This window comes from Roseiconus lacunae, from assembly GCF_008312935.1.
In the GTDB taxonomy this organism is placed as follows: domain Bacteria; phylum Planctomycetota; class Planctomycetia; order Pirellulales; family Pirellulaceae; genus Stieleria; species Stieleria lacunae.
On record NZ_VSZO01000008.1, the window covers coordinates 1 to 325,336 of the forward strand.

At 55.4% G+C, this 325,336-nt stretch carries 223 protein-coding genes, 2 tRNA genes, 1 pseudogene and 1 riboswitch; of the genes and pseudogenes, 103 read left to right on the top strand and 123 right to left on the bottom strand.

Going from position 1 to position 325,336, the window contains the following annotated elements; all coding sequences use genetic code 11:
* The first annotated feature begins 563 nt into the window (after window positions 1-563).
* Window positions 564-1,277 (top strand): toxin-antitoxin system HicB family antitoxin, encoded by a 714-nt coding sequence (locus tag FYC48_RS11620; protein WP_149496884.1) that lies wholly within the window; start codon window positions 564-566, stop codon window positions 1,275-1,277.
* 135 nt (window positions 1,278-1,412) lie between these two features.
* On the opposite strand, the gene FYC48_RS11625 is transcribed toward FYC48_RS11620, so the two are convergent.
* From FYC48_RS11625 to FYC48_RS11635, 3 genes are all read right to left on the bottom strand, one after another.
* Window positions 1,413-2,123, bottom strand: coding sequence for an RsmE family RNA methyltransferase (locus FYC48_RS11625; protein ID WP_149496885.1), 711 nt, complete (start codon window positions 2,121-2,123; stop codon window positions 1,413-1,415).
* Between the two features lie 78 nt (window positions 2,124-2,201).
* Window positions 2,202-3,530, bottom strand: coding sequence for a PQQ-binding-like beta-propeller repeat protein (locus FYC48_RS11630; RefSeq protein ID WP_149496886.1), 1,329 nt, complete (start codon window positions 3,528-3,530; stop codon window positions 2,202-2,204).
* Window positions 3,531-3,636: 106 nt separating this feature from the next.
* Window positions 3,637-4,380: a 3-keto-disaccharide hydrolase gene (locus FYC48_RS11635; RefSeq protein WP_235034211.1), complete on the bottom strand. Its 744-nt coding sequence runs from the start codon at window positions 4,378-4,380 to the stop codon at window positions 3,637-3,639.
* Window positions 4,381-4,859: 479 nt separating this feature from the next.
* On the opposite strand from FYC48_RS11635, the gene FYC48_RS11640 reads away from it, so the two are divergent.
* Window positions 4,860-14,927 carry a Calx-beta domain-containing protein gene (locus FYC48_RS11640; RefSeq protein ID WP_160149466.1) on the top strand — a complete coding sequence of 3,356 codons (10,068 nt, stop codon included), beginning with the start codon at window positions 4,860-4,862 and terminating at the stop codon, window positions 14,925-14,927.
* 74 nt (window positions 14,928-15,001) lie between these two features.
* On the opposite strand, the gene FYC48_RS11645 is transcribed toward FYC48_RS11640, so the two are convergent.
* The 12 genes from FYC48_RS11645 to FYC48_RS11700 all read right to left on the bottom strand — a co-directional run bounded on the left by FYC48_RS11645 (window position 15,002) and on the right by FYC48_RS11700 (window position 25,222).
* Entirely contained in the window at window positions 15,002-16,897 is a 1,896-nt protein-coding gene (locus FYC48_RS11645; protein ID WP_160149467.1) for a type II secretion system protein GspD, read from the bottom strand.
* A gap of 63 nt (window positions 16,898-16,960) precedes the next feature.
* Window positions 16,961-17,590, bottom strand: coding sequence for a hypothetical protein (locus FYC48_RS11650; RefSeq protein WP_149496890.1), 630 nt, complete (start codon window positions 17,588-17,590; stop codon window positions 16,961-16,963).
* A complete protein-coding gene (locus tag FYC48_RS11655; protein WP_149496891.1) occupies window positions 17,583-19,220 on the bottom strand; it encodes a PilN domain-containing protein in 1,638 nt (545 codons plus the stop codon). Before FYC48_RS11655 ends, FYC48_RS11650 begins: the two co-directional genes overlap by 8 nt.
* Window positions 19,221-19,224: 4 nt before the next feature.
* Window positions 19,225-19,557: a hypothetical protein gene (locus FYC48_RS11660; RefSeq protein WP_160149468.1), complete on the bottom strand. Its 333-nt coding sequence runs from the start codon at window positions 19,555-19,557 to the stop codon at window positions 19,225-19,227.
* Between the two features lie 44 nt (window positions 19,558-19,601).
* On the bottom strand, window positions 19,602-20,120 hold the full coding sequence (locus FYC48_RS11665) for a hypothetical protein (RefSeq protein ID WP_149496893.1): 519 nt from the start codon (window positions 20,118-20,120) through the stop codon (window positions 19,602-19,604).
* Window positions 20,110-20,598, bottom strand: a complete 489-nt coding sequence (locus FYC48_RS11670; RefSeq protein ID WP_149496894.1) for a hypothetical protein — start codon at window positions 20,596-20,598, stop codon at window positions 20,110-20,112. The genes FYC48_RS11665 and FYC48_RS11670 overlap by 11 nt, the downstream gene beginning before the upstream one ends.
* Before the next feature lies 1 nt (window position 20,599).
* Window positions 20,600-21,079 carry a type II secretion system protein gene (locus FYC48_RS11675; RefSeq protein ID WP_149496895.1) on the bottom strand — a complete coding sequence of 160 codons (480 nt, stop codon included), beginning with the start codon at window positions 21,077-21,079 and terminating at the stop codon, window positions 20,600-20,602.
* Between the two features lie 91 nt (window positions 21,080-21,170).
* Window positions 21,171-21,494 carry a type II secretion system protein gene (locus FYC48_RS11680; RefSeq protein WP_149496896.1) on the bottom strand — a complete coding sequence of 108 codons (324 nt, stop codon included), beginning with the start codon at window positions 21,492-21,494 and terminating at the stop codon, window positions 21,171-21,173.
* Between the two features lie 138 nt (window positions 21,495-21,632).
* Window positions 21,633-21,971: a competence type IV pilus major pilin ComGC gene (locus tag FYC48_RS11685; RefSeq protein WP_149496897.1), complete on the bottom strand. Its 339-nt coding sequence runs from the start codon at window positions 21,969-21,971 to the stop codon at window positions 21,633-21,635.
* Window positions 21,968-23,107 carry a type II secretion system F family protein gene (locus tag FYC48_RS11690; RefSeq protein WP_149496898.1) on the bottom strand — a complete coding sequence of 380 codons (1,140 nt, stop codon included), beginning with the start codon at window positions 23,105-23,107 and terminating at the stop codon, window positions 21,968-21,970. Before FYC48_RS11690 ends, FYC48_RS11685 begins: the two co-directional genes overlap by 4 nt.
* Window positions 23,108-23,111: 4 nt before the next feature.
* Window positions 23,112-24,812, bottom strand: a complete 1,701-nt coding sequence (locus tag FYC48_RS11695) for a GspE/PulE family protein (RefSeq protein ID WP_149496899.1) — start codon at window positions 24,810-24,812, stop codon at window positions 23,112-23,114.
* Window positions 24,809-25,222 carry a response regulator gene (locus FYC48_RS11700; RefSeq protein ID WP_149496900.1) on the bottom strand — a complete coding sequence of 138 codons (414 nt, stop codon included), beginning with the start codon at window positions 25,220-25,222 and terminating at the stop codon, window positions 24,809-24,811. Before FYC48_RS11700 ends, FYC48_RS11695 begins: the two co-directional genes overlap by 4 nt.
* A 204-nt stretch (window positions 25,223-25,426) precedes the next feature.
* On the opposite strand from FYC48_RS11700, the gene FYC48_RS11705 reads away from it, so the two are divergent.
* Both FYC48_RS11705 and FYC48_RS11710 read left to right on the top strand, forming a co-directional pair.
* The gene (locus FYC48_RS11705; protein ID WP_149496901.1) at window positions 25,427-26,227 is read left to right on the top strand and encodes a hypothetical protein; all 801 of its coding nucleotides are present in this window, start codon (window positions 25,427-25,429) and stop codon (window positions 26,225-26,227) included.
* A 288-nt stretch (window positions 26,228-26,515) separates the two neighbouring features.
* Complete coding sequence (locus FYC48_RS11710) at window positions 26,516-29,581, top strand: right-handed parallel beta-helix repeat-containing protein (protein ID WP_160149469.1); 3,066 nt, start codon at window positions 26,516-26,518, stop codon at window positions 29,579-29,581.
* A 65-nt stretch (window positions 29,582-29,646) separates the two neighbouring features.
* Here FYC48_RS11710 and mqnE read toward each other — a convergent pair whose 3' ends face one another.
* Both mqnE and trpD read right to left on the bottom strand, forming a co-directional pair.
* Window positions 29,647-30,804 (bottom strand): aminofutalosine synthase MqnE, encoded by a 1,158-nt coding sequence (mqnE, locus tag FYC48_RS11715; protein ID WP_149496903.1) that lies wholly within the window; start codon window positions 30,802-30,804, stop codon window positions 29,647-29,649.
* A 95-nt stretch (window positions 30,805-30,899) separates the two neighbouring features.
* Entirely contained in the window at window positions 30,900-31,940 is a 1,041-nt protein-coding gene (gene trpD, locus FYC48_RS11720; protein ID WP_149496904.1) for an anthranilate phosphoribosyltransferase, read from the bottom strand.
* Window positions 31,941-32,046: 106 nt separating this feature from the next.
* On the opposite strand from trpD, the gene FYC48_RS11725 reads away from it, so the two are divergent.
* Window positions 32,047-32,988, top strand: coding sequence for a nucleoside hydrolase (locus FYC48_RS11725; RefSeq protein ID WP_149496905.1), 942 nt, complete (start codon window positions 32,047-32,049; stop codon window positions 32,986-32,988).
* Between the two features lie 91 nt (window positions 32,989-33,079).
* Here FYC48_RS11725 and FYC48_RS11730 read toward each other — a convergent pair whose 3' ends face one another.
* The 3 genes from FYC48_RS11730 to FYC48_RS11740 form a co-directional block, all read right to left on the bottom strand.
* Window positions 33,080-35,113 carry a hypothetical protein gene (locus FYC48_RS11730; protein ID WP_149496906.1) on the bottom strand — a complete coding sequence of 678 codons (2,034 nt, stop codon included), beginning with the start codon at window positions 35,111-35,113 and terminating at the stop codon, window positions 33,080-33,082.
* Window positions 35,114-35,571: 458 nt separating this feature from the next.
* Complete coding sequence (gene gluQRS / locus FYC48_RS11735) at window positions 35,572-36,504, bottom strand: tRNA glutamyl-Q(34) synthetase GluQRS (RefSeq protein WP_149496907.1); 933 nt, start codon at window positions 36,502-36,504, stop codon at window positions 35,572-35,574.
* Window positions 36,501-37,319: a sugar phosphate isomerase/epimerase family protein gene (locus FYC48_RS11740; protein ID WP_149496908.1), complete on the bottom strand. Its 819-nt coding sequence runs from the start codon at window positions 37,317-37,319 to the stop codon at window positions 36,501-36,503. Before FYC48_RS11740 ends, gluQRS begins: the two co-directional genes overlap by 4 nt.
* A 364-nt stretch (window positions 37,320-37,683) precedes the next feature.
* Here FYC48_RS11740 and FYC48_RS11745 point away from each other — a divergent pair, with 364 nt between their 5' ends.
* On the top strand, window positions 37,684-38,109 hold the full coding sequence (locus FYC48_RS11745; RefSeq protein ID WP_149496909.1) for a DUF2752 domain-containing protein: 426 nt from the start codon (window positions 37,684-37,686) through the stop codon (window positions 38,107-38,109).
* A gap of 80 nt (window positions 38,110-38,189) precedes the next feature.
* On the opposite strand, the gene FYC48_RS11750 is transcribed toward FYC48_RS11745, so the two are convergent.
* Window positions 38,190-40,088: a prenyltransferase/squalene oxidase repeat-containing protein gene (locus FYC48_RS11750; RefSeq protein WP_235034212.1), complete on the bottom strand. Its 1,899-nt coding sequence runs from the start codon at window positions 40,086-40,088 to the stop codon at window positions 38,190-38,192.
* 229 nt (window positions 40,089-40,317) lie between these two features.
* Complete coding sequence (locus tag FYC48_RS11760) at window positions 40,318-42,066, bottom strand: hypothetical protein (RefSeq protein WP_149496911.1); 1,749 nt, start codon at window positions 42,064-42,066, stop codon at window positions 40,318-40,320.
* 557 nt (window positions 42,067-42,623) lie between these two features.
* On the opposite strand from FYC48_RS11760, the gene FYC48_RS11765 reads away from it, so the two are divergent.
* Window positions 42,624-43,283: a redox-sensing transcriptional repressor Rex gene (locus FYC48_RS11765; RefSeq protein WP_149496912.1), complete on the top strand. Its 660-nt coding sequence runs from the start codon at window positions 42,624-42,626 to the stop codon at window positions 43,281-43,283.
* A 72-nt stretch (window positions 43,284-43,355) separates the two neighbouring features.
* Here the strand turns inward: FYC48_RS11765 and FYC48_RS11770 are convergent, their stop codons facing one another.
* From FYC48_RS11770 to FYC48_RS11790, 5 genes are all read right to left on the bottom strand, one after another.
* On the bottom strand, window positions 43,356-44,576 hold the full coding sequence (locus tag FYC48_RS11770) for a 5-(carboxyamino)imidazole ribonucleotide synthase (protein ID WP_230776878.1): 1,221 nt from the start codon (window positions 44,574-44,576) through the stop codon (window positions 43,356-43,358).
* Window positions 44,577-44,580: 4 nt separating this feature from the next.
* Window positions 44,581-45,096 (bottom strand): 5-(carboxyamino)imidazole ribonucleotide mutase, encoded by a 516-nt coding sequence (purE, locus tag FYC48_RS11775; protein WP_230776879.1) that lies wholly within the window; start codon window positions 45,094-45,096, stop codon window positions 44,581-44,583.
* A gap of 124 nt (window positions 45,097-45,220) precedes the next feature.
* Window positions 45,221-48,103, bottom strand: a complete 2,883-nt coding sequence (locus FYC48_RS11780; RefSeq protein ID WP_149496913.1) for a serine/threonine-protein kinase — start codon at window positions 48,101-48,103, stop codon at window positions 45,221-45,223.
* Window positions 48,104-48,212: 109 nt separating this feature from the next.
* Window positions 48,213-48,887: an ECF-type sigma factor gene (locus FYC48_RS11785; RefSeq protein ID WP_235034213.1), complete on the bottom strand. Its 675-nt coding sequence runs from the start codon at window positions 48,885-48,887 to the stop codon at window positions 48,213-48,215.
* 212 nt (window positions 48,888-49,099) lie between these two features.
* A complete protein-coding gene (locus tag FYC48_RS11790; RefSeq protein ID WP_200836590.1) occupies window positions 49,100-50,509 on the bottom strand; it encodes a sulfatase-like hydrolase/transferase in 1,410 nt (469 codons plus the stop codon).
* A 498-nt stretch (window positions 50,510-51,007) separates the two neighbouring features.
* Between FYC48_RS11790 and FYC48_RS11795 the strand changes: the two genes are divergently transcribed.
* Complete coding sequence (locus FYC48_RS11795; RefSeq protein WP_149496914.1) at window positions 51,008-52,006, top strand: DUF1573 domain-containing protein; 999 nt, start codon at window positions 51,008-51,010, stop codon at window positions 52,004-52,006.
* Window positions 52,007-52,125: 119 nt separating this feature from the next.
* Here the strand turns inward: FYC48_RS11795 and hemL are convergent, their stop codons facing one another.
* Window positions 52,126-53,427, bottom strand: a complete 1,302-nt coding sequence (gene hemL / locus FYC48_RS11800) for a glutamate-1-semialdehyde 2,1-aminomutase (protein ID WP_149496915.1) — start codon at window positions 53,425-53,427, stop codon at window positions 52,126-52,128.
* A gap of 286 nt (window positions 53,428-53,713) precedes the next feature.
* Between hemL and FYC48_RS11805 the strand changes: the two genes are divergently transcribed.
* The 6 genes from FYC48_RS11805 (at window position 53,714) to FYC48_RS11830 (ending at window position 64,857) form a co-directional block, all read left to right on the top strand.
* Window positions 53,714-54,784 carry a threonine aldolase family protein gene (locus FYC48_RS11805; RefSeq protein WP_149496916.1) on the top strand — a complete coding sequence of 357 codons (1,071 nt, stop codon included), beginning with the start codon at window positions 53,714-53,716 and terminating at the stop codon, window positions 54,782-54,784.
* Between the two features lie 283 nt (window positions 54,785-55,067).
* Entirely contained in the window at window positions 55,068-56,090 is a 1,023-nt protein-coding gene (locus FYC48_RS11810) for a nucleoside hydrolase (protein ID WP_235034225.1), read from the top strand.
* A 203-nt stretch (window positions 56,091-56,293) separates the two neighbouring features.
* Window positions 56,294-58,981, top strand: coding sequence for a redoxin domain-containing protein (locus FYC48_RS11815; RefSeq protein ID WP_149496917.1), 2,688 nt, complete (start codon window positions 56,294-56,296; stop codon window positions 58,979-58,981).
* 296 nt (window positions 58,982-59,277) lie between these two features.
* Window positions 59,278-61,011 carry a GH39 family glycosyl hydrolase gene (locus FYC48_RS11820; RefSeq protein ID WP_200836592.1) on the top strand — a complete coding sequence of 578 codons (1,734 nt, stop codon included), beginning with the start codon at window positions 59,278-59,280 and terminating at the stop codon, window positions 61,009-61,011.
* A 256-nt stretch (window positions 61,012-61,267) separates the two neighbouring features.
* A complete protein-coding gene (locus tag FYC48_RS11825; RefSeq protein ID WP_149496919.1) occupies window positions 61,268-63,067 on the top strand; it encodes an arylsulfatase in 1,800 nt (599 codons plus the stop codon).
* Between the two features lie 164 nt (window positions 63,068-63,231).
* Window positions 63,232-64,857, top strand: a complete 1,626-nt coding sequence (locus tag FYC48_RS11830) for a DUF1559 domain-containing protein (RefSeq protein WP_149496920.1) — start codon at window positions 63,232-63,234, stop codon at window positions 64,855-64,857.
* A gap of 52 nt (window positions 64,858-64,909) precedes the next feature.
* Here the strand turns inward: FYC48_RS11830 and FYC48_RS11835 are convergent, their stop codons facing one another.
* The 3 genes from FYC48_RS11835 to FYC48_RS11845 all read right to left on the bottom strand — a co-directional run bounded on the left by FYC48_RS11835 (window position 64,910) and on the right by FYC48_RS11845 (window position 68,659).
* On the bottom strand, window positions 64,910-65,656 hold the full coding sequence (locus tag FYC48_RS11835) for a polyprenol monophosphomannose synthase (RefSeq protein WP_149496921.1): 747 nt from the start codon (window positions 65,654-65,656) through the stop codon (window positions 64,910-64,912).
* 272 nt (window positions 65,657-65,928) lie between these two features.
* Window positions 65,929-67,452, bottom strand: a complete 1,524-nt coding sequence (locus tag FYC48_RS11840) for an AAA family ATPase (RefSeq protein ID WP_149496922.1) — start codon at window positions 67,450-67,452, stop codon at window positions 65,929-65,931.
* A gap of 121 nt (window positions 67,453-67,573) precedes the next feature.
* Window positions 67,574-68,659 (bottom strand): hypothetical protein, encoded by a 1,086-nt coding sequence (locus FYC48_RS11845; RefSeq protein ID WP_149496923.1) that lies wholly within the window; start codon window positions 68,657-68,659, stop codon window positions 67,574-67,576.
* A 128-nt stretch (window positions 68,660-68,787) separates the two neighbouring features.
* Here FYC48_RS11845 and FYC48_RS11850 point away from each other — a divergent pair, with 128 nt between their 5' ends.
* The 8 genes from FYC48_RS11850 to FYC48_RS11885 all read left to right on the top strand — a co-directional run bounded on the left by FYC48_RS11850 (window position 68,788) and on the right by FYC48_RS11885 (window position 78,951).
* Window positions 68,788-69,465 (top strand): phosphoribosylanthranilate isomerase, encoded by a 678-nt coding sequence (locus FYC48_RS11850; protein WP_160149470.1) that lies wholly within the window; start codon window positions 68,788-68,790, stop codon window positions 69,463-69,465.
* Window positions 69,466-69,942: 477 nt separating this feature from the next.
* Window positions 69,943-71,289, top strand: coding sequence for an adenosylhomocysteinase (gene ahcY / locus FYC48_RS11855; protein WP_149496925.1), 1,347 nt, complete (start codon window positions 69,943-69,945; stop codon window positions 71,287-71,289).
* A 615-nt stretch (window positions 71,290-71,904) separates the two neighbouring features.
* Complete coding sequence (locus FYC48_RS11860) at window positions 71,905-72,651, top strand: ParA family protein (RefSeq protein ID WP_149496926.1); 747 nt, start codon at window positions 71,905-71,907, stop codon at window positions 72,649-72,651.
* A gap of 124 nt (window positions 72,652-72,775) precedes the next feature.
* The gene (locus tag FYC48_RS11865; RefSeq protein ID WP_390622120.1) at window positions 72,776-73,615 is read left to right on the top strand and encodes a ParB/RepB/Spo0J family partition protein; all 840 of its coding nucleotides are present in this window, start codon (window positions 72,776-72,778) and stop codon (window positions 73,613-73,615) included.
* Window positions 73,616-73,807: 192 nt separating this feature from the next.
* Window positions 73,808-75,940 carry an NfeD family protein gene (locus FYC48_RS11870; RefSeq protein ID WP_149496928.1) on the top strand — a complete coding sequence of 711 codons (2,133 nt, stop codon included), beginning with the start codon at window positions 73,808-73,810 and terminating at the stop codon, window positions 75,938-75,940.
* A gap of 3 nt (window positions 75,941-75,943) precedes the next feature.
* On the top strand, window positions 75,944-76,579 hold the full coding sequence (locus FYC48_RS11875) for an NfeD family protein (protein WP_149496929.1): 636 nt from the start codon (window positions 75,944-75,946) through the stop codon (window positions 76,577-76,579).
* Between the two features lie 453 nt (window positions 76,580-77,032).
* Complete coding sequence (gene floA, locus FYC48_RS11880; protein ID WP_149496930.1) at window positions 77,033-78,145, top strand: flotillin-like protein FloA; 1,113 nt, start codon at window positions 77,033-77,035, stop codon at window positions 78,143-78,145.
* Window positions 78,146-78,450: 305 nt separating this feature from the next.
* A complete protein-coding gene (locus FYC48_RS11885; protein ID WP_149496931.1) occupies window positions 78,451-78,951 on the top strand; it encodes a hypothetical protein in 501 nt (166 codons plus the stop codon).
* Window positions 78,952-78,983: 32 nt separating this feature from the next.
* Here FYC48_RS11885 and FYC48_RS11890 read toward each other — a convergent pair whose 3' ends face one another.
* The 5 genes from FYC48_RS11890 to FYC48_RS11910 all read right to left on the bottom strand — a co-directional run bounded on the left by FYC48_RS11890 (window position 78,984) and on the right by FYC48_RS11910 (window position 84,526).
* Window positions 78,984-80,324 carry a serine/threonine protein kinase gene (locus FYC48_RS11890; protein ID WP_149496932.1) on the bottom strand — a complete coding sequence of 447 codons (1,341 nt, stop codon included), beginning with the start codon at window positions 80,322-80,324 and terminating at the stop codon, window positions 78,984-78,986.
* Entirely contained in the window at window positions 80,324-82,504 is a 2,181-nt protein-coding gene (locus tag FYC48_RS11895; protein ID WP_230776899.1) for an amino acid permease, read from the bottom strand. The genes FYC48_RS11890 and FYC48_RS11895 overlap by 1 nt, the downstream gene beginning before the upstream one ends.
* A 239-nt stretch (window positions 82,505-82,743) precedes the next feature.
* Window positions 82,744-83,556 (bottom strand): TatD family hydrolase, encoded by an 813-nt coding sequence (locus FYC48_RS11900; protein WP_149496933.1) that lies wholly within the window; start codon window positions 83,554-83,556, stop codon window positions 82,744-82,746.
* Between the two features lie 71 nt (window positions 83,557-83,627).
* Entirely contained in the window at window positions 83,628-83,903 is a 276-nt protein-coding gene (locus FYC48_RS11905) for a hypothetical protein (RefSeq protein ID WP_149496934.1), read from the bottom strand.
* Between the two features lie 347 nt (window positions 83,904-84,250).
* A complete protein-coding gene (locus tag FYC48_RS11910) occupies window positions 84,251-84,526 on the bottom strand; it encodes a DUF202 domain-containing protein (RefSeq protein ID WP_235034214.1) in 276 nt (91 codons plus the stop codon).
* Between the two features lie 727 nt (window positions 84,527-85,253).
* On the opposite strand from FYC48_RS11910, the gene FYC48_RS11915 reads away from it, so the two are divergent.
* Window positions 85,254-88,253, top strand: a complete 3,000-nt coding sequence (locus FYC48_RS11915) for a vitamin B12-dependent ribonucleotide reductase (protein ID WP_149496935.1) — start codon at window positions 85,254-85,256, stop codon at window positions 88,251-88,253.
* A gap of 92 nt (window positions 88,254-88,345) precedes the next feature.
* A complete protein-coding gene (locus FYC48_RS27755) occupies window positions 88,346-88,498 on the top strand; it encodes a hypothetical protein (protein ID WP_160149471.1) in 153 nt (50 codons plus the stop codon).
* On the opposite strand, the gene FYC48_RS11920 is transcribed toward FYC48_RS27755, so the two are convergent.
* The 5 genes from FYC48_RS11920 to nusA form a co-directional block, all read right to left on the bottom strand.
* Window positions 88,495-89,241, bottom strand: coding sequence for a YebC/PmpR family DNA-binding transcriptional regulator (locus tag FYC48_RS11920; RefSeq protein WP_149496936.1), 747 nt, complete (start codon window positions 89,239-89,241; stop codon window positions 88,495-88,497). The two genes, FYC48_RS27755 and FYC48_RS11920, sit on opposite strands and share 4 nt — an antisense overlap.
* 59 nt (window positions 89,242-89,300) lie before the next feature.
* Entirely contained in the window at window positions 89,301-90,362 is a 1,062-nt protein-coding gene (locus FYC48_RS11925) for a hypothetical protein (protein ID WP_149496937.1), read from the bottom strand.
* Between the two features lie 114 nt (window positions 90,363-90,476).
* The gene (gene rbfA, locus FYC48_RS11930) at window positions 90,477-90,926 is read right to left on the bottom strand and encodes a 30S ribosome-binding factor RbfA (RefSeq protein WP_230776907.1); all 450 of its coding nucleotides are present in this window, start codon (window positions 90,924-90,926) and stop codon (window positions 90,477-90,479) included.
* Window positions 90,927-91,190: 264 nt separating this feature from the next.
* Entirely contained in the window at window positions 91,191-94,301 is a 3,111-nt protein-coding gene (infB, locus tag FYC48_RS11935; RefSeq protein WP_149496939.1) for a translation initiation factor IF-2, read from the bottom strand.
* Window positions 94,302-94,866: 565 nt separating this feature from the next.
* A complete protein-coding gene (gene nusA / locus FYC48_RS11940; protein WP_149496940.1) occupies window positions 94,867-96,381 on the bottom strand; it encodes a transcription termination factor NusA in 1,515 nt (504 codons plus the stop codon).
* Between the two features lie 1,250 nt (window positions 96,382-97,631).
* Here nusA and FYC48_RS11945 point away from each other — a divergent pair.
* From FYC48_RS11945 to FYC48_RS11990, 10 genes are all read left to right on the top strand, one after another.
* The gene (locus FYC48_RS11945; protein ID WP_149497089.1) at window positions 97,632-98,060 is read left to right on the top strand and encodes a type II secretion system protein; all 429 of its coding nucleotides are present in this window, start codon (window positions 97,632-97,634) and stop codon (window positions 98,058-98,060) included.
* An 86-nt stretch (window positions 98,061-98,146) separates the two neighbouring features.
* Window positions 98,147-98,668: a response regulator gene (locus FYC48_RS11950; RefSeq protein ID WP_149496941.1), complete on the top strand. Its 522-nt coding sequence runs from the start codon at window positions 98,147-98,149 to the stop codon at window positions 98,666-98,668.
* Window positions 98,661-100,193 carry a PAS domain-containing sensor histidine kinase gene (locus FYC48_RS11955; protein ID WP_149496942.1) on the top strand — a complete coding sequence of 511 codons (1,533 nt, stop codon included), beginning with the start codon at window positions 98,661-98,663 and terminating at the stop codon, window positions 100,191-100,193. The genes FYC48_RS11950 and FYC48_RS11955 overlap by 8 nt, the downstream gene beginning before the upstream one ends.
* A 41-nt stretch (window positions 100,194-100,234) precedes the next feature.
* The gene (locus tag FYC48_RS11960) at window positions 100,235-100,567 is read left to right on the top strand and encodes an STAS domain-containing protein (RefSeq protein WP_160149472.1); all 333 of its coding nucleotides are present in this window, start codon (window positions 100,235-100,237) and stop codon (window positions 100,565-100,567) included.
* 6 nt (window positions 100,568-100,573) lie between these two features.
* Window positions 100,574-102,460 (top strand): GspE/PulE family protein, encoded by a 1,887-nt coding sequence (locus FYC48_RS11965; protein WP_149496944.1) that lies wholly within the window; start codon window positions 100,574-100,576, stop codon window positions 102,458-102,460.
* A 246-nt stretch (window positions 102,461-102,706) separates the two neighbouring features.
* Window positions 102,707-103,720: a type II secretion system F family protein gene (locus FYC48_RS11970; RefSeq protein ID WP_160149473.1), complete on the top strand. Its 1,014-nt coding sequence runs from the start codon at window positions 102,707-102,709 to the stop codon at window positions 103,718-103,720.
* A 173-nt stretch (window positions 103,721-103,893) separates the two neighbouring features.
* Window positions 103,894-104,970, top strand: coding sequence for a hypothetical protein (locus FYC48_RS11975; RefSeq protein WP_149496946.1), 1,077 nt, complete (start codon window positions 103,894-103,896; stop codon window positions 104,968-104,970).
* Between the two features lie 203 nt (window positions 104,971-105,173).
* Window positions 105,174-105,728: a hypothetical protein gene (locus FYC48_RS11980; protein WP_149496947.1), complete on the top strand. Its 555-nt coding sequence runs from the start codon at window positions 105,174-105,176 to the stop codon at window positions 105,726-105,728.
* On the top strand, window positions 105,725-106,405 hold the full coding sequence (locus FYC48_RS11985; protein WP_149496948.1) for a hypothetical protein: 681 nt from the start codon (window positions 105,725-105,727) through the stop codon (window positions 106,403-106,405). Before FYC48_RS11980 ends, FYC48_RS11985 begins: the two co-directional genes overlap by 4 nt.
* Window positions 106,402-107,001 carry a hypothetical protein gene (locus FYC48_RS11990; RefSeq protein ID WP_149496949.1) on the top strand — a complete coding sequence of 200 codons (600 nt, stop codon included), beginning with the start codon at window positions 106,402-106,404 and terminating at the stop codon, window positions 106,999-107,001. Before FYC48_RS11985 ends, FYC48_RS11990 begins: the two co-directional genes overlap by 4 nt.
* Window positions 107,002-107,206: 205 nt before the next feature.
* Here the strand turns inward: FYC48_RS11990 and FYC48_RS11995 are convergent, their stop codons facing one another.
* From FYC48_RS11995 to FYC48_RS12005, 3 genes are all read right to left on the bottom strand, one after another.
* Window positions 107,207-109,024: a type II secretion system protein GspD gene (locus tag FYC48_RS11995; RefSeq protein WP_160149474.1), complete on the bottom strand. Its 1,818-nt coding sequence runs from the start codon at window positions 109,022-109,024 to the stop codon at window positions 107,207-107,209.
* Between the two features lie 703 nt (window positions 109,025-109,727).
* Window positions 109,728-111,146, bottom strand: a complete 1,419-nt coding sequence (gene rimO / locus FYC48_RS12000; RefSeq protein ID WP_149496951.1) for a 30S ribosomal protein S12 methylthiotransferase RimO — start codon at window positions 111,144-111,146, stop codon at window positions 109,728-109,730.
* Between the two features lie 13 nt (window positions 111,147-111,159).
* Window positions 111,160-112,311, bottom strand: coding sequence for a prenyltransferase/squalene oxidase repeat-containing protein (locus tag FYC48_RS12005; RefSeq protein ID WP_149496952.1), 1,152 nt, complete (start codon window positions 112,309-112,311; stop codon window positions 111,160-111,162).
* Between the two features lie 421 nt (window positions 112,312-112,732).
* On the opposite strand from FYC48_RS12005, the gene FYC48_RS12010 reads away from it, so the two are divergent.
* The gene (locus FYC48_RS12010; RefSeq protein ID WP_160149475.1) at window positions 112,733-113,212 is read left to right on the top strand and encodes a hypothetical protein; all 480 of its coding nucleotides are present in this window, start codon (window positions 112,733-112,735) and stop codon (window positions 113,210-113,212) included.
* 676 nt (window positions 113,213-113,888) lie between these two features.
* Here FYC48_RS12010 and clpP read toward each other — a convergent pair.
* Window positions 113,889-114,479 (bottom strand): ATP-dependent Clp endopeptidase proteolytic subunit ClpP, encoded by a 591-nt coding sequence (gene clpP / locus FYC48_RS12015; RefSeq protein ID WP_149496954.1) that lies wholly within the window; start codon window positions 114,477-114,479, stop codon window positions 113,889-113,891.
* A 285-nt stretch (window positions 114,480-114,764) separates the two neighbouring features.
* Window positions 114,765-115,415, bottom strand: a complete 651-nt coding sequence (locus tag FYC48_RS12020) for a ClpP family protease (RefSeq protein WP_230776925.1) — start codon at window positions 115,413-115,415, stop codon at window positions 114,765-114,767.
* A 782-nt stretch (window positions 115,416-116,197) separates the two neighbouring features.
* Here FYC48_RS12020 and FYC48_RS12025 point away from each other — a divergent pair.
* From FYC48_RS12025 to FYC48_RS12045, 5 genes are all read left to right on the top strand, one after another.
* On the top strand, window positions 116,198-116,398 hold the full coding sequence (locus tag FYC48_RS12025) for a DNA gyrase inhibitor YacG (RefSeq protein WP_149496956.1): 201 nt from the start codon (window positions 116,198-116,200) through the stop codon (window positions 116,396-116,398).
* Between the two features lie 166 nt (window positions 116,399-116,564).
* Window positions 116,565-117,044: a transcription elongation factor GreA gene (greA, locus tag FYC48_RS12030; protein WP_149496957.1), complete on the top strand. Its 480-nt coding sequence runs from the start codon at window positions 116,565-116,567 to the stop codon at window positions 117,042-117,044.
* 130 nt (window positions 117,045-117,174) lie between these two features.
* Window positions 117,175-117,900, top strand: coding sequence for a hypothetical protein (locus FYC48_RS12035; RefSeq protein ID WP_149496958.1), 726 nt, complete (start codon window positions 117,175-117,177; stop codon window positions 117,898-117,900).
* Between the two features lie 142 nt (window positions 117,901-118,042).
* Complete coding sequence (locus FYC48_RS12040; RefSeq protein WP_149496959.1) at window positions 118,043-119,626, top strand: phytoene desaturase; 1,584 nt, start codon at window positions 118,043-118,045, stop codon at window positions 119,624-119,626.
* A gap of 589 nt (window positions 119,627-120,215) precedes the next feature.
* On the top strand, window positions 120,216-120,671 hold the full coding sequence (locus FYC48_RS12045; RefSeq protein WP_160149476.1) for a hypothetical protein: 456 nt from the start codon (window positions 120,216-120,218) through the stop codon (window positions 120,669-120,671).
* Window positions 120,672-120,697: 26 nt separating this feature from the next.
* On the opposite strand, the gene FYC48_RS12050 is transcribed toward FYC48_RS12045, so the two are convergent.
* The 10 genes from FYC48_RS12050 to FYC48_RS12095 all read right to left on the bottom strand — a co-directional run bounded on the left by FYC48_RS12050 (window position 120,698) and on the right by FYC48_RS12095 (window position 144,042).
* Complete coding sequence (locus FYC48_RS12050) at window positions 120,698-123,196, bottom strand: PulJ/GspJ family protein (RefSeq protein WP_160149477.1); 2,499 nt, start codon at window positions 123,194-123,196, stop codon at window positions 120,698-120,700.
* Between the two features lie 62 nt (window positions 123,197-123,258).
* Window positions 123,259-131,070 carry a hypothetical protein gene (locus tag FYC48_RS12055; RefSeq protein ID WP_149496962.1) on the bottom strand — a complete coding sequence of 2,604 codons (7,812 nt, stop codon included), beginning with the start codon at window positions 131,068-131,070 and terminating at the stop codon, window positions 123,259-123,261.
* 179 nt (window positions 131,071-131,249) lie between these two features.
* Entirely contained in the window at window positions 131,250-132,815 is a 1,566-nt protein-coding gene (locus FYC48_RS12060) for a type IV pilus modification PilV family protein (protein WP_149496963.1), read from the bottom strand.
* An 8-nt stretch (window positions 132,816-132,823) separates the two neighbouring features.
* The gene (locus FYC48_RS12065) at window positions 132,824-134,401 is read right to left on the bottom strand and encodes a pilus assembly FimT family protein (protein WP_149496964.1); all 1,578 of its coding nucleotides are present in this window, start codon (window positions 134,399-134,401) and stop codon (window positions 132,824-132,826) included.
* Window positions 134,401-135,855 (bottom strand): type II secretion system protein, encoded by a 1,455-nt coding sequence (locus FYC48_RS12070; RefSeq protein ID WP_149496965.1) that lies wholly within the window; start codon window positions 135,853-135,855, stop codon window positions 134,401-134,403. The genes FYC48_RS12065 and FYC48_RS12070 overlap by 1 nt, the downstream gene beginning before the upstream one ends.
* A 46-nt stretch (window positions 135,856-135,901) precedes the next feature.
* The gene (locus FYC48_RS12075; protein WP_149496966.1) at window positions 135,902-137,101 is read right to left on the bottom strand and encodes a type II secretion system protein; all 1,200 of its coding nucleotides are present in this window, start codon (window positions 137,099-137,101) and stop codon (window positions 135,902-135,904) included.
* Between the two features lie 49 nt (window positions 137,102-137,150).
* Complete coding sequence (locus tag FYC48_RS12080; protein WP_149496967.1) at window positions 137,151-138,590, bottom strand: type II secretion system F family protein; 1,440 nt, start codon at window positions 138,588-138,590, stop codon at window positions 137,151-137,153.
* A gap of 119 nt (window positions 138,591-138,709) precedes the next feature.
* Complete coding sequence (locus FYC48_RS12085) at window positions 138,710-140,422, bottom strand: GspE/PulE family protein (protein WP_149496968.1); 1,713 nt, start codon at window positions 140,420-140,422, stop codon at window positions 138,710-138,712.
* A gap of 293 nt (window positions 140,423-140,715) precedes the next feature.
* Window positions 140,716-141,825 (bottom strand): type IV pilus twitching motility protein PilT, encoded by a 1,110-nt coding sequence (locus FYC48_RS12090; RefSeq protein WP_149496969.1) that lies wholly within the window; start codon window positions 141,823-141,825, stop codon window positions 140,716-140,718.
* A 456-nt stretch (window positions 141,826-142,281) separates the two neighbouring features.
* The gene (locus FYC48_RS12095; protein WP_149496970.1) at window positions 142,282-144,042 is read right to left on the bottom strand and encodes a GspE/PulE family protein; all 1,761 of its coding nucleotides are present in this window, start codon (window positions 144,040-144,042) and stop codon (window positions 142,282-142,284) included.
* A gap of 595 nt (window positions 144,043-144,637) precedes the next feature.
* Between FYC48_RS12095 and FYC48_RS12100 the strand changes: the two genes are divergently transcribed.
* Together FYC48_RS12100 and FYC48_RS12105 are read left to right on the top strand one after the other, a co-directional pair.
* On the top strand, window positions 144,638-145,474 hold the full coding sequence (locus tag FYC48_RS12100; RefSeq protein ID WP_149496971.1) for a hypothetical protein: 837 nt from the start codon (window positions 144,638-144,640) through the stop codon (window positions 145,472-145,474).
* Window positions 145,452-145,652 (top strand): hypothetical protein, encoded by a 201-nt coding sequence (locus FYC48_RS12105; protein ID WP_149496972.1) that lies wholly within the window; start codon window positions 145,452-145,454, stop codon window positions 145,650-145,652. The genes FYC48_RS12100 and FYC48_RS12105 overlap by 23 nt, the downstream gene beginning before the upstream one ends.
* Window positions 145,653-145,896: 244 nt before the next feature.
* Here FYC48_RS12105 and FYC48_RS28135 read toward each other — a convergent pair whose 3' ends face one another.
* The gene (locus FYC48_RS28135) at window positions 145,897-148,344 is read right to left on the bottom strand and encodes an ATP-binding protein (protein WP_200836593.1); all 2,448 of its coding nucleotides are present in this window, start codon (window positions 148,342-148,344) and stop codon (window positions 145,897-145,899) included.
* Between the two features lie 138 nt (window positions 148,345-148,482).
* Between FYC48_RS28135 and FYC48_RS12120 the strand changes: the two genes are divergently transcribed.
* The 4 genes from FYC48_RS12120 to FYC48_RS12135 all read left to right on the top strand — a co-directional run bounded on the left by FYC48_RS12120 (window position 148,483) and on the right by FYC48_RS12135 (window position 155,163).
* Window positions 148,483-149,358: a Fe-S oxidoreductase gene (locus FYC48_RS12120; protein ID WP_149496975.1), complete on the top strand. Its 876-nt coding sequence runs from the start codon at window positions 148,483-148,485 to the stop codon at window positions 149,356-149,358.
* Window positions 149,345-150,832, top strand: a complete 1,488-nt coding sequence (locus FYC48_RS12125; protein WP_149496976.1) for an NAD(P)/FAD-dependent oxidoreductase — start codon at window positions 149,345-149,347, stop codon at window positions 150,830-150,832. Before FYC48_RS12120 ends, FYC48_RS12125 begins: the two co-directional genes overlap by 14 nt.
* 97 nt (window positions 150,833-150,929) lie before the next feature.
* The gene (locus tag FYC48_RS12130) at window positions 150,930-151,892 is read left to right on the top strand and encodes a 2-hydroxyacid dehydrogenase (RefSeq protein ID WP_230776943.1); all 963 of its coding nucleotides are present in this window, start codon (window positions 150,930-150,932) and stop codon (window positions 151,890-151,892) included.
* Between the two features lie 388 nt (window positions 151,893-152,280).
* Complete coding sequence (locus FYC48_RS12135) at window positions 152,281-155,163, top strand: serine/threonine-protein kinase (protein ID WP_149496978.1); 2,883 nt, start codon at window positions 152,281-152,283, stop codon at window positions 155,161-155,163.
* 106 nt (window positions 155,164-155,269) lie between these two features.
* Here the strand turns inward: FYC48_RS12135 and FYC48_RS12140 are convergent, their stop codons facing one another.
* The 3 genes from FYC48_RS12140 to FYC48_RS12150 are packed head-to-tail and all read right to left on the bottom strand — an operon-like array spanning window position 155,270 to window position 158,216.
* Window positions 155,270-156,310 (bottom strand): HlyD family secretion protein, encoded by a 1,041-nt coding sequence (locus FYC48_RS12140; RefSeq protein ID WP_160149478.1) that lies wholly within the window; start codon window positions 156,308-156,310, stop codon window positions 155,270-155,272.
* Window positions 156,307-157,092 (bottom strand): ABC transporter ATP-binding protein, encoded by a 786-nt coding sequence (locus FYC48_RS12145; protein ID WP_149496980.1) that lies wholly within the window; start codon window positions 157,090-157,092, stop codon window positions 156,307-156,309. Before FYC48_RS12145 ends, FYC48_RS12140 begins: the two co-directional genes overlap by 4 nt.
* Window positions 157,089-158,216, bottom strand: coding sequence for an ABC transporter permease (locus tag FYC48_RS12150; protein WP_149496981.1), 1,128 nt, complete (start codon window positions 158,214-158,216; stop codon window positions 157,089-157,091). The genes FYC48_RS12145 and FYC48_RS12150 overlap by 4 nt, the downstream gene beginning before the upstream one ends.
* Window positions 158,217-158,683: 467 nt before the next feature.
* Between FYC48_RS12150 and FYC48_RS12155 the strand changes: the two genes are divergently transcribed.
* Complete coding sequence (locus FYC48_RS12155; RefSeq protein WP_149496982.1) at window positions 158,684-159,433, top strand: sulfite exporter TauE/SafE family protein; 750 nt, start codon at window positions 158,684-158,686, stop codon at window positions 159,431-159,433.
* A gap of 22 nt (window positions 159,434-159,455) precedes the next feature.
* Here the strand turns inward: FYC48_RS12155 and FYC48_RS12160 are convergent, their stop codons facing one another.
* From FYC48_RS12160 to FYC48_RS12175, 4 genes are all read right to left on the bottom strand, one after another.
* The gene (locus tag FYC48_RS12160) at window positions 159,456-160,508 is read right to left on the bottom strand and encodes a dihydrodipicolinate synthase family protein (protein WP_149496983.1); all 1,053 of its coding nucleotides are present in this window, start codon (window positions 160,506-160,508) and stop codon (window positions 159,456-159,458) included.
* A 23-nt stretch (window positions 160,509-160,531) separates the two neighbouring features.
* A complete protein-coding gene (locus FYC48_RS12165; RefSeq protein ID WP_149496984.1) occupies window positions 160,532-161,563 on the bottom strand; it encodes an NAD-dependent epimerase/dehydratase family protein in 1,032 nt (343 codons plus the stop codon).
* A 165-nt stretch (window positions 161,564-161,728) separates the two neighbouring features.
* Entirely contained in the window at window positions 161,729-162,862 is a 1,134-nt protein-coding gene (locus FYC48_RS12170; RefSeq protein WP_390622121.1) for an SGNH/GDSL hydrolase family protein, read from the bottom strand.
* A gap of 641 nt (window positions 162,863-163,503) precedes the next feature.
* Entirely contained in the window at window positions 163,504-164,127 is a 624-nt protein-coding gene (locus tag FYC48_RS12175; RefSeq protein ID WP_149496985.1) for a 3-keto-disaccharide hydrolase, read from the bottom strand.
* A gap of 167 nt (window positions 164,128-164,294) precedes the next feature.
* Between FYC48_RS12175 and FYC48_RS12180 the strand changes: the two genes are divergently transcribed.
* The 5 genes from FYC48_RS12180 to FYC48_RS12200 all read left to right on the top strand — a co-directional run bounded on the left by FYC48_RS12180 (window position 164,295) and on the right by FYC48_RS12200 (window position 169,259).
* Window positions 164,295-164,528, top strand: a complete 234-nt coding sequence (locus FYC48_RS12180; protein ID WP_149496986.1) for a hypothetical protein — start codon at window positions 164,295-164,297, stop codon at window positions 164,526-164,528.
* Window positions 164,529-164,737: 209 nt separating this feature from the next.
* Complete coding sequence (locus FYC48_RS12185; protein ID WP_149496987.1) at window positions 164,738-165,820, top strand: helix-turn-helix transcriptional regulator; 1,083 nt, start codon at window positions 164,738-164,740, stop codon at window positions 165,818-165,820.
* A gap of 102 nt (window positions 165,821-165,922) precedes the next feature.
* On the top strand, window positions 165,923-167,905 hold the full coding sequence (locus tag FYC48_RS12190; RefSeq protein WP_149496988.1) for a sulfatase-like hydrolase/transferase: 1,983 nt from the start codon (window positions 165,923-165,925) through the stop codon (window positions 167,903-167,905).
* A 310-nt stretch (window positions 167,906-168,215) separates the two neighbouring features.
* Complete coding sequence (gene ppnP / locus FYC48_RS12195; RefSeq protein WP_149496989.1) at window positions 168,216-168,494, top strand: pyrimidine/purine nucleoside phosphorylase; 279 nt, start codon at window positions 168,216-168,218, stop codon at window positions 168,492-168,494.
* A 117-nt stretch (window positions 168,495-168,611) separates the two neighbouring features.
* Window positions 168,612-169,259: a YdeI/OmpD-associated family protein gene (locus FYC48_RS12200; protein WP_149496990.1), complete on the top strand. Its 648-nt coding sequence runs from the start codon at window positions 168,612-168,614 to the stop codon at window positions 169,257-169,259.
* Window positions 169,260-169,315: 56 nt separating this feature from the next.
* On the opposite strand, the gene FYC48_RS12205 is transcribed toward FYC48_RS12200, so the two are convergent.
* From FYC48_RS12205 to FYC48_RS12225, 5 genes are all read right to left on the bottom strand, one after another.
* On the bottom strand, window positions 169,316-171,238 hold the full coding sequence (locus FYC48_RS12205) for a multiheme c-type cytochrome (protein WP_160149479.1): 1,923 nt from the start codon (window positions 171,236-171,238) through the stop codon (window positions 169,316-169,318).
* Between the two features lie 260 nt (window positions 171,239-171,498).
* Window positions 171,499-171,702 carry a hypothetical protein gene (locus FYC48_RS12210; protein WP_149496992.1) on the bottom strand — a complete coding sequence of 68 codons (204 nt, stop codon included), beginning with the start codon at window positions 171,700-171,702 and terminating at the stop codon, window positions 171,499-171,501.
* A gap of 59 nt (window positions 171,703-171,761) precedes the next feature.
* Window positions 171,762-172,538, bottom strand: a complete 777-nt coding sequence (locus FYC48_RS12215; RefSeq protein WP_149496993.1) for a polysaccharide deacetylase family protein — start codon at window positions 172,536-172,538, stop codon at window positions 171,762-171,764.
* A complete protein-coding gene (locus FYC48_RS12220) occupies window positions 172,535-173,722 on the bottom strand; it encodes a glycosyltransferase (RefSeq protein ID WP_160149480.1) in 1,188 nt (395 codons plus the stop codon). Before FYC48_RS12220 ends, FYC48_RS12215 begins: the two co-directional genes overlap by 4 nt.
* Window positions 173,722-174,876, bottom strand: a complete 1,155-nt coding sequence (locus tag FYC48_RS12225; RefSeq protein ID WP_149496995.1) for a sulfotransferase family protein — start codon at window positions 174,874-174,876, stop codon at window positions 173,722-173,724. The genes FYC48_RS12220 and FYC48_RS12225 overlap by 1 nt, the downstream gene beginning before the upstream one ends.
* Window positions 174,877-175,806: 930 nt before the next feature.
* Here FYC48_RS12225 and FYC48_RS12230 point away from each other — a divergent pair.
* The 10 genes from FYC48_RS12230 to FYC48_RS12275 all read left to right on the top strand — a co-directional run bounded on the left by FYC48_RS12230 (window position 175,807) and on the right by FYC48_RS12275 (window position 188,119).
* Window positions 175,807-178,692, top strand: a complete 2,886-nt coding sequence (locus FYC48_RS12230; RefSeq protein ID WP_149496996.1) for a VWA domain-containing protein — start codon at window positions 175,807-175,809, stop codon at window positions 178,690-178,692.
* Window positions 178,693-179,123: 431 nt separating this feature from the next.
* Window positions 179,124-179,711 (top strand): superoxide dismutase family protein, encoded by a 588-nt coding sequence (locus tag FYC48_RS12235; protein WP_149496997.1) that lies wholly within the window; start codon window positions 179,124-179,126, stop codon window positions 179,709-179,711.
* Entirely contained in the window at window positions 179,708-180,304 is a 597-nt protein-coding gene (locus tag FYC48_RS12240; RefSeq protein WP_149496998.1) for an exopolysaccharide biosynthesis protein, read from the top strand. Before FYC48_RS12235 ends, FYC48_RS12240 begins: the two co-directional genes overlap by 4 nt.
* 138 nt (window positions 180,305-180,442) lie before the next feature.
* Window positions 180,443-181,498, top strand: coding sequence for an NAD-dependent epimerase/dehydratase family protein (locus FYC48_RS12245; RefSeq protein ID WP_149496999.1), 1,056 nt, complete (start codon window positions 180,443-180,445; stop codon window positions 181,496-181,498).
* The gene (locus FYC48_RS12250) at window positions 181,498-182,139 is read left to right on the top strand and encodes a vitamin K epoxide reductase family protein (RefSeq protein WP_149497000.1); all 642 of its coding nucleotides are present in this window, start codon (window positions 181,498-181,500) and stop codon (window positions 182,137-182,139) included. Before FYC48_RS12245 ends, FYC48_RS12250 begins: the two co-directional genes overlap by 1 nt.
* The gene (locus tag FYC48_RS12255; protein WP_149497001.1) at window positions 182,139-182,492 is read left to right on the top strand and encodes an SPW repeat domain-containing protein; all 354 of its coding nucleotides are present in this window, start codon (window positions 182,139-182,141) and stop codon (window positions 182,490-182,492) included. Before FYC48_RS12250 ends, FYC48_RS12255 begins: the two co-directional genes overlap by 1 nt.
* Before the next feature lie 400 nt (window positions 182,493-182,892).
* Window positions 182,893-183,963 (top strand): alpha/beta hydrolase, encoded by a 1,071-nt coding sequence (locus FYC48_RS12260; RefSeq protein WP_149497002.1) that lies wholly within the window; start codon window positions 182,893-182,895, stop codon window positions 183,961-183,963.
* Between the two features lie 12 nt (window positions 183,964-183,975).
* Window positions 183,976-185,496 (top strand): threonine ammonia-lyase, biosynthetic, encoded by a 1,521-nt coding sequence (gene ilvA, locus FYC48_RS12265; RefSeq protein WP_149497003.1) that lies wholly within the window; start codon window positions 183,976-183,978, stop codon window positions 185,494-185,496.
* Window positions 185,497-186,441: 945 nt separating this feature from the next.
* The gene (locus FYC48_RS12270) at window positions 186,442-186,639 is read left to right on the top strand and encodes a hypothetical protein (protein WP_149497004.1); all 198 of its coding nucleotides are present in this window, start codon (window positions 186,442-186,444) and stop codon (window positions 186,637-186,639) included.
* A gap of 268 nt (window positions 186,640-186,907) precedes the next feature.
* Window positions 186,908-188,119: a DUF1559 domain-containing protein gene (locus tag FYC48_RS12275; protein ID WP_149497005.1), complete on the top strand. Its 1,212-nt coding sequence runs from the start codon at window positions 186,908-186,910 to the stop codon at window positions 188,117-188,119.
* Between the two features lie 223 nt (window positions 188,120-188,342).
* Here FYC48_RS12275 and FYC48_RS12280 read toward each other — a convergent pair whose 3' ends face one another.
* Window positions 188,343-192,083, bottom strand: coding sequence for a CHAT domain-containing protein (locus tag FYC48_RS12280; protein WP_160149481.1), 3,741 nt, complete (start codon window positions 192,081-192,083; stop codon window positions 188,343-188,345).
* Window positions 192,084-192,280: 197 nt separating this feature from the next.
* On the bottom strand, window positions 192,281-194,455 hold the full coding sequence (locus tag FYC48_RS12285) for a cation:dicarboxylate symporter family transporter (protein WP_149497007.1): 2,175 nt from the start codon (window positions 194,453-194,455) through the stop codon (window positions 192,281-192,283).
* 333 nt (window positions 194,456-194,788) lie between these two features.
* Here FYC48_RS12285 and FYC48_RS12290 point away from each other — a divergent pair, with 333 nt between their 5' ends.
* Both FYC48_RS12290 and FYC48_RS12295 read left to right on the top strand, forming a co-directional pair.
* The gene (locus FYC48_RS12290; RefSeq protein ID WP_149497008.1) at window positions 194,789-196,096 is read left to right on the top strand and encodes a DUF3300 domain-containing protein; all 1,308 of its coding nucleotides are present in this window, start codon (window positions 194,789-194,791) and stop codon (window positions 196,094-196,096) included.
* A gap of 211 nt (window positions 196,097-196,307) precedes the next feature.
* Window positions 196,308-197,513 (top strand): AI-2E family transporter, encoded by a 1,206-nt coding sequence (locus FYC48_RS12295; RefSeq protein ID WP_235034216.1) that lies wholly within the window; start codon window positions 196,308-196,310, stop codon window positions 197,511-197,513.
* Between the two features lie 54 nt (window positions 197,514-197,567).
* On the opposite strand, the gene FYC48_RS12300 is transcribed toward FYC48_RS12295, so the two are convergent.
* A complete protein-coding gene (locus tag FYC48_RS12300; RefSeq protein ID WP_149497009.1) occupies window positions 197,568-198,527 on the bottom strand; it encodes a DUF3472 domain-containing protein in 960 nt (319 codons plus the stop codon).
* Window positions 198,528-199,212: 685 nt separating this feature from the next.
* On the opposite strand from FYC48_RS12300, the gene FYC48_RS12305 reads away from it, so the two are divergent.
* The 5 genes from FYC48_RS12305 to FYC48_RS12325 all read left to right on the top strand — a co-directional run bounded on the left by FYC48_RS12305 (window position 199,213) and on the right by FYC48_RS12325 (window position 208,559).
* The gene (locus tag FYC48_RS12305) at window positions 199,213-204,264 is read left to right on the top strand and encodes a beta strand repeat-containing protein (protein ID WP_160149482.1); all 5,052 of its coding nucleotides are present in this window, start codon (window positions 199,213-199,215) and stop codon (window positions 204,262-204,264) included.
* A 276-nt stretch (window positions 204,265-204,540) separates the two neighbouring features.
* Entirely contained in the window at window positions 204,541-206,304 is a 1,764-nt protein-coding gene (locus tag FYC48_RS12310; protein ID WP_149497011.1) for a ShlB/FhaC/HecB family hemolysin secretion/activation protein, read from the top strand.
* Window positions 206,305-206,499: 195 nt separating this feature from the next.
* On the top strand, window positions 206,500-206,940 hold the full coding sequence (locus FYC48_RS12315) for a hypothetical protein (protein WP_149497012.1): 441 nt from the start codon (window positions 206,500-206,502) through the stop codon (window positions 206,938-206,940).
* 65 nt (window positions 206,941-207,005) lie between these two features.
* The gene (locus FYC48_RS12320; RefSeq protein WP_149497013.1) at window positions 207,006-207,623 is read left to right on the top strand and encodes a tetratricopeptide repeat protein; all 618 of its coding nucleotides are present in this window, start codon (window positions 207,006-207,008) and stop codon (window positions 207,621-207,623) included.
* A gap of 12 nt (window positions 207,624-207,635) precedes the next feature.
* Window positions 207,636-208,559: a hypothetical protein gene (locus tag FYC48_RS12325; RefSeq protein WP_149497014.1), complete on the top strand. Its 924-nt coding sequence runs from the start codon at window positions 207,636-207,638 to the stop codon at window positions 208,557-208,559.
* A gap of 77 nt (window positions 208,560-208,636) precedes the next feature.
* Here the strand turns inward: FYC48_RS12325 and FYC48_RS12330 are convergent, their stop codons facing one another.
* Entirely contained in the window at window positions 208,637-209,272 is a 636-nt protein-coding gene (locus FYC48_RS12330; RefSeq protein WP_160149483.1) for a DUF3179 domain-containing (seleno)protein, read from the bottom strand.
* A gap of 826 nt (window positions 209,273-210,098) precedes the next feature.
* On the opposite strand from FYC48_RS12330, the gene FYC48_RS12335 reads away from it, so the two are divergent.
* Both FYC48_RS12335 and FYC48_RS12340 read left to right on the top strand, forming a co-directional pair.
* Window positions 210,099-210,794 carry a hypothetical protein gene (locus FYC48_RS12335; protein WP_149497016.1) on the top strand — a complete coding sequence of 232 codons (696 nt, stop codon included), beginning with the start codon at window positions 210,099-210,101 and terminating at the stop codon, window positions 210,792-210,794.
* A gap of 267 nt (window positions 210,795-211,061) precedes the next feature.
* Window positions 211,062-212,285: a sialidase family protein gene (locus FYC48_RS12340; protein ID WP_235034217.1), complete on the top strand. Its 1,224-nt coding sequence runs from the start codon at window positions 211,062-211,064 to the stop codon at window positions 212,283-212,285.
* Between the two features lies 1 nt (window position 212,286).
* Here the strand turns inward: FYC48_RS12340 and FYC48_RS12345 are convergent, their stop codons facing one another.
* Window positions 212,287-213,582: a MerR family DNA-binding transcriptional regulator gene (locus tag FYC48_RS12345; protein ID WP_160149484.1), complete on the bottom strand. Its 1,296-nt coding sequence runs from the start codon at window positions 213,580-213,582 to the stop codon at window positions 212,287-212,289.
* A gap of 476 nt (window positions 213,583-214,058) precedes the next feature.
* Here FYC48_RS12345 and FYC48_RS12350 point away from each other — a divergent pair, with 476 nt between their 5' ends.
* From FYC48_RS12350 to FYC48_RS12370, 5 genes are all read left to right on the top strand, one after another.
* Window positions 214,059-214,787: an ATP-binding cassette domain-containing protein gene (locus FYC48_RS12350; RefSeq protein WP_149497018.1), complete on the top strand. Its 729-nt coding sequence runs from the start codon at window positions 214,059-214,061 to the stop codon at window positions 214,785-214,787.
* Between the two features lie 7 nt (window positions 214,788-214,794).
* A complete protein-coding gene (locus FYC48_RS12355) occupies window positions 214,795-216,966 on the top strand; it encodes an ABC transporter permease subunit/CPBP intramembrane protease (RefSeq protein ID WP_235034218.1) in 2,172 nt (723 codons plus the stop codon).
* A 187-nt stretch (window positions 216,967-217,153) separates the two neighbouring features.
* Window positions 217,154-219,910: a DUF1553 domain-containing protein gene (locus tag FYC48_RS12360; RefSeq protein ID WP_160149485.1), complete on the top strand. Its 2,757-nt coding sequence runs from the start codon at window positions 217,154-217,156 to the stop codon at window positions 219,908-219,910.
* 124 nt (window positions 219,911-220,034) lie between these two features.
* On the top strand, window positions 220,035-221,438 hold the full coding sequence (locus FYC48_RS12365; RefSeq protein ID WP_149497020.1) for a DUF1501 domain-containing protein: 1,404 nt from the start codon (window positions 220,035-220,037) through the stop codon (window positions 221,436-221,438).
* A 198-nt stretch (window positions 221,439-221,636) separates the two neighbouring features.
* A complete protein-coding gene (locus tag FYC48_RS12370) occupies window positions 221,637-222,545 on the top strand; it encodes a ThuA domain-containing protein (protein ID WP_230778923.1) in 909 nt (302 codons plus the stop codon).
* Window positions 222,546-222,689: 144 nt separating this feature from the next.
* Here FYC48_RS12370 and FYC48_RS12375 read toward each other — a convergent pair whose 3' ends face one another.
* The 4 genes from FYC48_RS12375 to FYC48_RS12390 form a co-directional block, all read right to left on the bottom strand.
* Window positions 222,690-223,973 carry a sialate O-acetylesterase gene (locus tag FYC48_RS12375; protein ID WP_149497021.1) on the bottom strand — a complete coding sequence of 428 codons (1,284 nt, stop codon included), beginning with the start codon at window positions 223,971-223,973 and terminating at the stop codon, window positions 222,690-222,692.
* Between the two features lie 354 nt (window positions 223,974-224,327).
* A complete protein-coding gene (locus FYC48_RS12380) occupies window positions 224,328-225,287 on the bottom strand; it encodes an HDOD domain-containing protein (RefSeq protein ID WP_149497022.1) in 960 nt (319 codons plus the stop codon).
* A 493-nt stretch (window positions 225,288-225,780) separates the two neighbouring features.
* Window positions 225,781-228,975 carry a serine/threonine protein kinase gene (locus tag FYC48_RS12385; protein ID WP_149497023.1) on the bottom strand — a complete coding sequence of 1,065 codons (3,195 nt, stop codon included), beginning with the start codon at window positions 228,973-228,975 and terminating at the stop codon, window positions 225,781-225,783.
* Between the two features lie 27 nt (window positions 228,976-229,002).
* Window positions 229,003-230,328: an ATP-binding protein gene (locus tag FYC48_RS12390; protein WP_149497024.1), complete on the bottom strand. Its 1,326-nt coding sequence runs from the start codon at window positions 230,326-230,328 to the stop codon at window positions 229,003-229,005.
* Between the two features lie 456 nt (window positions 230,329-230,784).
* Between FYC48_RS12390 and FYC48_RS12395 the strand changes: the two genes are divergently transcribed.
* The 3 genes from FYC48_RS12395 to FYC48_RS12405 all read left to right on the top strand — a co-directional run bounded on the left by FYC48_RS12395 (window position 230,785) and on the right by FYC48_RS12405 (window position 235,261).
* Window positions 230,785-231,900 (top strand): EAL domain-containing protein, encoded by a 1,116-nt coding sequence (locus tag FYC48_RS12395; protein WP_149497025.1) that lies wholly within the window; start codon window positions 230,785-230,787, stop codon window positions 231,898-231,900.
* 358 nt (window positions 231,901-232,258) lie between these two features.
* A complete protein-coding gene (locus tag FYC48_RS12400) occupies window positions 232,259-233,875 on the top strand; it encodes a tetratricopeptide repeat protein (RefSeq protein WP_160149486.1) in 1,617 nt (538 codons plus the stop codon).
* Window positions 233,876-233,962: 87 nt separating this feature from the next.
* Window positions 233,963-235,261 carry a polysaccharide biosynthesis/export family protein gene (locus FYC48_RS12405; RefSeq protein ID WP_235034219.1) on the top strand — a complete coding sequence of 433 codons (1,299 nt, stop codon included), beginning with the start codon at window positions 233,963-233,965 and terminating at the stop codon, window positions 235,259-235,261.
* A gap of 199 nt (window positions 235,262-235,460) precedes the next feature.
* Here FYC48_RS12405 and FYC48_RS12410 read toward each other — a convergent pair whose 3' ends face one another.
* Window positions 235,461-236,333 carry a carbon-nitrogen hydrolase family protein gene (locus FYC48_RS12410; RefSeq protein ID WP_149497027.1) on the bottom strand — a complete coding sequence of 291 codons (873 nt, stop codon included), beginning with the start codon at window positions 236,331-236,333 and terminating at the stop codon, window positions 235,461-235,463.
* A 50-nt stretch (window positions 236,334-236,383) separates the two neighbouring features.
* On the opposite strand from FYC48_RS12410, the gene sthA reads away from it, so the two are divergent.
* The gene (gene sthA / locus FYC48_RS12415) at window positions 236,384-237,769 is read left to right on the top strand and encodes a Si-specific NAD(P)(+) transhydrogenase (protein ID WP_149497028.1); all 1,386 of its coding nucleotides are present in this window, start codon (window positions 236,384-236,386) and stop codon (window positions 237,767-237,769) included.
* Between the two features lie 82 nt (window positions 237,770-237,851).
* Here sthA and FYC48_RS12420 read toward each other — a convergent pair whose 3' ends face one another.
* From FYC48_RS12420 to FYC48_RS12435, 4 genes are all read right to left on the bottom strand, one after another.
* Entirely contained in the window at window positions 237,852-238,955 is a 1,104-nt protein-coding gene (locus tag FYC48_RS12420; RefSeq protein ID WP_149497029.1) for a DUF2235 domain-containing protein, read from the bottom strand.
* Window positions 238,956-238,998: 43 nt separating this feature from the next.
* On the bottom strand, window positions 238,999-240,123 hold the full coding sequence (locus FYC48_RS12425; RefSeq protein WP_149497030.1) for a carboxylate-amine ligase: 1,125 nt from the start codon (window positions 240,121-240,123) through the stop codon (window positions 238,999-239,001).
* A complete protein-coding gene (locus tag FYC48_RS12430) occupies window positions 240,120-241,355 on the bottom strand; it encodes an amidohydrolase (RefSeq protein WP_149497031.1) in 1,236 nt (411 codons plus the stop codon). The genes FYC48_RS12425 and FYC48_RS12430 overlap by 4 nt, the downstream gene beginning before the upstream one ends.
* Before the next feature lie 273 nt (window positions 241,356-241,628).
* A complete protein-coding gene (locus FYC48_RS12435) occupies window positions 241,629-242,954 on the bottom strand; it encodes an NAD(P)/FAD-dependent oxidoreductase (protein ID WP_235034220.1) in 1,326 nt (441 codons plus the stop codon).
* Between the two features lie 204 nt (window positions 242,955-243,158).
* Here FYC48_RS12435 and FYC48_RS12440 point away from each other — a divergent pair, with 204 nt between their 5' ends.
* The 5 genes from FYC48_RS12440 to FYC48_RS12460 all read left to right on the top strand — a co-directional run bounded on the left by FYC48_RS12440 (window position 243,159) and on the right by FYC48_RS12460 (window position 247,874).
* Window positions 243,159-244,208, top strand: coding sequence for an NAD-dependent epimerase/dehydratase family protein (locus FYC48_RS12440; RefSeq protein ID WP_149497033.1), 1,050 nt, complete (start codon window positions 243,159-243,161; stop codon window positions 244,206-244,208).
* Between the two features lie 87 nt (window positions 244,209-244,295).
* The gene (locus FYC48_RS12445) at window positions 244,296-245,012 is read left to right on the top strand and encodes a 3-keto-disaccharide hydrolase (RefSeq protein WP_149497034.1); all 717 of its coding nucleotides are present in this window, start codon (window positions 244,296-244,298) and stop codon (window positions 245,010-245,012) included.
* Between the two features lie 118 nt (window positions 245,013-245,130).
* Window positions 245,131-245,796 carry a sigma-70 family RNA polymerase sigma factor gene (locus tag FYC48_RS12450; RefSeq protein WP_149497035.1) on the top strand — a complete coding sequence of 222 codons (666 nt, stop codon included), beginning with the start codon at window positions 245,131-245,133 and terminating at the stop codon, window positions 245,794-245,796.
* A 61-nt stretch (window positions 245,797-245,857) separates the two neighbouring features.
* On the top strand, window positions 245,858-247,504 hold the full coding sequence (locus FYC48_RS12455; protein ID WP_390622122.1) for a serine/threonine-protein kinase: 1,647 nt from the start codon (window positions 245,858-245,860) through the stop codon (window positions 247,502-247,504).
* Between the two features lie 296 nt (window positions 247,505-247,800).
* Window positions 247,801-247,874, top strand: a tRNA-Pro gene (locus tag FYC48_RS12460).
* Between the two features lie 444 nt (window positions 247,875-248,318).
* On the opposite strand, the gene FYC48_RS12470 is transcribed toward FYC48_RS12460, so the two are convergent.
* From FYC48_RS12470 to FYC48_RS12480, 3 genes are read right to left on the bottom strand one after another with little or no spacing between them, the layout of a single operon-like run.
* Window positions 248,319-250,664, bottom strand: coding sequence for an alpha/beta fold hydrolase (locus tag FYC48_RS12470; RefSeq protein ID WP_235034221.1), 2,346 nt, complete (start codon window positions 250,662-250,664; stop codon window positions 248,319-248,321).
* Entirely contained in the window at window positions 250,661-252,019 is a 1,359-nt protein-coding gene (locus FYC48_RS12475; RefSeq protein ID WP_149497038.1) for a sulfatase family protein, read from the bottom strand. The genes FYC48_RS12470 and FYC48_RS12475 overlap by 4 nt, the downstream gene beginning before the upstream one ends.
* Window positions 252,020-252,047: 28 nt before the next feature.
* Window positions 252,048-252,443 carry a hypothetical protein gene (locus tag FYC48_RS12480; protein WP_160149487.1) on the bottom strand — a complete coding sequence of 132 codons (396 nt, stop codon included), beginning with the start codon at window positions 252,441-252,443 and terminating at the stop codon, window positions 252,048-252,050.
* A 140-nt stretch (window positions 252,444-252,583) separates the two neighbouring features.
* Here FYC48_RS12480 and FYC48_RS12485 point away from each other — a divergent pair, with 140 nt between their 5' ends.
* On the top strand, window positions 252,584-253,288 hold the full coding sequence (locus FYC48_RS12485) for a transposase (RefSeq protein ID WP_149497040.1): 705 nt from the start codon (window positions 252,584-252,586) through the stop codon (window positions 253,286-253,288).
* 242 nt (window positions 253,289-253,530) lie between these two features.
* On the opposite strand, the gene FYC48_RS12490 is transcribed toward FYC48_RS12485, so the two are convergent.
* The 10 genes from FYC48_RS12490 to FYC48_RS12535 form a co-directional block, all read right to left on the bottom strand.
* The gene (locus FYC48_RS12490) at window positions 253,531-254,178 is read right to left on the bottom strand and encodes an SGNH/GDSL hydrolase family protein (RefSeq protein ID WP_235034222.1); all 648 of its coding nucleotides are present in this window, start codon (window positions 254,176-254,178) and stop codon (window positions 253,531-253,533) included.
* Window positions 254,179-254,227: 49 nt separating this feature from the next.
* On the bottom strand, window positions 254,228-255,655 hold the full coding sequence (locus FYC48_RS12495) for a serine hydrolase (protein WP_160149488.1): 1,428 nt from the start codon (window positions 255,653-255,655) through the stop codon (window positions 254,228-254,230).
* A 54-nt stretch (window positions 255,656-255,709) separates the two neighbouring features.
* A complete protein-coding gene (locus tag FYC48_RS12500) occupies window positions 255,710-256,477 on the bottom strand; it encodes a methyltransferase domain-containing protein (protein WP_149497042.1) in 768 nt (255 codons plus the stop codon).
* Between the two features lie 269 nt (window positions 256,478-256,746).
* Window positions 256,747-257,547 (bottom strand): carbon-nitrogen hydrolase family protein, encoded by an 801-nt coding sequence (locus FYC48_RS28815; RefSeq protein ID WP_390622119.1) that lies wholly within the window; start codon window positions 257,545-257,547, stop codon window positions 256,747-256,749.
* On the bottom strand, window positions 257,492-258,784 hold the full coding sequence (locus tag FYC48_RS12510) for a FecR domain-containing protein (RefSeq protein ID WP_149497044.1): 1,293 nt from the start codon (window positions 258,782-258,784) through the stop codon (window positions 257,492-257,494). The genes FYC48_RS28815 and FYC48_RS12510 overlap by 56 nt, the downstream gene beginning before the upstream one ends.
* Window positions 258,781-259,308, bottom strand: coding sequence for a sigma-70 family RNA polymerase sigma factor (locus FYC48_RS12515; protein WP_149497045.1), 528 nt, complete (start codon window positions 259,306-259,308; stop codon window positions 258,781-258,783). Before FYC48_RS12515 ends, FYC48_RS12510 begins: the two co-directional genes overlap by 4 nt.
* Before the next feature lie 794 nt (window positions 259,309-260,102).
* Window positions 260,103-261,779: an aryl-sulfate sulfotransferase gene (locus FYC48_RS12520; protein ID WP_149497046.1), complete on the bottom strand. Its 1,677-nt coding sequence runs from the start codon at window positions 261,777-261,779 to the stop codon at window positions 260,103-260,105.
* A 354-nt stretch (window positions 261,780-262,133) separates the two neighbouring features.
* The gene (locus tag FYC48_RS12525; protein ID WP_149497047.1) at window positions 262,134-263,120 is read right to left on the bottom strand and encodes a zinc-binding dehydrogenase; all 987 of its coding nucleotides are present in this window, start codon (window positions 263,118-263,120) and stop codon (window positions 262,134-262,136) included.
* A 253-nt stretch (window positions 263,121-263,373) separates the two neighbouring features.
* Complete coding sequence (locus FYC48_RS12530) at window positions 263,374-263,883, bottom strand: peroxiredoxin-like family protein (protein WP_149497048.1); 510 nt, start codon at window positions 263,881-263,883, stop codon at window positions 263,374-263,376.
* Window positions 263,884-264,376: 493 nt separating this feature from the next.
* Window positions 264,377-264,691 carry a DMT family transporter gene (locus FYC48_RS12535; protein ID WP_149497098.1) on the bottom strand — a complete coding sequence of 105 codons (315 nt, stop codon included), beginning with the start codon at window positions 264,689-264,691 and terminating at the stop codon, window positions 264,377-264,379.
* A gap of 14 nt (window positions 264,692-264,705) precedes the next feature.
* A riboswitch (guanidine-III (ykkC-III) riboswitch) is annotated at window positions 264,706-264,765 on the bottom strand.
* 93 nt (window positions 264,766-264,858) lie between these two features.
* On the opposite strand from FYC48_RS12535, the pseudogene FYC48_RS28400 reads away from it, so the two are divergent.
* A pseudogene (locus FYC48_RS28400) lies at window positions 264,859-265,026 on the top strand (alkyl/aryl-sulfatase); the annotation flags it as partial.
* A 222-nt stretch (window positions 265,027-265,248) separates the two neighbouring features.
* Window positions 265,249-265,887 carry a DUF4437 domain-containing protein gene (locus FYC48_RS12545; protein ID WP_200836594.1) on the top strand — a complete coding sequence of 213 codons (639 nt, stop codon included), beginning with the start codon at window positions 265,249-265,251 and terminating at the stop codon, window positions 265,885-265,887.
* Window positions 265,888-266,078: 191 nt separating this feature from the next.
* Here the strand turns inward: FYC48_RS12545 and FYC48_RS12550 are convergent, their stop codons facing one another.
* Together FYC48_RS12550 and FYC48_RS12555 are read right to left on the bottom strand one after the other, a co-directional pair.
* On the bottom strand, window positions 266,079-266,432 hold the full coding sequence (locus FYC48_RS12550; RefSeq protein ID WP_149497049.1) for a hypothetical protein: 354 nt from the start codon (window positions 266,430-266,432) through the stop codon (window positions 266,079-266,081).
* 4 nt (window positions 266,433-266,436) lie between these two features.
* On the bottom strand, window positions 266,437-267,897 hold the full coding sequence (locus FYC48_RS12555) for a polymorphic toxin-type HINT domain-containing protein (RefSeq protein WP_149497050.1): 1,461 nt from the start codon (window positions 267,895-267,897) through the stop codon (window positions 266,437-266,439).
* Between the two features lie 578 nt (window positions 267,898-268,475).
* On the opposite strand from FYC48_RS12555, the gene FYC48_RS12560 reads away from it, so the two are divergent.
* Together FYC48_RS12560 and FYC48_RS12565 are read left to right on the top strand one after the other, a co-directional pair.
* The gene (locus FYC48_RS12560; RefSeq protein ID WP_149497051.1) at window positions 268,476-269,195 is read left to right on the top strand and encodes a hypothetical protein; all 720 of its coding nucleotides are present in this window, start codon (window positions 268,476-268,478) and stop codon (window positions 269,193-269,195) included.
* 712 nt (window positions 269,196-269,907) lie between these two features.
* Window positions 269,908-271,635, top strand: coding sequence for a metallophosphoesterase (locus tag FYC48_RS12565; protein ID WP_149497052.1), 1,728 nt, complete (start codon window positions 269,908-269,910; stop codon window positions 271,633-271,635).
* 86 nt (window positions 271,636-271,721) lie between these two features.
* Here FYC48_RS12565 and FYC48_RS28715 read toward each other — a convergent pair whose 3' ends face one another.
* Window positions 271,722-273,557 carry an SMP-30/gluconolactonase/LRE family protein gene (locus FYC48_RS28715; protein ID WP_160149490.1) on the bottom strand — a complete coding sequence of 612 codons (1,836 nt, stop codon included), beginning with the start codon at window positions 273,555-273,557 and terminating at the stop codon, window positions 271,722-271,724.
* A 179-nt stretch (window positions 273,558-273,736) separates the two neighbouring features.
* On the bottom strand, window positions 273,737-275,032 hold the full coding sequence (locus tag FYC48_RS12575; protein WP_149497053.1) for an outer membrane protein assembly factor BamB family protein: 1,296 nt from the start codon (window positions 275,030-275,032) through the stop codon (window positions 273,737-273,739).
* A gap of 381 nt (window positions 275,033-275,413) precedes the next feature.
* On the opposite strand from FYC48_RS12575, the gene FYC48_RS12580 reads away from it, so the two are divergent.
* Both FYC48_RS12580 and FYC48_RS12585 read left to right on the top strand, forming a co-directional pair.
* Window positions 275,414-278,053 (top strand): PVC-type heme-binding CxxCH protein, encoded by a 2,640-nt coding sequence (locus FYC48_RS12580; protein WP_149497054.1) that lies wholly within the window; start codon window positions 275,414-275,416, stop codon window positions 278,051-278,053.
* A 451-nt stretch (window positions 278,054-278,504) separates the two neighbouring features.
* Window positions 278,505-279,398, top strand: coding sequence for a hypothetical protein (locus FYC48_RS12585; RefSeq protein ID WP_149497055.1), 894 nt, complete (start codon window positions 278,505-278,507; stop codon window positions 279,396-279,398).
* Window positions 279,399-279,430: 32 nt separating this feature from the next.
* Here FYC48_RS12585 and FYC48_RS12590 read toward each other — a convergent pair whose 3' ends face one another.
* The 3 genes from FYC48_RS12590 to FYC48_RS12600 all read right to left on the bottom strand — a co-directional run bounded on the left by FYC48_RS12590 (window position 279,431) and on the right by FYC48_RS12600 (window position 283,661).
* Window positions 279,431-281,044 (bottom strand): calcineurin-like phosphoesterase C-terminal domain-containing protein, encoded by a 1,614-nt coding sequence (locus FYC48_RS12590; protein WP_160149491.1) that lies wholly within the window; start codon window positions 281,042-281,044, stop codon window positions 279,431-279,433.
* Window positions 281,045-281,279: 235 nt separating this feature from the next.
* Window positions 281,280-281,861, bottom strand: coding sequence for an RNA polymerase sigma factor SigZ (gene sigZ / locus FYC48_RS12595; protein WP_149497057.1), 582 nt, complete (start codon window positions 281,859-281,861; stop codon window positions 281,280-281,282).
* A 270-nt stretch (window positions 281,862-282,131) separates the two neighbouring features.
* A complete protein-coding gene (locus FYC48_RS12600; protein ID WP_149497058.1) occupies window positions 282,132-283,661 on the bottom strand; it encodes an NAD(P)-binding domain-containing protein in 1,530 nt (509 codons plus the stop codon).
* 435 nt (window positions 283,662-284,096) lie between these two features.
* On the opposite strand from FYC48_RS12600, the gene arsB reads away from it, so the two are divergent.
* Together arsB and FYC48_RS12610 are read left to right on the top strand one after the other, a co-directional pair.
* On the top strand, window positions 284,097-285,308 hold the full coding sequence (gene arsB, locus FYC48_RS12605; RefSeq protein ID WP_149497100.1) for an ACR3 family arsenite efflux transporter: 1,212 nt from the start codon (window positions 284,097-284,099) through the stop codon (window positions 285,306-285,308).
* Window positions 285,305-285,550, top strand: a complete 246-nt coding sequence (locus FYC48_RS12610) for a hypothetical protein (RefSeq protein WP_149497059.1) — start codon at window positions 285,305-285,307, stop codon at window positions 285,548-285,550. The genes arsB and FYC48_RS12610 overlap by 4 nt, the downstream gene beginning before the upstream one ends.
* Before the next feature lie 15 nt (window positions 285,551-285,565).
* Here FYC48_RS12610 and FYC48_RS12615 read toward each other — a convergent pair whose 3' ends face one another.
* Together FYC48_RS12615 and FYC48_RS12620 are read right to left on the bottom strand one after the other, a co-directional pair.
* Window positions 285,566-287,062 carry a sulfatase family protein gene (locus FYC48_RS12615; RefSeq protein WP_235034223.1) on the bottom strand — a complete coding sequence of 499 codons (1,497 nt, stop codon included), beginning with the start codon at window positions 287,060-287,062 and terminating at the stop codon, window positions 285,566-285,568.
* 114 nt (window positions 287,063-287,176) lie between these two features.
* A tRNA-Leu gene (locus FYC48_RS12620) sits at window positions 287,177-287,262 on the bottom strand.
* Window positions 287,263-287,740: 478 nt separating this feature from the next.
* On the opposite strand from FYC48_RS12620, the gene FYC48_RS12625 reads away from it, so the two are divergent.
* Window positions 287,741-288,229, top strand: coding sequence for a hypothetical protein (locus FYC48_RS12625; protein ID WP_149497060.1), 489 nt, complete (start codon window positions 287,741-287,743; stop codon window positions 288,227-288,229).
* 168 nt (window positions 288,230-288,397) lie between these two features.
* Here FYC48_RS12625 and hrpB read toward each other — a convergent pair whose 3' ends face one another.
* The 3 genes from hrpB to FYC48_RS12640 form a co-directional block, all read right to left on the bottom strand.
* Window positions 288,398-290,941 carry an ATP-dependent helicase HrpB gene (gene hrpB, locus FYC48_RS12630; RefSeq protein ID WP_149497061.1) on the bottom strand — a complete coding sequence of 848 codons (2,544 nt, stop codon included), beginning with the start codon at window positions 290,939-290,941 and terminating at the stop codon, window positions 288,398-288,400.
* Window positions 290,942-291,083: 142 nt separating this feature from the next.
* A complete protein-coding gene (locus tag FYC48_RS12635; protein WP_149497062.1) occupies window positions 291,084-292,226 on the bottom strand; it encodes an alpha/beta hydrolase-fold protein in 1,143 nt (380 codons plus the stop codon).
* A 62-nt stretch (window positions 292,227-292,288) separates the two neighbouring features.
* Entirely contained in the window at window positions 292,289-293,479 is a 1,191-nt protein-coding gene (locus FYC48_RS12640; RefSeq protein ID WP_160149492.1) for a lactonase family protein, read from the bottom strand.
* A 126-nt stretch (window positions 293,480-293,605) separates the two neighbouring features.
* Between FYC48_RS12640 and FYC48_RS12645 the strand changes: the two genes are divergently transcribed.
* The gene (locus tag FYC48_RS12645) at window positions 293,606-295,666 is read left to right on the top strand and encodes an alpha/beta hydrolase family protein (RefSeq protein WP_235034224.1); all 2,061 of its coding nucleotides are present in this window, start codon (window positions 293,606-293,608) and stop codon (window positions 295,664-295,666) included.
* A gap of 98 nt (window positions 295,667-295,764) precedes the next feature.
* Here the strand turns inward: FYC48_RS12645 and FYC48_RS12650 are convergent, their stop codons facing one another.
* The 6 genes from FYC48_RS12650 to FYC48_RS28140 form a co-directional block, all read right to left on the bottom strand.
* The gene (locus FYC48_RS12650) at window positions 295,765-296,571 is read right to left on the bottom strand and encodes a hypothetical protein (RefSeq protein ID WP_149497064.1); all 807 of its coding nucleotides are present in this window, start codon (window positions 296,569-296,571) and stop codon (window positions 295,765-295,767) included.
* Window positions 296,572-296,817: 246 nt separating this feature from the next.
* The gene (locus tag FYC48_RS12655) at window positions 296,818-297,918 is read right to left on the bottom strand and encodes a hypothetical protein (RefSeq protein WP_149497065.1); all 1,101 of its coding nucleotides are present in this window, start codon (window positions 297,916-297,918) and stop codon (window positions 296,818-296,820) included.
* 136 nt (window positions 297,919-298,054) lie between these two features.
* Window positions 298,055-298,888, bottom strand: coding sequence for a GltB/FmdC/FwdC-like GXGXG domain-containing protein (locus tag FYC48_RS12660; RefSeq protein WP_230777990.1), 834 nt, complete (start codon window positions 298,886-298,888; stop codon window positions 298,055-298,057).
* Window positions 298,845-299,765: a purine-nucleoside phosphorylase gene (locus FYC48_RS12665; protein WP_149497066.1), complete on the bottom strand. Its 921-nt coding sequence runs from the start codon at window positions 299,763-299,765 to the stop codon at window positions 298,845-298,847. Before FYC48_RS12665 ends, FYC48_RS12660 begins: the two co-directional genes overlap by 44 nt.
* Window positions 299,762-300,601 carry a purine-nucleoside phosphorylase gene (locus FYC48_RS12670; protein WP_149497067.1) on the bottom strand — a complete coding sequence of 280 codons (840 nt, stop codon included), beginning with the start codon at window positions 300,599-300,601 and terminating at the stop codon, window positions 299,762-299,764. The genes FYC48_RS12665 and FYC48_RS12670 overlap by 4 nt, the downstream gene beginning before the upstream one ends.
* Before the next feature lie 1,339 nt (window positions 300,602-301,940).
* Window positions 301,941-303,989 carry an alpha/beta hydrolase fold domain-containing protein gene (locus FYC48_RS28140; protein ID WP_200836595.1) on the bottom strand — a complete coding sequence of 683 codons (2,049 nt, stop codon included), beginning with the start codon at window positions 303,987-303,989 and terminating at the stop codon, window positions 301,941-301,943.
* A gap of 103 nt (window positions 303,990-304,092) precedes the next feature.
* Here FYC48_RS28140 and FYC48_RS12685 point away from each other — a divergent pair, with 103 nt between their 5' ends.
* Window positions 304,093-306,261: a family 16 glycoside hydrolase gene (locus tag FYC48_RS12685; RefSeq protein ID WP_149497069.1), complete on the top strand. Its 2,169-nt coding sequence runs from the start codon at window positions 304,093-304,095 to the stop codon at window positions 306,259-306,261.
* On the opposite strand, the gene FYC48_RS12690 is transcribed toward FYC48_RS12685, so the two are convergent.
* The 3 genes from FYC48_RS12690 to FYC48_RS12700 form a co-directional block, all read right to left on the bottom strand.
* Window positions 306,239-306,736, bottom strand: a complete 498-nt coding sequence (locus FYC48_RS12690; protein ID WP_149497070.1) for an ATP synthase subunit B family protein — start codon at window positions 306,734-306,736, stop codon at window positions 306,239-306,241. The genes FYC48_RS12685 and FYC48_RS12690 overlap by 23 nt on opposite strands.
* A complete protein-coding gene (locus FYC48_RS12695; RefSeq protein ID WP_149497071.1) occupies window positions 306,729-307,697 on the bottom strand; it encodes a transglutaminase-like domain-containing protein in 969 nt (322 codons plus the stop codon). Before FYC48_RS12695 ends, FYC48_RS12690 begins: the two co-directional genes overlap by 8 nt.
* Before the next feature lie 192 nt (window positions 307,698-307,889).
* Window positions 307,890-308,387, bottom strand: a complete 498-nt coding sequence (locus FYC48_RS12700; protein ID WP_230777980.1) for a hypothetical protein — start codon at window positions 308,385-308,387, stop codon at window positions 307,890-307,892.
* 280 nt (window positions 308,388-308,667) lie between these two features.
* Between FYC48_RS12700 and FYC48_RS12705 the strand changes: the two genes are divergently transcribed.
* Window positions 308,668-309,723: an alpha/beta hydrolase gene (locus FYC48_RS12705; protein ID WP_160149493.1), complete on the top strand. Its 1,056-nt coding sequence runs from the start codon at window positions 308,668-308,670 to the stop codon at window positions 309,721-309,723.
* 12 nt (window positions 309,724-309,735) lie between these two features.
* Complete coding sequence (locus FYC48_RS12710; RefSeq protein ID WP_149497073.1) at window positions 309,736-310,647, top strand: aminotransferase class IV; 912 nt, start codon at window positions 309,736-309,738, stop codon at window positions 310,645-310,647.
* A 157-nt stretch (window positions 310,648-310,804) separates the two neighbouring features.
* Here the strand turns inward: FYC48_RS12710 and FYC48_RS12715 are convergent, their stop codons facing one another.
* From FYC48_RS12715 to FYC48_RS12735, 5 genes are all read right to left on the bottom strand, one after another.
* The gene (locus FYC48_RS12715; RefSeq protein ID WP_390622123.1) at window positions 310,805-311,617 is read right to left on the bottom strand and encodes an inositol monophosphatase family protein; all 813 of its coding nucleotides are present in this window, start codon (window positions 311,615-311,617) and stop codon (window positions 310,805-310,807) included.
* Between the two features lie 29 nt (window positions 311,618-311,646).
* Window positions 311,647-313,059, bottom strand: a complete 1,413-nt coding sequence (locus FYC48_RS12720; protein WP_230777970.1) for an ATP-binding protein — start codon at window positions 313,057-313,059, stop codon at window positions 311,647-311,649.
* Between the two features lie 104 nt (window positions 313,060-313,163).
* Entirely contained in the window at window positions 313,164-314,432 is a 1,269-nt protein-coding gene (locus FYC48_RS12725) for a protein phosphatase 2C domain-containing protein (RefSeq protein WP_230777967.1), read from the bottom strand.
* 327 nt (window positions 314,433-314,759) lie between these two features.
* Window positions 314,760-315,365 (bottom strand): nitroreductase family protein, encoded by a 606-nt coding sequence (locus tag FYC48_RS12730; protein WP_149497076.1) that lies wholly within the window; start codon window positions 315,363-315,365, stop codon window positions 314,760-314,762.
* A gap of 226 nt (window positions 315,366-315,591) precedes the next feature.
* A complete protein-coding gene (locus FYC48_RS12735) occupies window positions 315,592-317,193 on the bottom strand; it encodes a GAF domain-containing protein (protein WP_149497077.1) in 1,602 nt (533 codons plus the stop codon).
* Between the two features lie 399 nt (window positions 317,194-317,592).
* Between FYC48_RS12735 and FYC48_RS12740 the strand changes: the two genes are divergently transcribed.
* Both FYC48_RS12740 and FYC48_RS12745 read left to right on the top strand, forming a co-directional pair.
* A complete protein-coding gene (locus tag FYC48_RS12740) occupies window positions 317,593-318,375 on the top strand; it encodes a hypothetical protein (RefSeq protein ID WP_149497078.1) in 783 nt (260 codons plus the stop codon).
* 576 nt (window positions 318,376-318,951) lie between these two features.
* Window positions 318,952-321,408 (top strand): TolC family protein, encoded by a 2,457-nt coding sequence (locus FYC48_RS12745; RefSeq protein ID WP_149497079.1) that lies wholly within the window; start codon window positions 318,952-318,954, stop codon window positions 321,406-321,408.
* Between the two features lie 341 nt (window positions 321,409-321,749).
* Here the strand turns inward: FYC48_RS12745 and FYC48_RS12750 are convergent, their stop codons facing one another.
* Window positions 321,750-322,061 carry a hypothetical protein gene (locus FYC48_RS12750; RefSeq protein ID WP_230773693.1) on the bottom strand — a complete coding sequence of 104 codons (312 nt, stop codon included), beginning with the start codon at window positions 322,059-322,061 and terminating at the stop codon, window positions 321,750-321,752.
* A 152-nt stretch (window positions 322,062-322,213) separates the two neighbouring features.
* On the opposite strand from FYC48_RS12750, the gene FYC48_RS27765 reads away from it, so the two are divergent.
* Entirely contained in the window at window positions 322,214-323,389 is a 1,176-nt protein-coding gene (locus tag FYC48_RS27765) for a hypothetical protein (protein ID WP_160149494.1), read from the top strand.
* A gap of 253 nt (window positions 323,390-323,642) precedes the next feature.
* On the top strand, window positions 323,643-324,737 hold the full coding sequence (locus FYC48_RS27770) for a collagen binding domain-containing protein (protein ID WP_160149495.1): 1,095 nt from the start codon (window positions 323,643-323,645) through the stop codon (window positions 324,735-324,737).
* Window positions 324,738-325,336 lie beyond the last annotated feature (599 nt).

The following is a 325,336-nucleotide window of genomic DNA, read 5'->3' on the forward strand; positions in this document are numbered from 1 at the left end:
TCCCGGTGCTCTGTCCCCGGGACTCCCCTGGCTGATGCTTGCAAATCAGCCGATCGGCGTTAGCCGCGGTTCCTACGAGCCGACCAACCTAGACCTACCGAGTGCCGCCCGCCCAACCCGGTGCTCTGTCCCCCAGAACGACCAACCCAGTGCTCTGTCCCCGAGAATAATCTCCCGGTGCTCTGTCCCCGGGACTCCCCGACCAACCCGGTGCTCTGCCCACCGGGCTCCCTTCTCTGTGCTCAGTCCCCCGAGGAACACGGCGAACAGCCCCACACCAACGCCGAAAATAACCGACAAATTTGAAAGCAATTCGACATGGACACCTGGGTCACGACCTCCGCCCCCGTGCCCAATTAGCGCGCACTTCGGCGTTCACCACCCTGCCTGTCGCGTGCACAACTTTCAAGCACCGCCCTTTTGCTTGCGTAAGTCGTTTTGAAAGCATCGTTTACGAATCGGCGTTTGACGATGCTCGATGATCGACGCATCCAACCGCACGAGCGACACAGCGAACGACGTTGCTCACTCAAAACGAAAATGCTTGCAAAGGAATCTCGCCGATGGCCGATCTCAACCCGAAGGAATCCAACCCCCAGGTGACCCCCGAAGCCGCGCCCGCCGCCAACGAACTACGCTACGCCAGTGACCCCGACCCGGCTAAAGAGGCGACCCTGCCAACGCTGGACATCACCATCGAAGAGGCCAACGGTGACTACGAAAGCCGCTGCAAGCAATGCATGGAATTGGCACAAGAAGCCTTCGCGATGACCGGAAGCTGGGTCCTCTTCTACCGGGTGATCCTGGGAACCAACGGGGTTGTCGCCAAACTGTTCCCCGACTCCAGCGAATACCAGCAATTCCTCGCCAGCGAGTACCACGCGACGCTTCACGAAATGCTCGCCGCCATCCGCAGCCAAGATCAGTCGAAAGCGGACTCGGCTGAACCCGAACGAATGATCACCATTCGCATTCCGCGGTCGCTCCACGAAGCACTCCAAGAAGAAGCAAAGGGAAGCGGCCTCAGCATCAACAAGCTTGCGATCAGCAAGCTTCTGCTGCCCGTCAACCCACGATTTGTCCCCGAACAACAAGGGCGCCGTCGCGGCCGGAAACCCGGCCCACAAGGCACCCGCAACAAACTCGGCTCCGTTTCCAACGAGGACGCACAACAACCCGGCCACACCCCGGTCCAGCGAATCGATTTCCAGCACGCCAACGCTGTCCGCGAAAACAACTCGCCGGCCCACCACTGGGGAAACCAACCACGCGGTTAACAACCAGGCGACACTGCGGACGGAAACCAAAAGATTCGCCGGAGCTTAACACCGCCCGGCAGAACGCCCCCTGCCCGCGACAGCCATGCCCTGCCCGCGACAGCCAAGCCAACCATCGAGAGATGCGAGGCTTAGCTAGCAATCCGCTAGTCGCGCCGCGACCAAACACGCGGCTGTCTCGATCCGATAGATACGCGGCCCCAAACCAACCGGCTCAAACCCAGCCTTACGGGCTCGCGATACCTCGAGGTCCGACAGCCCACCCTCGGGACCGATCACAACCATCGCCCCCGATTGCGCGTCGGCACAAACAGAACTGAGCAACCGACCGCCGGGGTGGGCGACCCATCGTGCGGTCGCAGGCCCGTCATCGAGCGAATCCAGAAACTGCGAGAAGCCGACCGGCTCGGCAACATCCATCAAGATGTTCCGGCCGCTTTGCTTGCACGACTCGATCACGACTCGGCGCAGCTTTGTCACCATCGCCGCACTGGGTGGCCGCTGAGTCCGCTCGCAAACCAAAGGAACCAAATGGCGCACGCCGAGTTCCGCCAACCGCTCGACTAATTCCTTTGCACGGTCGCCCTTGGGCATCGCGATTGCTAGTGAGCAGGGGCGACCTGATTCACGGTCGACCAGTTCCGGCGGCATCGAGCTCACCGTGCAGCTTCGCTTATCGATCGCAGCAACCGAAGCAACCGATTGCCACCCGGCACCATCAAACAGCTCGATCTCATCATCGGGCTGCAATCGCATCACCCGGGACGCATGACGCGACTCTTCGTCGCTTAGAGAAACGATACCGCCATCGCGGGGCAAGTCGGGAACAAAGTACCGTCGGGTCACAACAACTACCTACCATCAACACAGTATCCCGCCGGGGTACGACACGCCCCGGCTCGAAGAGCGATGATAGGGTAACGACTATTCGGCAAACCGATAGATCGCATCGGCGGTGCGAATGACCAATGAGTTTTCGACGGCGGCAAAGCTTGCCATGATCTGTCCGTCGAGCTGGCTTTCGGAAACCACTTCAGCATCACGCCCCGCCGACATCACCGTGACCGTCCCTTCGTGAGAACCGAAATAGAGACGGCCATCGACCAGCAGCGGCGACGCACTGTGCTTTCCGCCGATCCGCTTCTTCCAAACCATCTGTCCGCTATCGGCTTCAAAGCAACTGGCAATTCCGTTGTCATCGATCACGTAAACCAAGCCGTCGTGCAACACCGGTGAAGGCTTCGTGGGAATGCCCTTTGGAACTGTCCAGACGACATGCGACGAAGAAACATCGCCTTCGCCGTCGACCCGCACCGCCCAGAGCTGCGCCTTGCCGAACCCGGTGGAAAAATAAACGACCCCATCGCCATAGACCGGTCGCGGGACCACAGAAAACCCCTTGCCGTGATAGGCACGCCAGATCTCATTCCCCGTCTCTGGTTGATAGGCGACTATCCATTGGCTGCCCATGCAAATCAATTGCTCACGCCCGCGCGGATCGACGATCTTGATCGGTGTGCAGTACGCCTTCTTTTGGTCACCGCTGGGCGCGACCATCTCAGGTCGATCGACTTCCCAAACCGTCTTTCCGGTGGACTTGTCGAGCGCAACTACATACTGACGCTCCATCCCATCCTGGATAAGCACTAACCGATCCCCATCAACAAATGGCGAGCTTCCCGGGCCGACGGCATGGTCAAGAGGCAACCTTCGACTCCAAACTATTTCGCCGCCCGTGCGATCAACGCAGAAAGTCCCAAATGTACCGAAGTGGCAGTAAACATTTCCGCCACTAATGACCGGAGTAGGTGACGCATAGCTGTTGAGCGGGTGAATCGGATCGGGCTGCTCGACAGTCGTCAGGTCGACTTGCCGAAGCAACTCTCCGGTCTTGAAATCCACCGAGACCAGCTTCAGATCGATTTGCTTTGCGACCGCGCGTTGCTTGAGATGCTTTTCCTCAACGCCAGCTTGGCGGAGCATCGCGACGCGCTCTTCTTCGGTCGGAATGGCTTCGATCGCCGTCGTCATCCAAACGACGCCGTCGGCGATGACCGGCGATGACCAAGCTTTCCCCGGCAACGCCGTTTTCCAAAGCAGATTTTCATCTTCGCCGACGGTCAGCGGAACGCTTTGACCGACAACAACGCCGTCCCCCGCGGGCCCACGAAACTGAGGCCAAGGTGCGCCGGCAGAAACAGCGGACGCAATCAAAATCGGCAAAAACGCGGCGTGCGGAAACAAACGATGCATGGCAGGGCTTCGCGAGGCGGGAAGAAATCAGACCAGATCGGCCCGATTATAGCCTCGGAGTTTTTTTGATGCGATTTCCCTTTCGCCATTCAGCCGCGCATTCGGATCACAGCTCCTTGACGCGCACGCCTTTCCAACGAACCTTTCCCGACTTGCCACTATGAATTTGCAATCCAAAATAACCTTCGGCATAGGTCCCGTCATCTTGCCAATGCGCTGCCGGCACACCGTTAATCCAAGTCTTGACGTCGTTACCTTGAACCTTGATCGTCAAACGGTTCCATTCACCTTCCTTCAGCGCCTGCCGTGCTTCGGCATGCTGCTTCAGCCATAGCGGGTAAAAATACCCACCACAGCTTTGGCCGTAGATGCCACCGGACCAGCCACGATCTTGCGAGAAACCTTCCATCTCCGCTTGTGGCCCGTAGACGGTTTCTTTGTCGCCTTTCTTGCGAAGTTTAGCGCGGAACATCACTCCCGAATTCCCGTCCTCTTCCCATTTCATTTCACAAGTGAAAATGAAATCCTTGTAGTCATCGCGTTCGCTGCTCAAGTAGGTACTAGGTGACCCCGGCACACAGGTCCCGATCACCTCACTATCGACCGCTTCGAATTTGCACTCACCGCCGATCGGTCGCCAACCGTCAAGATTATTGCCATTAAACAGAGGCTCAAAACCTTCGCCCAACGCTGGCTCCGATTCCGTGTTGATCAACATCTCTGCCGGGTTCGGTGCATTTTGCTGTTTTTCGTATTTGTCGATCCACTTTTGTTGCGACGGATCGAGCTCACCGGCACCTGCGACGGAAGCCAGTAGAGCGGTGGCAGCTAAGAAACAACGACAAATCATGCGCATAAAAATCTTCGAGTAAGGGGGCAAACGAAATCTGAATGAATGACAAGGTCTGGCGCGGAATCGGAACACGAGTGGAAATCGCTCTCTACGACTCGTAGATGGAACATCGGCGAATCGGCCGCGAACCGGCATTCTACCCCAAGGCGACGACCAACGAGAGCGCCTTCGCTGCGGATTCGGCAATGCCCGAGCGAACCAACCAAAGACTGAACAGCACGAATTCCGCGCTAACTCGAAGTCACCACTTTCCCGACGAAGACCCATTCGGCGCACATTCGTCAAGCGGGACAAATGCTCATTAATTCCGGATGAACGCCGCCCTAATTTCCCCCTACGACCGGAATCTTCCCTATTATCTTATCCCTGGTGACTGAAAAGACTTCTCACCCGACCGATGCAAGCCCCGCGGTCTGACAGACCATCCTTGGGCCAGCATCCAGATGCCCCCCTTCATGCGATTGACAGGCACTTTGATGTCCGAGCGAACTATTCGAACTCGTCTGGAACCCCGTTCGACGACACTCAGGCACCGCCGTCGCCGACTGCTTCAAGAGCAGCTTGAAGCCCGCGTCGTGCTTTCGGCGACGATCGGAAACAACATCGACGTCGGCGACTCGCTGCAAAATTACCGCCTGGCCATCGCGGCCACTGAAGAATACACGGCGTACTTCGGAGGCGAGACTCAGGCTCTGGCGGCGATTGAGGACTTTGTCGACGACGTCAACGAGATCTTTGAAAAGGAACTTTCGATCCACTTTGACTTGGTCAGTGGTACCAACACGATCTTCGACGCATCGATTGGCGAGTTTGACTCTTACACCAACGGCAACACGTCGGCGATGCTCAATGAAAACACCGCGATTCTGAACGGGATCGTCGGTGAATCCAACTACGACATCGGACATGTTTTTGGTCTGGCGATCAGCGGAGGGCAAGGTCTGGCCGGCCTCGGCGTTGTGAACACCATTTACAAGGGACGCGGCGCATCGATTCATGCGATGCCCCAAGGCACTTCTTGGGTGCATCTTGTCGCGCATGAATTCGGCCACCAGTTCAATGCCGAACACACCTTCAACGGCAATACTTATGGATCGACCGCTGGCAGCCGATCCGCGACAAGCGCTTACGAACCGGCCAGTGGTTCGACGCTGATGAGCTATGCCGGAATCGCAGGCCAAGACAACTTGCAATCCGACCCGGATCCGTATTTTCACTCCGCAAGCTTTGAAGAAATCCAATCGTTCATCGCTTCGACGGCCCCACCGAATTCGACCACGCCGCTGAGCAACAACGTCCCCACGGTTAGCGGTGGAGCCGACTACACGATCCCACAGGGAACCCCATTTGCCTTGACCGCGACCGGTAATGACGCCGACGCGGCAGACACGTTGACGTACACTTGGGAACAGCTTGACCTGGGGTCGGCGATGAGTTTGCCGCTGACTGACAACGGGGACAGCCCGCTGTTTCGATCGTTTCCACCGAGTACGGAACCGACTCGGGTGTTTCCCAAACTGAGCGATCTTGCCGCAGGAGTCGACACGGCGGCGATCGGCGAGACGTTACCAACGACAGCACGAGAGTTAAACTTTCGCGCGAGCGTTCGCGACGGTAACGGAGGAATCCATAGTGACGACGTCAAGCTAACTGTGGTCAACACCGCGACCCCGTTTTCGGTGACCAGTCCGAACACGGGTGTGAACTGGGCCGGGGGAAGCAATCAAACGATCAGCTGGAACACAGCGGGAACTCAATCGGCGCCCTTCAACGTTTCATCGGTCGATATCGACTTGTCGATCGATGGTGGATTGACTTATCCAATTTCGCTGATTTCTGGAACGGCGAATGACGGATCAGAAACGCTGACGATTCCGAATCTGGACACCTCCAATGCGAGAGTTCGAGTCAGCGCTGTCGGGAATGTGTTTTTCGATCTCTCTGACACCGACTTTACAATTGCAGCAGACGCCGGAGCGCCGGGAATCTCGATCGTCGAGTCGGCCGGATCCACCCAAATCGGTGAACCGGGTCTGCTGGGAAGTTCGCCGATCGATACGTACCTCCTGTCGTTGACGACGACACCAACTTCCGCAGTCGAAGTGACTGTCTCGGCGGATGCGCAAACCGAAGTCAGCTTAGACGGCAATAGTTTTTCAAACAGCGTCATCGTTTCGAAATCTGACACTTCCGCCAGCACGATCTACGTCCGCGGTCTTGACGATACCGATGCCGAAGGCGTTCACTCGGGAGTCATCACACATACGGTCAGCACCAGTGGCGATGCGAACTACCCCATTGGCCTAAACGGGCCGCCGATCACGGCTTCGATCGGTGACGACGAAGTGCAGCCTGTCATCGGCACGGATTTTGACCGACCGGGTGAACCGTCGCCCGAAAACTGGACGCTCACCACGGGTGCCTCAACCTACAGCAACTTGATTCGCGAAGACGGCGTTGTCACCACAGTCGACCTGAGCATTACGCGAAGCGGCGGATCCGGCGCGAACCTTTCCGACTCGCCGACCGCACCACTTCATACACCCGACCTCGCCGACATCGGTGGCAACTATATCGCGGCAAACTCGATCACGCTTACCTGGTCGGGTTTGGACGCCGGAGTGGACTACAACGTCTACCTGTTTCTGACCGAAAATTTTGGCATCGATGTCCATCAATCCGTCGCGATCACGGGCGAGACTTCTTTGCCGGTTTTTGAACAAGACACCCGAGGCCTTGGCAGCGTGCTGTATGTCAATGACAGTCTAGCCAACCCGAGCAAACCGCTTGAAGACGACGCGGTCACGGTGACGGCAGACGCCAGCGGGCAAATCCAAGCGGTGGTGACAAACCTTCTCGCATCCGACTACGCGATTCTCGCCGGTACCGGCATCCAACTCGCGGCGGCGTCGACGCCAAGCATCAACGCGTCGCTCGCGGCCACCACCGATGGCGACGAAGAAGGCCCCATCGATATCGTCTTTACAGTCTCGCTGAATCAAGCCAACGACAGCGGCGCGCCGATCACATTCGACTTGACCGATGTGGGTACCGGTTCCGCAACCAGCGGACTCGATTACACCGAGATCGCAAACGGGACCCAAGTCACCATCGGGGTCGGTCAAACGACTGGCACCGTATCGATCGCGGTTTCCGACGACGCATTGGTCGAAGGAACGGAAACATTGGTAGCGCAAATCGCTAGTCCCAGCGACCCCAATGTCACGATTGTCGCCGATAGCGCGACGGCACAGATCTTTGACAACGAAGGCGGCGGAACGCTTACCGTCGACATCGATGCCGATGCGATTTCGGAATCGGCCGGAGCGGGCGTCACCACGGTGACGATCACACGCAACACCGACACCACCGCGCCGTTAGATCTTGTCATTGCCAACAACGATCCGTCTGAAATTTCGATCCAGTCGAACGTGACCATTCCCGCAGGCTCGGCCTCGGTAACGATTCCGCTTGATGCGGTCAACGACAGCTACCTTGACGGCGTTCAATTGGCCAGCATCACCGTGTCGGAAGTCGGCTATGACGGATCAATCAATCTGGACCCGACTTTTGGGTCTGCCGGAATCGTGTCGACCAATCTCCGTAACAACATCAGTCCGACTGGATTCGATTTGCTGATCGATCCGAACGGACGCATCGTCACCGGTGGCCGCGACGAAACGCTCGACGATACGATACAGGTTGCACGATTCAACGAAGACGGGTCACCGGATTTGTCCTTCGGAACCAATGGATTTGCCGCCGTCACCGTTAGCTCTGAAACCAGCGTTCGTATCAGCCGAATCTTGCGCGGCGACGATGGCCGCTTGACCATCATCGGTCGAACCTCCTCCGGTGGATTTATCGCCCGGCTAACCTCGACCGGCGCGCTTGACACTTCTTTCGATTCAGATGGAATCCTTCCGGTTTCACTGCGTTATTTTCGCGATGGCTTGATTCATCCAGACGGCTCGGTCACGGCGATCAGCGCTGAATCCGTCTTGCGTTACAGCGACGACGGATCGCTGGACAATACATTCGGGATCAATGGCGAACTGACTCCAATTCTTGATCCCGCGTTCGACGAAACTTATTCGAGTATCGTCGAACAAGCGGATGGAAAGTTCGTGATCGCAGGAACCACGGATGTGTCTAGCGACCGGCGTGATGTCTTTGCCGCTCGTTTCAATGCCGACGGAACGATCGACACATCGTTCGGCAGTAACGGGTACCGAGCTGTCAACGTCAACACGCAGTATCCGACGTTAGAAAAGGTCGAGATCACTTCCGATGGTGGCATCCTGCTCGTCGGCGGTGCGCGATCTCCGTTGGACTGGCTGATGGCGAAATTGGACTCAACCGGCGACTTAGACACCAACTTTGGACTCGACGGTCTAAGTTCCGTCGACTTTGAGGGATCGCGTGACGAGGCTTACGATGTCGTCCTACAAGAAGACGGCAAAATACTTGTGTTTGGTGGAGGCTTTGTCATCGGCAATGGCGACGATCGAGCGATGGCTCGCTTCAACGCCGACGGAAGTCTGGACACGACGTTTAGCGATGATGGGTACACCACATTCCCACCCTTCACGCCGACCGAATTCGAAGGCATGCGAGCTGCAGCGCTTACTGCCGATGGCAAAGTTGTCACGTTGTCGGGTTGGGTTGCCGACTTCCAAATCGAACGATGGATCTTGCCACAAGGATTGGCAGGATCAGATACCGTCGCGGTCACCGACGATGATGTCATCGGCGTTGGTTACCTTGCTGGCATCGATGTCGATTTCAATCTTAACCCGCCGACCAATTGGGGCTCGACCGAGTATCTCTATGGGATCGACCGGGGAAATTTGCTGGGCGAAGATGGGAACCGAACCCCATTCGACGTTCAATCTGATATTGCCGGAACGTCTTTCACCTACTCGTCGTCTCCGAATGCAAACACGATCCCCCAGCACACTCAGTCACTGGCCAACCTCGCTGGCTTTTCGACCAATTCCACCGGCAACTCCTTTACCTCGACGATCAGCGACCTGACGCCAGGTGAGCAATATCGAATTTACTTGTTTGCTCATGAAACGACAGGGTCAACGTTTTCCCAAGAAGTCACCTTGGTCGGTGACAACACGATCAGCTTCACGCAATCGTTGACGCATGGGAACTTGCATGTCAATGCATCGCAAGGTTCCAACAACGAACAACTTGATTCTTACGCTGAATTGGTCACCGCGGATGCCAATGGCGAAATCGCGGTCAGCATTGCCCCCGCGAGCGGATCAGCCGGCGTCGTTCTGTCGGGTTTTGCCATCCAACACATCGTGACGTCCAACGACCGAGTCACAGTCTCGATCGATTCAACATCGATCAGCGAAAATGGAGGCTCTGCAACTGGGACAGTCACACGCAATACCGGGACGACTGGGGAGTTGGTCGTCACGTTGACCAGCAGTGACACCACCGAAGCAACCGTGCCGACAACGGTGACGATCCCCGACGGCAGCGACACAGTGAACTTCACCATCACCGCGGTTGACGATGCGATCATTGACGGCGATCAATCGGTGACGATCACGGCGACCGCGACGAATCATCTTTCCGGTGATGCCAGCTTGGACGTTATCGATGACGAAGAATTGGCAACGGGGCCATTGATCGGAATTGATTTTGGCTCCACCTCCTCTTCACCGGCGAGTCCGACAAACTGGAATGCCTACACATTCCTCGGACAAGCGAACGCGACGAACCTACTCGCCGAAGACGGCACCACTACTGAAGTGGACATCCAAACCACCGTCACCAACGGTTCGGCCGCCGGCGCCGGCCCCTTCGCCAGTGAACTCCCCCAGCACGCCCAATCACTTGCCGGGATCGCCGGATATGCGACCGGCAGTTCAGCCCTGCAAAGCCGGTTCAGCGACCTGATCGCGGGGGCCGAATACGCCGTTTACTTGTTCGCCTACGAACCGCTGACAAACACCTATATCAACGACGTGACGATTACGGGATCGAACACTGATTCGTTCACGCAGATCCCTGATTCGGTCCTTTATGTCAACGGCCAGACGGGATCGAGCAACAATTTACTGCAATCGTATGCGTCCTATATCACCGCTGATGCTAACGGGGAAATCGTCGTCGATATCGCTCCCGGTGCTGGGTCAAGTGGCGTAGTTCTCTCAGCGATGGCGTTGCAGCAGTTGGGGCCTGGTCCCGATCGCCTCACCGTCGAGCTTGACATGACTTCGATCAGTGAAAACGGAGGCACGGCAACGGGAACCGTCACTCGTAGCACCGGGACATCCGGAAACCTTACGGTGGACCTTTTTAGCAACGACACAACCGAAGCGACCGTCCCGGCTTCGGTCGTCATCCCCGACGGCAGCGACTCGGTGACGTTCAGTGTCAGCGCGATCGACGATGCGATCGTCGACGGAACACAATCGGTGATCATTTCGGCGTCGGCAACTGATTTTGTTGCGGGAACGGCGGACCTAGAGGTCCTCGACGATGAAGCCCCCGCGTTCGGCCCCTTCGTCGGTGTTGACTTTGATACGACCACCGCAAACGCACCGCTAAATTGGACATCACTGACCAGTCCGACAAATCAAGTTAACTTGATCGCCGAGGATGGTTCATCGACACCGTTTGACCTCTCTTTTTCGGGTAGCCTCTCTGGCTACAGTGCCACAATTAACTCGTCGACGGTTCCCACCCACACGAGCAGCCTTCTTGGACTCGACAATCAGTTTTACTCGTCATCTTTGGTTTCGTTCACCTGGAGTGATTTGACTCCGGGATCGAACTACGAAGTCTATGTGATCGGACTCGATGGCGGGTTCACGATTTCGCAAAACGTTTCGGTGACCGATGCGAACGGAACGGATACGTTTCAGCAAAGTTTTTCTCCAAACAATTTGTTCATCAACAACGCGATCGGATCATCGTCGAACAGCTTCGAATCTTATGGGCTCGAATACGTGGCCGATTCATTTGGCCAAATTCAGATCTCCGTTAGCGTTGCCAGTGGAAGCTTCCTCGGTTTGGGTGGCCTTGCCATCCGTAAAGTCCAGTCAACTCCCGCTATCAACGCATCGCTGTCGGTGACGACACATGGAGACGAAGAAGGGCCGACCGATATCGTTTATACCGTGACGCTTGATCAACCGAACAATACGGGATCGCCGATCACATTCGACTTTGACGACTTGGGAACCGGGACGGCGTCGTCCGGCATCGACTACGAAACCGTTCTAAGCAACGCTCAAATTTCTGTTGCCGACGGAGCGACGACCGGAACCTTTGTCGTCGATGTCATCGATGATGGCGAGATCGAACCGACTGAAACCCTGGAGGCGCAAATTTCTAATGCGAGCGTCGGTTCGGTTAACATCACCACGTCGACGGCGACCGCTGATCTTGTCGATAACGACGTCATCCCCACGCTGACACTGGTCGTCAACGCGGACTCCGTGTCCGAAGCCGACGGCAACGCGGCGACCACCGTCACGATCACGCGTTCGGTTGCTTCACCGGCACCACTGACGGTAAACCTTGCGAGCGACGATACCAGCGAAGCGACCGTCCCTGCGACGGCAACCATCCCCGCAGGCCAAACATCAGTTACCGTGGATCTCGACGCGGTCGATGACGCGATCGTTGATGGGACACAAACGGTCACGATCACCGCCAGCGCCCAATTCGGCTCTGGCACCACTGGATTGGACGCCGCTTTCGGCACCGGCGGGGTCGCAGAGACACCGCTTTACAACACCAGCAGCGCGCTCCAGGGACCAATCCAGTATCTTCCCAATGGCAAAATTGTGGTCGCGTCACAGGGCCCGACGACCAGCACGATTTACCTCGCCCAACTCAACGCCGACGGATCTCTTGACGGATCGTTTGGAAACGCCGGACTTGCCCAAGCAACCGCGGGCCCCGACTTTCCGGTTCCCCAGGCAATCGCGGTCCAACCAGATGGAAAAATCTTGGTCGGAGGCAAGTTCGTTAGCGGTACTGGAAAGCCTTTTGTTGTTCGTTTCAATCCCGATGGCTCGGTCGATACCAGCTACGGTACCAACGGCGTCGCCAACCTTGCCGGCATTTCGGGGATGTGGGTACAAGACATGGAGTTGACACCCGACGGTAAAATTTTGGCCACGACTTCGGTCAACGGATCTGTCTATTTCCGTATGTTGCGAATCACCGCCGACGGTGACCGAGACTCGACGTTTGGCAGCAACGGCGTGCGAACTTACTCGACGCTCAATTACTCCTCGCAAGTGCTAAAAGTCCTTGCCGACGGAAGCTTTATTGCCGCCGGACGGTCAGTCGGTGAATACGCGGTGATCCGAGCTTTCGCCAACGGTGACCTTGACACCAGTTTCAACGGTACCGGCATTCAAACCATCGATCTGGGCACTCAGTTCATGACGATCGGTGAAATCGCCATCGATTCCGACGGCCGATACGTCTTCGGAGCCCAGGGCTACGGGAACTCCGAAGAATCAAACTCGTATGCGATTCGTCTTAACCCGAATGGCTCTTTTGACACGACGTTTGACGGCGACGGGATCGCCTCTGTGAACTTGCTTCCGAGCGACGATGATCGTGTCTCGTCGGTCCAAGTTCAGCAAGACAACAAAGTCGTTCTCGTCGGCTATTTAGATCCGGCGAGCAATCAGCGGGAAATGGCGATCACACGGCTTAACGAAAACGGATCACTCGACACAAGCTTCGATGGCGATGGGACGCTAAATTACTCCAGCAGCAATTACGCCAGCCAACGTTCGTTGCAGTCAGCTTTATCACCGAACGGCGCGTTGTTTGTTCTCGGTGGCTCTGGCGACGATCAACGCGTTGCAAAAATCAATTTGCTCGGAAGCACCACGATCTCCGCTTCTGACACCGTCAGTGTCACCGATGATGATGTACTTCCTGCGACGGTGACAATCGAGGCGACCAACGACTCGGTTGCCGAAGACGGAACGGCGAACCTGATCTACACCATCACACGAGACGGTGATACGTCGCAGCCGTTGACGGTTCATTTCGGTACGTCGGGATCGGCATCACTCGGTTCAGATTTCAATTCCCAACCAGACAATTCGATCACCATCGCTGCCGGCGCGACCACGGCAGAAGTCATCGTCAATCCAACACCGGATACGGTTGTCGAAGGGGACGAAACCGTCGTACTCTCCTTACAAACGGGAACCGGCTACGTGATTGGCTCGCCAAACAACGCGACCGGAACCATCGTGGACAATGATGTTGCTTCGTTGACGATTGACGATGTCACGATCGTCGAAGGCGGTACGGCTGAGGTGCCGGTCACGCTTGACAATGCCGTCCAAGGTGGCTTCCTCGCTGATCTTAGCTTTGTCGATGGAACGGCAATCGGTAACGTTGACTTCAATAATGCGACTTACCAAGTAACCTTCGCCGGAACCGCGGGTGAGACAGTGATTATTTCTGTCCCCACTTTCGCCGATGGTATTCCCGAGCCTTCGGAAACCTTCACCGTGAGGGTCGACGCGCTGCATCCTTCGGTCACCGATACCGACACGGGGACGGTGACCATCGAAGAAGCGGCCGTTCCGGTTGTTTCGATCTCGGTCGACCCAACGTCCGTCTTCGAAGATGCATCGGGCGCGTTTGTCTTTACGCTGACACGCACCGATACCGATGCTCAAACACCGGCAATGGAAGTCAACTTGCAATTGACCGGTACCGCGACGTTGGACGATGATTTCGCTGCCACGGCGGTGGACCATGTCACGTTTGCGGCCGGAGAAGCGACCACCACTGTCACGATCACTCCGTCGGCAGATCTTCAAATTGAACCCGACGAAACGATCATCCTGTCCGTCGTGTCAGGTGACGGCTACGTGGTCGCCGGAGGTAACACCGCGACGGCGACCATTCTGAACGACGATGTCGGCGGCCCTCCGCTTCAAGTTGCCGGCATCGTGTACTTCAATGCGAACGCCGATGACGAGCAAGGCTACACACCGGATGCGAGTGGACAGCGTTCGATCATTCGCCGTGTTCGTATTACATTGAGCGCGCCGATCACGATTCCAACCGGCCCCGTGACAGATGGAAGCTTTTCTCTGCAAGCGACCTCGGGGCGTGACGCCGGTGAGGCGGTCAACCTTGAAGTGGTTAGCAGTGAGGTTGTCAACGGTCAGCAGGTGGTCGTACTTCAGTTTGCCGGTCGCTCGGCGATCGAACCTTCGTCGCGACGTGTCAACGGTCCAGGGCTGATGCTCGCCGATGGTAACTATCGCTTGACGATCAGCGGTTCGGTTCTTGGCATCGATGCCAACGGCTCTGCCCCCGGCGACGATTTCGTCGATGACTTTTTCCGCCTCTTCGGAGACTACGACGCTGACGGTGATGTCGACTCGGCCGATAGTGACCAGTTTGATCACTACTATGACGACGGAACCCATTCCGCGGTCTTTGATTTTGATGCGAAACCCAATCGCCGTGGTAGTGATCGCACCGAGTTCTTCAAGCGATTCGGATCACGACTCGGGTAGCGACATCTCCGGATACGATGATTCAAACGCAAGAACGTCGTCCTCGCCTGTGCCGAATCACGATCTAAAGACGTTCAATTTTTAGATGTGTTCATCGGCGCGAGTTCCATCGCGTCCGTTTCGATCAGCTCTGGTTCCATCATCGGTATCGCCTGTGGTGGATGCTGGCGAGTCCAGTTTGGGTTCGTCGAGTAGGTGTCCTTTGACAACATCATGTGTCCCCACTGGATGACCGTTGAATCGTGATGACCGCAACTTTGTTGTTCGGCGCGAACGGTTTCGATCCCAAAAGGAACCGGATCGGTCGGAGTCTGCCGGACTTGATTGGACAGGAATTGCTCGACGCAGTATTCGCGCTGACTACCGATGCAATGGTTGCCAACAATCTGGGGTGTGATAAAGACCAGAAGCTCACTCTCTCGCGTGCTCGCGGATCGATGTTTAAACAGCTTTCCGATCCCTGGGATCGTGCCGAGGACCGGGACCGCGGTTTGTTCCGAAATCCGAGTCCTTTGACGAAGTCCACCTAGAACGATCGTCTGCCCGTCGGCGACTCGGACGGTCGTATTGGTTTCACGCCGATCGATGATCGGAGCGTTGTCGGTTTCGCTGTACCCAGTCAGCAAACTGAATCGTGGATTGACGACCATCGCGATCGTTCCGTCGTCGGCGATGTGCGGGATCACGTTCAGCGTCACCCCAGCTTCGCGAAATTCGGTCGTGCCGATGGTTCCTCCGTCGATCCCTTGCGTCAGTTGCTGATAAGGAACCTCCGTCACGATCTCAATTTCAGCCGTTTCGTGATTCATCACAACGACATTCGGGTCGGCTAGCAACCGACTATCGTCGGCGGTCCGCAGCGCTTGAATGACTCCCTCCAAGTCAACTTGATCGTTCAAACTGGTGATCGTCAACATACCATTGTTGCCCGTTGCCAACGGCGACGTGACCGTACTTAGAACAGCAGATTGCGACGCCACCCCGGTCACTGCATCAACCGCTGTGCCAGCTATCGAGCTGTTCCAATTGATCCCCAAACGATCTAAGTCTTCGGTGCTGCAATCATAGATCATCGCCCAGATCCGAACCTGTGGTCGAGGTTGATCAAGTTGCTGAACCGCTGCGGCAACGCGAGCGACATTTTCGGGTAGGTCCGAGACAATCAGTTTGTTTTCCATCTCGATCGGTGCAATCCGTCCCTGCTCACTCAGAAGCGCGTTGACCGCTTCGGCAAGCGTCGCCGGATCAACATATTGCGTTCGAAAAACTTTTACCTCATTTGTCGCGACCGCAGCCAACTCTGGATCGGCGGTGTTGGAAGGATTCAGCCTGGCTTGCTCACGACTTTGAAACGCCTTCGCCGCAGCCTCCAGCGCTTTCACATGGGTTTGGATTTGCTCAATTCGGATAGGGTAATCGATGATCAGCATCGAGTTGCTCGATGCGATCGCGTGGGCCCGTCCTTCCGGTGAAAGCAGCGAATCGATTGAAGGCAGCAAATCCTCTGCTTGGTTTTCAACTAAGGAAATGATCTCGGTTCTAAACAGAGGCAACTGATCCCCGACGCGATCAAGCGGAACCACGGCAAGACTGGTTCCGACGACTCGGTACCCGTAGCCGCGGGTGATCAATAACGAATCGAGAATATCACAGACGCGCGTGTCTTCGAACGACGCGTTCACCGTTCCGGTCACTTCGTTGCCGGCAACGATGTTAATCCCGCAGACATCGCGAATCGTGAAGAGTGCATCAAGAAGCGTGGAGTCACGCAGGTCAAGATTATACCGCTTGAGCAGTTTGTCTCGGAGCTGATCGGGAACCACATCCGCTGACGAGAACAGACTCTGCGCGCCCGCAGGTCGCCCCCCAAAAATCGATCCGATGAGAAGCGTGCAACAGAACGCCCCTAAGGCGATCGACCTCATCCGCCGCGCCGACAGAAAGTTGATTGGTGGTGCCGCGGCTGCCAAAGCTCGTTCTCCCTCACGCTACGTCGATCAGTCGCCGCGAGATTCCATTCCGCAGCCTTCCCGTCACATCCGAGAATCGTTTGCGGGGATAAGGTTGTAGAGCGAAATCTCGATGTCGAGTGCCAATTGTCCGTTTTCCCCTTCGCGCTGAATGGTCAAATTGGTGGGAACCGCAAATTTCTCGATTGTGTCAAGATGGACCAATAGCTTCGTCAACTTGGTCAGCGGACCGCTTGCCGCAAGATGAATGAGCCGAGTTTCGAGGTCAAACATTGCATCGACGTCTTCATCGCGAGTACGATCAAAACGATCTTTTTCCAATCCGTGTTCAGCTACCCAAGGTGTTGTCCGCGAATCAGACAACGACAGACGCTTAAGTTGGCACCCATGATCGAAAGTCAACTCGGTGATTCGCTCACGGAATAAGTCCGCTTCGGCCTGATCGAACAAGTGAATTTCCGTTCCCTCGGATTGATTCAGTTGCCTTAGTCGTTGCTCCATCACGCCAATGTTTTCCGAAACTAATGTGGTTTCGAAAAGTTCTGTCTTCAGGCTGCTGACTTGACTAGATTTTTCGCAATACCAGTCCCAGCAGGGAAGGGTCACAAACAGCCCCCACGCGACAGCGCCTCCCCAGACGATCCAACAACGACGTGGATGTTCGAGAAATCGGTTGATCAGTTCGCTAACCATCACTCAACCTCACTGGGATCGTAGACGCTAGGTTTTCGCCTGACCGGACGGCGCCGACGGTTGCCGAAATTTCGAAGCGAACGTCGGTCGTCGAGGCACCACGATGGGAAGACGTCGTCTGCAAGGCGACCCGTGACAGCCGAGGGTTGTTCCGCAGTCGATCTAAATAATCGAACACGCCGTTATCCGAGCGGCTGACTCCGATGATTTGCAACGTTCCGTCGTTGTGGAATTGGATGGACTCCAGCCATGTTCGATCGGGAAGTTGCTCACCAACTAACCAAACGATTTGCGCCCACTGACGACGATCAATCGCATCTTCGACCTGGTGAACGCTCTCATCAAAGCTCATCCGCTTCACTAGCTTTTCACGCAACGTTTCACTTTGATCAACATCTGACAAACGAAGTTCGATCTGCCGGTCGGTTCGTTCGATCGCATGGTCGATTCGATACGAGAGCAATGCCAAAATGAACGAAGCGGCGACCACCACTCCGATCGGCCAGGTCGCACGAATCAATTTCCCCCATGGGATCTTTGCTTCCATCCTTAAGGTTGTCGCCAGATTGTTCGTATCATGATCGTTCGTCGCGAACGATTGCTGCGACTTAGCCAAACAAATCGCTGCGATCATACTCGTGTCTGGTTCGAAGATTTGATCTGACACGATTCCTTCACAAAGTCTTTCAAACGGATAGACCCGCTCACTTAGTTCGAGAGTTTGATCGTGTTCTCCCTGGAACCCGCTCCCGATCGGACTCATTTCTGCGACGAAAACTTGCTGCAAGTTTGATGAGGAATCAGGAAACTGTGATTGTGTGTAGCGACGAAGGCATTTGAGGTGACGCTGGATGACCTCAACATGATCGACACTTTCCCCGGTCAACGCCGGACGATAATCCAGTAACAATCGACCTTGATAGGAGATCCCCAAATCGATCTTCCCTAAGTCATCGACCACCATCAACACCGGTTCGGAATCATCACATTGATAAGTATTCAACAATCGACTAAGCACTAACATTGTGTGTTCAAGATTTGCCAAACGCAGCCCGGCCGCTCGCACCGCGGCGGCGATAGCCTCAACAACATCACGGATAGCGATCGTGACCCAAACCCGTTTCCGCTTCGCATCGATACGGTATGTCGTGTCGGTAAGGACCTTTTCCCCGGTCCCCATCCCGATATAACGCTCGGTCCGCCCGGTTAATTCGGTCAACTCGTTGTCGACGTGTTGGTCCAACCCGGCGATGACTCGTGTCACGCACGGATTTCCGCCGATGCTGCAATGAACGGCCTGCCCGGTCAATTGGTGTTTTTGAACGAGTTCAGTGAGCCGTGATTGAAGTGTCCCATCGTGCCAATCGCCACGTCTCGGCCCGGCATCCTCGGGAAACGTCAACCGATCCACTACCAGTCGCTGCGTTTCATTCTCCGATTCGATAAATGCCAGGGAAAGCCCGCTGGGCGAAATTTCTAGGCCAACAGATGTCGCCTGTTTTCGGCGACGATCAAACCGAGAAGGGCCGCGCGATCGACCGGCGACAGAACGACCAGCTGGGTCACGGCGATCAACGACCGCGCGTTCTTCACCAACGGATTCTAGTAAGTCACTCTCGATACGATCCACTTGACTATCCCCCTTGTTTGACCGTGACCGAGAGATGACGAGTGAACTCTCCGGCCTTGCCTACCGCATCGACTTGGACGGTGCCGTCACCATTTTCAGCGACTGTTGCCGAGTATGTCCAACCGCTCCCGCTGGGGAACTCACGCGGTGGGATCCCGAAACGCCAGGAGTAATCTTCTTCCAAATGCATCAGCGCGTCGTGAACGCCTGCTTCGGCTAGGTAGCGAGCTTCGTCCCACTCGATCGAATGGCGTGTCGCCATAAAGCGAACCCGTTCCGATTGAAGTAGCCCGACCGCCAGCGAACTGACCAGAGTCATCGCGAAAATAGCGATCATCAATGCTGCACCTTCACGCCGAAGCGAATTCCCACGACCTCGATCTACCATTGGCGGATCCAGACTGTACTTTCGTGGATCAGCTGAGAATCATCAGCGTCGGCGCGATTCGCCGTCGCGGTGATCTCGACAAGCTGCATGGAATTCGGATCCGAAGTCAATTCGATCCCCGCCGCATCCAACCCCCTAAACTGCAACTCGGCGATATCGGTCGCGATCGTTTGAAAGGCGGCGTCGGTATTCATTTGAAACTGCACTTCGCCGTTCGGTTCACGACGCCAGGTTCTTAGATTGCCATCGTTCATCAACAACGTGATTTGGCGTCCCGACCGTGATATCGCTACCACCGCACCGGCTTCGCGCGACTCTCGGACGAAGTGCCTTACTAGGCTGCTGAGCTGACGTTCGACGGCGTAGTCTTGATCGACCATCTCCCAAGTTTGCCCGGCCGATCGAAAGACCAACGCCATTCCCATCATGATGGTCGTGATCATCGTTCCCGCGACCACCATTTCTAGCAACGTGATTCCGTTGCGGAGCCCGCGACGATTCCTAACGATCATTTGCAATCTCCTGATATGTCAATGTTTTTGCTACTTTGGTTGCTAGGCGGACTTTGATCTCATTGGAATCAAAGGTTCCGTTTCTGTTCTGATCCCGGTACGCAAGGACATCGATGACGGCTAGTTTGCCGGGTACTCCACCGGCACTGGGTTGATCGGACGTCACCAGTGCATAGCGAAACGGGGTTCGATCGACATTCCCGAGTACGCCTTGTTGCGTTGTCATCAACCATGACGCCGATGTCCTTGCCATCGCCTGTTCGACTTTCGCCACACACCGACAATGCAGCCATTCGTAATGCCGAAGGTCAGACGAAACCTCTATTCGCTGACGGATCAATCGTAACGCTGGGACGATCGCGACAGAGATAATCGTGGTCGCGGCGATCAGTTCGAGCATCGTTTGCCCCGCCCGTCGCTGATAGTCACGCCGTACCGTTTGGTGGCTCGTAACGCGATCGCTTCCATCACATCGCATCCTACAACTCCGAAACACGGACGGACTGTGAAAGCGGAACCGCGGTTACTTGAAACCGTCGATGCTTGCCACTGAACGTGACCGAAATTGGCGACGTTCCATGCCCCTCGAAGTTGAACCAAATTCGATCGTGACTGGCTTTGACTGCGACGTCGGTCGAAATCACATGTTCATCCAACGTCTGCTGCCCTCCGCCGAACGATTCCCGGACCGTCAGCAATTGCCGATCGTCGTCTCCGGTCAAAACGACACCGTGTCGTCGTCCCGTACGAATCGCCGCCGCCTGGGCGTAGGAAAGCGTGTTAGCGAACACGGTTGCCTCGCTTCGAGCGCCGGTATCACCGAGCGTGTTGCGTCCGAATCTTGCCATCGCGGCGGTCGCGAAAACGCCCAGCAGCGAAAGCACGACGATCAATTCGATCAAGCTCATTGCCCGATGTGATACAGTCAGTCGCGTCGCCTGCGGTCGGCCTTTCAGCATCGCATCCACCGTTTTATGCTACGCCCAATCGATATTCCCGACGTCACGAATTGCTCGGACAGGACCACGTACAATTGCGCGGCGTCGAAAGCTATTTGACGCGATGCGTTTTCGAATCGAGGCGATAACGTGAGTTGTCGACTGGATTACGAGGAATCCCTTCTGGAAAGAAATTCACATCCGTTCCGATGTCTGACAAATTGTTTTTAGGATACGCGCCCTTTTCGAAATACCAACGTTCGACTGCGGCGTTGATTTCCGCAATGTTCTGTTTATTGACTTCTTGCTGAGCGGATTTCTTGGACGCCGTAATCCGCGGAATCACCACGGCGGCGATGACGGCTAGGATTGTGATCACGGCTAGCAACTCCAGCAGTGAAAACCCTTTTCGGCGTTGCAGGTGGCGATGACTCATGTGCGTTCTCTAATCGTTCTAGCTAACGTTTGATGTTTCGACTAAATACTCTTCCCCGGGCGTTCGATCGGATCACATAAAGAAAGACGATCCCCGCCAAGGTTAACGTTGCACATAATCTGTTCCGTCCAATCCAATTCAGTGCTGATGTCCGTTTACCCTACCGGCACCGGTGTCAAACGTGTACGCAGACTGATCAACCGGACAGACCGGGATACCTTCGGGAAAATAGTCCGCATTGGCTTCCAAATCTGTCAATCGTCGGTTCGGCCAGCGTCCCGTGCGCCGGTGAAATAGAGTCGCCTGAACTTCAATCATTTCGACGTTTAATTGGCACGCCGCCGACATCGCCTTCTCTTTGCCCCGCCCCAAGCGAGGAACGATGACAAGCGAGATGACACCGATAATCGTGACGCATGCGAGCACTTCCAAATAGGAAACACCGCGGCGACCGAAGCAAGCGCCGCCACCGATCATCCGCCCACCTTTCCGATCAGATCAAACATGGGCAGGTAGACGGCAAGCAAAATGCCCCCCACCACGACAGCCAAACCCATCGTGAGCACCGGTTCGATCGCGGCGACGATCGCATCGGTTGTGGTTTGCACGTCCTGCCGAAGGTGCTTGCGGATCTGACGTGTCACCGGCGCCAGTCGTCCAGTCCTTTCCCCGACGATCACCAACTGTTTGACGACCTCGGGGAACAAATCTCCTTCGCGTTCGATCGCCACACTAAAGCGTTCTCCACGACGTACCGCAGAATGCAAACTCTGAATCTTTTCACGCACATACTGGTTGGAAACCGCACGTGCCGAAGAAGGCAATGCCTCGGCGACGGTGAATCCACTTTCCATCAGGTTCCCGAGGACTTCGGAAAACTGTAGCACCGCGAACTTGCGAAACCAATCTCCGATCAACGGCAGCTTTACAAAGCACTCATCGATCGACCTGCGCGTCTTGGGATGACGAAACGCACTATAAATTCCCGCCGAAACCGTCGACAACAACACGACAATAACAATGCCATTGCCCGTCAAAAATTGTGAAAGATCGATCAGAAACTGGGTTACCCACGGTAGCGTTGCGCCCGCGTCGTCGTACATCTTTTGAAATGTTGGGATAACGTTGGTCAACATGAACGCGACGGATCCTATCCCGGCGACCAATAGAAGGGCCGGATAGGTCAGTTTTTTTAAGATATAGGCTTTCTGGCTCGACGACTGTTCAAGCTGTTCGGTGATACGGGAAAGTGTTTTGTCGAGGTGTCCGGACATCTCACCGACTGAAATCTGACTGACGAGTATCTCGCTAAATGCTTCGGGATACTGGTTCATCGCTGATGAAAGTGATTCACCGCTTTGCAAGTGACGCGACAGACTACGTAAGATCGTGTGGTACTTCGCCATCGAACGATCTTTCGACACCGTTTCGATCGCATGTGCCAATGACACGCCGTTGGACACCAATGTGGTGAGGTTCCGCATTAGTAAAACGAGATCTTTCGATTTGAACCGTCGACTCGGATCGGCGCCAAACTTTATCTCGTGAAGTGATTTGAAAACGGATGCTAACGAAGCGCCGTTGTGTGCGGATAGTGTGGTGGATTGTGCCATGGCGTTATCCGGAGAGTTTGAAGTAAACCTCTTCGATCGACGTTACCCCTAGAACTGCCTGACGCAGCCCCATGGTCGCCAATTCGATCATGCCGCCTTCACATGCGATCGTTCGTAACTGAGACGAGGGAAGCCCAGATTCGATTGCCTGTTCTAACTTTGGTGTGATCACCATGATTTCGAAAATGGGAATCCGCCCGGAATAGCCTGTCCCCGCGCAAGCTTCGCAACCGCGGGCTTCGAAATACGTTTGCCGCTCAAGAAATTCTTTCGGTACCTGACGCCCTTGATAAATCGTCTTCATCAGATTGACGTTTGGCTGGCAGACGTGTTTACATTGATCGCACAAACGTCGCAGAAGCCGTTGGGCGATCGAAGCAACCAATGCACCGCCAATCTTGAAATGATCCAACCCCAGATCACTCAACCGTGCGACCGTACCGATGGCGTCGTTGGTATGCAAAGTGCTAATAAGCAAGTGCCCCGTCAAAGCCGCCTGAACGGCCGTCGTCGCAGTCTCGTGATCGCGAATCTCGCCGACCAAGATCACATCGGGATCCTGACGCATGAGGTACTTCAATCCGTTCGCGAACCCCATCCCGAATTCGTTGTTGGCATGGACTTGATTGATCCCGGGCAGTCGAAACTCGACCGGATCCTCAATGGTCGACACATTTTTGGTCGCCGAATCCATACTGCACAACATCGAATACATCGTGGTCGTCTTCCCGGAACCCGTCGGTCCGGTCATTACGATCATGCCGTGAGGACGATCGAGTAGCTGCTTGACCAGCGACAGTTGATCGCTTGGCATACCCAGCGTTTCAATGTCGAAGGACTTACTTGATTCATCCAAGACCCGCATGACAACTTTTTCGCCACGCACACAAGGTATGCAACTGACACGAAAGCTAGCGCGTGTGTCACCCACTTCGATCGACAGGTTTCCATCTTGCGGACGTCGCTTTTCCGCGGTGTCCAGATCCGCAAGGACCTTCACACGTCCAACCAAAGCGTCCTCGCTATCATCGGGGATCGTCATGATCTGATGTAACTGGCCGTCGATCCGATAGCGAACTCGCATCTGTGGCGAATCCGGTTCGAGATGAATATCGCTTGCTTCTGCGCGGACTGCCCCCATCAATACCGCATTGAGCAAACGTACCACCGGTGCGTCTGAGTCTTCGCTTTGGACCTCTTCGATCGCAACTTCCTCACCGCGTTCCTTTAACTCGGCGATTCGCATTTCAACCGCAGCCTGACGCGCCTTAATTCGGTCATCAAATGCGGATTCAAGAAGTCGTTCAATGTCGTCGTCCAGACAGATTGCCGCTTCGACTTGGTAGCCGGTCATCAGTTCAATTTCGCTGATCGCCTCCATGTCACTTGGATTTTGCATTCCAAGTCGAAGTACTTTCCCTTCGAGGCCTACCGGTGCAACTCGCCGTCGACGTACATAGCTCTCTGGCAGCAGCCGAACAAGCTGTGGATGAGTCGATGCAGATTCGCCATTGAAAAACGGTGTTTCGTATTGCTCGGCAAGTGCGGCACCAAGTTGGTCACGGGTCACGATCCCTCGCTTGAGTAAGAACGCTCCGAGCGGCAAACGCGTTTGGCGTTGGTCTTGTAAAGCCGTTTGCAATTGGCTTTCGGTGATGACGCCTTGCTCCAACAAGATGTCACCGAGTCGACGGATCTTGATCATCGATTGACCTCGCCGGCAGCCAGATTGCGAGGCATCGTCTGAAGCGCATCGATCAGTTTGTTTTCTAAGTCGACAGGATCGAACGGAGAAACGAGAAACTCGATTGCACCCGCGCGATAGGCTTGTTCGACTTCTCCGAGATCGCCCCGACTCGACAAGCACAACACCGGGATATGAGACGTGCACTCATCCGATGCGATCGATTCGATCCAGCGAAGTCCGGCACCTTGATCGAAATCTAAATCGATGATCACGGCGTCGGGCAAACTGGCAGTGATGGAGTCCGACATTTCCTTCCCGTCGGAAACACTGGTCACTCGCAATCCCAATAGTTCCAAACGATGCCCCGTCACTTCTGCCACCACGGGATTGGCGATATAGATCAAAACATGTTCGGTATGTGGTTTCATCAATCTGCCCCGAGCCGTGCGGGCAATGCTGCTGCTCGCAATTGGAAGAACTGCTGGAAGGCTAGGGCGCCTGTATTTAACGTCAAATACCGGACCACGACATCGCGATCGGAATGCTGTTTTACAGATCGATGGGGGAAGAACCTCAAATCCCCGATTGTCATCGACGTAGTTGGAAGCAGTGTCACAAATTCAAAGTGGAGGATGCGTGTCGCACTTTTCACTTCTGACGGCCGTTCGAAAATGACATTCCTATCGCTTCGAAAACCAACACGCGCCATCCGGCCATTTGCCGTACTCGTTCTCGTGCCTACGCTGGTCGCCGCTTGGCCGGCCCTCCCGTCCGTTTTTGCCCAGACCGTTTTGGTCCAAACCACGGCGACTGAATCCTCTCCCACCAAGGACTCTGTACCAAAGGCCTCGCTGCCACCATCGCAGAACCCCGAACCAGATGAAGCGTTCCTCGGTGACAAAGAACCGACGTTCTTCAATGAGCCGATCGAGGACACACGAAACGAGGTCGCCGTAGTCACCGAGAAACCCAAAGACGACCAGGTTCATTTTTTGGGAATTGCTCAAGCCGCCGTAGGTGAGTCTCCGCCGGTTGCGATGTTTCGGATTAACGGCCAATTCCACACCTTCATCGCAGGCGAACACAGGCAAGGCGTTCGGCTGAAGGCGATCGATATGATCCGGCGTTCGGTCAGTATCGAACGCGATGGGCAATCACTACAGATCGATTTGTTGTCGCAACCGATCGTCAACGAAGCGGTCTCCGCACCGAGCTTAATTCGTCGAGGTGCCAATCGACCGACATTCGCGTCGCCTTCATCGCGCAGTCGAGCTGAGTCAATGATTGCTGGGCCGCCGATGGTGGACCTGCCCGACGTCGAGTTGCCGTCCCTTCCGCAGGGGATTGCAAATGATATCGATCGACTTCCGGAACTTCCGGACATCCCCGATCTCCCGCTGGATTTGGATGAGGACTTAGACCTCGACCTATAGGACATCGCTTCTGAGATAGTTCACCGTGAGACGTTGACCAGAAGTGATCTCGAACATCCCGATTCGACTGAACCTAGTTGTCGGTCTTAGCATCAGCCGAGTGCCGTTAGCCAAGGTTGGATCGAATCGTAATAGCCACGGCTAGATTGCCATAGCTTTGGCTTACGATCACTTGCTGATGAATCACTCCCTGGGTTCCGACTGGAACCACATACAGTCCCGGCACCTACAATGACGAGCGATCGATTTCAATCTGCAACGTCTTTCCGTTGTCTCGATGTATGGCAAGTGAAAGCTTTCCTGGTGGCTGCTGTGGTTTCGCTATCGCTCTCAGAAGATTCGAGTGCCACCACATTCTACGTTCGTACGAGTGGCGACGATGCGAACAGCGGCCGCACCGCGGCGCTGGCCTTCCGTACGATTTCCAAGGCATGCGATGAAGCCAACGTCGGTGATACGATCTACGTCGGTGCCGGGACGTATCTGGAAAGCTGCCCCATTCGATCCAAATACTCGACATCTGCAGTCGCTGCGTTGACTGTCCACGCTGATCTGGACGGCGAGCACACCGGGGATGCAGGGAACGTAGTCGTTCGTCCTAGCGACAAACGCTGGGCATTCGACATCGATCGCTGCGGCCGTGTGATCATTTCTGGATTCGTCATTGACCCGACCGCATCCACGGATCGCTACGGTTTTCGGATTCGTCAGTCTGATTTAGTCACACTTGAGGGGTGTGCCATCCGGCGATGTCGCTACGGCATCTACTCGCACAGTACGCAGCTAGTGATTCACCACTGCAGCGTGCTGGAAAATCGGCAAGGCATCCGATTAGTGGACTCCCCGGAAGTCGTGATCCGTGGTAGCACGCTAACCAATAACCGCTATTCAGTCGTGGCGAAAACCATCGATAGGCTAACAGTCGAACAGACTCAGTTCATCGATCGCGATGCGACAACCAAAGTCCGTGGACTTCATGCGGTCGATGCCGGCCTAATCCTCAACGGGTGTCAATTTAGTCAGACCAATATCGGTATCTACGGAACTCGAATTCGCTCGGCCGAGATCACCGGATGTCAATTCATGCAATCTGATTCACATGCCGTCTACTTGGCCGGTAGCGGGATGCACGTCAGCGAGTGTAATTTCCATCAAAACCATCGATCGATCACACTTGATGCGCCTAAAGAAACTCCAGTCCTTACCAATTTGAAAATCACCGAATCTCGGATCGGAATCGTCGCCCGATCGAATGATTACGAATTTCAAGATGTGCGAATTGAGGACTGTCGAATAGGAATTCACCAACGGAAAGAAAATCGTTTACTGAGCATCGACACGAAGGAAAAGGTCACTCTTCACAACAATGAATACGCGATCTACGCCAACACCATCGGTGCTACCCATGATGCGTTGCTTCGCGTAAGTGGTGTTGATCTACGGGGAAATGACCGCGCGATACTCGCGTACAACAGTGCCGCTGAAATTGAAAACTGTTTGTTTGCAGGATCGACCTACGCGGTAGCCGTTCTACGATCCGATCGAATGCTAATCGAAGACTCGATTTTTGAAGGCAACCCAAATGCCGCGAATCAATGTCGCTTCGCAATCCGATCCGATGCCCAAGATGTACGAATCAAGCAGTGTTCGATCGGACATTGCCGGATCGGCACCCTTTTGGATACCCCACAATCTGAGCGGGCAATCATCCGCGACTCTGTTTTCCATGACATTGAGTTCACAGCAATCTACCTCCGTGATGGCATCTTTAATCTACGGGGAAGCGATCGCGTCACAATCAAGCGATGCAGACGCGGAATCTTCGCTCAGCGAACCACGTGGTCGGCGAGCGATCTCGCATTTGACGACTCGGTTGACTATCCCTTCATGGACTATGATGGCTCATGCCACATTGATCGCGTGACGTCATCTGGTAGCCAGGTTGGCGTCTATGCTTCACGTTCAAAATCGTTGTCTGTTGCGGAAACTGTGATTAGCGGATGCGAGCGTCACGGGCTGGTCGCCGTCGAATGCCATGATGTTCGCTTCAGCAACGTATCCGCTCGGCAAAATCAAAATGGCTTCTACGTGCGGAACAGCACCGGCGGTCACGTGGCGATTGAACAATGCGAGGCCGAACAAAACCGCCGCTACGGATTTCTGTTCGCTGGAATCTCTCCCCAGGCGACGAAGCGAAATGTTGCACGTGGGAATGTTTATGGTCTGTTGGTCCAGGACGACCATCTTACGATCGATGATGGTTCGGTGTGGCAAATCACGGGTAACCGATACGGGATCATACATCGTCGTGGTCGGGCCCACTTGCGCCATCTACAGTTGCCAAACAACCACGTGGGATTCTATGCCATTGATAGTGACGTCGATGCCGAACAACTCGCGATCACATCTGGTTACTACGGATTAGTCGTCCACGCCAACGAAACGGTATCGGTTCGTGATAGCGTTATTCGAGGATCCCAGCGTGGGATCTACGTCGCGACACGCAAGCAATCCTGCGATATTAACCTTGAATCTTGTGTCGTTGACCAATGCAAAGGGCATGCGGTCTATCTGCGTGACGCAGCAGCGGTCGGTTTGCGAGCCGAAATAGACCAGCTTCGGGTGAATCAGACCCAACGAGGCGTCACACTCGTTAACTGCGAAACCCGGCTTAGCCGATCGCAGTTAATGAACGTCGCCGGGACCGCCCTCTATCAAGTCGGTGGAATACTGCAGATGCGCGGTTGCTCGATCGGGTCAGTCGCGCAAGGGTGGGGCGTGCTAGCGAAAGGCGAACGCTCCGTACTTGACCGCATTAGCATTCGTGACGCCAAGCGAGGAATTGCCCTCCAATCGCAAGCGAGTTCGATCCGCAACACCACCGTAGCGAATTGCGACTATGGGATCTATGTTCATGCCCCCGACTCATTCAATGACCTTGAGTTCTTGACGGTCGCAAACGCGAAGACCGTCGGACTGTATCGTCGCGAGGGATCATTGCGAGTGACAAATTGCATTTTCCAAGCCTCTCGACTTGGAATCTACAACACTTCTGGCGCGGGTCGATTGACACATCATCACAACCTTATCGACGCTGGGCGACCGTTGGTCGGTACAGAAGCTGGCGAAAACGAACGATTCGAGTCTCCCGTGTTTGTTGACGCTGCCGCCGGAAACCTTCAGCTCGGCGCCGGGTCACCAGCAATCAATGCAGGAACAGAATCAAAGACGCTGGTCGATTTCGAAGGCAACGAGCGTCCCAGTTTTGAAGGATTTGAAATGGGCGCTCACGAATACATGTTCCCCGATGGGTCAATCAAAATCATGCAGTGGGACGAACTCGCGGGAGGTTGATCGAGTCGCGGCGCGTGCCCCGATAGTCCCCAGATGCTCGGCGCGACCCGAATCCAGGGAACGTCCTAATGTGACGAGCAGGTCTCGCTCGGCGCTTGCTCGGTCGTCCACTGAGTAAAATCGTGAGGCTCGCGATGAACGCGGTTGTAGACCGTGTCACGTTCGACCGGGTCCCGTCCCGCTTCGATGATTAATTGACGGATATCGTCAACACTTAAGCATTGCGGAGTCGTCGCGCCGGCATCGTGATAGATCAACTCATGACGAACGGTTCCGTCAATGTCATCGGCACCATAAGCGAGCGCCGTTTGTGCGGTCTCGATGCCCAACATGATCCAGTACGCTTTGATGTGCTGCACGTTGTCGAGCATCAATCGGCTGATCGCGACCGTTCTCAAGTCCATCAGTGCTGATGGCTTTTTCAGATCGGATAGCTTCGTGTTGTCCGGGTGGAATGCGAGCGGAATGAAGACCTGGAAGCCTCCGGTACGATCTTGCAAATCGCGAAGACGAATCAAATGATCGACTCGGTGGTATGCTTTTTCGACGTGCCCGTACAGCATCGTACAGTTCGTACGCAGCCCGATCTCATGAGCCGTTTGATGGACCTTCAGCCACTCATGAGTGTTGGCCTTGTGCTCACACAATTGGTCGCGAACCTCGGGGTGAAAAATCTCCGCCCCGCCACCGGGCATGCTGCCTAAACCGGCTTTGCGCTGATCTTCAAGCACCCACTGCTTTGTCTTTTTGGTTTGAAATTCAAACCAATTGATCTCAACGGCAGTCCATGCCTTGAGATGAATTTTCGGATAGTTCTCGTGCAGCAGTTCGATGATCCCTCGATACCAAGAGTAAGGCATCTTGTGATGCAAACCACCGACAATATGCATTTCGGTGCAGCCATTTTCGGTCGCTTCCTGCCCACGCTGCAAAATCTGTTCGTCGTTCATCACGTACCCTTTCGGGTCACGCAAATCGCTTCGGAAGGCACAGAATCGGCACCGGTAAACGCAAACGTTCGTCGGGTTCAAATGGGTGTTGATATTGTAGAAACCCACGTTGCCGTTTTTTCGCTCGCGAACATAGTTCGCAAGCATTCCGATTTCCTGCAACGGGACGACTGGGTCATAGAGGAAAATCCCATCGTCCATCGAAAGACGTTCTTCCGCTTCGACCTTGTCTCGGATCTCGCGCAGACGGGCGGCATAGTCGACTTGAATCATGAATGCAGATCGGGTTTCGGAAATGAAAACAATGCTTGAATGCGGAACGTCGCCATTGTGGTTACCGGAAACCGCACGTCGAGGCAACCTGGTGATCAGGAATTCGCCAACTCGCGAAGTTTTTCGCGAGCCGCACCACCATCGATGGCAGTTTGTGCGACCCTAACGCCCTCTGCGAGCGTGGCAACCTTTTCGGTCAGTAACAATGCTGCGGCGGTGCCCGCGACCACGGTGTCGCGTCGCGGGCCGGGTTCTCCGTCAAGGATGGCTCGGATCATCGCGGCACTTTCTGCGGGGCCAGACGCAGCCAGCGCTTCGACGCCAGCGGGTAACAAGCCGAAATCTTTTGGCGTCCAGCGGGTTTGGCTTGCGACTGCTTCGCCTTTGACCTCGATCACCTCAGTGTAACGGTCCAATGAGACTTCGTCTTGCCCATCGGCGGCATGAACGACGAAGGATCGGGTCGTCGACAGATGGGCAATCGCCTGGGCGATTTTACCTTGGGCATCAGGGTGGCTGGTCCCTAGCAATTGGTGGGTGGCACCGGCAGGATTGCAAAGGGGGCCGAGTAGATTGAAAAGTGTCTTGACACCTAACTTCCGCCGGACGCCGACGACGTGTTTCATCGCCGGATGCAATTTTACGGCAAAACAAAAACACAACCCCACCTGATCCAACTTCTTTGCCACGGTTTCGGCGTCCGATTCGATCGGGACGCCTAGCTCTTCTAGGACATCTGCCGATCCGGTCACACTGGTTGCTTTCCGGTTGCCGTGTTTAGCGACCGGAATACCACAGGCTGCCGTAACGATCGCCACGCCGGTACTGATATTGAACGACCCGCTTTCGCTGCCACCGGTTCCGCAGGTATCCAACAAAATTGAATGTGAATGGGGGATCTTCGTCATATGGCGCCGCATCGCCCTGGCGGCACCGACAATTTCCGAGACCGCCTCGCCCTTTTCACGCAATTGCAGCAACAATTGACCGATTTGCTCGTCATCGGCTTCGCCACGCAGCATGGTATCTATCAGGGCTCCGGTTTGATCCGCCGTCAAGTCCTCCCCTTGCCGGGCCTGCTCGATGGCCTGCTCGAAGGGTGCGGAATCAGGCGTAGCGGTTCCGGGCGAATTCATGCAACTTGACCGATTAGGGAATTGGCAACGGGGAACGAACGACAACTTTACACAGGGTAAACAGATCGGGCTCGTTTAGAAACGCCCGGGACTTTACACTTTGCACATGACCAGAAAAATCATCATCGATTCCGATCCCGGCATTGACGACGCGGTCGCGTTGACGATGGCGTTGTTCGATCCACGATTGGAAGTCCTTGCGATCACGGCAACTGCCGGAACCGTCACCGCCGAACAAGCGACCGCCAATGTCGGTGCGATCATTTCGGCCCTCGACCCACCGCGATACCCGCGAGTCGGTAAGGCATCGCCTCCCGAAGACGCGGCCGTCATCGACGATCGCTTTCTGAACGGCAAAAGTGGCCTCGGCAACTTTGAGGTCTCCGCCAATGCTCGGCAACACCTCCCGCCGAGTGAAAAAGTGATGGCAGAGCTGCTGCGTGCGAACCCAGGCGAAGTCACCATCGTCTGTCTCGGCCCATTGACCAACCTCGGGCGTCTTTGCCAACGCGACCCATCGGTCTTGCAATTGGCCGACAAGGTCGTCATCAGTGGCGGTGCATACCGGAACGCCGGAAATGCTAGCCCGGTCGCCGAGTTCAATCTGCACTTCGATCCGATCGCCGCCGCCGATGTTTTCGCCTCGCCGACGACAAAGTCGCTAGTACCGCTGGATGTGACCGAACGGATCTCTTTTGGTGTCGATTTGCTAGAAGCGTTGCCGGCGAAGTACACCCGTGCCGGCAACCTGCTTTCGCAAACGGTGCCGCACGCGTTTCGCATGTCTCACCAACGCTTAGGACGAGAGTTGCTACCGCTAATGGATGCGACCACGATCGCAGCCGTGCTCGAACCGGAATTATTCGACTGGACCGAGATGGCTGGCAAAGTCGAAACCCAAGGCGTGCTGACTTGTGGAATGACCGTGTTCGACCGACGCCTGCGCCCGGAATGGCAAACCAACATGGAAGTCGCACTAAAGGCTGATGTCGAAGGCGTCAAAGGGCTGATCCTGCGAAGCCTTAAGTACGCCGGCCAACACACTTAATTCGGCGACGGTCACGCAACACAAAAGAGGTGACCCGGTGCAGGACACCAAGTCACCTCTTCGGCGATGGAATTCGTTTTGACCGGTTTGCCTACCAGTTGTAGTTGAACCCGAAGTAGGCTCCGAGCATCGTGAAGCAATCATCCGCTCGTAGACGACCGGCCGATTCGACACTCGTGTATTCATCGGGCATCGAGTCGATCGAGGTCGCGACACCGCAGGCCGATAGGATTCGGTAACCACCCGTCGCGGTTAGGCGGTTGCTGATGCGGTAGCCAACTCCAAAGTCCAACTCGCCCAGTCCCGCGAGACTGACGTCGGACTTGTCGGTGTAAAGGTCGCCAGCCCCCGCACCTTGCGAATCCGTGTATGCCAGCACCATGTCGTTGCCGATCCAGTGGGTGAAGCTAGCGTCGTTGCCGTAGACGCCGATCTTGCCACCGACATTGACCATCAAACGACTGCCCAAGCAATACGTCAACTGAGAACCGAACTGGTAACCGTACAGGTTGTTTTCGGTTTGGAGTTCGTAGTAGATATCGCTACCGCTAAGCCCTGGCATCATGTCCACGTCACCGGCGATCAGCAACTCGTCTTCTAGTTGGAACCAGCGGAAACCGTGCGAAGTCCGGACCCGCAAACGCCCGCCACAAGCACGTGCCAAAGGCCCAGTCGCACCACCGAATAGTCGCCCGCTATGTCCGGTGTTTCCCAAGACGCCGCAAAGCGAACCCGGATAGCATGATCCAAGTCGGCGAGCCCCGAGCAATCCAAAGTGGCTCAGGTTGATTTCGATACCTTTGACACGAATGTCACGCTCACTACAGATGTAGGTCGCGTTCATGTCATAGTCATCGTAGACCGTTGTTGCACCGCCGCCACGGTTGATGGAAACCGTGCGGACGGCCGGGTGAGTGAACCGAAGACCGGCACCGGTATCGTAATTGCAGCGTGACTGAGGATCGGGATCCCAATACATGAATCCAATGTCGATCCCAAAGGCGCCACACCCCAAATAACGGCCAACACGTGTGCTGAATCCGACCGTGTTGTCGGGATCCAAGTCGCTGTATTGCCCTAAAACCATCCCGTTGTCGTCCGTGACGAATACCGCGGACGAACTATCAGCGATGTCCCAGAACAGGATGTCCAATCCGCCATACCATGGCGAGATTGGTCCGACGCCTAGCCCGCGTGATCCGCAAGCACCGGTGTTGCAACTGCCGGTTGAACATCCAGACGAGCAACCGGTCGAACCGCAAGATCCCGATTCACAACCGGTGCACGATGTCCCCTCCGCGTAGCCCTGAGCATAGCCGTGACCGGCATCTTGCCACGGCGCCGACGCCGCTTGCTCATAAGGACTTCCGTAGGATCCGAGCGGCGCGGCGGCCTGCCCGTGATGTCCATGGTAGCCCTGTTGCGCCATCGCCGGAGTGCCGGATACCGCTGGCGGTGCGGGCACACTGCCGTGCTGGTGTGCGACACTGTAGTGTCCCGGTGCTGCTTGAGCGGCGTTAAACTGGCCGGTGATGAATCGACCGCCGTTGACAGGTGCGGGCCCCTGAACGACCGACTGGCCCTGCGGAGCATACTGGCCCTGCTGACCGTATCCGGAAGGCTGCGACGCGGCCTGATGGTAGGGCTGCGCCGAAGCCGGGTAGGATGGCTGCACCGGCCGCCGCGGTGTGGTCGTCGCCGGGGCATGCACCTGGTACTGCGAACCGGAATACTGATGGCCAGCTTGTGGCAGGGAGAATTCAGGCGGGTAGATTCCCTGACCTTCAGTACCGGCCCCGTTGAAGCCTGGGTTTCCCAATGCCTGACCACCGAAGCCCTGGTGTGCCCCGGGCATCGTCGTTTGCGGATAGGTTTGGTAAGGAGACACCGGTCGCCCTGGTGACGACGAGAGCGATTGCACCGCGTGCTGCATCGCAACCTGTTGGATTTGATCCGCTCCAGAGGATTCCTCCTCCAAACCTTCGATGACCGTTTTCAGGCTGGTCGAGGGCATCTGAAACGAACTCCATTTCGATGGCTCGTCCGCGTTGGTTTCAAGCGCGATGCCAGCACCAACGGTGAGCCCGATTGCGGCAGCGATGCCCCGCACAAATGGCGTCTTCACTGTACTACTCCTTTCTGTATTCCATCACGCTCTGCATTCCATCATGCCGGCGCCCCTTCACCCGCATTCGGGCAAGTGCTATTTCCGTCGTGGAACAAGCTTGGTTCGCACTCAATTGGTTTGGCACAGACCATGCGGACTGCACAACAACCAACGCTCCCAACATCCTGGGGAGACGCAGTTTCCAGAATCGGCCATGCCGACGACAGGACGTATCCTGACGCAGGATTTTCAGCAACTGACGCAAAGGGGCGATCGTTTTATCGCCATCTCCAGAACGGCCCGCACGATCGCTACATCCGGCAAATTGACCTTCTGATTTCACTATTTAGATGAAGTCCGTCGCGGAAGCCGCCAGGCTTTCGGTGCATCACCTTTGACCGTCGCGCTGCGGATGACGACACATCGCCGAAACGCTCCGCGCGTTCCGCTACCCGAAATTCAAAAGCCGCCGCGCTTTATTCGGCAAAACGCTTCGTTTCCGGACCGAGCAACAAGTCCTCCGTCGGCAGCTTTTCCCAGTCGAAGCATTCAATCAATTCACCGGCCTCGCAATCTTCGATGCGATCGATCAGCCCCAGCGACGCGGCAGCCCAACCGACGATTCGCTCGGGACGCACACCTTGATCGCGGTAAAAACTTAACCGTGTGTCCCCATGGCGTTTGGCAAGCCGACGCCCGTCACTACCACGCACCAACGGAAGATGAGCGTACTCGGGAGCCTCGATCTCAAGTCGCTCCGCCAAATCGATTTGGCGAAACGTACTGGCCACCAAATCGTTTCCACGTACCACTTGGTTGATCCCTTGAAGTCGATCGTCGATTAGCACAGCCAGTTGATAACTCGCGTGCCCTGAGCGTGTCACGACGGGGAAATCGCCCAGTTCCTTCGCCGGATTGCATCGCAGTGTTCCCATCAAGCGGTCATCGAATCGCAATGCCTCGTCGATCGCCCGGAACCGAAAACAGTGTTCGCGATCCTCGATCCGATCGCCATATTGATACCCGCTGCACGTTCCCGGGTAAGGCGCCGACTCTCCGCGAAACCGACTTTCGTGCGGCGCAGAAATCGCCTCTTCGATATCCTTCCTCGAACAGTAACAAGGGTAGATTAAGTCATGCCGATGTAACGTTTCGATGGCTCGTCGGTAGTGTTCGACATGCTCGGTTTGTCTGGCGATTGGTGTGTCCCACTCGATCCCTAACCATCGCAAATCATCGATCGCTTGGTCGGCCGCCCAAGACTTGACCCGTGGGGAATCCAAGTCATCGATTCGCAGCGCCAATTCACCGCCAACACTGCGCGCCGCCCAGTAGGCGGCCAAGTGCGTGCGAGCATTCCCCAAGTGTTGGGCGCCAGTCGGCGACGGTGCCAATCGACCGCGGATCATTTCTGAGCCTGAAGCATGTTTCGCATACTTTCGTTGGCGATCGCTTCGGCTCCCATTGCGTAGTCGAACACCTCGACACTGACCCAACCGTCATAGCCGACTTCGGAGAGGGTCTTAAAGATAGGGACAAAGTCGACGTCGCCCATCCCAGGTCCTTTCAAGTTCGGATCGTTGGCATGGAAGTGAATCATCGCATCGGCGTTGTCACGAATGATTTGAGTGATCTCGGTCGGCTCGTCACTCATCGCCTTGACGTCAAGATGCAATTGCACGTGTTCGCTGTCGACCATCCGCATTAACTCGCGACCTTCGGCGGCGGTGTTGAGAAAGTTACCCTCGCCGCGACCGAGTGGTTCGATCGCGATTCGCACTCCCTGTTCTTGCAGCGTAGGGACGACACCGCGCAAACAATCCGCTGCCGAAGCCATCGCTTCCTCGGGCGTTTGTGAAGAAGGGAAATTACGCTGCTGCGGCGAACCGAGCACCATCACGTCGCCGCCAAGATCGCCGCACAGCTTGGCCAGTTTCGAGAGGTACTTTGATGTTTCGTCGCGGACCGCTTCATCGAGCGTCGTCAGGTGGAATCCCTCGGTCTTGGCGAGTAACCAGTGCAGCCCAATGATTTGCAAGCCGGCGTTCGTCACTTCGTCGCGATAGGCCTTCCGTTGTTCGGCCGTGAACGAATCCACGTCATCGGTCAGCATGAACGGAGCGACTTCCCAACCTGTGTATCCGGCTGCCTTTGCGATTTGCAGCGCTTCGGATAAGTCCATGTCGCCAAAAGTTTCGTTGCAGATACCGTATTTCACTGTCATGATTCCTAAACAGATAATTCGTAGAGACCGGTGGTAGCAGTAGGATGGGTGTAACCGGGATTCCGATCGTTCAATATGCAAGGCCTATCGATTGGTGACCATTGGGTCAATCTGGCGGCAAAGCTGCTCTAGAGTTGGAGCGAATTCGGATTTGGGGTTGGTGAAGGACGCGGTACGCTCGCGATTCGTAGAATTGAGCGACAATTTCGCTCAACTTTCCAAGTTGATGGCGGAACAAAACGAGTGACTCCTCCCGTTGAAATCGCTTTCAGTACTTGAGGTTTCCAGCGGAGCATCGGTGACACCCCAGTAGGATAACAAGCATTCTTGGGGTCTCGGAACCCAACGCAAACCCGATTACTTCATGCCGACGATATTGATTCGCATTGCCTCGGCGGCGGTTGCCATCTCCGTCATCGCCCTGCTATTGGTTGCCGCTTCGTTGGAGCCGCATGCCGGCGGGCTGGGGACGCACCAAGCACTGGGCCTGCCACCGTGCAGCACACGGATACTGTTCGGAATTCGTTGCCCAATGTGCGGCATGACGACAAGCTGGGCGCACTTCGTACGTGCGGAGTTCCCGTCGGCGGTCATGGCAAACTTAGCCGGAACGATTCTCGCAGTCTTTGCGATTGCGGTCGCCCTGCTTAGCATGCAAGTGTCATGGCGGGGAACGCTGCCCACGCCGGATCGAACGCGGCAGTTCACGCTTGGCCTAGTAGCGGTGATCACCATCGCCATCACCGAGTGGGGACTCCGACTCAGTCCCGCCGGTGATTGGATCTGGTAGCGAGCAAACGCACTGGTTCTCGATCCCAATTCACCGCTTGATTGGATCGATCACACGCCGCCAAGTCCGGCAAGTGTTATTTACTCTTGGTCGTACAGCGGGAGATGCCGGTAATACACCTCCAAACAATAGATCGACAAGCACGTCGTGAACATTCGCCCGCCGATACTCCATTTGTCTCTCTGCGGTGCCCAACTCCCACGCTCTGTTCCTTCGCGAATTTGTAGCGCCGGAAGCTTGACCTTCATGTCGTCATTCCAATTTTTCCAGGGTGCACCGCCAAAATGATGGAACACCTGGGTGGCGTAGTACCAGTAGTAGACGTCGTGGTTGTTAATATCAAACGGCGCATCGGCCTGTAATAGATTGACGCCATCGACCATCGGTGCGAACCCGCGTTCCCATCCCAAGTACTGACGACACAACAGTCCTTCGGCCGTCATTGCCGGAGTCGCCCGATTCTGCCCGGGTTGGTAAGAGTAGCCTGCGCCATAATAAACGGCGGCTGAGTCCAGGTAGGTTGATACCTTTCGGACCTGTGAATCCTTGACTTCAAGTCCGGCAGCCATCGCGCTTTGGATCGCCATCACGTACCAACCGGTGACCGAAGTATCACCGGGTTCACGGGGACGGTAGCGCCAACCTCCGTTGGGGCCTTGAGCTTGAAACGCGTAGTCGATCGCGCGTTGGGCATAGGCTCGCAACCAAGAATCTTTGGTCATTCCATACAGTTCACAAAGCGCAATCGTTGCTTGCGCTTGTGCGTAGGCACGATCATTCCCACGGGTGTCGGACGCCATAAACCCGTTGCGGTCTTGCATCGCGACTAGAGCTTTAACGCCTTTTTCAACCTCTTGCCGGTACGGGCCTTCCAAGTGCGTGTTCCCGTCGCCGGCAAATGCGAGTATCGCCATTGCGGTGGCGGCACAACGGTTTTCCGTACCGGCACCGTTATCATAGGGACCATCCAATCGCCAGTACCCACGGCGTGTTTGTTGTCGTTTCAGCCATGCCAAACCGAGTTTGACTGCCTCCTGCGTCTCTTGGGTCGCACCATACATCGCCATCAAGGCACTTCGCATCGCACCGGATCGACCGCCAAACATCGGCTTGCTGATTTCCACCTTGCCGGGCCCTAATTGATCGGGCTGAATGACGGCTTGTTCGACCGCCTCGACGTTTTCGAACATATCGACGATTTCGGTTTCGACCATTGCGTCGTCGAGAGCGTCGACTTCGGCATCAATCGTGTCGCTCATGATCGGTGTCGACAAATCCAGTTCGGTCGCGTCCTCGGTGGCTTCTTCGGCGATGCCAAATTCGACGACCAGTTCCTGGAACCCTTCCGGGACGGGGCTGGTCAAAAGGGCCAGGATCAGCAGCACAATGAGGTGAATCACCAGACTTAGCAACCAGGACGGCGCCGACCGGGTGACCTCTTCGGCGATGTCATGCTCCGCTTCTTCGGCGGTTGCGAGGGCGCCTTCTTCGCCGGTAGCGGGCACCGGCGGTGAGCCATCGCTGACCGTTGGCAACTCCCCACGCCATCGTTGGTTGGCCGAGCCGATTCCGGAGCGCGGCGTCGGTTCGGTGGGTCCGACAGTTGCCCCGGGCGTGCGGACTTCGGCAGGACTGACCGGGGGCAGGGTCGAGCGAGGCGGCGGGGGTGGGGGAGGGAGCGGCTTACCTGCGGGATTCGCGGGACCGCCGGGACGAGCCGGCGGTGCGGGCGGAGGAACGCTGCCTGTCGGTCCGGTCGGACCGCCGGGGGATTCCAGGGAACCGTCGAGCTGGGTCTGCTCACCGGTATCGATCCGAGGCAACTGCTTTCCGGACGATCGCTTGCGTTCGGGATTTTGAGTCGGATCGTTCAAGCGATTGCCTGTTTCGATAAACTTTGGTCTCGATTGCCCAAATTCGCTTGCGGCGTTCTGATGATGATCCACGGAGGACGAATCAGCGGCGAGACTTTGTGACACGACTACGACCCGAATAGGCGGAGAGACGAGCGCAAGCTTGGCGGTCCCATCGGTCCGGGCGTCCAGCCTTGCCGTCTCAGTATATCGCAGTCGCAAGTCGACGACAAAAAGCGAGGCGGGATTCCCGGATTTCCGGAACCCCCACCCCGCTTAACTTGTCGCGTGCAGAGTTGACGAGTCAGGCGTCCGCAGGCCTCGTTGGCCTGCTAGACTGCCGAGACTGGATCAATTAGCAGCCGCAGGAAGGTGCAGCAACTTCGCAACCGCAAGCGGGAGCAACGTCGCAGCAGCTCTTTTTGCATCCGCCAAAGAGTCGCTTTAGCAAACCACCACGGCTCTTGCCGCCGCATGCTGGTTCGCAGCAAGCGTCAGCCGATCCGCATCCGCAAGCGTCGGTCGCTCCGCAGCAAGCGGGAGCGGGGCAGCAAACGGTGACGGGGACTTGCTTGCAGACCGTACGAGGAACGCACTTGGTGACGGTGTAAGGTTCGCAAACCTTACGGCACTTGGCGACCTTGATGGTCTTGGTGTAGCACTCGGTGCGGCACTTGTTGACGCAAACGGTCTTGGTGCGGCACTCGGGAACCATCTTGCAAACTTTGTATTCGCAAGTCTTGGTGCGGCACTCGGGAACCATCTTGCAAGTCGTGTACTTGCAAACTTTGGTGCGAGGCTCGCAGACGTACTTGCAAACGGTGTAGTTGCAAGTCTTGGTGCGGCACTCGGGAACCATTTTGCAGGTCGTGTACTTGCAAACTTTGGTGCGAGGCTCGCAGACCCAAGTGCAAACTTTGTATTCGCAAGTCTTGGTGCGGCACTCAGGAACCATTTTGCAAACGGTGTAGTTGCAGGTCTTGGTGCGGCACTCGGGGACCATCTTGCAAACGGTGTATTCGCAGGTCTTGGTGCGGCACTCAGGAACTCGCTTGCAAACGGTGTAAGGAATTTCGCGGGTGCGGCATTCTTTACGGTAACGGGTGCAAGTGATTTCTTTTTCTTCGCAGGTCGGAACCCAAACTTTCTTGCAAACTTGCTTCGGCGGGCACTGAACGCACTCGACGCGGCATTTGCCGGGGCAGTAGACGCAACGGCAGGTTGCAGGATCGTAGGTCCAAGTACCGGGCTCACGCACGGTGCGACGCATCGTTCCGCCAGGAACTTCTTCCGTCACGGTTTCCCAGTGTCCACCTTTGACCGTGATGGTCTTGGTGTACTGCTCGGGAACCATCACGGTGTAGTTTTCCGTGCGGACCTTGTCTTCTTTGACCGTGTTGTAAACGGTGTAGTTGATCGTACGAGTCTTGGTCTCGTAGACCGGCTTCATGACCGTGTAGTTGATCGTACGGGTACGAGTCTCGTGGACCGGCTTCATCACGGTGTAGTTGATGGTGCGGGTCTTGGTCTCGTAAACCGGCTTCTTAACCGTGTAGTTGATCACTTTTTCGTGAGTCTCGTACACTGGCTTCATCACGGTGTAGTTGATCGTACGAGTCTTGGTCTCGTAGACCGGCTTTTTAACCGTGTAGTTGATCACCTTTTCGTGAGTCTCGTACACCGGCTTGTTGACGGTGTAGTTGATCGTGCGAGTCTTAGTCTCGTACGTCGGAACCATCACCGTGTATTGAACTTCACGTTGCTCGGTGTAAGGCACGACGCGAGTCGCTTGGACTTCTTGATCTTCGTAGTACCGTTCGTACCGCGTGCGATAGCGAGTCTCTTCGACTTGATCGTAAACCGTTTCGGTCACGTTTCGCATCACGGTGTAAGAACCGTCTGCGCTCGGTGCCGGTGCGACAGCACCTTCGACAGCACCGGCAGCCTCACCGCCTTCGACGACTTCACCGTCGGCGACGACAGAACCACCACACGAGCTACACCCTTGGTAGCTGATAGCGCCACAATAAGCGCCGCGTGCGGACTGAGCCCCCGAGACAACCGCTAGGATTGCCAGGGCGGGCAGTAACCACAGCCTTTTCATCTCTTCTTTCTCCAGGAAACACAATTTGGGTTGCAATGGGACGCACTGGACGATGCGAGACCCATTGCTCACACCCTCCTGCACTGTTGGCGTGCACGTGCACTGCGACGAAAGACCCCCCGTTCGAGATGACGCCCCGCAGATGCGGCTCGTGAACCTGCTCAGCCTTTCCCGTTACGGAAGGGAGGAAACTGATTCGGTCACGTTAAGGTTGCGTCCTAACGAATTAGGTCCTTATGCCGTCAATACATCGACTGCGTAAACAGATCCGACCAAGCAAACAGGCTTGCCCTGGCAAATTTTGGCGGTCAGGTAGTCGGGGCGTGCCGCCAATACAAACCGTGACGGTTATACCGATTGCGATGTCCGTGACACGACCCGATCAAACGGTTTTTCTGGTCCTGTTCACCCAGTCCTTCTTGATGACAAAACCGGTCCGCAACGTGTCCGTTTACCCAATCAGAACACCACCGCGATGACGCCCCGATTCTTTTGTTCGTAGCCTGATTGCCAACGAAATGCTTGAACCGTCGTCGCCGTTGCGATCCAATATCCCCATGCCAGACAAACCGGACCCCACTGATGCGATCCCGCCGCCGACGCGATTCCCGCGTCCGGCCGTCGGACGGTTTAGCCTGTACTACCGGGAGCTCTACCGATTGCTCGACCAAGGCCAATCGCACATCAACAGCAAACAACTGGGATCGATTGTCAATGTCTCCCCGGCGGTCGTCCGGCGTGACCTCAGCAACCTTGGCACCATCGGCCGGCGCGGGGTCGGCTACCAGATCGATCAACTGATCGATCAAATTGGCGGGGTACTCGGCAGCGGCCAACAATGGCAAGTCGTCCTCGTTGGCGTCGGCTCGCTCGGAGATGCACTGCTACGGTACCGGGGATTCGAACGCCTCGGCTTCCGACTTGTCGCCGCCTTCGATCTCGACAATCAAAAGGTGAATCAAACGATCGGTGGCGTTTCGATTCTCAATGCAGAAACGATGGTGGGCAAACTCGCCGAACTCTCGCCCGACCTAGCGATCATTGCCGTCCCCGCTGAAGTGGCGCTCGACGTCGCCAACGAATTGGTCGCCGCCGGAATCAGCGGTATCCTAAACTTTGCACCGACGACGCTGCGATTGCCCCCGGGAATCGCCGTCGTCAACGTCGACCTCGCAAGCGAACTCCAGCGGCTCGCTTTCAGTGTCCAGAATCTTTGAGACTTCTTGATCGACATTGCATCGCCGAAATGCTCCGCGCGTCCCGCTACCGGCAAAGCTTCTACCGCGACGTCAATTAACCTGAGTCTGGCGCGCGCTGAGCACCGCTTCTCGTGCCGCTTCGACCGAGTCGGCTGTTGCGGTGAGGTGCCCCATCTTTCGGCCGACTTTTGGATCACGTTTTCCATACAAATGCAACGCGACGGTGGGCTGAGCACGCTGTAACTGATCCCATGCCGGCGGTCCATCGTTGGGCCAAAGGTCACCTAACAGATTCGCCATCGCCGCGGCAGCAACGCGTAAACTTGGGTCGCCCAGCGGCATCCCGCAAACCGCTCGAACGTGTTGCTCAAACTGACTGGTGTGGCAAGCCTCGATCGTCAAGTGACCACTGTTGTGAGGGCGAGGCGCGACTTCGTTGATCAACATCGTTCCGTCGGCAGTCACAAATAACTCGACACACAACACGCCCACCAAATCCAATACCTCTGCCGCTTTGGTTGCCAAATTCACCGCGTTTTCGATCAACTCGGGCGACAAAAACGAAGGGCAAACGGTGGTGTCTAAAATGTGATTGACGTGGTGATTCTCAAAGGGCGGGAAACAGCGCACCTCCCCATGAGCGGATCGGGCGACAATGATGGATGCTTCCGCTTGGAACTCAATGCACTTTTCGGCGATCCAGTGATCCGTTTCTTGCCATGGAACGGAGTCGATGTCGGACTCATCGTCTAAGCGGTGCTGCCCCTTACCGTCGTAACCACTGCGGGCGGTTTTCACGATGACCGGCCAGCCATGTTCAGCCGCGAACGACTGAACGCAATCACGTCCGCTTACGCGGGCAAACGGAGTGACCGCCAATCCGGCATCCGCGAACGTTTGCTTTTCAATCAAGCGATCCTGGGCCGTCGCCAAGACGTGATGCGAGGGATAGGTCGGTGCGTGCTCGCCACACAATCGCATCGTCTCGGCGGGAATATTTTCGAACTCCAGCGAAATCACATCGCATTGCCGCGCGAACTCGATCACGGCCTGAGAATCGTCCAGACGCCCGACGACTGTCCGAGTGGAAACTTGCGCTGCGGGCTCATCATTGGACGCACAGAAGACAACGACGTCATATCCCATCCGTGTCGCCGCGACAGAGAACATCCGTCCGAGCTGCCCGCCGCCGACCATTCCGATTGTCGATCCGGGCAGGATCGTCTTTGCCTTGGTCGCCACCGCCGTCGTGGACTCGGGCGCGTCATCCAGCGGACGAACGCCGCCATTCGAGATCGTTTTGTCGGTCACGTCACTACTCCAATTCGGTCGCGGCGAGGACTTGTTCCGTCTGCGCGTCGACGAATGCCTGCAGCCTGCTCTGCAGCGATTCGTCACCGAGTGCCAGAATGCGGGCAGCCATCAATCCAGCATTTTTCGCACCGCTCGTACCAATCGCCATCGTTGCCACAGGAATTCCGCCGGGCATCTGAACGATCGAAAGGAGCGAATCGAGACCGCTGAGGGCGCGGCTTTGCACCGGCACCCCGATCACCGGAACAGTTGTCTCGGACGCCACCATCCCTGGCAAATGTGCGGCCCCCCCGGCACCGGCGATAATCACCCGAATCCCGCGTTGCCGAGCTTGCTGGGCATAGGCAAACATACGGGCGGGCGTTCGGTGGGCGCTGACAACAGTTCGCTCGTGTTTGATCTCGAGCGTTTCTAAAATTTCGCATGCCGGGCGCATCGTCTCCCAATCGTTTCGACTGCCCATGATGACGCCCACGGTGGCGTCGGTAGCGGGAAATTCAGTACCTGCGTTGCTCATTTTCTGCTGTCGCCAGAGTCATTGGGAGGGGCGGAACGAGCCACAAAGATAGGCCGCTGACACGATTTTCGCTACCGTGCAACGTCACTGCCATCCGCACCGGCCCCCAAGACCGCTCGCTTCGCTAGGTCATCGCCGGCAAAAATCCCATCGAAGCACTCTGAGCTTTCATTTTCTCAAATGCCGGGTGCTGGGCGAGCAACAGAGGAAGCATCAACGCCCCCGACTCATCCAAGCGTGCGACCAAGCTTTCGTCGACACTTGCGCCCGATCGTATTCGCCAGATCGCTTGATTCAGTTCCACGCCAAATGGTCCATAAGGAAACGTCTCAAGCGTTGACTCACGTACTTCGTAGTACGTCGTCCGATCGATTGCCATGTCGGTGGACTGTCCCAACAATTCCAATGCGGCTTCATACTGGAATTGCTCTTCGAGTTGATCGAGCAGGAGACCGACGACATAGGGCCGTGCCGGATACGTATCCGCCGATTCATCGAGGAAACGTCTTGCGCTCCGCATGGCTCGATCGTGGTAGCCGAAGAACCATTCCAAACGCGCTCGATCGATTTTGAGCATCAATGACATCGGATGCAGTCTGGCGGCTCGGCCGACGCACTCTCTCGCTTGATCTTGTTTGCCCATCGCGGCAAAGTACAGCCCGCTCTGGTGTTGGACCTGCCAGTTGTACTCGCCCTCGGAAAGCAGACCGCTGAAGATTTCGCCCGCCAAGCCGAAGTCATACTGGGCCTGCCACTCATACATCGCCCGCGCCAATCGACCGATCAACGAATTGGGATCTAGATCCAATGCGTGTGTGAATTTTTCGGTCGCTGCCTTGATAAAGGCCGCCGACTCGGGCATTCCCGTTCGTGCCGCCAAATGCAACGCCGTGACCGCCGACGCAGCCAACGGATCGCTTCGCCTTGGATCTTCTTGATGGGCATGGTCAAAGCAAGCCAACGCGTTCCTTAATCCGAGCGTGCTATCCAAATCTGCATAGGCACGTCCTTTGACTAAGCAGCCGTATGAATGGGGATCGGGTTGATCATCCACGATCTGGCCGGTCGTTGTTAAGTTTCGGCCGATCTCCTTTGCGATTTCTGCGGCGACTTGGCTTCGTGCCAGAAATTGTCCATCACTTGACTCTTGTGATTGCTCGACCACGAATTCACTGCCGGCAAGCACCGCGCCTTTTTTGGCATCGATCACTTGCCAGTTATAGGACCAAAAGTACCGTCCGCCGAGCTGCTGTTGCTCGAATACCCCATCGACAAGGACCTGCACGTCAAGGTCTTTTCCCAGCCGGACGTAGTCGTGCGTTTCATCGACCATCATCGGCCGATAGGGACGAACCTCCAGCCCGTCGATTTTCGAAAACTCGCTGACCAGCGATGAAGCTAAGATATCGGCATCTTCGATCCGTCGCCCGTCGAGTGGCAAACCGTCGCCGATACTGCTTGACGCGGGATCTTTTTCCCGTGGGGTTAAAACCGCAATCGCCCGTACCGAAGGCATTGCCCGAGCCGCTGAGCGATTGGAAACGACGCCCAGCATCGCACCCAGGACACCGCCCGCCATCGCGGTCATCGCGTGCCGCCTAGTGATCGCATCGATCGTCAATGATTGATTTAGACTAGCACGAAGTTCCTCCTGTGCCGCCTCACGAGTCTGCTTGACCATAAAGTCACGCAGCTTCGTAGCGACGTCCGCTGCGGAAGGCCGCAACGTCGGATCTTTTTCTAAGCACTGCTTAATGATTTCGCACAGTAACCTCGATTGTTCGCACCCGGCGGACTCGAATTCGACTTCACCGGTCAACGTCGCGGCCAACCGGTCGGCCACGGTTCGACCGACTATCGCGGGCTTTCCATAAAACGCTTCATAAAGAACGCATCCGAAGGCAAACATGTCTGCCGCCTCGGTCGCCGGTTCACCGCGGGCCTGTTCGGGCGCCATGTAACCGGGCGTTCCCAAGATCATTCCGGCAGCCGTTTTCTTGGAATCGTCTTGCAATAAGTCAGTGTCGTCGATTCGCGAAAGTCCAAAGTCGACCAACTTGACTCGTAACTGGCCGTCGGTGGCATCATCGACAAGCATCACGTTTTGTGGCTTCAAATCGCGATGGATCACTCCCGATGAATGGGCGGTCGCTAAGGCGCTGGCAATTTGCTTGCCGACGTCGCATGACTGTTGCAGTGACAACGGTCCATTGGAAAGTTGCTCTGCTAATGTCAAACCACTCAGGAACTCCATCACCGCATAGGGTGCGCCTGCTTCGACGCCGACGTCGAACAGTTCAACAATGTTGGGATGCGAGAGTGCCGCAACTGCTTTGGCCTCGCGTTCGAAACGCTCCACCAGTTCCAGCCGTTTTGGATCATTGGGGGCGAGGTGTGGAAAGCCGAGCATCTTGATCGCAACAGGCCGATCAAGTCGTGTATCAGCGGCGCGATACACGACCCCCATGCCGCCCTTGGCAAGCACAGCAGAAACCGAAAAGGGACCGATGGTAAAACGCTGACGCAGTTCGTTCGGTTCCTGTTGCGTTTCATCGACGCTTGTCCCGCTGCCGTGGGCAAGTTCCTCGGCTGATTGATAGAGCGTTTCGCCCTGATGCATACTGACCGCCTGCGAGCCGCCGCCTTTGGCCAACCGACTCGCACTTGACGGAGACAAACGGCGATCGCCGATGTCGTTTCCGACCGTTTTTGCGCCCCGCTCGTGTCCGGTTGTAGCCCGGTCCGTTTTCGCCTGAAAAGGGGTCGGCGGTCCGATGCCTGACTGGCGGTCGTTTGCCGAATCGCTGATTTCGACTTCGATCGCGCCCAGCTCTTCGCGCAGCAGTTCGATCAGATCGCGGCTGGGTTGGCCACCAAATTTCTCGATAAACTGTTTGACCGAGTCTTCGATCGAATTCGATCGGTTTGCCCGTAAGTCATTTTCGAACGCGAGGCACACCGAATCCAAGACGGCCAATTCATCGGCGGAGAGTTCGTGTAAATTCATCTCCGATCCCCAGGGGGGTCAATCGTCACGTGATGCTTCGCTATACCAGTGATGACGCTTAACCTTACAGACTCAATCTAACAAATTAGCAATTAAGCCAAATCGACAATCAAGTCGACCGATCGCCAAGAATCGACTCGGCCTGTTCCGACCAAATCCGCCGGATCAATTGCAAGCGTCGTTCGGTCGCACGCTTACTGATTTGTAATCGATCGGCGATCTCGTCAACAAGAAACCCGTCCATCCGCATGACCGCGATTTGACGCAATTGTTCGTCGGGCAATTGTTCTAGCAACGAATCGCACGCTTCTTCCAATTCGATCGCCAAATCGGCTGTTTTGCCCCCTGCCGCGATCGCACCAATCCCCGCGACCCGATTTTGTTGGTCCGGATCGATAAATACCGACTCACCACGGACCGCACCGCCGCCACGCTTTTGCCGGGTTTGGTATCGCAGATGTGCATTGACCTTGCGGCCCGTCAGGGTGATCAACAGCCCCCAAAGATTATCCGGTCCACTGAGATCAGGAAACTGGTCCCGTCGAATCCCCGCGATAAAGCTATTGAACGCCGAAAGCGCGACGTCTTCTTCGTCGCCGGCACGCTTAAGATTCGCCGGCAGACGTTTCGCAGCCAAACGCACCAATCGTTGAAAGTAGGACTCCCACAACTCGGCGATCGCCTCGTCGTCGCCATCACGAACACGATCAAGGGCGTCCCTGAATCGGGTCAGGTCAGAATCGTTTTTAAAGGGCTCGTCCATACGTTCATCATGACGGAACATCTCTTCACTCGACACCCCAGTCTGGGTGTGCCCCAGATTGGCTTGCCCCCCCGGAGCGACGTTTCATTCAAAAGTTTAGGCCAGGAAAGAATTCGTGATCGAATCCCCAGCCTTGGGGAGATACGTCAAAAAGGACGTTTGAGTTCAAGCGGGCCTGCATTCCCCGTCGCGGAAGCCACCGAGCCTTTCGGAGAGTCACTTCACGTGACCGATCAACGCGAAACCTGCGTCCGGCGTCGAGCGAGGTCCTCATCATGGAGCAGCGTCTTCTCGCGATGCTTCGCCATCGCCTCCTGAAGCCGCTGGTAGGTTTCCTTCACGTCAGGCGTCATCTCTTCCCCGCTCAGGTCGGTCTGTTCAAGCAAATCGGCCTGCGTGTCGAAAAACCGCCCGTCGGCGTACAGCTTGAATCGATCGGTTCGAACATGCTCACTCGCTTGATCTCGCTTCCCATCTCGCTGATACCAACAGTAGATATAGTCCTTTTTTCGGCGGTCTGAATCACCGTGAAAGACAGGCAATAAGCTTTGCCCCGAAAGCTGCTTGGGGGCGGTCGCCTGATGACCGGCGGCGTCAATGATCGTCGGAAAGACATCCGAAAAATCGACCAACGCATCAGAGACAGTTCCCTTTTCGATGACGCCGGGCCAACGGGCGATGAAGCCCACGTGAGTGCCATTGTCCGTCGTTTTTCCCTTGCCTCCCTGATAGTCTTGCCCCCGCCATTTTGACGTCACACTTTCATACGTCCCGTTGTCTCCCGTCCACATCACCAACGTTGACTCGCCCAAACCATTTTCATCAATGCAGTCGACGACTTTGCCAACCATCTTGTCGGTGTATTGCACCATCGCATCCCAGTACTCGGGACCTTTGTAACCGCCTGGTTCGTTTTTCTTGTTACGCCACATCGTCGGATCCCAGTCGGGATGATCTGGTGTCGGCACGAACGGCCAGTGCGGCGCAATCATCGGGTAGTAGATCAAGAACGGCTGGTCGGGGCTATCGGCGCGATGCTTCTTGATAAAATCAACGAGGTAGTCAGAGACAACGTCTGGGCCGAACTCGCCGTTCTTGAAGTCGAACGCCTTCCCATCAATCTCCAGTCCCGGATTGGGATAGCGACTCGGACGACGAGTCAGTTGCCACAGACAGTAACGATCAAAGCCGAAACGTCGTGGCCCATCGAAACCGCCCGACAGCTGCCATTTCCCGGCGATGCAGGTCGCGTAACCGGCGGCGCGAAGTTCGTTTGCAAACGTGGTCGCCGCCGGATCCAGAACGCCAAACCGCAGATAGTTCTCATTGTTATAGATCCCCGTCATCAACTGAACGCGTGAGGGAGTGCAAATCGGTTGGGCGTGTGCGTTTTCAAATCGCATCCCGGCGGCGGCCAAGCGATCGAGATGAGGAGTCTTATAGCGATCACTTCCGTAGCTTCCCAAGCATTCAACCCCGATGTCATCGGCCATGATCATGACGATGTTTGGACGCAACGTCTGTGACTTCCCGGCTCGAGACGGGGCTGCGGTCGGCTTCGGCGGCTGATCTGCTTGGGCCAAAAGGCGGCTGCCTGGAGCGAACAACAGTGACAAACAAGTGACGGCGATCCAGATCTTCATGAGCGATCCTGACAATGATGAAAATAAAACCGACTTTTAGGACAACATAAACGATGCGGGCACGATAACGGGATCAACTCGAGAAAAGACAAACAGCGTTAGTGAACAGGAGTCATGTGCTTTCGCATCGAAGTGACACTCAATGTTGCTTCAGGCCCCTTTTCCACTGCAATGAAACGTTTGGATCTTGTGGAAAAAACGTTAACCAACGGTCGTTTGGCTTGCCCTAATTAGGTCGAATGGTCATGATTTTGTTATGGCGAATCGATCCCAGGACTGGGCTTCAATACGAGTCCCTGCATTGCAAGTGACCTCGTTTTGAGCACGGTCCGGACGCCTGATTTTATCTTGGCGTGAGGTCTTGCGGTGAGGCCGATGATGCGGAAAAGCTGCCCCTGTCGTTTTTTTGACCTAAGTTCCCTCAAGCGGGGAGCGCCGACGCGGTATTTCGCGCTAGATGAACTCGATCACACAGTCACGCAAACCGGGGGAAAGATCATGTTACGCGCGAAATTCGTCGCGGCTCTTGTCATCACGTTGTGCATTGTTGCCAGCGGAAATCGGACCGCGTTTGGGCAGTTGCCAGACAGCGCATTCCCGGTGAAGAAGCACGACTTTGGAACCGTCGCCGTCGCCGCGAAGACTGAATTTCGCTTCCCGGTCTACAACCCCTACAACCAAGACATGCACCTACGAACGGTGCGTCGCAGTTGCGGTTGCACCACGCCGATCATCGAAAGCGAATACATCCAACCCGGTCAAACCGGTTCGATCCTCGCACGATTTAACACCGACACGTTTCGCGGCAAAAAAGGCGCTACGTTGACCGTCGTGATCGACAAACCGATCTATACCGAAGTGAGATTGCGAGTCGATGGTTACATTCGCAGCGACATGGTATTCCACCCCGGTTCAATCGATTTCGGAACGATCGGCCAAGGCGAATCGACCGAGAAGACCACGAAGATCCTTTACGCCGGTCGCCCCGATTGGCAAATCGTCGATGTCCGCAGCAACGTGCCTTGGTTGGTCCCAACGAAAAAATTGGTCGAACGCACCAACTCGCGAATCAACTACGAGTTGACGGTCGCGGTCCGAGAAGACGCACCAACCGGCGCCTTCACCGACGAAATCGTTGTCATCACCAACGACAACAAGCGGCCCGAAGTCCCATTGAAAGTCTCTGGGAATATCGAAAGCCCGCTCAGCATCTCGCCTCAAGCGATCGCGTTTGGAAGTGTCAAACCGGGTGAATCAATCACCAAACGCTTGGTGATCAAAGGTGCCAGCCCGTTTACCATCGAGTCGATTAACTGCGAAGGCTGGAACGTGACCTTTTCCGATGCCGCGACGGCAAAGAAAATTCACATCGTCTCCGCGACGTTCATGCCAACCGAGGCCAGCGGCCCGATGAAGTCGACCGTCGAGATCACCACCGGCGGCGAAGCGTCTGTGACAGCCAAAGCAGTTCTAACTGCTGACGTTCGCAGCGAATAACCCCCCGCGAGTCGGCAACGCAACCCACATCGACCAACCGCCGGTGCTCCACCGGCGGTTGTTTTTTTGGGACGTACGCGGCGCCAATCAGGTAGCCCCGCATGAACCAGATGCGAGCGTTAGAGCGACGCCAAAACCTGATCGACCGCACCGAGCGTTTCATCAATGATCGCTTCGGTGTGTAGATTGCTAAAGAACAACGCCTCGAACTGGCTGCACGGCATGTAGACGCCCCTCTCGATCAGGCCCCAGAAATATCGCCCGAACAACTCGCGGTTCGAACGATCGGCCTCGGGCCAGTTGGTCACGGGGGCACCATTAAAGAACAACGTCATCATGCTTCCGACTTGTTGAACCTGATGAGTCACGCCGTGCTTTTCGGCGGCAGCCGCCAAACCGGTCGCCAATTTTTCTCCCATCTCATCGAGGAACTCGTAAGGCGGTTCCTCTTCAAGCACCCTTAAGGTAGCGCTTCCGGCGGCAACGGCAACGGGGTTACCACTGAGCGTCCCCGCTTGGAACACTTTGCCGGCGGGCAGGACATTGTCCATGATGTCGGCGCGGCCTCCGTATGCCCCCAGCGGCATCCCGCCACCGACAATCTTGCCCAGCGTTGTCATGTCAGGGACCACACCAAAGCGTTCTTGGGCGCCGCCGAATGCCAAGCGAAACCCCGTCATGACTTCGTCGAAAATCAGAATTGAGTGATCAGCCAACGTTTCCGACCGCAACGTTTGCAAAAATTCCATCGTCGGTGGGACACAGCCCATGTTGCCGACGACCGGCTCCAGAATGACCGCAGCGATCTCGCCGGGATGCTGGGCGAACGCGTTCTTAACCGCATCGACATCGTTGTAGTCGAGAACGATGGTGTCTTGACCGGCCCCGGGGGTGACGCCTGGCGAGTCGGGGACACCCAATGTCGCCGCGGCGCTTCCAGCGGCAACGAGTAGACTGTCGACATGCCCGTGATAGTTCCCGGCAAACTTGATGACCTTGTTTCGCCCGGTAGCTCCGCGGGCAACACGAATGGCGCTCATCGTCGCTTCGGTACCGCTGTTGACCAAACGAACCTTTTCGATGCTGGGCACCGCATCAATAATTTGCTCGGCAAGCTCCGACTCTGCTTCCGTCGGAGCCCCGAAACTGGTGCCCTTGGCAACGGCCGCTTCGATTGCCTGGACTACTTTCGGGTGGCGATGCCCCAGAATCATCGGGCCCCAAGATCCGATGTAATCGATGTAACGACGCCCGTCGATGTCGTACAAGTAGGGGCCTTCCGCACGCTCGATAAAGAGAGGGGTTCCGCCAACCGCACCGAATGCACGCGCGGGGCTGTTGACGCCCCCGGGCATCAGTTTTCGGGCTCGTTCGAACGCGGCCGCACTTTTTGGTCCCGCGCCTACATCAACGTTTGTCATCCTACCTGCTCTACCATTGAAAGTAACATCATCAAGCGTGAACGCTTTTGTGATTTCATTGTGCCCCATTATGCCGTCGATGCGAATCCACGAAACTGTCGCACCACGCTCATCCCAATTTCGGACGCCGATCAATTTAATGCGACGTCAAACGCCCCCAAACCAACCGCAGGTTCGTATCGTCGTTCCCTAAAGATCCATCACCGCGCGAGCGACTTTCACGATCGCGGGCGGGCCGATAGATTCGACTTCCAGGCGGCCAAAACATACAGCAAAGAGAAACACGATGTATTTCGCGAGTGACAACTGGGCCGGCGCGGCCGATGAAATTGCCGAATCATTGCGTCAGCACTCGGGTGGATTCTCCCCCGCTTACGGCGAAAGCGATCTCGACAAACGATTAGAAGAACGCTTCAACGAACTGTTCGAACGCGAGGTCGCCGTATTTTTTGTTGGCACCGGGACCGCGGCGAATTCGCTTGCCTTGTCGGCGACCAACCGCCCCGGCGGTTTTGTCCTCTGTCATCGCGAAGCCCATCTAATCGAAGATGAATGCGGCGCCCCCGAATTCTTTACCTCCGGCGCCCGACTGGCTCCCATCGATGGAGCCCACGGGAAACTTGATCTTCAACGACTCCGCGAAGGCCTCGAACGCTTCGATCCGAACTTTGTCCATCATGGTCAACCGATGGCGGTCAGTCTGACGCAGGCTACCGAAGTCGGCACGGTTTATTCGTGCGAAGAACTACAAGCGATCGCTGATCTCACCCATTCGTTTGGTTTGCCCCTACATATGGATGGAGCCCGGTTCGCCAACGCGATGGTTCGATTAGGCGTCACCCCGGCTGAAATGACCTGGAAATCCGGAATCGATATTCTCTCCTTCGGTGGTACAAAGAATGGGTGCTGGTGCGCCGAAGCGTTGGTCTTCATGAACCCCGAACGCGCAAAGCAATTACCATTTATCCGGAAGCGCGCGGCGCAATTGTTTTCCAAAACTCGGTTCATCGCGGCCCAGTTCCACGCCTACTTGGACGACGACTTGTGGATCTCACTTGCCAAGCATGCAAATTCTATGGCGGACGAATTGGGCGAACGACTAAATCAGTTTTCCAATTTGCGTGTCGCCTGGAAGTGCCAGTCCAACGAATTGTTTGTGACTATGCCGAAGCAGCTCGCAAAACGCTTGCTCGATCAGGGGGCAAAGTTTTACCCGTGGCCCGTCCCCGCGGAATTCGCACCCAAGCTTGCTGCCGGAGACGGGCTCTATCGACTGGTGACGTCGTTTGCGACCGAACGTGAACAGATCGACCAGTTGGTCGCCGCAATCGAAGCGTCCTCGAAGCCAACGAGTTAGTGCTTCATCGGTGCCTAACCCTAGGATTCGCCGTTCGGCCATCACCAAGGCCGCGATTCACTAAGCCGGAGTCCGTCGACTGATCAGCCAAACTCGAATCGTAGATCAGCAGCGAATCGCTAGCTGCCATCGCGGATCGAAGCGACATGGTCTATCAGGCATCCTGCCGCAACTGGGAGTTTTGGGCATCGCTGGCACGAACAACCTCGGTCAAATAAACTGACGGCCAGCCTTCCCCTTCCTTCCCCCCTCCATCCTGGATTCTTCCGTGCGAATCAATTCGTTGTTTAGCGCTTTCCTCGGACTGGTCGTTATTCTGGCCGTTAGCAACCGCGCCTCTGCCGACAAGCCAGTCCAATTAATCTTTGACACCGACATCGGCAATGATTGTGATGATGTGATGGCATTGGCCATGATCCACGCCTTACAATCGCGTGGCGAATGCGAACTGCTTGCCGTCACGATTACCAAAGACCACGAACTGGCCGCGCCGTTCACCGATTGCGTCAACACGTTTTATGGTCGAGGCGACATTCCGATTGGCGTTTGTCGCAGCGACGTGACCCCGGAAGCAGGCCGATATAACGTATTGGCATCGGAAACCGAGGATGGTTCCCCGCGTTACCCACACGATCTCACCACCGGAAAAGACGCCCCGTCGGCGGTCGAAGTACTTCGGAAAACGTTGGCCACAGCGGATGATCACAGTGTCGTGATTGCCCAAGTCGGCTTTTCGACAAATCTTGCGGACCTGCTCCGTTCGCCGGCAGATGACATCAGCAAGCTCGATGGTGTCGCGCTCGTCAAAAAGAAAGTTCGCTTGCTCTCGGCGATGGCCGGTGCGTTCACCAAGATCCCAAACAACAAAGGCGAGCTATACGATCACAAAGAATACAACGTGGTCAAAGACTTAGACAGCGCCAAGCATCTCGCCGAAAACTGGCCGACGGCGATCATCTGGAGCGGCTTTGAAATCGGGCTCAACCTACGCTATCCACATCGCAGCATCGAACAAGACTACGGCTACGTCGATCATCATCCGGTCTCAGAAGCCTACGTGCTATACAACCCGCCACCGCACGACCGACCGACTTGGGATCTCACATCGGTACTTCAAGCCGTCCGTCCCGGCCATGAGTACTTTCAGCTATCTCCGCAAGGTCGCGTCACGGTCGAAGCGGATGGGCTGACAACGTTTGAAGCTGCCGAAAACGGACGGGACCAATACTTTATCTTGAAGGACGACCAAAAGGCTCGGATCACCGAAGCACTCATGCTGCTGTCGAGCGAACCACCGTCGCACTGAGCGCGTGCTCGCCCACTGGTCATCTGTCACCTTTTGGTGAATACCGCGATCAACGACCGATCGATGCCTAATCGGATCGGTTCCCAACCATCGAGACCGAGCCCCCCCCTCCCCGAAGAGCCAACACCGAAACACCCTGAAGTGCTACACTGGGCATCGATCAGATACCTGTAAACGGTTCGTCCATTCCATAGGTGACCACGATGCTCAAAGTTGCAAGTCGGTATGTCTGCGTGTTGGGAATCGTCGTTTTAAACGGGTTTCTCTCGTCGAAATTGCTTGCTCAGGTTAGCGAGCCGATCGTCGGCAAGAGCACGGTTGATGCGAAACAGATGGGCGAACTCAAAGCCCGCTTGGATCGCAGAGAGATCGCCCAAGAAATCGATTCGAAGATCCCTCTGCCATTGCAGCAGGGGCAGCGCGACTTGGCCGGTCTGCTGAACGACCTTAAATTGAAGCAAGGCGCGGCGTCCGGAGAGTCTCGACCTCGAAGCATTCTGCCGTCCGGCTACGAGCGTCCTTACTTCCGATCCGGCGAGGAGCGTTCCTCAGCTCGCGGCGTGCTGAACACATCGCTTTCGATCGTCTATGACGACCGGAAAATCTATCGTCCCGACACGATCGAAGTTGATGGCGACGGCAAGCCAGTCGAAGAAAACGGCAAGCCCATCGTTTTGGCTCAAGCGGGGTTGATCAACGCGAGGTTACGATCCTACGAAGGACGCCCCGTCGGACCAACGCTGCGAGTAAAACCGGGTGAAATCTTGAGGGTGAAACTGAAGAATCTCTTGCCCCCTGAGAACCCAAACGAACACCCCGACGACATCAACACTCCCCACGACTTTAACACGACAAATTTACATACGCATGGGCTGCACGTTTCACCGGCAGGAAACGGCGACAACGTTCTATCATCGGTCCGCCCCGGGGAAGAACTCATCTACGAAGTTACGGTACCGGAAGACCACATCTCGGGAACATTTTGGTATCACGCCCATCGGCACGGCTCGACGGCAATGCAAGTCTCCAGCGGAATGGCTGGAGCACTGATCATCGATTCGCCGGCAGACGACGAAGGTACGATTGACAATGTTCCAGGTATCGATACTGCCGAGGAACGAATCTGTGTCTTCCAACAGATTTCTTATGTTCCGCCGTCGTATCAATTCAATCTAGTCGAGGCTCCGGGAGGGTTGAGCGACCTCCCCAGTACCGGTAAAGAGTTGGTAGTTGTTGGAAAGATGCCGACGGGAAAATTGGTGTTTCGGGTCTTTGATGATGAAGGCAATCAAATCGAAAACCTTGAGGATGTATCGCTACCGTCTGGCAAGGCGAAGGCACTGCAACGGTTGAAACTTAAGATCAAAGAACTAAAGGATGCGAATGAACGTCGCATTCGAATCTCGCTATTTCCTCGAGTCTGGTCATTGCTTGACTTCGAGAACTACGAACTCGAAGAGTATGAAATGGCGTTTGGCCCAACTCGTTGGAGAGACGGGAAAGGACTAGACGGTTGGCGCACGACAGTCAACGGGCAATTTGAACCGGTCATTCGTGTCGAATCGGGAAAGCTACAGCGGTTTCGGATGATCCACGCAGGTGTTCGAGATCCCATCACAGTGCAGTTCTCCCCCATTCCCGCCGCTGCGATTGAAAGCAGAAATCCTTCCATAGCGCAATACAACGTCGATGAAATCAACGAAAGGGGCATGCGTGAAATTGCCCGCGATGGAATTCCGCTCGAACAAATGAAACAAACCGATGCGATCGAGCTCTATCCCGGATATCGTAGCGACGCACTGGTTCGATTTGTCAATACTTCATCGCAGCCCGAGTACCACATCATGTGGAATGGTCCCAGTGATGTCAGCCTTGATCCGGCCATCGCGGTCGCCACAAAAGAAGCAGAAATTTTGGCCGTTGTCGAAGTTATGCCGGGATCTCCACTCGATGTCGAGCCTTGGCCAAGTTTGCATGATTTTGCAAACATTCGACGACCTAAGCCGATTGATTCGCGTGATGTCGTCGGACTACAGACGATCAACCTCGGCGAGGGTGGATTTGCGATCAATCAACTACGCTATGATCCCGAACGTGATCCCCGAGTCGTGCAATTGGGTCGTACTGATCAATGGGACTTGGCGTCGCTTGGTTTCGGTAACCATCCATTCCATATTCATGTCAACCCATTCTATGTCGTCTCGAAAACAACCGTGATGAAGGACGACAGTGTTCGGGTTGATCCCATCGGAGTTTGGAAGGATACGTTGTTGGTGCTTGGTGCGAGCGACGACAACGGCGAAAAGAGCATTTCCTATAAGGTACTTACAAACTACAAACGCTACGTCGGCGAATTTGTCCTTCATTGCCATATTCTTGACCACGAAGACCAAGGAATGATGATGAAAGTCGCGGTCGAGAATTCGACCTACAAAATCGGCACCGCGTTGGCGTATCCATTTCAAGCCCCCGTATGGACATTGCCGAATGTGGCCGGTGAAAAGAAGTCCCTCGACGAGTTGCGTGGTGGTAAAGCGACCGTACTGGTCTTTCTTCAGGACCAATCTTGTTCCCTGTGCAACGAGCAGATGCAAGCGTTTAAGTCACGCATTGGTGACTTCTCGGCAGCAGACGCCAACGTCGTTTTTGTCGCTCCCAAATCGAAGGATGATTCATTTCCGCAGCCGGGTTTCGATCTTCCGATTGTATTCGATCACGACCTCTCTGTTTTCGCTGATTACGAGGTCACTGTACCCGAATACAATGCCGCGTTACATGGAGTGTTTATTCTTGATCACGAAGGAAAAGTGGTCTGGCGAGAGACGTCGGATGAGCCAGCGATGAATTTGAATTTGCTGCTCGAACAGATTCGATACCTTCCTTCTCCATAGCCCGTGCCGCAGCGTCAGACCAATCAAACCGTCTGAAAACGGGCCAATCGGATTCACGGATCGCAGGTATCTACCGGCGATCTGCTTTGCGGTGAATCGCAGTCGCATCGACGCTGCGAATCTGCCCCGAATCATCCGCATCGCCTTGATGGTGTACGGTACAATTCGAAACGCCATCACCACTCTGCGAGTTTCGCTATTTGCGTGGAAGCGTTGGCTTCCATTCGATGTTCGCACTGCAGACTTATCGTGAATCTGTTTCCCTGCTCGGTAGTTACCAAAATCTGTGCGACCTTATGAATTGTATGTTTCAACATCGTTGTCAGGTTGCCAGCGCAGCCGTCTTGATTAGTGCTTTCGTGATCTCGCCGCCAACGGCACTTGGGCAACAGAGCATCGCGGTTCAGGTTGACGTTGATGCCGACGAAAAAATCGGCAGGCTGCAACCGATCTGGCGGTTCTTTGGTGCAGATGAGCCTAACTACGCGACCATGAAAGACGGACAGCAATTGCTTCGTGATCTTGGCGAATTACGACCAAAGCAAGTCTACTTTCGCGCACACAACCTTCTGACTTCAGGGGACGGAACACCGGCGTTGAAATGGGGCTCAACCGATGTGTATAGCGAAGATCAGGACGGCAACCCCAGATATAACTGGAAAACGGTCGACCGCATCTTTGATTCCTATCTTGAACGAGGCGTTCGCCCTTACGCTCAAATCGGTTTTATGCCGAAGGCACTTTCCACCCACCCCGAACCCTACCGCCACCACTGGCGTCCGGGGATGCCCTATCACGAAGTCTTCACGGGCTGGAGCTATCCTCCCAAAGACTATGAGAAGTGGAATGAGTTGGTTTATCAGTGGGTCAAGCATTGCGTTGACCGCTATGGTCGCGAGGAGGTCGAAACGTGGTACTGGCAAACCTGGAACGAAGCCAATATCGGATCGGCCGATCGCCCGGGTTATTTTACGGGCACAGTTGAAGAGTTCCACAAGCTTCACGACTACGCGATCGCCGGCGTTCGCAGAGCCTTGCCGACCGCACGGGTTGGCGGTCCTGACTCCGCGGGCAGCGGAGGCCGCTGGACTCGCGACTTCTTAGAACACTGCCTACGTGGCACCAACCATGCGACCGGTGAATCGGGAACACCCCTGAATTTCGTTTCCTTTCACGCGAAGGGCGCCCCTCGGTTTATCGATGGACATATCCAGATGGGCATCGCCAATCAACTTCGCACGATCGACGATGGCTTTAAAATTGTCGCAGCATTCCCCGAGCTGAAATCGACACCAATTGTCATCGGAGAATCAGATCCGGAAGGCTGTGCCGCCTGCCAAGGTCCGATGTTTTCGTATCGCAATGGGACCGTTTATTCGAGCTACACTGCGGCCAGTTTTGCCCGCAAACATGATTTGGCCGCCCGCCACGGTGTCAACCTAGAAGGCGCATTATCGTGGTCGTTCACGTTCGAAGACCAAGCCTACTTTGCCGGATTTCGACAGATGTCCAGCAATGGCCTCGCGCTACCAGTGCTCAACGTGATGCGAATGTTCAGCCGCATGGGAGAAACCAGAATTAAAGCCAGCAGCGACCGAGCCATTCCGCTCGACAACATCTTACGTGACGGGGTTCGACGTTCACCTGACGTTGGCGCCATCGCCAGTCTCGATGAAACCGAGAAGCAACTCTGTGTCATGATCTGGCACTACCATGATGATGATGTGTCTGGCCCGGATGCAGACGTCACATTAACGATCACTGGCCTGCCGGCCGGCGCTGCCGAATCTAAACTAGATCATTTCCGCGTCGACCACTCTCACAGCAACTCGTATACACGGTGGCTCACGATGGGGTCACCGGTCGCGCCGAACCGCCTCGAGTACCAACAGTTAAAAGAGGCGTCCAAGCTCGCCAGCATCAATCCCCAAAAAACGTCTATCGCAGTAAGGCAGGGAAAGAGCGAATTACGGTTCACGTTACCACGCCAGGGTGTATCGTTAGTGGTGCTGGATTGGTCTCAAGAATAACCCATCATTTTCGACATACCTTACAGTGTCGCGTCGCATGACGGAGTGATTTTTGCTGTATCTACAACAACCGGTTGACATTGCGTTCTCTCTCAGTTGCTATAACGAGAAAGACGCAATAATAGAAGCTTGCCCACCATTTTCTCTGCAAGGATCAATGCCTTTAAACTCTTCGATTGGAAACGGTGATCCGAGGCATCATACGATCGCCACGAATTCAACTCGTCTTTTATGTTGGTTCGTCATCAGTCTATGCATGTCGCTGGCCAGGGATGGGCTTGCAGAATCACCGGGTCATCCGAACGTGATCGTCGTGATGACCGATGACCAGGGGTACGGCGAGTTCTCGTTCAATGGTAACCCCGTCATCGAGACGCCATCGATCGATCAACTGGCCAGCCAAAGCGTGCGATTGACGGACTTTCATGTCGCGCCAATGTGTACCCCGACTCGTGGCCAATTGATGTCCGGTTTAGATGCGTTTCGCAATGCCGCGATCAACGTCAGTAGCGGCCGAACGTTGCTAAACGCGGACTTGAAAACGATGGCGAATGTCTTTGACGAAGCGGGTTACTCGACAGGTATTTTTGGCAAATGGCATCTCGGAGATAACTACCCGTTTCGTCCGGAAGATCGTGGCTTCGACGAAGCCCTCTGGTTTCCTTCGTCGCATGTCAATAGCGTCCCAGATTTCTGGGATAACGACTACTTCGCCGACACCTACATTCGAAACGGGCAACGACAAAAGTACGCGGGCTATTGCACGGACGTGTTCTTCGATGAAGCGATCAACTGGATGGGCAAGCAGGCCGATAGCGAGCAGCCGTTCTTTACCTACATCGCGCTTAATTCTGCTCATTGGCCTTGGTTTGTCCCGGAGAAATACCGCCAAACGGTCCGGGCGACGATTGAAAACAATCCAGACTTTGCCAAATCGTTTGCCGACCGTCCGCAATTGCGTGATAACCTGATTAGCTTCTTGGCGATGGGGGCAAACATCGATGACAACGTTGGGAAACTAAACCGATTCCTCGACGACCAAGGGCTCACGAAAAATACGATCGTTGTTTTTCTGACCGACAACGGAAGCACCTTTGGACACCAATACTTCAACGCTGGAATGCGAGGCCACAAGACACAGCTCTGGGAAGGCGGACACCGAGTTCCATGCCTGATCCGCTGGCCCGACGTTTTACGACCAAGAGATGTCGATGACCTGACGCACGTTCAAGATCTGCTTCCGACCCTGGCTGACCTTGCCGATGCCGATTCACATCTTCCTTCGCGACTGGACGGAATCAGCCTGAAAGCACGATTGACCGGTCAGTCGGCGTCGTTGCCGGATCGGATGCTGGTGATCAACTACAGCCGAATGCCGTCGTTCCGAGTCACCTACACCGACAAGAACCCAGCGATCCCGGTTCGCAATGGGGCTGCCGTCTTGTGGAAAAAATGGCGATTCTTGGAGAACCGGCGGCTTTACGATATCGACGCTGATCCCCACCAGGATCGGAACATCGCAGCCGACCATCCGGATGTTGTGGCAAAGCTTCGCAAACATTTGAATGCGTGGTGGGACGAGGTCAAAGACGACGTGTTGACCCCACAGCGAGTCATCATCGGGCATCCGTCCGACAACCCAACGCTTCTAACCGCTTGCGAGTGGCTGGACGTATTCGTCGATCAACAAGTTCAGATTCGTCGCGGCGTCCGTAAGAACGGCACATGGTATTTGAGCGTCGATCGTGATGGTAGCTACGCATTTGAACTACGTCGCTGGCCGCGCGAGTCAGGGTTGAAACTCGAGGACTCCGTCGCCGTTACCAAAGTTACCGATGGTGAATTCCCCGCCGGCGTTTCGTTACCCATTTCGAAAGCGCGACTGCAAATCGGCAGCTACGATCATACCCAAGCTCCCAATGCGGACGAACAAGCCTTCACATTCAACGTTGAACTGAAAGCCGGTCCGACAGAGATGAAGACCTGGATGATCGACGGCCAGGGTAACGAAATTTGTGGCGCCTACTACGTTTACGTTCGACGCCTTTCAGAGTGACAACATAAAATCAGACGCTTTGACTATACTCAGTCGCAACCGATCGGGCTGGCGAGCGGCCATTGCCCCCCTTCTCTGGTGTGACGGTGTATGATTTTTAGGCTGTCGAGTTTTAACGACACCGGCGGGACACCCCTACAAATTTCTTCTCCTCGGAGCCATTCATGCGATTTTTTAAATTATGGGCCGGCGTGTGTGCCGGCATTGCCACGGTCATCGGCGGAGCTTCGGTGGCTTTCGCCCAAACATCAGCGAGCAAACTGTCGGCCAGCTACATCCCGGCGGATGCAATCGCGGTCGCTTTTGCTTCACCGGCAGATCTGTTGGCTCGCGAAGACTTAGCGATGCTTCCAATCGAGGTGCTGCAAGCGGCGGCACTCAAAGAAGTCGGCGTTGATCCGATGAAGGTCGCTTCGATCAAGCTTGTCTCCGGCATGCCATCACCGGCAGGCCCGGTCGGTGGCGCGGTGATCGAGATGACCGAGCCATTTGACCTCGAGAACTTGAACGCTCAAATCCGGTCGGAGTTCGAAGCCGTCACGATCGACGGAAAGTCGATGTACCGGTCGTTCAACAAACGCCCCGAAGCGATCGCTTATCAGCCGAATCCGCAAACTGTTCTGATCGGTGTCGGCGGCTACCTCTCTTCGATGCTCGATGCCGCCGAAGGTTCTTCAGGTCAGCTAGCGACTTTGACCGGCCGAATGTCCAAACGCCCCGGTGTCACCGTGGTCACCGTGTTTGGCCAAATCCGCAGCATGCTGACCCCAATGCTAAAGCAACAACAAGGCATGCTACCACCACAATTGCATGGACTGACGGACTTGTTCGAGCAAACCGACGCGTTGTTGATCAACGTCGACTACTCCCTGGTCGGCGGCAAAATCGCGATCACGCTGGTCGGCCGCGACGAGGCATCTGCTCAATCGGTCGCCCAGACGCTCAATCAATCGGTCGACTTTGCCAAGACCATGATCATCAGCCAAATGGAAAACAATCTGCAGGCCGATGATCCAGTCCAACAGGCGACACTCCAGTATGTCAAACGCGTTGGCGAAAAAGTCAGTGAAGGATTGCGGCCGAACGTCAATGGAAAGTTGGTTCAGATCAGTGACGACGGTTCGCTTGCGAGTATCGGTGTCATGACCGGACTGCTGCTTCCAGCCGTCCAATCGGCTCGTTCCGCGGCGCGGCGAATGAACAGTTCGAATAACCTCAAGCAGATCGGCTTGGCCTTCCACAACTATCACTCCGCCTACCGAAAGCTCCCTTACAACACGATCAAAGATGACGCTGGTAAGGACCTGCTTAGTTGGCGTGTCGCAATCCTGCCTTTCATCGAAGAACAGGCACTTTACCAACAGTTCAACCTGAAGGAGCCTTGGGACAGCCCGCAAAATATGGCCGCTGCCAAACAGATGCCAGAAATTTTCAAGCATCCCGGAATGGTACTGCCTCCCGGACAGACGATCTACCAAGTCCCCGTTGGACCGGGGTTGATGTTCGAAGAAGGAACGGAGCGACAGTTCCGCGATGTCCTCGATGGACTTTCCAACACCGTGATGGTCGTCGAAGCCAGCCCCGATGCGGCCGTCCCATGGACCAAACCGGCGGACCTGAATGTTGACCCCAGTATGCCGCTGGCCGATGTCGGTGGCCGAGGAGGCCGGGGGGTCTTTCAAGTGCTGCTCGGCGATGGCGCGGTCCGCACGATCACGCGAACCATTGATGAAAACATGTTCCGGTCGCTACTGACCAGAGCGAACGGCGAAGTCATCAACGAATTTTAGATAGCCATCGTTCAATGGCTGGTGCGAACGCTAGGCAAACGATTGGTTCAACCTAGCGTTTCGATTCGAACGCCAACCGAAACATGTAGGCGATCGAGCGAGCCGCCTCGCGCAACGTCAGCTTGCTGTGACCGGTTTGCCGTTCGGTAAATGTGATCGGGACTTCGCCGAACTTGTAGCCGTGTTGATGTAACCGCACCAAGACTTCTTCGAGCACCGCGTAGCCGACGCAGCGAAGCGAACTCAACTCGATCTCGCGGAGCGCAGATGTTCGATAACAACGCATCGAACCGCTGCAATCGTGCACCGGCAATCGCAACACACCGGTCGCAAATCGATTGACGAGTTTACTCATCACGCGACGGCGAAACGGCCAACCGACGATTTCGCCGCCGGGGACATAGCGTGAACCGATCACGACGGCGAGTGAAGGATCCTGCTGAGCCATCTCGCGAAGGGCGGGCATCTGCGCGGGCGAATGACTGAGGTCGGCGTCAAGATTTAAGAAGTAGTCGAAGCCACCGTCACAAGCGATCCGCATCGCATCCACGATCGCACTGCCGAGTCCCCGTTGGTCTCTGCGGACGAGAAGTCGAACCTTGGGGTCACGTTCCCCGAGCGTCTTGACGATCGCCGCCGTGCCGTCCGGCGAGTCGTCATCGACGACCAGTAGCACGGCATCGGAGAACGCCTCACGAAGCTCGTTCAGCATCGCTTCGACCGAACCAGCCTCGTTATACGTGCAAATAGCGACCAAGGTGTCCGTCGTCTGAGACAAATGGGACAGGTTCTCGGTCACGTCGGACGAGTCGGTTGAAGAACTTATCGATGCAGCCAAGACGCGAGCCCTACCAGCAACCCACGGTGGGGCGAGATGATCCTAGGATCGAAACGGTAACTTTTGAACAGAAGTTTAACCGGAACTCAACATTCTCCAACCGCTGATGGTTCGCATCCTTAGGAATTAGCCGATCGGCGTTAGCCGCGGTTCAGCAATCGTGCCGAGAGTGTTCTCGAAGAACCGAGACTGATCCCAGCCGGCTATTCCCATTCTCGAATCTTGACGAATGACTAGCCGTGGCGTCGCATCTTTTCCAGCATTTCGCGATAGTCGATGTTCAAACGTGGGGGATCCGCATCGGTCGCTTTATCAACTCGGCGGTTGACAATCGACTCGCGCCGTTCGAGTTCGACATCTTCGGTGATCCAAAGCAAATCGCTGTCGTCGTTGACCCGATCTGTGTCATCCGCATCCGATTCGTCGTACCAGACCACGTTGGGAGCCGAAACACTGGGCACGTCCGCATCGGACGCGAGATCTTCGGCCGAGGCGATGCCGTCATCGCTTGGCTCGGTGGCAGCAGCCCCGCTCACAGCGGCGTTTGATTCTTCCTGCCCCGCATTTCGGTCGGCCGTATTGTCAGCGGCGTACTGACTGAGGCCGATGATTTCGCAGTGCAGCATCGACTCCAGATCAACATCGCTCGCCGGCGACGAAGCGGCGACGGTGTTTTCCATTCCGATATCGAGTTGCTCTTCGTCATCGAAGGATCCAAAAAGCGTAGCCGGATCGGCAGCGGGCGCGACTTCGGCGGCCTGCTCAACCGACGCCGATTCCGGTTCGAACGCGATTTCTAACTCGCTTTCCATCGCGCTGGCGCGACTGATTGACTCGGCCGCGAACTCCGATTTGAACTCGTCACGAAGTCCGTCACCGGCAACGGAAAAGTTCTCGGTCAATTCGCCAAACTCAATGGATGCACTTTTCAAGGCCGGCTCTTCGACGATCGGGCTCGGCAATTGTTGCAGTCTCGCCCAAGCCTGATTGATCGTGGTTTCGTTGATGACCGACTGGTCAAGTTCGGCCGCACAGTCAATTGCTTCGGTCATCAGTTGATTGATCAAGCGAGGCACGCCGCCGCTGGCATGGTGGACGGCCGAAATCGCCTCACGCGAGATCGTTTCTTCGGGCGAAGCTTCACACGCGGCAATGGCTGTCGTGATGTACTGTCCGGTTTCTTCGGCGGACAAGGCGTGCAGATAGCATCGAGCGGAAACGCGCTGGACGAAGGGATCCATCGACGGCGACGAGAGTGTTTCGTCCAACCGAGGTCCGCCGACGACGATCGCGCTAACGACCGGCTGTCCGTCACGCATGATGTTGGTCACCCGGCGGATGTTCTCCAAAACATCGCCCGAGAGTGCCGCCGCTTCGTCAACGATCAATGCGACGTGACGTTTGCTTTGCATCAAGTGCTCGTGCAGCATGATCTCCAAATCGGCACCCCGACCGTCTCCGATCGCGACCCCCAATCGATACAACAACATTCGGTACAAGGCCGACGAATCACCCAAACTGGTCTCGCCCAGTTGTACGACGTCGTGGGTTTCTGCCAAATGCCGCGCCAATATTCCACATGCGAGCGACTTTCCGGTTCCGGGAGGTCCGATGATCAAGCTGATCGCCTCGCGAGCTACGACGCTACGCTCGATCCGTGCGATTGCCTCCGATACAGGTCCCAAATCCACATACCGGCCGATGCTGGGAAAACTCGGGAAAGGCGGGACGACGAAATCTTGCTCAGCGTTGTTCATGGCTAAACTACTTTGAATGGATTGGGAGTCTCGAACGATTTGAAGACTATCGCAACTCGATGTAATCCGAAGAATCGGCAAACCGAGCGGTCGGCCTGCAACGGATCTTTCGGACTGCTGGTTAATACCAAACCACAAGTGCTGATAGAAATGCCAACGTGATCATCCCGCCAAAGGTTCCCAATCTTGCGATCACGCCGATCGGTTGGTCGCGGTAGGCGATGCCTCGTTTCAACGGTGTTCGCTTCTGCCATTGTGGGTAACCACACACCGCCCCAATGGCCAGTAACAACGCGACATTGAACGCGGTCTGTGAAGGCCCCGCCTTTTTGACCTCACCAAAGACCACCGGTGGGTTGGCGGCGCGATGTTCGATTTCGTCGATCGACGCAGTTGCCGATGCCCTGACGTCCCGCCAATACTGAACGCCAGACTTCGAGTGATCACCTGCGTCAGCCTGCAATCCTGTATCGGACGCAGCCACGGTTTCGACGCGGCGTCGTTGGCCAGCCGCCTGATCAGTGGCAGCAAGATCACTGGCAGGCTGATAGTCAACTTGGCGAACCGCTCGGCCATCGACGGCCGGCGCGAGCTCTCGACTATTGGCCATCGCCACAGCCGAAATTGCTGTCAAATCACTACTGCTAGCAATTGCGTCTTCATCGATCGGTCGAATGTCGCTTGCTCGCACACCGGCTTCCGAGTCCGTCTCGATCGCCACGTCAATTTCGTCGACGTCAATTTCGTAGGATGCCGTGATGACGTTGTCAGAAATCGAAGCGGTGGTTGGGCCACCGGATCGGCGCGTCGGTGCGTCCTTCCGTGGTGAGGAAGCGGGAGCGGACTTGGTGTCGTTGCCAACTCGGTCGCGGGTGTCCCCGGCGGTGCCCGATTGATCGGCGGCCGACTTTTCATAGAACTCGGCCACTTGCTTCCGCCACTTGGCGGTGACGTAAACCGGATCGTTCTCGGGAGTTTGCCATTGCTCGACCAACGCTTTCAGATTTGGCAGGCTGGGATGATCGACCGGCATGCTGTAGGTTGTCCAAGCGAGTTTGCCGGCGGCTTCGCTTGTGGCCGGCGTTGACTTTGTAGCGTGGCAGCGAAGAATTTGCCGCTTCGCTTGCGACGGCCACAGGCCGAGCACAATGACGAAGGTTGCGGCGAAGACGAGCGATTGATCGAGGAGTCGAGAGCGATCCTTCATCGTGAAGCCTCTGAGGGTTCCGAAGTATCCGAACGGGACGGTTTCGGTTGTATCGACCGGGGCGACCGGGGCTGATGAGACGAATCGCGGGCGAGCTAACGATTAGAACGGTCAACCTGAGAGAGCTGATGTTTCGCATCAAGATTTGTGGGGTTCGCTTCAAGAATGACGTCGACGCGGTCGAACAGTCGGGTGCCGATGCGATTGGCTTGAACTTTTTCCCGCCGAGTATTCGCTACGTGGATCCGGCGGCACCTGCGACCTATGAACTAGCCGCCGCCGCCAATTCCGCCGGTTTGTTGCGAGTTGGTGTTTTCGTCAACACATCCGTCGACCAGATGACCACGATCGCTGACACGGTCGGCCTGGACGTCATTCAGCTTCATGGTGACGAAACGGTCTCGATCGCCCAGGCCCTACTCGCCGAAGGCCGCCGAATCATCCGGGCGATCAAGTTGCCTCGTCGAGCAATGTCGGTCAATGAGATCGAGTCAATCGCCGGACCGTGGTCAGCGATCGGTATTCATCTGTTGCTCGATGCCGACGCCGGCAGCGCTCATGGGGGCAGCGGGAAAACACTTCATTGGGCATCGATCGCGCGTTGGGCCGAACAAGCCGGCCCCGATCGGTGGACACTTGCCGGTGGGTTGAAACCGGAGAATATTGCGGAGGCAGTTCGTACGTCACATGCCAGCTCGATCGATACCGCCAGCGGGGTGGAGTGCCCAAAGGGCGTGAAAAACGAGGGACGTATCTTCGCCTTCGCTAGCAACAGCGGTTTGTCGCCCCAGCGCGATCACGCCTAGTGTTTCGTTCCAACTCGATTTTTGGCTTGGCCGCATGACGTTCGACACGGTCTCGGTGCAGTACCCCGGGCGAACGCCCGTCGGCTGATGAGCCGAACCCGAATGGTTGGTCGAGACAAAGCACAAGCGTCACCGAAAGCCTCGGCGGCTTCCGCTACGGCAGGGAGAAGCAGAACGGACTACCGATACGGAAACGCTGAACAAATTCACGCCCACCTTCACTCTTCTCTCTTCCGCCCTCCCCCGTGTCGGAAATCGATTCGGTCGTTAGACTAGTTGGCCAATCGATTGGGCTCCTTATTCTCCGGCGTGTCGCCTGGAGGCCTAATCGGTGTGAAGCTGGCTCAGCTAGCTTTGTTGAACGCGTTTTGGGAGCGCGTACCAGCGGGAGTCCCTGCGGTAGGTTCGTGGCCCCTGTTTGGACGGATTGATTGATCGGAACAAGATTTCAGTCTGTCACAACCCAAGGAGTAAGCCGTGTCGCAAGCCGATACCGAACGTTTGCCGTACCGAGTCAAAGACATTAGCCTTGCCGAGTATGGCCGCAAGGAAATCAATCTCGCCGAAAACGAGATGCCAGGCCTAATGGCGCTTCGCGAGAAGTACGGAAAGGAAAAACCGCTCGCCGGGGCTCGGATCGCGGGCTGCCTGCACATGACCATTCAAACGGCCGTGTTGATCGAGACGCTCATCGAGCTTGGTGCCGAGGTGACCTGGAGTAGCTGCAATATCTTCAGCACTCAGGACCACGCGGCGGCGGCGATCGCAAAAGCCGGAATTCCTGTCTATGCCTGGAAAGGCATGACGGAAGAAGAGTTCGACTGGTGCATTGAGCAAACGCTAACGTTCCCGTCGGGCGAAAAGCTCAACATGATCCTGGACGACGGTGGCGACTTGACCGCGATGGTTCACGATCGCTTCCCCGAGTTGCTGACCGATATCTACGGCGTCAGCGAAGAAACCACCGCGGGAATCCACCGTCTGGAAGTTCTCAACCGTAGCGGCAAATTGGCTGTTCCGGCGATCAACGTCAACGACAGCGCGACGAAGAGCAAGTTTGACAACTTGTACGGATGCCGTGAGTCACTGGCCGATGGCGTCAAGCGAGCGACCGACGTGATGCTGGCCGGAAAGGTCGCCGTCGTCTGTGGCTATGGCGATGTCGGCAAGGGCTGTGCTCACAGCTTGCAACGTTACGGTTGCCGCGTGATCGTGACCGAGATCGACCCCATTAATGCTCTGCAAGCGGCGATGGAAGGTTTCGAAGTCACGACCATGGAAAACGCCTGCAAGGAAGGAAACCTGTATGTCACCACCACTGGCAACAAGGACATCATCCTAGGCGAACACATGAAGGAAATGCCTGAGGATGCGATCTGCTGCAACATCGGGCACTTTGACACCGAAATCGACGTCGCCTGGCTAGAAAACGAAGTTGAGCAAGGGCGAGCGTCGAAAGACGAAATCAAGCCGGCCGATATCGGCGCCGTCGATCGTTACACCTTTAAGGATAGCGGACGTAGCGTCATCATTTTGGCCAAGGGCCGCTTGGTGAACCTCGGTTGCGCGACCGGTCACCCCAGCTTCGTGATGAGCACCTCGTTCACCAACCAGGTTCTCGCCCAAATGGAGCTCTGGCAAAATCGTGACAACAACACCTATGAGCGCAAGGTCTACATGCTGCCGAAGCAACTCGACGAAGAAGTCGCGCGGTTGCACTTGGACAAGCTTGGTGCCAAGTTGACGAAGCTAACCGCCGAACAAGCGGATTATCTGGGCGTCCCTGTCGAAGGCCCATACAAGCCGGATCACTACCGCTACTAATGCGGAGCGATCGATTGAGGGTATCGATTGAAGGTTTTGGCCAGCGGTACGCTTACAATCGAATCGAGCGAATGATCTTAAGCCAACGCCCGGAATTCTTTCCGGGCGTTTTTTGTTACCTCATGCTTCGTCAACCTCGATCTTTCCATTAGCCGCGTGGCGTTGGCCACGGTTTCGGTACAGCAACCGGGGCTAACGCCCGACGGCTGATGAGCCGAACCCGAACAGCTGATCGAGACGGATCACTAGCTGAATCAAGCTGGAAACAAGAACACCGCCTGGCCTACGTCCCCTCCTCCCCCTTCATCGCTCCTCCCCCTTTCTCCCTGCGCCCTCGTTCGCTAGTGACAAAAAATTGTGTGGGCAGAAATGAGTTTTCACTGTGATGGTGATCGAGCATTGATTCCGATCCCGATCCCCGTGAATTCTGCGATTCGAAGTCATTTCTGCGGAGATCGACAGGGCTGTTTCCAGTCCTTCGGCGGCGGTCGGGCGTCAGTTTCTTGTGAAACCGATCTTGTTTCACTAATCGTTATTCGCTTAGTTTCCCGCGAAACGTGAACAGCGAACCCGACGTCCGGGATCGTCACAACCTGTCATTGTGGAGACTGATTCGTGGGCCGGATCTTGTGCGTCGTCAATCAGAAAGGCGGTGTGGGCAAGACCACTACGGCGGTCAACCTTGCGTCGGCGCTGGCGATGGCGAACCAATCTTGCCTGTTGCTGGACATGGACCCTCAATGTAATGCGACCGGATCACTCGGTTGCGAACCGACGACCGGGCATGCCCTCGTCAGTGACGCATCGATTGACGGGGCGATCGTCGAAACCAAACAAACACAGCTCAGACTATTGCCGGGCAGTCGCACGTTCCAAGACGTCGACTTGCTGGCGACCGCAGACGACCAACAAGCAGATCGAGTCCGCAAACATCTCGACAGTGTCATCGACCATTATGATTTTGTCCTGATCGATTGTCCGCCCAGTGTTGGCGAACTGACTCAATCGGCCTTGGTTGCCAGTACCGAAGTGTTGATCCCGATCCAATGCGAGTACTTCGCGATGGAAGGACTGACACAGCTTATCAAAACAATTAAACGGGTCATTGTCGCCACCGATGGCAGACTGACCTTTGGTGGGATCCTACTGACGATGTATGATCCCAGCCTCGAACTAACTCGCGAAGTGGACCAGGAAGTCCGCGAGTTTTTCGGTGACATCGTGTTCGAATCCGTCGTGCCCCGGGACGTTTCCCTCAGCGAAGCCCCCAGCCACGGTAAGAGTGTTTTTCAATATGCACCACGCTCCCGAGGTGCATACGCCTATACGCAGTTGTGCATGGAGGTGCTGCAGCGTGACTAGTTCATCAGCCGGAACAAAGGATCGTCGTTTAGGAAAAGGCCTGGCCGCATTGTTGGGCAGCCCTCTCGATGACGAAGGTAATCCGCTTCCCGAAACCAATGCCGAAGGCGGCCAAGCATCCGGTGTGAAACCACTGATGTTGTCCGTCGATGAGATCGAGGCGAATCCGTTTCAACCACGGCGTGAATTCAACGCGGATGAAATCGCTTCGCTAGCCGAAAGCATCCGCAGCCATCAACAGCTACAACCGATTCTTGTTCGAATCGTCGATGGCAAATACCAACTGATCAGCGGCGAACGTCGACTACGCGCGACCGTCCACGCGGGATTGAAAGAAATTCGCGCCGAAGTCCGCGAGGCCGACGACCGCTTGGTCGCCGAATTGGCGATCATCGAAAACTTGCAACGCAAGGACCTCAATCCAATCGAAAAGGCGATGTCCTTCAAGCGATACATTGACGAACATCGCTGCAAACAAGACGACCTGGCACGTCGATTGAGTATCGATCGCAGCACGATCGCTAACCTGATGCGACTACTGGAGCTACCCGAGTCGGTGTTGACGCTGTTGCAAGACGGTAAAATCACCGCCGGACATGCGCGGGCACTGTTACCGATCGGTGACGACCAAGTCCAACTAACGACCGCCCAAAAGATCATGGCCGAACGGATCAGCGTTCGTGCGACCGAAACACTGGTCGCCGAAATGCTCCGCGAAGAAGAGGACCGTGAGACGGGTCGGAAGGTTGTCAACGCGACGCGACAAAAACGGGCCACGCTTTCGCCGCACCTCGAAGCAATGCAGCAAGAATTTCGCATGGTGTTTGGCACCAAAGTCGAGATCAAAAGCAGCGCCCGTGGCAAAGGCAAGATCACGCTTCACTTCAACGACAACGACGAATTCGAACGCTTGCGAATGATGTTGACCAACGAATCACGGCCAAGCTTACGCGTCGCCGGCTAATGCCGACCGCCCCAATGAACCACCTTCATCGCCCAGCCTCACCGCTGGGCGATTTTTTTTTGGGGGAGGGAAAGGAAGCCGCGGGCAAGAAGATCAGATCGGTCAGTCACCGAAATTCAGCGACCTCGCCGGACTGGATTCGTGCCCTATAATGAACCAGTCTCAAACTCTTTCGCTTGCGGAGCGGGTGTCGTGGTTCGAACGGCGCGATTTCTAACGATTTTCATTGCCTGCTGGCTTGCCGTCGCCGGGCATCAACCCTGCGCCGCCCAAGATGCCGAACGCGGCTACTTGGTCGATGTCCCGGTGCCGCTGGACAGTCAAGCAACGGTGAAGCTGATCGGAACTCTGGAACGTCTTGTCGAATCAGCACCCACCGATGGCCGCTTGGATGTCGTTTTGCAATACAGTGACGATCGCTCCGGTGGTGAGGCGACGTCGTTCGAAGACGCCTTAAAACTCGCCCGTGCGATGACTGGCAATCGTCTTCGATCACTCCGTTTGGTGTCCTGGGTCGAGGGCAACGTCACCGGGCATTCAATCCTTCCGATCCTCGCATCGGATTCGGTTCTCGCGTCGCCTTCAGGATCGCTGCGTGATGCTTCGAGCGGTGAAGCGGACTTCGACGAAACGATACGCCTGACCTACCTGTCGGTCGCCGCCAAACGTGGTGTCTTTCCTGCAGCCGTCGTCGAAGCGTTGGTTGACCCGGAAATCGAACTCTCCCGCGTCAACACCGTCGATGGCAAAACAACGTTTGCCGCGGGAAAGGATCTTGTGAAACTTCGTGAAACCGATCGAGTGTTGAGCGAGGAAACGTGGAGCGCCCCGGGTGCCCCAACTGTCTTGTCCGCCGATCAATTGCGTTCGTCAAGAATTTTGGCCGGGCTAACCAGCGACCAACGAGAGGTCGCCGACGTACTGGACTTGGCTGAGCTGATCGGAGTTGGCGAACAATCCGATGGCGGAGCTTTAAAAGGCGTCCACTTGGAAATCGCCGGATCGATCTCACGGAATCGCGTACGGCGCTGGCAGAGCAACCTGAATGCTTCGCTTGAAAACGACGTCAACACTTGGTTGGTATCGATCAATTCGGTCGGAGGTGACATGGACCAGAGTGCGATCCTGGCAAGTCTGATTGGAATGCCAGAACCGCCACTTCGAAACGCTCCCGGCTTTCTTTCCGGCGAATCTCGCGCCGACAGCGCGTTGATTGCCGTCGCTTGCAAGCCGTTGTATATCAAACCGGACGCCACGCTTGGCGGGGCGGGAACGGACGTCATCACAATCACCGACATTGACAATCATCGTGAACTGATCGATCAGATCGCTCGCACAACCAAGCGGCCGGCTGGTTTGATCCGAGGATTATTGTGCCCGGAGCTCGACGTCTTTCCGTTCACCAATAAAAAGACCGGGCAGGTTAAGTACTGTTCGGAAGAGGAATTGACTGCCGGCGCAGAAGACCCGCAACTCGAACGCGATCGATGGGAGCGAGGCGAGCGTCTCGATTTCGCCGATGGCATTGATGCCGACCGAGCGATCGAACTTGGGCTGGCCGAAGCGAAAAGCGAATCACTCGAAGATGCCGCCGCCCGCGCGGGGTTTAGCTCGATCCCTGACCCGGTTTCCGATCGTGGCATCATTCGCATTGTCGAACGACTGGGGCGCAGCAAAGGCCTGATGATGATCCTGATGATGGTCGGATTCATCGCCCTGAGTGCGGAGATGAACGCCCCCGGGATCGGTGTGCCAGGTTTTTTGGCGATGGTCTGCTTCGGCCTGTTCTTTTGGATGAATTACTTAGCCGGTACCGCCGAATGGCTGGAACTGGTTTTGTTGTTGATGGGGCTCGCCTGCATCGCAATGGAAGTCTTCGTCATCCCAGGATTTGGAATCTTCGGAATCGGTGGAATGATCATGACCGTGGCCTCGATCGTATTGATGAGCCAAACCTTTGTGTTGCCGAAGAATTCGTATCAGCTGGCGGTCCTGACCCGTGGGTTGTGGGCGGCAATCGTGAGTTTGCTAGGCATGGTCGGTGGCTTTGTTTTGATGCGGCAATTGTTCCCACACGTGCCGCTATTCCGACACCTGATGATGGAGACGCCCGATTCGGCGGCCATGGACCAAGCCGAAAAACTGGCGGACTATGGTTGGCTTCTCGGCCAGCAAGGAACCACGACGACGCCACTGCGTCCGAGCGGAAAAGCGCTGTTCGGTGATCAGATCGTTCAGGTCGTCAGTGAAGGATCGATGGTCGACCCAGGCAGCACGGTGACGGTCATCGATGTCCAAGGCACGCGTGTGATCGTTGAGGGGTGATGCGTGCAGTTGTTGTATGCGGTTGGCCTGCTGGGCCTCTATTTGGTGCTACTGATCGGCGAATTTTTTTTGCCGACCGGCGGAACGCTGGGGATCGCTGCGGCGGTCACGGCGATCGCGGCAGTCGTCGTTGGTTTTACCGTGGGACCGATCACTGGAATGATGATCACGGCAACGATCCTACTCAGCACCCCGGCGATTCTTTATGCCGCCGTTCGCCTTTGGCCCAAGACGCCGATCGGGCGGTTGATCCTTAACCGCACGCCAGGCCAAATTGACGCACCCGTCGAAAGTCGCATCCGGGGCGGCGAGCGACGCAAAGACTTGGTCGGCAAGATCGGCACCGCACGAACGAATTTACTTCCCGGTGGACAAATCGAACTGCAAGGTCAACGCCTCGATGCCGTTTCCGAAGGCGCCCCGATTGACGCCGGAACTCGTGTGATCGTCATCAGCGCAGTTGCCGGGAAACTTCGTGTTCGTCCAGCATCGGAAACCGATCAAACGAGTCCGGCGGAAACGCCGGCGGATACTCAGCCAGAAGTCTCGCCGGATATTCAGGAAACTCTCGACGCATTTGATCTACATGACTTTATCGATGACACCGAAGCCGAATCGGAACGTGAACAGCGACCGTGACAATCCGATCGCCACACCCCGCGACAGGCCTTGCTCCGGTACAATAATGGAACGCCATTGACACGTGCTGACGACGTCTCGCTTGCGGTTTGATGAATATCACTCGAAACGTATCGGGGTAACGTGTGTGGCTGAAAACCGAGTGCTTCGTCAACCTTTGAAATTTGGATTGGCCGCATGGCGTTAGCGATGGGTTCGGTGCAATTACCGGGGGCAACGCCCGTTGGCTGATGAGCCGAAACCAAACATGTAATCTAGGCAGAGCACCCGTTGGAGTTTTTGAATCAAATTGTGAGCCAACCGCGAGTCCCATTTTGGCTGGGCCATGCCCGACACATGTTTGACTAACAGCAACCTGGTTGACAGTGACCTCGTTGACAGTGGCTCGCCAAGCCGGGAAATTGGTTCTATTCCGGTCAGAATCTCGATCAATAACGACAGGACGTACCCATCATGGATTTAGGGTCCAGCATTTCGACACTTACCTCCTTCGGCGCCGACCTAAGATTGTTGGGGCTCGACGCCGGTGAAATCAGTGGGCTCGCCTTGATCTTAGCCTTGCTGGTCATCGGGTTCATTTTGGTTTTAGTGCTGGTCTTTGCCAACTATTTTGGTCTTTGGATCCAGTCGTTTCTGACCGGCGCCGGGGTTGGTATCGGTGACCTGATCGGGATGACATTTCGAAAGGTCAACGCGCGTTCGATCGTACGCAGTCGAATCATGGCGGTCCAAGCTGGCTTGGACGATCCCGCGATGACCGGCGATGCCCTCGAAGCACACTACCTCGCCGGCGGCAACGTGCAGCAAGTCGTTCGTGCGGTGATCGCTGCGAAGAAGGCTAAGACGATTTCGCTGACGTTTCGTGAGGCGGCGGCGATCGATTTGGCCGGACGAGATGTGTTGGAGTCTGTTAAGACAAGCGTCTACCCCAAGGTGATCGATTGCCCGCCACGTGGAGCCGTCAAACCATCGCTCGATGCGGTCGCCAAAGACGGCATCCAACTCAAAGTTCGCGCCCGCGTGACGGTGCGTGCCAACTTGCAGCAATTGATCGGCGGTGCAACCGAAGAAACCATCATCGCGCGTGTCGGCGAAGGCATCGTCAGCGCGATCGGTAGCGCCAAAAATCATGCGGCGGTTCTAGAAAATCCCGACGTGATCAGTAAGGCTGTACTCGCGAAACGACTGGATTCACAAACCGCCTTTGAAATCGTTTCGATCGATATCGCAGACATCGATGTCGGTGCAAACATCGGTGCCCGGTTGATGGCCGACCAAGCCGAAGCAGACACGCAAGTCGCCCGTGCCCGCGCCGAGGGCAAACGTGCGTCGGCGGTCGCGGAAGAAAAAGAGATGGAAGCGAAAATCGAAGAGAGCCGAGCTCAACTGGTGATGGCCCAAGCGGCGGTGCCCGAGGCAATGAGTGAAGCGTTTCGCACCGGCAAGCTACATATCCTTGACTACTACAAATTGCAAAACGTTAATGCCGACACGGAGATGCGAAAGGCGATTGCAACCACCGGACAGAAGCGACAAAACGACTCCTCAATTAAACGAGGCAATTAGTCACCCCTCGCATCGCAAACGTTGGTGTTTGCTTCAGTTTAAAACCTGATTCCGATCTTTAAAGCATTAAGGCCAATAAACACCCGCTCGATTTCTGCGGATTTAGCGCTTCGTCAACCGTTGAAATACGTATTTTCCGACTGTCGTTAGCCGGGGTTTCGATGCAATCACCGGGGCTAAAGCCCGCCGGCAGAAACACGCACCCAAATTTTCAGTTGGAACAAAGTACCAGCAACTATTTTGCATTCCCCGTTTGCCGCTCATTTTGATGCGGTTCCCAACGTTCGTTTCAAAGGAATCCCTCAATGGCTGGCGATCTCGAAGACTTTCTCAAACGCGCCGCCGAACGTCGAGCTGCCAAGCAGCGGCAAGCCGGGACCCGGCCGACGCGTCCCTCTTCCGGTAGCCAGCAATCTGCTTCGCGGGGACAGCGCCAAGCAACGTCTCAGCCGAAACGGCAGGCCCCACAATACACCGATTCGCGTCGCGAACGGCAAATTCGCGAGATCGACGACGAGCCAATTTTGCTTGGCGAGCCGGTCGACACCGAAAGCGCAATCGTCGAACAACAAAAACGAATCGCTGAAACGCGTCGACAAGCGGAGATTACTCGCAAGCGTCTGGCAAACGCCAAACGATCTGTTCCTACCCCAGAAGTGATCGAACTCGGACCGGAGAATGAATTGTCGGACCAGCCCACCGGCAATGCGATCGAAGATCTTCTGAACAATCTCTCCAAACCTGGTGGTGCTCAGCAAGCGTTCTTAATGAACGAGATTCTGACTCGTCCGAATTGGGATGATTGATCGCCGACCGGCACTGAATCGTACCTTCGTAGTCATGGTGCTAAGTATTCGCGAACACTGAACAGTGCCGTTAGCCCGCCGATCAAGATCCCCAGCAACAGTCCGACGAAAAATCCGATCGGGAACGGACGTCGACGACGACGGGCCATCGCGGGGTCCACCGGTTGGTCGAGCAGCGGTGGGAGTTGGCTGTCGGACGGCCCTGAAGCAGCACCAGACCCTAGCGACGAAAGTTGAGCATTCTCATCGCCCCCGTCCTCGCCGGCTTTGGGCGGTCGCGAAGTCTCTGAGGCACCTTCGACGGTGGCCGCACCTTCTTCCGATTCAATCCCAATTGGTGGTGCCGTCCAAGCCTGGCGTTCGATCGGCCGATCGACTTCAAACGATGTCGTGCACCAGGACTCCAATCGTTCGGCGACCTCGGCCGCCGATGCAATCCGTCGCGCCGGATCCTTCTCCATCATGTCGGCGATCGTATCGACAAAGTCTTCCGATAAATCCGGAGCAAATTTGCGCGGATGCCACGGTGTTTGTTCACAGTGACGCTTGCATTTGCTTTTCGAATCGCCACCGGGGAACGGCACCTTGCCGGTAACGGTGTAGTAGAGCGTGCAGCCAAGCGAGTAGATATCGCTTGCCGGACCGATCGACCGCGGGTTTCGAATCTGTTCGGGCGAAAGATAATCGGCGGTACCGACAATTTTTCCGGCGCGGGGATCATCATCCAGTCCCATACTCCAGGTCGCCAACCCGATATCTGAAACCTTCGCCCGGCCATCGGGTGTGACCAAGATGTTTCCCGGTTTCACGTCGCGGTGAATCAATCCGATATCGTGAGCGTATTGCAATCCGCGAGCCGCTTGAGAAACCACCAGAGCTGCGTGGCTCATACTGAGCGCCCCACCGCGACGAACGAGTTTTCGTAAGTCGGTTCCGGGGATGTATTCGGTCACCAAGTAATGCACGTTCCCGTCTTGTCCGGCATCGAACGCACGGACGACGTATGGGCAATCTAAACCCGCCTGCAATCGAATTTCTCGGGCAAAGGAATCCCGCGATAGTGCCGTCGATTTCTCCAACGGTAAGACCTTCACCGCGCACTCACGCCCCATCACGTTATGCACGGCTTTAAAAACTTGGCCCATCCCCCCCTGGCCGATCCAGTCAGTGATCAGATAGGGGCCAAGGGTCAGCTTTGTCCGCCCGGCGTGCAATTGCTGGGCCTGGTATTCGGTGATCAGTCCGCTTTTGACCAAGGTTGCGGCGATGATCGCGTCTTCATCTGACTCAACTTTCTCGATGACCTTCTCGATCTGGGTCTTGGAGATCAAACCACTTTTGATCGCGGATTGTTTAAAGAGGCTGTTATCCATCAACTTTCCAGCTTCACTCCACCAGCGCTACGGACAAATGCAACCCGTGGCAAATCGCCTACCAAAGTTTCGATGCGGGATAAAAACTGACTGTCTTCTTCCTCGTCCGGGGTCGCCAATCCAAGATACACGAATGCGGCGTCGCGACTGGTTGTTTGAATCGCCGTCGGTGCATTTTCTGAAACGACGACTTTTGTTTTGCCGCTTATCCGAGCGTTTCGCAGCAGACCATCTAAGTGAGACTTCACTTCGTCGATCGCCGATTCTGATTGCACGACCCGAAGCAAACGAAGCTGACGCCCACGCCAAGCATCGTGAGATAGCATCAAATGCGCCAACAGCACCATCAGTTCGCCGTTGGTTCGACCTCTCCACCAAACGTCCACGGTTCCGGCCGGGGCAATCGCTTCTCCGGACGGTTCCTCGGTTTGGCGGAGCACGACGACACTGCGATCAAGTCCTTCAAGGTTCCGTAACAATCGGCAAAAGATTTTCATGCGGTCGCTCGATAACGGACAGCCCATCAAAACCACATTGGGACGCACACGTCCCAAACCTTGACACTGCACCAACGCTTGCACGCCGGCGGTGTAGTCGCTGGCGATCACAACGGCAGGAAAAGCAACCAGTTGCTGCTCTTTAACCAACGAGTGCAAGATCGATTCCTGATTTGACAATCGCTCACTACGATCTTCGAACTCTCCGGCGATGACTTGGCCAAGCAGCATCATGCCGGTTTCCCGAGTCAACCAGCTTGCAAAGACAACTAGGTGCGGACGACTGAAGCCGGTCCCACTCAGGGCGAGCACAAATGGCCGCCAGTTTTTAGGGTGATACAAACTGTCTTCGAGCTTCAGCAAGTTGCGCCGGGTCCGCTCGAACAGTAACCCACTGTTGATATCCCCCCAGTCCGTGTCCAGGTTGGCACGCGTGAGATAGTAATGTAGCGCGCCCACCAAACAGCTTGCCACCAACGCCCATCGCCAGTCAATCAACAACATCACAATCGCACAACCGACCGCACCGCACAGCGACGTCAACCAATTGCAGTACAAAAACTGCGGGCGGTAACTGGGATTCTTAGTGATCGATTCATAAAAGGTAGCCAAATTCAGCAACCCATAGGTCACCAGGAAGGCCATCGTGATCAATGGAGCGATCGTATTTAAATCCGCCGCGACGATGCCGATTTGAGCAATCAATGCGGTCGCCAAGATTGCTTTCCTCGGCTCACCGTCTCGGCTTTCACCAAACGGGGTCAGCGAATGAAAGACACGATCTTTCGCCAAGGACTGCAAAATCCGTGGCGCCCCCATCATGCTGCCAAGTGCCGACGATAGCGTCGCGGCAAAAACGCCAAGTGTGATCAAGACAGGAAACGCCGACACCTCGCCGACGATCAAGTTGTTTTCAATCAAGTCGGCACCGGTCGCGCTGCCCGCCAAAAAGATCGCCATCGCCCCATAGACCAGCATCGTCACGATGATCGCCGCGATCGTTCCACGCGGGATAGAACGTGCGGGATCGCGCAGATCACCCGACATGTTTGCCCCCGCCATGATGCCGGTCACCGCCGGAAAGAATAACGCGAAGATCGTCCAGAACGATTCGTCGGCGGTGAACCCGGTCGACCAGTTTTCGGCGATTAAATGTGGATCAAACCGAGCGACGGTGCCGGTGAAAAACGAGCCCAAGGAGACGACGACGCAGGCCAAAATGACGAACTGAATTTTGATCGTCCAACCCGCCCCCACCCAAACGCAAACCGCGACTGTCAAGTTTGTCAACGTCGCGATCAATGTCGGAGGAATTTCACCGGGAAGGATCGCCGTAAGTGCCTCGGTGAACCCGATGACATACATTGCAACCGAGAGTGCTTGGGCGGCGAAAAAAACCAGACCGATCGCGCCCCCAAATTCGGGACCCAAGCTACGACTGATTAGAAAGTATGCGCCCCCGCCTTCGACCCGCGTATTGGTCGCGATCGCCGAAAGCGATAACGTCGTCAACGTCGTGATCAGCTTGCTGCCCAGGACAATGATCAGCGTCGCGAAAAGTCCTGCTTGGCCCACGACGTAGCCAAAGCGCAGGAACATGATGACGCCCAGGATCGTCAGCACGCAAGGCGTGAAGACACCACCGAACGTTGAGAACGCGTTCGTCCTTGAATCTTCTTTCACCGCGGCGCCCCCTTCAAAGCACTCGTCTGCTGGTTACGGACGCCCGCCCTGCGTCAAACGATCTTGACTCCCGACGATCGGGGGTCTGTGGGAAGGTGAAATCGACTAGAAAATATGGTGACGAAAAAAGACAGTCCACGATGCAGCGTGCTTGCCGTCCGCTTCTGTGTTTCCCATCACACAAAGTGGTTCCACAAGTCGTCGTCGCGGTCCGCGTATCGTTCGGGCGACTTGGTTATCTATTGCCGCGGCGAAAACTCAAAACGCTTACTCTTGGCAAAAAACTCCAGCGGATTGTCGTAAACGACTTTCTTGATCAATGACTCACTCAGTCCCCGCTGTCGCATCTCAAAAATCAGGTCCGGAACCGCCGTCGGTTTGCTCGGGCCCCAATCGCCGGCCGAATTGGCAAGCAGCCTTTCGCCACCGGTCATCTCGATCATATCGACGGCCCGTTGCGGCGTGCATTTAGTCACCGGATACAGCGTCATCCCGGCCCAGAAACCACGATCGAGCACCTCTTTGATTGTGTGCTCTTCGACATGGTCTACCAACACACGGTCAGGATCGACTCGGCTGTCATCACACAGCATGTCCAAAATCATCCGCGTGCCCTGGTACTTGTCTTCCAGGTGCGGCGTATGAATCAGAATCGACTGGTCGTATTTCACGGCCAAATCGACGTGTTCGACAAACACCGTCGCTTCGTTTTTGGTGTTCTTATTCAGCCCGATTTCGCCGATGCCCAATACGTTTGGACAATCCAAAAATTCCGGGATCATCGCGATCACATCACGCGACAAAGAAACATTTTCGGCTTCTTTGGCATTGATGCACAGCCACGTGAAATGCTGGATGCCGTACTGGGCCGCCCGCGCCGGTTCGGTTTCGGTGAGCTGTCGAAAGTAATCGCGAAATCCGTCGACACTGCCTCGGTCATAACCGGCCCAGAACGCCGGCTCGCTCATCGCCACACATCCCATCCGCGCCAGCGTCGCGTAATCGTCGGTGGTCCGGGAAACCATGTGAATGTGTGGATCGATATAGTCCATAGCCGCCAATCAAGCGTGTGTGGTCAGTCGGTGAAAAAGAGAATCGTCTCGCGGTACGAATGCGAACGGAATCAGGACGATGTCATACCAAAGGTCTCGCGCCAATCGGCTTGATACTCTCTGGAGTACAACATCTGCAGTCGCGCGGCGCGATCGCTGCCCTCGGACGCAACAATGTCGATGCCAGCTTGGAGTGCCGCACGCTTTTGCCGAGCCGCATCATCAAGGCCGTTTTCGCCCGCCGTTCGGTCAACGCGATCCAACACGGCCGCGATCTCCAAAAGCTTTGCGCGGACTTCCAAAAACTTGTCCGCCACGATCTCGTCGGCGGATGGTGAGGATGACATGGTGCTCTATCCCAGATCTGATTGGCAAGGCGGTTCTGAGACGACTCCGTATCGCCGGCTCCAGTACCGAACTTCATTATAACGACTGAAGCCCAGTTTCATGATCAGGGGTGATTATCGAATTCCCGAACACCGATCTCCACGAACGCTGCGATGGATCGGGTTCTGCAGGCAATTCGAATTTCCTCGATGAACCCGCCCTTCACTGTCGGGTATGCCGGAAATGCCGCGGCGGCACCGATAAAGCCCACCGAGGAGCCCTCGGCGCCCCCTCCCCGTTGGCAGTTCCGAAGACGGCCGCGCCGGCTCGTCGTTGATTCAAGCCCGCATGAAAAATACGGCAGGCCCTACGAAGACTCGGGTTCGGATGGGCAATTGACCTGTCCGTTAAGTTTGTGGCGCAACCGCAGATAGCGATAGGTGCCGATCACCATCACCACGGCCCCTAAGGCGATCAACAGCCACCCCAAGCGAATCAGATCCGGAGTCACCTCCAAAAGCTTGACCAGCGAAACGCCGGTTCCCGCCAACATGATCGCCGTCCGTAGGTAAGCGAGGATCGTGCGCTCGTTGGCAAGTTGCGTTCGGATCAATGCAAGGTTTGGAACGGGATTTGTACCCATCTAGAATTCGCCAGCTAAAACGACAGGAAATTGCGAACGACCACCGTGCCGCTGCCCCACCATTGTGCAACCTCACGCTCGAATCGTCAGCAACCCCGGCAAAACGAGACGGCTGAACGACCGCCTCAAAACATCCCGTTTACCCCAGACCACCTATCCATCCACTAGCAATTAGGTCAGGAAAAAGTTTTCCAAGCTGACATCTTTCCCACAAGACGCCGTGCGGAGGCCCGAAAACTTCACTAACCCTTCACAAGAGAATGACTTACGTCAATTCCCGGTCCTAAACGGCGCCCGTTCCACTTTTGCAATCAAAACCCTAAGTCTTTTCTATGACGAGACTTAAGAGCGGCCAAAGATTTAGTTTGACATGCCGGATGCAATGCCTAAGATTCCCCGCGTCGCCCACATATAGTGGCAATCAGCTAAAACATCCCTACCGGTAGTGACATCATTTCTGGTAATCATGGTTGTAGCGGTTGACCAACTAGGAAGGTTCGCGAGTCGGGAAGGATCCCCCCCTGAGGGTTCTTTGTCGATTTCACAACGACATTCTACGTGGGCAGACGCGGCAAATTGTCTTGTTGTTTCCCCTCATTTTTAGGACGGACCAGCCCGACGTTTCGGTGGCTTTTGGACTCCGCGGCTTTTCTTTTGTGCGCCCCAAGACCATCGCTTCGTTCGCAGTGGCTGTTCCCACGGACGACTCACGGAGTTTGATCAAACAATGGCTACTGTTCTTCCCGAAAGTTCACGTGCGGCGAATGGGGGCGATGCGGCCCTGGAAAAGGTCAACAACCAACACGGCGTTCAGTACGCCAGCGAGGTCTTTGATACGACCTTGCGTGGTGACCGACCTGGATTGAAAGTCGAGCCGACGTTCTGTCCGGCCGATGGCAAGACACCCTTCGAGACCACTGAATGGGAGATCCGGAGCGCGGCAATCAAGGACGAAACCGGCAAGGCGTTGTTTGAGCAAAACAACTGCGAAGTGCCATCATCCTGGTCACAGCTTGCGACCAATGTTGTTGTCAGCAAGTATTTTTACGGCGACCCCAAGAACACCGAGGAACGCGAGCGTTCGGTTCGTCAGTTGATCCACCGTGTGACCCGCACGATCGCCGACTGGGGCCTGGCCGACGGCTACTTTGACACTCCCGAAGACGGAGAGAATTTCTATCGCGACCTGACCTGGTTGTGCCTGCACCAACACGGAGCGTTCAACAGCCCTGTTTGGTTCAACGTCGGCCTATTTCACCAATACGGTGTCGAAGGCGCGAAATGCAATTGGGCGTGGAATCGCACCGAAGGCGAAACGTTCCAACCGGATAACCCGTACGAATTTCCTCAGGGTAGCGCATGTTTCATCCAGGCCGTGGATGACAACATGGAAGACATCATGCGATTGGCGTGCGCCGAAGCGATGTTGTTCAAATTTGGTTCCGGCACCGGCACCGACCTTTCCACAATCCGTTCGAGCAAGGAAAAACTCTCCGGCGGCGGAACCCCATCGGGCCCGTTGTCATTCATGCGAGTTTATGATTCGATCGCCGGTGTGGTTAAAAGCGGTGGCAAGACTCGTCGCGCCGCGAAGATGCAGTCGCTGAAAATTTGGCACCCCGATATTTTGGAATTCATCGAGAGCAAGTGGTCGGAAGAAAAGAAGGCACACGCGTTAATCCGTGAAGGGTACGATTCGAACTTCAACGGCGAAGCGTACAGCAGCGTTTGTTTCCAGAATGCGAACTTGTCCGTTCGCGTTACTGACGAGTACATGGAATCGGTTCGCGACGGCAAACGTTGGCAAACGCAGTGGGTGACCGACAAGGCAGCAGGTGACGCACCGTCGTATGACGCCAAAGAATTGCTGAATAAAATGTCCGAGTGTGCTTGGCACTGCGGCGACCCGGGCGTGCAATACGATACGACAATCAACAAATGGCATACCTGCCCCAATAGCGGCGACATCAATGCGTCGAACCCGTGTTCGGAATACATGTTCCTGGATAACACGGCGTGCAACCTCGCTTCGATCAACTTGATGAAGTTTGCCAAACGCGACGGCTCGTTTGACGTTCAAAGATTCCGCGCCGCCGCCCGCTTGTTCTTCATCGCCCAAGAAATTTTGGTCGATCATGCGAGTTATCCGACCGAGCCGATCGCCCGGAACAGCCATCGTTTCCGTCCACTGGGACTGGGCTACAGTAACCTCGGTTCGTTGGTGATGTCACGCGGCTTGGCGTACGATTCGAATGCCGCACGTGGTTTGTGTGGATCGTTGACCGCTCTGATGCACGGCGAGGCCAATCGCACCAGTGCCGAGATGGCGGGCGTCGTCGGACCGTTTGAAGATTATCCGCAGAACGAAAAGCCGATGCTGAACGTGATGCGTATGCACCGCGAGGCGGCCAATGAAATCGCCGACGAAGGACCGGCGGACTTGAAAGAAGCCGCCCAAAAGCTTTGGGACGACGTCCTCGAAATCGGTGAACGCTACGGTTTCCGCAATGCCCAAGCGACGGTGCTCGCACCGACCGGAACGATCAGTTTCATGATGGACTGTGACACGACGGGAATCGAACCAGACATTGCGTTGGTCAAGTACAAGCAGCTCGCCGGCGGCGGGATGCTAAAGATCGTTAACCAGACGGTCGCACCGGCTTTGCAAAACTTGGGTTATACCCCCGAGCAAATCGAAGTCATCCTGGCCTATGTCGATGTCAACGATACGATCGAAGGTGCCCCCGAACTGAAAGCAGAACACCTTCCAGTGTTCGACTGTGCGTTCACCCCGGCCAACGGTATTCGCAGCATTTCGTGGCGTGCCCACATCACGATGATGGCCGCCGCCCAACCGTTCCTTTCCGGGGCGATTAGCAAGACCGTTAATATGCCGAACGATACGACCCCGTCGGACATCGCCGACGCGTATTACTGGGGTTGGGAATTGGGACTAAAAGCGATCGCGATTTACCGCGATGGTAGCAAGCAATCGCAACCGCTGAACACCAAATCTGACGAAGGCGGTGCGGCGAAAACCGAGACCAAGGTTGTCACCAAGACGGTCGAAAAGATTGTCTACAAACCGCGCCGTGAACGCCTCCCGGATACGCGAACGAGCATCACGCACAAGTTCACGATCGCCGGTCACGAAGGTTATCTTTGCGTCGGACAGTATCCGGACGGCCGCCCGGGTGAAGTGTTTATCACAATGGCCAAAGAAGGCTCGACGGTCGGCGGTATCATGGACAGCTTTGGAACCGCACTGTCGATCGCCTTGCAATACGGTGTTCCGTTGGAAGTTTTGGTAAATAAGTTCAGCCACACCCGGTTTGAACCAATGGGCCATACCAGCAACAAGGACATCCGCATCGCCAAGAGCGTCGTCGACTACATCGCACGTTGGTTGGGCCTAACGTTCATGAGCAACGACGAAAGCCTTTCGGCAAACGTACACGTTCCGGCCGCCGATCCGGTCAATTCCGGCAACGGTGCCGAAGTGACCACGGTGGAAACATCGATCGCATCGAACGAACGTGCCAGCCTGCTCGCAAGCCTTAACGGCAACGGCAGTAACGGATCGTCCAAAAAAGAGGATAACCGTCAGGACCAATTTGCTCGATTCCAAATCGATGCCCCCAGTTGCGATAACTGCGGCAGTATCACGGTTCGCAATGGCAACTGCTATCTGTGCCATAACTGCGGTGCCAGCATGGGCTGCAGTTAATCCACTCATGGAGAAGCGGTAACGCGCCACCCGCCGGCTCTTGGCCGGCAAGGCGCCCCGCCGATCCCTGAACGGAAACGTCCCAGCCGCCCGTGAGCACCGAAAGCCTCGGCGGCTTCCGCTACGACGTGCTCAATCACCGGCGGCCCAACGATCAGCCGCTTGGCGTTCGCCAAGGTTTTCTTGCCGAATGCCTCGGCGGCTTCCGCTACGGCGTGATCAAACCGCTGGGCGCGCCGACCTAATCTTCGGTGAGTAGGTCGTCGGTGATATTCAGATTCGTGCTGACGTTTTGAACGTCATCGTGATCGTCGAGTTGCTCAAGCAAGCGCATTGCCTTCTTGCCAGTTTCGGCATCGACTTCGACGGTGGTCTGCGGGATCAACGTGACCTCTTTCAATTCCGGGACGATCTCCGCGGCCTCAAACGCTTCGGCCAATGTTTGGTAATCATCCGGCTGGCTGGTCACTTGCAACTTACCGTCGTCGGTCGCTTCGACGTCTTCGCCGCCATTTTCCAATGCGATCTCTGTGACTTGTTCTTCGTCTACCGATTCGGCGTCGAAAACAAACAGTCCCTTGCGATCGAACAAGTAGGACACACAACCGGTCTTGCCCAGCTCACCGCCTAACTTAGAAAACAGCGAACGCAACTCCGGAGCCGTCCGATTGCGATTATCGGTCAGGCTTTCACACATGATGGCCACACCACCGGGGCCATAGCCTTCGTAGACCACCTCTTCGACTCGGCCGCCATCCAATTCTCCGGTGCCACGTTTGATGGCCCGTTCGATATTGTCCTTGGGCATACTGACGGCTTTGGCATCGTCGATCGCTTTCCGCAACTTGAAGTTCGACGAGGGATCGCCGCCGCCCGATTGGGCGGCAATGATGATGCCCTTACTAAGCTTGCTCCACAACTTACCTCGGGCCGCATCCACACGTCCTTTGCGGTGCTGGATGTTCGCCCACTTGGAATGGCCTGCCATGATTGAACCAAAGAGAAGGAAGTGAAATGTTGGCGACGGGGTTTACGTCGCTGAATCGATCAGCGTGGTTTCCGTTTAGATAGCTTTCGGCTGGACGCCTTCTTGGTCGATTTCTTAGCGGCTTTTTTCTTGGTCGTTTTAGAATCCGCGGCGTCATCCTCGGACGACTTTTCAGAGGTCGGCTTTTTCTTGGTTGCCTTTTTAGCGGTCGCTTTCTTGGTGGACTTCTTCGCGTCCGCGTCGGACTCGGCTACCGCGTCAGCCTCGGGTTTCTTTTTCGTAGCTGACTTGGCCGACGCATCCTTCTTTGACTTGGCACTACCGCCGGCAGACTTCGTTTTGGTGTCATCGCTCGACGAGTCATCATCAGCGGCGTCTTCGGCATCTTTTTCTTGCTTACGCCGGCGTTTGACCCTACGAATGGCCGCTTTCTTGCTGGCTTCCCATTCGTCGTACCGATCCGAAGCTCCCTTGTCGACGGCATCAAGCAGAGACCGAGCTTGCTTGTCCTTGGGGTCCATCATCAATGCAACGCCGGCTTCGTGAAGCAGCGCCGAAAACTCGACCGCCTTACTTTTCGGGACCGCCCGCTCCAACCCCGGAACCTTGCCGGCAGAAGCTTCGGACTGACTGGCGATGCCGGTGGCAAGCATGATCACCATGGCCGCGTAGTCGATCGGAATCGAGTGACCGCCAAGACCATGTTGAACGGTGTAGCTAAGAATGAAAGGGGTGACCGCCGACATCGCCTCGAACTTCGCGACCGCTTTGCCGAGGTTTTCTTTTTTCAGGTGGTCGAGATCAAACGCATAGAATTCTTCAAACACCGCCTGCAAGACGTCTTTAAGTCGACGCGCGGTCTTGGACGGTTCCGGCATCCCGGAAAGCACTTGAGTCAGTTCGGTGACCGTTGTCACACGAACTTCATTCCAATCGAAAAACTCTTGTTCGCACTTGGCTAACCCTTCGTCCGCCAGTTCGTACGGGGCGTCCTGCAGCAAGGCCGCGTACAGGATGTGCTCCAACAACGGCCGCGACGGCTGGGAGGGCGGCGTGGAATAGCGTTTTTTAAGCTCAGTATGCAGCTTCGAAATCAGTTTCGCGCGGTTGCTTGCGGCCATTGTTTTCGGTGGGAGCGGGAATGTTAGATCTGGCGTTAAAAGAGTCGCCGCAATCTGGTCGTGGTGTAAGTCTTGATGTGGGTTGCCGGTCGCGATCGGTCAGTTCAGTTCAGCTCAATCCTTTGATAACGGATCATCTTGGGCTGTGTTGGCATCGGGGCCTTCTGCGTTGCCGGCCGGCGAATCGTCGCCGATCTCGGAGTCGTCGGCGGTCGCAGGGTTGTCGGCCTCTTCGCGTTCACGGCGAATCTTATAAAGTAGATCGCCGACCACCATCGCGTTTTCCATCCCGCGATTAAGTTCGAACTGCAACCGTGGCGTAAATCGAGTATCAATCCGCCGTGCAACTTTAGATTGCAAAAAGCCGGCAGAGTTCTGAAGTCCGCGAAGTGAGAGTTGCTTTTGGGCTTCGTCGCCCATCACGCTGACCGAGACCGTCGCCTCGCGCATATCGGGGGAGACTTCGACACCGATCACGGTGACGTCCTTGACCCGGGGGTCACGCAATTCGGTCAGGATCGCCGAGGCAACGACTTCACGAATCGCCTCAGCAGCTTTTAGCATTCGACGACTGGTCACAATCAGCCTAGCAGAAAGATGGAATACGGGGTGGAGATGGAGATTGGCAGAGAGGGGACGGCACTGACGTAGAGGCTGTGAACTTAAGACTTAGCGTCTTCACATCGTCACCCCGAGCGTTGCAAAAGGCGCGTCCTGGGACGCAACTTTCGCGGGGCGAACGGGCGACTTTAATCAGTTCAAAGCCTAGGAGCAAACGCCGTGACCGACTCGATCACGACGAACGCGTTCGTTAACCATCCCTGGCATTTAGTCGAGCTTTCGCGCGACCTCTTCGATTCGATAGGCTTCCAGTACGTCATCTTGTTTGATGTCGTTGAAGCCTTGCAGACGAATACCGCACTCCATTCCACGCGGTACTTCTTTCACGTCTTCTTTGATCCGACGAAGCGAATCGAGTCCGTAATCTCCGATCAAGCGGCTATCGCGGAAGACCCGAATGCGACAACCACGATGAATCGAACCGGCGGTGACATAGCAACCGGCAACGGTACCGACACGGCTGATCGAGAAGACTTGCTTGACGACCGCTTGTCCAAGATCGACCACTCGCTCTTCGGGCTTCAAGCGACCTTCGATCATCGCCTTGATGTCATCGGTCAACTTGTAGATCACTTCGTAGCGACGAATTTCGACCTTGCGTTCATCGGCAAGCGATCGAGCCTGATCATCCGGAATCACGTTGAAACCGAGGACGACTGCGTCAGAAGCGTCGGCCAAGGTCACGTCGGCAAGCGTGATACCGCCGACGCTACGCTGCAACACTTTGATCTCGACTTCGGGATGCTCGAACTTTGTCAATTCTTTGTCGATCGCCTCGAGTGATCCCTTCACATCGGCTCGGATAATGACGTTCAGCTTGACCTTCTCTTCGGACTGACCCAAACGCCCATCCTGAAGCATCGACTGGAAGTTCTCGAAGGAAACCTTGGTCGTCGAACCGGATAGCGACTGGCGACTGCTAACGTCGGCACGCTGCCCGGCGATCTCCCGTGCATCGGCGATGTCTTCGAGTACATGGAAACGGTCCCCCGCACCGGGAGGCGACTCCAATCCCATCACGCTGATCGGCGTGCTCGGACCGGCCTCTTCGATCGATTCACCGGTCAAGGTGTCGTTCATCGCACGGACGCGCCCATAAGTCGGCCCGCAAACGATCACATCACCGACTCGCATGGTTCCGTTCTGCACGACCATCTTGGCGACGACCCCACGGTCACCTTGCTGTTCTGCTTCCAAGCAGACACCGAGGGCGGCTCGATCAGGATTCGCGGTGTATTCGTTCAATTCCGCGACGGTCAGCAGAACCTCGAGCAACTCATCCATCCCGTCGCCGGTAATGGCACTGGTCCGAACAACTTCGACGTCACCGCCCCATTCACTCGGGGTCAGCTCATGCTCGGTCAGCTGAGTCAACACACGGTTTTGATCAACGCCTTCTAAGTCAACCTTGTTAAGTGCGACGACGATGGGAACACCGGCCGCCTTTGCGTGGCTGATCGCTTCTTCGGTTTGCGGCATGATCCCGTCATCGGCGGCGACGACCAAGACCGCGATGTCGGTGACATTAGCACCCCGAGCACGCATTTCGGTAAACGCTTCGTGACCCGGAGTGTCAACAAACGTGACACTGCGATCATCCTTGTCCACCGTGTAGGCTCGGATGTGTTGGGTAATCCCGCCGGCTTCGCCACTGACGACATTGATGCCAATCAAGTAATCCAGCAGGCTTGTTTTCCCGTGATCGACGTGTCCAAGGAACGTCACAATTGGCGGACGTGCGATCAACGAGTCGGGACTATCAACCTGATCTTCGATCTCGGTGATCAATTCGTCTTCGAGTGTTTCCGATTCCTTCAGCTGCAGTTCAAGATCCAATTCCGCGGCGATTATTTCCGCCGTTTCGAACTCTAACTCAGCATTGATGTTAGCCATGATCCCCATCGTCATCATCGACTTGAGGACCTTAGCCACGGGAACACTGGCAGCTTCGGAGAAGCTACGCACCGTACATGGCAGTTCGATCTGAACAGGCTCTTTCCGAGGCGCCGCGGTATTTGTACCACGGTGCTGAAGTGTCCGACGCTGGTGACGCCCATCTTCACGGGAGTAGCTACGCGACAGGTCTCCGCGTCCGCGACCACGACGTTGGCCACGATCGGCACGGGCACGGGCCATTCCGGCCAACCCTTTCTTTCGTTGGCCTTCATCTTCTTCGCTTCCGCCACGGCCACGCTTGCCTTTGTCGGTGAACCCGGACAAGCCCCCGCGTTTGGAACCAGCACCGGCAGCAGCGGCACCGCCACGCTTCGTGTCAGCCGATTCGGCCGCCAACTTATCGAGCGGAGCTTTGACACCTTGCTTGTGTCCGGCGATCAGATCGGGACTCAGCTTAATATCCGGCTTTTGGGCCTTGACCTTATCTTGCGACTTAGGCGCGACTTCCTTCGGGGCATCCGGTAGCGAAGCCAGATTGATTGCGATCCGCGGCTCGCGTCGCTTCCCCTTGCTATCGCCGTTGCCCTTGGGCTGCTCACCCGTTCCGCCTACCGATCGGCGTTGATCCAACGATCGAACACGGCCTCCGCCTCCGATGCTACCACCACGAACCGCCAACGGCGGCCGCGACCGTTCCGCTTGCATCGTTGGCTTGACAGGGGCCGCAGGCTTCTTGGGCGAATCCGCCGGCTTGCTCTGGGCGGCGGGCGTTTCTGGACGCTCGACCTTCGGTGGCGAAGGAGCTGTTTGCGGCTTCTTCGTATCGGCTGCCGGGGGCGATGGTTGCTTCGGCGTCGCCGGCTTATTTGCGGCCGAGGGGCTCGATTTCGACATCCGCCCGGCCAGACCACCGCGATTACGGCTTCCGGCTGGCAAACGCACGTCGGGCGTCTGCGCCGGTGCGGCGGGTGCTTCCGGTTCACTCGCCTGTTCGACCGGCGGGAGCGGAGCGGGGGCCCGCAACTTTGGTTCGGGGCGTGACTTCGGCTCCGAGCTTTCCGTTTTCGGCTGCTCAGCCGCAGGCACTTCGGCGGACTGGTCCTTCGCCGGCTCCGGGGCTTTGCCGCCACCTGACGAACCTCGTCCACCAGAATCAAGCTTCAGCGGACGCCGCTCGGCCCGAACCGATTGGCGGACGGCGACGGGAGCTCGTTGCGGTTCGTTTGCCGCTGCGGGAGCGGCTGCAGGCTTGGAGGGCGCCGAAGCTCCACTAAGATGCTCGCGCACGCGTTTGACTTCGTCATCGGTCAGGCTGGCCAATGCCGAGCCCTTTCCGGTGATTCCAACCTTCTTAACGAGATCAACCAGATCTTTACTATCGAGATTTAATTCTTTTGCGAGCGCGTAAATGCGTGCTGCCACGGGGTGAAAATCCTGTCAAAATTGAGTGGAACCGACCGCCTCTCTAATTTCGCCTGGCGATTGCGTGTTCCGAGTATTCTTTAAGTCACATAAAACTCTCCTCCATCGGCCTGCATCGCGACGCCGACTGCGGTGCCCCGCAAGTGATGTTCGCTTCCCAAGTCCCGATCGATGGATCAGTCCCGGATGATGGCCCGGAAGGTTTGTCGTCTTTGATTAAGTAGTCGAGCCACGCCGATTGCGATCGCCGTGGCCCGCCAGATTCGCAAAGGATAGCGAAAAACAGCGTTCGGCAAGAGGTCCGACCTAGGGGCAAAACCGGATTTCAACTGACTTTTTCAAGTTCCCCGCCCCCGATCGCCCGCTCTTTCTGTCAAATTGACGCAGTCGAACGTGAACCGGGCCAGGGACCAGCCAGTCGAGGGGCAGGCAAACGCGAAAGAGATAGGTGTGTAACCACACCGACGCTATCGTTCGATCCACCGGCCGCGACCGAATCGCCTCGGACATCTGGCAATTGCCAAATCCCCGACGCGCAGATCGCAGGCGTTGCCCGTGGAATTCACTAACTCTCTTGTTGAGGCTTTGCTGCCACCTCATCCTCCACTTCTTCTTCCGACGCAGCCGTCGCCTCGACGCTCGCAGCCACTTCTTGATCGGCTCCAACCGCGTCAGACTCGGCAACGTCATCCTCGGCTGCCTGAACAGCCTCGTCTACCTCTTGCTCATCCGCCACCCGTTCGCCCGCGTCCGGGTCTGCACCCGCTACAACAGCCTCGCCGTCTTCCAACTTGGCTTCCTGCAGTGCCGCATCGACCTGGGCATCGACGGCGGGCTCACCGGAAGTCACCACATCATCGCTTGACTGCACGTCCGCTTGATTGGCGACTCGCTCACGTTCTTTACGGGCCTGCCGCTCTGCATTCGCGGCGGCTTCCGCTTCTTCTGCCTTCTCCTCGGCCATGTCAACAATGCGATCCACCTGCTCTTCGGTCAGACCACTCATTTCCATGAATTGATCAGGTTCAATCACGGACAGATCGTCATAAGACAAATAACCCTGCTCGACCAGCGACTGAGAAATCTCCGCCGTCATCCCGTCAAGCTGACTGAAGGCCGCGACGGCCCGTTCAATCTGCTCTTCCAATTCCGACGCGGTCATGATCTCGATATCCCAGCCGCATAGCTTGCTGGCCAACCGAACATTTTGCCCGCGACGACCGATCGCAAGCGAAAGCTGGTCCTCTTGGACCAACACGATCGCCCGGCCAATCATATCGCACAACAACACCTGCTCGACCTCGGCCGGCTGCAGGGCGTTGGGGATCAAAACTTCGGGATCGTCGCTGTAACGCACGACGTCGATGTGCTCACCGGCCAGCTCCTCACGAACCGCCTTGATTCGGCTTCCTCGATATCCGACACAAACGGCGATCGGATCCACCTGCGAATCCCCACTACTGACGGCAACTTTACTTCGGTAACCAGGCTCACGGCTGATTGAGTTGATCGCGATCACACCTTCGCTGAGCTCAGGGATCTCCTGTTCAAACAAACGTTGAACGAGTTGTGGACGTGTGCGGCTAAGGACGACCCGGACGCGGTTCCCGGCCGACTTGACTTCGAACACGACCGCCCTTACACGCTCACTGGCGTGAAGCGTCTCGTGGGGAATCTGCTCGCTACGAGGCAAAATCGCTTCGACGTTCCCGAGGTTGACCGTAGCGACACCGCCGTCAGCCCGGCCGATAATGCCGGCGACCATGTCACCGATCTGGTCGCGATACTCGCTCATCAACGAGTCGCGTTCGGCTTCACGTACCTTTTGGATGATCACTTGCTTAGCTGTCTGGGCACCGATCCGCCCGATCTGGTCGTCCCCTAGGGCCTCTCCGTCCAAGACCGCGTTGATGCGTCCGTTTTCGCGATCAAGACGCACCACGATGTCGGCATCCTCGCCGTACTGTCGTTTGGCAGCCGTTTGCAGGGCAGCTTCGATGGCAGCGAACACAAGTTCTGTGTCAATGTTCTTCTCGCGATGCAGCGAGTCGACGTAACGCAGGATGTCTTGCGGATTCATAGTATTTTTGACGTTCTTGACAGACGAATGACGAGATGAGCGGAATACAAAATGGGGTCACTGCAACGCTCGTCCGCCCTTCACTGGGCAATCCGACTCGCTGGGCCGTCGCTTCGATCGCGCATCCAGCGCCAAGCGAATCGTGGTCGCGAAATCGGGTCCTCTTATGACAAAAAAGAAACCCGGACCTTGTGGCAGGACCGGGCATCTGCGTGTACCAGTGCTGTGAGAGTTCAACTTACTGATCTGGTCATGAAGTGTCAACCAAGAACGCCCTCGCAAACGCGTCCTCAACGGCCCTCGATGGGCCACCAAAACCCAGCGGCTTTGGCACAATTGCTATTCCGGGTATGACAGATCAGCCGACAAACACGTGCCGCAGACCTGGCGCACAAAAGGAAGGCATGCCAGGAAGCGAAACCCGAAAACAACGGGGACGACTGCTCCCAATTACCGGTGCTGGCACTGCTCCCAATTACCGGTGCTGGCTACGACAAACTACGCCCCGTTGAGACGTAAGGCAATGCAGGCCATCAAGACGGCAAAAATGATGATCCAAAGGGGACGCTGACGATCGTTCACGGTGGCAGATTCCGGCAGTAAGTTGACGCTGTGCGGGATGGCCGTTGCGTGGGGTAGACGCAGTCGGGCAAAACGACGCGACTGCCCCATCCAACCCAAGACAGCCACACTTGAATTTTTGGTTAACGCAAAATCAATGCCAACAAGCAACGAAGCGATCGTTGCATGCACCAGCCCGTGCCGGCGACCGCGAAAGAAGATGCCTATCCGTTCTCGTCGTCACACCGGCCGAACGCGCCCGTGCTGAGACTTTGTCACCGCCCCAGCGACCTGCGACGCGGCCTGCCAGCAATCCTCGGTCAATTTCCTGGGTGCATGTCCCAGTGGCATTCCACTTGGCTTTCTTTTTCAAATTCATTTGCCGGAGTTTGATCGCGTTCGATTGACAGCCCCGCCGCGATGCATGGAGGCAACGATCCGCGTTTCCGAAACTCACCGGTTGTCGCCTGAACGCCATGCTAAACGGTTTGCAACGATTGTCATGGTCGCAAACCGTCACAGCCCGCTGCAGAGTGGGCGAAAAAACTTGATTTCTGCCGAGAACGACCTGCGACATCTGTTTCCGTCCTAGCTTTTGATGAATGAAAACCCGCCGTACCCACGGCGTTCGGCTTCCCACCGGGCTCGAAGCCGTCCCTCCACAATCAATGCGTTAGGGCTTTAGATTGATGAATCGGAAAAAGAGAAACGCGTTCACTCTGATCGAAATGGTGATCGTGATTTTGATCTTAGGCGTGATCGCCGCCGTCGCGGCACCGCGAATGTTTACGACCGCCGAACAGGCAGAGATTAACACCACGCGTCAGCAACTCGCGGTGATGCGAAACGCAATCGAGATGTATCGCGCCCAAACCGGCAGCTACCCTGGCGATGGCGAGTTGGCCACGGCAATGGAAGAGATGCTCAACGGCCCCTTCCCCGCCCCGTCGATCGGTTCGGTCGATGGATTGTCGGGGGTTTACTACGACACCACATCGACAGCCGAGCCCGTTGTCCCCGCACCGGACTCGACTAACGGATGGGCCTATAAGCCGCACAACGGCAGCTTGAGACTGAACCTTGATCCGAACGGATCGGAAGTCGGGCACGATTGGTAGGACGGCTTCCGAGAGACATTCCTCTCACCGCCGTTTCCTATCACGGCGTTTTTGATTCGGTTCTAACACTTGATCACGTCGATCTCATGTCATCTGCCACCGCTTCCCCCACAGTCCTGATTATCGAAGACGACCCGGTGTTCCGCCGCGTGCTTCATTTCACAGTCGCAAAGACGGGCCTTGCGGTCGAAGCGGTATCTGATGGTGAAACGGGCTTTCAGCGTCTGCTTACCGGAGACATCAGCTTTCTTGTCACCGATTTTCAAGTGCCCCGCCTGGAAGGCATCGAGCTACTCCGAGCGATCCAAACGATCCCGGAGATCACCGACGTTCCAGCAGTATTGTGCACCGCAAAAGGTTTCGAACTCGATAGCGAGCAACTTCGCAAAGAATTCGGTCTGATCGCCGTGATGCACAAACCGTTCAGCCCTCGTGGGCTGAGCGAATTGATCGTCCAGACGCTACGACAACGCGGGGTGAACATTGCGACGCCTGCGACGATCGCCGGCATGACGGCGGTGTCGCCGCCCTCAAGAATCTCGCCCAGCAATTTGGGGGCACCGCCCCTGCAGCGTTCGCCGTCGACGATAGGCAGCTTTCATGACTGAGCTCGCCGGTGACACAATCGTCTCCCCGTCCGTGGCGTTTGAATCCGATTCAGCGACCGAACGCATCGTGGAAATCGCGTCCCCGACGAAAAGGTCTCGCCGACAACCGTTGATCACGACACGGATCGGCATTCTGTTTTTCGTCGTTTCGTGCTGCGCACTTGCCGGCTCGATCGCCTCGGCTTCGTTCCCCAACGATCGGGCCTTTGTTTCGATGGTTTGGATCGGCACCGTGGCCGCGTGCGCCCTATGCGGATTGTTCTCGATTCGTTCGGTCCGTACCTTGCGAACGATCGAATCAGAACTCCGACAGTCGCTCGGCGCTCCCGCAAGATGGAAAACCGTTCGCCCACTGATCGGTGCCGATCCGATCACCGAAGCCTGGAACGAATTACTTCAAGAAGCCGCCTCGGCAACCGACGCCGACGATTCTCGATCCATGGCAACGCTCGATCAAGAAGCGGTCACATTAGCCCGTGCGATGCGTGGCTTGCCGACCGCTTGGGTGATCACCGATTTGGATGGCCGGATGCGATTCATTAGCCCACCTGCATGTGGTCTGTTCGGTCTCGCCGACCGAGCCAACCATGGCGGGCGAGACTTGCTGGACCTACTCAGCTTGCGGACCGGAACCGACACCGAGATTGCCAAACGCAATCGCTTGCTGAGCAACGTTCGAATGATCCACGAGCGGCACCAAGTTGAAATCGGCGGCGAGCGTGTTCATTTGCGAATTTCCCGCAGCCGGCTTGATGGACGCGTCGGAGACGGCGAAGGCATGGCATGGATTCTTAGTGATGTGACCCAGCAAGCGTTGGCCACGCAGTCCCGTGATCAGTTCTTGATGACCGCCACGCATGAACTACGTACGCCGCTGAACAACTTGCAGGCCTACGCCGAAGCGCTCGCGGCGGAAGAACAGCTGGAAGTCGAACGGCAAAAGGAATTCTGCAATGTCATCGTCTCCGAATCGCATCGACTCGGACGACTGGTCGATCAACTGCTGACCGTCGGTCAAATGGAAGCCGGGTCGATGGTCGCCAACCGTCACGAGTTGGAAATCCTTCCGATGGTCGAATATGCGACCGACCAAATGCGAGCCCAAGCGGAACAAAAACAACAACGGCTATCGACGGAACTGCCCCCAAAACTTCCGACCGTTTTTGGCGACCGAGACAAACTTCAAGCGGCCTTGGTCAATTTGGTCGGTAACGCCGTCAAGTACACCCCCGATCACGGTGAAATCATCGTCCGCTGCGGCATCCACGAAGGCTGCGTTCGCATCGACGTTCAAGACAACGGACCGGGCATTGATCCGGACGAACAAGAAAAGGTCTTTGAAAAGTTCTATCGCGGAACCAACATCGCCAACAGTCAAATGCGTGGCAACGGCCTAGGGCTGGCGTTCACCCGCGAAGTCGTCCGCATGCACGGCGGCGAAGTCGAATTGAAGAGTCAACCCGATCATGGCGTGACGTTCACGATGCGATTGCCGATCGGCGGTCAATCGCGAAGCGGAATTTGAAACCACCTTTGATGGCGCTTCCCAATACCGAGGACACATCAATGCAACGAATTGAAAAGCACGGCACGGTTCACGTGATCGTCAACGAAGGTCCGATCCGCATGGAGACGTCTGTCTCGATCGAAGAACTCTTTGAGCGATCGATGATCGGCCACACCCCCGCGGTCGTCGTTGACCTTTCCGGCGTACCACTGATCGATGGGTCGGGTCTGGAATGGTTGGTCGAACTGAGTGAGCGCAGTTGTCACAGGGGCGGCTGTGTTCGACTGTGTGGCGTCAGCGAACTGTGTGCCGACGTGCTGCGTGTCACCGGCGTGGGTTCGAAAATTGAATCGTTCCCCGACCTCACTTCGGCCCTTGGCAGTTTCGCGTAACCCACGATGTTCCTGAACCACTCCCCCACTCGCCGAAACGACGCTGGCGTAATCGCTGATCAAATTTCGCCAACTTCAGGCGACACACCCCAGCGGTCGCCGGAATCGCGGATCGTTCATCCACGCCAAGGCTGGACGCCGGTCAAGCAGATTCGGCCGCTCGGACAGCGGCTGATCGAAGCTGGCTTGCTGCGTGAAGACCAGCTCGAAACGGCGCTCGCGCATCAACAAAGTGAAGAAGAACGCCTGCGGGCGATCGCGGCCCAAGACGCTGGCGGAAACCTCAGCCAATTGCAACGCAAACGGTTCAAGCGACTCGGCGAAGTCGTCGCCGAGTTAGGCCTGGTAGACGAAGCTGACCTGCTACCGGTGATGGGCGAACAGCTCGGCGTCGAAGGCGTCAAACTTCGCGAGGGCTTGATCGATCCGGCCGCCGTTCAGTTGATTCCTCGCGAAGACGCCGAACGTTATCGTGTCTTACCGCTCATGCGGATTCACGATGAACTAACCGTGGCGATGGCCGACCCACAAGACCTTTCGGCGATCGACGCATTGACCGACCTGAGCGGTTGTCGCATCCGCCCGGTTCTCACCCTCGCCAGCGGCATCGAACGGCTACTCCCACGGTGCTACGAAGCCGATTTTTCCGTCGATTCGGTGACCGCTGACCTGGACGTCGAGCAGCTTGAGCTTGAGTCCGAAGCGATCGACTTGGATCTCCATGGCGCACAGCAACTTGCCGAAGGCAGTCCGGTCATCAACCTCGTCAACTACGCCATCATCCAAGCCGTCCGGCAAGGAGCCAGTGACATCCACGTCGAAGCAGGGCAAAAGTTCACGTCGATTCGCTTTCGCATCGACGGAGCCCTGCGTGAAGTCATGAAGCCGCGCAAAGAAATGCACGCGGCGATCGTCTCGCGAATCAAAGTCATGGCTCGGCTTGACATCGCCGAACACCGACACCCACAAGACGGACGACTGCACGTTCGGATCAGCCGCCGCGATGTCGACTTGCGAGTCAGCACGCTCCCAACCGTCCTTGGCGAAAAAGTTGTGATGCGAGTCCTGGATCGCGGCCGTGTTACGTTTGACCTAAATCGACTTGGCATCCCACAGGATTCGCTGGCTTGCCTCCGTCGCATGCTCGGCCGGCCGCACGGACTGGTGCTGGTGACCGGACCGACCGGTAGCGGCAAAACCACGACGCTCTATAGCGCGATGGAACTGATCAAAGGGATCGAGCGAAACGTGATCACGGTCGAAGACCCGGTGGAGTACCAACTCGAATTGATCAACCAAGTGCAGGTCGCTAACGATTCCGGAATCACGTTTGCGAAGGCCTTGCGCAGTATCCTCAGACAAGACCCCGACGTGATCATGGTCGGCGAGATCCGCGATCGAGAAACCGCCGAAACCGCAATCCAGGCCGCCTTGACCGGTCACTTGGTCCTCAGCACCCTGCACACCAATGACAGTGCGACCGCGATCACACGTCTCGTCGATATGGGGGTCGAGCATTTCAAGATCGCGGCCAGCTTGGTCGGCGTCGTTGCTCAGCGTTTGATGAGAAACCTTTGTCCCAGTTGCCGCGAAAGCTACTACGCGTCGACGGCCTTACTCGAACAACTGCACTACGAAGGCGACCTACGCCACGGCTTTGCACGCAGCCGTGGCTGTGCGGATTGTTTCGAATCGGGTTACCGCGGTCGAACCGGCGTGTACGAATTGTTTGAAATCACACCTGCGATCCGCACGTTGATCAACGACGGCGCGGACTTGGAATCGCTACGTTCGATCCGAACGGGCCCGACGCTGATCAGCGAAGGCTTGCGTTTAGCCGAACAACATCTCACTAGCCTAGAGGAGGTCGGACGCGTGGCACTGGTGGACTAAAAACAGCGAACACCAACCGCGTCATGCCACCGAACCTCGATCGTGGCGAACGCGGGATCATGCCCCGTTTTACTCATGAAAGCTTTCTCACAGCCTCACCTCGACACTTCAGTTAGGCCCGTGACCGGACGGTTGCAGTCGACACCAATAAACCGAGCCAGGGTTCCGCATGACTCAATCAATCTTACGGTCCCTCGGGCAAACCGTTCGATTCACTTGACGCGTGTTTCGCCCTCCGCTGTCTTGATGTCGCTGAACCAGTTGGCGGTGATGACGCAAAACGGAATCGAAATCGCCGAAGCGCTCGAACATGTCGCTCAGCACTGTAAAGACGAACGGTTAGCGACTTCGCTGAACGCGATTCATGATTCGGTGCACAGTGGCAACACATTTTCGGCAGCCCTAGCGATGCACGGCGTTTACTTTCCGCGATCGCTTCCGGCCGTCATCGCGGCGGCCGAGTCGACTGGCGACGTCCCCCGCGCCCTCGCCGGTATCTGCACTCGCCTGCGTGGCGAATTGGAGATCCGCACCAGTATTTGGGGCGCAATGATCTATCCCATCATCCTAATACTCGCGGCAACCGTCGTCATCACCGCACTGGTGCTCGGCGTGCTTCCACAGTTTGACAAAGTGTTTTCGTCCTTAGGAAAACCCGTTCCGCCGTCGACCCAGTTCTTGCTAAGCGTCGGTCGCTGGGGACAGGCCTATTGGCCGTTCATTTTTGTCGGTGCCGCGGCGCTGTTCGTCGGCACGATCGTCTTCCGACAACATGACCTGGTCCGCCGTTCGTTCGGGCATCTTTTACTTTACACGCCGTTCGTCAAAGAAGCGTATCGCCCTTTGATTGCCGGCCGAGTATTCCGCACGATCGCCGCGATGGTCGGCGGCGGCGTCCCGTTGCTGCAAGCCGTCCGGCTCACCCGCAACACAGTGTCGATCCCCGCTTGGCGATCACTACTTTCTGCGATGGAAGCGAACTTGATCGATGGGCTCAATGCCAGCGAAGCGATGCAGCGTGCCGATTTCCTGCCCGTCGAAGCGGCCCAGATGATGGCGACCGGAGAACGCACCGGACGCGTCGCCGAAGTCCTCGAAGACATTGGTCACTATTACGAAACCGAAGGCGGCCGAAAAACGAAGCGACTGGTCATTGCGATGGAACCCACCATCATCCTGGCCATGGGGATCGTTGTCGCCGGCGTCGTGATGAGCGTGATGCTTCCGCTGCTGGAGGTGTCAACCGTGCAGAATTATTAGTTGAAAGAACCGGGGCGAACGCCCAACGGCTTATCAATCACAACGGCATCAGCCGCATGGCGTTAGCCACGGTTGCATGACGGTTAGCGATAAACGATTCACAGCAGAGTGCCGAAAGCCTCGGCGGCTTCCGCGACGTCCCCATTTTCAAACCTTCAAACTCTCCCGATTCGATGCTATTCGGCTCCGCTAATTCGACTCACCTCGCTGCGACGTCCAGCCGGTTCGCTGGCCTAAGTCTCGGCCGAACGCGTCGCTCGGTTGCCTATGTCGGTGTGGACCTGAGCGAAACGTACGCCAAGATCGCTTGCCTTCGCGAAAACCGAAACGGAGGTTTCGATTGGACTCAACAATACCGATGGAAACTTCCGGCGATGGCATCGAATGAACCATCCACCACGTGGCTTGACGATGTCTTGAAATCCCTGGCCGATCGACTCCCACGCCCCATCGATGGCGATGTTAATCTCGCGACAGTCGCACTCCCGATGTCATGGACCCAATACCAAACCGCACTCGGACATGAATTGGATCAAGTCCATCGGCGTAGCGACGCGATCTTTCGACACTCCGTGTTTGCGAGTGATTCGGCCGTCTGCCATTGGCCGGTAACGGGAGCGCACTTGCGTCTTCCAGACGCGAACAGTCAGTACGTCACTGCGGCGACCGCACAACGCGCCTCCTGCCAAATTGCCGCGGTAATCACTTCGCTCGGATATCAAGTTCGCTCCGTATTGCCGCATGCGGTCGCCCTGACTCACGCATCTTTTCAGCTCACCGGTATCGATGCCCAGTGTGTGCTTTGGCTGGATCGATCCTCGGCATTGATCGCCGTTCGGCATCGGAGTGGAGTCGGACTCGCTCGATCACTCCCCTCGCTTCCGACTCATCTGGATACGCCGGATGTCGCGGTTCGTTTGGATGCGTACGCACTTCGCCCCTACCTCTCAGACATCGCGGGCGAATATCACCGAACGGCCGACTATGTGGCTCGATCGGAAAACGCTTCTCGTTCGCAGAAACCGATTTTGATTGCCGGTTCGCTTGCCGGTATCGATGGTGTCGACGAAGTTCTCGCAACCCTTTGCAACGTTCCTATCGCGACTTGGACCTTTCGCTCGGGATCAAGGCCGACGCCGCCGTCAAATTCGGCGCGTGTTCAGGACCTTCAGTTAGACAGTGATTTCGCATCCGCGTTGTCGCTCGCGTATTCGACGACCCGAACATCCAAACGGGGCTACGGCAAATGACAACGACGACTCAGACCGCTCGTCGCCCAAACGACGAAGGGCCCCGCCACGAAGGGCCTCCCAACAAAGACCAACGCAACATAGATCGCGTGAAGACAGATCCGCACGGGGTCGCGGATCGAGCCCCGGAAGTTGACTCTCCGTGCCTCGAAGCGTTCGACGGTTGGCAAAATTTCGAACTTTTGCCGAACGACTATCGTTCGATGCGTGACGCCAAACAACTTCGTCTAAAGTGGACGCTCGCACTGGCGTTGTCGCTGTTACTGACCGGGGGCTCGTTACTGATCGTTGGGATCCGGCAGAAAAACATGCAACGTCAACACGATCACTTGATCGTCGCCGTCCAACCGATCGAAAAACTGCGGCAACACAGTGAGCGTCTGGCACTTCAAACGAAACGGTTGAACGATTGGTGCCGGTGGGTCGAGTCCTCTCGTCCCGATGATAGCCTCGTTCAAGTAATCGGTGCACTTGTCGTCGCGACGCAAGACCCCGGAAACCACCGCCGACCGATCGCCGGTATCGAGGCACAATCTCTGTCGGTCAAACTGCCACTTCACCACTCATCATCCAACCATGACGCCAGGTTTACTTTCGTCACTTCAGTGGACAATCCAGACGAAGTCGATCAGTGGACCGAGCGGTTGCGACTGAGCGACCGCTTGGAGAACATCCGGATCTCGTCGCCCAGCGGCAGCCGCACTGCCCCGATCATCCGCGTTGATGCCGACCCCATCGCCGCGAAACCGATCCCATGAAACAAACATTGACCTACACCAACCCGGCCGTCGATCCTTCGCCACTCGATCGCATCTTGAAGACACCGGCCCGCTGCCACCTTGTCGGCGCGACGGCGATGTCGCTTCTGATGGCGGTCAGTGTCGTTTGCTGGGCTAGCCCGGAATCACTGCTCCCACAGCGTCATCATTCCGTCGATGAAATCCATCGTGCCACACGATTGATCTCCCAAGCTCGTCAACATCGTGAGTCCCTAAAGTTGGCGAAGGCTGACTTTGCCGACGTTGTCGCACGTGCAGACGCAATTCGCCAATGGTTGCCCGAAAAAATTGACTGGCAACAGAGACGTCAGTCGCTCCGGCGGCTCGCCAGCGAATACGACTTGCAGTGGTTTCGCCTCGATCCGGGCACGTTCGAAACGCGTGACCGGGTAGGCATTTGGAAAGCCAAAATTGAACTCCACGGGAGCTTTCCCAACGTGACCCGATTTATCTGCCGCCTGCATCAGATGCCCCATCCGATCTGGTGCGACGAAACTCGAATTCAACGCAGTCCTCCCTCCGCGTTTGAACGCGATCAGGAAACTTGTTCTGTGTTTTTATCGATTCGCATTCCGGTCGCGGCTTCGGGGACGATCGCAGGCAAACTACTCGAAGAAACCCTTGTTTCGAAGTCTCATTCAGGGCATTCACCATGAATTCGCGTAGGCCAACCGTCACCAGTAAGCAACGCGTCACCATCATCGTCCTCGTCCTGATGATCGGCGTCGCACTCGCATTTCCACCTTCGGAGCCGAGCGGTTCGGTGGACAGTAAAAGCGTCAAGCGAACGCCCCCCGCCAATCGCCCTCGCGTTAGCTTGACATCACTCCGCCCTCATGGCGATGACGCGAAGAGATTAGAAAACGACGAGATCAACTACAGCGTTCGCCAACTTGAACGACTTGATCTCACCTCGCTTCAATCACTCGATCTATTCTCCGTCCGGCCAAAGGTGATCAACGACCAACCTGCCATGATCACACGGCCGGATACCGATCGACCAGACGCTGTACCGAAGCAGGACCTGACTGCCCAGCCTTCTGCAACATCGACGCCAACCATCGAAACCGAACCAAACGTAGATACGAATTCAGAATTCATCGTCAATGCCGTCTACGGATCGGCGAACGAGACGCAGCACCGGGCATTGGTCAACGGCGTCATCGTGCTCGACGGCGACGAATTGGAAAGCGGGCTAAGAGTGCTTTCGGTTAGCCCCGAACAAATTGAACTTGTTCCAAGCGGTCACTGAAGCACTCGTGCACCAGGAGCGCGTATTAAATCATCTCGATTTTTAGGTGGGGCAGGACAGTGATCCCGAGGCGAGCGTGCGATCCAAAGCGTCCAACCTCCTTAACAAGTTAGCCACGGTTGCGTTACGATTTGCGGATAGCACCTGCGTGAGAGTCACCGAAAGCCTCGGCGACGACGGGAATTCCTGTTCCGCGGTCGGTCGCTTACCGTCCGTAAGGCAAACTCAGTGCGCGTTCTGCATACCCCGGCAACGCTTCGCTCAGATCCACGCACTCACGTTGCCGGATCGGCGTTGGGCTATCAAGAATATGAGTGACCAAGGCAACCACCAATTCATTGCGGCTCGATTGCCGAAACTGCTTGGTGAACAATCGCTTGACTACGGGAACCCGACTCAGCCCAGGTACCACGGCATCACTTGATTCATCAACTTCGCGAATCAATCCGCCGATCACCAAACCACTCCCGTCAGGCATCAGGACGGTCGTGCTCACTTGCGTGGTGTCCTCTTCCGGGAAACCCGATTCGGTAATCCTACCGCCAGAGATCTTCGGCAGCACCGTCATCAGCACATTACGATCATTGGTGATCACCGGTGTCACTTCCAGCACGATGCCCACGTCAAGAAATTGAACGTTTTGAATCGTTGCCGTCTGAGTCGTCGTGGCAACGGCATAGGGCAATCGCTGGCCGATTTGGACCTTAGCCGTCTGGCGATTAACCACGCTGACTTTGGGTGACGCCAAAGTCCTAGAAGCGGTGTTCGCATGGATGACTTCGATCAACCCATCGACATCGTTGCCATCGATTCGAAACGCAAGGGAAGGTCCTTCCGCTTCCTCTTCCGCGAAGCCATTTCCGTTCAACGTCAGACGTGCCCCGGCGACGCGAGCAAGTCCGGTGAGATCGACCCCATGCCGCTGCTCATCATCTAAATCGATTTGCAACACATGCGCTTCGACCAAGACTTGTGGCGGGGCGATGTCAACCTGAGCAAGGTACTGACTGATTCTCGCATGCCCGGTTTCATTGTCTTCGACAACCAGCAGCTCACGTGTCTGAAGTTTCTCTGTATCGCTTGCCTGCGTAACAAACGACTTTCCGATCGGTGACAACAATCCCGTGACGACCGGTTCGACATCTTTGGCGGCGACATAGTTCAGCGGATAAACTTGCAAGCGGCGCCCCTGAACTTTGGGATCAAGTTCGGTCGAGGTCGACGCGGTGACATACAATACGTTGTCTCGCTGGTGCCAATGAAACCCTGCGATTCCGACGATCGCATCAAGCACCTCTTCAAGTCTCGCGCCGCGTAAACTGACCGTCACGGGCCCATCAACGTCGGGGCCAACCACAAGGTTCAACCGATGATGGTCCGCGATCATTCGTAGCACCGAACGCAGGTCCGCATCGGATGCCACCAGCGTGACCAAATCGTTTTCCTGCCGAAGCGTCGCCCCGTCAGCCGTCACCGGTTCGCGCACCGGAACTGTCAACGGTTGCATCTCCACCGGGGGCTCTGGCGAACCATCGATCACCTGCACTCCACCGGCAAGTCGAACGGCGACACGCGTCTCCGATGACCGCATCGGTCGACGTGAAGATAATTCAGTCGCATTCAACGCCGGGCGTGAACCACGTACGCTAGCCTCGGCCCCCGTCGCATCCTGTGAGCCGTAGGCACTCGCCTTGGAGTCAGCTTCGAATCCAGCGGCGATCAAATCTGCCAATCGAGGCTCAGGCGGAGACGTCGTCTCCGGTTGCGACGTCACCTGTGAGTTTGGATGACTTACCGAATCGGTTCGTATTTTAATCCGATGCAGACGCCCGGAAGGCTTGACCAAATCGACATGCCCTTGTCGCCGAGCGGACTGGTGACCTGTCTGATAGTCGACCGCAGGCTGACGAACAACGGGTCCGCGTGTTTTCCCACCGACCGGTGCCGCCAAGACATGCCCGATTGCCGAAGGACCAGCCCAACGCATCTCCGGCTGAATTCCAGCCAAAAGCATGACGCTCATCGTTAGCCAAATCGTACGCATTCGCAAAACGCGATTACCCGGAGATCATGACGCGGTGGGGAGGAAACTTGGAATCCGGGTTTCACGACGCAAGACAGAACGCAGCCGTCATAATCGTTAAACCCTGACTCTTCAGGTTGTATCGGCGTCTGTTTACCGACATCGGAGCAAATATGCTCGTTTTTCCTCAAGAAGTCGTTCCTGCCGACGTGCTCACGCCAATATCGGGGCTTTCTACGATGCGAATTCTTCGCCAACTGCCCTCGAGGAATTCCGGTTCAGTGCATACGTCTCCCCTCTTTGCCAAGTAGGGGCGGGGCTGAAGCCCAGGGAGAATTCCCGCAGAGTGCTGAAAGCCTCGGCGGCTTCCGCGACGACGCAAATCGCGTTTCGAGATTAGCCGAATGGCGTTGTTTTAAAATAACCGGGGCTAACGCCCATCGGCTGATAGGCCACAGCAGTATTAGCCGAATGGCGTTAGCCACGGTTGCGGTGCGGTTAGCTAATAACGCAAGCGTGAGAGGCACCGATAGCCGCCGCGACGACGAGAAGATCCAACGATTCGTCCTCCTTAAAAAGGAGGGGCGGACTTGAAGCCCGGGGAGGATTCCGCAAGGATCGCGAACGCTGCGCCCCAAACTTGCTACTGACACCGTCGACGGCGACAGCCACGAGTTCTCTGCGGCAACCAAACAGCAAAAAATTAAACCGGCGCGGCGACCAAATCGTAGCCTTGTGAGGCAACGATTTCACAGCGAATGATGTCACCGACGGACGGTTCGTTGGTCTCGTCGAAACCGCTTAGGTATAGCACGCCGTCGATCTCGGGCGCCTCACATCGGCTGCGGCCAATCCAAACGCCCGGTTGCTCTTCCAATGGCGAATCAACGATCACGTCGGTGGCGGTCCCAACCCGAGACGCGTTCCAATCAAACGCGATCGATTGCTGAAGCGCCATCAATTCACTCTGACGTCGCTCGGCGATTTTTGCCGGAACACGGTTAGGCAACCGTGCCGCCGGCGTGTCCTCTTCGACCGAATACGTAAAGACACCAAGATGCTGGAACTGTTGCTGATCGACGAAGTCCATCAATTCTGCAAAGTCCGCATCAGTCTCGCCGGGGAACCCGGTGATCATGGTGGTTCGCATCACGAGCGAATCGATTTTTCCGCGGAGACGACCGAGGATATCTTCTTGTTTTTGGCGAGTTGTTTTTCGTGACATGCGCTTAAGCATTCTGTCACTGGCATGCTGCAACGGCATGTCGATATAGGGCACGATCCGTTTCGCACCGGCCAGGGTATCGATGAGGCGGTCGTCGATGTACATCGGATAAAAGTACATCAGTCGGATCCAATCGACGCTTTCGATCTGATCGAGTTCGGCCAGCAGATCAGCGAGCCGTGGCTCACCGTAAAGATCTTTGCCGTAATAGGTCGTGTCCTGGGCGACGATCACAATCTCGCGGACGCCGCTGTCGCCAAGACGCTTCGCTTCGCTAATGACCTGCTCGATCGGCTTGCTGTAGTGTTTGCCGCGCATCTTGGGAATCGCGCAGAAGGTGCACAGTCGGTCGCAGCCCTCGCTAATTTTCAAATAGGCGAAGTGCCGCGGGGTCACGGCGGATCGAATGCCGTCATCGAGCGGACGAATCGGCGCGGGGCGAAACACCTGTTGCTGCTCTGCGATCCCGTGCTGCAAACGATCGGCGACTTCGACGATCTCATTGCGGCCAAACACGCCGACCATCGCGTCGATTTCTGGCCTGGCCTCAAGCAGTTTGCCTTGGCCACGTTCGGCCAAACAACCGGTGACGACAACCCCGCGAATCTTGCCTTCGCGTTTAAGGGCCAACATTTCGTCGATCGCCCCGAGCGACTCCTCGCGAGCCGAATCGATAAATCCGCAGGTGTTCACAACGACGAAGTCTGCGTTGCCGACATCGCCCACCATCCGATACCCGGTCTGGTCCAGGCGACCGAGCATCTGCTCGGTATCGACCAAGTTCTTCGGACATCCCAGCGACACGACGGCGTACTTACCGCGAGCCTCCCCCTCGTCAACTGAACTCGATGCGCGTGCAGGCGTGGATTCGGGCTGATTGACGATCGGAAGTTCCATACGAATTCGGGACCTATTCCCGACAATATTTGAGGGCTAACAGGGCGTAGGCGGTGACCAAATTACGGTCCCCTTCCATCCAACGGGTGCTGCCGGAATTGACCCAAGAACCGTCTTCCTGTTGGGCGGCCAACAACGTCGCGGTCAGTTCACGCTTCCAATTGTGATTGACGCCTTTGGCGTCAGTCAGCACGCGAATTTCGGCAGCATCGAGCGCTTTTGCAAACGTGTGATAGTAGTAATACAGGCCCGATTTGCCCATGCCCGGATTATCGGCCAACGAATAGTTCTTTTGAATAAAGTCCATTGCGGCAGCGACTCGCGGGTCATCACTGGTCAAACCGGCATAAATCATGCTCTTTAAACCAGCGTACGTCATCGACCCATAACTACGCAAACCACCCCCATCATCTCCCTCGGGGACGACGACTTTTGACTGACCACCGGCCGCTGGTGTGTAGTAAAACCCGCCGTCATTGATTTTGTCGGCATGCTCGGTGTCGTTCCCGTGACCGACCAAGTTTTGCGTCCGCGAAATAAACCGCAGTGCCTTTTGGACCGCTTCGTCGTCGGCCTCGTTGCCCAAATCTTTAAGTGCATCCAGCATGAAAGTGGTGTTGGAAAGGTCCGGCCGTGAGTGACTTCCGTAACCCGCACCGCCGTACGCCGGATCTGACGCGTCGATTCCCTCGCCTTCGTCCCACTGAATGTCCTTCAGAAATGCCTCGGCTCGCTTCAATTCGCTGTCAAATCGATCGTCCTTATTTGCCTTGACCAAGGCACCGATGGCAACGGAGGTTTCATAGTTCCGGTGCTTGGATCCCTCGCCGTAGATCCCGCCATCTGGTTTGACACGCTCGGTAATAAAGTCGATCGCCTTCTTCACGGACGGCGAATTCACATCCCCTGGATGGTGATCCAAGATTGCTCGGACGCAAATTGACGTGATCGCCACGCCCGTCTCCGGACTGAACGCTCCGTTGGCCCCCTGCCCACGGTTCTTGAGAAACTCGATCCCACGGTTCGCCGCCTGATCCACCGCCGCGTTAATCGCCTCCGGAGAGTCCAGCGAAATCGACGACTCCGCCGCCAACGCCAAATCGGGTACGGCCGAGGTCGCCAGAGAAGCCAACAAGACTGCCGCGGTTACTCGAAAACGAGACATAGAAAATCCCAAAGGAGAGTTGAAATTGAGGGGAAACGCTACCATTCCGACCGCCCGGCACCGCCGTCAATCGCCCATTCGACGCAATGTTCCGAGCCCTGTCGAGCCACTTTTTCCGAGCAATTGACGTCGGACTTGGCCATTGCACGCCAACCGATCAGCGGCAAACGTTCGGTGGGCTCGTCTCGGTCGATATCCCTAAACATAGGCGACACGCAGCCGTTGGGAACGAACCAGAAGCAACGTTGAGTGAAACCGAGGCTTAATTGCAACCCGCGGACCAAACTGCAGAAAACCCTCCATCGATCCAACCTGATTTTTCTATGGGGGAATTTATGGAGAGTTTCGCCAGCATCGGAATGTTTCGTGATTGGCCACGGTTGCGTCGCAGTAACTCGCGACGGATTTTCCGCCGTCAACGATGGAAAAACTGCCATCCGGCAATCGATGTTTCCAGGACAAGTCCCTCAAAATCGTTTCCAACCTCATGCGATCGCAATCAGAAACTCGGCTGCCTACGCTTTTCGCGATTCGTCATGTGAAGGATGCCGGGCACGCGTCGTTCGCCGCCCCACATCTCGCCCCCCAATCCCAGGACACCAATTCGTCGGCCGATCAACCCCAAACGGAAGCTCTGCTTTACACCGACGAGGCGAAGGGAATTTCTTGGCGGATCGATCCCGGTGAAAAACCGGGCGCGGCCGTAGGCGAAACAGACTTAATCGGCACGTCGCAACCACCGGAACTGCCGAAAGACGAATTGCTCAACCCGCACTGTGCCGACCTTATCACATCGCTCGCACATTGGTCCGTGCAATTGGATCATCGCGAGTCTGAGCTTGACCAACGTGAATTTGAACTCAACCGTCGCTCACGTTTTTTGCGTCAAAACAAGGCTTAGAGAACGGTTCTTCACGCCGGGGTAGTGGACCTCGATGAATGTTTCGGTCCACCATCAGCCGACTGGCGTTAGCCACGGTCAATTGAGCCGGCGAATAACAGCGACCACTGACTGTAGCAACCGGAGCTAACGCTCGTCGGCTGATAGAACAAAACACCATCAGCCGAATGGCGCCAGCCACGGTTAATTGAGTCGGCAAATAGCAGCGACCACTGACCAGAGCAACCGGAGCTATCGCTCGCCGGCTGATACAACACAACACCATCAGCCGATTGGCGTTAGCCACGGTTAATTGGGTCGGCAAATAACAGCGACCACTGACTGTAGCAACCGGAGCTAACGCTCGCCGGCTGATAGAACGCAACACCATCAGCCGAATGGCGTTAGCCACGGTTAACTGAGTCGGCAAATAACAGCGTTCACTGACCGTAGCAACCGGAGCTAACGCTCGTCGGCTGATAGAACACAACACCATCAGCCGAATGGCGTTGGCACGGTTAATTGGGTCGGCAAATAACAGCGACCACTGACTGTAGCAACCGGAGCTAACGCTCGTCGGCTAATAGAACACAACACCATCAGCCGAATGGCGTTAGCCACGGTTGAGTGGCAATCAACGAACCATGCCGACAGAAAAGTGCCGAAAGCCTCCGCGGCTTCCGCTACGGGGTCGGGATTACGCTTCGTTTGACTTTGTGACGACCTTGTCGATCAAATTGTATTCCTTCGCTTCCTCCGCACTCATGAAGCGATCGCGATCGGTGTCCTCTTCGATTTTTTCGAGTGAGTGACCGGTATGATCGATCATGATCTCGTTCATCCGTTTCTTAATCCGGCGCAGTTCTTCGACGTGAATCTCAACTTCACGCGCGGTGCCCTGCATGCCGGCAAGCGGTTGGTGGATCATGATGCGGGCGTTCGGCAGTGCATAGCGTTTTCCGGCGGCTCCGGCGGTCAGTAATACCGCGCCCATCGAAGCGGCTTGTCCGATGCAGTAGGTGGCGACATCACAGGAAACAAACTGCATCGTGTCGTAAATCGCCATGCCTGCGGTGATACTTCCGCCCGGGCTGTTGATGTAAAGATTGATATCCGCTTTCGGATCATCGCTCATCAAAAACAACATTTGCGCGACCAGCGAGTTGGCGATTTGATCGTCGACTTGCTGCCCAAGAAAAATGATGCGGTCTTTGAGCAAACGACTGTAGATGTCGTAGGTGCGTTCTTCGCGACCGCTTTTTTCGACAACGTAGGGGATCAAAGGCATTTGAGTTATCCAGTCAGTTGATTGGGTGTACGGGTTGGGGTGGCTGGGTTTCACGCGGAAGGCGTTTGAGCCGTAGCGGAAGCCACCGAGGCTTTCGATTGTGGTCTATCAGCCGACGGGTGATGGCCCGGTTTTTTGTAACTTAACCGTGGCTAACGCCATGCGGCTAATCCTAGATGCGCCGGAGCGGAAGCCGCCGAGGCTTTCGTTGACTCGCCGACGGACGTTGGCCCGAGTAAAGCAACCCAACCGCGGCTAATCCGTCTTTGTGGCGATGATGAAGTATCAGTCTTCATCCTCGTCTTCGCTCGGTGGCTTCGTTAATATGTCGTCGACCAAGCCGTACTCCTTTGCCTCGGTCGCGCTCAAGAAGAAATCGCGATCGGTATCCTGGGCAATTTTCTCGACTGACTGTTCGCTGTGTTTGGCGATGATGTCATTGAGCACATCGCGGTAGCGGAACATCTCGGCCGCTTGGATTTCGATGTCGCTGACTTGACCGCCGACACCGCCCATCGGTTGGTGCATCATCACACGGCTGTTCGGCAGGCAGTGGCGTTTACCTTTGGTACCGCCGACCAGCAGAACCGCGGCGCCGCTGCATGCTTCGCCGACGCAATACGTCGCCACGGGGCACGACAAAATCTGCATCGTGTCGTAAATGGCCAGTGTCGCGGTGACACTGCCGCCGGGGCTGTTGATGTAAAAGTGAATGTCTTTGCGACGGTTCTCACTTTGTAAATACAGCAACTTCATCACCAGTTCGTTGGCGTTGCCGTAATGAATCTCGCCTTGCAAAAAGACGATCCGGTTTTCCAACAGCAAATCGCCCAGCGTCAATTGGCGTTGACGTTGGTAGCTCTGATACGCGTGGCTATTGGAAAGTTGGCCGGCCGCCAATTGGCCTGCCAGTGGGTGCATCAGCGGTGAATCCATTGAATGTCTTATGAGTGACTGAGAAGTGGAAGCGACAGGTGGAAGCAACAGGGCACGCACGCGCCGGTCGGTGTGTAAACAGTCCAGTGTCCACGTGGTTCAAGTTCAAGAGCAACGCCCCGTGAAACAGAACCACCGTGAAACCGGGGCCCACAGAAAGGTTGTGGTTGACCCGATAGACTCCTCTAGTGTTCGCATCTTCGCGGAATCTGGCAAGGCCAGTGTGCTGGCAGGCACGCGACGCCGTGGCACGGACTGATCGGTCTTCGGGTGCTTCCCCAATCGTCATTCTGCCCGTTCGGCGTGAACATGATCTCCCAAATACGCCCGCCTTCCCGAACTGCGCGGTTGATACAGTCGCTACCGTCGGATTGGAACGAGTCCCGGCGAAATCAACTGATCGTCAACGGACGTCATTGAAGGGTAGCGACGGTGCCCGTTCCGGTGCGACACACCAGCCGAATCATGGTTCCCCGTAGCGGAAGCCGCCGAGGCTTTCGGCACCTTGCGGTGAGTCGCTTATCGCTAGCGGACAATCAAACGTGGCTAATGCCATGCGGCTAATCCCGTCGTGGTCCATCAGCCGATGGCCATTCGCCCCGTTAATTTGACCCCCAATCGTGCTAACACCATTTGGCTGCCCCCGGAGCGCGATTTGATCCGAAGCTCTTGGCGAGTTCAGCGACGGGGCCGGTTGACGGCGGTGGGGATTCCCATTTTGATAAACTCAGTTCACAGGCCAATCCACCACGGCACCCGTTTGACGGTTTCGTTTGACTGCAATGACCGAACATCCCCAACGCAAAATCGCCTGCCCGACCTGTGGCAAACAGTTTTACATGGATGAAACGACCGCGCCGCCATTTTGCTGCCAACGCTGCAAGCTAATCGACCTTGGGCGTTGGCTCGACGAAGAGATTGGGTTGCCACACGAGCAAGACGAATCGCCCAAAACCATTGATCGCGACTCCGTCGATCAGTAACGGCTTCCGCCCGCTCCATTCTATCTCGCTCTTTCCGCCTTCCCCCTCCCCGACCTTTACAACGGCGCCGGAACTCGCGAGACTATTGGGCTGTAACGCCCAAACCTTTCCCGTCGCATCCGCGGGAAAGGTTTCTTTTTTTCCAGTTCATCTGGTGGAGTTTGTGATGCTTGAATCGGTACCGATGACCCGCGAGGGATACAACAAGATTAAGGCGGAAATCGAGCACCTCGAAAACGAAGTGATGCCCGAGATCGCGGAGAAGATCGCCATCGCTCGTGAAGAAGGCGATTTGAAGGAGAACGCGGAGTACCACGCTCAACGTGAAAACCAAGGCAACGTGAACGCCCGCATCAACTTGCTCAAAGACAAACTCGCCCGGGCGACGATCGTCGATCTTTCCGAATTGCCCAAAGACGAGGTTGCCTTCGGTTGCACCGTCACGGTCGAAGACCAGGACGATGGCATGGAAGAAGTCTTTACGTTTGTCGGTGCCGGTGAAGAGGACTACCGGAGCGGAAAGATCTTGGTCACCAGCCCGATCGGCAAAGGCCTGCTAGGAAAGAAAGTCAATGAGATGGCCGAAATCGAAGTCCCGGCGGGACTGATGCGATTGAAAGTGCTCAAAATTGAGTTCCCCGAGTAAGCCCGACGTTTCTCTCCGTTGACCACTTAGCCGACGGCGCTTCGCGGGTCTGAGCCAGTCGGGCGCGCCGTAGGCCCGCGATGCGGTTCTCACTCGCACCAACGGCGATTCCCGTTTTGCCTTCCCAATCATGCCGCAACCCAAACGCCACTCCGATTCCGCTGGCGATGATTCCCTTGGCGAATCGACATCGGATCCACCAACCAGCGTTGATTCAGGACCGGGCTGCATGCCCGCCGTTTTGGCAACGGCGGTTCTGGCCGGCATCATCGGTTTCATCAGTTGCGGCGTCTTGACTTGGGTGATCTTTCAGAAACAGGACGTGCTGGCCCTGCGTGCAATGAGGGGCAGCGTCATCCCGGCGATCGAACAGAGTCGTCTGTCGCCCGAAGAGAAAAACTCGACGGTGAAGCTACTCGAAGACTTCGCCGACCAGCTTGAACGAAAGCAGGTCGACGGCTGGCAGGCGTCCGGTGTGATGCAGCGTCTGGGGCGGTTACCGATTTTGCAATGGGCACAAATTCGCTTGGTCGAAACCTATGTCGATGAACATCCCGAGCAATTCGTCGACGATGCAAGCTTGCAATTCGATCGGATCCGCAAGGGCGTCGAACGCAATGACATCACCAAGTTTGACTTCCTACACATCCTCGAACCGCTCCTCGAAGTATCGCCGCAAGGCGAAGACGCGTCCCTGGCAGACGACTGGCAATCGCGAGCGATCGACGAGGTGATCGACCGTGCTCGCTTGGTCGCCGACCGCAGTGGCATCGAAGCCGAACCGAAGTCCGACATCACGATCGATGTCCTCGTCCGCCGACAAGTCGAAGCCGGGATCAAAGAAGGGACTTATTAGAGTGGCTAGTGGCTAGAAAGGAACAGGAGTTAGTGAGTTACTAGCAGCTAGCAACTCCTTCTCAAACTTGACCTATCGCTAAATTCTCTTTGCCACCAAACTCTCTTCTCGCAACCTTCCGATCACGCGGAGATTCCAGGCAGTGAAACCACGCAAGATTGTCGTCGTCGGCGCAGGCCCCGGCGGATTGGCGTCCGCGATGCAACTTGCTTATGCCGGCTGTGACGTGACGGTTCTTGAGCGGCGGGATCGACCCGGCGGCCGGACTTCGGCGATCGAACGCGATGGCTTCCGATTCGATTGTGGCCCGACGTTTTTTCTATACCCGCGGGTGCTCAGTGAGATCTTTCAGTCGGTCGGCTATGACTTGATGAAAGAAGTCCCGATGCGACGGCTTGACCCGCAGTACCGATTGACGTTCGGTGGCGGCGGTCAGTTGGATTGCACTCCGGATATGGACGAAATGGATCGCCAGATCGCGAAGCTGTCGCCCGGCGATGTCGGTGCGTTGCGACGTTACATGGATGACAACCGGGTCAAACTGGCCAAGTTTCGTCCGATCTTGGAGTCGCCGTTTTGCAGCCTTGGCGACCTGCTCAAACCGTCGCTCTTGGGTGCCGCCCCGCACTTACACCCGACCCGTTCACTGGGCACCGAACTGGGGCGCTATTTTAGCGATCCGCGATTGGTGATCGCGTTCGCGTTTCAGTCAAAGTATCTGGGAATGAGCCCCTTCAATTGTCCCAGTCTGTTCAGCATTCTGTCGTTCTTAGAGTATGAACATGGCGTCTGGCATCCGATCGGCGGATGTGCCCGTGTGAGCGAACGGATGGCGGAGATCGCGGCCGACATGGGAGTCAAATTTCGCTACGACGAATCGGTCCGGTCGGCAGAGATGGATGGACGGACGCTGAAACGATTGCGTACCGATCGGGCGACCTACGATGCCGATGCCTTTGTCGTCAACGCCGACTTTGCCGACTGGGTTACCCGCACGATCCCCAATCAAAACCGTCGCCGTTGGACGGACGAATCGATCGCCAAGAAACGATTTTCTTGCAGCACGTTCATGATGTACTTGGGAATCGACGGCGTCTACGAAGACCTGCCCCATCACAGCATCCATATCAGCCGCGATTATGAAAGGAACCTTCGCGAGATCGAGCAGACGCATACGCTGAGTGACGATCCGTCGTTCTACGTGCAAAACGCTTGTGTGACTGACCCCGGTCTCGCACCATCTGGCAAAAGCACGCTCTATGTGCTCGTGCCGGTGACTCATCAAACCGGATCAATCGACTGGGAGAAAGAGACGCCGGCGTTCCGCGAACTGACCCTGGATCGGCTCAGTCAAATCGGACTAGGTGACGTGCGAGAACGAATTCGCAGCGAGCACGTAATCACGCCGTTAAGCTGGCAGAATGATTACAACATCTACCGCGGTGCGACGTTTAACTTGGCACACAACCTCGGGCAGATGCTCTACAACCGACCACGCAACCGATTCGAGGACGTCGGCGGGATGTACTTAGTCGGCGGCGGTACGCACCCAGGAAGCGGGTTGCCGGTGATTTACGAATCGAGCCGCATCACGAGCAAGCTACTGCTGCGTGATTTGGGGATGAAGCCTCCTGTCGTACCGGAAAAGGTCCGCCAGACGGTCAAACCCAAGGCAACCCCGGTCCGCCCCACCCTAGCCGCCTGCAGAAACAGCGCCACCCCGTAGCGGAAGCCGCCGAGGCTTTCGGCACTCTCACGCAGGTGTTACCCGCAAATTGCAACGCAACCGTGGCTAACGCCATTCGGCTAATACCGCTGTGACCTATCAGCCGATGGGCGTTAGCCCCGGTTATTGCAAACTAACACCATTCGCCTATTCCCGGAACGCGATTTAAACCGTCGCGGAAGCCGCTGAGGCTTTCGGTGACTCTCACGCAGGTGTTATGCGCAAATCACAACGCAACCGTGGCTAACGCCATTCGGCTAATACCACTGTGACCTATCAGCCGATGGGCGTTAGCCCCGGTTATTTCAAACGAACGCCATTCGCCTATTCCCGGAACGCATTTTGAACGGTAGCGGAAGCCGCCGAGGCTTTTGGCCCGTACCCACAAACCGGCAGAGCAATCGAAACTCTTGGCGGCTCGTTGATTAAATCGAATTTAGAAACTCAACGATCAGCCGATGCGCATTAGCCCGGGTTTGCGCGAGAGAACCGCACGCTATCGCGTTTGCGGCTAATTAAATCAACAGGCCGTTAGCGAGTTCCGCTACTTTGGACCACGACCGCCGATACGAATCTTCCCATACAAACCATGACCAGCAGCGCGATGAAACGACGACGGACAACAGGGCTCATCGTCCTAGCGAGCATCTTGTTCGTCGGCAGCCTTGCCCGCGGACGGGACATACTGCAGTCCGGGATGCCGTGGCAGTCGCGTTCGATCCAGCCAGACACGCGCCAATCGGTCCTCCGCCGCGACGATGCGGTCAGCTATTGTTTCGACGCCAAGGCGGCAATCCTACTGACCTCCGGCCACGATGGACTGCCGGGGCGAGGCGGCGAAGACGACAATCTGAACGGCATCATTGACGATCGGTCCGAAATGGGCGCCGTCCCGAGCGACGACCGGTGCCTCTCGCCCGCCGACCCAGGCTACAGCGGCGCGGCCGATCGAGACGAAACGATGGTCATTTCGCGAGGCACGTATGTGCGCTGCGACTCCGCCGAACGAATCCTGACCCACGACGGCTGGTGGATAGGGGAGTGAAGTGATTAGCAACTAGAGGCTAGCAACTAGAATTCCTGAATAACTGTTTGCTGACGGATCGTTTCTGCGGAAAGGTCGTTCAAGCGGATGGAGACCTTGATCGCCCGAAGTGGTGCGGGAACCGGAGGCGTGATTTGAATGGGATCACTGGATCCTTGGTCAATGGTTTGCGATTGCCCTGCGTTTTGGCCTTCAAATTGACCGAAATTTGCGAACGTTCCGTCCATCGGCGACCATCGCCGCCGGACGACTTGGCGGGATGACGCGTTCACTCCTGGGGCCGGATTAGCCGTCGTCAATTGCGTGCTACGCCGCTCGATGTAAGCCGGTCCGTTGACGCCTCCCACTTCCACTGCATAGTCAAATGTGGTCGTCGATCCGAACGCCACCCCCTCTTGGTCGAACGGATCCGACGCGTAGCCATCGGTCCAGGTGTCGTAAACGGGTTGATAAAACGACGAAACAACTCCCGAACCGGCGGGCGTCCGAGTAACAAACCGACCGCTGTTCTCCCACGGCACCGGGAAGGTGGATCGAACAGTGACGGAAGTAGTATCGACTGTTTCACGGTCACCGCTGAACCCACTGAAGGGGCTGACAAACTCGGTCGCACGAACTGAATTAAAAAGCGGTGTAATGTCGCCGCCCGCCTGGTCGAACTGAAACAAACCGCGCATCGGCCCGCCGGCTAATCGCATGTATCCCAGATCGACGAAGTCACCGCTATCGACACGGCTAAACAACAGCGCCGGACTGGCATTCCAATTGGCCTGGGTACGGTTACCGTTTCCGACAAAGACTTCGTCGATGCGTGGATCGTTGACGGTCACGACCTCATCGTCGCTTCCGGGCCAGCCCAACTCCTCTGCTTCGTCGGTCGTCGTTCCATCAGCATCATCATCGACGCCGGCAATTCCCGGTTGCCCATCTGGCCCCATCCAAACATAGCGTGGCGCGGACGGATCAAAGATCTGGACGTTGAAACCGACAATGTCGCGTGCAACGATATCGCTGCCACCGCGACGAACACGGCAAAGTGATCGCCCGCCGGCAGCGTTATCGCTGACCTGATCGGCAAGATTGAATTCTGGACGCAGGAATGACTTTAGCGTGAATCGACCGTAGCGGTTGAGATACGGTGTTCCGCCAGGAGCTGATCCTACTGTCGCGTCTGCTTGATGAGGAAACGTCGTTGGCGTCGTCGCAGCAGCGTTCAACGGATGGTCCAAGCCGGCCAAGTCAGCCGGTGACGACTCGCGGGCGATCAAATATGGATGGGGAGGACACAAGGCCAGCTGAGGCATTGACGATCCCGGTGAGCCGCTAAGAATTTGCTGCGGAACCCGGACGTGGGCGAAGCGATTCTCCGGTCGCGAAAGCTCTGCCAACGAATTTGCCTTGAGGATCGCCGTCGGCATCCCATACGTCGCCACCGTGGTCGCAGACGTTGCCGGCGTGCTCCAAGAATCAGTGACACGACTGATCGACAGATCCATGACCTGTTGCAACCGAGCGATCCCGGTCAACCAATGCGGCGACGCCAAGAGCTGTGCCGCCGGAGTGCCGGAATCAACCCACAAACCGGGAGCGTTCAACGACTGGGCACCGGGATAGACGGCTTGGTTGCTCGCGTTCACATCCGAAATCGGCAACACACGTAGTCCACCCGTTGTCTGCACCAGGATTGGGATTGTCGGAATGTTCCACGTTGGCGGGATTGGGGACGGAATCGTGGTTCCGTTAGCAATGCTCATCTCGGCCGGGCTGACGTTCAAATCTGGACGTACCAGAAGCACACGTCGGTGCAAATTCAACCGATCGGGCAACAAGTCATCGTTGCGGTCCAGATAAGCCGGATGCAAGGTGAAGTTCCCGCTGCCATCGGCAGTCTGGTTTTCGTAGTACAGTGAACCATCGGCGTTGCGTATCCACTCCGGAGATACCCAGTATGCGATCTCGGCGACCTCCGAGTAGAACGGCACCATCTCGGTGCCGTAAACGTTGTTGTAAGCGCTGATCTCAGCCGCCGTCATCTGCCCATTCATGAAACGCACGGCATCCAACACGCCGCGCGGAATGAACCCCATGAACGGAGCCCCCGCCTTGGCTCGGGTGGTGAAGGCGAGGTAGTCATCCATGTCGCCAAAGCGGCTGTCGGAAAAATAGTTGAGGTTGCGTGGCGCCGGATGTGGCACGCTTCCCAAAACTGTCGTCGTGTCGGTGAAGGGACCCTCGTGATAAACGAGGTAACCTTCGCCGGCTGCTTCGCGTGCCGGCGGAGTCATCTCGCACGTGGCACGTCGCAGTTCATCACGCATTCGTACGGCCACGTCACGCAGACGCACACTGAGATCCATTTCCGACTGCCGCTCGGTAATCTTGTCACCGAGCAGTTTGTAGGCACGCGCCAACCCTAGCATCAACAGTAGCGACGCGGTCAGTGCGATCAAAACTTCGAGGATCGTAAATCCGCGTTGGTGATTGATCGTGCAGGCGGGTGATGTCGGCAGCGATGTCCGTTGCATCGGTAAATTCCGAAGAGTCGATTTCGATTTCATTGTCGGTCGGATGAACTTCATGGTCACGCCTACTCTTCGATTTCCGAGTAGAGGATCGTTTTGGCCGCGTTCATGTTCTTACCACGAAGGAAGCCGATCGGGACGGTCCGATCGATAACGTACGTTGCTTTCGTACGTTTGGGCTCGCCGGTATCGGTGACGTATTCCTGCGTCGGGGCACCGGTTTGTGGATCGACGACAAAGTACCCAACCGTCATTCGTACCAAGAAGACGTTACTGTGATGTGTCGTCATGCCAGCCATTCGTGCGGCATGTTGATGCCGGAAATACGAATCCCGATCCTTCGCCCGACGGTTCATGTGCAATTCTGCTTGCGGCCGCTCGAACAACCCCGTGTTAACGATCGGCATCCGCAGATCGGTAATCGGTTGAAGTGCCGCCGGAAAAGTGGGGCCCCCCGCCGGCCTAGTCTCGGTTTCATTGCCGTTGGTTAGCAGCGGCAACTGGTTCGTATTTGACGGGTTGTTGATCGTTAACATCGTTGTGTTTTCTTCGACCTCTAACGAAAACCGGGTATCGGTCGCGTTTTGGATGTCGGTGATTTGATCTGACGTCAACGTTCGCAAGTCAAAGTCGGGATGGGGGCGCAACAGTCCCATATCGTGCGTCCGGCGTGGGTACCCTGCGGTCGCCGCGGTGTCTCGCCCCAATTGCCGCATGAATCGCTGCACCGATGGCGTCGCGCTCGCCTGGGCGGGAGCGAAGACTCCTGCGAAGCGAGTCGGATAGGCGTAATCGAGTTCTGGGTTGGGAACCGAAATCGTCGGCACCGGAACGGAAGCCGGATATGGCCGTGTGGTGCTATAACCACGTCGGGATTCGATATATCCCTTGAAGCCACGACCGAAGTACGTATCGGTGCTCTCGAAGTAGCGATTGTTTTGGCCCAGGACCGATGGACTTCCACGGGTATCATCAAGTTCATAGAACCCCGATTGTCCCCATGCCAGCGATCGATACACGGAACCGTTGCCGAACAATTCGGAAGCGACATATTGCGGTGAAAGCCCGTCGCCTCGAACCGAGAGGTTGTGAGGGTTCCATCGCAACTGCTGCACGTTCACCGGAAGTGTCTGAGGGTTGCTAGGATCTTCCAAGATTTGCGGCGGGTTCGTGCTTCCCGATGAATCATCGACACCATCGAGAAACTGTTGCGACCTGACATTCGCCGAAGCACCGCTCGCAAAGTTAGGTCCTTTGCGAATGTAGTCCGGCGTGGTGTTGAGGTTGATCTTGCCCGGCGTGCGATGAAGCCCGATATAGTTGTTCGGCGGTTGCAGCGTTTCCACCGAACGGTTGAACATCCGTTGTCGTTGTCCGAGCAACGTGTTCTGGGCGGCTAGGTTACGGTCTTGTCGGAATTCGACTTTTTCCGGATCAAGCCAACGCTGGCTATCGAACCAGACCGGCCCGACATCGACGTAGTCAAAAATCTGTTCAAAGCCGGCACGTCCTCCGGTCAGGTCTTCGAAATCGGCATCGTCATCGATCGCGATCCCAACATCCGGTCTGGTTTGGGCGGTACCGAAGGCATCGGTTTGATCGTCATCAGTACGGATCGATCCGTTGCCGGTGACAAACCCCAGCAAATGCGTATCACGAACCGTCGGTGACCCTGCGATGGCCTCAATCGATTCCAACGCGTCGGTCGTGATTTCACGCCGTGCGTTGTCCTGCAATTCGGTTTGTGGACCGAACGTTCCCAATAAACGCGTTCGCGAAACGGCAGGAACGTTCAGCAGATCCATCGGCGAACGGTACTCGCGGTTCATCCAAGGGATCGTGTTGAAGTACACGAAATCGGCTTCGAAGACCGACGCCCGCTGGAAGTTCGATTGAACTGGTGCACCGTACTCTCGATTAATAAACCCGATGGTCTGGCGAAAATTCAGCGCGTCGTTATCAAACGCCAGAACGTTGCCAGTCCGATCACGGTAGCGGGTGTCCGGTACACCGGGTGTATCCTCGGTGCCGTTGGTCCACATCGCCCCCAATTCGAACGGCATGTAGTCGGCGGCGGCTCCCACCGGAGGCGTCATTCGTGTCGGCACGCTTGGCCGTAGGTCATTCGTGGTCATCGTTAATTTGGAACGATGAGCGATGACTTCACGGCTATCGGCAGGTGTTCCTATCACACCGACGTCAACGATCTGCGACATCCCGCGATCTTTGATCAGGTCGGGCATTTTCCGACGCGTGTCGAGTTGCAACTCGGGGACGAAACCGTTGTTGACGTTCGGATTGCCAATGTACGTCGTACGATCCCATGTCGAACGGTTATCAATTAACTCGACCCGCGTATCCGGGTTGCCCATGCCATCGAGGCCGATCTTGCGATCGACGTTCTCGCGGACGTCTTGCTCGCCGTTGAACGTCGTGAGGTCCATCGGTAAGAAATCGACCGTGATGTAGGGGTTGTTGGTCGGATGCCACGGTGTGGTTGGATCGGCCAATCGTTGCAGGAAGACCGTCGCGGCTTCTTGATGGGTTCCGATCGCGTTCCACTGCACATTGACTTCGCCGCTGGGCAAGTCGAACGTGTAGGAGTTGTCTTCCAGCGGACGCCCGGCGATGTGATCGAACGGGGTATCGGGAAAGAAACTAGCCGGGGTCGCCGGAGGCGGGTTGTGATACGCGTCGCTATAGGAGTCGACGGGATAGACCTCGTTACTCACCGGATCGGGATCTGGATTGACTTGATGAGTCGGCGCGGGATAGAAATTCGGTCCCGGCAGCGGGGCGCTGATATTGAAGCCCATGTCGACACGAAGATCTGGGTCGGGCCCGCGAACGTTCGTTTGGTAATCTGCCCACGCGGTGCGCAGCGGCGTTGTCGCAGGTGTGTAGTAGGACGCCGGCAACTCATCGGGGTAGACCGACTCGCATATGATCGGCAGCACATCACCCACGTGTGAATTGGTCCCCGTTCCGTCGGAATAGATTGGCGCTAGCAGGTCCGTATTGTTCGCGCTGCCGTAGTACTCGACGCCAAACAATGACGACGCGCCCACCAATCCAAAATCGATTTTCTGATACGAGGGATCGTAGGTAAAGTCAGTCGCAGCAGGTTGCGGATCGGCGTCGTTATTGGTCGGTTTCTTTCGCTGGCCGAAGTAGGTTCGTGATCGCGGCGCGACGACAGCATATTGTCCCGGACGGAGCAACAAACCTGAGTTTTCCGGATTCCCAGTGGCCGATCCAGGTGGGTTGTGAATGGGTTGCCGGCGTTGGAAGAACACATTGTTGTGTCGCATCCCACTGCGAGCATCCGTTAGCAATCGCAAGTTAGGATTCGCAGACGGCGAAAGCGCGGCGAACCAAACAAAGCGAGTCAATCGCAACCGCGTCGGATTCGATGCTTCGTTCGTCGGATTGAAATCTGTATCGCCCAAGGTGACATGCTCGGTTCGCAACGGGTCCGCCATGATACGTCGGCTGTTGCGAATGTCGGCGGAGTACCACGTCGGCACCGTTGGCGGGCTGCTCCAGGTCGAACCCTGCCACTCTTCGCGAGCGGTTGTGACGTCCGCCGCAGTATTCCAATCAAGATTCATTCCTAGATAGGCGCCGCTACCTTCACCCGAGGCATGCAATTCTTCTAACCGATCGGCATCGAACATCCAGCGACTGCTTTTGAAACGATCACCGCCGTGATTTTCGCCGACTGCCAATCGCCAGACGGGACTTTGGTTGTTGCCCGTCCCGACGATCCGTCCCAGATCCAGCCGGTTGCTGGAATACAACTCGCCGGGCAAACTTGGCTGGGCACCACCGCTACCAGAAACCGGCGGCGCGAGCGCTTGGATTTCAACAAACGCGCTTCCCTGCGGCATTCGGAACTGATCCATGTCCGAGTCGGCAGGATACGAAGACGTATCGGTCGCTTCGTCATCACTAGGCAGTTCGTTGTTTGCTGCGTTGCCGTCACCGTCTTCGCTGGTTGGTGGCGCAGTCGTTGTATCCAACAATTCAGGCAAGTTTCGTTTCAAACGTTTGTCGTGCATCGCAAACGCTTCGGACAACTGCGCCTCGGGCCGTTCGACTCCCCAAACTTCGTTGTTTGCGGCGATCGCCAGATTGAATCCGTTTTGATCGAACGGATTCCAGTCGTATCGCAGTCGAGTGAATTTGGTATCGACATCGCGATAGTCAACCGCGTTGACCGCCCATTGGGCGAGTTGACGAGCGACATAACGATTTTTGACTTCGACCGGAGCAGTCCCCAACTGTCCTGGATAAGGATAGTTCGGAACCAGTTCTCCGCTGGAATCGATGTCGGCGGCGAGCAGGGCATACATCAGGCAGTACAGGTGACGTGCGAGCAGTTCCGAGCCGGTTGCAACCGCGTCTGCCTCGCCGTCACCGTTGACGTCGGTACCTTCGGCGTTGCCGGGTGACAAGCCGGCATCGGGTGCCGGGTTACCAGTCGGCGGTGCGGATGGATCCCATGGACTATTGCGTGGATTCCATGGCGTCATAAAACCATCACCGTCCAGATCCACACCGTCAAAGTCGGCAATGTTGTCGTACGTTCGCAGCCCGGTATTGGTGTAGGGTGCGTTGTTTAGAATCGGCGAAGCTGCGTTGACGTTCGTTGTGATCGGGTGCAGGTTCGTCGGACCATAGTGGGCGTTGGCGGTTGCTTGAGCCGTCAAGTTGCCTTGGCTACCGACCGAGATAGTCCCGGTAGTCAGGTTCGCGTTCGTATCGACATCGAGCTGTGGGAACGCTGCTTCGGGTGCAAGTCGATTATTCGCCGTCTTCGCTTCCCAGCCACCTGAACCATCCATTTGCAATTGCGAGGACGTCTCGGCAGACTCGTCATACAAACCTGCGACGACGATGTTGGGAACGTGATTCGTGGCGACAGTCTCGGTGCGATTGTTTCCGATCTGTCGGTTCAAATTCAGTTTGCTGCCCTTGCGTAGTTCAACGGCCAGCATCCGATTCAAAAGCGTTGCCTGAACTCGATCGTCCGGTTCGGTTCCACCGGTTGCGGTGGCATGACGTTCGAAGCGTTCGGCAATTAAGTGCAGCAAACTTGGCAGCCCCGGAACCTCGGGTGAATCCACACTGCGGCTTTCTGTCGTGATCAATCGATCCAGAGCTTCGTTGCGATCGGCGGCATCGGACAAAAGCTGCGCCAGACGCCCGCCAAGTGGCCCGCCTTTGAGGAAGTCTACATACTCGGCTGGCGAGAACGGTTGATCGTCGCCGCGGATTTCCGTGGCACCAAATTCGTAAGGATGGTTCGCGATATCGGCGCCGCTGTACGGGCGGTTGAACCGATGTGAACCGTTAGGATCTTTGTAAACAATTTCGGTTCCCGACAGATCGACTGGTCGACCGGCCACTGCGGTCGCCGCGTGGTCATACAATCGAGAGGGGAACGGAATCCGCGCAAGCTTGTCGGCTTCCTCTGACGGATAATAACGATTGCCGACGCCCGGGTACTTCAAGAAACGAGCATTCTCGGCTCGTGCGGGCTGTGAACCCACGGCTGAGTATCGGCGGTCAGCCTCGCTGGTGATGGCATACGGATAAATCGACTGCGGGAAGGCTGCCGTCGAAGTTGGAATCTGAAATGTCGGCGTCGGATAAGGATACGAGCGAGCGTAATCGAAAATCGTACCGCCGTACCTCGCATTCATCAGGTTGCCGTACCGAGTGAACAACAAATTGTCCAATCTGAGTGTACCCGCGGTGGTCACATTCGTCGTTTGCGTCGTTGACAGCGGTCCAAGATACGAGGTCCCTGAAGGAGCGTCGGGGGTAAACAAATGGCTGAAGTCGATCTCGGCAGGCCCCACACCGCCCCCATGCCCGAAGACATCCAGCGCGAGTTTGACTTCGTTATACTCCGTCGCGTTGTCATAAACATTCAGCGCACCGGCGACGGTAGGGGTATGGAACCGATCTTGATAAATCTGGTTATAGCTTCCGGCGTAGTTGACGTTGATCTTGCCGTCCAAATCCTCGACCAAGAACGCGGTCATCGGTTTGAGCAATCGCCCGTCAGGTCCCGGGATCGACGGCAAATTGAAATCCACCCAGACGCTATCGGGCAAACCGTCCCCATCGTTGTCAACGTCCCAAGGCCCGTTGACCAACCATGTGGCGAGTGCCTCCACGTTGTTGACCACTTGCAATAAGTTTGAGCTGACCGCGCTTACATCGATCGTTTGGTTCAGAATCGGCACCGCATTTGAACCGGTAAACCCGGGGGTTCCGTCGAAGGGTACGCCATCGCCGTTCAAATCCACGCCCTGGACCGGACCGAGGATTGTTCCGGCATATTCATGCGAGAAGTTCAGGGGGCGAAGGGTCGCGCGGCGAATTCGATTGATCAAGTGCACCAATCGAACGCCATCGTTGGCTTGTGGCGAGCCGCTGATCGCTCGCTGGCGAATATTTGCAAACCGTTCGTCGACATAAGTTGGATCATTCGGATCACGCGTTTCCCCGGGCAACCAAATCGGCGCATTCATCAAGTAGTTGATGACGGCCGGACGGTGGAACGACGGGATGATGTGCTGACCGAGTTGACGGTTCAAGCGATCGCCATCGAGACTGCTGTAGATGTTGTTTCCTGTGTTCCGAATTGGGCGACGGTGATCGCTGGGCTGCCAAGCAAGAAACATATTCTCCCAATCGGCCGCATCCCAGGCTTCGTCCATCTCCGGGGCCAACGAGCCACCTTGGTACGAAAACCCAGTGAGGCGACTGTTGAGGGTGAATTCGATTTCGGCGTTGCCATCGAGAGACGTCCCGCGGCGGTCGACGCCGGTGACGCCTTCGGGATTCAAACCGCGTCCGTTGAACACGCCACCATTGAGAACGAACGGATAACCGACATCATCGGAAAGCGGGTATCCGAGTTCGCCGGCATCGTCCACGCCATTGATTCCGTCGTCGTCAACGCCGGCAACCCCGGGGGCGTCGTCATCACCGGGTGAATAAAGCAGAAGGTTAGGGCTGGCTGCGGCGACGTCATACAGACGTTCGATCACCCCGTTGATTTCGATTTCTTCGGTTCCCATTTCGGCCAAGTCGATCACGACGTTGCCGCCCAACGCATACTCGGCAAGGTTGGTCACCCCGGCGGCCGAACTACCACTGTCGGACGTTCCGTTCTCTCGACCGAAGGAACGAATCACGCGGAAGGAATAGTTCTTCAGCGGTCCTTCGTCAAACGTAAGGACCCGACCGGCCAATGAATCATCAAGATGGGGGTACAGATCGATGTGCTCCTCAAACGCCGTCCCCATCCATGGCGGCGGGGCATTGCTGGGCGCGTTATCGGGTTGACCGTCGAAATGCCAATATGCCATGTTCGTCGGGAACTTGAACAACGTCGTTTGTGGTTCGGAGGCTGCATTCAACGGCAACAACAATTGCCCGCGCGCCACCTTGTATTGCCCTCCCGACTCGCGGGGCACGACCTTGTTGTTGTAGGGTGCAGGGATACCCGCGGAATTTCGGCGGCGGTGGGCGACACGCATCAACCGCCCATCACTGCCGTAGAAATCCTCCATCAAGCTGGCGCCAAATGCGGCGCTCTTGGAATCGTCCGTCCCCAGGATCAACTGATTGACCGCGTTTTCGATCGGTGGGTCGGGTAGGATTTCCGATAGCCGTCGTTCCTGGCTCGCCGCCGAGGACTCGGCAACCTGGCTGCTAAAGACGACAAAGCTGACAATCAACACCGTGAACAACGACAGCATCCCCAGCACAATAAGCAGCACGACCCCGTTGGGATGGCGTGGGGAATGACTTGTGAGCCCATCGCATCGACGATCATTGGATTCATTCGATCCCATCAGAACTCCGTTCCTATCGTGATGCCGAGCGTTGATAAGTTGTCTTCGCATGATTGAAAAGTTGGGTTGTTGTGACGACACCAAGGAGAGTCATCACGAATCAGCATCGATGCTGTGATGCGAGAAATGCGTTACCTGCACTTCGTCTTTCCGGTGACCGAATCGATCACCGGCATCGTTTATAGACGCACTTGGAACTGGCGAACGCTGACCACATCCGGGGCCAAGACGATCGTCGTGCCATAGTCAAAGTGGTTGTAACCGACCGGGTCGGTGTTGTTGGCCGGCATGTTGTCGAGCACAAACGAGGGCGGCGTTCCCCAGGAGGGCCTGGGCGCTGCCGCACTGTTGGGAAAATAAGGCGGCGCGTAATACGGCGGCGTGAATGATGTAAAGAACGCCGTCTGAATCGGATGGAACACCCAATCGGGACCGTCAACGGCGATGTGTGTTTCGTACAGAGCCACACCGGCGCGGGTGACTACGGCGGGTTGCTTGACAACGTCCGCGACTCGATACCAAGCGTACTTCAACGTCGTCGGAACGATGACCGGTGTCGCCGACACGGGATCACGGGTGTACTCCCGACGCATCAACATCACCCAGTCGCCACTGGAAATCTCGGGCTTGACGTAACGGCTGGTCCGAAAGACGAACTCGCCGCCGCCGCCGCCAGAGATTGGTCGCTGTGATTCAGAGACATAACCAATCTGCTCGCCGGGAAAAACCATGTTTTCTTCCCGAGCAAACCCGCGGGGGTTGCCCGGATCATCGGGCAGAAACGCGGCGTAGGGACGCAGATCATGCGCCGGCAAATCACCACTGGCCGGACGCGGAATCGCGCCGTCAAAATATCCGCCGGGTACGGTGACGACTTTACGATCTTGCATCGTCACGACCGCCGCGTTGAACACGTTGCTACCGACGTCACTACGGGCCATGGTAACGATTGACGAGAATCGCGAACTGACCGTGTTCTTCTTCAGAGACGCCGCGTTGTTGGTCGATCGCTGGACAAACAATCCCGGCGGTCGCGTACGATCCTCGGGGACGAAGATTGAAAAGTCATCGCTGCGACGCGCGTTCGTCTCCGCGTTCATCGCCGACAAAAGCGATGTGCCGTTGAACGACAGCCCGATGCGAGTGAACCGCGGCAAATCGACTTGCTTGGCAAACGTCGGTCCGCCCCCGAGCGAGTTCCCGATCGCTTCGGTTGGCGAAACGTTGTAAGGATGCATGCGTGGGTCATAGCATGGATACATCGTCCGGTCATATCCGTTGCGCTCGGTACCAGGGTTTGAGCTGTCGGCCCGGATCGTCCCTGCTGCCGTCAAAAACCATGGATCGATCACAAACGCGTCCGGTAGGCTCGGCTGTGTCGCCGCTACCGCGCTGCCGTGTTTTTCATAGCCAGCGATGGTTGTCGCGAAGCTGTCGGTCGAGACCTCGTTGAATCGCAGATCTGTCGCGGTGAAACTAGCATCTGAATTATTCGCGATGACGACTTCGTCAAAGGAGCCTGCCATATCGGCGATTTCAGTCGCGATCCGATTGTTGATTTCTTCGACCGCACGATCGGTTTTCAACGCCATCGACGCGTTGTTGGTCGCCACCGGCAACAGTGACGCGACGCCCAGCATTCCGATTGTGAGCACTCCGATCGCGAACAAGACTTCCATGATCGAAAGCCCACGCCGTTTGACCCCATCACGGTGACGTTGATGGGATACCTTTGTTTGATTCATGCGACAGATCATTGGACGGCACCTCCAGTTGCCAAGCGGCGGGATTGGCGAATACGGTCCGATGCGACGCCGCGAGCGAACTGGCTTCCCGGTGCCGCGTTGTAACCGTAGTAGGCTTGCATCCGAGCGAGTCCCGGCTGTGATGCGACCGTTTGTAAAGTGATGTTGCCGCTGAGCGGTTGAATGTGAATCCAAGCACAATCGGTGTTCGCGAAGTTCGGTGTTTTCTTCACTTGCAACGCGGCCGTCGGCCCCGGAGTCTCCAGCGGCGGGTCATTGGCGTTGATTTGGTAGTCCGTACCGGGAACCGATTCCGGGAAACGCGCGATGTCGTCGACATTGTTGACCACACCATCGACAAACCCAACGTTGAAGGAAATCGTCGTCGCGGGATCGAAGCGTTGATATTGGAAACCAGAGATCACCGGTCCAGAACCGACCACACGTTGATCCGAGTAAATCCCATCGAGTTGGCCGTCGGCGGCGAACATCACAATGACATCGTTAAGTCGTTGATCGGCGACCAAGCTTGGGATCGTCGAAGACGGATCGGCGTCGACGATCGCTTGTGCATTAAAGGCGACAGGGGCACGAACCGATCCAGAGACCGACAGATCGACGACCGTCTTGCCGATCATGGTGACCGGGGCAAGCGGGGCCTTGATCGGATTACTGCGGAACTTAAACGGCAACGGTTGAAACGCAGCTAGCCCTGCGGGAAAGACCGACACAGACGCGGCCTCTTCTCGAGTGAGCGATTGTGTGTTCGCATATCTGCCAGAGGTCTGCGCGTTACGCGGTGAGAAATCGATGTAGTTAAAACTCACCAAGGTTCCATCCACCAATCGATTCGACGCGTTGGTTGGAACGACTTGTTCGACTTGAGGGTGGATCAGTGTTCTGCCACCGGCGATTCCGGTCGTGCTATTCGATCGATCGAGTGTGACCTTTTCGAGGGCCGAAATCTCGAAGACATAATCGGTTCCTCCAACGGAAAACTTGGTCCGCGTGCCGATCAGATTTGTCGCCGCGGTGGCGTTGCCAAACGTCAATGGCGTCGATGCCGCGTAAAGCAGTCCGGCCGACTCTCGCGGTACGAAAAACCGTGGAGCCAAATTGTCGGTGTCCGACGAATTGATGGTGTCTTCAAAGATGGGATAGATCACAGCGTCTTGATAATCGCCACGATACTCCAGCGGCGACTGCACGTAGTAAAGACGCGAGGAATAATTCGCCGCAAAGAAATCCAGCGTGTCTGCGGTTCCATTGCCGATCGAATGTCGTCGACGCTCGATCACGATTCCAAAGGGACGACCGGTCCGTATTGCCTGCGAGCGGGCGTTGATGAATGCCCCTTTGACCAGCGAAGCGGCGCGGCTAAGCGAGTTCTGCCGCATGCTGTCTTTTAAGGTCGGTAACGCGATCGCGGTGAGCGCCGAAGCGATCGTCAGCGCGACCAGTAGCTCCACCAACGTGAACCCAAACTCAACGGGAACGCGATCACGTGAGACGTTCGACTTGCGTGCCGGAGAATACGACCGGGACTGCCGTGCAGTCAATCGAATTGATTTGACTGGGTCGTGCATTACATTCCTGCGTCGAGTGAAGTGATATTATCTGCGGACAAGTCGCGATCCAAGATCGCTCCCAATCCGCCGCCTTGTTTCGCCGTGACGATTGATCCGGCCGCAGTGATGTTGAAGAAGTAGTCCCCCGGCGCGTTCGAGGGCACCGCCGAAACATCGTTGAAGGGATCGGGATAACGCACGATCGGAACCGTCGGGTAGCTAGGAACGTACGTCCGTGCGGGATAACGCACGGACGATGCGCTGTAGCCAACATTCACTCCAAGTTCCGGTTCGACCGTACTGGTGTCCGTGTTGACGTAGCTCAATCGCAAACCGAACTCGCCATCCAATCCCGCGCTAACCACCATCGGCGGCAAGAAGACAGGAAAGTAGGCGGACGCAGGAAGTCCACCCGCACCAGGATGAGTTGACTCGTCGAATCGCAAGTCGGCGGCGAGAAAGTCGAACGGATCGGGATCAAAGGGATACTGCTCCGCCGGTGTGCTGCCACTCGGGTCAAAGTTCTTGATCGTCGGTGAATCAAACCCGATCGGGTTACGTACGAATTCATATGGCCTTCCCCACGCATCCAGAATCTCTGGAATGCCGTCACCGTCGGTATCTTCGATCTGTGTGTCGGGGATCTTGTCGATTGCCGTTTGTCCGAATAATTCCGTGGTTGCCAAGATCAGATACAAGCACTCCGACGATTCGTGTTCACGGGTCCAACCGATCGGCGTCGGCGTCGATGAATCGAACGGAATCACACGCGCATCGTGTCGCAAGATTGCTTCGTAAGTCGGGTTGGACGCTTGAGCAATCGCATCGTACTCGGCGTTGGTAGCAGCACTGGACGCATTACCGCCCCCGTTGACGGCGTAGACGGCATCAATATCCGCAGCCGAAAGCAAGCCCGCCAACGTCCGCATTCGGTTCCACTGCGGCGGTGGCTTGACCTGAGCGACATTGGGAAGCCATCCGGTGCCGGTTCCAGACGTGTGGTAGGTGCGAAACTGCAAACTGGTCGGAGGATAAATCAAATCCGCCTGGCACTCCGGTAAAACCAAACGAATCATGTCGCGGCGGGCGAGCAGCGTCAGGCGTGCCCGTTCCTGAGCCATAAACGCGATCCGCTGTGCATTGGTCGTCAGCCCGCCGGTCCCGGGACCTCCGATCGCCATCGGTCCTGTCAATACACCAGCCTCGACCAGTTGTAACCCGCTACGACCGTAAGCCAGACTAAGCGGTGCGAGTGAGACCTCATTGACCCGCGACTGCAACAACTGCCCGATGCTCAGCACGTCAGCTTGAGTCCGCTTGACGCGAGCCTGCGTCGTCGCCGATGCAAGCGCGTAGGTTAACATGCCGCCAAGGACAACCATGACGGAGATGACAACCAACAGCTCAACCAGTGTGAACCCGCGAGAGGTTCGCATGCTGGTCAATCGATAAGGCAGACTCGGTTGCGACATTTCAAATCAATGCAAGTGGAACGACACGACGGGGCGACAAGTGCGATCAGTCCAAGATGTCCTCGAACGTGCCGTCGACGACGTTGCCCATGTTGTCCCGGAAGGGGTTGAGCGATCGCGTGACCAATCCCGTGACATCGAAACGTTGGATGTCCGGACGAATCAATCCCGCAGGTGCGGTCGCGGTCGCGACCGGCCAAACCGCGGTGCCGTCAAGCTTGAAGTAGATCGGGGCCGAGCCAGGTGTCGGCGGATCATTCGGCGAATCGTCAAACACGTCGCCGTAAAGCCCATCAAGACCGGGCGCGAGTAACTGATAGGTATTTGGATTTACGAATTCCCAACCGGTTAAGGGATCAATCCCAGCGGTGGCATAGTCATTCCCGGTAGGGGGAACCACACCAGGATTGTTGCTATACACCGGGCGGATTCCGTCATAGTCGGTCGCGCTATCGGAAGTTCGGCGAGCGTAACCGTTGTAAACACCGCTGCCATTGGTGACATCAATCGCGTAGGTTCGTGAATCGAAGTACACGACAGGGCTAGCGCCCGGCTTCAGTCGATAAACAGGGAAGACATCATTGGGATTGTTGGTTCCGTCATCGTCTTTACTGGCAAATCGATTGGTGTACGACCGAGCGGCTGCCGGATTCGGCGTGGTCAATGACAACTGATTCGGTTCGAATGAGATCTCAGGAGCGACTCGGTTGGAGTTGTACTCGACATTCGCCGGATCTTCTCGCGAACCACTTGGATTGAGGATCGAGAGGGGCCCGCCTTCACCGGTAAATGGGTACTGCGGATCACTGCTGAATCCGCCCAGTGACCAAACCACCGCTTCGGCTCGATCCATGGCGGTCGGATCGAAGACACTCGTGTTCGTTGGCATCGACGCCATTTGACTGCCGTCGGTGTCGGTGATCGTGTCGCACAGGCGGAACAGCAGGTTTAATTCGCTTTGTGCGATGTCCGGAAAGATCTTCAAGTAATGACGCTTGACGATGCCCCAATTAGAAAAGTCCGGTGGATAGTCCCCGTACTTGGTGTAGTACGATTCAATTCCGCTTTCCAAGCTGGTCAATTCGGCTTTCTGGCTCGCTCGATTGGCCGCATTGATCACGCGACCGATTGCGGGGATCGCGATCGCCGCGATGGCGCCGATGATGGCGATCACGACTAACAATTCCACCAACGTGAAACCGCGTGCGACGGCCTTCCTTGCTCGTTTCAATTTGCTAACTCTCATGGCTACGCTTCGTGTTTAGATGCTAGTGGCTAGCGGCTAGAGACTATTCTTATGACGACAGGCTGGTAATCAATTCGATCAATGGCATGAACAAACTGATCACGATAAACCCGACCGTGACCCCCAGGAACACGATCATGATCGGCTCGATCAACGCCGTCAGACCGTCGGTCATCGTCCGCACTTCCTCGTCGTACGTGTCGGCGACCTTGTAAAGCATGGTGTCCAGTTCGCCAGTTTCTTCGCCGACGTCGACCATGTTGACGACCAAGTCATTGACGACGCGTCCCTTGATTTTCATGGCGTACCAAAGCCCGGCGCCGACGGCGCCCAAGCCGATCCCGTAGGCGGCGATGAACAACAACGTGTCCACCATCCCGTCTTCGTCCAGCTTGGTTCCTTGACTGGTGATCGCGATCGACAGCAGGATCAACCCCGGGAAGGATCCGAAGATCGCGAAGAAGAACAACGCCATCGGGTGGAAGCCCAACTGGCTATGATCCTTCAGCGGCTTACTGATCACTTCCCCTTCGCGGACCGCTTCACTGACTTTGATAAACAGTTTTTCGAAGACCGCGTTCCCCGCCGTCTCGCGCGTGATATTCATCGCTTCAAGAATCGGCACGCCACTGCTAACCAATGTCCCGAGTGTCCGCGTCGTCCGTGCGAGCACGTTCTTTTCGAGCAGGCCGCCGAACACGGGAACCTTGATGATGAACATGTCAAACCCGATCCGGCCGTGCCGGAACTTCCGCATCAGCTTGACGAACAGCAAGAACATGATCGGCATCACGATCAACAACCACCAATAGCTCGACAAGTAGTTGCTCATCGCGATCAACAGCAGCGTCGGCGCGGGAAGTTTCAGTTCGAATTCCTCGAACATTTGCTCAAATGTTGGGACGATGAAAATCATGATCCCGGTCACGATCAAGATCGCCACCATCGCGACCACGATCGGATAGATCAGCGCGCCTTTGACCTTTCGTTTGAGCGATTCGGCGCGTTCGAGGAATTCGGCCAGACGCTGAAGAATCGTTTCCAACGCACCACCGGCCTCACCGGCCTTAATCATGTTGACATACAGTCGGCTGAAAATTTTCGGCGACTTGCTCATCGCCTCGCTCAACGTCGCCCCGCTCTCGATCTCTTCGCAAACGTCCATCAGCGCGAACTTGAGCTTGCCCGGCTTTTGGTTGTTTTCCAGGATTTTCAGCGAACGCAAAATCGGTAAACCCGCGTCCTGCAGAATCGACAGCTGACGTGTGAACGCGCAGATGTGCTTGGTCTTTGCACCACCGAGAGCGAATCCGCGTTTGCCTTTCTTTCCGCCGGTCTTGGCGGCAGCTTGTTTCTTGACGGAGATCTTCGTGACGAAGTACCCCATCTGCCGAATCGTGGTTTGCGCTTCTTCTTCGCTGGCAGCGTCGATCTCGTCACGGATCTCCTGCCCCGCGGCGTCCATCGCTTCGAACTGAAAGGTAGGCATACTAAAAAGCCCTCGGCGGTTCACCACGGCCGGCCCGGCGCATCTGTTAAAGCAGCCGGATCACAACCCGCGGTTCAATCGAATAGTGGTTTGTTAATGTGTGTTTGAATCGCGAACAGTTACTCGGCCACCGTTTCGCGGACGACTTCGTCCAACGTCGTGACGCCATCAAATGCCATCGACAGTCCTGCGTCGCGAAGGGTAGTCATCCCGTCACGTTCGGCCTCGTCACGCAATTCATCGGTGGACGAATTTGCCATCACCATTTCACGGATCTTGTCGTTCATAATCATCAACTCGAACAACGCGATCCGGCCTTTGTACCCAGTGTTATTGCACTGATCGCAACCGACGCCTTTGAAGAACTTGCGGCCGGCCACGTCTTCCAGCTTCATCCCTAGTTCGAACAATAGCTCTTGATTGACCTTGGTTTCTTCGCGGCACTTGGTGCAGATCCGGCGGACCAATCGCTGAGCCAAAATCGCCTCGACGGTCGCACAGGTCATGAACGCCGGGATACCCATGTCTTTCAGTCGCGTGATCGTCGCCGGCGCACTGTTGGTGTGAAGCGTGCTGAAGACCAAGTGCCCCGTCAATGCCGCCTGAATCGCGATCTCGGCGGTTTCCAAATCACGGATCTCGCCGACCAGAATGATGTCGGGGTCCTGCCGCAAAATCGCTCGCAAGCAACTCGCAAACGTCACACCGACGTCATGATCGATCGGGATCTGAATGATGCCATCAATGTCGTATTCGACGGGGTCTTCGGTCGTGATCAACTTGTCCTTGATGTCGTTCATTTCCGACAGCGACGAATACAACGTTGTCGTTTTGCCCGACCCCGTCGGCCCGGTCACCAGGATGATGCCGTTCGGCCGATCGATCACATGGCGGAACGTGCCCATGGTCTTTTCGTCCATGCCGACGTTTTCCAGCGATAGGTTGACGACCGAACGGTCCAGGACTCGCATGACGACGCTTTCGCCGAAGATCGTCGGAAGCACGCTGACACGCAAATCGACCGGGTGCCCGCCGACCATCAATTCGATCCGACCGTCCTGTGGCAACCGCCGCTCGGCAATGTCCAAATCCGCCATGACTTTGATTCGCGTCGTGATCGCGAACGCCAAGTGACGCGGGGGAGGAACCATTTCGTACAAGACGCCCTCGGCTTTGATCCGAATCCGAAACTCGTCTTCGAAAGGCTCCAAGTGAATGTCGCTGGCGTGATCCTTGATCGCCAACAGCAACACCATGTTCAGCAGCTTTCGGACCGGCGCCGAATCGGCCAAAGCCTCGGCATCGGTGATGTTGAACTTTTCGCTCTCGAGTGCCGAAACGGCCGCCTTCAGTTCTTCGTCCTCGGCTAACTCCGCGACCAGCTTCTCGACGCTTTCCGATTCGCTGTCGTAATAACGGTTGATCGTTTGATTGATGTCGCGTTCGGTCGCGACCAACACCTCGATGTCATAACCAAGGAACGTTCGCAATTCGTCTTGGACGCTCAGGTTCTGCGGGTCGCACGTCGCAACGGTCAGGCAGTTGCCTTCGAAACGAATCGGCACCACGCGATAAAGCTGCGCCATCGTTTCGGTCAGCTTCTCGGTCAGCTCCGGCGCGAGCTGGATCTCCTCGAGCGAGATCGTCTGCATCCCCATCTGCTCGGCGAGCGCCTGGATCAACTGATCTTCGGTGATCAGCTGCATGTCCTCGGCAACTTTTCCGAACAGCGCACCGGGCTGCTGTTCCTGTTCTTCGAGCACGATGTCGCGCTGCTCGTCCGTCAAGAAACCGAGGTCAACCAGGATTTGTCCGATACGACGTGGGGCCATGGAAGCGTTCTTGCTGTGAAGGGAAAATTGAAGCTCGGGAGCGAAGTTGATGTGGTGAGTTCGATGGTTCGATTAAAAAGGAAACGATGAGGATGCGTGCTGCCGATCAGCCGGTGGGCGTTACCCCCGGTTTAGCCATGCTTCTGCCATGCCTGTGCCTTGCTGGCTTGCTGGCTTGTTGGCTTTTGCGAAGCGTGATCGACCACACAACAGCGGCCGAAGCTGGGCGACAAGTTTCGCGACCCAATCCTACTGCATGCCTTTCAATCGATTTCGTTCACCTGCCTATTCGTTTATTCGTCATCTGAAATCGGAACCGGCGAGTCATCCAACCCTCGTCGAGCTTGAACAATTCGTTTGGCCAGATCATCCGGCCGGTGTGCTTTGGAAAGAACGTCTTCGACGCTCACCCGTTCGGCTTTCCAGTGCTGGAACAGTGCGTCGTCCATCAACTGCATGCCGAACTTCGCTCCGGTTTGCATCGAGCTATTGATCCGGAACGTCTTATTTTCGCGAATCAAGTTGGCAACGCCGGGCGTCACCACCAGGACTTCGTAGGCGGCACAACGACCGCCACCGATTTTCGGCAACAGGGTTTGGGCGACGACGCCGATCAACGTACTGGCGAGCTGAGTCCGAATTTGGTCCTGCAGGTTCCCGGGGAAGGCGTCGATGATTCGGTTGACTGTCCCTTGGGCACTGTTGGTGTGTAGCGTGCCAAAAACCACGTGCCCGGTTTCAGCCGCACTGATCGCCGCTTCGATCGTTTCCAAGTCGCGAAGCTCGCCGACCAGAATCACGTCGGGGTCCTGCCGCAACGCACGCCGGATCGCTTCGGAAAAGCTTGGCACGTCCACCCCAACTTCACGTTGGTTGATCGTGCTCATTTTGTGATCGTGATAAAACTCGATCGGGTCTTCGATCGTGATGATGTGGTGGTCCACGGTTTCGTTCAGCAAGTTGATCAAACTCGCCAGTGTTGTCGACTTACCAGAACCGGTCGGCCCGGTCACCAAGAACAATCCCCGCGGCCGGTGGACCATCTTGACCACCGCTTCGGGAAGCCCCAGTTGCTCCGGCGTCAACTTGTCGTTGGGAATCTGCCGCAACACCATCGAAATGAAGCCGCGCTGCTTAAACACCGAAACACGGAACCGTGCCAACTCGCCAAACGCGAACCCGAAGTCGGTACTACCGGTTTCCTGCAGTTCGCGCTGGCAGCGTTCCGGCGTGATCGACTTCATCAACGCAACCGAGTCTTCCGCCTCTAACGTCTTCGTCTCCAACTTCCGCATCCGCCCGTGCAAACGAAACACGGGCGGCTGCCCAACGACGATGTGAATGTCGCTGACACCCTGTTTGACGGCCGCTTGGAGTAACTTGTCAATTAATACGGTTGCCATCGATGGGATCCTTCTTGAGCGTGATCGATCGGTTGCTCGACTCGCACGTTGCCGGAAATCGCAGGGAAGATGAACTTCCGCACAGCATTCTGAACCATGCTTGCCCGCTGGCAGTGACGAGTGTTCGAGCGATGTCGTGGATGGCGAGGAGTAGAACAGCTTTTGCCCGAACTGGCGTTATTATGTTCGCTTTACCTCGAAACTTCAAAAAATGATGGCATGATTAGGCGAAACTTTACGGGCATCCCCCCGTCAGAGCGTCACATCGGACGATCAATATGCCATCACACAGCCGGACGAATGTCCAGCAGATTGCTATCAACGATAGGCTAGCTCAACGGTAGCCCGACGGCCCGCAAAACGGGCCAAAGCCGCTTCAAGCGACGTAGGGCAATGCCACGTGAAACAGCCCTCGGGAATGGCCGGTCCACACCAGGGCGAGGCCCTCGCGGCGGCCTACAGCGAATCGAGGTCTTCGACCAAGTGATTGAGCGCAAGAGCCTCCTGTTCAGTCTGCTTGGCAACCCGGTAGACCTCCTCAAAGGTCGTAATCCCACGGGTGACCTTCAGCATCCCGTCGGCGTAAAGCGTTGACATACCTGACTTTATCGCCTCGACACGGATTGTCTTTGTGTCCGCCCCCTTGAACATCATCTCCCGCAATCGGGAATTGATGACCATCAGTTCATAGATCCCGATTCGGCCCCGGTAACCGCTTCGACCACAGTACGGACATCCCTTCCCCCGAGCGAACTCGGCCTGGGCCACCATTTCGGGCGGCAACTGGCTATCGGCGATCACCGACTCGGTCGGCTGGTAGCGAACCTTACAACGGGGACAGAGCGTCCGCACGAGCCGCTGGGCGAGGACCGCAATGACGGAGCTAGCCACCATATAGGACGGGACGCCGATGTCCACCATTCGACTGATAGCACTGGGCGCATCGTTCGTGTGCAGGGTACTAAAAACCAGGTGTCCAGTTAATGAGGCCTGGATCCCCATCGAAGCGGTCTCGTGATCGCGCATTTCGCCAACCAGGATGATGTTGGGTGCCTGTCGCAGCATCGAGCGAATGATGCGGGCGAAGTCGAGCCCGATGCTGTGCCGAACCTCGACCTGATTGATCCCCGGCAGGTAATATTCGACCGGGTCTTCGGCGGTGATGATCTTACGGTCCGGGCGATTGAGAGCATTCAACGCCGCGTACAGCGTTGTCGTTTTCCCGGACCCGGTTGGCCCCGTGACAAGGATGATTCCGTTGGGCCGTCGAATCAGTGAGTTGAAGGTTCGGTAGTCGCGTTGACTGAGCCCCAACTGGCGAACGCCGACTTTGATGTTGTCTTTGTCGAGCAGCCGCATCACGCAGGACTGGCCGTGGTTGGTGGGAATGATACTCACCCTCAAATCGAGCTGTTTGTCCCCCACCGTGATCTTGATCCGGCCGTCGGTCGGGCGACGCTTTTCGGAGATGTCGATCTTGGAGAGAATCTTGATCCGTGCGATCAGGGCGGCGAGCATTCGCCGTGGTGCCGACTCACGCTCAACACAAACGCCGTCGATGCGGTAGCGAATCCGCACACGTTCCTCGAAAGGTTCGACATGAATATCGCTTGCCCGCAACTGAACCGCTTCCTGGATCATTAAGTTGACCAACCGGATAACGGGGGCGCTGCTCTCGTCACCATCATCTTGGGTCTCGGAGACTTCGCCGGAGTCGGTTTCGGTAAAGTCGATCGCGGTGTCGGTGAATTCCTGAAGCATCGAGTCGGCCGATTCACCTTCGACCTGGCCATAGTACTGGTTGATCGCCCCCTGGATCGACTCCTTCGGTGCCAATGCGGTTTCGATCTTTCGGTTGAGGATGAATCGCAGCTTTTCGATCGTTTCCAAATCGAAGGGGTCGGCGATCAGGATCCGCAACGCGCCGTCTTCTTCGGCGTAGGGCAGGACCATGTTTTCCCGCGCCACCGATTCGGGCACCAATTCGATCACTTCGTCGGCAACGCGTGCTTCACGCAAATCGACGTAGGGGATCTTGTGGAACTTAGCCATCGCCTGAGCCACTTCTTCGGGCGTGGCGTATTCCATCTGAACCAGGATGGCACCGACTTCGGTCGACGTGTCTTTGGCAACCTGCTCGGCCTCGGAAAGCTGATCCAAACTGATGACGCCATTACGAAGCAGCAGATCGGTGTAGTCTTGGATAGCTCGACTCATATCGGGGGCTTTGGATTTGCGGAGACTAACGAGAAGAAGAGGATTCAGAGCAGCAAGGGCCGCATCTGCCACACAGGATAACATCTGAGATCGAGAATCGGTCATCGGGAAATGAACGAATCCGAAACCGATTCAATTGCAACGCCGCCAGAGCGAAGCGACGAGAGCCAGCATCGCAAAGCGACAGGGTTCGTACCGTGAAGCGAGAGCGGATCTCGGTAAGTGGTCGGCCGCCGATTGACAGACCACCCATCGGAGGACGACCTGTCCGTTATCCCTACGACCGGCAAACCCGTCTCAAGTTCGTCGCGAGCCGGTATTTTCGGCTTAGCGATTTGGGGAAACTTGGCCTTTGAGGCTTTTCGTTCCGATTTCGTTGACAGTTGAAAATTGCGGTAACTATACTTCCGGCAGTGCGAAAACGTGGGGTCCGATTCCGGAAGCCCGTTTTTCCTAAAGTTTTGGCGTGGGCATCCAGGCTTTTCGTCCCACTCAAATCCGGCGCGCTGTCGCCTGATCCGTTCACCATCCGTCCGATCCATTTGCCCGACCAGAATTTGGCCCGGAATGCTTCTGCAACAGGATAGCTTCTAAGATGACGTTACTTGGTAAAGCGTTTACCGTCGTTATTCTCCTACTCAGCATAACGTTTATGGGGTTGGCGCTGGCGGTTAACGCGTCACACAGAAACTGGCGCGATGTGGTCCTGGGCCCTGCCGGGTACAAGGCACAGATCGAAGCCTACGCGCAACAAAATGAGCAACTTCAAGATGCTCAGCAGCGAGCCCAGTCGGCCCTGTCGCGCGAGCAAGTCGCCCGCCGAACCGCGCTCGCCGCCCTGCAAACGCAACTCGATCAACTGAGCGACGATCTGGCCACCCGGATCAATACGATTCAAAAGCTTGACGAGAAACTGGCCAACCTGACGCAGACCGACAAGATCCAAGCGGAACAACTGCAAGACCTAACCGATGCCAACAAACGGCTTCGCGAACAGGTTTCCGAAGAACAAAAGAATCGTGACGAACTGTTCGCCCAGACGCTGGTCCTGCAAGACCAACTGAGCGAATCAAAAGGCGTTCGTCTACAATTGAAAGAACGAAACGACAACTTGCAGGCCGAGTTGGTTCGTTTCCGTGAGGTCGCCGACCACATGGGCATCGATCCCCAAGCCCCACTCGACGGCGCCCCACCAGATCGTAATGGCAATGTTCTCGTCGTCACTCGAAACAAAGGCCTGGTCGAAGTTTCGATCGGGCAAGACGACGGGCTTCGCGCCGGGCACCAGTTGGACGTCACCCGTGATGACCGTTACATCGGTCGATTGCGGGTGGTCAAAACGGAGCCCGATCGTGCGGTTGCCGAAATCATGAAAGACTACAGCGAAGGTTTTATTTTGGAGGGTGACCGTGTCGACACTTCCCTCGAGTGATAACGCAAAGCAACCGCCAAGCGTATACACCGTGATGCTCGTGATGAGCATGGTGTTTTTATTGATCGCAGTGATCGCGATGTTCGTCGAGTATCGGCGTTGGGCTCCCGATCACTGGCGGACCCAAACGGCTCGCCCCACGGCCGCCGTGATCGTTGACGCGAACCAATACGCGTAGGCGATACGACTTCCAAACCGTCGCAGCGAAACTCGCCGAGAGTTGCGGATGCGCGGGGGCGGGATTCGTGGTTGTGTTTTCCCCGGCGACCGGAACCAGCAGCATTGCTAGTTGAAATAACCGGAGCTAACGCTCATCGGCTGATTGATCCCAGCGGCATTCGCCGCATGGCGTTAGCCACGGTTGTGTGCCGGTCAGCGATTAAACGCTAACGGCAAACTATCGAACGCCTCGGCGGCTTCCCCTACGAGGCATGTTCGAAGTCGAATAGCGGCGTTGCGTCTCCACCTTCATCGACTTCCCAAGGGCACCAGGCGATGACGATCTCGTCAGTCTTGAGGTCGCTCTTTCGCGGGGGAATGTCGACGGTTTCAAGTTCCATTTGGTCGAAGTCCAACGCGTCAATCAATTCGTCTCTGGCATCGCGAAATTCGGTTTCCAATTCGCGCATGTCATCCTTGAGCAAACGCAGGGCGTCATCGGCGCGTCGGACATCATCCTTTTGTTGACTGGCTCGATTGAAGCCTCTGGCAACGGTGGTCACCCCGCCTCGTCGCCCACCCATGAAGGCCCCGATCACCGACGAAGCGGCCGACAACCAAGTCGACCGCGCTGCCGTTTCGTACTGCGATGCCTCACGATCGACACGGTCTTCGGCCGTGCGAATCTTCTTTTCGAGCGACTGGATCTTGCGGTCAAATTTTTCACGCAGCCGCTCCGTCTCCAAATCACGGTGCTCGCGCATCAGTTGCTTGAAATGCAATCGAGCGTCACGTTCACCGCAACCGCCCGGGGCATACCCCTTCAGCGGCGGGCACTTATAGAGCGTGATGAAACAATGCCGATACAGGTAGTCCTTCAATTTTGACTTGAACGATCGATAGCCGCCCTTCCCTACCATCGCGTCAGGCAATGTGGTGAAACCAAAGCCGGCATCGGGATCCTGCGATGTCTCGGCATCGTTCGGCAAGATCCAGCTTGATTCCCAAAGATCCTTTGGCAGTTGGTTATCGCCACTGACAAGACGAACAGAATCTTTCCAAAGGTCCAAGTCGGCCGAGGAACGAATGAAGTGCATCGAGGCGCGGCCCAATAGCCCGGGCCGATAGACGAGCCGAGTGTTTCGAGCGGGACGCTTGGTGGCTCCCAAGAACACTTCGCGAATCCCGGCGGGCACCATCGGACGCTCCTGAGACGGTGCCGTCTCACCGATCGACTGGCGATCCTTGTCTCGCCGTGCCGATTTCGCGGCGACACGTGCATCCCTTTCTGCCTGCATCAAATCGCTGATTTGGCCGCGAGCCATCGGACCGGCCAAGTACGACATCGCCCATCGTGTCTGAAAGGTAACCGGCCCATCGTCGTGGACGTTGTTCATCAGGAACACACGATTGCCGAGCCCTGCCAGTGTCTGTTCCATTGCAGAACGATCGAACGCATGGCCGGTCGTAGCCGCGGCACCTTCGAGTCCTTCTAAGACGCGAGCCTTGTCGCGCTCGGTTTGCAGACGACCGAGGAACCACGTCCCGATATTGGAAAGGCCTTTGTAGTCCAGATCGACGGGGTTTTGCGTAGCCAACGTGACCCCCAAGCCATACGCGCGGGCTTGTTTGAGAAGCGTCAACATCGGCGGCTTGCTTGGCGGATTGGCGACCGGCGGAAAATACCCCGCGACTTCGTCCATATAAAAGATCGACCGCAGGGAACTGGTTCCATTTTGCCGCCGCATCCAAGCAACCATTTCGTGTAACAAGATGGTGACAAAGAACATTCGCTCGCTTTCGGTCAAATGGGCAATCGAAAGGATCGAAATTTTTGGACGACCGTCATCGCGGTAGAGCAGCCGATCGATTGACAGTGCGTCGCCTTCAAGCCATGGTGCAAACGCGGGTGAAGCAAGTAGATTATTTAGCCGCATCGCCAGCTTCGAACGCTCGTTCGGCGGCATGAATGAATCCAAGTCGATCACCCCTACTCGTTCGATCGGCGGTGAAGCAATCAGCCGAATAAGATTCCCCAGACCGACATGAATCCCCTGACGCCACTGATCGATCAAAATTGACGATATCAGGATGTGCTCCGGCGAGACCAGCGGATCGCATTCCAACCCCAGCAACGTGAGGAGCGCCGACACAGTCCCCGTCACCTGGTCGCTGATCGCTTCGAGGTCATCGATCGAGTCTGCCGAAGGCGCTTCGAGACTTTTCAACACCGTCATTGGAAGACCGATGTTGCTGCCGGGCGTATAAACGGCGATGTCGACCGAATCACGGAAACGACGTATCCGATCGGCAGATTGTCCCCATGATTGCAGTCCCTCTCGCCAACGGTTCGCCATCCTGGCGGCGTATTCCTCAAGTGACAAGCCGTGCCGGGTCGCATCAGCTTGTTCGAGCCAAGGTAAAAAATCTTCGGGCTCAAGATCGGGAAACGTCAACAGCAGGTTCGCCAAATCCCCTTTGGGATCGACACAGATCGCAGGGATTCCATCGATCCCCGCCTCTTCGAGTAGCGACAGACACAACCCGGTTTTACCGCTCCCGGTCATCCCGACGCACATCGCATGAGTACATAGATCCTTCGCGTCATACATCAGCAACGAATCGAGCAATTCGCCGCGAGCCAGGTCAAACTGCCGACCCAAATAGAACGACGCAAGCTTTTCAAATTCTTCTGCAGACGGGATAGACATGATTTCGATGACAACCAATGAAAAGAGCGAAGCGACAGCAAGCGGTCGATCGTTTAGCATACGATGACAACTGCAACGCGTGAACCGAGTGAAACCAGTGCACCATTTCGCTCACGAATCTTCATCGAACGATAGCCCGTGACCGAATTCGACTATCATCGCCCGATCGATTTCCTGGCCGAACGCGAACCGTTTCGCGATCGCACGGGCAACTCGATTGTCGACGTCAACACCCTGTTCTTGACCGGCCGGCGATGTCCGATCGGCTGCAACATGTGTGACCTGCACGCATTCACTCGTGAAGATTCTCCGCCGGTCGGTGCGACGGTTGATCAGATCGACCACGCACTTCGGCGACTGCCGCCTGCGTCGTGGATCAAGCTCTACAACAGCGGCAACTTTTTTGATGCGGCCAGTCTTCCGCCGGCGGACTACGATGCGATCGCAAGACGGTGCGAACCATTCGATCGCGTGATCGTTGAAAACCATCCCAAGATCGGGCGCCATCGGCACCTCGATTTTGCGCGGCGACTGCGAGGTAAACTCGAAGTCGCCGTGGGACTCGAATCAGTTCAACCTCGTGTGCTATCACGAATCGGCAAACGAATGACGCGGGATGAATTTGACCGCTACGCCGGCTGGCTGACAGCGAATGACATCGACTTGCGCGTCTTTTTGATCATCGGCTCGCCGGGCATTAAGACACCTGAAGCGGTTCGTTGGGCGAAGCTATCGCTGCGTCATGCGATTGCCGTCGGTGCGCGTCACATTAGCCTGCTGCCTGTGCGGAATGGCGCAGGATGGGGCGAAGATCGACGCCCTTTGCCAACATTGACACTGCAGACTTTATGCGAGGTCTTTGATGACGCGATCGCGTCGACTCAGCATTGCTGTATTTCGATTGATTTGTGGGAGTTTAAACATCAGACACTTCAACCTTCGGACCAAAATCGGTTACGTTGTTTGTCAGGGGCTATCCTAGAACAAAGAGCAGTCATGCATGAAGCAGTATGATGTGATTGTGATTGGATCCGGATTCAGCGGTTCGATTTTATCGCGGATTTTGGCCAGTCGCGGAGTGAGAGTGTTACTAGTTGATCGCGGCCAGCATCCGCGGTTCGCGATCGGTGAATCATCAACACCGATCGCCGATCTATTGCTTCGACGCCTGGGTGAACGATATGGCATGGATGACTTGGTTTCGATGTCAACCTATCGTGGTTGGCAAGAAACGCTGCCACAATTGTCGTGCGGGCTGAAGCGTGGATTCAGTTACTTCAAACATGGCCGCTGCGGCAACACCGTTCGTGAAAACTTCTTGGGTGAATCCAGCCTTCTGGTCGCGGCCAGCCCCAGCGACGAAGTGAGCGACACCCACTGGTATCGCAAGGAAGTCGATGCGTACCATTTTCAGCAAGCGATCAGGGCCGGTGTCGATGCGATCGAGAACAACGGTGTCGTCGACATACGATTTCGCGGGCCACACCATGGTCCCATCGTCGTCCTGAACGGGCGTGAAAATCTAACCGCGGATCTGATCATTGACGCCAGCGGTGCCGGTTCCGTCGCGGCGAGGATTAACGAGCGCCCGGCGTTGACGAAACAACTTCGCACTCACACCTGCGCGACATTCGCGCACTACCGCGGCGTCAACAGTTTCGCGGCTGAGTTCAATGCACGGCATCGTGACGACCGTGCCACTGAACCATTCAACGCAGATGCCGCGGCCCAGCACCATCTGATCAAAGACGGTTGGGCTTGGATGTTACGCTTCAACAATGGCGTCACCAGTGTTGGTGTGACGCTGAACGTCGGTGAGACGATCCATGCCGACTTTACGACCCAACGTCGCTGCTTCGAACTGCTTGATCGCCGGTTGGATGAATACCCAAGCTTGCATCGGATCTTGAAAGATGCTCAACGCATTGATCCGGTCGATGACGTCGTCTGCCTCCCGCGGCTGCAACGACTGTACGATCCCGTAATCAACGCTCGATGCGTTTTGATGCCTTCGACTGCGGCAATGATCGACCCGCTCCACAGCACCGGCATCGCGCACGCGTTGTCTGGCGTCGAGCGGTTGTCGGATCTGATTCTTAGCGATCGTGTTTATCAACTCGACTATCTTGATCGTTATCGTGACGCGGTGGTCAAGGAAGCGACGCTCATCGATCAGCTGGTACACATGGCCTATCGGTCGATCAACCACTTTCCGCGATTCACTGCCGCGTCGATGATTTATTTTGCCATCGCGATCGCTTGTGAAGAGCAATTGCTTGCCGGTGAATCGCCGGATTACTATTGGCTGGCCAACGACCGTTCTGTCAACGAGATCGTTCACCAATGTGATCAAGCGTTGGCACAGAACAGCAACGACGACACCGTGATCGACCGGGTCCGTGAGTTGATCGAACCGATCAATCAAGTCGGATTACTCGACGACACAGTCACCAATCGCTACGCCTATACGGCCACGAAGACCGCTTGAAGATTCTCTTCCTATCGAACAATCTTTAGTCTGCGCCCTCTCGACGATCGATCGCTTAAAAGGCGATCACCTTCCTGTCCCTCCCGCAGGCTTCATCATGGACAAACCGCGAATTTTCCTCACCCGACGACTGCCAGAACAGTCGATGAAGCGACTGCAACAACAAGCAGACTTAGTTCATGTCGATCTAGATCGTGACCCGACGCGGCAAGAGTTGCTCGACGGTGTGCGCGACGTTGATGGCTTACTGTGTTTACTGACGAATAAAGTTGACGCCGCACTTCTCGATGCTGGCTCGCGATTGAAAGTGGTTTCAAACTACGCGGTCGGGTTCAACAATATCGATGTGCCGGCGGCAACCGAACGCAACATAGCCGTGACCAACACGCCCGGTGTACTCACCGATTGCACGGCCGACATGGCTTGGGCGCTATTGATGGCGGCGGCCAGACGCGTGGTCGAAGGTGACCATTTGGTACGTGGTGGTCAATGGACCGGTTGGGAGCCCTTGCAACTTCTCGGGCAAGAAGTTTCCGGCGCGACAATTGGATTTGTCGGAATGGGACGCATTGCGAAGGCGACTGCGAAACGGGCCGCGGCGTTTGAGATGCGATTGCTCTACTGGAATCGCACCCGATTGGCGGTCGACGAAGAAAAACAATTGGGACTGGAGTACCGCGAATTTGACGATCTGTTCGCCGATTGCGACTTCGTTTCAATCCATGTCGCGCTGACCGAAGCGACAACACACCTCGTCGGTGCAAAACAATTCGAACAGATGAAAGAATCGGCGATCCTGATCAACACGGCTCGCGGACCGGTCGTGGACGAACGGGCGTTAGTCCGAGCACTACAACAACAGCAAATCGGTGGTGCGGGGTTGGATGTGTTCGAACATGAACCAACTGTCGCAGACGAATTGCGTTCGATGGCTCAAGTCGTCCTCGCGCCCCACTTGGGAAGTGCTACCATTGCGACTCGAGAGAAAATGGGATCGATCGCAGTCGACAATTGCCTCGCCGGTTGCCGAGGCGACGATCCTCCGCAACGCATCAATTGATCAATCGCCTCCGCGATCCGCTGGTCGAACGTGATCGCGGCGGGCCCGTTTCGCCGATCGGGGAGCCCGCGACGGGCGTTTCGTCACACCCACTGGCATCCTTTCGTTTCATCGATCGTGAGAGGTGTTTTGAAGATTTATGCCAAACGAGGGGCGGTGTCGTTTTCCGTTTGACCGATACGACCATCCACACGGGGGACGAAGGCTAGCGAGAACACGCCAGTTCGTTGACCATGGGTTGGTCGACGACTAGGATGCATCAGGTGGACCTGGCCTCGTGAGGAGCATTCTCGTCCCCCTAGCTGCGAATCGAACGCTGTGATCGGAAACGCTTGGTCGATTCGCCCTTTTCTAGTCAGCCAACATCGTCCGATGGATACAGTGTTCGATGGATCACGAACCAAAACCGTCCGAAGAGAAAACGATCATCCGGCGAACGGATGGCGATGGCTCTGGCTCGCAACACCGCAACGATTCAAAATCGGGCGTTTCCGCTTCGGGAACTTCGGACGACGTTTTAGTCGAGGGGTTGGACGAAGCGAAGACCATCATTCGACAGATCCAGCGACCGCAGTCGGGCGAACGATCGGGACGCACCCCGGCCGAAATCACCAAAGTTTTGGTCGGACATCAGCTTAACCAGTACCACTTGGATGCCTTAATCGGCGGTGGCGGTATGGGCGCCGTCTTTCGGGCTCACGATCAACGCTTGGACCGGATCGTAGCACTGAAAGTGATTCCGTTTGTCGGAAACGATCCTGAACTTCAGCGTCGGTTTCGCAACGAAGCTCAGAACGCGGCAAAGCTCGATCACCCTCGCATCGCTCGCGTGTTTGACGCGGGGGACTATGACGATTGGCACTACATCGTCTTCGAATACATCAGTGGGATCAACCTGCGAGACCTTGTTCAGGACCGCGGCGTTCTCTCCCTTGATGACGCCGTGCTTTATACCTCGCAGGTGACACAAGCACTCGATCATGCGTCACAACGCGGCATCGTCCACCGAGACATCAAACCTTCAAACCTGTTGGTTTCCGAAGACGGATCGGTCAAGCTGGTCGATATGGGCCTGGCCCGAAGTGACAATTTAGAACTTAGCGAAGACATGACCGCCAGTGGCGTCACGCTGGGAACGTTCGACTACATTTCACCCGAACAAGCGCTCGATCCACGAGACGCAGATATTCGCAGCGACTTGTATTCACTCGGGTGCACGCTGTACTTCATGCTGACCGGAGAGCCGCCCTACACCGGCGGGACGATGCTGCAAAAATTGATCAGCCACGGCAACGCGCCGCTGCCTGATCCACGTCAATTGCGTCCCGACTTGCCAGATGAAGTCGTCGCGGTCATGCACCGGATGATGGCGAAGGATCCGAAAGCTCGCTATCAAACCGCAGGCGACTTGCTGGCCGACCTCAGCGAACTCGCGTTTCGCTTTGACCTGCGTCGATCCCAGTCGGGCGTTGGCGTCGCGATCCCAACAGCGAACGAAGGTCTTCAGCGATTGCAGTTCCACCTGCCCTGGATGCTCGCCGTCTTGCTGATCTTGATGGTCGCCGGATACCTCGAATTGCAAACGACGGCAACGCGCGATGGATTCCTGATCGAACGACCACAAGCGATGTTACGGGGAACTTCACGAACACAGATGGAAACGCTTGATAGCGGCGAATCATTTGACGATGTCAGTCTTCCCCCCGGTCCCTTGTTTGGGCCGACGACCGAAGTACGACCAAACGATGCGGAACTCGACAGCAGCAGCACGAGCGACGAGGCGTCGACCGGTACCGCAGAGCCGACGCCGGCGATGACGGCAGATTTACTCTCCGAGTCTGCTGCGCAGCCGCCACGCTTCAACGGGACGCTGCCGTTTCCAAATGAAATGAAATCGCCACTGTCCGACTCGACAGCGAAAGTCGATACGATGGGAGCAAACGACAGCGCGGGCGATCCCCCGACGGTTGCAAGTCGCACGGACCCGGAAAAAGTCCCCGATGCGATGTCGTCCGGTCCGACGAAAAATGGCGTCGCCGCTTCGGGTGCCGTAGCCTCAAACACCTCGTCAACTGCGTCAGAAGCGATCGATTTGCCGGCCCCCGAAATCGTTCGAGTCGTCCCACCGAGCTTGCTCGCGTTGGCAACTCGCGTGGGTGAGATTGATCGCGACACCGATGGAGCGGCTCTCTGCCCTAGCCTTGATGAAGCGTTGACGTTGGCCGAAGAGTTAGAAATCGACCGAATTCAGTTGGCGACGCCGCGGGTCGTCACTGGCAAAGTCACGATTCCGCGCGACAACATGGTGATCGAATCGACGCTCGAACGGACCACCATCCGTTTGGTGTCAACGGACACTTTGGCGATCGGGCGAAGCCAAATGATGGTGATCGGAAACCATCGCACTCACTTCAAGAATATCGACTTTCATTGGGAGCTTGCCCAGGAACAAGTCGACGGCGGGGCGATGTTCTTGGTCAACGACAACCGCCTCACGGAATTCGACAACTGTTCGTTTACGCTGGTCAACAAGGCGATCCATGATGGCGTTTGCTTTTTTCAGGTCAAAACCGATGCCCCCGCCGACACAGACACCGCCGCAGTAGCCGATGCGACATTACCGTTGGTCGCTTTGGTATTCGACAACGCGATCGTCCGCGGCGAAGCAGACTTCATCAAGATGGATCATGCGGCAGCATTACAGTTAGTGTGGAACAATGGGCTGCTGGCCGTGAGCGGACGCATGATCGATACGGCAGGTGCGATCAAACAAGCGACTTCATTGATCACCAGTACGATTCAGCTTTCGCTATCGAATGTGACCGCAGAGATCCCGCGTGGCCTGCTGCGGATGCGACTGGGACCTAGTGGTGAATACCCTGTATCGATCGAAAGAGAAGCAAACCAGTGCGTTTTCCTGGTCGAACAAGGCCAGCCCCATTTCGAAATCATTGGCGTGGAGTCGTTGTCGACCGACCAAAGTCTGTTGCGGCTTCGCGGTGAAGATAATGTTTATGTGGGAGCCCCAACGCTGACCGATCCGATTTTGTATCTCTCCGACATCGGTGGCAACACGGCCATGTACTTGATGTCAGAATTACCCGCGGGCAACCTTTCATGGATTGATGAGACGGGGCCGCGGTGGTCGGTTCGCTGGTCCAACGTTCGACCTACGACACAAACGTATCACTTGTTGACGCCGGCAAGCTATCGGCAAGACGGGGCAATCTTCTTCGGGTTCCGTGAACTCGACCTACCGTCGCTGCCGTAACCGAAAGACACCAGTCATCGCTGTGCTCGCCATCGTGGCACAACTACCTGGCGGCTGATCGATAATTACCCGATCATCCATCGTTACCAGTGCCGAAAATGACGGATCACTCCCGTTCGATCATCACTTCAACGGGAATTCCGATCGGCAGGGCGACGTCATTGGCAAGATCAATCCAGACTCTTCGGGAATGAGTGTCGTTGCGTTCGCCCGCCCATCCACCGTAGATCTTTTTTGGCTCCATCCTCGGTTCGATCTCGCTGACGATTCCTTCGAAGTACTTACCCGGAAGCGCATCAACGGTGATACGACAAGTCTTGCCTTCGCTGACGATCAATGCGTCCCGTTCGTCGACATCAGCAACGACGCGCAATTGACTGGCGTCGACGATTTGCAGCGCCGGCGCCGGGTTCTCGGGACTAATCCATTCACCGACTCGCACATCGATGTCCAGCACAATCGCATCACAAGGCGCTTTAACCTGGCAACGATCGAGATCAATCTCCGCCATCCGCAATTCCGCTTTTGCTGACGCAATCGCTGCGTCGGCGGCCAACAGATCTGCCGGTCGCGGATCTGCCTTGACGGTTTCGAATCGCTTGCGGGCTGCGTTCAACAACGCGAGACTTGAGTCATGATCGTAGCGATAATCCTCCATCTCTTGTGCGCTGATCGCGTTTCGATTGAACAGTTTTGCCGCACGCTCGAATCGATTCCGTGCGCCTTCGTAGCGAGCAAGGGCGGCTTCGGCGTTTTGACGTGCGGCTTCAATTTCCGTCGGTCGCGCACCGGCTACCAAACGCATTCGCTTCGCTTGTGCGGCTTCCAATTGAGCAGCGGCGAGATCTCGAAGTGCTTCGTATCGCTGTGAGTCTAATTTCAGAAGGGCCTCACCTGTACTGACGCGGGTACCGCTTGCAACTGGCAGCGTTTCAATCCGTCCCGGGAAATGCGGTCGTATCGAAATCGGTTCGGATCGCCCTTCCACTCGTCCGGCCGCGTGAATCATCGGGCCAAACGAAGCCGCGTCGACCGTCAACGGAATCGGGTCAGGGGCGAGCGGGCGATTGAGCTGTTGCTGATCGAAGGCAACCATCACTCCTGTGCCCACGGCCGCCAGGGTCCCTGCGAGGATCAACTGTCTCATTTGAACCTCCCGTTTTCCATCTCGCATACGCGGTCGGCGTAGCGATAGATTCGTGGGTCATGGGTGACTACGACGGTGGACGTGTTGAATTCATCGGTTAGCTCGGTCAGCAAGTCCATCACCCCTTTGCCAGACTGACTATCAAGAGCCGCCGTTGGCTCGTCGGCCAGAATCAATTTCGGCTGAGCCACGACGGCGCGAGCGAGCGCCACGCGTTGGCATTGTCCTGGACTCATCGAAGACGGTAGTGCGTTGACATGATCGCCAAGCCCCATACGACGGAGTAACGCGGCGGAACGTTTGCGAGCCATTGCGATCGGCTCGCCATGCATCGTCAACGGAATCGCGACATTGTCCTGTGCATCCAACCCGTCGATTAGCTGAAATCGCTGAAATACGAACCCAATCATCTGTCGACGCACCATCGTCCGCGCCTGCTCGTCCAATCCATCGACTTGTTCGTCGAAGAACCGAATGCGTCCGGCATCGGGTGAGAGCAAAAGGCCCAAGATCGAGAGCAACGTGGTTTTGCCACTGCCCGATGGGCCGACTAGGAAAACGCATTCACGTTCTCTTAAACGAAACTCGATCCCATCAAGAACCGGACGTTCTGATCCACCGATGAGGTACGTCTTGCTAATACCTGACGCTTCGATCGCGATCGTATCGCTGATCTTCGACCGACGAGTAGGGTTGCCGTCGGAAATCGCATCGTCGGCCATGACGGGGACGTGGACCGCGGTTGCCGGCTGCGACGCATCGATTGGGGTGGAGTGACTCATGATTGCAGCGCCGTGTGGGGATCGATGCGGCGAACTCGCAGGTACGGAAGTCCCGATGCGAATAGGCAGATGCAAAAAATCAGCACCGCGCATCCGACGTAAAGCATGCTAGGAATTTCGATCGTCGCTCGTGGCGTGCTCAACAACGTCTTTAAAATGACGGTAATCACCATTCCAATGGCGATGCCAATTGTTGCGACCAGCGCAGATTGAAGGATTAAGATACTCAGCAACTCGCGTTCACTTAGTCCGATCGCCCGCAGCGTCGCGTATTCCGAGACTCGGTCAAGCACCATCGCATAGAGCGTCTGGCCGACCATCACCAATCCGACCAAGAGCCCGAGAAGTGTCGCAGCCCCAAAGCTGACCCCCAGCCCCGTACGCGTCATCCAGAAATTGATACTGACCGACGCATATTCCTCGCTGGTCATCGCTTCGACGTCCGGCAAGACCGCTTCAATCTGGTCGCAGATCCGATGCAAGTCCGCACCAGGCTCTGCTCTGGCCAATAGATACGACGTCCGTGTTGGATCGCTGCCCATGATTTCAAGGACGCGATCGTAGTCGGTAAAAATGTAAGGAGTCACCAGGAAACTCAGCACTCCGTTCGACTTCCCGACAACCCGAACGCGGCGTCCGTTGATTTCCCGCAAGTCACCGATCTCGGGCGACACAAGTTTTTGATCGTCGCAGATGTCAACGATTACGCCGTTTTGTTGCTGAAGTGCGTCCGGCGGACCTTCAACAATCTCGTAGGCGCGGCCAAGGTTGGTCGTCTCGGGAACGCCCACTAAAACGACGTTTTCGTATCCACCGCCCGGCAAACTGATTTCGCTGAATTCGACACGTAACGGTTGAACGTTGTCGATGCCTTGGACGCCTTCGACCACATGTCGCCAGCGTTCGGGAATCGAATGAGCGAAATCCACATTGTGCATTCCGCGATGTCCGATCCAGATATCGGCGTGACTGCGGTCGACCAACATGCTCGCCTTGCTGATCAACCCGACGAATAACCCGCCTTGGATATTGACCAGAACGACGGAAAAGATCACGCCAACCAAACCCGCGATTAGCTTTCCTCGGTCGTGAAACAGCGTGCGATAAGCAAGATTCCAACGCATCGCGATCGTGGACCGGAACTAGCGGGGGGATGGATGATAGCTGATAGACGAATATAGGTCGTTGTCGACTTCCCAATCAGAAATCTTTAACAAGCTCGGTCTTAGTCGACTTTCGCGAGCGGAGTCCAGCCCGATCGCAAGGCTTCTCCCCAAGATCCGTCTCGCCAAGCCCCCAATCCTCCAGATTCCCCGGGGCTGCACATCTGATGAGGGTGATGCGTCAAAACGATTCCATAAGACGCATTTCGTTGGCCGAGCAGTTCAATCAATCTTGTCCGCTATCGCGGTCATACAAAACCCTTGAACACAGCGCGGAAAGGTCAAACGATTGGCAACCGATGTGATCGAATCGCCAGTCACGTCCGCCCAAACCGTGCACGCCGGCAGTCCCAGTTAACGAGCGACCGGGAAAAGGTTATGGTTCTGGGCACCCGAGTTTCCCTCCGTCCTCTCCGCACACCACCGAAATGCTTTCCAATTTATCGTCAATCGAACTCGTTTGGCTGTTTCTCGGTGCGATGGGGATCGGCATTTCAAAGTCGGGGTTCCCCGGCGTGAGCATGTTTCACGTCGTCGTCTACGCATCAGTTTTCGGTGCAAAGGAGTCGACCGGTGTGTTGCTTCCGATGCTCGTCGTTGGTGATTTTTTCGCGATCAAAGTGTTTGGCCGCAAAGCCGATTGGGGGCAGGTGCGAAGACTGTTGCCACCGACGCTCGCCGGGATCGTCGTTGGCTGGTTATTGATGGGAATTCTGGACGAAACGATTTTTAAACGCTTAGTCGGCGTCATCATCCTAACTCTGACCGGGGTGCAGGTACTGCGAATGTGGAAACCCGGTTGGTTTGACAAGATCCCACATTCCTACGCTTTCGCCCTTAGTCTCGGATTCCTGGCTGGATTGACGACGATGCTGGCGAACGCGGCCGGCCCAGTCGTCGCGCTTTACCTTATTGCGATCAGCCTTCCGAAGTGGGAGTTGATCGGCACGGCTGCGTGGTTATTTCTCGTTCTGAACGTTCTCAAACTGCCGCTCAGCTATGACCTTGGGTTGATCACCGGGACATCACTCCTGATCGGCGCATTGATGTCGATCGCAATTCCGATCGGGATTTTCGTTGGGCGATGGCTTGTTTCGCGTGTCTCGCAAAAACTGTTCAACGGAATCCTGTTAGCGTTCACCGCGATTGCTGCGTTACGGTTGATCGAACTCTTCTAACCCCGCACGAAGCGATGAAGTGTCATCGAAGCCACTCGTCGCGATGCTCTTGAACGAACGCATCGTCGGTCAAGTACGGATAGAGTGATCGGACTCGCTCGATCGCTTCACGTTGGCCGGACGACAAACGTTCTTGGGGATCGAGCAAGCGATCGCTGGAGAGCAAGCCTTGGTCGAACAGCACCGTTTGGATCCCGGCAATACAGCCTGCGAAATGATTGCGGGCATCAAACAACGCCGCATTGCAGTCGGTCACCTGCGCTGCCAATCGCATCAGTGAACTCGGAACACTGCCCGACTGCTTTGCCGCTTGGCACTGCCGATGCACATCGACCGCTGCCCTGGTCCAGCAGGCCCAGTGACCAAGTAACCCGCCGCAAAATTCGATCGTCGGTCCTTGAGCGTCAAAGCGATACTCGCTGACCAAATCGCTGACGATCGCATCATCATTTCCCGTGTACAAGGCGACTTGGTCAGTCCGACCAACGTCAGCCAAGGCTCGGACGACGTCCAGGGTTTTGTAGCGGTCGAACGGAGAAACCTTGATCCCAACCACGTTTTCAATCTCGATAAATCGTCGCCAGAATTCAACCGACAGAAGACGCCCGCCTACGGCGGGTTGAAGATAGAACCCCAGGATTGGGATTTCGGCGGCGATGGTACTGCAATGTTCGATCAACTCGTCATCGTCACCCCCTGGTAACGCGGCCAGCGATAGCAAGCCCGCATCGTAGCCAAGCTCGCGCGCCAAACGAGCCTCCGAAAGTGCTTGTTGAGTCAAACCGCAGATCCCAGCGATCATGATCGTTGATTGATCGCCTGGACGACAATCACGTGCCGTCTCCATCGTAAGTTCTAGCACCGGCCGCAGAAGATCGAATGGCGGATCGCGTATTTGAAACTGTGTCGTGTGCACCGCGACTGCCAATCCGCCCGCTCCGGCGGCGCAGTAATACCTCGTGAGTGCTCGCTGATGCCGCTCGTCAAATTTTCCTGCGGCGGTCAACGCTAATGGATGTGCCGGGATCACGAGACCGGCAAATAGCTGCTTGCGCACCAAATCAGGTGTCTTCATTGCGTGTTCGAGATTTCGAGTCTTTAGAATCCGCCGTCGCGGACTTCGAAGTGAGTCGGTTTGCCTAGCAATGGTTGATCGCGTTGCACCCAATCTGCGATCCAACCGATCATCCGTTCTAAGTCGACGCTCGGTTTACCGAAGTGCCGGTGCAGCAGCGACGAATCGTTCAATAGTGCCGTCGTTGCTTCTTGTCCGATGAAGGTCACATCACGGCCAAAGTATTCGCCGAATCGATCGGCAACGGAGCGAACTGAGAGAACCGAATCGCCGGTCAAATTCAGTACATTCGCCGGTGACGTTGCCATTGGCAGCGCGCGGATAATCGCATCATTGGCATCACCCTGCCAGATACAGTTGAAGTAACCCTGGGTTAAATCAATCGGCTGTTTGGAGTGTACCTTGATCGCCAAATCGACCAAGACGCCGTAACGCGCTTCGACGGCGTAGTTCAATCGAATTAGAACCACGGGCGTTTTGTTCTCGATCGAAAAGTACTCAAACAATCGCTCGCGTGCCAAAGCCGCATTGGCGTATTCTCCGATCGGCCCAACAGAATCGCTTTCGGCTGAACCACTTGAATCAATCGAAACAAGCGGATAAATGTTGCCCGTCGAAAGAGCAACGATCGGCTGTGTCTGATAACGTTGCAAACAATACGTGGGCGCGATCGTGTTGACCGCCCAGGTGCGAGAAGGGTTTTGACGGGTCCCGAACTTTGAACCGACCAAGTAGATCACATGATCTGCTTCGGGTAGTGAGTCGACATGACTGCGGTCGAGTAAATCAGCCGCATAGGTTTCAACGCCATGATTTTGCAGCCAAGTTCTAGCCGCCGAGTTTGTGAAGCGACTAACGGCGGTCACCGTCGCTTCGCTATTGGCGAGGTGAATCGCGCGCTGCGCCCGAACCGCAAGCGTTGGCCCCATCTTCCCGCCCGCCCCCAAGATCAATAGGCGACCTCGCAGAGACCGGCAGAATTCAATCAAGGCATCCGAAGGTTCACAAAGCCACCGTTCCAGGTCGGCTTCATCGGAAAATGTTTGAGGCAGCATTCGTTCGTGATCCTTCAATGATTTGAATTCCCGTTGGTCCCCAGAAGTGAATTCTGGTTTCTCCACGACTATGAACCGATCTGCCGAAGGGATCAACGTCGTGGCCGAATCGCCATCGCTGCACCGTCAGTTCGTCATCCGGCCTTCGTCGCGTTTCGGATGCGGTTATGGCGTGAGGGCTTGTCGCAAGACCGGTTCAAACACATCGGCTTGCCTTACGAAACCAAGATCACTCGCGTGCGATCCGTCGGTTGCCCCATCACCATCGTCACCATAAAGATGATCGCCCTGAATGTAGAACAGATTTTTTGTCTGCTTCTCAGTCAACGTCTTGTACGCTTCCTTGAGGGCCTGATGGTTCGCCGTGTGATGAGCATCTCTCGCCGGCAAGATCCAACTGTTCGTGTTACGGCGATCTTCGACCAGGATGATTGGCGTATTCGGTTTATGCTCGCGGATTTGCTGGACCAAAGGGATACATCGCTCGGCAACCATCGCGGCGTTCATGTTCGGCAGGCAGTCAATCACGTAAACGGACGCATCGATTTGAACCAAGTAATCGCCGACCTCGGGATGCATTCGCCCGTTCCCAGAAAAACCAAGGTTGACGACCGGCTGGTCAAATCTGCGACCAAGAATTGCGGTGTGAACCATCCCCGGGCGACTGGCACAAGCACCGTGTGTAATGCTGGTGCCGTAAAACACAATCGGTTTCTGACGCGGCGCGAGTGATTCGAAGGAACTTTCCTGAGGGACACCGATCTTTAAAAAGTTAACTCCGTTGTAAAGCGGCAAATATGCGGCGTACTCTCGTTCGCCCGGCGCGAGGTCTTTTATGATTTGTGTTTTCACTTCTTGCGTCGTCGGACGAGTCACTTGAACCCATCGCCATTTTCCATCGTTGTCACGCGCATACAAATCGATCCCACTGACGCCTGTTGCCGGCATATGCGGCATCGCGAGCCGAGAGCTCATTAACTGGTAGTGGACATGGATGCTGGTCGCGTCCGTTTTGAATCGCACCATCATTCCCGGTGAATGGCGGCTGAGGTTCCAAACATTCGACGTCACTGATTTTTCGGCGGACGCTGGGAAGCGATCGAACCAACGAAGCCGTTCTTGATCGGGAAGAATTCGTCCCTCGACACCCCAGGTCGTGACGTCATGCCAACTCAACCCATCGGCAGATGATTTCGCATCGGCCATCTCGGGATCGAGTTGGCCGATTGAGTTTGATTTTTGAGCAATTGCCGGTTGCCAGACCAGCAACAAAGAAAGCAAGACGAAACAAAATTTCAGATTCATCGGACGCGGCAGGAGGGCAGGAGTGATGGGATAACTTGAAGTTGACAGCATGATTGACGCGAGACGACCGAAGCGATTGACTTAGACCCACGTCAGCCACTCGAAACGAGAGCCGAACCTGCTAGCGTTCGGGCTATGTCCTCCGACACAGAGCACGGCTAGTGCTTTCTCAACCTCTGAAACTAGCATTAGCCGCATGGCGCTCGCTACGGTTTCGCTGCAATAACCGGCGTTAACGCCCGTCGGCTGATGCCCCGAACCCGAACATCGATTTAGACGGAGCACTACCGACCTCGGCACAAACGTTGGCAGACATCGCGTTTCCTTTCGGCTCACAGTATAGACCGTCAAGAAACACCGATGGGCTGGCATCGCGCGAAGCCCAGGTTGCTCGGAACTTCTGCGTTCCGGGTCAGTTTGGGTACGACCGCACCGGGTACACCACGGTTGTGTTTCGGCCGACGCTGATCGCCTGATCGATTTCCCCTTGCCCCCACTTTGAAAAAATCCCGATGTGGACTGAGGACCAGCGGACTCAGGGAATCGGGACGTGATCGGCACAAAAAAACGCAGCCTCCTTTACAGGAACGCTGCGTATCTGGATTAAGTGAGAGAGCGATCGATTAAGCCAACGCTCAATCTTCCAGCGGCATCACTTCGACTTTTCGGATGTCGACGACACTGCCGGGATCGTGTTGTTGAAACGCGAAGTGACCTTCTTTGTACGTTTTGGCAAAATCCAGGTACTCGTAAAGTTCGTTGCCATCGATCGTGACTTTGATTCGAGTCATCTCGCGTCCGCGCCAAACATCGTCGCGGACTTCAACTTCGTAACTGAACCAATCGCCAGGTTTAACGTGTTGCTTGTAGACATGACACATCCCGTAGATCGAACCAGTTCGAATCGGATCAGTATGCGTACTGTCAATCTGAGCTTCATAGCCGTCCATGAAACCGGGCTTGGCAGTCGTGCGGAAATACATCCCGGAGTTACCGCCATCGTTGATCTTGATCTCGGCACGATAACGAAAGTTTTTGTATGGCCCTTTGGTGGTGACCAACATCGATGGTTTTCCGGTGCCGTGCAGGGCGCCGTCTTTTACTTCCCAATGGCTTTCGTCGCTTCCGACCTTTTGCCAACCATCGAGAGTTTTGCCATCGAAAAGTGAAATCCACTTGCTTTCGTCGGCGTGGGAAGTGGCCCCCAAACCAACCATAAGGGTGGCAACAAGACATAAAACTGGGCGAAATCGAGACATGATGTTTACCTTGGAAAGTGGATGCGTCTGCGTGCACTCACCAATGTATCACCCGGGACCTCGTGTGGCACCTAGGATCGGCTGATCGCTAATTCAGAAGTTGACGAACCACCTAGTGGTTGGCGGGCTTTGGCCTGCCGATGCGTTCAATAGAGACAAATCAGCTGTTGTCGAAGCATCGATCGTTTTCTGCGATCAAGGGGCAACTCGTCACCAAAACAAGCAACCCCAGCGACCACGCGGGTCGCTGGGGTGCGGTGTATGGTGACATCCTAGTCGTGTCGAATCCTTTCGATCAATCGCATCATGCGACGAACTTGCTTGCCTTGGCGAGCGGTGCCTCCTGCACGGGCGAGAAGTTTAGGGCGGTTGGCAAAATCGACCAATACCAAAAACTGTAACTTTTGAGCAAAGCAAATTGATTGGATTGATTTGACCGTTTTCGAATACTGTCTTGACCGATTTCGCATTGGCGTCGTCACATCGGCGTCGTAGCTCACGCTTTGTTGAACAAGCCTTTCCAAGCGACAGAAACGGATCACAATAAGGGACTCATCTACCGGCTCGCGAGTTTTCACGTCGCGGTTACTTCAAAACGATTCGACATTTGATGACTGCTTACGATTCCATCTGCCCTCGTGGAAACCTTATCCGCGAACGACGCCTGGATCGTGGAATGACGCAAGAAGACGTCGCCCAAGCGGCCGACGTGACGGTTGACTTCGTGGTCAGCGCAGAGGCGGCCGTGGTCACGTCGAAACTGGGGCACCTCGAAGCAATTGGCCGAGTGCTCGGATTGCGAATCGATGAAATGGTTTCCGATCCCATCACCGTCCGGCCAACAGAACACGTTTTTGCTTCTTGGCCTTGGAGCCTGAGCGGTTTTATTCAACGCCACTTGATGCCAATCGACGGCGCCTACTGTGTTAGCGAAGCCGATGTCTATCGCACGGTCGGAGCGATGCGTGATAGCTGGGAGGAACATCTGAAACGTTCCGGCGAGGAGGTCGAACAATTCCTGCTAGCAGACCGACTACTAGACCGCGAACGCACACGCTACATCGATCGCTACGTCAAGATTTGGAAACAGAACGACGAGACCGTCTTACATGCGACTGTCGATGATCGCCGCGTTGGCGTTACGGTGACATTGCCAGTGACCGAAAAAGCGTACAACAAGTTACGGCGTGGCGAAATCTCGTTCATGGACATCACCGGCGACGACATCCTTCCACAAAGTCAGTTCCTGGTCCTCGATTCCGGGGTCGAGTTTCCCGTCGGGGCAAGCGTACCGGCCAAGAAACTCTCCAACGCGATCAGTTTCGCGATTTTCTATCAGATCGCCGTGCTCGCGGAAGATCCGATGCGCGACGACTTTCGGATGCTGACTTTCGCCGCGAGCCCGACCAATATCCAACGCCTAGCCGCGATCGGATTTGTTGACCACGAAGTCATCATGCCTATCTATGGCTACCAGATCCTCGAATTCATGGCGAACAACGAAGACTTGAAACCCGAAATTCGCGAGCGCAGTGAATCAATCCCGTTCTTTGCGGGCATGTTCCGCCGCTGGGTCATTGGTGACAAAGCGTTGCGGCGAAAACGTCGGATGATCCTTCGCACACTCAACATTTTCCGATCACTTGTTAAAGGCCGCCGCGATCGTTCGCGACGAGACGTGCTAGCTGGCTGACGTCTCCGATCGTCGTTTGGCCTACAATATCGCCATCCATGATGACGTCGATCGCTTGATCTTCGTTGGTCTTCTCATGAACGTATCCCGGCGGAGAGTGCCTTGCGAGTCTTTACGTTTATTGCGGCGTTGGTATTCGGAACCCTGACCGTCATCTCCACCGCAGCCGAAACGCTGCGAGCTGAGGTTCCGAATATCGTTTGGATCAATGCCGAAGACATGAGTCCGCACCTGGGATGCTACGGGCACCCCGATGCGCGAACGCCTCGGATCGATCAGATGGCTTCCCAAGGCGTTGTTTATCACCAAGCGTTCGCAACCGCACCGATCTGCTCTCCTTCGCGGTCCTGCTTGGCGACCGGTTTGTACGCGACCAGTCTCGGGACTCAACACCTGCGATGTGAAGTCGAGATCCCAAGTTCGATTCAACCGCTTGCCATCCGTTTGCGTCAAGCCGGCTACTATTGCACAAACACCGGTAAATCCGACTACAACTTTTCGCCCGATGGAATTTGGGATCGGTGGACAGATGAGCTTGCCCCCTGGGAGCACCGCAAATCGGGGCAACCGTTTTTTGGATTTATCACGATCGGCGAGACCCACGAAGGCCGTATCAACTTAAAGGACCGATACGACCAGGCCGTCGCAGAACTGAAGCCCGAAGAACGTCATGATCCGGGCATGGTCACGCTGCCACCATTCTATCCCGATACGCCTGAGATCCGACGTATCTTTGCCGGCATGTATGATCTTGCCACCGTATTCGATCACAAAGTCGGCGCAGTCTTGGATTCGCTGGAACAGAGTGGCGATTTGGAAAACACCTTCGTGTTTGTCTTTGGCGATCACGGCAATGGATTACCTCGGTACAAACGTTGGCTAAACGATTCCGGCTTGAGGGTTCCGCTGATCATCCATGTCCCCGAAAAGTATCGCCGCCTCTGTCCTGAACTCGCCGAAGGCAGCGATGTCGAAGGCAGCGAACACGCGGACACCGATCGTCTCGTTAGTTTCGTCGACTTCCCGGCTACCGCGTTGGCACTCGCTGGCTGCAAAATCCCACCACCGCTTCAAGGCGTTCCGTTCCTCGGCACCGACGTGCCTCCACCACGACGATATGTCTTTGGTGCGCGAAGCCGCGCCGACGATATGTTCGAAATTTCACGTAGCGTGTTCGACGGACGCTACCTCTACGTACGACACTTCTTACCTCATCTGCCGTACATCCAGGATTCGGTAATTTTCGACGACCGCAAAGCATCAATGCGTGAGTTGCGGCGATTGCATCATGCCGGCGAACTAGCCCCACCGGCGGCAAAGATGTGGGCCGATCAAAAACCGGTCGAAGAACTTTACGACCTTCAGACCGATCCACATGAGCTGATCAACTTAGCCGATCAAGCGGGTTTGCAATCGATTAAATCAAAGCTGCGTCGGCAGCTGAAATCGTGGATGCTGCAGCATCGAGACAGCGGACTATTGACCGAAGCGGAGTATCAACGACGCGCACAACAGCAAGGCACGACGCCTTTCGACATCATGCAATCGATGCAGACCGAGAGGCTGACGCGAATTCTTGACGCCGCTTGGCAGGTCGGCAAGGGGCGTTTGGACTCGCGAGCGACTGCCAATGGAATAAGTGACTCGGAAGCCGCCGTCCGATACTGGTCATGTGTCGCATGCACTGCCGATGCGAAATGTTTTGGAGGAGCGTACGACGAGACAATCATGCATGGTTTGATCGTTGCGCTCGGAGATGATTCGCCGTCAGTTAGAATCGCGGCGGCCGAAGCTTTGCTGGTATGTGCCCCCGACAATCAGATGGCGTTGACGGCGTTGGGAGACGCCTTGCAACACGAACGCCCATGGGTTGCGTTGGAGGCCGCGAGTACGCTGGCACGTTTGGGCAAGCGAGTTTCGTCCCTGCGCGGCGTGATGCAACAGGTGATCGATGCGAACCGTTCCGCCCCCGGATCACCGCGCCCCTACAAAAATTTCAACTACGCCTCCTTCACCGGCTGGGCGCTTGAAATTGCGTTGGAACGATCCGACGTTGGCGGAGATCCGCAACAACAGCAGCCCTAGTTGGTCAATCCGAGTGATTTGAATCCCCCTTGCAACGAGTGTAATTGTAATTTGTCAGCCATAAATGTTTGACGCGAGATTCTCAGGCGATACCATCGTTGACGCCGGTCGGCTGGGCGGGCTTGTTGCTGGGGCAACGACTCTCCGTTTCAGTCGATCGGTTTTCTTTGTCGTTTTGCTCCCGACGGCCTTTGCCCCAGGCCCGGTCCGATTGCCTTCGGTCCAATTGCAACCGATGCGAAATTGAATTACCAATGGCGATTCACTTTCCTCTCTTTAAACCTATTGCAATAGAATTAGGACAACGGCGATGCAGGTAAACGAATACTTCGAAGGCAAAGTCAAATCGATCGCGTTTAGCAACGGCGAGGGAAAAGCGACCGCCGGCGTGATGGCTGTCGGAGAATACGAATTCGGCACGAGCGAAAACGAGTTGATGAAGGTCGTTTCTGGCGAACTGGAAGTTAAACTTCCCGGTGCGGACGCATTTGAAAGTTTTAAAACCGGCCACAATTTTCGCGTAGCCGCCAACGAAAAATTCCAAGTCGTTGTCAAACAAGAAACCGCGTATTTGTGTTTCTATGGGTAGTGCTTGGTTTCGATTCGGGATCTGGATCGGATTCATTCACCGACAAGTGTTAGCCATCATTGTTGCCAGTCCACGGTGGCTCATGTTATTCGGCTAGTCATGACAAGAGCGATCGAAATGGCTAAATATGACCCTCAAGTGACCGACTACATCCGCCAAGACACGCGTTGGCCGCGGGAACTGCGAACACTCCGATCGCTCCTTATCGGCGGTGGCTTAAAAGAAGCGTATAAATGGCGTGCACCGTGCTACACGTACGGTGACGCCAACGTCGCAATGCTCGCCAGCCTGAAGCAGACGTGCACGTTAAGCTTTTTCAAAGGAGTCTTGCTGACCGACCCTGAGCAAATGCTGGTCGCCCCAGGAAAAAACTCGCAATCGGCGCGAGTCCTGCGTTTTCGAAGCGTCAGCGAAATTGAGGCCTTAGAATCCTCGGTGCAAAGGTTTATTCGCGAAGCGATAGAGATCGAAAAGTCGGGCGTGAGCGTCGAGTTTCGACAGAAAGATGAACTCGAAATCCCCGATGAGTTGCTTCAAATGTACGATCAAAACCCGCGTTTAAAAGCGGCCTTCGACGCGCTAACTCCGGGCCGACGCCGGGGCTATGTGTTGCACTTCAATGGAGCCAAACAATCGAAGACGCGATTGTCTCGAATCGAAAAATCCATCCCTCGCATCTTTGAAGGCAAGGGAATCCATGATTGCATTTGTGGGTTGTCCAAGCGGATGCCTCGCTGTGACGGATCGCACTCTTCGGATCACTGATTCGAGATCACTTCCCGGTAGTTGCGGGGGAAACGAATACGTGTTGACGCGTGTTCCTACTCCTGCAAATAGATCGGCGTGTGGTCACGACGACTCATCAACGCCTCCATACGTCTCCGATCGAAAAACCCATCTTGGTCGATCAGCAATGCCGAATTGGGTTTCTGTTTTTTCCGTAGTACGTTCATGTATTGCGGCCCCATCACTGCGCCCCGACGCTGCATCGGCTGCAAAAAGTCATAGTCAAACTGTGTCGCGTTTGGCAACGTGTGATAGCCACGTTCGGCGATCAAGCGAATCGCATCGTATTCGTCATCCATCCCGAGCAACAAGAAAAGTGTCAGCCAGTCAGTGCCGGAAGCTTCTTGCGCCGGTTTCCACTGAAACGCGTTGACCTGAAGAGCACGTTGGGCGGCGTCACCGGTAAGGAACTGGAGGATCGAAGCGGCTGTCGTTTTCTGATGACCGGTCAGTTCTGGGATCGGTTGGTCATACCAAGCTGCCAAGTGTTTTGCCGTTTGCTCAAGCGTGTGATCTAAATGGCAGAGATTACAAGCGTTGGGACGTCCGGTCTCTAGGGTTGTCGTGACCGACGGACTGGAGATGGTGTGCGATCGACTACTTTTTAAGATCCCATAGATCGTGTGTGGCATATGACAGTTCATGCAACGACTGCCTTCCGAACCGACGGGATGGTGTGTGTGGGACGAACCGAGTGCTTCGTATTTTGGATGACACTGCAAGCATGCTCGGTCGGTCCGCATGTTGGGTTTGAGTTGGTCGTCCTTCCACTCGTGCTGTAGCGTCTTTTCCTGCTGGTGCATTGTGTGGCAAGACATACAACTCAAGTCACCGTCTTGAAAACACTTCGATTCAATCATTCCCGAATAGTCGCGTCCGGTGACACGGAGTTGTCCGTCGGGCCAAAAGTGACCGGCCATGACGCCATGATGCGAATCAAACTCGCGGAACGCCTTGGTGTCGCGATGTTCCTTGCTGGCACGGACAAGCTGTAGAAATGGCGCGTCTTCGATTTGATCACCGGGACGGAATTGGCGTCCTTGCTCGAAGTATTTTTCGCGTTGCTCGACGTCAGCAATGCTGATCATCATCATTCCGTGACACTGACCACACATGTCAGATTTCAAATCGGTTGGCAGTCCTGCCGGATTGACGATTGGATCGTCGAAATCAGCCAGTTGGGGGTCGGCAGCGCGTAGCCGATGACCTTCGACGTGTGCTTCGCCAGGACCATGACAAGCTTCGCAAGTGATCCCGAATTCGGCGACTCGCGTGTCCCAGGCGACTTCCCCCCGTTGCGGCGGACGTGTCCTTGGCTGCGTCGAATGACAGTTGCTACAGATACTGTTCCATCGCCCCAATTCGTGTTCTTTTTCCATACTCGGCGGGCGGAGGAACGCGCTACGTCGCGGGATCCATCGATCACCGTCGATGTAGTACATGATTTGTAGCTGCGCCGGTGTTTTGTCGTAGCCGGATTCATACCAAAACACTTGCATGTGATGAGAACCGGTGACGAGAACAAGCCGTCGCTTGAGATGCCGACCGCCGGCGATCGGGTCATCGAGTTCGACAAAGTAATCATCGCCTTCACGAAGAAACCGAAACGATTCTCCGTTCACTTCGATCAAACCGCCATCGACAATCGACGCAGGAACACTCTCCGGATTGACGCTTTGGGTCATCGTCCGATGATACGATTCATGCCAGGACTGGTGGTAGTCTTGGTGGCATTCTTGACATGAATCAGAACCAAGATAACCGTCGCTACGCGATATAGTCGGCGTCGCTTCAATGGTCTTCGCCGGTGAAGGACGCGATGAAATCTGTGTCGGTATTCGTTCCGTGACGGGCGTATTTCGAACAACTGTCGGCTTGGGTTTAGCAAGCAGCACGAACAATGCGACCGCCCAAATTGAGACGACAGCAACCAGGGTCCATTTCAGTTTCTGACTCATATCAGCTCGATTCCTGACCGCATGGCTAAGAAGCGATACCAAGCAAGGAGTGGTCAGTCCAGGAGACTCGGCGGCGGCTGCGAGCCAGCTCTCCAGCGTCATGCCGCCCCCGCCCGATCACCTTGCCATCGTAGAAGATGGTGAGTGCCATGTCCATCAAATGAGCAAGCAGAATTTGCCGAATCGGACGATTGTTTCAGCGACTAGCAGATCCGGGGAATCCATCCGTTGACCGCAATGTCATCCCGAATTGCCGCGTCCTACTTTGGCACCACTGGGTCAGGAATGACTTCGACCGCTTGTTCGAGATCAAAATGAACGATGTGATTGTCAGTCGGCTTTTCTCGCATCGCCCTTAAAATCAACACCGCCATCGACTCGCCCATCTTTCGGTACAGCGCTTTGTTGAATCGGAACAATTGTCCATTGGGAAGCTGATCGAAATCAAGGATCTGTTGAACCACGTGCCTCTCCCCCCTAATCAGTGTGGCCCAAGTATCGTACCAGGGGGCGTGGGGGGCGTCTAGCCGATTGTCGATCGTATCCGATCTTTCGTCGAACCCAGTAGATCTGAATACCGAATCGATTTCCAAGGAATGTCCAGCACTCGGCACAGGTCATCTCTAAGTCGCAGCCGATGGTCAAACGGATGAATCGAGATCCGGACTGGAGCAGGTATTCCAACCGCCGAAGTATTCCAACGCGAACGCGCGTAGCGATAGTTCATCTCATTAAATACCCGTAGCAGCCGACGTCGCACGGAAGAATCAGCCTCGAATCCCAACAGAGGCATCCGTAGGCGTTTGACGGTGCCTTCAACTCGGACCACTCCGCTAAGCGTTTCTACGAGCCGAAACGGTAGACGAGCAAGTTGGAGTGCTGTGATCGTTCCCAGCGCCCATGCCGGCGGTACATAAAGGTTTGGAAGGGGCAGTTGTCGTTCCGCAAACCATGCCGAGCACCGCCCCATCAGTGTCTCGATTTCCGATGCACTCAGGCAAAGGTGTTCGGCAACCTGACGGGAAAGAAGCAGCGAGTGGATTCGGTGCTTAAGTCCCCGAACCGATTGACATCGATGGTGCCATCCATGCCCGGCAAGTTCGCAACCGGCCTGTTCCCATCTTCGGATCTGATTCAAATCAGAATCGGTCCACGGTTGCCCCGGAACAATCAGCAGCGCGACCGCCGAGTGTCCGGAACGTTGGCATAGCTCGATCAATTCGCCAACTTCGGTCATCGTTTCTGGCATCACGTCGTGAATTGAGATCAGAACGCGGGGCTTGCATTTGCCTTGATTCATACAACGTCTTCAAAGGTCGCTTCGCACCGCTGATTCGAAGCGGCGTCAGAGAGGAATCGCAGCCACACTCGAATGGTGTGACGATTGAAATCGTCGACCGCGTGCCAACCAATCTCCCCGGTCGCTTCACGTTCCTTAACCGTGAGTCCGCAAAAGCGATCAATCCCATCGGCGACGGACTGATCCTCATCGATATAAAACAGCCCGTTCGCGAACGCCGGCCACTTCGCGATGCCGCACGACTTGCGCACCAAAACGTAGCGTCTGCGGGCAAGCGCTTCGAGTGCGACGGTTCCAAACGCTTCGATCGCAGACGGAAGCAACAAAACATCGGTATCATCCATCTGCCGTAACACTTCATCTCGCGCGAGCCACCCCAAGTAGTCGACATTCGTTCGCTTCACGGCGGCGGCTTCAACAGACTGACGACCGGGCCCATCTCCCACGATGGAAAACGTTAAACCGGGCATCGACTCGGCTGCCTGAAGTATTTGATCGATGCCCTTCTCCTTCGCCAAACGCCCGACGAACAACACACGTCGAACGATCGGACTCGACGAAGTTTTCGGTTGCGTCAGAAAGTCTTTCGCTACCGGCGTCCCCATGATGCGAACCGAATCGGCGCCGAGCTGTTTTGCAGCTTGATACGAATCGCTGTTCAGCGCCGCGACCATGGAAGCTTGGCGAATCAGCCAACGATTGAGTTTTTGAAGACACCAGCCGAGCGGTCGTGAGACCGCCGGCGGCCAGTACAAGGCCAACAAACGATCGAAATTGGTGTGGTTCACAACGAGTAATGGGATGTGATGTTCTTTGGCATAACGCCATCCGAAATACGAATATGCCCCCAAAGACGGAAGCACGATCAGATTTGGCTGCTGCCGATTCAAACGCCGTCGTAGCGAGATCCGATTCGGCCAACCAAGTCGCTGTGTCGGATCGCCCGGCATTGGAATTGAAAACCGCTCTAGCGATGGATCTCGTTCACATGCCGGTCCAATTAATTCAACCGAATCTACAAGGTCGCGAAGATGCTCAATTAAATCGAGATAATACGTTCCGACTCCATTACGACCGACGATTGCATCGGAAATAATTGAAACTCGCAGGTCCGCCTTCGGTTGAAAAGAACGGTGATCTAACGACGGCAGTGGTCGCCGCGGGGGTTCAAGCCTGAGATTCATCATGACGCCTCGGTGGCTTTATGGACCATATGGGAGGGAGTAACCAAAGGTCTTCGTTGGGGAGCTTCGCTTTGAGAGGTCCCCGAATCATTTGCTTCTGAATGGCTTTTCAATCCGAACGCGGCACGCAAAGGTATGCGGTCGAGCCCAAACTCTTCGAGCGAATAAACATGTCGGCTTCGATAGTGACGTTGTTGTCCACAGGCCTGACGGACTTCCCGGCGACCGTCCTCTGAAAGTGGCAGTCCAAAACGCGTTACCGCTTTTTCAATAACCGCGAAACTGTCGGAAACCAATTCGTCGTATTCAATACACATGAGGCGACTTGGCGGCAGGACTTGCGGAGCACACTCAAGTACAAACCAGTAGTGAGCAAGAAGATCAACGAATCGACTGATGATCGTCGGCGAAGTCACATCATTTCCGAGTAACTTCATCCCATCCCGCAGTGAACTCAGCTGCGACGGAACGCACTGCTCTGGCTGTCGACGCAGACCGATAAAACAAGCGTCCGGAAACGTTTCCGATAGCGGAATGAGCCAACTGGTAAAGCTCGGATTCTTCGAAAGGTATCTGTAGTGATGACCGCGATAGAAAAGGTGTCGCTGGACAAGTCCGCGATAGCGAGATAGCAACCGTTGTTGCTGTTCGGATTCGAGACGTTGGTCAAAAAACGCGAGGTCCCAAACCGACTGGTTCATCGGGTCGATCAGAACTTTTAAGAAGCAACCACCGAATGGTAACAAGCCGAGGTAATCCTCTTCGGGAGCCCGCAACGAACTGGTGTGCACGCTACCAAAACGCCTGACGCATTGTCGTTCGACAAGGTGCAAGAGCTTGCCAAGTGGATGTCCAATGGCACGGTCCACCCTGGTCAATCTACCGACCAATCGTTTTTGACATACAGCGGGTGCGAGAACGAGTTCCCACAATGGCATCGTCGTGAAGTGTTGATTCTCCTTAGCAATCAAACGATGCAACAATGTCGTTCCGCTGCGTGGCAATCCAACAATGAACAGTGGTTTCTTGATCGGGACCTCTCGGAGACTCGGGTAAAGCCACGTGTCCAGGCGAAGAGCCACCCGATGAGTCAGAAAGACGGGCAGACATACCAGCCGAATGGTGACACCGATAATTGCGTTCCATATTCGCATCGATTGGCGGTCGCTCTGACTGAAAGCCTCATTCGAAGTTCATTCGTTTGCATTCGCTTGCGATAGCTTGGAATTCAGCCCGACGTCTGGCTAGAGCGATCGAGTCACTGACGATTCCATTCATCAACCTTTCATCAACGCTCCATTTGAATCTTCAATATCAACCAAGAAGCTCATTCTCGATCGATGAGATTCGTCCTTATTCAAGACCGATCGAACCCGACTGAGTAGCCCGAATCCGGACGGGGATACTTCAAGTGCAATTGAGAGACTGAACCAAACCTTCACCTGTTGCAAACGTTCGATTCGTTCATTCGCGTTATTATTTGATTGATCGGCGATTATGTGCGTTTCCGCACCGTTGCAAAAATATGCAAACAACGCCTGATGCAAGAGGTCGCAGACCGCTGTATGATCGCGACCGCCGGTCAGGCGATTGAGTGTATTGGGGCAGAAACACTCAAATCGCTTGGCCGGCTTTTTTTGTGCCAACCGGTGGACACGTCGAATGGGGCAAATTCGACGTGCCCAAAACCCAGCTGACATCATGAGACTACCGAGATAGAAGCATCTGTTCAACCCTTCTTGGAGGGTCCGCAGACCCACATTGGCAGAGTATAGATGCGATGCCGCTCATATTCGAGTTGAGTCTCATCGTCGTTCGAATGCTCAAACTCCGTCCCGGTATGTGTCAGTCGGAGAAGCAGCGTTAGAACCGACACGTTCGCTACGAAATCTGAGTGTTTTCGCGAATGAGAAGATCTTGGTCCTGTTCGCAAAGCTCGCACTGCTCGCTGCGGACTTGCCAACGCCCATCGCCAGAGGCTCGAACGGCTACTTCTGCAGCGGAGCCCACCGGACTGAATCGGATATCATGATTTGGTCGCCGCACGAAATTTGATGGCTCGTATGAACTGAACAGGATTCGCAATGGCATTTGACGTTGGTACGTTTTTTTATTTACCTCTGCTGTTGCTGATTCCTTTGATTTGGCTCGGGATCAGACGCATCGGGCTCGCCATCGGTCCATCCAGGGCTTGGCTAGCAACGGGAATTCGCTCGGCGTTGATGGTGTTGGTCGTGCTAGCTCTCTCTGACTTACAGTTTGGCTGGCTGTCCGATCAAGTTTCTGTGGTGTACGTCGTCGATCAATCAGCGAGTGTCTCGCATCAGACCCAAGCGGCGATGGTTGACTATGCAACTCGCAGCGCCGCGCGTGACCGAAACGATCATCGCCGGGATCTTGCGGGCCTCGTAACTTTTGCAGCGGATGCGAGGATTGAGATGCCGCCGGATGAACTGGGCCTTCCACGGTCATCGGCAGCGGCGTCGCTCCCACGAAATGTCAATGCGACTAATCTTGAGCAGGCAATCGACCTAGCGACCGCAGCAATGCCTCCTAATAGTCGGCGTCGGCTGGTATTGATGACCGACGGCCGAACGACCGATGGAAACGCATCAAAAGCGGCCACGCGAGCATCGCAGCACGGTATTGGGATCGACGTCGTGCCGATCGCGGAAACTGCGTCGAACGATGTCGCATTGGAACGTCTGGACCTCCCCGCAACGGTTGATGCCGGACAAGATTTTTCGGGAAGGCTGGTGGCTCGCTACACCACAGCCGATGTAAACCACCCCATCCAAGGCAACCTTTCGATCACGCAATCAGCGTTCGGGCAAAAGCGAATCATTCTTTCGGAGTCTATCCAGCTTGCGCCGGGAAAAAACGTATTGCCATTCGACCATCGGATTGATTCGCCAGCGATGGCGACCTTCACCGCAGAGTTCATTCCAAATGACCGGCGAGAAGATCGTCACCGGAAGAACAACGAAGTCAGTTCGTTCATGCAGGTTGGCGGTGCGTCGCGAACATTGCTGATTGAAAACCCAAAGCGTGCTGGCGAGTTCGCAATGCTTACCGATTGGTTGCGGCAAAACCAAATCGATCTCGATGTTCGTTCGAGTGATACCGCGTTCGATTCGATTGCCGAGTTGATGGCTTATGATTCAGTCATTCTTGCAAACGTCCCGCGAGCCGGGGGAGGACGAGCCGACCAAATCGGCGGATTAAGCGAGCGTCAAGCGGAGCTACTCGTTCAATACTCGCAGCAATTTGGCGCGGGCTTGCTCATGATAGGTGGCCCCGATTCGTTCGGAGCAGGCGGTTGGCGGGGGTCAGCGATTGAGCGAGCCATGCCGGTGGATTTCGACATCAAGAATTCGAAAGTACGGGCGGTCGGCGCATTGTTGCTTGTCCTGGATTCGTCCGGTTCGATGGGCGGACAAAAACTACAGCTTTGCAAGGCGGCAGCTCGGTCGGCTATCGAAACTCTTGGCACAAACGATTACGTCGGGATCGTCACCTTTGATGGTGACGCCGAAGAGGTGATCCCGCTGCAGCAAGTCAAAGACAGACGACGCATGTACCCGGCGATCTCGCGAATTCAGGCCGACGGCGGAACCAACCTTTATCCCGCCATGCAAATCGGTTTCGCCAAATTGTCACGTATCCAAGCAATGGTCAAACACATGATCATCGTCAGCGATGGCAACACGCAACCTGGGGCGTTTCAAACTCTGTCGGAAAGGATGAACGCCGACGGAATCACGGTCAGTACCCTCGCAATCGGTGGTGATGCTGATCGCAACCTACTCAACCAAATCGCAACAGTCGGGCAAGGTAAGTTTTACGCAGTGCAATCGCCGCGAGCCATTCCGCGAATCGTGATGCATGAATCACGGCGGATCGCAAAACCGTTGATCTACGAAGTCGCCGAGGGCATGGCACCTCTGGAATCGTTTCCACATCCAATCGTCCATTCGATCGGGCGTCTGCCACCGATCAACGGACTGGTTTTGACGACACCCAAACAAAGTGCGCTCGTGCAAAACCTTCTGATGTCCCCCCGGCCGGAATACCAGAATCATCCGATACTGTCAGTTTGGACATACGGTGTAGGCCGCGTCGCCGCGCTGACGACGGATGCTGGACAGCGGTGGGCGACCGGTTGGGAAGCATCTGCCGACGCGAAAAATCTGTGGTTACAGCTGATCCGTTGGCTAAAGCGCCCAGCCTCCGGTCACCAGAAATTTCAAGTCACGACCCGATGGAACGACGGTGAAATTGAAGTGGTCGTCGATGTCCTGGATTTCGCAGATCTACCGTTGGAACTACTGCGTTTCCAAGCGGCCGTCGTCGGTAGCGACTTGAAACCGATCTCGATGCAACTTCGCCAGGTTGCACCGGGACGCTTCCGCGGCACCGTACCTATGACTACGCCAGGTAGCTACTTCGTCAATGTCATCACCGAAGAAGCTCAGCCTCCGATCGTCCGCGGTGTTAACGTTCCGTTCGGTGCCGAGTACGCGACGACTGGTACGGAACTTTCGCTACTCGATGAGATCGTCCGCAAACGCCCCGCGGGCGGATCGCCCGGTATCCTCGCGTCGCCAATTCGTCTTTCCGCGCAGCCTCAAGTTGAAATCAATCATTATCGCGGGGGTCTCGCTGAACAATCTGCACTGCGCGACGTTTGGCCATGGCTCATTTTGGCATCGTGTTTTTTGTTTCTAGGGGATATCGGGACACGTCGTCTCGACCTACGAAGGCATTTGGTTGCGACACGACACAGACCACAGATCGAAGCCGCCGTCGATAAACAAAGTTGTGCAGACGTTGTGGCACGCCCGCAAATATTCGGAGCTGTGAACCAAGATCAAGACGATCAAGCACCGGAATCTTATGTCGATCGGCTGCTCGCTGCGAAACGGCGTACGCGCAGACAAAGTGAGCCAGACCGGAAAACCAACGCCTAAGGATCCAGCGACAATGATCCAGAGTGTGGGTGGGATTCGCAGCAATGGATTTCAATGCGTATCAGTGAATCATTGTTCGCTTCATCACCATCACCCCGATCAAGATTCCACCATCTTGGAAGCTCACAAACCATCGGAAACGAACGCCAACGCTTTGCGTGAAGGGTTCCGTGAAGGGTTCACTGCCACCGCATCCCATGAGGCTCCTGTGGCAAAACGCGGCGCGCGTCCGATCCGTTCACATAGCAGGCGAAGTCCATCATACCTGCGACCGGAATCGAAATGGCGCACTGTTTGCAACCGTCCCTGACGAAGTCACATGGCTGATCTGCGTTGATCTCGCGACAGTGGACAGTTCCCAGAAGAACATTTGCGCGATGACTCAAGCAGACAGCAGTTAAGAATCATCCGCTCGAAGAAGGTTTGCATCGATGAAACGATTTTTCACCCCAACGCTCTTCACGTTAGCGTTCACGAGCCTCGCGGCTTGCCTTGCCATCCCGTCGGTTTCGACGGCAGATCACCACGAGGAAGGAGCTCATGCTACGACCGCCGATGTCGATATCCCCAAACAAGCGGTCGCGGTCTTGTTTCCGACCGAAGGAAACGATGTTCGTGGAGTTGTCCTGATGGAACAAAAGGGCAGCGATATCGCGTTGCGCGGTAAAGTCATTAATTTGACGCCCGGTAAACACGGCTTCCACATTCATCAATACGGCGATTTACGATCCGTCGATGGCAAATCTGCGGGTGGGCATTACGCTCCCGGAGGTCATGATCACGGCGGTCCCGATTCGGATGCGCGGCATGCGGGCGATCTTGGCAACATCACCGCGGACCAAGAGGGCGTCGCTGAATTTTCGATGACCGTCAAAAAGCAAAAAGTGCATTTATTGCTCGGTCGTGCAATCGTCGTGCACGGTGGTGAAGACGATCTGAAGAGTCAACCCTCAGGCAATGCCGGCCCGCGCGTCAGCTTAGGCGTCATTGGGGTGGCGAATGAGGAGCATGGATCATGAGCGCCGATGGTGCGCAACATCAGCCCGTCCGAAACCTGTTAGACAAACTTAAGGAGTCAACAAAAGATCGTGACTCCCTGACGTTTGGTGCCGTGATGGACGCGGTCGGCCGCAATTCTTTCGCGTCGCTGATGCTGGTGATCGGGCTAATCATGATGGTTCCCGGCCCCGCCGACATCCCTGGGGTCCCAACCCTTTTGGGCGGAATCGTGATTTTGCTTGCCGTTCAAATGTTGATGAATCGTGACCACGTCTGGATCCCAAGTTGGGTAGAGCGACGCGAGTTGAAGAGCGAAACCATAAAGAAAATGATCGCTTGGTTGCGTAAACCTGCTCAATGGATCGATTCAATTGCGAGGCCGCGTTTGTCATGGTTGATCAATCGTGGCAGCATCAGCGTATTGGATTTGGCGGCGATCGCAATTGCGTTGTCCACGCCGTTCTTAGAGTTTATTCCGATGAGCGCCAACGTCGCTGGCGTTGCGATCGCGGCGTTCGGTCTGGCAATCTTGGCGCGCGATGGTTTGATCGCAGCGGTTTCAGTCGTCACCACGATCGGGCTGTTTTCGCTCGTCATCTACCAACTGAGTTGACAACAACGGTAACGGACGGCGGCGAGGCAATGCGACAGGCTAAACAAGATGATCGCGAGCAGGACCGCCCTAACCTGTTTCGTTGTCGGTCTCATCGGCGGATGACAAGCCCCTATCACTTTAACGAACGAGGACATTATGACAGATCGAAGACCCGCCGTGATTGTGACCGGCAGTTCGGGATTGATCGGCAGACCGGTGTGCAGGCAATTGGCAGAAGTGGGATACCAGGTTTATGGCTTTGATAGGGTCGGCCTACCGGAACCACCGAAGGACCTCGAGTTCGTTCGTGACATCGAGTGCGACCTTTCTAGTTCGATCGCCGTCAAAAGTGCATTAGAAAAGGTACATCAGCTGTGCGAAGGACGACTGGCAAGCGTCGTTCACATGGCCGCTTACTATGACTTCTCTGGAGAAGACAGCGATCTTTACCGAGAGGTGACGGTCAACGGGACAGACCGCTTGCTGAATGGGTTGGAGGACTTTCAACTCGAACAGTTCGTGTTTACAAGCACGATGCTAGTCCATCAGTCCTGTCAGGTAGGTCAGCACCTTTCCGAGGATGACCCCTTGCGTGCCAAATGGCCCTATCCACAAAGCAAAATTGATACAGAACGACTGATACGAGAAGGGCACCCTGGTGTACGAAGCGTCATGCTTCGGATCGCTGGCGTTTACACCGACTATGGGCGTCAACCGACGCTCGTCCAACAGATCAAAAGGATTTACGAGAAGGATCTTCAGGGACATTTTTTTCCCGGAGACACAGAGGCGGGTCAATCCGCAGTTCATGTCGATGATGTCGTTGATGCTGTCGTCCGAACGGTGGAGCGACGAGATCAAATTGACCCGAAGACCGCCATCTTAATCGGTGAATCCGACCCGCCGTCATACGAAGAACTGCAACAAGTGATTGCTCAGCAGCTACACGGCAAAGAATGGGCGACGATGCACATCCCCAAACCCGTTGCCAAAGTCGGCGCGGCTGTTTCGGATGTAGTTCAGGGAGGCGACGCGTTTATCAAACCATTTATGGTCGACATGGCCGATGATCACTACGCCCTCAATCTCGATCGGGCCAAGGCTTTACTTGGTTGGCAACCACGGCATCATCTGATGCAAACCATCCCCGAGATGACGCAGATGCTACAAAGCGATCCTGATCGCTGGTACGAATTGAATGGGTTGGTTTGATGTCGAGCAACGCTGACGTAGACCGCAGAGGCGACTACCTAAATCGGTCGGTACCACCCTATCGCCACAACCCGTCCGCCTGGAGCCAACGATTGCCAATCTGCATCATGGCATTTGTTGCGGCAATCATCTCAACCCATCTTTCGCTTTTTCAATGGGGTTTGATCGATGAGACCTGGGACCCCGTGTTTGGGAACGGCAGTGACCGCGTTCTCAAGTCGGAGACCGCTCAGCAAATGTATCGCTTGATCGGGATCCATGACGCCGCGCTCGGTGTGCTCGCCTACTTGGGCGATGCAATCCTAGGATTGGCCGGATCAACCCGGCGATGGCAATACCGGCCGTGGTTAGTCATCCTTTTCGGCATCGACGTCATACCGCTTGGGATTGTCAGCGTGATCCTCGTTTTATGCCAAGCGTTCATTGTTGGTGAGTGGTGTTTTCTGTGTCTGGTAACAGCAGCGATTTCGCTGATGCTCGTGTACTGGGCTTGGGACGAGGTTCGAGCCTCGCTCGCCTATCTGAAAATCGTTTGGTCAGACAACCATCACGCTCGGCTATTGTGGAATGCGTTTTGGGGCTACCATTCGGAGGAACTGGATTTGGCCGCTGAGAAACTACTGACGCGTGAGGTCCGATAATGTGGGGACGAGTAGTTGAAATCATGACGGCCGTTTGGATCGCGGCGAGCCCATTCGTCTTCGGCGTGCAGGATGACACCGTGCTTTTGTGGGCGGACCAGTCGATCGCACTGACTATCTGTCTGCTTGCGGGCCTGTCCTATTGGAGACCCACTCGGCTTGCTCACTTGCTGATTTTGGCGGTTGCCATCGGGTTGACGATCTGGGGACGGTTTGCCGAGCTGCCGCCAAGCCCCCCGCATCAGAACCATATCGTAGTCGGGCTGTTTCTTTTGATGATTGCGCTCATCCCCAATCAAGCTTCGCAACCGCCAAATGCCTGGCGTCGTCACGCGGGAGATGGCCTGAGCTAAACCGAAGCCGCCCACACGGTTGTACTTCAGATCGCCGGCAACAAAAAAGTCCGGATACTGCACATCGTTGACACTGGCATCGCGGGCGCCGTTTTTAGTGATCGAAGTAAGCCTTAAGTGTAAGAATTTGATCTTGATTAGGCGGCGTCGGGTAAGATCAAGCCCTCGTCCTTCCTCTCACGGTCCCAACCAGCCCCAAGTCAGCCCCGGTCATACCATCCGTCGCTCGGAGGTATTTCTCCATCCTTTATCAGATCGGCCTGATCGACGATTGACGGGAATTGGGTTCTGAAAACAATGACATCCGGCATTTTTTCAAGACAACCAATCCCGGGCGCGAACGCAGATGCTCGTTATACTATTCCGCTGGCTCGCTTTGGCCGCTGTTGTGTCGATATCGATGGTAGATAATTACGTCGATGCCCAACGGCCTCGTGGCCCAGGACAAGACGCACCGATTCGGCCCAATGGTCAGCCAGCCGAAATCGAGACAACGGCTGGTCAACGTTCAGAGCGGTCCGCAGCGGACCGACCGAGTGTTAGCGAAAGATCCGGCGGGCAGGGGCGCAGCGGGCAGCAACGACGGCGATATTCCCCTCCAGTATTGAGTCCCGATTTCATCGAAACCAAGCTGCCGGCGAACGTTCGCTACGTCAGTGATGTCAGCTTCAAGACGATCGACGATCTCGAACTCAAGCTTGATTTATTGCTACCTACCCTAGCGGCTGACGACAATCGCCCGGTAGTGATATGGATTCACGGTGGCGCTTGGATGCGCGGAAACAAGGCGCATGACCTACACCGCTATGATCAGCTTACCTCGCATCTACTCAAGGCGGGGTTTGCATTTATTTCCATCGACTATCGCTTGTCGTCTCAGGCAACCTTTCCCGCGCAAGCGATCGACTGCAACGACGCGTTAGCGTTCCTTTATGCTCATCGCGATGACTATGCATTGGATCTCGATCGAGTTGTGTTGATGGGCACATCTGCCGGCGGACACCTGGCGTCGTTGATTGGCACGAGTTCAGTTCCACCAACGCCTAAGTTTCTCACGAATGTCGATCAACCGCCGTGGACGATCCGAGGGGTCGTCAACTTCTATGGACCAAGTGATCTCGTATTATTGCAAGGAAAACGCGAAGGAGTGGACTTCGAGAACGATCGATCTCCGGAAGCGAGGTTACTTGGACACTCACCTTTGCTACGTCCGGACCTAGCCAGAGCGGCGTCGCCAACCACTTACGTCAACGCACAGTCGCCTCCCTTCTTGATCATTCATGGCGATCAGGATTCTCGTGTGCCGATCAGCCAAAGCATCTTGCTCAACGCGTCTCTAAAAGTTGCCGGCGTAAAGAGCGAATTGATTGTTGTGGAAGGCGTGGGTCATGGTGACGAAGCGTTTGACGAGATGACCTATGTCGAGAAAGCCGTCGAATTCGCGACGGCGGTCGCAAATGCAAACGAATAAGGGCTTAGTACGATGGATCTGCGTCTGCTCGACTATCTGAAACGCATACTCAACTCTCGCGTCTATGACATCGCGATTGAGTCTTCACTGGATCGTGCCAACAAACTTTCCAATCGACTGAACAACAACGTTTGGCTAAAACGCGAAGACACTCAACCGGTTCACAGTTTTAAATTGCGGGGAGCCTACAACAAGATGGCTCACCTATCCGCGGAGCAGCTTTCTCGCGGTGTGATCTGCTCGTCGGCAGGCAATCACGCACAAGGCGTCGCGATGAGCGCTCGCCGCCTGGGGTGTGAAGCCCACATCGTCATGCCGGTGACGACTCCCAAATTAAAATCAGACGCCGTCAGAGACCTCGGCGGCCACGTTGTCCTGTTCGGTGACAGCTACTCCGATGCGTATACCCACGCGAAAGAACTTGAACGACGACATGGCTACCTCTTCGTCCATCCCTTTGATGATCCCGATGTGATCGCCGGCCAAGGGACAATCGGCATGGAGATTCTGCGTCAGCACCAACATCCGATCCATTCCATTTTTGTCGCCATCGGTGGTGGCGGACTAATCTCCGGAGTCGCCGCTTATATCAAGGCGGTACGTCCCGAGATTCGAGTGGTCGGTGTACAAATGACCGATTCCGATGCGATGCGCCAGTCCGTTGAGGCGGGCAAGGTCGTCGCGCTCCCGGACGTCGGGTTGTTTTCCGACGGGACAGCGGTCAAAGCCGTCGGAACAGAAACGCTTCGCCTGACGCAGGAATTGGTAGACGAAATCGTCACCGTTAATACCGATTCGGTGTGTGCCGCGATCAAAGACGCCTTTGAAGATACTCGCAGTATTCTCGAGCCCGCCGGCGCAATGGGAATCGCCGGACTAAAGCAATACGTCGCCAAGTACCGAGTGCATGACCAAACGTTGGTCGCCATCACGTGCGGCGCGAACATGAACTTCGACCGGTTGCGATTTGTTGCCGACCGAGCCGAAGCCGGCGAAGAACGCGAAGCATTGTTTGCGGTAACGATTCCTGAAAAGCACGGTACATTGAAGCGATTGTGCGAAACGGTTAGCGAACGCAACGTCACCGAGTTTAGCTACCGCCTTTCCGACGAATGCGACGCGCATGTCCTTGTCGGCCTTTCCATCAAAGATCGTAGCGAGATCGCGACGATATGCGATGCGTTGACATCCCAAGGATTTGCGACGCTCAATCTTGCCGACGACGACCTCTCCAAGGAACACCTTCGATTCATGGTCGGTGGACGGAGTCAACGCGTCGGCGATGAAAGGCTTTATCGGTTCGAGTTTCCTGAACGCCCCGGCGCCCTGATGCGTTTTCTTTCACAAATGCATCCCAATTGGAATATCAGCCTTTTTCACTACCGAAACCATGGGGCTGATTACGGTCGTATCTTGATCGGAATCCAAATCCCTGACCAGGATTTGGAATCGTTTCAGGAATTCGTCTCGACACTCGGTTATCGCTACACCGACGAAACGGCAAACCCGGTTTACCACCTGTTTCTACGTTAGAATTCGATCCATCTGCTCCGACCTTGCACTCGGCTTAAATTTAATTCAATCGATAGGTGGAAATCTCAAGTCGAGGGGGGACTGCGGAGGGGGCGAGAATCTTAATGTTAGCGGTGCGCGTGTGCGCGGCCGACTTAACTGTAAGAACCATTGAAACTCTTTTCGGCCTACTGGAATTCGCATCCGCGCACACCAGTGCACCAAAGCGCACGCCATGCGAGAATTCCAGTACCACGGCGTGGTCAACAATCCTCCGAAAGAGCGGAAACGCCAATCGGCAGAGTGGGAATGTCTTACTTGCCCATTGTCCTATGCAGCCGTTGACACTTCCATCCGGACAAATGATTATTCCTCGCCCGGCTTGCTATCTTTCTAAAGCTAGCTAGTTTGAAGTTAATGCGCAACCAATGGCGGGTGCGTCCGAATTCGCTAGCCGGCAGTACTGGTATCGTCCCCCCGCATGCTCCGCATTTGGCGACATGTGAAGTGCACCAAAAAGTTTGGCTCGCGGTCTTTGCACAGCAAACTGGTGCTTCGTTCCCGTTCAATTTTAGGGTTAGCCGAATCGTGTTAGCCGCAATCCCAAGCAATCACCAGGGCTGAAAACTCGCACCGGTATTGTCAAATGGAACAAAGCATCACGATTCAATTGTGCGTCGATCCTGAACCAAGTAAATCGATTCGGACCATCAACCGTTGTTCACGAACTGGGCCTACGTGGAGTGACTGTCAACGGCACCGGACTCGGTTTAACGTACTGATCGCAACGGATGGATCTAGCAATAAGCAATTGCATGCTCTGATGCTATAAGGAGAAACATCTCGGCTATCTGTGCCATGCTAATGACACTTCACGCAGTATTTCCGGCCTAGCCGTGATCCCAACATCACGCATAACGTCGTTTTCAAAGTCAACATTTTCGTTCCGTTTTCATAAATCTCAAGATGACCACGATCAATCAGTTTTGTCGCCTGTTTTTCTCAGCCATTTGCATTTGTGGCATTCTGACACTTTCGGGATGTTCCGGTGGCAGCCAAGCGGTTTCAACGGAAACCGACGAGATCGAGCAGTACCTCGAAGACCATCCGGAACTGAAAGAGCCGAAACCGGAAGTGGACAATTCTGTATTGACGGGAGAATGAGAGAAAAGCTCACGTTCGCAATGCCTATCAAACTCGTCCATCACCGTTGATCGAAGACACGACAATCTGCACCGCGATACCGAACCCGACAGAGTTGCGGACACACCGATCACGCATTGTCCGCATAAGTTTTCGGATTCAACATCTCGGCGAGTCGAACGGCGTGCATTGCGAAGATTCATCTACCAATCCGGCAGAAGTCTTTTCCAAAACTGAATGGAGTAAAGATCGCTGCCAATCCATTTTCTTATATTTCGGAGTTAGCTCAGTGAAACGTCGTCATGGGCGACCCGCAGGTTTTACGCTTGTCGAATTACTTGTGGTGATCGCAATTATCGGGATCCTAGTTGGACTGTTGTTGCCTGCGGTCCAGGCGGCCCGCGAAGCCGCTCGTCGAATGAGTTGCAGTAACAACTTCAAGCAACTGGGGTTAGCAATTCATAATTACCACAGCTCTTTTCGGATGATGCCAAAACATGGTTCGGGGACCTACCAGACTCCCCTAACCGCGGCAAACAATGCGTCCAAAGATGCCCCGGGAAGTAACCGTTCTGACTTATCAGTCCTGGTCGGAATGTTGCCTTTCATCGAACAGCAGGGATTGTGGGATCAAATCAGCAATCCGTACGACAGCGATGGAGCGGGACCTCTTGAGGCCTTCCAAGCCTTTGGTCCTTGGCCGAACCGTTCGTTGGCGGAACATGTAACGAATCCCTACGATCCGTGGATGGCCAACATCCCAACGTTCCGTTGCCCCAGCGATCCCGGCGTCGGCTTGCCGTCACACGGAAGGACTAATTACGCGGCGTGCCTTGGTGATTCCGGAACACTCAGCCATATCGGTTACATCAGCGACGAAGGCAACATCTACAATTCGGCGTGGCCACCGATCGCAAACACAACGTTGCGTGGTGCGTTCCGCCCGCGTTTACAGTCAAAGTTTCGTGACATCCTAGACGGGTTGTCAAACACGGCCGCGATGGGTGAGATCATCACCGATCTCGGTGACAACGACATCCGTTCGCGAGCCGTCGATAGCCCACACCCGGACATGTGGAAAGCGAACGGGGCAACTTCATGCAAGCCGTATATTGATCCCGAACGACCTCGCTTTTGGTTGGCCAATGGTGTGCCGTTCACCGGTGACGCGGAACAACGACGAGGATCGAAGTGGGCGATGGCTCGTCCGTTCTACACTGGCTTTTTGACGGTGCTGGGGCCGAATACCGAAGCCTGTGTTCAAACGACGCAGGAAGGCGAAGGCAACACGTCTACCAGTAGTCGCCACCAGGGAGGATGCCATATTCTAATGTGCGATGGTGCAGTCCGATTCGTGACTGATTCGATCGACGCCGGCGACCCAAACCTTCCTCAGGTTCGCGTGGGTGCTGACTTTACCGCCCCGGGATCGCCCAGCCCCTATGGTTTGTGGGGTGCGTTGGGATCACGTTCCGGATCGGAAACGGTCGGCGAGTTCTAGATCGTTCACCGGTTGGTTCGCGGTGTTCCGGTTAATCTCGGATCCGCGAAACCTATTTTCTTCCGACCAATCGATTCGTCTTGGAACGATTGGTCATCTGGCAGACGTTTTGATGTTTCCAGATCTTGGTCGGCGACGATGCTGACAACGCTTTCCGAACGTAGCCCCGTCGCCGGCACCACTTTCCCGTCATCGGTAAGATTGGAACAGCTCGGCCGCGGGCCTATGGATCAGCGTGGGCTTGGACCCACTGTTGGTCATCTGAATGTAACTTGTTGATCGGAACAAGAATCGGGGTCCCATCCTGCTTTTGCAATTGAACCTGTCCCTCAATTACAGCCAGAAATTTTGCAATCGTAGTGTGCTTTCCATCTGCGCTGCGCCACGTGCGAAATTCGCTTACCTTCTCAGTCGCCGGAACGATTGCCGAAGTCGGCGGCTTACCGGTGACGGTGAAGGCGGCCCACAATTGTGGCGATGCTTCAAACCCTAACGACTCCAACCGTTTGATGGTTGTCAACTGTGCCAGACGCATCGCCGCGGCCGGCGTTTTGCCTTTGGAGAGCTGTTCGAAGAAACGGCTCATCAACTCTGCGGTGATCTGATCAGGAATGGGCCAAAGCGTCGCGACAACGTTGTCCGCGCCGGCGAGTCGAAATGCATGGCTTAGGCCGGAAACTCCCTCGCCATTGTTCGCGTTCCCGACTGCGGTTTGACAGGCGCTTAGCACCACCAACTCGGTGCCACGAAAGTCGGTTCCCAAGATTTCGATCCCGGTAAGTACCCCGTCTCCTTGACCGGTAAACGCTGCGTTAGCGTTTGCAAATGCCAATCCACACGTCGCGAGCGGGTGGTCTTCGTGACGGAATTGTGAATACCCGTGAGTGCTGAAAACAGCGTACCGTGGTCGATCGACTGACTTTACGACAGACTCCTCAGCCTTCTTTCCCAGGAACATCGTCGGCGCGGTACCGGTGAGTCGTTCGAGATAGGGCTCGATCGCCTTGGCTTCGTTCGCCGTTCCCGGAAGCGGCGCAAAAGGTTGACGAACGGTCGCTTCGGACTTGTCGCCGTTCATGCGAACTCCCTCACCGTAGTTTGGGTCGGCGATAATTAACGCAGCTGGATTCGGTTGGAGCGTCGTGGCCGCGAGCAGATCTCTGCCGCTTAGCAGGTACTGAATTTCATGGTTTTCGATCAAACGCCGTCCGTTCGGTAGGGGCAACGCTGCGAACGGTAACTGCCAGAGAAGATTGTCCGGCGAAATTAGCCAACGAGGTGTTTTGATCACGTGCTCTGGAAGTGAACCGATCACCAGAGACGACAATTCTCGCAAATGATCGTCAATCGTCGCGCTGACATTGTTCGTGACTATCTGACCGTTTAGACATCCTTGGAGTTGGATAAGCGTTCGAGAAACTTGGTCCCAGGGGTAAGCGACTTCCCGCAGTTCGATTTCTCCGCTACCTGCAGGCGGCACAATCATCACAAGAATTTTCGCCTCCCTTTCGGCCGTTCCGGGGCGTTCGCGATTCCATTCATTGAAGGCTCGGTGGTCGATCGTGACGCCGACGACGGAGAAGTCGATGAAGACCGCGTCTTGGGGAATACTCTTTCGAAGCTGTTCGAGAGAACTCCAAGGTTGTTTGCGAAATTCGGTCCAACCGGCGGATCCCAATTTCCACGCAAGTTCCGATTCTCGGTCGCGAAGTTCCGACAGTTTGTCACGAAGGACGGCGCCGTCGCTGGAATCAGCCTCCTGAAGATTGGATTGCAGCGAACTCATCGTGAGCGACGAGATCTGTTCGCGAATCGACATCAGCCGCTTCGAAAGATCTGCGACGGCGGGGTCTCGGGAGGACGCCGCGATTCGATGTCGTTCTGAAAGCGCACGTGTGGAAGTGCCTTTCGCATTCAGCAACCAACTGGTCGCAAGGGGAGCTGCGTTTGCTGTCGTCTGCAGTCTTACGGCCATTCGCAATGCCGATTGAAACGCCGGTTCGAATCGGTGTTTGATGAATTCCGTTTGCTCTCGATCGGACAATAAAGAGAGCGAGCGTGCGACATAATCACGGTACGCACGCTGGCTTTGATCCATCAATTCGAGAGCCTGCTCGTTTTTCTTCTGATGTTCGCATAGGAGCGCCAGGTGGGCAGTGATCTTTGCCGTTTCCGGATGCTCCGAACCGAGCATGTCATTTGCCGATTGATATCGATTCCATGCGATCGACTCGAGTCGCTCCCAGCAGCCGAGTTTTGTCACATCGCTAACAAGTTTCGCGTAGATCCCATCGGATCGACTACTGAGCGCGCCAGATTCTTGAATGGTTTGTTCCATCGCTTTGATGCGCCACTCGATCGCTTCTTCTGAGCCACCGGATTTGAACGCTAGGATCGCCATCCGTTCAAACCTTGATGCTTGGATTTTGGCGTTTTGTTCGACTAGTTTTTCGATCAACTTTTGGTAGGTCTTTGCTGCATTTCGATCGTCATCGAGCCGCTCCTCGGTATCGGAAATTGCAACCATCAACCCTACCCAGCCTCCACCGAATCGGCCATCAGATTCGGCCATTTGTCGGGCTTGTTGAAAGAGTTCAAGTCCGCGTTGCAAATCATCGAGTCCATCTCGAAAAGCGAACCCACAGTTCCGAACGAGATTTTGGTGTCGAATCGGTGCATTACGAAGTCTCTTTTGTCCGGCCGCCAACAAGTCATTGATCGCCTGAACTGCTTCGCTTGATCTGTCTTGCTTGGCAAGTTCACGTACCCTGAACTGGATCGTGTTGATCTCTTCGAGAAACCGCTCCTCACGCGACTTGGGTTTTGACGGTGCCATCTTCGGGGGAGGCACATGTCGATGGCGAAGAGACTCGTCAAATTCGACAAGCAAGTCATCCGCAGAGTCTCCCAGTGCCCAGACTTGTGAAAGTCGACCATACTCCAGTCGAACCATGACGAACTTTCGATCGGGCGACAGCATGATTTCTTGAGCGAAGAAGAACGGCTGGTGTTGGAGGCGTTCACGAACGGAAGGAGCAAAGGGCAAATAGCGCACCCGATCCGGGGCTTGGACGGGACGAACTTGGATCGCATCGATGGCTGTTTTTGTTCCGACCCCGTCGACGCTATACAGGCGTCCTCGATCGAAATCGATGGTCGGAAGCGAGTGCGAAAGAAGGTGCAAATCACGTCGTCCCGAGCGTGTGTCGTAACTTGCCACTCCCTGATCACTGACGGTGTGAATGAATCGCCCATAGAGTTTTGCACCATCGGGGGACACCGAAAGGTCTCGCAATGCCGATTCGATGGGAAAGATTTGAGTTTCCTGCGTCGAGATTTTCCAGCTGCGCGTCATGTTTTCGCATCCCGACAAGATCACTTCACAGCGATCGTCAAAATCACAGCCGTTGATTACCGCCGGATGCGGTGGCAGTTGTGCAATGAGGGTTCCGTCATCCAGATCCCACAACGAAAGTTCGCGTTCATCGCAAAGTACAAACAACGAACCACGGCGCCCCGTGACAGGAAAACTGCGTTGAGATTTCACCGGGTAGCTGCGGACCAAGACGCCTTTGAACAAATCGAATTGTCTCGCCGACTGTCGGTCGCAGACGACCAGAAAACGCCCGTCCGCGGAGCAGGCCGTACGATCAACCGCGATCGTTTCTCCGAATATCATCCGACTGATCTCATCGCCGGTGTTTAGGTCAATCAAGACGAATGCATTCACTTTACCGGACGACATTCGAGGAGACGTGTTGGAAGCGTAGTCAAACGCCACCATCAGCCCATTCTCGGCAAGATGAACACCGACGGGCCCTTCGTTGTGGCTCATCGCGATCGTTTTTGAGCCCGCGTTCAGGCGATAGCGTTGGCCCGATGGCCCCGATTGCTGTGCCCTAGCGGTTTGCACATTTGTTGCAATACAGACGCCAATGAATGTCGCCAAGAGTGGTCCTATCATTCGCCTAGGCATCGTCATCCTCATTCGCTTACTCTGATTGGAAAGGTGAGTGAATCCTACCCAACATGATGCATTGTTGTCGCTAAAGATCGCTTAGATTGAAGCAATTTGTTGCTTCGCAAAACGTATGATCCGTCCGGTACGAGACGCCGGAGGCTCGATGGTCGAGCATTGGCGGCAACCATCGATATCGAAAACTAATTCGTCCACCCCAACACATCGTCGATGACGCTCCAACGCGGTGGTTTTGTTTTCGTTCCTCCGCCTTGGATCCAGTAGATCTCCAGCTGGTCTAGCGAGCCGTCAAGTCGCTCGAAATCGATCCAGCGATCAAGAAACTTCAGCCAGGCCCTGTCCTCCGAACGAACAACAAAGCTAACGGGACGACGAATGCGAGGAGTGGGAATGACGACGGTATGATTGGGGTACAGAATATTCCAAACCGCGCCGATTTCGGCGGCCATAACCATTCCGTCAATCTCCGGACGGTCTCCGGTGAAGTACTGCTTCGGTGGTTCGATCACTTCAACCCGGAGCGGTCCAAGGTTGCGTTTAATTGACTTCGCAACATCAATGTGGTTCGCCCCCAGGTGGACTTCGGGATCGTTCTTAAAATTTTCCCAGGAACCAAATTCACCGCGGCGATGATCCTGCGTCACAACCGCGAGGGTTGCGGTGCGGTAAGGTTGCGTCAAGCCAACTTTGGCCAATCGCTCCGGTAACAACAGGACGCCCCCAATCGCAATGTCGATTTCATTTGAGGCTAACCGCTGCAGGAATGTCTCGTGACTGCATGGCACGAATTCTAATCGGATTTCAAGTCGTTTCGCCAAGCGATGCATCAGTTCAACATCCAGACCAACCAAGTGCTGACGGGAATTGAAAAAGCAATACGGCATCGCGTCGGGCAAGAACCCGACACGGCAGGTGCCGCTCTCGATGATTCGTTCCAATGTCGAACGCTGTGAACGTTCCTGCTCCGGCAACTCGTCCGCTGCTGCATGGACAATGACGTTCTCGTGTGGCGACTGAATCTCGAGTGCAAGAAATTGTTGATCGAGGTCATATCTTAGAGTCGTCGATGTCAAGTACAGCCGACCGCCTGCGATCATCGCAGCGATACAAATCAGTCCGCCTGCAAGACTGGGCATCAAGCGATTCCACCGGACGCATAGCGATCGCCTTGAGTATTCACTTACGATCGTCGATAACGCCATCAAGTGCACCACGCCAACGACGTCGCCCAAACGCATTGTGATGAATCCGGGTAAGACAAAGAGCGACATTAAATCTTGTGGAAGTTGAAATTGGTCAAGCAAATAGGGGATCGTGACCAGCGGACTGGCAAAGCTAAAAATCGCTCCCAAGGTGGCGACTTGGAGGGTTTCCAGGAATGAAAGTTCCTTTCCGGAATACCATGCGGCGAAGACGATGAACGTGAACGTCAGCATTTTTCCCAAGTGAGGAAACGGATAGGCCAAAGGCACCAGGACACTCGCGGTGGCATCTGGCGACGATTGGTCTCGTCCCGCATTTTGCATCAAAAGACCATCACATTTCTCGATAATCAGTGGCAACGTAACCACCAACTTGCCCGTCGCGATCGCGATCAATACCGGTTCTTGAATCGCGTGAACAAAGTCACGGTACCGAATCGACGTGAGGTTGCACACGATGGCTGGCAGCACAACGTACGCAGTCACGATGCTCGCCATTGCATACATGATGAGATACGCTTGCAATCGCACCAATTCTTCGAAACGCAACGTTCCGGCGGCCGCTGCCGTGAGGGCAAACAAACCAATGGGAGCTAGCTTGACCAGAAACCGATTGACATGACTGAGTCCGGCCGAGCAAATTTCTAGCAGATCTAAAAGCGATTCTTTATCGGGGGTCAACATCATCGCGCCGCCAAAGAATAGGCAGAACACAACGATTCCAGGTACATATCCTTCGGCTAGTGAATGAAAGACATTAGTCGGGATAAACTGCGTCAATAAGCTTTGCCAGCCCACTGAGGCCGGTTCGCTAGCAGAACTAAAAAAGGCTGCGCCCTCAGTGGGCGGCAAAAGACCGGCGAAGCAAACAATCAGGCTGATCCCCAGTACTACAAACAAAATGAGCACTGCGAAAGCCGCCAGTCCAAGTTCTTTGGTCTGGGCTACCTTGAGCCGTCCCACCTTCGCAACGATCGAAACAACCAAATAGGGCAGCACAGTCATTTGTAGCAGGCCAACATACGCCTGCCCAAAAACTTCAAGTCCTGCCAAGGCTTCGCCAAAAAACAGACCGAGCAAAACACCGGCTCCAAGCCCAATCATGATCCGTTGTCCCGCGGTTCCTGTCGGCTGAATTGTTTGGGAGCGTTTCACGTGGTTTCAACCAAAGAGGATCACTGGTGAGTTGGCAAAATCGACGGTCTGTTGAATGAGTGTAAGAACCTATCCGGAAATCGAAAGCCACACTTGCTAGCACTTGCCTCCGGTTGTGAAAATCGGCAAAAAGCATCTAGGCTCAAGTGCGCGTCGGTTGCCGGACAATACTGGCGACGAGGCTCCGTTTCCCGTCAGTGCGAGCATTCATAACGTAGGTTCACCAAAAGCAGTGTTCTGCCCGTCGAGAATCGATTCCTAAGGATCGTTTGTTGTCGGTTCGAATCCAGAAACTGTCGCTCTAATCAGTGAACTCTTCAGCTTGGATATGACATGCTCCAATCCCGTTTTCGCTTCCCCAACCGTGCCTGCTCGGCAATTGGTGTCTTTTGCCTCATTTGTGTTCCCACTACCGTCGACGCACAAACCGCCGTTGAGCGGGCAATGCCGACGCAAGATCTTTCAGCTCAGGCTTTGGATGCGCTAGTCGCGGGGATCGCGTTTTTCGATGACCGAACGATCGAGCATATTCTGATTGCGGCGCAAAACCCTGAGCAAATCCGACACGCGGCGATGGGAACGGGAGGCATCGCCGAATCTGAAAGTTTGCAATACTTGGCGAAGTATCCAGATCTGCTGACCCAACTGGACCAGCAGCTGCCATTGACGGCGCGACTGGGACTTGCCGCTAAGACACAGCTGGATGAAGTTTGGCAAGCGGTCGACCGAGTCCGTGCGGGCTTCGAAGAATCCCAACAAAAATCCGTGGACGACCTACCTCCACCGTCGCAACAAGGCTACGTCACCACGACGTATGCACCGCCTGGGTATGGCTACTACGCAGCGGGTTTATGGGCTGGTGCAGCAATTAACGAACTTCGACACGAATACCAACAAGCATTCGTTGCCCATCCAGGCGCCGTCGTCTACGGAGGAGGCGCCGCGGGCATCTCTGTGGAACAGGTCGGAACGGGATATCAAACAAACTCGGCTGCCGCGGGAGCAATTTATAACCCGGCGACTGGCTATTATGCCGCCGGTGTGCATCAAGGATCGGGGTATGCACAAGCCAATGCCGACGGTACCACTTCGTTTGGACATCAAGGAACGACGAGCGTGCACAGTAGCTTTGGAAATACCGAGATTCAGCATCAATCATCCGGCACCGCCGCGGGAAACGGTAACGGTAGCTACAGTGGTTCAACGCAGATTGATTCGACTCATGGTGTTGCGACGATCGAAACGCAGGCTGGCGGCGGCGAAATCTCTTCAACGATCTCGACGCTGAATGGAACGCAAACGTTGACCGCCGGTGATGGTACCGTCGGAAGCTCGGCAGCCGAATCGACCACACGAACATCAGACGTAGGCTCGCGCAGCAGTTCCTTTGCACGTCCTTCGGATCGTTCCTCTGAATGGTCAAGTCTAAGCGAGACACGAAGTGGACTGGCCAAAGAGCGTCCATCGACCAGCAAGTTTTCTCGCCCCGCCACTACCGTCAATACAAATTCACTACCGAATAGTGGTTCAAGGTATTCGGTTGGTTCACCGAGGGTCAACAACGGCCATTTCCATAGTGGCCGTTCGGTAACTTCCTCTCAGAGCGGTTCGCGAGCCCGCGGCGGACGCCGGGGACGCTAGTGTTCCGTCATGATCTGAAACGAGAACGAGCCGATTGGCGTTCGCCACGGCTCGTGTGCAACAACCGGGGCCAACGCCGGTCATCTGACCAGTCGAACGAGCAGCTTTGATTGAAACTGAAAGATCTTGAAAATACGTCGGCGATTCTGCGATCTCGTGTTCGCGATGCCGCTGGCGGTCACTACGATTGAGGCTTAACTATTTGCCCATCATGGTGACAAACGAAAAGAGTGATCAGTTGGCAGCTCAAAATGATCCGTTCGAAAGCGAACTGCGAGGCGACGAGCATTCTATTAGCGCGGATGCGTTCAACCCTACGATTGTGGCGCCCGCTTTACAGCGCATCTCGACTTGCCTGATGATCATCGCGGGCATTCTCTTGATGTACGCGTTGTATTGGCTTCGACCGGTACTCGTTCCATTCGTGGTTTCATTGTTCGTTGTCAGTGGGATCGCGCCTTTGATGCGGCTGCTCGAGAAGCGGCTGGGGCTGAAGCGATTCGCGGCAATCGGAATTACATTTTTGTTCGGATTGGTTTTGATCACCGGGTTGATGTGCTGTTTGTGGTTGTCGATCCAGCAGATCAGTACGCAAGGAAAAGCGTACGCCAATCGCGTCGAACAAATGTTTGGTGACATGCAGCAATGGATGCAAGAGCACGCGATTCCCAAACTATCCCTTTCGTCGTTTCGCAACAGCGAAGAAAGTGAAGCTGAACTTGCTGCCCAAGTCAGTGAAAACGCCGCAGTCAACGCACGACATGCAGACTTGTTGGACATGGTAGATCAGTGGGTCAGTGGATCCCTGGCCACCTTGTCGGCAGAATTACTGACGATGGTCAGCAGTTTCGCGGTCGTGTCGATCTTCGTGTTCTTTCTACTGCTCGGTGAACTCAATAGCAGCAGCGAAAGCTTGGTCGGTAAAATCGACTATCAGATGCGGTCCTACATGCTGGTCAAGACAGCCATTTCCGCGGTGACGGGATTCATTTTTGGGCTGACGTTGTGGCTGTTTGGTGTGCCAATGGCGTTGACCTTTGGTCTGCTCGCATTCCTACTGAATTACATTCCAAACTTTGGTCCGCTGGTTGCCACTGCCCTTCCGGTGCCGTTCATTGTGCTGCTTCCCGAGGCCAGCATCGGCTGGATGGTCGCAGCGATCGCAGCTTCGGGAGGCGTCCAATTGATCAGCGGAAATTTGGTCGAACCGAAGTTGATGGGCGACTCCGCCGGATTGCACCCGATCACCATCATGTTGGGGCTGATGTTCTGGGGCATGCTTTGGGGAATCATTGGCATGTTCTTGGCAACCCCGATCATGGCTGCGATGCGAATCATTTTCCAACGATCCGCTTCAACCCGACCACTTGCCGATTTAATGTCAGGGACTTGGCCTGAACCAGCCGAAGGAACGTAGTCGTGCTTAGCCCCCCCGGTCGTCGGCGATCGTCCGACGTCTAAGCTATGAAATTTAGTTCGCTTGTTCGGGAACCAATTCAATTGCGTGGCGGCGTTGTTGCGGGTCACGCTTGAAGAGCGCGCCGACCTCAATAACACAGGCTTCGCCTTCGGCATGAATTTTGGCACAGTCAGGCGAGCTCGTCGTCCCTGCAGCCTTGTCGGGGTAGAACGCACTGGTACGTGACAGTTTTACTTTTTCCCCGTTGATTCGCGGCCAACCAAATTTGACCTTCACTTTGGGAATGTCCGACCGCGGAATCTTTGCCGTCGAGTAGACTTCGACAAACGCAGAGTGGCGATTCCAAAATTCAAACTGCTCGCCCTCAAACAGCAAGCTTCCAACTTCGAGGACTTCGCCGGACGTTTGGTCTTTTAGGCGACACGTGAACCAAGTCGATGCCGCGTCATTTTGCTCCATCGTATCCGCTTTCGTGATACTCCAGGTGTAGGTTCCTTTCTTCCAGCGAAAGGGACGGCGGACACTGGCAAACTCACCTTCATAGCCGGCACTTTCGACCAGACAGTCATCCCCGGCAGTCCGAACATGTTCCAATCCGATCGGAGTTTTTTTGTCGGATGACCAACGAGAGAAGATCACGCCGTGCCCGCGATGGACTCGTGTCCGCTCACTTTCACTGATCCATCCGTTAATGTTTGTCTGAATCCCACCATAGAATTGCAGGCCGTTAATCAATGCCGATCCGCACGGTGACACATAGAGATTGTAGCTATCAGGAATGTCTCGATCGATCGTGATCTCCATTTCCAGAGACTCGAAATTCTTGATGGAATCCTCGAAATGCCACCAGATATTAGCGACGTGCCATGGTCGCCTTGGCAGATCGACCCCAAGGTTCTGAGCCATCTCCTCGGGAGACAACTGCTTGCAGGGATCATCAGCAATCGCAAGCGAAGGTATCCCTCCGACAGAAGCAAGGCATAAAAAACACAGCGATGTCATCAGACGCATCAGGCGGACTCCTGTCAGGACGTGAAGCAGATTGGCTTTGCGTCACATCATTCATGTTTGGACGAACTCAACCACCACGCACCGCACGTGCTAGCGGTAACTCGCATGTCGACATACATCGGTTTCCGACTAGTTTTACGAAGCGTACTCACGGCAGACGTTGTTGGCACGATCGCTAATCGATTGAATGAGGATCGTTGGCGAGTCGATATCCCTGTCGCAACGAATCCGCCGAAGATCGCTCGAGTATAGAACGACTGATCGCGACTCCAATGCTTGCCCCCCGTCGTCTTGCTTAAAGCGGGGAACTTGTCTGCAAGGATCCCCCAACGTCGGAGTATCTTCCGTGATGAAAGTGGCTTGTCTCGCAATTTAATCCTCGCCGTTCCTTGTCCGTCACACGACAAAACAGTGATCTAATTGAAGTGGGATCATTCGAGACTTGAGGCTGCAGAATGAGTCAACTTTCTAGAGTTCGGCTTGTTTCAATCGCGCCGGATCTGTCGTGAATGTGTCAAGTCTATCGGCCTTCGTCGACTCTTCTTTTTCTCCGACTTGTTTGGCATGTGTAAACCTTCTTGAACGTCTGGAATGTCGGGGCGTGGTTCGGAACCATCTGGGGCAAAAGATGAAGCGTAATTGGACTGGTCGAAAAAGTACTCGGCGACAAGGTGCGAACAATTCCGTGAGCCGGCATCGGAGGAGCACGAGAGGCAAACGGTCGATCCTTGCGGCGGTCATAGCAAGTCTCGCCTTACCGAACGCACTGCAGGCTCAGGCTCCGGTAGGCGGAAATATTGTTGCCGGTTCGGGAACGATTGACCAAAGCGCGGCGAACCTAACCCAGATCACAACATCGACCGATCGTGCCGTGATCAATTGGAATGACTTTTCCGTTGGGCAAGGTCATACCGTCAACTTCGACCAGCTTGCGGCGACGTCGGCGGTTCTCAATCGCGTCGTTGGCGCGGCCCCACCGTCGCTGATCAATGGGGCGATCACATCAAACGGGAATGTCTTTGTCTCCAATGCCAGTGGTGTGGTAATTGGCAGCACAGGAGTGATCAACACCAACGGTTTCACTGCGACGACACTTGACATTACGAACCAACGGTTCATGACAGGCGATTTGTCCTTCAGAGGCGATTCGCCGGCCTCTGTTGTAAACAACGGGACGATCACGACAGGTCAGGGCGGTGCACATTTCATCGCATCTCAAGTGATCAACAACGGAACCATTGCGTCGACCGGGAAGATCAACTTGGCAACCGGTGGCCGTCTCGATATAGGCAGTGGCGCCTACGTCCAAGCGGACTTGGAAACGATCGCCAATGGAATTTCGAACGGTTCCTCACTCATTCAAAATAGTGGCACCATTCGCGCGATCGGCGGACTGAATGTCGGTGGGGAAGTGTATCTCATCAATCCGAACGGGAAGATCCTACATGACGCAAAGATTGTCGCGGCACTCGCCACCCCAGACGGAAACCAATCCGGTGGACGCGTCGAAATGATCGCTTCGGGTGAGGCGAGAATTGATAGTGGATCGATCGAAGTCGACGGACACGTTGGTGGCAAGGCAGTTGTGACCGGCCAGTCGGTTGCAATTCAATCATCGACCATCGACGCATCTGGAGATCGAGCCGGTGGTGAAGTACGAATCGGTGGCGGATGGAAAGGGCAAGAAGCATCGATCAGCAATGCGAACATGACGCGGGTATCCGCCGATTCTGTGATTAGCGTGGATGCGATCGGCGCGGGTGATGCCGGTTCGGTAGTCATCTGGGCGGATCAGGTGACTGAGTTTGCCGGGCAAATCGTCGCGAGAGCCCTTGGTGTTGGTAACGGCGGACAAGCCGAAGTGTCAGGAAAAGACACCTTGGTGTTTACCGGTAACGTTGACCTGCGTGCAAGCCAGCCTGAAGGCCAACACGGAACGCTGTTGCTCGATCCAGCCACGTTCACTCTCGATGCAGCTAACGAAGACGCCATCCGTGCCCAATGGGGATCCGGGAACCTTATTATTGAAGCGGCAGACTCGATCGATATCACCGTCGACTTGTTCCCTACAGATTCCCCCGGTGGTGATGAAAAATTTTCCAGTGATGGTTCAAAGACTTCGCTGACGTTGCGCGAGCAAAGTGGTAGCGATGGGGCGGTCGATATCACGATTGCGGCCGAAATCCGCGACCATCGAACCGGGGGGGCCAACACGACCATCGATGCGGGAACGGGATCTGTCACCGTAACCGAAGACGGACTGATCGCCTGGAGTCTTGGCGGCACATCGTTTGACGTCGACGTGTCGGCAAACTCCATGACCGTTGCCGGTAGTGCCTTCATCGACACCCTAACCGCCACAGGAAATGAAACCATCGGCATTGGCGATCACGCTACCGGGACACTTCACCTAAGCGACGAAACGATCGGCAATCTAACCGTGAGCGAAATCTACGGCAGTGACTTCGACCTGGACATGGGCGAAAGCGGTCAGGCACGATCTTCACTCAAGTTGATCGGGGACTCCGTAAATATCGACCGCTTCGGCGGGTCCAGCTTAGACATCGAATCGGATGATTTGACGATCACGGGCCCGGTGGTAGGCAACGGGTCATTCCGGTTTCGCGGTCAAGCCAATCAAACGATCGGCCTGGGAAGCGGGAGTGGCGATCTACAGTTTTCGAAGTCGATCCTCGCTGGCATCACCGGTTTCTACAGTTTTGACATCGGGCATCAAACCGCTTCCGGGAGCGACATTTCGATCGTCGATGCTGGTTTGAATTTTAGTACGGTCACGCTTCGTGGATCATCTATCGACATCGATCAACTTTCGATCGGCACGTCGCTTAATTTGTTGACCGACAACCTGAATGTGCAAAATGCAATCACCAAAGGGGCCGACACGGGAACGCTGACCATCCAATCGATGTCCAGCAATCGCACCGTCGGGCTGGGAGACGGCACCGCCGGATTGCTGAACATAACCGCAAACGAATTCGCGTACCTCGGAAGCTACAATTTATTGAACGTGACCGTCGGAAGCGGAGTTGTAACGACTGCGATGGATTTCACCGGAAACTACCAATCGCAAATCGAGATCAACAATGCGGGTGGCTTGGTCCACTTGGATGGAGTCAGTGTCGACAGCAACCTATTTCGGTTGTTTAGCAATGACCTTCAGATTACCAACCCGGTCATGGGAGACATTGATCGCACGGCGTTGGATTTAAATGCTAGTGTGAGCCGGATGGCTGTTGGGTCTGCCGCCGCGGGAGATTGGACGATCGACAATACCGAATTTGGCTTGCTTAGCGGCTTCAACTCACTGACACTGCACAATACGCAGATCAACGGCACCCTGGACGTTCAAGGCGGTGGAGTCGGAAGCGAATTGGACTTTAGTTCAATCACATCGGGAACCGTTAATTTCCTCGCCGATGGGATGCGTCTCTCGGACGTTTCGGTACCGGAGAACCTGAATCTGTCCGTCTTTAGTGGGCTCGCTTTCGATAGCGGAGTCATCACGGATGACCCGACTGCTTCATTAAAGATCACGGCCGGTCGCGTTTCGGGGTCGACAAGTGGGTCTACAACGATTGGCATTGGCACCGGAACGACGGGAGCGGTTCAACTGGACGACGATGAACTGTTGCGGATCCAAAACTTTGAGACGCTCGCGGCCAATCACGTCTACTCATCGTCTCCCGGGTCCACCCATGTCGACGCGACACTCGATCGCAATCTGACCCTGGGAGGCGGGCAGCAAACAACGATCGATTCGTTGACGATGACCGGTGGAAGCGATCTGGATGTATCGACTCACTACAAGTCCGGGGGAAGCGGAAATCCGGGTGCGGATACGATTGACATCGGCGAGATTACATCCGATGGCGATATCAACCTTGACAGTAGCCGCGTCGAAGTTGACGGAGACGTCCATACCGTCAATGGTGATGTTTCGGTTGATGCGCAAATCACGACCATCGGCGACGGATCTCAGACCAGCCATGTCAGCATCGGTAGCGCCAATGGAACAACGACGATCGAGACGCAAGACTTACATGTCAATGCGAGTGCGAACGCTGGGGCACAAATAGGGTACGCGTTCTCTGGGACCGAAACGTCGACCGCCGCGGGCGACATCGTCATTGAAGCCAGTGGCGATGTGAACTTGACCGGCCAGGGAGCTCATTTTGCATCCATCGGGCACGGTGATGGCCTTGGCGGTGACGATACGGGCAAAACCGTTTCAGGAGATGTAACCGTCAGCGGAGGCAAGAACGTCACCGTCACCAAAGGGCACATCGGACACCTGATCGATCCGACAGGCAACTATGCTTCGGGCAACACACAGGTGTTTGCTGGGATGGCTGACTTTAACGAAGACAACGAAAACCGGGTCGGCGGAGACTACCATCAGCCCTACTCACTCACTCTCGATAGTCAGTCGGTCTTAAAGAGTGCTGCGTTTGGCGATGGCGGACAACTCAGTCTCTACGCCCCGGCTCTCTCATCCTATAACATCGATGCTTCCGCTTCACTGAATGGTGGCAACGCGACGGGAGATCCGCCGACGAAGTATGCAGGACCGAGTGATCCAGGAGATGATTTTTTGGGCGGGTATGCCGGCGACGCGGTCAATAACTGGTCAATTTTCACCGCCGCGATCGGATTGGACGTCCAGATCACCGATGCTACGACAGTCTACGGCCAATCGATTAGTTCGCCGGCGACTGTCGGTCTGCTCAGCGATCCCTCCGTATTGTTTGGGACAACCACGGTGGGTGATCTGGGAATGCAAGTGAATTACGATGGGATCGACGATCAAGCCGATGCCGGCATCTATGTCTTGCAAGTCGACAGCGATAATCTGTTGCAAGGGTATTACATTCGAAAGGTCTATCGGAACGGAGAAACCTACAACGCGACTCCTATCACTAACTTTGGTCGCCATACGATTTCCCCAGCGAATTTGACGATCGCCATCAATGATCAAACCAAAACATTCGGCGATCTGTTCGACTGGCAAGGAAATGAATTCATAGCCACCGGCTTGGTCAATGGCGATCTCATTGAAAACCTGATGCTTAGCTCAGGCGGGACTGCCAAAATTGCGTCTGTCCTTGGGGGCCCCTATGTGATCAACGGAAGCAATCCGACGGGAACCGCGTTCAATGCTGCGAACTACGATATCGTGATCACGCCAGGAACGATGACAATCAATCCCGCCCCGCTGGATGTCACGTTGTACTCGCGATCGAAACTGCTGGGACTGGAACTAGAATCCAAAACCACATTGTTTGATGTATCAGGATTAAAAAATTCGGATGCGATATTCCAAATCGTGACGTCAAGCGAAGGTCTTCCCGCAACGGCAGTCCCTGGGACGTACGCCTTGGTCGCTGACCAACTGATCGGAAACGGACTTGATCTATCCAATTATTCGCTCAACTTGGTGGACGCAGTGTTGACCGTGATGATTCCCAATGACGAGACGGTTCATGACGTCTGGTCGCGTCCGGTAAATATCGCAACGACGTTGCCTTTGATGTTTAGTCATGACGGTGGGGCCGTGCAATCCAATCAAGCGGGGCGTTCGAGTGTCGAAATCACCGTCCCACAGGGCGGCGGAACGGGATCGAATGACGCCGGACAATCGGCGTTGGACGAAGCGAGGCGGCGCCGAACCCAACAGACCGATGACCGGAATACAACGTCGAGCGTTTCAACGTTGTAGTCAGCGGCAATCGCATGAATCTGATTTGCCAGACGATGAAATGTTTAGGACACACCCTCATCGGCGGTAGCGATTGGTCATCCTTTTGCTTCTGTCCAAGCTGGACGACTCGCCAGACGGCACGTCATGTCCGACGCAATCGACGCCGAAGTTGCACGCTATAGCTTTGTCGAATCCGCCGCGTCCTAAGTCACTCTTCTGACTCGTTGGGCTCGCCAAAGCGATCGATCAACGAGGACGATCGAGCACCATTGATCTCGGAAGAGGCAAGTCAGGATGACTGCATGGTATTGGCACAGGATGGCGGTCTGCTGCTGCCTGATTAGTTTTCTGATCGGCGGCATCGCAACCGCCCAGAACTTCGAGCGTTACCGGCCGAAGGCGTTTCCGTCGACTCGAGCTGGCGAGTTCGACATCAACGTTCCCGAGCAGCAGGACGATGCCACTCAAAGTAGTGACGTTGTTTTGGTGGATCGGTTGGATGCGGTCATCTTGTTGGCTCACCGAGATGACCTTGATCCGCATCAAGCGTTCGAGGAACTAGAAGGCGTCCATTGCCAGATCGCTGACTCGCGATCATTGGCTCACTCCCCCCAGATTCAGAATGCGATAAGAAAGCATCTCGGTCGCCCGATCACGCTCCGTAATCTTAACCAGATGACACGCGACGTGATCGCGATCTACGAGCGATGTGGACAGCCGATCGTCGACGTTCAGATTCTCGAACAAAAGATCACCGGTGGTACCATTCAAATTGTCATCGTCGAATCGCGAATCGGTCGGATCAATGTGACGGGCGGGTGCTGGACCGACCGATGTTTGCTTCGCAACAACATCACGCGATCACGAATCGGTGGAAAGATCTTCGAATCGTGTGTCGCCGAAGATCTTTTCTGGCTCAATCGAAATCCCTTTCGCTCGGTGGCGTTGGATATCAGACCTGGGACGTCCGACGGAACGTCAGATTTGTTCTTCGAGGTGTGCGATGTATTGCCTGCCAGGGCGTACGCCGGCTACGAAGACACCGGTGTCGAAGCGTTGCGTCTTGAACGTCTCTATTCTGGGGTCATGCTGGGGAATCCATTTGGACACGACGGCTTACTCGGGTATCAGTACACCGCAGACGCTGAATTCAATCGACTGCATGCGCACGCACTAAGTTATGGCGTAGATCCCAATCGACACGAGGGATTTCAGGTATTCGGCAGTTGGGCGTCTGCCGAACCAGACTTGCCCGCACCGATGACACAAGACGGCGAAGCTTGGCAGGTCGGCTCACGTTGGTATCGCTACGGAACCCGGACGGCTTATCTCGAACGCGCGTGGTTCGCCGGCTACGATTTCAAATCGTCCAATACGTCAGTCGAGTTCGGGTCGATCAACACATCCGATACTGCCGCAGATCTACTGCAACTTTGCCTTGGTTATCACGCTTTGGCTCGAGAAGACAATGGCGACTATGCCAGACTTCATTCGATCGTCAACTACGGTCCTGACGGCGGGTTTACTTCTCGCCACAATGCAGAGGCTTTCAACAGCCTGAGAATGAACACGGCACCTGGATACGTTTACTGGCGTACCAATTTGGAAATGCGGCGTCAGGTCAGCTGCGACTACGAATGGACATTTCGTGGTGCCGGTCAAATCGCAAGTGATCGGTTGCTGTTTAGCGAAACACTTGGATTCGGCGGATACGATTCGATTCGCGGTTACGACCAACGCGTTGCCAGCGGCGACAACGGATGGATCACCAACTTAGAAGTCGGCCCCACGGCCTGGACCTTTGGTTGCGGTGACGATGAACGAATCATCAAGTGCTATGGGTTTGCCGATCTGGGCCAGGCTTTCATCTTGGACAGCGTTCCAGGAGAAGATAAAGAACAGTTCCTAGCAGGCATAGGGATCGGTTGCCGAATCTCGATCGGTCAACGCGTTTCAATGCGGTTCGACTACGGTCGTGGACTAAACGATGTCCAAGGCGCCGACGCGGGTGATCGAGTCCACATCGGCCTGGTTTCATTCTTCGGCCCGATGCCATAGCGACACTGATGATTCACTCGGGGATGGTCGCAAAATGAAGGGCGCTATCGAGTATGCGCGAAGGGTCTCCCAGGCCAAAGATTGTAGAAGGCAATTATTGCTCGCCCATCCGATTGATCTGTCATCTTTTGGGGAACGCCACTTGTTTCTGGAACGCCGCATAGAATAATTCAGCGTAATCCCTATGGTGTCCCAATGAATGCCCAGCAACGACCTAGCGATCCGCTTCCGATGAAGCGAGCCTACCTGGCGATTTTGCCAAGTTGCTGGAGTTTGCGCGGGGGACAATTTCTGAGCGTAGTGATTGCGTTGGTGGCCTTTGCCCAGGCAATACCAACGGTTGTTCTATCGGTCAGCTCGACACAGCAGATTCTCTCCGCCGCCAAGTCTGTTCCCGATCGCCAATGCGTCGACGTTAATCCACACGACGCGATCGACGTTGCGCGTCCGTCACAGGCGGGCCCTCAAGTCCAACAAGAAGGCGGCGAGACATCCAAAAATTCGGCGGTTCCGTTTTGGGGGATTGCCTCAAACCGAACACGACTATGTTTGCCGACCGCCGAATGTCGTAGCGGTTGCTGCGTTTCCGCAGATACGAATTCTCTGATTGCATTGCACGTCAGATTACAGATTTAGGCATCGCGCGATTCGATTCCGTCTGTACATCTTTTTTTGTAATCATCTATTTGAGAGTGATATCGATGTCTGCGCGCGCAGTGCCCCCCAATTCAAAATCAAAGTCTGCTTCCCAACCGCCTTCGAACGTCCAAGACAAACTGGCATTCCATCCCGCGGTCGTTCGCGTACTTCCATTGATTCGTAGACGTGACTACCACGCGGCGGCGAAGCAACTACGTTCCGCGGGAAGAGATCTGTCGATCCGAAACACACTTGGCGTTTGTTTATTGCGAATCGGGCTCGCCGACGAAGCGCTACAAGTCTTTCGCCAGTTCGTTTTAACGCCCGGCAATTTGGGCGAACGTGGTGATGTTAGCGATGCTCAAAAACGCAATTTTGCGACTGCCTTACTGCTGAGCGGTTCGCCAAGTGGAGCGATCGATGTCCTCCGGGAGATCAAGTCTGCTGACCAGCGGCAAGCAGACCAAATACGCCGATCGATTCGACAGTGGGAAAAATCACTCAGTTGGTTGCGTTGGATTGACTGGAAGCTCAATCGTATCGAACCACCGAACTGTCGAGTGCAAGTGGACTTCGTGCCTGGTGAGTTCGATACCGGTGTAGAGGGTGATGCGGCTGCTGAGCCCGAGGTTACTATCGAACAAGACATGGAGATGACAAGTCAGGCAGTTTCGGCTTGATCGCACGGCTCGATGACCAACAGCCTTTGCCTCGGTGGGTATCGGACGCCCACCGAGGGGATGGAATGGAGTAAGATAAAGCGATATCTGCTTCCCGTCTCAAGCCAAGGTTGTTCGATGCGAATCAGTCAAATGGTGGCAGCGATTTTGCTCGCTGGGTCGCTGCTGGACGTAGCTCCACTCCCGGCGCAAGAGGTTGACTGGCACCAACGCTTTGCCGAACAAGCTGCGAAGTACGAATTGAGCCATCGCGAAAGCGGGGCCACGTTCGAGATGCTTGAAAAGCCGATTCTGCACTACACCACCCCGACGCGCATGGGTGGAGACGGCTCAGTATTTCTTTGGACCGATCAGTCGGCACCCGTCGCAATCGGTACCTGTTTCACCTACGTCTATCAAGGTCGCACGAATCGAAAGAACGCATTCAACGTGTTGACGAACCAGCCGATCAAAGCGGTGTACGAAAAACAGACCGTGTGGATGCCCCCGGAAAACGCGATTGGTTTTAAAGCGATTCCAAACGCGCCTCCTCCGGCCGAAAATCCTCGATCTCGCGAAACTCAAATGCGAGGTCTGTCGCGCCAGTTTTCCTTGGAAGTCACGAATCGCGACGGCCGTGTCGAGCAATGCCGCCTGATGTCTAAACCACTTTACAGCTACGACACGGAAGATCGAACCGGAAGTCTGTTTTCGTTCGCCGTTGGCACGGATCCAGAAGCAGTTCTAATGATCGAGCAGTCGGCCGACAGCTCAGGAAAACCACAGTGGCACTACGCATGGGCGCGTTTCAGTTTTTACCCGCTGACCGCCAAACATCGCGGCATTGAAGTCTGGCGAAAAGAAGGATCCGAGAACCTGCGCGGCAGTTTGTTGCTGCGGACCGACTACCAGCAAGAGCGATACATCACGTTTCGCCCGGAATACATCGAAAACTAAATACATCGTATCGACCGATCACGAACCAGCGGCGACGAGCGGCTTCAGCTAAGCGGTTGCCCAAAACCACGACACGATTATGGGATCCAGACTTTTGTCTCTGCGTTGTCTTTCCGCCAGCTTCCCCACGTGGTTCGCTCGTAGGGGTAGTCGGCAAGTGGAAGGTTCTCACTTGACTGAGCGTACAGTTCGCCGTCGAGTTCAACGACCATTCGATTGAAGACATCCAATCCGCCCACATTCAGCGGAATTGAATCGGAGGGAACCGAATCGGAGCGGTTGTCCGTGACCACTCGAACACAGTTCGCCAGGTCACAGTAGGTCACCGTGACGGGTTTTCCGGCGAGGACCAGATTGACGATGTGATTCTTGGGGTCCACCATCGGGGCCATCACCACGGCGCACTGGACCCCATCCATTTCAACACCGATGACTTCAGCGGCATCGTCAAGCTGCACGTCAGACGAATCACGAAGGACAGGGTCACGATGCCCTTTAAACGAAGCCAGAGCACGCAACTTCGGATGATTTTCGTTGGCGTTCCACTTCTTATCAAGCTCTTCTTGCAATGCCCTCTCTTTCGCCAATTCTTCTGCCGTTGGCGGACGCAAAGACAATTGCCGATCTGGCTTGTACGTGTTGGCCTGGTACGCCAACCACGCAAGTGGTGCCGCCACCACAACGATACCAATCATGATCAAATGGCTGATCATCCCAGATCCGTTCACACTTGTTGATTGTTTCGCTGTAGTGGTCATTGATGCATCGCGGGACACTTGTTCGGTTCATGTAGCAACAAAGATGCATTCGCAGCACGCTCTTGTTGCTTGGTTTCACAATCGTGAATCTTTCACTGATTCCCATTGGCAATCCCTCCATTGGCCACCAATCTGGTGAACCGTCGTTTGCGACGATTGCTCAACCACCCGATACCAACCCATCAGCCGCCGCCCCCTACCGGTAATTCCAAAAACTAAAACTTTGATTTACCCGATCGTCTTACCGACTCAGACCGAAACGTCAGATCAGCCGTTACAGGCCCCTAATGGCCGCGCATCTTCCTTTTTGGGTATCGCATAGGATGGCGAGTGCTTCGCCTAGACCACATGTTCGGGTTCGGCTCATCAGCCGTCGTGCAACCGTCCCAGTTATTGCACCGAAACGGTGGCTAGCGTCATTCGGCTAATCCAAAAATCGAACAGGCGCGAATCACTGGACAGGCGTTCGTTTTTGCCCAATCGACGAAACACTTTCGAACGAGCCTGCTCGCTTTACTGGCGATTCGCCGGTGCGAAATCGCATTCGCACGTGAAATGTTCGTCGTACCCCGTTGCAGAAGTGGTACTGCGTTAAGAATGAAAGGGGGGTATGCCATAGTCGCAATCCGTGACGCGGAAAGGACTGACGTTGGATCAGCAAACTTCAGTCGCCGTGAACGTTCGGCAACGGAAATGTGAAACGACAACGCAAACGGGAAAAGAGACGAATGGTTTGCAAAATCTGCGAGCAAGGATCTTCGTCCAAGGGCACTGTTGAAAGATGCGATGGCTCGAACGTTACTTCTTACCGTTGACCGTTTTCACGCTGCTGACTGTGAGCGTAGTCGCCGGAGTATCGATGCCGGCGTTTTATGACTGGACGGGAGCGGACCAGAGCCGTCCCGCACCTGCAATCCCGCGCATTGGAATCGGATTGATTGGTGGTACCGCCTGCTTTGCACTGCTGCTCGCCTGGGTTCCGATCGAACAGCGGCGGAGATGGTCGCATTTTAGTGGGGGCCAAACTTCTCTTCGCTGGTTACTGGTTATGACCACGCTAATGGCCGTCGCCTGCATTCCGATCCCATCGCTTCAGTTCGTTTTCAGCTATTCCGTGCTAGCGTTTGCGATCGTTCGCACGGCCTATGTTGCGATCAAGCAACGGTACCTGGGTTGCCTCCTGCTGGCGATGGCCGCGTGTATTTGGGGTCCATTTCTTTGGGCATTTCCAGACGCGCAAATGCTGACTTTGTTTGCCGCCTGCCCCAGCCTGATGGAGTTGATGTGTGCGTCGGCCCTATCGGGACAACACAGCGATCATATCGCCTTTGTCGGTATCTACGTGACGTCGGCGAAACTTCTGTTTGGTACTTGGCTGATTCAGTGGGGGCCGCGGATCGGTCTGGTTTACTGCGTTGTTGTCCTAAACATATCGCTCGCCGGATCCTTTGTTTTGCACGCGTTGATGCGAATGTAGTTTTTTCATCATCGTGTCATTGCAGTCCGCTGGGTGGCCCCCTCACCCTTTGAGAACACGTAAAATCGGGGCACCCCGGTGATGTTGGACTCATGCGTTTTGATCCAAGTCAACTTGTCCCCGGGGCTGGCCACGGTTGTCGCGGCACAATCGAGGCGAAATTCCAACCGGCTCATCCCAGACGCTGTCATTGAGCGCGCGTAGGCTGTCCCGCCGACCGGTTCCCCGCCGGTCTTTCACACCCTCCTTTTATAAGTGATCAAGAGCATGAAACGTTTAACCTCGCAGAGTTCTATTACCAAACGAAATACTGCGCGAACCGGATCCGGCGACACAGCGTTAAACCGCCGTGCCATGATCGGGATGACCGCCGGTTCGATAGCGGCGGCTCGTTTGTCTTCGGCGGCAGAGCATCGCTTTGCGGTCGATGAAGTGAAAACCATTTCGACGCAGCCCGGTCTGTATTGTGGCTGGCCGACGTTGACCCGACGATCCGACGGACAATTGTTGGTTGTTTGGTCTGGGGGGCGAGACAGTCATGTGTGCCCTTTCGGCCGAGTCGACATGATGCGTTCCGATGATGGAGGCGAGTCATGGACATGGCCACGAACCGTCTTTGATAGTGCGACAGACGATCGTGATGCGGGTGTATTGGAAACGACGAAGGGGACGTTGATCGTGACCACGTTCACATCGTTGGCGTATCAACCAAATTACGAGCAGCAAGTCGCCGCCCGACAAACCGGTGAAGGAAGTCGCTGGCCGGACGAACGCTTCGATCGGTGGACCAGAATTCATCGGCGATTGGATGACCGCGAACGCGAGTCAGAACTAGGCCAATGGGCGATTCGATCGACCGACGGAGGACTCACTTGGAGCCCACGATTGCCGACGGTTGTCAACAGCCCCCATGGTCCGATTCAATTGAGCGACGGGCGATTGATATACGCCGGCAAAGAACTCTGGACAGATCAGAAGCGGGTCGGAGTCGCCCAGTCACTTGACGATGGTCAATCGTGGCAGTGGCTAGCGGAAATTCCAACCCGTCCCGATGATCAAGCCAAAGATTACCACGAGCTACATGCCGTTGAATGCGAAAGCGGAAAACTGATCGCGCAGATTCGCAATCACAATCCGATGAACCATCGTGAGACGTTGCAATCGGAATCTACCGACGGCGGCAAGACTTGGACGGCTCCTCGTTCGATCGGCGTTTGGGGGCTGCCGTCGCACTTGCTGCGGTTGCGGGACGGACGCCTGGTGATGAGCTACGGGCATCGTCGCAAACCGCTTGGCGTTCAAGCGCGAGTCAGCGAAGACGAAGGAGAAACTTGGTCGGATGCGATGCCATTATGGGATCAAGCGACCAGCGGTGACCTTGGCTACCCCAGTACCGCACAACTGGACGACGGAACGCTGGTCACCGTCTGGTATGAAAAAATGAAAGATTCTTCGTTGGCTGTTCTACGGCAAGCCAAGTGGACGCTCTAATTCAATCCGCTTCCAACCCCAACCGCGAACGAGCTTCATCCGCCCAGGGTCCATCAGGTGCGAGCTCGATCAATCGCTGCCAGTGCACCAACGCCTCAACGTCGTGCTCGATTCGATCGAGTGTCTTTGCAAGTGTGTAATGAACATCGGCGTAGTCGTCATAAAACGTCAACGCACCACGCAAGGCCGCGACCGCAAGATCGAATTGCCCCAGTTCTGCGAGCACGGCGCCAAGGCTGGCGCGGGCTTCGACAAAATCAGGTTCCAACTCGATCGCCATGTAGTAACGTTCGCGGGCCGCGACAAGATAATTCATCCGGTAGAGCAGTTCGCCGATTTGAAAACAGATGTCCGAGCGAACGCCATCACGAGCCATGATGGCATGATAAATGTCGACGGCCGTTTCAAGGTCGTCTTCGTCCTCGGCGGTGTACGCGTCGATCAGCAACGGATCCGAAACGCTCTCGGACGTTTCCCGTAACATGGGAGGACGATCCGCATCGGCGAATGCCAGCAGGAGCGGTGAATCATCCGCTTCGTCGTGTTGACGGTCTTGATCGATAGGGTTGGCAGCCAATTCGTCTTCACGTTCGAAATCGAAACGCATTTGCCCGCCAGGTTCGATTAAGCCGTCGCCTTGACGCAACAGCACGTCTTTCCCTTGAACCAAGACGCCGAGTTGATCGAGTGGCCGAGTTGAATGCGGAAAGATGCGCACCAGTTCCGCCAATCGTTTTTCGATCGCTTTCCAATCGGCCCCCGAGGCGACCCAACCGGCCAGCCGCTTCGCGGTCGCGACTTCGGCAAAGTCGAAGTAAGGCAGTTTGTGCAGTGTCACGATCGGTCGGATTAATCCACGACGGTGCCAGCGGCGAATCACTCGAACGGATACGCCCAACAAATCGGCAAGCATCGCCGGTGTCCAATAGCGGCGCACCGGCTGTTCCAGCTCGACAAGCCCTAGCCGCTCCCAGAGGTCGGTTTCGTGGATCACCTCGACTTCGCCGCGTCCTGCTGCTTCGATCAAAGCCGGTGGCAATAGATCGGATTCGCTCAGCGGCGGCTGGTCGGCGCCGATCACGATCCAATCGACCAAGTCACCGTAGACTGGCGATTTGCCGCGTGGGAGTTCGACAACTTTGTGTCCGAACGATTCGATAACGTTCGACGCTTGGCGATGATTCATGCTGCCAAACCGACCCACCAATGACATCCGCTTACCTGACAGCGAATCGAAGTCGTCCGGCGGTAGTTCGTCGGTATCTTGAGTGTCGGAAAGATCGTTCGAATGATTCAACGGCGAGAATCGCTGGACGGCGGGGTGACGTTGGCGAGAAAAAAACGCGAGGCTCCGGCGACATCGTTGGAGTCGACGAGTGAGGCGAAAACGGAGTAACGGCGACCGGTCGGCGACCATCGCCAAAGTGGCCAATTATCCAGGTTTTGGTCTAGCTGAGTAGGCTGCCGACGCCAGATCCGGGCGTTGGATCTTCCAAAGGGTGTGAAAGTCCCCCCGGAAGTAAAAAAAAGAGACCGTCCGGAACTATTGCCGGCATTGTCACGTATCATGCCCAGCGCGTTCGGCACCGATCCGTCTGGGGGGATCTACGAGGTCCCCCCGGGATGCGCCGTGTTGACGAATGCTCTACAATACCGGCCCGAATCGTAACGGCGACTTCGACCGAATTTCATCGCACCAAGGCTCTCGGCGTGGCGCATTTCCTGCGGTGCCATACGTCGTCGCGGCGTTCACGTTCATCTTATCGAATCAGTATGCTGCACATCGAGTCACTCACCAAACGGTTCGACCTCGGCGATGAGACGCTGACCGCCGTCGACAACGTTTCTTTCACCATCCACCCTGGAGAAGTGTTCGGGTTGCTTGGTCCCAACGGTGCGGGAAAAACAACCACGATGCGAATGGTGTTGGGTTTACTGGCTCCCGACGGGGGCTGGGCAGAAGTCGACGGTTTGCGAACCTCCGAAGACCCGATGGGTGTGAAGAGTCGACTTGGATTTGTCGCGGCCAGTGATGGCGTGTATCCATGGCTGACCGTTCGTGAGATGCTGTATTATTTCGCCGACTTGTATGCGGTTCCGGCAGACCTTGCCGAAAGCCGAACGGTCGAGTTGGCACGGCTACTGGACGTGGAACGTTTGCTCGATCGTCGTGCCGGAGAGCTCAGCACGGGACAACGGCAGCGTGTGACGTTAGTCCGCGGTTTGATCCACGACCCACCGGTCATGCTGCTCGACGAACCCACCCGCGGGCTGGACGTGGTCGGGGTACAAACCATCTTCGATTACATTGAAATTCTTCGTGACCGCGGTAAGGCGGTTGCTGTTTGTACGCATCGCCTGGACGAAGCCGAGCGTTTATGTGATCGCTTCGGTTTGTTACATGCCGGGCGACTGAAGTACTGCGGGACCCTCGAGGAACTCAAGCAGCAAACCGGGCACGAATCACTTGTCAACATCTTTGTCGATCTGATCAGGAACTGAACCGCACGTGGCTTTGGATTCATCAAAATTGCCGCCGGAACGATCGGCGGCCCGGCCGCGGTCTCTCGGTACCGGCCGACGTTTGTTGCGTTTGTGCCAGAAGGAGCTTCGCGAAACACTACGGGATCGGCGCACGATCATCACGTTGTTGATGATGCCGCTGTTGGTCTATCCGTTGCTGAGTATGGCCCTCAACCGCTTCTTGCTTTCGGCGGCGCGTGAGGCAGATCAAATCCCGTATGCGATCGGTGTGGCGACCGACGAGGAAGGCACCGCATTGTTGACTTGGCTGGAAAGCCCGCTCAGTCAACCGCCCCAGGCAATCGTCGACTCGAGCAACGGGCGCGTGGCGAAGTTCGATGTCATCAATACCTCCGGTGACTCTCCACCCGAAGACGCTCTCAAGGCCGGGATGGTCGACTTGGCGGCCTTCATCGACGATGGGGCACCGCCGACAATCCGCTTACGAAGTTTGAAAGGAAACAACGTCAGCGAAGCTGCCGCGAGGATTGTGACCGAGAGATTGCATTGGCTGCGTTTGTCGTACGCCGAGGCGGCCGCGAGTAAACAACAAAACTACCTACCACCGCCAAGGATAGACCTTGGCAATGTCGGTGACGCCGAAGCCCCATCGATGTTAGGTACGATCGTTCCGTTAGTCTTGGTCTTGATGACGATCACCGGTGCGGTCTATCCGGCGATCGATTTAACCGCCGGGGAACGAGAACGTGGGACGATGGAGTCGTTAATGGCGTCGCCGGTGCCGCGGACGTTTATTCTGTTCTCCAAGTACGTCGCCGTGGTTACGGTCGCCTTGTTAACCGCGATCGCAAACATGCTAGCGATGTTCACCACACTATGGATCGGTGGCTTGTTGCCATTGATTACGGGGGGCGAACAAGGGTTTCCATGGCTGGAAATCGTGCAAATCTTGCTGCTCCTCGTGCTCTTTAGTGCGTTCTTTTCCGCCGTGCTATTGTCGCTGACCAGCTTCGCACGTTCGTTTAAGGAAGCTCAGGCGTACCTCATTCCAATCATGTTGCTCTCGCTTACACCGGGAATGCTGTCGTTGCTCCCAGGGGTGACATTATCTGGACCGCTCGCAATCGCGCCGCTGATCAATATCGTTTTACTGGCCCGCGAAGTTTTGCAGGGCACCGCGTCGGCATTACCCGCGGTTGTCACCATCTTTAGTACCATCGGTTACGCGGGAGCCGCCGTCGCCGTTGCTTCGATGTGTTTTGGCGTCGATGCGGTCAGTCGGACCAGCGGTCAAACATTCGCGTCGATGCTGCATCGGCCCAAAAAGCACTCGCCTAGTCCTTCGCCTCAAACCGCGGCGATGACGTTGGCGTTGTTGGTGCCTGCCTATTACATCATCAGCAATTCATTGATGCGGATCGTCCCCGGTTTGGACATCGGTATTGTGCTGGTGCTCAGTGCGGTGACGTTGATCCTGGTGTTCGGGCTGATCCCGTTGCTCGCGGCGAAGTTCACAAAATCGGCGTTGTCCACGACATACCAATTGACGATGCCAAACTGGATTAGCTTCGTCGGTGCGCTGCTAATCGGGATGGGAGCTTGGGTGTTTGCACATGAGTTGTTCGTACTAGCTCAGCAGCTTGGTATCGGAATTTTGGATGAAGAGAAAATTGCGAAGACTCAAAAAACGGTCGAGAATTTCAAGCTCGCACCGGCTTGGTTGTTGATCGCATGCCTAGCGCTCACTCCTGCGGTGATCGAGGAATTCTGCTTCCGTGGGTTTCTGTTTACATCGCTACGCAACATTCTTTCACCTTGGAGAACGATTTTTGCAACGGCGGTGCTGTTTGGATTGTTCCATGTGATCACCGGAAACACGCTCCTGGTTGAACGTTTTCTTCCCACAACCCTGTTGGGAATTATCCTCGGTTGGCTTGCCTTCCGGACCGGCAGTGTCTGGCCCGGTGTCCTGATGCACTTTACCCACAATGCGCTGCTGGAATTGGTTGCCAAATACCAGGACCAGTTGACGTTCCTTGGCGATGGATCTGCCGATCAATGGCATCTGCCGATGACGTGGTTGGCAAGCCTATCGCTTGTCACCCTTGCCGGCCTAGCGACGGTCTGGTTTGGATCTCGAAGCGTGACCATCGATCCATCCCAGACGCCGAAACCTGTCGGACAAGCTGCCGCTTAGTGCCGCGTCTAAATTCAATCCTATGGTGATTGCTCAGGATCCGAGGCTGTCTCATATCGGCGATTGAATCGGAACGAAACGTCCGGTTCGGGCAATGAACCGGTTTATTAATGCCGGCCCCACGAAGCGCCCCGTGAGACGCTAGGGAATGGATGCAGGCCGCCAGTATTACGCTTATACTGTCGCCATGCGCCCTCCCACCTTGCTGACCATCGCATGCCTCCTGGCGTGCGGTCCCGCCTTTGCCAGTCCCCAGGAATCGCAGCGAGAAGCTGAATTCTTGAATCAATACTGCGCCGATTGCCACAGTGGCGACGGGGCCGAAGCCGATTTTCGTGTTGACGACCTCGTTGAAGACCCGGAGTCTCATTCCAAGTTGACTTGGATGACCGTTTGGCGAATCGTCGAAGAGAAGACGATGCCGCCGGAAGACGCCGAACAGCCCGATGATGAAGCGCGGCAGCGATTTCTTGGTGACTTGGTTCATTCACACCAATTAGAGATCCATGCGGACTCGACAGACCACTGGTCATTTCACCCGATCACGGTCAAGCCAGCGTCATCAGAACAAGGCATCGACTTGACAACCGCCATTGACCAGGCGATTGAAGTCAAATTGAACGAAAATGGTTTATCGCGTTCACCGGTCGCCGACCGGCGAACGCTGATTCGAAGGGCTACGTTGGACTTGACTGGTTTGCCGCCGACGATCGAATCGGTGAATACATTCGTCAGCGACCGCCGACCAGACGACGAAGCCTTCGGCACGGTCATCGAACGTCTGCTCGCATCCGATGCGTACGGCGAACGTTGGGCACAGCATTGGCTGGATGTCATACGCTGGGCCGAAACCGTCGGATTTGAGACCAATGCCGAACGCCGCAACGCGTATCACTATCGCGATTGGGTCATCCAGGCTTTCAACGACGACATGCCTTACGACGAATTCATTCGTCATCAAATTGTCGGAGACGTCACCGGGCAGGATGCGGCACTTGGTTTTTTGGTTGCCGGACCGGCGAACTTGCCAGGCCAAGTCGGTCGCGATATCGAAGCGATGCGGCAAGCGCGACAGGATGAACTTGACGAAGTCATTCGAACGGTCAGCCAGAGTTTCTTCGGTTTAACGATTGGTTGTGCTCGCTGCCATGATCACAAGTTTGATCCGATCAGCCAGCGTGATTACTACTCGATGCAAGCCATCTTCGCAGGACTCTCGTACGGAGATCGTAGACTACGCGGAGCATTGAACGACGATTGGGCCACGCGAGTTCCGGCGATCGATCGGGAACTCGCATTGCTTACCGACGAGCTTGAAGCCTTCCGAGTCGATCATCAACTGCGACACCCCGTTACCGGAGTCACGACAGAGGCGTTCGCCCCAATCGATGCCGCTGCGATGCGTATGACGATAACGCAAACGACCAACGGGACTGCGTCGCTATACGAATTGGAAGCTTTCACCGTGCGAAGCGGAACTGAAGACGCGACCAACGTTGCGCTCGCAAAATCCGGTGCCCAGTCATCGGCGTCAAGTTATGCGCTCGCCAACCAGACACGACACCACGAGAATGCAATCGACGGTTCAATCGATAAACGCCAAGCGTTTCCCTGGGTCGCCGCCAAATCCGGTGAGGCATGGATTCAGGTCGACTTCGCACGGCCCACGAAAATTGATCGTGTCGTCTGGCATGCCGGTCAATCAACTCCGGTCGAATACACGATCGAGATCCTCCGCCCGAGCGATCAAGAATGGGTGACCGTTGCCGACTCTCGTGATCGCCTTCCGATCATAGCCGACCGGCGGCAACCCGATCGAATTTCCCTTGCCGGCGTCCCCACTGATCAAGTTCAAACGCTTGTCGATCTACTAAGCAAAATACGATCGCTTCAAAGTCAGCGGTCACGTTTTGCAAATGGGCCGCAGACATACGCTGCGAGATTTGATGACTCCCCCGAACCTACTTTTTTATTGTTACGTGGTGATCCGATGCGGCGAGCCGATCAGGTATCACCGTTGCCGCCGAAAGCCTTGCTGACAGAGATCCCCAAAGGCGACGCGGGTCTGCCTAACGACGACGCCGAGGTGACGGCCGAAGTGGGGCGACGCTTGACCTTAGTCAATCACCTGACAGACCCCGAGCATCCGCTGACGGCACGCGTCATTGTGAACCGCGTTTGGCAACATCATTTCGGCGTCGGATTGGTGCAGACGGCATCGGATCTTGGAAAGATGGGCGCCGAACCCTCACACCCAGTCCTGCTGGATCGATTGGCGGCGGAGTTGATTGATCATCAGTGGTCCCTAAAGTGGCTGCATCGACAGATCATGATGTCGAAAACATATCGCCAAGACAGCTTACCACGCGACGACGCAATCGCGATCGATGCCGAATCACGCCTGCTTTGGCGCTTCCCGCCTCGCCGAATCGACGCAGAAACGATTCGCGATTCGATGTTGATGATCAGTGGAAAACTGAACCGAACGAAAGGCGGTAAAGGATTTGATTTCTTCAACCGTCGCGGCGGACTTTCAGATTATCACCCCAAGGAAACGTTTGACGAAAGCGGTTGGCGAAGGATGATCTATGCGCACAAAATTCGAATGCAGTCGATCGACATTTTCGGGTCGTTCGATTGCCCCGATGCCGGACAAATGACGCCACGTCGAAACGAGTCGGTAACACCATTGCAAGCGTTGGGGCTGTTCAACAGCAAGTTTGTGATGCGTCAAGCGGCCTACTTCGCAAGCCGACTACAACCCGATGATGTATCCGCTGAACGGTCGCTTGCCGAGGTTGTCGACGAAGCCTGGCAAATCGTTTTCAGTCGGCATCCGCAACCGGAAGAGCTTGAATTGATGGTTAAACTTGCCGATCAGCATGGAATCGAACAGGTCTGCCGGGTGCTGTTCAATTCAAGTGAGTTCTTGTACTTAAAGTAAGAGCCTATTCCAAATCGTTTTTCTCGTACGCGCTCTCAGACACATTGCATCAACAATGCCTGCGAGAGTGCAATGACGCTTGGAATGTGATCTTAATCCAGATTGTTGTTGCGATTGAAATCCCATGCATATGCAAAGTTCCCGCCGACGTTTTCTCGGTCAATCTGCCGGAGCGTTATCATCGATCGCAATGACGTCGCTTGCGGACGCAAACGGTGGATCGCCTTCGCTTGCCGCAACTCATTTTGCGCCAAAAGCCAAGCAAGTGATCGAGATCTTTTGCTCCGGTGCGATCTCGCATGTCGACACGTTCGACTACAAGCCGGAGTTGATTCGCTTGGAGGGTAAACCGATGCCCGGCCAGGAAAACTTGGTTTCGTTCCAAGGTCCCAACGGAAACCTGACCGCGCCGCTTTGGAAGTTCCGCCCTCGAGGGCAGACCGGGAAAATGATTTCGGATTTGGTTCCTCAAATCGGATCGATCGCCGATGAACTATGCTTCATTCACTCATTGACCAACAAGTCAAACACACATGGCCCGGCAGAAAACGTGATGAACACCGGGTTCACGTTTGATGGTTTCCCTAGCATGGGAGCTTGGGTTAACTTCGCATTGGGTAGTGAAAACGAGAATCTACCCGCGTTCGTTGCGATCGAAGATCCTCGTGGGATGCCGCAGTCAGGGCCAAACAACTGGGCCAGCGGTTTTCTACCCGCCGCGGTCCAGGGCACGCCGTTCAGTACAACGAAACCGATTCGGCACTTGCAGCGGCCCGATTCGGTTTCTCCTCATGCCGATCGTTCCGCACGACAAACACTGCTTCGGCTTGAGCGGGAGATGCGCCGCAAGTTCTCCGGTGATCAAACGATTGCGGCGCGGGCGGCAAGCTATGAACTGGCAGCTCGAATGCAATTGTCCGTTCCCGATGTTGTTTCACTGGATGAGGAATCGGGGCATACACGGCGGCTTTATGGGGCCGATAGCAAGAATGAAACGAAAGCTGCGTTTGCTCGAAACTGCATCCTAGCTCGTCGTCTAATCGAACGCGGAGTTCGCTTCGTCCAACTTTTTAACGGCGCTTACGCTTCGGGGGGACGAATCAACTGGGACGGACACAGTCGACTAAAGGAGCAATACGACGTCCACGGTGAAATCTTGGACCAACCCGTCGCGGGCCTCCTGAAGGACCTTAAGCAGCGGGGGATGTTGGAATCCACACTTGTGATCTTCGCGACAGAATTTGGCAGAATGCCGATGTTCCAGGCGGGAACGTTTGGCCGCGATCACAATCCAAACGGATTCACTTGCTGGCTAGCAGGAGCGGGCGTCAAACGAGGATTTAGTTACGGTGCTACCGACGATTTCGGATTCGCGGCGACCGAAGGCAAAGCGACGGTGCACGATTTTCACGCGACGATCCTGCATCTTCTCGGGCTCGACCACAAGAAGTTAACGTTTTACCACAACGGGATCCATCGCCGACTCACCGACGTCCACGGGCATGTGATTAAAGACGTCCTAGCGTAGCGTATTAGCCGTAAAACAGCCTGATCTCGGGTTGCGAACGGCTCTCTGCTTTGAAAGCCATTCGCACGGCACGCGCGTTGAACCGAGAGGGCACGCCGGCGAGCGCAAATGTGATTATGTTGGCATCGATTCGTGCTATGATGGAGTGCAATTGAGTTGCCCACCTGATTTCCCACCTCATGTTTTCGGAGCACGGCGTTGAAACGTTCTTGCGTCGCACTGGTCCTGACCAGCCTATTCCTACTCGCCGGCGATGCGTTGGCGGAGACTAAAAAAGTCGTTCTTGTCGCTGGCAAGCCTTCCCATCCGCCGGGCATGCATGAATTCAATGCCGGCGTCCAATTGATGACCAAGTGCTTGCAAGGTCAGGCCGATCTGGAGGTGGAATTCGTCTTGAATGGATGGCCGAAAGACGAATCGATCTTCGATGACGCTGATGCAGTCGTATTCTTCATGGATGGCGGCGGACGGCACGAGATTGTGCAAGAAAAGGGTCGCCGCTTGAGAATAATTCAGGGCTGGACGGAAAACGGCATGGGGCTGGGCTTCATGCATTACGGCGTTGAAGTCGTTCCGGATCAAGCCGGGAAGGAAATGCAACGTTGGATCGGCGGGCACTACGCCCACATGTTTTCCTGCAACCCGATTTGGGAACCGGGATTCACGACGTTTCCAGAGCACCCGATCGCGAACGGGGTAAAGCCATTCAAAATCAAAGACGAATGGTACTTCAATATGCGATTCCTATCCGATATCGATGGCAACGAAGCTACCGAAACCAACGGAATGACGTTCACGCCGATTCTCGTCGCGTCTCCATCTGATGATGTTCGAGACGGTCCCTATGTATACCCCAAAGGTCCGTACGAGCACATTCAAGCATCGAGCGGCCGCGCCGAAGCAATGATGTGGGCGGTCGAACGCCCCGACGGTGGCCGTGGTTTCGGTTTTACCGGAGGCCATTTCCATAACAATTGGGGGGACGAGAATTTCCGCAAAGTTGTCTTAAACGCGGTGCTTTGGATTGCCAAAGCAGACGTCCCCGTCAATGGTGTTCAATCGGACGTATCCAAAACAGACTTGGACGCAAATTTGGACCCAAAGTGATCGGCCTGGATTGCTGGTCATGTTCTTCGACGTTGCGATTGTTTGAAGCATGACCAACCTTCTGCGCCAGACAAGGATGACCTCCCCGAGCTTGCCGTGTGCCGCTCTTGGCTGCAGGGTAATTCTACAATCATTTTCCGAGCGCTAGTTCGACTTGGTTGATGACTGGGACTTCGTTACTAACGTCGCCATCGCATCGGCGAAAGCTTTTCCGATCGGAGCGAGAATGCTCGCCGACCCCATGTAGTGGTAATCACCGTTGGACACACTTTCTCGAAGACGCGTCAGCTCCTCTTCGCTGAAAGTGTTTTTGTAGAGCGATTCGATCGCTTGTAGGCTTGCTTGACGCGAAAGATCTCCCGCTTTGGTTTGCGTCTTCAACTCATCGATTCTAGGTTTGATCGTTTTCTCTTTTTGACGTAGGCGTACGACCTCTTGATCCCAGTATCGTTCTGTCAATACGGCGACGACGGTCTGATCGAACTCATTCATTTTCGCCGGTGCCGCCATTGCCTGACGGAATTCCTGATGCGTCGATCGGTATCGCTGTTGGTCTGGACCATACAATTCAGTCGGACCGCCGACCCCCAAAACTCCGATCACGACAGGTAGCTCTGGCGTTTGTAGGTCCGTGCGTACGTCACGAATGAATTGAGCAAGCAGTCGGCTGTACTCGGCATATCCGCCAGGTTGATCCCGATTCGGGTAGGTTCCACGATCAACCATATCGTTCCAACCTTGGAACCAGACAAATCCAGCCAAATCATAACCTTGCTCGGGGTCATAGTCGGGGTAGACGCGCCGAATGTCTTTCAACACGTGTTGAACATGTTCGATCATTCGTTGGTAATACTGCCCCGATGCGGCGCGTTTCGCTGTTTTGAGTTCCTCGATGTCTTTGTCTTGACGTTGAAACAGTTCCAACTGTTGCTCGTTAAACTGATATGGCTCGACACCTGGAGGCCGGAAGTCGGTATTTAGACTTTTCCCTCCCCAAGCTGTTTTGATCAACAAGATCGGTTCTTTGAGCGTCTGATGAAGGTAGATTCCGAAGGTGAATTCGGGGCCGATCTTTGGTCCCCCACGTTCGGCCCCGTAGCCGATCGTCAGTCGACCATGTTGCTCGATTTCGGAAGAGCCGATTGAAGAAATCCAAACGTCTTGGCAAACGACGGGTTCGCCATCGGCATCGAGCATCTTTTCAAGCAACGGAGCAGCTTGATCATTGAGACGCATCGCATCAAACGTCCGGACATGCGCGTGACCTTGCATGTTCGATTGGCCGGCAAGTACGAATACTTTCAGCGATTTCCGTTCTCCGGCGTGAACGGCATCGAAGAAACACAGAGCCGGCCCAACGATCGCTAACAGCATCAAGCCCCCCCGACGGATGACGTTTGCGGAGCGGTGGAATGGCGTTCGCGACATGTTGATTGATTCCCTTACGTGAACGAAAGTAGCAGCGTCGATGGACGAGAATCAATTTATACGAACCAAGCCGATCAGTGGGAGTTCGACGGCGTTCGACAACCCAGGGCCCCAGTGAATCCACCTGACATCCATCCAACCGTAATCGCTGGCTCAGAAAGTCGGTAGTAGAAATCGACGCTTAACCATTGCCCCTAAAGCGACGGCAAAGTCGCGTGCCCGGTCTTGGCTGAAGTTGGCACACGGTCCCGAAGAGTTTCCGTTCTTCTGATGGCTAGTGAGAAGCACGACAGACCGAAATTGTCGGCGAATCTGGCTGCCTAATGATTCGGCGCATGACCCGCAGTCGGATCGCTACAGATTTTGTTCAAAGATCGAATCGAATGAATCCATTTCGAGTGCGGATTGAAGCGATGTTTCCATGTATCGCTGGCGGGCTAGTTCGAGCAGCTTGGTAGGATCGGGCGGAGACTTCGATTCGACGCCGTAAACTTCGAGTTCCAAAATTACCTCGTCACGACACTTTAAAACCAATTCCGTAAACTCCTCCATGTCGATGCCGAACCGCTGTTGGAGCAAATCGCGGCATGCATTTACAGATTTACTGTTGGCGTCCCAAATCGCACCGGAAATCAGAGCACCGCCACGGACGATTTGAGCGAGCGGGCTCCTGGCGCGATCATCCAAATGGTCGCGAACACTCGAGACGATCGTATCGGGAAAGTTCCAATTTCGGAGCAGCATTCCTCCGATTTCTGCATGGTCAACGCCGTAGCAATCACGCTCTGCGATCGGGAGCTCGAGTCCCACATGCTGCTGATAGAACGCCAAATACCATTCACCTTCTGCCTGAGCAAGCAATAGCGTGCCGACGTGGGCGAGCAGTCCGGTTGTGTATGCGTCTTGGGCATCGACTTCGGAAAACCGCTTACTCAACTGGAAGGAGGCTGACGCAACGGTCAAAGCGCGACGCCAAAAATCATTGTACAGCACACGTGCCGAACCGTGCGAAAACGCATGCGTGATACTGAACGTCATCGCGATCAACCGCATGCTACGCTGGCCCAGCAACGTGACGGCCTGATTGAGGTTTGTCACCGGTGCGGTCAGTCCGAACCGCGGTGAGTTCACCAAACGCATCACCCGACTTGCCATCGCCGGATCCGTCCGGATGCACTCGACAATTTCCATCGTCGTGCAGTCTTCTTGTTGAGTCAGTTGCAGCAGCGATTGTGCAACTTCGGGGGGAGTATGAAGAAGGTCCGGACGCTGGATAAGACGCTCAATCCGCTGAATCGTTTTTTCGTTCGTCATGCTCAATTCCGTTTCCCACCGATGTCTTCCGACATCCAACTAAACGTTTGTCTTGGGAAACCTACGTCGCAATCACTCAACGAACCGGCTCGCGAGGGAATCTCCGATGCGAATTCAAAGTCGGAAAACCCTCGCTCCGTTAACGATGGTCCAAATGGCACACCGTCGGCGGCGTTGACTGCAGAAAGTCAACCTTCGTTCGGGTCAGGATTAAACGGATCCCGCGGAGGTCTCGCCCAAATCCAATCACTGAACTTGGTCCCGCAGCGCATACATCGCCAGCGGATCCGAAGCAACGGCAGATGGATGAGTTGCTTGAACCAACGAGAGCGAAAACACTCCGACGGACGGTTTTGACAGCGAGGACAATGAACCATTGCTTTACCCACGAGTTGACAGAGTCACCCCCCAGGATAGGTTGCCAAAATCATCTGTGAAAGAGTTTGGCACCAGTATCCGATGGAAACAACAGAATCTCAGACCAGCGAAACGATCACCAATCGAGATCACTTCGGGACGCCAGTCGGCGACTAATTTTTCCGTCGTCTCCCGTCAGCGAGTCGAGCCATCCGAGGATACCGGCCAATGAAATTTGCTGCCCTTCGTGAATCAGCAACGGCGCATCAGTGCCGCCGACAAACGTTGAGACGTGCTCTCGTGACGATTCCGGCATTTGGCTTAGCAGTTCATTCTTCTCGTGCTCATCACGACAAATCAAATACATCCGCTGCTTCCCGCCACATTCCATCAACGTCGGGCGAACGACGTCAATCGCTGCCTCCACCGACATGACATTGGGAACGGAACTTCCCGTCCAAGTCTGGGTCTTGTCCATTCCGCTGGTGTCCGACGCGGCGGCTTGGTTGGGTAACATCGATGTCGTCGTCTCACAAGACGGGCCGAAATCGCGATCCTGAGTTGTGTCCGTCGATTCTTTGATGCATTGCCGAGTGATATCTGAAGATTCCAGTTTGAGTTCGGCGACCCAATTTTCAATCGCCGTCGAATTCGGAGCTTCGATCACCGTGAAGAGATGAGAGGCGACACAATTTTCATGCAGCCTTAGCAGAACCGTTTTCCGAGGCGATTCGGGTGGGCTATTCGGATCATCCCAGGGATTGGGTTGGCCATCGAGTTCCTTCGAGAGCGTCTGAATGCCTTGTACGACCCTAGCAGACGCATCGGAGTAAATTTCGACAAGCTCGGTCAGTCCGGTCCCGATTTCATTGACGATGTCAATCGCAACAAGGCGTGCTTTTCGAGTCAGCAACATCTCCCCAAGATCACAAGCTTTCGCCAAGGCGTCCCGATGATAGGCAGCATCCCGACCGTTCGTGGACGCTTGATTAGTGGGCGAACTCGGTGTTTGCGGTGAATTTTCACCAGCCACGAACTGCTGACGAAGACCGTCGCAGTGAGACTTTAGCAATCGCAGTGCGGTTATTGTCGAGGAGAGATCGAGTCGCCGGTCCTGTAAAAATAGCCGCAGGTCTCTTTTCACCTGTTGTAATGACTGATCGGCGATCAAGTCGGCATGTTCGCCATCGATCACGTGATTCAACCAATGATTGATGCAGGAATGGATACGATCGTCGTCATGCAGTTCGGAAGGATCCAGGCTATTTAGCTGTTCCGCCAATAGACTTCGCCGCCCAGAGCGATCGGGCGCAAACCACTGTTCCACAACTGCCCGCAGAGGTGTCGTATCCAAATAGCAGCGACGAACGATTCGCTTCGCAAACTCTGTAGCTGGAGCTTCGGATGTTTTGGGATTCCCGAGCCAAGTGAGCAACAGCTCTTTAGCGTGGTGTGGTCCTAAGAGCGCCGCTTGTCGATCGCTCGGCTCACCGATTTGAGCGAGGCCGACAGTTCGCAGGGACGGCGTGGTGGTGGTTTTCGTATCGAGTTCCCGTCCGTTCTCGAACCAATGGCGACAGACGGTCGCGTCGGCCCACAGGTAACTGACGACGGTCTCGGTGACGCGTCTTTCATCCGCTCGATCCGCCGGTGCGATCACGTAGGCATCATGCAACGGGGTTCTTGCGGCGGGAACAGACGGCCAACCGACTCCCGAATCTCCCGGATAACCGTGCCCGGGCTGAAGGTAATACTCCATCTCGCTCAGCGCGGACTTGGTCGCGTGCAGGGCGATCGGTCTCGACGGGTCACCTTGAAATCGGTTGGTCGTCAGAAGCGAGACAATTGAGACACTTTCGAGCGCCTGCTCGTCAAGGATATGACGCAGCAGATAGACGACATCAAAGTACATTCCGCTGCCGGTCCCACCGGTCAGTGAGGCAACCACATAAACCTTCAGCGGCAGATTTTTCTGGGGCTGGCCTTGATCTCCGAGTGAATCGGCGACTGAATCTTTCAGTTCAGCGACCGCGTTGGCTAGGGTTTCAAGTACTTGTTGACTGTGATCGAGTAACGCGAGCCGACCGAGTGGGCGCATTCCGCCGGTTTGCCCATTGCGTGGAACATTATAGATCCACCTCCGAGATATCGACGCGAGGCGTTGAGTCCCCGCCGTTCGATACTCCTGTGGCGTTTTCAAGTTTGCGGTGACAATGTATGGCCGTTTCGCTTGATCGGTCGGATCAATTAACATTGCCGATTGAGTGGCGTCTCGATCGGTGTCGATCAGGACACTGTGGAGCGTCAGCGGTGAACTGGCCCCTCGATCGAAAACTCGACTCCGTATCTGATTCAAAGCGTCAAGACCGGTGCCGCCCAAGGCGACGACTAACGTCTGTGTTGGCTGCGTCCCAGGCGTATCTCGCTGCTGATGGGTCAACTGAGGAAGATCAACCACCGAAGTATCGGCGGACACGGTTGCCGGTGGCGGTTCAGTTGGAACCGCAACGACGCCATGTGGATTCACTAGCTTGTTGACGAAATCGGCGCATGATTCGAATCGACGTTCGGGTTGTTTTTCCAGAGCACGCGCGACAATCGGTCGATCGGTGGCCGGTAGCGGAGATAAGTTGGGAGCATTATGAACGTGCTGAGTCGCTAGCTGAGCGATCGTTCGTCCATCAAAGGGACGGGTGCTCGTCAACATTTCTTGATAGAGCACCGCTAAAGAATACTGGTCGCTATGCAAACTCGGCCGGCCGTCAAAAACTTCTGGTGGCGCATAAATCGGTGTCAAACCACCGACCAAACTGCAATCCGCTTCGCCGAGGTCTTTCAGCAATCCAAAATCCGCAACCTTAACGCGCCCGCCGACCATCAAAAGGTTGCCCGGTTTGATATCCAAGTGCTGAAGCTTGTAATGCTGATGCAAGTAGTCGAGCGCCTCGGCGGCATCACGTAGGTAATTCAGCAAAACGTCACGAGGGACACCACACGATCCACGTTTCCGATGCCCGCGAAAAGTGTCTTCTAGGGTTCCGTCTGCTAGTTCCGTAACAATAACAAGTTGCCCATCAATGAACTCGAATCGCTCCAAGGTCAAAATGAATGGGTGCTGGATACCACGAATGCGTTCAAGCGATTTAAGCTCTTGTGAAGCATGTCGTTCGCCGTGTCTGCCGTAAACAAACTTGACCGCTTTCTTCAAACCGCCTGGCGCAACGGCCTGCCACACCTCGCCAAAACCGCCTTGGCCAAGTCGCTTTTCGAGGACATAACCTTCGATCGGTTCGTATCCGGCTTCGATCAGATGATTCGTGACAGTGGGCATCTTCGTTATTAAATTCACGAGCGGCGATTAGAGGTCGCTGAAGTAACTACGGCAGGCGCGTTCGAGATAGTCCGGACGCATTGATGGTGGCTGTTGCCGGTATCTGCAGAACGCTTCGACTTGTTTCAAAAGGTCACGTGGATGACAGCGACGCGGACTACGATCGGTCTTTTGGTAAAACGCCAACATGTACTCGGCTGCTTCCGGCGTATCGGCGAATCCCATTTGCCGCATGACGTTCTTCATCAGTTCCCGGTACTCGTTCGCGTCAGGATCGCCAACGAAAATTTTGTAGGGGACGCGTCGCAAGAAGGCCTCATCGACCAAGTCATTGGGGTCGAGGTTGGTTGAAAAGATCAACAATTGTTCGAACGGAATCTGGATTTTCTTTCCCGTCGGAAGCGTTAGGAAATCACACCGATTCTCCAACGGGACGATCCACCGATTGAGCAACTCTTCGGGTGCGATTCGTTGACGTCCGAAGTCATCGATCAACAAACACCCGCAGTTACTTTTCATCTGCAGCGGCGCTTCGCAGATATTGCTTCGAGGATCATGGCGTACTTCTAGGTTGTCCATGATCAACTCACCACCGACCATTACCGTCGGGCGCTGAATCCGTAACCAGCGTCGATCCCACTCTTGGGCCTTAAGAATTTTCCCGTTGGTTTCGGGCACCGGAGCGGACCGATGGAATGCATCGTCCTGCAGCTTGATCAAATTTCCATCATCCAGGATCGCATGGGGGATCCAGATTTCTTGCCCTAGACATTCGGTCAAACACCGGGCGATCGTCGTTTTTCCGTTTCCAGGTTCGCCGAACAAGAATAAGCCAGAATTGCTGTTGATCGCCGGTCCCAAGCAGTCCAGAAGTTCACGTTGATACGAAATCTGTGACATCGCTTTGCTCAGTTGCCGTTCGGTCACCGGATCAAGTCCGGCTGCCTGTGCTTCGACACTGAGCACGTAGTCGGACAAGGGAACCGGAGCCGGGCCGACATAGCTGCATTGCTTCATCTGCGTCTGAGCTCGGTTCTGCCCCATCTCGGTTAACGAGTAGTAGTAGTCGTTAAAGGGAGCGGGGCGAACATGCGCGATCAACTTTCGCGTGCGCATCGCATCAAGGATGGGATCGATCACCTTGAACGGCAATCCGATGAACTCGGAAAGATTGCGACCGCTCATCGTTCCAACGCTGAGGAACGTTTTTAAGATTAGGCCCTCGACATAGGAATCGCTGAGTCCGGTTTCAGGCAGCGAATTGGTTTCCGCTGGCCAGAACGTATCATCAGTCAAAAGACTGCCGAGCAAGCCGATGTCGACCGCTTGTGTATCGTGGACAGAAACAGACATAGGGATAAACCGATATTGCGTTTTGGTAGGTGTGGGGCTTGAGAGTCCTACTAAGCAACTCGATGTAAGAGTAGCTTGCGTTTAAGCAAATGCCCTCGCCCCCCCGGATGTCTTCTTCGTAGCAACGCGAAGTCCCACTCCTGGGAAAGAAATGCTCTGTTTGCCCCGTCACCCTGTCCCAGCCTGACTCTTTAAACTCGCCATAAGATGCGAGCTACGGATGACACTCCAATCAAGAACGTTGCTGTCCGCCGATTGGTCGATCGCCCGGCAGATGAGTCCAAGACAAATCCGATCACAGTGTCTACTGCACGCGATGAGGGGAAGCAGACAAATTCGTGACAGAAATTGCGGCGATCCTTCCCCCCCTGTCAAAGTGCGACCTAGATTTAGGGAGTTTCCCCCACGACCGAACAGTCGTGACGTACTACGCTCGCTATAGAATGATCCTTCGCAATGAGTTCGGTCGACAGCTCCGCATTGGAACGACTAAGCCACGGAACCGCTTTGTCCGGTGACGTTTGGTTTTTGTCGGGTTCGTTGGAGCCGCGTGACACGCTTCGTCACCTGCCAATCGATGAAGTGGAATTTACGATCGGGCGTAAGGCGGGTTGCTCACTTAAGTTGCAATTCAATACCGTTAGCGGGAAACACGCCAAACTAAGCCTACGCGACGGCATCTTGTACCTTTGCGACTTAGGCAGCACGAATGGCACCTATGTCAACGGCGAGCGAATCGAAGGCGAAGTGGTTATCGAAGAAGAAGATCTAATTCACTTCGCCGAAGCCGCTTTTCGTGTTCTGCGACAGTCACCGACAGGTCAAGCAACCGGTACGATCGCGAAGAACGTTTGCGATGAAGCACTCGCGCTGGTGCAGTTCGATCGGATGATGAGCGAAAAACTCGTCCGTCCACACTTTCAAGTGATAGTCGAAATCGATAGCGAAGCGGTCATCGGTCACGAGATCCTTGGTCGTGGTAGCGTGTTTGGACTCGAGTCCGTCGCGGCGATGTTTCATGCCGCCAGTCAACTGAATTTGGAAGTCGAACTGAGCCAGTTGTTGCGTTGGGAGGGCATCCGCGTTGGGCGGGACCTGCCGCCGCGTCCAAATCTCTTCGTCAATACCCATCCCAAAGAGATGGAAGATTCGGCCAAACTGATCGACTCGCTAGTGAAAGTGCGACGGATCGCTGACAACGCCGACATGGTGCTAGAGATTCACGAAGCGAGCGTGACCAACCGGACTGTCATGCGAGAACTTTCTGCCGCCGTCAAAGACCTAAATATTGAATTGGCCTTCGATGACTTTGGATCCGGCCAAGCCCGACTCGCCGAGTTGATCGAATCACGTCCTGATTACGTCAAGTTCGACATCAGTTTGATTCACGCGATCGATCATGCCGACGCGGCCCGGCGGCAAATGCTTGAAACACTGGTCAAAATGGTTCGCGATCTAGAAATCAAAGCGCTCGCCGAAGGCATCGAAACGTCAACCGAAGCACAAGCCTGTGTCGATATCGGCTTCGATCTCGCTCAAGGCTACTACTACGGCCGTCCGGCGCCCCTCTAATCTGACGGTTTCTTGACCGCCAGTGATTTTTGCTTGCATCGCCAGGTTGATAAGTTTTGTCGGTTGTAACGGATCGATCGGTCAACCCTGATTCGGAACGTTTGGCATCACCGATTTTATGCCGCCAGTCGTCGCAACCCGTCCGATCAACACGACAGGACTGGCGTACGCTCGGTCTTAACGATGGTTCAACGCGACCCGCATGGACGCGAAACACGATGTTTCAGGTTTGAGTTCCTCCCGGAATCGACACAAACCTTAGCTAGGACAGGATGCCATGAAGTGTAGTGAGCGAAATAGGAATTCGCTTTTTTACCGACGACTGCTAGTCCAGTCGCTCGTGTTTCCCTGCGCAACTTTGGCACCCATTTCCGGCTGGCTGTCCGACGCATCGATTCGTGCTTCTGATCCGATCCAGCACCCGCTGTATCTCCAAACCATCGCGACCGATGTCGCTCATCGCAATCATTCGGTCGCCGGGACGCAGCACAACAAGACGCCTCGTCGCCTGCCCAAACCGACAGCGACTCAGCGGGCAGCAGCTCAGCCCCCAGCGACCCGACAAACGTCAGGTGAAGTCGCCGCATCACTAATCGGCACTCCCATCGTGACCGACAACCGTGCCGATGATTCAACCGTCGATCGCTATGCGACCAATCCCGACCTAGATCAATTTTTGCCACGAGCAAATCGGGGCATCCGGGCGACGGTCGAATCCGCGCCGGAGCGTGAACGAGCGGTCGCACCATTCGCTGATGATGCCCCGCAATCGCCGATCGAACGTGCCGCGCGACGCCTCGCGAAAATCCGAAGCACTTCATCCGTCGATTCCACACCCGCCAAAGACGGTCGCTGGTTGCAGTCGGTCACCACGGACTCTTGTACGCATCGCAGTCAGCAACACCTCGCTGACGCTTATCGCGAATACCGTGTCGGAGCTTGGGCATCCGCGGAAGCATCGGCATGGAAAGCACTGCACTTGATCGCGACGGGCATCGATGTTGCCGATCGTCAAACCGCCGTTTCGCAAACTTCACCAACGGCGGTGAACGACCTTCGAAACGCCAAATTGGCCATCGTCGAAGGGCGAGAATTCATGACAGGCGGAGCTTCGATTGACTTCGATCGCCTGGCGGCCATCGCGGCCTCTCATCAAACACCAGTCTTTCAAGTTGACTTGTCTGCCGGGCAAGGTCTGCCTTCCGGCTTGACGTCAACCGAAGCAACCGATCGCTACTTTGACTATGCCAGAAACAAACTGGCGAGTTTGGCTGAATCTCAAGTCACCGCCGCACAAGCACTTGATCTTCTGGCCGCGATCGAATTAGGGCGAGACCAACAAAGCCGCTTACCCGAAGAAACATCATTGTGCTTTCGGCGTGCCGCACTTCAAGGTCAACCCGAGAACGGGTCACTCGCGTCACGACTGGGAATGCAACTCGCCGACATGGGCCTGGATCGCGAGGCAGCATTCACACTTCAGCATGCGATCGATCTAAACGGTGATCACGATATCGAGACCGCAGCCACCCTCGCGAAAGTGGTCGAACGATTAGGCGATCGCGAAGCCGCGTTACGTTTGACCGCAAGTCTAAGACGGCAGATGCCGCAGTCGACGCCGACGCGACGAATGCCGGAAATCGTTGAACTTTCTCCCGACCAATTTGCCGCGATCTCCCCTCCGATGAACGTGATGGCTTCACAAGACCTGATGCCCCATCACTCAGTCCCGACGCGACCTACGTCCGCTCGGCAATCTGACGATCGCCAGTCAACGGAATTCGCGGCATTCCGGATGCCCCGTTCAAAACAATCGGTGGCTATCCCATCGGGTCACGCCGGCACACCGAACACATTGTCTGGCCGGTCGACACAGCCTGCCGGAACAACACATTTTCCCGAACAAGCCGCGACCCCGCAGCGGCCCACGTCTTCGCCCGTCAAGCGTTTTGTCAACAAACTGCGATTCTGGTAGGGCTCCCGTTTCTCCCATCATCGCGGTCGCCCGCTTTTGGCGACACCGAATTCATCACACCGAACGTTTTCGTCAGCAAGAACTCAAATGAACAATCAACGACGAACACGAATGGAGATTCTTCGTTCGATCGCGATTCTGATCGCCATGGGACCGTTCCTAGTGGCTACATCGATCGATCAAACAAGCGGACTGTATGCCCAAACTTTGTCTTCGATGATGCATGAAACGCCTTCCGAAGTCACACCGCCAGGCAACCGACAAAACTTGGTTCATCCGACTTCCAGCGTTGACGCCCGCTTCTCGGACGACGAATCCTGCGGCTGTCGAAATGTCCCCGGCGGTTACCCGTGTCAATCGGGTTGTCCGAAGTGCATGGTCGGGGTCGATTGTGGCGACACTTGTGGCGGCGAAGGACGTTGGCGAAACATGCGGCCAATGGATTTTGACGCCTATGGGCCGGGCGGTTACGCGGGACCTTCACGATTGGCACACTTGGGCGTTTATCGCTTGCGCCCCGGCGATCAAATTCAAGTTTTCTACTTGATCACGCGTCGTCAAAATCAAGGTGAGTATCGATTGGCCCCAGGTGATGAGGTTTTGATCGAATCGGTCGCCGACGAAGATCTTCAACGAGGCACACTTGAACGCGGTTTGGTCATTCAGCCTGATGGGACGATCACGGTCCGATTGCTGGGCCAGATTCATGCGGCGGGTTTGACCGTCCGACAATTGCGAGACGTGCTCGAGCAAAAGTATACAAAACTCTATGACGAACCCTCCATCGACGTTACGCCGGTGGTGGTCAACAAACTTGCCGAAGACATTCGCAACGCGGTCGGTGGCGCAAGCGGACTCCAGCAACAAGCTTTGACCGTAACCGTCATGCCCGACGGCAAAATCCGTTTACCGGGAATCGGTGGCTTGTGCGTGCAAGGATTCTCTCTGCCAGAGTTGAAAAAAGAAATCAACTTACGCTATCAAGAGATCGTGATCGGTCTAGAGGCCGAACCGATCCTGACGCAGCAAGCGTCTCACTTTGTTTACGTACTTGGCAACGTCGCGAATCCTTCGCGCATCGAACTGACCACTCCAACGACTGCTTTGGGAGCCATCGCCCAATCAGGAGGCCACACTCCAGACGGCAACATGCGTCAGGTGGTCGTACTACGACGCGCCGAAGACTGGCGTTTGGTCTCGACAATGTTGGATTTGCAAGGCGCCGTCTATGGCAGACGTCCAACCCCGAGCGACGAAATCTGGTTGCGAGATGGTGACGTGGTCATCGTTCCCGATCGTCCCATCGTCCGCTTGGATAACTGGATCGATCAGGTCTTCACACGTGGAATCTATGGGGTGATCCCGATTTCATTTGACACGGACTGATCGATCGAGGGTTCTCACCTCGCTTGGTATGAAATCGCCGAAGCCCCGGCAATTGCGACGAAACCGTGGAAAGTAACCCTCGACAAACCAAGTTGAACGCACGCCCGGTGTTAACGCGTATGGCACACGGGATAAGAGGACGACAAACCGAAACTCTCGGCGAGTTCCGAAACTTCATCATATCCTCTTGTGGACAGTCTTATCTTCGCATGATCCGGCCGTAGTATTCGGGTTGCCGATCGGCGAAACGGTCGATTACGTGAGCGCCAGGTACACGTTCGATCCGTTTCGTTCTCGCTTGCTCGATATCGATCTCTGCCCAGATCAAAATCTCGCTCGTTGCGTCGGCCGCGGTGAGTACGATTCCGTCAGGACCACAGATCGAACTTTGTCCGGAAAACACGGTTCCGTTTTCGCAGCCGACTCGATTCGCAGCCGCAAAGAAGAGGTTGTTCTCATGACTTCTCGCCCGTGGAACGATCTCGGCCACTTGCTGGCCTTCGAGCGGCCAATTGGTCGGTAAGGCAACGAGATCGGCCCCGTTGAGGGCTAGGCATCGGGAGGGTTCGGAAAACGAGCCGTCGTAACAGATTGCCATGCCGAGCTTGAATTGGCTGCCGCGGGCGGTCGAGGCCTCGACAGGCTCGTACGATTGAGTACCCCGGTCGGCAAACCGATCGATCCCCAAATGCGGCAAATGGACCTTGCGATAGCATGCCAGGATGCCTTGCCCGCCGATCAGGGCACATGCATTGAAAATCTGGTCATCCTTTCGTTCAATGAAACCGATGACTGCCAACAGTTGGCATGCCTGGCAGGTTTGCGATACCTTGCGCAGTTGCGGTGAATCGAGCGTGAGGGCGTTTTTGAACGCCGAGTCACGTGTCTCATACACATATCCGGTCAGCATACACTCGGGAAAAATCACCAAATCGGCACCGAGATTGCGTCCCGTTTTTTTTGAATCCACGACATCGATCTGCGCCGCCTTTTCGAGCCACTGACAAACGCGAGAAACGTTGCGATCGACGGCGGCAAATTCAATGTCGGTCTGGGCACAAGCGATCAACATCGTCACACCAGCTTTAGCATACGAGTACTTTCAACACCCATTGGACTTAAATGAGCGATTCCGACTTTGATTTTGACCTATTCGTGATCGGAACGGGACCCGGCGGTGAAGGCGCCGCGATGCAAGCGGTCAAAGGCGGTTTGCGGGTCGGTGTTGCCGAACGTTATCGTCAGATCGGCGGCGGGTGCACCCATTGGGGAACGATCCCTAGCAAGGCGTTGCGGTATACGATCACCAACACCATGAATGTGCTCAAAAATCCGGTCTTCCGTGAAATGGGCATTCACGCCAGTCCCACGATGGAGCAATTGCGTCGCGGCACCGCACAAATCATTGCCAAACAAGTCACGATGCGGCAATCGTTTTATGATCGAAATGATGTGCCAATTCAATTTGGGCACGCCAGATTCGTTGATGACCATACGGTTCTAATCGACGAGAAAGAACCTGTACGAGCGAAACAGTTTGTGATCGCGACCGGGACCCGGCCTTATCATCCGCCCAATGTCGACTTCGATCATCCGAATATCTATGACAGCGATGGGATCCTGGACCTCGCGGAAAAACCCGGCACGATCACGATCTATGGTGCGGGGGTGATCGGGACCGAGTACGCCTCGATGTTTCGCAACTTGGGCGTCAAAGTTAACTTAGTCAACACGCGTAGCCGGTTGCTTGAATTTCTTGATGATGAAATCGTCGATGCACTCGCCTACCATCTCCGCGATCAAGGTGTCGTCATCCGGCATGACGAAGTCGTTGATCGAATCGAAGGGACCGACGATGGCGTGATCTTGCATCTTAAAAGTGGCAAACGTATCAAATCGGATGTTTTGTTGTGGGCCAACGGGCGTAGCGGAAACACCGAGGAATTGGGACTCGAAAACGTTGGCTTGCAGGTCAATAAGCGAGGACAACTCGAAGTCGACCAGCAGTTCCAAACCGCTCGAGAACACATCTATGCCGTCGGCGATGTGATCGGATATCCGTCGCTTGCCAGTGCGGCCTATACTCAGGGCCGCGCCGCCGCGATGCACATCCTCGAACAAAAAAACGGAAATCTGCGACTCGACGATATCCCAACGGGTATCTACACCAGTCCAGAAATCAGTTCGGTGGGCCAGACAGAGCGTCAACTCACCGAAGCTTGCATTCCCTACGAAGTCGGCCAATCTCAATTCAAGAGTCTTGCTCGCGCGCAAATCATGGGCACGACCGTGGGGATGTTAAAAATTCTGTTTCACCGCGAAACACTCAAAGTCCTCGGCGTGCACTGTTTCGGTGCGAACGCATCGGAAATCGTCCACATCGGCCAAGCGGTCATGGATTCACAGGATTTGAATTTGGAGTATTTCTTCGAAACAACGTTTAATTATCCGACCATGGCCGAAGCGTATCGCGTCGCCGCGCTAAATGGATACAACCGGCTCTTCTAAAACACCATAGCGCCCCGGCAGCGAGTACCGGTCGCAACGGACCGTGGCAGGTGACAGCCACGATTGCCCTCGCGGCATCAGGCTAAGGCGTCTCAATTTCCGGTTCGACGTCGTACTCCGTCGGCCAGTTTTTGGGCCGGTAATTCAGTGACTGATCTTCATAGCGTCGGATCGCCGTTTCGTGGATCACAGGTTTCCGACGTACCAGTTTTTTGCCACGGCCCCATGCGATCAGTTGACGACGTCTTGCCAAGTGGGGACGCGGGATGCGCATCCCATGAGTTTGCTTCGGAAACAGCTCGGCCCCCCACCACCTCCATGTCAACGATCGATGAAGCTGATCGGCATAAGACGAAGGTGTTTCTGCGGCGAGTAACTTTTGAACGCGGATCGGATCAAAGACAACACCGGCCTGAAACGCTTGCATTACCATCCACTGCATCGTGATCTTCGCCAAACCACTTTCGGCCTCGCAGTAGCCTCCGCCGATGTCCGAATGTGACCCGGCAAACCAGACCTCCTTGAAGTCTTGGTCTTCGCGACGCGTGAAAAGGTTCTGCGCAAAGAATGCCCGATACTCGTCAATCGCCACCGCGTGCCGTACCACGCTGACGCTTGGATTGTTCGCGGAGTAAGCGTAACGTAGATAGTCGTACGCCCATGAGATCGATGACACCGTATCCCAAGCCCCGAGAAAGATGAAGGGTTTTTCATAGAGGGGACGCGAAAACTGTTTTCGGAATCGTGTGAGTCGCTCAAAGTTGATTCGCTTCCGGCGACGACTTTCGATTTCTGAAAGCGCGTACTGAACGAGATGACGATTGCCTCGCCATAGAATCCCAACGCCGTGCAATAGCGCCGCGATGATACGAACGGTGTAGGCACCACGACTAAAACCGAATAAATAAATCCGGTCGCCGGGCTCAAAATGTTCGACGATGAACCAATACGCATGCTCGATCGTCTGGCGGTAGCCAACGCCGAGTGCAAGCCCCATCGTTCGGCTCAGAGCCTGTCCCGGCCGAGTCAACGCCATCGATGGGCTGAACGTACCGACTCCCGGTGAATAGAACGCAACTTGGTTCTCGTCGGTCTGCAATGCATAGTGCAAACGAAGGACATTCGTTTGATCGATTTCAAACTCATTCCCGGTTCCGTCACAGCAAACAACGATGTTCTTGCCCATCCCTGACGTACTCTCCCGATTATCGCGTCGCACATCGAAGTGCTTAAACCGTTTGGATTCGTGATTGCTGGTTCAACTGTTTGACGATCGCTTGCGGATCACCTTCCTTTTTTAACAACTGTCGCTGACGTTGGGCCCAATCACCCTCGATGGCGATCTCTCTAACAAACAGCAACTCCGACTCACATCGTAAATCTTGAGCCACTTCGCGAAGTTTGTCGACCAGGTCGTTTGCGATCTCAGGCACACGCTTCTCGGTGTAATCGAACGTATTGACCAACGTCGCCGATGCCCCATATCGTGCGGCCCTCCATTTGTTCTGCCTGACCATCATTGGGTGACAGTCGAACTGGTACATGCCGTTGTCGATTTCGTCACTGAGATATTTGACGAGGCACTGAATCAATGCAGTTAAGCCACAAACATGATCCATGTTTCCCGGCATGTCGCACATGCGGACTTCGACGGTGCCAAAATTATGATGCGGGCGAACGTCCCACCAGATTTCACGGATCGTATTGATGAACCCGGTGTCGACCATGTGATTGACCAACCAAACGTATTCACTCCAGTTCCGCATCAAGGTTGGCAAACCGGCAGTTGGCAAGCCTTCCATTACCTTGCTGCGGTAGGAATGCAGCCCGGTGTCACGGTTTTCCCAGTAGGGGCTACTCGCAGACAAGGCCAGCAGCATCGGCAGATATTGCATGATTCTGTCGCAGATCATGACCGCCTTGTCACCGCTGTCGACTCCGACATGCACGTGCAAGCCGAACGTGATCAGTCGTCGCGCCATCACTTGCAGCAAGCGCATCAGACCTTGATACCGTTCATCGTCGGTGACGACTTGGTCCAGCCAATGACTAAACGGATGCGTCGCTCCCCACCATAGCTCCAATCCCAAATCGTCGGCGGCCGATTGCAGTGGCAAAAGTTTGCCGCTCAGATCCCGGCGTGCTTCCCCGACGGAATCGCAAACACCACTGATGACCTCGACGCAACATTGCATTAACTCGTGTTTGCAAAATTCTCGCGCCGGCATCGGTACCGCATCGAGCAACTCATTGCTGCGTGATGTCAGCGAATAGTTCTGCGTATTGACAATTCCAAGTTCCAATTCCACGCCAAGGGTGTGTGATGCATTGGCATGAAAATGGAATTTGCTCATCGTCGGGCCGGATCGAAGTAACGGATTGCGGTAGATGCGAATAGTTTAGCGGCATGTGCGATCGCCTGTTCGTCAATATCGAACGTTCCGGTGTGCAACGGCGCGGCGCCGACCTGCGAACCGGAGACTCCAAGACGAAACATCGCCCCCGGAACATGCTCTAAATAAAACGAGAAATCTTCGCTGCCCATACTCGGAACGTCAATCCACTCGACCGCACCGGGGTTTAGCGTGTCGACGATCGCATCATGAATCAGACCGACAAGCTTTTTGTCGTTGATCACCGCGGGTGCTGTTGTTCCCCATTTTAAACGCACGTCGACGCCGAACTCCTGCTTGACCGATTCACAGATCACATCAATTGTCTCCAGTGCCTTGCGTCTGGCCGACGGGTGCAGCGTCCGCAACGTCCCCGAGGCGGTCGCGGTATCAGGGATGACATTCGCACTGTGTCCCGCTTGAACGGTACCGATCGAAATCACGACGGTGTGGTGTGGGTCGATCGCCCGATTGATTCTTCGGTATAGCGCCTCGATCAGCGACACACAGGCTTCGATGGGATCTTTGGCAAGATGAGGCCGCGCACCGTGACCGCCTTGCCCTTGAATTTGAATTTCAAATTGGTCGCAAGCCGCCGTTAACGCGCCTTCCCGAATGCCGATACAGCCAACTTGCCGCGTCGGGTCAACGTGTAACGCGATGATTGCGTCAACGTCCGAAAGCGCTTTGTGATGGATCATGTGAAGAGCGCCTTCGGAAATCTCTTCGGCAGGCTGGAGCACCGCACGGACTGCGATGGGCCACGGCAGTGTGCCAGATTTATCCATTTCCTTTAAGATTTGCATCGCCGCGACAACAACGGTCGCATGCACGTCATGACCACAGGCATGCATGACTCCTGCTTTGCAACTTCGGTATGGCACCATCTTTTCGTCTTGGATAGGCAAACCGTCGATGTCGCCTCGGATAGCCAACCGTGGTTCATCGGCCAAGCTTGAATCTGTCACTAAGTCAGCCGTTAGTCCACGACTATCGCCGGCCAGTCGGACCGGCAACTGCAACGCACAAAGACGTGATTTCAGTTCGTTCGTCGTTAACGTTTCTTCACCGGATAGCTCAGGATGCTGGTGTAGGTATCGCCGCAGCGCGATCCAATCTTCGTGGTATTTTGCCGAGAGAGTGTGAATTTCTTCGATCCACGGAGTGGTCTTTTTTTCGGTCGGCAGATTCATAAGTCGGTTTTTCGGCAAGTTTTAATTGGTGTGCGGTGACCGCACGGGACTCCCGCATGCAAACGCCGCATTCTAGGATCAGCCGACGGGCGTCAGCCCCGGTTGTTGCACAGAAACCGGGGCTGACGCCCGTCGGCAACCGGGGCTGACGCCCGTCGGCTAATCCCAAATTCAACTGAAGATCGATCACTAGCGGGCAACGCACTCGCTGGCAACACAACACTTTTCACACGTCGTCTGCGTCACGGCTTTCATGGTCTTGTATCACAGTTCCTAAATCGTTTCGATGATTCTCGATGCAACTCGCATTCCACTGTTCATCGCGCCGTGCAGGCTGGCGGTTTCGCGGTGATCTCCGCAGACATAAACGTGTTCAGGGCAACCTTTGGCGATTTCACAGCCACGAACACTTTTGACCACCGTTCGCAGGTCCAATCGCGGCAAAGCAAATGGAATTCGATAAGCTCGCACGAACTCCCAGCGATCAACCTGGTCTCCGAACCACGACCTTGCCTGATTGTGGACCATCTTGATCGCGTCGTCGATATCGATGTCACTGAATCGCTCGGAAATACTAATCGAGATCAACGAGCGATCCCGCGTCGCGTACTCCGGAGCGATGTCACTCAGCACTGTCATTGTCTGGATCGCGCTTTCAGGAGCCGACACATCCTGCGCCGCCGGCGGACAACGTTCGTCACCACGAAGAATCAGCATCTGGCTGTCTTCCGGAGACTTCGGCGCCTGGAAATAGACCGTCGTTGTTTGGTTCCACTTCGTAGCGATCGAATCCAGATTCAGCAACTTGGCCGCGGCACCGCTTTCGGTAGCGACGACGACGGTCGACGCGTCGATGGTGATCCCGTCGGAAAGATGCAGCCGACTTCCTCGTTCGAGGTGTTCGATCGTTCGGACGGAGGTTTTCAGACGAATCGTCCCGCGGGGCAAAGCCTCGGCCAATTGCCGAGGGATCGCAGCCATCCCATCGGCGGGGATGGCAATCTCCCCCTCGGCAAACATACGGAACACAAACTCGAACATCCGCCGACTTGTTTGCAGTGATTCATCCAAAAAGACGCCGCCAAGGAACGGTCGAAAGAAATCGTCGATGATTGACTCTGTTAGCCCTGCGTCTTGAAGTCGTTGGAGCGTTGAAATGTTCGGTAGCTGATAAAGTTCATCCAGACTTCCCCGACGACTCTCGGATCGCAACTGGCCAACTTTCAGTTTGTCACCCAGCGATCCGACACTCGAAAGTGCCGACGCAAACGCTTTCGTCGGGTTTCGCCATGGATCGGCGAGTACGGCGAAGTGCCCATTTTTTCGAACCAAAGCTCCAGGTCGAAACCGTCGCAATCGCAGTTCGTCATAGTTCAAGAGTTTTTCGCAAGCCGGGTAAGCTGTCAGCAAGACTTGAAAACCATGATCCAAGGTCAAACCATCAACGCGGTCTGTGCGTACCCGTCCTCCGACGCGATCGCTTGCCTCAAGGACTTGGACGGATTTGCCGGCATCGGCCAGCACCCGCGCACAAGCTAAACCGGAGACACCACCGCCAATTACGACGGTACTCGTTTGTTCATTGGGGGACGCGTTCATCGCTATTCCGGCTTACATGGGCATGAAGACTAGAAGACGAGCGGTTGCGGATAAACGGATGATTTGCGAATTCGCCATCGGCAGTATCGCGCCCGCTGCGATCATCATTGGATCAGGTCAACTCGGGGATTGCACCCCGGGCGGGCGGGAGTCGTTCCCGCGACGGAATGGTTATTGATTGTTTCACGACTACCAAGATTTAACATGCGTGTCATCGTCACTGGTTCAAGCGGCTTGATCGGCTCGGCAGCAGTCCGACACTGGGATGCCAACGGCAGCGAAGTGATCGGAATCGACAACGACATGCGAGCGACCTTCTTTGGTCCCGAAGGTAGCACTCGTTGGAATCAGTCACGTCTAGAATCCGAAACAACTCATTTTAGAACGGCCGCGATCGACATTCGTGATCGAGACGCCATCATGGACTTGTTCCAAAACGAACCACCAGACTTAGTGATTCACTGTGCCGCCCAGCCATCACACGATCGCGCCGCGGCCATTCCGTTTTTGGACTTTGAAGTCAATGCCACTGGCACTCTCAATCTTCTCGAAGCGACACGGCAGCACGCCCCGGACGCTGTCTTCTGTCACATGAGCACCAATAAGGTGTACGGCGACGCTCCCAACGAATTGCCGCTCGAAGAACGAGACACCCGCTGGGAGTACGCACGCGAAGAGGACTTTGATGGGATCGACGAAAACTGTCGGATCGATCAGACGATGCATTCGCTGTTCGGTGCCAGTAAGACTGCGGCGGATGTCTTGGCCCAAGAATACGGCAAATACTTCGGTCTAAAGACCGGGATTTTTCGTGGCGGATGTCTGACCGGATCCAGCCACAGCGGTGTCGAACTGCATGGTTTTCTGAGCTACCTTGTCCATGTCGCCGTCACCGGCAAACCCTACACTATCTTTGGCTACAAGGGAAAACAGGTCCGCGATCAAATTGAATGTAGCGATGTCGTCAAAGCCTTCGAAGCCTTTGCAAACAATCCGCGTCCCGGCGAGGTCTACAACATCGGCGGCGGACGAAACAATTCTGCAAGCGTGCTCGAATGCATCGATTTGATCAAACAAATCGGCGGATACCGAGTCAACTTCACGCTTGGCGAGGACAACCGCAAAGGTGACCATATCTGCTACATCAGCGATCTCAGCAAGTTGCGACGTGATTATCCCGAGTGGGACATTCGCGTTTCTTTAGAAGAAATTTTGTCGCAAATGATCGCCGGCGAAGAATCCAAACAAGCCTAAGAAGGCATCTCATCGACGCGTCCCTGGTCGACTACAATGTGGCCACTTCGACCGCCCCCTTCCCGATCTAACCAACGTGGATCCCCCATGCGCCACTTGCTTTCACTTGCTGTACTCGCCGCTTGCTGCACCGCCGTCAATGTCGCCGCCGAGGAACCCGATTCAGCGTCGACTGAAAAGCTGACCGAATCGGTCTCTCTCTTCAACGGCAAAGACCTTTCCGGATGGATCGGCCGCGAAGACCTCTGGTCGGTCGAAGACGGCCAGATCGTTGGTCGCACCACGGCTGACAAACCGCTGAAGCAAAATACGTTTCTTATCTATGCCGATCGCAAGCCTGCGAACTTTGAATTAACACTTCAGTTCAAAATCGAAAATACCAATAGCGGAATTCAGTACCGCAGCAAGATAATCGATCGCGAAAAATTCGTTGTCGGTGGCTACCAAGCCGACATCGACTTCGGCAATCGTTACGCCGGGATTCTTTACGAGGAAAAAGGACGCGGAATCCTGGCCGAACGCGGTCAGTCCGTCACCATCGGCGAAGACGGCAAGAAAGAAGTCAAGCAATACGCCGATGGCGCGAAACTTGGCAACGGGATCCATCCCGGGGAGTGGAACGACTATCGAATTGTCGCCAACGGCAACCACTTGCAGCACTTCATCAACGGCACAATGACCGCCGAAGTCATCGACAACCAAACCGAAAAAGCGGCAACCAGTGGCGTGATCGCATTCCAGTTGCATGTCGGTGGCCCGATGGAAATGCGATTCAAGAACATCGTCTTACATCCGGTCAAGTAAACGGGCACACCATTTCTCGATCGGCTGGCACTTTTGGTTCAAAACCAAGACGTCAGAGAACGTGGCGAACCCCATGAGTAGACTTTCCGCTAGACTAAGATGAGTTGAGGAGAGTTGTATGACAAAGTCGATTTGGGCCGGAGACGAACAAACTGAAACGTTGCTGGGCGCCGCCCGCGATGGTAACAGTGATGCTGTAAACCAGCTTTTGGAAAAACATCGTGCGCCGATTCGCCGCCTCGTCGAACTGCGTCTCGATCGAAAGGTCCAACAGCGGGTCGATGTCAGCGATGTCGTTCAAGACGTGATGATCGAAGCCAGTGGCCGACTGGAGAAATACTTGTCCGATCCCTCGATGGCGTTCCATCTTTGGCTTCGCCAAATTGCGTGGGATCGCATTATCGATACCTATCGGCGTCACCGTGTCAGTGCGAAACGCAACATGGATCGCGAGCAACCGATGATTGCGGCGGTCAGTCCCGATCAGTCGACACTGGAACTCGCCATCCAAGTTTGTGACCCAGCCCTGACGCCGGCGGCCGCAGCCACCCAACGCGAAATCGCGCTCAAAGTCGAAGAAGCGGTGTCGCGAATGAACGAGCAAGATCAAGAGATTATCGTGATGCGGCACTACGAACACCTGTCGAATCTCGAGATCGCCGAAGCGTTGGGACTCAACGCCGCCGCGGCGAGCATGCGTTATCTTCGCGCGGTTCGTCGCCTTCGCGAAATGTTGCAAGACGAAGAGGACCAGCCATCGATCGATGGCGACGCTTTGCAATGAGCCAAGAGTTGTGACCCTCTCCGAACAGGACGAACAACGCTTGGCGAATTTGCTAAGCGAGATGACCGATTCGATTTGTCGAGGCCAACCGGTTGACTTTGATGCCGTCTGCCGCGAACACCCCGACCTGGCCGATGAACTGCGAAAGCTTTGGGGCGCCGTCCTCGTCACCGACACAGCCAGTTCCTCGGTCAACGAAGTCCCAGCCGCGCCGGCCGGTGGCTCGCGGCGTTGGTCACGTCTTCAACTGCCAACGACGATCGGTGACTACGACTTGCTCGAAGAGATCGGTCGAGGCGGGATGGGGGTTGTCTTTCGCGCTCGCCAACGCAGCTTAGACCGCGAGGTCGCGATCAAGATGATCCTTCGTGGTCGGCTTGCCAGTGACGCGGACCTTCAACGTTTCCTTGCCGAGGCCGCGGCGACGGCCAAGCTCGAGCACCCGGGGATCGTGCCGGTTTACGAAGTCGGCGACTTCGACGGACGACCATTCTTTTCGATGAAGTATATCGACGGAGAAACGCTTGCCGATCGCGTCGCCCGAGGCCCACTTCCCCAACGCGAAGCCGCCGCGATTATTTCTCAAGTGGCTCGGGCGGTTCAGTTCGCACACGACCATGGCGTCGTCCATCGCGATCTCAAACCCAGTAACATTTTGCTCTCCGGCGATGGCAGCGTGTTGATCACCGATTTCGGGTTGGCAAAAGAATATCGGGCGGATATTGATCTCACACGCAGTGGCATGTTGGTCGGCACGCCAGCCTATATGTCGCCCGAACAAGCGGGCGGACGGCGGGAATTATTGGGACCGGCGACGGACATTTACAGCCTGGGCGCGATTCTGTTTTATACCTTGATCGGTCGTCCACCGTTCGTCGCTGACACGCCCGTTGAAATGGTCATGCTGGTGATCGAACAGGATCCCAGTCCGCCGCGGGCGCTGCGGCCAAGTTTGGATCGCGATCTGGAAATGATTGTGATTCGATGTTTGCAGAAACCGGTCGACTTGCGTTACTTGTCTGCCGATGGTTTAGCCGATGACCTGGATGCGTTCTTGGCCGACGAAGTGGTTTCGGCCCGCAGCGGTCAATTCAATCAAGTTGTCGCAAGGATTTTTCGCGAAACCCATCATGCGGCGGTACTCGAAAACTGGGGCGTGCTGTGGATGTGGCATTCGCTCGTCCTGTTGGTTGCCTGCTTCCTGACATGGCAACTGGAATACTGGGGCGTTCAGTCGCGGATCGTGTACATGGGGCTTTGGACGATAGGACTAGGCGCTTGGGCCAGTGTCTTTTGGAAGCTCCGACAACGGATGGGGCCGGTGACATTTATCGAACGGCAGATTGCCCACGTTTGGGGAGGCAGCATGATCGCCATCGGGACATTGTTTCCGATCGAGCGTTTGCTTGATCTCCCGGTGTTAAAACTCAGCCCGCTCTTGGGGGTCACCAGCGGGATGGTGTTTGTCGTCAAAGCGGGGATGCTGTCGGGGCGATTCTATTTCCAAGCGATCGCGTTGTTTGTCGCGGCGATCTTGATGGCGGTGTTTCCACGGTGGGCCCACCTGATCTTCGGAATCGTCGCAGGCTTGTGTTTCTTCATTCCAGGTTTTCACTTCTACCGCCGCAAGAAATCCGCCAACTCTCACGCCCCGCCTGCAACTGTGTCCGAGCCATCGGCACCCGTCTCTTCCGTCGGCGTCAACTAGTGCATGCGTGTTCGGCTACATTGACATTGAAAAACGCGGAAGGGATCTTTTCGAACTCTCCCCCGGGTCGCTATACTACGGCCGTTCGGCGGGCTTTCACCGGCCCGACCGAAGCAAGTTTTGATCGTCTAAACTACAGAGGCGAACGAGGTCGCTTGGCCGAACGGAATGTCCAAGGGCGCCAGAGTACAAGGCCGTTCGCTGAGACCAAGTTATCTCAGTGGGAAGGCGTCAACGAAGATTCGAGAGCGAGGCCTGAATCGTTCCTAGGTTCAGGCGGCGACCGGATTGATCATCGGGCAGTGGCTCAGCTTGGTAGAGCGTCGCGTTCGGGACGCGAAGGTCGCAGGTTCAAATCCTGTCTGCCCGACCTGCAACACAAAACAGCTCGTCGCGTTCGTTCGCGACGAGCTGTTTCTCATTTGCGGGGAGTAAAGCACTGTCATGGCTATCTACGTCAAATGAATCGAGCGTGTACGTTCAGCCCTCTACCGGTCCGGGTAGCCTTTTGGACTTGGTTTAGCACTGAACTCAAAAGGAGTGTCGTTCAGATCTCCGAGCCGACAACGCGCGACGACTTTGCCTGCGTACTGATCCGCGTCGCCAAGCAGCCAACTGTTCAAGTCATCGGTAACCAGAAATTGCACTTTCAGTGGCTTGCCCGGCGGCGCGGCTGAGCAGGCCGAATGTGTGAAAAGCGAAATGATCGCGCTGGCGAAGATGGATAGTCTGAGTGTGATACGCAACTATTGTTTGGTCCCTTACTATTGGGAGTTCAATTGATGATTTTCTATGACAATGTGCGGCATCACGGCTATTTCAATGTCTTGGTGAAAAACTTGTCAGCGATTTCTATCGCCTCATCGAACCACGCTTGTGTTGCCAGAAACGCATGCGGAGCGTCCTTAATCACAGTCAACTCCGATTGGATGCCCAGCTCCTCCAGACGTTCACGAAACTGATCGGCGCGGGTGCTGGGATCGTCATTTTCACCTGTGATGATCCAGCAGGGTGGGTCCGTCTTGTCGACGTGGGTCAGCGGAGAGGCGAGTCGATAGGCATCAGGATTTTCTTCCTGTGAACCACTAAGAAACTGTTGCCAAACCTCCTTTTCACGCGAGATCTCGCGATTGCGAGCAGACAGAAAATCGGTTTGCCCGCCCATCGGAACGACCGCTTGAATTGCACTGCTTACTCCTGCGTTTCCACCTTTGCCTTCAAGCTCCTGCACACCGGCCGACGTTGCCAGTAAGGCAGCCAGGTGACCGCCAGCGGAATGGCCAATCGCACCAATTCTGTCCGGGTCGATGCCAAACTCCTTCGCGTTCGCTCGCAGGAACCTGACGGCGGCTTTGCAGTCATGAATGTGTGCCGGGAAGGGAGCTTCGCCACTGAGTCGATAGTCAATCGAAGCTGTCACGAAGCCCTTCTCGGCCAGGGACTGGGCGACATTGCGGAAATTAATCTTCTGGCCTTTACGCCATCCGCCACCGTGAATGCACACGATGGCAGGCAGAGATTGCCAATTGCCCTTCGGACGGTAGAGATCCATTGCGAGAGTGCGATCACCATAGCTCGCGAAGGTCACATCTGGTTTGCGATGCAAGCCATCGATGATCTTCGCTGGAATCTTGGTTTTGGCATCAGCTCGACGAGGCGCCGCCTGTCCGGCCACTCGGGCATCCAGGCGCATCTCTTCCTGGAACAGAATCGCCATGCCGCGCAACTTGCGAATCACATCGCCATTGCGGACAAGAGTCGATTCGCCCGGGTCTTTGAACAGATCGTAAAGTTCAGGGCTGGGATTCAAATAGAGCTTCCAGTTCTTCCATCGCACTGCAGCCAATGATCCCTGACTACCGTGATAGAAGAACGCGTCGTTGTACTCCCAGCGTTTAATCAGCGACTCCCATTCCCTCGGCGGATCCCAGCGACGACGCAAAGGCACTTTCGCATTGAGCGATTTGCCCAGCCCTGGAGCAGGAACAAACGCTGATTCTCCCTTCAACAAGGGACTAATATCGCGACCGTCGATAATTGGCCCCTGGGGAATCTCGATCCCTGCCAGTGTGGCAAGCGACGGATACCAATCCATCGCGCGAACGACAGCCGATGACTCCGCGCCCCTCTGCAATCCGAGCCCCGGTCCCCAAGCGATGGCAGGAACGCGAATGCCGCCTTCGTATGTTGAGAGCTTACGTCCACGAATCTTCTGTTCCGGTGTACGACCGGGACCTCTGCCGTTGTCGGAGGCGTAGATCACGATCGTATTGTCGCTGATGCCGAGTTTCTTCAAAGAATCGAATAGACGACCAACGTTGTGATCGAGTTCCTGTATCGCGTCGCCATATTCTCCCCATTTCGAAGTCCTCTTAAATTCTTCGCTCACACCAAGCGGATTGTGCAACATGGTGTGCGGCAGATAGAGGAAAAACGGTTTCTCCGTGTTTTTCTCCATAAAGGCGATGGCTTCGTCCGTGTAGAGCCTAGTTAATTCCGCAGGGTCGGCGGGACGCTTAACGATTGTTTCATTCCGCATCAGCGGAACGCCTTCGTCGTCAAAGTAGACGACCTCGACCGGGTCCAGATTGTGCAGTAAACCAAAATAGTGATCGAAGCCCTGGTTGCGGGGGAGAAACGGTTCCTGAAACCCCAGATGCCATTTGCCAATGCACGCGGTCGCGTAACCGTTCTGCTGGAAAAGCTCAGCGATTGTCAATTCGTCCGGATGAATTCCCGATGACGAGTCAGCGCGATGCACCCAAATATGGTTGCCAACACGTCGCGGATAACAACCTGTCAACAGGCCGGCTCGCGACGGACTACAAATCGGAGCCGCCGCGTAGTAGTCCGTAAACCGGATTCCCTCCATGGCCATCGCGTCAATCCGTGGCGTCTCGACTTCGGTCGCGCCATAGCATCCCAGATCGTAGTATCCCTGGTCGTCGACGAAGATGATGACGATGTTCGGCTTGTCGACCGCTTCGACAAGACCTGCAGTGCAGGCCAGGACGATGGCGCAGATCACACCGTGTTTGAAAAAGCCAACGCCCATTGTTCGCTCGCTATCTCGGTCACGCGCCAACGCTGTACTGAACTTAGGGACCAGTGTAACAAGCAGACAATTGACGCTGAGCAACACTTGAATGAACTTGTTCATTTCTCTCTCGCCTTTTCATAGTTCGCAGGCAGTTCGGCAACCCACGCTTGGAGTGATTTCCGGAGACGATCAACGACTTCCGGATGAGCCTCGGCGACGTTGTTACCCTCGCTGGGATCGAGGGAAAGATCGTAGAGTTCGGGCACCCCACGTTGCTTTCGAGGCAGGTGCAGTTTCCATTTACCGAACCGCATCGCAGGATTACTGCCAGTTGCGCTGGATTTCCAGAACAGCGGCTTCGTACGCTGCCGATCACCACCAAACCAGATGTCGGAAATGTCCTCACCGTCAAGTTGCGACGGCAGTTCCTCAATCCCGGCAATCGAGCAAACTGTGGGCAGCCAATCGATGAATGAGCAAACGTGCGTCGTATCAACTCGCCCGGCTTTCACCTTGTCGGGCCAGCGAACAATGAACGGGGCTCGCGTACCGCCCTCGTACTGCGAGTGTTTGCCTCCGCGAAACTTTCCTGCGTAGCCCAGCATATTGTTTGAGAATTCCCGCGTACCTTTCTTTCCCAGAATCACGGGAGCCGGTCCGTGATCGCTGGAGAAGACGATGATGGTGTTGTCTCGGAGCCCCAAGTCATCGATGGCCTCTAGGATTCGCCCGACATTTAAGTCAATCTGGTAGACGTCGCCGAGATACTGACGCATCGACTTGTCAAGATCGCCGCCAATCTTCAAGCACTCATCGAATTTGTGCTGCATGGCCTGCGAGAAATCTTCCCGGTCGACTGTCACGTCTTTGAACTGGCCAGCAAGCTCGGCGGGCGTGTTCACAGGAAAGTGTGTCGCGTGCCCCCAGACGTTGACATAAAACGGCTCGTCCCTGTTCTCTCTGATGAATTCAATCGCGGCCGAATAGAGGTCGGTATCTCTACCGGCTGATCTGTCCCGACTCTTGCCAATCGTTTTGACCGTATCGATCCCATAAGTGCCGTCGCTGTCGTCCGGACCAATGTGCCACTTGCCGAAGTGACCGGTTCTGTATCCCCGCTTCCTCAGCAGTTCGGTGATCGTCAAGCGGTCCCCGAAACCAAAGTCGGCGGCATACTTCGGAAAACGGGCAGGAAACAACCCGGTCATGAGTCCCGTGCGGCTGGGATTACACGTCACTCCGGTCACATAGAACTGGGTAAACCGCGTCCCTTCGTTGGCGAGTTGGTCAAGGACTGGTGTCTTCGCGTAGGGATGCCCGTAGCAACCGAGATCGCCGTAGCCAAGATCGTCCGCGAACATGAAGACAACGTTCGGCGGCCGATCATCCGCTGCCTGAGTTCCTGCGGACAGGGCAATTACCAGCAGGAATGCGAGGAGCACTTGTGAAGTGAATGAAAGAAGCAACCTGTTCATTTTTTGTTTTCTCGATGAGACGTTCGCATCAATGACCTTTCGTCGGCGTGGTGCTATTCGAGAAGGCTGGCGAGACGTTTCTCGGCAATGGAAAGGCGGTGACGCCGGATGCGGGCCGAATTATATTCCTTTCTTCGATTGCTTTTGCTTCAACCCTGCGTCGGTATAAGGCAATTTTCTTATGCGCTACGTAGATGCCTTTGCCCTTCTCCCAGCATAAGGTTTCGCCTTCGATAACAAGATCACGGCGTGCGTTCAGCTTCGACTCAGAATCGGCAAATTCCGTCGGTGCTGATTTCCGCAGTTCAGCGATGACTTCCGCGTACTGCGGGTCAGACGCGATGTTATTCCCCTCGTGTGAATCATCTTTGACATTGTAAATGTTTTTGAATCCTGCCGGTCGGAAAAAAAAGAGGAAGGGCAACAAAAGGGGAAGGGGGTTTTATTTGCAGCGGTTTAGGGGTAGGTTGGTACGGGGCAACAAAAGGGGAAGGGGGTTTTATTTGCAGCGGTTTAGGGGTAGGTTGGTACGAGACTGACGCAGACTCACGGTGGGAGCTTTCGATGCCTAGAACGAAGCGGCCAGATGAAGCGGGGAAGATTTATCATGCCATCAACCGTGGTAACAACCGGCGAAAGATATTCCACAAACCTGAAGACTACGAAGCGTTTCTAAGAACGCTCAGTGAAGGCCTTGGTAAATACCCCGTGGATCTCTTTTCGTTTTGCCTATTGCCGAACCACTGGCATCTGGTTCTACGGCCGCGAAAAGACGGCGCGATGGGCAGGCTGTGCGGATGGATCTCCTCCACGCACACACTTCGGTACCATGCGCACAATGGCACCCGCGGCCACGGGCATCTTTACCAGGGGCCGTTCAAGAGTTTCGAAGTCGAAGATGACGCACACTTTTTGACGCTGTGTCGCTATGTCGAACGCAACGCATTGCGTGCAAAAATGGTCAAACACGCCGAAGACTGGGAATACGGCTCGCTCCACCGATGGCACCACAAATGCGATTGTGATCCGAAACTTCTGTCCACGTGGCCAATGCGTCGTCCGCCCGGATGGAGAAACCGAGTCAACACAGCGCTCACGCAGGACGAACTGGACGCCGTTCGGATCTGTATCACGCGGGGACGCCCATTCGGTTCTCAAGAGTGGATCGAAGAAACCTGCGAACGAAATGGCATTTGGTCCACAGTCCGGCCACGAGGCCGGCCAAGAAAGAAGCCAAAAACAGAAGCGGTTCAATCGCCACCACGCTGACGAAACGGAGTAGCCCCCCGTCCGCTTTCTTCGCTCTTTTCCCCTCTCTCCGCTCTGGGCAAAAGCTTCGACTTCGTGTCCAGATCGATTTTCAATCCCCTCGCACCACCTCGTAAACGGTTACCTCAAGTCCTTGAGCGTCATGCGTCGGACAACGCCCGTTTGCGCAGTTCTTTTTCCCATCCCGATTACGTTCTGGGGCGGGGACGCGACCGGTCGCTACCACGCTCTGTCGTTTAGCGTCATTGTATGATCATACATTCGGCGACATCAGCAATCGCTAAGCCGAGTACTTCGTGCTGGTCTTCGTCGAGATGTACGCCATCAATTTTGCTGGTGGTTGTGATCGAGCCGGCATCAAAAAATCCACAGTCATGCCCCCTTGCGACTTGCTCGAACGCGGACGACAACCCTTCGCACCTTTCCTTGGCACCGTCAAACTTATAAGCCATTTCACCCTTTGGCTGTCCGACAGGTGGCGGTGCAACAATTAGGATTTGCGGAATTGGCATGTCGGGCTCAATAGGAGCTCTCCTTACAGCAGCGACCAGCGACGCCATGCCTTGAGCCGACCGACCGATAGTATTTGCGTGCACCGCTTGGAAGTCGTTGGTCCCGAGCATCAGAACGACCAGACGCAGCGGCGAGTGCATTTCAATTTTCTGTTCCACTCCCTCCAATCCACTTCGCCCCGGTTTTTCAGGATCATCAAATGCGGTACGTCGACCGTTGAGGCAGTCCTCAATTACACGAGCGCTGACACCTCGTTCACGCAAGGCATTTTCTAGCACCCCGGGCCATCGCAGCTCAAACGGCAATCGGTTGCGAGTATTCGGAATGATACCCCATGTCAGTGAATCCGAATAAATGAGTATCTGATGATCAATCACGCTCTCTCCATGTATTGGCCTTGCTAATAGAAGCAGCGATTCCAGGAGTCTAGCTCCTTGTGAGGAAGGGACGACGAATCAGTTTCACGTTTTTTTCGATTCCCTCGTCGTCTCGCATGCGTAAGCGTACCGGTGTATCTGCGTCGCCGGACATGAGTCGCATACATTCAAGCAGATCTATTTTCTCGACCGAAGTGTCATCGATTCGCGTAACGATAGCGTCAACCGATAGCCCTGCTTTTCCGGCAGGAGATTGCGGATAGACTCTAATAATCCGCAGTTCACCCGTTAGTTTGTCCTTCCTGAACCCAATTCCCACGCCTACGACCTGGCGAACAGCGTAGCTGGTATTGGATCGCGTAAAGGGCATCTCCTGAATCAGCGTCCACCCAACTGGATTAGGATAGACTTTCATTTGGTTGGTTAAAACGACGACGCCGCGCCGGTTTGCCGTATCGAATGCCGTGAACGCAACTGTGCCGGCTCCGCCACCTGCGTGCCCCAGCAAGTTCGAGCCGGGCGGGTTGTAAACTCCGTTGTCAAACCAGGGCATTGCGGTTCGGCCGAACTGCGTAGATTCGTCATGATGTATAACGTGAGTCTGTTTCATCAGCGGCGTCAGCGGAGTCTTACTGAGTCCCAGGTTGGCAGATAACAGCTTCATCAGATCGTCGGCAGTCGTCAGAAGTCCGCCGGCCGGCTGCATCGCTTGAAGCTTCCAAAATTCGGCCTTTGTTTCATCGACCATGTGACCGTAGGCGAGTCGAACTTTCTGTTCGGCTGAAAGCGTAAATCGAGTATCGGTCATACCAAGTGGACGGCAGATTCGATCGATGACAAGCTTTTCATAGTCGATACCGGTGGCTCGCTCGATCGCATGTCCCAAGAGTGCCATTCCGATATTCGAGTATTGAAACCTGGCACCCGGTTCCTGTTGCAATTCGTAGGTTGACAGAAACTCATAAAGATTCTCAACCGTGAACGAAGCCGCAGATTCCTTGAACGCCTTCAGATCAGGTTGACCGGATTCTGGCTTTAAGAGTGCTGCTTGCTGCGGGGTATTCCATGGGAGCCCGGAATCCTGAACAGCCAGATTCAACAACGTAATCTTTATTCCCCGATACGTCGGGACCGCAACACCTTCCGGCAAGTAATCTTCTACGGGATCATCAAGATTTACCTCCCCCCGCTGGATGGCGTCCAGCAGCAGTAGCGATGTAAACACTTTGGTTACAGATCCCATCTCAAAGATCGTGTGTTCATTCACTAATTTTTCTGTCCCGTTGTCCAGCGAGCCAGAGCTGAAGAATCGGGTTCCGTGTTCGTCTACGAGTCCAATCACCATGCCGTATTTGGAATCATTGAAATGCTGTTGCAGGAAGGCTTCGATCCTGTCGGCATTCCCGTGTAGAAACTCGGATTGAGCCGACAGACTGCATGTAGTCAATATAAAGATTAGAAATGAGAGACTTCTCATAAGGCATTCCATGGAGATTCTAGTGAAACGCAGCTTGTTTGGCATGAAAATGTTCTACCGATAAGCGATGACAAAAGTTCTGCGGAAATCAAAGAGAATCTTCCCATCAACCCGTGTCTCGTAAGATCCGTAAACGCGTCGTTTCAGCTCGCTTACGAATTCGGCACGCTGGTCGTCCGATGCGAGGGCAGCCAGAAACGGGCTTAGCCCGGTACTTGCAATCCAGTCAACGATTGCGTTGGGTGAATCCATCACGTGGCAATATTCGGTTTCCCAGATATCTATTTCACTCGCTTCGGCAGCCAGGACATCGTAATAGAACGATGGGCTCTCCATCGTCAGCATCGTTCGCGCGGCTTCCAATTGGTCAGTCCACTCAGGCTTATGCGATATTTCATGGATGAGCGTTCGGACGACGGCATAGGTGCCGCTTGGAATCTGAAATGCCAAAGCTCCACCTGGGGCGACCATACCGAACAATACTGGTATTAAATTGGCGTGGTCTGGCATCCACTGCAACATCGCGTTCGAATAGACAAGATCGAACGCACTGGCAGGAGTCCAGCAAGCAACATCAGCCAGCTGCCAGTTCTCATCAGGGAAAGCTTTCCGTGCCGCAGCAATCATTTCCGGAGAGTTGTCGATTCCGATGATCTCCGAATTCATCCATCGCTGACGAAGAACCTGTGTGCTGTTTCCAGGTCCACACCCCAGATCTACAACCTTTTCAGGTAAATCAAGTCTTATTCGTGCAGCCAAGTCAACGGCGGCGCGAGTTCGCTCGTTGCCATACCTCAAATAGTGTCCCGCGTTCCAATTCATGATGGATGTTCTCAGGGTTCAATCTTACTGGAATTTTCTGGCTGCAGGTTCGAAAGACGCTCGCTGTATTCGAATGGCACTCAAGGTGCACGTCGATGGTCCGCTGTTCCGGATTGACCTCGTATCAACCCGACAATTGAAACTTCCCAAAATTCCGTGACCTGGTGCGTAAGTTTCGCGATGCATAAGTCCAGAACCGTCATTCTGCGATTCCTAGTCTCGGAAAGAAATTAGTTGTTCCCGCCAACCCTCCGGATTGGCTTCCGTGATTACGACGCATTCTCCTGATCGCGGCATTTGTGTCCCTCCCTAACCGTGTTTCGCCCTCCAGTAGGTAAACGACCGGATTCAGCTACATAGTTCTCCAGCGTAGTAGGAAATCTATATATGCGTGCGTACTTAGCGAGGTCGTATACTGCCGGGGAGTCGCATTCGGAAAAAGCCATTGCGTCGACAGCGCAGGAATTACCCAACTTCTGAAATGTGTCTACCGCATGGACCGGATGGCCGATGTCAGCGCAGAACGCGACTCCGATCTCATGCCAGTGAGATTGGTAAACGACAACATCGTCTGAAGGAATGAACCAGGAGAATTCCTCCGGATGGATAAATTGCTTTTGACAAAATTCAATTGGGAGCTCTGGTCGAATACTGAATGCACCAATGAATGGCTCGGCTTCCTCTAAGCGAATTGGACAGCCAGCAACAATTGTCACGTATCGGCGATCCGACAGTCCTTGAAGCGAGTCGAATCTTTGATTGCCGGTGTCGTTGGCAGTCTCTGCGGCGACCGTGGGCTCATAACCTGTGATCGAGAGTTCCGGAAATGAGATTACCCTTGCGCCATCAGCCGCTGTGCAATACACCAACCTGGAGTGTCGCCGTATATTTTCACTAATTTCGCCTTTCTTGAAACTCGACTGAGTGACCGCCAAACAGAATCTATGATGGGGTGACCATTCCTCTCCGTTCATAGCCACTCCCATGTGCGTTGCTTCGGGTCTGACAAGGACATCATTTGCGTTGCGGTACAACTTCAAGTTCTGCGATCTCCAATCCCACATCATCATTAAATGTCGTTGCGTAGATCGTGGCGATGATACAGCCAGGTTTAAACGGAATCGCGGTGCGTGCCATAGGTTTAAACACCCCGATGGGCATGGTCGCGATTCGCCAACCATCACCATCCGGCGGAGTATTCCGTTCCTCAACGTATGCTTGAAAGTTCCCCGTAAAATCCCAAGATGGTGCGTGAGTTGAGATAAACAAACCAAGGTTCAGTGGTCGCTCAATCCGATAGCGGATACGAATTACCGAGCCTTCTTCCAATGTCACCAAACCGGGAAAACTGTTTCGTGCCCCGGCATGGAAGTGGGTTTCTTCAACTCCGGTGTCTTTCAGAAACACCGATCGTGGCGTCGCGTTCAAAATATTCGACTCCCAATCTCCCAACCAATCGTACTGTTGCTGGTTTGTTGTAGCTTTCCAATGTGTTTGAACTGGCACTACGGCCACCAAGTGCAGTGAGTTACGCGCCCTGCGACTGACTCGAGCCTGCTGAGACTCCGAAACGGTCACTGTCTGGTCATCTGAAAGTCGACGGAAGCTGACCGAACCGCTGCTGACTTGCAAGAGCGTTTCAGTATCCGAGGCGTTAATGGCGAAGGATGTACCCAATACCGCTGCTTCAGCAGTGGAAGTACGGACAACCCACGGCTGATGGCGAGGCTGAGGTGAAACTGTTGCACGCAGGGCACCATGACGAAGTACCAATCCTTGCTGTTGAACTGACTCCAACGCGACCTCTGAAGCTCCCGCGAGTATAAACTCGCTCCCGTCGGCGTAGACGAAACGCGCACGCCCCCCGTCCCCCTCAACACGGACATTGCCGATCGTGAAGCGGTCTCCCGGCTGCAGCTCGTTCACGATTCCGGCACTGTCTCGCAAAGTTACGCGACGATTGCTCCCAACAAACGTCGGAATCGCTGTACTTGTTCGACGGGGCATGACAAACCACCCAACACAAACGAGGACGCCGAGTGCAATGATCCACCCTGCTATATATGAGCCACGACGTAAATTTCGATGACCGTCAATCGTTGTCGCAACCTGATGACGAGCCGTCGCAGCGGAAAGCGTTTCAGTTGAGTTGACTGCGGTACGTAGCAGTTCGTCTCTGGCAACTGCTAACGCGAAATTACGAAGGTTGCCACGATCGGCATGAAGCCATTCGCGGAGCTCTATCGCTTGCTCATCAGTTAGCGAATCATCAAGGTAACTGGCAATCCATTCATCGCTCAGACTCATGCGTCGCCTCCATGAACCTGCAATCGCCGCTCCACGCAGCCGGCCAATTGATGTCGAATTCTCATTAGGGCGATCCGAATCGCTCCAGCTGTCAATCCAAGCTGCTCTGCAATCTTCGGCACCTTGAGACCGCCAAAATACCGCAGGTTAACGATCTCACGCGCCTTGGGCGAAAGAGTTTCCAGACAATCTTGCAAGGCAGATTGTTCATGGTCAACTTCCGAAATAACGCTCGGCCATGATTCGGCGAGGGCATCCAACAGTGACTCGTCGAACACAAGCCGATCGCGTCCGGAGTTTCTGTGATAAGCGAGCAATTCAAACTTCGCGATTCCCATCGCCCACCGCAAATAGTCGCGAGAGGAGTCCCACTCATCAAACTTCCTTAGCAGCACCACCGCAGTATTCTGCACAATGTCGCTAGTGGCGTGGGGGTCACGTACAATCGCCCGGACATACATCGCCACAGCCGGCTGAACCTCCGTCCAGAGTTTGGTGAATCGAATCTGTTGTTCGCTGCGCATGAAATCCTCTCTTGTGTTCTCTCCATTGGTACGCAGAACTGTTACATGTTTTCGAGATTTTTTTCGAATGTAGGTTGCCTACGAGGAAGCGAAAACGGCAAGGGGGCTTTGTTGGCAGCAGTCGTCGTCCGCACCAATAGAAAAACCGAGTCAACACAGCGCTCACGCAGGACGAACTGGACGCCGTTCGGATCTGTATCACGCGGGGACGCCCATTCGGTTCTCAAGAGTGGATCGAAGAAACCTGCGAACGAAATGGCATTTGGTCCACCCTCCGGCCACGAGGCCGGCCAAGAAAGAAGCCAAAAACAGAAGCGGTTCAATCGCCACCACGCTGATAAGGGGCAGGCTGCAGGTCCCCCACTTCCTCATTCTTTTCTTTCTGCCATGGCTAATTGAGCGCGCGTGTCCAGCCCTCTATCGGTCGAGGTAGTTTTTGCGGACTCGGTTGTCCAAGGACACACGACCCGAGAAGCACTAGAAAGAGAATCCAATGAAATGCCCCTCGTTGTCCGACGAAGCAACCGCCATGGACGAGGCGACGCGCCCGGAATTAGACGGCCGGGCTAGGTGTTGAGCCTAAAACGAGTGTCGTTCGGATCCCCGAGCCGACAATGCTCGACGAAAACGTTGACGGCTCGGAGAGCCGAGCGACAGTCAAAAGAAACTAGAAGGGGGTGTTATTGCTGCAGTTGGAGTGATTGCGAGCTGCATCATTTTGATTCAGTCCGGTGAACAGTGCGCAACGAACAACGCCCAACGAACAGTGCCGCTGAACTGGCGATCAGAGAGGCTCACCTTGCTGAAAGCCTCACGACTTGCGTGTTAAAAATATTCCAACCGATTTCGGGGGCTGAGCCAGTCGGTTTTAGCTCCAACTCCCAGACGACCTCCGAGGGCGTTTCCCGAGTGTACTCGACGCATCGGGTGATTTGGTTGAACCCTCGTCGGTTGCTCCAAGTGATTTCGTTAATCCTGGATGGATCAAACACGGCTCCGTAGCCTGCGAGGATATTTCCGGTTTCAGGAAGTTCTAAAGCACTTCCCATTGCGACCGAAACGAGCGGCCTGTCCTCCGCCGTTTCCGAAGTCCAGACTTGCCGTGCGGTCATCTTTTCCAGATCTAACTTGTACTCGACCGCCCGACTTCGCGTTTCCGCGACCGGTGTCGGCTGGTCAAAAGGGCGAGCACGATAGTTGCCGTTGTCAAACAGCAGCAGCGTGCCTTGCGAGGTAAACACGGGTGCGTGTTGATGCCAAGGCCAACGAGCATCGCCTTCCAAGCGAATCAGCTTTGACTGAAGCTCTTCCGGCCAACCGCTTGGCTCGCCAAAGATCCAGTTAATCTTTCCGTCGGCGGGATCAAAATTGACGATCGCGCTCTGGTAGCGAAAATTGACCATGACCGAACCGTCATCAAGCTTCGTGATCGAATTTGCGTGCGACCAGTCAATCGTGTCAGGGAACCCCCGTCGTTTCCAATAGTTCGAAAACGTTTCATAGCCGAACCGTCTGACAGGCAAATTCTCGAAGGCATCCCATTCCCAAAGCACTCGACCGTCCGGCGTGAATTCAATCGCCCGGTCTCCCATCACCCACTGAGTCTGACGCGGCGCATCGACATCCGTCTCACTTGTGAAATAGTCGTTGATCCTCCGCCGCTTCGTTGTCAAAGCGATCAAATTTCCACTGGGTAACAAATCGGCGTCGTGGTGAAACGTGAGCGCCGGCACGTCTTCAGAGTCTTCGGCGTAACCTTGGGGACGCTCCGCCGCATACCAGGATCGTGTCTCATTTCCCAGTAAATCAATTTCAACAAGTCGAAAGTCGGCGGTTACAAAAAGAATGCGCCCGTTGTCGAGATAATCAAAACCCGCGATTCGCGATTCGCATTGGTAATACCAAACGGGCGTTCCATGCCGATCGACCATCAGCAGCATCCCAAAACTCTCTCCAAAGCGACGCTGTTGCTCCTCGTTCAATTGGGCTCCCTGCGGGACTCTTCGCCGTGGATTGAGAAGGCGATAACCAGGCTCGACTCGGTCGATCAAACTTGTTCTTGTTTCGATCCTCGGGAACAACGTCGGATCGGTCGGTATATTCGGTGCATGAAACACTAGGCCATTCACCGAAAGCGTTTGACCGGCTGAGTTTTTGATAGTGACGGTCAATTGATGATTTCTGCCGGGCCGAAAGCCAATCACGGGGAGACCACTCGCGATCTTCTTCGCTTCGTCAAAGTAAACGCTCCATCGATTCGTCCCGTCGGTGAGACTGACCTCCGCGGTTACGTCCTGATTTGCCTCGTACGAAAGCACAGCCGCCAGAGGCGCCGCCGGATTCGGATTGGGCACAACTGTTGGAAGGCGGATGAATTGCAGTGCTTGCTTTTCGGCACCAAACGTATGGCAATGTAACAAGAGCAATACGACGGTCACTTTCGTACAAGTCCGCATCGTTTTCAGATCCATGCTGGGTTTTCCGTTGGTAAGTATCCCTGACAAATCGGTATGTTTTTCCTTAGAGTCGTGCCGCAGTCGAGTGAACTGCCAGGACCATGCCACCCTCGACTCCCATACCGAAGCCCTTCATAAACACCCCGAGTTGACTGGCAACAAACGGGTCCAAGGTTGTCATCGCTTCCGTTTCGATCAACCGCGTTTCTCACATTTTGATTTTGGACACGTAGTCGCTGAGACGTACCGAACTTAGCCGAAAAACGATGAACACCAACTCGCAAGCAGACTGGTGCCACGAGTCCCGATGTCGGTACAGATCCTACCGCCAGCCCGACGCTAGCGAACTCTATCTCCTTTGGGATCTTTTCAGTCAACCGTAACGATGTACTTTTTCCCTTGCCCTTCGTTCTTGTATTCCGATAGGAACGTAGACAGTTCATCGAAGTGTCCAGTCTTAATGGGCGGAGCGGCAAACGCCCCACTGGTAAGCTGGTCGAGAATCGATTCGCCTGCGTGAACTAGCTCGTGCCATTGTTGATCAGAAGCATGTTGGTGGGCCGCACCGAGTGCAATCTCGTGCAACGACACGCATCGACCAAACGCTGGCAACGGGTTTGGATCGACACGGCCAAGCACCGCCACGATGTGACCGTAGTAGCCAAGATGATCGACTAAGTTGGCCGCTTGTTCGGCGGAGACTAAGTCAATGATCGAGCCGAAAGATTGTCCGCCATTCGCCTTTCGCAATTGATCAATCCAATCGCTGTCGTGATAGTCTGCCACAGCCTGTACGCCAAGCTTCCGCAACCATTCATGATGCCTTGCACTGGCGGAAGCAAAGACACGGGCGTTTTGTTGCAGGGCGAGCCGAGTCGCAAATTGCCCGACGCTCCCGGCAGCACCTGCGATCAGGAGCGTCTCGCCGGCGACGTCAGGCAACTTGGAGAGGGCCTGCCAAGCGGTCAATCCGGGGCAAGGCATCGACGCCGCGACCTCATCGGTCAGCGCAGAGGGCACCGCCATGACGGCGCGAGCCGGAACGGCGGTGTGTTTCGCAAAGCTGCCGTGTCCGCGTAAGTCGGTGTGATATGCGACTCGCGTTCCGATTCGTAAATGCCGAACTTCGTCGCCAATCGCGGCAATTCTCCCCATCCCGTCGACACCGGGGACTTGTCCAGGTTTCCAGTCGCGGTGTCCATGCTCGACCAACTTCCAATCAACAGGATTGAAGGCGATCGCTTGGTTTTCCACCAAGACATCTCGGGCGCCGAGCGAGCCGAGGTCCACCGTTCGTTGACTCAGTGTGTTCGGCTCTCCCGGTGCCCCCCAGCACCATGCGTCAGTAGTATACATCCGTTGGTCCTCTTGCTGATAAGCAGGCAAACACGAGTCTTTGGGTTTAAACATCTGGATAACACCTTCCCGCTTGCGGGAGGGTCGGACGAGCAAACGGCCGGGGAGGGTGCCCTCTCCGGGCCTGAAGGCCCGACTCTCCCAGTGGGAGAGTGAAATGACTTAAGCCGAATCTTTCGTATTCAACTGCTTAAGTCGGCGAATAGGTTCCGTGAATCGGCGATACCATCTCCACCTCAGACTTTTGGCAAGACTACGCTTCGCCTCGGCCCGGGTAACCGTTTGAAATGATGTAGTCAAATCCGGAGATAAGCTCATCGATGCTCGGCCGCGTGAATGGCATCGTTTGTATCGACGCGGCGTAAAGTTCGCCGTCGGGACGGACAACGAACAGACCGGGCTCGCTGAAAACTTCGGGCTCTTCTGGCTTGATTGACTTTGACACATATAGCCCCCACTGGCGAGCGTTTTCGATCGAAAGCTCATAGCCGATGGCCAGGTTTTGAATTTTCCATTCTTCTTTGCTGCGTTTCGCGCGTTCCTCGCTATCGCTGCTGATCGCAGCGGCATTGATCCCCATCTTCGTCAGTTCACTCAGCTTTCGATCAATGCTACGCAGGTAGCTTTTGCAAATGGGGCAGTGATACCCCCGGTAAAAGAAAACGAATGTGAAATGCTCGGGTGACTGATCCGCGAGATTCCATTCTGGGCCATCGACTGTCTTGACCGAAAGCTCGGGGACTTGTGCTTGAGGTTTGACCATTGGTTCATTTATCTCATTCTGTTGCGACATGCGTAGACTGATAAATCTCTCGTTGAAGTGGTCCGAGTCGAAAATTTCAGTCAAAGATGGGCTTATGAACTGAATGATACCGAGGTTGGCAAGCCTCGTCGTCTTTAGCTGTTAGGCGGCAAACTTACTCAATTCACCTGTCGTTCCACCAACCAAGGACGCCAGAGAACGTGGCGAAATCAACGAGCCGAACGCGTTTGGGGCGGGCCTGAGTTGCTAAGACCAAGCAAAGTTCGGAGCCTGTGGCGAGTATTGTCGGCTCCTTTATTTGCATCCACCGGTTTCTTCGATGACGCGCATCCACTGCGCTGCTTTTCCGTAGATGTCGCGAACGCGAACGCCGCTTTCATGGCCGTCAAGGTGACGACCGCTGAACCAATGGAACCGCAAGGTCGTTTTTGGGCCGTCTCCTCCGGCAACCTCTGCTAATGCGAACAGCCGAGGCTCGCTTGCTCTCCAGCGGTCAAGCCGTCATCTTCAAGCCAATGATTGACACGAGTAGTAACACCAGGAAGAAGATCCTGCCGGCACTGATCGGTTCATCAAGAAAAATCACGCCGAGAATGATCGCACCAAAGGTGCCGATCCCTACCCAGACGGCATACGCGGTCCCAATCGGTAGCGTTCGTGCGGCGACCGCCAGTAAATACATGCTGGCAACGATTGCTGCGATGGTCAGCACGCTAGGGACAGGCTTAGTAAAGCCCGCAGTTAACTTTAGGCCAACAGCCCATCCAGCCTCAAGAAGGCCGGCGACAACAAGAAAAAGCCACGACATAACTCGCTCCTTTGGAAGCGTCGTCTTGTCTTTACCGGGTACGTCGCACATCGTCCGGGCCAGGGTGGCAGTGTTTATTTCATAGCGTTCTATGCCGTCCAAGCAGGCATGTCAATGTGCATCCTTTCGCCCCCGCGTGATCCTCAACCAAATGCCAACGGAAATTGGACTTTGTGAAGTGGCTCAAAGACGCCGATCAACCGCTCGCACGCATTGTAAAGATCAACGCGCAACGAGGCCTGGCGGCAAGGAAATTCAACGCGCCCAATCGGAATTTTTACCTCAGCCATTCCAACGAACTCGAATCCGGACAACCGAGCGAAATTTGGTTCTAGCGTTAGGACGTCGCAACGGGAAATTGGCTGCCTCGCGCCCCAGGTACCTCACTGTACAATCTTGAAAACGCAGAAAGACCACGCGGTTCCAGTTGTCTGGCCATCGACACGCTTTCAACACGAATCAGGATGGTCTTCGCCGCCAGCAAGTTGCCGCCGAGATTCAGAGTAGTTCCAGACCTGTCCAAGCCAATCTTTCGCCAACCCGATCGACAGCCAGATATGCCAACCAAGTATTCACTCCGCCTTCGATGCAAACCTTTGCTTTGCCACTGGATCATTTGCAGTAGCCTGCTAATCAACGTCGCCGGAGAGTTGGCATTGGCGGTTCATCCGGAGCAGCCTCTTAATACTGCAGCCGGTACAGAAGTGGTTCTCGTGTCGGAGGTCAAATGGCGGCATCTGAATCCAGCACGCGGAGACACCAGCCCGGCGGCAGGAACACTTTGGGGGGATCAAACCGAAGACGGAGAATCAGGGTTCCTCGTCAGGTTCCAAGGCGGATTTTCTTCGCCACCCCACGTTCACAACATTACGTATCGAGGCATCGTGATCGCGGGAGCCTTGCACAACGACGATCCGGGTGCCGAACCGATGTGGATGCCTGCCGGATCCTGGTGGACTCAACCGGCAGGCGAAGTTCATCTCACCGCCGCGAGAACACAAAGCGTTGCCTACGTCGAAATTCAGAGCGGACCATATCTCGTAAAAGGGCCCGATAAAAAATTCGACAACGGCGAGCGCCCCGTCAACATGGACTCCTCTAACATCGTCTGGTTGGACGCGGCCGATCTTGACTGGATCGAAAGCAAATCGACACGGGCAATCGTCCAAGTAGGCCTACTTAACCAGGTTATCTAACACCATAGATTGCGGCGCGGTGTACATCGCTGCGTCTACCTCACCGCCACGATGCGAAACAAAACAAAGTCAATTCCTCCCGCCGATCGTCGAGCAACGCAACACGGTCTATTCTTGCCCACTATCGATCGGGAACGCACTATTGCCCAAACAAACAGACAACTTGTTCGCTTCAGCGCGTAGCGATCCGCCTACTTGTATTCGCTATATCTTGCTATCCAACCCTCGCTAGTGTGAAGTTCTCCCGATAGGCCGTCGCTTTCCTGTGCGATGCCTTCCGACAACTCAGCTCCGATCTGCGCGACCAATCGGAACTGTTCCTCTTCTTCAAGCCAACGCAACAGATGATGCAAAACAGAATCGACTACTTCGGGAATAGCGGAAGCAAGAGCACCTCCGTCTTTATCCTTGGTCAGTTCTCGAATGCGTTCCGCTCTTTCTCCCTTCATTCGACCGTCAAGAATCATCTCCCAGTCAGACAACGTTTCATCACGGACCTCTAGCATTAACCGTCTACCAAGTTCTTCAAGAATTTGTTTCGACATCACTCTAATTCCATGGAATATTGGTTGGGACACGGACTCCTTGCTCACGAAGGTTTCGCAGCGAGTCAGCGACAAGCTGTCTTGCTTCGATGCGAGTCGCGCCACCGGCTTGCAACGCCTCAACTGCAATCCGAGTGTGTTCCTTCAGTGTGTTCGGACGTCCGCTCCGAGCCAATTCATTAAAAAGCTCTCGCTGCTTGTTCGTCATCGCTTGGTGATCCCAACCATGATCTTTCATGTAGCTCTGGCTGATACTCCAACCTTTGCTCTTGCTGTAATTCACAGCGTCTTTAAAGCCCGCTTTCGCATGAACATGATGCCCTTTGACCTGAGAGTACTTTCCGACTCCTCCATTTGCGTCAGGTATCAGCTTATTGAGGGCATTGCTGCCGGGAACGTTGCCCTCACCGTACAGATTATGGGCCAGTAAGCCTTGCTGGCCGACGAAGTAGACGTGTTCGCCGTAGACCTCGAGGTTGTAAACCGCTTGTGGGCCGGGTCTCGGCAATTTGCCGGCGATTCGCTTCGTGTCGCCCGAGTAGGTTTGGACTCGGTCGCCAATTTTCATTTCGCCGATCGGAACGAATCGCTGGTCATCGACGCTCCAGAACAAGTGGTTGTCGGTGACTCCAATCGGTTCGTCTTCGCCTTCAAAGATGATGTCCAACACCTCCGTCGAAGATCGGTGTGCGAACGTGGCGGTGACCGGTTGGCCGGCGCCTTCGCTGATCGGAGGACAGCGATCGACCGCAGTGACATATGCGGTTCCTACCGCTCCCATCTCCGGCAAGTCCAACGCCACCGTGATCCCAATCAAATCAGTACCGGACGTCGCTAGCTCGGCCGACGTCAGCATGATGTCGCGATAGAATGGTCGCAGTGGGGAGAGCGGATCAGAGTCTATACGCGTCGCTCGTTTCGATCCCTTTGGCGTGAGGGGTCGCCGGACCTGCGGCGAAGCAAGCGTTACATTCGCGATAGTTCCAACAGCAGTCGACGCCGAAACTCGATCGTCGGTGACATACGAAAGACGCTCCAGTACCCATGACTCGGGACGCAGCAATTCGATGTGCAGTTCCGATCCATCGTCTTTGGCCATGACGAGACGAAGGTGTAGCCAGTCCTCCCAATCGGGATCTTGCCAACGCGCGCGTTCGGCATCGGTGACTTCAGGATTTCGAGACAAGACCCGATCACCAACCCGGATTTCTTCGATTGGCTTTGTGCTTGGCAAACGACCTAACGACGGCGCCAAGTTTGTAGGCAAAAGCCCGACGGGTTGCTCGCCGGACTTTGATGACTTCGAAGCCTGACCTGCCCCCTGAACAATCAAGCAGGCGGCAAAGACAAGACCGGCCACGCCAAGGAAAAATCCGAGGAGCCGAACCCTGCGGTAATGGTCATGGGAGATTTGTGATTGCATGGCATCGACAGGATAACGCATCCCAAGAACAGAAACCAACATCGGCGACGAAGTCCTGGTGAAACGCCATAAGAACGTTCAAGAACAACGGCTTTTCTGGCAGATTCGCCAGACCGTCACCAGCCGAAGGTCCTGGCAGTTCGATTGCTGGAATCCCGTTTGAATCCAATTTAGGGTCGCCGAATCAGTGTTTACTTGGCCTGGGTTGTAGCCGCCAGTCCGGAAGCGAACCGGAGGCAACAGCGAAACCGAGAAGTTCCTGCCGTAACACTTCGGTCGCTATTCGACCTGCAGCCGTCTGCGAATCGTCTCCCGAAGAGGGGTGAAGCCAACGAAAAGAGTCCTGACACCTTTTTGGATGCGAGCTAGCCGGCGGGACCGATCGATTGCGCAAAGAGCTCGGCGAATTACCGGCGGAACACGAAACCTGACAACGAGCCTCACTCAACTTTTCCGTCACTCGCCGTCTTGAATTTTTGCCGCAGAGAAAATTGCGTCAGCCATCTCGACAAGCTACCATAAACCCCCTCCCTAGCGGAGCAAGGGCCGTATCGTGCGGTAGGTGCCGACGATTCGTTTTCGGTTTTCTAAGGTCTGCGAATTGCAACGAGGTGAAGAAGATGCGGCGGTTACCAGCTTTTTTAGTCGTTTTGCTTTGGGTCACTCATTCGCCCCCACCCGCCAATGCCGAATTAATCGGTGCGGGCCAGATTTCATTTCATGCGACCGCGATCCAAGACATCACGCTCAACGGAGGAACAGTGATCAACCCCGGTGCCGAGATTGTCATTTCCGATGTCGTTGGGACCGGGATAGCCGGCTTGAATATCGGTGACCAAGTTGGCGACACCATCCCAATCATTTCGGTATTTGGATGGGAGTTCGTCGGGACCGATACATCGGGGGTCGTCAATGGCGATTTCCGTTTCGGAAATATTCCTCCGTTCACCGGCGCCGACTACTCTGGCCAAATTACCAATGTCGTTCAAGACAATACCGACCCGGGTTTCGCTACTGGTGATCCCTCTAGCTTTCTCTCAGGAAACTACTCTGTTTCCGGCGACTCGTTTGCATTTGAAGTTCTGACGGGTGAAAGCGCGGGGCTATTGCTGACGACTGACCCGGCGCAAGGGTTTAGTTTCACGTCGACCTTTGATGGCTTGCCCCCGTCCGCCGGAACGGTGATTACAAGTTCCGGAGATTTAGACATTTACTTTGGTACCGAACTCGTCGGCTTCAGCAGCAATCGCCGTATCATCGTCACAGCCATTCCCGAGCCAGGTGGTGTCGCTTGCCTGTTGCTGCTCACCGCGTTGGTGACCGGACGCCGACGCCGTTAAAATCGCCGCTCCCCCGGAACGGAACACGCCGACGGGCCGTTCTTGTAGCTATCGTCGCCTTTCACTTCGTGAAAGGTGCGTACGCAATCGCTACGTTTGCGAAGCAAAAGGCGACTATGTTCGTCGTACATCCGAGTAGATCATCAGGCCGCCGAGCGTTTCGATCACCAGACGTTCTCTTCGGCGCACGCCAACGCTTTCACGAAAGGTCCTGGCAGCTCGATTGCTGGAATCCCGTTGGCGTCCGATTTAGGGTCGCCGAATCAGTGGTTACTTGGCCTGGGTTGTAGCCGCCAGCCCGGAAGCGAACTGGAGGCAACAGCGAAACCGTGAAGTTCCTGCCGTAACACTTCGGTCGCTATTCGACCTGCAGCCGTCTGCGAATCGTCTCCCGAAGAGGGGTGAAGCCAACGAAAAGAGTCCTGACACCTTTTTCACATTGGAGTCTTCTACCTTGGGGCTTTCGGTTTCGATATAACTCCGGCGGTGAATGTCGTATCACGATAGTTCACCCTGAATACATCTGGTATTTCGTTTGATATCTGCCTGCTATCCAAGCTTGTGATCGAACGATCCGCAACGCTTCGTGTGCGATGATTGCGGATATACCAACCTCGGTGTCGCCTCGGGATTGATTCTTTTTCACACCCAGGCGGTAACAACCTGCACCGCAAACTCGACCAGACAGCCTTGATTTTAGGAGCGATCTCGCATGCCGAACATTCTTCTTCGAAACTTAACGGTCCTTGCTCTCTTGCTCATCACCGGAGCCTCGGGGCACGTTTGTGCTCAACAAAAACCGAAGGCTCAGTTCTGGGAAATCACCGACAAGTGGACCCATCAAACCGGATTGCAACGTTGTCTATCGAGCGCCGGATTCGCTGCAACTCCCTTTGATCCCAAGAGCGGCATCGATGCCGATTGCGACCTGTTGGTATTGGGATCGTTCCTTTCCGAAGATCCGCGTTATCGGGCGTGGTCCAAGGAACAAGCCACTTCGTTGCAGGGGTTCCTCGATGAGGGTGGTGTCATTTTGCAACTGACGCAGGCCGATCAAACAGAATCATCGCCTGCGTTTATCCCGAAGGAGTTGAACGTCAAACGCACCGATAAAGACGGCAACCCGGTACTGGTCCTGGCCGACTCACATCCCCTCGTCGCACAACTTCCACGCCGTTCGACCAACAATAAGCAACTCGAGCTTCCGATGCATCACCGCCGCGGTTCGTGGGAAAGCCTGCGAGACCAAAAAGGCTTTCGCGTGTTGCTTACCTTGGACGCTACCAATCGCGATCCGGTACTCGTCGAAGCCGCCGTCGGCAAAGGACGGTTGCTGCTGACGTCGCTGTTCTTCGACAAACTGGAAAACAAAGACGGAGAGGTCACAGCGCCGGTAGAATTTCACAATGCATCGAAAGCCTTCTTCGCTGGTCTTCATGACTACGTCTTGGCTGTAGCCAATGGGAACGGCCCCGCGGTCGAACCCACCAAACCCTATGTGCCACCGGAACCATGGGATTTCGTCGCGGGTTCGACGACCGTCGTCGCCCTACCAGACACACAGATTTACAGTGAACGCTTTCCGCAGCACTTTGTTGCTCAGACCGAGTGGGTTGCCAAAAACCTCGACCGCCTGAACATCGCGGCCGTGTTTCACGAAGGTGACATCACGAACCGTAACACCCCCGAGCAATGGGAGAATGCGAAAGAAGCGATGCAGCCGCTGTGGGGAAAACTGCCTGTGATCTGTGCCCCCGGCAATCATGACATGGGCCCCCGCGGGAACGGAGCCACGCACGAATCGCTGATGAGCGACTACTTGACCGTGGAAGACTTTGCCAAGCATGATTCATTCCAAGGAACACTGGACTCGGGTCGCACCGAAAACAATTATTCGCTGTTTGAAGCCGGAGGAATCGAGTGGATCGGAATTGCTCTCGAATGGGCGCCACGCGACCGGGCCGTTCAGTGGGCTGACGAATTGTTGACGAAGCACTCGGATCGACGAGCGATTTTGGTCACTCATGCTTACACCTATTTTGATGATTCAGTGTATGACGTCACGCAGCGAACGGACCAAAGCTGGAGTCCGTATGGCTATGGTGTTAAAAACAGTTCCGAAGGCGTCAACGATGCCGGTGACATCTGGCGGAAAGTGATTCATAAACATGACAACGTCGTGCTAGTACTCTCCGGCCATGTCCTCGGAGACGGAGCGGGACGCGTGACTTCGAAGACCGACAACGGAAGCCTAGTCCATCAAGTCCTAGCCAACTATCAAATGTTGACCGAAGGTGGACAGGGTTGGTTACGCCTGATGGAATTCCTGCCCGATGGGGAGACGATCCAAGTACGCACCTATTCACCCGTTTTGGATCGATTCAACACCGATCCCCAGCATCAGTTTCGACTCAGCCTAACGCCATCGGCGAAGGAATAACGCAGACTTCTTTGGCTCGCATCGATAGACTTGCGGCCGGGCGATGCCGGCCCAATGGTCGTCACTGCGAGCGGCAAACTGCTGAGCTAGAAGCCCTGACCGGGCGTTGTCGTGCGCAGACTCCATAGCGTACCGCCTGCTGTAACGAACAGAGTTTTTCCATCGCTGCCACCGAAGGTACAATTCGTGACTTCGTCACGAACGATGGCAACGAATTCAAGCAGTTCGCCCTGCGGTGAAAACACATAGATGCCGGCGGTCGAAGGATCGGCGGTTTCGAAGGGCAGATTGGGACGATTCAGTCCGGCGGCGACATAAATCCTGCCAGCAATGTCCAGTTTCAGTCCGTCGGGACCGCGCGTTGCCCCCCAGTCATAAATCAGCGTTTGCGTCGCGGCGTCGATATCACCACCGGGATTCAGGTTGAATCGCCATAGCTTTCGTGCCCCGCCACGGCGGTTGTTGTTGTTGTCGGCGACGAAGAGATATCGGTTGTCCGGCGTGATCGCGATGCCGTTGGGACGATCCACTTCGTGGGTGATGACGCGTTCAATTGTACCATCGGGGTCGACTCGATAGACCCCTTCGACCTCACGTCCGTCGGCATCGTGCATTTCGATGGTGCTACGATCACCATAGCGTGGGTCCGTGAAATAGATTCGTCCTTTCGCATCGATCGTCAGATCGTTAGGCGTATTGAATTTCATCTGCTGATACTCGGCAGCAAGGATCTGCAGCGAACCATCTTGACGTCGTTTTACCAGACGTCGCTTTGCAGACTGGCAAATGATCAAGTCGCCTCGGTCGTCAAATCGCAGTCCGTTCGATCCCGCGCCAGGAAACCAAACGGTTTGTTCGCCGTCCGGTGTTCGTCGGTTGATATTCCCTTCGCCGCTGGTCAAAAGTCCGAGATCGGGATGCCATGCGGGACCTTCGCCGGCGCCAGTTTCCTGCAGAAGCGTCGGTTCGGATGCGAAGACGGAAAGACGATCGGCACTTTCCCGGAGCCGGATTGTCGCGGTCACCGGCAAATGATCGGAAAGCATTTCCGTGCATCGGTCGCGAAGAATCGCGACCGAATCGACGTACTCGGTCAAGGAAGGAGAAACGAAGATGTAATCAAGGCGACGATCTGATCCGTGCTCCTGGTCACTGACTAAGTTCGCCGGGAAGGTACCAACAAAAGGAAGATGTGGAGACCGACGCGAAGCGACTAGATCCGTGTAGCCCTGATCGAGAATCGCTTGAATCCCGCCGTAGTCGAGACTTCCGTTGTTAAGATTGCGGGCACGAGCGTTCTTCTGGTCGAGGCCATCGAAGAACGGAACGAGACGCTGGTCAGAATCGTACTGGGGTTTGTCATCGGGGGAGAACCCATTGAAATCGCCAGCAAGTACGACTTTCGGATTCTTTTCCGGCAGTGATCTGACGTCCTCTTTCAATAAGGCAGCCTCGTCGATTCGCCACTGAAAATTGGAAGGGTGAAAATGGATCACGTAGAACCAGATCCCCTGAATTCGGCATCGCAACAAACCGTGGTGGAAACCCTGCCGAATTCGCTTGACGTCACTGATCGGATAACGAGACGTGACCCCAGTAGCAAACCCGTCTTCTTTGAGAAGCACCGAATAGGAGTGCCCCCAAGATTCCGCGTCGGCCTGCAGGCGTTCATCGGTGTAGGAGTTCAACTCTTGTAGCGAAACGACGTCCGGAGACTGGGCCTTCATCCAACGTTTCCAGTCACTATATCGCGGCTCAGATTTCTTCGTGAATCCGTACCACACGTTGTGTGTGATGATCTTTAGTGATTCAGGCGTGGGGGAGCCGCTGGATTGGGCAAATACAGATGGGGCAAGTGTAGACGTGCCGATCAAAAGGATCAGCAAGATCGAACTCAGTCGGGGATAACGTGCGCGGGACATGATAAAACTCCGGAAACTCTCGTTGTCTTGAATTGACCAGGGTATCAAGTTGCAAGCGGTAGTGAGGTAGCGGAGTTCCTACCACGATCAATTCCGGGAGTTTTTCTTTCGAACGGCTCGGCAACGACAGGAGAGCTAGAGTTACGTCGCATCAAACCGCGAGAATCCGTTCTGCTGCTTTACTGTTTGGCGATGCAGTACAAGTAGGATTCTGATCGGACAAACAGCTCTCCGTCGCTGGCGGCAGGCGTGCTACTGAAGGCACTTGAGTCGCCCTCGAACGGTGGATTATGCGAGACCAACGTCAACTCCTCGCCGGGTTCAACCACATAGCTTTCGCCATTACGGGTGAACTGAATGATTTTTCCGGCGACGGCAATCGGTGATGAATAGTCGGCGTTGGGGAATCCACCAGTCGCACCTTTCATCCGAGGCAAGCGTTCTTTATAGACATACTCGCCGGTGTCGACATCGGCGGAATAAAAGATACCGCCGGTACACCAATACAACTGCTCGTTGACGGCGAGTGGAGAACAAATTCCTGAACGCAAGTTGGTTTGCCAGAGAACGCTCCCGCTCGGCTTTCCATCGGACGGGGCCAATCGGACGCCGACACCACGGCCGGCACGACTCCCCATCCAAAACGCTCGATCGCCACTGACCGCGATGCAGCCGCAGGCAGCGTCATCGAGTGGCGAGTCAACTCGCCACCGCTCTTGTCCGGTCGCCGGATCGACTGCGATCACCGTATTCGGCAAATTGAACAGTACCGTTTGCTGTCCATCGATCGTGACGGGCGTCGGCGTTGACCAGCCGTTGGTGAATTTTGGGTCGCTGATGGCCCAACGTTGATTGCCGGTTCGCTTGTCGATCCCCAGCAGTTGATTCCCCATCACGTTGGCGTCAACGACCAGTACATCACCGACCAAAATCGGACTCGCCCCGTCACCCCATTTCGCGGGATCGGACTTCTGACCGAGATCAATGTTCCAGGCCAGCTCTCCGTCGACGGTGTAGGCATACAAGCCAGCCTTTCCGTGAACGACGTAGACCATTTGCCCATCGCTGACCGGCGTGCTGCTGGCGTAGCCGTGCTGGGTGATGAAGCCTTGATAGGCATCCTCATTGTCTGCCGCGCCGACCGATTGTCGCCAAAGTTCTGTCCCCGTGGTTCGATCGAAAGCTAACAAATGCCGCTGTAAGTCCTTCGGGTCTCCGGGATTTTCACGGTCGATGCCGTAGCCGGTGTAAGCGGTCAGAAAGACCCGGTTACCGACGATGATTGGGGATGACGTACCTTTGCCAGGAAGTTCGGTCTTCCAACGCAGATTCTTTTCACTGGACCACTCCGTCGGTACGGCGGGGCCTTCGATTTTGCCGGACGTCGCTGGCCCACGAAACTGCGACCAATCGGCGGCCGGGGCAATCGAGCAGGTCAGCACGGCACACACGGCGAAACAGAGTTGGCGAAACATGCGATCGAACCTATTAACTGAACTCGTTAGCTGAATTTATTGACACGGAATGACCGTCGAAAAGTATTCGTTGAACGTTAGACCGTTGGCAAGTGAATCGCGTCAAAACAGTTGCGTCAAAAGCCATCCAAAACTCACGCCCTAAATTCAGCTTTGTACAATTGGACCATGAGCTTGGCGAAAACTTAAATTTCCATCCAACCCTATCCGGCACCTCGCGTGAATGCGCTATGACCATGGCGAACGCTATCCGGACAATAATCCCCCTCGACTTTTATAGAAACGAAGCACTGATTCAACGAAGCTTACGCCGTCCTTGCCGGTCCACCACTAAGCTGCACGTCTTGTTCGCACGTTTTGTTCCCTACGAAGTGAACGCAAATGATTCGATTCTCTCTCACTGGTCTCGCAATCGCTTTCCTCCTTGGGAGTGCCACGTTTAGCTGGGCTCAGTTGCCGAAGCTTGCCGACGACCGACTTCAATTGACGCTCTATGCCGATAGCTCCGAAATCGTCACTCCGATCGGAATGGTGATCGATCAACGTGATCGGATGTTTGTCATCGAATCCCATACCCATCATCCCCCCTCGGATTACGCAGGTCCGAAGAGTGATCGGATCAAGATCTTTGTTGACGAGGACAACAACGGAAAGCCTGATTCGATTTCCATTTTTGCCGACGGCATTCATCAAGCGATGAACCTGGCAATTTCCCCCGACGGTGATCTTTTTGTTGTTTGTGCTCGGGAAGTGCTACGACTGGTCGACGACGACAACGACGGCAAATGCGAACGCAAGGAACAGGTGCTTCGGCTTGTCACCGAAGAACGTTACGCCCACAACTGTTTGCTGGGAATCACCTTCGATCGTGAAGGTTGGATGTATGTCGCGAGAGGCAACACCGGCAGTCGTCACTATCGATTCGAAGGATCGGACACGTCAATGATCGAGGGATACGGTGATGGGGGAAGCGTGGTTCGTTGCCGTGACGACGGCAGCGAACTTGAAGAATTTGCAACCGGCTTTTGGAATCCGTTTGACTTAAAATTTGACGGCAGCGGTCGGTTATTATTGGTTGACAATGATCCTGATGCCCGCGGACCTAATCGCCTCGTACATGTCGTCCGCGGTGGGGACTATGGCTATAAATCGCTTTATGGCGGCGGTGGAAATCATCCATTCCAAGGTTGGGACGGATCACTTGCTGGGACATTACCCTTTATCGCCGGAACGGGCGAAGCCCCATGTGGACTAATCGATTGCAAGCGTGCGTCGCTACCAAGCGATTACCAAGAAAGTCTTTTGGTCACCATATGGAACGAGAACTCGATCGAACGATTCGATGTTCAGTCGAACAATGGAACAATTACAGCAACCGGGCGGCGACCATTCCTTACCGGAGCAAAAGACTTTCGGCCTGTCGCAATCGACAGCGATACTCGCGGCAATCTATTCGTCACCGATTGGATGCTCGTCGACTACCCGAACCATGGTCACGGACGCATCTGGCGAATTACTTGCAAGCCCGAGGTCACTCCATTTAGGCCTCGCGCAAATTTTTCAGATGCAATCGCTAGCGATGAAGTCGTACGACAAACTTCCTTCTCTGCTTCTGATACCGAAAACATTGCAGCCTCGTTAGAAAGCGGTCACCCGTTCGTCTCACACGCGGTGCAAATGAGACTCGCCGATGAATCGCTTCGGGAACTACGAGATAAACTCGCAAATCATCGATCACAGAACGTTCGTCTCGGCGCTCTGTTATCCGCAAAGCGGGCCAACATTGATGAGATCGATTACATTCGCAGATTTTTAAAAGACGAAAGTATCGATGTACGCCGAGCGGCACTAATGTGGGCGGGCGAATCGATGAGGGAGGACTTGCGTTCGGACTTGGAGATTGCGATTCATGTCGGTGCCGTCGATGCCAATCTTTTTGAAACGTACCTCGCGGCTGTCGAAAACCTGAGCGGTAGTTTTGCAGACGGCTACCGTCGTCGGTCTGAAAGTCGTGCAAAAGAACTTAGACGGGAACTCCCAAATGGTCTGCTAGGCTCGATCGCACGCGATCCTGAATTTCCGGACTCGGTTCGCGCACACGCGGTCAGTCGGCTTACAGACGCACAGGTCGAAGAAAGTCTCGCGTGGTTGATTCCGTTGGTCACTCAGTCAAAGCAGCCGTTTTCAGTCGCTATTATTCGACGACTCAGCAGTGTGTCTGCTGCGCGTTCTCGTGAAGTGTGCCGCCTATTGACCCAGCTTGCGATCGACGATTCGATGAGTGACCTGGTTCGCTGCGAAGCGTTGTTCACACTCAGTCACTTTCAACCGATCGAACCAAGTCTGTTCTTGCCTCTGCTGCATGCATCGGAAGAGGACATCGCGATCGAAGCCGCGCGAACGTTTCGATCTTGGCTTGATGCAGGGCTTGCGCGAGACTGCCTTAAGAAGATCAAGGCGCTCGATCTTTCAGAAGACGTCCGGGAGCGTATTTCTCCCGCGCTCGGTCAAGAGCAAGTCACGGCAGCAGGGCATAGTTTGACTGCGGATGAATGGATACAACGTCTGACAGGAAAGGCGGACGCTCTGCGAGGACGACGAGTCTTCCATACTCATCGCGTAGGATGTTCCGCGTGTCATTCGATCGGCAATCGAGGTGGGACGCTGGGACCGGATCTAGGCCGAGTTGCCGAATCAAAAAGTCGAAAACAAATTATCGATTCGATCTTGAACCCTTCCGCGGAGTTCGCGCCACAGTATCAAGCCTGGATGGTGGTGACGGTTGACGGTGAGATTCATCGTGGACTGCAACTGGACCACAAAGCCGGTGGGAAAATTAACCTAACGCTTGACGACGGGTCCACACGAACTTACGCCGCTGATGAAATTGAGGACTACATTGCATCGCCGAACTCATTAATGCCAAGTGGGCTGGAAAAGACCATGACGATTGGCGAATTCCGGGATCTGGTCGAATACCTTATCCAAGAAAGCATCGACGAAAACGGGACTTCGCATTGATTGGCCCCACCGCCGGAACCACATCCAAACTTACGTCGAGATTCCTGGGCCAAATTCCAATCGGATCCCTGCTAGCCGATCGCGATCACAAACACCGTCAGACTAGCGAATGCCACTAGTCGGCGATGGGCTACTCTTGTTTAGTTCCATTTGAAACAGGGGTTTGATTCATCAGTCGACGGGCATTAGCCCCGGTGATTGCACCGAAACCGTGGCTAACGCCATGCAGCTAATTCTATAATCGAGTTGGAACGAAGTAGTTTCCGGATGGAACATGAAACGCCCAATTTTTTTTCATCTTCTTCGCAGAATGCACGTCACAAATTTTGAGTTTGCACGAGGACGGTAGCAGCCAATGGAGTCATCGTGGCTTTTATTAAGACAACCGTGCGATGGCATGCCTCCATCTGACTCTTTTCCTCTCCTCTTACGCAAACGTCCGAGTGTGACCATGGGCATTCTTAAGTCGACCCCGACCGTTCTTGCCATTTTCCCGCCACCGGGTCACGTGGGCGCCTATACGGTCCAGGATGGTGACAATTGGTCCAGCGTTGCATCTCGCGAAGCCGGGCGGTCAGATCCTTGGGATTTGATCGAATTCAATTTCGCAACTCGCGACCCTCGTGAGGTTAACTGGTACTTAGAAAGCTACTTGAGCTGTACCGAATCAAGCGATGGGAAGAACTATCAATTCTCGACCGGTGCGGGCGACATCTATTTACCGCCGGCCGACTGGGATCCGTCGCTCGAAAGGGCACTACAACTAACAGTCTTGGGTGCGTTAACGAACTGGGCCACGAAAGCGATCAACTTTCAACGTCGCAGTCATCGCGTGACGGCAAGAGAGTTGATGGTGGTGGGCAACGCAATCATCGACGGCAAGATCCGCGTGCTCCAGTCGAGCGCAGTGCGTGGCGGACGTGCGGTCTATGATTCCGGACGAAACGTCATCGAACTCGGGCGTGGGGCGGGACGGACAATCACCAGCAAAGCATTGATCGTTCATGAGTGCGTGCACGCACTCTTTGACCTTCGTTGTGATTCAATGACGGTTGGTGAGTCGGAGTCGATGGCCTATGTTGCTCAGTCAATCTTCATGGCTCAGCATACCGATAGCCCTGAAGAGCGATTGCACGTCGATATTCCTGACGACGGAACCCCGGAAGAGATTCGCGACGCAGCACGTCGCGATGCTGTTTTCCAACAAGCTTGGAAGATCGCGCTGCGTCTGCTGGATCACAAACCGGTGCCACAAAACGACTGGAATCTGCTCAGCACGGCAGTGAGTTTGCACCCAAGCTATAGCGGCAACTCGGGGCAGAATGCCATCTTTGATGGCGTTTAGCGAGACACCATCGTTCGGGGCGGCGACGCCGTCTACTGGACGCGGAATGGACGTCGATCAGTGAACGTTTCACCGTACGCGTCTTCGGCTTGTACCTCCAACAAGTGCGTCCCTTTTGGAAGCACATTCGGTAGATGGCCGACCCAAATGTGAGTGCTCTCCCGCGGTCGATTCATGCGTTTAGTGCCTTCCATCGGCGTCGACTCGTCGATCGACTGTTGGCGAACATAGTGTGGGTCATTTCGATGTTCGTGTTTCATCGCGACCCATTCACTATGTCCGACAACACGCATTTTGACGTGAGAACTGTGCGAGCCATTGAAGACATTGACCAAAACCTCGCCTTTGTCGCTAGATAGCTGATCGGCGGCAATCGCGTCGGCGACAAAGAGATTCATTTGGTAATCTTCTTCGTGATTGGCGGCCTTCCATTTGACCGACATCTTCGGGCCATCAAAGGTGGCAATCGCATAGCCATTAGGCGTTCCATCACGCATTGTCGTCATGGGGATACCACGCGAGTCTAAGGGGCCTTTCCACCAAGTCCCGGAAGCGGTTCCAACATTGTGATGGATGTGCACTCCATGATCGTGTGAGTGATAGCCGAACTCCGAACCGAGGTGGTAGATCGCATTGAGGTGCGTGTGAGCGGAGAATGATGCGGTATGTGGAAAACGGGAGAGGAGTTCAAGGACACGCTTCAGCTCCGGCGTCGGTTGCTCTTCACCGGGTATTCCGTTGGTCAGCGGGATGTGCGTTCCGATCAAGATCCGATGGTTCTGGGGGACCGTATGGAGGTAATTTTCCATGAACGCCAGTTGCCGTTTGCTTAACCCCGCGTGGTAACCCTTGCGCTCGAAGCCATGATAGACGATGTTATCCATCGCCAAGAAATGCACGTCCCCGTACTGAAACGCATAGTCGGACGGACCGAACGCTTTATGAAACGTTTCGTTGGCGTGTTCATCGTCGGGGGCACGAAAGTTGATATCGTGATTCCCGATCACGTTATGCCATGGAATTCCCGCCAATCCTTGCATCTCGATCATCGGTTGAAATAGATCGAGCTGGTTGCCGACGATGTCACCTAAGGTCACGCCGAATTCAGCATCCACATCGACCAATTCACTCATGATGTCACGGCCGAAGAACTGGACTTCTTCGATGCTTACCGGTTGCGGGTCACCGAGTAGGACTGCTCGGATCACATTGGGAGCTTGAAAGGGTCGCAAGGCAAAGTCAACGGACTCGGGCAACGGGCCGGTCGGCTCACTCCCCTTGAACCGAAAATCGTCATCGGGTGAACCGTTGGGTTTATGGATGTAAAAGAACTGTGGCAAGTTGTTTTCATCGACAGGATAGATCCACCCCTGCGGCTTGCACGCAAACAGAATTGTGTCGCCATCGACCGGAAGCGTGTACCGTCCGTCGGCGCCAGTCAGGACGACCGCTTCGCCGTTGGAAACTCGGACGCCTTCGACACCTGATTCGCCTTCATCGCGCGTGCCGTTTCCGTTTTGGTCATGAAAGACGACGCCCTTCGCAGTTTGCTTCGCAATGGGTTCGGCTGCCTTGAGCGACGATCCAAAGAGAGGTACTAAACAGACAATGGCGGTGAGACAAAGTGGTCGGCAACGCAGTGACATCATGGTTTCCTTAAGGCGGGGAATTCGATCGAAGAAGCTACCAATCGTCGCTTCGATCAACCAGCCTCAAAGTTCTCCGATAAGGCCGCACAAACGTCGATTGGCAGCCGGAGATGCCGTTTCAAACGGTGCTTGGCATGATCAGCGGGTGATGTGAAGTTTTGATAGTGTTTCGAAGAATGCGAGGGGATGGCAATCGCCAGCCACCATTGTGATTGGAGTAATCACCACCTGCTCACGGCGCCTCAAATTCGTCCCTAAAATCTCTGCGGGAAGCTCTGTTGCGAGAGAAGCCGATTAAATTCCCTCGCCGGTCGTGCTCAAAGCTGCAACAGTCGTAAAGCACTTCCTTCAGTTTCCTTCGCCCGCGCTGGATTCGCGATTTTGCCCCTGAGAGCGAAAGGTCAAGTCGATCCGCAATCTGCTGCTGAGAGAGTCCTTCAAGTTCGTAAAGTTTGAGCGCTACCCGGTACTTGTCAGGTACTTGATCCAGCATTTGGGGTAACCAGCCAATTACGGTGTCTTCGAGTCGTGGCTCGATTTCACAATCGCATTCGATCTCCTCGGCGAGTGGGGACGCTTCTCGCGACCTTGCCCGATAGTGGTCGGTCAGTAGATTGCGAGCGATTTGAAATATCCATGGGCGAATGCGCTGATGATCCTCGACCGACTCAAGCCGCGAATGAATCCGCACAAACACTTCTTGCAATAGATCTTCGACAGTTTGATGGTCACGAATGCGAGCGGCAAAGAAGGATCGAATCTGGTCGCCCAGTTGCCGCCAAATCTCCTCGGATGTCTTGCAATCGTCTTTCATGACTATTCGATCGTCAGTTTTCTCTATCACCCGGCCGCGATCACGGCGACATAATCATCGGTCATACGGGCAAAACTTCGCGGCGAAGGTGATCGTCCACCAATGCGATGCCACGTTGCATCGACACGTTTCCGTGTTTCGGCAAGTGCTCCGTATAGATTAAAGGTTTCAGCTCGGCTCGTCAGCCGACAAGCGTTGGTCCCGGCCACTACACGGTAACCGTGGCTAATGCGATTCGTGATGAGCCTCATTTCGAGTGCTAACCCAACGCTAAGCCGGAGGTGAAGTATCTTCCGCAAACGCGAAATCAGTCGAGCAAACTCCGGTGGAAGGCAACTCAAGCTCAACCTTCCGAGCCGCTTGGTGGTCACCCGAGAGTGCGGCGACGATCGATCGAACCTGTTCGTATCCTGTCATCAACAAAAAGGTCGGTGCCCGCCCATAGCTCTTCATGCCGGCGAAGAAGAAATTCTGCTCGGGCTGACGCAGTTGTTCGGCCCCGTGTGGCGGCACGGACCCGCAACTGTGATGGTTCGGGTCAATGAGTGGTCCTAGGTTTTTGGCCGCCTCGGTCGCTGGATCAAACTCAAGTCGCAGTTCTCGATGCATCGTCAAGTCGGGGCGTGCACCGGAAGCGACGATGATTTCATCAACAATCACACGAGTGTCGCCGGCGACGTCAATCACTTCCGTTCCCGCATCGGTTTCTCGCAGCGACGTCACCGAGAGGTCGGTGAGCAGCGTCACCTTTCCTTCCTCGACCGCATGTTTGGCGTTGTCCCCGAGTCGGCCTCGTTCGGCGATTTCGTCGGCATTGCCGCCTCCCCAAAGCTTAGTCGCATTCTTACGGCGAATGCCCCAACTGATCGATGTGCCAGGAAATGTTTTGGCGAGTTCAACAAGACTGAGAATATTACCGGTCGCGGAATGCCCCGATCCGACGACCAGGACTCGCTGATCGGCGTAGCGGTCACGGTCGCGATCAAGCACATCGGGCATCCCGTATTGAATCCGGTGCCGCAGTTGTTGCTCGCCATCGGCCGGGACCCCACCGGCACCCAACGGATTTGGTGTCGTCCATGTCCCCGACGCATCGATTACCGCGCGAGCCCGAATACGTTGCGGGCCGTCCGGTGTTTCGACGATTAAAAGGAACGGAGCTTGGTTGCGCATGCCATTCTTCATCCGGTCATGCCCTTCACGCGAAACCGAGATGACTTTGTGATCGAGCTTCAGGTGGGAAGCGATCGCGGGATGACTGGCTAGCGGATCGAGAAATCGTTCGATCAATTCACTCGCGTTCGGAACACGGTCTCCGCTAGGTGCTGACCAGCTGCCGCTTGCACTAAGCAGTCGTTTCCCCACCGGATCGAGAAGGAAAGACCAGGGCGTAAAGAGTCGTACGTGACGCCACTGCCACATACTTGCCGCGACCCGATTTCCAGATTCAAGCACGAGGAAACATTGGCCGCGTTCGGCAAGGTTTGCCGCCGCAGCCAGTCCGACCGGACCAGCGCCAATCACGACAACGGGCAGATCACGGTTGGGATCCTCCCAACCTACCGTCGACGAATTGAGTTCCACTGAACCGTCCACCAGAGTTGGCTCGCCCATCGTGTCGCAACAGGATGACGTCGGCAGCGAACTCGTTTCGGCGGCACACTCAACACCAGTAGATGTGTGGCAGCATCCCCGATCACCATCCGCTTGAACCGTTGAGATTTCGCTGGGGGACTCGCGGCCTTCGCGTCTGGCCTTGGGGGGATTGCAGTGATCGCGGGCATCATCGATTGGATTCATTCTATCTCTTTGGTGGTGGGGTTCACTGAGGGCGAGGTCAATTGGATGCGGGTAATCACTCGTATCCGCAATTGGAGACGCAGATCGATGTCGAAAGACGCAATTTTCGTTGAACTTGCGATGATTTCGTTGTCGCGAAAGTCACGTCCTTCCCTGCAAAGTTCTTGGCAATCTGACTTGACATCATTCCATAAAACAATATCGTTCATCGCAGATAGACGATAGAAGTCAATCGAGATTTGCCGAGAATTGAGATGGGCGACCTACCGATCGGCGCCTTGCTGATCACCGTCCACAGTCAGCGCGGCGAACTCCGCATCTAGCGATCAACAGCGTACGGGGAGAACAACAGTGCCAGAAAAACATGACGACCACCTCGCGATTGAGCGCGACCCTAGAGGCGAATCGTGTCCGGTGGACAAACAAACCAAAACGATGGGAGGTTTTGAGCGTTATCTCACGCTTTGGGTCGGGCTGTGCATCGTTGCCGGAGTTGTGCTTGGCAAGGTCGCTCCGGGTCTTGCGCGATCACTTGATGCGATGTCCATCGACGTTAACGGTGCGCCAGTGATCTCGATACCAATCGCGGTTTGCTTATTCTTGATGATGTATCCCATCATGGTGAAGATCGATTTCGGCGAAGTGTTTCGTGCCGGGCGTGCGTTGAAACCACTCAGTTTGACGCTTTTGATCAATTGGGGCATCAAACCGTTCACGATGTACGCGATCGCATTGTTTTTCCTAGGGACACTTTTTCTAGGTGTGATCGGTCCTGATGCGACAGACTTAATCAAGCCCCCGCTCGGAAGCGATCTTGCGGTCGGAGCCGAGTACGGATCGGGTAAGGTTGTTTTAATCGACGGCGTCAAAATGCTCGAAGTCCCGCTGTGGCGCAGCTACCTTGCCGGTTGCATTTTGTTGGGCATCGCACCGTGTACCGCGATGGTTTTGGTTTGGGGCTATCTAGCGAAGGGCAATGATGGACATACCTTGTTTATGGTTGCGATCAATTCGTTGGTGATGTTGGTGTTCTATGGCGTGCTGGGCGGATTTTTACTGGGCGTAGGGAAACTACCGGTTCCCTGGCAGGCGCTGCTGCTTTCGATTTCTGTTTATGTCGCGTTGCCATTGGTCGCCGGATTCTTGACCCGGCGATGGATCTTGGCAACCAAGGGCGAAGCGTGGTTTCGCGAGACGTTCCTTCATTATTTGACTCCGATCACGATCACGGCGCTGTTGATGACCTTGGTATTGCTGTTTTCGTTTAAAGGCGAAACGATCATCGAGAATCCACTTACCATCCTCTGGATCGCGATCCCCTTAACGCTACAAACCCTCTTGATATTTGCGGTGGGGTTTGGGCTATCGAAGCTCTTCGGCTTGACATACGAAAACGCCGCCCCGACCGCAATGATCGGCGCGTCCAACCACTTCGAAGTCGCGATCGCTACCGCCACGATGCTGTACGGCCTTTCTTCAGGTGCCGCACTTGCAACGGTGGTCGGTGTCTTGATCGAAGTGCCATTGATGTTAGCACTGGTCAAATTCTGTTTAGCGACGCGATCATGGTTTCCGCATCAGAACAATCTGGCGGCAACTGATTCACCAATGGTTCACGCCGACCCCACATTGGAGACGACATCATGAATGGGAAATCACACAAAGATTGCTTCGGGAAAATGTTTCCGCAGCGAATCGAGACGGGCCTTAATCAAGCGAAGGTGTTTTCAGTCGAGAAGAAACTTCCCGGTGGACTGATCCACCGTAAAGAAGCTGTGAGAACTGACGTGGATCAATGGGATGATTGCCGGCGATGTCCTGAGTTTGACAGTTGCTACAAACTGAGCATGGCAAAAATCGCATTGCAGACATCGCTTTCGCATCAATAGCGTGAATTATTACCGTCACTGAGCCAACACCGCTCGACCTTCGTCACGCATTGCTTGCCAAAGCCTGGTCATTTCAGCTTTCATCGAGCGAACAAGATCAGGGTGCTGAGTCGCGATATCATTGCTTTGCTCAAGATCATTTGAGAGGTCATACAACTCGGCTCGATCGGGATCAGACGTCGCGAACCACTCGTCCAGCGAGACCCCCGGGCTTCGTTTCGGCAGCCATGCGACCAAGGTGTAACGATCGCGACGCAGCGAAATCTGTGGCATGCGAAACCAGGTGTCGCCGTGATGAGGATAAAACCAGATCGGCGAATCACGTCGTTCGACGTCTTTTCCTAGAAATGCCGGGAACGCGTTGACACCATCAATGTTTCGATTGACGGGGATCGCCGCTCCGACAAGATTACAGACCGTGGGCAAAAGATCGGTACCGTTGAACAACACGTCGCTTTTCGAGTTTGCCGGGATGACGTGCGGATAACGCACGATTCCCGGTACACGATGGCCACCTTCGTAGGGATAGCGTTTCATACCGCGGAGCGGTCCGGGTGTACCGAAGCACTTGTCGCGGATCGGATCTTCCCATTGTCCACGAGATTCATCGAACGTGACCGGCGTTTCGGGGCCATTGTCACTGGTGAATACCACGATTGTTTCCTCGGCGAGGCCTTCGGTTTGAAGTGACTTCATCAAACGCCCAAAAGCGTTGTCAAGCTGACTGACCGTGGCGTAGTAATCCTGCTTGTGTTCGTCGAGGTTGCGTGTAGGTCGAGCGACGCGGCCATAGCGAATTTGCTTTTCTAGCTGGTCGACTCTGTCAGAAGCATATCGATCGCGATAGCTTTCCGGTGGATCGATCGGCGTGTGTGGCTCGTGTGAGCAGACGAACATGAAAAACGGTTGTTGCTTGTTGCGTGTGTTCATCAACCAGTCACATGCATCATCAACGATCGCATCGCAGTACCATTGTTCGACTTTCCCGACGGGCTTGCCATTTTTAATAAACGCCTTCGGACGACGTGGGCCGCCGAGTTTGTCGAACGCATTGAGCGTTGTTCCCATCCAATAATCAAAGCCCTGTTCACCAGGACCGGGGTGGCCGTGGTCGGATTCCTCCAGCGTCGAAAGATGCCACTTGCCCCAAAATGCAGTTTCGTAGCCTTTGGTTTTCAAGATCTCGGCAAGCGTGACTTCCTGGTCTCTTAAGAACGTCTTGCGGCTATGAATGTAGAAAAAGCCGCTGCGATAAGGCTGACGTCCTGTCAGCAGTCCGGCCCTCGATGGTGAACAAACCGTTCCGGCGGAATGACAGTCGGTCAGAAGCACACCTTCCGAGGCAAAGCGGTCCAGATTCGGAGTTTCGATGATCGGATTGCCATAGCAACCGAGGTCTCCATAGCCCAAATCATCGGCAAGAAACACGATCACATTCGGCGGCCGGTCCGATGCCGAGGTGACGGCGCAGAAGCTCAACAGCATCAAAACGGAGCATGCGAAAGATTTCATCGGCCGATCCAAAGTTGGCAAGGAAACAGGACCAATCTAATGCCGAGTCGCACGACGCGACACATTGGAGCGACTAAAAAGAAAGGGAACAATGGAATGCTCCCCGATCAGCAGTGCCCGAGGCGGGACTCGAACCCGCACAGCCGTATCTGGCCGGGGGATTTTAAATCCCCTGTGTCTGCCAATTCCACCACCCGGGCATCTGTCGTGTTTTGCCGAGCGAGACAAGCATTTCCGGGCAGGTGGTTGACGGCCCGGACGTCGCGACGCGGCTTCGAAGTCATAACGTTTTCCGGCGAGGATTTGAACCCGCCGATGAGGCAGTTTGCTCCGAATTCGGATTCCCCTCCGCTACGATCGGGGCCAGTTTTACCGGGGGCTGCCCGGTTTGACCAGGGAACTGCGCCAGAAGACATTGAATGTCTGGCTAAATGTCGGCTGCCAATGACAGTTTGCACGATTTTCGCGTGTTCACCGGCTAGGTAACCAGGGAATGCGACACCAGCGGCGCCCCTTGAGTGCGTTCTAACTTGAGGAATGGGTCGAGCAAATCGCGGCAGGCGCGGACTACTAATCTTCGAGAATCGACACTCAATCTTTTCGTCCGGATCAGCGGTGATTGATGTTTCAACAGATTACGTCACCGGGGAACATTCCAGGAAAAGTTTCGACGGCGAAATGAGAAGCTGTATTGCGGCCATTGGACGCGCTCGGTGCCGTCGCGGAGATGAGCAGTTGTATCCCGTCTGGTCGCACGACGATCAACTAAAAAAGCACCCCAGCGATCCGCGCGGGATCGCTGGGGTGCACACCGGTGGCTTCCTTGCCGATGGACTCCTTTCGCTGTCAAAATCACCTCCTGTGATTCAGCTAGGACCACCTCCTGTGATCCCAATGGCTCTGACATTTCGGCAAGACGCTTCGACTCGCTTGCCCTCTTGGTCGACTCGACTGGCCAATTCGGCGAGTCGTGATTTCATGAACGCTTGCTCCGTGCTCTCGGTCGACACGTCCTTCGCCGGCTTGGGTGATCCCTGCATCGTCGTTGCCCCGATTCACATTTTGAAAGACACAGCCAGGTGCAGCGTTTCGTTTTATTTTAGGACTTGCCACATGGCGCTTGCCACGCTGGTGTCGCGATCACCGGGCCTAGTGCCCGGTGGCTGATTGATCGCGCCCGAATTCCTAATCGAAACAATGCACGTACGTTTGATACCCCAAAGTCTATGGTGGATCGCCCCCCCGTCCAATAGCAGTCTTTAAAGATTCTTGTCGGGAAGTTAATTGCGGAACACGGCAGGTCATTGGTGACTTTCGAGACCGCGTGGAACCGGTTCACGTTGATTTGGGTTTTAGCCCGTTACGCGTCGCCTGGGCGTTGGCAGGATCATCAGGCCAATGGTGCTTGGGGTAACGGCGTTTGAGTTCCTTTTTGACTTCGAGGTACGTCGTCTTCCAAAAACTTTCGAGGTCATCGGTGATCTGTTGTGGGCGATGGTTCGGACCCAACAAGTGCAATTGAATCGTCGTTTTCCCACCGGCGATCGTCGGTGTCGCCGGCCAACCGAAGAGCTCTTGAAGCCGGACGGCAAGGACCGGACGCTTTCCGAGTTCATAGGTCAGATGGAATTGGTTCCCGCTGGGAACCTGGATTTTCTCTGGCGCTTGCGTTTCGAACCACTGAAGCTGGTCGTAATCGAAGAGGCCGCGAAGGTAATCCAACCAAGGTGCTTCCGACAGTTTCTTGAAGGAGAGCATTGATTGGCAAAACTGCTTCAGCACCGTATCGATCGCTTCGGAGGATGGCATCGGTAATGCACCGGAATCATCGTATGAATCGAGGAATCTCCAACGATCAAGAAAACGCTGAGTCGCCTTGTCGTTCGGTAGCACCGATGCGATTTGTTGGTTGGCGTGTTGATAAAGCAGCTCGGCCGACTGATCATTCGGCTCCGACGAGCAAGGCGTTTCTCCGGCACAAAGGTCCAGAACATAGCGTCGTGATCGGGCGACGATCGCTTTCATCGACGGATGAAAAAACGTTTCGACACGTTCGCTGATCCAGTCATGCGGAATCCACGCCGGATCGATTGCCGACGCACGCCGAACGGTCGCCTCACTGCCTTTGCCATCGACGTCGATGCACAGAAAAAATTCTGCCGTGCGGACGGACGAATTGGAATCAAGCTTGACGCCGCGACCGCCCACCATCACTCCGCTACTTGCCCCCGGACGCCGTCGCTTGGCAAGTCGATCCGGATAGGCCGCAAGCAACGACCGAGAGATGGCTTCCTCGAGTGAGCCGGCACTACGCCCTTGTGTCTTTTCGCGGGACGCATTCTTAGGAATGATACCAACAAGTTGTTTTGCCACTCGTTCGATCGTCCGCGCGGCGGCGTGGTGGATATCGGAATCAGAAGTCCCCTCAAGATAACGTCTCAGGCGAAGCAAGCGATCGATTAAATCACTTTCGATCGTCGATTCGCGTGTCGTTCGCAGTCCACGCGGAAACGGATCTCGTTCGCTGAGCATTGCCGCTGCGATTGAGATCGGCTCGACGCAGTCAAACTGCGCGGCGGCTAGCATCAATCGCGCCAGTCTCGGATGAACCGGGAGGGAGATCATTTGTTGTCCCGTCTCGGTCAATCGCTGCTCCGAATCGATCGCCTCGAAAAGCTGCAATTGCTGGTTCGCCAGAGTCACGGATGACTCGGTCGGCGGCGTTACCCAGGGAAACTGAAACGTCTCGCGTTCGCCCCAACTGGCCAGACAGAGCATTGCCGAGGCGAGATCAGTCCGCAAAATTTCGGGCGGCGTGTGATCGGGGCGGCCACGATCGAGAGGTTTGGACCAAAGGCGATAACAGACACCGGGCGCAGTCCGCCCGGCTCGACCAGCCCGTTGATCGGCCGAAGCCTTGGAGATCGATTGGAGCTGAAGTTTCGTCAGGCCAACGCTGGAATCAAATTCGGCGACACGAGCCAGCCCCGAGTCGATCACACAGCGAACGTTGGGAATGGTGAGAGATGTTTCGGCAACGTTAGTTGCCAAAACAATCTTGCGAACTGGTGAGGGCCGTAAGATGGCGTCTTGTTTCTCGGCTGATAGATCACCGAACAAAGAATTGACTTCGATACCAGCTTTTCGGGCGATCGAATCGATTTGTCTGGCGGTTTGATTGATCTCGCCGACTCCGGGAAGAAATACCAAAATGTCGCCATCATTGTTTTCGATGACGTTTGGCAGAAGCCTTGCAACTCGTTCGGCGATCGCCTTCGCGGTTGGACGCATCGGTTGCAGCGACCGGTCATAGCGAACGTCGACCGGATAGGCGCGTCCTTCGCTTTCGATGACCACCGCGTCGTCGATCAGATGTTCAATCGGCGCGGTCTCCAATGTGGCGCTCATCACCACCAAGCGCAATTCCGGCCGCAGCGTCGAACGGATGCGATGCAGCATGCCGAGGACCAGATCGATCTCGATGGACCGTTCGTGAAATTCGTCCAGGATGACACAGCCGACATCGTCCAGCAGTGGATCGCTGGTCAGCTGCCGAAGCAGAATCCCCGACGTCATAGAAACGAACGCAGTCGTGTCGGTCCGGCGGCGGTCGAAGCGGACGTGGTAACCATACGTTTGCCCTACCGTCTCGCCGGCAAGCCCGCTCAATCGCATGGCCGCCGCCCGAGCCGCGACCCGCCGTGGTTGCAGCATCAAAATGCGTCCGGCTTCGATCACTCCCGAACGAAGCAATGCCGGCGGGATTCCGGTTGTTTTTCCGGCGCCCGGCGGGGCACGCAAAATAACGGATCGGTTTGCTTTGACCGCCGAGATGAGATCATCGAGGCAGTCATCGATCGGGAGCGATTCGGAATCCATTCGTCGAGTATTCGATCTAGTGCTTCGTCAACATCTGAAATTAGGTTTAGCCAATGGTCGTTCGCCACGGTTTCGGCGCAATCACCAGGGGCAACGACTGTCGGCTGATGAGCCGAACCGGAACATTTGGCCGGAGCGGAGCTTAGCGCTCGGACGCCGCTGAGTCTTGAAACAGCATCGGCAGAAAACGCGGTAAGTAGTCGTCTCGCCAAACATCCCAATTGTGGGCGCCCTGGGTCTCTAAATAGACGTGCGGAATACTTGCGGCCTTCAATTGTTTGACGAAGGCCTGATTCCGTTCGAGTAAGAAATCTTCGTCTCCGCATGCGATCCAAAAATGCTTCAATTCCATTTTGAACCGATCGAGATCGGTCGCCAAGTCATCAAGAGTTTCGTCTTGGGGAGCGGCGGCACTGTACGCACCGACATAGGCAAACTCATTGGATGCCAAGGCGGTACGGATCGAATGACCGCCCCCCATCGAAAGTCCGGCGATGGCTCGATTATCGATCGTGTCGAGCGTACGATAGTTTGATCGGACCCATGGTAATAACACCTCGATAAGGTCACGACGCATGGCGAGATTATTGTCTTTCCCGTAGTCGTCGCGAGCTTGTTTGGACTGCGTTCCGTGTGGTAGTGGAACCGGGTGACCGTGTGGCATCACGATGATCATTTCTTTCGTAGTACCGCCGTGGATTAAATTATCGGCGATCAGATTCGCTCGCCCGACTTCGGTCCATGCGGTCTGGTCATCGCCAAAACCGTGCAGCAAAAACAGCACGGGGTACCTTTTATCAGGATGGCTGGCATAGCTGGGCGGAGTGTAGACGATCACTTGTCGCTGCGAATTGGTGATCGCTGATTGGTAGTAGTGATGATGAAGTACACCGTGATCGACCGACTGACGTTCGGTAACCAATGACGGGTCACCGGGGACTTCGACAAGGTTTTCCAGCGTGTACCACTTTTTGATCCAACGGTTTCGGATATCCAATTGAGCCGTCCCATCGACGATCATCTTGTATTCATAAATGCCGGGGGCGAGCGGCCGCGACGTCCCCAGCCATTTGCCATTCTCGTCTTTTGTTAGTGTTACCGTGGACTTGTCGTCGGGCACGCGATTGAACTGAATTTCGATCGTTTCCGCTGCGGGTTGATCGGTACGAAACGTAATCGAACCGTCTGCGTTGACTTCGGGAGATTTCAACCGTTGTGACCAGGCTGACGAGGAAGTGATCAACACGGAGAGAATCAGCCCAAACGTATGAAGGTAAGGTCGCATCGAGAGAAGAGTTGCTAGGGGCAATGGAGTGAGAGTATTTTTCGTCGTTGAATCAGCGAGCACTAATCACGACGCAGGAAGCGGACGTTGACCGGGGCATCCAAGTGAATTTCACTACCGGTTGGGGTGAGGCTTCCGTCCTTGCGATCGACTCGCATCGAGACGACATTTCCGGTTTTCTGATTGGCGACGACGACAAAGTACCCGTCCGGTGAGATGCCAAACCCACGTGGAGTTTGACCGCCCGAGGAGATATTGGCAACGCGTTTGATGGAAGCTTCGGATTCATCGACCTGCAAGACGGCGATCGAATCATGGCCGCGGTTGGAAACGTATGCGAACTTTCCATCAGGGTGAAACAAGCATTCTGCCGTGGAGTTCCCCGGGACGGTCGCCCCCTCGGGCAATGTTGAAATCGTTTGGACCAGGTCCAGTGAGTTCGTTTGCCCGCGCTTGGAAGATCCCAAACGCAGCAGCGTGACCTGCGACGTCAGCTCCAAATTCGACAATGCGAAGCGTCCGGACGGCGAAAGACAGAAATGCCGCGGGCCTCCACCGGCCGGCATCGACAGTGAAGGTGGCGACGCCGGAAGCATGGCCCCGGTCCGGAGATTGATGTCGTAAACAAGAATCTTGTCGATCCCAAGGTCGGCGACAAAGGCTTGCGTTCCGTCTCGGTTAAAGTTGATCGAGTGGGCATGCGGCGCTTGTTGGCGTCGCGGATTGACACTACTGCCATGATGCTGATGGAATGCGATCGCATTGCCAACCGAACCGTCGCGGAGAACCGGAAAGATCGCGCAACTGCCGCCGGAATAATTCGCCACCCCGACCAACGCCCCAGACGGGTTCACGGCAACATGACATGCCGCCGCACCTCCGGTCGACATTGTGTTGATTTCTTGCAGCGTGCCGTCGGGCTGAATCGAAAACGCGATTAATCCTTTCGAGTCCTCACCACCATCAGGGACTTCTGACACCGCATAGAGATACCGCCCGTTCGGAGCGATTGCGACAAACGATGGATTGACGGCTTTGGCAGCCAATCGTGGTTTGGATAGTTCGCCCGAGCTTTCATCCAACGAACAAACATAGATGCCGTCACTGTTCGAATCACCTTTGGTGTAGGTGCCGATGTAAACCAGCGTTTCCGCAATCGCGGATCCGGCGGTAGTAGCTGAAAATCCAAGCATCCCGGCCAAAACTAGCAGGAGTAGCGAACCTGGGTGGAAACGATCGGTGGTAGTGTTCATCAGAAGGTGGGGAATCGGTGGAGAAGCGGGCACAATCATGATCTGTGACAGTTTATCATGACGCGTTCAGACCGTTTGAACCGTCTTTAGTGAAACGCCATGAAAGATCTGTCAAAGCCACTGTCAATGAAAACTAGGTACCCTGTCGTACTGCCGAGCAGCCAACGTTACGGTGAAACCGGACGTCGGCATTCGACTGGACTGATAATGGCATGCTTGGCGGTCATTGCCGGTGTGGTGACAAATTCGACGGGGTTCGCCCAATCGAAGCATGCGGAACAAGATAAAACAGCAACGCATGCCTCCGCCGTCGGCGGAGACGAATTGGCCGCGCGATACTTTCGGCAACAGACAGAGCAAATCGCTCGACAATCATTTCGCGACATTCAATCACTTGAAGACTGGACGAACAAACGCGGAGAGTTTCGCGAGCAGTTGCTGGACATGCTGGGGTTAAATCCGTTTCCTGAACGAGGTGACTTGCGGCCAGTCGTCACGGGGCGCCATGAAGCGGACGGCGTGACCGTCGAAAACTTGCATTTTCAATCAATGCCGGGTCTCTACGTCACCGCAAATTTCTATCGGCCAAAACACCAAGACGGTCCACTTCCCGCGATTCTTTACGTCTGTGGACACGGTGGCGAACGAGATCGTAACGGTACCAGTCTAGGCAATAAAACGCACTATCAGCACCACGGTGCTTGGTTCGCCCGCAACGGCTACGTATGTTTGACGATCGATACGATTCAGCTCGGCGAAATCGAAGGCATTCATCATGGCACCTATCGCGAAAAGATGTGGTGGTGGAATAACCGAGGATATACCCCCGCGGGTGTGGAGGCATTTAATTGCGTTCGCTCGCTGGACTATCTGCAGTCACGTCCGGAAGTGGACGGCGAACGAATCGGAGTGACGGGGCGAAGTGGCGGAGGCGTGTACTCGTGGTGGGTCGCTGCGATCGACGAACGTATCAAAGTCGCGGTTCCGGTTGCCGGGATCACCAACCTTAAAAATCAGGTCATCGATGGCTGCGTCGAAGGTCATTGCGATTGCATGTTCATGGTCAATCGATTTCGCTGGGACTTTGCCAAAATCGCGGCACTGGTCGCACCAAGGCCATTGCTGATCACGAACAGTGATAGCGATTCAATTTTCCCACTCGACGGTGTCGTAGATTTGCATCAAGACGTCCGCCGCATCTATGAGTTCTATGGCAAACCCAGCCAACTTGGATTGCATATCAGTCAAGGACCACACAAAGACACGCAAGAATTGCGGATCGGAGCGTTTCGATGGATGAATCGGTTCTTGCGTGATGACGAGTCATTGATTGACGATGTCGCGACGCCCCGGTTCGAACGAGAGCAGCTCAAGGTGTTTGACCAATTGCCGAACGACGAAATCGTCACCGACATACACGACCATTTTGTTCCGAAGGTTCAACCAGGGCTCGCGATCGATTCAAACGATGCTGTCGATCAGGTCATCAAGAAACTTCACGAGATGACCTTCAACGGCTGGCCAAAGAAACACGCGAAGCTGGACGTTCGTGACGTGACCGGCGACGATGCGGGTCCTGACTGCAAAGTAATTGAGTACACCAGTCAGAAACCTTATCGATTAAAGGCACTGTTGATCTGTAGGGCGAAGGATCGCAAGGCACCAACGGAAGTCACGATCTTGGATCAAACCAGCTACCGATCGTTTGCTCCGGCACTCGCAACACTGTTCCCGAGTCAATTCCCAGAAATGAAGCCGGACCCAACCAAAGTCGATGATGTCATCGATCCGTCGTGTTCGTGCAACCGAGTGTTTTTGATGCCGCGCGATGTCGGACCGACTCGATCGAATGAGGAAGAACGTGCGCGGACGCACTTGCGGAGGCGGTACATGTTGCTAGGGCAAACGCTTGCCGGGCAACAAATCTATGACGTCTGTCGAGGGTTGAAGGCGCTCGAAAAAGTCGACGCGTTGCGTTCGAGTTCGGTCACGGTCAGCGGTGAAGGCGACGCGGCGGTGTTCGCCGCCTATGCAGCTCTGATGAGCCAGTCTATCGCCTATCACGGCAGCCTGGATTTACCAAACTTTAATCGTGACGCGCCGGATTTGTTGAACGTCAGTCGGGTGATCGAGTTGTCCGACGTCCAACGCATCGTTGAATCCGAAGGCTGGCCGCGTTCTCAATAGCCACGACGGCAAATTAGCCTCCGACGTCAACGTAACCACACGGCTTGCGTCTCGCGCGGAGGCTCGATTCTTTCGCGACGACCTTTGTCCCACCGTTATCAGTGTTCGAGAAAGATATGCCGTAGTTGTTTTGCGGCTTGCTCAGTCTGTTCGCTTTCGACGGCCGCTCGCAGTAATGCGATTTGGATGTTGCGTCGAACCTCTGGGTGTTCCACCTCGTCGGCGATGCCCGACATCACATCGATGAATGCTTCCGCAGGAAGTTCTTGAGCGATTTCCAAAGCAATGTGCGTGGTCTCGCGCCATCTCTCTTCATCGACACGAGCGTTGTGCCGTTCGACTTCTTGTGCTTCGATTTCGCGTTGGTGTTGCTGGTGGCGACCTCGGGTTCGTTCGATCTCCGCTTTCAGCTCGTCACGGTGTCGTTCGAGTTCATGAATCTCCCGTCGGAGCATTTCGAGTCGATGCTGTTGTTCGCGGTTTTCAAGTTCGAGTCTTTCATGCAACCGCTGTTCCAAGCGTTCTTCGATGCGGCGGCGCTGATCATCGCTTCTTGCTTCATCGGGACGCGGCTGACCGCGCCGCTCACCGTCAGGCCCGTGATGAGGAACGTCGCGATCGGGGATGCCATCGGGACGGTCGTTTGGGAGGTCGGGCCCATGATAGCGTTCGACTTTTGGAGGATGACCGGGCGGCGGAGGACCGGGAAAGATTTGTCGAATTCGATCGACGGGAGCTTGTAACTCGAGACGCGGTCGCGGGACAAATTCCTGTCGTTCGTCGTCGTGATGCATCGACGGCTGATCGCGTTGTGACGGAGGTTGTGGTCGATCGTCGGCGAGACCGAGCGGCGTCAAGAGGAATGAGATCGAAAACAAACCGATCCATCGCGAAGTACGAATCATGACCAATCTCCTGCGTCAGGAAGAAAGAAGGTGGGGAACTCGCTGGTAACGTTTTAGCACGTTGAGCACCACACGTGCGAATCAATGGTCAAAGAGTGTGAACCGAATGTGCTAGTGCTTCATGCCAACTCGAATTCAGGATTAGCCGCATGGCGTTAGCCACGGTTTCGATCCAGTAACCGGGGACGCCCATCGGCTGAGGAGACGATCAGAACCAAACGACCATTGGGTTAGGAAAGGCCGGGGCTATGCGAGCATCAACGCGCCCGAGGCTTTGGCCCATTTGGCGTGGTACGTCCCCAGTTTCTCGTTGATTGGCGATTGGCTTTCGAAAGACGAGCACAACCCAACAACCCGATCGATGTCACTCCAAAGATGCTCGGAAACCATTGACGGTATTTCGCGTAGCAGCGGTTCATAAGAATGGGCGTGGCGCAGTTCTTCTTGGATCGCATCGACCAAGGGACTGCACCAAGAATCGACCGCGACGGCGGTCGCCCCTAAAGCGATCAGCTTCGACACGTCATCGGCACTGACGTCGCCGGGGACGACCCAAAGCGGCAACTGTGCGTGGTTCTTCCGACGCAAAAATTCTCGCGTGCTCGAAACAATTGCCGCGATTTGAAGGCCTTCAAATTCGGGGCGATCGAGACACAAAATAATGCCGTCGGGATTGGACTGAAGGACCGCCGATAGTTCGTCTTCAAGTCGATACGGTGTGACCGACAAGAGAATCGCTGCCTGCGGGGCAAGCCGACGTAGTTGATCGAGTTTCGTCTTTGCCTGCTGCACCGTGATCATGTCTGCAGGGAAAGTCGACGCGGCTACGTAACCGCCACCGGAGATCGGGGAACTCTCATCGGAGCGTTCCCATCGCTGCATTTGAGTCGGCGAATAGGCCAAGCGGCCTGAGTGATCACGAGAGGGTGACAAACGGACGTCAATAATTCTGGAATGGTCAAAATCTTCGGACAGAAATCCGTAGCGTTCGACGCGGTACGGCGTCATCCGCGGAAGAAAGTTTGGCTGGGTAGCCGGTGCCGAGGTAGCGTCTTCCTCGATCGGCAAAAACAACTCGCCCACTTCTTCGTCCGATTCGGAGAGGTCACGGCAGAGGGCGGAAACAATGACATCCATGTTGGCGACCGACGCGGCGAGTCGCCCGGCGATCATTGGTGGTAAGTCGATCCATGGTGGATCGTACCAAAACATAGGCAAGTCGATCGCAATGCTGGTGTCATCGGATCGACGGATAAGTTGCCGTGCCGATCGCAGGGGCGTGCTCGTCCAGACCTCGGAGCATCGCGGGGGCAAGAGGTGGAGACCTGCGAGGCGATCATTGCTCATCAACATTCCTAACACAAAACGTTCGAGGACTTGTTTGGGCTAAACGGGACATTGGGCCAATTAGTTTTTTGGGCTAAATGGGGCTACCGAAAGACGGCCCCCAAAAGCCGATGGTGTGCGTCCATTCAGAAACCGCTTATCGCCAGTTCGGAACGACTTCTCCACGGGCCGCCCGCTCGGCCTCCAATTTGGCGATCGGGACGATTCGCTGGAAGTCTGACGCGTCGCCGCGGATCCCGGCGCTGATTAATAACAAGCCAAGCTGGACTTCTTGCTTTTTTCGAAGCTTGGTTTGCGTGACGCCGTCGGCCAAACTGGCCGCCTTGCCACGGATAAATACGGCGACGTCACTGAGCGGATCACCGAGATTCTCGCCCGCGTCGCCTCCGATTACGATCGTCCCACCGATCGCGCCGAGTCCGACTTCGTTTCCGACGTGACCGCGGACAAACAGGCCTCCGCCTCGCATCGCCGCACCGGCTCGGTCGCCCGCTGATCCGTAGATCGCCAGCGTCCCACCGGTCATCGCGGTCCCGGCTCCATGTCCCGCATTTCCACGAATCCGAACCGAGCCGCTGGCCATGCCTTCACCGACACCATGCCCCACGTTGCCAAAAACTTTGACGATCACTTGCCGATGATGTGCAAAGGCATAGTCACCGAGTGATCCGTTGACACGCAATTTGATCGGATGATTCAACCGCATCAAGGCGGCGTGCTGACCGTCGGCATCGTCGATTTCGACCCGTGGAAGCTTGTCTTCCTGATCATTCAAAGGGATGACATGGACCGCCGCACGCAATTCTGCGTCGGTCAGCCGCGCCATCGAAAAGCGCAGCCCCTCCGGTGACATCAAGTCCCGCGACTCGCTGTCAAAGACGGCTTCGGTGTCGCTCTTGACCTCGACTTCGGTGTCCAGAGCGGACTTAAGTACTGGCTTCGGGCCTGATGGTTTTGGAATATGCGGCATGGATCACTCGTCGAACGATGTGCTCCAGTTTAACTGCTGCGGCGTCCCCTGCCTGTAGGACTTCGGAATGATCGGCGACAATCGCCCGATCAGGGTCGGCGACATTGCTAACAATTGATAGCGCAAGCACCGCAACCCCTGCATTCGCCGCAACTTGTACCTCCGGAACCGTACTCATCCCGACGACATCCGCTACGATCGTTCGCATCAACCGGTATTCCGCCCGTGTTTCGTAAGTCGGCCCGAGCGTCGCGAGATAGGTCCCCTGAACTGCGGTGAAGCCGTTCGCACGTGCGGCGGCAAGTGCGGTTTGGGCGAGCTCTGGCGTATATACGTTGCCGGCACGCTGGGGAATCGACCCCGCAACCGTCTTCGAATCAGCCTTCGCGGAAAAACTGCCGCGACGGTGCAACCAATCGATGTGGTCGGAAATGACCACTAAGTCGCCGACTCTTAGCTTTGGATTGACTCCGCCAGCGGCATTGCTGGCAATCAAACGATTGATCCCAAGTTTGACCATCACTTCGATCGGAAAGGCGACTTGCTCATTGGACCAGCCCTCGTAGCGGTGCAAACGTCCTGCCATCGCGATCACATCGCCGCCACCAAAGCTTCCTACGATCAATTGTCCGCGATGGCCGCTGGCGGTCGACCGGGCAAAGCCGGGGATATCGGCAAAAGGAATCACCGTGGCGGATTCAATTTTGTCGGCCAACGTTCCCAGACCGCTCCCAAGGACGATGCCGGTTCGATCGCGGTCGACGCCAAACGTCCCGTCAGGGCAGTATTGACGAACGAAGTCGACGGCGCGGTCGAGTGCGGATGAGGTCGAGGTGAAACGCGACGGTTCGTCATCACGGTAGTCAACGTCGCTCATGCGATCCTCGTCTGGCCCGCTTCGGTGACGACGTCGGTGACAATTCGTTGCAATCGCGGGGCGGCTTCGTTCGCGATCGCGATGATTTCCGCAACGTTCGCCTCTTTCAGGGAATCGGGTAGACACATGTCGGTGATCACGCTCAGCCCCAACGTTTTCAACCCACAATGATTCGCCACGATCGTTTCGGGAACCGTGCTCATGCCAACGACGTCGGCACCGATGGTGCGTAAGAACCGGTACTCGGCACGAGTTTCCAGGTTCGGACCGGCGACAGCAACAAATACACCGCGATGCAAATGGATATCGGCTCGGCGGCCGATCGCGATCGTGCGGTCGATCCAAGCGGGGTCGTACGGGGCCGACATGTCGGGGAAACGCGGACCGAGTCGATCATCGTTGATTCCGATCAGTGGGTTGTCACCCATCAGATTGATCTGATCGTCGATGACCATGATGTCACCGCTGTTGTAGTAGGGATTCAATCCGCCACAGGCATTGCTGACGATCAAGAGTTCTGCGCCGAGGCGTTTGAAGACTCGTACGGGCAGCGTGATCAGCTTCAGCGGATAGCCTTCGTACATGTGAAAGCGTCCTTCCATGGCGACGATCGGCACGCCACCCAAATAGCCGCAGACCAACCGTCCGCGATGACTGGTCGCGGTCGATTTAAGGAAGTGTGGGATTTCGTCGTAGTCGATCGCGGCTTTGACATCGATTTGCTCGACGAGGTTGCCAAGTCCTGTCCCCAAGATGATCGCCACTTTGGGAGGGTCCGGAAAGACTGCGGAGATTGCCGAGGCCGCTTCTTCGATTTTGTCAAACAGGTCTAACATGCCGAGGTGAATCAATGGAGTGCGGATTGCGAACGGATTTGGGACATGCCTCACATCATCGACGGAATAGCGGGCGAAGGCGAGGGGGCAAGCCCATGGCGATCATCGATCACGCAGCCCGATCCGATGAATGGACCGATCAAATAATTGTTCGTCGATCCGCCGTCCCGGGTGCGACACGGACGGCCTCCCGATGCCGGGTTACAGACGGCATGATCGGTACGGCCCGAATCACCGGTGCATCCGAAGTGGGATCAGGGGGGCTGAGTAAAAATGTTCGACTTAACCCGATGAGTTGGTGACGGGGAGGTCGATAGCCACTTCTGCACGAAGACTATGGATAGTTGATCCGATGGTCCCGTGACGTGTATGCCGCTGTTCGTTTAGGTGTGTCGGCGGGTGATGTTCTTTCGAAGATCATCAATGGCAAGTGCCCACCGGCACAGTTGACCACCAAAGGCTAAACGAAAAACGGCAAACGCGACTGGCAAGACCCTTCCAAATTTAATTCATGGAGAATCACGATGCGTCGTGTAATCGTACCAGCCCTGTTGGCCATCGTCTTGGCCGCAGGATCGTCTGCCAACGCTAACGCGTTTGGCTTGTTCAGCAAATTGTGTAATAGCGGATGCGACACTTGTTGCGACGTTGAACCGGCATGCGGCTGCGAAGCACCGGTTGACTGCGGATGTGCAATGGAACCCGCTTGCGGATGCGAAGTTGCGGCTCCTGTTTGTGGCTGCGAAGTTGTGGATCCTTGCTGCGACAGCGGTTGCGGCAAAAAGCACGGTGGACTGTTGGCAAAGTTGTTCAGCAAGAAAAGCAGCTGCTGCGACAGCGGCTGTGCGGCTCCTTGCGAGCCAGCTTGCGGATGTGAAGTCATCGAGCCAGCGTGCGGATGCGAAGTTGCTGCTCCGGTTTGCGGATGCGAAGTTGTTGACCCTTGCTGCACTCCAAAGCGTAAGCCTTTCGGATTGTTCAAGAAGCTCTTCAGCTGCAAAGACAGCTGCTGCGATAGCGGCTGTGCAGCTCCTTGCGAGCCGACTTGTGGCTGCGAAGTCATCGAGCCAGCTTGCGGTTGCGAAGTTGCTGCTCCCGCTTGCGGATGCCACTAAATCATCGAGTGGCTTCGGTCGGGTCTAAATTCCCCAATGGAGTTCCCGCCTAGCACATCGATTTGAAGGTCGTCAATCCGCGTGTAGCTTCTCCCTGACAAGCGGTGACGGTCGTGCGTCGCTCCGAGCTATGACCGCTGACCTAAGCGAAATCTCGAAAGCCCCGGTGGCCAATCTGGTCACCGGGGCTTTTTTCGTGTTGCCGAAAGCCTCGACGGCTTCCGCTACGGAGTTGTGGCCATCGCGTCAAGTTCTGACAACTTGAGCCGAACGCTGAGAACGTACGGCGGTTGCCCCTGATCCCAGTGGCCGTAGGTGGTTGTGACGACCGTGTCGTCGGGCAACACTTCGACACCCGGGTAAGCTGTGTCATAGCCTTTGGTGTTGTCTTTTAAACGCACCAGATATTGGCCGTCGTTTCCTGAGACAAGATCATCCCACGTTCCGACCCAGGCGACCCAGTCCCCTTCGAACTCTCGGTCTGTTTGATGTTGCTTGGGCGAGATGCAACGGAAGCTGATCAGCAACCGCCCGTCTTGGGTGTATTTCCCTGTGTGACGGTCTCCGGTCAGTGCCAACGGCAACTCTCTCGGCTCGGTCCAACTTTTGCCTTCGTCATCGGAGAAGATGATGTGCGAGTTTTTGCCACGGGCGTTTTCACGTAGCAGCACGGCCAAGCGATTGCCGTCAGGCGAACGGACGCATCCGGGTTCACAGAGATGCACGTCCGAGGCTTGAAAGACACTTTCTGGTTGGGACCACGTGAGACCTCCGTCGATCGAAAATGTCTTGTAAAGAGTGAACACACCGGTGCGTTTTCCACTTCCGTCGAAGAACCGGCCGTCGTCATGAAACATTGCCAAGTAGTGGCCCTTGCCGGTCGAAAGGGCTTCGACGAATCCCATGACCACGATGCCTCCCCAGTCGCCGGCCTTTTTCAGCGGGCTCCAATGTTGTCCGTCGTCTTCGGAAACAGCGAGTCGTGCGGGATAAAGTCCGCTCCACAGAATCAAGCGTTTCTTGCCGTCGGCATCGACCACACGGTGCAGAGTCGGCACTTCACGGGAAGTCGCCCAGTTTTCGGGCGTCGGCAATCGATCGCTCCATGTTTTGCCCCCGTCTTCGCTACGTTTGTAAACGATCGATCCCTTGCCGTGCCCCTTCGGATAGACACAGAGAATCGTTTGGCCGTCTTCAAGCAAGCACGTGGTCGGGTGTCCGAGATACTGGTCGGCTTCGCGATCGACGATCACCTGACGCTGTTGCTGATCATCAAGATCGATCGTGGCCAGCGGCTGAGTCGAAGAGGCCGGTTGGATTTTCGGGAGGAATCCATGCTTGCGAAGGAACCGATCCAATTCGACGATGGTTCGTTCGTAGTGAGAGTTGTCGCCTCGGCCGTGATTAAAGAAACCGTGTGATTGACCGTCAAATCCGACGAGTTCACATAACGAACCGTTCGCATTTAACTTCTCGGCAAACTTTTCGACAGTCCAGTAAGGAACGGTCGTATCCGCTTTCCCATGAAAGATAATCGTCGGCGGATGATTTTCGCGGACTTGATGGAACGGAGAGAGTTGCACCGGATCGACTCCCATCCGTTCCGGCATCGCTCGCAATTTGTCTTCGTCGAAAGGCTCTTTTGACTTGGTTTTTGCCAGGATTACGGCTGGATTAAACAGAGCCAAACCGTTCGGACGACTGGACACCGCAGCGTCTTCGTCTGATTCGTCAAAACCGGAGATCATTTCGGTGCAGGCAGCGACGTGTCCGCCGGCTGAACCGCCTGCGGCGATGATTCTGTCTGGATCGACGCCAAGTTTTTCGGCATTTTGGCGGACCCAACGAATCGCCGATTTACCATCGGCGACACAGGATTTTGCTTTGGTCCCATGACGGCTGAGGACTCGATAGTCGGCCGTAATCGCGACCATCCCCTCGGCAGCGAGGTGCTTGCAGTGTTCAAGAAACTGCGACGGACTCCCTGCTTTCCAGCCGCCACCGAAGAAAAAAACGATTGCGGACCGAGGTCGCTCTGCGTCGGTCTTGGGTGTGAACACGTAGGCTCGAAGATCGACTTTGTTGCCGTCCGCGTCGGTCGTGGTTTTATAGATTTTGATTTCGGCGCCCGCATCGCGAAATTGCCGAGTCGGATCTTTCGCCTTTCTGGCCGTTCGGTTTTGGGCGGAAACCGCGGTGGTCGTTACTGCAAGTACCAGGCAGGTCGCAGCAATGGCGAGAAGATGCTGGTGGAGGTGTGGTTTGCGAGGCATGGCGGTGGGCAGGTGTGGGAGGTGAGCGTGAGGTCGCGATCGATTAGTATATCTGCGTCTCCGTGTGAAATGGTTTTTGATCTCGTTCAACCAAGAGTGTGACGTGCAACTTCAATCATCGATCGTCCTGGCATGGGTGCTCGGCATCCTAGCAGTGGGCAGTCCCCCGTCCGCGTATGCCGAGCAGGAGGACGCGAACGCAACAGCTTCTAGTTCAGCGTCCACTCCTAATTCAGACTCGTTCTATTCGGCGGACTGGTGGCAGACCACCGGCGGTCAACCTGCGACCGAGTATTGGGAGTTCACTGACGGGGAGCTTCACCTGCAAAAACCGCAAGGCGGAAAAGCAACCCTCGTATCGCCTCCGTTACCGCCCCATTTTGAACTCTCCTGGCAGTGGAAAATTGAAGACGGGTGCAACACGGGGTTGAAGTACCGCGTGCGGCGTTTCGGCAAATCGATGTTCTCCAATAGCTACCTTGGAATTGAATACCAGATCATTGATGAGCCACCGGGGAGTCATTCTAAAGGCAGCACGGCCAGCATCTACGATCTGCAAGGCCCTAGCGAATCAAAAACGCTGCATCCGCCTGGGCAATGGAATCAGTCGCGAGTCGTCGCCGTCGGTCAGCAATTGAAGCACTACCTCAATGGTGAACTGGTTGCCGAAGTCGTCACCCAGGGTCCTGAGTGGGACTTACGAATGGCGACGAGCAAGTTCTATGGGGCGAAAGACTTTGGGCGACCGGCCGACGGTGATCGAATCATGCTGACCGATCATGGTGGCAAGGCGGTCTACAAGGATTTTCAGTTTGTCGTCAAACAGGCCGACGAGAAGGCCCCCGAATCGGCTTTGTCGTCAACGCCTTCCGACGGCCCGTACCTTGGCAACGGGATTAAGAACAGTTGGGCCGATCAATCGTCGATTGTCATCTGGACGCGGACAACCGAGTCGCCGGAATTGCTATCCGAGGGAACCAAGTTCATCAGCCTTTCGACATCCAAGGCAGGAAAGCTGTCGAAGTCGACCGACGAAGCCGAGATTCATCGCGCTCAAATCCCCGAGGGCAAACAACTCGAAGAGATGTTTGGTGCGTGCCCGTCTCAGCCGGGCCGCGTTCGTCTCACTTACTTTCCAACGAAACAACGCAAGAACGCTGTCGTCACCGAATGGAAGACAACGACGTCCGAATCAGACTGCACGGCCCAGTGGAAACTCGAAGGTCTGAAACCGGGGACGCAATATGCGGCCATCGTTGAAGCTCGCTCGGTCGATGACGATGTTACCACCGCCGTCCTTCGAGGTGGATTTGAAACCGCTCCGTCCAGAACCAAAGAACAGCCAATCAAGTTCTGCATCACGACCTGCCACGACTTCATCCGACGCGACAACGGAATGCAGGGCCACAAAATCTATCCCGTCATGCGTCAGATGAACCCCGATTTCATCGTCCATGCGGGAGACATCGAGTACTACGACAAACCCGACCCGTGGGCGATGACAAAGCCCTTGATGCGATTTAAATGGGGCCGGATCTTTGCCTTGCCCACCAATCGAGAGTTCTACTCCAATACAACGAGCTACTTCATCAAGGATGACCACGATACCCTGAAGAATGATTGCTGGGTCGGACAGCGGTATGGAACGGTATCATTTAAAGAAGGTGTCGAACTGTTTAATAACGAACAATTTCCTTCGCATCCCAAACGCTATACGTCGGTCCGCTGGGGGAAAGCGTTGGAGATTTGGATCCTGGAAGGACGCGATTTTCGCAGCCCGAATTCAATGAAGGACGGGCCAGAAAAGTCAATCTTGGGTGCCGAACAAAAAGCTTGGTTGCTGCAATCACTTCGCGAAAGCGATGCAACGTTCAAGGTCATTTGTAGCCCCACGCCGATCATCGGCCCGGATCGGAAAAACAAACGTGACAACCACGCAAACGACATCTTCGAGCACGAAGGGAACGAAATTCGTGAAGCCCTATCGGAACTGGAGAACGTAATTGTGTTGTGCGGTGATCGCCATTGGCAATATGCATCCACCGATCCGGACACGGGACTTTGGGAGTTCGGTTGCGGTCCCGGCAGCGAAGAACATCAACTGGGCTGGAAAGAAGGCGACGAACGCCCCATGCACCGATTCCTCCGAGTTGCCGGTGGATTCTTGTCAGGGCGATTGAGTTACGGCGACGGCGAACCGACCTTGGTGTTGCGACATCATACGGTGACGGGCGAAGAGGTCAGCCGCTTTAAGTTCCCGATGGCGGAGTAATCTGGTCGTCGCTGGAAGGCGAAGATGCCGGTTCATCGGGGGCCGGCGTCGGGAAGGTTTGAAGCCGATCGATTTTGGCGTCCAAATTTCTTTGCGCGTCACCGATCAATTGATCGGCTTCAGATTTGGCATCGCTGATTTCGTCGTCCGCTTTTTCTTTCGCATCTGCGATGATGTCAACCGCTTCTTCCTCAGCCTCAGATAGTAATTCGGCAGCTTCTTCGCGAGCCTCTTCCAGTTCTTCCTGCGCTTGCCGGGCTTCGCCGACCGGACTGCTGGGATCTTCGCCGCAGCCGAGCGAGACCGTGGTTACGCACAAGGCGGCGAGGCAGATCGACATTGAAAACGTCGCTGGTGAGTTCGAAACGAGTGGGTCGACGTGGCGTGTCATCTTGAATTCACCTGCATTGGCATCGGATGGAACGGTATCAAACATTCCGGCGACATGATGCAATTGACGTACCCAATCAGCCATCGATTCGTTGGCGGACGAAAGTGGGGTCCGGGGTTCCGCTTCCGCGTCGATCGCAACGAAAGAATTCGGAGATGTACCGAACCGGCACTTTCTTCTCGGGGAGCTTAAAGCGGTCGCCTTTCTGCAGCACTGGTCGAATTTCATCCATCCGACCGAATTGGCGAGTTCCGGCTGCTTGGCACGGGTACCAGCGTCCCTCACCGCCTTCGTCTTCGAGGTAGAACTCGGGATAGCAGTGATCGGGGATCCAAACGACGCGGGCGGGAACGTCCAAGTTGCGGCAGATCGCGACGAAAAGACTGGTCATTTCTTCGCAATCCCCCGTGCCGTCTTTGAGTGCATCGGAAGCGTTTTTCAATTCGCCTTCGGTGTATTCGACTTTATCGCGAACGTAGTCGTAAATTTTTTCGACTCGCCGCCAATCGTTTTCGAACTCTTGCTCTTCAATTTCTTTTGCCGCCGATCGGATCAACCGGTGTGAAGCGTCAATGAACGGGCTGTTGCCGGTGTAGAGACGCAGCTCACGCGGAAGGCGTTTGGGAATCACCAGCGATTCAGTTTCGTCTGGTGGAAGGATCCGCGAACGCGAGATATCGAATTCGAACATCGCCTCGACTGTTGTTCCGGCGTTGACGCGTGGAATTTGCACGACCACTTGTTTTGCGCCACCGGGTAGTTCACGCACCTGCCATCGCGCCGAACGGTCCACGTTCTGACTGCGCAGCGTCACCGTTTGCTCGGGCCAATCTGTAGGAATCGGAAAAGTCGCCAACACGTTGACGCAAGTCACCGGGGTTTTCAGCGACAACCCAATTCGCCAGCGCGACGCCGGTTGTTCTTCGAACGTCAACTCTTGGGCAACCGCCGGAACCGGGACGCTCGCCGTGACACCTCCGGCAACCGTCAGGAGTCCCCATTGTTTGAGCACGTCGCGTCGATTCGAGAAAAGGTTGCGGTTCATCGATTCAAGTTGGGGTTTGCGGGCATCACGAAGAAGGTGGGCGAGACTCGTCGTCGATTTTTTATCAATACGGCTATGAGTTACTTTGATCAAAAAAGCACGGAACGCAAACGTGTGAGATCCCCGTGACTGTCTCACTCGCCTGCGTTCCGTGGGAGTTTGATTTGCTGTGCGATCGCGTCTCTCCGTCGATCACTCGGCCGAGATCACCCCGGGTGGCAAGGGTTCTTCGAATACGATTCGGTTTCCGTCTTTGTCGACGCGGTAGCCGGGACCGTAGTAGCCATAGTTTGACTGGTACTCGCGAGGGTACCATTGCCCATTGTTGTAATAGCCGGAGTTGACGCCGTTTCCGACCACGCCACCGTCGTAGGGGCTATAGGCGTAAGCCGGCGCACATGGATCAGCCGGTGCACACGTTCCGCACGCGTTGGAAGGTGCGGCGACGTATGGAGTGCCGTAGGCCGGTTGTGGATTGTACGCGGGCGTTTGGTAGGTCGGTGCGGTATTGCAGGTCGGTGCCGGGGCGACGGTCAACGGAACGTTGCGACGCAATGGAAGCAACGGTTTGCCGCAGACTCCGCCGCATTGGGCTCCGCGTCCGAAGAAGAAGTTTCGGAACGGAGTACATCCGCCTGCCGACGTTAGGACTAGCAATGCCAGTACAATCATCAAAGGGCGCTTGTTCATTTGATTTTCCGCGATTTGCACAGGGAGCGTATTCGTTGGTCTCGACTCGAGATCTGTTCAAAAGTAGGACGCTCTGAATGATGTGCAAACGCAACATCGTTTTTTTTCGGCAACAATTTGTTGCGTTTCCACCGCTGCTAGATCGATGCCCCCCGTGATCACGTTTCAAGCACACCGGTGACGCCCCTTCCGGCTGACCTAGCCAGCTGACCCTGTCCGGCGCCCGCCATTCGTCCTGCCTTGATCGCTTAACTTGATTGCCAACATGATCTATAGCGTGATGTCGATAAACGTGATGCAACACCTCTGTGATCGCGCCGGACACGTCGTGCGAATCGCCACCGTTTGTTTAGCACTGTTGGTGATTTATCTGAGTCCCCGGTCGGTCAACGGCGACGAGCTACCGGTCGACCCTTGCGTCAATGAAAGGATAGAAAGCGAAACCGAATTGGTTTCGATGTCTCCGACCGATTGCGAACGTGTGTTCTTGTTTTCGACGCGGCATCTTCCACATGACGCGTGTTGCGTTTCATTGGATCAGCCAGCCTTTCACATTTATCAGATCGAGTGCGGACAAAGCCGGGTGATCGATTCACAGCAGTACTTTGCTTCGATTCGTCCGGACCGTCCCGTCGTTATCTACGTGCACGGCAATCGAATGCCCGCATCGAACGTCGTGCAGCGAGCGATGCAGGTTCGCCAAATGATCAAGCGAACGTTGACGCAACCGGTCGACTGGCTAATTTTCAGTTGGCCCAGCGCACAAGAAGGCATCGCGATTCATGACGTCCGTCGCAAAGCCGATCGCTGTGACGCGCAAAGTTTGTATTTAGCGACGATCATGCGGTCGCATGCCGCGGCTGGGACCCCCTTGGCCGTCGTCGGATTTAGTTTCGGCGGACGCGTCGTCACCGGCGCATTACATGCGATGGCGGGCGGGACGCTGAGCGGCCGATCTATCCCAGGGGCGACGATCGAGGGTGCCGGCGTCGAAGTCGGCTTGGTGGCCCCGGCGATCGAATCAAATTGGCTCGCCTCTTGTGGATATCATCGCTTTGCCACCAAAAACATGGATCAGTTGTTTTTGATGTACAACCGACGCGACGCGGTCCTGAAACGTTATTGGCGATTGGAAAAAGTTCGGAACCAGACCGCGCTCGGATACAGCGGGCCGACGTCGTTCGCCCCGCGCATCGATGGGAGTCGACTACCGGTTCGCTCGCGAGACTTTTCCGGTAGCGTCCGCCTACGGCACGCGGAACTCGATTATTACGAGAACGGTTGTGGACGCGACTTCGCGCGTTTGATCCAAGAGTCTGCGAGCCAAGCGTACTAACGGAAACGGACGATGCAATCCGAACGTGGCTCCAATGCTCATACAGACTCTAGCGTCGCTAGGGCCCGTCACGCGATTCGATGGGCGTATCAAAACGGCCAGTGGGTCGAAGCGGACGGGTTATCGCTCCTTCTGGATGATCTTGCGATCACGCACGCTGTCACTGCGGTCGAGCGAATTCGCGCGTACGATGGGGCATTATTTCGGTTGCAGGATCACCTGCATCGTTGGCAACGAACCACATCTGTCCTACGCCTTTCGTCGCTGCCCGGACGTGAACAATTAAGTAGCTTGATCGATCAAACGATTCAGAAAAATGCTCCCTGGATCGAACAGCAATCCGGCTTCGGCGTCTTGTTAGTCGGATCCCCCGGGGCAACTCCCAACGGAAACCAGAACGGCAGTACGCTAATCATCGATCTCTATCCGATCGACGAAGCGTCCATGCAGCGGCGAATCGGTGATGGCACACCCATTGTGGTTACCGATGTGATGCAACCCGACCCACATTGCTGGCCGCGTGACATCAAGGTTCGCTGCCGTTTGCACTACTATTTGGCCGACCTTGCGGCACGGCAATCCGATCCGGCAGCACTGGGAGTGTTGATCGATACCGACCGTTCGATCACCGAAACCAGCTTGGCAAACATTGTGATCGTCGAAGGCGGCACCTTGGTGTCTCCACCGGCGGGTCGAATCCTGCTGGGTATCTCCTTGCAAGTGGTGAAGGAACTCGCGGATGATTTGGGGATACCTTGGCAGGAAGATGTCATTTCGACGGACCGATTGAAAGCAGCCGGCGAGATACTTCTGACCGGGACAAGCTGTGGCGTTTGGTTTGCCAATCGTGTAGACGGAAAGGCGACCAAGGATCATCGCCCCATTTACCAAGCTCTGCGAACCGCGTTTGATCGAATCATCTAAGTGACGAACCGCGCACTGACCGTTGAAAGGTGTGCGATGATCGACGGATGAGAGTTAGAATCGGTGATTGTGACATAACCGTGGCTAACGCCATGCGGCTGATCATCAAGCGTGACATAACCGTGGCCAATCCAGAACCAACGTCTGTGGTGGGCGGCTACGGGTGATGCTTTGTTGTGATCGCCAAGGCTTGCCGATGAATGCCCGGTGCCGCCGCGAGGACACTGGATTGCTGCAGTCCCAATGGGTTGCCTAGGGCATCGGTGATCAATCCCCCCGCTTCGCTGACAATCAATTGCCCGGCGGCAAAGTCCCATGGCGATAGTTTGTATTCGAAGAACGTTTCGAATTGACCTGATGCGACTGCACAGAGATCGAGCGACGCGGTGCCAAACCGCCGGATACCATGGATGTGGTGCGAGAAAAATTCCTCAATCGCCGCCAATGTCGAACGCATCATCTCTCCGCGATCGTAATAGAATCCGCATCCGATCATCGAGGTTGATAGTTCGGTTGCCTCGGAACACTTGATGGGGTGCGAGTTCCGGAAAGCACCTTGGCCATCGATCGCGGTGTAGGTATCTCCGGTAATAGGGTTGTGCACGACGCCGACCGCTGGCTTGCCAGACTGAAAATAGCCGATCGAGACGGCAAAGTGGCCGATGCGATGTGCGAAGTTGTTTGTCCCATCAAGTGGATCGATCACCCACAAGTGTTCGGCCGTCGTATCGCCGACAAGGTCTTCTTCGCCGAGTAGCTCATGAGACGGATAGGCGTTGGCAATCAAACGTGCGATCACCGACTGGCTTTCCAAGTCGGCATCGCTGACCAGATCGTAGGACTTTCCCCCGAACTCTGCTTTGTTTCTAAGTTCGATACCGTCATGCCAGTAACGCTGTAGAACATGCCCGCCGGCTTGCGCTGCGGAGATCGCGGTGTCTAAAACGGATTGCAGTGAATTGGCCATGATCGAAGCGGTGCGTCACGATGAAAGGGCAGTTAGACCACCGGAACGCGGGGCGCGTTTTCCGGGTTGGCGATCGGCAATTTCACGACCGCCGAGGTCCCGCGACCTGGGATCGATGAAAACTGCAGCGAGCCACCCAATTGTGAGACCACGTTGCGGGTTAGGTAAAGGCCCAATCCGATCCCACGGCCAGGTTCTTTCGTTGTGAAGAAGGGATCACCGATTCGCCCCAACACTTCGTCGGTCATGCCTTGGCCTTCGTCGGTCACAATGAACTCAACATACTGAACACCGATTCTAGATTCGACCTTCACACGACCGCTACTTCCGCTGGCGTCCAATCCGTTGTGGATCAAGTTCCGGATCGCTTGGGCAACCGCTTCTTCGGGCATCCAAAGCGTTCGGCTCTCGTCATCTTCGGAGCCATCGATGACGTCGACGCGATGTGGATCGCGGACGCCTTCGAGTGTCGCGTCGATCAATTCTCCGACGGTCGTCTTGTACCACTGCTGGGCCATCGAATCACCGGCGGCGCCACGCATGCGTTGCAAGATATGACGACACAGCTCCAGTTGATGGTCGATCAGCCGCAAGTCTTCGGCGACCGATGCGGGTTTTTCCACGCCTTCGAGGTGGCGGCCGAGTTCTCGTGAAATGACGTCAATCGTCGACAACGGCGTTGCCAATTCATGAGCCGCACCGGCGGCGAGTGTCGTCAGTGCTTCGATCCGCCGATTGGCCGCTTTCGCGAGTTGGCTTTCGCGCAGTTCCTTTTCACGAGCCCGCAGAGACCCGCTGGTGCGAGTCACGAAGTACGTTACGACCGAAGCACAGGTGGTGAACGCGAGCATCAATCCGATCGAACGCAAGCCGAGCCCGTCGGGGTCGATGGTCGGGCCTAATTCCGGCACAGGCACACTGTCTATTAAGAGCAGTCCGTACCCGGCGATCGCGACGGCGGTCATTGACCAAGCCGCCCGCGGCCAGATCATCACGCCCCCGACGGCCAAATTGACGAAGTAAAAAAAACTGAAGGGATTGGTTGGACCACCGCTGAAATACAACATCGCCGTGAGCGTCATCAAATCTAGCAGCATCAGTCCCAAGGTTAACGTTCGAACCTTGGGGGCGTCATCGATCGTAGGCCGCTCTGGATCAATTTGCAGTTTGTCGGCCCCTTCCGATTCGTCTCCATCGATCGTCGGCTCGAGCGCGGGGTCGCTCGAACGCAGATAAACCCCATAGGTCACGTTAGTGATCGCCGTCATTCCGACGAAAGCCAGAAGCGCGACGTATTGAAGTTCGATCCCAATGATGACCGACACAACGATCGCGACCAGTTGACCGGCAATTGCGAAGTACCGAAGGTGGAGCAACCAAGTCGATGATCCGAGGCGAGCGGCCGGTATTAACGGCAAAGCCAAACGCGAGACTGGACTGTTCACGGGACGCGTCGCACAAAGAAACGAGGAAATTCAATCAGGCGTGGTCGTGCGAACGATTCACACACAAGACCGGTTCGGCGACGGGTGTTGCAAACTGAAATGGTTTAGTGGTCGATCGCCGTCTCGTTGGCACTGCGATCGTGCTGCTCGCGAAGCTGATTCATTGTTTCGATGATCGCTTTCGCTTGGAAACTGATCGCTGATTTACCATCTCCGGAACGCATCGCCGAACAGCCTTGTTTCTGCAGTGCGTCGATCTGATCCCAGTCCATCAGCCAATTTTTCAGTTTCGCCGCTTCGCGCAGTTCCGCGACGGTTTTACCAAGTCGACGATACAGCGTTTCATCTGGCTTCGCGACGTAGCGACGATAGGGGGCGTTGCCACCAAACGCTTTCGGAATTGCAGTGCCGTCACGAAGTGCCAACTGGCGGCGTTTCGATTGCTCTTTGAAACTGCTGTAGCTCATCGCGGCGATGACCCCGGAAATGATCGCACCGAGAACGGCGATGATCATCGGGCCGGGTTGCTGCAGCAACCAAAAGGCAACGCTGGTGACAGAAGAAATCCCACACGCCACGATCGCGCCGATCGTTCCCCAGAAAACGAGCGTGTCGTCGTTGCTCGGCTGCGTCGCCTTCGCTTCGTTACTGACCAACGGCCCATCGGTGACGGTGGTGACGACCACGGTCGAGTTATCAGGGCCGCCGCGAAGGTTTGCCAAGTCGACGAGGACTTCGACGGCCAAATCTTCTGGCAAACATTCAAGCAGTGTGGCGATTTCGACATCGTCAACTTGCCCGGAAAGCCCGTCGCTGCAGAGCAAGAATTTGTCGCCGATCTTTAGTTCGAACGGCCCTTCGATATCGACCTGGACGTCCGCGTTCGGGCCGAGGGAACGAGTGATCACATTTTTTGGAAGCGCTTGACCGAGGGCGCTTTCGGGATGCACCTGACCGCTGGCCTGAACCTCCCAGACCAGTGAGTGGTCAAACGTCAGTTGCTCCATGACTCCGTCGCGAAGTCGGTAAACGCGTGAGTCTCCGACGTGGGCGATGACCGCACCACAAGGAAGCAGGGCAAGGGTGCTCGCCGTCGTTCCCATGTTGTGAAATTCGGGATTCTGCTGACCGCGTTGGTAGATTTCGGCATTCGCTTCGCTGACCGCGACATGCAGCGAATCCTTGGCATTTGCGATCGAAGTGCGAAAGTAATTCATCGCGATCAATTCGGTCGCCATGCTGCTGGCCAATTCGCCCGCCGCGTGGGCGCCCATCCCATCGGCGACGACAAAGAGGTGACCACGCGACATAAAACGCTCACTCGATTGAGCGGGGATGACGGAGTAGGAATCTTGATTGTTAGTTCGGCGCATACCGACATCGGTTCGCGCCGCACAGACAACACCAGGATTCCAGGACTCCGACACCGATTGCTTTTCCCGAGGCAGCTTTGTGATTGAAGACGATAAATGGAGCGAAATTGACATGTCACCGCTGGGTAACGGGGATCTTCCTATTGTATTTGCCAGCTTCGGAAACACCTAGGCGGCGATGGCAACGGATTCTCCCGGTTCGCCGCGGCACGTTTAAGATCGCGCGTCGAACGCGCGGTACCCACAACGACTGAGATCTTGTTTACCAGATTGGAATACTGACATGTCAGATGAATCTTTCGTTTCGCACTTTAGATCCACGCGAATTCAGCACCAATCGACCGTATTTTCCCACTTTCCCTGGAACAGTTGTTCAGAAAGTGATTTTCGTTGGCGGCCGGCTTTTTCTCGGTCCTGCATCTGCTGTGCTTGTTCGCCCGACGCTTCACTAGTCTCGGGATAGCCGATGGCGATCGCGGTGGCTGGTTCAAAAGAATCCGGAATTTGGTACTCCGTGCGAACTTGGCTCAGGTTTACCCCAGCCATTTGGTGGACCTGCAACCCCAGGGTCGCCGCCTGCAGCGCCAAGTGAGCGGCGGCTTGGCCAAGGTCATGCAGGGCGACACGGTTTGGTTTTTCGTTTTTGGCAAACTTGCTGCGATACGCAGTCAAGACCAACGCACCCGCGTTGGCAGCCCAACCTTGGTTGGCTTCGAGCAGGCAACCCAACATCGTTTTAAAGCCGGACTCATCATCACGCGTCGCGACGATCCAGCGCCAAGGTTGCTCGTTGTAACTGCTGGCGGCCCATGCGGCGGCTTCGAAACACTGGACCAGCAGATCTTTGGGAACCGGTTTGGGCTCAAAGCGATAGGGGCTGTAGCGACTTTCAATTGTCGGATGGACAGGATGACGTGTGGGGTTCGTCGTCACGGTGCATCGATCTCCGATGTCAACGGTTGAGAAACGAGGTCAGTAGGAGCGGTATGATACGCCATGGTGAAGCCTGTCGGTGACAGCCAAACACCGTTTCACCGTCACCGGGTAGCGGACACTCGCTGGCACAGCATAGCGGCTCTTTCCTTCTCCGTTTTACATGCGGATCGGCGATCGATGCCAAAAAGACGAATTCGCGAGTGGGGTGTCGGGTAGGCGCCGATCAGGAACGTCGTGCCAACAGCAGAACGCCGCGTTCGTTTCGAACTGGGAAGTCGGCGATTTCACGGCGAAGCATTGCGAGCGGATCTTTGGCGTCGCCATCGCTATGACGGAGACAGCAACCGACCAAGTCTTGTCCGATACCGTCTTTGCGAAGGCCGGCGGTGTAGGCGAGTAGCTTTTCGCCGACCGACAACTTGAAGGTCGATTCGAAACAATCGATGTCGATCGCGCTGGCAAGCGGGCGACAACCCGAGGCGACCAACGGACGGTAGCCATAGCTGCCCGCGATCATGCCTTCGATTTGCCCTGACACGGCGACTTCGCCCTCACCGGATTCCGGATCCAGGCGGATGTACATCAGCGACACCAGTTGGTCGGCAGTGTTCGATTGCCAGAGCGTGTCGCTGATCCGCTGCAGCATCTGTCGGGGTGAATGTCGATAGCCACTGTGCGCGGTCAACGCCGCTCGTGCGGTGGCGGCCGCCATCGCACCGTTGGCGTGTGTGTCGACGGCTTCGGCGATCGCGACCATGACCGTTCCATCGGGCAACACGTCCCAGGCATGCCACCCGGTGCTCCAACGATCGGGGGACTCGATCATTGCGTCGACATACCAACCGTCGGCGACGTCATTGTTCGCCGGCAGGGATGAATACTGCCATGCTGCGATGTCGGCAACCGCTTCGGTGGCCTGCTTGGACGAAAGCTGAGCGCGACTTTGAACGGCGGCGGTTAGATTTAATGCGACTTGTTTCGCAGCCATTCGCGCGATCGCGGCATGGGATCGATCAAGCGGGCGACGGCTATTGGAATACAGCCACAGTGTTCCGATCGGCAAATCGCCTTTGTAGATCGCAGCGCAAATCGCCGAGCCGGCCTGTTCGGGGGCACACCAAGTCGCACCGGAGTCGTTTTGCAGGTCCTCGATCAAGACGACTTCTTGGACCATTGCTTCTAAGTCGCCACGACTTCCACGAAGCGGACGCGGCTCTGCGGTCAGTCGATCATCGGGCAAACCGAAGACAACTCGCGTGTTGAGAAATTGCGTGTCATCATCAAGTACGTAGATGGCGGCGGCATCAAAACGCAGCGCCAGTGTGGCGTCACGCAATGTGTCTTCGATACTTTGGCAGGTTTCATCGACGTCAGACGTACTGTACGGGGCGACTGCCATCGCGGCCAATTCAAGCTCTCGTTTACGAACGTGCGACTGCAACGTCTCGATTTCGCCGGCCATGTCATGGGCGATCTCGGCAAGCTCGGCTGCGCTGGCCTTTTCGACCGGTGGCATCGCATCGAGCGGGTGATCGGCCATCACATCCATGGCGACCGCCGGGAGCACCTTCAGTGGTTGGCGCTTTTCTGGGTCGGCGGGATTGGGTTGGGGACTCGTCGGATGTGACGAATCGACACGCCAACCTGTTGCCGCCGAAAAGGCTTGCCAGAAACGCTGGCTGTTGGTGCTGGCGTTGATCGATGACTCGGGCGCCGGGTCGTCGCCGCGATGAATTCGTAATTGATGGTGAGAAGCCGTCTTGTCCACAGCAAATTCCTGGCAGTCGAGACGCACTTGATCCGCGTCGGTGGGTGAATGGTGCACCGCCCTGATCGATCACGATTGACCAAGTGGCGCGACGGCAATCCCTGCCCGAAACTGTTCATCTCCATGACCAGCACCGATCCGGCGGACCGGCCTGTTGCAAAGTGCCATCGTCAAAAGCGCCTAGACGTTCTGAACCGTTTTGCCAGTAAACCTTTCGATGGCCGCAGACTCGGGGCCGCCGCTCCGCACGATCGTTAACAACGGACCAAACCGTGTTTCGAGCGAATGTCCGCATAACAGATGCGATCCGGTCGAAAATCAAATGCAGGTCATGTGATCCAGGCGATCGCTTTGGTACGGCAGGGATAGCCGCGCGAATCGCGTTTCACAATATGCCGGCAGGCACACACGCGTGCCGGATAGTTTTCAGCGTGAATTCACAAGAGGTGGGAAAGGATGTCCCGAAATCGTCAACGGCTTGTTACAAGGAAACGGCTGGCCGCACTGCTGGGCGGCTTGATGATGTCACTGCCCGCGATGACCAATGTCGCGGACGCACATCATCCGAATCGCGAAAATCAGCCCGTCCACCAACGCATCGATGTCATCGGCCCGGTCGGCAATAATCTGCCTCCGGGACACCGACGAACTTACAATCGTCCCAGTTACATCGAAGGCAAGGTGGCCTACCACATCGCCCCCAGCAGCCAAGAAGCAATGACGTGGCACCGCTCGGTCCACCGTGGTCTTTACGAGAAGGATCAACGCTGTAAACGCTGCACCGACCTATATTTTTACCCCAAGCCGTGGGAAGCCCTGCTGACCGGCCCGCGACCGCCACAGACGGCAAGCGTTCGTGATCAAGGCATCGAACTCGATTACGGAGATGGCGTCATCGGTGATCCATTGCCGGAAGATGTCGAATCGATGCTGGAACTGCAATCACCGCCGCTTCAACCACCGGCGATCGATGGACTCGATTCGTCGTCGTCGCTGGGGCAACCGTCGGCATCCGAGACGATCGCCTTTGGCGCCCAAGGTCAATTCGGACTCGCCGCTGTTTCACACGCGAGTTCCACGTCGTCGGTCGCCGGTCCGGAGCCCGCCATCAGCGTTGACCAACCCGAGAAGGTCATCGCCGCAACCGGCAATCAGAACAAAACCGCCAAAAAGCCCAGCCGGTTGTCGCAGCTGGCCAAGCCGATTTACCTGCGTTTCTCGCCCGGCCGCACAGAGTAGTCGCGCACAGAGTAGTCGCGAACGGTTTCAAATGATCGTGCCGCCGCCACTGTTGTTTCACGCCGAAAGCGTTTCACGGTGCGGCGCCGATCCGAGGTTTTGCGCTGTTGGTGTCAGTTCTGGACGCCGTGTTCTAAGCAGGTAAACACGAGTCTTTGGGTTTAACCATCTGGATAACACCCTCACGCTTGCGGGAGAGTGAAATGACTTAAGCCGAATCATTCGCGTTCAACTGCTTAGGCGCCGTGTTCTGGACGTCGTGTTCTGGGTTGTTTGGTGACGCAGGCCCGACGCTAGCGCGTTCGGCTCACCGGGTTTCGGGCAGCTTGAAGTAAACATCGACGGCTAGCAGATTGGCCAATTTTGAAAATCAATCGGAAAATTTGACAGAACCGTCAAAGTTTACACCGCTTGCCACCGATACCTCTCTCTGGACAGGTTTCCGTGTTTGCGATGACACGGCAATCTGGTGGGGGGCTTCCATTTGGACTGCTCGTGTTTCGGCTTAATCGTCGTGTGATCCTCCTTCACGCGGTTCCGATTTTGTACGAACGCGACCTAGGGAAGCTTTAGGGCATGAATCGCTCGCTTTTTCGTTTTGCTGCGTACCTGCAACTCGTGTTGGCGATTGTTTTGGCGACTGGATGTACGCCGACGCAACCGTTTTTCATCAACGAGTCGCCGGACCTCAAACATTATCTCGACACAGCGACTTCCATTGAATACCCGGATGTCGATGCGCCTAGCATGCCGGAAGCGGTTGAATCGCTTCCGCCGCTGACGGTCGGTAATCACGACTATCAGTTCTGGAATCTCACGCTCGAAGAGTGCGTCGGGATGGCACTGCAGAACGCACGGTTCATCTTGGCCAATGGCGGAACGTCAGAAACGCAGCAGAACCTGGCCGCACAGTTTGTCAGTGGACAACCCGGACAGTTCGGCAGCATCTACGACGTCGCGCTCCAGCAAACGACCACCCAGTCAGCCGCATTGGCGACCGATGGTTCGGGCAACCGTTTGTTGCCACGAGGTGCCGTGCGAGCCAATCAGATCGGCGGCGTCGAGGACGCGTTGGCCGAGTTTGATGCGGTGGCGAGCGGATTCATTGATCTGTCGACGACCGATCGTCCCCAAAACGTTGGTTCGGGTAATTCGATCAACCCGCAGATTTCGGTCGGGCAAAATACGACCCAACAAGCCGCTTTGAGCAAGCGTTTGGCAACCGGCGGCGTCGTCACCCTTCGTCAACAAACGATCTACTCGCGAAACAATTCGCAGATCAGCGCGTTTTCGCGGCTTTACCCCAGCGACTATACGGCGTTGGTCGAAGCTCAAATCCAGCACCCGCTGGCCCGAAATCGCGGAACGTACATCAACCGAATTCCGGTCATGCTCGCCAGCATGAACGAAGACATCGCGATCGCGGCTTACGAAGCGCAGGTCCGAAACTTGGTTCGCAACGTCGAAGTTGCTTACTGGGATCTGTACCTGTCCTACCGAGCGGTTTCGACGGCAACGATTGCCCGTGACAGTGCCCAAGCGACGGCACAGTTCACCAAGCTGAACCTGCAAAAGGGATTCGCGACGAACCAAGAGGTCTCCCAAGCCGTCGCCCAATACTGGAACCTGCACCGAAGATTGATCGGAGCCCTGGCCGGATCGAACCTGCCCGGTGATGACCCGCGAGGTGTCTATGGACGCGAGCGTGCCCTTCGCGAATTGATCGGATTGGCTCCGACCGACGAACGATTGATCCGCCCGATCGACGAACCCACGATCGCCCGCGTCGAGTTTGATTGGTGGGAATCGGTGGCCCAAGCGTTGTACCTCAGCCCCGAACTTCGCGACAAAAAATATCGAATCAAACAAGGTGAATTGGAACTGGCCTTGGCGAAGAACCAAGTGTTGCCCGACGTGAACTTGTCGTTCCTTTATCGCTGGGTCGGACTGGGCGATACGCTCGGACCGCCGGATCGTGCGGACCGCTTCCCGGCCGACGGCAGCAGTGCGTTGGCAGAACTGACCAGCGGGGACTACCAAGAAGCCCAGGTGCGATTGGACATCTCCATGCCCGTCGGACTACGCCGCGAGTACGCACGGATTCGAAATGCTCAGATGACACTGAAAAGCCGCCAAGACAATTTGGCCGACAGTGAGCGACTGTTGATCAGCCAACTCAGCGACGCGGTCGCCAAGGTGGCCAGCCATTACAGTCTGCTGCAATCGGCGGCCAACGAATGGCAAGCAACCGAACAGGAAGTCGACGCCCGATTGCTGGAATACCGGAAAGGGATTCGCGACGTGAACGTGGTGCTGCAAAGTCAGCAACGTCGCGCCGAAGCACAAATTTCGTACTACCGAGCGTTGACCGAGTACAACAAGTCCATCAACTACGTCGACATGCTGAAAGGGACCTTGCTGGTCAACAACGGGATCACCCTTCGCGAAGGACCGTGGAATTCGAAAGCTTACTGCGATGCCTTGGAACGAGCCCGTGAACGTGCCGCCGGCCACCAATTGCAATACGGTGTGACGCGTCCCGGTGTCATTCGCCAGGGTGCGGTCAAGGATGCTGACACCGCAGCAAAGATGTTCGGATTCGGCGACAAAGCAGCCCCTGACCAAGACCTCCAATTGTTCTCGCCTTCGCCTAACGACGTGCCGGCGGTCCCCGAAACGTCGCTCCGCGAATTCGAATCGACCGGGCAATTGACGACGCCTGACCCCACAATGCCTCGCTATGTTCCCGTACCCAAAGACGCCGACGGAAACAAGCCAGCGGCAAAGGCCGTCGATTCTCTCGATGCACCGAGCAGTGTCCTGGTTCCCAACGAACCGCTTAGCCAAACGGCCCGCCCGGTTGGATCGGTACAGCAAGCGAGCCATCAATCGGCCGGTATTCAATCCGCCATCGGCAGCGGTGTTGTGAACCAGTCTTCTCATGTTCGACCCGCGGTCGCCGATCCAAACGGGGCACCGATTCCCGTGCGACGGAAACGAATCGAACTACAATCGGGAACGCATTCAAAATAACACTGTCTTAATATCGCTCGTCACTGACAGCAATTGCGAGCGAAGACGACAGTCACCAATCCATCCGTAGGGCGGAGGAATAGCGGGATCGCAGAATTGATCTGCAAAGGTTGAATCTCTCTCGCTCACGAACAGCTCGAGTCGCGCTTTCACAAGCGCCTCGAGCTTTTCGTCGTTTTGAAGCGACATCGCGGATCGCTCCGGCATCTGCCGAAAGCCTCGGCGGCTTCCGCTACGGCTCATCTTCTCGGTTCCGAATTAGCCGAATGGCGTTAGCCACGGTTGCGTTACAGTCCCATGAGGCAGAATATTCACGTCCCGGTTCTCAACTTAATCAACGCCTAGGTGACTTCGTCGTAGATCAGTTGGTCATCAATCCAAACGCGGAAGCGGCGGATTTGCAGGCCTCGGGAGAAATCGATTTCGATGCGGCCGTCGCGACCATGCGGATCGATCGATTCGGGAAGACTGAAGCGGACGGTGCGGTCGATGTCCAGCCAGCTGATTTTGCTCCACACGGTGATCCCCGAAACCTGCACGGTCTGGCGAAACCACCACCCCGAATATCGCAGTTGAAACTCCTGAGGCGAGCGAAAGTCGATGACGCGGTACAGAAATGTGCGTTCAGCGAGCGACGCGCGTTCTGTGAACACACCGGTCTGTAGCGGTGATTCGGTCGAAACGGAGTAGGGATTTACGATCGGATTGACCCCGCAGACTTGGAAAACGATAAGGCGGTACTATCCTACCGTCAGATCAGGTGATGCCGACTGCCCGTTCACGCATCACTTTTCTCCCGCCCCCAATGATACGAAAGAGCCAAGTGATGCGTTCGATCCGCCAGGGAATTCTCCGCCTCGAAAGATTTTGCGTTGCGGCGTTGTGCGCCGCAACGCTGGCCCCCTCGACCAGCGTCGCCCAACCAACGGGATCGCTGATCACGCAACAGTGGAAATCCGTGGGTGATTCGGGGGTGCTGCGAGCGGGTATCCTGCCGCCTTCCGGAGTCGTCACGGAGCGTGGCGGACGGGTCAGTGTCGCAGTCACCGGGGCCGATGGCACCGTGATCACCGGGGTGCCAGCGAAAGAATCGGCGAGCGAACTCCTATTCAGTGGCGTCCGACCGGGGACCTACTCATTGGTGGCTGCGGGACCGAATTTGGTCGCGCTCTACGCGGTTCATTTTGTTGCCGAGCCCACGTCGAAAACCAACCGTCCGTTGTTGGTCGCCCCTGCCAACCTAGATGTCGCAATTGTTCGAGCAGCCGCGACGCGGTACCTGCCAGACGAAGTCGACTTCGCGGCCGTATTCGCTGCCTCCGTTGGCAGTCAGATCGTCAAGCAGCAGGAGATCGCCGAGGACCAGATCCCGCGCATCCGTCTGTCAGGCGACCTTTTGAAAGGCCAGGCCTATCGTGCGGGCGTCGCCGGCAACGACATGATCCCTGCCGGCGCCAACAATGTGCTGGTTTATCAGAACCAAACGTTGGTCAAGCAACTCGTCAGCCAAACGAACGGTAGTTTCGAAATCGACACGCTGCCGCCGGGCGCGTACTCAATCATCATCGCCGGTCCCGATGGTATGGCAGTGACCGGATTCGAGATCGCCGAAAACCGTCTCACGACGGCTCAATTCACCGAAGACTCTGCGATTCATTACGTCACGCAGCCGGTCGGCGACCCCCAGTCCACGTTTGCGGTCCAGCTCGCACCGGTTGGGACGCAATCTCCCGCAGTAGAAATGCTGTTTAACGCGCCAGGTACGGCCCAACAAAACGCTGCCGTGACTGGTGTTCCCGCCGATCAGCTGCAAGGAATGAGTGGCGGTGGGGGCGGCGGAGGAGGAGGAGCCCTGGGCGGCGGCGCCGGCTTGGGACCGATTTTAGGGCTTGGTGGAATCGGTGCGGCTGCCGCGATCGCATCGTCCGACGACGACGACACTTTGGTACCACCGCCGATCGCCAGTCCGATCACTCCCTAAGGCTGGTCGATGCCCCGCCAAGTCGTGTTCGAAACGACGTCAGCGCGGTTAAAATTGCGGCGCGAAAACCATGAAGATTCCACCAAGCTGAGCCTTGATGAGATGGCCTGATCGGTGGTGCGGCCGTTTATCTTCCCCATTTTGACAAATTGCGTTCTGGGAGCGTTGAATTCCCTATTTGCTGCACTTATAGTCACACAGCAGGAATGTTTGCCTGCAACTTAGAACGCTCAACTTTGACTGGAAGCTGGAAATGAATCTTCTGACTCGTGCTGCCGCTTCGCTTGCCCTTGCGTTGTCGGCCGGGTATGCATCGGCAGCCGATGTGACCGAACATCAGTGGGTACGCGCTACGAATGGTGCTGTAAAGGGACGCGTTGTCGTTCCCCGCAGCGACAGTATCTCTGCCGTTCGCGGAGCGAAAGTTCATCTACTTGATCAACGCGGAAACTTGGCGACCGGTGAAGTCAAGTCGGACAACACGGGACGTTTCACGATGACCGGGGTGAAGCCAGGGCTTTACACGTTGGTCATCCAAGGCGAGCACTCGTTCGCTTGCTGTGCGATGCACGTTGTTGACTCGATCGTCCCACTGAAAGACCAATTCGAAGTCGCTGCAGGTGCAGTCGATGCGGATGTGGTTCGCGGCTTGATGGTTCGATACTTGCCCAATGGCGAATCGAAAGGCGAGATCGCTTTTGACCCGGCAACGAATCCTCTGACTTTGGCCGATTCGGTCGCCGGTGAATCGATTCGGATTCGCCAGACCGACGGCGGACTGAAAGGTCGATTGGGACGTCCCGGCTTCGCAAAGGAACTTGGTGCGAGTGCATCGAACGTGATGATTTACAAGGAAGGCGCCGAAGTCGCTCGTACGACGACCGACGCGAAAGGCAACTTCTCGGTCGCGAAACTTGCCCCCGGTAGCTACACCGTCATCGGTTCGGGCCCTGACGGCTTCGGAGTCATGGGTGTCGAATTGGTCGACCCGAATTTGGTCGAAACGGCCGCAGGCCAATCCGGTGAGTCAACCTTCGTTGCCGCCGCGATGCTTCAAGAGACATTTATCATGCAAGTCGCGCCGGTGACCTCGGAAGAAGTCGTCAGCGATGTCGTTGTCACCGAAGAGTATTACGTCGAAGACGATGATCGCGGTGGTGCGATCTTTGGTGGCGGCGGAATGTCCGGCGGTGGCGGTGCTGGTGGCGGCGGGATCGGCGGAGGCGGTGGCCTTGGTCGTCTTGGCGTCCTCGGAGGCATCGGTGCTGCAATCGCAATTGCTGCGTCGGATGACGATGACTCGGTCACTCCTCCTGTAGCAAGCCCCTCGGTTCCTGCCAGCAACTAACGCTGATCGCCGACCGTATGAATTCCAACGAAGCCGCATCCGGCAACCCGGATGCGGCTTTTTTTGTTGGCGAGTGCCCGGCCTAGGACAAATACTTGAGTTCGGCTCAACCAAATTCCAGATGTGGACGAGACTTTAGGTTCAACGCGTGCGGCACCCGCGCGGTGCGTAAGCGGCGAAATACCGCGGCGAATATCGAGAGCCGAATGCACTCAATTGACACCTGCATCGCCTAGCCCAGCAGACCGCACGTCCTATCGATAGCGTTCTCAACACTCGGTTAAGTGGTTTCGGTGCAACAACCGGGGCTAACACCCGTCGGCTGATGAGGAGCCCCCGATGATTTAAGATGGTCCAAGCACTCATGTCATGCGGCTAACTCTGCGTCGGAGATGAAATGCGTGCTCTATGTTGCCGAAGTGGCAATCTTTACGGATTCCGAATTAACGTTACTTTTTTAGGGATGGTCACTGACCGACGGCGGCGTCGACTATCTTTCGTCGCAGGGTTCTTTCATCCCACTTTACCGCACGCAACAATGGGCTGATTGTTAAGCTCTCGATCGTCATCTGACCCACCGTCCCACCCCCTCCTTACCC

Coding starts and splice junctions, on each gene's coding strand:
- FYC48_RS11620 (WP_149496884.1), top strand. CDS start 564: ATGGCCGATCTCAACCCGAAGGAATCCAACCCCCAGGTGACCCCCGAA.
- FYC48_RS11630 (WP_149496886.1), bottom strand. CDS start 3,530: ATGCATCGTTTGTTTCCGCACGCCGCGTTTTTGCCGATTTTGATTGCG.
- FYC48_RS11635 (WP_235034211.1), bottom strand. CDS start 4,380: ATGATTTGTCGTTGTTTCTTAGCTGCCACCGCTCTACTGGCTTCCGTC.
- FYC48_RS11640 (WP_160149466.1), top strand. CDS start 4,860: ATGTCCGAGCGAACTATTCGAACTCGTCTGGAACCCCGTTCGACGACA.
- FYC48_RS11650 (WP_149496890.1), bottom strand. CDS start 17,590: ATGGTTAGCGAACTGATCAACCGATTTCTCGAACATCCACGTCGTTGT.
- FYC48_RS11660 (WP_160149468.1), bottom strand. CDS start 19,557: ATGATCGCTATTTTCGCGATGACTCTGGTCAGTTCGCTGGCGGTCGGG.
- FYC48_RS11665 (WP_149496893.1), bottom strand. CDS start 20,120: ATGATCGTTAGGAATCGTCGCGGGCTCCGCAACGGAATCACGTTGCTA.
- FYC48_RS11670 (WP_149496894.1), bottom strand. CDS start 20,598: ATGCGATGTGATGGAAGCGATCGCGTTACGAGCCACCAAACGGTACGG.
- FYC48_RS11675 (WP_149496895.1), bottom strand. CDS start 21,079: ATGCTGAAAGGCCGACCGCAGGCGACGCGACTGACTGTATCACATCGG.
- FYC48_RS11680 (WP_149496896.1), bottom strand. CDS start 21,494: ATGAGTCATCGCCACCTGCAACGCCGAAAAGGGTTTTCACTGCTGGAG.
- FYC48_RS11685 (WP_149496897.1), bottom strand. CDS start 21,971: ATGATCGGTGGCGGCGCTTGCTTCGGTCGCCGCGGTGTTTCCTATTTG.
- FYC48_RS11690 (WP_149496898.1), bottom strand. CDS start 23,107: ATGGCACAATCCACCACACTATCCGCACACAACGGCGCTTCGTTAGCA.
- FYC48_RS11695 (WP_149496899.1), bottom strand. CDS start 24,812: ATGATCAAGATCCGTCGACTCGGTGACATCTTGTTGGAGCAAGGCGTC.
- FYC48_RS11700 (WP_149496900.1), bottom strand. CDS start 25,222: ATGAAACCACATACCGAACATGTTTTGATCTATATCGCCAATCCCGTG.
- FYC48_RS11705 (WP_149496901.1), top strand. CDS start 25,427: ATGCGTGTCGCACTTTTCACTTCTGACGGCCGTTCGAAAATGACATTC.
- mqnE (WP_149496903.1), bottom strand. CDS start 30,804: ATGATTCAAGTCGACTATGCCGCCCGTCTGCGCGAGATCCGAGACAAG.
- trpD (WP_149496904.1), bottom strand. CDS start 31,940: ATGAATTCGCCCGGAACCGCTACGCCTGATTCCGCACCCTTCGAGCAG.
- FYC48_RS11725 (WP_149496905.1), top strand. CDS start 32,047: ATGACCAGAAAAATCATCATCGATTCCGATCCCGGCATTGACGACGCG.
- gluQRS (WP_149496907.1), bottom strand. CDS start 36,504: ATGATCCGCGGTCGATTGGCACCGTCGCCGACTGGCGCCCAACACTTG.
- FYC48_RS11740 (WP_149496908.1), bottom strand. CDS start 37,319: ATGACAGTGAAATACGGTATCTGCAACGAAACTTTTGGCGACATGGAC.
- FYC48_RS11745 (WP_149496909.1), top strand. CDS start 37,684: ATGCCGACGATATTGATTCGCATTGCCTCGGCGGCGGTTGCCATCTCC.
- FYC48_RS11760 (WP_149496911.1), bottom strand. CDS start 42,066: ATGAAAAGGCTGTGGTTACTGCCCGCCCTGGCAATCCTAGCGGTTGTC.
- FYC48_RS11765 (WP_149496912.1), top strand. CDS start 42,624: ATGCCAGACAAACCGGACCCCACTGATGCGATCCCGCCGCCGACGCGA.
- purE (WP_230776879.1), bottom strand. CDS start 45,096: ATGAGCAACGCAGGTACTGAATTTCCCGCTACCGACGCCACCGTGGGC.
- FYC48_RS11780 (WP_149496913.1), bottom strand. CDS start 48,103: ATGAATTTACACGAACTCTCCGCCGATGAATTGGCCGTCTTGGATTCG.
- FYC48_RS11785 (WP_235034213.1), bottom strand. CDS start 48,887: ATGTTCCGTCATGATGAACGTATGGACGAGCCCTTTAAAAACGATTCT.
- FYC48_RS11790 (WP_200836590.1), bottom strand. CDS start 50,509: ATGAAGATCTGGATCGCCGTCACTTGTTTGTCACTGTTGTTCGCTCCA.
- FYC48_RS11795 (WP_149496914.1), top strand. CDS start 51,008: ATGTTACGCGCGAAATTCGTCGCGGCTCTTGTCATCACGTTGTGCATT.
- hemL (WP_149496915.1), bottom strand. CDS start 53,427: ATGACAAACGTTGATGTAGGCGCGGGACCAAAAAGTGCGGCCGCGTTC.
- FYC48_RS11805 (WP_149496916.1), top strand. CDS start 53,714: ATGTATTTCGCGAGTGACAACTGGGCCGGCGCGGCCGATGAAATTGCC.
- FYC48_RS11815 (WP_149496917.1), top strand. CDS start 56,294: ATGCTCAAAGTTGCAAGTCGGTATGTCTGCGTGTTGGGAATCGTCGTT.
- FYC48_RS11820 (WP_200836592.1), top strand. CDS start 59,278: ATGAATTGTATGTTTCAACATCGTTGTCAGGTTGCCAGCGCAGCCGTC.
- FYC48_RS11825 (WP_149496919.1), top strand. CDS start 61,268: ATGTCGCTGGCCAGGGATGGGCTTGCAGAATCACCGGGTCATCCGAAC.
- FYC48_RS11830 (WP_149496920.1), top strand. CDS start 63,232: ATGCGATTTTTTAAATTATGGGCCGGCGTGTGTGCCGGCATTGCCACG.
- FYC48_RS11840 (WP_149496922.1), bottom strand. CDS start 67,452: ATGAACAACGCTGAGCAAGATTTCGTCGTCCCGCCTTTCCCGAGTTTT.
- FYC48_RS11845 (WP_149496923.1), bottom strand. CDS start 68,659: ATGAAGGATCGCTCTCGACTCCTCGATCAATCGCTCGTCTTCGCCGCA.
- FYC48_RS11850 (WP_160149470.1), top strand. CDS start 68,788: ATGTTTCGCATCAAGATTTGTGGGGTTCGCTTCAAGAATGACGTCGAC.
- floA (WP_149496930.1), top strand. CDS start 77,033: ATGGATTTAGGGTCCAGCATTTCGACACTTACCTCCTTCGGCGCCGAC.
- FYC48_RS11885 (WP_149496931.1), top strand. CDS start 78,451: ATGGCTGGCGATCTCGAAGACTTTCTCAAACGCGCCGCCGAACGTCGA.
- FYC48_RS11890 (WP_149496932.1), bottom strand. CDS start 80,324: ATGGATAACAGCCTCTTTAAACAATCCGCGATCAAAAGTGGTTTGATC.
- FYC48_RS11900 (WP_149496933.1), bottom strand. CDS start 83,556: ATGGACTATATCGATCCACACATTCACATGGTTTCCCGGACCACCGAC.
- FYC48_RS11905 (WP_149496934.1), bottom strand. CDS start 83,903: ATGTCATCCTCACCATCCGCCGACGAGATCGTGGCGGACAAGTTTTTG.
- FYC48_RS11910 (WP_235034214.1), bottom strand. CDS start 84,526: ATGGGTACAAATCCCGTTCCAAACCTTGCATTGATCCGAACGCAACTT.
- FYC48_RS11915 (WP_149496935.1), top strand. CDS start 85,254: ATGGCTACTGTTCTTCCCGAAAGTTCACGTGCGGCGAATGGGGGCGAT.
- FYC48_RS11920 (WP_149496936.1), bottom strand. CDS start 89,241: ATGGCAGGCCATTCCAAGTGGGCGAACATCCAGCACCGCAAAGGACGT.
- FYC48_RS11925 (WP_149496937.1), bottom strand. CDS start 90,362: ATGGCCGCAAGCAACCGCGCGAAACTGATTTCGAAGCTGCATACTGAG.
- rbfA (WP_230776907.1), bottom strand. CDS start 90,926: ATGCTAAAAGCTGCTGAGGCGATTCGTGAAGTCGTTGCCTCGGCGATC.
- nusA (WP_149496940.1), bottom strand. CDS start 96,381: ATGAATCCGCAAGACATCCTGCGTTACGTCGACTCGCTGCATCGCGAG.
- FYC48_RS11945 (WP_149497089.1), top strand. CDS start 97,632: ATGAATCGGAAAAAGAGAAACGCGTTCACTCTGATCGAAATGGTGATC.
- FYC48_RS11950 (WP_149496941.1), top strand. CDS start 98,147: ATGTCATCTGCCACCGCTTCCCCCACAGTCCTGATTATCGAAGACGAC.
- FYC48_RS11955 (WP_149496942.1), top strand. CDS start 98,661: ATGACTGAGCTCGCCGGTGACACAATCGTCTCCCCGTCCGTGGCGTTT.
- FYC48_RS11960 (WP_160149472.1), top strand. CDS start 100,235: ATGCAACGAATTGAAAAGCACGGCACGGTTCACGTGATCGTCAACGAA.
- FYC48_RS11965 (WP_149496944.1), top strand. CDS start 100,574: ATGTTCCTGAACCACTCCCCCACTCGCCGAAACGACGCTGGCGTAATC.
- FYC48_RS11970 (WP_160149473.1), top strand. CDS start 102,707: ATGTCGCTGAACCAGTTGGCGGTGATGACGCAAAACGGAATCGAAATC.
- FYC48_RS11975 (WP_149496946.1), top strand. CDS start 103,894: ATGCTATTCGGCTCCGCTAATTCGACTCACCTCGCTGCGACGTCCAGC.
- FYC48_RS11980 (WP_149496947.1), top strand. CDS start 105,174: ATGCGTGACGCCAAACAACTTCGTCTAAAGTGGACGCTCGCACTGGCG.
- FYC48_RS11985 (WP_149496948.1), top strand. CDS start 105,725: ATGAAACAAACATTGACCTACACCAACCCGGCCGTCGATCCTTCGCCA.
- FYC48_RS11990 (WP_149496949.1), top strand. CDS start 106,402: ATGAATTCGCGTAGGCCAACCGTCACCAGTAAGCAACGCGTCACCATC.
- FYC48_RS11995 (WP_160149474.1), bottom strand. CDS start 109,024: ATGAGCGTCATGCTTTTGGCTGGAATTCAGCCGGAGATGCGTTGGGCT.
- rimO (WP_149496951.1), bottom strand. CDS start 111,146: ATGGAACTTCCGATCGTCAATCAGCCCGAATCCACGCCTGCACGCGCA.
- FYC48_RS12005 (WP_149496952.1), bottom strand. CDS start 112,311: ATGTCTCGTTTTCGAGTAACCGCGGCAGTCTTGTTGGCTTCTCTGGCG.
- FYC48_RS12010 (WP_160149475.1), top strand. CDS start 112,733: ATGGAAAAACTGCCATCCGGCAATCGATGTTTCCAGGACAAGTCCCTC.
- clpP (WP_149496954.1), bottom strand. CDS start 114,479: ATGCCTTTGATCCCCTACGTTGTCGAAAAAAGCGGTCGCGAAGAACGC.
- FYC48_RS12020 (WP_230776925.1), bottom strand. CDS start 115,415: ATGGATTCACCGCTGATGCACCCACTGGCAGGCCAATTGGCGGCCGGC.
- FYC48_RS12025 (WP_149496956.1), top strand. CDS start 116,198: ATGACCGAACATCCCCAACGCAAAATCGCCTGCCCGACCTGTGGCAAA.
- greA (WP_149496957.1), top strand. CDS start 116,565: ATGCTTGAATCGGTACCGATGACCCGCGAGGGATACAACAAGATTAAG.
- FYC48_RS12035 (WP_149496958.1), top strand. CDS start 117,175: ATGCCGCAACCCAAACGCCACTCCGATTCCGCTGGCGATGATTCCCTT.
- FYC48_RS12045 (WP_160149476.1), top strand. CDS start 120,216: ATGACCAGCAGCGCGATGAAACGACGACGGACAACAGGGCTCATCGTC.
- FYC48_RS12050 (WP_160149477.1), bottom strand. CDS start 123,196: ATGCAACGGACATCGCTGCCGACATCACCCGCCTGCACGATCAATCAC.
- FYC48_RS12055 (WP_149496962.1), bottom strand. CDS start 131,070: ATGGGATCGAATGAATCCAATGATCGTCGATGCGATGGGCTCACAAGT.
- FYC48_RS12060 (WP_149496963.1), bottom strand. CDS start 132,815: ATGAATCAAACAAAGGTATCCCATCAACGTCACCGTGATGGGGTCAAA.
- FYC48_RS12065 (WP_149496964.1), bottom strand. CDS start 134,401: ATGCACGACCCAGTCAAATCAATTCGATTGACTGCACGGCAGTCCCGG.
- FYC48_RS12070 (WP_149496965.1), bottom strand. CDS start 135,855: ATGTCGCAACCGAGTCTGCCTTATCGATTGACCAGCATGCGAACCTCT.
- FYC48_RS12075 (WP_149496966.1), bottom strand. CDS start 137,101: ATGAGAGTTAGCAAATTGAAACGAGCAAGGAAGGCCGTCGCACGCGGT.
- FYC48_RS12080 (WP_149496967.1), bottom strand. CDS start 138,590: ATGCCTACCTTTCAGTTCGAAGCGATGGACGCCGCGGGGCAGGAGATC.
- FYC48_RS12085 (WP_149496968.1), bottom strand. CDS start 140,422: ATGGCCCCACGTCGTATCGGACAAATCCTGGTTGACCTCGGTTTCTTG.
- FYC48_RS12090 (WP_149496969.1), bottom strand. CDS start 141,825: ATGGCAACCGTATTAATTGACAAGTTACTCCAAGCGGCCGTCAAACAG.
- FYC48_RS12095 (WP_149496970.1), bottom strand. CDS start 144,042: ATGAGTCGAGCTATCCAAGACTACACCGATCTGCTGCTTCGTAATGGC.
- FYC48_RS12100 (WP_149496971.1), top strand. CDS start 144,638: ATGACGTTACTTGGTAAAGCGTTTACCGTCGTTATTCTCCTACTCAGC.
- FYC48_RS28135 (WP_200836593.1), bottom strand. CDS start 148,344: ATGTCTATCCCGTCTGCAGAAGAATTTGAAAAGCTTGCGTCGTTCTAT.
- FYC48_RS12125 (WP_149496976.1), top strand. CDS start 149,345: ATGAAGCAGTATGATGTGATTGTGATTGGATCCGGATTCAGCGGTTCG.
- FYC48_RS12130 (WP_230776943.1), top strand. CDS start 150,930: ATGGACAAACCGCGAATTTTCCTCACCCGACGACTGCCAGAACAGTCG.
- FYC48_RS12135 (WP_149496978.1), top strand. CDS start 152,281: ATGGATCACGAACCAAAACCGTCCGAAGAGAAAACGATCATCCGGCGA.
- FYC48_RS12140 (WP_160149478.1), bottom strand. CDS start 156,310: ATGAGACAGTTGATCCTCGCAGGGACCCTGGCGGCCGTGGGCACAGGA.
- FYC48_RS12145 (WP_149496980.1), bottom strand. CDS start 157,092: ATGAGTCACTCCACCCCAATCGATGCGTCGCAGCCGGCAACCGCGGTC.
- FYC48_RS12150 (WP_149496981.1), bottom strand. CDS start 158,216: ATGCGTTGGAATCTTGCTTATCGCACGCTGTTTCACGACCGAGGAAAG.
- FYC48_RS12155 (WP_149496982.1), top strand. CDS start 158,684: ATGCTTTCCAATTTATCGTCAATCGAACTCGTTTGGCTGTTTCTCGGT.
- FYC48_RS12160 (WP_149496983.1), bottom strand. CDS start 160,508: ATGAAGACACCTGATTTGGTGCGCAAGCAGCTATTTGCCGGTCTCGTG.
- FYC48_RS12165 (WP_149496984.1), bottom strand. CDS start 161,563: ATGCTGCCTCAAACATTTTCCGATGAAGCCGACCTGGAACGGTGGCTT.
- FYC48_RS12175 (WP_149496985.1), bottom strand. CDS start 164,127: ATGTCTCGATTTCGCCCAGTTTTATGTCTTGTTGCCACCCTTATGGTT.
- FYC48_RS12185 (WP_149496987.1), top strand. CDS start 164,738: ATGACTGCTTACGATTCCATCTGCCCTCGTGGAAACCTTATCCGCGAA.
- ppnP (WP_149496989.1), top strand. CDS start 168,216: ATGCAGGTAAACGAATACTTCGAAGGCAAAGTCAAATCGATCGCGTTT.
- FYC48_RS12200 (WP_149496990.1), top strand. CDS start 168,612: ATGGCTAAATATGACCCTCAAGTGACCGACTACATCCGCCAAGACACG.
- FYC48_RS12205 (WP_160149479.1), bottom strand. CDS start 171,238: ATGAGTCAGAAACTGAAATGGACCCTGGTTGCTGTCGTCTCAATTTGG.
- FYC48_RS12215 (WP_149496993.1), bottom strand. CDS start 172,538: ATGAATCAAGGCAAATGCAAGCCCCGCGTTCTGATCTCAATTCACGAC.
- FYC48_RS12220 (WP_160149480.1), bottom strand. CDS start 173,722: ATGAATCTCAGGCTTGAACCCCCGCGGCGACCACTGCCGTCGTTAGAT.
- FYC48_RS12225 (WP_149496995.1), bottom strand. CDS start 174,876: ATGCGAATATGGAACGCAATTATCGGTGTCACCATTCGGCTGGTATGT.
- FYC48_RS12230 (WP_149496996.1), top strand. CDS start 175,807: ATGGCATTTGACGTTGGTACGTTTTTTTATTTACCTCTGCTGTTGCTG.
- FYC48_RS12235 (WP_149496997.1), top strand. CDS start 179,124: ATGAAACGATTTTTCACCCCAACGCTCTTCACGTTAGCGTTCACGAGC.
- FYC48_RS12240 (WP_149496998.1), top strand. CDS start 179,708: ATGAGCGCCGATGGTGCGCAACATCAGCCCGTCCGAAACCTGTTAGAC.
- FYC48_RS12245 (WP_149496999.1), top strand. CDS start 180,443: ATGACAGATCGAAGACCCGCCGTGATTGTGACCGGCAGTTCGGGATTG.
- FYC48_RS12250 (WP_149497000.1), top strand. CDS start 181,498: ATGTCGAGCAACGCTGACGTAGACCGCAGAGGCGACTACCTAAATCGG.
- FYC48_RS12255 (WP_149497001.1), top strand. CDS start 182,139: ATGTGGGGACGAGTAGTTGAAATCATGACGGCCGTTTGGATCGCGGCG.
- FYC48_RS12260 (WP_149497002.1), top strand. CDS start 182,893: ATGGTAGATAATTACGTCGATGCCCAACGGCCTCGTGGCCCAGGACAA.
- ilvA (WP_149497003.1), top strand. CDS start 183,976: ATGGATCTGCGTCTGCTCGACTATCTGAAACGCATACTCAACTCTCGC.
- FYC48_RS12270 (WP_149497004.1), top strand. CDS start 186,442: ATGACCACGATCAATCAGTTTTGTCGCCTGTTTTTCTCAGCCATTTGC.
- FYC48_RS12280 (WP_160149481.1), bottom strand. CDS start 192,083: ATGATAGGACCACTCTTGGCGACATTCATTGGCGTCTGTATTGCAACA.
- FYC48_RS12290 (WP_149497008.1), top strand. CDS start 194,789: ATGCTCCAATCCCGTTTTCGCTTCCCCAACCGTGCCTGCTCGGCAATT.
- FYC48_RS12295 (WP_235034216.1), top strand. CDS start 196,308: ATGGTGACAAACGAAAAGAGTGATCAGTTGGCAGCTCAAAATGATCCG.
- FYC48_RS12300 (WP_149497009.1), bottom strand. CDS start 198,527: ATGCGTCTGATGACATCGCTGTGTTTTTTATGCCTTGCTTCTGTCGGA.
- FYC48_RS12310 (WP_149497011.1), top strand. CDS start 204,541: ATGACTGCATGGTATTGGCACAGGATGGCGGTCTGCTGCTGCCTGATT.
- FYC48_RS12315 (WP_149497012.1), top strand. CDS start 206,500: ATGAATGCCCAGCAACGACCTAGCGATCCGCTTCCGATGAAGCGAGCC.
- FYC48_RS12320 (WP_149497013.1), top strand. CDS start 207,006: ATGTCTGCGCGCGCAGTGCCCCCCAATTCAAAATCAAAGTCTGCTTCC.
- FYC48_RS12325 (WP_149497014.1), top strand. CDS start 207,636: ATGACCAACAGCCTTTGCCTCGGTGGGTATCGGACGCCCACCGAGGGG.
- FYC48_RS12330 (WP_160149483.1), bottom strand. CDS start 209,272: ATGATCAGCCATTTGATCATGATTGGTATCGTTGTGGTGGCGGCACCA.
- FYC48_RS12335 (WP_149497016.1), top strand. CDS start 210,099: ATGCGATGGCTCGAACGTTACTTCTTACCGTTGACCGTTTTCACGCTG.
- FYC48_RS12340 (WP_235034217.1), top strand. CDS start 211,062: ATGAAACGTTTAACCTCGCAGAGTTCTATTACCAAACGAAATACTGCG.
- FYC48_RS12350 (WP_149497018.1), top strand. CDS start 214,059: ATGCTGCACATCGAGTCACTCACCAAACGGTTCGACCTCGGCGATGAG.
- FYC48_RS12360 (WP_160149485.1), top strand. CDS start 217,154: ATGCGCCCTCCCACCTTGCTGACCATCGCATGCCTCCTGGCGTGCGGT.
- FYC48_RS12365 (WP_149497020.1), top strand. CDS start 220,035: ATGCATATGCAAAGTTCCCGCCGACGTTTTCTCGGTCAATCTGCCGGA.
- FYC48_RS12375 (WP_149497021.1), bottom strand. CDS start 223,973: ATGTCGCGAACGCCATTCCACCGCTCCGCAAACGTCATCCGTCGGGGG.
- FYC48_RS12380 (WP_149497022.1), bottom strand. CDS start 225,287: ATGACGAACGAAAAAACGATTCAGCGGATTGAGCGTCTTATCCAGCGT.
- FYC48_RS12385 (WP_149497023.1), bottom strand. CDS start 228,975: ATGCCCACTGTCACGAATCATCTGATCGAAGCCGGATACGAACCGATC.
- FYC48_RS12390 (WP_149497024.1), bottom strand. CDS start 230,328: ATGTCTGTTTCTGTCCACGATACACAAGCGGTCGACATCGGCTTGCTC.
- FYC48_RS12395 (WP_149497025.1), top strand. CDS start 230,785: ATGAGTTCGGTCGACAGCTCCGCATTGGAACGACTAAGCCACGGAACC.
- FYC48_RS12405 (WP_235034219.1), top strand. CDS start 233,963: ATGAACAATCAACGACGAACACGAATGGAGATTCTTCGTTCGATCGCG.
- FYC48_RS12410 (WP_149497027.1), bottom strand. CDS start 236,333: ATGTTGATCGCTTGTGCCCAGACCGACATTGAATTTGCCGCCGTCGAT.
- sthA (WP_149497028.1), top strand. CDS start 236,384: ATGAGCGATTCCGACTTTGATTTTGACCTATTCGTGATCGGAACGGGA.
- FYC48_RS12420 (WP_149497029.1), bottom strand. CDS start 238,955: ATGGGCAAGAACATCGTTGTTTGCTGTGACGGAACCGGGAATGAGTTT.
- FYC48_RS12425 (WP_149497030.1), bottom strand. CDS start 240,123: ATGAGCAAATTCCATTTTCATGCCAATGCATCACACACCCTTGGCGTG.
- FYC48_RS12430 (WP_149497031.1), bottom strand. CDS start 241,355: ATGAATCTGCCGACCGAAAAAAAGACCACTCCGTGGATCGAAGAAATT.
- FYC48_RS12435 (WP_235034220.1), bottom strand. CDS start 242,954: ATGAACGCGTCCCCCAATGAACAAACGAGTACCGTCGTAATTGGCGGT.
- FYC48_RS12440 (WP_149497033.1), top strand. CDS start 243,159: ATGCGTGTCATCGTCACTGGTTCAAGCGGCTTGATCGGCTCGGCAGCA.
- FYC48_RS12445 (WP_149497034.1), top strand. CDS start 244,296: ATGCGCCACTTGCTTTCACTTGCTGTACTCGCCGCTTGCTGCACCGCC.
- FYC48_RS12450 (WP_149497035.1), top strand. CDS start 245,131: ATGACAAAGTCGATTTGGGCCGGAGACGAACAAACTGAAACGTTGCTG.
- FYC48_RS12455 (WP_390622122.1), top strand. CDS start 245,858: ATGACCGATTCGATTTGTCGAGGCCAACCGGTTGACTTTGATGCCGTC.
- FYC48_RS12470 (WP_235034221.1), bottom strand. CDS start 250,664: ATGAACAAGTTCATTCAAGTGTTGCTCAGCGTCAATTGTCTGCTTGTT.
- FYC48_RS12475 (WP_149497038.1), bottom strand. CDS start 252,019: ATGAACAGGTTGCTTCTTTCATTCACTTCACAAGTGCTCCTCGCATTC.
- FYC48_RS12485 (WP_149497040.1), top strand. CDS start 252,584: ATGCCTAGAACGAAGCGGCCAGATGAAGCGGGGAAGATTTATCATGCC.
- FYC48_RS12495 (WP_160149488.1), bottom strand. CDS start 255,655: ATGAGAAGTCTCTCATTTCTAATCTTTATATTGACTACATGCAGTCTG.
- FYC48_RS12500 (WP_149497042.1), bottom strand. CDS start 256,477: ATGAATTGGAACGCGGGACACTATTTGAGGTATGGCAACGAGCGAACT.
- FYC48_RS28815 (WP_390622119.1), bottom strand. CDS start 257,547: ATGATGATGTGGGATTGGAGATCGCAGAACTTGAAGTTGTACCGCAAC.
- FYC48_RS12510 (WP_149497044.1), bottom strand. CDS start 258,784: ATGAGTCTGAGCGATGAATGGATTGCCAGTTACCTTGATGATTCGCTA.
- FYC48_RS12515 (WP_149497045.1), bottom strand. CDS start 259,308: ATGCGCAGCGAACAACAGATTCGATTCACCAAACTCTGGACGGAGGTT.
- FYC48_RS12520 (WP_149497046.1), bottom strand. CDS start 261,779: ATGGATCTGAAAACGATGCGGACTTGTACGAAAGTGACCGTCGTATTG.
- FYC48_RS12525 (WP_149497047.1), bottom strand. CDS start 263,120: ATGTATACTACTGACGCATGGTGCTGGGGGGCACCGGGAGAGCCGAAC.
- FYC48_RS12530 (WP_149497048.1), bottom strand. CDS start 263,883: ATGGTCAAACCTCAAGCACAAGTCCCCGAGCTTTCGGTCAAGACAGTC.
- FYC48_RS12535 (WP_149497098.1), bottom strand. CDS start 264,691: ATGTCGTGGCTTTTTCTTGTTGTCGCCGGCCTTCTTGAGGCTGGATGG.
- FYC48_RS12545 (WP_200836594.1), top strand. CDS start 265,249: ATGCCAACCAAGTATTCACTCCGCCTTCGATGCAAACCTTTGCTTTGC.
- FYC48_RS12550 (WP_149497049.1), bottom strand. CDS start 266,432: ATGTCGAAACAAATTCTTGAAGAACTTGGTAGACGGTTAATGCTAGAG.
- FYC48_RS12555 (WP_149497050.1), bottom strand. CDS start 267,897: ATGTTGGTTTCTGTTCTTGGGATGCGTTATCCTGTCGATGCCATGCAA.
- FYC48_RS12560 (WP_149497051.1), top strand. CDS start 268,476: ATGCGGCGGTTACCAGCTTTTTTAGTCGTTTTGCTTTGGGTCACTCAT.
- FYC48_RS12565 (WP_149497052.1), top strand. CDS start 269,908: ATGCCGAACATTCTTCTTCGAAACTTAACGGTCCTTGCTCTCTTGCTC.
- FYC48_RS28715 (WP_160149490.1), bottom strand. CDS start 273,557: ATGTCCCGCGCACGTTATCCCCGACTGAGTTCGATCTTGCTGATCCTT.
- FYC48_RS12575 (WP_149497053.1), bottom strand. CDS start 275,032: ATGTTTCGCCAACTCTGTTTCGCCGTGTGTGCCGTGCTGACCTGCTCG.
- FYC48_RS12580 (WP_149497054.1), top strand. CDS start 275,414: ATGATTCGATTCTCTCTCACTGGTCTCGCAATCGCTTTCCTCCTTGGG.
- FYC48_RS12585 (WP_149497055.1), top strand. CDS start 278,505: ATGGGCATTCTTAAGTCGACCCCGACCGTTCTTGCCATTTTCCCGCCA.
- FYC48_RS12590 (WP_160149491.1), bottom strand. CDS start 281,044: ATGTCACTGCGTTGCCGACCACTTTGTCTCACCGCCATTGTCTGTTTA.
- sigZ (WP_149497057.1), bottom strand. CDS start 281,861: ATGAAAGACGATTGCAAGACATCCGAGGAGATTTGGCGGCAACTGGGC.
- FYC48_RS12600 (WP_149497058.1), bottom strand. CDS start 283,661: ATGAATCCAATCGATGATGCCCGCGATCACTGCAATCCCCCCAAGGCC.
- arsB (WP_149497100.1), top strand. CDS start 284,097: ATGGGAGGTTTTGAGCGTTATCTCACGCTTTGGGTCGGGCTGTGCATC.
- FYC48_RS12610 (WP_149497059.1), top strand. CDS start 285,305: ATGAATGGGAAATCACACAAAGATTGCTTCGGGAAAATGTTTCCGCAG.
- FYC48_RS12615 (WP_235034223.1), bottom strand. CDS start 287,062: ATGAAATCTTTCGCATGCTCCGTTTTGATGCTGTTGAGCTTCTGCGCC.
- FYC48_RS12625 (WP_149497060.1), top strand. CDS start 287,741: ATGAGAAGCTGTATTGCGGCCATTGGACGCGCTCGGTGCCGTCGCGGA.
- hrpB (WP_149497061.1), bottom strand. CDS start 290,941: ATGGATTCCGAATCGCTCCCGATCGATGACTGCCTCGATGATCTCATC.
- FYC48_RS12635 (WP_149497062.1), bottom strand. CDS start 292,226: ATGCGACCTTACCTTCATACGTTTGGGCTGATTCTCTCCGTGTTGATC.
- FYC48_RS12640 (WP_160149492.1), bottom strand. CDS start 293,479: ATGAACACTACCACCGATCGTTTCCACCCAGGTTCGCTACTCCTGCTA.
- FYC48_RS12645 (WP_235034224.1), top strand. CDS start 293,606: ATGAAAACTAGGTACCCTGTCGTACTGCCGAGCAGCCAACGTTACGGT.
- FYC48_RS12650 (WP_149497064.1), bottom strand. CDS start 296,571: ATGATTCGTACTTCGCGATGGATCGGTTTGTTTTCGATCTCATTCCTC.
- FYC48_RS12655 (WP_149497065.1), bottom strand. CDS start 297,918: ATGAGCAATGATCGCCTCGCAGGTCTCCACCTCTTGCCCCCGCGATGC.
- FYC48_RS12660 (WP_230777990.1), bottom strand. CDS start 298,888: ATGCCGCATATTCCAAAACCATCAGGCCCGAAGCCAGTACTTAAGTCC.
- FYC48_RS12665 (WP_149497066.1), bottom strand. CDS start 299,765: ATGAGCGACGTTGACTACCGTGATGACGAACCGTCGCGTTTCACCTCG.
- FYC48_RS12670 (WP_149497067.1), bottom strand. CDS start 300,601: ATGTTAGACCTGTTTGACAAAATCGAAGAAGCGGCCTCGGCAATCTCC.
- FYC48_RS28140 (WP_200836595.1), bottom strand. CDS start 303,989: ATGCCTCGCAAACCACACCTCCACCAGCATCTTCTCGCCATTGCTGCG.
- FYC48_RS12690 (WP_149497070.1), bottom strand. CDS start 306,736: ATGGCTGATTGGGTACGTCAATTGCATCATGTCGCCGGAATGTTTGAT.
- FYC48_RS12695 (WP_149497071.1), bottom strand. CDS start 307,697: ATGAACCGCAACCTTTTCTCGAATCGACGCGACGTGCTCAAACAATGG.
- FYC48_RS12700 (WP_230777980.1), bottom strand. CDS start 308,387: ATGAACAAGCGCCCTTTGATGATTGTACTGGCATTGCTAGTCCTAACG.
- FYC48_RS12705 (WP_160149493.1), top strand. CDS start 308,668: ATGTCGATAAACGTGATGCAACACCTCTGTGATCGCGCCGGACACGTC.
- FYC48_RS12710 (WP_149497073.1), top strand. CDS start 309,736: ATGCAATCCGAACGTGGCTCCAATGCTCATACAGACTCTAGCGTCGCT.
- FYC48_RS12725 (WP_230777967.1), bottom strand. CDS start 314,432: ATGCGCCGAACTAACAATCAAGATTCCTACTCCGTCATCCCCGCTCAA.
- FYC48_RS12740 (WP_149497078.1), top strand. CDS start 317,593: ATGTCCCGAAATCGTCAACGGCTTGTTACAAGGAAACGGCTGGCCGCA.
- FYC48_RS12745 (WP_149497079.1), top strand. CDS start 318,952: ATGAATCGCTCGCTTTTTCGTTTTGCTGCGTACCTGCAACTCGTGTTG.
- FYC48_RS27765 (WP_160149494.1), top strand. CDS start 322,214: ATGATACGAAAGAGCCAAGTGATGCGTTCGATCCGCCAGGGAATTCTC.
- FYC48_RS27770 (WP_160149495.1), top strand. CDS start 323,643: ATGAATCTTCTGACTCGTGCTGCCGCTTCGCTTGCCCTTGCGTTGTCG.